Origin of the sequence: Paraprevotella xylaniphila YIT 11841 (assembly GCF_900683745.1) — a bacterium.
In the GTDB taxonomy this organism is placed as follows: domain Bacteria; phylum Bacteroidota; class Bacteroidia; order Bacteroidales; family Bacteroidaceae; genus Paraprevotella; species Paraprevotella xylaniphila.
Genome location: NZ_LR215980.1, coordinates 632426 through 1093798, shown reverse-complemented (window position 1 = coordinate 1093798; position 461373 = coordinate 632426). Strand labels below are relative to the sequence as shown.

At 48.0% G+C, this 461373-nt stretch carries 366 protein-coding genes, 8 tRNA genes, 3 rRNA genes, 1 other RNA gene, 2 pseudogenes and 1 riboswitch (2 of these 381 only partly in view); of the genes and pseudogenes, 184 read left to right on the top strand and 196 right to left on the bottom strand.

The annotated features are described in order from the left end of the window. The 4 genes from E0E47_RS04495 to E0E47_RS04480 form a co-directional block, all read left to right on the top strand. A protein-coding gene (locus tag E0E47_RS04495) for a T9SS type A sorting domain-containing protein (protein ID WP_232038332.1) crosses the window boundary here: on the top strand, window positions 1-1004 show its final stretch. Its footprint begins 5203 nt before the window's first position; 1004 of the gene's 6207 nt are visible here — the last part of the coding sequence; the start codon falls outside the window, past its left edge; the stop codon is at window positions 1002-1004. 615 nt (window positions 1005-1619) lie between these two features. Next, on the top strand, window positions 1620-2966 hold the full coding sequence (locus E0E47_RS04490; RefSeq protein ID WP_130893017.1) for an MATE family efflux transporter: 1347 nt from the start codon (window positions 1620-1622) through the stop codon (window positions 2964-2966). Window positions 2967-3047: 81 nt separating this feature from the next. Next, window positions 3048-3578 (top strand): nitroreductase family protein, encoded by a 531-nt coding sequence (locus E0E47_RS04485; RefSeq protein ID WP_130893016.1) that lies wholly within the window; start codon window positions 3048-3050, stop codon window positions 3576-3578. Window positions 3579-3588: 10 nt separating this feature from the next. Continuing rightward, complete coding sequence (locus tag E0E47_RS04480) at window positions 3589-4506, top strand: DMT family transporter (protein WP_130893015.1); 918 nt, start codon at window positions 3589-3591, stop codon at window positions 4504-4506. Window positions 4507-4592: 86 nt separating this feature from the next. Here the strand turns inward: E0E47_RS04480 and E0E47_RS04475 are convergent, their stop codons facing one another. From E0E47_RS04475 to E0E47_RS04455, 5 genes are all read right to left on the bottom strand, one after another. After that, entirely contained in the window at window positions 4593-5516 is a 924-nt protein-coding gene (locus E0E47_RS04475; RefSeq protein WP_130893014.1) for a head GIN domain-containing protein, read from the bottom strand. 5 nt (window positions 5517-5521) lie between these two features. After that, window positions 5522-7243, bottom strand: coding sequence for a GIN domain-containing protein (locus E0E47_RS04470; RefSeq protein WP_130893013.1), 1722 nt, complete (start codon window positions 7241-7243; stop codon window positions 5522-5524). An 87-nt stretch (window positions 7244-7330) separates the two neighbouring features. Then, complete coding sequence (locus tag E0E47_RS04465) at window positions 7331-9523, bottom strand: glutamine synthetase III family protein (protein ID WP_008622232.1); 2193 nt, start codon at window positions 9521-9523, stop codon at window positions 7331-7333. A gap of 32 nt (window positions 9524-9555) precedes the next feature. After that, window positions 9556-10440, bottom strand: a complete 885-nt coding sequence (locus E0E47_RS04460) for a carbon-nitrogen hydrolase (RefSeq protein ID WP_008627379.1) — start codon at window positions 10438-10440, stop codon at window positions 9556-9558. A gap of 12 nt (window positions 10441-10452) precedes the next feature. After that, entirely contained in the window at window positions 10453-11583 is a 1131-nt protein-coding gene (locus E0E47_RS04455; RefSeq protein ID WP_130893012.1) for an agmatine deiminase family protein, read from the bottom strand. A 91-nt stretch (window positions 11584-11674) separates the two neighbouring features. Between E0E47_RS04455 and E0E47_RS04450 the strand changes: the two genes are divergently transcribed. From E0E47_RS04450 to E0E47_RS04425, 6 genes are all read left to right on the top strand, one after another. Beyond that, window positions 11675-12304 (top strand): ABC transporter ATP-binding protein, encoded by a 630-nt coding sequence (locus tag E0E47_RS04450; RefSeq protein ID WP_008627383.1) that lies wholly within the window; start codon window positions 11675-11677, stop codon window positions 12302-12304. 10 nt (window positions 12305-12314) lie between these two features. Continuing rightward, the gene (locus E0E47_RS04445; protein ID WP_008627385.1) at window positions 12315-13115 is read left to right on the top strand and encodes an ABC transporter permease; all 801 of its coding nucleotides are present in this window, start codon (window positions 12315-12317) and stop codon (window positions 13113-13115) included. 71 nt (window positions 13116-13186) lie between these two features. Next, a complete protein-coding gene (locus tag E0E47_RS04440) occupies window positions 13187-13996 on the top strand; it encodes a Nif3-like dinuclear metal center hexameric protein (protein ID WP_040602844.1) in 810 nt (269 codons plus the stop codon). 8 nt (window positions 13997-14004) lie between these two features. Beyond that, window positions 14005-14832 carry a zinc ribbon domain-containing protein gene (locus tag E0E47_RS04435; RefSeq protein WP_130893011.1) on the top strand — a complete coding sequence of 276 codons (828 nt, stop codon included), beginning with the start codon at window positions 14005-14007 and terminating at the stop codon, window positions 14830-14832. Window positions 14833-15672: 840 nt separating this feature from the next. After that, on the top strand, window positions 15673-16275 hold the full coding sequence (locus tag E0E47_RS04430) for a hypothetical protein (protein ID WP_232038331.1): 603 nt from the start codon (window positions 15673-15675) through the stop codon (window positions 16273-16275). 104 nt (window positions 16276-16379) lie between these two features. Further along, window positions 16380-16634: a hypothetical protein gene (locus tag E0E47_RS04425; protein ID WP_130893010.1), complete on the top strand. Its 255-nt coding sequence runs from the start codon at window positions 16380-16382 to the stop codon at window positions 16632-16634. Window positions 16635-16753: 119 nt separating this feature from the next. On the opposite strand, the gene E0E47_RS04420 is transcribed toward E0E47_RS04425, so the two are convergent. Continuing rightward, window positions 16754-17206, bottom strand: coding sequence for a type I restriction enzyme HsdR N-terminal domain-containing protein (locus E0E47_RS04420; protein WP_130893009.1), 453 nt, complete (start codon window positions 17204-17206; stop codon window positions 16754-16756). Window positions 17207-17276: 70 nt separating this feature from the next. On the opposite strand from E0E47_RS04420, the gene E0E47_RS04415 reads away from it, so the two are divergent. The 6 genes from E0E47_RS04415 to E0E47_RS04390 all read left to right on the top strand — a co-directional run bounded on the left by E0E47_RS04415 (window position 17277) and on the right by E0E47_RS04390 (window position 22958). Continuing rightward, entirely contained in the window at window positions 17277-18053 is a 777-nt protein-coding gene (locus tag E0E47_RS04415) for an AMP nucleosidase (protein ID WP_130893008.1), read from the top strand. Window positions 18054-18077: 24 nt separating this feature from the next. Next, the gene (gene holA, locus E0E47_RS04410) at window positions 18078-19097 is read left to right on the top strand and encodes a DNA polymerase III subunit delta (RefSeq protein ID WP_172604752.1); all 1020 of its coding nucleotides are present in this window, start codon (window positions 18078-18080) and stop codon (window positions 19095-19097) included. A gap of 765 nt (window positions 19098-19862) precedes the next feature. After that, on the top strand, window positions 19863-20360 hold the full coding sequence (locus tag E0E47_RS04405) for a helix-turn-helix domain-containing protein (RefSeq protein ID WP_232038330.1): 498 nt from the start codon (window positions 19863-19865) through the stop codon (window positions 20358-20360). A 254-nt stretch (window positions 20361-20614) separates the two neighbouring features. Further along, window positions 20615-21391, top strand: a complete 777-nt coding sequence (locus E0E47_RS04400; RefSeq protein ID WP_172604651.1) for a dihydroorotate dehydrogenase electron transfer subunit — start codon at window positions 20615-20617, stop codon at window positions 21389-21391. After that, window positions 21379-22290, top strand: a complete 912-nt coding sequence (locus tag E0E47_RS04395; RefSeq protein WP_008627419.1) for a dihydroorotate dehydrogenase — start codon at window positions 21379-21381, stop codon at window positions 22288-22290. Before E0E47_RS04400 ends, E0E47_RS04395 begins: the two co-directional genes overlap by 13 nt. A gap of 95 nt (window positions 22291-22385) precedes the next feature. Further along, the gene (locus E0E47_RS04390; RefSeq protein ID WP_130893004.1) at window positions 22386-22958 is read left to right on the top strand and encodes a hypothetical protein; all 573 of its coding nucleotides are present in this window, start codon (window positions 22386-22388) and stop codon (window positions 22956-22958) included. A gap of 114 nt (window positions 22959-23072) precedes the next feature. On the opposite strand, the gene E0E47_RS04385 is transcribed toward E0E47_RS04390, so the two are convergent. The 4 genes from E0E47_RS04385 to pheS form a co-directional block, all read right to left on the bottom strand. Continuing rightward, the gene (locus E0E47_RS04385; protein ID WP_008627423.1) at window positions 23073-23447 is read right to left on the bottom strand and encodes a thioesterase family protein; all 375 of its coding nucleotides are present in this window, start codon (window positions 23445-23447) and stop codon (window positions 23073-23075) included. A 203-nt stretch (window positions 23448-23650) separates the two neighbouring features. Next, window positions 23651-23833 carry a hypothetical protein gene (locus E0E47_RS04380; protein WP_008622266.1) on the bottom strand — a complete coding sequence of 61 codons (183 nt, stop codon included), beginning with the start codon at window positions 23831-23833 and terminating at the stop codon, window positions 23651-23653. A gap of 284 nt (window positions 23834-24117) precedes the next feature. Continuing rightward, window positions 24118-25314, bottom strand: a complete 1197-nt coding sequence (locus tag E0E47_RS04375) for an MFS transporter (RefSeq protein WP_172604650.1) — start codon at window positions 25312-25314, stop codon at window positions 24118-24120. Between the two features lie 6 nt (window positions 25315-25320). Beyond that, entirely contained in the window at window positions 25321-26340 is a 1020-nt protein-coding gene (pheS, locus tag E0E47_RS04370; protein WP_008627427.1) for a phenylalanine--tRNA ligase subunit alpha, read from the bottom strand. A 130-nt stretch (window positions 26341-26470) separates the two neighbouring features. Here pheS and E0E47_RS04365 point away from each other — a divergent pair, with 130 nt between their 5' ends. From E0E47_RS04365 to E0E47_RS04355, 3 genes are read left to right on the top strand one after another with little or no spacing between them, the layout of a single operon-like run. Next, on the top strand, window positions 26471-27316 hold the full coding sequence (locus E0E47_RS04365) for a DUF4348 domain-containing protein (protein ID WP_130893003.1): 846 nt from the start codon (window positions 26471-26473) through the stop codon (window positions 27314-27316). Between the two features lie 8 nt (window positions 27317-27324). Beyond that, window positions 27325-28365, top strand: a complete 1041-nt coding sequence (murB, locus tag E0E47_RS04360; protein WP_130893002.1) for a UDP-N-acetylmuramate dehydrogenase — start codon at window positions 27325-27327, stop codon at window positions 28363-28365. After that, complete coding sequence (locus tag E0E47_RS04355; RefSeq protein ID WP_130893001.1) at window positions 28362-29129, top strand: MBL fold metallo-hydrolase; 768 nt, start codon at window positions 28362-28364, stop codon at window positions 29127-29129. Before murB ends, E0E47_RS04355 begins: the two co-directional genes overlap by 4 nt. 636 nt (window positions 29130-29765) lie before the next feature. Here the strand turns inward: E0E47_RS04355 and E0E47_RS04345 are convergent. The 14 genes from E0E47_RS04345 to E0E47_RS04280 form a co-directional block, all read right to left on the bottom strand. Beyond that, a complete protein-coding gene (locus tag E0E47_RS04345) occupies window positions 29766-30758 on the bottom strand; it encodes a BsuBI/PstI family type II restriction endonuclease (protein ID WP_130893000.1) in 993 nt (330 codons plus the stop codon). 7 nt (window positions 30759-30765) lie between these two features. Beyond that, complete coding sequence (locus E0E47_RS04340) at window positions 30766-31767, bottom strand: DNA cytosine methyltransferase (protein ID WP_130892999.1); 1002 nt, start codon at window positions 31765-31767, stop codon at window positions 30766-30768. Window positions 31768-31878: 111 nt separating this feature from the next. After that, complete coding sequence (locus E0E47_RS04335; RefSeq protein ID WP_130892998.1) at window positions 31879-33234, bottom strand: MATE family efflux transporter; 1356 nt, start codon at window positions 33232-33234, stop codon at window positions 31879-31881. A 69-nt stretch (window positions 33235-33303) separates the two neighbouring features. Then, on the bottom strand, window positions 33304-34485 hold the full coding sequence (locus E0E47_RS04330) for a glycosyltransferase (RefSeq protein ID WP_130892997.1): 1182 nt from the start codon (window positions 34483-34485) through the stop codon (window positions 33304-33306). After that, the gene (gene lysA / locus E0E47_RS04325) at window positions 34485-35645 is read right to left on the bottom strand and encodes a diaminopimelate decarboxylase (RefSeq protein ID WP_130892996.1); all 1161 of its coding nucleotides are present in this window, start codon (window positions 35643-35645) and stop codon (window positions 34485-34487) included. Before lysA ends, E0E47_RS04330 begins: the two co-directional genes overlap by 1 nt. Window positions 35646-35654: 9 nt before the next feature. Beyond that, window positions 35655-36974, bottom strand: coding sequence for an aspartate kinase (locus E0E47_RS04320; RefSeq protein ID WP_130892995.1), 1320 nt, complete (start codon window positions 36972-36974; stop codon window positions 35655-35657). Window positions 36975-36989: 15 nt separating this feature from the next. Then, complete coding sequence (locus E0E47_RS04315) at window positions 36990-37727, bottom strand: cell division ATP-binding protein FtsE (RefSeq protein WP_008627445.1); 738 nt, start codon at window positions 37725-37727, stop codon at window positions 36990-36992. Window positions 37728-37746: 19 nt separating this feature from the next. After that, the gene (gene hisIE, locus E0E47_RS04310) at window positions 37747-38367 is read right to left on the bottom strand and encodes a bifunctional phosphoribosyl-AMP cyclohydrolase/phosphoribosyl-ATP diphosphatase HisIE (protein ID WP_261795444.1); all 621 of its coding nucleotides are present in this window, start codon (window positions 38365-38367) and stop codon (window positions 37747-37749) included. Between the two features lie 23 nt (window positions 38368-38390). Then, on the bottom strand, window positions 38391-39149 hold the full coding sequence (hisF, locus tag E0E47_RS04305) for an imidazole glycerol phosphate synthase subunit HisF (protein ID WP_130892994.1): 759 nt from the start codon (window positions 39147-39149) through the stop codon (window positions 38391-38393). A 2-nt stretch (window positions 39150-39151) separates the two neighbouring features. Continuing rightward, window positions 39152-39883, bottom strand: a complete 732-nt coding sequence (locus E0E47_RS04300; protein ID WP_130892993.1) for a 1-(5-phosphoribosyl)-5-[(5-phosphoribosylamino)methylideneamino]imidazole-4-carboxamide isomerase — start codon at window positions 39881-39883, stop codon at window positions 39152-39154. Beyond that, window positions 39880-40476, bottom strand: a complete 597-nt coding sequence (hisH, locus tag E0E47_RS04295) for an imidazole glycerol phosphate synthase subunit HisH (protein ID WP_130892992.1) — start codon at window positions 40474-40476, stop codon at window positions 39880-39882. The genes E0E47_RS04300 and hisH overlap by 4 nt, the downstream gene beginning before the upstream one ends. Window positions 40477-40603: 127 nt before the next feature. Then, window positions 40604-42136 carry an ATP-binding cassette domain-containing protein gene (locus E0E47_RS04290; RefSeq protein WP_130892991.1) on the bottom strand — a complete coding sequence of 511 codons (1533 nt, stop codon included), beginning with the start codon at window positions 42134-42136 and terminating at the stop codon, window positions 40604-40606. Window positions 42137-42146: 10 nt separating this feature from the next. Continuing rightward, complete coding sequence (gene ruvC / locus E0E47_RS04285) at window positions 42147-42725, bottom strand: crossover junction endodeoxyribonuclease RuvC (protein WP_008627464.1); 579 nt, start codon at window positions 42723-42725, stop codon at window positions 42147-42149. A gap of 3 nt (window positions 42726-42728) precedes the next feature. Continuing rightward, a complete protein-coding gene (locus E0E47_RS04280; RefSeq protein ID WP_008627466.1) occupies window positions 42729-43040 on the bottom strand; it encodes a DUF4286 family protein in 312 nt (103 codons plus the stop codon). A gap of 137 nt (window positions 43041-43177) precedes the next feature. Here E0E47_RS04280 and E0E47_RS04275 point away from each other — a divergent pair, with 137 nt between their 5' ends. The 3 genes from E0E47_RS04275 to E0E47_RS04265 all read left to right on the top strand — a co-directional run bounded on the left by E0E47_RS04275 (window position 43178) and on the right by E0E47_RS04265 (window position 46820). After that, complete coding sequence (locus E0E47_RS04275) at window positions 43178-43630, top strand: DUF1573 domain-containing protein (protein ID WP_008627467.1); 453 nt, start codon at window positions 43178-43180, stop codon at window positions 43628-43630. A gap of 4 nt (window positions 43631-43634) precedes the next feature. After that, window positions 43635-44426 carry a Cof-type HAD-IIB family hydrolase gene (locus tag E0E47_RS04270; RefSeq protein ID WP_130892990.1) on the top strand — a complete coding sequence of 264 codons (792 nt, stop codon included), beginning with the start codon at window positions 43635-43637 and terminating at the stop codon, window positions 44424-44426. A gap of 207 nt (window positions 44427-44633) precedes the next feature. Continuing rightward, window positions 44634-46820 carry a fasciclin domain-containing protein gene (locus E0E47_RS04265; RefSeq protein WP_130892989.1) on the top strand — a complete coding sequence of 729 codons (2187 nt, stop codon included), beginning with the start codon at window positions 44634-44636 and terminating at the stop codon, window positions 46818-46820. A 139-nt stretch (window positions 46821-46959) separates the two neighbouring features. Here the strand turns inward: E0E47_RS04265 and E0E47_RS04260 are convergent, their stop codons facing one another. The 3 genes from E0E47_RS04260 to E0E47_RS04250 are packed head-to-tail and all read right to left on the bottom strand — an operon-like array spanning window position 46960 to window position 49705. Then, complete coding sequence (locus tag E0E47_RS04260) at window positions 46960-47562, bottom strand: uracil-DNA glycosylase family protein (RefSeq protein ID WP_172604649.1); 603 nt, start codon at window positions 47560-47562, stop codon at window positions 46960-46962. A 6-nt stretch (window positions 47563-47568) separates the two neighbouring features. Continuing rightward, a complete protein-coding gene (locus E0E47_RS04255; RefSeq protein WP_130892988.1) occupies window positions 47569-48714 on the bottom strand; it encodes a DUF4421 domain-containing protein in 1146 nt (381 codons plus the stop codon). Between the two features lies 1 nt (window position 48715). Next, a complete protein-coding gene (locus tag E0E47_RS04250; RefSeq protein ID WP_130892987.1) occupies window positions 48716-49705 on the bottom strand; it encodes a Gfo/Idh/MocA family protein in 990 nt (329 codons plus the stop codon). Between the two features lie 199 nt (window positions 49706-49904). On the opposite strand from E0E47_RS04250, the gene E0E47_RS04245 reads away from it, so the two are divergent. Beyond that, the gene (locus E0E47_RS04245) at window positions 49905-50840 is read left to right on the top strand and encodes a hypothetical protein (RefSeq protein WP_232038329.1); all 936 of its coding nucleotides are present in this window, start codon (window positions 49905-49907) and stop codon (window positions 50838-50840) included. A gap of 122 nt (window positions 50841-50962) precedes the next feature. Here the strand turns inward: E0E47_RS04245 and E0E47_RS04240 are convergent, their stop codons facing one another. The 9 genes from E0E47_RS04240 to E0E47_RS04195 all read right to left on the bottom strand — a co-directional run bounded on the left by E0E47_RS04240 (window position 50963) and on the right by E0E47_RS04195 (window position 58971). Then, window positions 50963-51595, bottom strand: a complete 633-nt coding sequence (locus E0E47_RS04240) for a chloramphenicol acetyltransferase (RefSeq protein ID WP_130892985.1) — start codon at window positions 51593-51595, stop codon at window positions 50963-50965. Between the two features lie 19 nt (window positions 51596-51614). Next, window positions 51615-53879, bottom strand: a complete 2265-nt coding sequence (locus tag E0E47_RS04235; RefSeq protein WP_232038328.1) for a putative porin — start codon at window positions 53877-53879, stop codon at window positions 51615-51617. Between the two features lie 181 nt (window positions 53880-54060). Beyond that, window positions 54061-54606: a 2-oxoacid:acceptor oxidoreductase family protein gene (locus tag E0E47_RS04225; protein ID WP_040602849.1), complete on the bottom strand. Its 546-nt coding sequence runs from the start codon at window positions 54604-54606 to the stop codon at window positions 54061-54063. Window positions 54607-54620: 14 nt separating this feature from the next. Then, window positions 54621-55403: a thiamine pyrophosphate-dependent enzyme gene (locus E0E47_RS04220; RefSeq protein WP_130892983.1), complete on the bottom strand. Its 783-nt coding sequence runs from the start codon at window positions 55401-55403 to the stop codon at window positions 54621-54623. A gap of 11 nt (window positions 55404-55414) precedes the next feature. Then, window positions 55415-55651, bottom strand: a complete 237-nt coding sequence (locus tag E0E47_RS04215) for a hypothetical protein (RefSeq protein ID WP_130892982.1) — start codon at window positions 55649-55651, stop codon at window positions 55415-55417. Window positions 55652-55657: 6 nt separating this feature from the next. Further along, window positions 55658-56743 (bottom strand): 3-methyl-2-oxobutanoate dehydrogenase subunit VorB, encoded by a 1086-nt coding sequence (locus tag E0E47_RS04210; RefSeq protein WP_130892981.1) that lies wholly within the window; start codon window positions 56741-56743, stop codon window positions 55658-55660. Between the two features lie 5 nt (window positions 56744-56748). Continuing rightward, window positions 56749-56979 carry a 4Fe-4S dicluster domain-containing protein gene (locus E0E47_RS04205; RefSeq protein ID WP_130892980.1) on the bottom strand — a complete coding sequence of 77 codons (231 nt, stop codon included), beginning with the start codon at window positions 56977-56979 and terminating at the stop codon, window positions 56749-56751. Between the two features lie 25 nt (window positions 56980-57004). Beyond that, entirely contained in the window at window positions 57005-57280 is a 276-nt protein-coding gene (locus tag E0E47_RS04200) for a tetratricopeptide repeat protein (RefSeq protein ID WP_130892979.1), read from the bottom strand. Between the two features lie 347 nt (window positions 57281-57627). After that, the gene (locus tag E0E47_RS04195) at window positions 57628-58971 is read right to left on the bottom strand and encodes a VapE domain-containing protein (RefSeq protein WP_130892978.1); all 1344 of its coding nucleotides are present in this window, start codon (window positions 58969-58971) and stop codon (window positions 57628-57630) included. Window positions 58972-59433: 462 nt separating this feature from the next. Between E0E47_RS04195 and E0E47_RS04185 the strand changes: the two genes are divergently transcribed. The 16 genes from E0E47_RS04185 to E0E47_RS04110 all read left to right on the top strand — a co-directional run bounded on the left by E0E47_RS04185 (window position 59434) and on the right by E0E47_RS04110 (window position 75135). Further along, entirely contained in the window at window positions 59434-60630 is a 1197-nt protein-coding gene (locus E0E47_RS04185) for a site-specific integrase (protein WP_130892977.1), read from the top strand. Window positions 60631-61032: 402 nt separating this feature from the next. Further along, on the top strand, window positions 61033-61584 hold the full coding sequence (locus E0E47_RS04180) for a UpxY family transcription antiterminator (protein ID WP_130892976.1): 552 nt from the start codon (window positions 61033-61035) through the stop codon (window positions 61582-61584). Between the two features lie 220 nt (window positions 61585-61804). After that, window positions 61805-62023 carry a hypothetical protein gene (locus tag E0E47_RS17505; RefSeq protein ID WP_232038327.1) on the top strand — a complete coding sequence of 73 codons (219 nt, stop codon included), beginning with the start codon at window positions 61805-61807 and terminating at the stop codon, window positions 62021-62023. Window positions 62024-62124: 101 nt separating this feature from the next. Next, on the top strand, window positions 62125-62808 hold the full coding sequence (locus E0E47_RS04170) for an acylneuraminate cytidylyltransferase family protein (RefSeq protein ID WP_130892975.1): 684 nt from the start codon (window positions 62125-62127) through the stop codon (window positions 62806-62808). A 63-nt stretch (window positions 62809-62871) separates the two neighbouring features. Further along, the gene (locus E0E47_RS04165; RefSeq protein WP_130892974.1) at window positions 62872-63579 is read left to right on the top strand and encodes an acylneuraminate cytidylyltransferase family protein; all 708 of its coding nucleotides are present in this window, start codon (window positions 62872-62874) and stop codon (window positions 63577-63579) included. A 128-nt stretch (window positions 63580-63707) separates the two neighbouring features. Beyond that, window positions 63708-65063 (top strand): hypothetical protein, encoded by a 1356-nt coding sequence (locus E0E47_RS04160; RefSeq protein WP_130892973.1) that lies wholly within the window; start codon window positions 63708-63710, stop codon window positions 65061-65063. A 14-nt stretch (window positions 65064-65077) separates the two neighbouring features. Next, on the top strand, window positions 65078-66628 hold the full coding sequence (locus E0E47_RS04155; protein ID WP_130892972.1) for an MATE family efflux transporter: 1551 nt from the start codon (window positions 65078-65080) through the stop codon (window positions 66626-66628). Between the two features lie 68 nt (window positions 66629-66696). Further along, window positions 66697-67638 carry an alpha-2,8-polysialyltransferase family protein gene (locus E0E47_RS04150; protein WP_232038326.1) on the top strand — a complete coding sequence of 314 codons (942 nt, stop codon included), beginning with the start codon at window positions 66697-66699 and terminating at the stop codon, window positions 67636-67638. 111 nt (window positions 67639-67749) lie between these two features. Further along, a complete protein-coding gene (locus E0E47_RS04145; protein WP_232038325.1) occupies window positions 67750-69018 on the top strand; it encodes a hypothetical protein in 1269 nt (422 codons plus the stop codon). Beyond that, entirely contained in the window at window positions 69015-69587 is a 573-nt protein-coding gene (locus tag E0E47_RS04140; RefSeq protein ID WP_008619093.1) for a serine O-acetyltransferase, read from the top strand. Before E0E47_RS04145 ends, E0E47_RS04140 begins: the two co-directional genes overlap by 4 nt. A 4-nt stretch (window positions 69588-69591) precedes the next feature. Beyond that, complete coding sequence (locus E0E47_RS04135) at window positions 69592-70614, top strand: glycosyltransferase family 2 protein (RefSeq protein ID WP_130892970.1); 1023 nt, start codon at window positions 69592-69594, stop codon at window positions 70612-70614. A gap of 49 nt (window positions 70615-70663) precedes the next feature. Then, entirely contained in the window at window positions 70664-71611 is a 948-nt protein-coding gene (locus E0E47_RS04130) for a glycosyltransferase family 2 protein (RefSeq protein ID WP_232038324.1), read from the top strand. Between the two features lie 67 nt (window positions 71612-71678). After that, window positions 71679-72200: an acyltransferase gene (locus E0E47_RS04125; RefSeq protein WP_008619101.1), complete on the top strand. Its 522-nt coding sequence runs from the start codon at window positions 71679-71681 to the stop codon at window positions 72198-72200. A gap of 87 nt (window positions 72201-72287) precedes the next feature. Next, complete coding sequence (locus E0E47_RS04120; RefSeq protein ID WP_232038323.1) at window positions 72288-73271, top strand: acyltransferase family protein; 984 nt, start codon at window positions 72288-72290, stop codon at window positions 73269-73271. A gap of 38 nt (window positions 73272-73309) precedes the next feature. Next, the gene (locus tag E0E47_RS04115; RefSeq protein ID WP_130892967.1) at window positions 73310-74374 is read left to right on the top strand and encodes a glycosyltransferase family 4 protein; all 1065 of its coding nucleotides are present in this window, start codon (window positions 73310-73312) and stop codon (window positions 74372-74374) included. Between the two features lie 8 nt (window positions 74375-74382). Further along, window positions 74383-75135, top strand: a complete 753-nt coding sequence (locus E0E47_RS04110) for a WecB/TagA/CpsF family glycosyltransferase (RefSeq protein WP_130892966.1) — start codon at window positions 74383-74385, stop codon at window positions 75133-75135. Window positions 75136-75378: 243 nt separating this feature from the next. Here E0E47_RS04110 and E0E47_RS04105 read toward each other — a convergent pair whose 3' ends face one another. Beyond that, on the bottom strand, window positions 75379-75921 hold the full coding sequence (locus E0E47_RS04105) for a DUF4143 domain-containing protein (RefSeq protein WP_232038322.1): 543 nt from the start codon (window positions 75919-75921) through the stop codon (window positions 75379-75381). A gap of 55 nt (window positions 75922-75976) precedes the next feature. Here E0E47_RS04105 and E0E47_RS04100 point away from each other — a divergent pair, with 55 nt between their 5' ends. Then, the gene (locus E0E47_RS04100; protein ID WP_130892965.1) at window positions 75977-78271 is read left to right on the top strand and encodes a DEAD/DEAH box helicase; all 2295 of its coding nucleotides are present in this window, start codon (window positions 75977-75979) and stop codon (window positions 78269-78271) included. A 127-nt stretch (window positions 78272-78398) separates the two neighbouring features. On the opposite strand, the gene E0E47_RS04095 is transcribed toward E0E47_RS04100, so the two are convergent. The 7 genes from E0E47_RS04095 to E0E47_RS04065 form a co-directional block, all read right to left on the bottom strand. After that, window positions 78399-79016: a DUF4468 domain-containing protein gene (locus tag E0E47_RS04095; RefSeq protein ID WP_232038321.1), complete on the bottom strand. Its 618-nt coding sequence runs from the start codon at window positions 79014-79016 to the stop codon at window positions 78399-78401. 93 nt (window positions 79017-79109) lie between these two features. Then, window positions 79110-79820: a LytR/AlgR family response regulator transcription factor gene (locus E0E47_RS04090; protein ID WP_130892964.1), complete on the bottom strand. Its 711-nt coding sequence runs from the start codon at window positions 79818-79820 to the stop codon at window positions 79110-79112. Continuing rightward, window positions 79817-80893 carry a sensor histidine kinase gene (locus tag E0E47_RS04085; protein ID WP_130892963.1) on the bottom strand — a complete coding sequence of 359 codons (1077 nt, stop codon included), beginning with the start codon at window positions 80891-80893 and terminating at the stop codon, window positions 79817-79819. The genes E0E47_RS04090 and E0E47_RS04085 overlap by 4 nt, the downstream gene beginning before the upstream one ends. Window positions 80894-80899: 6 nt before the next feature. Next, window positions 80900-82138 (bottom strand): ABC transporter permease, encoded by a 1239-nt coding sequence (locus E0E47_RS04080; RefSeq protein WP_130892962.1) that lies wholly within the window; start codon window positions 82136-82138, stop codon window positions 80900-80902. A gap of 12 nt (window positions 82139-82150) precedes the next feature. Next, window positions 82151-82912, bottom strand: a complete 762-nt coding sequence (locus E0E47_RS04075) for an ABC transporter ATP-binding protein (protein ID WP_130892961.1) — start codon at window positions 82910-82912, stop codon at window positions 82151-82153. 21 nt (window positions 82913-82933) lie between these two features. Further along, window positions 82934-84100, bottom strand: a complete 1167-nt coding sequence (locus E0E47_RS04070) for an efflux RND transporter periplasmic adaptor subunit (protein ID WP_130892960.1) — start codon at window positions 84098-84100, stop codon at window positions 82934-82936. A gap of 18 nt (window positions 84101-84118) precedes the next feature. Continuing rightward, window positions 84119-85468, bottom strand: coding sequence for a TolC family protein (locus E0E47_RS04065; RefSeq protein ID WP_232038320.1), 1350 nt, complete (start codon window positions 85466-85468; stop codon window positions 84119-84121). Window positions 85469-85626: 158 nt separating this feature from the next. Between E0E47_RS04065 and E0E47_RS04060 the strand changes: the two genes are divergently transcribed. Further along, on the top strand, window positions 85627-86235 hold the full coding sequence (locus E0E47_RS04060; RefSeq protein WP_008625437.1) for a riboflavin synthase: 609 nt from the start codon (window positions 85627-85629) through the stop codon (window positions 86233-86235). Window positions 86236-86291: 56 nt separating this feature from the next. Here E0E47_RS04060 and E0E47_RS04055 read toward each other — a convergent pair whose 3' ends face one another. Both E0E47_RS04055 and rnpB read right to left on the bottom strand, forming a co-directional pair. Beyond that, window positions 86292-87605 carry a YihY/virulence factor BrkB family protein gene (locus E0E47_RS04055; protein ID WP_130892958.1) on the bottom strand — a complete coding sequence of 438 codons (1314 nt, stop codon included), beginning with the start codon at window positions 87603-87605 and terminating at the stop codon, window positions 86292-86294. 33 nt (window positions 87606-87638) lie between these two features. Then, an RNA gene (gene rnpB / locus E0E47_RS04050) (RNase P RNA component class A) lies at window positions 87639-88001 on the bottom strand. A gap of 202 nt (window positions 88002-88203) precedes the next feature. On the opposite strand from rnpB, the gene E0E47_RS04045 reads away from it, so the two are divergent. The 8 genes from E0E47_RS04045 (at window position 88204) to E0E47_RS04010 (ending at window position 95272) form a co-directional block, all read left to right on the top strand. Next, a complete protein-coding gene (locus E0E47_RS04045) occupies window positions 88204-89676 on the top strand; it encodes a Do family serine endopeptidase (RefSeq protein ID WP_008625420.1) in 1473 nt (490 codons plus the stop codon). 798 nt (window positions 89677-90474) lie between these two features. Then, window positions 90475-91725, top strand: coding sequence for a 6-bladed beta-propeller (locus E0E47_RS04040; protein WP_130892957.1), 1251 nt, complete (start codon window positions 90475-90477; stop codon window positions 91723-91725). 151 nt (window positions 91726-91876) lie between these two features. Next, on the top strand, window positions 91877-92737 hold the full coding sequence (locus E0E47_RS04035; RefSeq protein ID WP_008625412.1) for a sigma-70 family RNA polymerase sigma factor: 861 nt from the start codon (window positions 91877-91879) through the stop codon (window positions 92735-92737). 20 nt (window positions 92738-92757) lie between these two features. Then, window positions 92758-93261 carry a hypothetical protein gene (locus E0E47_RS04030; protein WP_232038319.1) on the top strand — a complete coding sequence of 168 codons (504 nt, stop codon included), beginning with the start codon at window positions 92758-92760 and terminating at the stop codon, window positions 93259-93261. 6 nt (window positions 93262-93267) lie between these two features. Continuing rightward, complete coding sequence (locus E0E47_RS04025; protein WP_130892956.1) at window positions 93268-94143, top strand: hypothetical protein; 876 nt, start codon at window positions 93268-93270, stop codon at window positions 94141-94143. Continuing rightward, entirely contained in the window at window positions 94140-94634 is a 495-nt protein-coding gene (locus E0E47_RS04020; RefSeq protein WP_130892955.1) for a S24/S26 family peptidase, read from the top strand. Before E0E47_RS04025 ends, E0E47_RS04020 begins: the two co-directional genes overlap by 4 nt. After that, the gene (locus E0E47_RS04015) at window positions 94631-94900 is read left to right on the top strand and encodes a PqqD family protein (protein ID WP_130892954.1); all 270 of its coding nucleotides are present in this window, start codon (window positions 94631-94633) and stop codon (window positions 94898-94900) included. Before E0E47_RS04020 ends, E0E47_RS04015 begins: the two co-directional genes overlap by 4 nt. Before the next feature lie 12 nt (window positions 94901-94912). After that, a complete protein-coding gene (locus tag E0E47_RS04010) occupies window positions 94913-95272 on the top strand; it encodes an MmcQ/YjbR family DNA-binding protein (protein ID WP_130892953.1) in 360 nt (119 codons plus the stop codon). Window positions 95273-95277: 5 nt separating this feature from the next. Here E0E47_RS04010 and E0E47_RS04005 read toward each other — a convergent pair whose 3' ends face one another. Genes E0E47_RS04005 through E0E47_RS03995 form a run of 3 tightly spaced genes read right to left on the bottom strand, consistent with a single transcriptional unit; the run spans window position 95278 to window position 98173 of the window. Then, the gene (locus E0E47_RS04005; RefSeq protein WP_172604750.1) at window positions 95278-95919 is read right to left on the bottom strand and encodes a trimeric intracellular cation channel family protein; all 642 of its coding nucleotides are present in this window, start codon (window positions 95917-95919) and stop codon (window positions 95278-95280) included. A 29-nt stretch (window positions 95920-95948) separates the two neighbouring features. Then, window positions 95949-96905 (bottom strand): D-2-hydroxyacid dehydrogenase, encoded by a 957-nt coding sequence (locus E0E47_RS04000; protein ID WP_130892951.1) that lies wholly within the window; start codon window positions 96903-96905, stop codon window positions 95949-95951. An 11-nt stretch (window positions 96906-96916) separates the two neighbouring features. Further along, window positions 96917-98173, bottom strand: coding sequence for a type IX secretion system plug protein (locus E0E47_RS03995; RefSeq protein ID WP_130892950.1), 1257 nt, complete (start codon window positions 98171-98173; stop codon window positions 96917-96919). 76 nt (window positions 98174-98249) lie between these two features. On the opposite strand from E0E47_RS03995, the gene E0E47_RS03990 reads away from it, so the two are divergent. Continuing rightward, window positions 98250-99119, top strand: a complete 870-nt coding sequence (locus E0E47_RS03990; protein WP_418809975.1) for an N-acetylmuramoyl-L-alanine amidase-like domain-containing protein — start codon at window positions 98250-98252, stop codon at window positions 99117-99119. Here E0E47_RS03990 and mtgA read toward each other — a convergent pair. Together mtgA and E0E47_RS03980 are read right to left on the bottom strand one after the other, a co-directional pair. Then, window positions 99112-99786, bottom strand: coding sequence for a monofunctional biosynthetic peptidoglycan transglycosylase (mtgA, locus tag E0E47_RS03985; RefSeq protein ID WP_008625370.1), 675 nt, complete (start codon window positions 99784-99786; stop codon window positions 99112-99114). The genes E0E47_RS03990 and mtgA overlap by 8 nt on opposite strands. Window positions 99787-99794: 8 nt before the next feature. Further along, window positions 99795-100523, bottom strand: a complete 729-nt coding sequence (locus E0E47_RS03980; RefSeq protein WP_008625369.1) for an OmpA family protein — start codon at window positions 100521-100523, stop codon at window positions 99795-99797. A 114-nt stretch (window positions 100524-100637) separates the two neighbouring features. On the opposite strand from E0E47_RS03980, the gene proS reads away from it, so the two are divergent. The 7 genes from proS (at window position 100638) to E0E47_RS03945 (ending at window position 108929) form a co-directional block, all read left to right on the top strand. Then, window positions 100638-102119, top strand: coding sequence for a proline--tRNA ligase (proS, locus tag E0E47_RS03975; protein WP_008625368.1), 1482 nt, complete (start codon window positions 100638-100640; stop codon window positions 102117-102119). Between the two features lie 205 nt (window positions 102120-102324). Next, complete coding sequence (locus E0E47_RS03970; RefSeq protein WP_040602564.1) at window positions 102325-102939, top strand: TetR/AcrR family transcriptional regulator; 615 nt, start codon at window positions 102325-102327, stop codon at window positions 102937-102939. Between the two features lie 8 nt (window positions 102940-102947). Beyond that, window positions 102948-104201, top strand: a complete 1254-nt coding sequence (locus tag E0E47_RS03965; RefSeq protein WP_130892949.1) for a TolC family protein — start codon at window positions 102948-102950, stop codon at window positions 104199-104201. Window positions 104202-104208: 7 nt separating this feature from the next. Continuing rightward, window positions 104209-105189, top strand: a complete 981-nt coding sequence (locus E0E47_RS03960) for an HlyD family secretion protein (RefSeq protein ID WP_130892948.1) — start codon at window positions 104209-104211, stop codon at window positions 105187-105189. A gap of 6 nt (window positions 105190-105195) precedes the next feature. Next, window positions 105196-106665, top strand: a complete 1470-nt coding sequence (locus E0E47_RS03955) for an ATP-binding cassette domain-containing protein (RefSeq protein ID WP_130892947.1) — start codon at window positions 105196-105198, stop codon at window positions 106663-106665. A gap of 59 nt (window positions 106666-106724) precedes the next feature. After that, window positions 106725-107813, top strand: coding sequence for an ABC transporter permease (locus tag E0E47_RS03950; RefSeq protein WP_130892946.1), 1089 nt, complete (start codon window positions 106725-106727; stop codon window positions 107811-107813). A gap of 24 nt (window positions 107814-107837) precedes the next feature. Continuing rightward, on the top strand, window positions 107838-108929 hold the full coding sequence (locus E0E47_RS03945; RefSeq protein WP_130892945.1) for an ABC transporter permease: 1092 nt from the start codon (window positions 107838-107840) through the stop codon (window positions 108927-108929). 269 nt (window positions 108930-109198) lie between these two features. On the opposite strand, the gene fmt is transcribed toward E0E47_RS03945, so the two are convergent. From fmt to E0E47_RS03910, 7 genes are read right to left on the bottom strand one after another with little or no spacing between them, the layout of a single operon-like run. Beyond that, on the bottom strand, window positions 109199-110179 hold the full coding sequence (fmt, locus tag E0E47_RS03940) for a methionyl-tRNA formyltransferase (protein WP_130892944.1): 981 nt from the start codon (window positions 110177-110179) through the stop codon (window positions 109199-109201). 11 nt (window positions 110180-110190) lie between these two features. After that, window positions 110191-111990, bottom strand: coding sequence for a chloride channel protein (locus tag E0E47_RS03935; RefSeq protein WP_130892943.1), 1800 nt, complete (start codon window positions 111988-111990; stop codon window positions 110191-110193). Window positions 111991-112002: 12 nt separating this feature from the next. Continuing rightward, a complete protein-coding gene (locus E0E47_RS03930) occupies window positions 112003-112572 on the bottom strand; it encodes an L-threonylcarbamoyladenylate synthase (RefSeq protein ID WP_008625350.1) in 570 nt (189 codons plus the stop codon). Window positions 112573-112594: 22 nt separating this feature from the next. After that, a complete protein-coding gene (locus tag E0E47_RS03925) occupies window positions 112595-114160 on the bottom strand; it encodes a peptide chain release factor 3 (protein WP_008625348.1) in 1566 nt (521 codons plus the stop codon). 18 nt (window positions 114161-114178) lie between these two features. After that, window positions 114179-115039: a dTDP-4-dehydrorhamnose reductase gene (gene rfbD / locus E0E47_RS03920; RefSeq protein ID WP_172604648.1), complete on the bottom strand. Its 861-nt coding sequence runs from the start codon at window positions 115037-115039 to the stop codon at window positions 114179-114181. Window positions 115040-115058: 19 nt separating this feature from the next. Further along, window positions 115059-115604, bottom strand: coding sequence for a DUF4924 family protein (locus E0E47_RS03915; RefSeq protein WP_008625344.1), 546 nt, complete (start codon window positions 115602-115604; stop codon window positions 115059-115061). 4 nt (window positions 115605-115608) lie between these two features. Further along, a complete protein-coding gene (locus E0E47_RS03910) occupies window positions 115609-116265 on the bottom strand; it encodes a LysE family translocator (RefSeq protein ID WP_008625341.1) in 657 nt (218 codons plus the stop codon). Window positions 116266-116416: 151 nt separating this feature from the next. Here E0E47_RS03910 and E0E47_RS03905 point away from each other — a divergent pair, with 151 nt between their 5' ends. Beyond that, window positions 116417-117385 (top strand): ROK family protein, encoded by a 969-nt coding sequence (locus E0E47_RS03905; RefSeq protein WP_130892941.1) that lies wholly within the window; start codon window positions 116417-116419, stop codon window positions 117383-117385. A 147-nt stretch (window positions 117386-117532) separates the two neighbouring features. Next, complete coding sequence (locus E0E47_RS03900; protein ID WP_130892940.1) at window positions 117533-118435, top strand: 6-bladed beta-propeller; 903 nt, start codon at window positions 117533-117535, stop codon at window positions 118433-118435. A gap of 148 nt (window positions 118436-118583) precedes the next feature. Here E0E47_RS03900 and E0E47_RS03895 read toward each other — a convergent pair whose 3' ends face one another. The 3 genes from E0E47_RS03895 to trmD all read right to left on the bottom strand — a co-directional run bounded on the left by E0E47_RS03895 (window position 118584) and on the right by trmD (window position 120156). Next, a complete protein-coding gene (locus tag E0E47_RS03895) occupies window positions 118584-118775 on the bottom strand; it encodes a hypothetical protein (RefSeq protein WP_008625338.1) in 192 nt (63 codons plus the stop codon). Beyond that, entirely contained in the window at window positions 118762-119370 is a 609-nt protein-coding gene (locus E0E47_RS03890; RefSeq protein WP_008625337.1) for an ATPase, read from the bottom strand. Before E0E47_RS03890 ends, E0E47_RS03895 begins: the two co-directional genes overlap by 14 nt. 102 nt (window positions 119371-119472) lie before the next feature. Then, window positions 119473-120156, bottom strand: a complete 684-nt coding sequence (gene trmD / locus E0E47_RS03885; protein WP_008625328.1) for a tRNA (guanosine(37)-N1)-methyltransferase TrmD — start codon at window positions 120154-120156, stop codon at window positions 119473-119475. Between the two features lie 189 nt (window positions 120157-120345). Here trmD and E0E47_RS03880 point away from each other — a divergent pair, with 189 nt between their 5' ends. From E0E47_RS03880 to E0E47_RS03870, 3 genes are all read left to right on the top strand, one after another. Then, entirely contained in the window at window positions 120346-120735 is a 390-nt protein-coding gene (locus E0E47_RS03880) for a BlaI/MecI/CopY family transcriptional regulator (RefSeq protein WP_008625327.1), read from the top strand. Between the two features lie 55 nt (window positions 120736-120790). Continuing rightward, on the top strand, window positions 120791-122395 hold the full coding sequence (locus E0E47_RS03875) for a M56 family metallopeptidase (protein WP_130892939.1): 1605 nt from the start codon (window positions 120791-120793) through the stop codon (window positions 122393-122395). A gap of 85 nt (window positions 122396-122480) precedes the next feature. Further along, a complete protein-coding gene (locus E0E47_RS03870) occupies window positions 122481-124130 on the top strand; it encodes a M56 family metallopeptidase (protein ID WP_130892938.1) in 1650 nt (549 codons plus the stop codon). A gap of 71 nt (window positions 124131-124201) precedes the next feature. Here E0E47_RS03870 and E0E47_RS03865 read toward each other — a convergent pair whose 3' ends face one another. Continuing rightward, the gene (locus tag E0E47_RS03865) at window positions 124202-125437 is read right to left on the bottom strand and encodes a BaiN/RdsA family NAD(P)/FAD-dependent oxidoreductase (protein WP_130892937.1); all 1236 of its coding nucleotides are present in this window, start codon (window positions 125435-125437) and stop codon (window positions 124202-124204) included. 753 nt (window positions 125438-126190) lie between these two features. On the opposite strand from E0E47_RS03865, the gene ligA reads away from it, so the two are divergent. From ligA to E0E47_RS03835, 5 genes are all read left to right on the top strand, one after another. After that, on the top strand, window positions 126191-128197 hold the full coding sequence (gene ligA, locus E0E47_RS03855) for an NAD-dependent DNA ligase LigA (RefSeq protein ID WP_172604647.1): 2007 nt from the start codon (window positions 126191-126193) through the stop codon (window positions 128195-128197). 66 nt (window positions 128198-128263) lie between these two features. Further along, window positions 128264-129157, top strand: coding sequence for a 4-hydroxy-tetrahydrodipicolinate synthase (dapA, locus tag E0E47_RS03850; protein WP_008619222.1), 894 nt, complete (start codon window positions 128264-128266; stop codon window positions 129155-129157). 203 nt (window positions 129158-129360) lie between these two features. Beyond that, window positions 129361-132150, top strand: a complete 2790-nt coding sequence (locus E0E47_RS03845) for a T9SS type A sorting domain-containing protein (protein WP_130892935.1) — start codon at window positions 129361-129363, stop codon at window positions 132148-132150. 136 nt (window positions 132151-132286) lie between these two features. Next, a complete protein-coding gene (locus E0E47_RS03840; protein WP_130892934.1) occupies window positions 132287-132832 on the top strand; it encodes a TlpA family protein disulfide reductase in 546 nt (181 codons plus the stop codon). Window positions 132833-132842: 10 nt separating this feature from the next. Continuing rightward, complete coding sequence (locus E0E47_RS03835; protein WP_130892933.1) at window positions 132843-133793, top strand: ketopantoate reductase family protein; 951 nt, start codon at window positions 132843-132845, stop codon at window positions 133791-133793. Between the two features lie 122 nt (window positions 133794-133915). On the opposite strand, the gene xylE is transcribed toward E0E47_RS03835, so the two are convergent. The 3 genes from xylE to E0E47_RS03810 form a co-directional block, all read right to left on the bottom strand. Next, window positions 133916-135382, bottom strand: a complete 1467-nt coding sequence (gene xylE / locus E0E47_RS03830) for a D-xylose transporter XylE (RefSeq protein ID WP_008625299.1) — start codon at window positions 135380-135382, stop codon at window positions 133916-133918. Window positions 135383-135403: 21 nt separating this feature from the next. After that, entirely contained in the window at window positions 135404-136183 is a 780-nt protein-coding gene (locus tag E0E47_RS03825) for an NUDIX hydrolase (RefSeq protein WP_008625297.1), read from the bottom strand. A 731-nt stretch (window positions 136184-136914) separates the two neighbouring features. After that, window positions 136915-138309, bottom strand: a complete 1395-nt coding sequence (locus tag E0E47_RS03810) for a tetratricopeptide repeat protein (RefSeq protein WP_040602563.1) — start codon at window positions 138307-138309, stop codon at window positions 136915-136917. Between the two features lie 247 nt (window positions 138310-138556). On the opposite strand from E0E47_RS03810, the gene ilvA reads away from it, so the two are divergent. Beyond that, entirely contained in the window at window positions 138557-139750 is a 1194-nt protein-coding gene (ilvA, locus tag E0E47_RS03805) for a threonine ammonia-lyase (protein ID WP_008625288.1), read from the top strand. A 15-nt stretch (window positions 139751-139765) separates the two neighbouring features. Then, entirely contained in the window at window positions 139766-140140 is a 375-nt protein-coding gene (locus E0E47_RS03800; protein WP_130892931.1) for a RidA family protein, read from the top strand. 31 nt (window positions 140141-140171) lie between these two features. Here E0E47_RS03800 and E0E47_RS17225 read toward each other — a convergent pair whose 3' ends face one another. Together E0E47_RS17225 and E0E47_RS03790 are read right to left on the bottom strand one after the other, a co-directional pair. Beyond that, on the bottom strand, window positions 140172-140372 hold the full coding sequence (locus E0E47_RS17225; protein ID WP_008625283.1) for a hypothetical protein: 201 nt from the start codon (window positions 140370-140372) through the stop codon (window positions 140172-140174). 10 nt (window positions 140373-140382) lie between these two features. Next, window positions 140383-141000 carry a lipocalin family protein gene (locus tag E0E47_RS03790; protein ID WP_008625282.1) on the bottom strand — a complete coding sequence of 206 codons (618 nt, stop codon included), beginning with the start codon at window positions 140998-141000 and terminating at the stop codon, window positions 140383-140385. A 168-nt stretch (window positions 141001-141168) separates the two neighbouring features. Between E0E47_RS03790 and E0E47_RS03785 the strand changes: the two genes are divergently transcribed. The 4 genes from E0E47_RS03785 (at window position 141169) to E0E47_RS03770 (ending at window position 143124) form a co-directional block, all read left to right on the top strand. Beyond that, window positions 141169-141843 carry a zinc metallopeptidase gene (locus E0E47_RS03785; RefSeq protein WP_008625280.1) on the top strand — a complete coding sequence of 225 codons (675 nt, stop codon included), beginning with the start codon at window positions 141169-141171 and terminating at the stop codon, window positions 141841-141843. A gap of 12 nt (window positions 141844-141855) precedes the next feature. Beyond that, window positions 141856-142824, top strand: coding sequence for a calcium/sodium antiporter (locus E0E47_RS03780; protein WP_130892930.1), 969 nt, complete (start codon window positions 141856-141858; stop codon window positions 142822-142824). A 135-nt stretch (window positions 142825-142959) separates the two neighbouring features. Then, a tRNA-Ser gene (locus E0E47_RS03775) sits at window positions 142960-143046 on the top strand. 6 nt (window positions 143047-143052) lie between these two features. Then, window positions 143053-143124 (top strand) — tRNA-Glu (locus E0E47_RS03770). A 271-nt stretch (window positions 143125-143395) separates the two neighbouring features. Here E0E47_RS03770 and E0E47_RS03765 read toward each other — a convergent pair. From E0E47_RS03765 to E0E47_RS03755, 3 genes are read right to left on the bottom strand one after another with little or no spacing between them, the layout of a single operon-like run. Beyond that, on the bottom strand, window positions 143396-144391 hold the full coding sequence (locus E0E47_RS03765; RefSeq protein ID WP_130892929.1) for a glycosyltransferase family 2 protein: 996 nt from the start codon (window positions 144389-144391) through the stop codon (window positions 143396-143398). Continuing rightward, on the bottom strand, window positions 144388-145326 hold the full coding sequence (locus tag E0E47_RS03760; RefSeq protein WP_130892928.1) for a glycosyltransferase family 2 protein: 939 nt from the start codon (window positions 145324-145326) through the stop codon (window positions 144388-144390). The genes E0E47_RS03765 and E0E47_RS03760 overlap by 4 nt, the downstream gene beginning before the upstream one ends. A 25-nt stretch (window positions 145327-145351) precedes the next feature. Then, window positions 145352-146455: a glycosyltransferase family protein gene (locus tag E0E47_RS03755; RefSeq protein WP_130892927.1), complete on the bottom strand. Its 1104-nt coding sequence runs from the start codon at window positions 146453-146455 to the stop codon at window positions 145352-145354. Here E0E47_RS03755 and E0E47_RS03750 point away from each other — a divergent pair. Next, complete coding sequence (locus tag E0E47_RS03750) at window positions 146454-148076, top strand: oligosaccharide flippase family protein (protein ID WP_008625270.1); 1623 nt, start codon at window positions 146454-146456, stop codon at window positions 148074-148076. The genes E0E47_RS03755 and E0E47_RS03750 overlap by 2 nt on opposite strands. A gap of 506 nt (window positions 148077-148582) precedes the next feature. Here E0E47_RS03750 and E0E47_RS03745 read toward each other — a convergent pair. Further along, window positions 148583-150154, bottom strand: a complete 1572-nt coding sequence (locus tag E0E47_RS03745) for a glycoside hydrolase family 30 protein (RefSeq protein WP_130892926.1) — start codon at window positions 150152-150154, stop codon at window positions 148583-148585. 124 nt (window positions 150155-150278) lie between these two features. Between E0E47_RS03745 and E0E47_RS03740 the strand changes: the two genes are divergently transcribed. Continuing rightward, on the top strand, window positions 150279-151298 hold the full coding sequence (locus E0E47_RS03740) for an aldo/keto reductase (RefSeq protein ID WP_040602562.1): 1020 nt from the start codon (window positions 150279-150281) through the stop codon (window positions 151296-151298). Between the two features lie 25 nt (window positions 151299-151323). Here E0E47_RS03740 and E0E47_RS03735 read toward each other — a convergent pair whose 3' ends face one another. Beyond that, window positions 151324-152940: an RluA family pseudouridine synthase gene (locus E0E47_RS03735; protein WP_420873306.1), complete on the bottom strand. Its 1617-nt coding sequence runs from the start codon at window positions 152938-152940 to the stop codon at window positions 151324-151326. A gap of 299 nt (window positions 152941-153239) precedes the next feature. Between E0E47_RS03735 and serB the strand changes: the two genes are divergently transcribed. The 3 genes from serB to E0E47_RS03720 are packed head-to-tail and all read left to right on the top strand — an operon-like array spanning window position 153240 to window position 155802. Then, window positions 153240-154475, top strand: coding sequence for a phosphoserine phosphatase SerB (gene serB / locus E0E47_RS03730; protein WP_118147835.1), 1236 nt, complete (start codon window positions 153240-153242; stop codon window positions 154473-154475). Window positions 154476-154480: 5 nt separating this feature from the next. Next, the gene (locus tag E0E47_RS03725) at window positions 154481-155323 is read left to right on the top strand and encodes a hypothetical protein (protein WP_172604646.1); all 843 of its coding nucleotides are present in this window, start codon (window positions 154481-154483) and stop codon (window positions 155321-155323) included. After that, window positions 155320-155802, top strand: coding sequence for an alanyl-tRNA editing protein (locus tag E0E47_RS03720; protein WP_130892924.1), 483 nt, complete (start codon window positions 155320-155322; stop codon window positions 155800-155802). The genes E0E47_RS03725 and E0E47_RS03720 overlap by 4 nt, the downstream gene beginning before the upstream one ends. Window positions 155803-156064: 262 nt before the next feature. On the opposite strand, the gene fldA is transcribed toward E0E47_RS03720, so the two are convergent. The 4 genes from fldA to thiD form a co-directional block, all read right to left on the bottom strand. Then, the gene (fldA, locus tag E0E47_RS03715; protein WP_008625251.1) at window positions 156065-156571 is read right to left on the bottom strand and encodes a flavodoxin FldA; all 507 of its coding nucleotides are present in this window, start codon (window positions 156569-156571) and stop codon (window positions 156065-156067) included. Between the two features lie 173 nt (window positions 156572-156744). After that, window positions 156745-158436, bottom strand: coding sequence for an alpha-amylase family protein (locus E0E47_RS03710; protein WP_130892923.1), 1692 nt, complete (start codon window positions 158434-158436; stop codon window positions 156745-156747). Between the two features lie 77 nt (window positions 158437-158513). Further along, the gene (gene fabD / locus E0E47_RS03705) at window positions 158514-159413 is read right to left on the bottom strand and encodes an ACP S-malonyltransferase (RefSeq protein WP_130892922.1); all 900 of its coding nucleotides are present in this window, start codon (window positions 159411-159413) and stop codon (window positions 158514-158516) included. Window positions 159414-159476: 63 nt separating this feature from the next. Continuing rightward, window positions 159477-160295, bottom strand: a complete 819-nt coding sequence (thiD, locus tag E0E47_RS03700; protein WP_008625246.1) for a bifunctional hydroxymethylpyrimidine kinase/phosphomethylpyrimidine kinase — start codon at window positions 160293-160295, stop codon at window positions 159477-159479. 145 nt (window positions 160296-160440) lie between these two features. Here thiD and E0E47_RS03695 point away from each other — a divergent pair, with 145 nt between their 5' ends. Next, window positions 160441-161502, top strand: coding sequence for a mannose-1-phosphate guanylyltransferase (locus E0E47_RS03695; protein ID WP_008625244.1), 1062 nt, complete (start codon window positions 160441-160443; stop codon window positions 161500-161502). A gap of 43 nt (window positions 161503-161545) precedes the next feature. Here the strand turns inward: E0E47_RS03695 and E0E47_RS03690 are convergent, their stop codons facing one another. Together E0E47_RS03690 and E0E47_RS03685 are read right to left on the bottom strand one after the other, a co-directional pair. Then, the gene (locus E0E47_RS03690; RefSeq protein WP_008625242.1) at window positions 161546-163021 is read right to left on the bottom strand and encodes a tetratricopeptide repeat protein; all 1476 of its coding nucleotides are present in this window, start codon (window positions 163019-163021) and stop codon (window positions 161546-161548) included. A 1-nt stretch (window position 163022) separates the two neighbouring features. After that, window positions 163023-164726 (bottom strand): glutamine--tRNA ligase/YqeY domain fusion protein, encoded by a 1704-nt coding sequence (locus E0E47_RS03685; RefSeq protein ID WP_130892921.1) that lies wholly within the window; start codon window positions 164724-164726, stop codon window positions 163023-163025. 657 nt (window positions 164727-165383) lie between these two features. Between E0E47_RS03685 and E0E47_RS17870 the strand changes: the two genes are divergently transcribed. Further along, window positions 165384-165764: a reverse transcriptase domain-containing protein gene (locus E0E47_RS17870; protein ID WP_477623094.1), complete on the top strand. Its 381-nt coding sequence runs from the start codon at window positions 165384-165386 to the stop codon at window positions 165762-165764. 536 nt (window positions 165765-166300) lie between these two features. On the opposite strand, the gene E0E47_RS03675 is transcribed toward E0E47_RS17870, so the two are convergent. Continuing rightward, the gene (locus tag E0E47_RS03675; protein ID WP_130892920.1) at window positions 166301-166654 is read right to left on the bottom strand and encodes a hypothetical protein; all 354 of its coding nucleotides are present in this window, start codon (window positions 166652-166654) and stop codon (window positions 166301-166303) included. Between the two features lie 513 nt (window positions 166655-167167). Between E0E47_RS03675 and E0E47_RS03670 the strand changes: the two genes are divergently transcribed. The 5 genes from E0E47_RS03670 to rrf all read left to right on the top strand — a co-directional run bounded on the left by E0E47_RS03670 (window position 167168) and on the right by rrf (window position 172303). Next, window positions 167168-168696, top strand: a 16S ribosomal RNA gene (locus E0E47_RS03670). 184 nt (window positions 168697-168880) lie between these two features. After that, window positions 168881-168954: transfer RNA gene (locus E0E47_RS03665), tRNA-Ile, on the top strand. Between the two features lie 14 nt (window positions 168955-168968). Then, window positions 168969-169042, top strand: a tRNA-Ala gene (locus E0E47_RS03660). 140 nt (window positions 169043-169182) lie between these two features. Further along, window positions 169183-172076: ribosomal RNA gene (locus E0E47_RS03655) — 23S ribosomal RNA — on the top strand. A gap of 115 nt (window positions 172077-172191) precedes the next feature. After that, a 5S ribosomal RNA gene (gene rrf, locus E0E47_RS03650) occupies window positions 172192-172303 on the top strand. The 16S, 23S and 5S rRNA genes sit together here with 2 tRNA genes alongside, the layout of an rRNA operon. A 247-nt stretch (window positions 172304-172550) precedes the next feature. Here rrf and E0E47_RS17430 read toward each other — a convergent pair. Continuing rightward, window positions 172551-172706: pseudogene (locus E0E47_RS17430) on the bottom strand (ATP-binding protein); the annotation flags it as partial. 208 nt (window positions 172707-172914) lie between these two features. Here E0E47_RS17430 and E0E47_RS03640 point away from each other — a divergent pair. The 5 genes from E0E47_RS03640 to E0E47_RS03620 all read left to right on the top strand — a co-directional run bounded on the left by E0E47_RS03640 (window position 172915) and on the right by E0E47_RS03620 (window position 178415). Then, window positions 172915-174237 carry a DEAD/DEAH box helicase gene (locus E0E47_RS03640; RefSeq protein WP_130892919.1) on the top strand — a complete coding sequence of 441 codons (1323 nt, stop codon included), beginning with the start codon at window positions 172915-172917 and terminating at the stop codon, window positions 174235-174237. 170 nt (window positions 174238-174407) lie between these two features. Continuing rightward, on the top strand, window positions 174408-175475 hold the full coding sequence (gene serC / locus E0E47_RS03635; RefSeq protein WP_130892918.1) for a 3-phosphoserine/phosphohydroxythreonine transaminase: 1068 nt from the start codon (window positions 174408-174410) through the stop codon (window positions 175473-175475). 74 nt (window positions 175476-175549) lie between these two features. Next, complete coding sequence (locus tag E0E47_RS03630) at window positions 175550-176470, top strand: 3-phosphoglycerate dehydrogenase (protein ID WP_008629069.1); 921 nt, start codon at window positions 175550-175552, stop codon at window positions 176468-176470. Between the two features lie 11 nt (window positions 176471-176481). Next, on the top strand, window positions 176482-177729 hold the full coding sequence (locus E0E47_RS03625) for a DUF1015 domain-containing protein (RefSeq protein WP_130892917.1): 1248 nt from the start codon (window positions 176482-176484) through the stop codon (window positions 177727-177729). A 74-nt stretch (window positions 177730-177803) separates the two neighbouring features. Further along, complete coding sequence (locus E0E47_RS03620; protein WP_130892916.1) at window positions 177804-178415, top strand: IMPACT family protein; 612 nt, start codon at window positions 177804-177806, stop codon at window positions 178413-178415. Window positions 178416-178500: 85 nt separating this feature from the next. On the opposite strand, the gene E0E47_RS03615 is transcribed toward E0E47_RS03620, so the two are convergent. Continuing rightward, window positions 178501-180432 (bottom strand): NAD(+) synthase, encoded by a 1932-nt coding sequence (locus tag E0E47_RS03615; RefSeq protein ID WP_130892915.1) that lies wholly within the window; start codon window positions 180430-180432, stop codon window positions 178501-178503. Between the two features lie 154 nt (window positions 180433-180586). On the opposite strand from E0E47_RS03615, the gene E0E47_RS03610 reads away from it, so the two are divergent. Continuing rightward, window positions 180587-181003 carry a Fur family transcriptional regulator gene (locus E0E47_RS03610; protein ID WP_130892914.1) on the top strand — a complete coding sequence of 139 codons (417 nt, stop codon included), beginning with the start codon at window positions 180587-180589 and terminating at the stop codon, window positions 181001-181003. A 66-nt stretch (window positions 181004-181069) separates the two neighbouring features. Then, window positions 181070-181621 (top strand): NADH peroxidase, encoded by a 552-nt coding sequence (locus E0E47_RS03605; RefSeq protein ID WP_008622918.1) that lies wholly within the window; start codon window positions 181070-181072, stop codon window positions 181619-181621. A gap of 13 nt (window positions 181622-181634) precedes the next feature. On the opposite strand, the gene E0E47_RS17220 is transcribed toward E0E47_RS03605, so the two are convergent. From E0E47_RS17220 to E0E47_RS03580, 5 genes are all read right to left on the bottom strand, one after another. After that, window positions 181635-181889 carry a hypothetical protein gene (locus E0E47_RS17220; RefSeq protein ID WP_172604645.1) on the bottom strand — a complete coding sequence of 85 codons (255 nt, stop codon included), beginning with the start codon at window positions 181887-181889 and terminating at the stop codon, window positions 181635-181637. Window positions 181890-182024: 135 nt separating this feature from the next. Further along, complete coding sequence (locus tag E0E47_RS03595; protein ID WP_008622916.1) at window positions 182025-182321, bottom strand: DUF4491 family protein; 297 nt, start codon at window positions 182319-182321, stop codon at window positions 182025-182027. 15 nt (window positions 182322-182336) lie between these two features. After that, complete coding sequence (locus E0E47_RS03590; RefSeq protein ID WP_130894316.1) at window positions 182337-183668, bottom strand: MATE family efflux transporter; 1332 nt, start codon at window positions 183666-183668, stop codon at window positions 182337-182339. A gap of 68 nt (window positions 183669-183736) precedes the next feature. Beyond that, window positions 183737-183814, bottom strand: a tRNA-Pro gene (locus E0E47_RS03585). A gap of 137 nt (window positions 183815-183951) precedes the next feature. Further along, window positions 183952-186312 carry a beta-galactosidase gene (locus tag E0E47_RS03580; protein ID WP_130892913.1) on the bottom strand — a complete coding sequence of 787 codons (2361 nt, stop codon included), beginning with the start codon at window positions 186310-186312 and terminating at the stop codon, window positions 183952-183954. A 188-nt stretch (window positions 186313-186500) separates the two neighbouring features. Between E0E47_RS03580 and aspS the strand changes: the two genes are divergently transcribed. Continuing rightward, window positions 186501-188261, top strand: a complete 1761-nt coding sequence (aspS, locus tag E0E47_RS03575) for an aspartate--tRNA ligase (protein ID WP_130892912.1) — start codon at window positions 186501-186503, stop codon at window positions 188259-188261. A gap of 103 nt (window positions 188262-188364) precedes the next feature. On the opposite strand, the gene E0E47_RS03570 is transcribed toward aspS, so the two are convergent. Then, window positions 188365-189306: an RluA family pseudouridine synthase gene (locus tag E0E47_RS03570; protein ID WP_130892911.1), complete on the bottom strand. Its 942-nt coding sequence runs from the start codon at window positions 189304-189306 to the stop codon at window positions 188365-188367. A 222-nt stretch (window positions 189307-189528) separates the two neighbouring features. Further along, the gene (spt, locus tag E0E47_RS03565) at window positions 189529-190713 is read right to left on the bottom strand and encodes a serine palmitoyltransferase (RefSeq protein WP_130892910.1); all 1185 of its coding nucleotides are present in this window, start codon (window positions 190711-190713) and stop codon (window positions 189529-189531) included. Between the two features lie 163 nt (window positions 190714-190876). Here spt and E0E47_RS03560 point away from each other — a divergent pair, with 163 nt between their 5' ends. After that, on the top strand, window positions 190877-191899 hold the full coding sequence (locus E0E47_RS03560) for a diacylglycerol/lipid kinase family protein (RefSeq protein ID WP_130892909.1): 1023 nt from the start codon (window positions 190877-190879) through the stop codon (window positions 191897-191899). Here the strand turns inward: E0E47_RS03560 and E0E47_RS03555 are convergent, their stop codons facing one another. Then, a complete protein-coding gene (locus tag E0E47_RS03555) occupies window positions 191900-192610 on the bottom strand; it encodes a tRNA1(Val) (adenine(37)-N6)-methyltransferase (RefSeq protein WP_130892908.1) in 711 nt (236 codons plus the stop codon). 164 nt (window positions 192611-192774) lie between these two features. On the opposite strand from E0E47_RS03555, the gene lon reads away from it, so the two are divergent. From lon to E0E47_RS03535, 4 genes are read left to right on the top strand one after another with little or no spacing between them, the layout of a single operon-like run. Next, entirely contained in the window at window positions 192775-195231 is a 2457-nt protein-coding gene (lon, locus tag E0E47_RS03550) for an endopeptidase La (RefSeq protein WP_172604644.1), read from the top strand. After that, complete coding sequence (gene tgt / locus E0E47_RS03545; RefSeq protein ID WP_008629107.1) at window positions 195228-196358, top strand: tRNA guanosine(34) transglycosylase Tgt; 1131 nt, start codon at window positions 195228-195230, stop codon at window positions 196356-196358. Before lon ends, tgt begins: the two co-directional genes overlap by 4 nt. 17 nt (window positions 196359-196375) lie before the next feature. Further along, on the top strand, window positions 196376-197482 hold the full coding sequence (locus E0E47_RS03540; RefSeq protein ID WP_130892906.1) for an LptF/LptG family permease: 1107 nt from the start codon (window positions 196376-196378) through the stop codon (window positions 197480-197482). 33 nt (window positions 197483-197515) lie between these two features. Further along, window positions 197516-198967: a DEAD/DEAH box helicase gene (locus tag E0E47_RS03535; RefSeq protein WP_130892905.1), complete on the top strand. Its 1452-nt coding sequence runs from the start codon at window positions 197516-197518 to the stop codon at window positions 198965-198967. 65 nt (window positions 198968-199032) lie between these two features. Here E0E47_RS03535 and mscL read toward each other — a convergent pair whose 3' ends face one another. The 4 genes from mscL to E0E47_RS03515 form a co-directional block, all read right to left on the bottom strand. Further along, the gene (gene mscL / locus E0E47_RS03530; protein WP_008629111.1) at window positions 199033-199455 is read right to left on the bottom strand and encodes a large-conductance mechanosensitive channel protein MscL; all 423 of its coding nucleotides are present in this window, start codon (window positions 199453-199455) and stop codon (window positions 199033-199035) included. A 353-nt stretch (window positions 199456-199808) separates the two neighbouring features. Beyond that, complete coding sequence (locus E0E47_RS03525; RefSeq protein ID WP_130892904.1) at window positions 199809-202097, bottom strand: outer membrane beta-barrel protein; 2289 nt, start codon at window positions 202095-202097, stop codon at window positions 199809-199811. 15 nt (window positions 202098-202112) lie between these two features. After that, window positions 202113-202937: a DUF4738 domain-containing protein gene (locus tag E0E47_RS03520; protein WP_130892903.1), complete on the bottom strand. Its 825-nt coding sequence runs from the start codon at window positions 202935-202937 to the stop codon at window positions 202113-202115. Beyond that, window positions 202937-204250, bottom strand: a complete 1314-nt coding sequence (locus E0E47_RS03515) for a UDP-glucose dehydrogenase family protein (protein WP_008629124.1) — start codon at window positions 204248-204250, stop codon at window positions 202937-202939. Before E0E47_RS03515 ends, E0E47_RS03520 begins: the two co-directional genes overlap by 1 nt. A 128-nt stretch (window positions 204251-204378) precedes the next feature. On the opposite strand from E0E47_RS03515, the gene E0E47_RS03510 reads away from it, so the two are divergent. The 4 genes from E0E47_RS03510 to E0E47_RS03495 are packed head-to-tail and all read left to right on the top strand — an operon-like array spanning window position 204379 to window position 208926. Further along, on the top strand, window positions 204379-205431 hold the full coding sequence (locus E0E47_RS03510) for an HU domain-containing protein (protein WP_130892902.1): 1053 nt from the start codon (window positions 204379-204381) through the stop codon (window positions 205429-205431). Between the two features lie 12 nt (window positions 205432-205443). After that, entirely contained in the window at window positions 205444-205971 is a 528-nt protein-coding gene (locus E0E47_RS03505) for an FHA domain-containing protein (protein ID WP_008629126.1), read from the top strand. A gap of 15 nt (window positions 205972-205986) precedes the next feature. Beyond that, window positions 205987-208110, top strand: a complete 2124-nt coding sequence (locus E0E47_RS03500) for a Tex family protein (RefSeq protein WP_130892901.1) — start codon at window positions 205987-205989, stop codon at window positions 208108-208110. A 6-nt stretch (window positions 208111-208116) separates the two neighbouring features. Then, window positions 208117-208926: a Cof-type HAD-IIB family hydrolase gene (locus tag E0E47_RS03495; RefSeq protein ID WP_130892900.1), complete on the top strand. Its 810-nt coding sequence runs from the start codon at window positions 208117-208119 to the stop codon at window positions 208924-208926. Window positions 208927-208994: 68 nt separating this feature from the next. Here E0E47_RS03495 and rlmD read toward each other — a convergent pair whose 3' ends face one another. After that, a complete protein-coding gene (rlmD, locus tag E0E47_RS03490; RefSeq protein ID WP_172604643.1) occupies window positions 208995-210416 on the bottom strand; it encodes a 23S rRNA (uracil(1939)-C(5))-methyltransferase RlmD in 1422 nt (473 codons plus the stop codon). A gap of 156 nt (window positions 210417-210572) precedes the next feature. On the opposite strand from rlmD, the gene ppdK reads away from it, so the two are divergent. Next, complete coding sequence (gene ppdK / locus E0E47_RS03485; protein WP_130892898.1) at window positions 210573-213293, top strand: pyruvate, phosphate dikinase; 2721 nt, start codon at window positions 210573-210575, stop codon at window positions 213291-213293. Between the two features lie 191 nt (window positions 213294-213484). Here the strand turns inward: ppdK and E0E47_RS03480 are convergent, their stop codons facing one another. Beyond that, window positions 213485-216322: an alginate lyase family protein gene (locus E0E47_RS03480; protein WP_130892897.1), complete on the bottom strand. Its 2838-nt coding sequence runs from the start codon at window positions 216320-216322 to the stop codon at window positions 213485-213487. Between the two features lie 267 nt (window positions 216323-216589). Between E0E47_RS03480 and E0E47_RS03475 the strand changes: the two genes are divergently transcribed. Beyond that, window positions 216590-220681: a hybrid sensor histidine kinase/response regulator transcription factor gene (locus tag E0E47_RS03475; RefSeq protein ID WP_232038318.1), complete on the top strand. Its 4092-nt coding sequence runs from the start codon at window positions 216590-216592 to the stop codon at window positions 220679-220681. An 83-nt stretch (window positions 220682-220764) separates the two neighbouring features. Beyond that, window positions 220765-221286, top strand: coding sequence for a sigma-70 family RNA polymerase sigma factor (locus E0E47_RS03470; protein WP_130892896.1), 522 nt, complete (start codon window positions 220765-220767; stop codon window positions 221284-221286). Window positions 221287-221851: 565 nt separating this feature from the next. Here E0E47_RS03470 and E0E47_RS03465 read toward each other — a convergent pair. Genes E0E47_RS03465 through E0E47_RS03450 form a run of 4 tightly spaced genes read right to left on the bottom strand, consistent with a single transcriptional unit; the run spans window position 221852 to window position 234177 of the window. After that, window positions 221852-224341: an alpha-L-arabinofuranosidase C-terminal domain-containing protein gene (locus E0E47_RS03465; RefSeq protein ID WP_130892895.1), complete on the bottom strand. Its 2490-nt coding sequence runs from the start codon at window positions 224339-224341 to the stop codon at window positions 221852-221854. 29 nt (window positions 224342-224370) lie between these two features. Further along, entirely contained in the window at window positions 224371-227490 is a 3120-nt protein-coding gene (locus E0E47_RS03460; protein ID WP_130892894.1) for a glycoside hydrolase family 2 TIM barrel-domain containing protein, read from the bottom strand. 44 nt (window positions 227491-227534) lie between these two features. Continuing rightward, complete coding sequence (locus tag E0E47_RS03455; RefSeq protein WP_130892893.1) at window positions 227535-230900, bottom strand: family 43 glycosylhydrolase; 3366 nt, start codon at window positions 230898-230900, stop codon at window positions 227535-227537. A 31-nt stretch (window positions 230901-230931) separates the two neighbouring features. Next, entirely contained in the window at window positions 230932-234177 is a 3246-nt protein-coding gene (locus tag E0E47_RS03450; protein WP_130892892.1) for a T9SS type A sorting domain-containing protein, read from the bottom strand. Window positions 234178-234462: 285 nt separating this feature from the next. On the opposite strand from E0E47_RS03450, the gene E0E47_RS03445 reads away from it, so the two are divergent. Continuing rightward, window positions 234463-235794, top strand: a complete 1332-nt coding sequence (locus tag E0E47_RS03445) for a nucleobase:cation symporter-2 family protein (RefSeq protein WP_040603101.1) — start codon at window positions 234463-234465, stop codon at window positions 235792-235794. 21 nt (window positions 235795-235815) lie between these two features. After that, window positions 235816-236133, top strand: a complete 318-nt coding sequence (locus E0E47_RS03440) for a nitrous oxide-stimulated promoter family protein (RefSeq protein WP_008629146.1) — start codon at window positions 235816-235818, stop codon at window positions 236131-236133. Window positions 236134-236141: 8 nt separating this feature from the next. Here E0E47_RS03440 and E0E47_RS03435 read toward each other — a convergent pair whose 3' ends face one another. From E0E47_RS03435 to kdsB, 6 genes are all read right to left on the bottom strand, one after another. After that, window positions 236142-237260: a DUF6057 family protein gene (locus E0E47_RS03435; RefSeq protein ID WP_232038317.1), complete on the bottom strand. Its 1119-nt coding sequence runs from the start codon at window positions 237258-237260 to the stop codon at window positions 236142-236144. A 70-nt stretch (window positions 237261-237330) separates the two neighbouring features. After that, the gene (locus tag E0E47_RS03430) at window positions 237331-239394 is read right to left on the bottom strand and encodes an alpha amylase C-terminal domain-containing protein (protein WP_130892891.1); all 2064 of its coding nucleotides are present in this window, start codon (window positions 239392-239394) and stop codon (window positions 237331-237333) included. Window positions 239395-239421: 27 nt separating this feature from the next. Next, on the bottom strand, window positions 239422-239883 hold the full coding sequence (locus E0E47_RS03425) for a NanQ anomerase/TabA/YiaL family protein (protein ID WP_008629149.1): 462 nt from the start codon (window positions 239881-239883) through the stop codon (window positions 239422-239424). 55 nt (window positions 239884-239938) lie between these two features. Next, window positions 239939-240745 carry an inositol monophosphatase family protein gene (locus tag E0E47_RS03420; RefSeq protein ID WP_008629150.1) on the bottom strand — a complete coding sequence of 269 codons (807 nt, stop codon included), beginning with the start codon at window positions 240743-240745 and terminating at the stop codon, window positions 239939-239941. A gap of 11 nt (window positions 240746-240756) precedes the next feature. Continuing rightward, window positions 240757-241872 carry an MORN repeat-containing protein gene (locus E0E47_RS03415; protein WP_008629155.1) on the bottom strand — a complete coding sequence of 372 codons (1116 nt, stop codon included), beginning with the start codon at window positions 241870-241872 and terminating at the stop codon, window positions 240757-240759. A 26-nt stretch (window positions 241873-241898) separates the two neighbouring features. Continuing rightward, a complete protein-coding gene (gene kdsB, locus E0E47_RS03410; RefSeq protein WP_008629156.1) occupies window positions 241899-242657 on the bottom strand; it encodes a 3-deoxy-manno-octulosonate cytidylyltransferase in 759 nt (252 codons plus the stop codon). 93 nt (window positions 242658-242750) lie between these two features. Between kdsB and E0E47_RS03405 the strand changes: the two genes are divergently transcribed. The 3 genes from E0E47_RS03405 to E0E47_RS03395 are packed head-to-tail and all read left to right on the top strand — an operon-like array spanning window position 242751 to window position 244411. Then, entirely contained in the window at window positions 242751-243125 is a 375-nt protein-coding gene (locus E0E47_RS03405; RefSeq protein WP_008629157.1) for a 2-amino-4-hydroxy-6-hydroxymethyldihydropteridine diphosphokinase, read from the top strand. A 48-nt stretch (window positions 243126-243173) separates the two neighbouring features. Beyond that, window positions 243174-243878 carry an SIMPL domain-containing protein gene (locus E0E47_RS03400; protein ID WP_172604642.1) on the top strand — a complete coding sequence of 235 codons (705 nt, stop codon included), beginning with the start codon at window positions 243174-243176 and terminating at the stop codon, window positions 243876-243878. Further along, window positions 243875-244411 (top strand): GNAT family N-acetyltransferase, encoded by a 537-nt coding sequence (locus E0E47_RS03395; RefSeq protein WP_008629160.1) that lies wholly within the window; start codon window positions 243875-243877, stop codon window positions 244409-244411. The genes E0E47_RS03400 and E0E47_RS03395 overlap by 4 nt, the downstream gene beginning before the upstream one ends. 380 nt (window positions 244412-244791) lie before the next feature. Here the strand turns inward: E0E47_RS03395 and E0E47_RS03385 are convergent, their stop codons facing one another. Both E0E47_RS03385 and E0E47_RS03380 read right to left on the bottom strand, forming a co-directional pair. After that, on the bottom strand, window positions 244792-245052 hold the full coding sequence (locus tag E0E47_RS03385) for a hypothetical protein (RefSeq protein ID WP_008629163.1): 261 nt from the start codon (window positions 245050-245052) through the stop codon (window positions 244792-244794). After that, window positions 245024-247351 (bottom strand): transglycosylase domain-containing protein, encoded by a 2328-nt coding sequence (locus E0E47_RS03380; RefSeq protein WP_008629165.1) that lies wholly within the window; start codon window positions 247349-247351, stop codon window positions 245024-245026. The genes E0E47_RS03385 and E0E47_RS03380 overlap by 29 nt, the downstream gene beginning before the upstream one ends. Before the next feature lie 178 nt (window positions 247352-247529). Between E0E47_RS03380 and pyrB the strand changes: the two genes are divergently transcribed. The 4 genes from pyrB to glyA are packed head-to-tail and all read left to right on the top strand — an operon-like array spanning window position 247530 to window position 250838. Continuing rightward, complete coding sequence (pyrB, locus tag E0E47_RS03375) at window positions 247530-248477, top strand: aspartate carbamoyltransferase (protein ID WP_039865552.1); 948 nt, start codon at window positions 247530-247532, stop codon at window positions 248475-248477. Between the two features lie 17 nt (window positions 248478-248494). Further along, entirely contained in the window at window positions 248495-248950 is a 456-nt protein-coding gene (gene pyrI / locus E0E47_RS03370) for an aspartate carbamoyltransferase regulatory subunit (RefSeq protein WP_008629168.1), read from the top strand. An 11-nt stretch (window positions 248951-248961) separates the two neighbouring features. After that, window positions 248962-249531 carry a flavin reductase family protein gene (locus E0E47_RS03365; RefSeq protein WP_130892890.1) on the top strand — a complete coding sequence of 190 codons (570 nt, stop codon included), beginning with the start codon at window positions 248962-248964 and terminating at the stop codon, window positions 249529-249531. A gap of 26 nt (window positions 249532-249557) precedes the next feature. Then, window positions 249558-250838, top strand: coding sequence for a serine hydroxymethyltransferase (gene glyA, locus E0E47_RS03360; protein ID WP_040603118.1), 1281 nt, complete (start codon window positions 249558-249560; stop codon window positions 250836-250838). 74 nt (window positions 250839-250912) lie between these two features. Here the strand turns inward: glyA and E0E47_RS03355 are convergent, their stop codons facing one another. Together E0E47_RS03355 and tilS are read right to left on the bottom strand one after the other, a co-directional pair. Continuing rightward, entirely contained in the window at window positions 250913-251800 is an 888-nt protein-coding gene (locus tag E0E47_RS03355) for a glycosyltransferase family 2 protein (protein WP_130892889.1), read from the bottom strand. A gap of 33 nt (window positions 251801-251833) precedes the next feature. After that, window positions 251834-253186 (bottom strand): tRNA lysidine(34) synthetase TilS, encoded by a 1353-nt coding sequence (gene tilS / locus E0E47_RS03350; RefSeq protein ID WP_130892888.1) that lies wholly within the window; start codon window positions 253184-253186, stop codon window positions 251834-251836. Between the two features lie 461 nt (window positions 253187-253647). On the opposite strand from tilS, the gene E0E47_RS17215 reads away from it, so the two are divergent. Both E0E47_RS17215 and E0E47_RS17210 read left to right on the top strand, forming a co-directional pair. Then, window positions 253648-253718, top strand: a tRNA-Cys gene (locus E0E47_RS17215). A 21-nt stretch (window positions 253719-253739) separates the two neighbouring features. After that, window positions 253740-253810, top strand: a tRNA-Cys gene (locus tag E0E47_RS17210). 45 nt (window positions 253811-253855) lie between these two features. Here the strand turns inward: E0E47_RS17210 and E0E47_RS03340 are convergent. Next, entirely contained in the window at window positions 253856-254770 is a 915-nt protein-coding gene (locus E0E47_RS03340) for an AraC family transcriptional regulator (RefSeq protein WP_130892886.1), read from the bottom strand. Window positions 254771-254997: 227 nt separating this feature from the next. Here E0E47_RS03340 and E0E47_RS03335 point away from each other — a divergent pair, with 227 nt between their 5' ends. The 8 genes from E0E47_RS03335 to E0E47_RS03300 all read left to right on the top strand — a co-directional run bounded on the left by E0E47_RS03335 (window position 254998) and on the right by E0E47_RS03300 (window position 264697). Continuing rightward, on the top strand, window positions 254998-255930 hold the full coding sequence (locus tag E0E47_RS03335) for an aldo/keto reductase (RefSeq protein ID WP_130892885.1): 933 nt from the start codon (window positions 254998-255000) through the stop codon (window positions 255928-255930). A gap of 12 nt (window positions 255931-255942) precedes the next feature. Continuing rightward, entirely contained in the window at window positions 255943-256866 is a 924-nt protein-coding gene (locus tag E0E47_RS03330; protein WP_130892884.1) for an amidohydrolase family protein, read from the top strand. Further along, entirely contained in the window at window positions 256863-257879 is a 1017-nt protein-coding gene (locus tag E0E47_RS03325) for a zinc-binding alcohol dehydrogenase family protein (protein WP_130892883.1), read from the top strand. Before E0E47_RS03330 ends, E0E47_RS03325 begins: the two co-directional genes overlap by 4 nt. 31 nt (window positions 257880-257910) lie before the next feature. After that, window positions 257911-260529, top strand: coding sequence for a glycoside hydrolase family 2 protein (locus tag E0E47_RS03320; protein ID WP_130892882.1), 2619 nt, complete (start codon window positions 257911-257913; stop codon window positions 260527-260529). A 32-nt stretch (window positions 260530-260561) separates the two neighbouring features. Further along, complete coding sequence (locus tag E0E47_RS03315; RefSeq protein WP_130892881.1) at window positions 260562-262007, top strand: tagaturonate reductase; 1446 nt, start codon at window positions 260562-260564, stop codon at window positions 262005-262007. Between the two features lie 9 nt (window positions 262008-262016). Further along, window positions 262017-263504: a UxaA family hydrolase gene (locus E0E47_RS03310; protein ID WP_130892880.1), complete on the top strand. Its 1488-nt coding sequence runs from the start codon at window positions 262017-262019 to the stop codon at window positions 263502-263504. Window positions 263505-263591: 87 nt separating this feature from the next. Then, window positions 263592-264149, top strand: coding sequence for an NUDIX hydrolase (locus tag E0E47_RS03305; protein ID WP_130892879.1), 558 nt, complete (start codon window positions 263592-263594; stop codon window positions 264147-264149). Further along, window positions 264143-264697 carry a hypothetical protein gene (locus E0E47_RS03300; protein ID WP_130892878.1) on the top strand — a complete coding sequence of 185 codons (555 nt, stop codon included), beginning with the start codon at window positions 264143-264145 and terminating at the stop codon, window positions 264695-264697. Before E0E47_RS03305 ends, E0E47_RS03300 begins: the two co-directional genes overlap by 7 nt. A 16-nt stretch (window positions 264698-264713) precedes the next feature. Here E0E47_RS03300 and E0E47_RS03295 read toward each other — a convergent pair whose 3' ends face one another. The 4 genes from E0E47_RS03295 to E0E47_RS03280 form a co-directional block, all read right to left on the bottom strand. Then, window positions 264714-265145 carry a Fur family transcriptional regulator gene (locus tag E0E47_RS03295; RefSeq protein ID WP_130892877.1) on the bottom strand — a complete coding sequence of 144 codons (432 nt, stop codon included), beginning with the start codon at window positions 265143-265145 and terminating at the stop codon, window positions 264714-264716. A gap of 67 nt (window positions 265146-265212) precedes the next feature. Beyond that, complete coding sequence (locus tag E0E47_RS03290; protein ID WP_232038514.1) at window positions 265213-267027, bottom strand: heavy metal translocating P-type ATPase; 1815 nt, start codon at window positions 267025-267027, stop codon at window positions 265213-265215. A 430-nt stretch (window positions 267028-267457) separates the two neighbouring features. Further along, window positions 267458-268126, bottom strand: coding sequence for a bifunctional 4-hydroxy-2-oxoglutarate aldolase/2-dehydro-3-deoxy-phosphogluconate aldolase (locus E0E47_RS03285; protein WP_008629215.1), 669 nt, complete (start codon window positions 268124-268126; stop codon window positions 267458-267460). A gap of 28 nt (window positions 268127-268154) precedes the next feature. Then, window positions 268155-269177 carry a sugar kinase gene (locus tag E0E47_RS03280; protein ID WP_130892876.1) on the bottom strand — a complete coding sequence of 341 codons (1023 nt, stop codon included), beginning with the start codon at window positions 269175-269177 and terminating at the stop codon, window positions 268155-268157. A 212-nt stretch (window positions 269178-269389) separates the two neighbouring features. On the opposite strand from E0E47_RS03280, the gene E0E47_RS03275 reads away from it, so the two are divergent. The 3 genes from E0E47_RS03275 to E0E47_RS03265 are packed head-to-tail and all read left to right on the top strand — an operon-like array spanning window position 269390 to window position 273015. After that, window positions 269390-270469, top strand: a complete 1080-nt coding sequence (locus tag E0E47_RS03275) for a LacI family DNA-binding transcriptional regulator (protein ID WP_008627603.1) — start codon at window positions 269390-269392, stop codon at window positions 270467-270469. 28 nt (window positions 270470-270497) lie between these two features. Continuing rightward, window positions 270498-271781, top strand: a complete 1284-nt coding sequence (locus E0E47_RS03270; RefSeq protein WP_130892875.1) for a Na+/H+ antiporter NhaC family protein — start codon at window positions 270498-270500, stop codon at window positions 271779-271781. A gap of 58 nt (window positions 271782-271839) precedes the next feature. After that, window positions 271840-273015 carry an MFS transporter gene (locus tag E0E47_RS03265; RefSeq protein WP_040602866.1) on the top strand — a complete coding sequence of 392 codons (1176 nt, stop codon included), beginning with the start codon at window positions 271840-271842 and terminating at the stop codon, window positions 273013-273015. Window positions 273016-273036: 21 nt separating this feature from the next. Here E0E47_RS03265 and E0E47_RS03260 read toward each other — a convergent pair whose 3' ends face one another. The 4 genes from E0E47_RS03260 to E0E47_RS03245 are packed head-to-tail and all read right to left on the bottom strand — an operon-like array spanning window position 273037 to window position 276210. Beyond that, window positions 273037-273558 (bottom strand): IbrB-like domain-containing protein, encoded by a 522-nt coding sequence (locus E0E47_RS03260; RefSeq protein WP_008627598.1) that lies wholly within the window; start codon window positions 273556-273558, stop codon window positions 273037-273039. Next, window positions 273545-274843, bottom strand: a complete 1299-nt coding sequence (locus E0E47_RS03255) for a DUF3440 domain-containing protein (protein WP_130892874.1) — start codon at window positions 274841-274843, stop codon at window positions 273545-273547. Before E0E47_RS03255 ends, E0E47_RS03260 begins: the two co-directional genes overlap by 14 nt. Continuing rightward, window positions 274840-275244: a hypothetical protein gene (locus tag E0E47_RS03250; RefSeq protein ID WP_008627594.1), complete on the bottom strand. Its 405-nt coding sequence runs from the start codon at window positions 275242-275244 to the stop codon at window positions 274840-274842. The genes E0E47_RS03255 and E0E47_RS03250 overlap by 4 nt, the downstream gene beginning before the upstream one ends. A gap of 45 nt (window positions 275245-275289) precedes the next feature. Beyond that, a complete protein-coding gene (locus tag E0E47_RS03245) occupies window positions 275290-276210 on the bottom strand; it encodes a restriction endonuclease (protein ID WP_130892873.1) in 921 nt (306 codons plus the stop codon). Between the two features lie 245 nt (window positions 276211-276455). Here E0E47_RS03245 and E0E47_RS03235 point away from each other — a divergent pair, with 245 nt between their 5' ends. Genes E0E47_RS03235 through E0E47_RS03225 form a run of 3 tightly spaced genes read left to right on the top strand, consistent with a single transcriptional unit; the run spans window position 276456 to window position 278526 of the window. Continuing rightward, window positions 276456-277235 (top strand): RsiV family protein, encoded by a 780-nt coding sequence (locus tag E0E47_RS03235; protein WP_232038315.1) that lies wholly within the window; start codon window positions 276456-276458, stop codon window positions 277233-277235. 13 nt (window positions 277236-277248) lie between these two features. Next, a complete protein-coding gene (gene rsmG, locus E0E47_RS03230) occupies window positions 277249-277869 on the top strand; it encodes a 16S rRNA (guanine(527)-N(7))-methyltransferase RsmG (protein WP_130892870.1) in 621 nt (206 codons plus the stop codon). Window positions 277870-277881: 12 nt separating this feature from the next. After that, window positions 277882-278526, top strand: coding sequence for an MBL fold metallo-hydrolase (locus E0E47_RS03225; protein ID WP_130892869.1), 645 nt, complete (start codon window positions 277882-277884; stop codon window positions 278524-278526). Between the two features lie 197 nt (window positions 278527-278723). Here E0E47_RS03225 and galE read toward each other — a convergent pair whose 3' ends face one another. The 13 genes from galE to E0E47_RS03160 all read right to left on the bottom strand — a co-directional run bounded on the left by galE (window position 278724) and on the right by E0E47_RS03160 (window position 293134). Then, entirely contained in the window at window positions 278724-279758 is a 1035-nt protein-coding gene (gene galE, locus E0E47_RS03220; RefSeq protein ID WP_008622763.1) for a UDP-glucose 4-epimerase GalE, read from the bottom strand. Between the two features lie 144 nt (window positions 279759-279902). Continuing rightward, window positions 279903-280514, bottom strand: coding sequence for an electron transport complex subunit RsxA (gene rsxA / locus E0E47_RS03215; RefSeq protein WP_130892868.1), 612 nt, complete (start codon window positions 280512-280514; stop codon window positions 279903-279905). A 20-nt stretch (window positions 280515-280534) separates the two neighbouring features. Continuing rightward, window positions 280535-281119: an RnfABCDGE type electron transport complex subunit E gene (locus E0E47_RS03210; protein ID WP_130892867.1), complete on the bottom strand. Its 585-nt coding sequence runs from the start codon at window positions 281117-281119 to the stop codon at window positions 280535-280537. A gap of 18 nt (window positions 281120-281137) precedes the next feature. Continuing rightward, entirely contained in the window at window positions 281138-281767 is a 630-nt protein-coding gene (locus E0E47_RS03205; RefSeq protein WP_008627583.1) for an RnfABCDGE type electron transport complex subunit G, read from the bottom strand. After that, window positions 281764-282753 (bottom strand): RnfABCDGE type electron transport complex subunit D, encoded by a 990-nt coding sequence (locus E0E47_RS03200; protein WP_130892866.1) that lies wholly within the window; start codon window positions 282751-282753, stop codon window positions 281764-281766. The genes E0E47_RS03205 and E0E47_RS03200 overlap by 4 nt, the downstream gene beginning before the upstream one ends. A gap of 12 nt (window positions 282754-282765) precedes the next feature. Beyond that, a complete protein-coding gene (gene rsxC, locus E0E47_RS03195; RefSeq protein WP_172604748.1) occupies window positions 282766-284112 on the bottom strand; it encodes an electron transport complex subunit RsxC in 1347 nt (448 codons plus the stop codon). A 29-nt stretch (window positions 284113-284141) separates the two neighbouring features. Further along, entirely contained in the window at window positions 284142-285098 is a 957-nt protein-coding gene (locus tag E0E47_RS03190; RefSeq protein WP_130892864.1) for a Fe-S cluster domain-containing protein, read from the bottom strand. Window positions 285099-285106: 8 nt separating this feature from the next. Beyond that, window positions 285107-285526: a SoxR reducing system RseC family protein gene (locus tag E0E47_RS03185; RefSeq protein WP_130892863.1), complete on the bottom strand. Its 420-nt coding sequence runs from the start codon at window positions 285524-285526 to the stop codon at window positions 285107-285109. A gap of 122 nt (window positions 285527-285648) precedes the next feature. Continuing rightward, window positions 285649-287283, bottom strand: a complete 1635-nt coding sequence (locus tag E0E47_RS03180; RefSeq protein ID WP_130892862.1) for a RagB/SusD family nutrient uptake outer membrane protein — start codon at window positions 287281-287283, stop codon at window positions 285649-285651. Between the two features lie 11 nt (window positions 287284-287294). Continuing rightward, entirely contained in the window at window positions 287295-290036 is a 2742-nt protein-coding gene (locus E0E47_RS03175) for a SusC/RagA family TonB-linked outer membrane protein (protein ID WP_420850128.1), read from the bottom strand. A gap of 247 nt (window positions 290037-290283) precedes the next feature. Beyond that, window positions 290284-290357, bottom strand: a tRNA-Ala gene (locus E0E47_RS03170). 87 nt (window positions 290358-290444) lie between these two features. Continuing rightward, window positions 290445-292091 carry a hypothetical protein gene (locus tag E0E47_RS03165; protein WP_130892861.1) on the bottom strand — a complete coding sequence of 549 codons (1647 nt, stop codon included), beginning with the start codon at window positions 292089-292091 and terminating at the stop codon, window positions 290445-290447. Window positions 292092-292123: 32 nt separating this feature from the next. Beyond that, window positions 292124-293134 carry a hypothetical protein gene (locus E0E47_RS03160; protein ID WP_130892860.1) on the bottom strand — a complete coding sequence of 337 codons (1011 nt, stop codon included), beginning with the start codon at window positions 293132-293134 and terminating at the stop codon, window positions 292124-292126. Window positions 293135-293280: 146 nt separating this feature from the next. Here E0E47_RS03160 and prmA point away from each other — a divergent pair, with 146 nt between their 5' ends. Further along, on the top strand, window positions 293281-294126 hold the full coding sequence (gene prmA, locus E0E47_RS03155; protein ID WP_130892859.1) for a 50S ribosomal protein L11 methyltransferase: 846 nt from the start codon (window positions 293281-293283) through the stop codon (window positions 294124-294126). Between the two features lie 63 nt (window positions 294127-294189). On the opposite strand, the gene E0E47_RS03150 is transcribed toward prmA, so the two are convergent. Both E0E47_RS03150 and E0E47_RS03145 read right to left on the bottom strand, forming a co-directional pair. After that, window positions 294190-295143 carry a glycoside hydrolase family 25 protein gene (locus tag E0E47_RS03150; RefSeq protein WP_420873294.1) on the bottom strand — a complete coding sequence of 318 codons (954 nt, stop codon included), beginning with the start codon at window positions 295141-295143 and terminating at the stop codon, window positions 294190-294192. Between the two features lie 89 nt (window positions 295144-295232). Next, entirely contained in the window at window positions 295233-296870 is a 1638-nt protein-coding gene (locus tag E0E47_RS03145; protein WP_008627564.1) for a diphosphate--fructose-6-phosphate 1-phosphotransferase, read from the bottom strand. Between the two features lie 187 nt (window positions 296871-297057). Between E0E47_RS03145 and E0E47_RS03140 the strand changes: the two genes are divergently transcribed. From E0E47_RS03140 to E0E47_RS03130, 3 genes are read left to right on the top strand one after another with little or no spacing between them, the layout of a single operon-like run. After that, window positions 297058-297327, top strand: a complete 270-nt coding sequence (locus tag E0E47_RS03140) for a hypothetical protein (protein WP_130892857.1) — start codon at window positions 297058-297060, stop codon at window positions 297325-297327. After that, window positions 297328-297882, top strand: a complete 555-nt coding sequence (locus tag E0E47_RS03135; RefSeq protein WP_008627547.1) for a 1-acyl-sn-glycerol-3-phosphate acyltransferase — start codon at window positions 297328-297330, stop codon at window positions 297880-297882. Next, window positions 297882-300791, top strand: coding sequence for a golvesin C-terminal-like domain-containing protein (locus E0E47_RS03130; protein WP_130892856.1), 2910 nt, complete (start codon window positions 297882-297884; stop codon window positions 300789-300791). Before E0E47_RS03135 ends, E0E47_RS03130 begins: the two co-directional genes overlap by 1 nt. Here E0E47_RS03130 and E0E47_RS03125 read toward each other — a convergent pair. From E0E47_RS03125 to E0E47_RS03040, 17 genes are all read right to left on the bottom strand, one after another. Beyond that, window positions 300754-301869, bottom strand: coding sequence for a glycosyltransferase family 4 protein (locus E0E47_RS03125; RefSeq protein ID WP_130892855.1), 1116 nt, complete (start codon window positions 301867-301869; stop codon window positions 300754-300756). The genes E0E47_RS03130 and E0E47_RS03125 overlap by 38 nt on opposite strands. Before the next feature lie 171 nt (window positions 301870-302040). Further along, complete coding sequence (locus tag E0E47_RS03120) at window positions 302041-303222, bottom strand: radical SAM protein (RefSeq protein ID WP_130892854.1); 1182 nt, start codon at window positions 303220-303222, stop codon at window positions 302041-302043. Window positions 303223-303236: 14 nt separating this feature from the next. Continuing rightward, window positions 303237-304382, bottom strand: a complete 1146-nt coding sequence (locus tag E0E47_RS03115; RefSeq protein WP_130892853.1) for a glycosyltransferase — start codon at window positions 304380-304382, stop codon at window positions 303237-303239. Between the two features lie 40 nt (window positions 304383-304422). Next, window positions 304423-305535, bottom strand: coding sequence for a glycosyltransferase (locus E0E47_RS03110; RefSeq protein ID WP_008627538.1), 1113 nt, complete (start codon window positions 305533-305535; stop codon window positions 304423-304425). Beyond that, window positions 305532-306617: a glycosyltransferase family 4 protein gene (locus E0E47_RS03105; RefSeq protein WP_172604641.1), complete on the bottom strand. Its 1086-nt coding sequence runs from the start codon at window positions 306615-306617 to the stop codon at window positions 305532-305534. Before E0E47_RS03105 ends, E0E47_RS03110 begins: the two co-directional genes overlap by 4 nt. 59 nt (window positions 306618-306676) lie before the next feature. Beyond that, the gene (locus tag E0E47_RS03100; protein WP_008627535.1) at window positions 306677-307699 is read right to left on the bottom strand and encodes a glycosyltransferase family 2 protein; all 1023 of its coding nucleotides are present in this window, start codon (window positions 307697-307699) and stop codon (window positions 306677-306679) included. Then, window positions 307696-308502 carry a glycosyltransferase family 2 protein gene (locus E0E47_RS03095; protein ID WP_008627534.1) on the bottom strand — a complete coding sequence of 269 codons (807 nt, stop codon included), beginning with the start codon at window positions 308500-308502 and terminating at the stop codon, window positions 307696-307698. The genes E0E47_RS03100 and E0E47_RS03095 overlap by 4 nt, the downstream gene beginning before the upstream one ends. Beyond that, a complete protein-coding gene (locus tag E0E47_RS03090; protein WP_130892851.1) occupies window positions 308468-309814 on the bottom strand; it encodes a hypothetical protein in 1347 nt (448 codons plus the stop codon). Before E0E47_RS03090 ends, E0E47_RS03095 begins: the two co-directional genes overlap by 35 nt. After that, entirely contained in the window at window positions 309808-310446 is a 639-nt protein-coding gene (locus E0E47_RS03085; RefSeq protein WP_130892850.1) for a DapH/DapD/GlmU-related protein, read from the bottom strand. The genes E0E47_RS03090 and E0E47_RS03085 overlap by 7 nt, the downstream gene beginning before the upstream one ends. Before the next feature lie 12 nt (window positions 310447-310458). Beyond that, a complete protein-coding gene (locus tag E0E47_RS03080) occupies window positions 310459-311262 on the bottom strand; it encodes a DUF4422 domain-containing protein (protein WP_130892849.1) in 804 nt (267 codons plus the stop codon). Between the two features lie 14 nt (window positions 311263-311276). Continuing rightward, on the bottom strand, window positions 311277-312416 hold the full coding sequence (locus E0E47_RS03075) for a polysaccharide pyruvyl transferase family protein (RefSeq protein ID WP_130892848.1): 1140 nt from the start codon (window positions 312414-312416) through the stop codon (window positions 311277-311279). A 14-nt stretch (window positions 312417-312430) separates the two neighbouring features. Continuing rightward, window positions 312431-314209 carry a thiamine pyrophosphate-binding protein gene (locus E0E47_RS03070; RefSeq protein ID WP_338045586.1) on the bottom strand — a complete coding sequence of 593 codons (1779 nt, stop codon included), beginning with the start codon at window positions 314207-314209 and terminating at the stop codon, window positions 312431-312433. Beyond that, window positions 314169-315701, bottom strand: a complete 1533-nt coding sequence (locus E0E47_RS03065; RefSeq protein WP_232038314.1) for an MATE family efflux transporter — start codon at window positions 315699-315701, stop codon at window positions 314169-314171. Before E0E47_RS03065 ends, E0E47_RS03070 begins: the two co-directional genes overlap by 41 nt. 510 nt (window positions 315702-316211) lie before the next feature. Beyond that, a complete protein-coding gene (locus tag E0E47_RS03055; protein WP_130892846.1) occupies window positions 316212-317774 on the bottom strand; it encodes an ATP-binding protein in 1563 nt (520 codons plus the stop codon). A gap of 40 nt (window positions 317775-317814) precedes the next feature. Beyond that, window positions 317815-319377, bottom strand: coding sequence for an ATP-binding protein (locus tag E0E47_RS03050; RefSeq protein WP_130892845.1), 1563 nt, complete (start codon window positions 319375-319377; stop codon window positions 317815-317817). Between the two features lie 63 nt (window positions 319378-319440). Next, the gene (locus E0E47_RS03045; RefSeq protein WP_008630382.1) at window positions 319441-319848 is read right to left on the bottom strand and encodes a hypothetical protein; all 408 of its coding nucleotides are present in this window, start codon (window positions 319846-319848) and stop codon (window positions 319441-319443) included. A 27-nt stretch (window positions 319849-319875) separates the two neighbouring features. Continuing rightward, window positions 319876-320430, bottom strand: coding sequence for a UpxY family transcription antiterminator (locus E0E47_RS03040; RefSeq protein WP_008630380.1), 555 nt, complete (start codon window positions 320428-320430; stop codon window positions 319876-319878). 575 nt (window positions 320431-321005) lie between these two features. Between E0E47_RS03040 and E0E47_RS03035 the strand changes: the two genes are divergently transcribed. The 5 genes from E0E47_RS03035 to E0E47_RS03015 are packed head-to-tail and all read left to right on the top strand — an operon-like array spanning window position 321006 to window position 326356. Then, complete coding sequence (locus tag E0E47_RS03035) at window positions 321006-321332, top strand: hypothetical protein (protein WP_008630378.1); 327 nt, start codon at window positions 321006-321008, stop codon at window positions 321330-321332. Between the two features lie 17 nt (window positions 321333-321349). Beyond that, the gene (locus E0E47_RS03030) at window positions 321350-323383 is read left to right on the top strand and encodes a YgiQ family radical SAM protein (RefSeq protein WP_130892844.1); all 2034 of its coding nucleotides are present in this window, start codon (window positions 321350-321352) and stop codon (window positions 323381-323383) included. 22 nt (window positions 323384-323405) lie between these two features. Next, a complete protein-coding gene (gene menA, locus E0E47_RS03025) occupies window positions 323406-324287 on the top strand; it encodes a 1,4-dihydroxy-2-naphthoate octaprenyltransferase (RefSeq protein WP_130894312.1) in 882 nt (293 codons plus the stop codon). 23 nt (window positions 324288-324310) lie between these two features. Beyond that, window positions 324311-326008 (top strand): energy-dependent translational throttle protein EttA, encoded by a 1698-nt coding sequence (gene ettA, locus E0E47_RS03020; protein WP_130892843.1) that lies wholly within the window; start codon window positions 324311-324313, stop codon window positions 326006-326008. Window positions 326009-326011: 3 nt separating this feature from the next. Next, a complete protein-coding gene (locus tag E0E47_RS03015) occupies window positions 326012-326356 on the top strand; it encodes a translation initiation factor (RefSeq protein ID WP_130892842.1) in 345 nt (114 codons plus the stop codon). A 71-nt stretch (window positions 326357-326427) separates the two neighbouring features. Here the strand turns inward: E0E47_RS03015 and E0E47_RS03010 are convergent, their stop codons facing one another. The 8 genes from E0E47_RS03010 to E0E47_RS02975 all read right to left on the bottom strand — a co-directional run bounded on the left by E0E47_RS03010 (window position 326428) and on the right by E0E47_RS02975 (window position 341173). Beyond that, window positions 326428-327246, bottom strand: coding sequence for a carboxymuconolactone decarboxylase family protein (locus tag E0E47_RS03010; RefSeq protein ID WP_008630369.1), 819 nt, complete (start codon window positions 327244-327246; stop codon window positions 326428-326430). A 91-nt stretch (window positions 327247-327337) separates the two neighbouring features. Then, window positions 327338-329797 (bottom strand): ATP-dependent helicase, encoded by a 2460-nt coding sequence (locus E0E47_RS03005; RefSeq protein WP_130892841.1) that lies wholly within the window; start codon window positions 329795-329797, stop codon window positions 327338-327340. Between the two features lie 96 nt (window positions 329798-329893). Continuing rightward, a complete protein-coding gene (locus tag E0E47_RS03000) occupies window positions 329894-330535 on the bottom strand; it encodes an AbgT family transporter (protein WP_008630365.1) in 642 nt (213 codons plus the stop codon). Beyond that, a complete protein-coding gene (locus tag E0E47_RS02995) occupies window positions 330525-331253 on the bottom strand; it encodes a DUF5932 domain-containing protein (RefSeq protein WP_008630363.1) in 729 nt (242 codons plus the stop codon). Before E0E47_RS02995 ends, E0E47_RS03000 begins: the two co-directional genes overlap by 11 nt. Before the next feature lies 1 nt (window position 331254). Further along, a complete protein-coding gene (locus E0E47_RS02990) occupies window positions 331255-335505 on the bottom strand; it encodes a DUF5112 domain-containing protein (protein WP_232038312.1) in 4251 nt (1416 codons plus the stop codon). Between the two features lie 40 nt (window positions 335506-335545). After that, window positions 335546-337213 (bottom strand): formate--tetrahydrofolate ligase, encoded by a 1668-nt coding sequence (locus tag E0E47_RS02985; RefSeq protein WP_008630359.1) that lies wholly within the window; start codon window positions 337211-337213, stop codon window positions 335546-335548. A 105-nt stretch (window positions 337214-337318) separates the two neighbouring features. Then, window positions 337319-338590, bottom strand: coding sequence for a replication-associated recombination protein A (locus tag E0E47_RS02980; protein WP_008630356.1), 1272 nt, complete (start codon window positions 338588-338590; stop codon window positions 337319-337321). 12 nt (window positions 338591-338602) lie between these two features. After that, window positions 338603-341173, bottom strand: a complete 2571-nt coding sequence (locus E0E47_RS02975; RefSeq protein WP_130892840.1) for a DUF5686 and carboxypeptidase-like regulatory domain-containing protein — start codon at window positions 341171-341173, stop codon at window positions 338603-338605. Window positions 341174-341333: 160 nt separating this feature from the next. Here E0E47_RS02975 and E0E47_RS02970 point away from each other — a divergent pair, with 160 nt between their 5' ends. Together E0E47_RS02970 and E0E47_RS02965 are read left to right on the top strand one after the other, a co-directional pair. Next, window positions 341334-343313, top strand: coding sequence for an OPT family oligopeptide transporter (locus tag E0E47_RS02970; protein ID WP_130892839.1), 1980 nt, complete (start codon window positions 341334-341336; stop codon window positions 343311-343313). A gap of 129 nt (window positions 343314-343442) precedes the next feature. Next, window positions 343443-343991 carry a 30S ribosomal protein S16 gene (locus tag E0E47_RS02965; RefSeq protein ID WP_008630351.1) on the top strand — a complete coding sequence of 183 codons (549 nt, stop codon included), beginning with the start codon at window positions 343443-343445 and terminating at the stop codon, window positions 343989-343991. Window positions 343992-344303: 312 nt separating this feature from the next. Here the strand turns inward: E0E47_RS02965 and E0E47_RS02960 are convergent, their stop codons facing one another. Together E0E47_RS02960 and E0E47_RS02955 are read right to left on the bottom strand one after the other, a co-directional pair. Further along, window positions 344304-347924 carry a family 43 glycosylhydrolase gene (locus E0E47_RS02960; RefSeq protein ID WP_130892838.1) on the bottom strand — a complete coding sequence of 1207 codons (3621 nt, stop codon included), beginning with the start codon at window positions 347922-347924 and terminating at the stop codon, window positions 344304-344306. A 178-nt stretch (window positions 347925-348102) separates the two neighbouring features. Beyond that, window positions 348103-352146: a hybrid sensor histidine kinase/response regulator transcription factor gene (locus E0E47_RS02955; RefSeq protein WP_232038311.1), complete on the bottom strand. Its 4044-nt coding sequence runs from the start codon at window positions 352144-352146 to the stop codon at window positions 348103-348105. A gap of 271 nt (window positions 352147-352417) precedes the next feature. On the opposite strand from E0E47_RS02955, the gene E0E47_RS02950 reads away from it, so the two are divergent. Next, window positions 352418-355936 carry a hypothetical protein gene (locus tag E0E47_RS02950; protein WP_232038310.1) on the top strand — a complete coding sequence of 1173 codons (3519 nt, stop codon included), beginning with the start codon at window positions 352418-352420 and terminating at the stop codon, window positions 355934-355936. Window positions 355937-356410: 474 nt separating this feature from the next. Here E0E47_RS02950 and E0E47_RS02945 read toward each other — a convergent pair whose 3' ends face one another. From E0E47_RS02945 to E0E47_RS02910, 8 genes are all read right to left on the bottom strand, one after another. Next, window positions 356411-358177: a RagB/SusD family nutrient uptake outer membrane protein gene (locus tag E0E47_RS02945; protein WP_232038309.1), complete on the bottom strand. Its 1767-nt coding sequence runs from the start codon at window positions 358175-358177 to the stop codon at window positions 356411-356413. 19 nt (window positions 358178-358196) lie between these two features. Then, on the bottom strand, window positions 358197-361451 hold the full coding sequence (locus tag E0E47_RS02940; protein WP_130892836.1) for a SusC/RagA family TonB-linked outer membrane protein: 3255 nt from the start codon (window positions 361449-361451) through the stop codon (window positions 358197-358199). A gap of 9 nt (window positions 361452-361460) precedes the next feature. After that, on the bottom strand, window positions 361461-363107 hold the full coding sequence (locus E0E47_RS02935) for a fasciclin domain-containing protein (protein ID WP_130892835.1): 1647 nt from the start codon (window positions 363105-363107) through the stop codon (window positions 361461-361463). A 19-nt stretch (window positions 363108-363126) separates the two neighbouring features. After that, on the bottom strand, window positions 363127-365145 hold the full coding sequence (locus E0E47_RS02930; protein ID WP_232038308.1) for a fasciclin domain-containing protein: 2019 nt from the start codon (window positions 365143-365145) through the stop codon (window positions 363127-363129). 30 nt (window positions 365146-365175) lie between these two features. Next, entirely contained in the window at window positions 365176-366885 is a 1710-nt protein-coding gene (locus E0E47_RS02925) for a RagB/SusD family nutrient uptake outer membrane protein (RefSeq protein ID WP_021980186.1), read from the bottom strand. Window positions 366886-366909: 24 nt separating this feature from the next. Then, window positions 366910-370254, bottom strand: a complete 3345-nt coding sequence (locus tag E0E47_RS02920; protein ID WP_130892833.1) for a SusC/RagA family TonB-linked outer membrane protein — start codon at window positions 370252-370254, stop codon at window positions 366910-366912. Between the two features lie 21 nt (window positions 370255-370275). Then, on the bottom strand, window positions 370276-372825 hold the full coding sequence (locus E0E47_RS02915; protein ID WP_130892832.1) for a fasciclin domain-containing protein: 2550 nt from the start codon (window positions 372823-372825) through the stop codon (window positions 370276-370278). 98 nt (window positions 372826-372923) lie between these two features. Next, window positions 372924-374453: a glycoside hydrolase family 43 protein gene (locus E0E47_RS02910; protein ID WP_130892831.1), complete on the bottom strand. Its 1530-nt coding sequence runs from the start codon at window positions 374451-374453 to the stop codon at window positions 372924-372926. 336 nt (window positions 374454-374789) lie between these two features. On the opposite strand from E0E47_RS02910, the gene E0E47_RS02900 reads away from it, so the two are divergent. The 23 genes and pseudogenes from E0E47_RS02900 to E0E47_RS02795 all read left to right on the top strand — a co-directional run bounded on the left by E0E47_RS02900 (window position 374790) and on the right by E0E47_RS02795 (window position 399766). Continuing rightward, window positions 374790-376454 (top strand): glycoside hydrolase family 43 protein, encoded by a 1665-nt coding sequence (locus tag E0E47_RS02900; RefSeq protein WP_130892830.1) that lies wholly within the window; start codon window positions 374790-374792, stop codon window positions 376452-376454. Window positions 376455-377266: 812 nt separating this feature from the next. Beyond that, a complete protein-coding gene (locus E0E47_RS02895; RefSeq protein ID WP_008630318.1) occupies window positions 377267-377797 on the top strand; it encodes a UpxY family transcription antiterminator in 531 nt (176 codons plus the stop codon). 66 nt (window positions 377798-377863) lie between these two features. Continuing rightward, window positions 377864-377956: pseudogene (locus E0E47_RS17865) on the top strand (PD-(D/E)XK nuclease domain-containing protein); the annotation flags it as partial. Window positions 377957-378260: 304 nt separating this feature from the next. Continuing rightward, window positions 378261-379511 (top strand): nucleotide sugar dehydrogenase, encoded by a 1251-nt coding sequence (locus E0E47_RS02890; protein WP_130892829.1) that lies wholly within the window; start codon window positions 378261-378263, stop codon window positions 379509-379511. 46 nt (window positions 379512-379557) lie between these two features. Then, the gene (locus tag E0E47_RS02885) at window positions 379558-380487 is read left to right on the top strand and encodes a TIR domain-containing protein (protein ID WP_130892828.1); all 930 of its coding nucleotides are present in this window, start codon (window positions 379558-379560) and stop codon (window positions 380485-380487) included. Window positions 380488-380577: 90 nt separating this feature from the next. Further along, window positions 380578-381891, top strand: coding sequence for a flippase (locus tag E0E47_RS02880; RefSeq protein WP_130892827.1), 1314 nt, complete (start codon window positions 380578-380580; stop codon window positions 381889-381891). Continuing rightward, window positions 381888-382841: a Coenzyme F420 hydrogenase/dehydrogenase, beta subunit C-terminal domain gene (locus E0E47_RS02875; RefSeq protein WP_130892826.1), complete on the top strand. Its 954-nt coding sequence runs from the start codon at window positions 381888-381890 to the stop codon at window positions 382839-382841. Before E0E47_RS02880 ends, E0E47_RS02875 begins: the two co-directional genes overlap by 4 nt. Window positions 382842-382874: 33 nt before the next feature. After that, window positions 382875-383858, top strand: a complete 984-nt coding sequence (locus E0E47_RS02870; RefSeq protein WP_130892825.1) for an acyltransferase family protein — start codon at window positions 382875-382877, stop codon at window positions 383856-383858. 21 nt (window positions 383859-383879) lie between these two features. Next, window positions 383880-385091 (top strand): polysaccharide pyruvyl transferase family protein, encoded by a 1212-nt coding sequence (locus E0E47_RS02865; RefSeq protein WP_130892824.1) that lies wholly within the window; start codon window positions 383880-383882, stop codon window positions 385089-385091. Between the two features lie 8 nt (window positions 385092-385099). Further along, the gene (locus tag E0E47_RS17755; RefSeq protein WP_130892823.1) at window positions 385100-385765 is read left to right on the top strand and encodes a glycoside hydrolase family 99-like domain-containing protein; all 666 of its coding nucleotides are present in this window, start codon (window positions 385100-385102) and stop codon (window positions 385763-385765) included. A 5-nt stretch (window positions 385766-385770) separates the two neighbouring features. Continuing rightward, entirely contained in the window at window positions 385771-386319 is a 549-nt protein-coding gene (locus tag E0E47_RS02855; RefSeq protein WP_130892822.1) for a serine O-acetyltransferase, read from the top strand. A gap of 293 nt (window positions 386320-386612) precedes the next feature. Continuing rightward, window positions 386613-387434 (top strand): glycosyltransferase, encoded by an 822-nt coding sequence (locus E0E47_RS02850; protein ID WP_172604639.1) that lies wholly within the window; start codon window positions 386613-386615, stop codon window positions 387432-387434. A 52-nt stretch (window positions 387435-387486) separates the two neighbouring features. Further along, window positions 387487-388656: a pyridoxal phosphate-dependent aminotransferase gene (locus E0E47_RS02845; protein WP_130892820.1), complete on the top strand. Its 1170-nt coding sequence runs from the start codon at window positions 387487-387489 to the stop codon at window positions 388654-388656. Between the two features lie 7 nt (window positions 388657-388663). Beyond that, a complete protein-coding gene (locus tag E0E47_RS02840; protein WP_008626741.1) occupies window positions 388664-389554 on the top strand; it encodes an ATP-grasp fold amidoligase family protein in 891 nt (296 codons plus the stop codon). Between the two features lie 108 nt (window positions 389555-389662). Then, entirely contained in the window at window positions 389663-390115 is a 453-nt protein-coding gene (locus tag E0E47_RS02835; protein ID WP_040602754.1) for an oligosaccharide biosynthesis protein Alg14, read from the top strand. A gap of 62 nt (window positions 390116-390177) precedes the next feature. Further along, on the top strand, window positions 390178-390645 hold the full coding sequence (locus E0E47_RS02830; protein WP_008626737.1) for a glycosyltransferase: 468 nt from the start codon (window positions 390178-390180) through the stop codon (window positions 390643-390645). Window position 390646: 1 nt separating this feature from the next. Continuing rightward, window positions 390647-392950 carry a DEAD/DEAH box helicase gene (locus E0E47_RS02825; protein ID WP_130892819.1) on the top strand — a complete coding sequence of 768 codons (2304 nt, stop codon included), beginning with the start codon at window positions 390647-390649 and terminating at the stop codon, window positions 392948-392950. Between the two features lie 80 nt (window positions 392951-393030). Beyond that, window positions 393031-394008 carry an Rpn family recombination-promoting nuclease/putative transposase gene (locus E0E47_RS02820; protein ID WP_130892818.1) on the top strand — a complete coding sequence of 326 codons (978 nt, stop codon included), beginning with the start codon at window positions 393031-393033 and terminating at the stop codon, window positions 394006-394008. 240 nt (window positions 394009-394248) lie between these two features. Then, a riboswitch (TPP riboswitch) is annotated at window positions 394249-394347 on the top strand. Window positions 394348-394412: 65 nt separating this feature from the next. Further along, window positions 394413-395045 (top strand): thiamine phosphate synthase, encoded by a 633-nt coding sequence (locus E0E47_RS02815; RefSeq protein WP_130892817.1) that lies wholly within the window; start codon window positions 394413-394415, stop codon window positions 395043-395045. A 12-nt stretch (window positions 395046-395057) separates the two neighbouring features. Then, entirely contained in the window at window positions 395058-396785 is a 1728-nt protein-coding gene (gene thiC, locus E0E47_RS02810) for a phosphomethylpyrimidine synthase ThiC (protein ID WP_130892816.1), read from the top strand. A 199-nt stretch (window positions 396786-396984) separates the two neighbouring features. After that, window positions 396985-397593 (top strand): thiamine phosphate synthase, encoded by a 609-nt coding sequence (locus E0E47_RS02805; protein WP_008623916.1) that lies wholly within the window; start codon window positions 396985-396987, stop codon window positions 397591-397593. A 39-nt stretch (window positions 397594-397632) separates the two neighbouring features. After that, window positions 397633-398571 carry a ribose-phosphate pyrophosphokinase gene (locus E0E47_RS02800; protein WP_009390657.1) on the top strand — a complete coding sequence of 313 codons (939 nt, stop codon included), beginning with the start codon at window positions 397633-397635 and terminating at the stop codon, window positions 398569-398571. A gap of 97 nt (window positions 398572-398668) precedes the next feature. Continuing rightward, window positions 398669-399766: a TlpA disulfide reductase family protein gene (locus tag E0E47_RS02795; protein ID WP_130892815.1), complete on the top strand. Its 1098-nt coding sequence runs from the start codon at window positions 398669-398671 to the stop codon at window positions 399764-399766. A gap of 96 nt (window positions 399767-399862) precedes the next feature. Here the strand turns inward: E0E47_RS02795 and glgP are convergent, their stop codons facing one another. Beyond that, window positions 399863-402427 (bottom strand): alpha-glucan family phosphorylase, encoded by a 2565-nt coding sequence (gene glgP, locus E0E47_RS02790; protein ID WP_130892814.1) that lies wholly within the window; start codon window positions 402425-402427, stop codon window positions 399863-399865. 39 nt (window positions 402428-402466) lie between these two features. Beyond that, window positions 402467-404131: a glycogen/starch synthase gene (locus E0E47_RS02785; RefSeq protein ID WP_130892813.1), complete on the bottom strand. Its 1665-nt coding sequence runs from the start codon at window positions 404129-404131 to the stop codon at window positions 402467-402469. Window positions 404132-404344: 213 nt separating this feature from the next. Between E0E47_RS02785 and E0E47_RS02780 the strand changes: the two genes are divergently transcribed. Further along, entirely contained in the window at window positions 404345-404761 is a 417-nt protein-coding gene (locus tag E0E47_RS02780) for a hypothetical protein (RefSeq protein WP_130892812.1), read from the top strand. Window positions 404762-404826: 65 nt separating this feature from the next. Here the strand turns inward: E0E47_RS02780 and E0E47_RS02775 are convergent, their stop codons facing one another. From E0E47_RS02775 to E0E47_RS02755, 5 genes are all read right to left on the bottom strand, one after another. Further along, window positions 404827-405489, bottom strand: a complete 663-nt coding sequence (locus E0E47_RS02775; protein ID WP_130892811.1) for a DUF4923 family protein — start codon at window positions 405487-405489, stop codon at window positions 404827-404829. A gap of 21 nt (window positions 405490-405510) precedes the next feature. Continuing rightward, entirely contained in the window at window positions 405511-407466 is a 1956-nt protein-coding gene (locus tag E0E47_RS02770) for a M6 family metalloprotease domain-containing protein (RefSeq protein ID WP_130892810.1), read from the bottom strand. A gap of 101 nt (window positions 407467-407567) precedes the next feature. Then, window positions 407568-408563, bottom strand: coding sequence for a Ppx/GppA phosphatase family protein (locus E0E47_RS02765; RefSeq protein WP_130892809.1), 996 nt, complete (start codon window positions 408561-408563; stop codon window positions 407568-407570). Further along, window positions 408560-410653, bottom strand: a complete 2094-nt coding sequence (locus E0E47_RS02760; protein ID WP_130892808.1) for an RNA degradosome polyphosphate kinase — start codon at window positions 410651-410653, stop codon at window positions 408560-408562. The genes E0E47_RS02765 and E0E47_RS02760 overlap by 4 nt, the downstream gene beginning before the upstream one ends. Window positions 410654-410768: 115 nt before the next feature. Then, on the bottom strand, window positions 410769-413012 hold the full coding sequence (locus tag E0E47_RS02755; protein WP_008623926.1) for an inorganic phosphate transporter: 2244 nt from the start codon (window positions 413010-413012) through the stop codon (window positions 410769-410771). Window positions 413013-413347: 335 nt separating this feature from the next. On the opposite strand from E0E47_RS02755, the gene E0E47_RS02745 reads away from it, so the two are divergent. The 3 genes from E0E47_RS02745 to E0E47_RS02735 all read left to right on the top strand — a co-directional run bounded on the left by E0E47_RS02745 (window position 413348) and on the right by E0E47_RS02735 (window position 416663). Further along, window positions 413348-414451, top strand: a complete 1104-nt coding sequence (locus E0E47_RS02745; RefSeq protein ID WP_130892807.1) for a porin — start codon at window positions 413348-413350, stop codon at window positions 414449-414451. A gap of 94 nt (window positions 414452-414545) precedes the next feature. Beyond that, entirely contained in the window at window positions 414546-415967 is a 1422-nt protein-coding gene (locus tag E0E47_RS02740) for a S41 family peptidase (RefSeq protein WP_130892806.1), read from the top strand. Window positions 415968-415994: 27 nt separating this feature from the next. Further along, window positions 415995-416663 (top strand): B3/B4 domain-containing protein, encoded by a 669-nt coding sequence (locus tag E0E47_RS02735; protein WP_130892805.1) that lies wholly within the window; start codon window positions 415995-415997, stop codon window positions 416661-416663. Between the two features lie 78 nt (window positions 416664-416741). Here the strand turns inward: E0E47_RS02735 and E0E47_RS02730 are convergent, their stop codons facing one another. Continuing rightward, window positions 416742-418028 carry an SH3 domain-containing protein gene (locus tag E0E47_RS02730; protein WP_008623931.1) on the bottom strand — a complete coding sequence of 429 codons (1287 nt, stop codon included), beginning with the start codon at window positions 418026-418028 and terminating at the stop codon, window positions 416742-416744. 628 nt (window positions 418029-418656) lie between these two features. On the opposite strand from E0E47_RS02730, the gene E0E47_RS02725 reads away from it, so the two are divergent. The 11 genes from E0E47_RS02725 (at window position 418657) to E0E47_RS02675 (ending at window position 429644) form a co-directional block, all read left to right on the top strand. After that, complete coding sequence (locus E0E47_RS02725) at window positions 418657-419184, top strand: hypothetical protein (RefSeq protein ID WP_130892804.1); 528 nt, start codon at window positions 418657-418659, stop codon at window positions 419182-419184. A gap of 284 nt (window positions 419185-419468) precedes the next feature. Then, window positions 419469-420659: a tryptophan synthase subunit beta gene (trpB, locus tag E0E47_RS02720; RefSeq protein ID WP_172604637.1), complete on the top strand. Its 1191-nt coding sequence runs from the start codon at window positions 419469-419471 to the stop codon at window positions 420657-420659. Between the two features lie 39 nt (window positions 420660-420698). Continuing rightward, window positions 420699-422099, top strand: a complete 1401-nt coding sequence (locus E0E47_RS02715; protein ID WP_130892803.1) for an anthranilate synthase component I family protein — start codon at window positions 420699-420701, stop codon at window positions 422097-422099. Between the two features lie 24 nt (window positions 422100-422123). Then, entirely contained in the window at window positions 422124-422699 is a 576-nt protein-coding gene (locus E0E47_RS02710) for an anthranilate synthase component II (protein WP_130892802.1), read from the top strand. A 95-nt stretch (window positions 422700-422794) separates the two neighbouring features. Next, on the top strand, window positions 422795-423847 hold the full coding sequence (locus E0E47_RS02705; protein WP_130892801.1) for a 6-bladed beta-propeller: 1053 nt from the start codon (window positions 422795-422797) through the stop codon (window positions 423845-423847). Between the two features lie 70 nt (window positions 423848-423917). Beyond that, window positions 423918-424115: a hypothetical protein gene (locus tag E0E47_RS02700; protein WP_130892800.1), complete on the top strand. Its 198-nt coding sequence runs from the start codon at window positions 423918-423920 to the stop codon at window positions 424113-424115. A gap of 313 nt (window positions 424116-424428) precedes the next feature. Beyond that, window positions 424429-425433 carry an anthranilate phosphoribosyltransferase gene (trpD, locus tag E0E47_RS02695; protein ID WP_172604636.1) on the top strand — a complete coding sequence of 335 codons (1005 nt, stop codon included), beginning with the start codon at window positions 424429-424431 and terminating at the stop codon, window positions 425431-425433. Continuing rightward, window positions 425430-426278: an indole-3-glycerol phosphate synthase TrpC gene (trpC, locus tag E0E47_RS02690; RefSeq protein ID WP_130892798.1), complete on the top strand. Its 849-nt coding sequence runs from the start codon at window positions 425430-425432 to the stop codon at window positions 426276-426278. Before trpD ends, trpC begins: the two co-directional genes overlap by 4 nt. Continuing rightward, window positions 426275-426928, top strand: a complete 654-nt coding sequence (locus E0E47_RS02685) for a phosphoribosylanthranilate isomerase (protein WP_130892797.1) — start codon at window positions 426275-426277, stop codon at window positions 426926-426928. The genes trpC and E0E47_RS02685 overlap by 4 nt, the downstream gene beginning before the upstream one ends. A 13-nt stretch (window positions 426929-426941) precedes the next feature. Continuing rightward, on the top strand, window positions 426942-427715 hold the full coding sequence (gene trpA, locus E0E47_RS02680; RefSeq protein WP_172604635.1) for a tryptophan synthase subunit alpha: 774 nt from the start codon (window positions 426942-426944) through the stop codon (window positions 427713-427715). A 267-nt stretch (window positions 427716-427982) separates the two neighbouring features. Beyond that, on the top strand, window positions 427983-429644 hold the full coding sequence (locus tag E0E47_RS02675; protein ID WP_130892795.1) for a putative transporter: 1662 nt from the start codon (window positions 427983-427985) through the stop codon (window positions 429642-429644). 9 nt (window positions 429645-429653) lie between these two features. On the opposite strand, the gene E0E47_RS02670 is transcribed toward E0E47_RS02675, so the two are convergent. The 11 genes from E0E47_RS02670 to E0E47_RS17830 all read right to left on the bottom strand — a co-directional run bounded on the left by E0E47_RS02670 (window position 429654) and on the right by E0E47_RS17830 (window position 442696). Next, window positions 429654-429992 carry a type II toxin-antitoxin system RelE/ParE family toxin gene (locus E0E47_RS02670; RefSeq protein ID WP_008623961.1) on the bottom strand — a complete coding sequence of 113 codons (339 nt, stop codon included), beginning with the start codon at window positions 429990-429992 and terminating at the stop codon, window positions 429654-429656. Beyond that, window positions 429982-430230: a hypothetical protein gene (locus E0E47_RS02665; protein ID WP_008623962.1), complete on the bottom strand. Its 249-nt coding sequence runs from the start codon at window positions 430228-430230 to the stop codon at window positions 429982-429984. Before E0E47_RS02665 ends, E0E47_RS02670 begins: the two co-directional genes overlap by 11 nt. 172 nt (window positions 430231-430402) lie before the next feature. Beyond that, window positions 430403-431866 carry an ATP-binding protein gene (locus E0E47_RS02660; RefSeq protein WP_172604747.1) on the bottom strand — a complete coding sequence of 488 codons (1464 nt, stop codon included), beginning with the start codon at window positions 431864-431866 and terminating at the stop codon, window positions 430403-430405. Window positions 431867-431896: 30 nt separating this feature from the next. Next, window positions 431897-433030: a sensor protein KdpD gene (locus E0E47_RS02655; RefSeq protein ID WP_130892794.1), complete on the bottom strand. Its 1134-nt coding sequence runs from the start codon at window positions 433028-433030 to the stop codon at window positions 431897-431899. A gap of 9 nt (window positions 433031-433039) precedes the next feature. Next, window positions 433040-434824, bottom strand: a complete 1785-nt coding sequence (locus E0E47_RS02650) for a glycoside hydrolase family 15 protein (RefSeq protein ID WP_130892793.1) — start codon at window positions 434822-434824, stop codon at window positions 433040-433042. A 7-nt stretch (window positions 434825-434831) separates the two neighbouring features. Further along, window positions 434832-437090, bottom strand: coding sequence for a bifunctional alpha,alpha-trehalose-phosphate synthase (UDP-forming)/trehalose-phosphatase (locus E0E47_RS02645; protein ID WP_130892792.1), 2259 nt, complete (start codon window positions 437088-437090; stop codon window positions 434832-434834). Window positions 437091-437252: 162 nt separating this feature from the next. Further along, window positions 437253-438002: a TorF family putative porin gene (locus E0E47_RS02640; RefSeq protein ID WP_008623969.1), complete on the bottom strand. Its 750-nt coding sequence runs from the start codon at window positions 438000-438002 to the stop codon at window positions 437253-437255. Window positions 438003-438226: 224 nt separating this feature from the next. Then, on the bottom strand, window positions 438227-438802 hold the full coding sequence (locus E0E47_RS02635; protein ID WP_130892791.1) for a K(+)-transporting ATPase subunit C: 576 nt from the start codon (window positions 438800-438802) through the stop codon (window positions 438227-438229). Between the two features lie 19 nt (window positions 438803-438821). Beyond that, complete coding sequence (gene kdpB, locus E0E47_RS02630) at window positions 438822-440855, bottom strand: potassium-transporting ATPase subunit KdpB (protein WP_008623973.1); 2034 nt, start codon at window positions 440853-440855, stop codon at window positions 438822-438824. Window positions 440856-440881: 26 nt separating this feature from the next. Beyond that, window positions 440882-442588 carry a potassium-transporting ATPase subunit KdpA gene (gene kdpA / locus E0E47_RS02625; RefSeq protein WP_008623975.1) on the bottom strand — a complete coding sequence of 569 codons (1707 nt, stop codon included), beginning with the start codon at window positions 442586-442588 and terminating at the stop codon, window positions 440882-440884. Window positions 442589-442615: 27 nt separating this feature from the next. Then, window positions 442616-442696, bottom strand: coding sequence for a potassium-transporting ATPase subunit F (locus tag E0E47_RS17830; protein ID WP_040602402.1), 81 nt, complete (start codon window positions 442694-442696; stop codon window positions 442616-442618). 625 nt (window positions 442697-443321) lie between these two features. Here E0E47_RS17830 and E0E47_RS02615 point away from each other — a divergent pair. Next, window positions 443322-444692: an ACT domain-containing protein gene (locus E0E47_RS02615; RefSeq protein WP_130892790.1), complete on the top strand. Its 1371-nt coding sequence runs from the start codon at window positions 443322-443324 to the stop codon at window positions 444690-444692. 357 nt (window positions 444693-445049) lie between these two features. Here the strand turns inward: E0E47_RS02615 and E0E47_RS02610 are convergent, their stop codons facing one another. From E0E47_RS02610 to mutY, 5 genes are all read right to left on the bottom strand, one after another. After that, the gene (locus E0E47_RS02610) at window positions 445050-446396 is read right to left on the bottom strand and encodes a sigma-54-dependent transcriptional regulator (protein WP_172604746.1); all 1347 of its coding nucleotides are present in this window, start codon (window positions 446394-446396) and stop codon (window positions 445050-445052) included. A 183-nt stretch (window positions 446397-446579) separates the two neighbouring features. Next, window positions 446580-447224, bottom strand: a complete 645-nt coding sequence (locus E0E47_RS02605) for a 4'-phosphopantetheinyl transferase family protein (protein ID WP_130892788.1) — start codon at window positions 447222-447224, stop codon at window positions 446580-446582. Between the two features lie 17 nt (window positions 447225-447241). Further along, a complete protein-coding gene (gene gldE / locus E0E47_RS02600; protein ID WP_130892787.1) occupies window positions 447242-448588 on the bottom strand; it encodes a gliding motility-associated protein GldE in 1347 nt (448 codons plus the stop codon). A 22-nt stretch (window positions 448589-448610) separates the two neighbouring features. Continuing rightward, window positions 448611-449036 carry a single-stranded DNA-binding protein gene (locus E0E47_RS02595; protein WP_130892786.1) on the bottom strand — a complete coding sequence of 142 codons (426 nt, stop codon included), beginning with the start codon at window positions 449034-449036 and terminating at the stop codon, window positions 448611-448613. A gap of 91 nt (window positions 449037-449127) precedes the next feature. After that, window positions 449128-450186, bottom strand: coding sequence for an A/G-specific adenine glycosylase (mutY, locus tag E0E47_RS02590; protein WP_008623987.1), 1059 nt, complete (start codon window positions 450184-450186; stop codon window positions 449128-449130). 169 nt (window positions 450187-450355) lie between these two features. Here mutY and E0E47_RS02585 point away from each other — a divergent pair, with 169 nt between their 5' ends. After that, a complete protein-coding gene (locus tag E0E47_RS02585) occupies window positions 450356-450634 on the top strand; it encodes an HU family DNA-binding protein (protein WP_008621614.1) in 279 nt (92 codons plus the stop codon). Between the two features lie 270 nt (window positions 450635-450904). Further along, on the top strand, window positions 450905-452482 hold the full coding sequence (locus E0E47_RS02580) for an Rne/Rng family ribonuclease (RefSeq protein ID WP_008623989.1): 1578 nt from the start codon (window positions 450905-450907) through the stop codon (window positions 452480-452482). 57 nt (window positions 452483-452539) lie between these two features. Here the strand turns inward: E0E47_RS02580 and E0E47_RS02575 are convergent, their stop codons facing one another. Further along, entirely contained in the window at window positions 452540-454015 is a 1476-nt protein-coding gene (locus E0E47_RS02575) for a GDSL-type esterase/lipase family protein (RefSeq protein WP_008623991.1), read from the bottom strand. A 123-nt stretch (window positions 454016-454138) separates the two neighbouring features. Here E0E47_RS02575 and E0E47_RS02565 point away from each other — a divergent pair, with 123 nt between their 5' ends. Beyond that, the gene (locus E0E47_RS02565) at window positions 454139-454945 is read left to right on the top strand and encodes a glycoside hydrolase family 25 protein (RefSeq protein WP_232038307.1); all 807 of its coding nucleotides are present in this window, start codon (window positions 454139-454141) and stop codon (window positions 454943-454945) included. Window positions 454946-455113: 168 nt separating this feature from the next. Here E0E47_RS02565 and E0E47_RS02560 read toward each other — a convergent pair whose 3' ends face one another. The 3 genes from E0E47_RS02560 to E0E47_RS02550 all read right to left on the bottom strand — a co-directional run. Next, window positions 455114-457348: a TonB-dependent receptor plug domain-containing protein gene (locus E0E47_RS02560; RefSeq protein WP_130892785.1), complete on the bottom strand. Its 2235-nt coding sequence runs from the start codon at window positions 457346-457348 to the stop codon at window positions 455114-455116. Window positions 457349-457433: 85 nt separating this feature from the next. After that, entirely contained in the window at window positions 457434-460328 is a 2895-nt protein-coding gene (locus E0E47_RS02555) for an NPCBM/NEW2 domain-containing protein (protein WP_130892784.1), read from the bottom strand. Continuing rightward, on the bottom strand, window positions 460325-461373 hold the 3' end of the coding sequence (locus E0E47_RS02550) for a LamG-like jellyroll fold domain-containing protein (RefSeq protein ID WP_232038306.1). Its footprint extends 5704 nt past the window's final position; the window shows 1049 of its 6753 coding nt (coding positions 5705-6753); its start codon lies beyond the right edge, outside the window — the gene reads right to left on this strand; its stop codon occupies window positions 460325-460327. Before E0E47_RS02550 ends, E0E47_RS02555 begins: the two co-directional genes overlap by 4 nt.

Sequence of the window (461373 nt, the reverse complement as noted above, 5' to 3'; positions counted from 1 at the left end):
AACTGTTGGCCGAGGTGTCGGGTGCCCATACGGCCTACACCGACCTGAACGCCGGGGACGGGACGTATTTCTACGCCTTGGAGTATGACGAGACCTATTCCGACGAATGGCAACCGGTGACGAGGACATCTGATGGCAGGTCGTCCGGAAGCGGCCGTTCCAATGTGGTATGCACGGACGGGGCATGGACGGTGGTACCTGCCGAACAGTTGAACGTGCTGGCCATAGAGAAGGAACTCGTGCTGACACCTTTGCAGCCCACGTTGCATTTGCAGGCCGAAATCTTGCCGGCCATGGCGGATATCCGTACGGTGAACTGGCAGATTACGGAAGGTGGCGAACTGGCTTCGCTGACTCAAAACGGTGTGTTGACGGCCCAAGGAAAGGAGAACGGCGACATCGTGGTATGCGCCACGACCGTAGACGGAACGAACATCGAGGCCCGTGTGACCGTCGTGAAAAAAGACTTCGGTATCCTGCCGCAGTCGGTCACGGTGACTACTGTGGAAGGCACTACGCAGTTGACTCCCCTTACCGGACGGTTGCACTTGCAGGCATCCGTGCAACCTGAGAATGCCTCCCAGCTCGTAGCATGGAGCGTGGTACAGGGAGCCGGTCTGGCCACTTTGGATGAAGACGGCGTCCTGACCCCGACCGAAACGGGTAACGGCGACATCGTGGTGCGTGCCACTTCTTTGGAGGACGCTTCCGTGTACGGCGAGTTGACTCTCCGTAAGGAAGGTTTCTCCGGCGATGGAGTAGAGGGAGTGAATGCCGGACAGATGTCGGTGCGTCGCGTCGGCGACGACCTGTGGATTGAAGGTCTGCCTGAGGACAGCGAATGCGGTTTAAGCATCGTGGATTCCTCCGGGCGCGTGCTTTTCACGGAATACCGGCGCGAGGGGTGTTCGGGCCGAATCTCTTTGGCGCGTCTGGCTTCCGGCACCTATCTGCTCCGGGTGGTTACCGGTGAAGACAGGCAAACGTTCCGTTTTGTCAAGTAGGCCGGAACGTACATTATATGGAAACGCCCCGGGCATTCGGTTGTGGCCGTAATGTCCGGGGCGTTTAGTCTTTTTTAGACTCCAAGTATGCAGATTTGTAAATATAGCATACTTCTAAAAAAGTTTGCTTTCATCTGCGGATTTTTCTGCGCCAAATGATTTTTCAATCTCAGCCGAACGATTTTCCGTTCTGCGCCAAATGATTTTCGTTTCTCTTGAAGGTGAAAAAACGATAAGATGAGCACGTGGAAATGAAGTGCTGAAGGTGGAACGCCTGCTTTGGGAGTGCTGATTTATTTTATTGTTTTATAGAAGTTTATGTAGTGGCAGAATAAAATGGGCTGTTCTTTTCTTCCGAAAGAAAAGGCGGTATATCACGTTTGTAAAGTTCGGAAAACGGGATGCGCATGATGTCATATTTATCGAAAAAATGCCATAATGGCATTTTTCTTTTGGCCGGATGAAAAATAAGTCCTACCTTTGCAGCCGAAATAATATTCGTAATGTTTTGTAATCCTCATCGGAGGGCAACAATGAAATGCCGGATAAGATGACTGGGTAAAACCAATCACTTATCCGGCATTTTATGTGTGGTAAAATAAAAAAGACGTAGAAATGAAAGAATTGGATTTGACACAGGGAAGCGTGCCAAAGGTTCTGCTACATTTTGCAGTCCCGTTTTTATTGGCCAACGTGCTTCAGGCGCTCTATGGGGGAGCCGACTTGTTTGTGGTGGGGCGGTACGACGATGCCGCGAGCGTGGCCGCCGTGGCCATCGGAAGTCAGGTGATGCAGACTGTGACGGGCGTCATTCTCGGGCTTACGACGGGGATAACGGTGTTGATAGGCATTGCCACGGGGGCGAAGGATGACCGTAAGACGGCTTCCATCGTGGGGACGGGCATCTGGCTCTTTGCCGTGGTGGCTGTCGTACTGACCGCCCTTATGGTGGCACTGTACGGGCAGATAGCCGTTTGGATGCACACGCCCGCCGAGGCCATGCGCGACACGGAAGCCTATCTTGGGATTTGTTCGATGGGCATTCCTTTTATTATAGGCTATAATGTCGTGTGCGGTATTTTGCGTGGGTTGGGAGATTCGCGCACGCCGCTCTATTTCGTGGCGTTGGCTTGTGTGTTGAACATCGTGTTGGATTTCATCCTTGTGGGGGCGTGCGGCATGCGTGCGGCCGGGGCTGCTGCGGCCACGGTCACGGCGCAGGGTGTCAGTTTCGCGACTGCACTCGGCTTCTTGTACCGCAAGGGATTTCATTTCGAGTTCACACGGCGCGACATCCGTCCGGTGAGGGCGTTGTGCCGGCGAATGGTGTTGCTCGGGGCACCCATAGCCTTGCAGGACTTGTTGGTCAACCTCTCTTTCCTGCTGATTACGGTCATTGTCAACGGGATGGGCGTGGTGGCTTCGGCTGCTTTGGGAGTCGTTGAGAAGCTAATTGTCTTTGCCATGTTGCCTCCGATGGCCATAGCGTCGGCCGTGGCGGCCATGATAGCCCAAAACTACGGAGCCGGGCTGAGGGGGCGTATGCGGTCTTGCCTGCGCTCAGGCATCGCCATGGCCTTGGTCTTCGGCGTTTCCGTGTGCGTCTATTCCCAGTTCTTGCCGGATACGCTGACGGGCATCTTCACGAAAGACGCGGCAGTCATGCAGATGGCTTCCGGCTATCTGCGGGGATACAGCATAGATTGCATCATGGTGAGTTTCGTGTTCTGCATCAATGCCTATCTCAGCGGGCAGGGCAATTCCGTGTTCCCCATGGTACACAGCGTGGTTGCCACGTTCATGTTCCGCATCCCGTTGTCGTATGCGTTTAGCCTGGTGAGTTCTTCTTCTTTGTTTCTCATGGGGTTTGCTCCTCCGTTGTCCACGTTGGTTTCGCTGATGATATGTATCGGGTATATGAGATACAAGGGAAAAAAGGAAATTATGCCGGTTTGTGTGTAAGAAAGCTGTTAAAAACAGATGAGGGGAAAACGTATTTCCCGTAAAATATCTAATTTTGCAGCGTAAATAAAAAATGTAAGCATGAATTTGTCTGAACTGATACAGAAACGGCAAAGTGACCGGAAATACGAATCGCGCCCTGTCAGCCGTGAAATGGTGATGAAATGTCTGGAAGCTGCACGTCTTGCCCCTTCGGCTTGTAATTCACAACCGTGGAAATTTGTTGTCGTGGACGATGCGGCATTGTTGCCGCAAATGGGAGCGGCGGCTGCGGGGATGGGGATGAACGGATTTGCCCGTGAGGTGCCCGTCATCGTAGCTGTGGTGTTGGAGAAAATGAACTTGACGGCTCGTATTGGTAGTGTCATCAAAGACAAGGAATACTCTTTGCTCGACGTGGGTATCGCAGTGGAGCATTTTTGTTTGCAGGCGGCCGAACTTGGCTTAGGGACTTGCATCATGGGTTGGTTCGACGAAAAGAAAGTGAAAAAGCTGCTTGGCATCAAAGGAAAGCGCGTACCTCTGCTCATCTCGCTGGGCTATCCGGCGGGGGAGACCCGCAAGAAAGCGCGCAAGTCGTTGGAGGAAATGAGCAGTTGGAACCAATATTAGTACTGGGATCATGGATAATAAAAAGGTGAAAGGCTATGCTTACGGTGTCATAGCATCGGTAAGCTACGGGCTGAATCCGTTGTTTGCCCTTCCGCTTTATGCTTCGGGCATCAGGGTGGATTCCGTGTTGTTCTATCGTTATGTGTTTGCCTTGCTGTTCCTGGCCGTGATGATGAAGATGAGCGGACAATCGTTTGCCCTGAAACGGAGTGAAATCCTTCCGGTGGCGGTCATGGGATTGCTGTTCTCTTTCTCGTCGCTGTTCCTATTCCAGAGTTTCAACTATATGGATGCGGGCATCGCTTCTACCATCCTGTTCATGTATCCCGTACTGGTGGCGGTGATTATGGCGGTATTCTTCAAGGAAAAGCTGAGCGTGGTGAAAATAGCATCCATTGCCACGGCTTTTGTAGGTATTTCCATGCTTTATAAAGGCGAAGGCGGTGCCACGCTGAGCATGACGGGCGTGTGTCTGGTGCTGATGTCCTCGTTGACCTACGCGCTGTATATCGTAGGCGTGAACCGGTCTTCCTTAAAAGAGATGCCGGGATTGAAACTCACGTTTTATGCCATTTTGTTCGGTTCGTTGGTCTATATCGTCCGTCTGCGCGGAGGGATGGATTTGCAATGGCTTACGGGAGGAACGCAATGGATGAACGCGTTGGGATTGGCTTTGTTCCCGTCCCTGATATCCATGGTGACCATTGCGAAAGCCATCCGGAACATCGGTGCCACTCCGGCTGCCATTCTCGGGGCGTTGGAGCCGCTTACGGCATTGTTCGTAGGTGTCATGGTGTTCCACGAGAGGCTTACGGGCGGTAATGTGGTCGGCATCTTGCTGATTCTTTTTGCTGTGACGCTGATTGTAGTCGGGCCGCGCGGATGGTTGCGGTTCAAGGCCGTGTGGCATAAGCGGACGGTTGGATAAAGCTCTTGTCGGCTTGTATGGAAAACAGCAAAGGGACTGTCCCGGGATTGGCCGGTAACAGTCCCTTTGCCCTTTGGGGGAGGAGGTTAACGCTTTTGTATGTTTTTGCCTGAAGCGGATACTTGCACGGGATTCCCCGAATAGGCGATGCTCCCTCCGCCGCTTGTGTGGGCATCCAACGATTCCGTGGCATGGCACGAAATGTCTCCTGCCGAAGAGGCGTTGGCATCCACATGCCGGGCTTCCATATTGCCGGCATCGATGTCACCGCTGCTCGAGGCTGTATATTTGGCTTGTTCACATTTACCCTGCAGACGAAGGTCTCCGCTGGAGGTGGCTGTGGCTATCAAATGCGTGCACTCCAACCCTTTGATGTGCAAATCCCCGCTACTGTTGCATTGCAAGTCGGCCTGTTGGCATTTTGAACCATCGAAATAGATGTCGCCACTGCTGTTGGAGGCCGCTGCGAGGAGGCCGCAGGAAACGGACTTGCCTGATATGTCACCGCTGCTGTTGGATGTGGCGTGCAGGTCTTTGCAGCTGATGTCCTGGCACGAGATGTCGCCGCTGCTGCCTGCCGTGAGACGGAGGGTGCCCTTTACGTGCAGGCCGTCCTTTACGAGAATGTCCCCGGAACTGGAGGCAGACAAGCTACCGACCGGGCGTGCCTTGACATGCACTTCCTTTATCCCTTTGGTTTTTGTGGGGTCTTTGGGCTTTTTCATGCCTACGACCAATGTCCCGTGGGCATCCACTTGCACACTGATGTAAGGCAGGACGGCCTTGCTCGCACGGATTTCCACGGACGTTTCATCGTCAGATGGGATATAAACCACATCGACAGACGACGTGGCTGATATGGCGTTGAAGTCGCCGACGGTCACTTTCTGTGTCTGTATGTCTTTGGGGCTTGCCCCGGTTTCCCCGTCACAAAGGGATTGGGCAGGGCTCTTTGTGCAGCTACAGTAGGCAATGGCTGAGACGAGAAGAAGAAAAATTTGTTTTTTCATACTTTTTATTTTATAGGATTAATGTGGTCTCTTCCCGAAGGTGTCTTGCAAATGATGCGCGGACGTCCCTTGTATGATATGCTGCCCGTGCCGTTCACTTCCCCCTCTATCTTGCGAGTGGCATGGCAACTGACCGTCCCTTCGCCTGTCACAGAGGCTGTGGCGTCCATGGCTTGCAGCCCTTCGGCTTCGATGTTTCCGCGCGACGCATTGGCCAGTGCGGCCTTTGTGCAGCTGCCCGTGAGGATGACGGTTCCGGAGGAAGAGGATTGTGCCGCAACGTCGGTAGCCGTGATCTCCTTGGCGTTGATGCTGCTTCCCCCTTCGGCTTGCGCATGCAGGAGGCGGCAAGTGATGCCGCCGGTCAGGTCGATGGAGGCATTTGCTTTTGCATGCAGCATCACGTCGCGGCAGGTGAATTGTTGGTCGGCATGGAAACTCTTGTCGGACGTGGCGGAGATGTATAAATCCCTGCAAGTGATGGGGCCGCATATTACCGGACCATTGGCTGTGATGTGTACGTCACCGTCACTATATGCCCCGTCTTTCAGGATAAGTGTACCGGTTCCTTTATTGTGGAACGTGTCCATGGGAGGAGCTTTCAGTTCGATGCTGAACGGGGTATCCGAAGAGATGTCGGCGAAATGTTTCATGTTGACAAAGAGCGTTCCATTCTTGTTGACGTAGACTTCCAGAAATGGCAATACGTTCTCCGGCGCATTGAGTTCTATGTCTTTTTCGCCGGGAGTGGGGGTATAGATGATGTCGAGGGAAGCCGACGTGACAAGAGTGTTCAGGCTGTCCACCGAAATTTTCCGGCTATCGTAATTCTTTCCTGCCGTGAGTGCCACGGTCTTGACTTCCCTGACCTCCGTCACTTCGTACACACCGGCGTATCCGGCGGCAAAACCCTCATGGCTTTTTCCCATATTCCGGATTTGCAGTTCGGCATAGGCCGGGTAGCCGTTCCGGGTTCCTTGGGTGGCGTTGTCGTAAGTGGGCAGGAGTTTCTCGGTCAAGTCCTTGATCCAATACACCATTGTGTCACCGCAAGAGGTGAAAGTGCGTACTTCGTGTCCTATGACCAACTCTCCCCGGACTGTTTGTAGGGGAATATCCGTGAGGACGATACTTTCCGGATCGAAGAGAGGCTGCTCTTGTCCTATTTCCACGAAGATGGCTTTGTCCGGGTGGCTGTCGTGGATTTCAAAATACCTCCGTCCGCTGTTGCCCGTGCCCCAACCGTTACAAGTGGAGGGGATGGCTTCTTGGGCTTCAAAGCCAGCTTCGATTCGAGCGAGATAGTCGCCGGTGGGCAGGAGGATGTAGCGGGTCACTCCCTTGCGGTCACAATCCACTTCCTTGAACTTGCAGGTTTCTTCGCTGTTCCATCCCGGGCTTTCTTCCAACTGGTCCAACACGTCGTCGATGTCGCCGTCTTCGATATGGAAGATTTTGATGACGGGACGGCCGTCGGAGCGGGAGCGGCCTGTATGTTTGACGACTGCCCCTTCGAGCAGTCCGTCCGTGACGACACAAGTCTGGCTGTCGCGTTGTGCCCAGAATTGCAGTCCCGCACCGGATACGATTTCCCATTTGAATCCTTGGTACGCTTTTTGCGTCGGCTGTTCCGGGAAGACGGGATACTTGCCGTCGCGGTCGCCGAAACAGGCTGTGAGTAGGAGCAGATAGAGTCCTGCGGTAATTTTAAACAAAGAGCTTTTCATTGGGTGTAGGGTTGAGGTTTATAAATAAACAAGGAGTATTCTTGCCGGATCCGGATGGTCCGGAAAGGAATACTCCATGTCGTATGGTTATCGGATGAACAACAGTTCGCGGTATTTCGGAAGCGGCCACATCTCGTCGTCCACGATGAGTTCGAGTTTGTCCACGTGGTAGCGTATGCTTTCCAACATGGGAGCCACTGTGTCGTGGTAGGCAATGGCTTTCTCACGTACGTTTTCAATGCGGTTGGCCACCTTCCGGTTTTCCACCAACCGGTCTGCGTTTTCTGCGATGAAGCTCGTGTGTTCCGAAATCTTTTCTATCAGTTCCAAGTTCTTGGCATTCAGCCGGGCTGCGGTCTCGGCAGGGAAAACCTCTTGTACTTTGTGCACGTTGTCTATCAAGGCACTTTGGTAGCGTGTGGCCACGGGAATGATGTGATTCATGCACATGTCGCCGAAGATGCGTGCTTCCACTTGTACCTTTTTGGTGTAGGTTTCCCATTTGATTTCGTTGCGTGCCTCGATTTCATTGCGTGTGAACACATGGGTCGTCTCGAACATCTTCACGCTGCTTTCGTCCAGATAGCGGTCGAAGATAAGCGGGCAACTGCGTTCCGTATCCAGTCCGCGGCGTCGGGCTTCTTCCTGCCATTCTTCGGAATAGCCGTTACCGTCGAAATGGATGGGCTTGCACGTCTTGATGTCCTCGCGTACCACTTGCAGGATGGCTTTGGTCTTGTCTACGCCGTTTGCTATCAAGGCGTCGACCCGCGTCTTGAAGTCGATAAGGGCTTCGGCCATAGCCGCGTTCAGGGCTATCATGGCGGCGGCGCAGTTGGCTTGTGAACCGATGGCGCGGAACTCGAACCGGTTGCCTGTGAAAGCGAAGGGAGACGTACGGTTGCGGTCGGTATTGTCGAACAGCAGTTCCGGAATTTGCGGGATGTCGAGCTTCATGCCGTGTTTGCTGGCCACGTCTATCAGTTCGTCGTCCGTAGAATGTTCCAAATGTTCGAGTATGTCGCTCAGTTGCTGACCGAGGAACGAGGAAATGATGGTCGGCGGAGCCTCATGGCCTCCCAGGCGATGAGCGTTGGTGGCACTCATTATGGAGGCTTTGAGCAACCCGTTATGGCGATAGACTGCCATGAGCGTTTCCACGATAAAGGTGACGAAACGCAGATTGTCGGTCGGCGTTTTGCCCGGCCCGTGCAGCAGGATTCCGGTATCGGTTGCCAGTGACCAGTTGTTGTGTTTGCCAGACCCGTTGATGCCGGCGAACGGCTTTTCGTGGAGCAAACAGCGGAATCCATGTTTACGGGCTATTTTCTTCATCAGTGACATGAGCAACATGTTGTGGTCCACTGCCAGGTTGGTCTCTTCATAGATGGGGGCCAATTCGAATTGGTTTGGAGCCACTTCATTGTGGCGTGTCTTGCAAGGGATGCCCAATTCCAATGCCTGTATTTCCAGGTCTTTCATGAATTCGGCCACCCGTTCGGGGATAGAACCGAAGTAATGGTCATCCATTTGTTGGTTTTTGGCCGATTCGTGCCCCATCAGCGTGCGCCCGGTCATGAGTAAGTCGGGTCGGGTGGCGTAAAGTCCTTCGTCCACCAAGAAATATTCCTGTTCCCAACCCAAATTGGAAATGACTTTTTTCACGTCCGGATAGAAGTAGCGGCATACGTCGGTGGCCGCTTTGTCTACGGCATGGATGGCCTTTTTCAGGGGTGCCTTGTAGTCGAGCGCCTCGCCGGTATAAGAAATGAAAATAGTGGGAATCATCAGGGTATCGCCGAGGACGAAGACAGGCGAAGCGGTGTCCCAGGCAGAATAGCCGCGCGCTTCGAACGTGGAGCGGATTCCCCCGTTGGGGAACGAAGAGGCATCGGTTTCCTGTTGGATGAGCTGCTTGCCGGAAAATTCTTCCACCATGCCGCCTTTGCCGTCGTGTTCCACAAAAGCATCATGTTTTTCGGCCGTGCCTTCGGTGAGCGGTTGGAACCAGTGTGTACAGTGGGTCACACCCAACTCCATGGCCCATTTCTTCATGCCGGCAGCCACGACATCGGCCGTTTGCAGGTCGAGCGACGCACCGTTGTCTATCACGTCGCACATCTTTTTATATACGTCGGCCGGGAGATATTTGAACATCTTCTGGCGGGTGAATACATATTTGCCGAAGAATTCGGACGGTCTTTCGGCCGGGGCCGGAACTTCTACGGCTTTCTTCTTAAAAGCTTCGCCTACAACTTCAAATCTAAGTGAGGATGACATATACCTTTTTGTATTATGGGTTATTTAAATGTTTAATCAATAAAACGGCGGGTGAGCGGAGCGAATTCTTCGATGCGGCGGTCGCGCAGGAAAGGCCACCAGCGGCGCACGTTTTCCGAGCGTTCCAAATCAATTTCCACCACCATGTTTTCTTCCGCGTCGCGACTGGCACGTGCCAACATCTCGCCTTGCGGGCCGACTACGAAACTGCTTCCCCAGAACTGTATGCCACGGGTTTGCCCGGATGGGTCCGGCTCAAGTCCCACACGGTTCACCGCGATGACCGGCAGGCCGTTGGCAACGGCATGGCCCCGTTGTACCGTGGTCCAGGCCTCGCGTTGGCGTTCCTGCTCTTCGGGGGCATCGCTGCTTTCGTATCCGATGGCCGTAGGGTAGATCAGGAGTTCTGCGCCTTGCAGTGCCATGAGACGCGCACCTTCGGGATACCACTGGTCCCAACACACTTGCACGCCTAACTTGCACAACGATGTCGATATCGGGTGGAAACCTAAGTCGCCCGGGGTGAAATAAAATTTCTCGTAATAAGCCGGATCGTCGGGGATGTGCATCTTGCGGTAGGTTCCTGCGATGGAACCGTCGGTGTCGAACACCACCGCCGTGTTATGGTACAGGCCGGCTGAGCGCCGTTCGAATAAGGACGTGACCAGCACGATACCGAATTGCCGGGCCAATTCGCCGAAGAATCCTGTGGACGGGCCGGGAACCGGCTCGGCCAAATCGAAATTCCGCGTATCTTCCGTCTGGCAGAAATAAAGCGAGTTGTGTAACTCCTGAAGAACGACGAGCTGTGCGCCGCGCTTGCATACGTCTTCTATGTTTTGTGCCAACTTGTAAAGGTTGGCTTTGGTGTCTGCGGTATTGGACTGTTGCACCAGTCCTACTTTTATCTTTTTCATGAGGGTGTTCTTTTATTTGAGTACGGGTACGGGAAATTGCATCGTGCAGCAATGCAGCGAACCGTGCTGCCGGATGAGCGGGCGGCAGTCGATACCGACCACTTCATGCTGAGGAAAGGCTTTTTGCAAGGCTTTCCGGGCTTGTTCGTCCAAGGCGGGCTGATGGTAAGTCGGCATCAGTACGGCTCCGTTGACCACCAGGAAATTGGCGTATGTGGCCGGAAGTCGTTGCCCGTCTTCGTCGAAGATGGCTTCCGGCATGGGTAGGGCGACGAGCCGGTAGGGGGGGCCCTGAAGCGTGCGGAACGTGCGAAGCTGTTCTTCCATGCGTGCGAGTGCCTCGTAGTGTTCGTCCTTACGGTCTTCGCATTTCACGTAAGCGATGGTCTGGTCGGGGCAGAAACGGGCTAAAGTATCTATATGGCTGTCCGTGTCATCGCCGGACAAGTAGCCGTGGTCGAGCCATAGGATTCTCTCGACGTGCAGGAACGCTTTGAGCCGTTCTTCGATGTCGGCGCGGTTCAGACGGTCGTTACGGTTGGCCGAGAGCAGGCATTCCGAAGTGGTCAGGAGCGTGCCGTGGCCGTCGCTTTCGATGGAACCGCCTTCGAGTACGAAGTCCAGATGGTCCGTGTACGTTCCATTGAATACGCCTTGTTCCATCAGCTTCCCGTTGATGCGGTTGTCCTGGTCGGCGGCAAACTTCTTTCCCCATCCGTTGAAACAGAAATCCAGAAGCTGCGGTCCGGTCTCGCCTACCAAGGTAATGAACCCATGGTCTCGCGCCCACGTGTCATCGGTAGGGCAATTGGCCCAACGTATTTGCGCGAAAGCCTGTGCTGGAAGTTTCTCTTTCAGGAGAGCCTCTACTTGGGGGCGTTCGGGTGTCACTATTAATAAAGGTTCGCGCGAGGCGATTTCGTAGGCCATCCGCACGTAACAGGCGGTCACCTCTTCCAACATGTAGCACCAATCCGTTCCGGCATGCGGCCATGTGAGCTGTACGCCGCTTTGCGGAAACCATTCCGGAGGCAGGAAAGTGCCCCGGATTTCCGTCTCTTCCGGGCCGTTTACTTCGTCAAAACGTATTTCGTACCAACGTTCCATTGTGCTGTTGCTACGGACTTTGTATTGCAATCCCATAGATAAATCCTGTAATTCGTGTAAATTTACGGGACAAAGATACGAATCTTCCGGAAATAATGGCTTTATTTTTATTAACTTTGTGCATGGAATGGACGAGATGTTGAAAATAGAATCGGCTACGTTGCGGCTTGGGGGGCGTTTGCTCTTCCGGGATTTCAGTCTGGAGGTACGGGCAGGCAAGTGGGTTTGCGTGACCGGTGAGTCCGGTTGCGGCAAGACTTCGCTGCTGCGTGCGGCGTTGGGGTTCCTGCCGTTGGAGTCAGGGCGGGTGTCTGTCGGCGGGGAGGAGTTGACAGAGCGTACGGTGGAGCGTATCCGGAAACGCACGGCCTATGTGCCTCAGGAACTGTTCCTTCCGGCTGAGTCGGTAGAAGAAATGTTGCACCTTCCTTTTCACCTGAAAGCGAACCGGGACAAGGATTTTTCGGAAGAAAAGCTGTTACGTTTTTGGAAGTTATTGGGACTGGAGCGGGACTTGTTCCATCGTAAGGTGGTCCAGTTGTCTGGCGGACAGCGGCAACGTATCATTCTGTCCATGGCCGCCATGTTGGACAAACGCCTTTTGTTGGCCGATGAGCCGACTTCCGCGCTCGACGAGGACAGCGTGGGGAGGGTGTCGGCTCTTTTCCGCCGTCTGACGGCCGGAGGAACGGCCGTATTGAGCGTGTCGCATAACCGGGCTTTTCTGGAAGCCTGCGACCAGGTGGTAAAACTTTGAACGGGCTGTGATGGGAACGGAGGATTTGACTTATACAGGATTGGCCGTCGGCATGTTGCTGATGTTGGTGCCTTTTTATTTTTTGTGGCGTTTCCGCACGGGGCTGCTTTCGTCGGCTTTGTTGGGGACGGTGAGGATGACCGTGCAGTTGTTGCTTATCGGGGTGTACTTGCGTTTATTGTTCCAATGGGACAACGAATGGGTCAACGTGTTGTGGATGGCGGTCATGGCCATCATCGCTTCCCATACGGCTGTCAGCCGCACGGCCTTGCGTCGCGAGGTGCTGCTTCTGCCGGTTTTCACAGGCTTTCTGGTTACGGCCTTGTTGGTGTCGTTGTATTTCTTAGCCTTCGTAGTGCGTGCCGCAGATGTGTTTGCCGCACGCTTCTTCATTCCTGTGGCCGGTGTGCTGTTCGGCAATATGCTGACGGTGAATATCATGGCTGTGAATGTCTATTACAGCGAGCTGCAGCGCGAACAGAATATGTATTATTACCTGTTGGGCAACGGGGCGACCCGCTTCGAGGCCACGTTGCCTTTCCTCCGTTCGGCCGTCATCAAATCCTTTTCCCCGTGCATCGCCAACATGGCCGTGTTGGGCATCGTGTCTTTCCCGGGGACGATGATAGGCCAGATACTCGGCGGTTCGATGCCCGAAGTAGCCATCAAATACCAGTTGATGATAAGCGTTATCACGGTCGTGGCTTCCATGCTTTCGTTGGTCATTACGATTTCGCTTTCCGTGCGCCGTACGTTCGATGAGTTCGGGCGGCTGAAGCCGATATTCAGGAAAGGCCGGAATATTAAATAAATGATAAAATCCGCTAGGTTTCCTTGTAAACCTCCCGTCTTATCCCTATCTTTGCAGAAATTTTCTATGACGTGAAAATTAAGGAAGTAGTTTTTGCCCTTGAAAGATTCGCGCCTTTGCCCTTGCAGGAGAGCTATGACAATGCCGGTCTGCAAGTAGGATTGACAGAGGTGGAAGCATCAGGGGCTTTATTGTGTCTTGACGTGACCGAGGAGGTAATAGACGAAGCCGTTTCTTTGGGTTGCAATCTCGTCGTGTCCCACCATCCGTTGTTGTTCCACGGGCTGAAGACTGTGTCCGACCGCAACTACGTGGAACGGTGCGTACGGAAGGCCATCCAAAACGACGTGACGATATATTCGGCGCATACGAACTTGGACAATGCCGAGGATGGCGTGAACTTCAAAATCGCCGAGAAGTTGGAACTGGAACAGGTGAGGCTCCTTCAGCCACATCCCGTGAAGGTGAAAGACGGCGGGCATGAGTACACCGTCATGGCGGGGAGCGGGGTCATCGGCGTCTTGCCCCAACCGGAGGATTCCCTGAAATTCCTCCAACGCATCAAGTCCGTATTCCATATCGAGTGCCTGATGCACAATGAACTGTTGCAGCGTCCGGTGCGCAAAGTCGTGCTTTGCGGAGGGGCGGGCGATTTCATGCTTGAAGAGGCGCTCAATCAGAAAGCCGATGCTTTCCTGACAGGGGAGATGCACTACCATCAGTACTTCGGCCACGATCAGGAGTTGCAGATTGCCGTCATGGGGCATTACCAGAGCGAGCAATATACGAAAGAAATTTTTTATTCCATCATAGGTGAGATTTGTCCCGAACTGCCGCTTTACATGACGGCGGTGGACACGAATCCCATAAAATATTTGTAATAAGCATTATGGCAAAAGACATGAAGAAAGATGCGACGGACCTGTCGATTGAAGAAAAGTTGAAAAACCTGTACCAGTTGCAGACCATGCTTTCCGAAATCGACAAAATCAAGACGTTGCGCGGAGAGCTACCGTTGGAAGTACAGGACTTGGAGGACGAGATTGAAGGCTTGTCTACCCGTATTGAAAAAATACATGGAGAGATAGGGGATCTGAATGCGGACATTGCGGCACGCAAAGCCAATATAGAAACTTGCAAGGCGGCTATCGAAAAGTACACGCAGCAGTTGGATAACGTGCGCAACAATCGTGAATATGACTCCTTGACCAAGGAAATAGAATATCAAACCTTGGACGTGGAGCTGAATGAGAAGCGTATCCGCGAGGCTTGCGATGCCATTGAACACAAGAACGGGGAAATCGCCCATTGCACGGAGCTGATGGACGACCGGCGTGCGGATTTGGATGTGAAAAAGTCAGAGTTGGACGACATTATTTCCGAAACACGGTCGGAGGAAGAGAAGTTGCGCGAAAGAGCCAAAGAATTGGAGGCTACCATAGAACCCCGTTTGTTGTTGGCATTCAAGCGTATCCGTAAGAACAGCCGCAACGGATTGGGTATCGTTTACGTGCAGCGCGATGCTTGCGGTGGCTGTTTCAATAAAATCCCCCCCCAACGCCAGTTGGATATTCGTATGCGCAAGAAGATTATCGTATGCGAATACTGCGGCCGTATCATGATAGACCCGGAATTGGCCGGAGTGGAAATCGAAAACAAGGCGGTGGAAGAAAAGCCGAGGCGTCGCCGTCGGGCTGCCGCTGCGGCAGAGGAGTAAGCATACCGCTTTTTGGGGTATTCGGGAAAGATTTGCAAACGCGCCTGCGACAACCGTGTCGCAGGCGCGTTTTTCCCTATTGGGCATTCTCCTTTTCGTTTTTCCACATCCTCATGCCGTTTTCAGTCTTTTTGTAAGGGATGTCCCGTGTCGCTCTTCCCGCAGCCCGGATAAGGAGGATTTCTCTGATTGTAAAATAAAAACCGTGTTTTTCCGTCCGGAATCCAAGCCTCGGAAGCATGTAAATTTACTCTCCGCAGAATAAAAAATCAATCTCAGGAGAATGAAAAATCGTTTGCCTGAGATTGATTTTCCGTTTTGCGGAGAATGATTTTGTGTTCTTTTATTATTTATAAATAGTTGTAATATAGTGCTTTATACGTAAAGCTGAATTTTTGTAGAAGAAAATCCCGAATTGTTGGATTATTTTCCGTATATTTTCCATACGTGCCCATGCGGAAGCCTCGTCGGAGGTGGGATGGCATGGGATGGCATATATAAAGAAGGCGTTTACTTGACGCTTTGATTCTTTGGCTACTCAGAATCTCGCAAGTTCTAATCACTGTCGAAGACAAAGCAACGGTAGATGCCCTGTGGGTGTTTTATATCAGCCCCGATTGTATCCATATGTGTTTTGCATGGATAGAGGGGACGTATATATAAACATATCGGCGTGGGCTTCTGCGTTGCTCGTTCGGACAGTGATGGGCAATGCGAGAGCCTTGAGTAGCGGAACGGGCAACAGGTACAGGCTCCCACGCTTTTTTCGTATATGCACACAATCAGGCTTTTTATGGATTCCGTCAGGGGAGTCGGGCGGAGGGTTAAAATGTGGGAATCATGAAAATGAGGTATTTTTCTTTCTTGATGTTTTTGATGTTGGGCGTGTACGCTTTCGCACAGAAGGACGTGACGCAGTTTCTCGGTATTCCTGTGGACGGGACGAAAACGGAAATGGTACAAAAGTTGAAGGCCAAAGGATTTAAGTATAATAGCACTTATGATTGGTTGGAAGGGGAGTTTAATGGCCGTGAGGTTGTCTTGCTTATTGCTACCAATAATAATAAGGTGTGGCGTGTTGCGGTAAGGGACAAGTGGACCATGGATGAAACAAATATAAAAATCCGTTATAACGATTTGTGTCGACAATTCGCCAAGAATGAGAAATATTGTTCTTTAAATGATAATCCGCTATTGTCCGAAGAAGAGAATATAGGTTATGAGATGTTAGTGAATAATAAAAGGTATGAGTCGGCCTATTTTCAGTCGCCCAAAACAATCAGTACGTTGTCTGAGGAAGAGAGGCAAGAAATGTTGTCTGCGACAGGGCTTCACGAAAAGGATTTGGATAGTTTGTCTGCCAAAAGCTTAGATGACCTGACTGATGTGTTTGTTGGGTATCTGGGGGAGAACTATTGGTCAAAAAAATGGTTTGGTTTATGATTGATGGAGAAGGGGTGGAATACCGTATTGTGATATTCTATGATAATGAATACAACCATGCAGATGGTGAAGATTTATAATAACCGATTTAAAAAGAGGTTTTTATGGAAGAAATGAATTTGGAAAAGGAAATGACTGTCCATTGCGGCAAGGTAACGGATAGCATGGAGACGTTGGAATCGTTGTGCCGCGAGGAAGCCGAAAAGCTTCTGGCTACATTGGATGTGCCGGAAGGCAGACAAGTGGAAGTCCCGTTTTGGACGAAGGATTTTCCTGAACTTATAGCCGTAGGCAAGTTCAGCCGCGACAAGTCCGGCAAAGTCATATACGAACTGGACTTTTCCGAGTCCACTTTGTAATTCTCGGGTGCATTTTGTTGGTTGTGCCGCAATGAATTCCTTCTTCCTTGTTTTGCCATCCAAAGAAGCAAACAAGGTGGGAGGAAATTTTTTATGTTTCCTATCGTGAGGGAAAGCCCTTATAAAATCTCCCCATATTCAGGTATGTCCGGCAGGAACTTGCAGGAGTTCGTGTCGTAATCCATCCTGCAACAATAATGTTGCAGGCCGTTGGAGACAATGAGATAGTCTACGCGCAACACCATGTTGTAACGCGAAATCTGGGCAAATACCTTTTGGGTGATTTCGATGTGCGGGGCTTTGTATTCCACAATGACGCGCGGACGGGCTTGCCGGTCGTAGACCACCGTGTCGCAACGCTTGGCCGTGCCGTTCAACGTGAGCGAGATTTCATTGGCCACCAAGCCCGGTGGGTAATGCTTGTGGGCCACGAGGTAATGCACGAAATGTTGTCTCACCCATTCCTCCGGGGTGAGAGCCACATATTTGCGGCGCAATTCATCGAAGACGACCGTCCGGCCGTCCCGCTTTGTCACTTTTATGGGATATTGTGGAAGGTTTAACGTAATCATTTGCTAACTTTGCAAGGAATACCCCTCTGTCTTTTGTGGGGTAAAGCCAGAACAAAAATACGCAAAAACAATGAAAACGAAAGCGGAAATCGTGGAAAATTGGTTGCCACGCTATACACAACATCCCTTGTCCGACTTCGGGGAGTATATTTTGCTGACCAATTTCAATAATTACGTAGATATATTCTGTGAACAGTTCAAGCTTCCTCAACCCGGCTACGGGGCGAACATGCGGATGGCCACGGCGGAGAATATCACTATCATCAACTTTGGGATGGGAAGTCCGAATGCGGCCATCATTATGGATTTGTTGAGTGCCATAGAGCCGAAAGCCTGCCTGTTCTTGGGCAAATGCGGGGGCATCTCTTCTAAAACGAAACTGGGAGACTTGATTCTTCCTTTGGCGGGAATCCGCGGAGAGGGGACATCGAACGATTATTATCCGCCCGAGGTGCCTGCGTTGCCGGCTTTCATGCTCCAGCGGGCGGTGTCGACAGCCATACGGGATGCCCATCGCGATTATTGGACGGGCACGGTGTACACTACGAACCGCAGGATATGGGAGCATGATGAAAAGTTCAAGGCGTATCTGAAAGACACCCGTGCCATGGCCGTGGATATGGAGACGGCTACACTGTTCACGTGCGGTTTCGCCAACCACATCCCGACCGGGGCTTTGCTGCTCGTATCGGACAATCCGATGATGCCCGAAGGGGTAAAAACGGCAGAGAGCGACCGGGAAGTGACGCATAACTTTGCGCCGGAGCATGTCACGATAGGAATAGAGGCGTTGAAACTGATAATAGGTGAACGGAAAACTGTGAAACACCTGAAATATGATTGGTAATCCAAAAGAGAAAAGCAGATGGCAGTGAAGAAAGAAGGGGTGACGTATGATGAAATCGTACGTTCCGTAAGGGCGGGCAATTTCGCGCCCGTTTATTATTTGATGGGCGAGGAGGCTTATTATATAGACAAGGTGAGCGAGTTTATCGTAGGCACGGCGTTAAAGGAGGAAGAGAAGGATTTTAATCTCACGGTATGTTATGGTACGGATGTGACGGTAGACGAGGTAATCAATGCAGCCAAGCGTTTCCCGATGATGGCGGAACGGCAGGTGGTTTTGGTGCGCGAAGCACAGAGCTTGCCCGGAAAAGAGCGTCTTTCCTTTTACCTGGAGCATCCGCAGCCCTCTACGGTGCTGATTTTTTGCCATAAACATGGCGTTTTGGATAAAAGGAAAAAGTTGGCGGCGGATATACAGAAGGTTGGGGTCTTGTTTGAGTCCAAAAAATTGTATGATAGCCAACTCCCAGGATTTGTCACGACCTACTTGCGCCGTAAGGGGGTGACGATGGAACAGAATGCCGTGATGATGGTCTGTGAGTCTGTGGGGAGTGACCTGTCGCGCCTTTCGGGCGAGTTGGATAAACTGATGTTGGCTTTGCCGGTAGGGGAGACGCGTATCGGTGCTGCCTTTGTGGAGCAACATGTCGGCATAAGCAAGGATTTTAACAACTTTGAATTGGTATCTGCGTTGGTAGCCAAGGACGTACTTAAAGTAAATCGTATCGTGAAATATTTTAACGATAACCCTAAGAATTTTTCTTTGCAGCTTACGCTTTCCGTCATGTTCGGTTTTTTCAGCAATTTGATGGTGGCTTACTATGCACCGCAACGTACGGAGGAGGCGATTGCCGATTGGATAGAGCAACCGCGTTGGCAAGTGGATCGGAACATACTTCCTGCCATGCAAAAGTATTCGGGTGTGAAAGTGATGCAGATAATTGGGAAACTACGTGAAACGGACGCTAAATCGAAAGGTTTGGGTAATACAATCGCCACTCCCGGCGATCTTTTGAAGGAATTAGCCTACTTCATTTTGCATTAAAACGGCTGTTTTTAATTTATTTGAAGCCTTGTCGAAACTGTTAAAAAGTAAGTTATAGTATTTGATTATAGGAGGTTAGCTCGTTTTTTGCTTCCTGAGATTTTAAAATTCCGGCCCGTCCTTGCCATCGGGTCGGAATTTTTTAGTATTGAAAAAAAGAGCCTTTTTTCATTTTCCGGTAATTTACATTATGTTTATTTTGCATTTATGTTTTGGATTACAGTTTATATATGAAACAAATGATATTTATGTTTTGAAATAAATCCATAAGATTTAAGAATGTAAACCATGATTGTCGCTTTGTAAACAGCTGAATTTACTTTTCTGATACATTCGATTTTGTTTTATGAATGAATATTTATTCCTTGCAATGTTAACTATGTTATTTTGTTGAAAACCATATATTTGTATTAGTTTATCATCATATTTTCTTATGGGGAACTTCATATTTTTGCAATAATAATATGCAAAACGGCAAAGTGTGAATGTATGATGAAGAATAAATGCACGGAAGCCAGTTTTTTAGCTAAATTCGTTGAATAAACCATATAAATTAGATATAAGAATATAAATCTATTTATGTTTATGAATATAAACCCCGAGTCCTTCTTGTTTATAAACATAAAAATACATATTCCTGAATATTTATAGAGGTGAATTTAATTTTGTGGTTTATGTTTATTGTGCGTTCCATTTTTTGTTTTTACCTTTGTAAACGTAAAAAACTCCTTTGTAGAGAGAGGAAAACAAAGGGCAATAGAAAAAATGATGAAAGAACGAATATTGCAAATCATGAGAAGGGAAAACATGACCCAACAAGAGTTTGCCAAAGCTATTGAGGTGTCTCCCGCATCCCTGTCAAATATCTTCAATGGTAAAACCAACCCAACGAACAATCATGTGAGTGCGATTCATCGTCGTTTTCCGGATATCAATATAAATTGGTTGATGTTTGGAGAAGGTGATATGTATACAACTGTTTCGGATGAAACTAAAGATAGTGTCAACGGAGGGGAAAGTACGATTAAAAGCGATGCGGAGAAAGCTCCCATAGATGCGAGTGGGGAGCCTATGCTTTTCGATATTTCGGATCCAGAGCAATATGCCGCATGGGCTAGAATGGAAGACATTAAAGATGTGGACGACCAGAATCGGCAAATTCCCGTGGTGCGTGAGGTAGTAAAGTATGTAGACAAACCTCAGCGTAAGATTACGGAGATAAGAATTTTCTTTGATGATGGAACTTTTGAAGTTTTTAGCTGATTTGTAAGAAGAATCAGGACAATGATACGATTGTTTCTTTGTTTTGACTTCTGCTTTTAGGGTAAAATGGGTAATTCTATCCTTGTTTTTCATTTGTTCCCACACTCACCTTGCGTTATCTTTGCTATCGTGAAGATGGGATTCGGTTCGGCATGGCCGAATGAGAAAACTTCGTTTTCATTTGTCTCTGCACTCACCTTTCACTATCTTTGCAGGAGTTTGATATACCATTTGGAATATACCTATTTTATAAGATGAAAAAATATATTTTGGATTTGACGCTGACGGCTAATGAGCATTTACGGGCAGGATATGCGTTGTTGAAGCTTACGCACGAGCAACCTCTGCCGGAAATGTGCCCCGGTCAATTTGCCGAGTTGAAGGTTGAGGGCTCGGAAACGACCTTTTTACGGCGTCCTATTTCTATCAATTACGTGGATGAAGAGAAAAATGAGGTTTGGTTCCTGATTCATGAAATAGGAGACGGAACCCGTAACTTAGGAGCTATGGAAGTAGGAGACAAACTCAATGTGGTCATGCCCTTAGGGAAAGGTTTTACGATGCCTTCGTCCGGTGATGAGAAAGTGCTGTTGGTAGGAGGCGGTGTCGGTACGGCTCCATTGCTTTTCATGGGAAAAGAGATGGTGAAGCTTGGCTGTCGGCCAACTTTTTTATTGGGCGGCCGTTCGGCGGGAGACTTGATGCAGTTGGACATGTTCAGGGCATTGGGGGATGTGTATATCACGACCGAGGACGCTTCCGAGGGGGAGAAAGGTTTTGTAACGCAGCATTCCGTGCTGCAACGTGAACATTTTGACCGTATAGCCACCTGCGGTCCCAAACCGATGATGGTGGCCGTAGCGCGATATGCACGGTCAAAAGGCATACCGTGTGAAGTTTCGTTGGAGAATATGATGGCTTGTGGAGTGGGGGCCTGCTTGTGTTGCGTGGAGAATACTACGGAAGGGCATTTGTGCGTGTGTAAAGAGGGGCCTGTTTTCAATACGAATAGATTGTTATGGCAGATTTAAGTGTAAATATAGGGAAATTACAGTTGAAAAATCCCGTAATGACCGCTTCCGGCACTTTCGGGTACGGTCTTGAGTTCGCAGACTTTGTGAACTTGGAAGATATCGGCGGAATCATTGTGAAAGGTACGACATTGAAACCCCGTGAAGGCAATCCTTATCCTCGCATGGCAGAGACACCTCAAGGGATGTTGAACTGTGTGGGGCTGCAAAACAAGGGTGTGGATTACTTTTGCGGGCATATTTATCCCCAAATTAAAGACATCCGTACGAATATGATTGTGAATGTCTCCGGCTCGTGTTGCGAAGACTATGCGGAGTGTGCCGCACGGATTAACGAACTGGAGCGCATTCCGGCCATAGAACTGAACATATCCTGTCCGAACGTGAAGCAAGGGGGGATGGCTTTCGGCGTGACAGCCGAAGGAGCTTCGGCTGTGGTAAAAGCTGTACGTAAGGCGTATGACAAGACTTTGATTGTCAAACTGTCTCCGAATGTGACGAATGTGGCAGACATAGCCCGTAGTGTGGAAGACGCCGGAGCGGATGCCGTGAGCCTTATCAATACGTTGATGGGAATGGCTATCGACATCGAAAAACGTCGCCCGGTATTGTCCATAGCCACAGGGGGGCTGAGCGGTCCGGCTGTGAAGCCCGTGGCATTACGTATGGTATGGCAAGTAGCCAAAGCGGTGAAGATACCCGTGGTAGGTTTAGGGGGAATCATGAACGCGCGTGATGCCATAGAATTTCTTTTGGCGGGGGCTTCGGCCATAGAAATCGGAACAGCTAATTTCATAGATCCGGCCGTGACGGTAAAGGTGGCCCGAGGGATAGACGAATATTTGGAACGGCACGGTTGCCGCAGTGTGCGTGAAATTATCGGTGCTTTAGGAGAGTAAATAGGATTTTCCCTATCTTCCCGTCGGGTTTTTCTTTGCATAATAAAGAGACTTATATGTATATTTGCATTATAAACATTTAAACAAGCATAATTATGAGATGGTTCAAATATTGCAAATTCCTTATGGTCTGCTGCTTGATAGCAGTGTTCAGCGGGTGCGAGGAAGATGACGATTACCGGGGATACATGCTTTCGGGGCGTTGGTTCGGGGATTTGGGAATGATGGTGGACGGTCAACCGGCTATTGGTTCCGACTTGGAATTTATTCCCCAGGATTATGGAGGCTATACCCGGGGATATGGTTACGAAACGGATTACTATCACGGTTGGCGTGGCCGGGTGGAAATCGTAGAGCACTACTTTACCTGGATGGTAAGAGACGGCATTATCTATCTTCGCTTTGATAATCCGGAACTTGATTGCAACATCCGTGATTACAGTTTGTCCCCCGATTATTTCAAGGGTTATATGGATGGGGTGTATTCTTCCACATGGTTCACGTTACGTAACTATGAGCGTTATTGGAATGACTATGGATATTGGAGTGCGGGATATTCTTACGGTAACGGTGCCGATGTCCGGAGTGACAGCGTGCAAGTCTATAAGAAGGTTCCGAAATGTGTGAGAACTGTAAATGTAGATTCTCTCATGCAAGGCAACAAGTGATTTTAATTTGTTCAGAAAGCAAAGCGTGGAAGTCTGGGGAGAGGCTTCCGCGCTTTTATTTTATTTCAAGGGAAACGTGTGTATCATCCGTCCGTACGGTTCGGAACGTTTTCCTTATCCTTGCAATTTGGCCATGAATTTCTTGCGGTCTACTATAAAGCGAAGATGTTCTCCTTCTCCGATGGTTCCTGTCTCATCCTCTGCCACGACCTTGAAAGTCAGTTTGCGTCCTTCAATTCCGGTTAGTACGGCCGTGGCCGTAATGGTCTTACCCAAAGCCGTAGGTTTGAGGTGAGAGGAACTGATATGTCCTCCTACGGTTGTCATGCCTTCGTCCAAAGCCTCTTTTACGGCTAGCATGGCCGCATTCTCCATTAAGGCCATCATGACGGGCGTGGCCAGGACTTCCAAGTCTCCGCTACCTGCCTGGATAGCCAGATGTTTGTTTTCGACGGTGAGTGTACTGGTGTGTGTCAATCCTATTTCCATTTGTTTTTGCTGTTTGATAATGACAGGGCAAAAATACGAATTTAAAATAAAATCCGGGGTGTGTTGTTGCGGAAAAGTGGAAGGACGGGAGCGATAAAACCGATTACAGGCGAATGAAGAACCTGTATCCTCATCCACCTGTAACCCATTTCTTTACTTTTAATCGAGATTTGCTTTTTCTACATTTTCTTTTTTAGTCGCACTTAGCAAGCCGTTCCGGTTTGGAAACCGCCCTTGCCGAATTGCATGGAGGTACTGGACATAAAGAAGTCCCGATTTAACTTGGATTCTTTGTGCATACCCGCCAACATTACTACAGCGAAAAGTACCAAAAGTACTGCTGCCATAAGTATTACGGCAAACAGCATAATACCCATTGTCATCATAATCTTTTTACCTTTTTAATTAAACAATCTTTTTTACCTTTCAAAACCTCAACCTTAGAGAGTTCTTTTAATCTTAGTAATAACCTTTTTTCTTCTTATGACACTGCAAAGTTATAACCAAAAAGGCCGAAGGTCAAGACTTTGCCGCCTATATTTGAAGAATAAGGGGAAATAATTGACGTATATCAAGAAATTATATCCCGTTTGTTGCTTTATGGTTACAAAGAAGGTTGGAATGACAGTGATTGCTGACAAAATGGCATGAAAATAGGGAAAAACCGGTTTCAACGTACTTTATTGCGATGGTAATGCGGGCTGACATAAAGGTTGAAAAACAGCATGGAAGCCACGCAAAGTATGCTGCCGAACAGATAGACGGCGTCGAAGGCATATTGCTGTGCGATGTAACCGCCCGTGGAGATGCCCAGACCGATGCCTATGTCCCATGAAGTCAGATAAGTACTGGTGGCGGTTCCCCGTTGGTTGTTAGGGGCGAGGTTGACATACAGTGTGTTGTAGGCCGGGAACATCACACCGAACCCGATGCCCAACATGAAGGGTACGAGGTAGAATATGAAAGAACACCATGCTTCGCTGTAAGCAATGACCGTAGAGCAGCAGGATAGCAGGAAGAATGCCGCAATGACTACATAAAAACCATACGAGATAGTCTGGGTGATGTATCCGCGGTCCACGAACTTTCCGGCGAAGATACGGCTGATGCCCATCCCCACGGCCATGAGGGTGAAAAAGAAACCAGTGGGTACGTGAAGCCCTATTTCGCGGGCATAAACGGCCACATAATTGGTTGTCGCCCCATAGGGAATGGAAAGCAGGAGCAAGGCGATGCCGGCGGGAATGCCTTTCAGCAGGATGAAGCGGTCGAGCGAAACCGGCGGACGTTTGACCGGGATCTTCTTCGGTGTCTTGACGGAAACGGCTGCCAGGAAGCCGAGGACACAGGTAAGCAGTCCGATGCTGAAGATATGTTCATAGCTTAAATGGGAATCATGCAGGAACAGGCCCGTCATCGGTCCGATGCTCATGGCCACGTTGTTGGTGAGTCCGTAATACCCGAGGGCTTCTCCCCGGCTGTTGGAAGGCGTGATGTCGATGACTAGCGTGTTGCCGCCTACGGTAACCGTGCCGAATGCCACGCCGTGGACGGCACGCAAGAGAATGAATACGGTCAAGAAGCTTGTCAGGACATAACCGGCAAAAATGGCCGTAAACAGCAGATAGGCCATGATGTAGATGGGCTTTCGGGCAAACCCGTCGTACAGGTATCCCATGAAGGGGCGCGTGCACAAGGCCGATACAGTGTAGCAACTCAGGATGGTACCGACGGCCGCCTCGCCGCAAGAGAAAGTTTCCTTCAGGTAGAAAGGCAAGACAGGAACAAGCAGCCAAAATCCGAAATAAAGTAGGAAATTGGCTGCAAGTATACAGATGAAGCTGCGTGTGACTAACCTGTCTTCCACGTGCTTTTAATTGGCGGACTTGAACTCTTCCAGGAAACGGGTGTCGTTTTCCGAGAACATGCGCAAATCCTTCACCTGGTATTTCAGATTGGTGATACGTTCGATGCCCATGCCGAAGGCATATCCTGTATAGACGCTGCTGTCTATGCCGTTGGCTTCGAGCACGGCCGGGTCTACCATGCCGCATCCGAGAATTTCCACCCATCCGGTGTGCTTGCAGAAAGAACAGCCCTTTCCGCCGCAAATGTTGCAACTGATGTCCATTTCGGCAGAAGGTTCCGTGAAAGGGAAATAAGACGGGCGGAGACGTATTTTCGTGTCTTTGCCGAACATTTCCTGCGCGAAGAGCAACAAGACTTGTTTCAAATCGGTGAACGACACGTTTTTATCAATATATAGTCCTTCGACTTGGTGGAAGAAGCAATGTGCACGGGCTGAAATGGCCTCATTACGGTACACGCGTCCCGGGCAAATCACACGGATGGGTGGTTGTTGGCTTTCCATGACGCGGGCCTGTACCGAGGATGTATGCGAACGGAGCACGATGTCCGGACGGGCCTCTACGAAGAAGGTGTCTTGCATGTCCCGGGCAGGATGGTCGTCGGCGAAGTTCATCGACGAATACACGTGCCAGTCGTCCTCGATTTCAGGTCCTTCGGCCAGTGTGAAGCCAAGGCGCGAAAAGATATCCACAATCTCATTCTTCACGATGGTGAGCGGATGGCGCGTGCCCAACGATACGGGATAGGCCGTGCGGGTCAGGTCTAATTCGTCGGTGCCGCAGTCTTGCGTGTCCACGGCCTCCTTCAAAGCCGCAATTTTTTCCTGGGCTTTGGCCTTCAGGTCGTTCAGTTTCATTCCCACCTCTTTCTTCATTTCGGCAGGGACATTCCGGAAGTCCGCCATCAGGGCGTTCAGGCTTCCTTTCTTGCTCAAGTATTTGATGCGCAACGCTTCTACTTCTTCAAGATTTGAGGCTTGCAGCTTCTCGACTTCTTCCAGAAGTTCTTGGATTTTTGCTATCATAATCTTCTAAGATATTGTTCGCTTTAAAAAACTTTGCAAAGGTAATCAATTATCCCCAAAAACTTGCCGTTGTTGAAAATAAAAAGTGTACTTTTGCATGATTTTAGAGAGGATTTTATCCTGTGTTAGTATGAGGGAAAATGTAGTATGGTGCATGGCGTTGGCAGCTGTGTTGGCGGCGTGCAACGGGAAAAGGGCTGCTTCGGAAGTGGACTATGCAGCCGACTCGGTTTTTGAGTCCTCGTTCGGTCCGTCGGATTCATTCAATGCTTCTTCTGCCTCGTTGGACGAGGAATTGCCCAAAAGGGCTGATGAACTTTTTGATGATTTTATTTTTGAGTTCGCCCGTCTTAAAAAAGTCCGGCTCGAACGTGTCGAATTTCCATTGCTTTCGGTTGTGCGGGGAGACACGGTATGGCTCACGGAGGAACAATGGAAATATGAATCGCTTTTCATGGACCAGGATTATTATACCGTGTTTTATAACGACGAGGAACAGATGGATTTGGAAAAGCGCACGGATTTGGACAAAGTGGACGTGGAACAAATCCATTTGGAAAAACGGTGGGTCAAGACATGCCGTTTCCAACGGCTGAAAGGGGAATGGCGGTTGACGCAGGAGAGCATACGTGATTTCACGGCTGCCGAACCCTTGGATAAGTTCATGGATTTCTACAGGAGATTTGTGTCGGATGCCGCCTTTCAGCAAAGAAGCGTGTCGAATCCTTTGCGCTATGTCACGACAGACCCCGATGATGATTTCAATACGATAGAAGGCACGTTGGACTACGATCAGTGGGATGCCTTCAAGCCCCAGTTGCCGGACGGGGTCATTACCAATATCCGTTACGGCCAGACGTATGACAATCCGGACGGGATGATTCTGGTGAAGGCCGGAATCTCCAACGGGCTGATGGATATCCTCGACTTCAGGAAGAAAGACGGGGAGTGGAAACTGGTTTCGTACGAAAATTAAACCGCTTTATGGCAAGAATAGAATATAATTATCCGTTACTTTCCCATAACACGTTCGGCATCGAAGCGCATGCAGACCGTTTTGTCGCATACGACAGCGTAGAAGACCTGCGGCAAGTCGTGCGCCGCCTCCGGGCGGATTGTCCTGACGCGCCGGTGTTGCATATCGGCGGCGGGAGCAACCTTTTATTCCTGTCCGATTTCAAGGGCGTGGTGCTGCATTCCGCCATTGGCGGAATCGAGTGTGAGGAACGGCCGGACGGGATACGGCTTCGTGTGGGGGCGGCCATCGTGTGGGACGATTTGGTGGCCTACTGCGTGGAGCACGGGTTCTACGGCCTAGAGAACCTTTCGTTCATACCGGGCGAAGTGGGTGCCTCTGCCGTGCAGAACATCGGGGCATACGGTGCGGAAGCCAAAGATGTAATTACGGCGGTGGAGGCCGTCGGCTTACGGGACGGCGAAGTCCGGATGTTCGATGTTTCGGAATGCGGTTATGCTTATCGGAAAAGTATTTTTAAGGAAGAGTGGCGCGGACGTTACGCGGTGACGCATGTGCATTTCCGGTTGTCGTCCACGTTCCGCCCGAATCTGGATTACGGGGGGATACGTGAGGCTTTGAGTGCCGGGGGCATTCGTCCTGAGGAGGTCACGGCACAGGATTTGCGCCGCGTAGTGATTGCCATACGCAAGGCCAAGCTTCCAGACCCGAAAGTGCAGGGGAATGCAGGCAGCTTTTTCATGAATCCCGTGGTTTCGCGTGAGGTCTATGAGGCGATAAAAGGGGATTACCCCGACGTGCCCCGCTATGAGGTGGACGCGGAACGGGTGAAGATACCGGCCGGATGGCTCATCGAGCGGTGCGGTTGGAAAGGGCGGTCGCTCGGACGGGCGGCGGTGCACGACCGGCAGGCATTGGTGTTGGTGAACAAGGGCGGCGCGACGGGGCGCGACATACTGGCGTTGTGCGAAGCCATCCGTGCGGACGTGCTGTCCCGCTTCGGCATATCCATCACCCCGGAAGTAAATATTATAGGAGGGTGCGCATGAAAATCACGTTTTTGGGTACGGGGACGAGTACGGGAGTGCCGCAAATCGGTTGCTCGTGCAAGGTGTGCCGCAGTACGGATGCCCGTGACAAACGTTTGCGGACTTCCGTATTGGTGGAGACGGAGCAGACGAGAATCCTGTTGGACTGCGGCCCGGACTTCCGCCAACAAATCCTGCCGTTGGATTTCCGTCGTATAGACGCCGTGTTGCTTACCCACGAACATTACGACCATGTGGGAGGGATAGACGACCTGCGCCCTTTCGGCGTGTTCGGCGACGTGCAGCTTTATGCGTCGGAGCGTACGGGCGGGCAGTTGCGCCAGAGCCTGCCTTATTGTTTTGTGGAGCATAAATATCCCGGCGTGCCCCAGCTCCGGCTTCATGCCGTCCGTCCGCACGAAGCCTTCCGGGTGGGGGAATTGCAGGTCACTCCCATAGAAGTGATGCATGCCCGGCTGCCCATATTGGGCTACCGTGTGGGGCGCATGGCTTATATTACAGACATGAAAACGATAGCGGACTGCGAGTTGGATTACCTTCAAGGGGTGGATTTGCTCGTCCTGAACGGTCTTCGCCACGAGCCTCATTATTCCCACCAGACGATAGAGGAAGCTTGCGCGTTTGCCCGCCGCTTATGTGTGCCGCGCACTTACCTCATCCACATGGGGCACCATATCGACTTGCATGCCGTGGAGGATGCCCGCTTGCCCGAAGGCGTACGGATGGCTTACGACGGCTTGGTGGTGGATGTGGAAGGGGAGTGATTAGCGACAGGATTTTATAAAAGGATGTTCAAAGTCTGCCATTTTGGCAGACTTTTATTGTTTTTAGGCGCTAAAAAAACGGGAAAAAGGTTGTTCTGGAGAGAAAAAACGCTTCAAAATGAATTTTTATACGGTTTTTATGCTGTTTTTCGGCGTAAGTTTCTCCGCTTTTCTGCGCCAAACGAAAAATCGTTCGGCTGAAAGCGATTTTTCGTTTGGCGCAGATTGATTTTCGGAGGAGCCTCAAATGGCATAAAAACGGGTTGTGACGGGAAGGAAAGCCTCATTTTTCAGTTTTGTTTTTTCTATTTGCTTCTTTTTTCCATACAGGATTTCCTGACCCGAGGAAAGTGATTTTTGCTTTTTACTGACCGCTTGTCTTCTGTCATGAGGATAGGGGCTTTGGTGTCGTGCCGGTTTGTCCGAAAGAAGCGTAGAATGCTTTCTTTATGTCAAAGTCTCCATTCATGAGAATCCCGTATTTCCGTCCGGTGAGCCGAAAGGGTGGAAATACGGGATTCTTAAGGATTCAGACTGCCATTTTGGCAGGTATTTATCCGGTTTATAAATGAACTTGTTAGAAATTCTATGATAGGCCGTAGGCGGATTGGTAGTATATGGTGGGTAGATAAAGTGTTATTGGTGTATTTCTAAGAATTTGTATCCATTGAAATGGATTAGATGTTCGGGATTTTCTGCTATCCAAACTTCCGTTTCCCATGCAATATCCATAACCCATTTCTTGAAATCTTTTTTTGTGAGGAAAGCCGTAATGAATACAGTGTTTGCATGGCATTCTTTTAACTGCCGTTTCAGCTTCCTTATCCTGATTTCGCTCATGGGACCGGCACTATGCACGGCTTCTATGAGGAATAATAGTTTTTTGTTTGTGCTATAAGCTACTATATCCGGTAGTTCTTCATGTTCCAAAGCAAAGACACCCAACTGTTTTAATTCTTCTTCAGCCCGAAATAGAAACTTGTCTGCCGTGTCACCTACATATAGGACTTGTGCACCGAATCCGAATATGGGCAGGAACGATTCAATGATTGATTTTTGCAATTCATTATGCTCCCTAGGTGACAATATGACTTTTTTTCCTGAGGGCAATGTGACAGGAATGCGCTCCAAGTTTTTCTTTTGTGCTAATTCATCTTGCAGTTTCCGGTTTTCAAGCTGAAACGATTTAAGTTCTTTTTCCCATGAGGAAGTGTCGTAAACTTTTAACAGTTGGACAAAATGAGGACTTAAAGCATATCCGCGCATTGGATTGTTGGTGGCCTGCTTGTCTATGGAAGATGAATTTAAAACAATACCTGCTTCTACAAGTAGTACCAGATCCTTTCTGCGTATGTCATCGTATGAACCTGACGATATGTTTTCGCCATAATGTTGGTTCATGAATGAAATAAGGTCACGTGTCTTTGAGAATATACCGCTGTCGGAGGAAGTGGCTTCGGAAAAAGTTGTTTGGATTTTACCTACGGCAAGGCAGGCTTCCGCCATTCTTTCCAAACGTCTGTCTGTTTTTCCGGACAATGGGACTCCTATTTGCGCCAATATGTCAAGAATGGAGAATATCAGCTTCCTGATTTCTTTGGTTTTCTTTCCTGTAAGTTCAATTTTCATGATATCCTTAAAATAGGGGTTGGAACATCTTGTTTAAAGAGGTTATTTCCATTGCGTTTCTTTCGCACAAATGATAAGTTTCTTTCATTGCCATTGCCAATTTGTAAGCCAATAAGGGAGGTACTGCATTTCCTATTTGGGTGAACTGCTGTGTTTCGTTGCCAATGAACTCAAACCAGTCGGGGAAACTTTGCAGCCGGGCTGCTTCACGATAAAAGATGCGCCGTCTTCGCCCGTCTGGCAACCTGACCCGTTGCATGTCACTTGTAGCCCCTGCCAGATTTCGGCATGTGATGGTTCGTGCCGGGCGGTCGGGATAGAGGTCGCGTGGGTTGACACAACAAGAGGCTTTTTCATATTTAGCAATGTATTCATCTTGTGTGGGGGTAAGGAAGCGGCTGCCCTCCGGGGCCGTGTACATGGTGTCTCCTATGGCTTCACCTACGGTAACTTTGCGCTTTTCCCTTATGGGGAAACTAAAACGCGACTTATGACCTACGACAAAGATTCGTTCTCTGTTTTGCGGAACACCGTAGTCAACCGCATTCATGCATTTTACTTCTAACAAATATCCCAATTTCCTTAATTCGGATAAAATCAGTTCCAAATACCATTTATGGGAATACATTAGGTTACGGACATTCTCAAAAAGGAATAATTTGGGTTTGATACGTCTGACTGCATCAATGAAAATGGGAAATCCGTCCCTTGCATCTTCCATTCCTTTTTGGTTGCCACGAACGCTGAAAGGTTGACATGGCGGTCCCCCGATGATGATATCTGCTTTGGGATACGGGAAGCCTATTTCCAACGTTTGTGTATGGCATATTCCTTTTAAATTCAAGTTATAGGTTTCCGCCGCAGTTTTGACGCATTCGTAGCCTATGGTGTTAAACCCTGCAGCTTCAAAGCCTAAGGAAAGTCCCCCACAACCGGCAAACAAGTCCAACACGTCAGGTGTCTCTGTAATACAAGGGATAAGTTTATGATTGATTTCGTCTACGTACATTGTACTGATTTGTCTGATAGTATTGTTTTGTTTCTCTTTGCAAAGGTACGCCAATTATTCGAATGTTTGTGTCCGATGAGATAGAAAAGTCGTTAGGAACAGGATGAAGCATCACATAGTTGCGTTCGTCCGCGTTTGCTGTAGGAAACGGCGGCAGAAGAGTGCCCCGGCCAACGTCAATGCCACAGGGAAAGCCATCCATATTCCAGCCGGCCCTCCATGGAACGTAAAGCCCAATAGATAGCTCAGCGGCAGGGAAATGACAATGTAGCACAGGAAAGCGTAACGCATGAGCGGGCGTACGTCGGCAATGCCTCTTAGTGAATTGGCAAAATTGATTTGCAGGCCGTCACCGAATTGGTATAATACGAACGGGATGACCAGGCTGACGACAATATGCCGGATGTCCGTGTCGTCGGTGAAGAAAGCGCAGATGTCTGTGATGAAAGTGCTGATGGTGATAGCCAGTGCCAGTCCGGTGGCCAGAATCATCAGGTAACCGGTGAAGGAACTGCGGCGCACGTTCCTGGTGTCGTTTACCCCATGGAAATGGCTGACCCGTATGGCTACGGCTGCCCCGATGCCATAATAAACCATGAAGCAGGTGGAACCGACGCTCGTCATGATTTGATGGGCGGCGAGGGGAGCGGTACCAATCCAACCTTGCATTACGGCACATAAAGAAAATGAGGCTGTCTCCATACCCATTTGCAGTCCGAGCGGTTGGCCCAGTTTATGCAGCAAACGGCGCATGTCGGTGGTTGCGCCTTTGGCTTGGAAGCCGGAGTGATATTTTTTATACTTTTCGTTCGAGATGAATATGCCGTAAATGGCCATCAGCATGAGGATGCGTGACAGGGTGGTTGAGATGCCGGCACCCAACAGCCCGAGTTGCGGGAAGGGGCCTATGCCGTAAATCAACAGGTAGTTTCCCACGATGTTGAACAAGTTGGCACTGATCATAATCCACATCGGCGTACGGGTGTTGCCGATACTGTCGAAGAATTGCTTGAAAGCATTGAAAAGGGATTGGATGGGTATGGAAAGCGCGACGACGATGTAGTACGGCCGGATTTCGGGGAGAAGCTCTTCGGGTTGTCCCATGTGCCCCAAGAAAAAGTAGAGCGTCCCCATCAGCAGGAACAGTACCATGCCCAGTGCGCCGTTGACTTGAAGTCCGGCTTTCAATGCCTTGCCGGCATTTTCGAATTCCCCCCGGGCGTGCATTGGACCTATGACCGGAGTGATGGCGTAAGAATAACCTAAGGCAAAAATCAACACCAACACCATGATGTTGTTGACGAAGCCTGCGGCGGCCAATGAGTGTGCACTGAAACGACCCACCATGATGGTGTCGGCCAGTCCTTGTATGATGGTACCTAACTGCCCTACAATGATGGGGATGCCTAATGTGGCCAAGGCACGAATGTGCCTGCCGTACGTGATAGCCTGATCGGATGCTTGCATAAGTCGTGATTTTAGGCCGCAAAGTTACGATTTATCAGGCTTATGTGCAAACGATTCTTCCGCTCTGTTTCAGAAAGCCTTGCGGTAGAACCGTGTGCGTGGAGCGGTCCGGTAGTCCATCCACGAACAGGCGTGCCATCCGAACAGACGCATTTCGTACCAAAGGAAAGACAGGTGGTAGGGGCGTTCTCCCAACGCACGTGCCGAACGGTTGAACCATACGGTTTTCCATACGCAGAGGAGGATAAACAATAGGGATATGATGGCCGTGGCCGCCCATTGATGCTGCCATACGCTCCATCCGAGGGACAGGGCCGTGGCACAATAGAATAAAGGTACGACGGCTTGTTTCAAGTTGAACGTCAGTCGATAACGCCATGTTTTCTTGAAATGTCTCCGGGTTTCCATATAGAAAGTGCGCTTGAGTCTCCATTGTTTTCCGGATGTCATGTCCTCACACTCCACTTTGCTGTCCGGATGTAGGGAAACGGCGGTATTTCCGACACAGCTGTGGCGGTTGACCAACAATTCCGTCACCCCACCGATAAGGTTGATGTCGTCGGCAAATCCTTTATGAGCCATGAACAGGCTTTTGCGATAGGCTATATTGGCCGGATTACAACGGTAGGCCTTATGTCGTGTGGCCCAAGGCAAGTATTGCATCTGGTGGAAGAGGTTGAAGAAAATAGTTTTACGGGAAAGCAAGCGCTTGTCCGGCATATAGTTGGCATATCCCAATACGATTTGTATGCCGTCGTGGAAATGTCCGGCCATAGTGGAGAGCCAATGAGGAGAACACGGACGGCTGTCCGGTTCGGTCAGCAGCAGCCATTCGTATTGTGCGGCCTTGATACCGATGGTCAGCGACAGGCGTTTATGGCTGATATGGCGTGCACCGGACGGGGTGAAGGTATGATGCAGGTTGGCGTATTTCAGTTCCAGGGTTTTCAGTACGTCTTCCGTGTCGTCGGTCGATGCGTTATTCACGACGATAACTTCGAAACGCTCATATTCCTGTTCCAGTATCCGGGGAAGGTTGCTGCGTAACGCGTCGGCTTGGTTGTGCGTGGCGATGACGACGGAAATGGCCTCTTTCGGGCGACTGTCCGAGGATTGCGCCTCCGTTTCTTGCTGTTCTACCATGCGTGCCGTCCGCTTATAGGAACGGGCGGTACAGAAATGTGCTGCCCACGTCAGTGCGAAACCGGCGTAGGCAGCATTTTCCAAAAGGAAAGTTATGAGTGGATACATTATACGAAATCTTCAGTAGTATATCCGGCCGGCAATTCGCGGCAGTTATATCTTGAAGCCATGATCTCACCGTAAGCCCCGGCTGAACGCAGAGCCAAAAGGTCGCCGCGATGGCAACGGTTGAGGTCGAATGCCTTGACAAATACATCGCTCGACTCGCAGATAGGGCCTACAACGTCGTAGGTTTCCTTGCGCTCGTCGCTGCTCAGGTTCTCAATGGAATGGAAAGCCTGGTAGAGGGCAGGGCGGATGAGGTCTGTCATGCCTGCGTCTACGATGGCAAACTGCTTGTATGTGGCTTGTTTGACATAGAGTACACGTGTAATCAGGCTGCCACACTGCCCCACGACGGCCCGTCCCAGTTCGAAATGGAGCTGTTGGTCCGGTCGCAGATTCAGATGCTTGCGGTAGGTTTGGAAATAGTCTGCAAAATGGGGAACCGGCACTTCGTTCGGATGTTGGTAGTCGATGCCCAATCCGCCACCCACGTTGATGTTCTTCACCGTAATGTGGTGGCGTTCCAACCGGTCTTGCAGTTCGTTGACGCGGTTGCACAATGCCACGAAATCTCCCATTTCAAGTATCTGTGAACCGATATGGAAATGCAGCCCGACGAACTCCACATGTTTTAACGATGCAGCGATTTCTATGACCTTTTCCATGTCGGCCATGGCTATGCCGAATTTGTTTTCGGCCAGTCCGGTCGTGATATTGGCATGGGTATGCGCCCCTACGTCTGGATTGATGCGGAATGAGATGCGGGCGATTTTGTCTTTTTCGCCGGCCAACTGGTTGATGACTTCCAGTTCCGGTAAGCTTTCCACGTTGAAGTATGCGATACCGGCATCCAGTCCTACATTGATTTCCCAATCGCTTTTTCCTACGCCGGCAAACACGATTTTATCCGCCGGGAATCCGGCATCCAGACAGGCCTTGATTTCTCCGCCGCTTACGCAGTCGGCTCCGAATCCTGCCGCACAGATGATGCGCAGCAGTTTGCGGTTGGCATTGGCTTTTACGGCATAATGTACATGATAATTATCGTTTTTGCCTGTTTCTGACTTGATGGTATCCAGTGTTTTGCGGAGCAGCTCCGTGTCATAATAATAAAACGGAGTTCTTACCGTATTGAATTTTTCTATCGGAAATGAACCTTTCATATCCTCATATTAATTGTTGAACAACGTGTCGCTGAGTGCCTGAAGCGCACTTTTCTTGTCTTCTTCGTTAATCAGGAATGAGATGTTATGGTTGCTTCCACCGTATGAAATCATTTGTACGGGGATGTCTTTTAGTGCGTTCGCTGCCATACTTTCAAAGCCGAGATTTTCTTGGGACAAGTCGCCTACCACACAGATGATACACATCTTTTCTTTGACTGTTACCGTACCGTATTTCATCAGGTCGGCTACGATGTCTTTGAGGTAGGAGGTGTTGTCGATGGTGATGGAAACTCCTACTTCAGATGTACTCACCATGTCGATGCTTGTTTTGTAGCTTTCGAAGATTTCAAACACTTTGCGTAAGAAACCGTAAGCCAACAACATGCGGCTAGAATGGATTTGTATGGAGGTTATATTGTCTTTGGCTGCTACTGCTTTGATTTTTCCTTTTTGGAAATCATTATTAATTGTGGTTCCTGGTGCCGATGGGTCCATGGTGTTCAGCAAGCGTACGGGTACTCCGGCGAATTTAGCCGGTTGGATGCAGGTCGGATGCAGGATTTTGGCTCCGAAATAAGCCAGTTCCGCCGCTTCTTCGAAATGAAGTTGACGTACGGGCTTCGTTTTGTCTACGATGCGCGGGTCGTTGTTGTGCATGCCGTCGATGTCCGTCCATATCTGGATTTCCTCACTCTTTATCGCAGCCCCGATGAGGCAGGCCGTATAGTCCGAACCGCCACGTTGCAAGTTGTCCACCTCGCCGTATGCGTTACGGCAGATGAAGCCTTGTGTGATGTAAATCTGGTATCCGGGGTTGGCAGCCAACAATTCGTTGATTTTCTCTTTGATGTAATTGAAATCCGGTTCGGAATTTTTGTCCGTACGCATAAAATCGAGTGCCGACAACAGGATAGTCTTTACACCACATTCCTTTAGGTAATTTGTCACCATGTTGGTACTGATGACTTCTCCTTGGGCCAGGACGACTTTTTCTTCGAACGAAGTGAACAGGATTTTAGTGAAACTTCTCAAATAGTCGAACTCATCTTTCAAAAAGTCCAATGTTTTCTGTTTGTATTCTTCCGTGGCATACAATTCATCTACATGTTGGCGGTATTTTTGTTCCAACTGGTTGAGGACGTTATTGGCACCTTCCGGATTCTTCTTATAAAGGTAATCGGATATTTCGACTAACGTATTCGTTGTACCGGACATGGCGGAAAGCACAATCATGTTGGGCGTGCCGTCCTGCGTAATCAACCGACATACATCTTTCATCCTTTGTGCGGAACCCACAGATGTTCCGCCGAACTTCATTACTTTCATATCGAATATTGGGTTTTAGTTATTCTCATTTATATTTTCTTCAATGCTTTTCGATTCGATGGCATCAGGAGCCAACAAGGGAGTGTAAGTGTCCGTGCATTCCTGCAAACGTCCTTCTCCGCAACGATAGACTACGCCCGGGAATTCGGATATCAGTTCTTCGTTGTGCGTGCTCAGCACGACGGTGGTACCGGCTTTGCTGATGTCGTACAAAATTGCGGTGGCCCGACGTCCGTTCTCTTTGTCTAAATTTCCGGTCGCTTCGTCGGCAAGGATAATGTCCGGGCGGTTCAGGATGGCTCTTGCGATACACACGCATTGTTGTTCTCCACCCGACAACTGGTAAGGCATTTGGTCGGCTTTGGCCGTCATGCCCACTTGTTCAAGTACTTCATGGATCCGCATGTTCCGTTCCTTCTTCTTTTTCCATCCGGTAGCTTTGAGTACGAAATCCAGGTTGGCCCGTACGGTGCGGTCGTTGAGCAGTTGGAAATCCTGAAATACGATACCTAGCCGTTTGCGTAGTGCCGGGATGTGCCTGCGTTTGATTTTGGTCATTTCGCGATCGAGCACACGCGCACTTCCCGTATGCACATCCAGTTCGCCATAGAACGTCTTCAGCAGGGAACTTTTCCCGGTACCTACTTTACCGGTCAGGTAAATGAATTCTCCGGCTTCAGCCTGAAAATTCACGCCTTTCAGAATGACATGTTCTTCTTGGACTATATCCACATTTTGATATTCGATGCGCATATATGTTTCTTTTAGGAGGTTAGTGTTTTTTCCACCCTGGCTTGTGGCGGGCCTGTAATTCTGCGGCCATCTGCTCTATACGTAGTCCTTTGGAGGTAAGCAGGACGATGAGATGGTATAGCATGTCCGAACCTTCATAAATGAGGCGTTCGTCTGTGCCGTTAACAGCCTCTATGACGGCCTCCAAGGCTTCTTCGCCCACTTTCTGCGCCATACGGTTGATACCGTCCTTAAACAAACTCGTAGTGTATGACCCTTCGGGCATTTCCTTATGTCGTGTTTCGATAAAATCTTGTAACTCGCTAAGGAATGTCAAGGGATTGGCTTCATTTTTCTCTCCCCAGCAAGTATCGGTACCGGTATGGCACACCGGACCTTCGGGATGCACCCGGACGAGTAGCGTATCATGGTCGCAGTCGTTTTTGATGGAAACGACATGCAAAAAGTTTCCACTGGTTTCACCTTTGGTCCATAGCCGGCTTTTACTGCGGCTGAAGAATGTTACCTTTCCGGTTTCCAATGTCTTGTCGTAGGCTTCACGGTTCATGAATCCCAACATCAAGACGTTTTTAGTCTCGGCGTCCTGGATGACAGCCGGTACGAGGCCGTCCATCTTGTCGAAATCTATTTCCATATATATAATAGGTGTTTGATATGTCTTTTTTAAATTCTAACGTTAATGCCTTCCGACTTTAGCCATGTTTTCAGTTCCGGAATGGAAATCTCTCCGAAATGGAAGACGCTGGCAGCCAGTGCGGCATCGCTTTTCCCTTCGATGAAAGTGTCCCGGAAATGCTCTTTGCTTCCGGCTCCTCCCGAGGCGATAACCGGGATGCTCAGCTCCTCGGCGAGACGTGAAAGAGCTTGGTTGGCATAGCCGTCTTTCACTCCGTCGTGGTCCATGGACGTAAACAGGATTTCACCGGCTCCCCGGTCGCATGCTTCGCGTGCCCATTCGAACAGGTTCCGTCCTGTGCGTATGCGTCCGCCGTTCAGGTAACAGAACCAACCTTCTTCGGTCTCTTTGGCATCAATGGCCACCACGCAGACTTGCGACCCGAAATGTCCCGTAATCTCGTTGATAAGTACGGGGTTACGCAAGGCTGCCGAGTTGACACTCACTTTGTCGGCTCCGGCATTCAGCAACCGTTCCACGTCGGCCAGTTCGTTGATACCGCCGCCGACGGTGAAGGGGATGGATATTTCTGCTGCCACGCGCTGCACCATTTCCGTGAATGTCTTGCGGCCTTCGTGGCTGGCCGTAATGTCCAAATACACCAGTTCGTCCGCTCCCTGTTCGCTGTAAGCCTTGCCCAGTTCCACCGGGTCTCCGGCTTGGCGCAGGTTCACGAAATTAGTCCCCTTTACCGTCTGTCCGTTCTTGACATCCAGACAGGGGATGATACGTTTTGCCAATGCCATACTTATCCTTTGTTTTCAGCCCATTCGGCCAATTCGTTTAATGAGATTCTGCCCTCGTAGATGGCTTTTCCGAACACTACGGCCGGGATGCCGGCTTCGTTCAGGCCGATGAGGTCTTGCAGGCAACTGACCCCTCCGCTCGCTATCAGCCCGCAGTCCGGAAACTCTGCCATGACTTTCCGGTAGAGGCCGGTGGAGGGGCCTTGCAACATGCCGTCCTTGCTGATGTCCGTACAGAGCACATGCCGTACGCCTTCGTCCATGTAACGACAGAGGAAAGGAAGCAGCTCCTGCGTGCTTTCCTCTTTCCAACCGTTGATGGAAATCAGTCCGTCTTTGACGTCTGCGCCCAATATGATATGGTCTGGCCCATATTGCCCGAGCCATCCGAGGAACAATTCCGGACAGGTGGCCGCCACACTGCCTATCGTGACCAGTGCCGCCCCGCTTTCGAAGGCGATGCGGAGGTCTTCGTCGGCTTTGATGCCGCCACCGAAGTCTATTGTCAAGCCGGTGGACGAAGCCAGGCGTTCCAGTACTTTATGGTTGACGATATGTTTGGACCGTGCCCCGTCGAGGTCCACGACGTGCAAACGTTTGAAGCCGTAACTTTCAAATTCCCGTGCCACGGCTACCGGGTCTTCGTTGTAGGTCTTCTGCGTGGCGTAATCTCCTTTGGTCAGCCGTACGCATTTGCCGTCTATCAGGTCTATGGCCGGTATCAGTTCGATCATACTGTCAAATCTAAAAAGTTTTTCAATATGCGTTCACCCACGCTTCCGCTTTTCTCCGGATGGAATTGCGTGGCGTAGAAATTGTCTTTATGCAAGGCAGCACTGAACGGCACGACATAGTCGGTCACGGCTATGGTGTACGGGTTGACCGGCACGTAATAGCTGTGTACGAAATAAACGAATTCGTCCGTGCCGAAGCCTTTGAACAGCGGGCTGCTTGTACGTGCCAAGGTGTTCCAGCCCATGTGGGGCACTTTGTCTTCGTGCTTTTCCGGACGGAACTTCAGGACTTCCGTGTCGAAAATGCCTAAGCAGTCCGTATCGCTCTCCTCGGAATGGCCGCACATCAGTTGCTGGCCGATGCAGATGCCCAAAACGGGTTGCTTCAGGTCGCGTATCAGGCGGTCCAATCCTCGCGAACGCAGGTAAGCCATCGTACTGCCGGCTTCTCCTTGTCCCGGAAAAAGCACGCGGTCGGCTTTCGACAACCGCTTTGCGTCGTCGGTCAGTTCCGGCGTAATCCCCAACCGTTTCAGTGCGTTGACTACGGAATAGATATTTCCTGCATTATACTTTACGATGGCTACATTCATCTTTTAATATGCTCTGTCTTTTTTTGATGTCTGCAAATATACTAATTTTAGTTGACAGACGGGATAAAGTAACATGAAAAAACGTATTTTGCTTACATTTCGTTGCTTTTTTGTGACGAACTGCATGCTACTTGTTCTTTTTCAGGAACAGATTATGCGTAATGACATCGGGCAGCTCTTCGGCATAATGCGTTACCATAATCATGGTCTTGTCTTTTCGTCGGCAAAAAGCCGAAATAATCTCACGCGTCAACTGGCGGTTACGGTCGTCCAATCCGTGCAACGGTTCATCCAAGATAAGCAGCTCCGGGTCTTTGACAAACGCGCGGGCCAACAGGCAGAGCCGTTGCTCTCCGCTGGAGAGTTTCAGGAAAGTACGGTCTTTCAGTCCGGCGATGCCGAAAATGTCCATCCACCATTCGCAGACGGCCCGTTGGTCCGGACGAGGATGCACGTAAAGCCCTACGGAATCGTTCAGTCCGCTGGCTACGATGTCTATGGCCGGGAGGTCTTTCAGGTATGCACGGTGCATTTCCGGACTGACGTAACCGATATGCCGTTTGATGTCCCAAATGCTCTCTCCCGAACCTCGTTTCCGTCCGAACAGTTCGATGTCGCAGGCGTAGCTTTGCGGATTGTCGGCACATACCAGACTGAGGAGGGTGGATTTCCCGGCACCGTTTTCGCCGCCCAAAGCCCATTTCTCGTTTTGCTTCACCGTCCAGTCCAAGTCTTTCAGGATGGTGCGCTGTCCGTAACGGATGCTCACGTGGTTGAACCGCAGCATGCAACCCTCCGTGTCCGTGGTGGTCAGGCGGTTTTCTTTCTCAGGCAATGTTAGGATGCGGGCGGCTTTGTCTTTTTCGAGCACACGTATCGGGATGCGAGGGCGTTGTCCGATGTATTCCGTACGCGGTACTTTGGGCAGGATGTCCAGATGTTCCACCGGAATGACATGGGTGATGAATTCCGGAATGTCATCGGTCTTCGACAGGACCAATATGGTTTGCAGGTCCGTTTCGCGGATCAGCGTTTGGAGTAGTCCGGCCAGTTGCTCCCGCGTCTGTGCATCCAGCCCGATGAAAGGATTGTCCATAATCAAAAGCCTCGGACCGGAAAGCAACGTTTTGGTGAGTTGGAACTTCCGTAACTCTCCGCTGGACAAGGTAATGATATATTTATCCAACAGGGTGGAGAGGTGGAACATCTCATAAAGTTTGTCCCGCAACATCATGCGCCGCTCGTGCATCTGTCGCTTTCCCTCTTCGTCCATGCCGTACCCCGTAGTGTTTTCGGCTGCGGTGAAAGCCTCCTCCAACATTTGTCCGGCGGTCGGGGTCTTCTCGTCGATGTCGTGTTGGTTCCAACGTTGTTGGTAGTAGTAACTGCCGTCGCTGCCTCCGTAAGAATCGCGGAAAGTGATATATTTGATATTTTCGCTGACCAGTTTCAACGGCGAGGGGGAAAAGTCGTAACGGACTTCGTTCAACAGGAGCGGATAGCGTCCGGTGATGATGTCCACCAGTCGTGATTTGCCGCTCCCGTTGGCTCCAACGATGGCCACTTGTTCCCCGGATGCGATAGCCAAATTTACCGGATGGTTCATGCGGTAAAGCGGATGACGGGGTATCCCGTCCGTGATTTCAATGATGTGTTGCATTGTGTTCGTGTTAAATCTGTCCTTTCACCTTATCCGGATTTTTCCGGATGAAATCTTTCCAACTGTGGTAAGGCTGAGCCACGGCCGGCTTCCCCATCTGTAGGAAATGGCAGTAGGCGGCAGCCAGTCCGTCGGTGGCATCCATATACGGCAGCATGTCTTCCTCGCGGATATGGAGCATACGGGTCAGCATGCCTGCCACTTGTTCTTTGCTGGCCTGCCCGTTTCCGGTGATGGCCATTTTGATTTTGAGCGGCGCATATTCGGTGATGGGGATGTCGCGGTGGATAGCCGCCGCAATGGCCACGCCCTGTGCGCGCCCCAATTTCAGCATGCTCTGCACGTTTTTGCCGAAGAAAGGCGCTTCGATGGCCATTTCGTCCGGCAGGTATGATTCGATGATGCCTGTCACCCTTTCGAATATCCGGCCGAGTTTCAAGTAAGGTCCGGTATATTTGCGCAGGTCGATGATGCCCATGGTTTCCATGACCGCCTTGTTCCCGGTTACACGTAGCACGCCGTATCCCATGAGGTTCGTGCCCGGGTCTATGCCCAGGATTATCTTTTCGCTGTTCTGCTTGTCCGTCATGAATCAGTGTTCCTCTATGACTTCCATTAAAGTGGTGAACCCGGCAGCCTTGTCTTTGAATATCTTCTGCATTTCCTGGAAGAGCTTTTCGCCGTGCTTGACATACCATTCGTGCAGCCGTGCCGAACTTTCCACCTCGAATTGCAAGGAAAAGCATTCGGAATCTTCATCGTGGTGGGACAGAATCTTGCACAGCCTTGGCTTGTCCAAAAAGCCGGAAGCCAATGCCTGCGGGATATAGACTTGATGAATCCAGATGACAAAGTTCCGGGCATCGTCGAAAGTCACGTGATAAGTCGTATTGTAAACCAACATGTTTTCTAAGTTTTATTGAGTTTGCAAAGTTACGAAAAAGGCGGTTGATGTGCTAATAATTCCTATTTTTTCGTGGAATACCTACCTTATTTTAAATAAAGGACCTATTTTTGCAGTGATTTTAATAGAAGAAGGATATGAAAAAGTTTATAGCATGGTCTTTGCTGTGCATGTTGGGAGGCGTTCCGGTCTCGGCGCAAAAGACGGAAGGGAGTGCCTTGGTGGCTGCACAGGAGACAAAGTCCGACGTGAAGGAAGCCAGTATTGTGTTCGACAAGACAACCCAGGATTTGGGAACCTTTTCGGAAGACGACCCGATTGTGAAATGTACGTTTACGTTTACCAATGAGGGGAATGCCCCGTTGGTGATTCATCAGGCTATCGCTTCATGCGGATGCACGGTACCCACTTATACCCGGATGCCGGTAAAACCCGGGGAGAAGGGCAAGATGGAGGTGACGTACAACGGCAGTGGAAAATATCCGGGGCGGTTCAAGAAAAGCATTACGGTGCGTACCAATGCCAAGGAACCTATGGTGAAATTGTATATCACCGGTGTAATGACAGCTTCCGAAAAAGATAAGAAATAAGCCGATGGGAAAGATAAAGGCGGTATTTTTCGATATCGACGGGACGTTGGTCTCTTTTAAGACCCATCGCATTCCCCCATCCACCCTTGATGCCGTGGCCGCCCTTCGCAGCCGTGGCATCAAAGTTTATATAGCTACGGGGCGTCCGGTTCCCTTTATCGACAATTTGGGTGAATTGGAGTACGACGGCATGATTACCGTGACGGGTGCTCATTGTTTTACGAGCGGCGGAGAAGTGATTTATCATCAGTCGGTTTCAGCGGAGAGCGTGGGGCGTGTCGTGGGGCACCTGACACACGGGGCAGACGCATATCCTGTTATATTTGTTTGCAGCGATGAGATGTTCATTACAGAACTTAACGAAGATGTCGATGCGGTGGCCCGTTTGTTGGACATCAAAATGCCGCCCGTTCGTCCGGCTTCGTATGCCTGCGGAAAAGATGTCTTGCAACTCATTTCTTTCTTCAAAGCTGACCGTGAACCGCATTTCATGTCTGCGTTGATGCCCGACTGCACTTCCATGCGTTGGCATCCTTTCTTCACGGATGTCATTGCCGGGGGAGTGGACAAGAGTGTCGGCATAGACAAAGTGTTGGCATACGAGGGGCTTTCGTTGGACGAAGCCATGGCGTTTGGCGATGGGGGGAATGATATGGCTATGCTGTCCCACGTTCCATGCGGGATAGCCATGGGAAACGCGTGCGAAGAGTTGAAGGAGGTTGCGGCGTACGTGACGGCTTCTGTGGATGAGGATGGCGTGGCAAGGGCATTGCGTCATTTTGGCTTGATAAATTGATTTTAAGAAACGTTCCGTGGCTTTTATGGGGATGAGTTGCACTTCTTTCCTGTGCTCCCACACAGATTATAGTTGTGTAGGAGCACAAAAGTGTTAAAAATTGAAGTTTTTCTTCTTTTTTTGACTGGAATAATTCATATTATTAAATACTTCTTGTAAATTTGCCTCCATAATAATTCCTAATTTCGTTCTAATTTTATTAAATGTATGAAGAAACAATTCAGGCTATGGTTAACCGCATGTGGTGCCTTCTTCGTGGCAGGGCATTCGGTTTTCTTGTCCAGTTGTAATGATGATTTGCCCGCCGGGAGTTATTACACTTTCACGGGGGAAATGATGAGTGACTATTTGAAGTCCCGTGAGGATTTCAGTTTGTTCACACGTATCGTGGAGCGTGCAGGGCAAATGGACTTTTTGGCGAGCCGTGGCGGGCGCACTTTGTTTCCGCCGGTAAACTCCGGTGTGGAAGATTTTTTGAAGGAGTATGGTTATGCTTCCGTGGAGGACATTCCGGAGGCTTATTGCGACACACTTGTGAAAGCCTGCATGATAGACAACTCGATAGTTTATACATATAACCTGGCGGAGACATCGCAGCAGAAGAATGAACTGGATTTGCCTTTGGTGATTCAGACCACGGGCGATACGGTTGATGCCAATGGCATGGTGTTGAGTATTGTGAACCGTAGGGCTGCTATTATCAATGAGTTGAAGAATGACTCGGTGGAAAACGGCGTGTGTCATCCGGTGAGCAAAGTGCTTGTCCCAAGTACCAGTTTGGGGGCTTCCTTGCTCGAAGAGAACAAAGCTGACTTTACCATTTATTATGAGGCACTCCGCCGTACAGGGCTGTTGGATTCCTTGTCGAAATACCGTGACGATGATTACGAAGCGGAAAAGGCGAACTTTCCCGAGTTCCTGTACAACCAGAGGCCGGGGAATTATGCATACACCTTGAAACGTCCGGACCACCGTTACTCGGGCTTTACTTTGTTCATTGTGCCAGACCGCGTGCTGTACGAGAAATATGCGAACCTTTTCAACGAGGGCATGTCGATGGATGAGAAGATAGATGCCTTGTACGAATTGGCCGTCGAAAAGTACAAAGACAACCAGTCAGCTGAGATATTCGGGTTGAACAAGGTGGATCCGGCTAACCCGGAAGGCAAGACTTACAAGGAACTGTATTGGAACAAGAATAGCCTGACCAATCCTCGCAACCCGTTGAAGATTTTTATGACTTACCATATCTTGGACCGTATGTTTGCCAGTACGGACAAATTCATCAATTGTTGGGGATTCAATACGGCTTATGCCAGCCCTACGGAATGGATAAACACGATGCTTGATTTCTCGTCCATGAAGTTGGAAAAGGTGTATTCAACCACGGATCCGGCGGTGGAATATCCCCGTGAGTTCTATATCAACCACAGCGAGGCCTGCAAATATAATAATTTCGAGCCTGTACGTGGTTCCCGCGTGACGGTGCCTGATGTGGAGAATTTCTCTCTCAACGTGGCCTATTATTATGTGGATGACGTATTGGCTTACGACCAGACGACACGAAACAACGTTTACCACAGGCGCTTGAGAATAGATTTCCAGACCGTGTGGCCGGAATTGGCCAATAACGATATGCGTTTGAACGGAGATCCGCGTGAGCCTTATAGTGCTGCATCTGACAATTCGGAGACAGGTGGAAAGGCAGGGGGATTCAATTATTATGCTCCCCGAGGATATATAGAAGGAGTCGAGTTTTCGAATACTTCGGTGTTCATGGTGCATCGTCCCAAGCTGCGTTGGTGGGACTTCGGTGGAGACGAAATTACCGTCCAAGGTTCAAGTTACGACGTGAAGTTCAAATTGCCCCATGTTCCTCCCGGCACGTACGAACTCCGGATGGCTTATCCGGGCGGGGTAGGAAACCGGGGCATCGCTCAGGTTTACTTGGACGATGTGCCACAGGGGCTTCCTATTGATATGCGCTATGGTGCGACGGACAGTCGGGTGGCCGGTCTTTATAATAATAACGGATGGCGGAACAAGGATGAAAATTCCAACGGTATTTATACGACGGAGGAATTGGAGGAAAACGCCCGTGTTATGAAAAACAATGGTTATTACAGTGCAGGGAAGAGCATAATATGCTATAACCAAGGAAATATTCCGGAACAGCCGCAATATGTGCCTCAGCCTGGCAATGTGTTGTACAATGTAGCTTCTAGCCTGCGCCGTAAGGTTTGTGAAGTCGTAATCCGTCCCAACTGCGAGCATACGGTGCGGTTCCGCTCGGTGTTCACGGGAAGTAGCGATGCCGCTTTCGTGTTGGAATATATGGAGATGGTTCCGATTAGCATTTGCGGGGCCGGAGGTATCGGTGAAGACCTTTATTAACGTACACAGGTATTAGTTTGTGTAGTTGTGGCGGTTGGGTTAATTCTTGACATCAAGAATCCCGGCCGCCACTTTTTTGTTTACGCTTCGGAAAGGCTATGAAAATTGGTGGGGAGTTGTGGATTGTGGAGGTTGCGTTTTACAGCAGCCCTGTTTCGTCCAACATTTTACGGTAAAAGTCGGCTTTCTTCTCCAATTTCATGGGATAGGCCCGTGAACTGGACGGCATGCGATATAACCGTAATTCGCGTCCTTCCGTCACGAACGGGCTGAAGCTACCGATGGCGGGCTGCGATATATGGAAGGTATCGCACAACGTGTCGGTAGCTTTTTGTCCGGTGGTGACGATGGCCGTGCAATGGGGGATTTGTCCGAGCAACCGGGGAAGGTCGGTCGGGGTGACGACTTCCAAAAACTTGTCCGACGCATTATCCTGAAGACGGCGGACGGCGGAAGCCGTGTCGTATAGGGCGATGCCCTTGTCGAGCAGGAACTCCACGATCATTGCTTTCTTGAAACATTTGGCCCGTTCATCTACAAACCAATTCCGGTCGCCATGGAAAATGTATCCCATGATGCGCCACATGTCGTTGATGAAGTTCGGGTAGTAGAAATCCATGCACCAACGTTTCTTCTGGGGTGGGAAACTGCCCAGCATCAACAGGCGTGCATGGGGTGGAAGGAACGGTTGCAAGGGATGTTCTTCGGTGGGAACGGGGGTGGGGGAATCTGTTGGTGTCATGTGTATCTATCTGTATGCTTTACGTTTATGAAAATTTAGTCCGATATATAAATTCAGTGTGCCGAACGTGTTGTTGATGGACAGGCGGTTGTGGCGGTAATTGTAGTTGTGCACGATTAAAGACAAGCCACCGAAATATTTGGTGTTGTTCCATACCAGTCCCGCACGCCCCGTGACGTCGAAATTCAGGTTTCTCAGATGAGAAGCCAAGGCCGAAGTCTCCGTTTCGTTTTCCGGTGGCACGGCGGCTGCATGTGTTTTTTTATAGCCGATGGCCGGCACGATGGAGATGCAAAACAGCCAGTTTTTCTTGAACACCCAGTTGTAGGCATAACCGCAACTCAGGCTGAAATCCGTGTATTTGACTTTGTCTACCTGGAAATCCGGGCTGAGTACGTGGTCCGGGTTATGGGTGAGGACGGGCGGCAGGGCATTGTAGTCGAAATCCAGTTCGTGCCGGGTATAGGCAAAACCGACTTTCCACGACCCACAGCTTTTGCGTTGTACGGTACTCTGTGCAAATGCGGCCGGATAAGAAAAACGTTTGTGGTTGAAGATGTAATAGGCATTGATGCCTGTCACTTTCACGTTGATGCCATGATAATTCTCGCCTTCCACTTCTTGTGCCTCCTCGCCGAGGCCTTTTACTTTACGGAGTCGGAAATCGTCTCCCGTCCGCCGATAAATAAGGTCGCAACCGAGCATGGAACTATACAGGCTCAGTTCAAACTCCGTCTTCTTCGATTGTTGGCCTTTACCTAAAGAGGATACTTCGAAGGTATATCCTAAAAAAATCCAACGCCAACCTAAATAAGGTCCTATTTTGATGGCCGGGCGGGGAGAGAATGACAGCTTTTGACCTAACTCCCGGCTGTGCAGCGTGTAGGTTTCGAAGCTGTTCGTGTTTTGCAACATGAACGCCCAGTTGTATTTGTTCGGGGTGATATAAGTCGTGTCCATGGCGTTGAACGCACGGAAAAATTGTTTGAAGATATTTCCTTTCCGTTTTTGGGGCAAGTCGGATGGTATGGCTGTCTTTGCGCTGTCAGCAAGTTCCGTAACAGCAGTGCAGGCTTCACCGATAGGAGATTGTGCGGAAGCGGAAAAACAAAGAAGACAGGCGTGTATGATCAGTGCGTTCCGTAATTTCATCTTACAGTTTTCCCAAGATCTTGTCCATAACCCAATTAACCGGTGTGGCACTCACACTGTCGCAAGTACAGATGGCTTGCTTTTGCAAATGTTCGACGATGTTGTGAATCAAAGGGAGTTGCACGTGGTCGGGGTTCGGAATGACGAGTTCTTCGCGACCGCGTTCCGTATGCAGGGCAATGGGGTCGTAGGTGAATACCGAGAAGCAAATCTGTCCTTTGTCGCCGATGATTTCAATACGGTCGGTCTTTGCCGATTCATGGGCGACGAAACACCACGAACCGGAACCCGGCGTACCGTCCGGGAATTGGAAACAGGCACTGACGTTATCTTCCGTGGCATATAGTCCTTCCCGGTTGGAACAGTATCCGTGGGCTTTGATAATCGGGCCGAAAAATTCCTGTAACAAATCCAACTGGTGCGGGGCGAGGTCGTAAAAATAACCTCCTCCTGCGATGTCGCGTTGCACACGCCAGGGCAGTTCCCGGCTGTTGTAGTCCAAATCACGCGGTGGAACGGCAAACCGGATCTGCACGTTGAGCACCCGTCCGATGACTCCGCTTCGTATCAGTTCCTTTACTTTGGCAAAGTAAGGCAGGTAACGCCGGTAATAGGCCACGAAGCAAGGCACACCCGTTTGTTGGGAGACACGGTTGATGCGGCAACATTCTTCGTAGCTTACTGCAAGGGGCTTCTCTACATATACCGGCTTGCCGGCCTTCATGGCCATGATGGCAAAAGTGGCATGTGAAGAAGGAGGAGTGGCGATATAGACGGCATTTACGTCGGGGTCGTCCACCAATTCCTGTGCGTCGGTATACCATTTGGGGATACCGTGCCTTTCGGCGTACGAACGTGCTTTTTCTTTATTACGGCTCATGACGGCTTCGATTTTAGAGCCGGGCACGAGACTGAAAGCCGGCCCGCTTTTCTTTTCCGTCACTTCCCCACATCCGATAAATCCCCATTTGATGATGATTTCCGCGTCCATATTCGTGCAATGAAAAATGTAATCTTTACGCAAATGTACAAAAAAGGCGGCATATTCCGGCTGATGGGCGGCAGAAAGTTTGGATAAAGCCGGTAGTGCCGTTTCCGACGAGGTATAAAAAATGTTATCTCATCACTGAGGTATGGAAAAATATGGTATTTTTGTCCGGCGAAAGAACATTAAAGTTTCAAATTCGGTTATGGAAGAGAAGAAAGAAATGGATGGGGGCTTGTTCAAAAGCCGTAGTTATCTGAGTTGTCTGAACGAGGGACTGAAATTGCCTACACGTCATATCCTGCCCTTATTGAAGTTTTTGTACCCTTCGCTCATCGTGGGTGCGGTGGTGATGGGATTGTGGGGCGTGTTTTTCAATCAGATTACCGTGGCTTTGACGCGTTGGATGGCAGCAAGCGAACCGGTCGTGCTTTCTTTTCCATTGTTTACTCTTATCTTATTAAGTGTGTTGTCCCTGTTGGCCGACAGCTTTTATATGGGGAACGTGATGACGGCTGTTTCCCGTTTTGCTGCGGCCGGGGCGTGGCCTGCGTTGCGGTTCGGTGAAGCCAAGCGTGAGATATTCAATGCTTCTCTGCGGGCTTTGACGTGTACGTTAGTGGCCGTCGTGGTTTTCTCTTTGCTCATCGTGCCTGTGACTTTGTGGTTGGGGCCGGGCAACGTCTGGGTGACTGTGGTGTCGTATATCCTGCTGCTTGCGTTGGGAGTGCCTTACTGTATGGTGATTATGGACTATATGTTGGGCGAACGCCGCGACTTTTGGTATAGCCTGAAGCGTATGAAAGACGGTTACCAGTACTGGGGGGCGTTTTTCATTATCTTGTTTTGCGGAGGTCTTATCATGGGAGTGTTGGCAGCTGTGAGTTGGTTGCCGGCGGGGATTCTGGCATACGCCGGTCATGCTTCCCTGACGGGGGTGTTGGAAGGAGATGCAACAGACCTGCCTTCATACGTCCCGGCTTTGGTCGTATTCTTCTTTATGTTGGCTTCGGTGATAGCGAACGTGTTCAGTTGGCTTACGCTGTTCCCGTTGTCTTACTTGTATGGTTCGGTCGAGGCACGGAAACAGGAGAAGGCCTCTTTTGAAGAGGAAGAACGCCGTTTACAAGGTTTGCAGTAGTTTCAGGTAAGAATAAAACCGTCATGCCCCGTATCAATGAATGATTTGATACGGGGCATGACGGTATATGGAAAGGGAGTTTTTTGCTCGGGAAAGGTGTTCTCCTGTGCGGGCGAATGGATTTATAGAAAGTGTTGATGGTATTCTATTTTTTGCAGAAATTCAGCTACGTCACGCCCGTCCATGAGCCCGTGATGCACGGTGATAGAAAGAGGAAGTTTATATAGTCCGTTTTCCTGTGTCAGCTTTCCCGTGGAAATACGAGGGACGGAATCTCCGGTCCGGATGGAACCGGCATGTTTCATTTCGGAAAATGCGAACCAGGGCAATGCCGAATAGCGGATGACATCGGGTCGCCATGTGTTTTCGGTAACGGACAGGCCACTCCCTTTTTTCACTCGTTCTATTTCTTTTTCCGCATTCCGTATAAAAATGTCGATGTCGTCATGGTACTCGAAAAAGCCGAACCCGAAAGTTCCGTCTTCCCGTCCAATGGTGGGAGATACGTGTATGGTGTCGTACCGCACGGGCTTCCCGTCTTCTATCCGGAGCCGGAAGGCTTCCGTTTCATTGGCGCATTTCAATAGGAAATGTACGGACGAGAGGAAGAAGGGGCGTTGGTGTGCTTTGATATGTTCGTAGGCTTTAGTGAAGTCTACGAGTGTGGTGATTCCGAAAAAAGGATCATCGAATCGGGAAAAGAATTCGAAATGCTCCCTGCGGTTCCAATGGGTAATGTCGATGCTTTGTTTCATGGATATGGGTGAAAACTTTTTAATTGAAGAAATTCCACGAGAGTCCGAAATGGATGTTCATCGGATTGATGGGATAGTGGGGGACGAGGAATGCGTTCTTGTTTCCCGTTCCATTGTTTACATGGTTCACGTTCACATAAAAGCGGCAGTGCTTCAGGAAGAGGTTGACGTAGGCGTTGCAAATGGGATAGTTGCCTAACTTCATCCGCGTTTCCGGCGACTGCACCGTAAACTGTTGGATGATGGGGGCATAGTCCGGAGCATAGTATTCCGTGAAATAACGGACGTCTCCGCCCAACTGCACGCGCAGTACCTTGGCAATGTGGAATACGATGTAGAGGTTGCTGTAGGCAGAAAGGTCCGGCAGGGGGAGGATGTCCTGATTGCTGGTCTTCTGGTAAGCCACCTCGTTGTCCCAATGCAGGATACCGAATTTGAAGTTTTGGTTAAGCCGTGCGCTGAACACTTGTACGCTGCCCCCGTATTGTTTGACGGAAATACGGTTGCTGTAACCGGCGAATTGTCCCCCTTCATCGTTATAAGCTATTTTGTCTGTGGCGAAGTAGGCATAATTCTTGATGTTTTCCACTCCGACGGTGAGGGCTGTCCGTGTACGTTTCAAGGAAAGCGTTCCCTCTATCCGGGTACGGAATTCTTTGTTCAGGTCGTTGTCCCACCAGGCGAACTGCGAATGGTAGTGGCGCATGTAGAAACTCGGATTCAGGTTCTTGACGAATGCACGGGCTGCCAACTGTACGGTATCTTTAAACAACCGGAAGTTCAGGTCTGCCCGGCCTTCCACATCGAATTGCCCGACGTCTTCTCCGAGCAACGTTACTTCGCCTGTCACATCGTAGTGCAGGGTTTTTCCTTCCCGTTTGCTCAGTTGTCCGCCTACCGAGATATTATTTTCCGAATAGCTTCGGATGATTTTGTTTCCGCCGTTCAGGTCCGGCATGGTATAATGCCGGTATTCATGGGATGCAAAGGCTGTGAGGCCGGCTTTCGCCCATTTGTTGAAACCTTCGCGAAGGGCTATGCCTAAAGTGTTTTGGATGGCGTAACCCCGCGTGCGGTCACTCATATTGTTGGGGTCGCCATAAAACAAGTCGGCATAATAGTGGTCGGGCGTATCGTAAGAATACACCGTGTGCTTGGCGTTGCGGATGCGCAGGGTATGGATGAAACTGGTGACCGGTACGAAATCCTGCGGATTGTCCTGTTTGGCCATGAAGTCGTTGCGCAACGAGTCCATGACGGCATGTTGGTATGCCGTGTCCGCCTTTTGGTATACGGTGAACAAGCTGTCGCGCAGTCCTTTCAGCAATACGGAATCGGCAGGCATCACCGGACGGAGCGAATCGGGCAGTTCGATGTCTTTGTAGAATCCTAAGTTATAACGGTGTGTGAGATAATACGTCTGGTCTTCGTTACGGTTCCAGTTTTCCGACAAGATGGTCGGGATATCCCTTGAACCGTAGGAGCGTGTGAAGTCTTCCGGATGGGTGATGTAGTCGTCATTCTCGATACCGCCGTTCTCGCCCATTCTCATGTGGTTCACGCTAATCCATGCATGCATGTTGTAGCGGTCGTCCAGATAGTAGCCGTATAGCGAACCGTTGAAAAGTGAAGTGGCTTGGTTGTTGTAATACCCGCGTCCGTATAAGTAGTCGAGCTTGAACCCGATACCGGAAATCTTATTGATGTTGCTGGCGAAATAAGCTCTCAGTCGGTCTTCTCCGTCCTGCTTGTTGCCGCAGGAGTGGTAAGACAAGTTGGTGATGGGACTTAGCGTGTTGGTGAATTGGAATTCGCTCACCGGAGTGTAGAAATAGTCGAACGGGTCGGCAAAGATGAAGTTGCTGTAAGGCTTGCGGTCCATGAAAAGGCGCGACAGGCGGGGAGAACCCAAATTGCCTAGAAAGTTGTACTGTCCCGTAGGCCCGGCCGTCAGGTTGAAGTTCTGGAAATTGTTCGGCAGCGTGTCCACGTCTACGGGAGTGATGTTGCCGAAACGTTCGTCGATATTCCAGGCGTATGAGCCGATAGGGATGATTTTGTCTTCGGCTTGTGTTGTGTCGCGTCCCCATGTGTACGCATCGTTACCGTAACCGTCGATGACAGGATTGCCGTTGGCATCGAGTTGGACGGGATTGCCGTTGGCATCCACCGGATTGCCGTAGGCATCCGTGCCATAGATGGGGTTACCGACAGGCATTTGTGCCATGGCGGGCGACACCATGCACAAACTGACATATAAGAAAAAAGTAAGTTTGAGTCTCATAACGGGTGCAAAGATAGCGAAAGGCGAGCGCAGAGGCAAACGAAAAACGAAGTTTTTCAAGTTTGGATCTGCCAGGCTGCATCCTGTTTTGACGATAGTACAAGGTTATGGAAAAGAAAAAGGGATGTATTTCCCGATTTGGAAATACATCCCTTTAAGTTTTTTCAACCGGAGGTTTCCGTCAATCTGCCGGATTGATGATTTCCATGCCTTTGCGTAAGGCTGCCTCGTTCATCGGGATGAGGTGGTGATGGCGTTCGGGCAACGTCTTGCGTAGTGCGTGGATTACATCTTCCACTTCTACCAACGGACGTACTTTCAACAGTCCTCCCAAGACAATCATATTGAATGCCTTGGCTGCTTTCATCTCTGCGGCCGCGTCCATGGCGTCGATACGATAGACCGTGATGTCCTTGCGAGAAGGCGGCGTGCTGATGCCGTATCCGTCGTAAATCAGTGTACCGCCCGGTTTGATGCGTTGTTCGAATTTTTCCAACGAAGGTTGGTTCAGGATAACGGCCGTATCATACATGCTCAGGATGGGAGAGGATATTTTGTCGTCGCTGACGATTACGGTGACATTGGCTGTACCGCCACGTTGTTCAGGGCCGTAAGAGGGCATCCAGGTTACTTCCTTGCCCTCCACCAAGGCAGCGTATGCCAATATTTTCCCCATGGAAAGCACGCCCTGGCCGCCGAAACCGGCTATGATGATTTCTTCTTTCATGACCATTAGTTCGTTTAATGTGAATCGTTTGCTGTTGCGGTGTCTTTCAGGTCACCGAGCGGATAGAATTTAAACATGTTGTCTTCCATCCATTGGTTGGCTTTTTCCGGAGAAAGCTTCCAACCGGCATTGCAGGTGGATACGACCTCCACCAGACTGGCACCTTTACCGTTCATGGAGTTTTCAAAAGCTTTCCGGATAGCCTTTTTTGTTTTCCGGATGGAAGCCACGGAATGGACGGATTGACGGGTAACGTAACATGTACCCTCCAAAGAGGCGGCGATTTCCGTGAACTTCAGGGGATAACCGTGCAGGGCTGCCTCCCGGCCGTAAGGGCACGTAGCGGTTTTCATTCCCATGAGCGTCGTGGGGGCCATTTGTCCGCCCGTCATGCCATAGATGGCATTGTTGATGAAGATGATGGCGATATGTTCTCCCCGGTTCAGGGCATGGATGCTTTCGGCCGTGCCGATGCACGCCAGGTCACCGTCACCCTGGTAGGTGAAAACCAAGCGGTTGGGCCACAGGCGTTTGATGGCGCTGGCCACGGCAGGAGCGCGCCCGTGGGCGGCTTCTACCCAATCCACGTCTATGTAATTATAGGCAAAAACGGCACAGCCGACAGGAGAGATGGCTACGGTCTTATTCTCCATACCCATTTCTTCGATGACTTCGGCCACTAATTTGTGAACTACTCCGTGACTGCACCCCGGGCAGTAATGCATCGGAGTGTCGTTGAGCAGCGTAGGTTTCTTATAGACCAGATTTTCCGGTCGTATGATTTCTTCTTCAGTCATGGTTCAAACGGTTAAAACAAGAAACGCAAAAAGAATTCGATGATTTTGAAGCCCATGCCTGCACCGATAACGGCCATGCCTGCCAACCGGTTGTCCGGCCAGGCAAAATAGAGGATAAGCCCCACCACGGCGCACAGTAAAAAAATCACGTTTAATATGCTGCGCACTTTTTCTACGGAAACTCCTTTTTTGGCGCGTTCTTTGCGTGCGGTTTCTTCTATCAGTTTTTCTATCTCCTCGCGGTTCATGATATTTTATTTAATGAGTTTTTCTTTCAGGGCTTGTATCACTTCATCCGGGGCGGGCACAACTCCCCCCATACGGCCATAGTGGGCTACCGGTGTCCGTCCGTTCGTGGCCAACAGGATGTCTTCCAACATCTGCCCGGCATTGATTTCAAAGCTTAGGATTCCTTTGACCTGTCGGCTCAAACGGGCAATTTCCGCAGACGGGAAGGGCCATAAGGTGATAGGGCGCAACAAGCCGACTTTAATTCCTTCGGCTTGGCACATTTCAATGACTTTTTGTCCGATACGGGCCGCAGAACCGAAAGCGACAATCAGATACTCTGCATCATCGCACAAGATGGATTCGAAGCGGACTTCTTTTTCCTTGATTTCTTTGTATTTGGCTTGCAAATGCAGGTTCTTTTGTTCCATGCTTGCGCTGTCGAGGTCGAGCGACGTAAGCACGTTGGGGCTTCCTCCACGCATCCGACCCATGGCGGCCCAAGGGCATTCCCGGCGTATTTCTTCCTCCGTACGGCGCGGCTTGAACGGGGGGAGCACCAGCTTTTCCATCATTTGCCCGATGACGCCGTCACTCAATATCATGGCCGGGTTACGGTATTTGAAAGAGAGTTCGAACGCCAAATCCACGAAGTCGGCCATTTCCTGTACCGAAGCCGGAGCTAGCACAATCACATTGTAGTCGCCGTTTCCGCCTCCGCGTGTGGCCTGGAAGTAGTCGGATTGGCTCGGTTGTATCGTGCCCAATCCCGGACCTCCCCGCTGCACGTTGACAATCAGTCCCGGTATTTCCGCTCCGGCCATATATGCGATGCCTTCCTGCATCAGGGCCACGCCGGGGCTTGAAGACGAGGTCATGCTGCGTTTGCCTGCCGCACCGGCACCATACACCATATTGATGGAAGCCACTTCGCTTTCGGCTTGCAATACGACCATTCCCGTCGTTTCCCACGGTTTTTCCAAAGCCAATGTTTCCAATACTTCCGACTGGGGAGTAATGGGGTAACCGAAATAGCCGTCGCAGCCGCAACGTATCGCTGCATGGGCGATGGCTTCATTACCTTTCATTAATACAACTTCTTTTTCTGCCATAGCTTTTATTCTTCTTTCTTTTTATACACGGTAATGCATCCGTCCGGGCACACCACGCCGCAAGATGCACATCCGTTGCACAAATCCTTCTGGACCTGTTCGGCATAATGATACCCTTTTTTGTTTACTTGTTTCTCCGTGAGCGCTAATATATGGAGCGGACAAGCCACCACACACAGGTTGCAACCTTTGCAGCGTTCGCGGTCTACTACAATCATACCTCTGAATTTCCCCATGATACTTTAATACTAAAAAATCTTTTTACGGGTTATAATAATCCTTGTGATAAAACTCTATGATATTCATCAACATCTGATGGGCTTCGACAGCCGGACTGTCCGGGTTAATGGCCATGGCCTCTAAATAACAGTTCAAGGCTTGTGCGAAATCTCCACGTTTGCGGTAGGCTTTGCCCAAAAGGTAGTAAAGCCGGTCGCAGGGGGTAGCTGTGGCCTGAATCTGTTTGTCCAACCGTAAGATAGCCTCATCAATTTGCCCTTTACGTAGCATTTTGTCGATTTCATTTTGTATGTCCATCTTTACTGATGTTTGCTGTCTTTACAAAGATAATCTATATTTATCAAAACTGCTAAAAAAGTTGCATTTTAAAATACTTTTAAATAATTAAAACAGCTATATATGATGCCGTATTTTCTTTAAATTATTGTATATCAGTATAAGAAATTTGTTGCTGTGTATGGTTGTAAATGAAACGATATATACCGTTTGAAATACGTATTTTTTGCGCATATTTCTTTCTTTTGTGCCGTTTTTATGCAAATTGCACATCAAGGGGTAGAAGTGTGTAATCCTGTCTTTTATTTAGTAAAATCAGTTTTTTTTGCACTTTTTGTCAAACGGTATAATTCTGTATGAATGGGATGTTACAATTCCACCACTCTGTACCGGTTGCCGTAATGCGTGTGCACTTTCTGCACCCCTGCGGCTACTAGGGCTTGCGCCAGTTTGGGCAGCGTCACGCCTGCCATCGCCCCGGGTTCCAACCGTCGCAGCCGTGCGAATATCTCGGGCAGCGAAAGCGGGCGTACCTTCTCGCCCGGCTGAGCCGCACGATAGTAGCGGCGCAACACCTCCCCGGCCGGGCAGATGCGGTAGAAAGCCGCGTTGTGCAACCGCAGGGCGTTCTCTTCCCCGTGGCTGAACCAGTACCGTTCCCCGTTTTCCAGTTCCGCTTTCAGCTGGGCGTAGATTTGCGCATGGTCGATGCCCGTGCAGTCGACAGGATGTTCCACGAGCACACAGATGAACCTGCGGCTTCCCGAAGGGTCGGAAAGCAGTTCGCGCGAGTTGGAGGTGCCGATGAAGGAGGCGATGCGCGGCAGGGCTTGGCCGTGCCTTTGGTATGCCTTGCGCAGGTTGAGTGCGGAGAGCTGCATGAGGTTTTTCAGGAGCGGGTGTTTCTTCTCGGGGATGCGGTCGAACTCGTCAAGGTTCAGCAGCCCCATCTCGGTGAGCTGCCGTTCCACCTTGTCGGGACGCGCGAGGTCGACGCTGTCGGTATAGTAGGCCTGCAACTCTGGTGGCAGCAGGGCGCGGCAGAAGGTGGACTTCCCGAGTCCCTGTTCGTCGCTGACGAGCAGGGGCGCGGTGCTGTGTGCGTGCAGCCCGTCGGAAAGGCCGGCCCATTGTGCGGCCAACCCGAGCATCCACCGGTGGAAGGCCTGTATCCACAGGGGACTGTCCGACACGCGGGCGGCCAGGTTGTGCAGCCGGTCGCGCCCGTCCCATGCCGGTAGCCGTTGGAAATACTGCCGGAAGGGATGGTATTCCGGTACGTCTGCGGAGTGCACCATGCGTGCCACGTCGCGGTCCCAACAGTCGATGCCGTGTCGGTGCGCTTCGAGGCAGATGGCGTTCAGGTCCCGTTCCGTGACGGGCCGGAATGCCCCGTTTTCCCCATCTGGCAGACAGCGGAATTCCGTGGCTCCGGTGAGCACGTTGAAGCGGAACCCGTATCGTCCGGCGAGGAAACCGCCGAGGGCGGATTCGAGGTTGGCGGCTTTTAGGGATGCCGTCTCACGGACAGCGGGTGCGGCTTCCGCTACCCGGAGGATGGCCCCCGTTGTTTCGGGAAGGGTATTGTCCTGTGGGGCAGTGGAGTTTCCGGTTTCCGGTAAGTTGGTACGACGGGTGTCCGCCGTTTTGTCCGCATGCCGTTTTTCATTCCACCGGCAGACGGCGGCATGCGCGATTTTCTTGAAGTCCATTATGCTTTGTGTTTTCGGTGTTTTCTCGTTTGCAAATATACGAAATGGAAAAGCCCTTGTCAAGTCCTTCACCGTAACATGTTGAAAACCAATGTAACTTCAAATTCGTTAAAAACAGTTTCATGCGGACAATCGTTTTTCAGTGAAATTTCGGTGAAAGATTGGGAGGTAGAAAGTTCACCTTAAAACGTTGGTACAGAAGAGGTCTGAAGGAAGCGAACCTTTTCGGGCGAAAAACGGTTTGTAGGAGGTGGGGCAGGGCGTACGGTACGGCAAAGCCCGTAAAACAGATGTCGGCATACCTGAAAATCGTTCTCTGCAGATTGAAAAATCGTTTGGCTTAGAACGGAAAATCGTTTGGCGCAGAATCCATGGGCGGTTTGGGATATGGCTTTGCCCCAATATATAATAATGTGGCATTTGTAGCCGACATTTATATAAAGAACAAGAAAACATTGGATCATGACATCTATAAAACTAAAATTCAGGCCGTCAACGACTCCGGGCAAGGAAGGCTCAATTGTGTTTCAACTGATATACGGACGCACGGTGCGCAGGATAACGAGCAGGTATAAAATCTTTGCCGGGGAATGGAACGGCGAGGTTGGGAGGATAGCCCTGCCCACGTCGTCCTCGCCGCGTTACGCCCACCTTGTTTCGGTAGAATCGGCCCTACAGTGGGAACTGAACAGGTTACAGCGGATGGTACAGGAAAGCGTCCCGGTAAACCTTGACGAAATCGCTGCCAACTTTTCGTCCGGCATAGGCACGATGGACAGCGTGTTCAACTTCATCCGCAGGCAGATACATCACAAGGAACAGATAGGAAAGGTACGCTCATCCGAGACCTACCGTTCGATGCTTAACAGCTTCACGTGTTTCCGTAAGGGTGTTGACCTGACGTTCGACATGATGGACGGCATGCTTATGGAACTCTACGAGGCATGGATGCGGAAATGCGGATTGACACGCAACAGCACCTCTTTCTATATGCGTATCCTGCGCACCAACTACAAGTTGGCAGTAGAAAAGGGATTGACACCCGACCGTCATCCGTTCAGGAAGGTCTACTGCGGTATAGACAAGACTGTGAAAAGGAGCCTGCCGTTCAGCGAAATCAAGAAAATCAGCGCTCTGGACCTGTCGCGAAAGCCGAGTATGGATTTCGCGAGGGACATGTTCATGTTCAGCTTCTGCACGCGCGGAATGTCCTTCATAGATATGGCTTACCTGAAAAAGGCCGACCTGAACAACGGTTGCCTGGCATACCGCCGCAAGAAGACGGGACAGCTCATGATGATAGAATGGACCAAGCAGATGCAGGACATCATAGACAAATACAAGTCCGATGGCACAAGTTATCTCCTGCCAATCATTACCCGTGAGGATGGAAGCGAGCGCAGGCAGTACCAGAATCAGATGAGGAAAATCAACAGGCTCCTGAAAGACATAGCAAACCGGGCAGGACTGCCGTTGTCATTGTCAATGTATTATGCGCGCCACAGCTGGGCCACCATCGCACGTGGCAGGGACGTACCGTTGGCAGTCATAAGCGAAGGTCTTGGGCACGATTCGGAAACGACCACACAAATCTACCTCGACTCGATAAAGTCAAGCGAAGTGGACAAAGTAAACCGTATGATTTTGGAGGGGCTTTGACGCAAACGACTGTTTCGAAAAATGTTCCTCTCCTAATATGAGATGGATATTCTTGTAGAACAGCTAAATCCCAACAGCTTACAAAGTTTTCATAAAAAGATTCCGTCAATAAATTGCTTAATCCGTTGCCGTTTCATGAAAAATAAGCGCAAATAAATTTGTCAAAACACTTGATGTTTAATTATTTTTACTACCTTTGCAGCTGAATATCCATCTCATATTAGGAGACGGACAAAAAACGTCATGAAAATCAATATCGACACAAACGCTATTATGAGTAGTGACAGCGATGGAACAATCTTATGGACTTAATAGAAGTCAATAGCTTGGTTTTTGTAACTGCTTGTTGCCGTGTGAATTACGATAGCTTGCAGGATTAGAAAAGATACCCATACCTGAAAAATGAACGACTTCCATACCCCTGTACAAGACCGTCTGCTATGGTTCGTCATGCGCGACCTTAAGCGGTGCAATGCTAAGCAGCCTGCATACAAACTGTTCAAGGATTTGGGGATGGAGGTGTTCACACCCATGGTGTGGAAACTTTCTGTGAAGCACGGGAGGCGTTGCCGGGAAGAAGTGCCCTTCATTCAGGACTTACTTTTTGTGAATGGCACGCGGTTGGCAGTTGACCCTATAGTCGAGAAATACAATACCGTGCAATATCGTTACTTGCGCGGTGGCTACAAAATCCCGATGACGGTCAGGGAAAGCGACATGCAACGCTTCATCCATGCTGTTCAGTCCTCCGAGAATCCGTGCTATTACACGCCCGAAGAAATATCCTCCGACATGATAGGTAGGAAAGTGCGCATCGTGGGCGGTCCGTTGGACGGATATGAAGGGAATTTGCAGAAAATCCAAGGCGCACATGTCAAGCGTCTGTTCGTAGAACTTCCCAATCTCCTTGCCGCTGCCGTGGAGGTACAGCCTGAATACATACAGTTTTTGTAGTTGGCAAGCGGAAAGGGGTAAGTAAACAAGAAGACTTGTATTAAGTTGCTGACCTCATGATATTCAGGCCGTATAACCTGAACGTAAGCATCTAAAACAGACGTATTATCCAATCAGATAGATGTGCCTGCTTTCGCGCTGTCAACATAAAAAGTTTAGTGATGAAGGACATCCTGGAAGGCAGGGAACTCCGCGCCCTCCAGACCGATGGCGCTACAACGTGTACTTCTATCTCGATGACGAGATACTGGACATCGACCATCTCTGCTGCATGGCGCACGTGAGTGCGTCATACCACTCCATCGTGTCCACATGTAAGCTGCAGGGGTACTCAATCATGGAATACCTCAAGAATTTTTTTGAGGAGATAACTACAGGCAACCGTGACTACGGAAAACTTATGCCCTCAACCATCGGCATAAGTACAAACAAACTGTAAAAAATCGACTGAATTTTAATCTTATTTTAGACGTTCCGCCTGTAAAGCAAGGGGAATGTCAGAATTGGACGCTTACTCATTTTTAATATCATATTTGTTTTATGAAAATTACCGCAGTCATTCCCATCCGTAGCGGATCGCAACGGGTGAGGGACAAGAACTTGCGTCCCTTTGCGGACACAAATCTCATGGAGCTGAAGATAAAGAACCTGCTCCAAGTTCCCGAGCTTACTTCCATCGTGGTGAACACGAACTCGGAAGAAGCTATTGAAATTGTTAACAAAAGTTATATGGGGGGGGTAAAAACGCACCGCAGGGAAGAGTATTACGCCTCTTCCCAATGTTCAGGCAGTGAATTCTTCCGCCATCTGGGCGAGGTGACGGATACGGACATCTTCGTGTATTGTCCCTGTACTTCCCCATTTGTCAAACCTCAAACCATATCACAGTGCATTAACCAATTCCTTTCATCCTCCGGTTACGACAGCCTTGCCACAGTATCTTCCATCAAGGAGTTCTTATGGTTGGACGGAAAACCGGTGAATTACGCCCCCACCCATGCACCCAATTCGCAAGACCTTCCTGATGTGGTCGCGTTGAATTTTGGGGTGACGGTGGTCTGGAAAGAGGATTTGATACGAAACTGCAACATCATCGGTACAAAGCCTCAGTTTGTTATGACTGACGACATTGAGGCTATAGACATAGATACTCCCCTCGATTTCTATATCGCGGAACAACTTTACAAGAAGCTGGTATTAGAGGGGAAAGGGCTATTGGAGTAACCGCTTGCAGAGGAATGATGCGCTGTGACCGCCAAAGAATCCTTTTTTAAATCATATATATAAATGAGAACAATTACAGCCATTATTCCTGTCCGTGCAGGCAGCACGAGACTGAAGAACAAAAATGTTGCCCCTTTTGCGGGTACCAACCTGTTAGTAAACAAGATACACCAACTTCAGGATGTCAAGGAAATCACCCGTATCGTTGTTTCTTCTGACTCTGATATGATGTTGGCTATGGCCAAGGATGTCGGTGCCGATACGCATAAGAGGGCACCTGAGTATTGTGACGAGAAGACCAAGACCTTTGGCGAGGTAGTCCGCCATATCGCAGAGAGTGTGGATGGTGAGACCATCCTGTGGGCGACTTGCACCTCTCCCTTGGTCTTTCCGAAAAATTACCGGGAAGCCATAGCCGCCTACTATGTAGCTTTGGAACAAGGCTACGATTCACTAATGAGCGTGGAAAGCTTCAAACGTTATATTTGGAACGAAAAAGGCCCGCTGAACTATGAGCTTGGACTGAAACACGTGCCAAGTCAACAGTTGCCTACGCTTTATTTTGTGACAGACGGCATATTGATGGCACCTCGCAAGAAGATGATCGAGTGGGCTTACTTCCATGGCCGTAACCCGTACAAGTTCTTGGTTGACAAACGCACAGGCTGCGATATCGATGATGGCCTTGACCTTGCATGTGCACGGGCATGGTTGGACATGGACGAGTCTGTTTCGCAGATAGACCCGTATATAGTCAACAAAACGAAATAGAATTATAAGTTTGAATGTATTAAGTTCTTGTCGTCTCTCACCTTGCAAGGTCTTGCAGGGGAAAGAGGTGACAAGGCATGAGTTTTATTAAAGAAATTGAACGAATCTTATCATTAAACATTTTCACAATGAGTAATATTAACGGTATTGTGCATATAGGAAGGCCTTACATTGAAACTCTTGAATCAGCGGTGAATGGCAAGGCTGTCAGGCTATGCGCTGATATAACCAAAATAAACCACAACGCTGTGTCATCAAAAAAATCGACCTTGTACTTTGAGTTTGAAGAGCGTTTTGCCCCCTATCTATGCCACGAGCGTTCGGATGCCTTTGTCTTAGGATTGTTGATAATGGCGATGGAAGACAATTATGATGTTGAATACGAAGCACCCTTGTCTGAAAAGCTGTATTACCAGCTTTCCATCTATTTTATACCGATGGTGTCGAAATACAATGCTGAAAAATTGAGCAACATACAACTCAAAGGCACGGTTTCAGACAAGCCTGTGGAGAATTTAGGGAAAGTGGCTACAGGATGTTCCGGTGGTGTAGATTCGTTTTACACAATTGTCAGACACAACAAAGAGCATGTAAGCAAAAGTTTCCAACTCACCCATCTTGTATTTTCGTCAACAGGGACGATGGACAACAATAGCAAACGCATAGCGGAGTATTATCGCAAGCAGTTGGAAGAGGTGAAGGGAATAGCAAAAGACATAGGATGTGACACCATTGGCTGTTATTCAAATTTACACGAGTATTACAGATACCCTTACTGGGGATTTTGCAACTTCTTCACACCGGTTTATGGATCTGTTGTGCTGGCCATCCAAAAATTGGTAAAAATCTATTTTGTAAGTTCCGGGGATTCCATTGAATATTTCCACCTTGATTTGAGCAAAGTCCATGGGCATGATGGTTCCGTGTTCGACGTGTATACTGTGGGCTGCATGAATACCGAGAATCTATCATTTTATAGTACTGGTGTCGAATGTAGCAGGATAGAAAAGGAAGATTACATATCGTCAGACAAAGCGGCTTGCAAACACTTGAATGTATGCGGAATGGAAATTAACGGTGTAGAAAAAACATGGAAGAAACGGAACTGCGGTATTTGCAACAAGTGCCTTCGCACCATGGTGCAGTTGTATGTGTTGGGAAAGTTAGAACGTTTCGGTGAGGTATTTGACATCGAGTGTTTTTATAAGTATAAGAGACAAAGGATTGGGCAGATGATAGCTTCGAACAAAATATCTTACGTATCAGAAACAGTACGCATGGCCAAGAAAAACCACGTGAAAATCGGTATTATTCCCTATTTATGGGCATGGTTGGTATATAAGCCCCAAAGAAATCTAGCTCATTTGTTAAGCCGCGTCCGCTGGATGAGAAGATTATACTACCAATGGAACCTGGATTACAAAATACATGGTTATCGTGACAATGCCAAATACGAGGCGATAAAAAAAGACTTGAACTTGTAGATGAACCGGGCTTTATGAGTACCTCTTCAGATACCAATAAGCGCATAGCCAAAAACACCCTCTTGCTATATGTCCGGCAGATTCTGGTGATGGCGGTGAGCCTGTACACCGTTCGCATCGTGTTGGAAGCATTGGGCGAGGTGGATTATGGTATTTACAATGTGGTGGGTGGATTTGTTTCCATGTTCAACATCATCTCGGGCAGTGTTGCAGTTGTAATAAGCCGCTACCTGACGATAGAGATAGGACGCAACAATTTGAAGCGTGCGAGGGAGATTTTCTCCACTTCGATTATTGTCCTTTTGGCGATAGCCGTCTTGTTGTGGTTGGTTGCAGAAACTGCTGGGGTGTGGTTTGTTGACACAAAGATGGTGATGCCCCCCGAACGGTTGTCCTCAGCCATTTGGGTATTGCGGTTTTCCTTGTTGGCTTTTGTCATCAATTTATTGAGTGTTCCATATAATGCCGTAATCATCGCCCATGAAAAGATGTCCGTCTTTGCGCGGATTTCAATACTTGAAGTCATGCTGAAGTTGCTGGTGGCATACGCATTATGTATGTCCCCTACAGACAAGCTGATGCTCTATGCGTGTCTCACTACCTTAGTGGCACTGATTGTCAGGATGGTCTATGGCATTTATTGCAAACGCCATTTCGAGGAATCTCATTTCGCGTTTGTTTTCGACAAGTCGCTTCTACGATCCATGACGAGTTTCACCGGATGGTCTTTTGTGGGAGGAGGAATAGCCGTACTGAAAGATCAAGGCTGTAATCTGCTGCTGAACCTTTTCGGCGGGCCTGTAGTGAACGCCGCCCGTGGGATTGCCATGCAAGTAAATACTGGAGTTTTCAGCTTTGTGTCGAACTTCATGATGGCCTCCAACCCATTGATAACAAAAAACTATGCACAAGGAAATATAGAGGCGATGCATAAACTGATTCTGCGGACGCAAAAGTTTGGTTTCTTCATCTTGCTAATCCTACTTCTACCCTTATACGCAGGCATCGAATACGTGCTGCAACTATGGTTGGTGACGGTTCCTGCCCATACGGTTAATTTTGTTATCTTGATTTTGCTGTACACCTTGTTGGAATGCTTGGTTACACCTGTATGTACGGGAGTGATTGCGCAAGGCGAAATAAAAGCTTATGAAATTAACCTTACCATTATCTATTTGGTAAACATTGCAGCCGTTTATGCCTGCCTGAAGATAGGCATGGTGGTCGAGACAGTGTTTGTTCTTAATATCATCTTCAAAGCCTTTGTCTTAATCGCTTTGCTTTGGCAATCCAAGAAGAAATACGCTTTTTCCATAAAGCCGTTCCTGCGAGAAGTACTAATGCCATGCCTGCTGGTATTCGCATTGTCCGGGACAGCCACACATCTTGCTCCGTGGCCGGCAACAGAAGGGTTCGGTGTTTTTGCCATGAAGACCTTGACAATCATGAGCTATACAGCCTTGATTATTCTTTTCGCAGGCATGACTAAGAATGAAAAACGTTTTTTATCGGAGGTTTTAAAAAAGAAAGTCTTAAGCAGGATAAGGCTGCATAACTACAAGTAAAAGAATAATTTAGCTATATAATGAAACATGTTTTTTTAATTCACTCCCACACCTTATTTTTAACAGCAATGGGAGTTCTGGATTTCTTAAAAATAGATAAGGAAGCGGTTGTGTTCCTCTATTCCAGGCATTACAGCAATAGCCTGATTGAACCGGGATGCAAAACGGTGGACGTGACCGATTTGGCAGACAGGCAAGAACAATTGCTCGATAATAGAAAAAGGAAAGGCTTGCTGGATGAAATCGACAAATTAATCGACCATGTGGCAGGAAGCTCATTCGTTCTTTACGCTCCACATTTCGCCATGGTGTTCGCACAGGCACTCTATACGCACAAAAAATGTGTCAAAGCCGCTTATATCCAAGAAGGTGGGATGATTTATCGGAAATCCATTACCACACACTTGTCTTTCCGTCAAAAACTCCGCTGTTTTGTTGCGGATAAGTTATATCGACATACCAATAGAATATGGAGAGCTTACGGATGGTATATGCCTGTCAAATTGAATAAACAAAGGGACTTGGATTCATACGCCATTTCTGATGAATATTTTAAGTATCTCCCGTCAACCAACCATATTATCAGATGGCCGCATGTGGATATGCCATTGGCTATTAAAGACAATGCCCATGTTTTCGTATTCGACGGCTTTGTAAAGAACGGGTTGGTGGAACAAGAGTTCTATCTTGACAAGTGCAAAAAATTAGTTGATAAGTTTGCCCAACCTTTCAACTATATCAAGTTCCATCCGGCTCAGTCTCAAGAAGAATGCGATACCATAAAATCATATTTCGATCGGCAAGGGAGGAAATACGAAGTGCTTGACAATTCCATTCCTTTAGAGATTGTCCTTGCTTCTACTTCGGGGCTATCCGTGATAGGCTTCGGCAGTTCTTTGCTTTATTTCGCCCGTGATTTGGGGCACATTGTGCATTGCATGGATAGATGGCTTCACGGTTCGCCTTTATACATGCAGTATAAGGTGCGTTATGGATTGGATGATTTTTAGAATGCAATACACATTCTATGTTATTGGAGTTTGTCAACAATCTGTATATAGTATGGGAATTTATAACGATTAACTGATTTAAACTCATGATTTTATGTGTATATAAAACAAATGAGAAGAGGAACAATGAAAACACTATTGAAGGATAAATCATTATACATATTTACTTTCATATTAGTATTTGGCAACTTAACAACGGTACTACCTGCCAATATACGTTTTTATGGCTATTTATTAATATTGTTGCTTTTTTCCATTTACTTAATGAAAAATAATCATGTAAAACATAAAGCATTATCACATTCCATGCGTTATATGTTTTACCCTTGGTTATTTGCTCCAATCTATACATTCATTTTGTTGCTTATTGGAAAGACTGAATTGGAATATTTTATTGGTGGAATGTCTGATGTATTGAAATTATTGTTGATATTTTGGACTGGGTATGAATTATTGTTCAAGTATCAAGAAAGAATCCTCAATTTCCTTTTCCTATCATTTTCTTTTGCTTATGTCATACTGACAATAAATGGTTTTGTCCAATTCGGCCCGTTATATATATTACTAATGGCATTTAACCTTTCAGAAGAGCGATTCGGTTGGAGTGTAGAAGGGGAAGCCTTTGATAAAATCTTTGAAGTTCATGAATTTGGTTTGGCATTTCCACTCATTGCTTTAGCATATTTATGGAAAAGCGGAGATTGGAAACAAAAATTCTTTCCAATTATAATTTCTCTCTTGTTTTCATTAATCTGTGCAAAACGCATTGCTATTGGTGCATTTCTTGTCGTGGCTGTATTGAGTTACATATTGTCACATTTGCCATTAATTAAAAGAATGTTTGTAAAATGTGGCGGACTACTATTTATTGTCATAATATTCTCATTCTTGTTTTTTATTTATAACGGTGTATATGAGATTTATGCAGAACAATATGATGTAGATTTAAAAGGCAGAGACATTTTTTATAACTATTTTATTTCCCGGTCCTCTTTTTCTTTTGATTATTTGGGTGATGGGTTTGGATATATTAGAAAATATTTGGCAAACAAAGACCCATTCAATGGCATTATGGGAATACATAACGACATTTTACGAATATATATCGAATTAGGTGCCGTGGGAACATTTATATTTTTCTCCTTAATGTTTGGGTTCAATATTAGAAAACATAAAATTATAAACAATGAATGTAGCTATTATTATATTCTCACATCTTTATATTGTCTTATAACTTATTTTTCAGACAATACCATTGCTTATAGCCTAATTCAGTTCTGCAACATGATACTACCGTATTACCTGTTTTTAAATAAAAATCCCAACTCTAAGGATAATCAAACTAACATCACCACTATGAGACACCGTCGATATGTATGAAAAAAGCAGAATTCAAAGAAATACTTGCACTTGAAAAAAGTATATATACAAGTCATGTTTTATATTCAGGAAGCACCTTTTTGTCTATGCTTAAAAATGAAGCACCTTATCGGATATGGAAATGGTTACGCTTGTCTCGGTACGCAGATTATTATCGTCGGTGTTTTTCAGAAACAAAAGGGGTAAAAAGAATCATTTATCAGACACTATATGTCTATTATATCAGAAGAAAACAAATATTGGGTGAAAAATTAAGTCTGGAAATCGGCACGGAACACATTGGAGTCGGTCTTGTGATTTATCATTACAACAATGTAATTAATGGCAATGCCGTCATAGGAAAAAATTGCCATATACATGGAACTGTAGTTATAGGTAACAATGGTAAGACAAATGAATGTCCTGTCATCGGCGATAATGTTATGGTCGGTGCGGGTGCTAAAATAATAGGTAATGTAAAAATTGCCGACAATATAAAAATTGCAGCAGGAGCTGTTGTCGTAAATTCTTTTATGGAACCTGGAATAACTATCGCAGGTATTCCAGCACGCAAAATCAATAAAAATTAATAATATGCCAAAGGTAAGTATCATAGTTCCAATATATAACGTTGAGCGGTATTTGGACCGATGTGTACAGTCGCTTCTTAATCAGACGCTTAAAGATATAGAAATAATATTGGTAGATGACGGTTCGCCTGACAACTGTCCTACCTTGTGCAATGAATATGCCAGAAAGGATTCCCGAATAAAAGTAATCCATAAGAAAAACGCCGGATTAGGTTTTGCCCGCAACAGTGGGTTAGACATAGCAAATGGAGAATACATAGCCTTTGTGGATAGCGATGACTATGTATCAGAAAACATGTATGAGCAACTGTATAACGAAACCGTTGCACAAAATTTCGATATTGTTTACTGTGGGGTAAATGCACAAAAGAGAAATGGCAAAATAATCCGGGAACATGTGACAGACAGAATTATAACCAAAGATGAAATTATAACTGTCTTAGGAAACATGATAGCCTGCGATGTTCATTCAAAACAAGAACGCAGCGAACCGATGTCGGTATGGCATGCCATTTATAAAACAGAAATAATTGATCGATATCACATTCGATTTATGTCCGAAAGAGAGATTCTTTCCGAAGATATTCTTTTTGACATACAATTATTACCGCATTGTAAAAATATCCGTTTTATTCCCCAAGCACTATATCATTACTGCTATAACAACACATCCTTAACCCAAACATTTTCAGAGGATAAATTATCCCGCAATCTTGCTTTGTTGCAGGAAATGATTTTTATACTGCAAAAACAAGGCTTGGCACATTTAGAACAAAGAGCTTTAAGATTCTTTATTGGATATAACAGAGTCTTTTTGAAAAACATTCTATTATCTCATTACGGATACAAAAAGAAAAAGGCATTATGTCACGAGCTTTATAATAACAAAGGTTGGAATATAATATTTTTGAAATATCCCATTTCTCAAATGTCACTTCCACATAGATTTATATTGCTGACCATAAAACATAAGTTATTCCATATAAATTTCATTATCTATAAATTACTTCACTATTTTCAAAAGTAACATGTATCTCATAAGCATTATAATTTCGGTTTTCAACGTAGAAAAGTATGTGAGGCGTTGCATAGACACCGTGTTAGGGCAGACCATGCAAGAAGGTGTGGAAGTGATTATTGTGAACGATTGTACACCCGACCGGAGCATGGAAATAATTTTCGAGGTGCTTTGCGCCTATAATGCCCGTCCTGATGAAAAGAAAATGACGGTCCGTGTCGTGAATCACGACATGAACTGCGGCATAGCCGCAGTTCGTAACACAGGTATGAGCCATGCCTGCGGCAAATACGTCATCTATGTGGATAGTGATGACTGGCTCGCTCCGGACATGTTAGAGAAACTGTATGGAAAAGCTGTACAAGAAAACGCAGACATCACAATATGCGACTACAACGAAGTATATTACACCAGAACAAAGCAGATTCACGTAAATCCGCCCTGTGATAATACCGATTGTGTCATTGCTTTGTTATCCGGACAAATGCATGGAGGCGTATGGAATAAACTTGTCAAGAAAGAGTTGTATGACAGATACCACATTACATGTACTAAAGGAATGAACATGCTGGAAGACCTTTGCGTAACGTACAGATTGTTTTACTTTGCCAAAAGAATCGCTTATGTGAACAAACCGTTATATAACTATTTTTGTGGAAATGAATACTCATACACGACAAAACACCTGAGTAACAAGTCTCAGGAAGGAATGTTGCTGCTGATAAAACAGATGGAAATGTTTTTTAAAAAGGAAAAGACAAACGACATAAAACTCCGAACGGCTTTCCAATACTTTAGGATAGGAGTAGTAAGTACCATCCTGCTGAACGGAGAAAAGCCTATAATCACATCCTTGCAAATGGAAGAAAAATTTCCATTCGGTACCATCCTGCATCATCCGTCGCTTTCTGTTTTCTTTAAAACAGCCATGCTATTTCATCGTTTGCACATATCCGGTGGGGTAACAATACTTCGTTCTCTAAGGGGGGGAATAAGAAAGAGATAGTTTATCATCCATATCCAAACTGTACATATCGTAAACCGTATGGAATACTATCATTGATTTTACGCACATGAAACGAACATTTTTTCTTTTGATCTACTACGGTTTCGCCACATGGTTGCCGGATTCGTACACTCCCGGAATTGGGAAACTTTGTAACGCCATCAGGATATTCTGCGTGAAGAGAATATTCAAGCAATGCGGAAGAATATCGACCATCAACCGCCGTGCATACTTCGGCAATGGCAAAGAGGTGGAAATAGGAGACTACAGCGGAATAGGAGCGCACTGCACGGTGCCCCATAACATCGTCATCGGAAAATACGTAATGATGGCTCCTGAAGTTTATATTATTGACAACAACCATATAACGTCTGACACAAAAAAGCCCATGTGTTTTCAAGGGAAAACTGAAAATAAGGTTACACAAATCGGTGATGACTGTTGGATTGGTGCCAGAACAATGATTATGCCGGGGCATACCATAGGGGACGGATGTATTATTGCAGCCGGCTCTATTGTGACAAAGGATGTAGAACCATATTCCATTGTGGGGGGCAATCCTGCTAAGGTGATAAAAAAGAGGACGTGAGTTAATTATGACTTTTCAAGTATCCGTACATCAATGAATAATACTGCAAAGTAAAGAAGGATGTATAATTTTAAACATATAATTCTTATGCCAAAACAACGTGATATAAGCATTGACATCGTGAAGTTCTTAGCGGTGTTTCTCATCATTAACAGCCATGCGGACATTATGTATCTCAAGTATTCGGCATTGGCGACAGGAGGGGCAATCGGTGATGCATTATTCTTATTTTGTTCGGGATATACCTTGTTTTGGCGTGGAACGAATCGGTTTGACAATTGGTATAAGAAGCGTATAAGTAGAATTTATCCTTCCGTTTTTGCTTGTTTATTTTTAGTTATATTAGTCGGATATTTGCCTGCAAATAAGTTAAATATATATAAAATATTGGGGGGTGAATTTATTATTGCTATTATGATCTACTACGTATTGCTGTACTTCGTTCAGAAGTATTGCATACAGCATTTTTCTTGGGTAGTGACAACTGTGGTTATCATTACATTGATAGCTTACTGTTTTTTTCCTTACAAGGTGGAGACAGGCAGCAAAGGCATATATGGCATTACGACACTATTCCGGTGGATTCCTTTTTTTTGCATGATGCTGATGGGAGCTTGGATTGGGCTAAAAGTTAAGGGCGGAATTTTGATGGTCAAAACGAAATGGACTGATGCTGCAATGCTTGTTCTGTGCCTAACCGTTTTTTACGGCATACAATTCATGTCAAAGAAAAACACATCCATCGCCCCTTGGCAAATTCTCACATTGCCTTTCCTTGCAGGCATTGTGTATTATTTTTGGAGGTGTTGCAATGCAGAAGTTTTAAAAAGACTTTATTCAACTCGCATGGGACGCAATGCAATCATGTTGACAGGCGGTTTGTGTTTGGAATCATACCTTATCCAATTCTACCTTTTCACGGACAGGCTCAATTGGCTTTTTCCTTTGAATCTTCTCATTGTCACTGCTTATATACTGTTTATGGCATATGTGTGCCGCTGTTTGGCGCGTATTTTCAGCCAAACCTTCAGAACGGAAGATTATCAGTGGAGAAAAGTGTTTGAGATATAACACAGCCTGAATACACTTACAAACTATATAATTCTTTTATGGTTCGCATTCTTATGTGTTCCTCCTCACTTAAAGTGAAAGGAGGCATGGTCTCTGTTGTCAAGAACTATTTGAACTATCCCCATTGGGAGGGCGTGAAAATCAACTATGTGCCTACGCACATAGAGGCCAACAAATTCGTGTTGATGGTCTATTTTGCCGTGGCTTGCATCCGCATTCTTTGGTTGGCGTTATGCGAAAGGCCGGACGTAGCCCATTTGCATGTGGCAGAGCGAGGCAGTTTCTACCGGAAAGCGTTTCTTGTGAGGGCTTTGAGGCGATTGGGCATCAGGGTGATATTGCACCATCATGGCGCAGAGTTCGAGCTGTTCTACAACAGTCTTTCTCCCAAAGGCAAGCAGTATGTAAACAAAATACTCCGCATGGCTGACCTGAACATTGTGCTAAGCAGGCATCTGGTGTCCATGATTACGGACAAGACACCCGAAGCGAAGGTTCAAGTGCTCTACAATGCGGTGTATGCGCCTCCCGCTAATCCTTACGACATAAAAGCTGACAAAGTACTGTTCCTTGGGAGATTGGGGCAGAGGAAAGGCGTTTATGACTTGTTGGAAGCAATCAGACGGACAGACAAGGATTTGCCGGAAGGCGTGAAGTTCCTCCTTTGCGGTGATGGTGAAGTGGAAGAGGTTTCGCGCAAGGCAAAGGCGTTGGGCATTGAGCATCGGATTGCCCATGTCGGATGGGTGGACGGCAAGCAAAAGGAGGACTTTATGAAACAGAGCATGATTAACGTGTTGCCGTCCTACAATGAAGGCTTGCCGATGGCCATTTTGGAGACCATGGCCCAAGGCATACCCAACATTAGCACGTCCATCGCGTCTATTCCTGAAGTGTTGCATGACGGGAAAAACGCTTTCTTGATAAGGCCGGGCGATGTGGATGCCCTCTGCAGGTGCTTGCTGAAACTGGTCGGTGACGAGGATTTAAGGATGGCTTTCAGCCGAAAGTCGTATGGCTTGATAAAGGAGGTATTTTCGTTGGATGCGAACATACATAAGCTGAAAGAACTTTATGCGGACATGAAAGGCAACGCTCAGTAGATGTGATTATGAATACAACCCGATTTTTAAACATAGACATACTCGCGCTGACACAGGATGAGTTATTGCAAAAACTGGATAAAGGCGTGCTGATAACCCCCAACGTAGACCATTTGGTAAAGCTGCAAAAGGACAGAGCTTTTTACGGGCTATACAGGCAAGCCGATTGGTTAGTGTGCGACAGCAAAATACTCTATCTACTATCGAAACTGTTGAAATGTCCGCTGCCAGAGGCCATTCCCGGGTCGAGCTTCTTCACAGCCTTCTACATGCATCACCGCTACGACCCTTGGTGCAGGATATTCCTTCTTGGGGCGAAGGGGGGCGTGGCGGTCAAGGCCATGGAACGCATCAACGAGAAAGTGGGGCGGCAAATCGTGGTCGGTGCTTATTCCCCATCCATGGGTTTCGAGAAAAACAAGGATGAAAACGAGCACATATATAAGGTGATAAACGCGAGCGGGGCAAACGTGGTGCTAGTGGGTGTAGGTTGCCCCAAACAGGAGAAGTGGATATTCACACATAAAGACCGTATGCCGGAAGTGGACTTGTGGATGGCACTTGGCGCGACTATCGACTTCGAGGCAGGGAACGTGAAACGTGCTCCCGCAATCTTCCAAAAGCTAGCCTTGGAATGGTTTTATCGTTTCCTCATGGAACCCAAACGGATGTTCAAGCGATATTTTGTAGACGATATGTTGTTCTTCTACTATTTTGCTAAGCAATTATTGGGCATATATAAAAATCCTTTCGACAAGTAAAATCTACTTGCAAAACAGCTTGAATACAATGGGAACACGTCTGTTTTGGACGCTTACGCATAACCTGCATTAAGAAATAAACCAATCCCCCCCCTTACAAGCAAAAGCCGACCGCATACAACGGCTTGTTCACCATCCAGCCTTGGTCTTTGTAGGGTAACATGGAGAGGCGCATGCCTGTAAGTCCGGGATGCTTGTCAATGTATGTGCGCAATGATTTTGAGTGTACGTTCACTTTTGCCTTTACTTCCCCGGGGTTATCCTGCCGCCTTTCTGGATGATGAAATCAATTTCGACGCGGGAGTCGTTTGCACTGTAATAATAGACGGGGATGTCTTGCGGCATGATTTGCGTGAGGACAAAAAGTTCGGTGAAAGCTCCTTTGTACTCGCTGAAACAGCTTTCACCTATCAGGATGTCCTCGGGGGGATTGCCGACCATTGCACCCATCAAGCCTACGTCGAGCGTGAACAGCTTGAAGGCGGAGAAATCTTCATAGAACTTCAAAGGCATTGTGGGCGACGTGACACGATTTATGCGATAAACAAGCCCTGCATCAATAAGCCATTGTATGGCGATTTCAAACTCGGAGGCACGTGCGCCTTTTTTACCGCTCCGTAGATGAACTTCTTGTTGTCTTTGGCGAGTTGTGAATGGATGGAGTCCCACATTTGGTTGATGCGTGGCACAGGCTTGCGGGCGCGTGTTTGGAGAAGTCACGGCGGACAATGACAAGAGGATGCGGCGTGTGTCGTGGTCCTGTGAGAATATTACATTTTTCTGCACGAATGCATTCGATTGAAGAATGACAGGCCGATGCCGTCAGTTGTTTATACCCTATATGCTCCGTCCTTACCAACAAAACATCAAGCACAATTTGTTCGAAGCTTGGCGGCAATACCCGTCCGTGATGGTGCAGATGCCCACAGGAACGGGCAAGACACACTTGCTCGCTTCGGTCATATCCGACCGGATGATGGCTGATGATACAGCAAGCGTTTGGATTGTTGCGCACCGCCGCGAGTTGGTGGAGCAGATAGAGGAGACGGTCGCACATTACGGCATATCCAAAGATGACGGAAGGGTGAAGGTGATGTCCATCCAGTGGTTGTTAAAGCATTGGGAGGACGTGAGGGACGAAAGGCCGGGTCTGATTGTGATAGATGAAGCGCACCATGCGCTTGCCGGGACTTACAGGGATTTGTGGCTGCGCTATCCGGATGCGAAGAAGTTGGGCATGACTGCCACCCCGTGCCGGTTGAACGGCAAGGGGTTCACTGACTTGTTTGGCACGCTTATCACATCGGATAGCATAGCGGACTTTATCCGGCAAGGATGGCTTTCCGCCTTTGATTATGTATCCATACGTCCGGACAGCGAAGACCAACGGTTGATAAACGGACTGGAAAGACGGGGAGCGGACGGTGATTTCCAGGTGAAGGAGATGGACACCGTGCTGAACAGGCGACCAAGTATCGAAAGGCTATATGGGAGCGTAAGGCAATATGCCGATGGCAAGAAGGGCATCGTGTACGCCATCAGCATCAGCCATGCGCGGAACATCTCCGGATATTACAATCAATACGGGATGAACGCCGTCGCCATTGACAGCAAGACACCCGCAAACGAACGGAAACGGCTTGTCGAAAGCTTCAGGCAGGGCAAGATACAGGTTCTTGTCAATGTGGACATATTCAGCGAGGGCTTTGACTGCCCTGACGTGGAGTTTATCCAGTTGGCACGGCCGACACTGTCGTTGCCCAAGTACTTGCAACAGGTGGGGCGCGGACTGCGCAAGACGGAAGGCAAGGAAAGCTGCATGATAATCGACAACGTGGGGCTTTACCGCCTGTTCGGTCTGCCGACGGCCCACCGGGACTGGCAGGCGATGTTCGAGGGACGGCTTGCCGGAAAAGGTTATCCAGACACAAATACGAGGGCGGTGTCATATATGGCTGTATCGCAAGAAACAGATAAAGATAAAACAGCAGAAACAGACGGACAACTGGAAACCATCGTGTCGCACGGACAGTTGTTGGATTACCTGCAAAGCGGCAAATCTTTGCCGGAGAACGATTCGCTGCAACCCGAAAAGCTGAGACCGTTCAAGGACAGGGCAAGCGGCCTGTACGGCTTGAAGCGCGGCAACAAGATAACGTCCACGGCACGATACCATAGCGTCCTTGACACGGCTGAAGGGCTTGCCACCGTGTGTTTTGACAACGGGCAAGCGGGCGTCGTGGACGAATCCGGCAACGTCAGGATGCGGTTGGGACGTTGCCGAAGCGCAAAATTCATGAAAGGCAAGATCCTTGCACTTACGGGTAATAGCGGCCGGAAAACATACATGGATTTGCTCAGCGGCCAAATATGCGATAAACAGCCGAGGATACGGCAGTTCGGACCTGTACAAATGCTTGAAGCGGACGGTATGTATTACAGCCGGACAAAGGAACTGTACAAAACCAGGAAAGTCTCCGGATGTCATATTTTTCATGCCACAAGTTTCTGTCTTCTTGTCTATGATTATTATGCCGCTCCCGTATGCCGTCAAGTCAACGAAGACGATGCCCGTTGGGGGCATGACTGTGTGTGCCTGCTTGCAAATGATTATGACACCTATTACCGTTATTGCGGCATGCTGTCTGGCGGAAGTATTGTCATCGTGGACAATGCCGGCAAGTATTACATTGTGGAGGAAGGCAGGGGCAAGAAATACATCGCTTGTGAAAATCCCAAGACGGTGGATGAGGATTTTGACGTGGTGATACCCCGCCTGAAAGTCGAGGCGGCAAGACGGACGGATATGATGGTGGCCGAGGAGCGGCAGACAAACGAACGGAAGCGCATGGCACGTTTGGAGATGATGAAAACTGCCGTGCCGTTCAAGTCCGGCATGAGATGGGGATTGAGGCAGGGGGGGAAGGTGGTAGTCCCTCCGGTTTACAGGAGCATCCAGTACCCCGTCGGCTACTATTGCGCCGTTGAGGTCAGTCCATGCCGGTGGGGAATCATCATGTTGGATGGAAAAGTCGTCGTGGAGGCCAACTACTCAAAGGTGGTGATAAATGGTGACGGAACTGCAAGGCTGACCGTTTTCCCGGGAAAAGAGAAAGTCGTTGAATTAGGCACCTGACAAGGTAGGAATTATCCGCATATAAACAATCATACACAAAAATGCCGCAAACTGCCCTCCGAATATTTTTGGACTGTTTGCGGCATTTTTGTGTGCCAACTTATAGGCTCCGGCCATATGGCTCTTTTTATTCGATGAGTTTCGTGGCCCGGTGCTCTTCTTTTGCCGGTTGCTCAAAAGCGTCGCGTGCTCCGGTGAAGATTTCCTCTACGCGGTCTACCGTCTTGCGACGGAACTTGGCGGAACCCCACAACAGTTTGTTTTTGGCTTTGTTGAGGGCGTTGGCATCATTGATCCACTCTTCTGCCTTGTAGGTACGGCCATTATACCCGTCCAAATCTTCCTCATAATAGTAACTGATTTGCGTCAGTTCCATGTGACACTTCCCGTCGGAGCATTTTATGGTGAGCAAATAACGGAAACGGGTGCGATCCAAGACGAAAGGTTTCTTCTTGAATATCATCCATTCTTCGAAACGTCCGACCAACGTACCGGTAGAAGCTTCTTCCATAGCCATTTTGGTACCTTTCATTTGCTGTTCCCCTTTCATTAAACGGTTGAGGTAAGCCTTCATCACGTCGTATATCTGCTGTTTGTTTTTGCCTTCTACGGCAAAGGTCTGTTGGAACAGCACTTGTCCGTTCACTTCTGGTACGGCACCGATCAGGTATTTGCTGTCGTCTCTTTTTGATTTTGCGCAAACCAACATCGGTACGCATAATAGCAATAATAGAATTTTTCTCATGGGTTCAATCTTTTTTGAAGTTCTGCGCAAATTTAATAAAAGAAAAGCAATATCGGGCAGACTGTCCTTTTGTTTTAGTCATTTTTGTACCTTTTATAAGAGATACTTGTTCAAGTAGGCCGTAATATCTGTTTTATAGGTGTCTGAAATGGGGATGCGGGTTTTGCCGAAAATGATTTGCCCCTTATCCAATGTTTTCACTTTGTTCATCTGTACGATGTAAGAGCGGTGGACGCGCATGAATCGGGGATACGGCAGGCGTTCCTCCATGCTTTTCATGCTGACAAGTGTCAGGACAGGGCGGGGGGCGTTTTCCGTATAGATCTTCAGATAGTCTTTTAGTCCTTCGATGTAGAGTATGTCTTCCAACCGGATTTGGACGAGTTTATAGTCCGATTTTACGTAAATAAAGTCCTCTTCATGGGAAGGATTTGCCTGATGTTTCAATTCAAACCATTCCAAAGCTTTACGGGAAGCTGTCAGGAACTCATTGTAGTTGATAGGCTTGAGCAGGTAATCCAAAGCATTGACTTTGAAACCGTCCAATGCATACTGGTCGAAAGCCGTGGTAAAAACGATACGGGTGTCTTGGGGGAGCATCCGGGATAGTTCCAAGCCGTTGAGGTCGGGCATCTGTATGTCCAAAAACAATAAGTCGATGTTCCTGAAGTTAATGTCGTTCAGTGCCATGACGGCACTGTTGTATTTGCCGCAGAGTTCCAGGAAAGGTGTTTTGCGGACATAACTTTCCATCAGTTCCAAAGCCAACGGTTCGTCATCTATGATTACGCATTTAAGAGTCATTTCGTGGTGGTGTGTATCGTTATTGTTGATTTGTAGACCGTGGCGTTCTCATCACAACCTTTGGTCCATTCATATTTGCCGGGATAAATCAGGTCTAGGCGTTTCTGGACTTGTTCCAGACCGATGCCGCTGCCGCTGATGTCGTTCCTTTGCTTAGGAAAATAAGAATTTTCGATAGAGCAACTTAAGGCACCGGGACCGGAACTGTAGATTTTGATGTGGATAAAGCTCGGTTTGACCGGGCTGATGCCGTGTTTGAAGGCATTTTCAAATAAGGATATGAAGATAAGCGGAGCTACCCGGATCGGGTTTTCGCTTGGAATGTCGATATGGAATTGCAAGTCCACATTGGGCGACAATCTGATTTTCATCAGTGCCACATAGTTTTTCAGAAATTCCAGTTCACGGTCCAACGGGATGAAATCCTGATTGTTGTCGTAAAGCAGATGACGCAACAACCGGCTGAGGTCCTGTACTGCCTGTTGTGCCTTGTCGGCATCGAAGGCAATCAGGGCATAGATGTTGTTCAGGGTGTTGAGCAGGAAGTGCGGATTAATCTGGTTGTGCAGGTTTTTCAATTCGGCTTCAATCCGTTTCAGTTCGGCCTTTTGCCTGCCTAATTCAGCTTCGTGCCATTTTTTGCTCATACGGATGGTGGCGGCCACTGCAGCTATCAGGCCGAACAGGATGAAATCCCTGATTCGGAATGACAGGAATGTCCACATCCACAAGCTGTCGTTTGGAGGTGGGGGAAGGGGAATGTGGAAATAGACATTACCCAGTCTGAACCAAAAATGGGTGAAAAAGAGCATGCCTGCACATAAAATGACGTTGAGCAGGACGTATATCTTGTTCTTTTTGTTGAAGACCAACCGGGGCACCAACCATATATAATTAATGTAGAACACCAATGTCATGGCTATGGGGTTTCCCATCATGCGGAAGATCTCTTCTTCGTCCAACCGCTCATTGGTGTGCCCTATGAGCATCGGGGGAAGGCCGAAAAGGAATACCCATACAAAAAGATGTATGAGCAGTTCCTGAGGATATTTATGATTAATGTTCCATTTCATACCGAACTATTCATACCGGATGGCTTCGATAGGATCCATGTTGGCGGCCTTCTTGGCCGGGTACCAACCGAAGAAAATCCCGATAAACGTGCAGACACCGAAACTCATCACGATGCTCCACCATTGGATGAAAATGGGCATGTTGGCGGCAAATTTGATGGCATAAGCGGCTCCTATACCTAATATGACACCAATCAAGCCTCCCGCGAAACTCAGTATGGCGGCTTCGATGAGGAACTGGCTCAGTATGTCTATGCCGCGTGCCCCCACAGACATGCGGAGTCCGATTTCCTTGGTCCGTTCCGTGACGGACACGTACATGATGTTCATGATGCCTATACCTCCGACAATCAGTGAGATGCCGGCCACGCTACCTAATAAAATCGTCAACAAGTCCATCGTGGAATTCATCATGGAGGAGATTTCCTCTTGGCTTCGGATGGTGAAGTCGTCCACATCGGCTTCCGTGGTTTCCGTTTCTTCTTTTAAATTATGGTTCTTGCGTAAGATTCCGGTGATTTCCTCGATCGCCATATCCGTGGCATCTTCGGTAACGGCGGAACAGTTGATGCCTTGAAGGTAAGTCACCGCCAGGATACGTTTCATGACTGTGGTGTAAGGGGCGAGTGCCATGTCGTCTTGGTCCATTCCCCAAGAGTTGTAACCTTTGGACTTCAGTACGCCGACCACACGAAACGGGATGGAATTGAACCGCACCACACGTCCGATCGGGCTACTTCCGTCAGGGAACAGGTTGTCCACTACGGTTTGTCCCAACACGCATACCTTGGCGGCCGTTTTGATATCCTGTTCCGTGAAGAACTCGCCGTCTGCCACTTTGCGTTGCTGTATGCTGAGGTAATCTTCGTTGACCCCGTATATGCTGGACGGGGCGTTGTTGTTCCCGTAAATGAACTGTCCGGCACTGTTGACTGACGGACTGACGGCTGTCAGGTATTTTGCTTCATTGCGTATGCTTTCGTAGTCTTCCAGTTTCAGGGTCTGCATTTCGTCTGCATCCAGACGCACGCCGCCACGCATATCCGCTCCCGGGTGTATCATGATCATATTCGAACCCATTTCCGAGATTTGTTTGCGGATGCTGCGTTTCGAACCTTGGCCGATGGCCAGCATGGCAATAACCGAGGCCACGCCGATGATGATGCCAAGGGCGGTCAGGAAAGAGCGTAGCTTATTGGAAGCAATGGCCTTGAGGGCTATTTTGAAAAGATTGGTAGTATTCATGTATTCCTTTATTTAATCGTCCTGCGGAAGCGGAAGCTGTGCCAAAGCCTCTGCCGCAGACAGTATGTTGGAGTTCAGGGTGTCTTCCCGTATCAATCCGTCGCGCAATGTGATATTGCGGCTGCTGTATTGGGCTATCTCTGGGTTGTGTGTCACGAAAATGATGGTACGTCCCATGGCATGAAGTTGTTGGAACAATACCAGGATTTCGAAAGAGGTACGTGTATCCAGATTACCGGTCGCCTCGTCGGCCAAGAGTACGGCCGGGTCGTTGACTAAGGCCCGGGCGATGGCCACACGCTGCATTTGTCCGCCCGACATCTGGTTGGACTTGTGGTAGAGGCGATTACCGAGGCCTACCATTTCGAGTGCCTTGACAGCCCGTTCCTTTCTTTCTTTGGCAGAGACGGATGAATTGTACATAAGTGGAAGTTCCACGTTTTCTACTGCTGTTGTCTTGGGGAGCAAGTTATAGTTCTGGAATACAAAACCGATTTTGCGGTTGCGCAGGACTGCCCGTTCCCGGCGCTTCATGGTGCGGACGTGTACGCCGTCCAATATATATTCTCCCGAAGTGGGCGTATCCAAACAACCTAATTGGTTCAGCAACGTGGACTTGCCGGAACCGGACGTTCCCATGATGGTGACAAACTCCCCTTCGTGAATCTTGAACGACACTCCCCGCAGGGCATGTACCACTTCATCGCCCACGATAAAGTTCCGTTTCACATTCTGTAGCTCTATGACTACTTTTTTCTGTTCGTATCCTTCCATGATAATGGACTTTTACCCGGGTTATTTCTTTTCTTTCTTTTTGGGACGTGGCATGAACGGGTTGGTTTCTTCTTCCTGCGGCTCTTCCGGTGCCTTTATTTCCGTCATGGACATTACGACTTGCGTTCCTTGCTTGATGCCTCCCAGGATTTCGGTCCGGATTCCGTCTGTCGCTCCTATGTTTACCTTGTGGGCCGTCAGTGTATTTCCTTCGCGCGTCCAAAGCTTGTTCTTGCCGTCCGTGTCTACGATTTTATACGCTTTGCCCAATACTTCTTTGGTCGGGGTGAAACGTAAGGCTTTGGCTTTTACACTCAGTACATTTGTACGTTCCAGTGTGCTGACCGATACGTTGGCTGTCAGTCCGGGTTTCAGTTTGAGGTCGTTGTTCGGTGCGGAAATGACGACTTCGTAAGTGATGACGTTGTCTGTCTCCGTGGCTTCTTGTCTGACTTGTGTCACTTGCCCGTGGAAAGTGTCGTTGGGGTATGCGTCTACGGTAAACGTGACGTTTTGCCCTTCTTTTACATTCCCGATATCTGCTTCGTCGATGTCGGCAATGACACGCATGTCGGTCAAGTCTTTGGCGATGGTGAAAAGGGTAGGTGTCTCGAAACTGGCCGCCACGGTCTGTCCTTCTTCCACTTCCTTGCTTAACACGATACCGTCGATGGGAGACGTGATGGTGGCATAGCCTATATTAGTCTCGGCCTTCTTCACGCTTTCTTTCGTGGTGTTGTAAGTTTCCAAAGCCTTGCGGTAATCCAGATAGGCCACTTCGTAATCATTACGGCTTACGAGACCCTTTTCGTTCAGCGTCTTATAGCGTTTGTAATTGGCCGTCTGGTAATCCAGTTCGCTTTTGGCACTTGCCAGATTGGCCCGGGCACTGTTCAATTCACTGTTGAGGGTCGTTTTGTCCAATTCCGCGATGACTTGCCCTTTTTTCACGAGGCTATTATAGTCCACATATATGTTGCTGATGATACCGGAGACCTGTGTACCGACTTCTACTTCCGTTACAGGTTCTATGGTTCCCGTGGCGGTCACGCTGTTACGGATGGTATCCGGTTGCACGTCAGTCATTTCAAACTCCACGGGCACACTCTTCTTGGGCCATGCGATTATGGCAATGACTGCTGCGATGGCAACAATGGCAACCGTGATGATAATCTTCTTTTTTTTCATATGGCGTCTGTTCTGTTTTTAAAGGTTGATACTTTCTCCTTGGTAGAATTTGAGGAGTTGGATATGGAGCAGGGTATTGTATTTGCTTTGCAGGCGGTCTTGTTGCGCGCTCATCAGCTCGTCCCGTCCGTTCATGAGTTCCACGATGTTTTTCAGGCCGTTTTTGAACTGCTCGTCCAACAGCTCGTAGCTAGTCTGGGCACTTTTTAGTTTGGCGTTGGCTGCTACATATTTCTGTTGGTTGCTGTATGCGTTGAGCCAATACTCTTCTACGGTACTGTATAGTTTCTTCTGTTGGTCCTGCAATTGTAGTTCGCTGTCCATTTTGTTCAGCTTGGCTTTTTGCACGTTGGTTTTGTTTCGTTTGTTGTCGAAAATAGGTATGGACAGTGTCACACCGGCCGAGGCACTCAGGTTCTGTCTCATTTGTTCCCCTGCCGATTCACGGCTGCCGGAATAGTGGCTGTCGCCGATACCGGCTGTCAACGAGATGGAGGGGTAATATCCGGCTTTGGCAATGTCGATGTCCAAATCGGCGGCATCGATGCTCAACCGGCTGCTTTGGATTTCCGGGCGCAGGTTTAATGCTTTCTGGTACACTTCGTTGACACTGGGGATAAGTTGCATCGTTGCTTCATCATTTGTTCCTATACCTGAGATGTCGAACTTACGGTCGTCCGTGATTTCCAACAGTTCTTTCAATTGCCGTTTGTAGTTGTCGATTTGGGTCTGGGTAGCCACGCAGTCGTATTGTGCACTGGCGGCTTGTGCCTCCAACTGAGCCAGGTCGGCTTTGGAGATTTGCCCTTGCTCATACATCTCCTTTCCGCGTCCAAACTGGCTCTTTGCCGTTTCTTCCATGGCTTTGTTTACGTCCAAGGCATCCTTCGAATAGAGGATTTGCACGTACAACTGGGCTATCTGTTCTTGGATGCTGTTGGCTGTGGCCTGTGTGGCCAAGGCCGAGATTTGGTTTTGTAGCTTTTGTGCCTTGATGTTTTTGCGGTTGGCTCCTCCGTCCCATACGGTCCACGATGCGTTGAGGCCATAGTTGCCGTTTTCCGTCAATTTGTTAGAGGAACTGTTGGCGATGCCATTGGCTACGATACTGGTCTCGGACTTTTGCAGCGGCCGGTAGTCTATGGCTTGTGTGGTACTGAAAGACAAGCTGGGGAACAGTTCGGCCTTCTTTTGAAGCAGGTCGGCAGCACCCTGTTCTTCCGTAATTTTGTTTTGCTTTAATTGAATGTTATGGGCGATGGCATAGTCGATGCATTCTTGCAGTGACCATCGGGTCGAGTCTTGTCCGGCGACGGCCAGAGCCTGAAACAGGCACGCGGCATACATCAAATAATTCTTGTAACTCATGAAGTTCATCTTTTTAACTGTACAAAAGTACAAAGAATAAAGATGGGGAGGAAATAAATTGTACTATGAGGGATTTTTTTTCGACTGAATCGCTGAATATGTCTACTAAAAAGAGTATATTTGAAATTTGAAAGAAAACTATAAAACGTGATAGGATTATGTTCTCAGGAATTGTAGAAGAATGTGCCCGGGTCACCGGGATTATGAAAGAGCAGGAAAATGTGCATTTTACTTTGCAATGCTCTTTTGTGGACGAACTGAAGATAGACCAAAGCGTGGCCCATAACGGCGTGTGCCTTACGGTGGTCCGCATTCAGGACGGGTGTTATACGGTGACGGCGATGAAGGAGACGCTCGAACGTTCGAATCTCGGGCTTTTGAAAGTGGGCGACGAGGTGAATGTGGAACGTTCCATGATGATGAACGGGCGGTTGGACGGGCATATCGTGCAGGGGCATGTGGACTGTACGGCCGAGTGTGTGTCGGTCGAAGATGCCGAAGGCAGTTATGTCTATACTTTCCGCCATGCTTTTGATGCCGGAATGGTGAAGAGGGGCTATTTTTGTGTGGATAAAGGTTCGGTGACGGTCAACGGTGTCAGTCTCACGGTATGCCATCCCACAAAAGACACTTTTCAGGTTTGCATAATTCCTTATACGTATGAGCATACCAATTTCCATTCTTTGAAACCGGGTTCAGTGGTCAACCTCGAGTTCGACATCATCGGCAAGTATCTGAGCCGCATGACGGGTCTGCTCAATGAATAGGAAGGGGCGGCTTTTGCTTTGTATTGGCCGTAAAAGCCCTATGAACCCATTCTCGCTCAGATATCTTTGAGCAGGATGGGTTTCTCCTTATTTATATATCGCGCACGTAGTTCACGTATGTTTTCCCATTCCGTATTGTTCCGGTGGATGGCTGCCGGAGTGAATTTGTCGCCATAATTGTCTATTCGTTCCAACAGCAGGTTTACAGTCAGATGGTTGATGTCTTCGGCCGGGGCAAAGCGCACGGCGGCATCTTCGTTCGTCCCGTCGAGAACCAACAGGTGCATCCGGCTCAGTTCGTGGGTCAGGCGGCCGACCACTCCTGACGGGAGGTTCGTTTCTACCGAAAGCCCTTTCACGGTGTAGCCCTCCATACCTTTTTCAAACCGTTTGCACACTTTCGACATGATGAGGATGAGCAGCACGTCGTGGTAGCTGCGGCTTATCTTATGGATGTCTTTGATGTAGTAGTAACTTCTCAGGTTTTGGTTGGCATAAGAAAGTTGGGCACCGAAAAGGCAGATAATCCATGAGAAATTGACCCACAGCATGAACATGGGCAAGGCTGCGAACGACCCGTAAATGGCATTGTAGCTGGACACCCATATCTGGGAATGGATGTAGAAATATTGAAGGAACTGGAACGCCGTACCGGCGATGAAACCCGGAAGGACGGCATTCCGGAAACGGATGTCCGTATTGGGCATGTACATGTAGAGGGCTGTGAAGAGCAGGCCGCTCAAGGCGTATGGGGACAGTTTGATGAGAATCTTCACCGTCGTGCTGAGCACCATGAAATTCGGATAGTCTTGTGCGATGGTAGCCAGGAATATGGAAAGGCCGCTGCTGATGATGATCAGGATGGGCAGAAGAAGGAAGACGCTGATATAGTCCGTTATCTGGCGGTAAATGGAGCGTTGGTTTTTCACGTTCCAAATGCTGTTCAGGGCGATTTCGATGTTGGCGGTCAGTTGGACGACGGTGTACAACAATAAAAGCAGGCCGAAACCGATGAAGATGCCGCTTTGCGTATGCTCGAGGTATGAATTGATGAAATTCAGCACCATGTCGGCAAACTGTTGGTTGACGCTCAGGTTGCTTTTGATTTTCTCTTCGATGATGGAACCGTATCCCAATCCCCGGCCGATGGCAAAAATGATGGCCAAGATGGGGACGGTGGCCAGTATGGTGGAGTAGGTCAGGGCCGAAGCATGGCTGTTCAGGTGCTTGGACAGGTAGCATTCAGACGTGAGCACTAATTTGCGGAGGGCGTTGAATGCGTATTTTTTGACCGGTGGAAACTTTTCTTCATTGATGAACCATATTTTGTGCGTGAAGAAGAATTCCAGTTGATGCATGTTGAACGGCATAGGCTTTTCATGTTAAAAGGTGATGAAAAAAGAAAAAGCAGTCGGCCTGTAAGCCGGGTTCTGTGCCTCGTATGAAACGAAGTGCTTGCCATTTATCCAGACCTTACGTCGCCGCAAGGCTCTATCGTTCTACCCTCCAGCTCGGGCGGGCCGCCCTCTCTTGTGGCGCCGGTATACGCGAACTTTCAACTTCCAGAATGCACGGCCCGGATGTCGCCATCCGGCCGGTGGGCTCTTACCCCGCCTTCTCACCCTTACCGTCCTTGCGGACGGCGGTTCTTTTCTTCTGCACGCTCTAACCCTCACGGATTACTTCCCGTTAAGAAGTGGAATGCCCTGTGTTGCCCGGACTTTCCTCTCCCGGCCTGAGCCGGCAGCGGCAAGCCGGCCCACTGCTTTGATGTCACAAAAGTACTTCTTTTTTTCGAGCTGACAAAATTCAGGTCAACGAATGTAAAAATGTCAGTGTCCGATTTTAATCGCTGTTAATGGGAAAGAATTCTCTGTTAAAAGATAGCAAAAAGGAAACTGAAAGGATACATTACAAGTCCTTTGGCGTTACTTTTGTGCAAGTTTATGACGAAAAGAATCATTTAGTATGAACAATATGACAACAGAAACAATGAAAGAGACAACAAGAAAGGTATTGGGAACAGCCGCCCTTTTCATAGGCAGCTTTTGTGTGATGGGATGCGTGGAGACACCGGTCAAGGCACAGCCTTCGGCCGCCCCCTCCGGCTTGGTGGATTTGACCCAGGCTGCGGAGACGTCCGTCAACGCAGTGGTATACATCAAGGTGACGACGAACAGTAAGACGAAGACCGTGGACGTACAGGATCCGTTCTCCGACTTCTTCGGCGATTTCTTCGGATTCGGGGGCGGAGGCCGCCAACAGCGGCAAATACAGACCCCGAAGCGTGAAGGTTCTGGTTCGGGAGTGATTATTTCTTCCGACGGTTATATCGTGACCAACAACCACGTGGTGAGCGAGGCGGACGAATTGTTGGTGAAGCTGAACGACAACCGCGAGTTCAAGGGGCGCATTATCGGTACGGACGAGCAGACCGATTTGGCCTTGATTAAAATCGAGGGCAAGAATTTCCCGACCCTGCCTATCGGCAATTCCGATGATTTGAAGTTGGGAGAGTGGGTCTTGGCCGTGGGTAATCCCTTCAACCTGACTTCCACGGTGACGGCAGGTATCGTCAGTGCGAAAGCACGTTCGATGGGTGCCAATTCCATAGAAAGCTTCATCCAGACGGATGCCGCCATCAACCGTGGTAATTCCGGTGGCGCATTGGTCAATGCACGTGGCGAGTTGGTGGGCATCAATGCGATGATTTATTCCCAGACGGGTTCTTATACGGGTTATGGTTTTGCCATCCCGACGACCATCATGAACAAGGTCGTGGCCGACCTGAAGGAATTCGGCGTCGTGCAGCGTGCCCAATTAGGTGTGATGGGTAATGATGTGACCCGGTACATCGATGACGAGAAGTCCAAGGGCAACGAGGTGGACTTGGGTACGGTAAACGGTGTTTATGTGGCCGAAGTTCAGGACAACTCCACTGCTTCCGAGGCCGGGTTGCGCAAGGGCGACGTGGTCATTGCTGTCAACGGTAAGGATGTAAAGAAGATGGCCGAGTTGCAGGAAGCCATCAGTACGATGCGTCCGGGCGACAAGGTGAAAATCACTTATATGCGTAACAAGAAGAAAGACACCGTGACAGCTGTGTTGCGCAACGCGCAAGGCAACACCAAGGTGTTGGAGCAAATGGATATGGACCAGTTCGGGGCAGCCTTGAAGCCTTTGGACAGCGAGACTAAACGCCAGTTGAACTTGCCGAACGGTTTGGAGGTCGTAGCCGTGAAGAAAGGTAAAATGGCGGATGCCGGAGTAGAGAAAGGTTGGATTATCCTGCAAGTGAACGACAGGCCTATGAACACGATGGAAGATTTTGAAGAGGCTGTAAAAGAAGCCAACCGTTCTTCCGACCGTATCCTGTGGATTCGTGCCGTGACGCAAAGCGGACGGTTGAGAAGCGCAGTGGTGGAATTGGATGAGAAATAAACGGTGACGGGCTGACAGGCCTGGTTTGAAAGTCTGCCATCCTATACAGAAGAACATAAGGACAAAAGATGTTTGCGTCAGCAAGGAAACATCTGTCCTTATGTTCTTCTGTCTTGTTTTTATCCTTTTGTCAGAATGTCAATCTGCCTTTCGCGAGATTCGGCTATTCGTGAGCCGTGGCGGAAGTGTACGGAAATACGCAAATCTCGTGCATTGTGACGGGAGCAACGTGTAAGCGTTTCATGGCTTCTTTGTGGCATGATGCCGGGACGAAAGGCCACTCTTGCCGCAAGCGGAGAAGGAGAGTGTAAGTTCGGAGCGTGTCCGGCCTGTCATTTTGACATCTTTCTTTTGGCGACGGGAACGTGCCAAATAGAGAAAAAACGGGCTTCAAAAGCCTGTCCGGACTTCGTTTTCAGGACGGTTTTCGGCCGATAAGCGGAGGCCGTCTCCAAAATCTGCGGAGAAAAAAATTGTTTTCTCAGCCGAATGAATTTTCGTTCGCCTGAGATTGACGCGTGTTTTGGATTAAAAAAACAAAATAACGGGCTTGAAGTGTAAAAAGATGTATTTGATTTAATTCTAAAATGTGCGGAACACGTGGTTTTTCATCCCGGAAAGATGGATAAGGACTTTCGTTTTGTCAGTAAAAATGTGTAGAGGATGGCAGGATGATAGTTTTGTCTCTGCCACGTCAAAGACCTGCGAAAATCCGGAGTGAAGAATGTAAGAGAGAAACCGGTTGCTGCGGCTTTGTGTTTTATATACCTTTGTAGGTCACTTTATAAATAGGTAGTTATGAGGAAGATCGGTAAGATGGTATCGGGGGCGGCTGTGCTGTTGATGTTGGCGGCGGCATGCGGGGGAAAGAAAGGGCGTGGCGCGGATGTTCCGGTAGGGGAGAATCGTGATGTAGAGGTGGTAGACATCGACAAGGCCAAACAAGAGGATGCGTTGCTGTATTCTTCCATATTGGAAGAGCCGGACGTGATAGTATTGGAAACCTGTCCGGAATGTATTATTCAGGACGTTTCTGCCATAGATATATATGAAGGCAATATCTATATTTTGGATGATAAAGTCCCGGCCTTGTACGTATTCCGGCGAGACGGCTCTTTCCTAAGGCAGATAGGACACCAAGGCCGGGGGCACGGGGAATATTGGGAACTTTCAGATTTTTCCATAGACCGTGAAAACGGCGTTATTTATCTGTGGGACGATGCTTTGGATATGGCTCATAAATACGACCTTCGTACCAATGGGTACATCTCTTCCATAAAAACGAAACGGAACGGATATAGGAGTTATAGCATGCTGTATCTTGGCGGAAAACTGTACGTGGACCGTACGTCTTTGGATGCAGATTCTGAAAATTACCTGTTGAAAGAAATAGATGGGAAGACTGGAACGCAAATAGCTTCCTGCCTGAAGGCCGACGATTACAACCGGGGGTGGAATTTTCCTTTGAGATTACCTTTTAGTTTCTTTTACTCTAAAAATACGGATGCGCCTAAGTATGTGGGATTGTTTTCCGATACGATTATGGCTGTCACAAAAGAGGGAATCAAGCCGTATTGTGTAGTGAAAAGTGAGGATTTTGTTTCAAAGAAACGGATGAAAAAACTCATCAGTGACTGCGGCCCGGGGGAAGAGTTTAATTATAATGTCTCCGATTTGCATGAGGAGGATTGTATATTCTGCATTTCGCGTTTTGTGGAGTTGGACGGAATGGTCTCATTTCAATATAGGAAAGGAGACGAAATCATGTATTTACTTCACGATGTAAAGACGAAAGAGACTTGGGTTGCGCCATCCTTTAAGGACGACTATCTCTTCGAGAACAACAATATTCCCTTGGACATGTGTTACAGCGATGAAGAAGGCGTCCTGTCCGTCCTGCGCGTAGATTTTATTCCCTATTTTATTGAGGACGTTATCGACAAAGGACACCTGAATCCGAAAATAGACGAGTATGAAAAACTGATGGGGATAAAGGGAGATTCCAATCCGGTGTTGTTCTTTCACAAGTACAAATCAAGGAGCAAATGAACGTGTCACGGTGCTCCGGGACGGACAGAAGGTCGGGTTTCGGGCTTGGTTAAAGCGGAAATCCGGGCAGGCCGATTAATATTTATGCAAATATTTACGGCCTAATCCGGATTTTTTTGGTAACTTTGTGCGTTTAATATGTAGTAGGAGAATGAGACAGTTAAAGATTACCAAAAGTATCACCAATCGTGAGAGCGCTTCGCTTGACAAGTATTTGCAGGAAATCGGCCGTGAGGACCTGATTACAGTGGAAGAAGAAGTGGAATTGGCACAGCGCATTCGCAAAGGTGATCGTGTAGCACTCGAAAAACTGACACGTGCCAATCTGCGTTTCGTGGTTTCAGTGGCCAAACAGTATCAGAACCAAGGGCTGAGTTTGCCGGATTTGATTAATGAGGGCAACTTAGGCTTGATAAAAGCTGCTGAGAAGTTCGACGAAACCCGTGGATTCAAGTTCATCAGTTATGCGGTGTGGTGGATTCGCCAGTCCATTCTTCAGGCTTTGGCGGAGCAGAGCCGTATCGTACGTTTGCCCTTGAACCAGGTTGGTTCGTTGAATAAGATAAGTAAGGCATTCAGCAAGTTCGAGCAGGAGAATGAGCGCCGTCCGAGTCCGGAGGAACTTGCCGACGAGTTGGAGATTCCGGTAGACAAGATTTCCGATACCTTGAAAGTGAGCGGACGCCATATTTCGGTGGATGCCCCGTTTGTGGAAGGAGAAGACAACAGTTTGTTGGACGTATTGGTCAATGACGATTCTCCGATGGCGGACCGTACGTTGGTCAACGAATCTCTTGCGCGTGAGATTGACCGTGCGTTGTCCACGCTTTCCGAACGCGAAAAAGAGATTATCCAGATGTTTTTCGGTATCAACCACCAGGAAATGACGTTGGAGGAAATCGGGGACAAGTTCAACCTTACGCGCGAGCGCGTGCGCCAAATTAAGGAAAAGGCCATCCGGCGTTTGCGTCAGAACACCAAGAGTAAATTATTGAAGTCTTATCTCGGCTGATGCCGTGCGGAAAAGGTGGAATGATGAACTTTAACTTTAAATATTGGGGGGTATTGGCCTGTGTGTTGGGATACGTAGGGATGTCTCTGTCTGCAAAGGTGGAACGGGCTACGGTGTATATCTTCGGATTTTCGGCTTCTTTCACGGATTCTGTGGTATATATTACAGACATCCAACAATTGGACAGCGCTTATATCGAGACGAAGTACGATTTTCTGATGGACCGTGCGGTATACAGTGACCAGTTGCAGACCTATCTGGAAGCGGTAAAGCAAATGCCGAATTCTACGTGTGCAGTATTTTTCCATACGAAAAAGAGCAAGCTGATGGAAGAATATGATAAGATAAGGAAGCAGTATGGCAGCGACGGAAGCGTGATGCTGAAAGAGTTGACAGACGGAAGCTTCAAGTTCCAATCGCCTGTTTACGAGCCGCCGGTCAAAGCTGTGCCGGAGTCCGCCGAACCCAAGGCGACGAAAAAGGAAAAGCGTCGTAAGGCTTCTAAGGACAAGCCCGAAAAATAGAAACAGATGGAATACCAATATAATATTGCAGGGCATCTGTGCCGGATTGTTTTCTGCGATGCAGGAAATGATAGCAGTTTATTGCCTTCTTTTTCGCCTTTTGTGAGCGAAGAAGAAGGCAATCTGCTTTTCAGTCTTTCGGTAGATGATGCTTTTCGTTGGCCGGTGACGGGAGAAGAAGTCGGGCAGTTCGATTGCGGGGGCAACAACTTCGGGGTTTACCGCCTGCCGGACGGGAGTTACCAGTTTGAAATCTGCGATGATAAAAAGGACTTGTGTTGTTTATTGCAGGCTAATGCAGATTTTTCGGATTGTACGGCTGCTTTGGTGGCAGAGAGCGAGGTAGGGCGTAAGTTCGGGTTGAACAATGCCCTCATGTTGGTGTATGCCTTTGCTTCCGCGCCGTATGCCACGTTGCTGATGCATGCTTCCGTAATCCGCAATGACGGCCGGGGATATTTGTTTCTGGGCAAGAGCGGGACGGGGAAGAGTACGCATACACGGTTGTGGTTGAGCCACATCCCGGGCTCCGACCTGATGAACGATGACAATCCGGTGGTGAGAGTGGTGGAGGGGACGGTTCATGTCTACGGTTCTCCCTGGAGCGGGAAAACACCTTGTTACCGCAGGGTGTCTGCGCCGGTGGGAGCTTTTGTACAGTTGCGGCAATGCCCGGAAAACACGATACGGGAAGAAAGCGTATTGGAAAGTTTTGTCTCGCTCTTGCCGTCCGTGTCGACCATGAAATGGGACCGCCGTATTCATTCGGCGCATTGCGACACCATTTCGGACATCATCCGCCTTTCGCCGATATACCTTTTGGGATGCAGGCCGGATGAAGAAGCGGCCAGGCTGAGTTTTCATACATTGACGGGACGATGAACAAGAGGAAGAATATGGACGGAATGGCGGTACGCCGGATGGAAGTTCCTAATGCCGTGTTGTTGGGACAGGTGAAAGAAGCTATCCGTGAGGGGCATACGGTGACTATCAATGTAAAAGGTTACAGTATGCGTCCCTTTTTGGAGCATTGCAGGGATAAGGTACGTTTGGCATCGTTCACGGATTTGAAAGTGGGCGATGCCGTGTTGGCCGAATTTTCGCCGGATAAATATGTCTTGCATCGTATCATAGAGATTGACGGAGATGTCGTGGTGATGATGGGGGACGGTAACCTGAGGCACAAAGAGATTTGTTGCAAGGAGGATATAGTCGGGATTGTCACGCACTATATCCGGCGGGGCAAGACGATACCGGCATCCGACCCACGCCTGCAACGTCGCGTGCGGATGTGGCACAAGCTTCTGCCTGTGCGCCGTTATTTGTTATACATATATAGGATTAATCTTAAATTATCAAATTGGCTAAAATGAGAATCAAGGAAGGTTTTGAACTGCGTGAGATTTGTGGGGAACATGTGATTCTGTCGCATGGGATGGACAATATCGATTTCAGCAAGATTATTTCGCTGAATGAAACAGCGGCTTTCTTGTGGAAACAAGCTGTGGGAAAAGAAGCAATCAGCGAAGATGGACTGGTATCCTCCCTGTTGGAGGCGTATGAGGTGGACGAGGAGACGGCCCGTAAGGACGTGGCGCAGGTGCTTGCCAAATGGAGAGAAATCGGGCTGTTGGCCTAATCGGACGGAGTTATGGATGTAGAACAAATCAGGGCATACTGCCTCAGTAAGCCTCATGCGACAGAAGATTTCCCTTTCGATGAAACCACGTTGGTCTTCCGGGTCATGAATAAGATTTTTGCCAGTATCGGTTTGGACAATGTGGATTGGTTTTGCCTGAAGTGCGATCCGGAGTATGCCATAGAGTTGCGTGAGCATTACACGGGGATTACGGGGGCATGGCATTGGAACAAGAAATATTGGAATCAGATTGCTATTACGCATGGCGACGTGCCCGATGCCTTGATACGTAGCCTGATAGACCATTCATACAATGAGGTGGTAAAGAAGTTGCCCCGCAAGCTTCGTGATCAGTTGAAGGAGGAGGAATAACGGACTTATTCCTCCTTGTGGTCTTCACCTTTCAGTATGGGGAGTTGCCAATGGTATTTTACGGCCAACGTACGGATGGATATGACGATGATGGCGGAAAGGATGGCATTGACTTCGGCCTGAAGTCCCACGGAATAACCTAAGATATACGTAATACCGCCGGCAATGCAGGCCATGGCATAAATGTCTTTGCGGAAAACGAGCGGCACTTCGTTAATCAGTATGTCTCGGATGACGCCTCCGGCGGCACCTGTGACGCACCCCATGATGACGGCTGTCCAGACAGGGTATCCCATGTTCAGCGTCTTTTCCAACCCCGTGATATTGAATAGAGCCAAGCCGATGGTGTCGAAAATGAACCAGGTGCTCTTTTGCCGGATGATTTTCTTTCCGAACAATATGACGTAAAGCAGGGACAGGCCGCAACAGATGATATACACGGGGTTCGTCATCCAGAACGGGGGGATGCCCAACATGATGTCACGTATCGTACCGCCTCCGACAGCCGTGGCCGTACCTACGATATATGCGCCGAACCAGTCAAATTGTTTGGCCGAAGCCAGTCGGATGCCCGAAATGGCGAATGCCATTGTACCGATAAATTCTATCACGACGAATGAAACCGGTAACCGGAGGGTCGTCCCCATCATTTGCAGGAGATGCAGGATATATTCTGTCATGGATTTACGACATTTTGCGGTTTACCTTGTAGGAATGCACGGATGTTTTCTTCACAAATGCCCATGAGCCGCAGGCGGGCTTCCCGTGTGGCCCAAGCGATATGCGGGGTAAGATAGGCATTAGGGGCTGAAAGCAGGGGATGGTCTGCCGATGGCGGTTCGGTGCTTGTCACGTCTGCACCGTATGCGGCAAGGGTGTTGTTTCTAAGGGCTTCTGCTACCGCCTCTTCATCCACTAACGGGCCGCGTCCGGTATTGATAAGGATGGCTCCCGGTGTCATGAGCGCCAAGGTGTGCGGGTTCACCAAATGGTGGGTCTCCGGGGTGAGCGGACAGTTCAGGCTGATGACATCGCATGCGGAGAACAGCTCTTCCATTGTGGACTTCCGAATGTCGGTACCCAACTGAAGAGGGCTTTTGGAGGTGCAGGCATATACTTCCATGCCGAAAGCCAAGGCTATGCGTGCGGTAGCCATGCCGGTATGCCCGAGTCCCACGATACCCATTTTCTTACCGGACAGTTCCATGAGAGGCGTGTCCCAATAGCAAAAGTCCGTATTGCGGCTCCAACGTCCCTTACGGTTTTCTTCGGCATAATGTTCCACGCGGTTGGTAATGGCCAGTAGGAGGGCGAAGACCATTTGGGCTACCGAACGGGTACTGTATGCCGGGATGTTGCAAACGGGAATCCCGTGTTTGCGGGCAGCTTCGGTATCTACCACGTTGTAGCCCGTAGCCAATATGCCGATATATTTTAGATCCGGCAAACGGTCGAGGTGTTCAGCTGTGATGAGGGTCTTGTTCGTTAGCAAGATATCTGCTCCTTCGGCGTGTGCATAAAATTCTTCGGCCGAAGTCCGTGGAAACACTGTCAGTTCTCCTAATTGTGCGATAGGCTCCCAGGAAAGGTCGCCGGGGTTTAAGCCGTAGCCGTCTAATACAGTTATTTTCATAGGTTTCTGTTTTATTTTCCGTTAATCTTGAAATTCATGCGGCGGTAACCGACCAGTTTGTCGTAACGCCCTCCGTTAGGGCGATGGTATACCAAGATGATGTATTCGTTTTCCGTCTCATAAAAGTTCCCATCCGTCCGTCCGCTGTTTCCTTGGGTGTCACCGTCCGGCACGAAGAGATAATTATAATTATAATATCCTTGTTTCAGGAGGGCGGTGGCTTCGTAGGCCTGTGTTTCCCGGTTGTATGTCATGCGGTATTCGGGGATGAAGCGGTTGTAAGTCCATTCTCCGTTCAGGTAGACTTCTCCGCCGGGCAGTTGAGGACTTTTCAAGGTGAAATGCGTGAATACATAGTCGCAAGTGGTGGCCACGTCTTCGTCGTCGCTGTTGCGGATGATAAAGGCACCGTTTTGGTCTTCGTCATACAGATAATTCCGGGCGGTTTGATTGGGATAGAGCGTGGCGTGGTAATACGGGTCGAACCATTCCATCCGGTCTACGTTCAGTGTAGGGACATGTACGTCCAGAATCTCGAATTTGTGGTATTCGTTACCTGCCGGGAAAATCAGTTGGCGGTTGTGCGTGAATTCAATCTTATTGGCAGCCTGGATGTTGGGCTTGGGATTGACCACACAGTTATCCCACCGGCGGTTTTGCATCACTACGGTTTTCAGTTCACGATGTGGGTCGATGACTTTTACCAACCCGTAGTTGACGGAGAAATCCACTTGCTGGTGGGATTTGTTGAAGTCTATGTCCGTATTGGTACTGACGGTAGCTCCTATTCCTACGCCCGGTTCCACCAGACTGAAACAGGCCGTAAGGACGGGGACAGGTTCGTCGCCCTCGTCGTTGTAGACCGTGAGTTTATAGTTGCCGGACAACTTGAGCGAAATGTTTTCGTTCGGAATCCGTAGTGAGTAATGGGTGTAAAGCACGGTCGTATTGAAGCTTTTCTCGTAGTCTTCTATCGGTTCCCCGTTGAACCCGTTCATGTAGTCGGATTCAAAGATTTCTGTCGATGGGGACCAGTCTGCATTGCAATGTTCCACCTTATATATATAGCGGTGGTATTCGTGTGAGAACTCGTCGAAACCGATTTCCAGATGATTCCCCCCCCCCAAGTTCATGATGGGAGGCTGCAACGGGTCGTCATTTACGACGACTTGCAGGGTGTGCAGTTGACGGTCCAGGATTTCATGCCGTTGTGCAGTTGTTGCCGATACACAACATAGCAGGCTTAAGAGTACGGTTATCTTTTTCATACTGCAAAATTACGCTTTTTTTCGGATGCCTTATCAGGTTTTTATCTTAACTTTGTCTGCAACCTTTTAAAATGATATGATGTCACATCGAATGTTAGGACTGTTCGTCGGAGGGGCGATGATGTGTCCATTAAGCCTGTCGGCACTGACTTATACGAAAGAAGATTCGTTGAAAGTGGTGCAACTCCTTGATGCCGGAAAAAAACAAACGAGAGGAACAAACCTGACTTTGTTTTTTGCGGAGCAATTCATCGGGGTGCCTTACGTGGCTTCCACTCTCGAAGTAAATCCGGCCGAAGAGTTGGTTGTCAATTTACGTCAGTTGGACTGTACGACGTTGGTCGAGAATGTGGTGGCTTTGACTCTGGCCGTAAGAGAAGAGCATCCCACATTTGTTTCTTTTTGCCGGAATCTGGAAAAAATACGTTATAGCGGAGGGCAGTTGAACGGCTATTCTTCCCGTAACCATTATTTTAGCGAATGGATAGCGAGTAATGAAAGGCAGGGCATCGTGAAGGAAATAAAAGGAGAAAAAAGCGAGGGTTATCGGCCTTTCATTGCCGTACAACGTCTGCGTTTGGATTATATGAGTACGCATCCAGGTGCGTATCCGATGTTGAAAGGAAAGACAAGCGAGATAAGCCGTATCCGCAAAAATGAACAAAAGTTGGAAGGTGTTTCAGTGAGGTACGTGCCTTTGTCGCTGTTGGACAAGGGGAAAGGCGTGTTGGGGGCGATTCACGATGGAGATATTTTAGCTATCGTGACCCGAAAGAAAGGGTTGGACACATCGCATTTGGGATTGGCCGTGTGGCAGAAGGGAAGCCTTCACTTGCTTAATGCTTCCAGTATCCATAAGAAAGTGGTATTGGAATCCATGACATTGAGCGAGTACATGAAGAAACACCCCTCCCAATTAGGAGTGCGGGTGGTACGTGTCATTTGAACAGGTCGATGTGTTTCATTTGCCGCATGATGGCCGTCTGCCGTTTCAGCATGTACCGTGACGGGTCTTTGGAACTGTATTTAAGCGGATTGGGTAATGTGGCGGCTATCAATGCACAGTTGGCACGCGTAAGTTTCTCGGCAGGACGCCCGAAATGTTGTTGTGCCACGGCTTCGGCGCCATATATGCCGTCGCCCATTTCGATGGAGTTCAGGTAGACTTCCATAATCCGTTGTTTGCTCCAACATAATTCGATTAAAGCCGTGAAGTATGCTTCCAGTCCTTTTCTGACCCAAGAGGAAGTCGGCCATAAAAACACGTTTTTGGCAGTTTGCTGACTGATGGTGCTACCCCCGCGTCTGCGTTTCCCGGCTATACGTTCTTCCACGGCATTTTGGATTTCTATTACATCAAAACCGTGGTGCTGAAGAAACCGTTGGTCTTCGGAAGCCATGACGGCTACGGGTAAGTATTTGGACATTTCATCCAAAGGAACCCAATGGTGTTTCAATCTGATTTTTTCGCCCCGTCCGACCTGTTGTGCACAGCGGATGAACATGAGCGGGGTAACAGGTACAGGGACAAAACGGTAGAGGATAACAAAAAAGATTGTACTCCCGAAGAACGAGAGTACAATCCATTGAATCAGTTTCTGGATTTTTTTCATCTTTCCGATTAGTTGCCTGCCTGAGCTTGGGCTTCCTGAATCATTTTTTCACTGGCGTACAAATAAACTTCCACACGGCGGTTCTGCTCGCGTCCGGCAGCCGTACTGTTGTCGGCTACGGGGTCAGCTTCTCCCAAACCTTCCACCGAAGTTATCTGTGTAGACGAGACTCCGCATTGTTTCAGGTAATTGGAAACGGAATTAGCCCGTTGCAATGACAGGTCCATATTTTTTTGCACGCTTTGGGCTGCCGTGCTGTTTTTCCATCCCTGATTGTCGGTATACCCTTTAATCGCCACGTCCATGTCCTTGTTTACATTCAATACCGTGCTAGCAAATTTGGCCAATGAAGCGGTAGCATTGCTGCTTAAAGCCGAACTGCTGGTGTTGAACAGGATACCAGAGTCGAACGTTACTTTCACTGCTTGCAAGCCGTTGGCATCTGTTACGCTTTCCACTTGCGCGTTTTCCACTTGTTGCGCCGCAGCTTTGGCTTTATCCATTTTCTTTCCGATTAACGCACCTACACCTGCACCCACGGCTACGCCCACAGCAGCACCGATTCCGGCTCCTTTGCCTTTATTGCTGGATGCCAAGGTTCCAATCAATGTACCCAACGCAGCACCACCGCCGGCACCGATCAGTGACCCCTTGCCGGTATTGTTCATGTTTCCTCCACAACTGCTTAAAAGCATACCTGCACTCAGTACGAGTGCGCAAAACTTCAATCCTTTCATAGTTATAACTTTTTGAATTTTTAAATCATGAGCAAAATTAGATATTTTCTACCGAATAGCCGCATGAAAAGGAAACTTTTTGCTAATTTTGCAAACTGTTTATAGATATTGATTATGGCTAAGGAACTTAAAGATTTGACCAAAAGAAGTGAGAATTATTCTTCATGGTATAACGAATTGGTGGTGAAAGCCGATTTGGCCGAACAGTCGGACGTAAGAGGATGTATGGTGATAAAGCCTTATGGTTATGCCATTTGGGAGAAGATGCAGCGGGTATTGGATGATAAATTCAAGGAGACCGGCGTGCAAAACGCTTATTTCCCGCTGCTGATTCCTAAATCGTTTCTGAGTAAAGAGGCCGAACATGTAGAGGGATTTGCCAAGGAATGTGCCGTGGTGACGCACTATCGCTTGAAGACCAACGAGGACAAGACCGGCGTGGTGGTAGACCCGGCGGCCAAGCTCGAAGAGGAGCTGATTATCCGTCCTACTTCCGAGACTATCATTTGGAATACTTATAAAAATTGGATTCAGAGCTACCGCGACCTGCCCATCCTTTGCAACCAATGGTGCAATGTGATGCGTTGGGAAATGCGTACCCGGCTTTTCCTCCGCACGGCCGAGTTCTTATGGCAAGAAGGACATACGGCACATGCCACGCGTGAAGAAGCTGAGGAACGTGCCAAGCAGATGTTGAAAGTATATGCCGATTTTGCCGAGCAATACATGGCCGTGCCCGTCGTGCAGGGCGTGAAGAGCGAGACGGAACGTTTTGCCGGCGCTTTGGACACTTATACCATCGAAGCCATGATGCAGGACGGGAAAGCTTTGCAGAGCGGTACGTCGCATTTTTTGGGACAGAACTTCGGAAAGGCATTTAATGTGCAGTTTATCAATAAAGACAATAAGTTGGAATATGCCTGGGCTACTTCCTGGGGAGTGTCCACCCGTTTGATGGGTGCGCTCATCATGACGCATTCCGATGACAACGGTTTGGTATTGCCGCCGAAGTTGGCTCCCATTCAAGTGGTCATTGTTCCTATATATAAGAATGCGGAACAGCTGAAAGCCATCGACGAAAAAGTGGAAGGCATCGTTGCCCGTCTTCGTGCATTGGGCATTTCCGTGAAGTATGACAATGCCGACAACAAGCGTCCCGGCTTCAAGTTTGCCGATTATGAGCTGAAAGGTGTGCCGGTGCGTTTGGTCATGGGAGGGCGCGATTTGGAGAATAATACGGTAGAGGTCATGCGACGCGACACGTTGGAGAAGGAAACCCGTACGTGCGACGGCATCGAGGACTATGTAAAGACTTTGTTAGACGAAATACAAGATAACATCTACGCCAAGGCAAAATCCTATCGTGATGCTCATATTTATGAATGTGACAATTACGAAGAATTCAAGGAGCGCGTAAAAGAAGGCGGTTTCTTCCTTTGCCATTGGGACGGCACGGCCGAAACGGAGGCAAAAATCAAAGAAGACACGCAAGCCACTATCCGTTGCGTGCCGTTTGAGTTCGAGCAGACTCCGGGTGTGGATATGGTGAGCGGGAAACCGGCAAAATGCCGTGTACTGATTGCCCGTTCGTATTAAGAGCGATATTTTTTTGTTTTCATGGTTGTTGGCGGCCACGGACTTTTTCTCAGGGGAAGTTCGTGGCCACTCTTGTTTGCGTAGGTTTAACAGGTGGTAATATTAGTTAAACGATAAGCTTTCTTCCGGAATTTTTATTGCACTCTTCATGCAAATCTCTATCTTTGCCCAGTAATTAACAATAATGTTAAACATAAATGTTATTATGAAGAAGGAAGACAATACAGAACAGGCCATTTTGCAGGCTGCTGAAAAGGAGTTTCTCGACAAAGGCTTTGCGTTGGCCAAAACAACCGATATTGCGCAGGCCGCAGGCGTGACGCATGCCATGCTACATTATTACTACCGGACGAAAGAGAAACTGTTTGAACGGATATTCCAGGAGAAGGTGCAGGTCATGTCGCGTTCCTTGTGTGCCACATTTGAGGACGGAAAGCCTTTTTTAAGGCAGTTGGAAGACTTGATTGGGACGCATTTCGATTTCATTGCAGCCAACCCGAGGCTTCCACTTTTTCTACTGAATGAAATCCACCTGAACGAGGAGCGTCGCCGTATGTATTTGCCTATCCTGTTGGAGGCTGTCGCTGAGACACGGCAGAAATTATCTTACGAAATGGAGCGTGCTTTGAAGCGTGGGGAGATACGGGCTATGGGGACGGCAGATTTGTTGTTTTCCATAGTTTCGTTGAATATCATGTCGTTTGTAGGTCTGCCGGTAGCTCGCGAGGCATTCGGCATGAGCGAAGAGGACGTGCGCTTGTTCGTGGCGCGTCGCCGGGAAGAGAACGTGGAGATGATATTAAGCAGGTTAAGAAAATGATAAAGACTATGAAACGTTTTTGGGTATGGGCCATGGGAATGTGTGCCTTGCAGGGGACGCTGAGTGCCCAGTTGACGTTGGAGGCGTGTTATCGTGCAGCGCGGGAGAACTATCCTTTGGTACGGCAGTTCGATTTGATTGAGCGTACAAAGGATTTCACCGTGGAGAATGCCACGAAAAGTTATTTTCCCCAACTGAGCTTTTCGGGAAAGGCTTCATATCAGTCGGACGTGACGAAGATGCCCTTTAGTATTCCGGGGGTAGAGTTCGGTTTGGACAAGGACCAGTATCAACTAGTATTGGAGCTGAACCAGACGATTTGGGACGGGGGAGCCGTACGTAACCGTAAAGAGGAGGCCCGGGCCAAATCCGAGGTGCAGAAGGGACAGTTGGAAGTAAACCTTTATGCCTTGGACGACCGGGTGAACCAATTATTCTTCGGCATGTTGCTCATAGATGCCCAGTTGGCACAGAACGCCTTGTTGCAAGCCCAGTTGGCACGCAACCATGGCCAAGTGAGTGCGTGCATGCAGCAAGGGGTAGCCAATCAGGCCGATCTGGATGCCGTAGCGGTGGAACAGTTGAATGCCCGGCAGACAGAGGGTGAGCTACGTGTCAATCGTAAAGCATATGCCGAGGTGTTGGGATTGCTGACCGGCCGGAAAGGGATTGATGCGGAACGGTTGGTCAAGCCGTCTGCCACTGTGGAGCCGTTGGAGGAAAACCGCAGGCCGGAATTGTCGCTTTATGAATCGCAAAGGCGGCAGTTGTCCGTACAGGAGAAAGGTTTGACAGCCCGTTATATGCCCAAGTTGGGAGTATTCGCCCAAGGAGCCTACGGCGACCCCGGGCTGAACATGCTGAAAGGAGGGTTTGAACCTTATTACATTGCCGGACTACGGTTGAGTTGGAATATCAGCGACTTGTACACGCGGAAGAACGACAAAAGGCTGTTGGCTGCAAGTCGCGATGACATCGACGTGCAGGAGGCTGTATTCCGCTTGAACAACCGGATGGAGGCGGCGCAGCATTGGCGTACGGTGGAGAAGATAGATACCTTGATGAAGAATGACGACGAGTTGATAAGGTTACGCACCAACATCCGGAAGTCGGCCGAAGCCAAGGTCGCGAACGGCACGCTCACCGTGACGGAAATGTTGCGTGAAGTGACGGCCGAAGATCAGGCCAAGCAGGCCAAGGCCCTGCATGAGATACAACGCTTGCAAGCCTTATATGATATCAAATATACGATGAATCATTAAAAGTAGAATGAATATGGACATTTGGAATAAGTTATGGCGGGGCGGGTTGGACAGTCCGGTCGCCGTAGGAAAGACGGAGTATGGATTCAAACGGGGAGCCCGGGACATTTGCGGCGCGGCCTTGTTGGGATTGTTTGCGGCGTGCAGCGGGGCAGACACGGATTTCGACGCCACAGGAATCTTCGAATCCACGGAAGTCATCGTGTCTTCCGAAGCCAACGGCAAAATCATGGCATTGAATCTGGAAGAAGGCGATGTGTTGGAGTTGGGGCAACAGGTGGGATATGTGGATTCCGTGCAACTTCACCTGAAAAAGTGCCAACTGGAAGCCCAAATGCGTTCCATCGGTAGCCGTAGGGCGGATGTGGCCAAGCAGGTAGCTGCCACTCGGGAACAGATTGCAAAGGCCGAACTGGAAAGAAAGCGCAGCCTGAACCTGTTGGCGCAGAATGCCGGTACGCAAAAGCAGGTGGACGACGTGGAGTCGCAACTGGCCGTGCTGAAAAAGCAGTTGGAAGCCCAGCTGTCTACTTTGAATCTCGGCAACCAAGGCGTGACGGAAGAAGGGGATGCCGCAGAGATACAGATACGGCAGACAGAAGACCAACTGGAGAAATGCCGTATCGTCAGTCCTATTTCCGGTACGGTGCTGACGAAGTATGCGGAACGGGGCGAAGTGACGGCTCAAGGCAAACCCTTGTTTAAAGTGGCGGACATGAAGCATGTCTTTTTGCGGGCGTATGTGGGTGGCGACCAACTCTCTGCGGTAAAATTGGGGCAGGCGGTGAAAGTCTACGCTGATTATGGAGCGGAAGACCGTAAGGAATACAAGGGAAAAATCACGTGGATATCCGGACAAGCCGAATTTACGCCTAAAACCATACAGACGCGTGACGAACGGGCGAATCTGGTGTACGCTGTGAAAATAGCCGTGGAAAACGACGGCTTGCTGAAGTTGGGCATGTATGGCGAAGTCAAATTCAACTAAGGTGTCATGGAATCCATTGTGAAGGTAGAGGGCGTGTCCAAACATTACGGCAGCGTACGGGCTTTGGACGACGTTTCTTTCGAGGTCAGACCCGGAGAAATCTTCGGACTGATAGGACCGGACGGAGCCGGGAAAAGCACGCTGTTCCGCATGTTGGCCACTTTGCTGTGTCCGGAGAGCGGGCGGATTACGGTGGACGGGCAGGACGTTGTGGGGGACTACCGCAAGTTGCGTGCTTGCGTCGGTTATATGCCGGGTCGGTTTTCCCTGTATCCCGACCTGACGGTGGAGGAGAACCTGGACTTTTTTGCCACGTTGTTCGGTACGTCTGTACGTGAGAATTACCATCTGGTGGAAGACATATACAAGCAGATCGAGCCGTTCAAGACCCGCCGCGCAGGGAAACTCTCCGGCGGAATGAAACAGAAACTGGCTTTGAGCTGTGCGTTGATTCATAAACCGGTGGTTTTGTTATTGGATGAGCCGACCACAGGGGTAGACCCTGTCTCGCGCAAGGAATTTTGGGAAATGTTGCGGCGGCTGAAGCGGGAAGGCATCACCATCATCGTCTCTACACCTTATCTCGACGAGATACGGAGTTGCGACCGTATGGCATTCCTCTACGGCGGTGCGGTCAAGGGGATAGATACCCCCACCGTCATGTTGGAACGGTTTGCCGGTATCCTGTGTCCGCCGGGCTTGCAACGCGAACCGGCCGGAGCCCAGTCGGAATGTGCCATCGAGGTGCACGATTTGGTGAAACGGTTCGGGACGTTCACGGCTGTAGACCACATCTCCTTCCGTGTGGGGAAAGGCGAAATCTTCGGTTTCCTCGGGGCGAACGGGGCAGGCAAGACCACAGCCATGCGCATGCTGTGCGGCTTGTCTTATCCCACGTCGGGCACGGGGCGCGTGGCCGGTTTCGACATCAACACCCAACAGGAAGAAATCAAGAAACATATCGGTTACATGAGCCAGAAGTTCTCGTTGTACGACGACCTGAAGGTGTGGGAAAACATTCGCCTGTTTGCCGGTATTTATGGACTCTCGGACGAGGTGATAGCCCGTCGCACGGACGAAGTGCTGCATACGTTGGGACTGGAAGCAGAGCGGAACACGATGGTCAAGTCGTTGCCCTTGGGATGGAAACAAAAGTTGGCTTTTTCTGTGGCTACTTTCCATCGTCCGGACATCGTGTTTCTCGACGAACCGACCGGAGGGGTCGACCCTAAGACGCGACGCCAGTTCTGGGAACTGATCTATCAGGCAGCCGACCAAGGTATCACCATCTTCGTCACAACGCACTATATGGACGAGGCCGAATTTTGCGGTCGAGTGTCCATCATGGTGGACGGAAAGATACGGGCATTGGATACGCCCGAAGGCTTGAAACGTACTTTCGGAGAAAAAGACATGGATGGAGTGTTTCACCGTTTGGCCCGTGAGGCCACACGTAATGCAGAAATTTGCGGGTAAGAGAGCGCAGACCGAACTTGTTCGGTGTCTGCCGAGCGTGATCAAATTATTCAATAAAGATGAAACAGTTTTGGGCTTTTATCAAGATAGAGTTTTTCCACATTTTCCGCGACAGGCGGACGATGCTGATATTGTTGGGCATGCCGGTGTTGCAAATCATTTTGTTCGGTTTTGCCATTACTACGGAAATCAACCACAGTCGTGTGGCAGTGCTCGACCCGTCGAAAGATGCCGTCACAACGCGTATTACGGAGCGGATAGATGAAAACCGTTATTTCTCAGTCGTAAGATATTTATCATCGGCTTCTGAGATAGAGTCCGTGTTCCGGCATGACGAAGCGGACATCGTGGTGGCTTTCACGCCTGACTTTGATGAAAGCTTGCGTACGGGTGAATCCGGTATACAACTGGTGGTGGATGCTACGGATCCGAATACGGGGAATATGATGTCCGCTTATGTGCAGGGCATCATTGGGCAAGCCCTGCAGGAAGGACAGCAAGCCGGATTGGAGGTGCAGACGCACCTCTTGTTCAATCCTCAGATGAAGAGTGCCTATAATTTCGTACCCGGCGTGATGGGGCTGATACTGATGCTGATTTGCGCGATGATGACTTCCATTTCCATTGTACGAGAGAAAGAGACCGGTACGATGGAAGTCCTGTTGGTGTCGCCCATCCGGCCTATTTTTATCATTCTGGCCAAGGCCGTACCCTACTTGGTACTTTCTTGCGTCAATCTGGCCACGATATTGCTGCTGTCGGTCTACGTGCTGCATGTGCCGGTGGAGGGCAGCCTCTGGACGCTGTCTTTCCTGAGCCTCCTTCTGATTGCGGTGGCTCTGTCGTTGGGATTGCTCATTTCATGTGTGGTACAAAACCAAGTGGCGGCCATGATCGTGTCGGGTATGGGACTGATGATGCCTGTCATGTTGCTTTCAGGCATGATTTTTCCCATAGAGAGCATGCCGGCTGTCCTGCAGTGGATTTCCAATATCATTCCGGCAAGGTGGTACATACAGGCCGTGAAGAAGGTGATGATAGAAGGCTTGGGCATGGCCGCCGTATGGCATGAGGCGTTGATACTGTCCGGCATGGCGGCTTTGCTCATCGGGCTGAGCTTGAAGAAATTCAAGGAAAGGCTAGAATAATACGGACGTAAAAGAGGAAAACTTATGGTACTGAAATATTTAATAGAAAAGGAGTTCAAGCAAATGCGGAGGAATCCCATCATCCCCCGGCTCATTTTGGTGTTTCCCTGCATGATGATGATTCTGATGCCGTGGGCAGCCAATCTTGAAATCAAGTACAACAACCTAGCTGTGGTAGACTTGGACCATTCTGCCTTGTCGCGCCGTCTGGTGGAGAAAGTGGCTTCCACGGATTATTTCAATTTGGTGGAGAACGCACCGGATTACGGCCGTGCATTGGAGAGCGTGGAGCGCGGAGAGGCGGATGTCATTCTGGAGATTCCGCGTGACTTTGCCAAATCTTTAGGCACGGGGCGCCCCGTGGAACTTCAGATTTCGGCCAATGCCATCAACGGAACCAAAGGTGGACTGGGCAGTTCTTACCTTTCTACGGTGGTAAACGATTTCGTGAATCAGGAATTGGGAGGCACGGGTATGGCCCGTTTGTCCGTACTTAACTTGTATAATCCGCATCTGAATTATAAAGTGTTCATGGTACCGGCTTTGCTCATCATGATGCTGACGTTGCTTTGCGGCTTTCTTCCTGCATTGAATATCGTGAGCGAAAAAGAGGTGGGCACGATTGAACAGTTGAACGTCACGCCGCTCAACAAGTTCGTGTTCATCCTGGCTAAATTGGTGCCTTACTGGATTGTGGGGCTGGTGGTCCTGTCTATCGGCTTGGTGTTGTCCGCCGTGCTCTACGGCATTGTGCCGTCAGGCAGTTTGTGGCTGATATATTTCTTCTCGTGCATTTACATTCTTACGATGTCGGGTTTCGGGTTGGTTATTTCCAATTATTCTGCCACGATGCAGCAGGCCATGTTCGTCATGTTTTTCTTCCTGATGGTATTCATCCTGATGAGTGGCTTGTTCACCCCCGTGCGCAGCATGCCGGACTGGGCGCAGTGGATAGCGGCTTTCAATCCGTTGACCTATTTTATTCAGGTCATGCGTATGATTTTCCTGAAGGGATGCGGGCTGACCGACTTGTGGCCGCAGTTCGGCAAGATGCTGTGTTTCATGTCGGTGTTTGCCGGAGTAGCCGTGTGGAGTTATCGGAAGACAAATGCCTGATAGCCCGTGCCGGTCATCTACGGCGATAGATGACATGCCGAATGATTTACAAAAACGAGTCGTGGGAAACTTGTGGGTTTTAATTTGGTAAATCATTGTAATACAGTGGAATAAAAACGCCTTGCAGGAAATGTGTCAATCTCTGCAAGGCGTTGTTTTTTTCTGCGCCAAACGATTTTTCAATCTCAGGCGAACGATTTTTCAATCTCCTGAGATTGATTTTCCGTTCTGCGGCGAACGATTCGGGCGTTGAATTTCCTTTACGGATTCTATAGCATGAGGAGATTTTCCGGCATACGGAAACCCCGCAGGAAGTCTTCTGTGCGCATCCTTTTCTTGCCCGTCAGTTGGATTTCCTTCAGGCGGAGGTAACCTCCGTCTACGGCCACTTTCAGGTAGGTCTTTCCGTCACTTGCGACAGTGCCCGCCGGTTCGTGGCACGCACACGGCTCTTTCTCCGTTTCGTATATTTTAAGGGTATAAACCTTGCCTGTGGCTTCGTCCTTCATCTCGCTCCACGCGGCAGGGTAGGGCGACAAGCCGCGTACGAAATCATACAGTTGCTTGAGCGTCTTGCTCTGCCAATCCATCCGGCACGTCTCCTTGAAGATTTTCGGTGCCGGGTGCAACGGGCCTTCCACTGCCATCGTTTCTTGCGGTATGGGGCGGACGGCATCGGCCAAGATGTGGTCTACCGTCTCCACTACCAACCGGCCGCCGAGTTCCATCAGTTTGTCGTGCACCACGCCCACATTGTCGGTGTCCGCAATCGGGATGCGCACTTGTTGGATGACCTCGCCGGTGTCGATTTCATGTTTGAGGAAGAACGTGGTGATGCCCGTTTCCGTTTCGCCGTTGATGACGGCCCAGTTGATGGGGGCGGCCCCACGGTATTGCGGCAACAACGACGCATGCAGGTTGAATGTACCCATGGGAGGCATGTTCCACACTACTTCGGGCAACATGCGGAAAGCTACCACGATTTGTAGGTCGGCACGTAGGGAGCGGAGTTCTTCCACAAAGGTTTCGTCTTTCAGCTTGACCGGTTGCAAGATACGCAGGCCGTGTTCCACAGCGTACTGTTTCACGGGGCTGGCTTGCAGTACGTCCTGGTGGCGGCCCATCGGTTTGTCCGGCATGGTGACGACACCGACCACGTTGTAACCTCCTTCTACCAAGCATTTCAGGCTCTCCACCGCGAACTCCGGTGTGCCCATATATACAATTCTCAAATCTTCTTTCTTTTTCATGTCTTTAGTTTTTAGTCGTCGGATAAGTCGGCCAGGGTCTTACGGTAAAGGGTCAGCACGTGCGACTTGCGGATGAAGCCCATGAACGTGCCTTCCGTGTCTACTACCGGGAGCGTCCAAGCCTGAGTCTTGTCTAACGTGAGCAGCACTACGTCCATGGAGTCGTCAATGTTCAGGCGAGCCACCGGCTCTTTCATCAGTTGGCCGATTTGGAAACGGTGGTACAATTCCTGCCGGAACATGATGGGGCGGACATCGTCCAGATAAATGATACCCACCAGACGGTGCTGGCGGTCCACCACCGGGAACACGTCGCGGCGCGAAGCCGAGATGGTTTTTACCAATTCGCTCAAATCCATGTCCGGATACAGGTATTCGTCGTATTTCTCGATAACCGAGTCGAGACTCATCAGCGTGAGTATGGCGCGGTCTTTATGGTGCGTGAGCAACTGGCCTTTCTTGGCCAAACGCATGGAATAGATGCTGTGGGGCTCGAAAGAAATGATGGTCAGGTAGGCACAGACGGATACGATCATCAGGGGCATGAATAGCTGATAGCCTCCGGTGAGTTCCGCGATAAGGAATATGCCTGTCAGTGGGGCGTGCATGACACCGCTCATCAGTCCCGCCATGCCGATCATGGCAAAATTCCGTTCGGGCAAGTAAATGCCCAGACAACGGTAGAAGTTCCAAAGGCGGGCGAAAATAAAGCCTGAGATACAACCCAAAAACAGGCTGGGGGCGAAAATACCGCCACAACCTCCGCCACCGTTGGTGGCCGTGGAGGCGAAGACTTTGAAGATAAGTACCAACGCCAGGTAAAGCAACAACAGGTTGCCGTGTCCGTAGAACAGCGAACTGTCCATCGCCGTGTCCCAGTCTTTCGCGCCGTTCCCGTTCAGCAGCAGGTTGATAAGGTCGTAGCCTTCTCCGTACAACGAAGGGAAAAGGTAAATAAGGATGCTCAGCGTGGCTCCGCCGATGAGGAGCTTGACGTAAGGATTGGAATATTTGCGGAAGATGTCTTCCAGTGAGTTCATCGTGCGGGTGAAATAAAGCGATACCAGTCCGCAGAAGATGCCCAAAAGGATGTAGGCCGGTATTTTGTCTACGGCGAATCCGTTTTGCAGATGGAACTCAAAGATAGTGTTCGTACCCGATACGGCGAATGTCACTCCGGCCGCCGTCACGCATGAAATCAGCAAAGGCAGCAAAGCTCCCATTGTGAGGTCTATCATGAGGACTTCGAGGGTGAATACAAGCCCGGCAATCGGGGCTTTGAAGATGCCTGCCACGGCACCTGCCGCTCCGCAACCCACCAAAAGCATCAGGGTCTTGCTGTTGATGCGGAACAGGCGTCCGAGATTGGAGCCGATGGCCGAACCGGTGAGCACGATGGGGGCTTCTGCCCCTACGGAACCTCCGAACCCGATGGTAATGGCACTGGCTATGACGCTTGACCAGGTGTTGTGGACCTTGATTTTACTTTGTTTGCGTGCGATGGCGAAGAGAATCTTGGTGACACCATGGCTGATGTCGTCCTTTACGACATAGCGGACGAACAGTCCCGTCAGGAAAATGCCGATGACGGGATACACCAGGTAAAGGGCGTTGGAACCAGTGGCATCGAAACGGTAGGTCAGGAGGTATTGTATCTGATGGATGAGCCATTTCAGGAAGAGTCCGGCGAAAGCGGTCAGTACACCGACCACCAAACTAATTATCAGGATGAATTTCTGTTCGCTGAAATTCATCCGCCGCCAGATGAACAGGCGTTCGAAAAATGTGAAATTCCTTTTTACCGCGTTCATAGCTCCTTCCGCTTATTTCCTGATGATGGTCACTTCGCCGTCCGGACGCAATTTGATGATGCTACTGGGAGCTGCTTTTGTCTTTTCTTTCCTGCGGCTTTGCACAATGTAGTCTACCGCGTTTTTTATCTCGTCGCTGATGTCATCGAAACAAGCCGGCGAAGGCTCGCCGCTCACGTTGGCTGAGGTGGACACGACGGCTTTCTGGAAACGGTAACACAACTCTCGGCTGAATTCTTCACGGGTGACGCGTATTCCCACGCTGCCGTCTTCGGCCAACAGGTTGGGGGCCAAGTTCTTGGCCTTGTCGAAAATGATGGTGAGCGGACGGGTGGCATATTCTATCAAGTCCCAAGCCACGTTGGGCACGTCGCTTACGTAACGCTGCAACCGATGGTCGGAGTCTACCAAGCAAATGAGTGCCTTGCTGTCGTCGCGCTTCTTGATGTCGTACACACGGCGTACCGCCTCTTCGTTGGTGGCATCGCAACCGATGCCCCATATCGTGTCCGTAGGGTAGAGGATGACGCCACCCCGGCGCATGACTTCTACTGCCTGTCTGATGTCTTCTTCTCTATTCATGTCCGTTGGTTTGGTTTAAACTTTAAAATTCGCTAGTGAAATGGAATTTGATGTGCTCGAAGTCACTCTGTGCCATCTGGAGAACGTAGTTGCTGTCGGCCAAAAAAACGTCGCGGCCTTCGCGGTCCTTGGCCATGAACTGGTACTTGCGCTTTTTGAAGGCTTCCAACTGTGCTTCGTCATCGCTTTCTATCCAGCACGCCTTGTACAGGCTGACGGGTTCCCAACGGCATTGGGCATTGTACTCGTTCTCCAGGCGGTATTGTATCACTTCAAACTGCAACTGTCCTACCGTACCGATGATTTTCCGTCCGTTGAACTGGTTGACGAAGAGCTGTGCCACGCCCTCGTCCATCAACTGTTCGATACCCTTGTTCAGTTGCTTGGTCTTCATGGGATCGGCATTCTCGATGTATTTGAACATTTCGGGAGAGAAACTCGGCAGTCCGCGGAAATGTATCATCTCTCCTTCGGTCAGCGTGTCGCCGATCTTGAATATGCCGTTGTCCGGCAGTCCCACGATGTCGCCGGGCCAAGCCTCGTCGATGGTGCTCTTCTTTTGAGCCATGAACTGTGTGGGCGAAGAAAAGCGCAGCGTCTTGTTTTGGCGTACATGCAGGTAAGGCGCGTTGCGCACGAACTTGCCGGAACATACCTTGCAGAAGGCGATACACGAACGGTGGTTCGGGTCGATGTTGGCTGTGATTTTGAAGATGAAGCCGCTGAACTTCGGCTCTTCCGGGCGCACCATGCGTTCTTCCGCCTGTATGGGGTGTGGGCTGGGAGCTATCTTTACGAAGCAGTCCAACAACTCTTTCACACCGAAGTTATTCAAGGCCGACCCGAAAAAAACAGGTGCCACTTCGCCATTCAGGTAAGTGTTTACATCGAATGACGGATAAACCCCGTCTACCAGTTCCAGGTCCATGCGTAACTTTTCTGCATCGGCATCGCCTACGTGGTTTTCGAGTGCATCGCTGTGGATGTCCACTTCCACCTTTTCCGTTACCTTTTGCTTGTCGGGCGTGAACAGGTCGAGGCGTTGCTCGTAGATGTTGTACACTCCTTTGAAGCGCTGTCCTTGGTTGATGGGCCATGAGAGCGGGCGTACTTTAATCTGTAATTCCTGTTCCAACTCGTCCAAGAGGTCGAAGGGGTCTTTTCCCTCACGGTCCATCTTGTTGATGAAGATGATGACCGGCGTTTTGCGCATACGGCATACCGTCATCAGTTTCCGGGTCTGCGCCTCCACGCCTTTTGCACTGTCTACGACAATGATGGCGCTGTCTACCGCTGTCAGCGTTCGGAATGTATCTTCTGCAAAGTCTTGGTGTCCCGGGGTGTCCAGGATGTTCACCTTATAATCCCCGTAATCGAACTCCATGACAGAGGTCGTGACCGAGATACCGCGTTGTTTTTCGATTTCCATCCAGTCGCTGGTAGCTGTTTTCTTGATTTTGTTGTTCTTGACTGCTCCGGCCACTTGGATTTGCCCGCCGAAGAGCAATAATTTTTCGGTGAGTGTGGTCTTTCCGGCGTCCGGATGGGAAATAATAGCAAAAGTCCTTCTTCTTTCTATTTCATTCATACGTCTCGATGCGTCGGTTTAATTCTGTTCTAATTTCTGTATACACTCGGCCAGCGAGTCTTCCCAATAGGGAATGTCGATGTGGTAAGTCTCTTTGATTTTGGTTTTGTCGAGTACGGAATAGTGGGGCCGTGCCGCCGGTGCGGGATATTCTTCCGTATGGAGCGGGCGCACCTTGCAGGTGGTGATGCCGGCTATGCGGTGGATGGCTTTGGTAAAGTCGTACCATGAGATAGCTCCCTCGTTGCTGAAATGGTAAATTCCGGGAACGAAATCTTGTGTCAGTACGGCAAAGATGGCCGCCGCCAGGTCGCGTGCGTAAGTCGGCGTGCCGATTTGGTCGAAGATGACCCCGAGACTCTCTTTTTCCCGGCCTAACCGCAACATGGTCTTGACGAAGTTGTTGCCGAAAGTGGAGTAGAGCCATGCCGTGCGGATGATGACCGATTCAGGGCAGTTCCGCATGACGGCTTCTTCTCCTGCTAGCTTGGTGCGGCCGTATACCGTAGCCGGGCATGTCGGTTCTTCCTCGCGGTAGGGGATGTGTGTAGTTCCGTCGAACACGTAGTCCGTAGAAACCTGTATCATGCAGCCGCCTTGTTCATGTACTGCTTTAGCCAAATATCCCGGAGCAATGTGGTTCAGTATGTTACAGAAAGCATCGTCTGCTTCGGCTTTGTCCACAGCCGTATAAGCCGCACAATTCACGACGCAGTCAATGCCGTTCGTCTTGACGAATGACTTTACGGCATTTTCGTCGGTGATGTCCAACTCTTTCACGTCTGTGAAAAAATAATTGAACTCCGGATACCCGGTAGCCAAAAGCTGCATTTCATTGCCCAATTGGCCATTGCAACCTGTTACTAAAATATTTTTCATATCATTTGTTTCCTTTTGTTCATTCAAATTTCAATTCGCCTGCTTTATCTTGTTTATAATAGTCGGACAGCATGGCCAAAAGTTTGGTGATGTCGGCCACGGCCTTGGCGGTCTCGTCGCTTATCGGTTTGTGTTGCAGGCGGAGCAACATCACGCCGTAGAGGGCATCGAAACAGTTTTCCAATTCCGGTATGTCCTTTTTGTCGCCCTTATTGCGAAGTTCCACAATGTAAGGGAGTGCCTTGTAATAAGCAGACGTATAGAATGGGAACTTGGAAGATTGCAAAAGTTGGTTGTGCAAATCGGTGAGCCACAGGATGATGTTCCGGTTGATTTGCAGGTGGCCACCCTCCTGTATGCCTTCTTCCTTCATCATGCGGATGAGATGGCTGTACCATTCTTCCATTTCTTTTTCCGTTTCCTCCGTGGCTCTGAACTGTGCCAGATAGTTCTGTTTGAGTTCATCCGGATCCAAGTGGTGGGCACGGAGAATATCTTCCACCTGCCACATATAAAGCAGGTATTCGGCAATGTTTTTTTCTTTCAGTTGTTGGGCTATATACATATATTTATAACGATAAACCGGTCAGCGTGACGGCAAGCCCCACGATAGAGGCCACAATGACAACCACTCCTATGAGCCTGTTCAGCAAATAGATGCCTTTGACATCGAAACGGCTGCGCACTTTGTCTATGAAATAAGTCAAGACGAACCACCATATCATGGCTCCGACGAACACGGACAAGTAACCTAAGGATTGCTGTACCACGTGGTCAGGGACGACAAAGGTGAAACGGGCGAACAACGCCACGAACAGAAAGATGATGAGTGGGTTGGAAAACGTGACCAGAAAACCGGTCACCATATTGTGTATAAGCGTGCCTTTACGGGGAGAAGTCGGGCGGATGGATTTCGCCGGATTGCAACGGTAAGTGTACCATCCGAAAAAGAAGAGCATGATGCTGCCCGCCATCTGCAGGTAGAACATGTTGTCTTTGTTTTCAATGAAGTCTACCACGAAACTCATTCCGAATCCCGTTATCAAAGCATATATGATGTCGCTGAAAGCTGCTCCGATTCCTGTGACGAAACCATACCAACGCCCCTTGTTCAGTGTACGTTGGATGCAAAGCACTCCGACAGGTCCCATGGGAGCGGATGCCACCACGCCGATGAGCAATCCCTTTATGATTAAATCTAATGTACTAACCGGTTCAAACCACATAATAGGTGCAAAATTGGCATTTTTTCATGAGACTATAAAGAAAAGTCCGTTCTTTTTTTATTTTTCGTGAAAAAGAGTTTTTTTCTTTTCGCGGTTACATCTGTTTTTCTTAACTTTGAAAACTGTTATAATTAACTTTTATGTATTTTATATGGCTATGGAAAATAAACCTTATGTAATAGGGCTTGATTTAGGGGGAACTAATTCGGTTTTCGGCATTGTGAATGCGGAAGGAAGCGTGGTGACTTCAACGTCTATCCGGACGAAAGGACAGAACGATTTGGATGTTTATATGGACAGTGCTTGTGCGGCTTTGGCTCCGATGATAGAACAGGTGGGCGGTATCCAGAACATCAAGGGGATGGGAATCGGTGCGCCTAATGGTAACTATTACACCGGTAATATTGAACTGGCGCCCAACTTGCCGTGGAAAGGAATCGTCCCGTTTGCGAAGAAATTCAGTGACCGGTTGGGGATTCCCGTGGTATTGACAAACGATGCCAATGCTGCGGCTATCGGCGAGATGACTTACGGGGTAGCTCAAGGGATGAAGAACTTCATCATGATTACCTTGGGTACCGGCGTGGGCAGCGGTATTGTGGTCAACGGTGAGTTGGTCTACGGTTGCGACGGGTTTGCCGGAGAGTTGGGGCATGTGATCGTGGATACCACTCCGGAAGCCCGCTTATGCGGTTGCGGTCGTAAAGGGTGTTTGGAGACTTATTGTTCGGCCACGGGCGTGGCTCGGACGGCTCGTGAGTTTCTCGCCAAGCGTACGGACGACACGGAGTTGCGTAAAATCCCGTTGGAGGAGATTACGTCGAAAGATGTATCCATCGCAGCCGAGCACGGCGACCAACTTGCACGCGATGTATATAAGTTTACCGGTGAATTGTTGGGACGCTCTTGTGCCAATTTTACCGCCTTCTGTAGCCCGGAGGCATACGTGTTTTTCGGTGGGCTGACAAAAGCCGGTAATCTGATTATGGACCCTATAAAAGAGGCATACGATGCCAATGTGCAGAACATTTTCAAAGGAAAGGCCAAGATGTTGATTTCCCAAATGGATGATGCACAAGCGGCTGTGGTAGGTGCTGCGGCATTGGCTTGGAAAATTTAGTGACAGCTATAGATATGAGGTTGTGACGAAAGAGTATGTTTTGTATTTGTAGCCTAAGTCCTAGCTGCAGCAAAAAAGTTGATGGCAAAATGGAATTAGATGCGGGGATGATATTACCTGTAATGATTTCTTAAAAGACCTTGGCTTATGATGAAGCATACATTGTTCTCTCTTTCTATTTTAGTCTTGTGTAACTCTTGCGGTGATAGAAAAGAAGAAGCTAATATACGTGATTTGTCGGAAGTAAATAATACTATATCAACTTGCTCTTTTATAGAGCAAGTTGATTTTATTCCTCTTCATGAAAAAGATTCATTTTTATTGGGGGAAATCAATGCTATACGTAAGTATGACGGTAAATGGTATGTTTTGGATAATAAGCAGAAAACAGCGATTGTTGCTTTTGACTCGGTAGGTCAACCTGTTTCTCTATACGATAAGACCGGAAATGGAAAAGGGGAATATATTACCTTGGAACAAGGTAAGGCAAGAAAAATATTTCAAGCTGAAAGCGATATGTATAATGTTGCGGGTACGGAACCTGTTTTTATTAGGGATGGTGACAATCTGTACTTCCATACGGAACAGTCGGATGCCTTGTATGAAATTAAGGATTTTGAATTTGTCCCGGTTGTATCTTTAGATTATCCATTAAAGAAGGAAACAGAGCAAATTTTGCATAAAAGGTATTATGGAGATTTGAATGTACAAGAACGAATGAAGTATGTAAGGCCTACTGTAAATTGTGTGATAGGCAATGACACGTGCCTTTCTTTTATATATAGTAGGATGCTATATTATATTAATATGCCTTATGAGAATCATTATATTAGTTCCGTATTAAAAATTGATTGCGGAAGATCGACTATAAAAACAGGAAATCAACTAATAAGTTGGGAATATATCTCAGAATATAATCCGGAGAGTTATAGTGACGATCGTTTATATAAGGGAGTTAAGGTAAATCACCCTGTAATGAATGATAGTTTAAGGCGATCAGGAAATCCAATGTTGGTATTATATACTCTAAAAAAGACTTTTGGAGAGTAAAACGTATACTGTTCCAAATGGGAAGATAATGTTCAACAAGTAAATTTTTCAAGTCTATATGTATAAAGCCGGCCTCAAAATCACTTTTGGGTCGGCTTTTTCTATTTTCCATTCGTCTGGCAAAGGGGGGGCGGATGAATGGATTCCGTTACCTGATTTGGGGACGGTAATTCTTGCGGATAGGATAAAGTTCCTCGGCCTTTACTTCGACAACTTGTCCTTCACGGGCGATAACCAAAGTGGTGTGGTTATGTTTTGCACGCTCTACGAGGCGTTTCTGAGCCAGGTATATGCCTTCGTCGATTTTGCGCTGCATTTCATAAACCTCATCCTCGCTCATTATCGTTTTCTTCGGTGTATTGGTCTTTGAATTTTTCATATACGGCTGGTTCAATAATAGTTATACTCTCGTTTTTGCATCCGTAGGCTATTTTGTTGGCCGGACAGGTGCTGTTGTCATACAATGCCCAATAGTCGCATACGGGCATATAGAGGTTGAACAGGTTGCTCAGGCCGTTGTCGTAACGGCGGTAAATCACGTCAAGCGGGATGTTGTGCCCACCTTCGCTTACGCGTTTGGCCACCCGTTTTACGGCCTGTTCCGGGCTGCTTAGCGAGAAGAAGAGCAACGTGACGAAATAGCCTCTTTTCTGTGCCTGTTTGATAAGTTTCACGTAAGACCGCGTGGCCAATGTCGTTTCAAAAGCAAAGGTTTCGCCTTCTTTCAGCAGGTGGATGATGCGTTCTATCATCAAGCGTCCCGCCTGGATGGCTACGCCTTCGGGATTGAACGGAGACAGTCCCGCTGCGATTTCATCGGCGTTGACGAATTCACGGCAATCCAACATTTCCGGAAGTACGGTAAAGCTGGCAGTCGTTTTTCCGGCTCCGTTACAACCTGCAATGATGTACAAGTTGTGTTTTTGTTCTCCCATTACATTATTTATTTAAATACTTAATGGCAAAGATACGATTTGACGGCGAATCCGGCAATATTTCCGGTTCCTTTTTGACAGGGCTGAATGAAAAACAGACGGTCAGTCTTTCTTTTTCAGCAAATCGGGACGCAAAGCCTTTGTGCGTTCGAAAGATTGTTGCAGTTCCCATTCCTTAATCTTGGCTTCGTGCCCGGAAAGCAAGATTTCCGGTACGGTCCAACCTTTATAATCGGCAGGACGGGTATATACAGGAGCTGCCAACAGGTTGTCTTGGAACGAATCGGAGAGGGCGCTTTGTTCGTCGCCGATAACGCCGGGTACTATACGTACGATGGCATCCGTCATGACTGCGGCAGCCAGTTCTCCGCCCGTCAGCACATAATCTCCTATGCTGACTTCTTTTGTGATGAGGTGTTCGCGGATGCGGTAGTCTATTCCTTTATAATGTCCGCACAGGATGATGAGGTTTTCGCAAAGGGAGAGCGTGTTGGCCATCGGTTGGTTGAACTGTTCGCCATCCGGTGTGGTGAAAATCACTTCGTCGTAGTCGCGTTCCGCTTTCAAGGCCGAGATGCAGCGGTCTATAGGTTCACATTGCATCACCATGCCCGCAAAGCCACCGAAAGGGTAGTCGTCCACCCGGCGGTACTTATTCGTGGCATAGTCGCGCAAGTTGTGCAAATGGATTTCCACCAAGCCTTTCTTTTGGGCGCGCCCCAATATGCTTTCACGCACGAAGCCTTCGAGCAATTCCGGTAAAACGGTAATGATGTCTATTCTCATGGGGTATCGTAATCTTGATTTTTATTGCAAAAGTAGTGATTTTGCGGCATATTCTGGAAGGCTTAGCGGCTTATTACTAAAAATGGATGTTAAAAACGTAAGCTGATGTGTAGAAAAACAGATTCGGATTTGCTTTTCTAAACCTTTAGATATACATTTGCCGTATCAATAACTAAAGGTTTAGAAATTATGGGGAAGCAAGGAACTTTGACGAAAGCGGAGATGCAAATCATGAATATCCTTTGGAGTTTGCCTTCCATGAAAGGGACGATAGCGGATGTGCTTGAGGGGTACGGTGAGAAGAAACCGGCTTATACCACGGTGGCCACGTTCATGAAAATCCTGCTCAACAAAGGATATGTGGGGTTTGAAAAGATGAAAGGTACGAAAACGCTGTGTTATTATCCTTTGATCACGAAGAAGGATTACACGCGACAAGTGCTCGATGGCGTGAAGGATGACCTGTTCGGAGGTTCGTTTTCCTCTTTGGTGCGTTTCTTTGTCAAGGAGGAGCGTATTTCAGAAAAGGAACTGAAAGAAATGCTCGACATGGTGGAACGGCAAGATTCATTTTCGTAAACACAATGTCTGGGGAAACAAAAATAGAAGGTAACAGTCTCTTAATTTATCGGCCATGGGAACTTTTTTAGTCTATATCATCAAGTCGGCGTTTTGCCTGACGTTGCTTTATCTGCCTTATACCTTGTTATTACGTAAGGAGAAGTTGCATCGTCTGAACCGCATGGCATTGTTTGCCATTTTGGTGGCTTCTTTTTTGCTTCCGTTGGCGCAGGAGGAGTGGTTCGGGCAAGGGTGGCATTCTTGGCAGACGGCTGTACCCGATGGTGTATATGCATCGCTGATCGGGCAGCTTGACAGCACCGGCCATTTTCTACCTACGGTAGTGGTTACGGCAGGGACGCCTGTTCCGGTATGGCCCATGGTCTTGGTGGGAATGTATTGGGTCGGGGTGGCCGTGTCGTTAGCGGTACGCCTATGGCAGTTCGGCCGCATGCGATGGTTTATTCCCCGGGGATGTTTGTGGAAAGAGTGCTGTGAGGACGGCATCACGCTCTATTGCCATGCCCGTCCTGTGGCCCCGTTCAGTTGGATGTGTTGCGTGGTCATGTCCGAAGAAGATTTGGAGGGCGCGGCGGGTGAGGCTATCTTTGCCCATGAGAAAGCCCATGTGCTCCACCGGCATTCCTATGACACGATGCTGATGTTGGCGGCCGAAGCCATACAATGGTTCAATCCCGTGATTTGGATGATGGAGATGGACATGCGCTGCATCCATGAATATCAGGCCGACGAGTACGTGCTGAATCAAGGCATCAACGCGAAGAATTATCAACTTTATTTAATAAAAAAGGCCGTCGGCTCCCGACTGCAATCTTTTGCCAACGGCCTGAATCAAAGCACACTTAAAAAACGTATTGCTATGATGTGTAACAGAAAATCAAACAAATGGGCAGCATTGAAGTATATGTATTTGCTGCCGGTGGGCACATTTGCCACAATGGCATTTGCCCGTCCCGAGATGGCGAACCGAGTAGACGGACAATTCGAGCAGATTTCTGCCGTCAAAGTTACGGATTTATCTGCAACTGTGAAAACCGTCGCGGCTGAAAATGTACAGCCGGAACTTTTAAAAACAGAAAAAAGGGCTTACAAAGCGGAAGTTTCCGGAGTGAAAGCCGCCAAGCCTTCTTTGGTTGTGGCGAAGGCAGATTCGGCCGTTGCCTCTTCGGAAAGGGTGCCCGAAGGTATTGTGGTGACTGCGATGGCACCCCGGAATAAGGAGGAGAAGCCTGCCCGGACTAAAGAGAAAGATTCAGTACCTAAGTATATAATAGTGAGGAGAGCCAAGGTCATGCCTAGCAAGATATACGATGAGGTGGACGTGCAACCGACGTTTCCGGGCGGAGAAGCCGAGTGCATGGCGTATGTGGCGCGTAACATGAAATATCCAAGAAAATGTATAGAGAACGGTGTGACGGGACGCGTGCTCTGTCGTTTGGTCATCGATACGGACGGTAGCCTGTGCAGTATCGAGATTAGAAGGGATTGTTATGCAAAGAAAATGGACGGCAGTCCAGCATCTTCGGAAATGTTGCAATTGTTTGTCGAAGAAGCTTTCCGCGTAGTAGACGGAATGCCGAAGTGGACACCGGGACAGAAAAATGGGAAGGCGGTGGCTGCGCGCTATACTTTGCCGTTTACTTTCCGCTTGCAATGATGCCGTGCATACGAGTGGATGCCCGTATTCATTCCAAACGTGTTAGAACTTGAAAACGATTTGAAACCTCTTCGATATAAATGACATGGGAACATTTTTAGTCTACATCATCAAGTCGGCGTTTTGCCTGACGTTGCTTTACTTGCCTTACACGTTGTTGTTGCGTGGGGAGAAGCACCACCGTTTGAGCCGTATGGCATTGCATGTCCTGTCGGTAGCTGCATTCTTGTTGCCGTTGGTGCAGGAAGAGTGGTTCGGGGGCACGGTCCGTTCATGGCAGACGGCAATGCCCGAAGGTACATACGCCGTGCTGGTGGAACGGTTGGAGCAGGCAGATGTGCTTGCCATGCCGGATAGCGGGAGTCGCGAAGAAGCCGTACCCGTCTGGCCTATGTTTTTGGTCGGCCTGTATCTTGCCGGTGTGACAATGTCGTTGGTCATACGGTTGTGGCAGTGGGTGTGCATGCGCCGGTTCGTTTCCCGGGGATGTTTGTGGAAAGAAGGCCGTGAGGGCGGCATCACATTGTATTGCCATGCCCGTCCCGTGTCGCCGTTCAGTTGGATGCACTGTATTGTCATGTCGGAAGAGGACTTGGAGGGCGAGGCCGGCCATGCGATATACGTCCACGAGAAAGCCCACGTGCTTTACGGACATTCCTACGACACGTTGTGGATGCTTGCCGTGGAAGCCGTGCAATGGTTCAATCCAGTGGTCTGGATGATGGAGATGGACATGCGATGCATCCATGAATATCAGGCCGACGAGTACGTGCTGAATCAAGGCATCAACGCGAAGGATTATCAACTTTATTTAATAAAAAAGGCCGTCGGCTCCCGACTGCAATCTTTTGCCAACGGCTTGACCCAAAGTACACTTAAAAAACGTATCATGATGATGACAAACAAAAAAACAAACAAGTGGGCGGTATTGAAGTACATGTATTTGCTGCCTGTAGGTGCATTTGCCACAGTGGCATTTGCCCGTCCTGAAATGACAAGCCGGATAGACGGAGGGCTGGACCGGATTTCTGCCGTTACGGTGGCCGATTTGTCGGCTACAGTGAAAAACGTGTCTTCTGAAAGCTTGCGTCCGGTGGTGCAAGGCGAAGTAAAGGGAACCAAGGTTTCCAAAACAATCCCGGCCAAACAGAAATCCGTTCCGGCCAAGAAGGAGAACGGCTCGGCCAATGTGGCCATACAGTCTGGGGCGATGGAAAAAGTCGTGGTGACTACTTCTTACCGTTCCCGTCTGAATCCCGAGGCGGTGGAATTCAAGGAGGCGGTCCTTATGACCGACAAGGACAAGTCTGAACTTCAGGCTGCCAAAGATTCAGCTTCCTATTATCTGCAATTGGAGGGAGCCAAGATGAAGCATCAAGGCGTGTATTACCGTACAGAGACAATGCCTTGCTATCCCGGTGGCGCGGCGGCCATGAGGGATTTCATCGCCCGGAATATCCGTTATCCCAAGGCATGCCAAGAGGCTTTGCTGCAAGGTACGGTTTATTGTGAGTTCATGGTTAGGGCGGATGGTCGGATTGATGCAGACCATATCCGGACGTTCACGACGGAAGTCATAGACGTGACAAAACCCGTTCGGATGAATCTGGCGAAGCAGTTGGAGGCAGAAGCGGCACGCATCGTGAAGAAAATGCCGAGATGGACTCCCGGAAAAGTAAACGGAGAGCCGGTAGACGCTTCTTACACCATTCCCGTGGAGTTCCGTCTTCAATAAGTAAAGGTCACTGTTTTTCATTTTTCTGTCCTGCAAAGCGGTTTTTTACGGCCGGCTTTGCAGGACGCTTTTTATGCCGTTGGTATATGGCTGGCAATGGCCCGTGCCACGGTGTAGGCTGTGGTCCAGGCAGCTTGGAAGTTGAATCCCCCCGTCACGCCATCAATGTCGAGCACCTCGCCTGCAAAGTAAAGCCCGGGACAGGTCTTGCTTTCCAACGTCTGTCGGTGTACCGATTCGAGGCTTACTCCTCCACACGTGACGAACTCTTCGCGGAACGTGCTCCTGCCGTCCACGTCGTAGCGGTCGTTGCATAACGTGTCGGCCAACTTGCAAATCCCTTTGTGTCCCAGTTCGTTCCACTTCCGGTCGGGGGCGATGCCGGATTTACCGATGAGGTAATGCCATAACCGCGCAGGCAAGTCGTACGGGCGCAAGCCGGAGATTTTCTTTTGGGGGTGGCGTTGCGCCATGTCTTGCAGGATGCCGGTTACGGTTTCGCTGTTAGTCTCGTTTGTCCAGTTGACGAAAATGGGGAAGCGGTAAGCTTTCTCTTGTATAAGACGGGCGGCATGGGAAGACAATTTCAGGATGGCCGGCCCGCTCATGCCCCAATGGGTGACGAGCAACGCGCCAGAGTGCCTGAATTTGGTGCAGGGGATGCCGACCGATACCGGGTTCACCACGGAGCCCATCAGCCCGCGCAGTGCCGGGGAGGCGATGTTGAACGTAAAGAGAGAAGGGGCGGGCGTTTCGATGCGATGCCCCAACCGTTCCAGATAAGCGAAGCTTTCGCCACGCGGTGAACCACCGGTGGTGACGGCCACGCAGTCGAATAGCAGACGGCCTTGGCGCACATCCTGGAAAGTAATTTCATACTTCCCGCCGCTAGGCGTGAGGGTTTCCACGCGGTGGGAGGTTTTCACTGTGACCCCCAGTTCCGCAGCAAGGCTTTTCAGGCAACCGGTTACGGCACGGGCATCCTGTGCGGTCGGAAACACACAATGGTCATCTTGCGCGACGAGCGGCACGCCGTGCGCTTCGAACCATCGGTAGGCATCCCGATGCCCGAACTGTTTGAAAAGCCCTTTCAAGAGCTTATGTCCACGGGGGTAGACCTGTTTCAGGTCTGTCACACCTTCAAAAGTATTGGTCAGGTTGCAGCGTCCGCCGCCCGAAACCAGTACTTTTTTCAATACATCCGCCTGTCTTTCGAATACCGTGACCTGCACTTGCGGCGCGAATGTTTTCAGGTTGACGGCCAGAAAGAAGCCGGCCGCTCCTCCGCCTATGATTGCTACCTCCATTGTTTCCACGATTCTTTTTTAAGGGACAAAGGTAAGTATAATCGGCCGGATTAGAAATGATGAGTCTGACATTTTGCTACTTTCAGCTCCAAATCGGTCTTTTCAAAAGACAGCAGTTAGGAGAATCCAAAAAGGTTGGAGTGTATAAGTATGCAATTTTTGTCTCGTTTTTACTGTTTTATGCAGTATATATTCATTTACCTTGAGGAAAGAAAAAAATCGTTTGCAGCCAAACGAAAAATTTCTTTCCTCATATAAATTCCGGGTACTCCGCATGTCGTGGAAAAAATCCGCCTGAAAATGGAATTTTTCGCTGTACGAAGCGTACTAAAACTGCTTTTTTGCGGCTTTTTCGTTCTATTTTCCTGTTTTTCGCCGACAAGAATTTACGGACAGAATGTTGGCGGTTCCACCTTACAGGTTTCACCGAAAGAAGAAAGAAGCGGAGGACAGGCGATTTCCGTTTGCTTTTGTTTTGTGAAAAAGCTTTCAGGCTGTCTTTTTGATTTTTTCGGGAGGCGCGTGCGTCGCTTATTTGCCATCGAGTCCGCAGGAAGGGGCGAATGGACGATTCTCGAAGGCATAGGATTGACGTTTTGACAGGTTGTGCCGGAAAAGGACGCTTTTCTTTTTTCTTTGCTCCCTTGGGCGTTTTCTGCGAATTGACTATCTTTGCTTATGCGAATGACGGGGGAGCCGTTCGCGGGAACAGAGCCGCGATGTCTCCCCGTCAGGGTTTATCATTGAATGCAAATGGAAGTAAAGGAACAGATAGAGAGGCTTCGCAATGAATTGCACCGCCACAACTATAATTATTATGTGTTGAACGCCCCGGAGATTTCCGACCAAGAGTTCGACCGCATGATGCGGGAGTTGCAAGACCTCGAGGCGGCCCATCCCGAATTTGACGACTCGGACTCGCCGACGCGGCGCGTGGGGAGCGACCTGAACCAGGAGTTTGTGCAGGTGCCCCATCGCTATCCCATGTTGTCGTTGTCCAATACGTACAACAAGCAAGAGGTGGCCGACTTTTATGAACGCGTCCGTTCCGGTTTGGAAGGCGAGCCGTTCGAGATTTGTTGTGAAATGAAATACGACGGGCTTTCCATCTCGCTGACTTACGAGCAGGGGCGATTGGTGCGTGCCGTGACGCGGGGCGACGGGGTACAGGGCGACGATGTAACGGAAAACGTCAAGACCATCCGCTGCATTCCGCTTCGTCTGAACGGGAACGGTTACCCCGAAGAGTTTGAAATCCGTGGGGAAATCCTGATGCCGTGGACGAGCTTCGAGGCATTGAACCGCGAACGCGAAGAACGCGAAGAACCGCTTTTCGCCAATCCGCGTAACGCGGCTTCGGGGACGCTGAAAAGCAAAAACTCAGCGGTGGTGGCGCAGCGGAAGCTTGATGCTTACTTATATTACCTTTTGGGGGAACACGTTCCTTTTGACGGGCATTATGAAAATTTGCAGGCGGCATGCTCGTGGGGATTCAAGATTTCCGGGGGGATGAAGAAAGTAACTACCCTTCAAGGCATTTATGATTTCATAGATTATTGGGACGTGGAGCGCAAGAACCTGCCTGTGGCTACAGACGGCATCGTGCTGAAGGTCAACTCCCAGAGGCAGCAACGTGCGTTGGGCTATACCGCCAAAAGTCCCCGTTGGGCCATTGCTTACAAGTTTCAGGCGGAGCGTGCCCGTACGCGCCTGAATGCTGTAACCTTCCAGGTCGGACGTACCGGAACGGTGACGCCGGTGGCCAATATGGATCCGGTGCAGTTGGCCGGTACGGTCGTACGGCGTGCCACTCTGCACAATGCCGACGTGATGGAGCAGTTGGATTTACACATCGGGGACATGGTGTATGTGGAAAAAGGAGGGGAAATCATTCCCAAAATCGTCGGTGTGGACATTGATGCGCGTGGAGCGGAAACGGGTCCAAGGGCCGAGTTCATCACCCGTTGTCCGGAATGTGGGGCAGAACTGGTGCGCTACGAGGGAGAAGCCGCATGGTATTGTCCCAACGACACGGCTTGCCCTCCGCAAATCAAAGGGCGCATAGAGCATTACATCAGCCGCCGTGCCATGAACATAGACAGCCTGGGGCCCGAAACCGTGGATGATTACTACCGCCGCGGCTTGATACGCGACGTGGCCGACCTGTACGACATACAGGTGCAGCAGATTAACGGCGAGGACGGCACGCGCGAGAAATCTGCGCAAAAGATAGTCCGCTCGATTGCCGACTCCGTAGAAGTTCCTTTCGAACGCGTGGTGTTTGCCTTGGGCATACGTTTTGTCGGTGAAATTGCGGCCAAGGCTTTGGCGCGTCATTTCAAGTCGATGGACGCGCTGGCCTCGGCATCGTTGGAGGACATGTTGCAGATCAACGGAATCGGTGTGGTGATAGCCGAGAGCGTGATCCGCTATTTTGCAAACGAAGCCAACCGCGATTTGGTGCGCCGTTTGCGGGAAAAAGGGGTCCGGATGGAGCTTTCCGACGAAGAATTGAGCAGCCATTCCGACAAGTTATCCGGGCAGAGTATTGTGGTGAGCGGGGTGTTCTCGCTTCATTCGCGCGATGAATATAAAGCCATGATAGAACAGCACGGCGGAAAAAATGTGGGCAGCATCTCTTCGAAGACTTCTTTCGTGCTGGCCGGAGCCAACATGGGACCGGCCAAACTGGAGAAAGCCGGTAAATTGGGTATCCCTATCCTCTCGGAAGAAGAGTTCTTGAAAAAGATAGAATCGTGAAAGATTGTTTGCATTATGGGATTTTATTTGTATTTTTGTCGCGAAATAGATAGAACTACTTAAACTATGGCACAAAATAAGTTCAAGGGGTTGGGAATTGCTTTGATAACTCCTTTTAAATCGGATGGTGAAGTGGACTATGAGGCGTTGACCCGTCTGGTAGAATATCAGATACGGAATGGCGTGGATTTCCTGTGTATCATGGGAACGACGGCCGAAACACCTTGCCTCTCGGCTGACGAGAAGAAGATATTGAAAAAGATGCTTGTGGAGCGTGTAGCCGGCCGTGTTCCTTTGTTGATGGGATGTGGCGGGAATAACACGGCAGCAGTAGTTAAAGACCTGAAGGAAGGGGATTGGAGCGGCATCGACGGTATCTTGTCGGTTTGTCCTTATTATAATAAACCTTCGCAGGAGGGGCTGTACCAGCATTTCAAAGCCATAGCGGAGGCTTCGCCCGTGCCGGTCGTGTTGTATAACGTACCGGGGCGTACGGGAGTCAACATGAGTGCGGAGACGACATTGCGCTTGGCCCGTGATTTCGAGAATATAGTGGCCGTCAAGGAGGCCAGTGGGAATATGACCCAGTTGGAGGATGTGATAAAAAACAAGCCTCGCGACTTCGATGTCCTTTCAGGGGATGACGGCATCACTTATCCGCTGATTACGATGGGGGCGGTAGGTGTGATTTCAGTGATAGGCAATGCCTTGCCTGCCGAATTCAGCCGTATGGTCCGCATGGCACTGAACGGAGATTACGAGCATGCCCGTATCATTCACCACAAGTTCTCGGATTTGTTCAAATTGTTGTTTGTGGATGGCAATCCGGCCGGCGTAAAAGCCATGCTCCATGCCATGGGAATGATTGAGAACCAACTTCGTCTGCCTTTGGTGCCTACACGGTTGACCACGATGGAGAAAATCTCGTCTATTTTGAAAGAGTTGGATATCCGCTATTAAGCAGATAGCGGATTGAATCGTATGCAGCCGCCTGTCGGAAAGTTTATTCCGTCGGGCGGCTTTTTTTGTACCTCCTGTTTCCGATGGGTTGATAGGTGTTCTGAATAGTTAAATAATGTGTGTTTTTGCGGATTTTCCGGCAGACGTTCGTAAACCGTACAGAAAGCATTAGAAATAAGAACGGAAACCAATATTTATCATTTATGAAGAAACTATCTTTTTTTACGGTGGCTTTGCTTTTCAGCACCGGAGGTGGTGGGGTATACGCCCAAGGGACATTCGTCCATCCCGGACTTTTGCATAGCCAAAACGACATTGACCAAATCAAAGAACGTCTGGCGGCAAACGACACTGAGACGCTAAAAGCTTTCGAGGTGTTGAAGAACAGTTGGGTGGCCAACAAGGGCGTGAATGACATTTGGGGAGTGACGGAATATATCAAGCGCGGAATTGCCGGTGACGAAAACTACATGAACGCCTATCGTAATGCGGCCAAGGCTTACCAGTGTGCCTTGCTTTGGAAAATAACAGGCGAGACACAGTGGGCAGAACGGGCTGTCTATGTGTTGAACCAGTATGTAGCGATTACCAAAGGAATCGGTGGGAATACAAACCAGTCCTTGGTGCCCGGCTTTATCGGTTACCAATTTCTGAATGCGGCCGAGTTGATGCGTGATTACGAAAAGTGGGAGAAAGAGGATTTCGAACGCTTCAAGCAGTGGATGATCGACGTGTGGTTCACTACGGCACAAGACTTTCTGGAACGTCGGCACGATACCGTAGTGCGCGAAGGTAACTGGTATCACTATCACAGTAATTGGGGATTGGGAAATGCCCTTTTCTGTGTGTCGTTGGGCATCTTCGCCGATTTGCCGGACATTTATAATTACGGTATGTACTGGATAAAAGAAGGGCCGGGCAATGAATCGCTTTATGTGGGTGACAGTCATCCTGTGAAGCAAGACCAAGGTATGTGCGGTTACGGTTGGGGGCTTATTCCTTGGTTTCACGAAGATGCCCGTGGTCCGTTCGGATACTTGAATCAGATGCAAGAGAGCGGTCGCGACCAGGGACATGCCATGGCGGCGTTGGGCTTGTTGTCATACGCCCTTCAGTCGGCTTACAATCAGGGAGACAATGCCTTTTGTAACTTGTATAACCCTTTGATTCCGGGTGAGGCGGGGCGGACCATGGTGGCCGGTGCGGCGGAATATGTGGCTATGTACAACTGCAATCAAGTAGACCCCGCTGATATTCCTTACACGCAGAATTGGTGGATGGGGGGACTGAACGGTACGGGGCGTGGACAATGGCGGCCGATATGGCAGTTGTTCATCAATCACTATCAGAACCGTATGGGAATGCCGATGGAGTACTGCACGCGGATGTCCAAGATTGTAGGGGTAGAGGCCGGAGGTGGTTCCTACGGAACGAATAGCGGCGGTTTCGACCATACGGGATTCGGGACGCTGATGCATTCGGACGAGACGGTGACGGAGGAGACGAAGCCCACCGTGCTTTCTCCGGAAATAGTACAAGACGGCGCTGTACGCCCATACGCCGAGATGAAAGAAGTGAAGAAGGGTACGCCGTTAACCTTGCGGGCTGTTTTACCTGACGGCGAAACCGATACGGGAAACTGGGAATGGGAAGACGGCATGAAAGGAGCGAGCCGCGACATCACGGCCGATGCTTCGGGTGTTTATCGTTTGTTTTACACCAATACGCAGGGGGTGAAGAGTGTGCAGATGTTTTGCATTTCCGTATATGGAGAGGGCATTCGTGCCACGTTGACTCCATGGGTGGAGTACGACGGGGTGCGCATGAACCAGACGAGCGAGTTCAGTGCCGTAAACGGAAGGGACGTGACCCTTGGGGCTGATTATGCCAATTGGAACTATGTGGTTTCCACCAGATGGTATGACAGTCAGGGCAAGCTGTTGGGATCCGGTGGGTCTTATACATTCCGGCAAGGGAATTCCGACCAGACATTCAAGGTCGTGCTGACCAACGAATCCGGCGTAGAGATAAGCCGGGAATTCACGATTAAGAATTCGGTGGTAATACCCACGTTAACGGTGGACGGGGAAGAGCAGGAAACTTTGCGGGCTATCGTCACACAAGGGCATGATGTGGTAATGAAAGGTAAGATAACTTCCGTCCGTTATCGGGACGGGGTCTATACTTGGAGTTCCGGCGAGCATACGGAATCCGTTTCTTTTGAGAACGTACAATCTTCCATCTACCGCCGTTTGGACTGGATAGACACTTCATCTTCCATAAAGACATACGAGGCTCATTTTGATTTTGAAGTCAAGGTGTATAAAGAAGGCCGTTCTTTGGACGACGGTTATTATCGTATGAAAGAACGTTCTACGGGGAAATACCTGAACAGCCGTACGATGAAATTTGAAACTGTGGAAGAAGAAGGGGACTCTACCGCTTTCATTTGGCATTACACTTGGTTGGACGACATGGAACGATATAAAATACAGAATCACAATGATTCGGCTTATCTGAACAACGAAGGGATGCTGACCGACCGTGTTTACAGTAAAGCGCGTAGCAGCTTCTATTTATATACGTTGGTAGGAGGAGAAGATTTGGAATGCTTCGTGCGTACACCGGAGCGTTACGGTTCTTATTATTGGGAAACCGACGGCGAGACGTTGGTTTGCGACCAGGCTGACAAGATGCCTTCCGACTTCCCGTTCGTATTGGAAAAGGTGGCTGGGGACGGAGGCGAAACAGACATTTCCGAGACTGTGGTGCGCGATGCGGCATTCACGGTAGACGTGACGCGTTCAGGCATTGCTGTTACGTCCGGGAGTGAGGTCGGTATGACGGTTTGCACGATGGCCGGTAGTCCGGTAATGCGTACCCGGTTAGGAGCCGGTACGCATACGATAAATACCGTTCCGTTGGCTCCGGGCATTTACATCGTCCGCGTGACGGACGGAAATACGGTAAGGAGTGTGAAATTCGTCCGATAGGACGGAATGGACACATCAAGAGCAGGTGAGCCCGCCCGGTATTGTCGGGCGGGCTTCTTCAATATCTGCATGCAAAGCTTTTTTCTTCTTTCGGAAAATAGTATATTTGCCGATAGGTTTTGTGAGGATGTGTGACATGAAAATAGACGTACGTTATTTTATTATAGGATTACTGTCCCTGGTTTCTTCTTGCGTCAATGAAAAGGAAGATGCCGGCATGCAGCCGGATGCGGTGGAAGTGGGAGACGTGTTGCCGGAATTTACCGTAGTGATGAATGACGGACGGGTGGTGGAGAGCGGAAGTTTGCAAGGGCAACCTTCGTTCATATTGTTCTTCAATACGGAGTGCGGGGATTGTCGCCGTGAATTTCCGCTCGTACAACAAATGTACGAAAGGTACGGAGCGGACGGCCGTATGGTTTTTATGGCCATCAGCCGGGATCAGGACGCGGTAGCTGTCGGAGAGTATTGGGCGGACAACGGACTTACGATACCTTTTTCCGCACAGACCGACCGCACGGTTTACCATTTGTTTGCTTATTCGTCCATACCCCGCATCTACGTCGTGGATGCGTCGCGGGTCGTCCGGGCGGTTTTTACGGACTCTCCTTTGGCAACGTCGGAGGACTTGACGTACGAGATAGAACGTGTATTGACGGAAATAAAAGATACGGAAAAGTAAGTTTGAGATTATGAAATGTTTAGTGATAGGCGCCGGAGGCGTGGGCGGCTCTTTGGCAGCTCTGTTGGCCTTGGCCGGGAATGAAGTAACGTGTGTGGCTCGCGGGGAGCACAAGGAAAAAATGTTGGCGCATGGGTTGCGTTTCCATTCGGGAATCAAAGGAGAGCAGGTTGTCCCGTGTTATGTTTACGACGGGGCAGAGGAACGTCCGGGAGAGATAGGTGTGGCTACGACCGAAACTTATCGGGGGAAGGCCGAGCTGATATTGGTCTGCGTGAAAGGGTATTCCGTCGATTCCGTGGCGGATTGCATCATCCGTGCCTCGGATGGGCATACCGTGGTGCTGCCCATCCTGAATGTGTACGGTTCGGGGCCGCGAATTGCCCGTGCTTGTCCCGGTTCACGGGTCATCGACGGTTGCATTTATATCGTAGGATATATCCAGGCTCCGGGCGAGGTGACACAGAGCGGCCAGGTGTGCAAACTTGTGTTCGGGGCACGTCCCGGGGACGGTGTTTCTCCGGAAGAGCTCGAAACAGTCCGCCGCGTGTTGGCGGACGCGGGAGTGAAAGCGATTCTTTCGGATGACATAGACCGGGATACTTTTGCCAAATGGGGATTTATCAGCGCGATGGCCGGAACAGGGGCTTTCTTTGACGTACCGATGGGAGCCGTACAGAGAGAAGGTGAGGAACGGGAAGTGTTCATCGGCCTGACGAAAGAGAGCAAGGCGTTGGGAGAGAGCCTGGGCATCCGTTTCCGGGAAGACCCTGTGGCGGCTAACCTGCGAGTCATAGATACCTTAGACCCACAGACGACTTCTTCTTTGCAGAAAGACTTGAAGAAAGGACGGGAGTCTGAAATACAAGGGCAGTTGTTCGACATGTTGGATGCCTGCCGGAAGCAGGGGATAGAGGCTCCGACATACGAACGGGTGGTAGCGAAATTCAGGAACTCCTGAACGAGGACAGCCCGAGCAGAAACTGAAATAGGAAACTCCTCCGGCTGACATCGCTTTGCGGTAGTCGGCCGGAGGAGTTTCCTATTACGGGATGGACCTTGCGGCAGAAGCCGCCGTTAGGTTCATGCTTTCTTTTTCAGGCGGTTCTTCCAGAGTGCCGTCATGTCCTCCAATGTCTTGCCTTTGGTTTCGGGCACGCTCTTCCAGACGAACAGGGCTGCAAGCAGGCAGATGATGCCATACAGGCTGTAAGCGAACATAGGGCTGAAATCGTACAAAGCCGGAAAGGTGGAAGACACCAAGTAGTTGAACACCCATTGGAACGCTACGGCGATGGCTACGGCTTTTCCACGGATGGTGTTGGGGAAGATCTCGGCAATGAGAACCCAACAAATCGGCCCCCATGACATCATGAAGAATGCAGCGTACACGATGACGGACAGAACCGGAACGATGCCTTTGATGCCCATCTGGTCGCAAAGGGCTACGGCAAAAGCACCGACAGCCATACCGATGGAACCGATGATGAGCAACGGTTTGCGTCCGAAACGGTCGACGGTGAAAATGGCTACCAGAGTGAAAAGGATGTTGACCACACCCATGATGACGGTCTGCATCATGCCGCCTCCTTCGGCACCGGCACTTTCAAATATGCGGGGGGCATAGTAAAGCACCGCATTGATGCCGATGGCTTGTTGGAAGACGGAGAGCAGAATGCCGATGACGATGACTGCCACGCCGTAAGTGAACAGCTTTTCAGTCTTTTCCTTGGACGTCTGTTTGATTTCTTCCAGTACCTTTCCGGCCACATTGCGGCCATTGATTTTCTCCAAAATGGCAAACGCACGGTCGTCTTCACCGCACATCACTAAATAGCGGGGAGTCTTGGGGACGCAGAACAGCAACAGGCCGAACAAGGCAGCCGGGAAAGCTTCGGATCCGAACATGTAACGCCAACCCTCGTACACGCTCCACATGTCGGATTCGGGGCTGACAGACATCACACCGCTTACGGTGTCTTTCAGGATGACAGGATTCTGATGGTCGCCCATAATCATATAGTTGACGAAATAGACTACGAGCATGCCGAAGATAATGGCAAACTGGTTGCACGACACCAGTGTGCCGCGGATGTGGGAAGGGGCAATCTCGGCGATATACATCGGACAGACAGCAGAAGCCAACCCGACACCGATTCCGCCCAACACACGATAGAGGTTGAAGGCAATCAGCAAGTCCCAGTTGGCCTTTCCGTATTCGAAGAAAAGAAACTCCGGATAGTAGGAACCCAATGCGGAGAGGAAAAACATGACGGAAGCCAGACGGAGGGAATCGCGCCGCCCCAGGCGGGAGGCCAGGTAACCGGATATGGCGCCGCCGATGACGCAACCGATCAATGCACTGGACGAGGTGATGCCGTGCATCACCTTGTCATACTGGAAATCCGTCGCGGTGAGGAAAAAGGCTTCAAGCCCCTTTTCGGCACCGGAAATCACTGCCGTGTCGTAGCCGAACAACAGTCCACCCAAGATGGCTACGGTGGTAATGGAGTACAAATACAGTCTGTCTCCTTCTTGTGTCAAGTTCATGATGATTCGTTTGATGTTAAATTAATAAATTTCATTATGCTCGTCCGGGTTGAACGACTTGCCCATGCCGTGCAGCTTGTTGTACAGCTTACGGTCGAATTTGTAGTACCGCGCGGCCCGGTGGGCTACGCCGGTCTGGAATTCCTCCAGAGGAAGCACATATTTCATTTGGGCAATCCGTTTGTGGAAATTGCGAACGTCGAATTTCCGGTCATATATCGTCTCATAAAGTCTGCGGAGCTCGGCTGCTGTGAATCTTTTAGGGAGAAGGTCGAACAAGGCTGCGGGTTGCGTCTGCACGTATTGCCGCACGAACCACAGTGCTTCGCCGATAATCAGGTTGTGGTCGAAAGCCAAGGGGCAGAGCGCATCAATGTCCATCCAACAAGCTTCGTATCGGTCGGACAAACGGGTAAGTTTCTTGTCGATTTTTACCATCGTCAGGTAGGTGATGGTGACGATGCGTTCCACTTTCTGGTTTAATTGGTGAAAGCGTTCCAACCATTTGATGTCCTTCGGGTTTTTGGTCCGGTTCTTGGAACCGAACGCCCTGAACTGTATGAGGTGAAGCTCATTCAGCCCTGTCAGTTCATAGAGGACCCGCTGTGCCGCCTCGTCCAAGTCTTCGTCATTGTAAATCAGACTGCCCGGCAATTTCATGTTATTATAGTAGCCGTTTTCTTCGTGGCCGGTTTGCTTTACGAGAAGCACTTTAAGATGTTCGCCGTCAAAACCTAATACGACACAGTCAACAGAGACGTGAGGATTGATCATTTCGTCGACGCGTAGGGGATTTTTCATCGTATTGTCGTATTTTGCATACAAAGATAGTATGGCGGGAGGGGAATGGGAGCTTCCTGTTTTATGTTATATAACATGTAATCAGGGCTGTTCGGGAATACTTTTCATATTAAGTATGATAAGGTGCGGGGTTTCGCCTTATTTTGGAGAAATATACGGGGTATGTCTGTCGTACGGTTTGATTCGGGAGTTTTTTTCTTGTATACAGGAAATCAGTTTTTTATCGTTCGTCATTTTGCTTTTGGAACGTGGGGCAGAGTTTCCTCTGGCAGAAACACAACATGTATTTCCATCGGGAAGGGAATTACAATAAGCCTGTCTTTTAAAAAAAGTTAAGACAAGGAGGCTTGGGGCTGTTTTCTTTGGTGGGCAGTAGACGGTGAGGGGAATAATAGGGTAGTGGAATACGTTTTATTTTACAACGAAGAATGGTTCCCTTTTCTGCGCCAAACGAAAAATCAATCTCAGCCGAATGATTTTTCGTTTGGCTGAGATTGATTTTTCATTCTCAGGAGATTTTTTCTCCAATCTCAAACCGTTGAAAACCAGTACTATGCGGAATACACTTCTTTTGTCTGAAATATTTACGTCCCGTATCCCTTGCGAAGTGTATGTCCGGCTGTGTACTTGTTTCCTTTAAGGGCGAAAACGAAAGCAGGCAGAAAGGTCTTGCTGCCCCCTCTGCCTGCCATATCCTTTCTTACGGAGTTTTTTGATGGATGTTCCGTAGATTATTGTTTGCCTCCGGCTTTCCAGAAGTTTTCTTCTTTCTCGATTTTTGCTTTCTGGGCCTTATATTCGGCATTGGCCTTTTCGTACTCTGCATTCTTGCGCTGTACTTCCTGAATCTTCTCTTTCAGACGGTTGGCCGATCCGGAGATGCTGACGTCTTCCTGGGCTGCTTTCGTACAATAGGAGATAGCCTCTGAGAAGTTTTTGGATGAGGCCAGAATCTGTGCGCGTACCAAATGAGCCTTTCCGGCAATTTTGGCATTGTATTGCACGGCTTTGTCCAAATATGAAAATGCCTTGGCTGAGTCTCCCGTTTTAGACACGGCATTGGCAATCTTCAATGCAATGGCCGCTTTGGTCTGGTCGGTAGGGCATAATTCAAGGGCTTTATCATAATATTGCACTGATTCGGCCACTTTTCCGTCCTTGTAATACTTTTGTGCCGTACCGATGGCCGATTCGTAGCTCGGCTCAATATTATAGGCATATTCGGCTGCCTTGAAATAAATGTCGGTGTCATCGCAGTTGTTGGCCGAAAGCAAGGTAAGCGCAGACTTCAGATAAGCCAGATTCGTTTTGTTCTCTTCGATTTTCGGACCGAAGATGGCAATGAGCTGTTCGCGGTCGGCTGCTTTGGATTGGGCGAACAAGGTTTCGATGCGGTTCAGCGTCGGGTCGTACTGTGCCACAATCTTTTTGGCTGCCACGGAATCTGTCGCTTCGTTGGCCAAGCTCAACATGCCTTGGCAGGCCTCGCGACTTTCCATATAATCTTTCAGGAACTGTTCGCGGAAAGCGGTGGAGTCGGCCATGTATCTTTGATATGAGATTTCAAAGAATTTATCCAATACGAAACCGGGAACCTCTTTTGCGCCATCCTTATTAATAAGGTCTATGCCCTCGCGGAACATGGTGTAGGCTTTGTCCAACGAATAACCGTCGGCCACGCCCGCGCCATAATAAGCATAGTCGAAAGCCTTACGGGCCAGAATGTCGCCTTTAGTGGCGCGCTTGTCCGGTTTGGTAAAGGAGTTCAGTGCGTCAAGGTTCTTCAGGCGCGTATCGTACATGTCCATCAGTTCTTGGAAGTAAGCCTTTTTCTTGGTCAAATCCGGTTCTTTGACTAATACGTTGGCCAAAATCATGGCGCCATAGGCATACGTGCTGACTTCCGCGCAAGGGGCTTTGGTGAGCACGGCTTTCCATGGTTCGTATGCACCGGCATAATCTTGAGCTTTGTAGCTGTCCTTGTAGGCTACGATATTTCCTAAGGTCGTGATACTGTCTTGCCCGTGACCGATACGGTCGTATACTCTTGTCCCCTCGTATTGGGCCAGTGCAGGTGTGCAAACGGCAGCCATTCCCAGGACGGTAGCAATTTTTGTAAATTTCATTTTTATCCTTTCTTTAGTTGATTCAACAAATTCCGTTCTTTTGATTCGGGTAAAATAATCCTGCGCAAAAATACAAAAAAATGTGCCATGGAAAACGCTTTGAAAGAAAAAAAACAATGATTGAAAATGGATTTTCTGATTAATTACGGGTTTTCGGGAAGAATACTTGTCGGGAAGGTACATAAAAACACGTATGAAGGAGGTTGTTTGAATTCTTTTTTGCATTTTTGCATATAAAAATACGACTATGTTGAATTTGGATGACTTTTACAGGGCAAGATACGTCTTAGGTAATGTGGTGCGCCGGACGGATTTGATTTATGCGCCCAAAATCAATCAGGAAAGTGAGATTTACCTGAAACCCGAAAATTTGCAGGTGACCGGCTCTTTCAAGCTGAGGGGAGCTTGTTATAAGATATCTCAGTTGGGCGATGAGGAGAAGGCTAAGGGCGTGATTGCCTGCTCGGCCGGGAATCACGCCCAGGGGGTGGCACTCGGGGCTGCCAAATATGGCATTAAATCTCTGATATGCTTGCCAGAGGGGGCACCAATCAGTAAGGTGGAAGCTACACGTCGGTTGGGGGCCGACATTTGTTTGGTACCCGGCGTGTACGATGACGCCTACCGCAAGGCTTTGGAACTGCGTGATGAATTCGGGTACACCTTCATACATCCTTTCGACGACGAGAAGGTGATAGCCGGACAAGGAACGATTGGTTTGGAGCTGATTGAACAGTTGCCGGACGTGGATACAGTGATTGTGCCGATAGGAGGCGGAGGATTGGCCAGTGGAATCGCCTTTGCCATCAAGACTTTGAACCCGAAGATAAAGGTGTATGGCGTACAGGCCTGTGGGGCACCAGGCATGTTGCGGAGCCTCGAACACCAGAAAATAGAATGCTTGGACGCAGTGTCTACGATTGCAGACGGGATAGCGGTGAAAGAGCCGGGGGAACTTACTTACCGGACATGCAAACAGTATCTCGACGGGGTCGTGACGGTGACGGAAGATGAGATATGTGCCGCAATCCTGGCATTGATAGAACAGCATAAACTGATTGCGGAAGGAGCCGGAGCCGTCAGTGTGGCTGCCGCCATGTTCAACAAGGTGCCCGTAAAAGGGCGCAAGACCGTTTGTGTCGTGAGCGGCGGCAATATCGACGTGACGATATTGAGCCGCGTGATTAACCGCGGGCTTTCCAAAAGCGGGCGGATATACACCTTTTGCGTGGAACTGGACGATAAGCCGGGGCAGTTGTTCGTGGTCAGCCAGATTGCCGCGTCGGTGGGAGCGAATATCATAAGCGTGTATCACGAGCGGAATGATGACACGTCTAACGTCACGGCCTGTTGGTTGCGGGTCCAGGTGGAAACCCGCAATGCGGAACATGTACAGGAACTCCAGCTTGCATTGAAAAATGCAGGTTTAAAACTAATATAAATAAAAAAGGATTTTATGAAAGCTTTACACACGAAATCGGCACCAACTGCCATCGGCCCTTACAGTCAGGCCATTGAAGTGAATGGATTTGTTTTTGCTTCCGGCCAGATACCTATTGATCCGGCTACCGGGGAATTTGTCGAAGGCGGTATCAAAGAACAAACCCGTCAGGCATTGACAAATGCCGCCCATATCATGGCGGAAGCCGGCATCGACTTGTCGCACGTGGTCAAGACTACGGTCTTTTTGGCAGATATGGCAGATTTTGCCGCTATGAACGAGGTATATTCCACATTCTTTAAGGAACCTTTTCCCGCACGTTCGGCAGTTGCCGTGAAGGCATTGCCTAAAGGTGCGTTGGTGGAAGTGGAATGCGTGGGCGCCAAATAAGCCTGACTGCTCATTACAACCGGGAAACTTTCTAATAGTGGTCATAATGTGTGACCTCGGGAGTTTCCCGGCTTGTATTTTCTTCGAAGCGGCTGCACAGCCGTTTGGCTTCGGCCACGTAGCGTTCGCCGGTCCAGTTGCATTCACAGATAATGGGGTTTTTCATCCATTGCATGTATTTGCCGTGCTTACAGTCGTAGCACTTTACCATTTTGTCTTTATTGCCAGCCATAATATTTCTTTTATGATATGCGATGGAACTTCTCGGGAATCTTCTTGCGGCTACTTTGTAGTATTAAGGAGTCCGGTGTCAGTTTTAAAATATCCAACGTGTCGTTTCTCGTTGCTGTTCCGTGTACGCCTTCGCTTTCCTGTAACAGAATTAATTTGCAGTTGTACAGGCTCCATTGGTTGTAGTGGTATGTGCCGGCAGATAAAGACCGGGCTTTACCGTTCATTTCCAATTGGAATCCGTGTTGTTTGTCAGTGTCCGATTGCCAGTTTCTTTGTGTGAGTTGGTTGATGTTCAAGGCCACGTTTACACTTTGGTTGTCATCGCACGTCGTAATGGCATATTGGTCTGTGTAGTTCGCTATTTCGCCCAATATACGTCCCGGTTCCCCCGTTTTTTCGTTGGTCTTGTTTAACGCCAAAGTGTCGCCGTCGTGGGTAATAAGCTCAAGGCTGCTCATCCCCGTGCCTTCTCCCAAATGACCGTAGAAAGCCGTGTCGGGCGGATAAACCGTCACAGAATCATTCTCCTCCATATAGTCTTTGCTTTGTTGCCCGCCGGTACATCCCGTCAAGAGGCTTGTTGCGGCCGCCATTGAAAGCAAGGGGTATATCAGACCTTTTCTCATGTGTTTTATGCTTATTTGTGAATACTGACTTACAAATATACTAATTATTCAAAAAAGACCGGTCTTATTCTTGTTTTATTTATCGTATTCAACATTTCTTCGCTATTTTTGCGTGCGTTGGCATGATGTTTGAAGTATTACTTTATAAAACCATTTAATAAATATAATATGTATTGGATTCTTTTTATCGGTATTGCCTTGGCCAGTTGGTTGGTACAGGCTAATTTGAAGAACAAGTTCGAAAAGTATTCGAAAATTCCTATCGACGGAGGATTGACCGGACGTGACATCGCAGTGAAGATGTTGCATGACAACGGGATATATGACGTGGAAGTGGTAAGTACGTCGGGCTCGCTGACCGACCACTACAATCCGGCTAACAAAACGGTCAATTTGAGTGAAGATGTATATGGCACGTGCAGTGTGGCAGCGGCAGCTGTGGCGGCACACGAATGCGGCCACGCCGTGCAGCACGCCCATGCTTATGCCCCGTTGAAGATGAGGAGCAGTCTGGTGCCGGTCATTTCTTTTGCTTCCAATTGGATGATGTGGGTATTGCTCATCGGGATGTTTACGCTGAATGTGTTCCCTCAAATCATGTTGTTCGGAATCATTTTGTTTGCTGCCACGACCTTGTTCAGCTTTATAACCTTGCCGGTAGAAATCGATGCAAGCCGTCGTGCCGTCAAATGGTTGAGTGAGGCCGGCGTGACGAATAACCGGAATTATGGGGCTGCCGTATCGGCTCTTCGTTCTGCCGCGTATACTTATGTCGTAGCGGCTTTAGGTTCTTTGGCCACCTTATTATATTATGTCATGATCTTCCTCGGTCGTCGGGACTAAAAAGCCGGGGGTATGTTTTTAACAGTAGTATTACTTTTAGTCGGCATCGCGCTTGTATTGCTCGGTGCCGACAAGTTGACAGACGGGGCGACCGGTTTGGCTCGGCGGTTCAACGTGACCGAAATGGTGATAGGCTTGACGGTAGTGGCCTTTGGGACGTCGTTGCCGGAGTTTGTGACCAGTTTTATGTCGGCATTGAAAGGAAGCAGTGAGATTTCTATCGGTAATATAGTGGGAAGCAATACGTTTAATGTGTTAATGATTGTGGGGTGTTCGGCTTTAGCCAGTCCCATTATCATCAGCAAGTCTACTATTCACAAAGATATTCCCTTTGCTATTTTGGCTACGTCTTCCCTCATCGTCGTATCATTGGATGTGGTGTTGGACGGCGGACAATTTGAGAACCTGATTTCGCGTACCGACGGATTGATGCTGTTGGGGTTCTTTGCCGTATTCATGTTCTATACGTTTTCCATCGCCCGTAACAAAGACGGTGCGGGCGAGCAGCCGCAGGCCTTGCAAATAGCTCCGATGTCTTACGGTCGTATATTCCTTTATGTCATATTGGGATTGGCCGGTCTTGTGTTCGGGGGAAACTTATTTGTGGATGCGGCTACAGAGATTGCGCTCAGTATGGGAGTAAGCGAAACGGTAGTGGGGTTGACTTTGGTGGCCGCCGGGACGTCGCTTCCGGAACTTGCCACTTCTATTGTGGCAGCCAAGAAGGGAAGTTCTGCCATTGCAATAGGGAATGTGGTAGGAAGCAATATCTTCAATATTTTCTTTGTGATGGGCTTTTGTGCGACCGTATCCCCGATGCCCGTGGGGAGTATTTCATATTTCGATTTAGGGCTTATGCTTTTAAGTATCCTGATTCTCTGGTGTTTCTCTTATACAAAACGGACGATTGAGCGTTGGGAAGGTGGAGTCATGGTGGCAGTTTATTTGGTTTATTTGGCTTATCTGATTCATCAGGCATAGAGGAAAGAGAAAACTTTTTGAGTTTTATTGGAAAAAAGTGCTCCAAAGGCTTGCAAGTTTAAATAAAAGGAGCTACCTTTGCATCGCAATTCAGGAAAACACCTGCTGAAAGGCAGGGGCAATCCAAGGAAGCAAGGAAGTTTGGGTGAGTGGCTGAAACCACCAGTTTGCTAAACTGACGTGCGGGTTACCGTACCGGGGGTTCGAATCCCCCAGCTTCCGCTCCAAGGCGTCTTCGTCTAGCGGCTAGGACACATGCCTCTCACGCATGCAACACGGGTTCGATTCCCGTAGACGCTACAAAATGTGAATCAAGCGGTTACATTTCAATGTAACCGCTTTTCTGTTTGTTTATTCTGCTGAACTAAGAATATGAGTGTGGGTTGTATGATTTATAAAAAAGAAAACAAGTCCCTATACTCACGTACGAGGACTTGCCAAATACCTTTCTAATACCTTTAAACTAAAGTTCTATAATTAGAACAGTACAAAGATAGTCAAATACTTTGTGATATACTTCTTTCATAAACTCTTTTTATGTTATTTTGTTGTTGTGCAAACAATCGGTCAGCTATGAGGCATGTCCTGCATGGCGCAACTGAAGAAGACGAAACATTTTACTGAGGACGACGGCACATAATGGTTTAAAAGTACACCAACGTACGATGGTGTAAGGGAAAGAGTAGAAACGTGGGGTAAGGGGATACAGTTCCGCCCGTTTCATGTTTTCCAGTGTTTCGAGCAGGAAAGCCGTGTCTGGACTGTCGCCTAACAGCATGTACACCATGGACATGCGCAACATGTCAATTCGTCTGTTCAAGGCTATGGCGGCATTACCTTCCATTTGTCGTCCTTTGTCTGTGAGGCAAAGAATGATATGCTGCAAATCGGAATAACGTTTTTTTATAATTCTCCTGTCAGGATGGTGTATAATCGAGTCTTGTCGCTGAAAATAAGCATAAGCCGGCAGGTTGGTTATGATGACATGCCGTGCCTTTAGGAATAGGAGTGGGGTGAACTCTTCGTCTTCATGGTAAATTCCGGATGTGAACCTCAGGTCACCGAGTGCAGACTTTTTGAATATATAGCCACAAGCGCTACCGTGCAAATTGTGTTTGAGCATGAAATCAGTTCCGCTTCCTTGGAAGACTGTTTGCCAAGTCGGGACATTCGTATCCCATAATCCTGTATGACAGACTTTTTTTAACTCGAATGACAAAAGGTCCGGATGTTTTTCTCCTAAAACATCCAAGATTTTGGAAAAAGCTTTTTGGAATAGAAAATCATCCGCATCTAAAAATTGAATATATTCCTTTTGAGCCATTTCAATGCCCGTATTCCTTGCCCCTCCTAATCCTGAGTTGGGTTGGGCATAGTAATGGATACGCGGGTCGTCCAGTGAACCGAGGTAGTCTTCCGCTTCGTGTCCGGGCGTACCGTCGTTTATGACCCAAACTTCCCAATCGGCCTTTTGTTCCAAGCGCAAGATACTTGTTATGGCGCGGGCAAGCAGCGGAAGCTCTACCTTGTAATAAGGGATAATGAAACTGATTGACGGTTTGTTCATCGCTTTAGTACTTTACGGGTTCGTGCCACAATACTGCAATAGTGGTTGCCGCTCAATGCTTTCAGAATGGCTTTGATGCGGTAGTTCAGCGGACGAGGGGTAAACAAGGCGCGGTGTAATGGTATCTTGCGTTCGGGGATACACAAGTATCCTCCGAATTGTATCCGCATGATTTGGTGGTCGCACAAGTGTAAGTAAGCCTCGTCCAAATCCTGTTCGCTCAGGTCAGTGTTGTCCGACAAAGTGTGATATAACATGAGGTTGGCCTGAAGAAGGTCGTTGATACCCTTGTCACAGAAGGTGTTGGAGATAGAACCTTGGCGACTGCAATAATAATATAACCCTTTGTCCGAACGCAGGATGCATCGTGCTTGGCGCAATACGGCCGGGATGGTGAAGACATCTTCATACCATTTGCCTTCCGGAAAGCGGAGAGACTTCCACAACGAGCGTTTATAAATTTTGTTCCAAGCATAACTATGTATGTAACCTTTGCGGCGTGCCCATCCGGTGTAGTCCGTGATTTCGCATGCTCCGGGCATGTAGCGGTAGGCTTTTGCCGTACCGTGGTAAACGCATACGGGATATTCCAGGACATCCGCTTCGGGGTGTAAGGCCAACAATTCCATATTGGCTTGCAGTGTATTCGGGGAGATATAATCGTCAGAGTCAATGAATGTGACATATTCTCCCTGTGCCGCATCCAGTCCCTTGTTGCGCGCCGCGCTCAGGCCACGGTTTTCAAGGCAATGGATGACACGGAACCGTCTGTCTTTTCGTAACCATGCGTCACAAAGTGCTCCGCTTCCGTCCGGCGAACCATCGTCCACGAGGATGACTTCATAGTCTTCCACGTTTTGCCGGACGATGCTTTTCAGGCAGAAGTCAAGGTAGGCCTCCACCTTGTATACAGGAATTATGATGGTGAGTTTCATGCTTCGCTTTTAAGGCTTCAATGTTTTAAGTTCTACTCTTCCAGAATTCGACATATTGTTCCGCTACTTTCAGGTGGTCGTGATGGCGACGGACGTATTGCGTGCTTTCCGCAGACAGTCGGGCGATATCCTCGGGATGCTGTATAAGTCTTTCCAGTTTAGCGTACACGTCATCAAAAGAAGGGAGTACGTTGACGATAGGGCGCAGTTCTTTTTCCCTCAGTATGTCATAATTCTCCTCTTCACCCCCTCCTACGACAACCAGACCCTTGGCCATGGCGCACAGGGCGTTCATGGCCGGCGTGTAGGAATAAAGTTGGTCCAACAACACGTCGCTGTGGTCCATCATCCGGCTATATTGTGCAAACGGTACGGATTCCGCTTTCACGATTTCTATCCGGTCAGGATAACGTGCGGCTAATTCCACCAATGCTTTGTACATGATGTCTGTCCCCTTGTAAGCATTCCGTTTGCGTTGTATGCCGATGAAAAAACGCGTCCGTTCCGTTTCGGGATGGGGGATGTGTGGCGTGGTTTCCGACAAGTTGATGGGGAAGGGGATGAATTGCGTCTTTTCCGGAAAGTGCTGCCGATAACAAGCGTCGTATTCATAGAGGCCGCAGACTATGCCGTTGCAATCGTCGGCTATGAAACGGTTCAGTTTGCCTTTGGGGCCGTTCAGCCATTCGGCGATGAACCGGTCGTTGTCGGGGTTCATTCGGATTTCCGTTCCGATGTTGAAGTCGGAGTAACGGAATACTTGGCGGTCCAACCCTGTTTTTACCCAGTAATAGTCCATGCCGAATGCCCCGAGAAATACTTTCCGGTTGTGCCGGCGCAGGAAACGGTAAATGGGTAACAGGCGTTCCGCGCGTAGTTCGAGAAAAACAGGATTGATGAGTTGCACCACATCATATCCTCTCATGAAAGGGAGAGCCCGGGCCACACGGAAAAGGAAATCCATCGTGTCCATTTTTCCTGTAGACTTCCGATGCAAGTCGATGTCGCGAGGATAGTTTTTCCAACCGTCACCGTCCGACACTATTGTGACGGAATGCCCCAAGGCACGTAGACCCTGTGCCAAGGTCCAATGCACGTTACTATATTCGCCAAGTAATAGGACTTTCATGATATTTTTAGACAAAGGTACGGAAAATAAATGGAAATGCCGTATCTTTGTCTCCTATATTATGAGTGAGACGCAAGAAATAAAAGACGGTTTGACGGCCTCGGAAGAAACGGAAGCCCGGGAAGACGCGACTTACGACCACATCGTAAAATACACGGGTTTTCTGGGAGGCATACAGGTGCTTACGATATTGGTCAACGTGGTGCGTAACAAATTGGCGGCCGTTCTGCTCGGTACAGCCGGAGTGGGACTTTCGGCTTTGTACCAGAGCGTCATCGGTTTCCTGCACAACACGTCGAATCTGGGCATTTCGTTCAGTTCCATTAAGGAGATTGCGGAATTTTACGGAGGAAACCATCCGGAAAAAGTTCTCCGGCAGGTAGAAGTGGTGCGTACGTGGAGCGTATGGACGGGGGGGGCCGGCATGCTGTTGTGCCTGTTGTTGTCGCCTGCCATAAGTTATTGGGCTTTTGGCGATGCATCCCATATCCTTTCTCTCTGTTTGCTTTCTCCCGTTATGGGGTTTATGGCCGTTACGGTGGGTGAAATCTCTATCTTGAAAGCCGTCCGGCGGTTGAAGCGCGTGGCTGTGATTTCCGTGTTAGGGGCTGCGGCCACTTTGTTGTTGACGATTCCTTTTTATTGCTTTTGGGGAATTTCGGGAGTTGTACCAGCATTGGTTGTCAGCACGTTCGGGATAATGGTCGTCCATCTGTGCCTTTCCTTGCCTGTTTTTCCTTGGTGCGTGGACTTGCTGAGCCGGGAGTATTTCCGCAAGGGATGGAGCATGGTACGCGTTGGCGTGCCTTATATCATGGCCATGGTGGTGAACATGTCGGTAGGGATGGGGATTTCGCTTTTCATTACCAATTGGGGCTCGTTGTCCGACGTGGGGTTGTACGGCATGGGCTATAATCTGGTGTTTGCCTACGCCGGGGTGGTGTTCACGGCAGTAGAGGCCGATTACTTTCCGCGTTTGTCGTCGGTACATGCCGATGCTGGGCGGATGAATCTGGCCATCAACCGGCAGATAAAAGTCTGCGTGTTGCTCATGTCGCCTTTTCTTGTTTTATTCATGATATCCATGCCGTTGGTTGTCAGGTTGTTGTATACCTCTTCTTTTTTACCGATGACAGGCATGGCGGTGTGTGCTTCCATGCACATGTTTTTCAAATCGATGACGCTCCCCGTGGCTTATACTTCGTTGGCCAAAGGCGATGCCGTCATGTATTTGTGCATGGAGGCGGCCTACGACATCTTTATGGCCGTGTGCGTGATGGTCGGTTTTGTGTACGCGGGTATTTTGGGCACGGGAATTGCCTTGGCTTTGGCCGGAGTGTTCGATTGGTGGATGATTTATGCCGTATACGGGCGACGCTACGGCTTCAAGTCTGACAAGGCGGCACGTTCGTTCATCGCGGCGCAGTTTCTTTGCGTGGCGGCGGCTTTGTATTTGGGCATGCAGCCCGAAATATGGCTCAAGGTCGCAGCAGGCGGATGCGTATTAGGTGTCAGCGTGTGGCTTTCGGCTTCGGCGATTCGTAAGGAGATTACTTTGTTTTCCGAATTGAAAAGAAAAATCGGCGGACGGTTCGGGAAAAGGCGGCGGCTGTCAAAATGACAAACCTGTCCGTGTGAGAATCCGTTATATACAGCCGGCAGGGAAGTCGCGCCGGAATACGCGAATCTCGTGCATCGGCTTTCGGGCAAATGGACAGGAAAATCCGCTTGGCACTTTACAAAGAGGGGCGGAACGGCATGTTTGCCGCCCGTGTTTTCAGATGGCTGTAAGCGGAAAGTGTTTTTCTTTGTCCTTTTGTTTTTCTTTTTTGTAGGCAAAAAAGTTTCAGCCAGACGAAAATGGAGTGTTTTCGGCATGTTTTATTTCCGTTTTCTTCTTGTTTTTGGCGCAGGTGGAAGCCATAGGCGTTTCAATCTGCGGAGAACTTTTTTCCGTTTGGCTGTGAATGAAAAATCGCTTTCAGCCAAATGAATTGCATATATGCGGATTGGCAGCGCATATATGCAATTCAGGTGCATTTTTATTCAGACATATTGTTCTTTTACCGTCTAAAATGCCGGATTTTGCCTGATGGCGATTCTTGAAAAACTGACAAAATGTTTGTCTTACCGGCTTACAAACGTTACAATCGAGCGTGCAGGGATGACGGTTTGTTTTCCGTTGCCTACCTTGCCGATAGGCAGCAAGTTTTTTCCCGCTCCTTCGGCCGTCAGGTAGGGTTGCCAACTTTTTACTTTCCGGTCATCCACGTGGAAGGTCATGCTTTTCTCTTCGGTGGCATAATTCACTACGACCATGACCCACGAGCCGTCTGCGTTCCGGTAGGCGGTGCACATCAATCCCGTGCGGTCTGTGTCGCCTTCCGTCACGGCTCGTCCCGTCTTGTCGGTGGCGGTAATGCCCATACGGGTGGCGCCCGGACGGACAAAACGGCTGTAGTTGCCTAAAGCCCAAAGCAGTTTGGAGTCCACCACGCGCCCGTCCGTCCCCTCGCGGTTGCTGAACTCACGCAAGAGCCCGTCCTTGTAGTCCCCGCCCACGGCACGCCACCACTGCCAGCTTCGCGCTCCGGCATAGACGATGTCGTGGTGGATGATACGTGCCACGTATAAGGCTGTCTTCATTGTACGGTCGTAACCGCCTCCGCCGCCTATTTCTTCATCATTGCCCATGATGCAGGTTTCCGTTTGCCAGAATTGCACGTTGTATTTGTCCAACGTGTCTTTCAGTTGCATGCGGATGCTGCGTAGGGCTTCCAAGGGAGTGTTGGTCCAGTAACTGTGTCCGGCCATGAGGCGCGGCACGTTCGGGGTGTCGCCCAGATAAGTGTCCGTGCTGTCCGGACAGTAAAACGACTGGATGGCATACCCTCTCTGCCAGTCGGTCATGTGGGTGGCGAACATGCAACGGTAGTCCGACGATTCGTTGATGAGGATTTTCGTGTCCAACCCTTTCCGGGTAAACGCTTGGCTGAATGCCCGTGCCAGTCCGGCGATTTCACGGTTGGTGGCCGGTGTGCCTTCCTGTTTCGGGCCTACCCAATTCCAGTGGCCGTCCGGTTCATTGACGGGGCAGACGTAGGAGAGCTTGATGCCGTCATGCTGTTCCAACCCTTTCACCACGTTGGCTGCGAATAGGGCAAAATCGCCGTAATGTTCCGTTTTCAGGTTCAGCGTCCCGCCCCGCCCGGTGTTGGTAGCCAGTCCGTTTTGGGTAAAGTACACTGGGGGCGAATTGAAAAATCCGATGAAAGTCCTTACGCCCCGTTCTTGGGCCATGCGCAGGAAGTTGCGTTGTCCGGGCTGCTGCGTCCAGTCGTACGTGCCGTCTGGCCGGAGGAAGCATCCCGTGCGCATCCAATGTGAGCCGATGCCGCTTTCGCGTCCTTGGTCATGGCTGCCTGCCCCGATGTTGAAACGCCATATCGAAAGCCCGATGCCGAGGGGTTGCCCCTTGCTGTCATTCTCGGTACTGAATAGCCAGTCGGCCGTTTGCAACCGCACGCTGTCGGGCCACAGGCCGATGTGTTGCATGCTCCAGGCATCCGAAGCCCCGAAACCGTCCATCGTCTGTAGTGGCGTACGAGTATCTATTTCGAAATGGGAAGCGCCTTTTTGCGCTTGTGCGGAAATTGAAATCAGGATGGCGCAACAACATGCGCTGAAAGTGTGTTTCATGTGAAATAAATCTATTATGTGATAATAATGGACAAAGATAGGAAGTTTTACCGGGAGAGTCAGGCGGATTTATGGTTTTTTCATTATTTTTGCGCCAGACACTTCTAAAACAGTTATAAGGTTTATGTTGAATCCCATTTATTCTCCGGCATCCGACCGGTATGAAAACGGTATGCGCTACCGTCGCAGCGGGCGTAGCGGCGTGCTCCTTCCTGAAGTTTCTTTAGGGTTGTGGCATAATTTCGGTGACGTCAATCCTTTGTCCCATTCGTTGGCGATGGCGCATTATGCTTTCGACCATGGCATCACGCATTTCGATTTGGCGAACAATTACGGCCCTTCGTATGGCAGTGCCGAAGAGACCTTCGGATTCATCATGAAGAAATCCTTCAAGCCTTATCGCGACGAGCTGTTTGTGTCGACCAAGGCCGGTTACGACATGTGGCCCGGCCCCTACGGGAACTGGGGAAGCCGCAAGTCGCTCATGGCCAGTCTCGACCAGAGCCTCGTGCGTATGGGGTTGGATTATGTGGACGTGTTCTATTCCCATCGTTACGACCCAGAGACACCGTTGGAGGAAACGATGCAGGCGTTGGTGGACATCGTGCGACAAGGAAAAGCATTATACGTGGGGCTTTCCAAATATCCGGCCGGCAAGGCCGAAGAGGCTTACCGTTATTTGGAAGCGCGCGACGTGCATTGCCTGTTGTATCAAGGGCGTTACAACCTGTTCGACCGCGCTCCGGAAGAGGAGGGCATTTTGGGACAGGCCCGGGCGTACGGGGTTGGGTTTATTGCTTTTTCACCGTTGGCACAAGGTTTGCTCACGTCCCGCTATCTGCAAGGCGTGCCCGAAGATTCGCGCATGGCACAAGGGCGTTTCTTGAAACGCGAGGTACTGACAGAGGCGGTCTTGGGGAAAATCAAAGCCTTGGATCGGGTGGCCGCAGAGCGGGGGCAGACGTTGGCCGAAATGTCCTTGGCTTGGGTTTTGAAGGACGAACTGGTTACATCCGTTATTATCGGGGCAAGTTCCGTGGCACAACTCGAAGACAACCTGAAGGCCTTGCGGAAAGTGGATTTCTCGAAAGAGGAATTGGATCGGATTGAAGCCATTTGCCATACGCCTGACGGCGGGCAGTGAGCACCGGTTGGTGCCTTTCCTCCCGTCAGAACGGGGCAGGTGCCGTAATGCTGACCCAACGTCCGGTCTTGAAATGGCGGAAGGCCACGGTCTCGGCATGCAGGAAGAGGCGGGAGGCCCGACGGCCATACAGGTTGTCGCCTACGATAGGGGTGTCCAATCCTTCCGGATGGGCGGCATGCACCCGCAACTGGTGGGTGCGCCCCGTGAGGGGATAGAAAGCCACGCGGGTTTGGCCGCAGCTGCGCGACAAGACCTCGAAGCGCGTGACGGCGGCTTTGCCGTGTGCCGTGCTCACCATTTGCCGTGGGCGGTCGTCCGGGTTGGGGCAGAGGGGAAGACGGATAAAGCCTTCGTCGTCCGTTACCGTACCGTCGAGCAAAGCGACGTACCTTTTTTTGATGTGCCGCGTTTCAAACAGTTGTTGCAACTGCCGGTGCGTTTCCGGGTCTTTGGCAATGAGGAGCACTCCCGAGGTGTCCATGTCCAGACGGTGTACTAAGAGCGGCCCCGTGGCCTCAGGAAAATGCGCACGCGCCCAACTCCATACGGAAGGAGCATCGCCCTTGCCGGGTACGGAAAGCATGCCGGCCGGTTTGTTGACTGCAACCATCCATTCGTCTTCGTAGACGAGTTCCGGTTCGTGGTCAAGGTGCTTGCTGCTTTCATGGGCGTTGGGTTCCACATCCAGCCCCTGTAACATGTGGCCGAGTATCGGCTCGCATTTGCTTTTGCATGCCGGATAGTAGTAACCGTGTTTGCGTATTTCCGTTTCCGGCGAAGCCCCCCACCAGAATTCGGCCATGGCCAAAGGACGGTAGCCGTGACGGTAGGCATATTGCAGCAATTTGGGGGCGGCACACTCTCCGGCACCCGATGGCGGTACGGTCCGCCCGTGTTCCCGGAAAATTTGCCACAGGTCTTTCTCCTCCCCCCGTGCGTTCAGCATGCGGAATTGGGCGAAAAGCCAATTTTGCAGCAGGATGGAGCGGTGTTTCCGTTCGGTTTTCAGCGCCTCTATTTCTTCATTGGACCGTTTCAGGGCAGTTTCAACCTCTTCGAGTTTGGCTTTCCATTGCTTTTCCAACCGTTTGTATTCAGCTTTCAGGAACTGGCTTTCACGGGTGAGCTGTTCTTCCGTGAAGTCGTTGCGGTCTGATGCCCGTAACAAATCCCTTTGCCGTTTGGCTTTTTTCAATGCGTCGCGAGCTTCTTTCAATGCCTGTTCGCCGGCTGCTTTCCTGTCGGCAGCCTGTTGGAGCAGTGCGACACGCATATCGCTATGTTCCAACATTCCGATACGGTGGTTTATTTGGGATATTTGTGCTTCTTCTGTCTTGAAAAAACCGTCCGGCTGCAACAAATCAAAAACGGGCGGTACGAAGAAGCCGTGGTCGTTGCGACCGCAAAGAATGCCGGAATAAGCCGCCAAGAAGCCTGTCTTTCCATCTTTCTGCACGACTAATACGCCAAACATTTTTCCTTTGTCCAGTTCCGTTTTCCAGTCGGTGCGGAGCGTGAGATAGCGGCACACTTCTTCGGCCGCGCATACGGATAAAGGGTGCGGTTCGTAGTGGAACGGACAGGTAAACATGTCTGGAATGTCCGATATTTCCGGTTGGGGCGTAAAGGGATGGAATATGGAGGCTGTTTCTTTCATTGTGGCTTGGTTCGTGTCCCGATCAGGCTTTGTTTGTCATTTTCGGAACCTTGTTTTCGTTTACAAAGTTACACCAAAAATAAAGAACCGCGAGGGGCAGAATTGGATTTTTGAAGCGGTGGGGAGTTTTCCTTTACTTTAATGCCAACTTGTAGCCGGATAAAGTGGCTTATACCTTTTAGATGGGTGAATGGGGCAGAATCTTTCCGGCATTCCGTCCGTATCCTTTGTGTTTTCTCCTTTTTTGTGTAGTTTTGCAGGTATTAAATGGATATAAAGCTATGGAATCTTCGAATACGGAATTGATACTGATAAGAATAACGGGTGAAGACCGTCCCGGACTGACCTCCTCCATCATGGGGATTTTAGCCCGGTATGACGTGACGGTACTCGACATCGGCCAGGCCGACATACACAATACGTTGACTTTGGGCTTGTTGGTTCGTGCGGCAGAGGAATACTCCGGGCATGTGATGCGGGATTTGCTGTTCAAGGCTTCGGAATTGGGCGTGAACATCCGTTTCTATCCGGTGAAGAAAGACGAATATGTGGACTGGGTGAACATGCAGGGCAAGAACCGTTATATCCTGACTTTGTTGGGACGCAAGTTGTCGGCTTTGCAGATACAGGCCGTCACTTCGGTGTTGGCCGAACAAGGGCTGAACATCGATGCCATCAAGCGTCTCACCGGGCGTATTCCATTGGACGAACAGCGGGAAAACATACGGGCTTGCATCGAGTTTTCCGTACGGGGTACACCGAAAGACCGTGCGGCCATGCAATCGGAACTGTTGAAGTTGTCCAGTGAACTGGAGATGGATTTCTCATTCCAGTTGGACAACATGTACCGCCGCATGCGCCGCCTGATTTGTTTTGATATGGATTCCACTTTGATTGAGACGGAAGTCATCGACGAACTGGCCGACCGTGCCGGAGTAGGTGAACAAGTAAGGGCCATTACCGAGCGGGCCATGCGTGGGGAGATAGACTTTAAGGAAAGTTTCACCCAACGGGTGGCTTTGCTGAAAGGGTTGGATGTGTCGGTCATGGAAGATATCGCTCAGCATTTGCCCATTACGGAAGGAGTCGACCGTCTGATGTTTGTATTGAAACAGTATGGTTACAAAATAGCCATTCTCTCGGGTGGGTTCACTTATTTCGGCAATTACCTGAAGAACAAATATGACATAGACTATGTGTATGCCAATGAGTTGGAAATAGAGGACGGTAAACTGACGGGACGTTATGTGGGCGAAATTGTAGACGGTCGCCGTAAAGCCGAATTGTTGAAGCTTATTGCCCAAGTGGAACATGTGCATCTGGCTCAGACGATTGCCGTGGGCGACGGAGCCAACGACTTGCCCATGCTTTCTGAAGCCGGGCTAGGAATTGCATTCCATGCCAAGCCTCGTGTGGTGGCGAATGCGAAGCAGTCCATCAACACAATGGGGCTTGATGGGGTGCTGTACTTCTTAGGATTCAAGGATTCTTATCTGGAAGAACGGGGGAAACTGTAATACTGATGGAGAAACGTGGTATCATAAAGTTAAAAAGTTTGTTGTTCCTTTGGGGATTTTTGGGTCTCTCGGTTGGAAATTCGGTTGCGCAGGACATGGAGAGGGAGAAAGAGTATCTGCGAAAGGATAGCATGCTGTGGGAAGCGTACGAACAGCGTCATCAGGAGATGGCTGCATTATGGGACAAATATCCCGAGATGCAGGATAGTTTGCAGGCTGCATTTAATTCCTTTTATGATGCTACGTTAAAAAGAAACCGGGAGTTGGCTATGGAATATGCTTCTACGCCCAGTGGTTTGCAGCGTCTGTACATGTGCCGGTTGGATATTCCTAAAAAAGTGCTTGTACATATCTTGGATACGTTGGGCACGGGTATGCGCGAGTCTTTTTATGGAAGGAACATTCAGGAACATATCCGTATGCGGCAGATTGAGGAAAAGGATAGCCTATGGGAGTTTCCTTGCTATCGGGATGACGGGAATGTCTTTGATTGGCGCGGACTGAAGGGGCGACAAGTGTTGCTGCTTTATGGTGGATTGGGGTGCATGGGAGAAGGCGGTCGTAAGGAATTGGAACTTTTACGGAGGCAGACATCTTTGGAAGATTTGCAGATTGTGGTCTATTGGCCATGCAGCTCATTGAAAGACTTGCAAGAGGTTAAAAAAGCATATCCTTTTGATTTTGTTTTTGTGTCAGATTTTAAGTTGGACGACAGCCCCATGAAAATAAAATACGGGGCGCAAGGTACGCCTACTTGTTTCTTGACGGACGAACATCATGTCGTGAAGGTGAAATGTGGTGGACTGCGTATGGACTTATTCAACAAATATATTAAAAGAAACGAATGACAACAGAAAAGGAAGTGGCTTTAAATGCCCATAACAAGTTGGAATACCCTCCGATGCACACTTGTGAGCATATCCTGAACCAAACGATGGTCAGGATGTTCGGTTGCGAACGGTCGGGGAATGCACATATTGAGCGGAAAAAAAGTAAGATTAACTATGATTTGGCGGATGAGCCGACGGAAGAGCAGATTGCAGAGATAGCCCGGAAAGTGAATGAAGTCATTGCGGCTGATTTACCGGTGACATACGCCTACGTATCGCGTGATGCTGTTCCCAACAACGTTCCGCTCGACAAATTACCCGATGCTGCGGAGGATACCTTGCGCTTGGTCAGGGTTGGGGATTATGATGTCTGCGCCTGTATCGGTGCCCATGTGGAACATACGGCACAGATTGGCCGGTTCCATATCAACAGCACGAACTACAAGGACGGACAATTCCGGATTGTGTTCAAACTGTTGGATGCGGTTTGGGAATAGTTCCTGCAAACGGACAGGTATAGAAAAAGGCTCTCTCACGAGAGCCTAATCCCAAATTTAAATCCAAAACGATATAAAGAAATTGTATGAAAAGTGGTTATTATGATACATTTATGTCTGTTTCTCTCGGATAATGCGTCCATGGGTGAATGTTTCGTTTGTGGTTGCAAAATTAAGTGATAATTTAAAGTCTTGCAATAGCTAAAATCTATGATTATCCAGGTCGCAACCTTATAGCCCTTTACTTGTTTTTAAGTATGCTTTAAGCCATTTCCGCTTCAATTTGCTTAGCCCAGTTTGCAATTCGGGCTTCGCTCTTGTCACTCTCGTTCACGTCGTCAAGTGCCAGACCGATGAAATCATCGCCGTCCACGGCTGTAGAAGAAGTAAACGTATAGTCTGCAGTCAGGACTTTCCCAATGAAGGTACAGCCGCTATCAGCCAAGGCATCGTGGATATGGGTCATGGCTTCGCAGAATGTGTCGCCGTATGACTCTCCGTCACCGCAAGCGAAAAGGGCTACCTTTTTACCTGTCAAGTCGGCTTTCTTCAGAATCTCTACTCCGTCGTACCAATCATCTTGCAGGTCTCCGCATCCCCATGTGGACGAACCGAGAATCAGCACATCGTTATTCTCCAGATCTTCCTTGGTCATTTCTGTTACGTTGTGCACGTTGTCGTTACTCATGCCCAGTGCTTGTGCGATACTGGAGGCCAAGGTTTCGCAAGTTCCTGTGGTGGAACCATAATAAATAGTCATTTTTTTCATCTCGTTGTTGTAGTTTTGTTTAATCGTTTATTAATGGCATATTGTTTTCTTCTGTCACTGCAAAGGTAGAACGTAAAGCGGGAACCTGCAATCGCCGGATTTGGTGATTTTGCAGGTTCCCGCTTTACTCTATAATAATGACCTTGGACTTCCCGTCGGCTACTTTTTAGCTACTATAGCTTGATTTTTAAGATTTTGCCACTATATGCAGGTATGTCCGTTAGTACGCATTGATTAGCATTGAACGTGATACATTCTTTATCTCCACTTAGAAGTTCAGTTGCTATGACCTCTCCTTTTTCTTGGATTTGGAAAAATTCGAATAAATGGTGGGGAAGGTTGGCAGCTGTATGTTTCTCGGAATCCTCGAAGTTGGCAAGGACAATCAGCAGGTCTTTGTCTTTACGCCGGACAAAAGCATAACATTTGTCGGCATTAAACAGGTCCGAGCCGTTATTGGCGTACATCAGGTCATAGAAATCCCCTTCCCTCAAAGCTCTTTCTCTGTTGCATAATCTAAGCACTTGGGTATAGAATGCCTGCAAGGCAAGTTCCTGGGCTGTGAGTTTACCGGTGTCAAATTTACCTTTGTTACGCCACCGCCTGATGGTATCTACATGCCAATAGTCGAAAATCGTGGTACGCCCGTCTTTGCCGCTGAATCCTTCCGCGTCCATACCCCGTTCGCCTAATTCTTGTCCGAAGTAAATCATCATGGGATTTTTCCCCATACATGCGCTGACCAATAGGGCCGGACGGCCTTTTTCTGCATTTCCTGCAAAGAAATCAGAGGCCAATCGTTGCTCATCGTGGTTTTCGAGGAAGTTCAGCATGCGGTCTTTGATGTCGTCTACGTTTTGCCAACATCCTGTAATCTGACGCGCAGAGGCATAGCCGCAAACGACTCCGCGGAGCGTGTCGTATAATCCGACCTTGTCATATAAATAGTCAAATCCTCCTTTATAGATGTAGTTGCGGTATTCGTTCGGGTTATATACCTCGGCAATGAATACAAGAGAAGGGTAGTGGCACTTGACTTGCGGAATGGCCCATGCCCAAAATTCGACAGGAACCATCTCTGCCATATCGCAACGGAAGCCGTCTATGCCTTTTCCGGCCCAAAACAGCAGGATGTCACGCATCTTAAACCATGTGGAAGGTATCGGGTCGAAGTGCCGTTCTCCTCCATTGCAATAATCTATTCCATAGTTCAGCTTTATCGTTTCATACCAGTCGTTGCGTCCCGGAGAGGGGGAAAAATTATCATTGCCTGTAGCTTTGGCCGGACATTCTTCGTATGGGGACGGTGCACCGCCTTGCAGGTCGAAGCCAGGTTGAAACGGGTGTCCGGGAATATAATAAAAGTTGTTTTGAGGAGAAAAGGATAGGGTTTGGTCATCCTCTTCCCCGAGATCTTTCACGCCTTCAGGTCTGTTGGCGGATTGATATTGGCGTGCCACATGATTGGGCACGAAGTCGATGATGACTTTCAAACCGGCATCATGCGTACGGTATATCAGGTTTTGAAACTCCTTCATCCGTTTCTCGGGTTTTATGGCCAAGTCCGGGTCTACGTCATAATAGTCTTTAATGGCGTATGGGGAACCGGCTTTTCCTTTTACAATGGCAGGATGATCGGACGGAATTCCGTATGAGGTATAGTCGGTTTGTGTGGCATGTGCAATGACCCCTGTATACCAAATATGCGTTGCTCCAAGCTTTTGGATTTCCGTTAATGCTTTTTGGGTAAAATCAGCGAAGTGCCCGCATCCGTTCTCTGTCTTGCTGCCGTGGGGGGTGCATGCCGTCTTGTCGTTTCCGAAAAGGCGGGTGAACACCTGATAAATAATCATCTTGTTTTTCATATATCAAATGGATTAGTCGTTAATGAAAATCCCCTTGCCGTTTTTTCCAAGGCAAGGGGATAGCTGTTCAAGTTGGTTTATGCTTGGATACCATGTGCTGTCACGGCATCATTTCCTTTAGCAATCTTTCCGATCATGCCTTGCAGGACTTTGCCCGGACCGCACTCCGTGAAATCCGTGGCACCGGCTGCAATCATGTTCTGCACCTCTTGCGTCCAACGAACAGAAGCTGTGAGTTGGGCAATCAAGTTGGCTTTGATTTCTTCTGCATCCGTATGAGCCTGTGCATCTACGTTTTGGTATACGGCACATTTAGGCGTATTGAACGTAGTTGCCTCTATGGCTGCTTGCAGTTCGTCTTTGGCCGGTTGCATCAAAGGAGAGTGGAACGCACCGCCCACCGGCAACAAGAGTGCACGCTTGGCACCGGCTGCTTTCAGTTTTTCGCATGCAGCCTTGACAGCTTCCACATTGCCGCTGATGACCAACTGTCCGGGGCAATTATAATTGGCCGGAACCACTACATTGTTTTCCGTATTGATTTCCGCGCAGACGTTCTCAATCGTGGCATCATCCAAGCCTACAATGGCCGCCATCGTAGAAGGGGCAGCCTCGCATGCCTTTTGCATGGCCATGGCACGGGCGTAAACCAATTTCAGACCATCCTCAAAGTTCAGGGCACCGGCTGCTACCAACGCAGAAAATTCTCCTAATGAATGACCGGCCACCATGTCCGGAGTGAAGTTTTCTCCCATACACAAAGCTGAAATGACAGAATGGAGGAATACGGCGGGTTGCGTCACTTTTGTCTGTTTCAACTCCTCGTCCGTGCCGCTGAACATGATATCCGTAATGCGGAATCCTAAAATATCGTTTGCCTTTTCAAATAGTTCTTTTGCCAACGGATTGTTGTCGTACAGGTCTTTGCCCATACCTACAAATTGTGCTCCCTGTCCGGGAAATACAAATGCTTTCATATAATTTAAATCTTATCTAAATGTATGTTTGTTCATCAATCTGGTTGCAAATTTAATAAAAACTTACTTAATCATCAGCTTTTTGGGATTAAAAAAGTGATTTAACGGGCCGTGTCCTTTTCCGATGGTGACATCTTTTCCGTAAAACAGGGCATCCGTGAGGTATTTTTTCCCTAAACCGACAGCTTCCGGTAAGGAGACGCCTTGGCCGATGTAAGCCGCAATAGCAGAAGAAAGCGTGCATCCGGTTCCGTGGGTATTAGCGGAGTTTATTTTGGCGGAGTGGTAGCGGTGAATGTCTTCCGGAGTATTGCCGCAGACCAGAATATCCGTCATATCGCCCCCGTCCAAATGTCCTCCTTTAATTAATACGGACCGACAACCGTAAGTAAGGATATGCCGTCCGGCGTTTGCCATATCTTCTATGTCCCGGATAGGGATACCGGACAGTATTTCGGCTTCCGGCAGGTTGGGGGTCATTAAAGTGCAATGGGGGATTAAACGGTCACACATGGCATGCAACGCTTCGGGGGCTACCAAAGAGTAGCCGCTACTTGAGACTAAGACTGGATCGAAGACGACCGGGAAGCAGTTGGCTGATAAGAAATCCGCAATGACCGCTATGATGCTTTCGTCCGTCACCATTCCTATTTTCAAGGCATCTATTTGCATATCCTCGGTTATGGCCTGTATTTGTTCCTTGACAATTTGAGCCGGAATAGGATATACGTTTTTCACTCCGCATGTATTTTGTACGGTAACGGCTGTGACGATGCTGGCAGCATAGCATCCCAAAGCGGAAATCGTCTTGATGTCTGCCTGAATGCCGGCTCCTCCGCTACAATCGGAACCGGCGATGCTTAAAATGGTGGTATATTTCATTTGTATGTGCAAAAGTACGCGAATGTTTGGCTGCGTGCAAATAAAACAAAGAAAAAGAAGATGAAAATATCGTGTATATTTATGCATGGATTTAGAAAAATAGTTGTAATTTTGTGACTTAACTTATTCTCGTGAATATAGAACCATGGAAAGAAGTAATAATCATTTGGTAATTATGGCTGGTGGCATAGGTAGCCGCTTTTGGCCGATGAGTACTCCGGAGTGCCCGAAACAGTTTATCGATGTATTGGGATGCGGACGTACGTTGTTGCAATTGACTGCTGATCGTTTTAAAAGGATTTGTTTTCCGGAAAACATTTGGGTGGTGACGTCCGAAGCTTATGCGGATATTGTACGTGAACAGTTACCGGAAATTCCGGAATCTAACATATTGAAGGAACCTTGCCGAAGGAATACGGCGCCTTGCATTGCTTACGTGAGTTGGCGTATCAAAAAGTTGAATCCGAAAGCCAATGTGGTGGTCACACCGAGCGATCATATCGTCATGGATGTGGCTGAATTTGAACGTGTGATAACTTCCGGTTTGGTCTTTACCTCGGAGACGGACTCTATTTTGACTTTGGGAATGAAGCCGAACCGTCCGGAAACCGGATACGGATATATTCAGGCTGACTTGGGCTTTGCATCGGCACGTAACAAGGAAATTTATCGGGTGGATTCTTTTAAGGAAAAGCCTGATTTTGCCACGGCAAGCCGATATATCCAAAAGAATAATTATTTCTGGAATGCCGGAATATTCGTGTGGAACGTCAGCACGATTGTCAATGCTTTCCGTGTGTATCAGCCCGCTATCGCGCAGGTTTTCGAGCAGCTTATGCCCATATATGGCAGCGAGCAGGAACAGGAAGCCATCAACCGTGATTTCCCGAAATGTGAGAATATATCGGTGGATTATGCCATCATGGAGAAAGTGGAAGAGATATTCGTGCTTCCGGCCAACTTCGGATGGAGTGATTTAGGCACGTGGGGCTCTTTGCATGAGCATACGCCGCAAGATGCTTATGGTAATGCCTGTATCGGAAAGAACATTTCGGTGTATGACACGCATAACTGTATGATTCATACCACTCAGGAGAAAAAAGTCGTAATACAAGGTCTGGATGGTTTCATTGTGGCAGAAAAGAACGATACTTTGCTCATCTGCAAATTATCGGAAGAGCAACGCATCAAGCAATTCAGCGAATGAGAGGAAATATACCCATGTGGAGAGACGGTGCAAAAGCTTCTTTTCACATGGGTTTTACAGGGGCAGATGAATCCGGGTTGAAGTGTGTAAATACGTCGCTGTGAGTTAAGACGTACTGATAGAAATCCTTGGCTTCCACTTCTTCCGGGATGAATCGTCCCACGGTGTATTCCAATGCTTCGGGGGCTTTTTCACAAGCAATTTTCAGGAAAGCAATGAATTCCTGATAACGGTTTTGCATCAGCGCGCAATAGGCCAAATAAGCGTATGCTTTTTGGCTTTCCTCGTCTTGTGAAGCATCGCGATTCAGCATATACAAGAAATGTTCCCTTGCCTTTTCGTACAGTTTGTTTTCCACTAAAGACAAGCCGACGAGGAAATGAGCCTCCGAGGGGTCTTCGTGGCTTTGGATAAACGTGTTGTAGCATTCGAGGGCTTCGTTTTCTCTCGCATTTTGCATCAGGATATGCCCTTTGTATAAGTCTGTGTCGTAATCCGGATTTATTTCTTTTATCTTGTCGATATATTCAAAGGCTTTGTCTGTATCATACAGCTTGCTGTACACATCCGAAAGGTTGGCATATATATGTTGCTGCTCCGGAGAGTAACCTTGGGATAATTCTTCTGCTTTAAGTAATTGGCTTAAAGCTTCGTCGTAGCGTTCAAGTGCGGAGAGGCACACCCCGTCGAAAAGATAGGGAATTTCATTGGACGGATGTTCCTTGAAATATCGGAGATAAAGTTGGTGGGCTTCATCGAGATTCTGTTGTTGAAGCAGGCTGTTGGCCTTCAGCAAAAGAGCTTGGGCGTCGTGCTCGTCTATGGCCAATGCAAAATCAGCCGTTTCCATGGTCTTGGAAAAGTCTTCGCATACGAAATAGGCTTCGCCCAATGAGTGCCATGCATTGAGGTTGTATGGGTTGATGTCCAACAAACTGTTTAATATCTCGATGGCTTCTTTCGGACGGTTGGAAGAGATGAGGTGGTCTGCCTTGAACTTCAAAAACTTCTCGTTGTCCGGTTCCATATCGAGTGCTCGTTGTCCCCATTGAGCTGCTTGTTCCAAATAGCCGTAATCCAAAAACAGTGTGGCCGTGTCGTATGCAAACAAAGCGGCATCTTCTTCTTCTGTTTCGGCTTTTTCGGACAGGTATGTGGTGGCTTCCTGTTCTTTCCCTTCGCGTAACAGCAATTCTGCGTTAAGGAATATGACTTCGCGGTCATTGGGATCCGTAATACAGTCGCGTATGGTTTTGGCACCTTCGATGTCACCGTTGAACATCTTTTGCCGGGCCAGAAAAATCAAAGGGTCGATGCTACCGGGGTGGATGTTCAGGGCGTATTGGATACACGCCATAGCTTTGTCCGTGTCGTTCTGCACGAGATAATACTCGGCGATGTCAGTCAGTTCGTCTGCTTCCAGATAAACCGACTGACCGCCTTGTAACATCTGCTCGTAAAGAGCCAGATTCTTTTTGAATTCTTCTTCTTGAAAATACGAGAGGTCTTCTGTCGACATGTTATTTGTTTTTCTTACTCCATGTGTCTTTCAGGCCTACGGTACGATTGAATACCAAATGTTCGGCAGTACTGTCCTTGTCCATCATGAAGTAACCGATGCGTTGGAACTGCAGATATTCAAGCGGCTTTTTGGTCGCTGCATATTTTTCCACATAACATTGGGGCAGGACTTTCAGTGACTCTGGGTTCAACAACTCACGGAAGTCGCGTTCTTCGGCTCCTGGGTTCTCTATGCTGAAAAGTCGGTCGTATAAGCGCACTTCGGCCGGTTGGCAATGTCCGCAACTCACCCAATGGAGCGTGCCTTTCACTTTCCTGTCCGAACCGGGCATGCCGCTTTTTGACATGGGGTCGTATTCACAGTAGACCTCCGTCACGTTGCCGTTTTCGTCTTTCTTGCATCCCGTACACTTTACGATGTAAGCGCTTTTCAGACGGACTTCATTGCCGGGAGTCAGGCGGAAGTATTTCTTGGGAGCATCTTCCATGAAGTCTTCGCGTTCTATCCACAGTTCTCGGCTAAACTCGATGATATGGCTTCCGTCAGCTTCATTTTCTGGATTATTTACGGTTTCAAGTTCTTCCACTTGCCCTTCCGGATAGTTGGTAATCACGAGCTTTACGGGATTAAGTACGGCCGAGACACGGGTTGCCCTCGCATTCAGGTCCTCACGTAGGGCTGCTTCCAACATGGCAAAGTCGTTCAGGGCATCGAACTTGGTGTAGCCGATCATATCGATAAATTTGCGGATGGCTTCAGGAGAGTAGCCACGGCGGCGGAACCCACAGAGGGTCGGCATTCGTGGGTCGTCCCATCCGTTTACCAGGCCTTCTTTTACCAACGCAAGCAATTTGCGTTTGCTCATGACGGTATAGGTCAGGTTCAGACGGTTGAATTCTATCTGACGGGGACGGTGGTCTGCCAAGTCGTTTCCTTCTTTCAATTCGTTGATGAAGTGGTCATAGAGCGGACGGTGGGGGACAAACTCCAACGTACAGATGGAGTGGGTCACTCCTTCGAAATAATCGCTTTGCCCGTGCGCGAAGTCATACATCGGGTAGGCTTTCCACTTGCTGCCCGTGCGATGGTGCTCTTTGTTGATGATACGGTAAATGATGGGATCGCGGAAGTGCATGTTCGGGTTGGCCATGTCCAACTTGGCACGCAGCACCATGGAACCTTCTTCAGCCTCACCGCTGTTCATCTTGTTAAACAGCTCTAGATTTTCTTCTATGGGACGGTCACGATAGGGACTCGGCGTACCGGGTTGCGTCGGTGTCCCCTTTTGTTCGGCAATCTGTTCGCTGCTTTGTTCGTCGATGTAGGCTTTGCCTTCTTTAATCAATCTGACGGCAAAGTCCCACAGTTGTTGGAAATAGTCTGAAGCATGATAGATTTTTCCCCATTTGAATCCCAACCACTGTATGTCTTCCTTGATGGCCTCTACGTATTCCGTGTCTTCCTTGATAGGGTTTGTGTCATCCAATCTTAGGTTACACACACCGCCGTATTTTTCCGCGATGCCGAAGTCCATACAAATCGCTTTTGCATGTCCGATATGTAGATACCCGTTAGGTTCCGGTGGAAAGCGGGTTTGCAGTCGTCCGTTGTTCTTGCCTGCCTTCAGGTCTTCCACCACTATTTCTTCTACGAAATTAAGTCCTTTCTTTTCTGATGATTCAGCATGAGTTGTTTCAGTCATAACCAATCTGTTTTGCGTAATTATCAATAATGCTTGCAAAGATACTATTAAAAAATGGAAATCACTTTCGTATTTCCTATAATAATAAGGTATAAGAAGAGTTTTTTAAAGAGAATAAAGTGAATGCTCTTTTTTATGCTAAGAAACATCCTTTTTTATTTGTGTAGTTGGCTAGAAAACCCGATATTTGCAAAAGTTATTCTGAAAACAATCTTTTTACCTTAAAAAAAACTAATACCTATATGAGATTATGGAAAGAGGATGTGTCGCGATGACACGTCCTCTTATTGGTATACTTAGCATGGGCGTACGCTATAGGGCGAAGTCCCGAATGAGTCCTGATAGTGGGAATCAGTGCTCCAACCTCTTTATGACCCCCAATTTTCACCAACCAACTATGGTTTTCGTTCTCATCGTAGTGCTCATGATGCGCTATTAAAGTGTGGCGAATATGTTTCTGCTAGTTATGTGTTCACGGTCGATATGGATTTGGAGAAATTCTTTGATACAGTCTGTCATAGTAAATTGATAGAAATTTTGTCGCGTACTATCAAAGACGGTCGTGCTATATCTCTTATTCATAAATATCTGAACTCCGGTGTATTTATAGGATGCAAGAAAGAGTAGAGTTCAGTCGGGGACCCTCAGGGTGGTCCATTGAGTCCCTTGTTAAGCAATATAATTCTTAATGAGTTAGGCAAGGAACCGGAAAAACGCGGGCATTTGTTCGTTCGGTATGCTGATGACTTGGTCATCTTTTGTAAAAGCCGTCGTTCCGCGCAGCGTACATTGGATAATCTGCTTCCCTTTATTGAAACGAAGCTTTTTTTAAAGGTGAATAAGGAGAAGCCCCATGTAGCTTATATACGTGACATCAAATTCTTTTCCTATATCTTTGGTCGTAGTAATGGCAAATGCCAATTCTACATTCATGGCGATAGTATCAAGAAGATGAAAAGTAAGATACGTGGGCTCACTAATAACGGTTGGGGCTACGAATATCGTAAACAACGTTTGATTTGGTATCCACTATTTTAAGTTGGCAAGTCATCTCACTGTACATAAGGTTTTGTCGGATGAACGTTTGCTCCGAGCCGGTTATCCTACTTTTAAGATGTACTGCCATCTGGGTTTAAAGGTTAATTAAGGAACCACCGTATTTCGGACGGCACGTCGGTGGTGTGAGAGGTCGTAGTGGGAATTAATCCCGTTCCTCCTACCCGATGTATATGTCGGTGCTTTTTGTATGGTGAGTAGAGGGCAGTTTGAGCTTTCGTATTCTGTTTTTAATGAATGTTGCGGGGGCATTTTGTGTTTTTCGCTTTATGTTGTGTTGTTTCTCTCGTTGGGACCGGTGGCCTTTTATCCTATCCCATTTGTCAGAATGAAGTGCCTCCAAAAATTGGACGAGTTAAACATTATTTTCAGCATATTTGTTGCCTTTCGGGATGTGCCCCGTTTTTCTTCCGGATAATTCCTGGCTGCGGTTCCGAGTGTGTTGGCCCTTTCCCTGCGTGCTTGTCTTTTGCCTTTTCCGTCGGTCTCCATTTTGTGCGCCGGTTGTGAAACCGCTTTCAGCCGGGTGTGCTTTTCTGTTCGGTTGGGAGGGGCTGCGTGGTATACGGGATATAAACGTGCTGTTCGCGTTCCCTCCCGGGTTTATGGCTTTTCGTCCGGTAGGCGCAAGTTTCCGCTTTGGCATGTCGGTCAGGCCGTCCGTTTCCGTCCCGTCCTTTCCGCAATCCGCCCGTTCCCCTTGCTTCCAACCAGCCGTCGGCATCCCGCTCTTTTCTTGTTTTGCCTGCCTCCACCTTAATTATATATGAGGATGTTTCCTTTCGTGCCCCCTTGTTCGTGCCTCCTGCGCCGATAGGCCTGTCCTGTCCCTTCTTTCTCCATGCCGTCTTTGCCGCCTCTTCTTCCTTCATTTCGCTGTTTTCCGTCCCCTGTCCTCCGTTTCTTTTCTATCTACCTCCTTCCATTCTGAAAAAAAGTTTTCCCTCAGTGTGTTCGGTGTTTTCTGCTGTTAAACACGTGTTTTACAGCGTGTTTTTTGTCCATATGGTTGTGTTTGTGTGTCCTTGTGTCGGGATTGGCCCGAGAAAAAGTTGGTAAAACGTTTGGCAGTTATGGTAAAAGGTTGTACCTTTGCACTCGCTTTCGGGAAGCAAGGCCTTGTGTGGCCGTTGCGGAGCGGGGGCGGTAAATGAAAGAGTTCATTGAAAGTCTTACATAAAGAGAGAAAGTAGTACAAGAGCTTGGGCGGAAGCCTGCGGTTATTCCCGTTAGCGTTCCGTCCAAGGGTAAAAAAGAAACGAACCGTCATACCCCTCATGCGAGTTGAGGGGGAACCAGGAGCGGCACGCCGGTAGGCGTGACAAGTTCGGGGAGTCCGGAACAGACGATATGCCCCGCCGTAAGGCGGGTCAAAAAGATATTCTACAATGGAGAGTTTGATCCTGGCTCAGGATGAACGCTAGCTACAGGCTTAACACATGCAAGTCGAGGGGCAGCATGAACTTAGCTTGCTAAGTTTGATGGCGACCGGCGCACGGGTGAGTAACGCGTATCCAACCTGCCCTTTACCCGGGGATAGCCTTCTGAAAGGAAGTTTAATACCCGATGATTTCGTTTAGTCGCATGACTTGATGAATAAAGATTAATTGGTAAAGGATGGGGATGCGTCCCATTAGCTTGTTGGCGGGGTAACGGCCCACCAAGGCGACGATGGGTAGGGGTTCTGAGAGGAAGGTCCCCCACATTGGAACTGAGACACGGTCCAAACTCCTACGGGAGGCAGCAGTGAGGAATATTGGTCAATGGGCGCGAGCCTGAACCAGCCAAGTAGCGTGGAGGACGACGGCCCTACGGGTTGTAAACTCCTTTTATAAGGGGATAAAGTTGGCCATGTATGGCCATTTGCAGGTACCTTATGAATAAGCATCGGCTAATTCCGTGCCAGCAGCCGCGGTAATACGGAAGATGCGAGCGTTATCCGGATTTATTGGGTTTAAAGGGAGCGTAGGCGGGCAGTCAAGTCAGCGGTCAAATGGCGCGGCTCAACCGCGTTCCGCCGTTGAAACTGGCAGCCTTGAGTATGCACAGGGTACATGGAATTCGTGGTGTAGCGGTGAAATGCTTAGATATCACGAGGAACTCCGATCGCGCAGGCATTGTACCGGGGCATTACTGACGCTGAGGCTCGAAGGTGCGGGTATCAAACAGGATTAGATACCCTGGTAGTCCGCACAGTAAACGATGAATGCCCGCTGTCGGCGACATAGTGTCGGCGGCCAAGCGAAAGCGTTAAGCATTCCACCTGGGGAGTACGCCGGCAACGGTGAAACTCAAAGGAATTGACGGGGGCCCGCACAAGCGGAGGAACATGTGGTTTAATTCGATGATACGCGAGGAACCTTACCCGGGCTTGAATCGCAGGTGCATGGGCCGGAGACGGCCCTTTCCTTCGGGACTCCTGCGAAGGTGCTGCATGGTTGTCGTCAGCTCGTGCCGTGAGGTGTCGGCTTAAGTGCCATAACGAGCGCAACCCCCCTCCCCAGTTGCCACCGGGTAATGCCGGGCACTTTGGGGACACTGCCACCGCAAGGTGCGAGGAAGGTGGGGATGACGTCAAATCAGCACGGCCCTTACGTCCGGGGCGACACACGTGTTACAATGGGGGGTACAGAGGGCCGCTGCCCGGTGACGGTTGGCCAATCCCTAAAACCCCTCTCAGTTCGGACTGGAGTCTGCAACCCGACTCCACGAAGCTGGATTCGCTAGTAATCGCGCATCAGCCATGGCGCGGTGAATACGTTCCCGGGCCTTGTACACACCGCCCGTCAAGCCATGAAAGCCGGGGGTGCCTGAAGTCCGTGACCGCGAGGGTCGGCCTAGGGTAAAACCGGTGATTGGGGCTAAGTCGTAACAAGGTAGCCGTACCGGAAGGTGCGGCTGGAACACCTCCTTTCTGGGGTCCTTCCCGCAAAACGGTCCATTCCGCGTCCGCTCCCGGGTAGTTTCCTCTTGTACGGCTGTCTTTCTTGTTTTGGTATGTGAGGCTTAAAAAAGGATAAGTGAGGGATGCAGGAGGCTCAGCTTCCGCCCGGTGGCGTTTCCGCCGCCCGCCCGCATCCGGGTCACAGGGTCACGCCAGTCCCATAGCTCAGTTGGTCAGAGCGCCACACTGATAATGTGGAGGTCGGCAGTTCAACTCTGCCTGGGACTACGCGGGTATTTTCGGGGGGATTAGCTCAGCTGGCTAGAGCACCTGCTTTGCAAGCAGGGGGTCAACGGTTCGAATCCGTTATTCTCCACCCGGCCCCGAGGGGGCATGCGATCATTGACATGTTGGACAGACAAAACGTAAAGAAAGCGAACGAGGTATGTTTTAACGAACATGTGCAGGCAGGCCCGCCTGCCGTATCTTCCCTGGTGGAAGGCGGCCGGCGGCCGAGGCGAAAGTATTCAAGGGCGCACGGCGGATGCCTAGGCTCTTACAGGCGATGAAGGACGTGATAAGCTGCGACAAGCCGCGGTGAGGCGCAAATGGCCATTGACCCGCGGGTATCCGAATGGGGCAACCCAACGTTTTGAAGAAACGTTATCCCGCGAGAGCGGGAGGCGAACGCGGGGAACTGAAACATCTTAGTACCCGCAGGAGAAGAAAATAAATAATGATTCCCCCAGTAGTGGCGAGCGACCGGGGAATAGCCCAAACCGGCGTTGTCCAGGCATCGCCGGGGTTGTAGGACCGCGATGTCGCAAGAGTGATGGCGAGTGGAAGGAACTGGAAAGTTCCGCCATAGAGGGTGACAGCCCCTTACACGAAGCCATGCGAAGCGTAGCGGAATCCTGAGTAGCGCGGGACACGTGTAATCCTGTGTGAATCAGCCGGGCCCATCCGGCAAGGCTAAATACTCGTAAGAGACCGATAGTGAACCAGTACCGTGAGGGAAAGGTGAAAAGCACCCCTGTTAGGGGAGTGAAAAAGATCCTGAAACCGTGCGCCTACAAGCGGTCGGAGCGCCCATTGGGCGTGACGGCGTGCCTTTTGCATAATGAACCTACGAGTTGCCGTCACCGGCAAGGCCAAGGGGCATGAGCCCCGCAGCCGCAGCGGAAGCGAGTCTTAAAAGGGCGCAGGAGTCGGTGGTGGCAGACGCGAAACCGGGTGATCTACACTTGTCCAGGATGAAGTCCCGGTAACACGGGATGGAGGTCCGCACCAATAAGCGTTGAAAAGCTTCTGGATGAGGTGAGTGTAGGAGTGAAAGGCCAATCAAACTCGGAGATAGCTCGTACTCCCCGAAAGGCATTTAGGTGCCGCCTGTGGAGTTCCCGGCGCGAGGTAGAGCGACTGATAGGATGCGAGGGCTTCACCGCCTGTCAAGTCCTGACAAACTCCGAATGCGCGCCGGCCAATCCATGGAGTAAGGGCACGGGTGCTAAGGTCCGTGCCCGAGAGGAGAAGAATCCAGACCACCGGCCAAGGTCCCGAAATGCTGGTTAAGTTAGACTAACGCAGTCCGTCCCCCCAGACAGCTAGGATGTTGGCTTGGAAGCAGCCATTCATTCAAAGAGTGCGTAACAGCTCACTAGTCGAGGGGATGGGCGTGGATAATAATCGGGTATGAAACCAGTTACCGAAGCCGTGGGATATGAGAATATCGGTAGGGGAGCATTCCATCCTGCGTCGAAGGCGCCGCGCGAGCGGCTCTGGAGCGGATGGAAAAGCAAATGTAGGTATAAGTAACGATAAGGAGGGTGCGATCCCCTCCCGCCGAAAGACCAAGGTTTCCTGAACAACGCCAATCGGTTCAGGGTGAGTCGGTCCCTAAGCATAAGCCTAAGGGCGAGGGCGATGGATCAAACGGTTAATATTCCGTTACTGTCTTGGTGTGTGACGCGGCGACGGAGAAGTGACACGGCCGCCCCCTGACGGAAAAGGGGGTTTAAGCGCAAAGGTTACGAGGGAGGCAGGCAAGCCCACCTCCCGAGCCGAAGCGCGAAAGTACGCGGCGCCCTTCTGGGCAACGCGACAGCGCCGGTAACCATGCTCCCGAGAAAACCCGCTAAACTCCAGCACCAAGTCATCCGTACCGTAAACGGACACACGTGGTCGGGTAGAACATACTAAGGCGCTTGGGAGATTCACGGTTAAGGAACTAGGCAAATTGACCCCGTACCTTCGGAACAAGGGGTCCTCGTGTAAACGAGGCGCAGAGAATAGGTCCAGGCAACTGTTTAACAAAAACACAGGGCTGTGCAAATTCGAAAGAAGCCGTATACAGCCTGACACCTGCCCGGTGCCGGAAGGTTAAGAGGAGGGCTCATACTTATGTAGAAGGCCCGAATTGAAGCCCCGGTAAACGGCGGCCGTAACTATAACGGTCCTAAGGTAGCGAAATTCCTTGTCGGGTAAGTTCCGACCTGCACGAATGGTGTAATGATCCGGACACTGTCTCAACCGTGATCCCAGTGAAATTGTAGTATCGGTGAAGATGCCGATTACCCGCGATGGGACGAAAAGACCCCGTGAACCTTTACTACAGCTTAACGTTGTACCCGGGCCGTCGATGTGTAGGATAGGCCGGAGGCGTAGAATGAGGCACGCCAGTGCCTTTGGAGCCGTCGTTGAAATACGGCCCTTTGGCCGTCTGGGTACTAACTTGTTGGATACAAGGACCGCGTTTGGCGGGTAGTTTGACTGGGGTGGTCGCCTCCAAAAGCGTAACGGAGGCTCCTCAAGGTGCCCTCAGGCCGATTGGTAACCGGCCGCAGAGTGTAATGGCAGAAGGGCGCTTGACTGGGAGGCCGACAGGCCGCACAGGCAGGAAACTGGAGCATAGTGATCCGGCGGTTCCGCATGGAAGGTCCGTCGCTCAAAGGATAAAAGGTACTCCGGGGATAACAGGCTGATCCCTCCCAAGAGCTCATATCGACGGAGTGGTTTGGCACCTCGATGTCGGCTCGTCACATCCTGGGGCTGGAGAAGGTCCCAAGGGTTGGGCTGTTCGCCCATTAAAGTGGCACGCGAGCTGGGTTCAGAACGTCGTGAGACAGTTCGGTCTCTATCTATCGTGGGCGTTGGAAATTTGCGTGGTTCGGGCACTAGTACGAGAGGACCGTGCCGGACCGACCTCCGGTTTGCCGGTTGTGCCGCCAGGCGCACCGCCGGGTATCCGCGTCGGGTATGGATAAGCGCTGAAAGCATCTAAGCGCGAAGCCTTCCACAAGATTAGATTTCCTTTTAGAGGGCCGTCAAAGACGATGACGTGGATAGGGTGCAGGTGTAAAGGCGGCGACGCCAAAGCCGAGCACTACTAATAGCCCGAAAGCTTTCGCCGTTCGTGGTATCCCTGCCCGCACATGGCATTCCTGTTCGTCATCCTTTCGTTTTGTTTGTTTGACTTGTGTCCCACACTCGGTCCGCGCCCCGGCGCGTGCCGCAGTTCGAATCCATCATGGTGGCTATAGCGGCGGTGTCCCACCTCTTCCCATCCCGAACAGAGAAGTTAAGCCCGCCCTCGCCGATGGTACTGCCCGCAAGGCGGGAGAGTAGGTAGCCGCCTTTTTCCATTCCGTTCCCCCGCGCACGGCCCATGCCGGGCGGGGGAACGGGTTTTTTTATGGCCGTTGCGAGGTTCCCCTTTCACATCCTCCGGCGCTCATATGCTGTATAGGCATAAAGGGGGGGAGCCACTGTGTAGAGAGAATTTGTAAAATGACCTCACTTGCTTCCATTCCATCTCAAGGCGTAAAGACGGTGTTACATTGAATTTGGATGTAACAATTTGTGCCCTGGTTTGTCACGTTGGTATAATACCAGTTAGATACCGAGGCTTGCGAAGTGATGATGATGGACTTCCGTCCATGTCTGTCCTTGATGATGTTCAGTAGAAGCGGACGTCCCTTGGCGTCAAGCGGCACGAGGAAGAGGTCATCCAAAATAAGTAGTGGATAACGTTCTATTGTTCTTCCGGTGTAAATTCGTTACTTGGGATTTTGTTTCAATTTTATTTCTGCTATCGTTTAAGATACAAACAAAAGTGTTATCTTTGTAAATGTCATGATACATCAGAGGTACTCACGCCTTTAACGATAAGGTTGGCCTTGTTTTTTCTTATGACAATAGTATATAAAGGATTTTATATTTAAATTTTGTTTGATTATAAAAAGTAAAGTGATGACTAATATCAATATAAAAGAAATTTTATGGAAGTTGCATATAGATAGTTTGACAGCGATGCAACAAACCACAGTTGAGGAATACAGAAAAGGGAAAGACCTGGTACTTTTATCTCCGACGGGTTCGGGAAAAACAGTCGCTTATCTGTTGCCTTTAGTGCAATCTTTAAAAGAAGAGAATGTTCTTCAAGCTGTGGTATTGGTTCCTTCTCGTGAATTGGCATTGCAAATAGAGCAAGTTTTCAGGTCTATGGGAACAGGCATTCCTGTCATGAGTTGCTATGGCGGCCGTCCGGCCATGGATGAGCACCGTACGATGAAAAGCTTGAACCCACAAGTTATAATAGGTACTCCGGGGCGTATGAACGACCATTTAAATAAAGGAAATATTGATGCTTCACATGTCCATACGTTGGTGATTGACGAATTTGACAAATGCCTTGAGATGGGTTTTCAGGAAGAAATGTCGGAGGTAATTGCGCAAATTCCGTATTTAAAACGTCGTTTTCTTCTCTCGGCCACAGATGCGCCGGCTATTCCTCGATTTGTATCAGAGGGCGATTTTTTGAAATTGAATTTCTTGGAAGATGAAGAGCAGATTCCAGAACGTATAAAGGTTTATACGGTGAAATCTCCAAAGAAAGATAAGTTGGAGGTCTTGTCCAAGCTTTTGTGCTATTTGGGAAATAAGAGTTCCTTGATTTTTGTGAACTACCGTGAAAGCGTAGAACGGGTTTACCGTTATTTGCTTCAGGAAGGAATCTCGTGTGAAATGTTTCATGGAGGAATGGAACAGAAGGATCGTGAGCGTGCGCTTTACAAGTTCAGTAACGGATCATGCAATGTATTTGTTTCAACGGATTTAGCTGCACGAGGACTGGATATACCCAATATAGACCATGTTATCCATTATCATTTGCCGCTCAATGAAGATACTTATATTCATCGTAACGGCCGAACGGCGCGGTGGGATGCTTCCGGAAATGTCTTTCTCATATTAGGACCGGAGGAATACTTGCCTGAGTTTATACAGCAGATTCCCGAAGAATATGTGTGGGAAGGACCTAAGCCCGAGCCTGCTAAGCCCCAGTGGGTAACACTTTATATCGGGAAAGGAAAAAAGGATAAAATCAACAAGGTGGATATTGTGGGGTTCTTGTCAAAAGTGGGAGGATTGGGAAGAGATGATGTCGGACGAGTAGATGTGAAAGAACATTATGCTTTTGCTGCTATCAGGCGAAATTTGCTAAAAGAAACCTTGGAAACTGTGTCTGGCCAAAAGATAAAAGGTCTTAAGACGATTATAGAAAAGACAAAATAAGATTACGAGTTGTAAGGGTTAAAAGCCGTTTTTTATAATATATGATAGCAAAAAAAGCACTTGACTTAAAAAATGTGGCTTCAATCGTTGCTTTTATGGATTTTATTTTCTACTTTCGCAGATGTTATGCTTAGAGTAACTGATAATTAATCTTAAGTTTTACAAATTAGATGAAGAAGTATAATTTTAATGCAGGTCCATCCATGTTGCCGCGTGAAGTAATAGAGGCAACAGCAGCTGCATGCTTGGATTTTGAGGGTAGCGGTCTTTCCCTGATGGAAATTAGCCATAGGGCAAAGAACTTCCAGCCTGTAGTAGACAAGGCTGTAGAATTGGTAAAAGAATTACTCGACCTACCGGCCGGTTATTCGGTTGTTTTTCTGGCAGGAGGTGCCAGTACGGAATTCTGTCGTGTTCCCTATAACTTTTTGGAGAAGAAGGCAGCCTATTTGAATACAGGTACATGGGCCAAGAAGGCTATGAAAGAAGCAAAGTTGTTCGGTGAAGTGGTTGAAGTAGCTTCTTCGGCCGAAGACAACTATACCTATATTCCGAAAAACTTTACGGTACCGGCTGATGCCGATTATTTGCATATTACGACAAACAATACGATTTTCGGAACGGAAATGCGCTATGATTTGGACAGTCCTGTTCCTTTGATTGCGGATATGTCGTCGGATATATTCTCTCGTCCGGTAGATGTGAGCAAATATAATTGTATTTACGCCGGAGCACAGAAAAACGTATCTATGGCCGGAGTGAATATCGTTATCGTAAAGGACGAAGCTTTGAATAAGGTAAGCCGCCAGATTCCCACAATGTTGGATTACATGACCCATGTGAAAAATGGTTCCATGTTCAATACGCCTCCAGTGGTACCCATCTACTGTGCCATGAAGAATTTGGAATGGGTGAAGCAAAACGGTGGTGTGGAAGCGATGGACAAGCGTGCGAAAGAACGTGCGGACATGCTTTATACCGAAATAGAACGTAACAAGTTGTTCCGTGGAACTGTAAAGGCAGAAGACCGTTCATATATGAATATTTGTTTTGTAATGAACGACGAATATAAAGAATTGGAAGCCGACTTCTTGCAGTTTGCTACGGAGCGCGGCATGGTGGGCATAAAAGGCCACCGTAGCGTAGGCGGTTTCCGTGCTTCATGCTACAACGCACAAACGATAGAAGGTGTGCAGGCATTGATACAAAGCATGAAAGACTTTGAAGCTCAGCATTAAGAGGCTATAAAGACAGGCGCGCCTTGTACAGAGGTGTGCCTGTTTATTTATGGGATGTATTTAAATAAATAACTATGGCTAAAATATTGATTGCTACAGAAAAACCGTTTGCAAAAGTTGCAGTGGACGGTATCAAAGAGGTTGCAGAGACAGCCGGATTGGAAGTCGTTTTGTTGGAGAAATATACGGAGAAGGCACAACTTCTGGCGGCAGTGGCCGACGTGGAGGCCATGATAATCCGCAGTGATAAGATAGATAATGAAGTTTTTGATGCGGCGAAGAACTTAAAAATCGTTGTCCGCGCCGGAGCCGGTTACGATAATGTGGATTTGGAGGCTGCTACCGCGCACGGGGTGGTGGTGATGAATACACCCGGCCAGAATTCCAACGCCGTAGCCGAACTGGTGTTCGGAATGTTGGTATTCGCCGTACGTAACTTTTATAATGGAAAGGCCGGTACGGAGTTGAAAGGAAAGAAATTAGGAATCTTGGCCTACGGTAATGTCGGTCGTCGCGTCGCGCATATCGCAAAAGGATTCGACATGGATGTTTATGCTTACGACGCATATTGTCCTGCGGCGGCCATAGAATCCGATGGGGTGAAGGCAGTCTCTTCGCAAGATGAGTTGTTTGAACAGTGCGAAGTGGTTTCCTTGCATATCCCGGCTACGGCAGAGACGCGTCAAAGCATCAATTATGCCTTGGTCGGCAAGATGCCTAAGGGAGGAGTGTTGGTCAATACGGCCCGGAAAGAGGTAATTAATGAACCCGAATTGCTGAAATTGATGCAGGAGCGTACAGACCTGAAGTATGTCACGGACATCATGCCGGAAACGGATGCTGATTTCCGTATGTTGGGAGGACGTTATTTCTCTACACCCAAAAAGATGGGTGCACAAACAGCCGAGGCCAATATCAACGCCGGGGTGGCTGCGGCACATCAGATTGCCGCATTCTTCAAGGACGGATGTACGAAATACCAGGTAAATAAATAATTGCAGGGGCTATGGCTTGGGTTAAACCGTTTAAGGGGCTTCGTCCGCCTAAGGATTTGGTGGAACGGGTAGAGTGCCGTCCGTACGACGTGCTCAGTTCGGAAGAAGCCCGTATAGAGGCAGGCGATAACGAAATGTCGCTATATCACGTGATTCGTCCGGAGATAGATTTTCCGGAGGGGACGGATGAATACGCTGCATGTGTGTATGAGAAGGGGGCTGAGAACTTTGCCAAGTTCCAACGTAACGGCTGGTTGGTGGAAGACGCTAAGCCCATGTATTATATTTATGCACAGACCATGAACGGGCGGACACAGCACGGCATCGTGTTGGGAGCTTCGGTCAAGGACTATATGGACGGGGTAATCAAAAAGCACGAACTGACGCGGCACGAAAAGGAAGAAGACCGGATGAAGCATATCCGTATTACGGATGCGAACATAGAACCGGTTTTTCTGGCTTATCCCGACAATGCTGCGTTGGCTTCCTTGATAGACCAATATGCAAGGCATGAGCCGGAATATGATTTCGTTGCCCCGCTTGACGGTTTCCGCCATCGGTTCTGGCTTGTGGATAATGAAGCGGATATTGATGCGATTACGAAAGAATTTGCAGCCATTCCCGCGTTGTACATTGCAGACGGCCATCATCGTACGGCTGCGGCAGCTTTGGTGGGACAAGAGAAAGCTTTAGCCCATGGCAGGACGCACCCCGAGGCGGAATACAATTATTTTATGGCGGTGTGCTTCCCTGCAAGCGAACTGACTATATTGGATTACAACCGTGTGGTGAAAGACCTGGGGTGCCATACTTCGGATGAGTTCTTGCAGGCTTTGGAGAAGGATTTCGAAGTGGCTTGCACGGGCTGTTCGGTGTACAAACCTATGCGACCTCATGAGTTTTCGCTTTATCTGGATGAAAAATGGTACAGGTTGCGTGTACTTCCGGGACGTTTTGATGAAGACGATCCGATTGATGTGCTTGACGTGACTATCAGTAGTCGGCTTATATTGGATAAGATTTTGGGAATTAAGGATTTACGTAGGGATAAGCGGATTGATTTCGTAGGAGGACTGCGTGGTTTGGACGAACTGAAAAGACGTTGCGACAGCGGCGAGATGAAAATGGCGTTGGCACTGTATCCAGTGTCTATGCAGCAAATCATGGATATAGCAGATTGCGGGAAAATCATGCCCCCAAAAGCTACTTGGTTCGAGCCTAAATTACGTAGCGGACTGGTGATTCATAAACTGTCGTAAGGAAAAAATAAGTATCTTTGCAACTCCGGTTGCCGGTAGAATCCGGTAGCCGGAGTTTTTTGAACAGTAGGGATATGGAAGGAAATGACGTATATAAGACGATAACAGCACCGGCAGAAGGGGAGTATAGCGAGAAACGGAGTAAATTCCTGGCTTTTATTCACCCAGTGCATACGATAGACGAAGTGAAAGAGCAGGTGGAGCACTATCAAAAGAAGTATTACGATGCACGCCATTGTTGCTATGCCTACATGTTGGGACACGAACGGAAGGATTTCCGTGCCAATGACAACGGGGAGCCTTCCGGTACAGCCGGGAAACCGATTTTGGGACAGATTAATTCTTACGGGCTTACGGATGTCTTGATTGTCGTCATCCGTTATTTCGGTGGAATCAAGTTGGGGACGAGCGGCCTGATACAGGCCTATAAGGCAGCAGCCATCGAAGCCATACAGGCGGCCCGGATTATAGAAAAAACGGTGGACGAGGAAATCACCTTTTTCTTTGAGTATCCTTTCATGAATTCCGTCATGCGCATTGTCAAGGAGGAAGAGCCGTCTATTGTCTGTCAAGGGTATGAACACGATTGCAGCATGACGCTGCGTATTCGGAAAGGGAGCATGCCACGTCTTAAATCGAGACTGGAGAAAGTGGAGACATTGAGATTTGAAGGCGATGGGGAGTAGAAGAGGGAAGTGCCAGATGGAATAAAAAGAAACGGTGTGTTCCGCCAGAAGAGGGGGAATACACCGTTTCTTTTTTGATATGGGGTCAGGCCTGCAAGTTGTTGCATTCATCCATCCATGCTGCAGCCGACGCGTCGCTAGGCATTCGCCAATCTCCACGAGGACTCAGGCTACAGCTTCCCACTTTAGGACCGTCGGGCAGGCAGGAACGCTTAAACTGTTGGGAGAAGAAACGGCGGAAAAACGTTGTCAGCCATTTCTTTATCACTTCGTCTGTATACTTTCCGGCAAAAGCATATTGGGCCAGATAGAATATCTTGGACGGGCGGAAACCGAAACGCAAGGTATAATATAGGAAAAAGTCATGTAGTGCGTAAGGGCCGACCAAGTCTTCTGTCTTCTGGCTGATGTTGCCATTTTCGTCTGCCGGTATCAGTTCGGGGCTAATCGGAGTGTCCACGATATCCAGCAAGGTGGCTTGGGATGGTTCGTCAATAATACTGTCGGCCACCCACTTGACCAAATGTTTCACCAACGTCTTGGGGATAGAGGCGTTGACGCCGTACATGCTCATGTGGTCGCCGTTGTACGTGGCCCATCCCAGAGCCAGTTCCGACAAGTCACCGGTTCCCACTACCATGCCGTTCATCTGGTTGGCCACATCCATCAATATCTGCGTACGTTCGCGCGCCTGTGCGTTTTCATACGTCACATTATGGTTGGCCATGTCGAAGCCCAAGTCCTCAAAATGTTGTATGCAGGACTTTTTGATGCTGATTTCTCGTAGGGTCACCCCCAGGCTTTTCATAAGGTTGACGGCATTGGTATAAGTACGGTTGGTGGTCCCGAAGCCAGGCATGGTCACACCGACGATGCCTTTGCGCGAAAGTCCTAATTTGTCGAACGTCTTGGTGCAGACCAACAGGGCAAGGGTGGAATCCAGTCCGCCGGAAATCCCGATGACTACGGTCTGTGTTTGTGTATGTACCAATCTTTTGGCCAGTCCTGCTATCTGTATGGCAAAGATTTCTTCGCACCGTTCATTCAGTGCCTTTCCTGCCGGGACAAAAGGCATCGGGTCAACTTTACGGCTTAATTCGATGTCCTTGGAAGCGAAGAGTTCGGTATCTATCCGCATGGTATCGTGCGGTCTCAGCCGGGCTATGGAGGCGCTGAACGTGGTGTTCACACGCCTTTCCGCACGCAGGCATTCTACGTCTATTTCGCTGTAAACCAATTGCTCTTTAAAAGAGAAACGTTCGTTTTCCGCCAACAGCATCCCGTTTTCGTAGATAAGGGCCTTGCCGGCAAAAACAACATCCTGTGTGCTTTCTCCGAATCCTGCCCCCGAAAATACATAACCGGCGAGGCATCTTGCACTTTGTTGTGCCAACAGGGATTTGAGATAGTCTTGTTTGCCTACGCCTTCATTGTCTGCGCTAAGATTGAAAATGATTTCTGCTCCCTGGAGTACCAATTCGGAACTGGGGGGGATGGGGGCCCATACGTCTTCGCAGATTTCCACACCGAAACAGCAAGAGGGAGTGTTGAATACCAAGTGGCGGCTCAGCGGCACCATTTGCCCGCAAACCAATACATTGCTGTTTCCGTGCACATCGCCGGACGTGAACCAGCGTTGTTCATAGAATTCCTTGTAGTTGGGCAGGTAAGTTTTGGGGATAAGCCCTAAAATCTTCCCTTTTTGTATCACTGCCGCACAATTCAGCAGCGTACCGTGGTAAGCGACAGGCAGTCCTATGATAGAGATGATGTCCAATGAGCGGGTGAAGTCGAGGATGCTGATAAGGCACATTTCCGCCTCGTCGAGCAGCAGTTGTTGGGCAAACAAGTCACCGCAAGTGTAAGCCGTGATGCTAAGTTCCGGAAAACAAATGATTTCTACGCCTTTACCTTCCGCCTGAATAATCAAACTTTCAATTTGTTGCGCATTATATTTGCAATCTCCTACTTTTACGCCGGGGATGGCTGTGGCAATTCTGACAAATCCGTAATTCATGTTGCTATGTTTGATATTTGTGGAACAAAGATAATATAAAGGTATCAATAAAAGCAAAAAAAGCTGTTATTTATCAAAAAAACACGGGAAGGCTTGCACAGGAACGGAACTTACGCTAAATTTGCATTGTAAACATTACAAATTTATATTGAACATGGTTAACAAAGAGGCTTTGGATACATTGCAGAAATATGGGATTCACCCCTCCGTACAACGCATAGCAATTATGGATTATTTGCTTAAGAATCATACGCATCCCACAGTGGATGAGGTGTATGTGGCTTTGTGTAAAGTTATACCTACGTTGTCTAAGACGACCGTGTATAACACTTTACGGCTTTTTTCCGATCATGGAGCTGCCTTGATGTTGACCATTGATGAGAAGAAAGTTTGTTTTGACGGGGTAATTGTTCCCCATGCGCATTTCATGTGCAAGCGGTGCGGAAAATTATTCGATGTGGCTCTTCCGGAAAGTTTGAAAGACTTTTTACCGGTAGGCTCGGACTTTAAGGTGGACGAAGCGCATGTCTATTATAAAGGTGTATGTAAAGCCTGTGCGATGGAGGCATGAGCCTGAAGGGCACGGGCAGAGAAATAATAAGAACGAATGTGTAATTTAAATTAAAAACGGAAGAAAATGAAAAAGAAATTTGTGTGTACAGTATGTGGTTACATTCATGAAGGCGAAGAAGCTCCGGCACAGTGCCCGCAGTGCAAGGCTCCGGCTTCAAAGTTCAAGGAATTGGTAGATACGGAATTGACTTTCGTGACCGAGCATGTTATCGGCATTGCCAAGGACGTTGACCCTGAAATCAAGAAAGGTTTGCAGGCAAACTTTGAAGGAGAATGCACCGAAGTGGGCATGTACTTGGCCATGAGCCGTCAGGCTGACCGTGAAGGCTATCCTGAGATTGCGGAAGCTTTCAAGCGTTATGCTTTTGAAGAGGCCGACCATGCTTCCCGTTTCTGCGAATTGTTGGGCGACATGGTTTGGGACACGAAGACCAACCTGAAGAAGCGTATGGAGGCTGAAAGCGGTGCTTGTTCCGGCAAGATGGATTTGGCCAAGATGGCCAAACAGCAGGATTTGGACGCCATTCACGACACTGTGCATGAAATGGCAAAGGACGAAGCTCGCCATGGCCGTGGTTTCGCCGGTTTGTACAACCGTTACTTCGGCGACAAGTAACCATCTTGTGGTATTAGTCCGGATGTCGTAGCATATCCGGCAGAAAAATCCCGTGAAGTTGGATGCCTGGCTTCACGGGATTTGTATTAAATGTCATGGCAGCCTTTTGAGTATGGGATGAAAGGATGTAGCGAACGGCTGTTCTTTCGGATATATCGGTAAGTTTGACAAAAAAAAGGCTTGCATGAGAGCGGTTTATCATCTTGCGGCAAACGGAAAATCGTTTGCCTGAGAATGAAAAATCAATCTCAGGCGAATGATTTTTCATTTGCCGCACATTTTTACGCTGTATTCAAGAGTCTGGAAAAGAGGAATATAGAAAAATGCAGGGGCTTTTTTTCCGGCAGAAAAAATTTTTGACGCAAAGGGAGGGAATGGGAATGATAAAAAAACGACGGGCGGTTTATTCGTAGTCTTTCAGTCGTTTGGGATTTTTCGGGAACCAACCTTTCAGCACCCGTTTGCGTTGGTCGAACACTTCGAGTATCCCCCAAAAGGAAGAGAACGATATGACACCGAAAATGATACTCAAGTACACGTTTTCCACATAGAGGGACAAACCGGCACATAGGATTCCCGTCACGAGGAAAGCCCACCAGCATCGGGTTCCGAAATAGTATTCGCCCTTGATGACTAAAGGATGGAACAGGCCGATAATCAGGAAGGTGGCCAAGCCGATAAGTATGCCTACGTAGTTCATTGCGTTTGCGTGTATTTAGTTTGTAGGATGCAAAGTTAAGATTTTATTTCTATATAGCAAGTGTTGCATGAGGCCTCGCACGAATAAATAGAGGAGAAAAGCCAGCCAAAGTGCGTGGTTTTGCCATATAGGGAAGAGGCTGAGGTAGACGCTGAAAAAAGTCAGGGTGGCGCCCAACATGGACAGGAGCATATAGCGTGTGGCCGTGAGTCCGATGAAAACACCGTCCCAAATGAATGCCGAGAGACCTGCAAAGGGGATGAGGACAGCCCAAGGCAGGTAGTCGGAAGCTGTGGCGACGACATAGGCTTCGTCGGTGAGCAGGTTCATGAGAGCCTTTCCGCCGGCCATATAGAATAAGGTGAAGGTCAGTGCCACGCCGCATCCCCAAAGAAACAGGTTACGGATGACTTTTTTCAGGGCCTGGTAATCTCCCGCACCGGCACATTTGCCCGAGAGGGCTTCTCCGGCAAAGGCGAAACCGTCCATGAAATAAGAATAGAGGGTGAAGTATTGCATCAGCAAGGCATTGGCCGCTAAGATATATTCCCCTTGACGGGAACCGGCGGAGGTGAAATAGAGAGTGACGCACACGAGGCAAAGGGTGCGCAGGAAAATGTCGCGGTTGACACTGAAGAAACGGCGAATGGCGTTTTTCCGGAATACGGAAGAGGGGAGGAATGCAAAAGGAAGGCCGAGCCTACGGTGCATACGGTGGCAATAATATAGGGAAAGCGCCAGTCCGCAATATTGGGCGATGGCTGTCCCCAAAGCCACTCCGGCCACGTCCATGTGCCATACGAAGACAAAGGACAGGCTGGCCGCTATGTTGACGAGGTTTTGGACGATGGCCACGTAGAGCGGGTATTTTGCATTTTGCAATCCGATGAACCATCCGGTCAGGCTGTAAAGCCCGAGCACGGCAGGAGCGCCCCATACGCAGATTCTAAAGTATACCGAAGCAAAATCCGCTACAGCTTCCGTGGGCGACATGACGGACAGGGCCAGATGAAGTAACGGGCCCTGCAGGAGGAGGATGAGGATGGCTATGCCCGTGGAAGTAGCCAAGGAACGATAAAGCAACAGTTGGATTTCTTGTTTATTGTCGGCACCGTAGGCTTGTGAAGTCATCCCGCTGGTTCCCATCCTCAGGAATGCAAAAATCCAATAGATCATATTGAATATCGTACCGCCGATGGCTATGGCACCGATATACGAAGCGGCACCGAGATGTCCCGCAATGGTCAGGTCTATCAGCCCGAGCAGGGGAACGGTGATATTGGAAAGGATGGATGGGAGAGCGATGTGCAGTATCTCTTTGTGGTATGACTTATTCATGACGGTCATTTGTTGGCTGAATAAAAACAAAGGCACTGTCAACTCGCTGAAAGCTTGTTTTACAGTGCCTTTTCTGATGGTCGGGGTAGCGGGATTCGAACCCACGACCCCCTGCTCCCAAAGCAGGTGCGCTAACCGGACTGCGCTACACCCCGAGACTTGAGAGAATGTGATTTCTCAAAAGCGATGCAAAGGTACGTCTTTTAGACGACATATCCAAACTAAATACAAAAAAAGTGGCATGCCTCTCAAAAGAAACATGCCATTTTCTGATAAATGCCAGACTAACGGTTTAGAATTTGAAAGGCTGGCTCTTTACGTAGATTTTGTAACCTTTGATGCTTTCGGGCGCTCCCTGTTCCACGCGGGGAAGATATTGGAAACCGCCTAATGTCTGCTCTGCGCCCAAATCCAATACGATGTAATGGGGGAACTTCACGTCTTTATTGGTACTCCAATACGTAGACTCCTGAAGGTCGAAAATCTTATCGGCTGTCTTGTTGCCCGAAGAGATGTCCTCGTCGTCGGCGTATGCCACTGTCCATGGCTCGCGGCTGATGCGCTGACCCTTGTCGTCGAGCATGTACCATTCTGCGATACAAGCATATTCGCGGTTGTTATGGGAATTCAAGGCTTCGATGCACACGTAACGTCCCGTTACGGGTTGGTCGAACCGGACTTCCTGCCAACCGTTGCCTGCGGCAAACTCACCGGTCTTGCAGGGCGTTTCGCCGGCCAGATTCAGAGTTTGTCCTTCCTTGCGGTGCGTGTTCGGCGCATCGACGTTCAGTTTGTCGATGATAGGTTTGGACAGGCCTTCAACCACGGTTTCCTGCGGACCTACAATGTCTTGTACGATAATCTCGTTCTCGCCCTTCTTCAACCAACATCCGGGCATGTAAAGCGTCTGTTGCGGACCGATTTTCCAGAAGCGTCCGATGGCGTGTCCGTTTACGTAAACCTGTCCTTTGCCCCATGTTTCCAGGTTCAGGAATGTGTCGCCGGTCTTTTTCAGGTTGAAAGTCGCACGGTAGCATCCCGGTACTTTCTGGTCCTTCAGCGGAACATATTTCATGTCCTTCTGTACCTGATAGCTGTCGCTGAGGGTGTAAATCTGCCAGTTTTTCAAGTTGACGGTCACTTGGCTGCCGGTATTCATGGTGTAGCTCAATTCCACTTTTTCCGTAATGCCCTTGAAGTCCTTAATGGCACGGCCGAAGTTGATTCGTCCCATGGCTTCCACAAGGATGTCCAGTTGGTCTCCTTCCTTCATGGCCGGCAACAACATGGTCTTCTCATGGTTGCGACGGTCGATGGAGCCGATCAGTTTCCTATTGATAAATACTTGCGCGAAGTCGTGCGCATCCGTTATGGTCAGGATACTTTGTGTCGGTACGGCCGGAGTCTTAGTGCGGTAAAGAATGGAACCCCATCCTTGGTTGAACGCTTCCATCGTTTGAATGTCCATCGACGCATGAGGTGCAGGGAGGTTCTCAAACAAAGGAGCCACTTCCGTAAACTGTATTTTGGGAACGTTGATTACAGGGAATTCTTTGGGGATGGAGGGTAACTTTTTGTCGCTATACCCCGATAGCATCTCTCGCAATTCCATGTATTTAGGAGTGACTTGTCCGGCCTCGTTGATGGGAGCATCGTAATCGTACGAAGTCACGTCGGGTGAGAATCCGGGGCTGTTGGCACCGGCCCAGTGTCCCCAACTGGTACCTCCGTGCGTCATGTAGAGCGAGAATGAAATGCCTTTGTCCAACATTTCCTTCAGCCCACCGACCATTTCCTTGCTGCCGCGCGTTTCGTGACGTCCGCCCCATTTGTCGAACCATCCGCTCCAGAACTCGGAACACATTTGGGGGGACTCAGGACGCAACTCGCCCAACTTCTTGAATTCGTTTTCGATATTGGCGCCGGTACCGAAGTTCATGGTCCATACCAGATCGTCCAGTCCGTTTTTGGTAAAGTTGGAACTCCAGTCACATTGGAACAAAGTTACTTTGTCGAAACCTGAGTCGCGGATGATGTCGCGAATGGCCGAAACATACGGTTTGTCCTCGCCGTACGACCCGTATTCGTTTTCTACTTGCACCATGATAATCGGTCCGCCTTTTTCAATGGTCAAGTCTCCGATCTGTTCTCCCAGTTTTTTGGCGAAGATGCGGTAACGTTCCATGAAGTACGGGTCTTGTTCTCTCAGACGGATGTCTTTCTTCTTCAACAACCACCAGGGCAGGCCGCCCATTTCCCATTCGGCGCATACGTACGGGCCGGGACGCACGATGACATAAAGTCCGTTTTCTTGTGCCAATCGGATAAATTCCGCCACGTCGTTATTGCCCGTGAAGTCGAACTTGCCTTCTTCCTGTTCGTGTATGTTCCAAAAGACATACAGACAAAGCGTGTTCATTCCCAAAGCCTTGCACATCTTGATGCGCTGTTCCCAATAGGGACGCGGGATGCGGGGATAATGCACTTCGGCGGCTTTGATGATGAAAGGCTTGCCGTTAAGGAGGAATGTCTTGTTTCCTACTCCGAAAGTTTCGGTTTTGGCCGCAGCTTCTGTCGGAGTGAAAAGGAACAATCCGGCCGTAAACAAGGATGCTTTAAGCACGTGGCTGATACTTCTGTTTAAATTCATCATAGAAATCAGTTATTAATGAATGATATGGTTTCTCAAATTTTGTGGGTTCAAAAATACGACACTTATTTTTTATATACAAGTTTTTGAAGAAAAAGGATAAAATAAGAACGAAAACTTTTATCTAACGTTGAATTCCTCATAAAAAAAGGATAACTTTGCATGTTGAATCTTAATATAAGCAAACAGATATGTTCAGGACAAATACTTGTGGTGAGCTGAGACTTGCGGATGCCGGAAAGACCGTGACGCTAGCCGGGTGGGTGCAGCGTGTGCGTAAGATGGGAGGCATGACTTTCGTCGACTTGCGTGACCGGTATGGCATTACACAATTAGTTTTTAATGAAGAAGTGAATGACGCGCTTTGTGCCCGGGCTAATAAGTTGGGGCGTGAAGATGTGATTCAGATAAAGGGCGAAGTGAACGAGCGTGAGAGTAAGAATAAGAATTTGCCGACAGGGGAGATTGAAATCATCGTGTCGGAACTGACTGTACTCAATGCTTCCGTTACTCCTCCTTTCACGATCGAAGACGATACGGACGGAGGGGATGATATACGTATGAAGTACCGCTATTTGGATTTGCGCCGTGCTTGCGTGAGGAAAAATCTGGAACTCCGCCATCAGATGACGATGGAGGTTCGCCGTTATCTGGACAGCAAAGGTTTTTTGGAAATAGAAACACCGATGCTGATTGGGTCTACTCCTGAAGGTGCCCGTGATTTTGTGGTGCCTTCCCGCATGAATCCGGGGCAGTTTTATGCGTTGCCGCAAAGCCCGCAGACTCTGAAACAACTCTTGATGGTAGCCGGTATGGACCGTTACTTCCAGATTGTGAAGTGTTTTCGCGATGAAGACTTGCGTGCCGACCGCCAACCGGAATTTACACAGATAGACTGTGAGATGAGTTTCGTGGAGCAGGAGGACGTGATAGCCCTTTTTGAAGGGATGGCCAAACACCTCTTCCGTACGATACGGGGTATAGAACTCACGGAACCATTCCCCCGCATGCCTTGGAGCGAAGCCATGCGGCTTTACGGTAGCGACAAGCCGGACACGCGTTTCGGTATGGAGTTCGTGGAACTGATGGACGTGTTGAAAGGTACGGGAGAGTTTTCCGTGTTCAATGATGCGTCCTACATCGGAGGTATTTGTGCGCCGGGATGTGCTTCATATACCCGTAAGCAGTTGGATCAACTGACGGACTTCGTGAAGCGCAGTCAAATAGGGGCAAAAGGATTGGTATATGCCCGTGTGCAGGAAGACGGCAGCGTAAAATCCAGTGTGGATAAATTCTATACGCAGGAAGTGTTGTTGCGCTTGAAGGAGGCGATGAAGGCCGTGCCGGGCGATTTGATACTGATAATGAGTGGCGAGGATGCCATGAAGACGCGTAAACAGTTATGTGAATTGCGTTTGGAGATGGGAACTCGTTTGGGATTGCGCGATAAGAACAAATTCTCTTTGTTGTGGGTGGTGGATTTCCCGATGTTCGAATGGAGCGAAGAGGAAGGGCGCTTGATGGCGATGCACCATCCGTTCACGCATCCCAAGGATGAGGATATCCCATTGTTGGATTCCAATCCGGCGGCTGTGCGTGCGGATGCTTACGATATGGTTTGCAATGGAGTTGAAGTAGGAGGGGGGTCCATCCGTATCCACGATCCGGGGCTTCAGGACAAGATGTTCAAGATATTGGGCTTCACGGAAGAACGTGCACAGGAGCAGTTCGGTTTCCTGATGAATGCTTTCAAATACGGTGCGCCTCCTCACGGTGGTTTGGCGTACGGGCTTGACCGTTGGGTAAGTTTGTTTGCCGGACTTGACAGTATCCGCGATTGCATCGCTTTCCCGAAGAATAACAGTGGGCGTGATGTAATGTTGGATGCACCTTCTTATATAGACCAGAAGCAGTTGGATGAACTGAGTTTGGCACTTGATTTAAAAGATTGAGCAAAAGAAGGATATATAGAAATATTATAGTTATAAAAATGTGCGAAGGAAATAATCCCTCGCACATTTTTATAATATCCATCTCATGATAACGGAAATGGAATTATTCAGAAGGTGCTTCTGCCGTAGAGTGAAGCGGTTTGCTTACCGGAAATAATTTAGTGAATAAAGTAGGGAAAGGGGTCTCGAACTCCATTGGTTCCCCCGTGATGGGATGGTAAAAATTCAGTCGATAGGCATGTAATCCCAACCGTCCTATCGGGTCGCTTCCATTGCCGTATTTTGAATCGCCGACTACCGGATGGCCAATATCTTGCATGTGTACACGGATTTGGTTTTTCCGGCCGGTTTCCAATTTCAATTCAACCAACGAATAACGCTCTCTCGCGTCTAACGTATGAAAATGTGTGATGGCATATTTTCCTCCGTTGTCTGTCGGACTGGAGTACGTTACATACGCTTTATTGTCTTTCAACCAAGAAGATATGGTTCCGCCTTCTTTTTCCATCTTCCCACTGACTACGGCCACGTATCTACGGTCTGTCACGATTTCCTGCCAGTGTTCTTCCAAAATCCGTTGTACCTCTATATTTTTTGCATACATCATCAAACCGGATGTGTCGCGGTCCAAACGGTGGACTACGTGGGCTGTGCATTTGAAGTGCCGTCGGGTAAAATATTCATCCAATACGGTTTTGATTGAAAATTGTTGTGCAACGGCAGGCATAGAGAGAATGCCTGCACTTTTTTCAATCACAATCAGGTCTTTGTCTTCATATACAATCTTAACGTATTTGTTTTTCAGCTCATTGTTACGCTTATGTTTGCTTACCCGTACAACCATACCGGGTCGCAATTCATAATTATATTGGGAGACCGATTTTTTGTTTACCGTAATGCCATGTCCCGTCAGAATATCTTTGGCTTTATTCCTACTGATTCCGTTCATCGATTCCATAATGAAATCCAATAATAACATGGGTTTATTGACTGTAAACTCTATGTATTTTGATGCTGCATATTGTGCACCGGACTTATTTCTCATCTTTTCTTCTGTTTTTTGCAAAGGTAAGACTATTTTTTCAAATACAGGCCTTGTGGTTGCTTGAATCTTGAGATTTAATACCTAACCGCTATTATGTTTAATAAGAAAGAAGCTTTTTAATTATTCATTCTACTTCGAAAGTTTCTTTCAAAAAAAGGAAAGAAAGCCAAAATCCTCTTCGGCTTTCTTTCCTTTTCTTTATTTCGTGTTTTATTTTGCTGTTTAGAGAAGTTCCAACTGCTTGAATACTTTTGTAAGTTTCTGAATCGCTTCATCCACTTGTTCGTGTGTATGGTTAGCCATCAGGGCAAAACGTACTAAGGTATCCTGAGGCGCACATGCAGGCGGAATCACAGGATTAATGAAAACTCCTTCGTCAAAAGCCAATTTCGTAACCATGAATGTTTTTTCCGTATCACGGACGTATAAAGGAATGATAGGAGATTCTGTGGCACCGATTTCAAATCCTGATGCGCGAAAACGTTTTAAGGCATAATTCGTTACGTTCCATAAATTTTCCAAGCGCTCCGGTTCTTGCTGAAGAATATGCAGGGCTTCTAACGCTGAAGCCGTAGCGGCCGGTGTGGCTGATGCACTGAATATATAGGTACGCGCATTATGCTTTAACCAATTAATGATACTTTTGTCTGCTGCGATAAAACCTCCGATTGAAGCCAAGGACTTGCTAAATGTTCCCATTATCAAGTCTACCTCCTTCGTCAAGCCAAAATAATCACATACTCCTCTACCCTGCTTGCCAAAAACGCCAAGACCATGAGCCTCGTCTACCATAATGGAAGCGTTATATTTATGTTTCAGGCGCACAATTTCGGGAAGATTAGCTAAATCTCCTTCCATTGAAAAGACTCCGTCTACGATGATTAATTTGATAGCGTCTGGATTACATTTTTGTAATTGCTTCTCCAAATCAGCCATGTCATTGTGCTTGTACTTCAGGTTTTGAGAGAAAGACAAACGTTTGCCATCTACAATAGACGCGTGGTCCCGGTCATCGCAAATAATATAGTCTCCTCGTCCTGTCAAACAAGGGATGACACCGGAGTTGACCGTAAAGCCTGTTGCGAAACAGAGAGCTTCTTCTTTGCCTACAAAAGCCGCCAATTCTTTTTCAAGTTGAACATGTATGTCTAATGTTCCGTTGAGGAATCGTGAACCGGCACAACCGGAACCATATTTACGCATAGCAGCCACGCCAGCTTCTATGACGCGGTCATCGCCCGTCAGACCTGTATAAGCGTTAGAACCAAACATGAGTACGCGATGACCTCCCATGAGGACCTCGGTGCCTTGTTTGCCTTCTATTTCGCGGAAATAAGGGTATATGCCTTCAGCCATGTACTTTTGTGGCTCGTCATATTTAGCTAATTTGTCTTGTAATAAGCCCATTTTAATAAGTTCGTAATTAAAAAACTTTGCAAAGTTAATAAAAACATCTTTTTAAATAGCCTTTAATCATAAAAAATCTTTTTAATGTTCTTGTAAGCCTTAAAGCCAGATGCTGTATTTTTCATTTTTTATCCTTATCTTTGCTTCCGATTTAAGAAGCAATATGGCAAAGAGGAGCATCGTTTTTATTATAAACCCTATATCTGGAACTCAAAGTAAGGACAATATCATAGAACTGATTTCTCAGCATTTGGATCAAGATAAATTCAATTATCAGGTTGTCCGGACTGAATATGCCGGACATGCTACTTTATTGGCACAAGAGCATGTTGAAAAAGGCTGTGATGCGGTTGTGGCTATTGGGGGCGACGGCACTGTCAATGAAATAGCCCGTTCTTTAGTACATACTTCTGTGGCTTTCGGTGTCATTCCTTGTGGTTCGGGAAACGGATTGGCACGTCATTTACGTATTCCAATGGAGCCGCTTGGCGCCATTAAGGTGCTTAATCGTTTTGATATTGAGTGTTTGGATTATGGGAAGATAAATGACCTCCCTTTTTTTTGTACATGCGGTGTGGGGTTTGATGCTTTTGTAAGTTCCAAATTCGCTCATTCGGAGAAACGCGGAGTATTGACTTATTTGGAGAACACGCTTCGAGAAGGCTTAAAATATAAGCCGGACACATATGAGATTGAAATAGAAGGAGAAACGTCCAAATACAAGGCCTTTCTGATAGCTTGTGCCAATGCGTCTCAATATGGGAATAATGCATATATCGCTCCTCACGCTTCTATGTCGGACGGACTTATGGATGTAACGATAATGGAGCCTTTTACAGTTCTGGAAGCTCCTCAGATTGCCGTTCAGTTGTTCAATAGGACATTGTTGCAGAATAATAAGATCAAGACATTCCGATGCAAAAACATTCGCATCCATCGTGAACACCCCGGGGTGATTCATTTTGATGGCGATCCCATGTCGGCCGGGACGGATATTGACGTACAATTGATACAAAAAGGCTTGAATATGATTGTGAATACTCAACAAGCCTCAGACACTGCGTTTGGGCGGGTTGTTTCAGAATTATATGACGAATTGATTTCTTTGAGTATAAGCGTACGTAATCGAAATATCCGGCGTATAGACAGCTTTAACAAAGAAGTCATGAGACGCCTGAAATTATAATCAAAAATGTATGTAATATTCTTCTGTGAGCTTTTTGTATTCTTCCGTGTAAATACCATTTCTGTCTCTGACCATGAGCCGTGTGGTTTGAGGGTAAGGCGTACTTCCTTTTTTAAAGCTCAATAAGGCTCTTTTCGGCATACTCTCAGGCAAACTGTGTATCATGCATCTTTTGTGGAGATTGAGCCCCCTCTCCCACGCCATTTGTATGAAAGCATCGGCTGACGATGCAGGGAGGACGACGTTGAAACAAGCTCCGTCGTTCAACCATGTATATGCGTTAGCGATGAGTGCATCGAAAGGAAGAGCGTCACTATGGCGTGCATAGTTACGTTTTTCTCCAGGGCATTGCAGTGAATTCGTGAAAAACGGCGGGTTACATGTTATCATGTCAAACTTTTTCTGAGGAATGTAAGTGAGGGCATTTTCTACTTCAAAATGCAGACGTTGTGCCCAAGGTGTCTTTTTCCCGTTATCTGTGGCTTGGTTTACTGCTTCCTCGTCTATGTCTATTCCTATGATGTATGCGTTGCACTTTTGAGCTAACATGATGGCTATCAATCCGGAACCTGTGCCGATGTCGAGGATATATTTGGAATCGGGACAAACTTCCGTCCATGCGCCCAGCAGTACTCCATCCGTACCAACCTTCATGGCACATTTGTCGTGATAAATTGTGAACTTCTTAAAGTCGAAATGAGTTTTTGCCATAAAATTCGGGTGTAATCTTAGAGTCTATCCTTCGTTTTGCTTGCAAAAGTAGCAAATATTTGTTATTTCCACTGTATATCATACGTAGAGTACACTCTTTTTTTGTATCTTTGCCACGTTTTGTGAAAAAAGTTTTGTTCACTAAATCATTTAAGATTTTTAATATGCATATTGACGATAATCAGAATCCATTTTCATTGGTTGCAGATTTTGAAGGAGATGAATCCAGTGTTTTCGACGTGGAAATGGAGGCCACATTACCGATTTTGCCGTTGCGCAACATGGTGTTATTCCCAGGTGTGGTGATGCCTGTGGCAGTGGGACGGAAGTCTTCTCTTCGTTTGGCGAAAGCCGCAGATAAAAATAAATTGAACATCGGCGTAGTTTGTCAGTTGAGTCCGGAGACAGAGAATCCGGGGTTTGATGATTTGTATCACATCGGGACGATGGCAAAGATTATTCGTATTCTTGAATTGCCAGACCGTTCTACCACTGTCATCTTACAAGGTATGAGCCGTTTCGATTTGAAAGGTATTGTGTCCGACAAGCCTTATCTTACCGGTATGGTAGAGAAATTAGAAGACACGCTCCCTTCGAAGAATAACAAAGAGTTCGAAATCTTGGCGGAAGCTTGTCGCGAACGTACGGTGCAGTACATTCAGATGAGTGACCAAATGCCGAAGGAATCCATGTTCGCGGTGAAAAACGTGAGCAACAATATGTTTTTGGTAAATTTTGTATGCGCCAATTTCCCATTCCCTATTGTCCGCAAGATGGAGTTGTTGAGAGAGGGGGCACTGGATTTGCGTACGGTCAACTTACTCAAGCTGTTGAACAAGGAAATCCAATACTCGGAACTTCGGGCTGAGATCCAACGTAAGACCCGGGAAGATTTGGACATGCAGCAACGTGAGTACTTTTTGCAACAACAAATCAAAAACATACAGGATGAACTTGGCGGTACGCCGCAGGATCAGGACTTGCACGATTTACGTACGCAGGCCCAAAAAAAGAAATGGCCGGAAGATGTCGCCAAGACTTTCCATCGGGAAGTGGACAAGCTTGAACGCTTGAATCCCCAAAGTCCGGATTATAACGTCCAACTCAATTATTTGCAAACAATGTTGAGCCTGCCTTGGCAGACCTATACGGAAGATAATTTAAATTTGAAGAATGCCGAAAGAGTTTTGAACAAAGACCATTACGGCTTGGAGAAAGTAAAAGAACGCATATTGGAGCATCTGGCCGTTTTGCAATTAAGAGGCGACCAAAAATCTCCGATAATCTGTTTGTACGGTCCTCCGGGTGTCGGCAAGACATCTTTGGGTAAAAGTATCGCCTCTGCCTTAAAGCGGAAATACATCCGCATGTCTTTGGGCGGATTGCATGACGAGGCTGAAATCCGGGGGCACCGCCGCACGTATATCGGAGCTATGCCCGGGCGCATTATAAAAAGTATGATAAAGGCAGGCTCTTCCAATCCGGTGTTCATTTTAGACGAGATAGACAAGGTGACGCAGAATACGGTGAATGGCGACCCCTCTTCTGCCTTGTTGGAAGTGCTCGACCCGGAACAGAACAGTGCTTTCCATGATAATTTCCTGGATGTAGACTATGATTTGTCCAAGGTCATGTTTATTGCGACAGCGAATAATATCGGCACGATACCCCGTCCCTTGCTCGACCGTATGGAACTGATAGAAGTGAGCGGCTATATCACGGAAGAGAAGGTAGAGATAGCTAAACGTCATTTGGTGCCCAAGGAAAAGGAAAACAATGGCTTGGCCGACCGGTCGGAAATCAAAATCAGCAAGCCGGCATTGGAGTACATGATAGAGAACTACACCCGTGAGTCCGGTGTGCGAGGATTGGAAAAACAAATAAACAAGGTGTTCCGCAAGATGGCATTGGAATACGCCCGAAATGGTGCATTTTCTTGTACGGACGTGAAAGTGGCCGATGTGGAACGCTTGTTGGGCAAACCTTTATATACTCGCGACAAATACCAGGGCAATGGCTATGCCGGTGTGGTAACCGGATTGGCATGGACTTCCGTAGGGGGAGAAATCCTCTTTATAGAGACGAGCCTGAGCAAGGGAAAAGGTAGCAAGTTGACGCTCACAGGAAATTTGGGCGACGTAATGAAAGAGTCGGCGGTTTTGGCATTGGAATATATCAAAGCGCATGCTGACCATTTGCATATTGATGCGCGGATTTTCGACCTATGGAATATCCATGTGCACGTGCCTGAAGGAGCCGTACCTAAAGACGGACCGTCGGCCGGTATTACCATGGCTACTTCCATCGCTTCGGCATTGACCCAACGTAAGGTCCGCCCGAATCTGGCTATGACCGGTGAGATAACGTTACGTGGAAAAGTGCTGCCCGTAGGAGGCATCAAGGAGAAAATCCTGGCAGCAAAACGTGCAGGCATCAAAGATATCGTCATGTGTGAGGAAAACCGCAAGAACATAGAGGAAATTCCGGAAATGTATCTCAAAGGGCTGTCGTTCCATTATGTGAATGATGTGTCCGAGGTCTTGAATTTTGCTTTGTTGGATGAAAAAGTAACCAATGCCATCGAGTTTACTTTCGATGAGCCTAAGAACGAAACGAAATGAAGTTTGAACTCCAACATACAGATTCCCTTACGTCGGCTCGGGCCGGGGTGTTGACCACAGACCATGGCTTGATAGAGACGCCTGTTTTCATGCCGGTGGGCACGGTGGGCTCGGTCAAAGCCGTCCATCCGTGGGAATTGAAGGAAGACATCAAGGCGCAAATCATTTTGGGAAATACTTATCATTTGTACTTGCGGCCTGGTATTAATGTCCTGGAAAAAGCCGGTGGGTTGCACAAGTTCAACGGTTTTGACCGCCCTATCCTGACCGACAGCGGAGGCTTCCAAGTCTTTTCGTTGACCGGTATCCGTAAATTGCGTGAGGAAGGGTGCGAATTCCGTTCGCACATCGACGGTTCAAAACATATTTTCACCCCCGAGAAGGTCATGGACATTGAGCGTGCCATCGGGGCAGACATCATGATGGCATTCGACGAATGTCCACCGGGCACATCCGACTACGCATACGCGAAAAAAAGTTTGGGGCTGACCCACCGTTGGTTGGACCGCTGTATTCGTCGTTTCAATGAGACAGAACCCCGATACGGTTACCAACAATCACTTTTTCCCATCGTGCAAGGCTGCACTTATAAGGACTTGCGTATCCAATCGGCCGAGTTCGTGGCATCGAAGGAGGCCGATGGCAATGCCATTGGCGGATTGGCTGTGGGCGAACCGGCGGAAGTGATGTACGAAATGATAGAGGTGGTCAACGGGATCTTGCCGAAAGACAAGCCTCGTTATCTTATGGGGGTCGGTACACCGGTGAATATTCTTGAAGGCATAGAGCGTGGAGTAGACATGTTCGACTGCGTGATGCCTACGCGTAACGGGCGCAATGCCATGCTGTTCACACAGAATGGTATTATGAACCTGCGTAATAAGAAATGGGAAGACGACTTTTCGCCTTTGGATCCAGACGGGACTTCTTACGTAGACAAGGCATATAGCAAAGCCTACCTGCATCACCTTTTCAAAGCTCAGGAATTGTTGGCGCTGCAAATCGCCTCCATCCATAATCTTGCTTTTTATCTGTGGCTGACACGCGAGGCGCGACGCCATATCATAGTCGGGGACTTCTCTTCTTGGAAAGCCTTGATGGTAAAAAGGGTGGCCGCACGGCTATAATTAAAGAAGTACTGTATATGAAGTGGTATAAACGTCTCATTTCCAAGTTGGATATGTATCTTATCAAGAAGTTTCTGGGTACATATTTCTTTTCCATTGCATTGATTATTTCCATTGCCGTGGTATTCGACTTCAATGAGAATATCGATAAGTTTACGACCAACCATGCCCCGTGGAAAGGTATCATTTTCGAGTACTACGCCAACTTCGTCCCTTATTTTTCCAATTTGTTCAGTCCGCTGTTCGTGTTCATCTCTGTGATATTCTTCACCTCCAAACTGGCAGAGAATTCGGAGATTATCGCCATGATGGCCGCCGGGATGAGTTTCAAGCGCCTGATGCGCCCTTATATGATTTCGGCATCCATCATTGCGGTGATGACTTTCCTGTTGGGAGCCTACGTTATTCCTAAGGGAAGCGTCACGCGACTAAACTTTGAGAATACATATAAAAAGAAAAAAAGGACGGAATTCGCCCAGAATGTGCAACTACAGGTCGATACGGGGGTTATTGCGTTTATCGAACATTTCGACGGGCGTACCAAGACCGGTTATCATTTCTCGTTGGATAAGTTTGTGAACAAGAAGCTTGTGTCACACCTTACGGCGGCTTCGGTGTCTTACGACACATTGTCGGACGAGCGTTACCATTGGCGAATCAACAATTACACGCTCCGCGAATTGAAAGGCATGCGTGAGTACATTTCCCATGGTTCGAGGATAGATTCCATCATCGCCATGGAACCGTCGGACTTCTTGCTGACGCGTAACCAACAGGAAACCTTGACCAGTCCGGAACTGAAAGAATATATCGTCAAGCAGCGTGCCCGTGGCTCGGGGAATGTGAAACCGTTCGAGGTGGAGTACCAGAAACGGTTTGCCACTCCCTTTGCTTCGTTCATCCTGACGATTATCGGTCTTTCCCTTTCGGCGCGGAAGCGGAAAGGGGGCATGGGACTGTATTTGGGCATCGGGTTGGCACTAAGTGCCTCTTACATTTTGTTCCAGACGGTTTCGTCTACTTTTGCAATCAATGCAGACTGGCCGCCGGCTTTGGCGGCGTGGCTGCCCAATATAATATTTGCCTTTATTGCGTTCTTCCTTTATAAAAAGGCACCGCAGTAGAGTGGATGTAGGATTTAAACACAAATTAGAACAGTGGATTTTTACGATTTGGATTTAAGCGACCAAGTGCTCGATGCCTTGGACGATATGAATTTTACCGAGTGCACGCCTATTCAGGAACATGCCATCCCCGTGATTCTCGAGGGGCGTGACATGATTGGTGTGGCGCAGACGGGGACGGGTAAGACTGCGGCTTTCCTGCTTCCCATATTGAGTAAGCTAAGCGATGGCGGTTATCCCGAAAAAGCCATTAATTGTATCATTATGTCCCCCACCCGGGAACTGGCCCAACAAATAGACCAGGCCATGGAGGGGTTTTCCTATTATATGAACGTGTCGAGCGTAGCTGTATATGGTGGAAACGACGGGATACGTTACGAGCAGGAGAAACGCGGGTTGGCCATGGGAGCCGACGTGATAATCGCCACGCCGGGACGCTTAATCAGTCATTTGAGTTTAGGCAACGTAGATTTGTCTGAAGTGTCTTTCTTTGTATTAGATGAGGCAGACCGCATGTTGGACATGGGTTTCAGCGACGACATCATGCAGATTGTCAAGTATTTGCCCAAAGAACGCCAGACCATCATGTTTTCGGCCACGATGCCCCGGAAGATTCAAGACTTGGCGCGCACCATCCTGCACGATCCGGTAGAAGTGAAACTGGCCGTATCGAAACCGGCCGACAAAATCGTGCAGTCGGCTTACGTATGCTATGAGGCGCAAAAGGTGTCATTAGTCAAAAAGCTGTTTGCCGAGCGGCCTCCACATCGCGTGATTGTCTTTGCGTCTTCCAAATTGAAAGTGAAAGACATGGCCATTGCCTTGGGACGTGCCGGATTTAAGGTCGGTGCCATGCACTCGGATTTGGAACAGCAGGAGCGTGACGAAGTGATGTATAAGTTCAAAGCCCAACAAATCGACGTGTTGGTAGCTACGGACATTGTGGCGCGTGGCATCGACATCGACGATATCCAGTTGGTCATCAATTTCGATGTGCCTCATGATGCCGAAGATTATGTGCACCGTATCGGTCGTACAGCCCGCGCCAACAACGACGGAGAGGCGATAACCTTGGTGAGCGAGAAAGACCAGCAACGTTTTGCTTCCATCGAGCATTTCCTTGAAACTGAAATAGAAAAACGTTCCCTGCCGGAAGGGCTTGGAGAAGGCCCGGCCTATCGGCCGGAAAAAGGTGGCGAAAAGGGGAATGGCAGACATGGAAGTCCAAGACACGGCAGGCGGCAAGGCAAATCGGGAAACCGCAGAAAAACAAGCCCCATCCCACAAACACATACTCAAAACAATACCAAGGCACAAGCTTCCGGTTCAAAAAGTGCGCCGGTAAATGGGGACGCGCCGAAATCGCCATCTTTGACAGAGAAGAAAAACAAGAATAAGCCTCGAAGATATTTTAATAAGAAGAAATCTGCAACCGTTTCGCAAGGAAGCGCAGAAAAGAGGGAAAATACAGGCGGTGTTTCCTGATAGAATTGTTCCGCATTAATGGAAACCGTCCGTTTGCCTTCGCGAAGGCAAACGGACGGTTTTTTTTATTTCTCTTTTTTCAGTAAGTCCCTGATTTCCGTGAGCAGTTGGATGTCGGCCGGAGGGGCAGCCGGAGCTTTCGGTTCCTCTTTCTTCTTTTTGTTGAGGGCGTTCATTCCCTTTACCAAAAGGAAGATGGCCAGTGCAATGATGATGAAGTCCAACGTGGTCTGGATAAAATTACCGTAATTCAGCGTGACGGCCGGCGTCACCTCTGCCCCTCCCTCCACGACTGCTTCTTTCAATGTGATTTTCAGGTCGGAGAAATTCACTCCGCCGATGAGCAATCCAACGGGCGGCATGATGATGTCGGCCACCACCGAAGAAACGATTTTACCGAAGGCACCGCCGATAATGATACCGACCGCCATGTCCACCACATTGCCACGCATGGCAAATTGCTTGAATTCTTGCAAGATTTTTTTCATAGTCCCCAGTTCTGTTTATGAATTACCAGGGCAAGTTAAGCAAAATTATTCCAATGGCCAAATTTCTCTTTCATTCTTTTCCTTTTCTTTTCCCTCTTATTGTTTTTCTTTACAGCCATAGTGTCGTGTCCTTTTGTTTTTAAGATAAAATTATGATTTTCTAAACCTTTGTATAATAGATACTTATGAATGTAAAATCAATCTCCTGAGATTGAAAAATCAATCGGCTGAGAATGATTTTCCGTTCTGCGGCAAACGATTTTTCATTTTCAGCCGATTGGTTTTATGCTTTGAGGAAGGTGTGCGGAGAGGCTCACCGGATATTCTGAAAAATATACAGAACGGACGTACGCTCAATGCCTGAACCGGGAAGTATCCACTTCCTTGATTTCCTTTTTCTTATATCCTCCGAAACGGAAATTGAAGTTCAGGGTGAACGTTCTTAGGTAAAAAGAGTTTTCCATTCTCATGTCCTGACCTCCGTAACGTAGGTTACATTCCGGCATACTTGTATTGAATATGTCGCTACAACGGGCAGAGAGTGTGGCTTTGCCTCCGGCAAAGGTCCATTTCACCCCGGCATCTACCGTACCCACCATTTTCAGGTCGTATGTACCTTGTATGGCCGGGGTCTGCATGAATCCGCGCAATTCGAAAGCCAGATTCTTGTTCAGCTTGAACGTGTTGTCCCATTGGCACTGCAAAATCCACTTTTTCCGGTCGAAAGGAAGGTCGAAAAAGTCGTCGCAACGGTGGCGTGCGTATTGTTCCACCGCTACCCAACGGGAATCCCACCACGTTCCGACCTGGAACGGCACCGTGGCCATGAGGCCTACGTACTGTGTGTAGTTCCAGTTCATCATCTTGTAAATCATGGCCAACCGTTCTGTGGACTGATAGGCAGTCTGCATGAACTGGTCTTGGGTACGGGAGAAGTATGCGCCGAAGACATACTTCTGCTTCAGGATGTAGTTGGCATTCACACTGTAGTTCGTCTGAGGACGCAATCCGGGTGTGCCCCATATTTCGGAATATCCGTTGATATAGCTGACGGAAGACTGCATTTCCCAATATCCCGGATAAGTCTTTCGGGTGGAGAGCGAGAGTTGCAGGATGTGTTCGGGAGTCTTCATGTAAGTGAGGGAAGCCTGAGGGTAGAAAGCCCATTTGCGGTAATTGCCGATGGAGTAATACTCCCCTGTGCCCGATACCGACCATGATATACCACCGGGGTAATCTTTTCCCAACGATACGTAGAAGTTTGTGGTCTGTTCTTTTAACTTGGAGTCCGTAGAGGGAGTGGCGATGTCGCCTTCCACCTCGGTGTAGGTTTGAAAGTCATGGTTATGGGTTTGTGTATAAGAGACGCCATATCCCAGATTCCATCCTTGGGACAGTTTGTGTTTCTGGTCGGCATACACGTTGTAGCGGTCTATCCGTTGCCCGCCAGCCAAGGTGAAACGGTTCCGGTTGCCGTCGGCATACTTGGCGTGCATCCACCGCCTGTTGTCGGTCGTATAGTGCGTATAGTCCCCGCCGGCATCCAGGCCGAATCCCGAACGGAGGTGCAATGCGATGTTGTGCATCTGGGCTTCGCGACGGCCGTCTATGTCACTGGTTTGGAAATTTCCTGTTGTTTGCGCGTCCTCTTGTATATTCGGCATGTATTTGCCGGTATAAGCCAAGTCTATGCTGCTGTTCTCATTGAAGTGGTATTCTCCGGCCACCCTCATGTTATGCCTGTAAGCTTTGTTGCGAAGCTGTTCGTTTTCTTCTATGGAATATATCTGTCCGTCCAGGGTGTGCCGTGAAAACAAGTTGTAATATTGCATCGTGTGTACACGGTCTATGCCGTACATGGCATCCAATGCCAGTTTCGGGGTTGAGAAACGGAAATTCCCGGTGGCATTGCCCGCGTTGAAGTAGCAGTTGTCATAAGTTACGTTGACTTCGCCCTGAAAGGAATAGTCGTTGGGACGTTTCAGAACGACGTTCAGGGAAGCTCCTCTTACGTGATATTGCGGCGGAGTACTATACATGACCTCCACTTTCTCCACGCGGCTGACCGGAGTATTCCGCAAAAGGGTCTCCAACTGTCCCGCATCCATCGTAGTGGGCTTGCCGTTCAGGATGACCGTGACCTCTCCGGCACCGGCCAAGGTCAATTTGCCTCCTATCTCTTGCACGCCGGGCAACCTCTGCAAGGCCTCGTAAGTGTTGTTGACGACTTTGTCCCGGACGATTTGTTCCAAATCATAGTTCAACCTCCCCTCTTCCACTCTTACTATGGGGCGCTCGGCTTTGACCACGACCTCACCGATGGTGCGGTCAGCCGGTTGTAGTACAATGGTCCCGGCATCCTTTCCTGTTCCGTTTACGGTTTGTGAACGGTATAAAAGGTGTTGTACAATCAGGCGATACTGCTCCGGTTGGGCCGGTAGGGTGAAATGTCCGTCGGCATCCGATACGGCGGCACTGACGAATGTGGAATCCGGAGCCTGCAATACTACCGTAGCCCCTGTTACCGGACAGGATTTCCGGTCCGTAATTCTTCCGGTAACAGTCTGGGCATCCAGTATTTGAATGCCCAGACCGTAACTCCCCAATAAAAGGACGCTTAAAATCTTGTATGTTCTGTTCATGATGGTGTGCAGGGGTTAATACTCGAGAAGTTCCATTGTCGGCTTGCCGTCGTATCCTACACAGATATTGACCATATAGCAACTGGCATCGTCGGGGATACATACCGTGGCATTGAAATGGCATCCTCGCGGACCGGCTTCGGAAAATACCATATTCGACAGGATGGCCTGGTTCAGAAAGCCACTAGGTACGAGCCCGGTGAAACTCTTCCGGGTGTAGTCTTGTGAAAACAAGCATGTCTTCCCCTTGTACACACAAATGTGAATCACGTTGTCGTAGTATACATTTTCCACGGCGATGCCCTCGTCCGTATAACTTGTCTTATATACTTTCAAGCGCGAGGGGTTGACGTAGACATAGCAATGGTAACGCTCGCCGCCATGGAACACTACAGTGTCTTTTTTTACGACTTCATTGTAGGTGAGCGTGGCGGCTTGCCGGTGGATGAAATAGATACTGTCGTTCGGGTCTTCCGACCGGACGAGCTTCACGATCTCACCCGTGGCTGAATGGAAGTGGAAAAGGTGATTTCCTCTCTTGTCTATGGGATAAGCGGTCGTATCTCCCCCTCCGGCCAAAAATAAAGTGTCCTTACGGATGAAAAAACGTACCGGTACGTTGGCCGTATCGGGGTAATAGATGGTGTCCCCTTTGGCGCAGAACGAAACGGTCTCGGTCTCCTGGTCAATCCAGATTCCCTGCAAAGCTTTTTTGGCCTCCTGGTCTTCCGGTTCGGGAGTATCCCCGTTTGGAGTCCGGTTGTCCCTTGTGCCGCAACTTGTCCACGCAGCCACGGACACTAAAAGACTACCGTATATAATATGATGTATCCATTTCATTACTTTCCGATACAATGGTATTCAAATCCGGCTTCGCGTACTTCGCCTGCGTCATATACGTTACGCCCGTCGATGACGAGCCGTCCGCTCATCGTCTTCTTCAGCACGCCCCAAGCCGGCAGGCGGAATTCCTTCCATTCGGTCACTAAGAGCAGCGCGTCGGCATCCAATGCCGCTTCGTACATGTCACGGGCATAAATGACTGCGTCACCCAAACGGCGGCGACATTCGTTCATGGCTTCCGGATCGTAGACACGAACCGTGCATCCGGCTTCCAATAATTTCCGGATAAGGATGAGAGAAGGGGCTTCGCGCATGTCGTCCGTCTCTGGCTTGAAAGCCAGTCCCCACAATGTGACGGTCTTGCCAGCCAACTCATGTTGCCATGCCGCGTCCAACTTGTGGAAAAGGATGGATTTTTGACGTTCGTTTACTGTCTCTACGGCTTTCAGCACAGCCATTTCGTACCCGTTTTGCTCGGCCGTCTTGATGAGTGCCTTCACGTCTTTGGGAAAACAAGAGCCTCCGTAGCCGCATCCGGCATATAGGAACTTGCGGCCGATACGGGTGTCGGCTCCGATACCGTTGCGCACCATGTTGACATCCGCTCCCACGCGTTCGCACAAATTGGCGATGTCGTTCATGAAAGAGATACGTGTGGCCAACATGGAGTTCGCCGCGTATTTCGTCATCTCTGCAGAGGGAATGTCCATGAATATCACCCGGAAATTGTTAATAAGGAAAGGTTTGTAGAGTTTGGTCATCAGTTCCTTGGCTTTTTCAGACTCCACGCCTACCACCACGCGGTCCGGGCTCATGAAGTCGCTGATGGCGTTGCCTTCTTTCAGGAACTCCGGATTGGAAGCTACATCGAATTTGATGTCAAGACCCCGTTTGTCCAATTCTTCCTGAATGGCGTGGCGCACTTTCCGCGCCGTACCGACAGGGACGGTGCTCTTGGTGACAACCAGTTTGTAATCAGTCATATATCTGCCTATAGTTCGAGCAACTTGTAGGACGTATTTCAAGTCCGCGCTTCCGTCTTCGTCGGGTGGAGTCCCCACAGCACTGAATATCACCTGCACCTTGTCGAGCACGCTTTCGAGCGTGGTGGTGAAATCCAACCGCCCTGCCTTTTGATTCTTCAAGACCAACTCTTTCAGGCCTGGTTCGTAAATAGGAATTTCACCTTGTTTGAGCTTTTCAATTTTATTCCGGTCCACGTCTACACAAGTGACATTGACCCCTATTTCGGCAAAACATGCACCGGTTACCAAACCTACGTAGCCGCTGCCTACAATCGCTATATTCATACTTTCGTTGCTATTAACCACAGGCAAAAGTAATGAAAAATAGGGCTATCAACAATACAAGCTGAAATATTTGATAACTTTTTCTGCAAAAATTAGCAATGTCCACGGGAAAGCCGTAAATTTGTAGTGTGAAAGAGTTAGTAAAACATATCGAGATATTGTTGTTGGACCACGACTGCGTGGTGGTTCCGCAAATCGGGGGATTCGTGACTTGCAACGCCCCGGCCAAATACGTGGAAGATGAGAATCTGTTTTTACCTCCTATCCGCACGGTGGGGTTCAACGAACGCCTGAAAGCCGATGACGGGTTGTTGGTCCGTTCATACGTGGAAGCATACGGTTGTTCCGACATCGAAGCGAGAACCATGCTCGGGGAACAGATCCGTGACCTGCAACAGGAATTGTGGGAGGCAGGTACGTACGACCTTGGGAGCATTGGCGTATTGATGTTGGACGAACGGAACAATGTGGAGTTTTCACCTTGTCAGGCCGGTACGGTCTGTCCGGCTTATTATGGTTTGGATGCCTTGCTGTTCGAACCTTTGCAGGCGGAAAAAACGGTGGAAGCGTCATTGGCCGTCGAGGTTTCGCGTACAGTCCCCGAAAGAAAGCCCGAAACAGTGACGGTCGAAAGCGAACCTGTGGCACGCGGAGAAATTACCATCCGGCTGAAGACGGCGTGGCTGCAAAACATTGCTGCCGTGGCTGCCGTGGTGCTCTTGTTTTTCCTGATGTCTCCCGATGCCAAGAACACGGGGGTATCTTCCGCAAGCCAGGCCGAGTTTGCTCGCCTGATGTGGATGCCTGCGGTACAGGAAACTGTGCCTGAGGCATTCAACAAGCCGGAAGAAATACAAGTCAAGGGTTCAGGAACGGGTGTGGAAAGTCCGGTGTCGGCTGCTGTCCAACCGGAAACCGTCCAAAAGGCGGCTGTTTCGGTGGCAGTGGAAAGCGGTTTTTGCGTCGTGGTGGCCAGTGCCATACCGGAAAAGAACGCGAAAGCGTATGTCGAACGGCTTCATAAGGAAGGTTACAAAGAGGCGCAAGTATATAAAAAAGGAAATATGGTGCGTGTGGTTTTTCCGGGATTTGCATCCGAAGCGGAAGCGCATGCCAAGATGAACGCTTTGAGTGACCGGTCGGAAGAATTTGCTTACGCATGGGTTTACCAAATCAAGTAAGGAATACAAGGAATGAAAAGAGTACGTTGTCCTAAATGTGACCATTATATCACTTTTGACGAAACCCAGTATGAAGACGGGCAGTCGCTTGTTTTCGAATGTCCGGAATGCCGCAAGCAGTTCGGCATACGTATCGGGGTATCCAAATTGAGGGCTACACGTAAGGAAGAGACCGTGGACGAGAACGAGAACGATGACGCATACGGCAGCATCGTTGTGGTGGAGAACGTCTTCCACTATAAGCAGGTGCTTCCGCTGAAGTTGGGCGACAACGTAATCGGACGGTATGTGAAAGGGACTGCCATTTCTACCCCCATCGAGACAGTAGACCCCAGTGTGGACACCAAGCATTGCATCATCAATGTGAAGCGGGACAAGAACGGTCGTCTGGTGTACACCTTGCGCGACGCGCCGAGCAATACCGGCACTTTTTATATGAATGACATATTGACGGACTATGACCGTGTGAGACTGGAGGACGGCAGCATAGTCACTATCGGGGCTACCACGCTGATATTGCGTGCGGCTCGTGAAGAATAATTTTTATCTTATTTTATGCAACCGGAATTGAGCAAGATGGTTGCCGCTACACTTTCCATTGCCGAAAGACAAGTGGCACGCACCTTGGATTTATTAGCGGAAGGGGCTACCATCCCTTTTATCAGCCGTTACCGTAAGGAGATGACCGGAGGGCTGGATGAAGTGCAAATCGGAGAAATCAAAAGAGTGTATGACAAATTGGTCGAGACGGGGAAACGAAAGGAAACGATATTGGCTTCCATCGAGGCGCAAGACAAGTTGACCGATGAACTGAAACGGAGAATCGTGGCTTGTTGGGACGCTACGGAATTGGAAGACATCTATTTGCCTTATAAACCGAAACGTCGTACGCGTGCCGAGATTGCCCGGCAGAAAGGACTGGAGCCCTTGGCCGTAATTATCGCCATGCAGCGTGAGCCGCACATACGCGAAGTGGCCGGACGTTATGTGAACGGGCAAGTAAAGGATGCGGACGAGGCTTTGGCTGGGGCTTCGGATATTTTGGCCGAACAGTTCAACGAGAACGAACGTTGCCGGAATGCCGTGCGCCAACAGTTCCGCCGTGGAGCCGTCATCAGTTCCAAAGTGGTGAAGGGTAAAGAGGAGGAAGGAGCAAAATACCGTGATTATTTTGATTTCAGCGAACCGTTGAAGCGATGTTCATCCCATCGCCTGTTGGCTTTGCGACGCGGAGAGGCGGAAGGTATCCTGAAGGTAGCTATTTCGCCGGACGACGAGACCTGCGTAGAGAACTTGAATCGTTTGTGCGTCAAAGGGAACGGTGAATGTAGTAAACTTGTAGCTTCCGCATTGACAGATAGTTATAAGCGTTTGATTAAACCTTCCATTGAAACGGAATTTGCAGCCGCTTCCAAACAAAAAGCCGATGATGAGGCCATCAGGGTCTTCGCGCAAAATCTTCACCAACTGCTTTTGGCTCCGCCTTTGGGGCAGAAACGCGTGTTGGGCTTAGACCCCGGATTCCGTACGGGATGCAAGGTGGTATGCTTGGATGCCCAGGGGAATTTGTTGCATAACGAAGCGGTATACCCCCACCCTCCGCGTAATGAATATGCACAGGCGCAACGGAAGTTGCAGAAATTAGTGGAACAGTACGACATACAGGCCATAGCCATAGGGAACGGTACGGCCAGTCGCGAGACGGAGAGCTTCGTGCAATCTGTCCGTTTCGACCGTCCGGTAGAAGCGTTCGTGGTGAGTGAAGACGGGGCTTCCATCTATTCGGCTTCCAAAATCGCCCGTGAGGAATTTCCGGAATATGACGTGACGGTGCGCGGTGCCGTTTCCATCGGACGCAGGTTGATGGACCCGTTGGCGGAATTGGTGAAGATAGACCCGAAATCCATTGGTGTCGGGCAATACCAGCACGACGTGGACCAGACGAAACTGCGGGAAACGTTGAACCGTACGGTAGAGTCTTGCGTGAATGCCGTGGGAGTCAACTTGAATACTGCGAGTTGCCAACTATTGACTTACGTTTCGGGGTTGGGACCGCAACTGGCGCAGAATATCGTGGACTACCGCACGGAAAATGGTCCCTTCCCCACCCGGCGAGATTTGATGAAAGTGAAGCGCATGGGGGCGAAAGCCTTTGAGCAGTGCGCCGGTTTCTTGCGCATTCCGGGAGGTGAGAATCCTTTGGACAATACAGCCGTGCATCCCGAACGTTATGCCTTGGTGCAAAGGATGGCCAAGGATGCGGGGGCTTCCGTGGAAGAACTCATCCGCAACAAGGAATTGCGGCGGAGCATTCCGTTGGAACAGTATGCGACGGAGGATTGCGGCCTTCCTACGCTGAACGACATCATGAGCGAGCTGGACAAACCGGGGCGCGACCCGCGCAGCAAAATAAAGGCCTTTTCTTTCGATCCCAATGTGCATACGATGGACGACCTGAAGGAAGGGATGGTATTGCCGGGCATCATTTCCAATATTACGAATTTCGGTTGTTTCGTAGACATCGGGGTGCACGAGAAAGGTTTGGTGCATATTTCGCAGTTGGCCGACCGCTATGTGAGCGACCCGAACGAAGTCGTTTCGCTTCACCAACAGGTGAACGTGCGCGTGCTGCAAGTGGACAAGGAGCGCAAACGGATTGCATTATCATTGAAAATCTGAGAATTTATGAAATACAAGATTTTGGTTCTGGATTTGGACGGAACCTTGACGAACAAGAAAAAAGAAATCACGGCATACACGAGGGAAACCCTCATCCGGGCACAGGAAGCAGGCGTGAAGATCGTGTTGGCTTCCGGACGGCCCACCTACGGCATCGTCCCTTTGGCCGAAGAATTGCGCCTCGGAGACTTCGAAGGCTATATCCTGTCTTACAACGGAGGGCAAATCATTGATTGGAAAACCAAGAAGATGATGTATGAGAATGAACTCGACCCGAAAGTATATCCTTATTTATATGAATGCGCGAAAAAGAACGGTTTCGTAATATTGAGCTATAAGGACGAGTATATCGTATCGGAAGACGCAGGGAATCCGTATGTGCAGCATGAGGCTTTTCTGAACAGGATGCCCAGTATTACTGTGCCGAATTTCCTGGAAGTGTTCGATTTCCCTGTCCCGAAGTGCCTGATTGTGGGCGACCCCGAACCGTTGTCCGTACTGGAGCAAAAGATGAAGCAAGATTTGGAAGGGCAGATGAATGTATTCCGCTCCGAACCGTTTTTCCTGGAATTGGTGCCCAATGGTATCGACAAGGCGCGAAGCCTTGCCGTCCTATTGGACGAGTTGGGCATGAAGCCGGAAGAAATGGTGGCTGTGGGCGACGGATTCAACGACTTATCCATGATACAGTTTGCAGGTCTGGGAATAGCCATGGCTAATGCGCAGGATGTCGTAAAAAAAGCCGCAGACTATGTTACTCTCTCGAATGAGGAGGACGGTGTGGCCGCAGTGGTGGAGAAGTTCTTTTGGGAATAACTCCGAATCTTGATACATAGAAAATGCAGGAAGGTTGGAACTTGAAACCTTTCCTGCATTTTTTGTGTTTACGCTCTTCTTTCCAACATGACCACGTTTTCCACGTGCTGCGTATGTGGGAACATGTCCACGGGGCGTACTCCCATGATTTTGTATTGAGAATCCAACAAAGCCAGGTCACGCGCCTGTGTGGCCGGATTGCAACTGACGTAGACGATGCGATGCGGTGCGGCAAACAGGATGGTCTCTATGACGTCTTTGTGCATGCCGGCTCTTGGAGGGTCCGTGATGATTACGTCCGGTTGGCCGTGTGCCGCGATGAATTCCTTGTTCAGGATGTCCTTCATGTCACCGGCGAAAAACAGGGTATTGCCGATTCCGTTGATTTGTGAATTGATTTTGGCATCCTCAATGGCTTCGGGCACATATTCTATTCCGATGACCTTCCGGGCTTTCCCGGCCACGAAATTGGCGATGGTTCCGGTTCCGGTATACAAGTCGTAAACCAGTTCCGTACCGGTGAGGCCTGCAAAGTCTCGCGCTACCTTATATAATTCATACGCCTGGTCGGTATTGGTCTGGTAGAAACTTTTCGGACCGACCTTGAACCTCAGATTTTCCATCTGCAGGTAAATGTGGTCGTTTCCCCTAAACGTGATGACATCCAAGTCTCCTATCGTATCATTATATTTGAGGTTGTTTACGTATAATAAAGAGGTAATCTCCGGGAATGTTTCGGCCAGATAACCCATCAATGCCTCGGCCTGCGCTTTTTCCGTATCGTTGGTGATGCAGAACTGCATAAGAAGCATCAATTCGCCCGTATTGGAATTGCGGATCATCATGTTACGCAATAATCCGGCATGTTCCCGCTGATCGTGGAATGTCAACCGATGCTCGTATCCGTAGTCACGGATGGCGTTACGGATGCGGTTATTGATATCGTCCATCAGACGACATTGTTCGATGGGTAATATCTTGTCGAACGAACCGCAGGTGTGGAATCCTACGGCTCCGTTCTGCGGATATGCGTTTCCGGACGCTATTTCTTCCGGTGTCAGCCATCTCTTGTTTGAAAAGCCGAATTCCAACTTGTTTCGGTATTCTTCCGTTTTCACGGAACCCAATATAGGTTGTATGCCGTTGAGTTCTACCTTACCGATGCGGGTAAGGTTATCCAAAACTTGCTGTTGCTTGTATTTGAGCTGCTCTTTATATGGGAGACACTGCCACTTGCAACCGCCGCAAACTCCGAAATGCGGGCAGAAAGGTACGGCCCGAAATGGAGAGTATTGGTGGAACTTTACGGCTGTCGCTTCGCAATAATGATGTTTTTTCTTTTGGATTTTCAGGTCGACCACATCTCCGGGAACGACAAAGGGAACGAAAACTACCATGTCGTCCACACGGGCCAGAGCTTTGCCCTCGGCTGCCACATCCGTAATTGTAATATTCTCTAATATAGGGAATTCTTTTCTTTTTCGGGTCATATCCGATGAGTTTATTGGGTTTCTTATTTTGATTTCAGGGAACAAAAGTAGCATTTTTTTTGCATTTTTTCTTGTTTTTCCTTTTGCAGCCCATTTTTTTTGAGTAGTTTTGCATTAATTTATTTTGTTAACTAATTCAAAAACAAACTTTGAAAAATGAGTGAAAAAAGAGTTTATACTTTTGGAAACGGGCAGGCTGAGGGCAATGCCCAGATGAGAGAGAGACTTGGTGGCAAAGGTGCTAATCTCGCCGAAATGAATCTTATCGGCATACCTGTGCCTCCCGGTTTTACTATTGCAACTGATGTTTGCAATGAATACTATGAGGTAGGGCAAGAGAAAATCGTAGAAATACTCCAAGCTGAGGTCAATGCTGCGGTAGCCCATGTAGAAAACCTGATGAACAGTAAGTTCGGAAGCACTGAGGATCCGTTGTTGGTTTCGGTTCGTTCCGGTGCCCGGGCTTCCATGCCGGGAATGATGGACACCATTCTTAACTTGGGCTTGAATGATGAAGTAGCCGAAGGAATGGTGCGCAAGACGGGCAATCCTCATTTCGTGTACGATTCTTACCGCCGTTTTGTTCAGATGTACGGTGACGTAGTGTTGGGTATGAAACCGGTGAATAAGGAGGATATCGACCCGTTCGAAGCCATCATAGACGAAGTGAAAGCCATTCGCGGGATAGAGTTGGACAAGGATTTGTCGGTGGATGAGTTGAAAGATTTGGTGGCTCGTTTTAAGAAAGCTATCAAGGAACGGACCGGAAACGACTTCCCTACCGACCCGATGGAGCAACTCTGGGGAGCCATCTGCGCCGTATTCCGCAGTTGGATGAACGAACGTGCTATCCTTTACCGTAAGATGGAGGGCATACCCGACGAATGGGGTACGGCTGTTTCTGTCATGGCTATGGTATTCGGCAATATGGGCGAGACGTCGGCTACGGGTGTTTGTTTTAGCCGCGATGCCGCAACGGGTGAGAATCTGTTCAACGGTGAGTATCTTGTGAATGCACAAGGTGAGGATGTTGTGGCTGGAATCCGTACACCTCAGCAAATTACGATAGAAGGTTCACGCCGTTGGGCTGCCCTGCAAGGTATCTCGGAAGAGGAACGTGCTGCCAAATATCCTTCGATGGAAGAGGCTATGCCTGAGATTTATAAAGAACTTGATGCCATTCAGGCTAAATTGGAAAACCACTATCGCGATATGCAGGATATGGAGTTCACGGTCCAGGAAGGCAAACTTTGGTTCTTGCAGACGCGCAACGGCAAACGTACCGGTACGGCCATGGTGAAGATTGCCATGGACTTGGTACGTGAAGGATTGATAGACGAAAAAACGGCATTGAAACGTTGTGAACCTCAAAAACTGGATGAGCTTCTCCATCCTGTGTTCGATAAGGATGCGTTGAAGAAAGCCAAGGTGATTACGCAAGGTTTGCCGGCTTCTCCGGGTGCGGCATGCGGACAAATCGTGTTCCACGCAGACGATGCCCAGAAATGGCGTGAGGACGGCCATCGGGTGGTTATGGTACGTATCGAGACCTCTCCCGAAGATTTGGCCGGCATGTCGGCAGCCGAAGGTATCCTCACCGCCCGTGGAGGCATGACCTCCCATGCTGCTGTGGTAGCTCGTGGTATGGGTAAATGTTGTGTGTCCGGTGCCGGTGCCATCAATGTGAACTACAAGAACAAGACTGTGGAGATTGAAGGCGTTGTATATAAAGAAGGTGATTACATCTCCTTGAACGGTTCTACGGGACAAGTTTATGCCGGAGAAATACCGACGAAAGCGGCTGAGCTGTCTGGTGACTTTAAGGCTCTGATGGATTTGTGTGACAAATATACGAAGCTTCAGGTACGGACGAATGCCGACACGCCCCACGATGCACAAGTGGCTCGTTCTTTCGGAGCAAAGGGTATCGGTTTGACCCGTACGGAACACATGTTCTTTGAAGACCAGAAGATTGTGGCCATGCGTGAGATGATTCTGGCCGATAGCGTGGAAGGCCGTAAAAAAGCTTTGGCCAAACTGCTTCCTTATCAGAAGAGCGACTTTAAGGGTATTCTTGAAGCTATGGATGGCTGTCCGGTGAACATTCGTTTGCTCGACCCCCCACTCCATGAATTTGTCCCCCATGACTTGAAGGGACAACAGAAGATGGCCGATGAGATGGGTGTCAGTGTGGAAGAAATCCAGAAACGTGTGGAAAGCCTTGCCGAGAACAATCCGATGTTGGGTCATCGTGGGTGCCGTTTGGGGATTACTTTCCCGGAAATAACCGAAATGCAGACCCGTGCCATTTTGGGTGCAGCCTGCGAGTTGAAGAAAGAAGGTAAGGACCCGAAACCAGAAATCATGGTACCGTTGGTAGGTATTCTTTACGAATTGAAACAGCAGAAAGAAGTCATTTTGGCTACGGCTAAGGAAGTTTTCGCCGAAGAGGGTATCGAAGTGGAGTTTGAAATCGGCACTATGATAGAGACTCCTCGTGCGGCCCTGACAGCCAACCGTATCGCTTCGGAAGCCGAGTACTTCTCTTTCGGAACGAACGATTTGACACAGATGACATTCGGTTACTCGCGTGATGATATTGCCAGTTTCTTGCCGGTGTATCTGGAAAAGAAGATTCTGGCGGTGGATCCCTTCCAAGTGTTGGACCAGAACGGTGTAGGCCAACTCATTAAGATGGCAGTGGAAAAGGGACGTAGCGTACGCCCGAATATCCGTACCGGCATTTGCGGAGAGCATGGCGGTGAACCTTCTTCTGTGAAATTCTGCGCTAAGATAGGAATGGACTATGCTTCTTGTTCTCCTTTCCGCGTGCCTATCGCCCGTCTTGCTGCGGCGCAGGCGGCCATTGAAGAATGATTCGAATCCGTTTGATTGCAATACATAAAGAAAGAGACCTGCGCATCCATTGCGCAGGTCTCTTTCTTTATATATGTTCATAAGGGAATCGGTCGTTTTTTGTCATTATTATCTGAAAACAATCTCTACCTTAGGGGAAAAACTCATACCTACCGTATCAGTTTGATGCGGACAACTTATGAACAATTTTTCTATATGACGCTATTTCTTGTAATTTTAATGGACTGGCGTTTGCCCGTAGAAGTAGCGTATAATCCGATACATATCCCTTTGTTCCGAGAGGTGAGACGTATATGATTGTCCCCCATTCCGCAGGTCTCCGTTTGCAGAAGCACACCGGATAACGAATAGATACGTAATATCCCGGCTTCTTTGCTCTTCAGGTACAACTCCTGTCCGTGGCAGGAATAGCTGACGATGGGATTTATGGTATACTCTGTTTCGTTCCGACGGTCTTTGATGCCATCAGGGTCGTCCGGTTGTACTTTTCGGATGATGGCGAAAGGAAATTCTGAAAACACGCTTCTCGTCGTTACGCTTAAAGCCGGATTGCCGGCATCGGTTTCGAGAAAACCTGAGCCTGCGGAAGAAGAAAGACCGATGGCGTACAGGTCTTCATCCGAATATTTGCGGAAGAGATTGAAGGAATGTTTGGAATAATCGTTCTTTGTAGTCAGTGTCCCTTCGTCAGACAAATGTTTATTGTTATCCGTTTGGCTGACAAACATGTAACGGTCGCCATAAAGCGGCATGGGACGTATCCTCCACAAAAAAGAGCGGTCGTCGGTTTCGTCCAGACCGGTGAACGTGGCATCCGTATTCCTCAAGTACCGCCCGGTTTGCGGGTCTTTAATATAAAAACTGTCTTTTACTTGCGGTTCGAGCGTATTGATCTCATATACAGGCAGGTTGAAATGCAAAACGGTTTCGGTTTTCGAGCCTGTTTGTGAAACGCGGTGGAACATCAACGTGTATTCCATGCAGGTGTCCAACACTCCGACACACAAGGTATCGTTCAGGTCGGCCACTTTTCCGCCCAAATCGTTCAGGTGGAAAGTCAATGTGTCGGCTTGTATGGTGTCTTTGTCGAGTATCCACTTGTAAATGCGCGTGGAGTTGGCAGACTGGGCGAGCAGGGAGTTCGGCGAGGCGTACAAAGACACGGCTGTGTGGCGTGGCACGGCCAAGGTCGTCCCGCTATAGTTTTTATCGTCGCCATACGCAATGAACGGGTCTATTTCCGACACCTCCACGCGGAACGTTTGTTGTAATCGGGCACCGGCCTGATTGGTCATTGTTACCCGGTAATAAGCATTCGATGAAACGCTCGGCAGCGTCATCAGATTTTCGTTGTGGCTCAGTGCATTCCAATTCTGCCCATTGGTACTTTTTTCCCACTTCCATTCACGCACGGGCGTATCGATATACTCCATCCCAAATGTCTGTTCATCATATTTCCTCACGTAAATCAACGTGTCTGTTCCCGTCGTGCCGTTCATTTTATAATAAGGAGTAAAGTTACCGGTCCATCCCTCCCCTTCCACATGAAGGGCGAACAACTGCGTGTTGCTCACGCCTTTTTCGTTGGTGTAATGCACACGGAAGGTACGCGAAGTGTCCAGCACGATGTCACGTGTGGCCGAAGTGCATGACGGCTCATCGTCCCATGCCCATTTGCCGGTATCCGTTTCTCCGTCCGGCAATAGGGCCGTCAGGGTCACGGTCGCCCCTTTGGGAATACAGTTCACGTCAGGCCGGTTGATTTCACGGCCTTCATACGCGATTTTTCCACTCAGGACCGTGGGGACTTTAGTCTTGTCCTCCAACGGGTCGAGCGTACACATCAGGGTACTGAAACCCAAATGGTCGTATCCGCCGCTGTTCCCTCCGCCGAATCCGCCTCCTGCGTCTATACCGTTTTCGTTCATTTCGAGCATCTTTCTGGAGTAAGGCACCTCTATGCCCCGTATGTTTTCATAGTAATTCACGATACGGGCTTGAGCCGGACGGTTGGTTCCCCGTCCTCCGTCTCCCATTCTCATGAAAGTCCCGTCGCAATTCGTATAAGGACTGTTCGGCAAGTCGTCCACTCCGGAATTATAGGCGTTGACGTATTCAAACCCACATACGATACGGTCGTCCTTCAGGGCATAAAAGTCATCGCCTTGGTTTCGCCCCGTGCCGCAAAGGTCTGCGGCCAACGCAAGCGCCATGGCGGCATGCCCTTGGTCGCGGTTGGATTCCTGCATCTGCCCGAAATAGCCGAAAGGGCCGCGTTCGTCCGGATGAAGTTTCCAGACCAAATGATGCAGCGATTCGCCATAACGGTGGTCTTCCATATACTTATAATACTCCGTAGCTTGGTTGTAGATGAAGACATCGTCGCACAAGATACCGATGCTCATCGCACACAGCACGTTGCACAAGCCCCAATTCGACCAATAATGGTCGTCTTGTGTCCCGTTGCGTCCTTGCAGGAAACCGATTACCCCGTGGTACCACACTTTCAGCATCCATTCTTTGAATCGTCCGAAGTCCGTGTCGTCCCATCCCGGATAGTCTCGCATCAGTTCGGCAGCGTTGGCAAACTGGTAGCCATACAGCCCGTATGCCAGACAGGCATTCGTGTCTCCGCTCACCTTCTTGCAGGTCTTGGCCCAAGCATTAAGGATTTGGACGGACTTGTCCGCATACGCCTTATTGCCGGATATGTGCCAGACCAACGCACATTGGTAAGCTGTGGCGGCATCCCGGTAAGCCAACTGGTAATTGTCCGGGTCGGGTTCCCAAATCGTCCGGCCTCCGCGTACGATTTTCTCGACCGGAGCAGCCTTCCAGTCCAAATTGACATGCGGGCTGGTCTGCAGTTTCCTGTAAGCGGAAGCCCAAGGCTCCTCGCCGGCTTCTACCTTGGCTTTTGTCCGGTCCAGGTCGGCCTGCGTATGCAACATGCCGGGATGGATGAAGTTTTGTGCATTCAGCCATAACGAACTGCACAGCGTCACGACTATCAAGTATCTTTTCTTCATGGTAAATGTTTTTGATGGACAGCGGCAAAGTTAGCAGGTAAATACCGTACGGGGGCGGATGAAAAAAAGCATCTTTTACGTCGTTCTGAACCAAATGCTACTGAAGGCTGATTTTCAGCCACGGCGTATGGGAAAATGTCCGAAAAAGACGGCTGATTCAGTACGATGCAACAAAACGACCTATATTTTGAACCAAAATATCCTACGTCAAATGATGCCGATTGCCTATCTTTGTCTAATCATCATTCGTTATTTGAAAGAAAAACCATGGATACCGTAAAACTAAAAGTCAATTTCCAAGCCTTATGGTTCATCGTTCCGACACTGTTCCTGTTTTTTGCCTCGTGCCTCTACGCACAAGACCGTCAATACAAATTCCGCCTTATCGATGCTTCGGACGGACTTTCGGACGGACAGATCCGCAGCCTGACGATGACGGAAGAAGGTTGTATCGCCATCAAGACCGGTTTCATCCTGAACATTTACAACGGTGCCACGTTCGATCGGTTCCCGTACGACAAGCAGCGTAAATACACTTGGGCATACGACCGTCCGCCCAAAGAGTATTACGACCGCGAAGGACGGATGTGGCTCAAAGAGTTGGGCTACCTGCTTTTGCTCGACATGAAGAGCGGGCAATATGATTATTCCGTCTCCGAGGTATTGGCGTCCATGGGGATAAACCGGCGGCTGAAGAACCTGTTCGTAGACGATTACAAGAATTATTGGTTCGTGACCGAAGACAATACCGTCTCCTTCTACGACGTGGAACAGGGGCGTTTGCGCACCATTGAGGATGGTGGCAGTGAATTTACCCGGAAATACGGTGTTCCGGTGGAAATGACGCAATACAAGAACCTCTGTTGGATTGTATATGAAAGCGGACTGATTCGCTACTGGGACTACTCTTCGGCCGAGTTTGTATCGCAAGAGACACGTTTCCTGCATGTCATCAACCAGCTTACCGACCGCATATACTTGCATCCGGATGCCCAAGGAAACATCTGGCTGATGTATAATAACGGGCTGTTTTTCTACAACCGTATGGAACGTACCTGGAGGGAGGCGTGCGGCATCAGTGGTCTTTCCAATTTCTTCACGTGCATGGATTTGGACAAGGACGGCAACGTATGGGTCGGCACGTCCAAATCCGGCCTCCGTATCATCGATGCCCGGACGTTCAAGGTGACCACGCTCCCGACATTGGAACTGACCGACGGCGGGACATTGGAAAACGATATTTATACGGTATTTTCCGACCGGAACGGGGGTATATGGGTGGGCACCCTCTTTCAGGGTTTGTGTTATTACCATCCCAGCATGCAGAAGTTCTCTCTCGGCCACACGGTGAAGCGGTATTCGTCCGTTACCAACGAGAGCATCCGGTGCTTTTTGGAGGATGTCGACGGGAATATACTTGTCGGAGGTGCCTTCGGACTCTTCCGTTTCCGTCCGTCCACCGGTGAAATGGAGCAAATGTTCAAGGCCGAACCGAATGACATTTGCCTTTCCGTCTTTAAGGACAAGGGCGGACGTATATGGGTGGGCACCTTCCTACACGGTTTTTATTGCATTGAGGACGGACAGGTCCGCAACCTTCTCCGTTCTACGGTGAATTGGGAACAAGACCCTAACCAGAACATATCCCGTGCTTTGTACGAAGACAGCGAAGGCCGTTATTGGGCCAGTGTGACCGGCGGGGTCGGACGTTTCGATCCGGCCACGGGAAAGATTGCCTATATGTTGCACGACCGTCATCCCGAACTCCGTTCATACGCCGTGGTTCATGCCTTCTATCCGGTGGACGGCCATACGTTCGCCGCTTTGGGCAACAGCGGCATCTACTATTACGACACGCAGAAAGACAGCGTGTGGATTCCGGACTTTCTGAAAGAACAGCGGTATGCCGACACCAAATATTTCTGCATGCTGAAAGACCGCCACGGCGTGGAATGGTTCGGGACGGAAGACGGCATCTTGGTGTTTGACCCTCGCCACAAGGAGGCCACGGTACTGACCGAGTCCGACGGATTGCCCAACAATGCCGTCACGGCTTTGTTGGAGGACAACGAAGGGACGGTATGGGCATCCACGTTGAACGGGCTTTGCAAAATCGCATCCCGTGATGACCGTAGCGGCAAAGGTTTTTCCGTGGTGAGTTATGGGGAAACCGACGGGTTGCAAGGCGGAAAGTTTTATGAGAATGCGGCTTTGAAAACCCGCTCAGGCCTCTTGTTTTTCGGTGGAGCGCATGGATTCAATTATTTCAATCCTTCGGAAATCCGGTACGACCGGAGCGACAACCATCCCGTCTTCACCCGTTTCTATCTGTTCAACCACCCGTTGAAAGTGAACGAAACGTACAACGGGCATGTGATTCTGACACAGACCGCAGACCAAACTTCAGAAGTCCGGCTCCGTCACGACGAAAACTTCATTATGATAGAATTTTCAGGTCTGAATTACGTCAACCCTTCGCACACTTACTATAAGTATAAACTGATGAACTACGACAAAGAGTGGAACGAAGTGGTGGCCAACGGGAGCGGACGCGCCACCTATACCGGATTGCAGCCCGGTGAGTACAAATTCGTGGCCTATACCGCCAACGGAGACAAGATTTGGGGGAAGACACCGGCCGAAATCACCATCGTCATTGCGCCCCCGTTCTGGGCGACGGCATGGGCCATCGCGGTGTACGTCGTGCTGGCTGCCGGTTTGATGGTTTGGTCGTGGAGAAGGTTCCGGAGGCGGGCACAGCTCAAAATCCGGATGGCTCAAGAAGCTAACGAACGGAAACAGCGCGAAGAGCTCGACCAGATGAAGTTCCGCTTCTTCACGAACATCAGCCATGAGTTCCGCACTCCCCTCACCTTGATTCTTACGCCTTTGGGGGCACTCATCCACGATACGGGCGAACCGGAGCTGAAAAAGAAGTTGGAACCTATTTACAATAATGCGCGCCGTCTGCTCAGTCTGGTGAACCAGTTGCTCGATTTCCGTAAATTGGAAATGAAGGGCGAGCGTCTCAGGTTGAAGATGAACGACATGGTCTTTTTCTTGGAAGAAGCTGTCAGGCAGTTCACCGACTTGGCGGCAAGCCGTGAGATAGAACTTTCCTTCGAGCCTAAGGTGGAACGTCTTTTCATGAATTACGATTCCGACAAGATGTATAAGATGCTCAACAACCTGCTTTCCAATGCCTTCAAATTCACCTCCGCGCACGGACAGGTACGGGTCACGCTGGAGAAGGTATCGGAAGACGGACGGCCGTATGCGGCGGTCAGGGTGGAAGACACCGGATGCGGTATTGCGGAAAAGGATTTGCCCTTCGTTTTCGACCGTTTCTATCAGACAGCCACGGAGGGACAACCGGCCGGGCAAGGCAGCGGCATAGGTCTCCATCTGGTGCGCGAGTACGCCAAACTGCATGAAGGAAAGGTCACGGTGGAAAGTCGGACGGGAGAAGGCACGGCCTTCACCCTGTATATCCCGACCGACCTGCATGGCGGAGGGGCGGCACCTGCGGCAGAAGAAAAGGCGGAATACCGGGACGAAGAGAGCGAAATCCACGACATGCCGCCCACGGAGACGGGAAGGAAGAAGATTCTGGTGGTGGAGGACCACGACGAATTCCGTCATTTCCTGGTGGAGCAACTGCAAAAGGACTTTTGTGTGGTGGAAGCGCGAGACGGCGTGGAGGGCGAACAGGCGGCACGGACGGAGTTGCCGGACTTGATTGTGTCCGACCTGATGATGCCCCGCATGGACGGCATGGAACTGTGCCGCAGGCTGAAAGGCGACATACAGACCTCACATATCCCGTTCATCCTGCTTACGGCCCGCAGCTCCGATGATTCGCGCATCGGGGGATACGAAGCAGGGGCGGATTCTTATATCTCGAAACCGTTCAACTGGGAAATGCTGCAAGTGCGCATCCGCCAACTCATCGAGCAGAAAGAACGGCGGCAAAAGATGTTCCGCAAGTCCATCGACGTGTCTTTCGAGGCCATCACCACGACTCCGGTAGACGAGAAGCTGATGGAAAAGGCATTGGAGTCCGTCAAGAAGAACATCAGCAATCCGGAATATTCCATAGGCGACCTGAGCTTGGACGTGGGGATGAGCAAGACCCAGTTGAACCGCAAGGTACAGTCTATCGTAGGCATGACCCCCTTGCAGTTCATCCGCTCCGTCCGATTGAAACGGGCAGCCCAACTGTTGAAGACCACCGGATGCAGCGTGAATGAGATAGCCGACCTCACGGGATTCAACACCATCAAGTATTTCAACCTGCATTTCAAGGAAGAGTTCGGCATGACACCGACACAGTTCAGGGAAAAAGAAGGAAAGGCGTAAAATGACGTAACAATCGGATGAAATCATCCCATCCCCTCGCCTGCCGTTAGGCTACTTTTGTGGTAGAAATCAAACGATGTGCCATGGAAGCAAAAAACGACGAAAAAGGACTGGCCGCGTGTTACGTACGGCAAAAGGAGGCTTTGAAGCATTATATCGCATCCCGCATCGACCGCCCCGACGAGGCGGAAGACTTGGTGCAGGATGTGTTTGAAAGATTATGGAGCCACAAGGACTTCATACATCCTGAGGCCGTACTGACTTTGACGTACAAGACGGCACGTAACCTGATAACCGACCGACAGCGAAGATACCGCAAGGAAGATGACGTGTATGGCGAACTGCTTTACACGCAAGAGTCCCTGCAAGACACGACGGAGGAAAAAGTCTCTTTCAAGGAATTGAAACTGATGTTCGACCGTTTGGTGTTTGCCCTGCCGGAAAAGCGGCGTAAGGTGTATTGCCTGTCTTTTTTTGAAAACCTCACCCTTTCCGAGATAGCCCGTGAATTGTCTGTCTCCAAGCGTACGGTGGAACAGCATATCTTGTTGGCGCGCAAGGATATTAAGGCGCAGTTGCGAAAGGAATACTTCAGATATGGGTGAAGCGTATGGAGAAACTTACATTTGTACGTTTTAGAGGACTTTAAGCTATCAAAAAGACAGTTTTTCCGGAATCCTCCTATTTCAAGAAGAAGGGAAAAAGGACTTTTCAGGTCTTTTTTCCGCATATTTATACGGTATAAATACAATATTATGGCATAAATCCTGCATATTCGTGCTTTTTTCTCAGCCGAACGGTAAATCGTTCGGCTGAAAGCGATTTTTCATTCTCAGCATATTGTGCATCCATACTCTTCCAAAAGGGGAATCCGGAGGCTGAAAACGGTTGGAAAATGCCCTTTGAGGGGTTCTTCAGACGCTAACTGAAGAAAATACGTCTCGCAAAAACGGAATCAGAATGTTCCGGAGATTCGCGTCCGGCTAACAGGCCAACTGTTTTCTTCCGTACTTCATTCCTTGTAGCCGGACAAAAAGAATGTGAAAACAAGTCTATGCTTACAAAATATTAAAATTCCATCCTCACGAGAATAGCGTATTTGTTTCCGGCTTAGAGCCTAAGGGCAAATACGCTATTCTCATGAGGGTGGAAGTGACAGATTGACAAAAGTCAACGTTTTATCCTGATAACCGTGAAGGAATAGGCCGGCATTTCGTAGGGGAACTTCTCCCCTATTTCCATTGCGCTTTCCACCGGTACGGCATCCGTATCGGACGGACGGCCCGCAAGGACTGTCCGCTGCCCCTCGGCTTGCCGACCTGCCAACGACGGGATTTCCACATCCGCCTTGACCGCCACCGGAAGCAGGTTCACCAATTTCACGACAAGGTCACCGCTTTCGCCGTCTTTCACCACGGAAACGCCCACGCGGCTGCGCACATCATGCCTCCGGTTGTCCACCGTCAGCGTGGAGGGCAGGTATTCGCTTCCGGCGTTCTGCCCGTACATCTTTTGCACGTAGTAGTCCACAGTGGGTTTCACTTCCGTGTTGTTGAAGTAAATCAAGTCCGGCCTCCACTGCGTATGCCCCTCCTTGGCCAAGAGCGGAGCGTATGATGTCATGCTCACCACATCGCCGTTGCGCTCCACCGAAGTCAGGAACAAGGCAGCCGCCAAGGCCGTTTCGATATTGCTCGGCCGTCCCGGGGCATGGGCCGCATACTCTCCCAGATAGACCTTGGACTTGTTGCGGTCGTAGTGGTCGTAGTAATCTTGGTTGTAAATGAACCATCCCGGCGTGTTGTAATTATGCTCGTCCACCATGGGCAACTTCAAGCGGTCGGCCAAAGCCCATCCTTCCTCATAGTCCGTGCCTTCGCTGAAAGGTCCCGTCGTACCGATGACCGTGATTTCGGGATATTTCTCCCGGATGGCCTCATAAATCATCGTAAACCGTTCCGTAAACACGCGGCTGATGAGGTCTTCGTTGCCCAAACCTATATATTTCAGGTTGAACGGTTCGGGATGTCCGGCCTTGGCCCGTTCGCGTCCCCATCGTGTGGTCTTGACATCGCCGTTGGCGTATTCTATCAAGTCCAACACGTCCTGCACATATTGCCCCATCTCTTCCATCGGGATACCGCCCTGCTGTCCAAGGCTCGTCACAATGTCCTTGGAATGATGGCTCGGCCCTCCGATGCCTGAGTTCTGGCAGGGCACGCCTGCCGCCACGACCGGTAACGGTTCGGCACCGATGTCCTCGCAGAACTGGAAATACTCGAAGTAGCCCAAACCGCGCGTCTGGTGGTAGCGCCAGATGTTGGCCGCAGGCTTGCGGGCTTCCAACGGGCCGATGGTTTCTTTCCAATGATAGATGTTGTCCACCCCGTCCCCATGGGCCAAGCATCCACCGGGGAAGCGGACGAAGCGCGGACGGATGTCGGCAATGGCCTGAGCCAGGTCGGCACGCAACCCGTTCTTCCGTCCCTTGAACGTCTTTTGCGGGAACAATGAAATCATGTCGAGGGCATACCGTCCGGCAGACTGCGGGATGATGACGAGCCGGGCCTGAGCGACGGTGGCCGTGGCTTTCAGCACGGCTTCCCGTTTTTTCCAGGTTTTGGAGGACAACTTGACGGTGGTCTCGGCCACGGTCTTTCCCTGTGGGTCGACCAGACGTACCACGGACTTTCCGCCTCCCTTGCCGTCAGGTGTACAGGTAAAAAGCGAAAAGTCGTACTTCTCGCCTTCCTTCACCGCAATGCCGTCGAATCCCGTATTTGTGAAGCTGCCGCCGGGCTGCGCCACGTCGAGCACGGCGTAATGGGGATTGTTGGGATGAACGGGCTGTTCCGTGGACACGTCAAATGTCATGCCCTTGCCTTCCACGCTCCATGCGTAGCGGCTGTTCCAGCTCTTGTCCTTGTTACCATCGGTTTCGGAGTACTCGAAATCCCGGTTCTGCACCAGTTCGGCATACAGTCCGCCGTCGGCTGCATAATTCAAGTCTTCAAAGAACACACCAATCAAGTCCTCACTGATGGGCTTTGCCCGGCCTTCGTCCACGGTAATCCGCGCACTAACCGTTTGCAGTCCGGCAAACCGGGCCGCGTCATGTTCTGCACGTTCCCCGCGTTGGGCGTTGAGGGCAGAACGATATACGCCATGCCGTTCCAATCCTTCCACTATGCCGTACGGCACCTTCAGTGCAAATCCCGCGATAGTCTTGTCGCCCACTTGCACGGTGTCTGCCACCGGCATACGTGCGTTTTTCACCTCATGGCGCGATTTCTCGTCTGCCATGAAAAACTCTTGAGGTTTCCACCGTATCAAGTCTGTTGAAGAAGAACTGCCCATCGCGCTGCCGTCCGGGGTCAAATCCCAGAAGCAATGCCACCGCCCGTCCGTCCGATCCTGTACCAACTGCGGGCGGTACACATGTTTCCAAGGACCGAAGTCGCATTTCAGGAACACCATGCCTTCGGCCACGTCGTGCCATTGCTCGCGATCCGTGCTCCATACAAGTTGCATGCCGCGCCGCCCGTTGTCGTTCACCGTAGGATACGGAAAAACATACACGGAGTCCGGTTGTGCCGCCCACGTAGGGACAACAAAAAGATTGACAAAAGCAATACTTAAATAAATATTATTAAAATTCATGTTGACTGCACATTATGATATTTTTCTTCTTAATATAAAGGATAGCTGTGGGTAACAGGAGTCATGATGAAAGTGAAATCATAATCTCCATACGGCAGGCGGAATTCCGGTTCGGGCATGGCACTCCAACTGTCGATACAAGCCAATCCCATCTGCACCTTGTCTATCAGCACGTTGGTCAGGTCTGCCTTTTCCACTTCCTGCGAATGGCCTTGTTTCTTCACCGGCCCTTCGTCCAACGATTCGATGGTGTAGTGCAGGGAGGAAGCCGAGAACGGAGCATCGGCCACGAACTGCAACCCCGTGCCTTTCACGTCGAGGACTTTCCACCAACGGATGTCTGTTTTCGTGCCAGTCTCTTGCGGACGGATGTAGGGATAGAACTGCTCGTCTACGGTCTGGTGATAAATGCCAAGGTCCGTACTGTGGTTGCGGTTGCTGTAATTCTCCACCGGCCCGCGACCGTAGTAAGACACGTATTCAAAATCCTTGGGCATGACTAACTGCATGCCGAAGCGGAACATCTCCGAAACCTTTTTTCCCTTGTCGGCCACCATCTTTTGGTTGACCCTTACGGCTCCTCGGTTGTTGATGGTATAGGTCAGGTAAAGTTTGGCCGACACGTTTCTCATGTCGTATTCTGCCGACACGACAACCTGTCCGTCTTTCGTTTCGTGTTTTAAAGACGTGAGATGCAGGTCGGGATTTTTCCAAGCCGCGTATTTTTGTTGCAGTTTGGCACCGTAGTCATTGTCGGTCGGGGCGCGCCAGAAGTTCGGGGTCAGCGCATCGCCTTTCCGGATGAACTCTGTCCCGTCTACAGCATAACGTTCCATGTATCCGGTCATCTTGTTGAAACGTATCCGGAAGTCCTCTCCCGTGATAATCAGATGGGCAAGATTACGGTCGTTGACTTGTGGGACGGCATCCGGAATGTAACGCAGGCTTTCGTTCTTCAACACCATGTCCAGTGCCTGATAAGGCCGGAGTTCAATTTGTGCCTTGGCCACCACGTGGCGTGCCGGAAGAATTCCTTCCCTGTCCCGTTGCAGGTATCTCACGTTGAGCAACCATTCGCCTTCCCCGTCAGTTCCGCCCCAGTCCAAGGTCATCGTGGCGGTTTGTTGCGGTTGGCAATCTATCCGTTCCACCGTTCCGCTGCGCACGACTTTCCCGTTTTTCAGCACGTCCCACTCCATGACGTATGCCGAAAGGTCGCGGAAGAAATTCTCGTTGTATATCTTGATTTCGCCTTTCGACAAATCTCCGGGCGTGGTCCAGATGTTCTGGTAGAAGTACCTCACTTCATGGCTATGCGGGTTCGGCACACGGTCGGGGCCGAACAGGCCGTTGTCCATGTAGTTGTCATCTTTCGTCTTATAATCATCGAAATCCCCGTCGTAACCGTATATCATTTCCCCGTTGCGACCTGTCCATCTGGGCGACTGGTCCACCCAGTCCCAAATGAAACCGCCTTGGAACTTGGGATATTTTCGGATCAGGTTCCAATAGATGTTGAAGTCGCCCAAAGCGTTGCCCATGGCATGGGCATATTCGCACATGATGAAAGGTTTCTGTTTGCTCTCGTCCTCGCAATATTTGATGCAACGGGAATAAGTGGGATACATCGGGCAGTAGACATCGGTGGTGGAACCGGTGTCGTAAGCCTGTTCAAAGTGGACGAAGCGACTGGGGTCTTCTTGTTTGACCCAATCGTAACAGGCCTCGAAGTTCGAACCGTTGCCGCACTCGTTACCCAACGACCACAGGATGATACTCGGATGGTTGAAATTGCACTGCACGTTGCGTTGGTTGCGTTCCAGATGTGCTTTCTTGTAGCTCGGTTCTTTGGCCAACGTGGTTTCCTTGAATCCCATGCCGTGGCTCTCCAAATTGGCTTCGGCCACAAGATAAAGGCCGTAACGGTCGCACAGCTCATACCAGTACGGGTCGTCCGGGTAGTGACAGGTCCGCACGGCATTGACATTGAACTTTTTCATTAACTGCACATCTTGGAGCATCCTCTCGCGGGTGACATACGAACCGCCGTCGGGATCCATCTCATGACGGTTCACCCCCTTGATGAGCACGGGCTGCCCGTTCACCAAAAGTTGGCTGTTCTTGATTTCGATTTTCCGGAATCCCACTTTTACGGGTATGACTTCGTGGATAGTGCTACCGTCCTTCAGTGTGGCCCTGAGGGTGTAGAGGTAGGGGGTCTCTGCCGTCCATTTATGCGGGCTCTTCACCGCCATGGTCACAGACCGGTTTCCTGTTCCCCCTACCTCTTCCGTGCAAACGGTTTCCCCGTTGGCATCAAGTAATTCAAGCGCAACATGGGCTTTGCCTTTCACGTCCAGACGGACCTCCAATGTCCCGTCCTGATACCGGTCGTCCAAGTCGGGAGTGACCCGAAGGTCTTCTATCCGCTTGGCGTTGCGCACGTAGAGGTAACAGTCGCGTGATACACCACTGTAACGGAAGAAATCCTGATCTTCCAGGTAACTGCCATCGCACCAACGGAATACTTGAAAGGCCAACAAATTCTTCTGCCCCGGTTTCAGGTAAGGGGTCAGGTCGAATTCCGCTGCCATCTTGCTGTCCTCGCTGTAACCCACAAACTTTCCGTTGACCCATAGGTACATGTTGGAAGACACGGCACCGAAATGGGCGATGATGTCTTTTCCTTTCCAGTCTGAAGGAATCACCACTTCACGGCGGTAGGAACCTACGTGGTTGTTTTCCACCGGGACATGGGGCGGCTTCTTGAACGTGCGTCCTTCATAGCCTTTCCATCCGAAATCTATTCCCGCATACACCGGGACATCATAACCGTTCAGTTCCCACACGCCCGGAACCGGGAAATCTACCCAACCCTTGTCGTTGAACCCCGTTTTCCAGAAGCCTTCCGGACGTGCGTCCGCATGTTCCACCCAGTTGAATTTCCAGTTCCCGTTCAGGCTCATGAAGTTCTCGGAAAGTTCTTTCATTCCTTTTGCCGTCAGTTCCGTACTTTCGTAGGCAAAAAAATCGGCGTGCATGGGGACACGGTTGACGGCGTTGATTTCAGGGTCCTGCCACTCTTTGAAGGTTTGTGCATAGGCATGGCATGCGCATACGCCTAATATTCCCAATAATATTCGTTTCATCGTATGTCGATTCTGTTTATGAATGTACATGGTACAATCTTTAATTATAGACTTGGAATGACTTGTTTTATTGTGCCGTCTTCATTAAAAACCACGCGATCCATGCAGACTTCGCGGTGATAACCCGCTTCACGCCCCATCGTGATGCCGTCGGGGAACTTGAAGCGATGGTAGACGACGTACCATTCGTCTGTGCCGGGCACCTGCAGGAATGACTGGTGGCCTGTGGCGTAGATGCCCTGATCGGGCTTTTTGCAGACTACCACCCGGCTTTCCGACGGGTCAATCGGGCCGACAGGAGACTTGGAGCGTACGTAACGGACTTCGTAGTCCGCGCTCCGCGTATCGTTTTTAGACCATGTGAAATAATAGTAACCGTCGCGGTAGAATACATAGGGGGCTTCACTGTAATGCCGGTCGTTGTCGATGAGTATCTTCGTGGTGTTCGGTTTGACGGATACCATGTCGTCATTGAGTTCACACACGGCCATGTAATAGTTGCCCCAGTACAAATAAGTCTTGCCGCTCACGGGGTCAGTGAAAACGTCCGGGTCGATGTTCTGCCCGCGTTTCATTCCGCTGGGTCGTTCGCGGCTTATCAACGGTTTTCCGCTATCACGGAACGGTCCTTCCGGACGGTCGCCAACAGCCACTCCGATTTGCCGTTCTGCCGTATAGTAAAAGTAATATTTGTAACTGCCGTCTGTCTGCTTTTTCTCTATGATGCAAGGTGCCCATGCGTTCTTTTTCGCCCAAGACACGTTTCTCAGATCCAAGACAACGCGTTCTTCTTTCCAAGTTTTCAAGTCGGCAGACGAGAAAGCCTTGAAACTCGTGCCGCCCCAATTCGGAATACCGTCCGTCGTGGGATAAACGTAGTATTTTTGCGTTTGCTCGGAATACAGTATTTCCGGGTCGGCATAATAACCGGGGAACAGGGGATTTTTCTGTATGGATGCCGTGGAAACGTATTTTCGTTTGTTCTTGAGCCAGTAAGCTTCAAGCTTGTCGGCCTCCTCGGCTGTCAGATGCACCACGGCCCCATGCTTGGGAGCGTTGAAATTCGTGGATTTCATCACTCCTTCGTTGAAACGTCCCAAGTTTTTAAACGTGATGAAGTCCGAAGTTTCGGTAAAGGCAAAATTGTGCGGCGTGATACTATATACATCGTACATCAGCACCCATTTGTTCTCTCCGAGACGTTTCCATACCGTGGGAGCCTCGCAAGATTTCGGTTCAAAGTCGTACCAACGCGGATCGTATTCGTAGTCTCCACTGATACGGTCGGAAACAGCCTGCTTGATACCCGGCTGTCCGTCGTGGGGCACATAGAAAAGATGGTACTTATCCCCTACTTTGGTGATGTCGCCGTCGATGGCCGAAACCGTTTCGTCCGGGTATTCGTAAAGCAGTTGGGGCAGGCTCTCGATACGGTCGAAATCATCGTTCACGTACACGTAATACAGTTTGTTGCGTTCGTTGCGGAAGCGCATGGTGTAGTAAATCATCAGTTTGCCCACCCGTTCGTCGTAGGCAATTTCGGGTGCCCATGCGCAACCTATTTCACTCAATCCGGCTGTCAGTTGGTCAAAACGGATGTTGGCGCGTTTCCAGTTTACCAAGTCCCACGACTTCATCAGCACCAACCCCTTGTTGTTTCCCCAACCGTACATGTTGCGGTCGCGCTCCCACTCCGTTTCGCGGAAACCGTCACGACGGGCAAATACGTGGAGGTCGGTCATGGCCAAATAGAATGCGCCATCTGGCCCACGATAGATATAAGGGTCACGTATCCCTCTTTGGTAAGCAATCGTATCACCGGCTAAGACAGGTTCCCCGTCGTTCAGGACCGTGAACGTGTATCCGTCGCGGCTCAATGCCATGTAGAGCCCGTGCGTTTCGTCCTTGTGGAACACCATCAGGTAGGCACTCAAGTCTTTTTCCTGCGGAACGGCGTTTTTATAACGGAACCGGTGGAAAGCCGCTTCACCCTTCCCGATGGAAACCAAGCCTATACGCAAGGCATAGAAACCCTTGTAGGCGTTGTGGTGCATGCCGGACACATCGATGCCTTCGGCCAGTGTGGCCCATTCCTTTCCGTCCTTTCCAACCAAAATGGAGACGTGGTTGCCTTGGTTCTTTATCCGTACCGTGAACTGTCTGCCTAACGTGTTGGGCATTTCTGTCTTTTGTCCGGCGTGCCGGTAGACGGTGAACGTCTTACCGTCCGATACCAGTCCGGCGTATGCTTTTTCGCTATAATAAAGCAGGAGTCCGGCTGTATTGTTTTTCCCGACCGTGACTTCAACTTGTGTTTCATAATTCTTGTCTTCCGCAGTAGTGAGCAACAGGCGCCCGTCTGCCGGGGTCTTGCCTTTGGCTTTCAGCCGTAATGTCCGGTTTTCGAGGGTCACGGCTTTCGGGGCATATTCTTTCCAGAACGTCCATTGCAGGCCTAATTCTTTCCCCGTGAAGTCATCGGAAAGTTTTAGTCCGTGAGGAATGGAAGCATCTGCCTCGGGAAGCATGCCTGTGGACTTGGCACGACACCATCCGTCCGGTGTCCACTCAATCGGTTCGATAAGGGTTTGCCGTCCCAACGTATGGTAACCTTTGGCGTATGCGTGGTACACCACCCACCAGTTTCCGTTTACGTCGTCTATCAGTGTGCCGTGCCCTTTAGACCACCAGCTTTCCCTTTCACTGTAAGTATGCACCAACGGGTTGAACGGAGAGTTTTCCCACGGACCGAGTACGCTTTTCGAGCGTGCCGTCACGACCATGTGACTGGTGCCCGGTCCGGCAGTTCCGCCTTCGGCCGACGTGAGGTAATAATACCCGTTGTGGTAATTCAGCTTCGGAGATTCCAGGTACATGCCTTCTGTTCGCCAGTTCCGGGGATAGGGCCAACCGTCGTAGACCTTTTTTACCTCGCCCACCGTAGACAATCCGTCGTCGGAGAGCTGCACGACTTTGCCTTCGGAAAGATAGAGGTAACGTTTTCCATCCGCATCGACCACATGTCCGGGGTCGATGCCTTTCACCTTTAAATCTACCGGTGTGCTCCACGACCCGAGGATGTCGTCTGCCCATATCACCCAATTCGTCCCTGCGGCCGGATAATAGATATAATACCTATTATTATATTTCACCAAATCCGGTGCCATGGCCGAGCCTTCCCATTGTGCCATGGCACGGCATACCGGTTCCCAATGTTCCAAGTCTTGGGAATGCCAGATCAGGAAGCCCGGCGCATAATAAAAAGGAGAATGCGTCATGTAGTAATCCTTCCCGTCGCGCAAGATGGAGGGATCGGGATAGTCTCCGGCAAGGATGACTTTGGGAAAGTCCTTCGCTGACGAATTCCATACCATGAGAAAGAACAGGAACAATGAAATAACTTTTTTCATAAAATCATGTTTGGGTTTGTGATGTGATACATTATTTAACAATATACTTTTTACCATCTACAATATAGATGCCTTTACGCAACCCTCTCAACGCATCCGTGCGTTTCACGCTTTGGCGAACCATGCGTCCGGTCAAGTCGAATACATCCACTTCGTCCTTTCCATCAGGATTACCATTTGAAATGCCGTGGATATTATCACCCTTGTTCTGTCCGACATAATAGAGGCGGAAGTTGTCTGCCCACCAGTATTGCCCGTTGCCTCCTACGACTCCGGTTCCCCGTACACCGATGACTACCGTACCGTTTTCCACATACACCTCCGGGATGACCGTGGTCGTGGAAAGTGCCCCTTGGGCTACGTCCCATTTGCCCTTATCCCCATTGAAAGGCGCATCCGTGAACACGCTGTCCGAATACACATACACCGTACTATCAGCTCCTGTACTACTTTCAACAGTTTCAATATCAATTTGGCGTGTCAAGGCAAACAGTTGGATAAGTTCAGGCTGTTTTGTGCAATAAGTTGCGGCTTCTACACGATAAGCTCCGTCTGGTAAAGCCACTTTACCTTCTTGGTTTCCCATATTGCCCAACACTTGGGAATAAACATTGGGTGTGCCGATATTATGTGCGGCATTTCCGGACCAACTCCAACAACTCAGCCATGTATCACCTGATAACTGGTCGGTTCTGGCCGGAGAATCCGCAGTACTCGTGCACTCCCAACCATCGACGAGGGTGTTTATCGGGGAACCGTTTACATCCGTCGCGTCTTGATAGACATTCGGGTTCACAATGAAACTGGTCATATCCAACGGATGATCTACACTCACTTCTGCCAATACTTCCGGAGTCATTGCTTCCACGCATGCCATCTTCAAAGCCTCCGTATTCATGTCGGCATCGATTTCGTCGAAATCATCGTTTTTCAATAATTCCACCACAGCCTTATAGGCTTCATTATCAGACAAACCACCGATTTGGTCTGCCAAGGTTTTGGCTTTGGCCATAGGATAGCACAAAGCTATGGAGGCTCTTAAAGTTTGCATACAGCCGTCAAGGGTTTCTATTTTGGTCTTGATTCTTTCATCCAAATAGTTATCCCAACTCATGTCTTCGGCATAAACCATAGCGTCTTCCAAAGCAACCGAGAAATCAGCCGTAGGTTTAGGCTGGGCGTATGCAAGCCCGTCTCTTATCTGGGCATCCAAAGCAGAACCTTCGCTTAACAGCGGTGTGATGGTCTTATAGTGCTTTATGATACTGTCAGCTTCTGCATTCAAATCATCCAAGTCTTCAATAGCCATTTTAAGTTCCTCTACGGTGGCATGTCCTATCAATGACGGATAACCTTCCTGCTCATCCAAAGCAATTCCATAAGTATCGCTGTCGTCAATTCCTATTTCTACTATCACCCCATGCTTTGAATATGCTGAATCCAAACGGACTTGTAAGCGGTCGCGGTAGGCACTGATTACATCTTTCTTTATGTAATAAAGGCGGAAATTATCCGCATTCCAATCCTTTCCGTTCCCGGTTACGGGGCCGTCGCAAACGACACCGATGTACAGTTTACCGTCACGTACCTCAAAACTGGACACTTCGGTCGTGGTACTGAATGTCTCGCTGGCGTTGTCATAAAGTGCCTTGTCAGCATTCACCTCGGCAAAAGCAAAATCCATACTGTCGGTAGAGGCATACAAATGCACACTGGACGGTTCCGTATTGGTCCACGTGGCGGCTTTCAGTGTATACAGGCCGTCCGGTAGCTTGACGGCACCATCCGAATCGCCTCCTATCAGTTGGCTGTAATTGGATCCCGTAAGGCGGCTTCCTGTCCAACTGTTACATATCAATCCTTTGTTACCTGTGCCTTCCGGAGTGGTATACCATTTTCCATCGGCACTCCCTTTCTGGCACTTCCAACCCTCAGGCGGTGTCATTTCAGACGTTTTTTGGTAAATATTGGGATTGGTGATGAAACTGGTAAGTTCTATCGGATTCTCATCAGAAGCTCCTTCCAAAAATTCCTCTGTCATGGCCGGGAGACATACTGCATTCAGCGAAGAAGTCGCAGCAGCGGCTACATCATACGTAATTTCTTCCTTACCGGAGAGCAAAGTTTCCACTTGGGCATAAGCTTCGTTGCCTTCCAATCCACCTATCCTGTCGGCCAAATCCTTTGCCTTTTGCAGGGAATATGCCAAACTGATGAACGTAGTGGCTTTCGCCGTGGCGGCTTCCATATCGGCAATACCTTGTTCCACACCGTCTTTCACTTCGTTCAATGTAGATAGTTGTAATATGCTTTGGGCCGCTTCAATTCCATTTTTCAAGTCCGCCCTCACGGCATCTGCAACCTGATAAACACCGCTTTCCATTTTGCCGTATATATCCTGTGCCCTTGCGATGCTGTTACGTAAAGTTGCCCCATGGGTACACAAGGTTTGGGCCAAAGCCGTATGCTCTTCTATAATGACGGTAGCTTGTGCGATTTCGCTTTCAGGGGTGGAAGCATTATATTCCTTATACTTATCGATTATCGGTGACAATTCTTGAGAAGCTGTAATCCCCAAGACCTGAAGAGAATCCTGCAGGAACTCCAACTTGTTGAGCTTTACGGCAAAAGCATCGAAAGCCGTACCTTCAATGTACAGTTTAAAATTGTCCCAACAAGTCCATGTCCCTCCGGCATTGGTGGTAATGGCGATACCCATTAGCATTTCCTTCCCTTCGTTCACGGTGAAAGTAAGTTCGTTCCAATAACTTTCCGGATATTTTTCACAATAGGCATGCATGCCTTCCATCCCGTCCGGCCATCCGTTTCTTTGGTTTGCCACGCTCCCATCTTTCGCTTCGCTATAAAGTGATTTCATTTTTACAGAATCCGTCCCGGCAAACAAGTAAGCCTGAATGACCTCCGTCCCGGCTTCATAACCGGCACCGTTGTCATTTCCACCCGCACGGTAAAAACCTTGCACTGCCAATTTGTATTTTCCGGCTTTCAGGCCCATGACTTTTTGGGAGGCCGAATTTTGTGATTGGTAAAGCTCTGCATTCTGGAACGTTGCATTTACCGCAGGAAGTATGGTTCCGGATTCCCACCCTTCGTTCGTACCGGTGGAGAAATCTGCGTTCACGATGTACGTATCTGTTACATCAATCCAATTTTGCGCGGAAAGCATGCCGCTGACGGCCAATGCCATGGCAAAAGTAGCTATCCCTCGCCGTGTACCCTGCAAAGGGCTACTCTTAAAAAAGTCTTTTTTCTTCATAACGAAATTCAAGGTTCTATTAGTTTTACCGTAAGACGCAGCCGAACCGATATAACTGCGAGACCGGACTGTTTTCTAGATAGTTTTATATATAGGACGAATGATGGGATGAAAATACCTAATTGGACCTCGAAATTTTAACATTTGACTCGAAATGCCTATTAATTATCAGGAGAAAGCGAAACAGGCATACTTCCTTTACTGTTTTTTTCGTACCTTTGCGCCCAAATTATGAAGTTAGGCTGTTTTCCTACATATAAATCAAACATACACAAGAAGAAACCAATGGAAGAATCAAACAAATCCGAATTAAAAACAGAGTTGATATACGGGTTGAACGATCGGCCGCCTTTACGCGAAACTTTATTTGCAGCCCTGCAACATTTATTGGCCATTTTCGTGGCTATCATCACCCCACCGCTTATCATAGCCGGAGCTTTGAAGTTGGACATCGAGACGACCAGTTTTCTGGTTTCCATGGCATTGTTTGCTTCCGGCGTATCCACGTTTATACAGTGCAAGCGAATCGGAGGTATCGGTACGGGATTGCTGTGCATACAGGGCACGAGCTTTTCTTTCATCGGTCCTATCATCTCTGCGGGGCTGACCGGAGGTCTTCCCGTTATTTTCGGGGCTTGCATGGCGGCCTCTACAGTAGAAATGTTGATTAGCCGCTTATTGAAATATACCCGTAAAATCATTACGCCGTTGGTTTCCGGTATTGTCGTGACGCTGATTGGCATGAGCCTTATCAAAGTGGGGATTACGGCCTGCGGAGGCGGTGCGGTGGCCAAAAGTAACGGGACTTTCGGCAGCTTTGAACATGTCGGCCTGGCGGCTTTGGTTCTGTTGCTGATTATTTTCTTCAACAGGAGCTCGAACCGTTACTTGCGTATGAGCTCGATTGTCATCGGACTTGTCATCGGTTATGCGGTGGCTTGGTGTATGGGGTTGGTGGACTTTTCTTCGGTACAGAGTTATGGAGGGTTCAATATACCTGTACCTTTTAAATACGGCTTGTCTTTTGACTGGTCGGCTTTTATCGCTTTGGGACTGGTGTATTTGATTACGGCGATTGAAGCCTACGGCGACATCACGGCCAATTCACTCATCTCGGGAGAGCCGGTAGAGGGAAAGACGTTCGTGAAACGGGCTTCCGGAGGGATTTTGGCCGATGGTTTCAATTCCATGTTGGCCGGAGTGTTCAATTCCTTCCCCAACTCAGTCTTTGCCCAAAACAACGGGATGATACAGTTGACTGGAGTAGCGAGCCGTTACGTAGGATATTATATCGCAGGATTCCTTGTCTTGCTAGGACTTTTCCCGGCCGTGGGTCTGGTGTTCTCCTTGATGCCTGAACCTGTATTGGGCGGTGCCACGCTGTTGATGTTCGGCACAGTGGCTTCCGCCGGAATCCGCATTATTGCAGCCCAGACCATCGACCGCAAAGCCACGTTGGTGATGGCATTGAGTTTTTCTTTGGGATTAAGTGTGGAATTGGTGCCCGAGATTCTTTCACAACTTCCGGAAACGGTGAGAAACATATTCTCGTCCGGAATCACGACCGGTGGTGTCACAGCTATTTTGGCCAATGCCTTGATTCGCATTAAAGAATAGGTAGAAAGGAAAAGAACGGCTTTGGGCAAGGGTAAAAACAACCGGATAGAGGAAGAGCAGCGTACGGTAGAATTGATGATTCGTCTCTACTGCCGCTACAAGGAAGGCAACAGGACTTTATGTCCGGAGTGCCGTGAAATGTTGGATTATTCCCGTGCACGTCTATCACGGTGTCCCTTTCAGAAAGATAAGCGTACGTGCCGTCTTTGCACCATACATTGCTACCGTCCGGACATGAAGCGACGCATCCGGAAAGTGATGCGATATGCAGGTCCGCGTATGTTATGGTATCATCCCCTGATTGCTTTGCGGCATTTATGGCGGGAATATAGGGGATAAAGCTACGATTATTCAGAAGGTTTTTGATAATAATAATACCACCAATACGTATTTCCGTACATGCGCCGGCATTGGTTCGAGCGTTCCGTCGCATGGGTATATTGCATACCGTAGTGGAGGAAGTCGTTCAGATTTGTTTCTATTACGCTGTTTTTGTACGTAATGGCCGGAGTGGTATGCAAACGGTTATATAGAATGAGAGCCTCTTTGTAATGTAACGGGAGGTTGTCGTTCACTTCATGGCAACGTGGTAGTACGGTGACAAAAGCATCAAGGTTCTTGTCCAACAGATAGGCGCAGAGCAAATAATCTTTTGCGGCAGCAGTGGCCGAAGGCCGTTGTGACAGAAGCTCGAGAAACTGAGTGTTGTCTTTCATATTTTTCCCCGGCTTCCCCCCTAAATGTTTGTATAAGGCATTCGTCCAATCATGAGTGTAGGTTGTATCAGAAAAACTGGGCAACAGCCCTTGGCTACCGTTATATTGAGGAAAATCGAAAAGCTTCTCGCCTAAAAGGTTCTCACGGCTTAGTGCAAACATTCTCATGGCAGTCAGGCTCCGGTCTGCCTGTAATGATTTGGCTCCTACTTGCAACGCCAATGAGTCCTGCCCTTCGACGAGGCATCTCTCGGCTTTGAGCCGGTAGTGGTATACATCTTTCGTATTGGCTATGCTGTTTACCATGCAGAATTGCAACGCAAGCCATAGGAAATTCACCCAAAGGAAGGAAAAAGCATTCTGTTTTCCGTTTTTACGGTCCGGGAAATGCAGGGCTGTCCATGTCACAAGGATATACAGAAAAATGCAGACCGTGAGCCATATCCAATTAGTGGATAATTGCACATTCCATCCCGTTTGAGGAACAATGGACGTAAGCAATCCCAACACGACGCACGACGGGAAATAATAGAGCGCATGGAAACGCAACGGATATACCATTATCCGCCGAAAAACTCCCTGCAATAGCAGTAGCAGAAGGGTAATGACGACCGCTCCCCACAACGGAGAATAAACGGTCTGCCCTTTCGACAACAAATGTTGTGCGGTAGCCAATAAGTCAGCCTGCATCACAAACAGGTAAAGCAGGGAGAACAAGGTGAAAAGAGAACCGCATACCCATGAAATCATGCGTGCGGTTCTTTTCTTATATGTCGGTTTGTACATCCGGAATCCAGTTTCAGTTTATTTGTTTTTACTCTTATTCATTTTCCGTCTTTTTATCTTCTTGCGCCCGACGGAGTACCATGGCGGAACGTGCCGGAAGATAGAGTTTGAGCCATCCCTTTCCATCCCGGGCCAGAAGCGGGTCGAAGTTGGTCAAGTGGCGGAGGCTGTCATCATTCAATCCGTGTCCGCCGAATGCCGGGGCATCAGTGTTCAGCACCACGTCGTAAGCCCCTTGAGGCACCATGAAGCCGTAATCCGTATACGAACGGGCATAGCTGAAGTTAAAGACAAATATGAGGTCATTACGGCTATAGGCCAATACCTGGTCGCCATCGTTATGCCAGATTTCCGTCACGGGAGATTTCTGGATATTTTTCTCCTTGCCAATAATATCAAGCATTGCTTTGTCGAAATCGCCTAAGTAATGATAGCACAACTCTTTATTGTCTACAAGATTCCACTGTCTCCGTGCATACTTGTGACTCCATCCGTTACCTTCACGCGGAAAATCAATCCACTCCGGATGACCAAATTCATTACCCATGAAATTCAGATAACCGCCGTTGATGGTGGAAGCCGTAAGCAGACGAATCATTTTATGCAAGGCTATACCGCGTTCTACGGCGTAGTTCTCATCTCCTTTTTTGAAGTGCCAATACATGTCGGCATCTATCAAGCGGAAAATGATAGTCTTGTCGCCCACCAAAGCCTGGTCGTGGCTTTCACAATAAGATATGGTCTTCTCGTCAGCCCGTCGGTTCGTTACTTCCCAGAACATGCTGCTGGGTTTCCAGTCCTCGTCCTTCTTTTCCTTGATGGTCTTTATCCAATAGTCGGGAATGTTCATGGCCATGCGGTAGTCGAACCCGTATCCGCCGCTTTTGAACGGGGCAGCCAATCCCGGCATGCCGCTCACTTCCTCAGCTATGGTAATGGCTTTGGGGTTGACTTCGTGAATCAGCACATTAGCCAACGTCAGATAACAGATGGCATTGTCGTCCTCATGCCCGTTGAAATAATCCCCATAGTTGCAGAACGCCTCGCCCAACCCGTGGCTGTAATAGAGCATAGACGTGACACCGTCGAAGCGGAAACCGTCGAAATGGTACTCGTCCAACCAGAATTTGCAGTTGGACAATAGGAAGTGCATGACCTCGTTCTTGCCATAATCGAAACACAAACTGTCCCAAGCAGGGTGTTCACGCCGTCCGCCCGAATAGAAGTACTGGCAGGGGTCACCGGCAAAGTTGCCCAAGCCTTCCACTTCGTTCTTCACGGCATGGGAGTGCACGATATCCATAATCACGGCGATGCCCCTTTTATGTGCCTCGTCGATGAGCTGCTTTAGTTCCTCCGGCGTACCGAAACGACTGGAAGCGGCAAAAAAACTCGACACATGGTAGCCGAAACTTCCGTAGTAAGGATGTTCCTGTATGGCCATGATTTGTATGCAGTTGTACCCGTCTGCAGCGATGCGGGGCAGCACCTTTTCACGGAATTCATTGTAAGACCCTACTTTCTCCGCATCTTGCGCCATGCCGATGTGGCATTCATAAATCAGCAAGGGAGCCGTATTGGGGCGGAAAGTCTTCTTTTTCCATACGTAAGGCTGTTCGGGTGCCCAGACCTGTGCACTGAAGATTTTGGTCTGTTCGTCTTGCACCACGCGGCGGCACCATGCCGGAATACGTTCGCCGCATCCGCCTTCCCAATGTATTTTCAACTTGTAAAGGTCGCCGTGCTTGAGGGCTTTGCCGCGCAATTTGATTTCCCAGTTGCCGGTGTCCTTTATCCTTTTCAACTGATATTTCGGCGATTCCTTCCAATCATTGAAATCGCCTATCAAATAGATTTCGGTGGCATGGGGCGCCCATTCGCGGAACACCCACCCCGTAGCCGTGCGGTGCAGGCCGAAATATAAGTATCCCGAAGCGAAGTCCGACAAAGAGCATTTCCCATTCTGTGTGAGTTCTGCGATTTTGTCTTCCGCATGCCGGTGGCGACCCACGATAGCGGCTTCATAATCTTTCAGCCAAGGGTCGTTTTTAATGATGTCCAAAGTCTTTGGACTTGACTTTACTGTTGATTTTGCCATAATAAGAATAGAATTAAGGTGTTATTTTTATTGTTGGTTCCAATCATCCGATACCGGAATTTTAAAGACGGCTTTCTTCAAAGCTGTCGGTGTTACGCCCGGCGCGTGTGCGTCTTGTGGGAAAAAGATGGCAAACATGCCTTTCTTTACGGTGACGAAATTTCCAGGGCACTCTTTATAGAATGAAATGTCTTTGGTTTCATCGTATGGTGTAGGCTGCAATTCTTTTAAGGGGGAATATCCCATGGTTTCATCGCCCGTGAGAGGTATTTGTATGTCTACCATTTTCCTGTGCGATTCGAGAACGGCCTGGGAAGAAGCCTTTGGAGGGACGGTCTGCACGTTTACGAAGCATCCGTCGGCATCCCATTCAAAGCGTCCTTCCGGTAAAGCTTGCAAATCGTGGCTTTTCAAAAAGCCGATGACCGTCTTCAATGTAGGGAGAAGACGGGTATAATCTTTCAGGTGCGCTATGTCATCGATAATCATAATGTCAGGGGTTTATCGTTCTGTCGGTGCAAATATAGACGTTTGTACGAATATCTCATTCATTTTTCAGTAACTTTTTATGCCTTTGGAGCACTTTCAAGAGATCTTCATGCACTTTTCCGTTCGAGGCGAACACTTCCTTGGCCCCGAGGCAATCAGGATTGCCGTCAAATCCAGTCATTTTACCACCTGCTTGTTTCAAGATGATGTACCCCGCCGCAATATCCCATGGCCCTATGAAAGCCTCCACGCGGGCTTCAAAGCGCCCGGCTGCAATATAGCAGATTTCTGCGGCGGCCGCGCCCATAAGCCGCAGCCCTCCCACATGGCCGTACAAGTCTTGTATGAGGCCGAGGGCGAAAGAGCGGTAGTTCTCTGCTTTATATGGGAACCCTAATTCAATGAAAGATTGGTCGAGCACACTTTGGTCGCTGACGTATATCTCCTTGCCGTTCAAATAAGCCCTACTGTCTTTGTTGGCCCAAAAGAGTTCTTCACGGCCGCATTCGTACACTACGCCCAACAGTATTTCCTCACGGTTGCGCAAGGCAATGCTCACGCAATACGGCATGCAGTCATGAATATAATTGCTCGTCCCGTCCAAGGGATCCACCACCCAACAATATTCCTGTTCTTCCAACGAACCGGACCCTTCTTCGGCAATAAAACCGGCTTCGGGGAGCAATTCATGCAACCTCTCCACGATATGTTTTTCAGATGTCTTGTCCACGTACGACACATAGTCATGTGCCGCTTTCTGCTCTACACGGCTACGGTCAAAAGAAAGCCGTTCTTTTTTTAAAAACTCACCGGTCTGTCTGGCCAGTTTCTTGACTTCCTCGGTCAGAAAATCCAAGTCCATTTATGTTCCTCCTATTTTACTATCACTCCGTGGCTGTACTCTCCTTTTTGGACTATATTGCCGTCCTTGTCTTTCATCACGAAAGGGCCGTCTTTCTCATTGTCCTTGAAGTTTCCTTCGAAGCGCATACCGTTTTCATCCTCCATGATGCCGGGGCCGTTCTTCTCTCCGTTCTTGAACATTCCCTTGAACTTCGAGCCGTCTGTCATACGCAAGATGCCTTCCCCGTCCATTTGTCCGTCTTTCCAGTTCCCTTCGTAGGTGTCGCCGTTGCTCCACACGTATTTTCCCTGTCCGTCGCGTTTGTTGGCTTTCCACATGCCGGTGTACGATGCGCCGTTGTGCCACGTGAACGTGCCTTTACCGTCTTGGAATCCGTTCTTGAACTGGCCGACGTACTTGTTGCCGTTGGCAAAAGTGAAAATGCCTTCACCGGTACGTTCGCCCTGTACGTAACCGCCTTCATATTGGTCGCCATTGTGGAATTTGTACACTCCCTTCCCGTGCTGCACGTCGTCCACCCATTCTCCGGTATATTTGTCCCCGTCGGCATAGTTGAACGTACCTTTGCCGTTGCGTTGGTTGTCTTTCCACATGCCGTCGTACCATGAACCGTCGTTCCAGTCGAAGATGCCTTTGCCGTTTTTTTGGTCATTGCTCCATTCTCCCCGGTAGAATGCCCCGTTGGCGTATTTATATTCCCCGTAACCTTCCCGCTTGTCGGCTTCCCAATTACCTTTATACACGTCTCCGTTGTAATAGTACATGGTGCCCTGTCCCTGTTGGAAGTCGCGGAACCACAAGCCTTCGTATTTATTGTTGTTCATGAAATAATATATGCCATGCCCGTGTTGTTGGTCTTGAAACCATTCGCCTTCGTATTTTTCTCCGTCAGGGAATTTATACACGCCGTATCCTTGGCGTTTGCCTTTCACGTATTCGCCTTCGTAAGAGTCCCCGTTTTTGAAGTGGGTGATGCCTTTGCCGTAGGGTTTGCCTTTGAACAGTTCCCCCTGGTATTCCGCACCGTCTTTAAAAGTATAATTTCCTATTTTGATTTCTTGGGCGTAGCCTTGCAGGGCAGGCCATAACAAAACTATGCCGAAGAGTTTGTGTTTCAATCCCATTGCCGTATTGTATATATTTGAATGTGTTATCGTTTGCTCCTGTTCTTCAGGAAAGCTTCGGCCGCTTCGAGGTCGGCCGGCGTGTCGATGCCGATGGTTTCTATTTCACTGGTGCCCACCTTGATGGTGTAACCGTTTTCCAACCACCGTAATTGTTCCAACGATTCGGCCAACTCCAACGGTGATTGCGGCAGGGAGGTGAGTTCTTTCAACACATCGGCCTTGTAAGCATACAAGCCGATATGCTTGTAATACACATGCCCCTTCAGCCACTCCGTTTTATCCTTGTTGCGTTGGTAAGGAATGATGGAACGGCTGAAATAAAGGGCCTGCATCCGGCGGTTGACCACCACTTTGGGCGAGTTGACGTTTTCCAAGGCGCCCCAACCGTCAGCCGACGTGAAAGGTTTCACTAAGGTGGCGATTTCCGTTTGCGGGTCTTCAAAACAAGCCTTTATGGCATCCAACTGCTGCGGTTGGATGAAAGGTTCGTCGCCCTGGATGTTGACGACCACGTCGTATGGTTTGCCCTGCGATACGTAAGCCTCATAGCAGCGGTCCGTGCCGCTCTTGTGGTCTGCGCGGGTCATGACGGCCTTGCCGCCGAATCCTTCTACAGCCTTGAGAATCCGTTCGTCGTCGGTGGCCACGAGCACATCGTCCACCGCGCCGGACACTTGCTCGTACACCCGTTGGATGACAGTCTTGCCGCCCAACATGGCCAAAGGCTTGCCCGGAAATCTCGTGGAAGCATATCGTGCCGGAATAATCCCTATGTAATTCATTTTTTAGCTATTAATAAAGTATACCATACAAAAATACAAAAAGATTTTGTAAGGGAGGGTAAAACTCCCTATTTTTGTGGATAAAAAGAACGGATGAAGAAATGTTTCATAGGATTGGGCAGCAATGAATGCACGGCGGCACGGCTTTTGGCAGCGCAGTCCGACTTGCGCATGTCGTTTCCCGGCATCGTGTTCAGTCGCTTGGTGCGGACTGCCCCTGTGGCCTTCGATTCGCCCCGCATGTTTTACAATCAGGTGGCTTGTTTTACTACTCCGCTCACGGCATCGCAAGTCCGCGAATGCCTGAAAAAGATAGAACGTGACCACGGGCGTACACCGGAGGATAAGTCGCGAGGCATCGTGAAAATAGACATCGACCTGCTGTGTTACGACGGGGAATTACTCAAACCGGAGGACTGGCAGCGGGGTTATGTCCGCGAGGGGGTAGCGGAACTGGCCTTTTCCTGAAGGACGGAATGCCTACGTATATTTCAAATCATAAAAACAAAAAAGCGTATGAGAACAAGACTTTTATTCATGCTGCTCCTGGCCGGTTGGGCATGGGGCGTGGTGCAGGCCGTTACTGACGAAGGGCGTTACATTGAAGTGACCGGTACTTCCGAGGTGGAAATCGTACCGGATGAGATACATTACATCATCGAAATCAAGGAATATTTTGCCGAAGAATTCGACGGCAAATCCAAAGAGGAAGATTACCGTACGAAGGTACCCTTGGCCCGGATAGAGGAAGGGGTGCGGAAAACACTCCGGGAAGCCGGTGTCCCGGACGAAGCCGTGCGCACACAGGAAATCGGTGACTATTGGCGCGAGAGCGGACGGGAGTTCCTCGTTTCCAAGCGGTTTGACCTCACGCTGACCGACTTCAAGCAAATCGACCGCATTGTCCGGCATGTGGACACCAAAGGCATCCATACGATGCGCATCGGTGAGTTGAAGAACAAAGACATGCAGCTTTACCATCAAAAAGGGAAAATAGCCGCCTTGATGGCCGCCCGGAAGAAAGCCGCTTATTTGGTTGAGGCATTGGGCCAAAAACTTGGAGGAGTGGAACGCATCATTGAAAATGGAAACAACGGCCTTTCTCCCATGTTCACGGCACAAAGCAACGTAAGTTCTTCCGACGCGGCTTCCTTCGATGGTTTTCGAACGATTAAGAACCATTATTCCATGTCGGTTCGTTTTGAAATTTTAGACAAATGAAAACGGACTACGAAATCAGGCAAGAGACGGAGAAAGACTATCCGCAAGTTTTCAAGTTGGTGGAAGAAGCCTTCCGGGACATGGAGGAGAGCGACCATCGCGAACAGTTTCTGGTGGGGCGGCTTCGGCATTCCCCCGCATTTGTTCCGGAACTTTCTTTGGTGGCCGACGGGGACGGCGGCGTGGTCGGCTACGGCCTGATGACCCGTGTGTCGATTCGTTCGGGAAAACTGGAGGCGGAATCCTTGGCGCTGGCTCCCGTAGCCGTACGGCCGGACAGGCAATCCATGGGCATAGGCAGTGCCTTGATTCGGGAACTGCATGCACGGGCCGCCCGGTTGGGCTACAAGTCGGCCGTCGTGTTGGGGCATGAAGGGTTTTATCCCCGTTTCGGATACAGGAAAGCTTCGGACTATGGAATAGCATTTCCTTTTGATGTCCCGGCGGAATGTTGTATGGCCGCCGAGTTGGTGGCCGGAGGGTTGCGCGGCACACAGGGTATGGTATGCTATCCGGAAGCGTTTATGGAGTGAAGGGGGACTGCCATTCATTTTGTCATATTGTCAGAATGTCAAATCCGAACCCGTGAGAATCGCGTGTATGGGAGCAGGGCAAGCCTCCGAAGATTTTAAGCGATTCTCGCGGCTTTCGCCAGATTCAAAAAGAAAGGACAAACGCGGTAGTGCCTGTCATTTGGGTGGGTCCGGCGGTGCGCCCTGCCGTATGGTGAGCCGTTCCGCGTAAGTTGGTTGGGACTTTCCGGGTACAGGATGTCGCGGTGCCCTTGTCGGACGAATAAGAGCTAATAAATTCGCCATGCGCAGGAAAAGCCGGTAAAAAAGGCCGTGGAGCAGGTCTTCGCTTTGATATTCGGACGTGCGTTTTCCAATCTGCGCCAAGTGAAAAATCGCTTTCAGCCGAACGATTTTCCGTTTGGCGCAGAATGATTTGATTCTTGCCACGAAAAAACGAAAAAAACTCCGGTTGTCGCCTCTCTGACAACGGCATCATAATCGGACGGCCCCGAAAGGGAAGCTTTTTTCCATGCTTCGCCTTCGGGGCCGTCTTCATGATTTGCGTCTTTAGGAATGACTTTATGCTTCTTTTTTAAGGTTTTTGGTGACACTTTGTCCGCATGCCATGGCTTATTCAAAAACCTCGTCGATGCCGCCATATTCCTCCACCGGTGCCTCTTCTGTCAGGATGGTGTCCTGGCAAGGGTCGAACCCTTCGGGAATGCTGAACTTCTCGTCGGGGGAATATCCCAAGTCTTTGTCTTTATATACCTTTTGGAAGAAATAGGCGCAGACGGGCAAAGCCGAAGAGGCTCCCTGCCCGTACGTCATGCTGTTGAAATGGATGTCGCGGTCTTCGCCGCCCACCCAACAACCGGCGGAAAGCGATGGCGTGAAGCATACGAACCAACCGTCGGAGTTCCGGTTGGTGGTTCCCGTCTTGCCTCCCATGTCTGCGTTGACATGGTAACGGAAACGCATGCGTCCGCCCGTACCTCCGTTCATTACGCCTTGCAGCATGATAATCATTTTATAAGCGCTTTCCTCGCTGATGACTTCCGTCATGCGGGGTTGGAACTCCCCTACCACATTCCCTTCGTTGTCTTCTATCCGCGACACGAAAAGGGGAGCCGTGCGGATGCCGCGGTTGGCAAAGGCGGTATATGAACTGACCATCTCTGCCACGGAGATTTCACAAGGACCGAGGCACAGCGACATGGAAGGATGGATGTCGCGGTTGAGCACGCCGAACTCGTGAATCAGCCGTACCAAAGCCGACGGACTGAGGCGGCTCATCAGGTAGGCAGAAATCCAGTTGTTAGACTGGGCCAGTCCCCATTTCAACGTAACCATTTCCCCGTATCGGGAGCGGCTACCGTTGCGGGGAGTCCAAGGCTTTCCGGCCACGATATACGTCTGTTGCACGTTCGGCGCAAGGTCGCAGGGCGACATGCCGTTTTCCATGGCTAGCGTATAGAGGAATGGTTTGACGGTAGACCCGACCTGGCGTCGGCCCACTCCGGCCATGTCGTATTGGAAATAGCGGTAATCCGGTCCGCCCACGTAGGCTTTCACGTATCCCGTGCGGGTGTCCATGCACATGAATCCTGCACGCAGGAAACTTTTGTAATAGCGGATGGAATCCATTGGTGTCATGATGGTATCCACTTCGCCGTGGTAAGAGAAAACGGTCATTTCTTGTGGCGTGTTGAACGACTTTTTGATGTCTTCTTCGCTAGCTCCGTTTTTCTTCATGGTGATATAGCGCTCGCTTTGTTCCATCGAACGGCGCATGATTTTTTCCACCTCCTTAGTAGAAAGTTGGTTGGAGAACGGACGTGTCGTCTGGTGACGTTTTTCTTTGTCGAAGATGGGCTGCAGGTAACCGGCCACATGCTCTTCCACGCTTTCTTCCGCATATTGTTGCATGCGTGAGTCGATGGTGGTGTAGATTTTCAGGCCGTCCGTATATAGGTTATAAGGCGTACCGTCCTTTTTCCGGTTCTTGTTGCACCACCCGTATAAAGGGTCGGTTTCCCATGCCAACGAATCCTCATAATACTTTTGGTCTTGCCATGAAGCATAATCGCTTCGGTCGGGTTCTTTGGCCATCAACATCGTGCGCAGCCGTTCGCGCAGGTAAGTGGCCAGTCCTTCTTTGTGGTCCACGCGGTGGAAACGCAGCCCGATGGGTTCCAACTTGTGCAGCTCGGCATCTGCCTTGCTCAAATAACCGGCCTTGACCATCTGGTCCAGTACCACGTTGCGCCGCTCACGGCAACGTTCCGGTTTCCGCACCGGATTGAAATAAGACGGGTTTTTGCACATGCCGATAAGCGTCGCCGCCTCACATACCGAAAGGTTCTGCGGTTCTTTGTTGAAGTATGTGCGGGATGCCGTCTTGATGCCCACGGCATTATGCAGGAAGTCGAAATAGTTGAGGTACATGGTGATGATTTCCTCCTTGGTATAGTACCGTTCCAACTTGACTGCAATCACCCACTCTATGGGTTTCTGCAAGGCACGCTCCATCGTGCTCTGCGCCACGTCGCTATAAAGTTGTTTGGCCAGTTGCTGCGTAATGGTACTTCCTCCCCCGGCATTGCTTTGCCCAAGGATACCACGCTTTACCACGGCCCGCGCCAAAGCACGGTAGTCGATGCCCGAATGATCATAAAAGCGCTCGTCTTCCGTGGCCACCAACGCCTTGACCAACCAAGGGGAAAGGTCGTCGAAGCCCACGAAAATACGGTTGGCCCGGCTGTACGACCAGGTACCCAGAAGTTTGCCGTCGGCCGAAACGGCCTGTGACGCGTATTTGTTGACGGGGTTTTCTAATTGATATAAGTTCGGCATGTATCCAATCCATCCGTGCCAGATGGCGTAAAAAGCCAAGGAAACTGCACTGACGCAAAGAAACAAAATCACCCACAAAGTGATTACAAACTTCTTCCTCATAAATCTTTTTCTTTCATTTATCAAAGTGGCAAAGTGCAAAATTACAAATAAACTTTATAATAGGCTGTTTATTTGTGGAAAAGTTAACGAAATGATGCGCACTCCTCTCTCGTTCCACTTTTTTTATGTAACTTTGAAAGCTGAAGAAATTCTATATATAAGCAAAAAGAAATCCGAAATGGAAAACAGGAGTTTGGTGACTATTGCAGACCATTCCAAGGAAAAGATCATGTATCTGCTCAGAATGGCCGGAGAATTTGAGAAACATACCAACCGCAAGCTGTTGGAGGGTAAAGTCGTGGCTACTTTGTTTTTTGAACCGTCTACGAGGACACGGTTGAGTTTTGAAACGGCAGCTAACCGTTTGGGAGCGCGCGTCATAGGGTTTACCGACCCGAAAGTGACCAGTTCCACCAAGGGCGAAACCCTGAAAGACACCATCATGATGGTAAGCAATTATGCCGATTTGATTGTCATGCGGCATTATCTGGAGGGGGCGGCCCGTTATGCTTCCGAGGTGTCTCCGGTGCCCATTATCAATGCGGGCGACGGGGCCAACCAACATCCTTCGCAGACCATGTTGGACCTTTATTCCATTTATAAGACGCAAGGCACGCTTGACAACTTGCAAATTTATATGGTTGGTGATTTGAAATACGGACGCACTGTACACTCTTTGCTGATGGCCATGCGTCATTTCAACCCTACGTTTCATTTCATTGCCCCCGAAGAGCTGAAGATGCCGGACGTGTACAAGCAGTATTGCGACATTCATCATATAAAATATGTGGAACACACGGACTTTACCGCCGATACCATTGCCGGGGCGGACATTCTCTACATGACCCGTGTACAAAAGGAGCGGTTTACCGACCTGATGGAGTATGAACGGGTGAAGGACCTCTATCTGCTCAAACTTTCCATGTTGAAGAAAGCCAAGGACAATATGCGTATCTTGCATCCGCTCCCCCGCGTGAACGAAATCGAGTACGCCATCGACGATGACCCGCACGCTTATTATTTCGAGCAGGCCCACAACGGCCTGTTTGCGCGGCAGGCTTTGATATGCGACGCCTTGGGGCTGACCTTGGACGATGTGATGAACGACCGGACGATTATTGACTAAAATACCGTAAGCATACAATGAAGAGACAAGAACTTTTGGTGGCCGCGCTTGAAAGCGGTACGGTGATAGACCATATTCCATCCAGCAAGCTCTTTGAGGTGGTCAACTTGCTCCACCTCGAACAGATGAAGACTTCCATTACTGTGGGCTACAACTTGAAGAGCAAGAAAATGGGACATAAGAGCATCATCAAAATTGCGGGCAAGTTTTTCTCGGACGAAGAACTGAACCAGTTGGCCGTGGTGAGCCCGAACGTGACCTTATGTATTATAAAGGACTATGAGGTCGTGGAGAAAAAGGAAGTCGTTTTGCCCGAAGAACTGAAAGGTATCGTGAAGTGTGCCAATCCCAAGTGCATTACGAACAACGAACCTATGAAAACATATTTTCATGCCGTACCGGGCAAGGAAGGTGTGCTTCGTTGCCATTATTGTAATAAAGAGGTGGATTTGGACCACGTTAAACTGGTGTAACCCTTTGGGCTATGAAGCAAGACTGGAAACCCGGAACTATGATTTATCCCCTGCCCGCCTTGTTGGTCAGTTGTGGCAGCACGCCGGAGGATTATAATTTGTTCACCGTGGCGTGGGCAGGAACCATTTGCACCAATCCGGCCATGTGCTACATCTCCGTACGACCGGAACGGCATTCTTACGCGCTTATCAAGCAAAGCATGGAGTTTGTCCTCAACCTGACTACCGAAGACATGGCGTACGCCACGGATTGGTGCGGCGTGCGTTCGGGGCGCGATTACCGTAAATTCGAGGAAATGAAGCTCACTCCGGGAAAGGCCCGCATGGTGGCAGCCCCCATCGTGGAGGAATCGCCGCTGAACATAGAGTGCCGTGTGAAAGAGATTGTATCTTTAGGGTCGCATGACATGTTCATCGCGGAAGTACTGAATGTGAAAGCCGATGAGCGTTATTTGGACGAGCAGAGCGGGAAATGGAGCCTGGACGCCAGTCACCCTTTGGTTTACCTCCACGGGGCTTACTATGGCTTGGGCAGGAAAATCGGTAAATTCGGTTGGAGCGTGGAGAAAAAGAAAGAATGAAATCCAATTATTTAAAGTCAATAAAAATGAAAACAGACACAACAGTATTTGATTTGATTGAAAAAGAGCACCAACGGCAGCTCAAAGGAATCGAACTCATCGCATCGGAGAATTTCGTGAGCGACGAAGTGATGAAAGCCATGGGTTCCTGGCTGACGAACAAGTACGCCGAGGGATATCCGGGAAAGAGGTACTACGGAGGCTGCCAGGTGGTGGACGAAGTGGAGAGCTTGGCCATCGAACGGGTATGCAAACTGTTCGGTGCCGAGTACGCCAATGTGCAGCCCCACTCGGGAGCGCAGGCCAATGCTGCGGTATTTTTGGCATGCCTGAAGCCGGGTGACACCTTCATGGGCTTGAATCTGGACCACGGAGGCCATTTGTCCCATGGTTCGGCTGTGAATACTTCCGGTATCCTCTACCATGCCATCGGTTACAACCTCAACAAGGAAACCGGCCGTGTGGATTACGACGAGATGGAGAAACTGGCTCTTGAACATCGCCCGAAAATGATTATCGGCGGCGGTTCGGCTTACAGCCGCGAGTGGGATTATGCCCGCATGCGTGAGATTGCCGACAAGGTTGGTGCCATATTCATGGTAGACATGGCACATCCGGCCGGTTTGATTGCAGCCGGACTGTTGGAGAATCCGGTAAAGTATGCCCATATCGTGACTTCTACCACCCACAAGACATTAAGAGGTCCGCGCGGGGGTATCATCCTGATGGGTAAAGACTTCGACAACCCTTGGGGATTGAAGACCCCGAAAGGCGAGGTGAAGAAAATGAGCCAACTGCTCAACAGTGCCGTTTTCCCCGGTATCCAGGGGGGGCCGCTGGAGCATGTGATTGCCGCCAAGGCCGTGGCTTTCAACGAGGCGTTGCAACCCGAATTCAAGGAATGGGCCAAACAGGTACAGAAGAATGCCAAGGTTTTGGCCGATGAACTGATGAAACGCGGTTTCGACATCGTAAGTGGCGGAACAGACAACCACTCCATGTTGGTGGACTTGCGTAGCAAATATCCCGACTTGACGGGCAAGGTGGCCGAAAAAGCCTTGGTAGCAGCCGACATTACGGTGAACAAGAACATGGTGCCGTTTGACAGCCGCAGTGCGTTCCAGACTTCCGGCATCCGTTTAGGTACGCCGGCCATTACGACACGTGGGGCAAAAGAAGATTTGATGGTACTGGTTGCCGAGTTGATAGAAAAGGTATTGAATGCGCCGGAAGATGAGAATGTCATTGCCGATGTGCGCAAGCAGGTGAACGAAGTGATGGCAGGTTATCCTTTGTTTGCTTATTAAGAAATACGAATTGTCGGGAATAAGACTGAAAAAGAACCGGACTCCTGTAACCCTTATGGAGTCCGGTTCTTTTTTTATTTCCCTCCCTTAGCAAAGTTGCAATAATAGCCTATTTTATAAAAGGCAAAGAAATACAGGTTGGGATGCCTGCCATACAAGTTCCGTCGTAACATCGGTTCGCACAGGCGAAACAACAGGAATACAAAAGAAACAAGATGCAATCGTTGGAGAATGCCGTACAGGCGCAGCATCTCCGAAGCCCCCTCCAACTTCTTGCGGTGCACATAGAGCGTCCGTAATGACTCCTCCGTCTTTCGCAACACGTTGAGGTTCGTATCTAAGCCACAGTTCATCAAAGGATTGTCGATATGCAGGATTTTGATGCCTTCTTTTTTTAATGCCAATCCGAATAAAGTGTCTTCATGCCCGTAGTGCGTGATGGTTTCATCAAAAGGATGTTTGAGGAACGTTTCGCGGAGAATCATGAAATTAAACGTGCGGAAGACTTTGTAGGGGTGCAAAGCCCGTTTTTCGGCAATGAAGTGAGGTTCGGCGTTTTTTTCGTAAAGATACGCCAAAGAAACCTCTGGTGACGGAAGCTGTTCCGGATGCACCAAGCCTCCGTAAACGACTTCAGCCGCATTACGCACAGCCATGTACCGGGACAGGAAGTCGCTACCGACCACCGACGCATCACAATCCATAAAAATAAGGTAGTCATATCGGGCGAGGTGCCCCAAGATATTGCGGATACGCGAACGACCCACGTTTTCTTGTAATTCGATATATTTACAGCCGGGAATGCCGTTGATTTTACGGTTTTCACGCTTAAAGGCTTCCTCCGAAGCATCGTCAGCCACTAATATTTCGTAAGGGCATTCCAGTCTTTCAGCCTGTTGTTGCAGGTCGGTCACCAATTTAACGCACACGTAGTTATACGTCGGAATCAAAATGGAAAGCATATTCTGTTTTATGGTATTTCGGTTTTCAAAACTTTATGAGGCCTGCGGGGGTCTTTGGCATTGTATGATGAGTACATGGTTCGTCTTGTCATCTATCCGGAAACGGTTGTCGCTCCGTTCGTTGACCAACCAAGCGATGTGCTCTCCGCTACATACGACTAACTGCCTTTCTTTTTCAAACAGGTTTTTCTGGCAGTTTGTCAGGTAGTCGCTTACCAATTTCTGCCCCGTCATGCCGAAAGGGACAAAACGGTCCCCTTCTTGCACGAGCCTTACCGTTATGGGATATTCTATTTTGTCCAGGTCCAGGCACACCGTATCCTTGCTTCGAGGTATCGTAAAATGCCGGTCATAATGCACCCTGCGAATGAGGAAGGTAAGGTCTTGTGTTACTTTCACACATCCTTCCAATGGAAGGACATGGCACAAACACTTGTATTGTTCGTCTTTACGGCTAAGCACAAGCGTTTTTCGGTCCCGAAGCAACCGCCATTCATGGCTTTCATAAACTTTTCCGGAACAACCATCCAAGTGGTCGAAAATCTCTTCCGCCTGCACGCTGTTGAAACCGTACGCGGACAGCAGTTCAAAGAGCACGGTGCGCGCGGCAGGAACAGCCTTCAAGGCTTGTATGTCGATACGGTCATTCCGGCATATACGCGCCTTCAAATCCTCTACGGCCATATTATATAAGGTATAGGCATCTTCCAGATGGCGTATCGTGCCTTGTAAGGTGTCGAGGATGGACGGGTTCACGGTTTTCAGCATCGGCAAGAACTCCAGACGGATTTTGTTACGGACGGCTTCCGTTTCCAAGTTCGTGCTGTCCGTGACGTAAGGCTGTCCTTTCCCGGCCAAATATCGTTCGATTTCTTTCCGGTTCGTGTCCAACATCGGGCGTATGACATAACCGTTATGGTAGCGCATGCCCGTCAAGCCTTTCAGCCCCGTGCCGCGGACCAGATGCAACAACAGTGTTTCCACGTTGTCGTCACGATGGTGTGCCACAGCAATTTTATCAAACCGCCAATCTGCACGAAGCTCTTCAAAATATCCATAACGCAATTCACGTGCGGCCATTTCTATGCTGATACCTTTTTGACGGGCGTACGCCGCCGTGTCGAAATCTTTCGTATGCAAACGTATGGACCGTGAACGGCATAAATCGCGCACGAATTTCTCATCACGGTCGGACTCCTCCCCGCGCAGATGAAAATTACAGTGCACGGCTTCGCAATGGAAACCGGCCTGTTGCAGCACCAATAGCAAAGCCACGGAATCGGCTCCTCCACTCAAGGCCACAAGTATCTTGTCATCCGGTCCAACCAACTGGTGCTCCCGGATACACGACATGACACTGTCATAAAAAAATTCTTCCTTCACCATATCCTCTTGTCTAAAACAAACCCGTTGCAGGAGTATGCAAAGATAACAAATAAGCCTCAAAAATTAGCGATAGAAGTATTTTATTCTGTCGTTCCCTGTTCTCTTTTTCATAATATAAGGTAAAAAGACGGAATTTGTTCCCCACGGCTTATTCCGTTATCCGTTTTTACATTATTTTTGTCCGATACATTTTATATGGTTCGACTTATGTGGCATGAATATATAGCTTATTTCATTATCGTGGTGGCTTTCTGTTGGGTGGGAAGGCGCGTTTACCGGTTCATACGTCATCCGGAAGACTCGTCGGCATGTGCAAGTTGTACGGCAGACTGTAAATTGAGGGGGTTGAAACGCCCTACAAGGAAAGAAAAACGGAGAAACTGCACCAAAAAAGAGGAAAATGCGCATAAATAATTGCGGTTTTCAAAAAAAGTTGTACCTTTGCAACGCAAAACGGAAATGGTTCCCTGACCGAGTGGTTAGGTAGCGGTCTGCAAAACCGTCCACAGCAGTTCGAATCTGCTGGGAACCTCTTCCGAGATGCGAAGATGTTGGTTCCCTGACCGAGTGGTTAGGTAGCGGTCTGCAAAACCGTCCACAGCAGTTCGAATCTGCTGGGAACCTCTTGACAAGAAAGCCGTTTCAAGTAGAAACGGATTTTTGTATTCCCTATTCCAAATTCGGGTTCTTTTCATGGGGTTTGTATTTTCCGTCAGTTGCCGATTGCGATTTGGCTTCCCTGCGGTATTCGTTAGGTGTCATGCCGGTAATCTTCTTGAAAACCCTGTTGAAATAAGAGAAGTCCTCGAAACCGACCAGATAGGAAGTTTGTTTTACCGGAAGGTCGTTCGTGACAAGCAATAACTGAGCTTTTTCTATTTTGCGTTGAATGATGAAATTGGCAGGAGTCGTTCCCGTTTCCTTTTTGAAGATACGGATAAAGTAGTTTTTAGATACACATAATGTTTCTGCCACTTTGTCGATGCAGAGGTCGTCCGAAATGTGATTGCGGATATAGGTGATGGCTTTTCTTATCCGGTCGTCCGTCACCACGGATTTAATATGAGCCGTCCTGAAAAAGGGGGCAAGCAATTGGTAGACAATACCGCGCGAAATCATTTTGTTATAAAGCGGCCTCTGTTTGTTCTTTAATAAGTTGGATGCCAATGTGGAACTGTTGTCATAAGTAGTGGGATCGGATTTGCTCAACTTCATCGTCGGATTCAAGGAGTATAGTTCCTGGAAGATAGAACGTTCAAGGGAACCGGCCTGGATTTCCTCCGGCAGGATCCAATCTTCCAAGAACAAGCTTTTGGCCTGAGGGTCTTCATAAATGTGGGCATAGTAATGGGCAAAAGATGAGGTGCATTCATAACTGTGCGTAGTAAATGCGGGAATAAAGTACATGTGCCCTTCGCGAAGCTGCACGGTATGGTCGGGCAATATGACTTTGGCCGTACCTTCTATGACATAATAAAGGCGAGCAAAAGGGCTGCTCACGTTTTTCCAATTCCAATCTGCATTATGCAGGGCCAGTCCCACATTAAGGACAAAAGGGTGAAAATTGTCTATGTTAAATTCCATGGCGTATAAAATGAATTCAAAGATGGTAATAATATTCATTATTTTGCCCCCCCCCGACAGTTAAATTATCATAAAACAGTTTTGTCCTATAAGATTTAGCCGATATTGTTCTTATTAAAGGCTATAAAGTCCAATAAGAACAATATGTTTTCACCTACTTTTGCATAAGCTATTTATGGTGCAAACAACATGATGAAAGAAATGACATCAATAAAAAAGATTCTATTATGAAATATTCATATTTAGGAAAAACGGGAATGAAAGTGCCCGTATTGAGTTTTGGTGCCTCTTCATTGGGAGGTGTGTTTCGCTCTGTCAGCGAAGCAGAAGCGATTCGTGCCGTATTTACGGCGATAGAACATGGTATGACCTTCATCGACGTGTCGCCTTATTACGGTCACACGAAAGCCGAGACGGTATTGGGAGAGGCTCTGACGGAATTGCAGCGGGAATCGTTCCTCTTGTCTACCAAAGTCGGACGTTACGGTGCAAATGGGGTGAACCTTTGGGACTATTCCGCTCAAAGGACTCGGGAAAGCGTTTTTGAAAGCATGGAACGGCTACATGTGGACTACATCGACCTTATTAATGTGCATGACATAGAGTTTGCAGATCTTTCCCAAATAATAAACGAGACCTTGCCGACATTGGTGGAACTACGGGAGAAAGGACTCGTTGGCCATGTAGGAATCACCGACCTGCAGCTCGAAAACCTGAAATGGGTCATCGACCGTGTGCCGGAGGGGACAGTGGAAAGCGTGCTCAATTTTTGCCATTATTCGTTAAACGACGACCGGTTAGCCGATTTCTTGGATTACTTCGAGGCAAAAGGAATCGGAGTCATCAACGCATCTCCATTCTCCATGGGATTGTTGTCGCAGCGTGGTGTACCGGAATGGCATCCGGCTCCGGCTGCATTGGTCGAAGCTTGCCGCAAAGCCTCGGACTATTGTCTGTCACAGGGTTATCCTATAGAAAAGTTAGCGATTCAGTTTTCGGTCAGCAATCCTCGTATTGGTACCACCCTTTTCAGTTCTGCCAATCCGGACAACGTGCTCAAGAATATACAATATATCGAGGAGCCGATAGATTGGAATTTGGTAGCCAAAGTGAAAGAAATCATCGGAGACCAACAACGTGTAACGTGGAAAAACACATAAAACCGGAAAGAGATGGAATATACAATCATTGATGCCCATTCCCATTTATGGCTCAGACAAGATACCGAAGTCGACGGGCTGCCCATCCGCACCCTCTCGGGAGGCAAATCGCTTTTCATGGGAGAAGTCCGGCAAATGCTCCCGCCTTTTATGACGGACGGAAGAAACACGGCTGAAGTGTTCCTCTCTAACATGGACTATGCGCAAGTCAGTGCCGCCGTGGTCACACAAGAATATATCGACGGCATACAGAACGATTACCTGATGGACGTACAGGCCCGTTACCCGAATCGCTTTTTGGTATGCGGTTTGTGCGAGTTCCGCAAACCGGGATTTCTGGTGCAGGCCAATGAACTGATAGGGAAAGGATTCAAGGCCATCAAGGTTCCGGCCAACCGCTTGGTTTTGTCCACAGGCAGGATTCCGTTGAACGGCGACGAAATGATGGCCATGTTCCACCTCATGGAGGGACACCGGATCATCCTGTCGATAGACATGTTGGAAGGCGACACCCAAGTGGAGGAGTTGAGAGACGTGATTACGGAATGCCCGGATCTGAAGATTGCCATCGGACATTTCGGGATGGTGACTTTTCCCGGTTGGATGGAACAAATCAAATTAGCACGTTATCCCAACGTATTCATAGAGTCCGGTGGCATCACATGGCTTTTCAACGATGAGTTTTATCCTTTCAAAGGAGCCGTGCGTGCCATCCGGGAAGCTGCCGGACTCGTCGGGATGGAAAAATTGATGTGGGGATCGGACTATCCGCGCACCATCACGGCGATAACCTATCGCATGTCCTACGACTTTGTTGTAAGGAGCAATGAGCTGAGCGATGAGGAAAAATCCCTGTTCTTGGGAGGCAATGCAAAAACTTTCTACGGCTTCGGTGCCTTGCCCGTATTACCTTATATTAAAAACATGTCAGAATGAAAGCATTTCAGATTATATCGCCGCTTCATACGGCTTTAAAGGAAATAGAAGCGCCTGCCTGCCGGACGGGCGAAGTATTGTTACGTATCCGTTATGTAGGTTTCTGCGGCTCAGACCTCAACACCTATTTGGGGCGGAACCCGATGGTACGGATGCCTGTCATCCCCGGCCATGAAGTGGGCGCTACGATAGAAGCTGTGGGCACGGATGTCCCCGACTTTCTGCGCCCGGGACAGAATGTCACCGTCAATCCTTACACGAATTGCGGCAAGTGTGCCGCTTGCCGCAACGGGCGAGTCAATGCTTGTGAACATAACGAGACTTTTGGCGTACAACGGGATGGCACCATGACGGAATTCGTGGCCGTGCCTTGGCAGAAAGTCGTAACGGCCGACGGGCTTTCCGCCCGCGACTGTGCTTTAGTGGAACCCATGAGCGTGGGCTTCCATGCCGTGTCGCGTGCTCAAATTACGGACATAGACACGGTCATGGTCATCGGCTGCGGCATGATTGGCTTGGGGGCTATTGTCCGTGCAGCCCTGAGAGGGGCAAAGGTGATTGCCGTGGATTTGGATGACGAAAAGCTTGAGGTGGCGCGTTCCTTGGGGGCTACCTGCCTTCTCAATTCCAAAACGGAGGACGTGCATGCCCGGCTGATGGAATACACCGGAGGCTTAGGCCCGGACGTAGTGATTGAGGCTGTGGGCAGTGCGCCGACATACGTCATGGCCGTTCAGGAAGTATCCTTCACCGGACGTGTAGTGTACATCGGATATGCCAAAAGCGATGTTTCTTTCCAGACGAAGTTGTTCGTGCAGAAGGAGTTGGACATACGTGGTTCGAGAAACGCATTACCGGAAGATTTTCGCGCCGTGGTCCGTTATTTGCAACAAGGACGCTGCCCGGTGGACAAGCTCGTTACCCGTGAGGTCTCCCTTGAACAAGCCGGGAAAGCATTACAGCAGTGGGCGGATGAACCGTCTAAGGTTTTCCGAATCTTGGTGAAGTTTTAAAAAGATTTACATTCATCTAAATGTTGGATTTATGTATAAAAGAAATATTCAATTATATATAATGAGAACCATTTGTATCATTTGTTTGCTAGTACATGTACTGTGCTTTCAAACAGCTTGTACAATTCTCAGTGAGACTCCCCGCGAAACAACCAACATCAATAATACTTGGAAGTACGCCCAAGGCGATTACACAGGAGCTGAACAAGTAGATTATGATGACAGCTGTTGGGAAAACATTGGTATTCCTCATTCTTTCAGCATACCTTACTTTATGGCAAAAGATTTCTATGTGGGGTATGGGTGGTATCGGAAACATTTGCAACTGGATGAAAAGGATTTGACGAAAAAGCTCTTCTTGGAGTTTGACGGTGTGTTCCAAGATGCGGAAGTTTTTGTTAACGGGAAATTAGCAGGCAGGCATGTGGGAGGATATACGGGCTTCTCAATAAATATCTCTGATTGTGCAAAGGTTGGTGATAACATGGTAGCGGTTCGGGTAAATAATTTATGGCAACCGGATGTAGCCCCCCGGGCAGGAGAACATGTATTCAGTGGAGGTATTTATCGCAATGTACGGTTAGTGAAAAAAACTCCCGTACACATTGCTTGGTATGGTACCTTTGTAACCACTCCGGAGTTGGAGGAACAGGATGGAAAAAGCTCATCGGTAAAAATTGAAACGGAATTGTGTAATGACAGCGATGAATCAGGAACCTACCGCTTGGAAACGCGTATTCTCAATGAATGGGGAGAAGAAGTGGCGGTAACGGAAACCACGGGAAGATTGGCCGCTAACGAGTGTAAGGTGTGGATGCAACAGACAGAACCGATTCAGGAACCTAAACTGTGGACACCTCAGACCCCTATCCTGTACAAAGCGGTTAGTTCGCTCTATAAAGATGATGAGTTACTGGACTGTATGGAAACCCCGTTTGGTTTCCGATGGCTCAAATGGACAGCCGACAAAGGTTTCTTTCTAAACGGTAATCGCTTGGTTATTCAAGGTGCCAATGTGCATCAAGATCAGGCCGGTTGGGGAGACGCTGTGACGGAAAGTGCCGCCCGGCGGGATGTGGCGATGGTAAAGGAGGCCGGATTTAACTTTATCCGTGGCTCACATTATCCACATGCTCCGTTTTTTGTTCAGGCTTGCGATGAACTGGGTCTTCTGTTCTGGTCGGAAGCTCCTTTTTGGGGCATAGGTGGATATGGAGAGGACGGTTCATGGAGTAGTAGTGCCTATCCGGTGGATAAAACTCATACGGCTGCATTCGAAGAAAGTGCCTTGCTGCAATTAGAGGAGATGATACGCATTCACCGTAACCATCCGTCCATTGTGGCGTGGAGTGTGTGTAATGAAGCCTTCTTCACCGCCCCGGAGGCTATGGATGGCATGCGCGGATTGTTGCGGAAAATGGTAAATCGAGTTCATCAGTTAGATCCGACACGTCCAGCAGCCATTGGAGGCGCCCAACGTCCTATCGGGGAAGGACGCATTGACCATATCGGAGATGTGGCAGGCTATAATGGTGACGGGGCCATTATTCCTGACTTCCAAAATCCGGGCATTCCCAACATTGTTTCCGAATATGGTTCCGAAATCTCGTCAGACCGCCCTGGAGAATATAACGCGAAGTGGGGATGCATAAAGCAGAATGAAGGGTGGAAAGGGTATCCTTGGCGCAGCGGACAAGTTAGTTGGTGTGCTTTTGACCACGGCAGCATAGCCGGAAGCACGATGGCCAAGTTGGGCATCATCGATTATTTCCGCATTCCAAAACGTTACTGGTACTGGTATCGCAATGAATATGCAGGTATTGCTCCACCGGAATGGCCGATAGACAGTGCGGCTGCAAAACTGAAATTGGAAGCTAGTGGTACGATTGCAAAAACGGACGGCACGGACGATGTACAGTTGTTGGTTACGGTATGTGACGTTTCGGGCAAATGGGTCAGCCAATCGCCCGACGTGGAATTACGTATTGTATCTGGTCCGGGTGAGTTCCCAACAGGACGTTCCATCCGTTTTGAGGCTGACAGCGACATCCGCATCATGGATGGGCAAGCCGCTATCGCCATGCGTTCCTACTATGCAGGCAAAACTATAGTAGAAGCCACGTCCGAAGGTTTGGAACCGGCACGGATTACGATTACGTTTAAGGGTGGTGAGGAATATAAAGAAAGAGTAACTCCGATAGTAGAACGTCCCTATAAACGTTATGTACGTGAGGGGAAGACGGAGGTTATACAAACTTTCGGGCGAAACAATCCTACTATTACCAGCAGCAACGCAAATGAACATACTCCCGGCATGGCTTCCGATGGAAATATTCGGACTTATTGGAAGGCTTCAGCGGAGGATAAATCGCCTTTCTGGACAGTGAATACGGAAAAGGGCTTGCAATTAAAGGAAATCCAACTGCATTTCCCCGATGAAGCGGCTCGCCGCTATATAGTGGAGGCATCACATGATAACAACACATGGGAAGTACTCTGTGACAAGAGTCAGAATATGCAAACAGAACAGAACCTGTTGTTGTCATTCTCTGAGGAAGTCCCTACCGGCCGTTTTGTCCGTATCCGTTTTTTGGAAAACGACAAGGCTGCATTGACGGAAGTGATTGTGAAAGGGATTGTTTTGGAATAAGAGAAATACAGGTCAATTAAATAAATGTATCTATGTTGGAATTGAATAAAACAACGGCCTCCAAGAGTGAAAGGCCAGAGAGAATCATACAGTTTGGCGAAGGCAATTTCCTGCGCGCTTTCGTGGATTGGATTATATCAAATATGAATGAGCGCAGTAACTTTAACGGCAGCGTGGTCGTGGTGCAACCTATCGAAAAGGGCATGGTGGATGTGCTCAACCGGCAGGATGGCCTTTACCACGTCAACCTGCAAGGGCTTGAAAACGGGCAGGTGGTAAACTCATACCGCCTGATAGATGTCATCAGCCGTGCGCTTAACCCCTATAGCCATTTTGACGAGTATATGAAACTGGCCGAGCAACCGGAAATTCGTTTTGTCGTTTCCAATACGACCGAGGCCGGCATCGCATTCGATCCGGCTTGCAGGCTCGACGACCGTCCGGCTGCCTCTTACCCCGGAAAACTGACGCAACTGCTCTACCATCGTTTCCGTCATTTCCGTGGCGACAAAAGCAAGGGGCTGCTTATTTTTCCCTGCGAGTTGATTTTCCAGAACGGGCATCATCTGAAAAGAATCATCCGACAATATATCGACCTCTGGCAGCTTGGCGAGGATTTTGCGGCATGGTTCGAAGGGGCATGCGGCGTGTATGCCACGTTGGTGGACCGTATCGTGCCGGGCTTTCCCCGTAAGCACATCGAAGAGATTCAGGAAAGGCTGCAATACAAAGACCAACTCGTCGTACAGGGCGAGGCATTCCACCTTTGGGTCATCGAAGCTCCGGAAAATGTGGCGCAGGAGTTTCCGGCTGCGGAATGCGGCCTGAACGTACGCTTTGTGCCCGACGAAGAACCTTACCACCGGAGAAAGGTGACCTTGCTGAACGGGCCTCATACGCTACTCTCCCCCGTGGCATATCTTTCCGGAGTAGACATCGTGCGTGATGCCTGCCAAGACCCGGACGTGGGGCGGTATATCCACAAAGTGATGTTCGACGAACTCATCGAGACGATAGACTTGCCGTTGGAAGAACTCCGGACATTTGCCAACAGCGTGATGGAACGGTTTACCAACCCGTTTGTAGACCATCAGGTCACGTCCATCATGCTGAACGCCTTCCCTAAGTTCGCCACGCGGGATTTGCCGGGACTGAAAGAATACCTCAGGCGCAAAGGCACGCTCCCGTCCGGAATCGTGTTCGGCCTGGCAGCCCTGATTATTTATTATAAAGGTGGCAGCCGCGAGGATGGTACTCTGATTGTCCCGTCCGACTCCCCCGACATCATGGCACACGTGGCCTGCTTGTGGCAGGACGGCGACGAGCAAAAGGTGGCCACTGGCGTGTTGGAACGTACGGATTGGTGGGGTGAAGATTTGAACCGGATACCCGGATTGGGCGTACTCTTGGCACGTTACCTGAAAGACATCCGCTTACAGGGCATGCGGGAGGCACTGAAACACATGTTGGATTCATAGGATTTCTTTATGTTGAAATATATTATCATTCATCCGGCGGACAATGTGGCCGTGGCTTTGCAACCGTTGGAGGAGGGAGAAAGCATCACATACGGGAGCACGATTGTCAAGGTGAGGGAGCAGGTTCCGGCCGGCCATAAAGTCTCGTTCGCCCATATTGCCGCCGGACAGGACGTTATCAAGTATGGCAGCCCCATCGGGCATGCCACGGAAACGATAGAGCCGGGCCGATGGGTGAACGAGCGGATGTTGCGTACCAACCTGAAGGGCATATCGGATTACCGGTACCAACCCGTACCCGTCCCATGCCCCCTGCCCGACTGCCTGCGGACCTTCTCGGGTTATGCACGCAGGAACGGCGAAGTGGGCATCCGCAACGAATTATGGATTATCCCCACCGTGGGATGCGTCAACGGCGTAGCCGAACGTTTGGCGCGGATGCTCGAAAAGGAAACCCGTGCCGAAGGAATAGACGGCATCAGGGCTTACACGCATAATTACGGGTGTTCGCAATTAGGAGACGACCACGAGCATACGCGCCTCATCCTGCGCGACATGGCACTCCATCCCAATGCCGGCGGCGTGTTGATAATCGGCTTGGGTTGCGAAAACAACCAGCCCGACGCATTCCGTGCCTTACTTGGAGACTATGACACGGAGCGCATACGCTTTATGGTCTGCCAACACGAGGAGGACGAGATGGAGAGCGGGATGACGATTCTCCGGGATTTATATGCCCGGATGGTGGGAGACAGCCGGACGGAAGTGCCGATGGGGAAACTGAAAATAGGACTCAAATGCGGAGGTTCCGACGGCTTTTCCGGCATTACGGCCAATCCGCTTTTAGGATGTTTCTCAGACTACCTCGTGGCACAAGGGGGCACCACGGTGCTTACAGAGGTGCCTGAAATGTTCGGTGCCGAAACGCTTTTGATGGCGCGTTGCAAGGATGCGGCGGTTTTCCGGAAGACCGTCTCGCTCATCAATGGTTTCAAGGACTATTTCATCAGCCACGGGCAACCGGTCTTCGAGAACCCCTCGCCGGGAAACAAGGCCGGGGGGATTTCCACCTTGGAAGAAAAGTCATTGGGATGTACGCAGAAATCCGGGACGACTGCCGTGTGCGACGTGTTGGAATATGGAGAAACCTTGTCTTCTCCGGGACTGAATTTGCTGAGTGCTCCCGGCAACGACCTTGTGGCCAGTACCGCTTTGGCGGCCTCCGGATGCCATATCGTGCTGTTCACGACCGGACGCGGCACGCCTTTCGGTACGTTTGTGCCCACCGTGAAGATTTCGTCCCACACCGGATTGGCGGAGAAAAAGTCTAATTGGATAGATTTCAATGCCGGCACGTTACTGGAAGGAGAACCCATGCCACTCGTATTGGAACGCTTCACGTCTTTCGTCCTCGACGTGGCCAGTGGGCGGCAGACGTTGAACGAAGAGAACGGTTATCACGAAATTGCTATTTTCAAGTCCGGCGTTACCCTGTAAACCGGAATCATGCTTCCGGAAGATTTTCGCTTTCCGGAAGCTTTTCTTTAAAGAAAAGACTTACCTTTGCGTAGTAAACAACTTGATATGACGGACGACAAAGATAAACAATGGACGGTTTTGGAGAGTGAATACCTCATCCGTCGCCCCTGGCTGACTGCCCGGCGCGACAAGGTGAGGCTTCCCAATGGCGTGGAAAATGACGAATACTACGTGTTGGAGTATCCGGATTGGGTCAATGTGATAGCCTTGACCGAAGATGGAAAATTTATCATGGAAAGGCAATACCGTCATGGATTGCAGTGGACCGGTTATGAGATATGTGCCGGGGTGTGCGAAGAAGGGGAAACACCGTTGGAATCCGCTCAAAGGGAACTGCACGAAGAAACGGGATTCGGTGGCGGGGTATGGGCGCACTTGATGACCATTTCGCCCAATACGTCTTCCATGAACAACCAATGCCATTGTTTTGTGGCACGGGGAGTGAAACGCATGTCGGCTCCCCACCGGGAAGCCACCGAGGACATCAGCGTGCATTTCCTAACCGTGGAGGAAGTGCGCAGCCTCTTGCAGCACAACGAAATCAAGCAGGCGTTGATGCTCGCTCCGTTATGGCGTTATTTTGCAGAGCACCATCTATGGTAGGTCAGGCTTCATCCGCTTCCGAATGGCAGGACATGCTGTCCGGTCGCCTTCCTATGCGGGAAGTCCGCGCCTGTGGGAAACGCTTGGCATACGATGGCATGTTCCGCGACACGTTGTACCGTATCATAGCGGATGGCGACAGCCGCATGGCGGAAAATGCTGCATGGATCTTCACGTATGCGGATACCGACCTTTTGCCAAGCCTCCCACCGCACTACGTGGGCACGTGGATGGAACGTGCCATGGATACCCGGAGCGAAACGCTCCGCCGCCTGTTGCTCACGCTCATTTCCCGTTCTGTGCTCCCCCACCCGTTCCGTACGGATTTCTTGGACTATTGCCTTATCGGCATGTCTTCTTCCCGGTATCCCTATAGCGTCCGTGCACTTTGTATGAAACTGGCCTATAAATTATGCCTCCCCCATCCAGAGTTGCTGGACGAATTGAAGTCAAATCTCGAAATCATGGAACCGGATCTTCTTCCGCCCTCATTGCGCAGTGTGCGCTGCCGTGTCATGGTTGGTATTGTTTCCCAAAAACGAGGATAAGGCTACTGACAAAATGTCAGTCTTTATCTATACGGGCCGCACATGCCGGACACAGTCCTTTGAGTACATAATTCACCCCGTGCAGGACGAATCCTTCCGGTGCCTGCACCACCGGGACCGCCTGACTCCGAAAACAGAAAGCCCGATGGCATCCTTCGCAATAGAAATGTACGTGTTGGTCGCTCACCGAACAAGTGCAATCGTCGCTGCATACCGCATATTTCAGTGCGCCTGACCCGTCATCAATGGCATGAATCAGGTGATGGTCCAGAAACAGCGAGATGGTGCGGAATATGGTGGACTTATCCACGGTTTGCAGTCTTTCTTCCAAGTCGGGTTGTGACACGGCACGGTTCATTTCCATCATCGTACGGAGAATAAACAGACGGATGGCTGTGGGTTTCACGTTCCGTAAATTCAGTTTATGCAAATAGATGTCTTCTTCCATAATGTATATGCCTCCAATATAACCATGGGATAAAGGTACGTGCTTTATCCCATAGTATGGCGATGGTTTAATCTTTTTTATCACTCAACAGCCGGACGGCATTCAGAATGGCCAACAAAGCCACACCCACGTCGGCAAAGACGGCTTCCCACAAGGTGGCCGCACCGAAAGCACCCAACGCCAATACAAGCAGTTTCACCCCAAGGGCACCGATGATGTTCTGCCACACGACGGCTCGTGTGCGGCGACCTATGCGAATGGCTTCGGCTATCTTCGACGGTTGGTCGGTTTGCAGGATGATGTCGGCCGCTTCGATGGCCACGTCGCTTCCCAACCCGCCCATCGCAATGCCTACCTTGCTGACAGCCAATACGGGCGCATCGTTCAGTCCGTCGCCGACGAAAGCCACACGCGCATGTTCTTCTGTTTGGAATTCTTCGATATGCCGCACTTTGTCCTCCGGCATCAGGTCGCCGAAATAACGGGAAATCCCTAATTGTCCGGCCAGTTTGCCCACCAATGCCGACTTGTCTCCGGATAAAATGCAGAGGTTGCGGATGCCCAGGCCATGGAGAGCCGCCACGGCACGGGATGCGTCGGGTTTCGGCTCGTCGGCCAACAGCAGGTAGCCGGCATAGCGTCCGTCGAGGGCCACAACCACAATCGTGTCGGGAATGTGAAGGATGTCTTCGGGATAAGCCACTTGGTTTTGAGCCAATAATGCCGCCTTCCCGACTAAAAGTTCGCCTCGGTCGGTCATGGCGCGCAGACCTAATCCGGCCCGTTCTTCCGTATTTCTTACCGCAGGAAGCGTTATGGCCTGTTGTTTGGCATATTCACCGACGGCACGGGCTATGGGATGGTTGCTTCCGGATTCCGCCGCTGCGGCCCATGCCAGCAGTTCGTCGGCTGTGAGGCCGCCGGAAGGATGTACTTCCTGCACCCGGAAGACGCCGCAGGTCAGTGTGCCGGTCTTATCGAATACTACGGCATCTATATGGGTAATGGCGTCCAGATAGTTACTGCCTTTGAACAGGATTCCCCGGCGTGAGGCAGCCCCGATTCCTCCGAAATAGCCCAACGGTATGCTGACCACCAATGCACAGGGGCAGGAAATGACGAGAAAGACCAACGCCCGGTAGAGCCATGCATGAAAATCGTAGATGAAACCGGGATGCCATGAGGCATAAAGCCAAGGCAACACGACCAACAGTGCGGCAAGCATCGTGACAGCCGGAGTGTAGACACGGGCAAACCGGCGGATAAACTGTTCGGTGGGAGCTTTGCGTGAAGCCGCATGCTGTACCATGTCGAGGATACGTGACAGGGCGCTGTCGGTATAGCCGCGTACAGTGCGTAATCTGACGACCCGTTCGGTCGGTATCATACCGGCCAGTACTTCTTCGTCTTGTCCAATCATGCGCGGCACGCTTTCGCCGGTCAATGCGGCGGTATTGAAAGCGGTTTCAGGCTCCAACAACACACCGTCCAAGGGGACGCGTTCGCCTGTCTTGACTTCAATCTCCTCTCCTACCCCCACGGTTTCCGGTGCCACCGTCTGCCATTGCCCGTCGCGCCGTACGGTGGCAGTCTGCGGCCGCACGTCCAACAACGACTTGATATGGCTCCGGGCTTTGTCCACCGCACGGTCCTGAAACATCTCTCCCACGGCATAAAAGAGCATGACCGCCACAGCTTCCGGATATTCTCCGATATAGAAAGCGCCGAGCGAGGCCGACAGCATCAGCGTAAATTCATTGAAAAAGTCCTTGTGGCGAATGGTTTCCCACGCCTCTTTCATGATGGGGAACGCTACGGGCAACCACCCCACGAAGAACCAACACAGCCGTACCCATGAAGGGCGAAAAAAGGCAGTGTCCATGCTTTGACATGTGATGCCGCTGATCAAAACTGCGAAAGAAAACCACAGACACAGGTTGGTTTTCCGATTGTTTTCCGTGTGGCAGATGCCGTGACCGCACCCACAGGTATGTGCTTTTGTTTTCACTATATGGCTTTTTTATGATTTCTATGGCAAAGTTATCCGGTTTTCCGTGCAACTTGGTTGCATAAAACATTTCGGCTAATGGAATAGCACACTTCCCATGTATACAAAAAATGCGGCTTTTCACAAAGCCGCATACATTAACCTAAAATTTTAATAATTATAAAAAGTTAAACTGTGCCACGTTTTTCACAAGACATGACACCCACATCTAAAAACATTAAAACCAAGGTATGCGGTTTTCGCAAATCACATACCACAAAATTAACCAATTGTATTACTCATAAAAATCTAATGTCCTTTGTCATTATATACGCGCTTCGGCAATATAGCCCAAAGCCTCTTTACATTTGTCGGTAATGTATTGCCAATTCCCGGCAGCAACTTCTTCTTTCGGGAACAATTTGGAACCCATCCCCACACAGTAGACTCCGGCTTTGACCCATGCGGTCAGATTCTCTTTCGTAGGAGCCACGCCGCCCGTCACCATAAGCTTGGTCCATGGGCAGGGTGCCATCATCCCTTTCACGAAAGCCGGGCCGTACACGTCACCGGGGAAGAGCTTGCAAAGGTCGCAGCCCAATTCCTGTGCCTTGCCGATTTCCGATACTGTGCCGCATCCCGGACAGTAGGGCACCAAACGGCGGTTGCATACCGGTACGATGTCAGGATTGAACAACGGCCCTACCACGAAGCAAGCTCCTAACTGGATGTAGAGGGCTGCTGTAGGGGCATCCACAACGGAACCTATGCCCAAAGCCAGTTCCGGGCATTCCTTGGCAGCGAATTTCACGCATTCTGCAAACACATCCTGGGCAAAATCGCCACGGTTGGTGAATTCAAATGCGCGCACGCCACCATCATAGCACGCCTTGATTACTTTCTTGGCCGTTTCGGCATTGGAATGATAGAATACGGGAACCATGCCGGTTTCCCCTATTTTTTGCATGACTGCAAGTTTATCGAATTTTGCCATATCTTTTTCTTGTTATCGTTGGACGGGTTTATCTTTGTACACGACCGTTGGCAGAACCTCCGGCCAAAGCTGCCACTTCTTCGGCGGATACCATGTTGAAGTCGCCCGGAATTGTGTGCTTCAAAGCCGAAGTCGCTACGGCAAACTCCAACGCCTCGCCTTGGGTCTTCATTGTCAGCAAGCCGTGAATGATGCCTCCTGAGAAAGAATCGCCTCCTCCGACACGGTCGATGATGGGGTCTATGTCGTAACGTTTGGACACATAGAACTCCTTACCGTCGTATATCATGGCTTTCCACCCGTTGTGAGTGGCCGAGATGGATTCACGCAAAGTGGAAATGACGTACTTGAAACCGAACGTGTCCATCATGCCTTTGAAAATGCCTTTGTAACCCTCGGCTTCCGTGCTGCCCCCTTCTACGTCCGCATCCGGCTTGAAGCCCAGACAAAGTTCTGCGTCTTCTTCGTTGCCGATGCATACGTCCACGTATTGCATCAGAGGCTTCATAATGCTTTGGGCTTTCTCCGATGTCCAAAGCTTCTTGCGGAAATTGAGGTCGCAGGAAACGGTCACGCCGTGCTTTTTGGCTGCAATACATGCCTGGCGCAAACATTCGGCACTGGCATCTGAAATGGCCGGTGTGATACCGCTCCAATGAAACCAGTCGGCACCTTCCATGATGGCATCGAAATCGAAATCGTCCGGGCAAGCCTCTGCAATAGACGACCCTGCACGGTCGTAAATGACTTTGGACGGACGCATGGAGGCTCCTGTTTCCAGATAATATATTCCCACGCGCTGACCGCCACGGGCGATGAAATCAGTGTGTACGCCATAACGGCGCAAGGCATTTACGGCAGCCTGACCTATTTCATGCTTGGGCAGTTTGGAAACAAAGTAGGCCTCATGTCCATAATGGGCACAACTTACGGCTACGTTGGCTTCCCCGCCCCCGTAATTAATATCAAATGTGTCTGTCTGTACAAAACGAGATTGTCCGGGTGTAGACAAACGGAGCATGATTTCTCCCATCGTTATTATTTTTCCCATACCTGTATTTTGGTTATTGTTAGCCTTGGTTTTTACTGTTAACCCACACAATTTATTTTTTTGATATGCAAAAATAGATATTTTTTCCGTAAGGCGTTCTTTTTTACGGAAAAATAAATCAAAAAAACGAGTTTTTGTTTTTTTCATACCTTGTGTACCATTAAAATAACGTATCTTCGTACCATTTCGTTTCTCGAATAAGAAAGAGTATTATGTGGGAAGTCCATTCGTCAGATAAAATCAGAATCAAAGATATAGCCGAACGTTCCGGCGTTTCGGTAGGTACAGTAGACCGTGTGTTGCATAACCGTCCCAATGTCTCGGGTAAGGCGAGAGCCAAAGTGGAAGCTATATTGAAGGAAATCAATTATCAGCCTAACATGTATGCCAGTGCCTTGGCATATAACCGTAAATATACGTTTTGCTGCCTGCTTCCCGGTCACGACAGGAATGCTTATTGGACCAACGTGGAAAAAGGGTTGCGGCAGTGCATTCTTAATCGGGGCGATTTCCACCTTTCGTTGATTACGGAGTATTATGACCAGTTTGAAGGTAGTTCTTTTGCCTCTGCCGCCGAGCGTATTTGGGATAAAAAGCCGGACGGGGTGGTCATTGTCCCACAAAATTTCGATGTGACCCAGACGTTTTGCCGCCGGTTACAGGAACAGGACATTCCATTTGTCTTTTTGGATTCCAATGTTCCCGAGATAGAGCCGTTGGCTTTCTTCGGACAAGATTCCTTGAAGAGTGGTTATTTTGCCGGGCGCATCTTCATGATGCAGGCCGGCGGACACGCCCGGCGCATTTTGTTGATGAAGCTCATGTCGAAAGGGCGTGTGGCCTCCCGTCAGCAGGAATACCGCGAGGTGGGTTTCAGGGAATACATGACGACATATTATCCGGATTGCGAAGTAGTGGAGCTTTCCCTGCAACTTGACGGAGAGGACGGATACGAAAGCAGGATACGTGCATTTTTGGATGAACATCCGGACATCCGGCATTGCATCACGTTCTGTTCCCGCGCATACATTTTGGGAGAATACTTTCAACATAACAGCTTGAAAGATTTCCATTTGTTTGGCTACGACATGGTGGGACGGAATGTGGAATGCCTCAAACAAGGCACTATCGATTTTCTTATTGCCCAACATCCGTGGAAACAAGGCTACAACAGCGTGAAGGCGCTGTTCAACCATATCGTGTTGAAGAAAGCCGTACAGCAATGCAATTACATGCCGCTTGAATTGTTGACGGCTGAGAATTATATTTATTATACGGCCGACGAGAAATGACCGGCCGTCCACATGTAAACGTTGCGAAATGTCTATAAATGGAAAAAGTGTGGCAGCCATCAGTCCGCTGCTCGTTTTCGTGCTCCTTTATCTCGTGACCAGCATTATCGTCCGTGACTTCTATAAAGTGCCTATCACGGTGGCTTTCATGGTGTCGTCCGTCTATGCGGTCGCGACCATGCGTGGCGTTCCGTTGGAAGAGAGGGTAAAGGTATATTCCCAAGGAGCCGGTTCGCCGAACCTTATGCTGATGATATGGATTTTTATCCTTGCAGGAGCTTTTGCCGCATCGGCCAAAGCCATGGGGGCTATCGACGCGACGGTGAACCTTTCCCTGCAACTCTTGCCGGAGAACCTGCTGTTGGGAGGCATTTTTCTGGCAGCTTGCTTCATCTCGCTTTCCATAGGGACTTCTGTCGGTACGATTGTGGCGTTAACGCCTTTGGCGGCAGGTATAGCCCACGAGACAGGGACAGGTCTTCCGTTGTTGGTAGCTATCGTAGCCGGAGGAGCTTTTTTCGGCGACAACTTGTCGTTCATATCCGATACGACTATTACGGCTACCCGTACGCAAGGATGTAAGTTGAGCGATAAGTTTAAAGTCAATTCACAAATCGTCATGCCTGCAGCCGCCATCGCGTTCGCATTGTATATATTTATGGGAGTACATATCCACGCACCGCAACAACTGCCCGAAGTGGACTGGATTAAGGTGGTTCCTTATATGGTGGTGTTGGTTACGGCCGTTGCGGGAATGAACGTCATGATGGTTTTAGTGCTCGGGGTGGTATTGAGCGGTGTGGTTGGCGTTTTTACGGGTACATACGATTTGTTCGGTTGGTTTGCTGCCATGGGAGAAGGCATCACCGGAATGGGGGAACTGATTATCATTACGATGATGGCGGGCGGACTGATGGAAACCATCCGCTACAACGGAGGTATAGATTATATCCTACACGCACTGACCCGGCATATACGTTCCAAACGCGGGGCGGAATTAAGCATAGCGGCATTAGTGAGCGTTATCAATTTGTGTACGGCTAATAACACGGTAGCCATCATCACGGCAGGCCCGTTGGCCCATGACATAGCCGGAAAGTACGGAGTGGATAAGCGCAAAAGCGCAAGTATCCTGGATACGTTTTCTTGTTTTACGCAAGGGCTGATTCCATACGGGGCACAGCTCCTGATGGCTGCCGGGTTGGCATCCATCAACCCGATAGACATCATACCTTATTTATATTATCCGTTCATCATGGGGGCTTGTGCGCTGCTGAGCATACTGTTCCGTTACCCGAAAAAGTATTCCTGACGTGGATGAATGCCCAGTTGGATTGTGGGGAAAAACTATCAAAAAAAAGAAAAAGCCGATGAAATTTGAATTAAAGGAAAATGCCGGCCTTCCGGCGCATATACTGTGGACATTGGCCATCGTGGCCGGCATCTCCGTAGCGAACCTGTATTACAACCAACCTTTGCTGAACCTTATGCGGGCTGATTTGGGCATCTCGGACTTTCAGGCTAATCTGATTGCCATGATAACGCAAGTTGGGTACGCGCTTGGTTTGCTCTTCATCGTACCGCTCGGTGATTTATATCGCAGGAAAAGAATCATATTAATCAATTTCATCCTGCTCGTCTTTGCTTTGTTGGCCATGGCGGTGGCTGAAAGTATTTATACGGTTTGGACAGCTTCTTTAGTGACGGGTATTTGTTCCATGATTCCTCAAATATTTGTTCCTATAGCTTCCCAATACTCCCGTCCTGAACATAAGGGGCGCAATGTGGGAGTGGTCATTTCCGGCCTGCTTACCGGCATCTTAGCCTCCAGAGTGATCAGCGGTTGGGTGGGAGAACTGTTGGGATGGCGCGAGATGTACTTTATTGCTGCCGGACTGATGTGCATCTGTGCCTTCGTCGTCCTGAAGGTACTTCCCGACATACGTCCTACGTTCGAGGGGCGATACAGTACTTTGATGAAATCCCTGTTCCACCTTCTACGGGATTATCCAGCCCTCCGTATTTATTCCATACGGTCGGGATTGGCCTTCGGATCGTTTCTGGCGATGTGGTCATGCTTAGCTTTCAAGATGGGAAGCGCGCCGTTTTATGCCGACAGCGATGTGATTGGCGGACTGGGGTTATGCGGAATCGCCGGGGCACTCACGGCTTCTTTCGTAGGGAAATATGTGAAACGTGTAGGCATACGTAATTTTAATTTCATCGGTTGCAGTCTGATTCTGTCGGCATGGGCTTCATTGTATTGGGGTGGAAACAGTTATGTCGGTATCATTGCCGGAGTTCTGCTTATCGATATCGGCATGCAATGTATCCAACTCAGCAATCAAGCCAGTATCTTTGAACTGTGCCCCTCGGCCTCCAATCGTGTCAATACCATTTTCATGACCACTTACTTTGTAGGCGGTTCCATGGGGACTTTTCTGGCCGGAAGTTTCTGGCACATCGGCGGATGGGCAGGTGTGACCGCAGTCGGCGTTTTGCTGACGTTATGCTCTCTTTCCATCACATTGCGTTCCAAGAAATAATAAGGAATTTCATCCGTAGGATCATTCTTCCAACCAATCATCCGAGGGGCTGAAAGCCTTGTCGGCAAAAAGTTCTGCCAACCCCGATATTTGTTTCAACCGCAGAAGTTCGTCCTTGTCCATCCCTATATTGCGTATGATCCAACTGTCCGACATTCCGGATTTGGTCAGTTCAGACACGATATGGCTCATTAATTCCACCGAATGCATGCCGCGGGCCCGGTTGTGCCGTATGGTAGATGCCATGCGTTCCGAAAGGTCTTTGTCGATAACGGAAACAGGAAGCAACCCCTTCTCCCGTTCATAAATGCGTGGTGAAGTTTTCATGACTTGGTAACGATGGAATCCGTCTACGATTTCATACACGTCTTCTTCTTTCCGGTAATAACATACGCAGGGCATGGTGTAACCGTCTTCCCATATTGAGAGTTCCAGAAGTTTCATTTCAGGAGGAGCCACTATGTTAGGATTATATTCGTTTGCCACAACCTTTTCGATAGGCACCGCAATAATATTGTATACCGGGCTTTTATATTTGTCCATGTTCTAACGCTTTATATTTCTTCATTACTCTTTCGCGCAGTTCTTTTTCCTGCTTGGTTTGTGCAAATCCCATGTATTTACACGTATGGTCGTTTTTCAATATACAGATACACATGCGTTTATAGGTCGGTATCTCTTTAAATTCGGGGATGTCGATGTCGTCCAGATATTCCATTCTTACCGGCTGCTTGTCCGTATGGTAGGCCGTTTCGCCTCCTAACTTGAAATTCACGCCCAATGCCTTCAGCCGTTCTATGGTCTCTTCGGCAAGGCATCCCCCGCGTTCTCTCCAAAAGCGTTTGCTCACGTCAAGTTTCCTCAGATAATTCTGCCGCGTCTTATCGGGAAGGGTGTCTAAAAGGAAATACATGTACTCCTCCCAAGAAAAGCCTTTCGGGCACTTGATGGACTTCCAACCCATGGCCACGGTACGGCCATAAATACCTGCAAAATTCACCCCATTGACACGACCGAGCATCCGTCCCCAAGTATCAGGGTCGATGACGCGGTAAACGGACAATGCCGAGATGGCTTGGGAAATAAACGGACTGGCCACACGTTGGTGAGCGATAGGAATTCCGGCCTGATAGTATAAGTCATACAAATGGTTGTACGTCCATTTGAATTTTCCGTTGGCCGTCCAAATATCTGTGGTTTTCCAGTCGTAAATGGGATATGCGTTGTATATGTGATGGTCGAGCCTGTGAGTCCATTTATAATAGGCCAAACGTTTGTAGTTTCTGTCACTGTGGATGCTTCTCCATCGGTTAAAGCTCTCTTGCGTGCGTATCCCCACCAAGCAACAGACACGCTTGCATTTCTTTTGCATACGTAACCATGGGGCAAAAAGGTGTTGGAAATCATAGTCCCATAGTTCCTCGTTGAAAAACTCGAAGTCTTTGGCCGTATAGCAATCTTTGGGCTTTTCCCGAACCCAGATGTCACGCTTGCTCTCCTCCCACGGACGCCAATAAGATTGGTACATGGAAGTGCAAGTGGAAACTTTAAAAGGAACGCAACAGTGGTATACCTCCAACATATCAGGATGGGAAGCCATGGTTTGTTCCACATATTCCGTAGTTTGCCGGTACTGTGCCTCGTAATCCATGTGGAATACTCCAAGCTTCCGGCCCGGTTCATGCTTTCGAAGGTAGTCGATACATAAGTTTAAAAGCACGCCACTGTCCTTACCTCCGGAAAAGGATACATATACATAGTCGAAATAATCAAAAATGATTTTTAATCTCCGTTGCGTGGCTTCGTATACATTTAACTGGCGTATCATATTTCAGGGACAGGAATATACTCCATTTTATCATAAAGAGTCAGTTGCTTATCTGTTCGGAATTGATTTTGCCGGAAAGCTTCCGTATGACGTTTATGCACTAAGGCCGTCAGTAAAGAGTCGGCTTCCAAATCGTCGATGACATGATGTAACAAAGCATCAATCGTTTCCGTACGGTCTCCTTGTATGTAATAATTATCTATATGGTAATTCTTTTCATTTTTCTTCAAGGGGATGAATCCGACGATTACTCCGTCCGATATGGCGATATACCACAAGTAGCGGTTGGAGGTTTTAAAGGGATAATTATTATTCTGTCTTAAAATGGCCGGGTTCATGACCAGAGGTCCCACAAGTGGATACAGTCTGGCATCCACCCCATTCAAACGCATTATCTCCATGCTTACAGGTAATTTTGTCCGACGTTCACTTATTTCCTTTTATTTTCATTCTTCCGACTCGAAAAAGTCGATATCTATTCGTTTCACCTCAAAGGTGTTGGCAGTAAACACCCCGATATTATAATCTATCATGTATTCACACAGTTGATTCCCATCTATCAGCACTATTTTGATATTGTTCTGCGGTTTAAATTCCCGTGCTCCCCGACTGAACGAGGATGTGGTAATGAATATCCCTTTGGTGGCTCCTTTGCCGGCCAAAGCACCGACAAATTTTTGTACTTCGGGACGTTCCACTACGTTATTCCAACGTTTAGCCTGGATATAAATGTTGTCCAGACCGAGTTTATCTTCTTTGATGATACCGTCTATGCCTTCATCCCCACTCTTTCCTACCACCATGTCCGCAGCCTCGTTTAAAGAACCGCCGTATCCCATCGCTACCAGTAATTTGATAACCAAGGCTTCGAAGAAGCCCGGGTCTTTTTTTAAGATACGCTCCAACAAATCTTGCGCCAATATATTGCGTAACTTCTTATATTCCTCTTCCATGATGATGTCCGGTGTCTGTATGGCACACTCAGATTCCTGTCTGGAATTCCGTTTCGGTTCACTGTTTCTGTTGGATAAAGCAATCCATTCCTTATAAGCCGGATAGTTGAAAAGCAATTTCATATTAATATGCTCCGGACGAGTTTGCAACAGGCGCAATCCCGCCTCTGTAATTCTATATTGTGCACGTTGAGGAGTTTCTAGCAAACCGGCTTTTTGCATGTGGGTTTTGGCCCATCCTACGTTACTTCTGAAACGTGTGGTCCTATTGCTGGGTAACATTTCCTTTACATCGGTTTCCGTCAGATGAAACTCTCTGATAAGTGCGTTTTGTATTTCTGTCATTGAATGGACGCTGCCGTCTTCTAATTTCCGAAGAAAAGGCAGCATGCAGGATTGGAAGTCCGGTATCATTGTTTATCGCTTGTTATATAGTGTCCAAAAGTACGAATATTTTTTCAGAAATCCATCGTATTTTTGCTACAAAAAGCATTTGTTTTATGATTTATCGGTAAAAGCGATATGTTGCGTAAAAGGCGGAAGCCGACAAGAGGTAGCCCGGTACAGTTCCATCAGAAAATTGCGTTTTCATTTGCCTCTGCGCCCGCCTTTCACTACCTTTGCATTCATAACAGGCTTTTGGGATGAAATACGGAAAGATGAGTAAATATATATACGGCCTTGCTTTTGCCATGGCTTTTTTATGTGCATGCCGAGGTGAAGATGGAAGTTGTTCGTTGTCCTTTCAGCAATTAAAAGTTGAGAAGACCGTACCATTGGACAGCAGCGAGCACTCGCCTGCATGTAGAGTTATCATAGAGGCGGATGAGATAAACGACACGACCCGTGCAGCCCGGAACATGAACCGAACCATTGCCTTTCATCTGTTTGGAGGAATGCACCGTTCGTTCGCCTCGACCGCCGATTCGTTCTGTCTGACGTACGCGGAGCAATACCGGAGAAATTTGACCGATTTATACAAAGCCGACCGGCAAAGCGGCATCAACTCCTCGTGGTACGATTACAAATATCGGATAGCCACGGAACACAAAGACGGGCTGAACGGATATTTGTGTTATCTGATTCATAAAGTAAAGTACGAGGGAGGAGCACGCGACTATCGGGAGGAACAATGTTTGAATTTCGATACAGAAACGGGTGAGTTGGTGAAGTTGGAGGACGTGTTGCCCCCTGCTTCCTTGGCCTTGCTTCCTTCCTTGTTGGCAGACGAACTCCTGAAAACGTACGGTTGCCGCAACCGGGAAGAACTGCAGGATAAAGGCATACTACGGCTTACCGACATTTACATTCCCTTGAATTATGAACTGGGAAAAGAAGGTATTACTTTCATTTACAATGCCGACGAGATAGCTGCGTATGAAGTCGGGGCTATCAGGCTGACTTTGCCGTACAGTAGGTTGGAAACCCATACGAAATAAAAAATAAAGATATATGGAGCTGATTTTAAAATACTTTCCGAAACTTTCGGAAAAACAGACAGAACAATTCCAGCAGTTGGACGCGCTCTATCATGACTGGAATGCTAAAATCAATGTCATTTCTAGGAAAGACATCGACAATCTGTATGAACATCATGTATTGCATTCCTTGGGAATTGCCGAATTCACCCGTTTCAAATCCGGCACTGAGATTATGGATTTGGGGACGGGAGGCGGATTTCCGGGGATACCCCTCGCCATCATGTTCCCCGACTGCCATTTCCATCTGGTGGACAGCATCGGTAAGAAAATCAAGGTTTGCATGGAAGTGGCTAGGGAGCTCGGGTTGAAGAATGTGACTTTCCGCCATTGCCGGGCAGAGGAAGAGAAGGCCAAATTCGATTTTGTGGTAAGCCGTGCCGTCATGCCGTTGGCAGATTTGGTCAAAATTATACGCAAGAATATTTCTCCCGTGCAGCACAACGCCATCCCCAACGGCCTTGTCTGCCTGAAGGGGGGCGAATTGGAGAAAGAGACGACCCCGTTGAAGAACCGCACAATGGTTACCCCGTTGAAAGAGTTCTTTACGGAAGAATATTTTGCCACCAAGAAAGTGGTGTACGTTTCACTTTAAAGGATAGGAAAGATGCTAGAGATAAAAAAAATTCCGGTAAACATGTTGGAAGAGAACTGCTACGTCGTGAGCGACGACACCCGTGAAGCCGTAGTCATAGATTGCGGTGCCCTTACCGACGATGACCGCAGGCAGATTATGGATTATATTGAAAACCGTCGTTTACAGGTCAGGCACCACCTTTGCACCCACATGCACTACGACCACTGTTTCGGGGCCGCATTCATTTGGGAGACCTTTCATGTCGGTCCGGAGTTCAACCGGGCAGACGAACCTATATATAAAGGTATGGGAGCGGAGATATTCGGACCGTTGGCACAGGTGATGAAAGAAGGGCTTACTCCTGCGGCTGCGCGTTACCTGACGGAGGGAGATGACATCTCGTTCGGACATCACACGTTAACCGTCCTGAATACTCCCGGACATACCCCCGGGGGCATTTGTTTTTACTGCGCTGCAGAAAAAGCCGTATTTGTCGGCGACACTTTGTTCTATTGCAGCGTTGGACGAACGGATTTCCCCGGCGGGGACAGTGAAGTCTTGTGCGAGAGCGTCAGGAACAAGCTGTTTACTCTGCCGGAAGATACCCGTGTCTATCCCGGGCACGGGCCACACACTGAAATCAGATTCGAGAAGACTCACAATCCATATGTATAAACGAAAAACTCTCTTCCGACTCACGTCGGAAGAGAGTAACAACACAAACACAAAATAAAACACGACAAAACTATTGTGCACACTAACCTGTCTTAAATTATTTAAAGCGTGATATTCCCGACTATTCACATATTGGAAATACCAACTGGATTAATGCGCAATTACGCATAAAGCGTCTTCTGTGTCCTTTATTTTATTTACATTATTCCTTTTTCGCGCAATACGCATTGCCATTTCCAAGCGGAGGCCAACACGTCCTCCAACGGAGTTTCGGCTTTCCAACCCAACACTTTGTTGGCTTTGTCCACATTGCCCCACACCTTTTCGATGTCACCGGCACGGCGTCCTACGATCTTATAATTCAATTTCACACCGGTAGCTTTCTCAAAAGCATTAATCAATTCAAGCACGGAAGTACCCGTACCCGTACCGATGTTGTAAACCTCCACCGGTTCGGTAGTCTGGTCTTCCATGATGCGCGTCATGGCGCAAACATGTGCCTTAGCCAAATCCACTACATAAATATAATCACGGATGCAAGAGCCGTCCGGCGTGTCATAATCGTCTCCGAACACACTTAATTCCTTACGGATGCCCATGGCCGTTTGTGTCAGGTAGGGAATCAGGTTCTGAGGCACGCCGTTCGGCATTTCTCCGATAAACGCTGTGGGGTGCGCACCAATCGGGTTAAAATAACGCAACAAGATGGCTTTTATCGGAGAGCCGCTCTTGATGGTGTCCGCTATGATTTCCTCGTTAATCTGTTTGGTATTGCCGTATGGGCTTTCCGCCTTTTTGATGGGGGTCTCCTCTGTGGCAGGTAGCACATCCGGTTGGCCGTATACGGTACATGACGAAGAGAAGATGATACCCTTCACATCATACTTCGGCATCAACTGCAACAGATTAATCAGGGAAACGATATTGTTATGATAATACAGCAACGGTTTCTGTACGCTTTCACCTACAGCCTTGCTCGCTGCAAAATGAATGATACCGCTAATTTTCGGATATTTTTTGAATACCGACTCGGTGGCGTCGAAATCGCGCAAGTCTACTTTCTCAAAAGCCGGACGAATGCCGGTAATCTTTTCGATACCATCCAATACATCTTCACGTGAATTCGAGAGGTTGTCCACGATGACTACGTCATAACCAGCCTGCTGGAGTTCCACCGTCGTGTGTGAACCGATGAATCCGGTACCGCCTGTCACTAAAATTGTCTCTTTCATATTAGTAAGCTTCGATTTTTTGTTTTTGTAACAATAGCAAATGTACTAAATTTAATTATATGCTGTATGATTTTTGACCATAAAAAAACGATACGACCCGCATTTTCTTTGCAGGTCGTATCAGTTTTGAAAAAACGTGGCGGATTAGAGGCTAAGAAATGCCTTCAATCCGTTATCTACTCCGCTGAATCCCATGAATGCCATGGCCAATAAACCAGCGGTGACCAACGCGATACTCATGCCCTGCATCCCTTTAGGTACGGACACAAGGTTGAGTTGCTCGCGTATGCCGGCAAATATAACCAATGCCAGTCCGAAGCCCAACGCAGTGCTCAAGGCATACCATACCCCCATCATCAGGTTGAATTCCTTTTGTATAACCAGGATGGCCATACCAAGCACAGCACAGTTAGTGGTTATCAGAGGAAGGAATACTCCCAATGCCTGATAAAGTGCCGGGGATACTTTTTTCAGGATGATTTCCACCAACTGCACCAATGCAGCAATAACCAAGATAAAAGCTATGGTCTGCAAATAGCCGAGTTCGAGCGGGTTCAAAACATAATACTGCAACAGGTAAGTCACCAATGTGGCGAGCACCAAAACGAACGCCACAGCACCTGACATGCCTAAAGCCGTATTGATTTTCTTGGATACGCCGAGAAACGGACAAATACCAAGAATTTGCGACAACACGACGTTGTTGACAAATATGGCGGTGATGAAAACGATTAAATACTGATATATTGCTTCCATATTGTTCTAAGTTTACAAATTTACGCTTTTTTCAGTTTGTTCACAATGGCAATCAAGTACCCCAATACGATGAAAGCCCCGGGAGCCAACACGAACATCAGCATGCCGTAATCTTCCGGCCAAACCTCCAGACCGAAGATTTTACCCGTTCCCAAAATCTCTCGTACAGCTCCGAGAACAGTCAAGGCGATTGTGAAACCTAACCCCATTCCTACTCCATCGAAAAACGAAGGTACCACTCCGTTTTTACTGGCAAATGCTTCGGCACGTCCCAAAATGATACAGTTCACTACAATCAAGGGAATGAACAAGCCCAATGTGGCATAGATGTCAGGAACGAATGCCTGCATGCACATTTGCAAGGCGGTTACGAAAGACGCGATGACGACAATGAATGCCGGAATACGCACCATGTCGGGAATCAAATTCTTAATCATGGAAATAACCACATTGGAACATACGAGCACGAAAGTCGTGGCCAATCCCATGGACATACCGTTCAATGCCGAAGAAGTCGTACCCAAAGTGGGACACATACCCAAAAGAAGTACAAACGTCGGGTTTTCTTTGATGATACCGTTCATCAACACTTTAAAATTATTCATATTACGTCCCTCCTTTCTTTAATGAATAGAATCACTTCCGGTTCCGGTTGCGCTTTCCACCCGTCCGGCCTGTACGCTAGCTCCGCTCGCTGCATCGCTGGTATTTCCTTTCAACGCCTGATAAGCAGCATTCACGGCATTCAGGAAAGCCCGGCTAGTAATGGTAGACGCCGTGATGGCGTCGATGTCTCCGCCGTCTTTGGATACGGCCAGTTCCTTCTCTCCCGGATTCCGCCCGATAATGTCGCCCTTACCGCCTTTCTGGAACCACGTGTCGGCTTTCACACCCAGTCCGGGAGTTTCTACCGTAGCCAGAATCGTATAGCCCAGAATGTCACCAACCTCATTAAAACCAACCAGGACTTCAAGCGGTCCGCCGAACCCATTGGTTACAGCCTTCACGGCCGTTCCCTTGTCGGTTTTATAGAGAGTATAACCGTTTGATTCTACCGGTTCTTCAACTTTTAAATCACCGGGTTGACCTCCCAAAATCACTTTTTTGATGCCATCCTGCAAATTCTTTGCGTTGATTTCGGCAATGGGGCCTTGTGTCACCTTATTAATATAAGCCAAAGTCCCCCCGGCTATGAGGGAAATGGCGGTCAGCACCAGGACCATATTGAGTAATGAAGACTCTAACTTTTTCATTTTTTTACGACCTCCCCGAATCTTTTAGGTTTACAATAGGTGTTAATCAACGGCGTAAAGGCGTTCATGATTAAGATTGCGAACGACATACCTTCAGGATATGCGCCGAAAGTACGAATGACTACGGTGAGCATACCTATGGCCACTCCATAAATAATCTGTCCCTTTGCCGTCATGGGCGAGGTCACATAATCCGTAGCCATAAAGCAGGCCCCTAACATCATACCACCCGTGAGCAATACGGACACGGGAGACGCATAAACGGGATTAGACAGATGGAGCAGTCCGGCCAACACAAAAACGGTAGCCAAAATGGAAACTGGAATGTGCCATGTCACGATACGCCGGGCCAACATATAGGCCAGACCTATCAATAAGGCCAAAGCGCTCACTTCGCCCAAGCATCCTCCGGTCTGACCTACGAGCATGTCAATAGCGTCTGGCAATCTTTGAAGTACGGAAGCGTCTCCGCTCTTGATTGCTTCCTTCATGACAGCCAACGGAGTGGCACCTGTTTCGGCATCGAGATAAGCTACCATTTGTCCGGGCACAGGCCATGTGGTCATCTGCACCGGGTATGAAACCAGAAGGAACACGCGCCCCACCAATGCCGGGTTGAAGGGATTACACCCTAATCCGCCGAAAGTCATCTTACCGATACCGATGGCTACCAATGCTCCGATGAGGATAATCCATATCGGCAGATTGGAAGGCAGATTGAACCCCAACAGCAGTCCGGTCAGGATGGCCGAACCGTCTGTTATCGTTACTCGATCGCGTTTCAATACATATTTCGTTATAGCCCACTCGAAGAACACACAGGCAGCCACGGACGTAGCCAATACGATAGCGGCTCCCAACCCAAAGAAATACAACGAGGTTAACAGGGCCGGTATGAGTGCGATGCACACTCCATACATATTTCTTTGTACACTATCCCGTCCATGCACATGGGGCGACAGCGATACAATTAATTTCTTTGCCATAATCTTTCTCTTTTATTTTGTATTACGAGCCCGGATGAGGGCCATTACAGTAGTCTTGCCCATACGGATATTATCTAACATCGGGCGTGTGGAAGGACAGGTAAACTGGCACGAACCGCATTCGATGCATGACGTGATGTCGTTATCTTCCGCCAACTCCCAGTTGCGCAACGCGGAAGCCGTGGCCAACAAATAGGGCTCGAGCCCCATCGGGCAGGCACTGACACATTTGGCGCAACGGATGCAGGGCTGCGGTTCCGCGCGACGAGATTCCCGTTCACTCATGAGCAGGAGGCCGGAAGAACCTTTGCATACCGGCACGTCGAGGTTCATCAGCGCCTTTCCCATCATCGGGCCTCCGCCAATTACTTTTCCTGTGTTTTCTGGCAAGCCGCCGCATTCCTCGATGAGTTGGTTCATCGGCGTGCCGATACGGGCCAACAGGTTAGAAGGGTTTTGCACTTCCTTACCCGTCACGGTGATGACACGTTCAAACAGGGGTTTGTTTTTCATTACCGCTTCATAGATGGCAAAAACCGTACCGACATTTTGTACCACTGCTCCTACGTTAATGGGCAATGCCGGAGGAGCCGGGACTTCACGTCCGGTAACAGCGGCAATCAACTGCTTCTCTCCTCCCTGAGGGTATTTCACTTGCAATGGCACGACCTCAATATGCGGATAAGCTTTCGCTTTCTCCGTCAAGAGAGCGATGGCATCCGGTTTGTTGTTCTCGATGCCGATATAACCCTTGTCCACACCCACTGCCTTCATGATTAAATCCACTCCTACCAGGATTTCGTCCGGTTTTTCCAACAGCAACCGATGGTCGGCTGTCAGGTACGGTTCGCACTCCACAGCGTTGATGATGACGCATTCGGCTTTTGTCCCCTTGGGAGGAGTCAGTTTCACATGGCAGGGGAATGTGGCACCACCCATACCGACAATACCGGCCGCTTTCACCGTGTTCACGATGTCTTCGGCTGTCAACTCCGGCCTTTGAGCCAATGTCACCAAATCGGGGGTCCGGTCAATCGTCTCGACCCATTCATCTCCCTCCACGTCTACAAAGATGGCCGGACGGCGGTAACCGCTAGCATCGACAATCGCATCTATCTTGCTCACTTTTCCGGACACGGAGGAGTGGACGGGAACCGACACAAAGCCGTCTGCCTCGGCCAACATCATGCCTACTTTCACTTCATCTCCTTTGGCTACGACCGGTTTAGCCGGTGCGCCAATATGCTGATAAAGCGAAAAGACAGCTTGTTTGGGCAATCCGGCCCGACGGATGGGAGAAGTGGCGGAAAGTTTGTTTTCAGATGGATGAACTCCACCTATCTTAAACGTTTTCACGATATTCTTTTTTAATTTGACAATCCTATGAATTATGCTTCTTTCTTTTCTTCCGATGTAACGGTGGTTACAGGCTGTGCTGCGGGAGCGGATACCGGTTGTGCCGCCGGATCGGTTGGTTTCGGGGCTGCTGTTGCGGCCGGTTTCTCCACTTTCGGCTTACGCGGCGGGAAGTTGATGGCATGGATGGCTCCTTTCGGGCAAGCTTCCTCACACTTTCTGCACAACTTGCACTTTTCCGGGTCGATATAGGCCAAATTGTTGTTGAGAGTGATGGCCTCGAACGGACATGTCTTCACGCACTTGCCGCAACCGATACAGGAAGCCTTGCAAACCTTGTTCGCCACAGCACCCTTGTCGCGGTTTACGCACATCACGACCATTCGGCGGTTTTTCGGTCCTTTCGGCCGGAGCTCGATGACTCTTCGCGGACAGGTCTTGACGCAGGCACCACAAGCCGTACAGCGTTCTTCGTCTACCTCGGGCAATCCTGTTTCCGGATTGATGGACAATGCACCAAACTGGCACGCCGCCACACAATCACCACCTCCCAAGCAACCGAATGCGCATGCCGTCTCTCCTGTGCCCGCCAACAGCTGCACACGGCAACTGCGCACCCCGTCGTAATCCACCACACGTGGTCGATTGGCACAAGTCCCGTTACAACGCACAACAGCCACTTTCGGGGTGCTGGCCGCAGCTGCAAGCCCCAAAATTCCGGCTACTTTTTCCATAACCGGTTGTCCGCCTACGGGACATAACTTGCCTTCGAGCGAACCACCGTCTGCCGCTTTCACGCAAGCAGCGGCAAAACCGGCACATCCCGGATAACCGCATCCGCCACAATTGGCTTGCGGCAAGACTTCTGCCACTTGGCCAATGCGTTCATCCTCTACGACAGCAAACTTCTTGGATGCCGCATAGAGCATGATGGATGCCACCAACCCCACGACTCCCAAAATAATTACTGCAATCAAAATCACGTTCATAACAATATTTATTTTATGTGTTTAATGGTAAATGAAAATTTTCTTGTCAACCTGTTTTTATTGAGGTAGAGCACAACATAATAGACAACCAGGCTGGCTAATGCTACCAGAGCTGCCAAAGGTTCATCGGCCGTAACTTGCAAGGTGGCTAGCAAAACAGCCATCAATAGCAACAACGGCGCACCGTATGCCCAAAACACGGCTTTCAGTCCCATCTCCACACTTCCGGTCAGGAGAACTTCCTCTCCTACCTGGTAAGAAAATGCTTCGGGGCTGACGATATCGACCAACTTCTCTTTGCTTTCCGACGAATTGCACATTTTTTTAGCCACACAGGATGAACACGCGGAAGCCTGGATTATTTGCACACTAACGTGTTTTCCTCTCACGCTTTTCACGGTACCTCGATGTATGATTATTTGGGCCATTTTGTAAACTCGATATTGCAAATTGCCGCAAATGTAGCATTAATTTGGTAACTAATAGTAGGTATTCGAATAGAAAATTCTCTGTATTTGTTTTTTTTAACCTATCGTTTTTTTCGAGTCATTCACCTCGTCTCATATCCGGGATTTTGGGATAATCGCGGATTCAAAGACAACACCTTGGCAGGGATGGGAAACACCGTGGTGTAGCCTGATGCTTCATCCTCCTGTTGCGGACGGTCTGTGTAAGCTTGCGTATAGGTACCGAAACGAATCATGTCCTGTCTTCTCCATCCTTCCCATACGAGTTCCAGTTTGCGTTCCTCCAGGATATTGTGAAGGGTGGCTGGACGAGGATACATGCCGGAACGTCGCCGCACTTCGTTCAGTTCAGCTGTTCCGTCTTCCCCGTTTCTTATTTTAGCCTCGCTTTTCATTAATAATACGTCGGCATAACGAAACAATACAATATCGTTGTCCGACAATTTACCGTCTTTTGTGCTTTTCAGGTCTACTTCATATTTCTTCATTCGTGCGCCGGCAGATTTTTCGTAAGGTTGTGCCGATACGTCCAAACGTATGCTCCACGGCGAATACTCCAACGTGCTTCCGTCGTCCAGTTTCACTGGATTGCCATTGGGATCCAAGACCGTTCCGGCAAAGAAGCTGTCTTCGAAGCGATGGTCTACCGAATCGGTATCGTAGCCAAATGTGCGTAGGGTTTCAATCGTGGCACTGGTTCCATTTTCTCCACTCAGCCCGTAAGCTTTCCCATGGTTGTAATGACGGGAACGGAATAGATATTGCATTTGGTTTTGCAATGCATGTTTATCCATCGGTATCGTGAAAATATTTTCTTCCGACGGTTCGTTGTACACAACGAAATTATCTACCATGCGCGAAGATAATTTGTATCCCATAACACGTATCGAGTCGCAATACGCTTGTACGGCCTGCCATGCGTTCAGTGTTTGAGATCCTATATTCACTTGATATGCTTTTCCGTCAGGATGGTTTTCGTCCGTCCAATCGTTGTCCGTATAAATCTCTATATTCAGGAATAGTTTGGCCAACAAAAAACAAGCTACCGGACGGGTCATCCGGCCATAATATTCTCCTTTTTGGTTGCTGTGCGCTTCATTCAGATAAGGCAATGCCGCCTGCAATTCGTTTACAGAAAATTTGAATACTTCCTCACGTTCGCTTTGGTTGACGTCCTTCATGGGGGTGGACGAAGATAACACCAAAGGCACACGCCCGAACATATCTAGCAAATAATAGTAGTACATCGCCCGAAAGGCTCTGACTTCTGCCACATAATTTTTCAATTCTGCAGGAGCATCCTTGCGGTTCTGCAATTCCGTCAGACGTTCTATCGACTTGTTACTAAGCACAATCACTTTGTATAGATACTCCCACGAAGCTGCTATCACGTCATTATTGACTCCCCAATCGTGCAAGAACAATCCTTGCCAGAGTCCGCCATCGTACCAGTCTCCTCCGCGAGTTGGCAACAAAGCTTCATCAGTGGTCAGTGTGTTCAAGTCATATACACCTCGGCAAGTGCCCTGTAGCCCTTGACTGTCTTCGTATCCACCCACATAGTTATAGAGGGTAGCCACCGTGTTCAGGTATATATTGGCAGGCGTGTCATAAGCGTCCTCTTCGGGTAATTGGTCTCGTGGAGCTTCATCTAAGAATCCTGCACAACCATAACAGCAAACAAGGGTGTATCCCGCCCATAAAATCCACTTTTTCATGTTGTCATGCTTTAAAATTGAATAGTTAATCCCAAGGTATAAGAACGATATACCGGATAGTTCCGTTTGTCGTCCACTCCGAGTGTGGCATCTACGATGTAACTGTTAATCATTGGGGTCAGTCCGGAATAGGCCGTAATGGTAGCCAGATTGTTCACCGACGCCGATAAACGCAGATGCTGCACGTATTTGCCCCATTTCTTCAACGGAATATTCCAACCGATAGTCAAATAATCAAAATTCACGTAGTTTCCGTTTTCAAGCCAGTAATCTGTAGCAGTCTGGTCGTAAATATTACGTTGAGGGGCGGCTGCCAGTACGTTGTAATCGGGAAAACTTCCCATATTCATATAAGCCAAGGCCGTACCATTATAAATTTTATGTCCGAAAGCACCATTGATTTGTAACGATACGTCCACATTCTTATAACGGAAGCTGACGTTAGAACCCAATAGAGTTTTGGGAGTGGCCTGTCCTGCCACGTAACGGTCCCCCCCGTCTTCCAGGTCCACGCCTCCTCCGTCAAGGTCGGCTATTTCGTATGCGTATGTTCCGTCTTCGCGTTGGATGAGTCCTGTACAATGGGGTAAATAAAAGACACCCAAAGGCTGCCCTACAATCTGGTATACAATATGATTATATCCGCCATGAAAGCCCGCACCGGTTAAGTCGGCAATCGGCGTATATTGTGGAGCCGACATATATTCTCCATTATACATTCCACTTAGAGAAAGTAACTTATTGCGTTGGAACGTGACGTTGACGTTGACGTTCAGTTCCATGTCTTTTTTACGCAAAGGAGTGAAGCCGAATCCCAATTCCACTCCGCTGTTACGCATGGAACCTAAATTGGCCAACAATTTATTATAGGCAAATGGCGGTACGCTTACATCGTATTGGTACAGCATGTCATCCGTGACGGAATGGTAATAATCAAATGTGAAAATAGCCCGTCCGTCCCAAAAAGCAGCATCCAGTCCAACGTTCATCGTACGTTTTACCTCCCAACGCAAGTCAGGATTGGCATTGCGTATCAAACCCATTGTCACCGTTGGGTCACCACCAGAAGATACTACTCCATTAGGTTTCACCAACTGGAGGGAATTGTAAGAATCAATGGCATCCTGATTACCAGAGTACCCGTAACCGACTCTGAATTTGAGGTTGTTCAGCCAATAGAGAGATTTCATGAAATCTTCCTCGCTCAGAATCCAGGCAGCGGAAAGCGATGGGAAAAAGCCCCAACGGTGGTTACGTCCCACCTTGGATGAAGCATCGGTACGCATGTTTACGGTAGCCACATAACGATCGTCGTATACATAATTGACACGTCCTAAAAAAGATGCCAGACGAGGATTCTCATAATAAGAGCCTGTCCCCTCCCATAGTCTTACGGCTCCGGCCTGCAGGTTGTGAAAACCGAACTTGTCGGTTGTGAAATTCGTAACAGTTGTGTGGAAGCCGGACATGATACGTTGTTGCGCTTCTCCCAATAGGAGAGCGTCCAGTTTATGTTTTCCAAAAGCTCGATTGAAGTTCAACATCATATTTCCCAACACATCTTCCACCTTCTGTTCGCCTCGATAAGCTTGTCCATGTGCCCATACGGTAGTAGGAAGATATTGTCCGTTATCTATGACATTGTACAGGTAAGAACCAAAGGCGGAAAGTACCAAATGTGGGGTTAAAACCAACTCCATTTTCAAATGGGCATTAAAATGCGCATTCGATTCTTCGTCGCTTACTTCCATCCAGGCCAAAGGGTTGGTAATCCAACTGGCAGTTGTCACTTGATCCCAACCGCCCGTCGCATTCTTGTGGGCCGGAAAAGTGGGATTGAAAGCTGCTGCTGAATAAAATGTCTTTTGTATATCTACCAAATTGTTGCTCTTACGTACTGCCCCCATTACCCCCAGGTCGAAACGCAGGCGGTCGTTGAACGCCCGTTGCGTAATATCTATTTTGGCCATGTAATTCCGGTAGTCTGAACTTTTCACCACGTCTTTTCGATCCAAAAGCGCCAGAGAAGCACGGTAATAAGAGGATTCCGTACCACCTCCAAAAGCTACATGATGATTTTGCACCCATCCCATGCGCGTGATTTCCTCTGGAAAATCCGTGTCATATCCCAAATCCAGAATTGATATGCCTCTTTCGTGTGCCACGTTCCTGAAAGCCTCTCCAGAAAGCATTTTTATGTTTTTATAAATAGACTCGACACTAAAATTTCCGTCATAACTCAAACTGAAACTTCCGCTGTGTCCTTGTTTGGTACTTACTTTTATGACACCCGAAGCACCTCGTGCGCCATATTGAGCCGTTTCTGAAGCATCCTTGAGAATAGTGAAGCTTTCGATGTCCGCAGGAAAAATCATACTTAGCGTGCTCAAATCAGCAAATACGCCATCAATGATTACCAAAGGATCATTCCCCCCCGTCAGGGAGGTTGTACCCCGGACACGTACGGAGTTGAGCATGGCCTCCCTTCCCGGTAACATACTGACACCGGCCACTTGCCCGTTAATAGAGTTTAAAGGATTGGAAATCATGCCTTTGTTCATTCTATTTTCAGATACCTGATCTACAGAACCTGCTACGGTTCTCCGGTCTCCTGTGGCATAACCGATTTGCAGCACATCCCCTTTCATTAATGAATCCGATAACATCCAAGGAATGGAGTCCGGCAGAATCACTTTGTTCTGTGCTGCAAGAGGATATATATGGCATAACGCCAAAGAAAGGGGTAATCCCATTCGCCCCAACCATAAAAATGTCCCTTTTTTCATAAGCAAAGAGATTTAAGAGTAAATGTTGGTATAGTTTGAATATTACATGGGCAAATATACAGAATTTCTTTTAAATAAGCTCTTTTTTAAGGAAAGAAAAATAGAGAAAGAAAAAAAATGTAATAAAGTTGAATAACCCAAATAGAATAATAAAATTCCCCAATAAAAATATTGATTTTTAGCGACTACAAGTTTTTTTCGCTTTTATGTAAAGTGGAGTATACAGGACTCGAACCTGCCACCTTTTGACTGCCAGTCAAACGCTCTAGCCAGATGAGCTAATACCCCAACCTTTTTGACGATACAAAGTTAGATATATTTTTTGAAACGCAAAACTTTTTTGCTGTTTTTTCTTCTGACTTTGCTCCTTTATAATTAGAATTTATATCCTAATGTAAAAAATACCTGATGGGTATTTAGGTTTACATCCACTGGAGTAAGACGAGTACCGGTTTGTGTGATATAAGTATCGTCGAATGCATAGAAATCTCCCGACTGTACGCGGCACTTATAAGCCATATCGGCATAAAAATGCTTTCCGTGGTAACCTAAACCGGCTGTGAATATATTCACGTCGTCTTTATTCATATAATCTGTTGTAGTTTGATAACCGAAAGCCGGAGAAGGCCCCGTTTGATCTAAAGTCGCTTCTTCCTTGAACATGCGGGAATAATAATTATATCCTGCACGGAATGCGACATTATCTGTCAGATTCAATTCCATACCGAATTTGAAAGAATGGCTTCCGCGTAACGTAGACTTGTGCAACGCATCCATATCGCGGTCGTGTGTCGTTCCTCTGGAATAACCATAGCCCCAATAGTCGTAGTCCCAGTCTTCATACCCCTGTTTCGTTTTAGAGTAATCGGCGTATTCATATTCGGCTCCTATAGCCAGATAAGTTCCAATCGTATGTCCTAACGAAACTCGAAATTTCCACGGTGTGGTAATTTTCATGTGCAAGTTTGCCAAATCTACATCCGGAAGATAATTGGTATATATAAACTTACCGTTTCTGTCTTGATTGATGTAGATGTCATAGTTCTCATCCTCCATCATAGGAGAGTCTATACTATATGAAGAATAAGATTCCAAATGATAGAAAGTCGGTGTTTCTACGGCCAGACCTATGCGGAAGGGGGAATTTCCGATGGGACGGAATATACCACCCAACTTCACATTGATTCCATATCCACTTACATGTTGGGTATTATATAAGGAATAATTCTCGAAATCGCTGTAAGAGTTACCTTGGCCGTCCGAAATCGTGCCGAACTCCCGATAAGTGCTGTAACTGTAATAGTCCACGTCGTTCACGCCTAAAGTGAAACCTAAATACACTCGGTCTTTGATGTTCATCGACAGGTTGAAATCATATCCTGCGATACCGCCTTCCGTCGTACGGTCGTAATTATTCCGATCTGACTCTAAAGCATTATAAGAATCGTATAAGGGATTCCCCTCTTGGTCTGCCTGCACATTACCTTGGTTATCCCGTATGTATTCCGGATTCACAAGGCAGGAATTATACATCAGGTCTGCCAAAGGAGTGGAATACTGGGTATGGTTCAGAATGTCTGCCATTTGTTGCGTCTGCGACAAACCGTTCAAAGCTCCGTTGTCTGCGATAAATGACTGGTTGAAGTTGGCTCTTTTCTGATAATTGACTCCAAAATTAACATACCTTACGCTTTTGGCCATAACCGGGATACTTACCACGAATCCCATCTGGTCAAAAGACAAATGGGTCATGTCTGCATTTAAATCCGGTTTTTCCTGTTGGGTCAACACGCTGAATGATAAAGCTGCATCGCTTCTGCGGTAAAGCCCTAATGCTGCCGGATTGGAAGAAGCGGTAGACAAATCAGCACCCAATGCCCCTAATGCACCGCCCATACCTACATAGCGCGCACTTCCGATTAAATCGGTCGGCATATAATTCTCGTTCATATATGGTGTCTGTGCCATCATAGACTGGCTTGCTAGCAATGCGCTTACAAATATGAGGTTTTTTCTTTTCATTATTTCTTCCTTTTATGGTTTATCTTTGTTTGTTAACGTCGACCGCCTCGTGCTCCTCCGCTCCTGGATGGGGAGAAACCGCCTCCGGAACGGCTGGGGGAACTTACCGACGGACGGAAAGTGCTTCTTGTGGTCGATGGCGTGAAGTTAGAACTTCTCGACGGTTGAGTGTTACGTTGAGGAGTTGAAGTCGTACGCGTACGAGGAGATTGCCTGGTAGTTGTTGAAGAACGATTTGGAGTAAATCGTGCCGAATTCTCCGAAATGGTTTGCCGGTTGGTGTTGCCCGTGTTTCGTATGGCTCTTCTGGCAGAAGAACTGTTTCTTACATTAGTGCGGGATGTTCCTCTTGCCAGGGAACTATTCTCCCGATATCTTACACTGGGACGAGTAACCGGTCTTGATGGATACCATCCATGACCGGGATGTCCCCAATGCGGATGATGCCAGTGCGGTCCCCAATACCAAGGATCATACCATCCGGCATACCAAGGACCTCCCCACGCCCAATAAGGATTGTATAATCCCCATCCCCACGAGTAGGAGAAGGTAGGTCCCCAATACCAACTGCTAGGATAAGCGTATGCGTAAAATCCATCATCATATACATCCCAATATATGGAATTGGGACCATAACGTAAGTCCCAGTATAAAGGACTGCTGACCGCAACGCCGATGGTCGGGGTGTTGAAACGAAGAATTCGTTTCGTATATTGATAGTCTCCCCCTTCTTCCCGGTTGTTATCGGTTGAAGCACTATCTTGACCTGCCACTTCCTCTTCAGCGGCAGATATACTATCATTATCCCAACGATATCGTCGGTTATATTCATCTACATCCCTGATGCTTCCCTGAGCATATCCTGAGCGGGTGTCCACTGCCGTATTTTCTGAAATCGTACGTACCGAAGGTTGCGGTTGGGAATGCTTATCCTCATTCACTTTCGTCTCTTTTTGAGGGACGAAATACATATCATCTATTTGTGCAAAGCCAAAAAACGGAATCACTGCAACGATGAGTGAAAATAATATTCTGTTTTTCATTGTCTTTTCTCCTTTACCTATATTATATGCAAATATAACTTTTTCTCGGTTGTCGGACAATACGGAAACGAGAATAAAGTTTAGTATATAACTCTTTTTTTGCTATTTTTGCAGAACCAATAGATTCTCGACATTAAATAAACAATATGAAATATTTGGAATTGGATTTCATTATATCCCCTTATAGCAGGATTGCAGCCGACATCTTGATGGCATTGGTAGCCGATGCCGGTTTGGAAAGTTTTGTAGATACTCCACAGGGAGTGAAAGGATATGTGCAAACCGGACTTTTCGAGCGTTCCGTATTGGATAGCTTGACAGACCTATTTCCCATGGACGGGGTGAAAGTAACCTACCGGTTGGCGGAAGCGGAAGATAAGAATTGGAACGAGGAATGGGAACGTAACGGCTTTGAACCGGTCCGAATCGCCGACCGTATTCTGATTCATAGCCCGGAGCATCATAACCTATCTCCGGCCAAATATGATATCGTGATAGATCCTCATCAGGCTTTCGGTACCGGTACGCATCACACTACGGGCATGATATTGGAACGTTTGCTCGGGATGGAACTCAGACATAAAACCGTACTGGATGCCGGGTGCGGTACGGGAGTGCTGGGTATCTTCTGTACTTTGAAAGGGGCAAAATCGGTGTGGGCTTACGATATAGATCGTTGGAGTGTGGACAATACGAAAGAGAATATGTTGCTGAATGGTGTAAAAAACATGGAAGTGGTTGAAGGGAATGCCTCCATATTACAAGGAAAAGACGCTTTCGACTTGATTCTGGCCAATATAAACCGGAATATTCTTTTAGCCGACTTGCCATCGTTCGTATCGGTTATGCATGCGGGAAGTCAAATGATTCTCAGCGGTTTTTATGTAGAAGATATACCTTTGCTTGTGCAAAAAGCGAAAAGCTTGGGGCTGAGCAACCTCAACCATACGGAAAAAGAGAACTGGGCTACGCTTTTATTCGAACATTTGTAATAAGCGATATGAATCCGGGGCTGCCGGTAATGTCTGTAGGACTTCCGGTGGCTTTATTTTTATTTATAACGAATCTTCAGGGTCGGTATAATTGTCTTCCAGTTCCGGTATGGTCAGTTTCATCAAGTCTTCAAACGACCCGTTGAAGATATTGCAGTCTACATTCCCTTTGATTCCGGTAACTTTTCCACAGTCCGTATGTTGCCAGAAATTCCATTTTCCTTTATATTCTAACTTCTCCACATAATAGTGCGCTATCCAATAAGGATATTCATCGAATGCGGAAGTATTCAGATAGTGCAATTTGAATTTGTATCCCGTATAAATAATGGGTTTCACGCCATATTCTTTTTCTACAATATCCAGCCACGTCTTTACAGCCTTTTGGAGCTGTGTTTCCGTTAGCCGTCCTGCCTTTTCCACGTCTAAAACAGGAGGTAGGTCACCGGGTTCCAAATGTACTTGTTTCAAGAAAAACCGAGCTTGTTTTTGGGCATCCACATCCGGCAAAAAGAAATGATAAGCTCCTCTTATAAAGTCATTTTGCTTTGCTTCATAAAAGTTTAGGTTAAAATTGTCATCCAATAGTGTCGTACCTTCGGTTGCCTTAATGAAGACAAAACTGACAGGGGATGAATTCAAGCTGGCGTTGCGCAAACGTTCCCAATCTATGTTTTCCTGATAATGAGAAACATCAATGCCGTGCACGTCAAAACCTTCAGGGTATACAGGATCCCCATAGATGGCTTTCCAACGGAATGAATAAGGACCGACAAAAAAATAATAAAAGAAAAGTATATAAGCTATTCCTAAAGACAACGCTCCTACCCATATCGCCCACGACGGCCAGCGTTTGAAAAACAACCATTTGCTTGTCCCTTTTTTCTTTTGCTTCTTGCGCGGAACGGTTTTTCTCTTAGGACTACGTGCTGTGGGAGTGCTATCCACTTTCTTACGGCTTCCCCTCTGAACAATCGTTTTTCTGTTTTTTACAGTTTGCGGCGTTTGTGCACACATGATAGAAACGGTCTCTATTATCCTTTTATTCAGAAAAATAACAAGTCCCTTCATCGACGGATAAAGGGACTTGCATATCTATAAATGAATTACTTAGCTTGTTCCAATTGCAACGTCTTGGTAGCTTGGTCGCAGACCTCGGTCGGACCGAAATACTGTATAGGACCGGGATATACGAAACAAGTTTCACGAGCCCATTGGTTGCGTCTCGATGCAAATTCCTTGAACGGGGCACCGTCCAAACGAACCAATGCCTTTTTGATGACCGGTTTCATCTCACCATTACGCTTCTCCATATTCATCATCATGGTGATGGGCACACCACCGGCAATCCATTCAGCAGCCGGTGCCGTCGTGTTCTTCACAATAGCCATATAACCGGTCTTGCCGTTAGCCATCAACATGGCGGCACTTGTACCCAAAGCATAACAATAATCAGCATCGTAGTTGGAAGGAGCAGCACAACGTCCTTCATAGCCGAAGAAATGGTGCAACGCCGAGAACTTACCGTTGAACTTACCTTCTTTCTTCCATGCAGCCAACTTGTTGGCAACCATTTCAGACAACAGTTTTTCCGTTTCAATCAATGAAACCTGCACGTTTCCATGCGGATCACGCTCCATAGTCAACTGGGCAGCTACTCCCAAGGGAAGAGATTCATATACAGCCTTGTTTGCTGCAGAAAGTTTATTCAAAATCCATTCGCGTTGTTGGTCCTTAGCCAATGCAGCACCTTCCGGAGTTGCCAACAAGTCGTTCAATTCTGCAATCAAAGCCTTCATCGCCGGGATGAACTCAATCAAGCCTTCCGGAATCAATACCGTACCAAAATTGTTTCCATCGGCTGCACGGTCGGCTACAACCTGAGCAATATAAGTAACGATATCATCCAAAGTCTGGTTTTTGGCTTCCACTTCTTCCGATACGATACAAATGTTGGGTTGGCACTGTAAAGCGCATTCCAAAGCGATGTGCGAAGCCGAACGTCCCATCAACTTGATGAAATGCCAATATTTACGAGCGGAGTTCGCATCGCGTTGAATGTTGCCAATAACCTCTGCATACGTTTTACAAGCCGTATCGAAACCGAAAGAAGTTTCAATCTGGTCGTTCTTCAAATCACCGTCGATGGTCTTCGGACAACCGATAACCTGCACACCGCATTTTTTCGCAGCATAATATTCAGCCAAGACACAGGCGTTCGTATTGGAGTCGTCACCACCAATGATGACAATGGCTTTAATACCCAATTCCTTGATGATTTCAAGCCCCTTTTCGAACTGTTCCTCTTTTTCAAGTTTGGTACGTCCGGAACCAATCATGTCAAAACCGCCTGTATTACGATATTGGTCTATGATGTCAGCCGTCAACTCCATGTATTTGTGATCCACCAATCCGCCAGGTCCCAAAATAAAGCCATACAACTTGCTTTCTGGGTTCAGTCTTTTAATACCGTCGAACAAGCCGCAAATGACATTATGCCCGCCGGGAGCTTGGCCACCGGAAAGAATTACACCGACGTTGAACGGGGCGTAAGATTGAGCCTCGCCCGGAACGAACTCAATGAGAGGCATTCCATAAGTGTTCGGGAATAATTTCTTGATTTCCTCTTGGTCGGCCACAGACTGCGTGGGTGCGCCTTCCTTTACAGATACGTTACCCTGCAATCCTTTGGGTAACTTGGGCTGATAAGCCGCTCTTGCAATTTGCAATGCACTTTTTTCCATGTTGTGATTCTAATTAATTGTTGAAAAGCATTTTCAGCACACAAAATTAATGTTTTTTGTCGGAATGAAGAAACTCTCACCCCAAAAACATACAGTTTATTTTCTTCTATAAAATTTCCCGATATCGTCAACTTTGCGTATCTTTGTCCAAGTTACTAATTTACATCATAATTTGAGATTAAAGAATATGGCTAAAAGAAGAACATTAAAAAAGAATATCAACTATATCTGTAGTGAACTGTTTGCGGAATGCGTAGCGTTGACGCATTACAAAGTAGATATAAAACAAGAAGATGTGGACAACGTAATGGTCCGCATATTGTTGATGCATGATGAATTTGTCAGCAGGATCAGTCATACGGAACCAGGAAACGTAAAAGGATTCTACAAGAAGCTGCGTATGGATTTCAATGCACAAGTCAGCGATATCATCAGCACAATCAGTCAGCTTTGTTAAATGAGCCGGCATTTTTGCAGTTTCCTCCTGTTCAGGGTGATGGGATGGAAAGTAGACGTGACGGTCCCCATGGGAGATAAGTATATCATTGCACTGGCACCTCATACAAGTAATTTCGATTTCGTGCTAGGAGTGCTTTATAGCCGTGCAATGGACTTCCGTTGCGACTTCTTAATGAAAAAGGAATGGTTTTTCTGGCCTTTGGGAATCTTAATGCGATGGTTGGGAGGAATCCCAGTATACCGGAACAAGAAGATGAGTATGACGGACCAGTTGGCACAAGTGGCCCGGGAACGGGATAATTTTCACCTTTGCATTACTCCGGAAGGCACTCGTTCACGTACGGAAGAATGGAAAAAAGGATTCTATTATATCGCCTTGAAAGCCGGGCTGCCTATTTTACTGTATGGAGTTGACTATCCAACCAAAACTATACGTTGCACTCAGGTAATCATCCCCAACGGAAACATAGATGAACAGATGAACGACATTAAAACATACTTCAAAGATTTCACAGGACGACATCCTGAAAAGTTCGCAACCGGATTAAAATAATGATAAGTATGAAAAAAAGGCTTATGGTCCTGGCGGGAGCATTCTTGCTAGGACTTTCCGTATATTCACAGAGTGGTGAGAAAATAGTAAAAGCCAAATTGGGTGATTATTTCTCTGACTATCAGACATCTTATACCACAGCCACCGACCGCTGTCGGATAGAAACGGTCAAGGTAGATGCTTCTGCACGGACGGCAGAGATTTACCTGAATGAACTCTTTGCCGGGCAGTCTTTTAGCAGGGATAAGGTTGATGAAATCTATCGTGCCGTAAAACGTTTGCTTCCTGCGCCATACAACGCTTATACTATTATTATATACGGTAACGGAATCCCCATAGAGCATCTTGTTACGGACATGAACGGAGCTTCATCGAAAGTGCAAAAGAAATGGGGGAAGGCTTTGTATCACGGGGCGCCGTGGGTGGAACGGATGCAACGCCCCTATCCTATCACCAAAGGTATGCAACAACGCCATTTGTCTGTTTGGGCCAGCCATGGACGCTATTACAAGAACGACCAAAAAGAGTGGATGTGGCAGCGGCCGTATTTATACTGCACGACAGAAGATTTGTTCACTCAAACGATAGTCATCCCCTACTTAATCCCCATGTTGGAAAATGCCGGAGCATACGTCTTTACTCCCCGTGAAAGGGATTGGCAGCCCCACGAAGTGATAGTGGACAATGACACCCGGGATTCGGGCGGAACATATTCAGAACATGAAAACAAATACGTATGGGAAAACGGAGGTATGGGATTTGCACCACTCAAACAGACTTATCTCGACGGCGAGAACCCCTTTACGGATGGGACAGTCCGCAGTACCCATACGGTAACTAGAAAAAGCCAGGCTTCCGAAATACGTTGGACGCCAAATATGCCTGTGTCCGGACGCTACGCCGTATATGTATCATACGTAACCTTGCCCACGAGTGTTTCCGACGCCCATTATGTGGTTCGCCACCAAGGTGTGTCTACGACCTTCAAAGTCAACCAACAAATGGGAGGAGGAACTTGGGTTTATCTTGGGACGTTTGATTTCGACAAAGACCAGCCCCATTCCAATTATGTCAGTTTAAGCAATCTGAGCAACCATCGCGGAACGGTGACAGCAGATGCCGTACGATTCGGAGGCGGGATGGGAAACATTGCCCGTGGAGATTCTTTGCAGGAAGTCGTAAGCGGTTTCCCGAGGTACTTGGAAGGTGCCCGTTACAATGCACAATGGAGCGGCATGCCTTATTCCGTATACAGCGGTAAAAACGGGACAAACGATTATAGCGACGACATCAATGTCCGTTCATATATGACGAACTATCTGGCCGGAGGTTCTTCTTATTTTCCGGCCGACAGCGGATTGCATGTACCGATTGAACTGGCCATCGCGCTTCATAGCGACGCCGGCATAGCCCCCGACAGCACTTTTGTCGGTACATTAGGTATTTATACCACGGATTTTAATGAAGGGAAGTTTGCGGCCGGAATGTCACGATTGGCATCACGTGAGTTATGCGATGTGGTCATGACACAAGTGAACGAGGATTTAAATGGCCTTTACGGGCAATGGAAAAGACGCCAAATGTTCGACCGGAATTACAGTGAAACGCGCGAACCCCAAGTCCCGGCCATGATATTGGAAATGTTATCCCACCAGAATTTCCGGGATATGGCTTTGGGACACGACCCTGCATTCAAATTCAATTTGGCACGGGCCATATATAAAGGAGTACTGAAATATACATCCTATCAACATGAGGCAGGTTATGCCGTACAGCCCCTTCCCGTTACTTGTTTCCAGACTCGTTTAAACCCGGATGAAAAGGAAATAACGCTATCCTGGCTTCCCCAACAAGACGAGCTTGAACCCTCTGCAACTCCAAAAGGTTACATTGTGTATACCCGGCAAGGAGAACATGGTTATGACAATGGCACATTTGTACATGAGCCTCGGTTCTCGTTCCGTGCGGAGGAGAATGTGGTTTACTCGTTCAAAGTGACAGCCGTGAACGACGGTGGAGAAAGTTTTCCTTCGGAGGAACTGTCGGCCATGATAGCCAAAAACGCCTTTGCCAAGGTCCTGATTATCGACGGCTTCCAGAGGGTGGCCGGGCCACAGGTTATCCAGACGGATTCGACCCGGGGATTCGACCTGTCAGCGGATCCCGGTGTTCCTTATATGCGTTCTCCCGGATTCTGCGGTCGGCAAATCGTATTCAACACAGAACTGAACCCCAAAAGCGCGTGGGGCTTTAGCGGGAATGAACTTGAAGGCAAGATGATAGCGGGAAATACATTCGACCATAGCCGCATGCATGGTGAAGCCATAGCCACTGCAGGCAAATACTCGTTTGCATCCGCTTCCCGTGCGGCAGTAGAGGCACAAATGGTAAACCTGAATGAATACAATATAGTGGATTTGATACTGGGCCTGCAAAAAAATGACGGATACAGTACCCGACCGTATCCGTCATTGACACCTGTTTTATGTAGTGCGTTACAAGAATTTACCCGCATGCGCGGCAGCCTGTTGGTGAGCGGTGCCTATATTGCCCGCGACCAGAAACAAAAGGAAAATGCAGACTTCCTGCGCAATACGCTGAAAGTAGACGCATACGCTCCGGTCACCTTGGATGCCTATTCTCAAGCCACGGGCATGAATACCACCCTTCATTTGTACACGGAACTCAATTCCCAACATTATGCCGTCACACATGCGGACTGCCTGATACCCCTTCCCGAAGCATTTTCCACCTTATTATATACGCCTACCAATTATTCGGCCGCCGTAGCCTACCAAGGGGAAGACTACCATGCGATTACCTTGGGATTCCCTTTCGAGTGCATCAAATATGCCGCCGACAGGGATAAGGTCATGGGTGCGTTCCTGAGTTTCCTGCTGTCAAGGTAAGATAGACTTCCTCTACTTGCGTGGCAATCCGGTTCCAATCGTATTTCGACATGTCGTAGCCAACATGTTTTAAAGGTGAAGCAGCTATCTTGTCCAATTTTTGTGCCAAAGCCCCAACGTCTCCTACCGGGAAATAGCAATCCTTGGCCAAGCCGACTTCAAGGTTTGCAGGGATGTCGCTGACTACGACTTCCACGCCATAACTCATAGCTTCAAGCAAGGCTATCGGAAGCCCCTCGTGGCTTGACGGCAAACAGTAGCAGCGGCAGTGGGTCAACAAGGAATGGAGCTTGCGCCCTTTGACAAAACCAGTCAACACTACCCCATTTGCTTTGGCCGTCTCTTTCAACGACCGGGAATAGTCGTCTTCAAAATCAGTATCACCGGCAAGAACCAACTTGATACTTTCGTTATTTTCCATTTGGATGAACGCCTCTACCAGATGGTGCAAATTCTTCTCCGGCACAAAACGGCACATGCCTAAAATATATTTTCCTTTCTCGATTCCCAATTCTTCAAAATATTCAGGCTCATCGCAAATTTCCGGTTGGGATACCCCATTATATATAAGGTGTACACGGCTTGTCCGTCCGTACTTTTGCCTTACCAGGTTACGAATCACATCGGATATGACGATGACATCGTCTGCAAACATGCACCCCATGCGTTCGCCGAGTTCCAGCATCGTTTTGGCCGCAAGCCCCCACTTGTCCCGGTCGTAATCCGGCCCATGATGGGTAAATACCACTTTCATCCCCAACATCTTGGCATACGGTACGAGCAAGGCGGGACCGATGGCGTGGACATGTAAGATGTCAGCCCCCAACCTCCGGGCTTCGTTAATGGCACGGAAAGTATGGATGATGGCCTCAAACGATTTTTTCTTGGGGGAAGGAAGCGTGACGAGCCGGACCCCCTTCCACTTCTTCAGGCCATCCTTCACATAATCGGAACGGCGCACCACCGTCACATCCCATCCCTGTTGAGCCAGACGTGGGAACAATTCCTCACAATGCGTCTCCACCCCACCCATGACACCGGGAATGCCACGAGTTCCGGTTACTACTATTTTCTTCATTTTACCATCCGCATTGAAAATAATTCATTACTTTTACACGCAAATACCACAACTTCGAGAACTCATGAGAGCATTTGCCACCCGAATCAAAGAAACACTCCAATATGTCGGCATCCTATCGTTGGCATGCCTTTCTGCCCTTTGGCTTTGGCTGACGGGTAAAGGAAAGCATTAGTGGGTAATCTCATACCCTTGCCTGGCCACATCGGCATTCACAATATCCTCACCCCGTTTACCCTTCAAGGCTGCTTTGGAATCATCGGAAAGACCGTTATTGATTTCCGCATTCACGTCACACGTAGACAAACGGTCAAGTTGTTCTTTAGTCACTTTCCCGTCGCGGTAATCACAGCATACAGGATTCTCATACATGGAATACTTCATGCCTAAAAGCGACTTCAGCTTATGTTTGGCCACCCATAAGGCCGGAGTTGCGATATACTTGTGCATGGCCGGAGACACCGAACCAATCATCCAACAGTTACGGTTGCAGCAACGTACTTTCCGACGCACTTTCTCCGCTTCGGGGCTGTTCCACAAATCCTCCCACGTCTGCCGGTTCAGGTTGCCCATCACCTCCTTGTCTTTCGTCCCGTTACAAGGCATCACGTCGCCATACGGGTCAATGAAGAACGTGTCGAAACTCATGTCGCAAGGCAACAGGCGCTTCTGACCGTAGATGTAATTGATAAGCCCATGGTTGAAATAAGCACGAAACCATTTCTTGGGAGAATTCGATTTCAATAACTCATTGACCAGGTTTTCAAAATTCTTAGCTACCATCGGACGGTCGTGGATGATGTTCTTAGCTTCTACAAAATAGAACGAGTTATGCAGGGAAGCCGTGGCAAACTCCATCCCCATCTTATTGGAGAGCTCATACAGCGGCACCAAGTCCGGCGCATTCTTGTCCTGCACAGTCATGCCGAAACCCACATCCTTCATTCCCATCTCGCGGAGTTTCTTCAAGGTATTATAACCACGACGGAAACCATCGTTCAAGCCACGGATTTCATTATTGGTCTTTTCCAACCCCTCAATGGAAATGCGGATACCGATCTGTGGAAACTCCTTGCAAAGTTCGATGATACGATCCGTGAAAAAGCCGTTGGTAGAGATGACGATACGGTCACTCTTCTTATACAGTTCACGTACCACCTCCTTCAAGTCCGTACGGATAAACGGCTCCCCTCCGGTGATATTCGTAAAATACATCTTCGGGAGCTTCTTAATCGTCTCGATAGAGATTTCCTCCTCCGCCTTCGACGGAGCCTTATAGCGGTTGCACATCGAGCAACGCGCATTACATCGGTACGTCACGATGACCGTACCGTTCAGTTTCTTTTCTGCCATAATGTTTTATGAATTTATTTTGAATACACTTTAACCATGCGGTTGTAATAGGATTCCGCATCATATTTCCTTTGTGACACCTCAGCCAACTGCTGATAATCGAAAGGCGTATTCCACATTTCTTCTATTTTTCCTTTCAAATCAGTCACATTTCCGCTAATGAAAGTCTTGTCGGTCAATTCCGGGATACCACCGATCCGGGCACCGAGTACCGGAGTACCCAAACATTGCGCTTCTATTACGGACAACGGATTGTTTTCATACCACTCAGAAGGTACCACAGAAAAACGAGCTTGTCCCACAAGTACCTTAATTTCATCCCAATCCTTATGTCCTAGGAATTCAATGTGACTATGTGCAATGGCTTTCAACTCGCCAAAGAGCGGCCCATCACCGATAACCTTCATTTTATACGGAAGTCGGTTGGCAGCCTCTATTAACGTTTTCACCCCTTTCTCTTGGCTTAATCGTCCGATATAGCAATAGTAATCCCTTTTGTCGTAATTGTCCCTTCGACACCTTTCCGAATCAATAAAATTACAGAGCACAACCATCTTTTTCTCATCAAATCCTCCCTCCGCCATTTTGTCGGCCATAAACCGACTAGGGCAGACAAACACATCTGTTGAGGCCTCCAATCGCTGCCGATTCCACAAATTTGCCTCACGAAAGCCCACGAAAGAAGCCAGTTTGGAACCTTTCATGCACTTGTTGTCGAGGCATGATTTCTTACCCCCCTTGAAACAAGCTTCACATATCGTATCTCCGCTGAGCAGGCAATCATATCGCGGACACAGCAATTTATAATCATGCAACGTCCACACGACCCTTATGCCACGTCTGTGTGCCAATTCAGCCAACACTGGAGAAAGTTGAGTATGGATATTGTTCAGATGTACCACATCGGGACGGAAATCATCCAACAGCCTATTGAATTTCCCCTTTACTTCTCTTGACCCGAAAGGCCGTGTGAAAGCCATCAATTTACTCATCTTCTTAGGAAAATACCGCTTCCATTCCGTGTCTACATTCTCCGGATAGTCCATGGCAAATACGCCCACTTCATGTCCGTGCTTCCTCAATAACCGCTCCAGATTAAGCACGTAGACGCAATCACCGCCCCGGCGGTAATAGAATTTATTGGCTAATAAGATTTTCATTGTATTGAAAGAAAGGTTTTAAATACATATTCCAAATCTATCAATCTTTTTTGCTGTACTGATTGAATATTGATATTAACTGTTTAGCAGACTCAATATTTGTAAGTTGACTCCGATAGGCTTTGCAATTTCTAACGTAAATAAAATTCTCATTTATGATTTTCTTCAATTCATTTACTCCCCAATCATCCTTTACTATACCCAATTGTTTCCTCTTAATGTATTCTGCTGACGCAGGTATGGAATTTGTTAATATAGGAGTGCCGGAACATATACTTTCTGGTATGGATACCATATTTAGGTCTTGTCGGGTATTTACCAAAAAGGCCAAGGAGGTACGTACATATTCTGAAAGTTTCTCTTGTGGAAGAAACCCTAAGAAATCCACAAAATCTGTCAATCCTAAATCTTTAACCATTTGTTTTAAATAAGTTTCTTCGTTACCACGTCCTGCTATTAATAGTTTGATGTCTTCATAACCTTTCTCAAGGTGCAAGTTGGCAAATTTTAAGATAATGCCATCTATATTTTTTCGATGAATTAATTGTGAAGAACTAATAAGCTGCCTTTTTTTCTTTTCTGTATAGATAAATTTATTTATATTAATTCCATGATCTACAATAGTTTTTGAAGTCTGTGGAATATAATTTCGTACAAAATTATATGCATAAATAGATCGAGGAACGACAGCTATTATCTTTTTCATAAACCATCGTCCAATGATATTATACCATAATTTTGATGGAACTTGAAACATCTTTTTTTGATGTGAAGTTAACTCTTGCCATACAATTGTTTTTTGAGGGCAAATGATGGAAGCCATCAAAGAATGAATTGCAAACACTTCACTTGTGAGGATACAATCAAAATCCTTATGAAACTTCTTAATATAGTGTAACAAGTCTTTAGAGAAAGGAAGCAAAGATGGTGGAAAAAAATGTGTCCAATCAGAACGGAAAAAGTGCACATCAAAATCGTAGTCTTCTCTTTTTTGAGGACGGAACTCTTCCGCTGCGCATAATGTGATATTGTGCCCTAAAGCAACAAAACCAATGCACATATTATATATCATTGTGTCTTTTATTGAATCAACATTAGGTATGATATTCCGTTCTGCCGTATATAAAATTGGATTAAGTATGAGTATATTCATTTTTCTATGATTTCTTCAAATAGTTTTTTCCATTTAGGCATAATAATTTCTGCTTTATACTTTTGGACACTTGCACGAGCATTAAGTCCCATTTTAAGTCTTAACTCCTGATTTGTTATTAATAGTGATAATTTATTTGCGAAGTCTTGTTCGTCATCTTCTTTACATATAAAACCATTATATCCATTTGTTATTATGTCGCGAGGGCCACATTTAAAATCATAAGCTATGCAGGGAAGGCTACAGGACATGGCTTCCAACATTACCATAGGTAACCCCTCATAACGGGAGGTCATAACAAAAATAGATGAAGAACAAAACTCCTCATAAATAAATTGAGTAGGAGGTATCAATGTTGTATATGCTTCTACATTTTTCGCTTTAATCAAATCCTGTAATTTATCATGGTCGCATCCTGCACCTACAATTTTTAAATTCCAATTAAAATGACAGCATACTTTAGCCCATATGTTTATTAACCTGTCAAAGCCCTTTTGAGCATCCAACCTCCCTACTGCAATAATCTGTTTTGCTTCCAAACCAACTAATCCTGTATTGTTAAATGTTAATATATTAGGTATAGCTGCAACATTGGGGATTATAGTTCTCCAACGTTGTTTATCTTCCTCCGTTAATGTTATGAAGCGATCATACTTGGGAACAATAATATGTTCGTCAATGGACTGTTGGATATAGTATAGACATTTCTTTACAAAAGAGAAGCGAAAAGCTTTGGCGTACATCATTTTTACTCCTCGGCAAAAATGTATTTCTAATATTTTTCTACTACCATCGTGTATTGAGGGCAAAATGGATGCTTCACTAAAAAAAGTAGAAATCACTATATCGGCTTTAATATCTTCCAAAATATTTTTCAGGAAACGTTTTTGTCTTCTTTTAAGGACAATTCTATTTATTACAGACTTCAATAATGAAGAACCTGTCAATCCATCATAATCTAATCCTAAATCTATATGCTTTATTTTATCTGAAAGTTCGTAGAAAGGTTTGTTTCCAAATTGTTTTTCCGTAATAATAAAAACTTCATACCCATACACATCAGCTAAATAATTGGCTTTCATGGATATTATACGTTCCATTCCTCCTGGATGGAACAATTGGGGACAACAATACACGATTTTCATTTTTTCATTTTATAAAAATAAAACAATGCAGAAAGAACCCCAAATAAACGATGTCTTAAAAGTATTAAGACCCAACCTTTTAGATACTCTCGACCTACGGGCATTGGAATTGTATTATTCCAATTAATGAAAGTAAACAAGTTATTTAGTAGTTGGGTTATTTGCATCCTGTCTTTTCCCATCATTACTGCATAGGATAATATGGATGTTATTTTTTCACTACAATATAAGGTGTATTCTTTTTTATTTATTGGAATTCCATTAGAAAGCAAATTATTGATACTGTACAATTCTTTTTGAGAATGCTGTAATACGTCATCGTAAAATTTTGCGGATGTAGATAATGTATTGCGTAAATAATGGATATATAACACATCTTGAAGTATTCCTAGACTCTTAACATTGGGATATAAGCGAATATTCAAATCAAAATCTTCTCCGCCATGTTTGTAGCATGGATTAAAATATAAAGCTCCGTCTTTAAATAAGGATGCATTGTACATTGCACTCCAAATAGTGTTACAAAATCCGGTATTAATCAAATGCAGGAATTCTTGTCTGATTTGCTTGTTGTCAAAGTACTGAAATCTTTTTTCTTTCCCAATATGGCGATTATAGGTTATATTTCCTTTTATTTCATTCTGAATTTCAACAGAATACTTAATAACTTCCAAGTTAAAATCTTCCGCATACTTTACCGTAGTTTCAAGTAAAGACGTATGGTATATGTCATCATGATCACAGAATGCTAGATATTTACCCTTTGCTAATTGTATTCCAACATTTCTTGCCTTACAAATTCCCTTGTTTTGCTGTCTGATAAGTCGTATTCGTTTATCTTTAGCTGCATAAGTACTACATATATGTCCACTTGTGTCTGTCGAACCATCATCTACTATTATCAACTCAAAATTCGTGTATGATTGTGATAATATACTATCCAAGGTATTTGTGATAATATTACCTGTATTATAAACAGGCATGATAATTGAGACAAGAGGTTGTTGTTTAATGATCATATTTCTACTTTATATTTTTTCATTCGTTGTGTTCTTACGATATTAGGGAATAAGCTTTCTATTATTGCTTTCACCTTATTTATTATAATCTCTTTATATGCGTAAAGGTACACGCAAATCAATGGCTTATATCCAAAAAAATCTGCTCTCTCTTTTAATATTTGCACTATTTTGTTGTGAGATGCCCCACCTGTACGGTCGTCAAAAATGGATATAGGTTGTCCTACATAAAATATCTCTTGATTTCCCTTATAGTAGATTTGTGCCGTTGTATCATAATCCGCTCCTAATGGATATTTCAAATTAAACCCAACATTTTTCAGCATAGAAGTTTTTGTGAATAAGGATTGGTGGCAGAAGCCTTGTGATTTAAAGACCAGTTCTTTCTTTGTCGGCTTTTTAGAGTAAATAGCATCAGCTTTACAAAATAAATATCCTAATTCATTTTGTATGTAAACATCCCCATAAATTAAATCTTCATGATACTCTTGTTTTCCGAAAATATCCGATACAATATGACTACTCACAAATCTGTCACCTGCATTCATAAAAAGCACATATTCTCCCGTAACATAGTTTAGTGATTTGTTCATAGCATCAAATATGCCTCTATCTGGTTCTGAAAGTACTTTTGCAATAAAATTTTGATATTTATCTACTATATTTAAAGTACCATCCTGACTTGCACCGTCAATTATAATATACTCCAGATTCGGATAATCTTGTGATATTACACTTTTAATTGTTTGTTCAATTGTGTCTATACAATTAAAGCACACTGTAACTATGGATATCCTTTTCATGCATAAATATTTCTTGTTTGTTCATAATTACACTCCCTATTCCAAAGAAGAAAAAATAGTTGAGTCCTGTAGCAACAATTAAAACAATCATTGTAACCAAAGCTAATAATTGATAATTGACTTTTCCATATTTATAAGGTCGGCTATATTTATAGGATTGATAAAATAACATATAATACATTAAATAGCCTAAAATTCCGAATTGACATACAGCTGTAGACAGTATAGTTTCAAAACCAAATAATACAGGATGTAACTCATATTGATTTAGATACCATGAACACCACCCAAATCCTTTTCCAAACAATATATTGTCCTTGACTTCTATAAATGGATAGGTTACTTGAAGAATTCTTAGCTCCCAACTTGACCCTCCAACATCTTTTGCAGCTAACAATTTATCATCCCAAAAAAAGAAAGATGTCTCTATCATAGACCTTATACTTTCTAACGCAGGAATTATAAAAACAGCCAATAAAACTACTGCCCCCAATAAAAACACTTTCATATATAATAATACATTCCATGTTTTTCGCTTCAAATACATCCACAATATAAGAAAAACACCTATTGAAACAATTGGTGAACGTTTCTTACATAAGAAAATATTAACAATCAATAGAGCTAATGCTATAAATATGGTTCTTTTATTATATTGCCCTGTATATTGAAGATATACGAATAGAGGTATTGACATGGATATAAAATATCCAAATCCATTTGCATGTAAAAATGTTCCTGATGTAGAAACTCCACGACCAGTTGTATACCATACTTCTTTCACCAACGATGTATCTCTCCATCCTGTTATTGTTTGGAAATAATTTACATACGGATTCTTTTGCATAAGATATGCAATTATAGCATAAACACAGCATAATATAGTTGACCATAAAAAGGTCTGTATTACTATTTTTAAATCCCATTTTGTTCTAACAACAGCAATTGCTAATATAACAGGGAGTATGTCCGTAAGGAGAAATTGTATTAATGAGTTATATTGGAATTGCAAATCCTCATAATCAGAGAAAGGTAGAAGCACAGCACATGAACATATAAAAAATACAAGAGCTTTAAAATATGAATCCTTAACCAAACGTACATAAGTCTTAGCAAGGCCATTAACCAATACACTTATAACAATAATGAGTATTAGTGTGCTATTAAAACTAAGTCCTTCAAAACCTGGGGTCCGGACAACTTCAGGTATTAAAATTCTTGCAGATATGAAACACGCTAATCCATACGAAGGACGAATTAAGGTTGCTACTACTGTGAATGCTAATATAGCAAACAACAATATATTTAACATATTACTTTCTTAAGTATTTTTACAACTTTTGCCGGATTTCCAGCCACTACACAATCTTCTGGTACATCTTTAGTTACTACACTTCCTGCGCCTATAATAGAACGTGCTCCAATATGTACCCCTTTTAGAATTATAGCATTAGCTCCAATTAAAACATCATCTTCGATGACAATCTCTTTATCTATCCTGTTTTTTGCATCAGAAATTTCATTTCTACGATCTTTGAAAGAAAGTGAATGGGCATCAGTGTCTATCAACGTAGTGCCTCCCCCTATTTTCACATTGTTTCCTATTTTTATATGTTTTGCAACCCAAATTACGGTGCCACTCATTCCGACATTCTTACCTATTTCAAGCACTGCATTATCCATTATAAAGATACATCCATGAGCATTAGTTGTTAAGGGGTTATAAGTTGATCCGGATAAAAATAAAAAGTTCTCTCCCGTAGAGAATATCGCATTCTTACCTTTGTGAATATGAATTTTTCCTAATATTTTAAATCGTCCTTTGGGTTGTAATCCTGTTGCTTTTGCATATAACATATTGTATCTCCAAGAAATGGACATACTTACTTTTTCCTTTAAAGCAACCATTAGACGTATTATATTATATACTATTCCACTTTCCATAAAAAGTTAGCACTATAAAATTCCATCATTTTTCATACCCACTAATACAGACGTTCCAATGATATCGTCAAATGAACTCGCTGGAGATTGGCGAAAAAGCGCAGATAGTTGTTTTCGTATCCAACTTTGCCTTTTTTCATGCTCTCCAATCATATTTACAATTCCATCGTGATGTATTTTCATTTGGTTATGCAGGCAATATATGGGTAGTAAGTATTCAGCAAAATATCCATAAATACGGTTGTACCTCGAATATGGTAAGGGTTTTACATGCTTTTCGCATTCTTCCAAGATGGAAAACTGCCATTGGCAGAATTGATTGAAAGCCTCTTTTCTCATAATGAACATGTTATAAGGTATATCCGCATTTCTTGCCAAGTATTGCAATGTTGTTTTTTCATACTCAGGATATAGTTTACGTATTGACATAAAAAATATGGCATAATCTTCAGGTACAATGTTCATTTTTAGTTTGTTCAACATCGTATCCCTAACCCCACTGTAAATAGGCCTTGGTAATATTACATCATATTTAGAAAAGAGTCGTTCCAATAGTTCATCCGTATAAACGGTTTCGAAATACCGCCTATAATGACATAAACCTATATACCGACAATCTACATTCTTCCAAGCCCAGTATTGGGCCGTCAGTTCACAATAACTTGGGTTCTTTTGGCTGATGTTATCCCCTGTGTCATCTCCGATAATTCCCAAGTCATATTCAGATATGGCCTTTCCAACCTGAATGGGAGTGTATATTCCCTTGTTATACATGTTACAGGGTTTGTGGCAAGCTACCAATATCATAGATTTCATCTTTCTTCCTTTTTTTATTCATTTAATTTATTTATAAGTTCATTCGTGCACTCCTTGATTCTTGTTTCAAGTTGTGGATACACTCTTTCATAGGAGACGGGAGACAAATAATCCGCACAGTTTGGGTTATATATTTTAAATTCCAGTCCAAAAGAGGCAAGGAAATCATACATACGTGAATTCTCGGATTTTTGGTCTTCTTTGCAGCGCATAAGTGCCACAAAATCCTTTTTCAGTTTTAAACTCATGGCCGCATTATGAAAAGAATCTGTCACGACATAAGTCGCGTGATGTAAGAACCATACAAAATCATAGATGTCTGCCGACTGCAAATATTCATATCCTTTTATCTTGCAAGTCGGAGGAGCCACGCTGAATACAATAACCCGATTAATCCCATATTGCTCTTTTATTGTTTTCAAAGCCTTCCATTCAAAGTCCTTGTCACCAATGAAATAACAGAATATATAAGGTATGGAAACGGATATTCGATTCACGAGAGACCCCTTGTGGGAGAATTGTATCCAACTATTTTCATCGAGTAAAAGAACCGGATCTAATACCGTTTTTACTGTTTTTCCCGTAAAGGCAGATAACATTTTTGACCCTGTTTCTTCCCTGCAAAAGATTGCACTGAAAGAAGAAAGATATTTTTTGTATAGGTCTTGTTTCTCTTCTGGAATCCTACTAACCGCTATGGAAGAAGAATAGGCTATTTTCTTTTGATCTTCTTTCACGAAATCAAGCATGTAGAACGTATCAAGATTATATGGATTCCATATTTGGTCGCTTCCCGTGAGGAACTTATCGTATTGCTTATTCAATAATTCAATATCCTTTGGACAGGTAACAAGGGGAGTAAAACAAAATTCATTTTTCAAGAATTTCATAATTTTCGTTTGACGGACTTGCTCTGGTTTTCTTATGCCTAATACTTTTTTAATTAACGCAACACATTTGGAACGGAGTTCCCTTTGTTGTCCAGGATATTGGTGAAACTTTTTCCGTCCGCAAAACGGTCTTATCATGTCCACATGAATCCCCTTGGAACGAAGCACTGTATAAAGGGCATAGGCTTGAAGATTGGTACCGTAATTATTGCTGCCGTACCATGTCACAAGGCATACTTTCAGTTTTTCCTCTGCATTCTTCATATATACTTTCCTTTTTATTTTTTGAATATCTTTTTGAGTATGCCATAAGCTTCTTCACCTACCATCTTCTTTACCATTTCTTTCGATTGCTCTTTATTGGATTGCTTGATAGTTGACATTATTTTTAAGGCTGCGTTTTCGTTCACATCCTTAGTAAAAGCTTCCAATAAAATGGGCTTTTCGGATGATGGGTTTAAAAAATCTGGCAAGAGTTTTTCATATTCTTCTTTGCTGGAAGCAGTGAGGTAAATAACCCCCAAATCTTCGGTATAATGACGTACCAATTTTGGAGACTGCTTTCCATAATGTCCTTCTGCACAAATATACGGGTAGGCTTCTTGTCCTAACATTGATCCCATATTCATGTGATGAGTAAATTCGCATCCTTTTCCATTGTTAACTAATAAGATTCTTATGTTTTTGCCCACATGTCTGTTTCCGAGTGAGTTCATGTCATAGAAGAATGATAAGTCACCCACCACACCCAAATATAACTTTTCGGGATGTGCCCATGAAGCCCCTATAAGGGTGGACATATTGCCATCGATACCGAAACCACCCACATTGGAGAATGAAGTAACTCCTTGGGGAAGTTTGAAGAAATTCCATGATCTCAAAGAGGTAAGGATGCCCAAATGCAATACGGTTCCGTCCGGTAATTTTCCAGAGGTTACAGAGGCCATCCATATATTTGAGAATGGCAAATCCGGTAGAGATTGCATTATAGCTTCATACTCTTCCTTATAAGATGGATATTCGTCAATAGGGTAAGTGCAATCTTCTTTCGCATAATGGTTAAAAAAGAAAGTCTCATCCATTTCAAAAACATTTACCAACTTCTTGAAAGGGTCTCGGATTTCACCATCTTCGCTCACGCGCCATACTTCTTGTGCATAAGGACTGATATTGAACATATCCCCGGAAATTTCTCCTAAATGTATCAGTAGTTTCAACGAACGTTTGATTTTACCACTCTGCAACTGAATGAGAGAGTAATTCATTTTGTATTTCCCATAATATCCACTAGTATGGTCACAAAATACGATGGCATGATGCTTTTTACAGAAAGCCTCAATGCTCGTTTCTTCTTGCTGGTTGAACTTTTTATGCGAACCGACGAAGATTCCTATCGGACCTTGGGGTAATGACGGGAGTTCGTTTTTATGGCTGTACCTATGGATAACTCGAGTGTACGGAAGTTCAGTTATGGAAAAATCCGGGTTATAAGAAGTAATCAGATTGATATGTGCCGGCCCTCCTCCATGTCTTGTAAGTTCAAGTATGGCTTCATTGATTTTATTTATTGCGTTCCATTCCTGTCGTTCGCAATGAATCTCATCCACCTGAAAACTCTTTTTTACTATATCAGCCGGTAACTGTATGCGATTGGTTACCTGGTCTTTCAAATTGCCTATCCATTCCGAATATTGCGAAGAAGTTACCACAAGAATGGGAAGCTTACGATAATAGGCTTCCGTCAATGCCGGCATATAGTTGCGAGATGATGTGGCACCCGTGCAACTTAGCATTACCGGTTCTCCGCTTTCTGCAGCCAGTCCACATGCCATATAGGCCGCACTGCGTTCATCAACTGAAGAGTAAATCTTGAAATATGAATCATGTTGGAGACTGGCTACAAGTCTTAAATTCGTTGCTCCCGGAGAAGCTATGATATTATGTATTCCATGGGCTTTTAAGAGTGAAATCAGAATAAGAGAATTTTTCTCTGCCGTATAATGTAAATCCATATTATTATTGTTTTCTTCGTTTGAGTTTATTTTTAACCATGTCACACACTGTGATTCTTTCTGAACGCGTCATACCTATATAGTACATCGCGGGGATTGCTGATATGACGCTTACCATACATGTCAGTATAAGTCTTCCAAATGAAGGAGGCAGAATCTCAACAATCGAAATAGGAGGAATAAAGCAAACAAGCAGAACTATTAAAACAATACTCAGTACCTCATTTACATATCGACGGACAGGGAATTTCACCATCCTTTTTAAAAGGAAGAGTCTGACAAATATGAGGAGTATATTGTCTAATATGTAAACAATGTAATAGATTTCGGGATTGCAACCTAATTTAAATAGCAACCATGTGACAGGGAATACCAAACATCCAAATCCTCCCACGTAAAGATAATAACGTTTGATGTCTCCTGTACCTAATGCCAGAGTGGTGAGTGGTGCACCTGGCAAATCTGCCAAAGCTACAAATAGTGCTAATCTCAGAAATAAAGGAGCATAAGAAGGAACTTCTTTCAACCACAGCCCTAAGACATAGTCGGCTTCCAACACCAATGGTATTAAAAAAAACAACATGAGAAAGAATGAGAACTTCGCTCCTTTGAACACCAATTTGAAAGATTCTGTAGCATTTCCTTCTGCGTATGTCTTGATGATTTGAGGGTTCAATGCTGTCGTGAAATTACTCACAAACATCCGGACCGCCGAATCCACCTGAGTAGCCACTCCACGTGCTGCATTGAGTACCACTCCAAAGAAGATATTGATAACAAGGTTCACTCCTTGGGTATTGAATATATAAGCACTTGTTCCAAAAAGGTACCATCCTGCAAAAGCTCCGATTTCCTTAAAAAGAGATTTATCGAGGATAAAGTGGTAACGGCATTCTTCAAAATGTTTTTTGCAGTAAACTCCATATACCAATCTTAAGAGTAGTGCTATGGAGGTCAGAAGAATAGCATATAGAATAAGCTTGTCCATTGCAAACAGCACAAGCAGGTAAACAGCTCCAAGTTTTAGTAGAGATTCCCATAAGCCAATATAGGCAAAGGTTTTCATGTGCTCATGGGCAACAATGAGTGCGTTGTAGGAGACGCTGATAAGTCCAAGTATAAAAGACAATAATGAACATTGAAAAACCCATAAGGCTGCAAATTCTCTTCCTTCAGGAATATTCATTTTTGTGTAAATGAACCATGCGCCTACCAATTCAGCTAATATAATAATGATGGCTGAAAGGACTATTTGTATATTAATGCTGGTGCAGAAAATTCTGTTTAATCGTATTTTATTCCCTCGTCCTAATTCAAAAGTAATGAAACGGGAAATAGAGTTAGTAAGTGATGCTGAAACCAATGCGAACATGGCTACAAATCCACCTACTACATTATATATTCCATAGTCCTCTATACCCAGTGTGGAAAGTACCACTCTAGAAGTATACAGACTGATGACAAGAGATAAAAATGTCCTGAGATATAAAAAGGCTGTATTTTTTATAAGCCTTGTTCTATTATTGCTTTTTTCCACTTTGTCTGTTAATTAAAAGGTATATGGGATATCATCATAGATTATAATACCTGCTCCTCCTGACATTTGAATGGTATCAATGCTCTATTATCCAGAAGGTTAATGTAAAAGTTATCGCTTTCCATTCCGAAAACAAGAAGCAATGACCTTATGGATGATTACAACTTCTTCCTTCCTATACAGGAGTTTTCCAAAAAACATCCTTCATCTTTCAGGATGTATGCTAATATGCTCATTACTTATATGTTATGGGCTGAAGGATGTTTCAGCTATCCTTCAGCCATGTTTCATTTCCTTTGGAAGAGGACGGAAAATCAATCTGCGGAGAATGAAAAATCGCTTGGCTTAGATTGAAAAATCGTTTGGCGCAGAACGTTTGACGGCTTTCTGCCATGAAAGGGAACTGAAAGATGAAATTTTACCGTTCAGTTCCTAATATGTTGTATAATAGATGTTTACCATACATCCTGAAGGATGAAGGATGTTTTTGGAAATTCCCTTGGGTGTATTTTAGTTAGTGATTACCCAATCTTTCAGGGTGTGCCGTTCCATGTCGAAGTTGATGCCGACTTTCACCACGGGCAAGCCGCACAGGACGAAGCGTTCGGGATAGTTCTTCAGGTCAATCTGTTGCATGGCGGCTGTGGCCGACTGGTTCAGTTTCAACTCCACGACGTAGAGCGTGGTGGCTGTGCGTATCACCAAATCCACCCGTCCCATCGGGGTACGTACTTCCACGTCCACGTACGCGCCAAGGAGGCTGAAAATGATGTAGAGCATCTGTTGGTAATGGCCTTCGTAGTCCGTGCGGTCGCAATAAGGAACGGTGGAGAGGAACGTCTGCAGCAGGCGAAGCATCCCGTCCATGTCGCCGCGCACTAAGGCACGGGCCAAATTGACCACCGTGGTGTTGGTCGTCTGCGTGTCGTGTGTCACATAATCAGGTATGAGGCTGCGCATCAGGCCTATCCTCACTTCCGCATTCGGGATGTCCAACGTATAGATTTGGAACATCTCATCATATCCCTTGATGGTGACATAGCCGCTTTGGTACAACAAGGGGGTGACACTTTGCATCCGTTCGGTCGGTGCGTCGAAATCGGCCGCCACAGCCTCGTTGCCTCCTATCCGGGAGGGCAATACACCGAATTTGTTCAGCATTTCGATTAAATAAGTAGGCGTGCCGCTGCCGAACCAATAAGAATCCAACCGCCCGTCGGCGAAGGCGTTCAGCAGGCTGAAAGGGTTATAGATGTCCGGCGAGGGCCAAGTGAAATGGTAGCCGTCGTAATGGGCTTTTAGTTTCTTTACGACCTCTTCGCGATTCACGTTCAACCGTCCGGCCAAAATGTCCAAGTCCTCGTCCATCTGTGTGGCCATCTCCTCCTCCGTGATGCCGCAGATGGCGGCGTATTCCGGTAGCATACTGATATTCTTAATGTTATTCAACTCGCTGAAAATACTGAGTTGCGAGAATTTGGTAATACCAGTGAGGAAGACAAAGCGCAGGTAGGGATCGCAGGCTTTAAGCGGGCTATAAAAGTTGCGCATGATGTTGCGGAGGACAGGCAGGTTCTTTTCTTCATGCACCACGTCAAGCAAGGGCGCATCGTATTCGTCGATGAGCACCACCACTTGGCGACCCGCCTGTTCGTAGGCACGACGGATGATGCCTTGGAAGCGTTGGTTCACATTTTCCTCACCTTCGCCACGGCCATATACGTTTTCATATTCTATCAGTTTCAAGTTCAACTCGCTTTCCAAGCGTTCCTTATCCACGTGCTTGGCTGTACTCATGTCAAAACGCAAAACGGGATATTCCGTCCATTCCGTCTCCAACCGCTCCACAGCCAAGTCCTTAAACAACTCTTTACGCCCTTCAAAATAGGCTTCCAAAGTACTTGTCAACAACGACTTACCGAAACGGCGCGGACGGCTCAGGAATATGTATTTCGAAGCAGAGTGTGTCATGCGGTATACGTATTCCGTCTTATCTATATACAGATATGACTTATTCCTTATTTCCGAAAATGTCTGTATCCCTATCGGGTAAAGTCTTGTTTTCTGTTCCATAACCATTCTCCTCCGGCTATAAATCTACCGTTCTTGATAATCATCTTTCTATCACCCAATCCTTCAGGGTATGCCTTTCCATGTCGAAGTTGATGCCGACCTTCACCACGGGCAAGCCGCACAGGGCGAAGCGTTCGGGATAGTTCTTCAGGTCAATCTGTTGCATGGCGGCTGTGGCCGACTGGTTCAGTTTCAGTTCCACGACGTAGAGCGTGGTGGCAGTGCGCATCACCATGTCCACCCGTCCCATCGGGGTACGTACTTCCACGTCCACATACGTGCCGAGGAGGCTGAAGATGACGTAAAGCATCTGTTGGTAATGGCCTTCGTAGTCCGTGCGGTCGCAATAAGGAACGGTGGAAAGGAATGTCTGCAACAATCGCAACGCGTCGTCCAACCGCTCTTCATAAATGGCCTCATAGAACAAGGCCACGGTAGTCAAACCGTCCGTCGTACGGCGGTCCAAATAACCGGGCAAAAGGCTCTTCATCAGTCCGAGGCGCACTTCCTTGTTGGGAATGTCCAGAGTGTATAGCTGTGTGATGGGGGAATATCCCTTGATGGTGACGTAACCGCTTTGGTAGAGCAACGGGGCGATGTCCGTCATGCGTTCCGTGGGGGCATCGAAAGACTCCGCCATGGCTTTCCTTCCTCCGATTTGCTGGGGCTGCACATTGTACTTTTTCAGCATCTCGATAAGGTAAGTGGGCGTGCCGCTGCCGAACCAATAGGAATCCAACCGCCCGTCGGCGAAAGCGTTCAACAGGCTGAAAGGGTTGTAGATGTCCGGCGAGGGCCACGTGAAATGGTAGCCGTCATAATTGTCCTTGAGTTTTTGCACGGCTTCCTCGCGGCTCACACCCAAACGTCCGGCCAAGTTCTCCAAATCCTTGTCCATCTGTGTGGCCATCTCCTCTTCCGTAATGCCGCAAATAGCAGCATATTCCGGCAGCATGCTGATGTTTTGGATATTGTTCAGTTCGCTAAAGATGCTCAGCTGCGAAAACTTGGTGATGCCCGTCAGGAAGACGAAGCGAAGGTAGGGATCGCAGGCTTTGAGCGGGCTGTAAAAGTTGCGCATGACGTTACGCAGGACGGGCAGGTCCTTTTCTTCGTGCACCACATCGAGCAGGGGCGCGTCGTATTCATCGATAAGCACCACCACTTGGCGGCCCGTCTGCTCGTAGGCGAGGCGGATAAGGTCTGTAAGACGTGTGTTCGTGTCCGGGGTTTCAGACTTGATGCCGAAATTCCTTTCCATCCCTTTTAATTGCCATAGCAAATAACGTTCCAACTCCTCCCTGTCCATGTGCTTGCCCAAACTCATGTCGAAACGCAAAACAGGATATTCCGTCCATTCCGTTTCCAATCTTTCCAAGGCCAGTCCCTTAAACAAATCTTTACGTCCTTCAAAATAGGCAGCCAAAGTACTTGTCAACAGCGACTTCCCGAAACGGCGCGGACGGCTCAGGAACATATATTTGGAAGCGGAATGTGTCATGCGGTAGACGTATTCCGTCTTATCTATATACAGATATGACTTATTCCTTATTTCCGAAAATGTCTGTATCCCTATCGGATAAAGTCTTGTTTTCTGTTCCATAACCCTCGCTCCTTTATTTCTTCCTTACAAATATAAGCAAAAATAAACATTCTCACCTTGGCTTTAGTTTTTGTTAACGTCACATCTTGAAAGATATTCCACTTGCCGATTATGCCAAACACCGTACTCCCCATCCGGCAATGCCGGCATTTTGAATGAAAGCCGGTCGCTCCCCTCCTCCACTTCCGGCAAACCATGGATAAAATGTTCCGATTGTGCTTGGCCAAACGTGGCCATCACGACCGGAAAGGGGAAGCCGGAAAGCCGCATCGGAATGATTTTAGCCTCGGGGCAAAGACGGGACAACTGGCAGGCTGAACGTTCGAACGCCACCCAATGCGTACCTGTACCATACAGATGCATCAAGGAAGCATTATTTTCTTCGCGGCGAAGGATTTCCGGCCCTTGTCCTTGCAGTAATGCCAACAGGCGCACTCCGGAGGGCTGAGAAAAAGAACACTGGTTTTCCATTTTATGAATCTGGAGTTTTTACGCGAATTACAACAATCGGATGTATTCGGGACTTACTTCCACTCCTGCCGACAACAGGCCGGAAAGGTCGATGAACAGACGTTTTACACGGCTACCGCGGATAGACAGGAGATGACCTTCATATCCGTTGAGAGGGCCGCCCACAATGAGGACCTGGCGTCCTATCATCGAAGGACTTATCTCTCCCGGAAGATAGTAGCGGGGACGGAAAGTAGACTCCACCGCACGGATGAAACGTTCCATCTCAACCGTGCGTACCGTCATCGGGGAACAGTATCCACCACGTACATAACGGAATTGTAACGTGGGATCCCTTTCTACCACGGAACGGAGTGCGGAATAGCGTTCCCGGACAAACAGCAGGTCATGAAGAAAGGGCACATTCTTACGTACGCGTTGCCCGCGAACCAACGTGACCACCTCGTGCATCGGCGTAAACACGCGCAGCCCCATTTCCGCAAGTTGACGGTAAGCGGGATGTCTGGCATTGGAACGTTTCAGGTCCCTTAACACGAACCAACATTCCGCCTCGTCACTTTGGGACAATAAAGAAGCCTCCATGGAATAAGGATAAAGTATCTAGTCCTGATAGTCCTCAAGATACACTATGAACCAATCAGTTACACGTAATTCACAAAAAAGTCGGGACTTTCCCCGCACTATATTTAAATTCATTTTTCCGGTCGCTCTCTTAGGAAGAGATAAACCGGAAGCGGAACAAGGCAGTTAGTAAATGAGTTATGGCATTCGAGTGTTCGCGTTTGAAAACGTTTCTGAAGAATTTGTATTACGGAAACACAGCCCCATGATACCTAAAAAACTCATCTGGAATGAGAAAAATATTTTAAAAACAGCGCGTTGAATGAAATATTTTTTATACTTTTGCCGAACAGTTTATCTCTTCCTAAGAGAGCAACCGTCCCTTGCCCGAAAATCACACTAAGGAGATGCGAAAATCAATCTAAGCCCAATCAGAAAAAAACATTTTCATTTGCCTCTGCGCTCGCCTTTCACTACCTTTGTTTCACGAAGATAGGATGCGGCTCGGCAGTCTTTCGTTCAAAAGCAAGCTTTTGGCTTGGAACTGCGCTCGCCTTTCACTATCTTTGTACCGTAATGTCTAAAAATAGAAGAATATGTACGAGATACAGACCAATGCCAAAGGTTCACGTCAGATGTTCGTCACCGACGAGAATCTCAAAACGATTGAAAGATACGGGCTTTTCCAACAGTTGGTGGACAGTAGCGGCATCATTGACGAGATGGTGTTGGAGAAACTGCGCCTGAACGTCCGTGCCCTGATAGAGGCTGAACCGGACAAGGCAGACCTTGTCGATTTGTGCCAAGGCGTGCTTTTCCATGACAACATGAAGGCGTTCGGATTGAACCAGTTAGTCAAATTATACGTAAACTGGTTGAAAACGCATCAAGAGATAGAACAAGCAAACATATTGGAAGAATAAAGGAAAAGGAGACCTTGATGAAAGATTTCCGTTTGACTGACTGGCTCCCCACGACCAAAAAAGAAATGGAGTTGCGGGGATGGGATGATGTGGACGTTATCCTGTTCTCCGGAGACGCTTACGTGGATCATCCATCGTTCGGTGCAGCTGTCATCGGGCGCATTTTGGAGGCCGAAGGCTACCGGGTGGCGATTGTTCCCCAACCGGACTGGCACGGTGATTTCCGCGATTTCAAGAAACTGGGACGGCCGCGCCTGTGGTTCGGTGTGGCTCCAGGTTGCATGGATTCGATGGTGAACAAATACACGGCCAACCGCCGCCTGCGGAGCGAGGACGCATATTCGCCGGACGGGCGGCACGACCTTCGTCCGGAATACCCCACGATAGTGTATAGCCAAATCCTGAAACAGCTTTATCCCGATGTGCCGGTCATACTGGGGGGGATAGAAGCCTCTCTACGCCGCCTGACGCATTATGATTATTGGCAGGAACGGTTCCGCCCGTCCATCTTATGCGACAGCGGAGCCGACATGATTATATATGGTATGGGAGAAAAGGCGGTGGTGGAAATTTCAAACCATCTGCAGATGGCCATAGAAGACGGAAATGCCCATCTGGATTACGCGGAGGACGGTACGGCCCGCGTCGGCATGAAGACTTTCCGCGACGTGATTACGCATGGGCATTGCATTCCCCAAACGGTATCTATATATAATAAGGAGGATATTCCCGGCGGAATCGTTCCCGACGACCTCATCCTACACGCCCACGAGACCTGTCTGAAAGACATGAAGGCGCAGGCCGAAAATTTCCGGCATATTGAGGAAGAAAGCAACAAATACCACGCGCAGCGCATCATCCAACCCACCGGCAGACGGTATGTAGTGGTCAATCCACCCTATCCGCCGATGACGCAGGATGAAATAGACCATTCGTTCGATTTGCCCTACACCCGCCTACCCCATCCCAAATACAAGGGAAAGCGCATCCCGGCGTACGAGATGATCAAGTTTTCGGTGAACCTGCACCGGGGATGTTTCGGAGGATGTGCGTTCTGCACGATTTCTGCCCATCAAGGCAAGTTCATCGTCAACCGCAGCAAGGAAAGCATCCTCAAAGAAGTAAGGCAAATCACGGAGATGCCCGATTTCAAAGGCAACCTTTCAGATTTGGGCGGCCCTTCGGCCAACATGTACGGCATGAAGGGGAAAAACCTGAAGGCGTGCGAGAAGTGTAAACGCCCGTCGTGCATCGATCCGGAAATATGCCCGAACCTGAATACCGACCACACGGCTTTGTTGGACATTTACCATGCCGTAGACGCTTTGCCCGGCATCAAGCGGAGCTATATCGGCAGCGGGGTGCGTTACGACTTGCTTTTGCATGATGCAAAAGACGCACGTATCAACCAAGTGAATGCCGAATACACCCGTGAACTGATTACGCGTCATGTAAGCGGCCGGCTGAAGGTTGCTCCGGAACACACGTCGGAGCGTGTGCTTGAGCTGATGCGTAAACCCTCTTTCCGGCTATTTGGGGAGTTTAAGGACATATTCGATCGAATTAACCGGGAAGCCGGGCTGCGCCAACAAATCATCCCTTACTTCATCAGCAGCCATCCGGGTTGCACGGAAGAAGACATGGCGGAGTTGGCCGTGCTGACGAAAAGGATGGACTTCCAACTGGAACAGGTGCAAGACTTTACGCCCACTCCCATGACCGTGAGCACTGAGGCTTGGGCCACAGGCTACCATCCTTATACGCTCGAACCGGTATATAGCGCGAAATCGCCTCGCGAGAAACTGGCACAACGGATGTTCTTCTTCTGGTACAAGCCGGAAGAACAGCCAAAAATAAAAGCGGAACTGCGTCGCATCGGAAGAACGGACTTGGCTGACAAGCTTTTCGACCGTACACGTCCGGTGGAATGGAACAAAAAAGAAAATGCATGTTATGACTTGGAGGGCAGACGACGGTCCGAAGGCCGGTCCGGCCACAGCAACCATCGAACGGTTCCCAAAAGGAGAAATCCCCGAAGAGAAAAATCATAGTGATTCTTAACCCATGGCAAATATGTCTCATATCTCTACGAACTCACCGCATGCATGGATGTTGGCCGCACGTCCCAAGACCTTGACGGGAGCGGCCGTGCCGGTCATGATTGGGGTTTCGGCTGCTTGGAACGACGGATTCTTCCGTCCGGTTCCGGCCTTATTGTGCTTCCTTTTTGCATTCCTCATGCAAATCGATGCCAATTTCATCAATGATTATTACGATTTCCGGAAAGGGTTGGACGACGAGAAGCGTCTTGGTCCGAAACGCGCCTGTGCCGAAGGTTGGATTACATTGCCTGCCATGCGCCGGGGAATCATTTGCACCACGCTCCTCTCCTGCCTCACCGGCTTGCCGTTGGTGTGGTACGGCGGATGGACGATGGTGCTCGTCGGTGTGTGCTGCGTGGCGTTCTGTTTTCTTTATACCACCTGTATGGCCCGCCTCGGGTTGGGCGACCTGCTCGTACTGGTGTTTTTTGGTCTCATCCCGGTAGGTGCCACGTACTATCTGCAAAGCGGTACGGTCGTGCCCGAGGTATGGGCGTTGTCTTTGGCCTGCGGTCTGGCGATAGACTGTTTGCTCGTGGTGAACAACTATCGTGACCGCGACAACGACAAAGTTGGCGGAAAAATCACTTTAGTCGTACGAATAGGCGAAAAAGCCTCAGAAAATCTTTATCTTTGGCTCGGCATTGCGGCTGTGGGGCTTTGCCAGACGATGTGGTTAGCAGGGAAACCTGTGGCAGCCCTCCTTCCGGTGTGTTATCTCATACCGCATACCGTCACTTGGAGACGTATGACGGGGCTTAAGCGAGGCCGGGAACTGAACGGGGTGTTAGGCGAAACGGCACGCAACATCTTCCTGTTCGGGGCATTGCTTTCCATCGGATTATTCATTTAACTCCATAAAAACAAAAACAACTTATGGCAACAGTAGACGACAAGAAAATCATTTTCTCCATGGTCGGCGTGAGTAAGACCATCCGCCAGACCAACAAACAAGTATTGAAGAACATCTACCTGAGTTTCTTCTATGGGGCTAAAATCGGCATCATCGGTTTAAACGGTTCCGGAAAATCCACCTTGATGAAAATTATCGCAGGACTGGACAAGGATTTCCAAGGCGAAGTGGTATTCTCGCCGGGGTACAGCGTGGGGTATCTGCCTCAGGAACCGCAGTTGGATCCATCCAAAACCGTGAAGGAAGTGGTCATGGAGGGTGTACAACCCATCGTGGATGCCCTGACGGAATATGAAGAAATCAACCAGAAATTCGGCCTTCCGGAATATTATGAGGATGAAGATAAGATGAATGCCTTGTTTGCCCGCCAGGGGGAACTGCAGGACATCATCGATGCCACGGATGCCTGGAACTTAGACAGCAAACTGGAACGTGCCATGGATGCCTTGCGCTGTCCGCCTGCCGACCAACCGGTGGAAAACCTTTCGGGAGGAGAACGTCGACGCGTGGCACTTTGCCGCCTCTTGCTGCAGAAGCCGGACGTATTGCTGCTCGACGAACCGACCAACCATTTGGATGCTGAAAGCATCGACTGGTTGGAGCAGCATTTGAACCAGTACGAAGGCACGGTTATTGCCGTGACGCACGACCGTTATTTCTTGGATGACGTGGCCGGATGGATTCTGGAGCTTGACCGCGGTGAAGGTATTCCTTGGAAGGGCAACTATTCCTCTTGGTTGGAACAGAAAACCAAACGCATGGAACAGGAGGAGAAGACGGCCAGCAAACGTCGGAAGACTCTGGAACGCGAATTGGAATGGGTGCGTATGGCACCGAAGGCACGGCAGGCCAAGGGTAAGGCCCGCCTGAATTCATACGACAAATTGCTTAACGAAGATCAGAAGGAGAAAGAGGAAAAGTTGGAAATCTTCATTCCGAACGGTCCGCGCTTGGGTAACAAGGTTATCGAAGCGCAACACGTACAGAAGGCTTTTGGCGATAAGGTATTGTTCAACGACCTGAATTTCATGCTTCCGCCCAACGGAATCGTGGGTGTCATCGGCCCCAACGGTGCGGGCAAGACTACGCTTTTCCGTTTGATTATGGGGTTGGAACATGCGGATGGCGGTACGTTCGAAGTCGGTGAAACCGTCAAATTAGCTTACGTAGACCAGACGCACAAGGATATTTCTCCGGAAAAGAGCGTGTATGAAGTCATGAGCGGCGGTAACGAACTGATACGTATGGGAAACCGCGACATCAATGTCCGTGCCTACCTGAGCCGGTTCAATTTCTCCGGAGCAGACCAAGAAAAGAAATGCGGCGTACTTTCCGGAGGTGAGCGTAACCGTTTGCATTTGGCCATGGCGCTGAAAGAAGAGGGCAACGTATTGCTACTCGATGAGCCGACGAACGACATCGACGTGAATACGCTACGGGCTTTAGAGGAAGGTCTGGAGGAATTTGCCGGTTGCGCCGTGGTCATCAGCCACGACCGTTGGTTCCTCGACCGTATCTGTACACACATTCTTGCTTTCGAGGGCGATGGCAATGTGTTCTTCTTCGAGGGCAGTTACTCGGAATACGAAAGCAACAAGATGAAACGTCTCGGACTGGAAGAGCCGAAACGCATCCGTTACCGGAAACTGATGGAGGATTAAAACATGCCGGCAAGGGACAACGACTGGAAATCGAGATTGGGGATGGTGTATTCCACCAACCCTGATTTCGCATTCGATAGCAGCGAGGAAGAGGAAGCTGACACGCCTCCCAAAAACCGACAGAAACTGAGAGTGGGTATCGAACGCAAGAATCGCGGTGGAAAAGTGGTCACCGTGGTGAAAGGCTTCGTCGGTGCAGAGGCCGACTTGAAAGAACTGGGGCGGATGCTGAAGACGAAGTGCGGCGTAGGCGGTGCCGTGAAGGACGGTGAAATCATCATCCAAGGGGAATGGAAGCAGCGTATAGTGGAACTGCTGAAATCAGACGGTTATACGGATACCAAGTAACTTGCTTCCCCGCTCACCGGCACAAATAGGAGAACACCCCGTAAGCTTCAGGTTTACGGAGTGTTTTTGTTTTATCTCAATTGATTGTATTCCTTGTCTGTTACCGGCTCAAGCCACTCATTCGATGTATTTTCGCCAAGTATTTCGAAAGCAAGGTGAGCAAACCAACTGTCGGCTGCAGCACCATGCCAATGTTTCACATTAGCCGGAATGTGGATGACCGTGCCCGGAAGTATCTCCTGAGCAGATTTGCCTTCTTCTTGATACCATCCTCGTCCGGCGACCCCCACGAGCATCTGTCCTCCTCCTTTTGTAGCCCTATGGATATGCCAGTTATTGCGGCACCGGGGTTCAAAAGTGACATTAGAAAAGGGAATCTGTGAATCTGAAATACGGGCGATGTAACTGCGTCCCGTGAAATACGGTGCATACGCCGTATTAGGCTCTCCGATAGGAAAAATCATCTCTTTCTGAAATGCCGCCCGTGCATCGACAGCCGTTTCATCTTCTGCCCACACATCTTTAGCCTGACGGAAAGCCGCCCATGCTTTCGGCCATCCGGCATAAAATGCAATATGGGTGATAATCTCGGATATTTCAGTACGAGTAATTCCATTTGCTTTTGCCGTTTGCAAATGATAAGTGAGCGAAGAATCTGTCATACCCTGACTGACTAACGAAGTAATCGTAACCAAACTACGGTCACGCAAACTCAATAAGTCATTTCTACTCCACACCTCCCCAAAGAGCACATCGTCATTAAGACGTGCAAATTCAGGAGCGAACTCACCAAGCTGGTCACGCCCGGCTGTCTGTACGATTTTCTTTTGTGCCATAACATTTGTGGTTAAGATACTGCATACTAAAAATGCAAATACTTTTGTGATCATGTCTTGTCTTTTTTGAGGGTAAAGTTACGGCATCCCACTCAGACTCCCCATACCCGATTTACAGACAAAAATACCCGATTTACGGAAAGCACTACTCCACCACTTTAAAACGAGCAAATCTCAACAGTAATTGCTTGGTGCCCGTATTTTGAAACTCCACGGTAGCTTTGGTGTTTTCTCCGCTGCCTTCAACAGCTTTTACCACCCCCAAACCGAAACGTTCGTGTTCAATCCGCATGCCTGCCCGTAGCTCACTGTTATCCTTAGCTGATGCGGATGGCGACGGAACAACGGTAAGCCCTGCGCCGCCGCATTTTGCATCTCGCATAAGAGCTTGTCGGTTTACGCTTCCCAAAGGTTTCAAACCGGAAACTTTTGCTACTATAGGAGAACTTGCCCCGACACCTTCTCCGTAAGCGCGGTGATGCCGTTCCCGATAAGATGTACCGTAATCATCTTCGTCTTCATACTTGCATAATTTGCTCACGCTCGGCAGACTCGATCGGAGTTCGGTCTGCGCTCGCTCACTCGCAAATTTCCTTCTCCTTGTCTGTCCGAACGAAAACCCGTCTTGAGCATCCATTTCCACATATCGTGGGTCTATGTCATGCAGAAAACGACTCGGGTTACTGAATTCCGTTTTACCGAAACGATAACGGCTGCGGGCAAAACTTAGATAACAATAACGTTCGGCACGGGTAATAGCCACATAAAAAAGACGACGTTCTTCTTCCAATGCACGTTGGCTGTTTCCCGCCATCGGACTTGGGAATAGATTTTCTTCCATTCCAACGATAAATACCACAGGGAACTCCAACCCTTTGGCCGAGTGAATCGTCATCAATGTCACTTTGTGTTGTTCGTCACTTTCGTCTTCGTCCAAATCGCTCAATAATGATACTTCCTGTAGAAAATCGCTGAGTCCGGTACTTTGCCCTTCCTCTAAACGTCTGGAGACGAATTCCTGTACGCCATTCAACAGTTCCTGCACATTTTCCTGACGGCTCATTCCTTCCGGACTCATATCTTGAAAAATCTCTCTCATTATACCGCTCTCACGGATGATTTCCTGTGTGAGGAAGACGGCATCCATCTGCTCTGTTTCCTCGATGAAACCGGAGATAATATCCGTGAATGATTTCAATTTACCCATCGTGCCCTTATTTACGGGTAAGGAATGCTCCTCGGGACGAGACACCACTTCCCACAAGCTGACCCCGTCTGTGGAAGCTACGGATACAATCTTATCCACCGTGGTCTGGCCAATCCCTCGTGCCGGATAATTGATGACCCGTTTGAAAGCCTCCTCGTCATGGGGATTTACGGCCAAACGGCAATAGGCTATCACATCTTTTATTTCCTTTCGTTGGTAAAACGAAAGTCCTCCGTAAATCCGATAAGGCATACCCCGTTTGCGCAAAGCCTCTTCAAAAGTACGGCTCTGCGCGTTGGTACGGTAAAGAATGGCAAAACCATCATATTCCATTTTTTCTTTTCTCCGCAATGCTGCGATTTGGTTTACCACGATTTCAGCCTCCTCTATATCACTGTAAGCGGAATACACATGAAGGGGCGAACCTTTCTCCTTGTCGCTGAAAACGTCTTTTGGTATCTGTCGGTCGTTATGGCTTATCAAACTGTTGGCAGCCGAAACGATAGTCTTTGTAGAACGGTAGTTCTGCTCCAACTTAAACAACTTCGCATTGTTATATTTCTGCGTGAAATTAAGGATGTTATCAATATTTGCTCCACGAAAACTATAAATGCTTTGCGCATCGTCGCCCACCACGCACACTTGTTGTTTCTTCTGAGTCAACTCCCATACGATACAGTGTTGGGCATAATTCGTGTCCTGATACTCATCCACCAAAACGAAATCGAATATGTCTGCATATCTCCCGCAAACCTCAGGATGCTCTTTTAGCAAAATATAAGTATAGAGCAACAAATCATCGAAGTCCATTACGTCGGCTTGTCGGAGACGGGACATGTAGCGAAGGTAGATTTCTCCCGTCATCGGAATTTTGGCCGCCTGGTCTGCCATTCGCACAGCATTGTCAGACAAATAGGCTTCCGGCAATATTAAACGGTTTTTGGCATTGGAAATATGGGCTGCTATGGTTGCCGGTTTATAGGTCTTGTCATCAAGCCCCATTTCACGTATAACGGTCTTTATCAGATTTCGCGAATCGGCTTGGTCGTAGATGGTAAAATGGGAAGAAAACCCGATTTCATCGGCTTCCTTCCGTAAGATACGGGAAAAGACGGAGTGGAACGTTCCCATCCATAATCCGGCTGCAAGCTCATGGCCTACCAACCGGGCAATACGTTCCTTCATTTCCCTTGCAGCCTTATTGGTGAACGTCAATGCCAGGATATTCCATGGTTTATATCCTTGTTCCAACAAATAAGCTATCTTGTAGGTCAACACGCGTGTCTTGCCCGAACCGGCACCTGCTATTACTAATGAAGGACCTTTGTCGTAACAAACGGCCCGGCGCTGTTCTTCGTTGAGTTCTTCCTCTATCCTTTCCAAAAAATCTTTTATCATGTTTTTTTCTAATACTTACACAAAAGTAGATATTTTCACCTGAATGCCCAAGAATAACGCTTCTTTGAGCCTTGAAAACTATCCATTCCATACATTTTAAGCACCGTTCCATACATAGCATAAAGCATTGTAAAGCTGCACGGCCAACATGGAAATGAGAATCCATACATCATAACGTTGGATCCCCCAATACAGTACAGACAGGCATTCCTCCCAACCTCGCAAATGAAAGCTTAGGACAGCGTATAACAACGAAGTCAGGACAAAACCTAAAGACATGGTTTGCAAAATACCGGAAACAAAAGGAGACGGATAGAGATGCCCCGTCACACTGAGCAATATGGCATGCGGACCGAGCAACAGAAGCAGCATTCCGGCCAGATACAATAATAAGAATGTACCGGCCATAAGGCAAGCCTTACGTTGCCGGTAAGTGAGAAACGGCACGCCTTTGCTGATAGAATCCTTAATGATTCCAAACAAGCCGGAACGCTCTATCGCTCCAAGCACCAAAACCACAGGAAAGACTACGGCCATGAACGGAGAACGGTAACAATCTTGAATATGAAGATAATACCACCGTACTCCCTCGCTGGAAAACAAGTTGCCCAAAGGAAACCCTGCGGCACTTCCCAACCATGCCAATGGAGGCAGAAGCAGATGGGCAATCAGCAAAATGAACAACAGTGCGGAAGCCACACTGTGTCCTTTCCGATGTATCATGAACCTATTCCTCATCCGGCTCCAAATGTTCTAAGTCTATGATATGTAATTGTAATGCTTTCACAACCAAACGGGTGGCATTGATACCCCCTCTTTCGCCAGTATCGAATAGGCGTGAAATCAAATCGTTTTGTCTTTTTTCCAAACTCTTCACGCCGAAAGGCATTCCGCGTAAGTTGGTTATCATTTCTTTTGTATAACCTAATGCCAGATGGCGAAGGAAACGTTCGTCATATTCATCGATTTCATAATGGATGAGTGCATCTTTATGTAAACGTTCCGATTCCACAGATTTCATAAAGCGGCTGACAATCTTTTCCAGAATTGGTTCGTTGAAAACAAAATTGCGGCCATCCATTACTTGTCGCACATCGTTACGCGTGAGCAGTTCACCTGTTTTCAGGATAATGCCGTTTGCTCCGGCTTTCAATACGTCGGCCCACAGCCGTTCGTTCAGTATTTCTCCCGTGAAAATCAGGATACGTAATTCCGGATAGGCCAACCGGACTTGCCTGCAAATGTCCACTCCGATAGTCGTGGAGCCGCCCAGTCCCAAGTCTAATAACAGCAAATCCGGTACTCCTTTCTTAATCAAGCACCAAAATTCGCTTTCATTCATTGCTGTTCCGATGATTTTGGCTTCCGGGAGTTCCGTACGAATGATTTCTTCTGTTCCCTTTAACTCCAGTTTAACGTCTTCGACAATAATGATTTTAAAAGAATCCATTCCCATTTCATCTATATTTAGGTACGGTAAACCATATACTGCATCCGGAATCTGTCTCGATATTGATACGGCAACCGCAAAAATTATTTAGTTTATCATGTTCTCGAACGATTTCCTTGCACAACAGGTAGGGATAATGCTTGACATCCGGTTGGAATATCCTTATGGCTTCTTCCGCTTCATAAATCCGAACTGAAGACAGCAACGTAAAACGGACAAAATCATCGTCTTCCGATACACGAAGCGTCAAACTCCCTTCTTTCTCCCGTTCAGCCAACCGGTTTGCCCATTCCTTCGTCAAGGTATCTAACATGAAGCGCACCAATGTAGCATCCACGTTCATAAAAATATTTTCCTGCAAATCATCGACAAAAGACAGGTGAAGGCCATAAGCCTTTCTCTTCCTCCAAGCTTCCATTGCCTTCATCCACTCTTTTCCGATGATGTGCGGAGAAAGTTTCTCGCATTTAAAGTATTCGGAGTCAATCTGCCGATCAGCCTGTGCGCACAGCAGAGTATATATTTCTTTGTAATATTCGGCAAGCTCCCTTAATGAGTGAATGGACGTCTTCAAATCATGATGTTCCTCATGTTCTTCCAGTTTCCATATGATTTGTTTCATGCGACTGGGATAATACATCGATTCGTGTTTAATGGTGGAAAGGCAGTTATCCAGAATCTGATTCTGTACTTTGATACGTGTTCTTTCGTACAAAGAACGTTGTTTCTCGTTCTCTACAGTTTCCACATTTTCCAGGTCTTGCCCCCGCTGTATGACCGCTTCATACAGAAAAATAGCCAGATAGTTTACGATATAATTCTCAAAAATGAAATCTTCTTTTTGCATCCGGTAAGTCCCATAGTTGACTGCTACAGACCCGATGCAGAGACGTTCATTCTCCTTCAGGCGAAGAAGCAAGGGGTAAATCTGTGTGTTGGATATTTCATCAAAAACGACATTTTCCGTTTCATAAGCCTGACTAAGCAGAGAATCTGCCAATACTCCATAGTCTTCCTCCCCTTGTAAAAACGTTCCGACTTTTTCCCCTTTTCCCCGATATAGCAACAACCGTACGCTATTTATTTCATGTAATTCTTTAAGCTTGGACAACACGACTGACAGGAGTTGAGATACCAAATCGTCCGTACGTCCCGGACGTGTACACATTTCAATGACATTCAGCATGGCATGATTGGTTTCAAGAACCTGCATCACGCTGAAACGGAACAGAATTCGCCGACGAAAATAAACAATGTATATCAGGACGGAAAAAATAAAGAGCATGAAGACCAATAAAACCAGACTGACCGACAAGTTTTTCTGTGTGTCACGCTGCCGGATGTAAAACTCCTCCAAAGAATCGTCTTTGGTCAACAGTTTATATAAATGTGTGAACTGCCTGTTGTTGAACTCATATTTTTCCCAATCATGTAACGCCAATGTCGCAATGGCCATTTCATTTCGAAATCCCATAATCAGAAAGTAATCGGCCTTCACTCCTAAAGATAACCATTCAAGTTCTTCCATACCGTTTCCCGTAGCAGTCAGTTGTCGGCTTACGCATTCTTCCGGCAAGATGTCTTCATAATAACGGTTGATATATTTAAAGGTGGAATCGGCATACTGCATACTGCGGTCGTAATCGCCATGAACATTGGCAAAATAGACCGAATCGGCATAAAATACTGCCCATTTAAGCTCTCCGTAATTCATGTCTGCCTCCTCGTGAGGAGGAACATTGCCAATGTCGGGCCGAACAGCATACATATACTGACCGCAAGTGAGTAAATAAAAAATAAACGCCAGCACCATCATGCCCTTTCGCCTTATTCCTTTAGGTAAGCGAAAAGAAAAGCAACTGCCTTTATTTTCCTCGCTTTCAATATGGAAACGGCATACCTTGAAAATGTCTCCCGACTTCTTGTACTTTTCGATAATACCTTTGCAATTCAACAAGCCGAAACCGCTTCCTTTTTCAGGACGTACAGTCGAAGAATTGACACCAATCTGTTGGGCATCATAGATTTTTGAAGATAGAATCAGTGCTATTTCAGACTCCGTAAGTCCACATCCTGTATCTGAGACCTTAATATCCACAGCGTCTGCCAATTCTGTTGCGCATACTGTGACTTGCCCTCCCGAAGGTGTGAATTTACGTGCATTGTCTGTCAGAGTGTTGAGCATGAAAAAGGTAAGGGCACGGTCTGCTTTTACCCATGCTTCCGTTGGTTCCACAAAAAAGCCAACACCCTTCCGTTTGAAATTATACTGGCCTCTATCCAGTAACTTGAATAAGTCCTGTAGTGGGAAACTTTCTATTGCCAGTTCCAACTCGCCCCGGTTCATACGAATCCATTCGGTGAGTACGTCATTATAGCTGTTGATTTCGTCTGCAAGTTCACTTAGATAGGTTAAAGCTCTCTGGTCATATTGATTTTTACTTTCCATCCTGCGTACCACATACAAAATACGGTCGATGAAAGGCATGATGGAGTGTACCAAAGAAACTTTTGCCCGTTTGGATATGTTTTTCCTTTTGTCGATGGCTATTTGTCTTTCGTTTTGCAGATATTCTTCACGAAACTGCATCCGTTCCTTGTCCATTTGGTCGGACAAGATACGGTTCTTTTCCGTCCATTTGATATAGGGACGGAGGATTTCATGTAGGATTCGCTTTTCCTTTTTTATCCAAGGATAGACATTGAATGCTTCTTCCAGACTTTCTTCAGATTTGGTGAAAGCCACCTCCATGAACCATGCGGACATATCTTTCAATAAAGAATACTGTTTCGCATTCCGCAGTTTCCATTTGCGTGCATATAAAAAGAGGAAAAAGCCAAAAACGAGAGACAGCAGAATAATAATCCCCAAAAGGGCATTCAATATCTTGTTGTCATGCGCTATCATGTCTACGCGACTTTCTATAGATTTGTCTTGACGAATAAAATCCATCAAGTCCAAATACAGATTTCGGTTGTAATCTGATTTCTGTCTGTCCCCCAACGCACTGTAGGTCGCACTTAAACGTTCCCGGATGTAGGTCAAATAGCCCGGAACGGTTTGTATTTCATTGTCTTTCGACCATAACATGTCTACTGCCGAGTCTTTTCGGCTTTCAAAAGACGTCAACAATCGTTCTTTGTCTTCCGGATAATAAATTTGGTGATGAAGATTCAAATAGGACAAAGCCGTCTCGAAGCAATTCAAAGCCCTATAATATTCACCCTTGGCAAACATGGTATTTCCCAACACGCGGAATCCGTTAATCTTAAGCAACAGATTTCCACATTGTCCGGCATTGGACAATGCCTTTTGGGCTAATGCCGTAGAAAGGCGCAGGGATACCGGGAATCCACCCTCTCCAAGTTCCTCCGTAACTAACGAATTGTACAAATAATCCAATTCTACTTTACGGTAGGTCTTGATGATATCATAGTTTTTCGGTTGGGCAAACATCTCCGATAAGACTTGTTCCAACATGGAGGAAAAATAAATGTTACCCATACGTTCGGAATATGAGTAAGCCAGATAGAAATAATCGAAAGCATCCACTACACGCTCTTTTCCCAGATCCAAACGATTTTGGCAAATCAAACCGTTCAGGTAATAAAAGTAAATAAGTAAAGCCTTATTCCGACGTATATAGCCATCCGTATCAATTGCCGAAAGTTCCTTCTCAGCCTTTTGCTCTTGCATCAGATTGATGTAGTTGGTAGCCGTGGTCAAACTGAATTCTGTCATGGCGTAGTCCAACCGTTCTTTATTACGGCCTTTCACTTCATCATACTCTTCCCTGATGCGTTGGATTCTTTCAAGCGCACGGTTATAATAATCGAAGAACAAACGGTTTTGTGCAGCCCGTTGGCATATTATCATCATATTCACTTCGCTCACCAACAATTCTATCTGGTTACTGGTGGACTGCTGAATCCGATTATATAGCTCCATACACCCACCAAAGTCCATTCGCAAAAAGCAAATGAACATTTGATGGTTTAAGGCCTCACTTCGTCCGTCTGCGTAATTCCGTGCCATGCGGGCTGCCTTCCGGGCAAACAGTAACGCACTGTCCGGATGGACGTAGCGCACCAAACAAGCTTTAGTATTCAGGGAATCTACTTTCCCTACTCTTGTCATGTCCGGACGGGAAGAGGCATACCAATGACATCCGGCTCCTATACATAATCCTAATATGACAGACACGCATATAGCCGAAAGATTCTTTCTTCCTGTTATACCAAACGTAGGCTTTCTCATATACCCTATAAACCAGGCCCGTGGTGTTCACCTAAATATGTCAAGAAAGCCCTTCTATTCTTCCGTCGATTAAATCAATGCGTTCCGCCTGGGGAGATTTCGGCAATCCGGGCATTCTCAATATATCTCCGGCTATCAGCACAATCATTTCAGCTCCGCAATTGACTACAATATCCCGTATTTGCACTTTAAATCCGTGCGGCACTCCGTATGCATGGGCATCTGCGGAAAATGAATATTGCGTCTTGGCTATGCAAACTGGATAATTTTCTATACCTAACTGACGTACTCTTTCCAACATTTTACGGGCTGCGGCCGAGAAAACGACCCCGTCGGCTCCATACACTTGACGAACTACATTTTCCGCTTTAGTCTCGATATTATCACAGTCGGCATAGGAGAACACGACCGGACGGGATGGGTGACAGGCAATAGTTTCAACCACAAGCTCGGCCAACTCCACAGCTCCCTTTCCACCTTCCGAGAAAGCATTATTCACGGCAAAGCCTACTCCCATATCCTCACAATGCTTGCGGCATAAGTCTATTTCCGAATCCACATCCGTCGCATAACGGTTGAAACAAACCACTACGGTCTGCCCGAAGGCCTGCATGTTCCTGATATGCTTGTCCAGATTCTCAAATCCTTTCTTCAACCCTTCCGAATGAGGCTTTTTAATATCTTCCAACGCTACCCCGCCGTGCATTTTCAGACCTTGGGTTGTAGCGACTATTATGGTGAGCTTGGGATTTAGCCCAGATTTCCGGCATTTGATGTTGAAAAACTTTTCCGCTCCCAAATCAGCCCCGAAACCAGCCTCCGTCACCACATAATCTGCGTACGTCATAGCCAGTTTGGTGGCCAATATGGAGTTGCATCCGTGTGCGATGTTGGCAAAAGGGCCTCCGTGCACGATAGCCGGTGTGTTTTCCGTGGTTTGCACCAAATTGGGATGTAAGGCGTCTTTTAAAAGCACGCATATTGCTCCGGCCACTCCCATGTCTTTTACACGGAACGGTTTTCCCTCGATTGTAGTACCCAATAATATGTTCTCGATTCTGCGGCGCAGGTCATGTTCGTCTTTCGACAAGCAAAGAATCGCCATGATTTCGGATGCCGGAGTAATATCGAAACCGCTTTCCATCGTGACCCCGTTCGTCTTGGCTCCCAGTCCGGTTACGACATAACGCAAGTTCCGGTCGTTAATGTCCAACACGCGTTTCCATAAAATTTCTTTCATGGCAAAGCCTTCATCCCGATGCTGATAGATATAGTTGTCCAACAAAGCGGCAATCATATTATGGGCCGAAGTAACGGCATGGAAATCCCCTGTGAAATGCAAATTGATTTTGTCCATCGGCAATATCTGGGCGTAACCGCCTCCTGCCGCACCGCCTTTCAAACCGAAACACGGACCGAGAGAAGGTTCCCTCAAAGCCACGATGTTCTTTTTCCCAATGTAGCTAAGTCCTAAAGCCAAACCGACCGAAACGGTAGTCTTGCCTATACCGGCCTTCGTGGGAGTAATGGCCGTAACCAAAATCAAATTACTGTTTTCTACTTTTTTCTCGTCAATCAGCGATTCCGGTACTTTGGCAATGTATTTCCCATAATGTTCCAATTCATCCACAGGAACCTGTACTTGGCGGGCAATGTCTTCAATCGGCTTCAATCGGCACTCGCGGGCAATTTCTATATCGCTTTTCATCTGTATTTGTAGCGTTTTCTATTTAACAATTTAAGAATGAAAAGACAAAGTTAGCAAAATTAATGCAAAACCGGCATTTGTGCAGGATATTCTTCCATCAAAAAATCATTTATAGCGGTCTTTCCATAAATGCAGCATCCGTTCCTGCAATTTGGTTTCCGCCGCATTCCCTTGGGCATGCCAAATCCTTTTGTCACGAATGTCGTCGGGTAAAAATTGCTGTTCCACGAAATGCCCCTGATAGTCATGCGCATACTTATAGTCTTTACCATATCCCAACTCTTCCATAAGCCGGGTAGGCGCATTGCGCAAGTGCAACGGCACCGGCAAATTCCCGGTTTGCCGTACGAGCTGCAAGGCATCATTGATACCCTTATAAGCCGAGTTGCTTTTCGGACTGGTTGCCAAATAGACCGTAGCCTCGGCCAAAGGGATACGCCCTTCCGGCCATCCTATCTTCATGACTGCTTCAAAAGCGGCATTGGCTAAAAGCAGTGCATTCGGATTGGCCAAACCTATGTCTTCACTAGCGGAAATGACCAGTCGCCGCGCGATAAACGAGGGGTCTTCCCCACCTTCTATCATTCGTGCCAACCAATACAGAGCGGCATCAGGGTCGCTTCCCCGAATACTTTTGATGAAAGCCGATATGATGTCATAGTGCAATTCTCCCCCCTTATCGTATGCCAATGGGTTTTGCTGAAGCCTTTCGGCTACGACAGCATCCGTGATAACCACTTGGTCCGTTCCGTCAGCCTCTACCACCAGTTCAAGGATATTCAGCAGCTTGCGGGCGTCTCCTCCGCTATATCGGAGCATGGCATCCGTTTCGCGAAATTCGATATGTTTCGTTTTCAGTATGATATCTCTTTCCACCGCCTTGTGCAGCAACTCCATCAGGTCATCTTTCGTAAGGCTTTTCAAGACATATAACTGGCAACGGGACAAAAGCGGGCGTATGACCTCGAAAGACGGATTTTCCGTCGTGGCCCCAATCAACGTGACTGTCCCCTGCTCCACGGCTCCCAAAAGGGAATCCTGTTGGGATTTACTGAAACGATGGATTTCATCAATGAAAAGAATCGGACTAGCCTGGGTGAAAAAACGATTGTTCCGTGCCTTTTCTATCACTTCCCGGACATCCTTCACACCGCTTGTTACCGCGCTCAGCGTGTAAAACGGCGTTTCGAGCTTATGGGCAATGATTTGCGCCAAGGTCGTTTTGCCCACACCCGGAGGTCCCCACAAAATAAATGAGGAAATCCGTCCGGAATCTATCATCTTACGTAAAACGGCATCCGGACCGACCAGATGTTTTTGCCCGATGTAATCGTCCAACGTTTGCGGACGTAATCTTTCTGCCAAAGGTGCTGCCATGTCAAATCCTCCTTAAAAGTCAAACTGCAATACAAATCTCACGCCGTTCTTCTTGGCATTGGGTGCGTTCAGATAATTCAACCGGCGCACGTAGTCTACACGAAGTATCTTGAAGATATTGTGAATGCCCACATTCAGTTCCATGTAGGGAGTATCCCCCATTACGAAACTGGTCGGTTGTCCGTTTCGTGACGGGAACTCGAACAAATCGCTTTGGTTCCCTTGTTTAAACGGATTGTTCTTGTCCGTCAACGTGCCGTAAAGCGTCTTGAAACCTATCACCTCACGCCATTTCAGATGCTTGAGCAAGGGAATCCGGTTGAACAGCTTGCCGCTCAAATCCCATTGCACGTCCAACGAAACGAAACGGTCGTTCATGAACTCCATGTTGTTGATCATATTGAACATGCCACGCTGTATGATATACGAATTATTCGCCGCAGGCGTAATCAACAACGGGAACGGCACCCTGTTCCATTGCGCTCCCGCACGGCCGTAAATATCAATGCGCCCGCATGAGTTCAGCCAAAAACGCTTTGTCACCGACAGTTCCGTGTAGTTGGAAGCATAGTCCCCTCCCAAAACATCTTTGAACCCGGTCGTATGCATCAACGTGTAAATAGGATAATTATGGTTGACCGGATGACGCCTCTGTTTCGTGACCACCACCTTTTCGCCCGGCGCGTAACGCAAACTCAGCGTCGCCTCGCTTTGCGTCAGTTCCGGCACCGTTTGCCCGCTTACCGTACGATAGAACAGCGTGCCTGTCGGGTTTTGAGTGATATGGCGCAACTGTGCCGTAATCCCGAAATGATTGTCGAACTCATACACGTAACGTATGTTGTATTGGCGGAAATAAGACATTTGGTCAATAGTCTGCGTCTTGAGCGACGTGAACACGTTATCTTTGTCCGTAGGTAACATGGCATCGGAGGGAGCCATTACGTCATAACGGGTAGAGACAGCTATCGAGTTTCGCGGGAACTCTTCCGGCGAATATTGTTTTTTTAAGAACGAATATTCCACTTCTCCCTCATATTTCCATTTCTTGTCCCGTACGCCGTATGCAGCATATCCCTTCAGGAAGAGATGAGGACTCAGATTGGCCGTGGTCTGCGCACTGGCCCGGAAACGCACCTTGTCTATGAAATTGGACGAGACGACCGTGTTGACTGGTCCGAAATCCACATAATTCTTTTTTCCCGGAGGAGAAGTCTCCACGTAGTTTTCCACGAAAGCACGTACAATCCAGATAATCCAACCGAAGCCTTTTTTTCGGGTCATATCCTGTACCATAGTGGACATGCCGGCTTCCGAACGGGTCAGTGTGTCCGTCCGGTGCTGTGCCCAGAAGTTTTCGTCTTTGATGACCGGTGTACCTTCCCTTGGCTGTTCGCGTTGGTCGAACCTCTCACTGGAAATGGGGGCAAAGTCGAACCCTGTATAAGCCGTGGTACGTTTGACCATCATATTATGGTATTTCTTCAATGCGCCCAGTTCTGCAATCATATTGTCCTTCACCAATACCCGTTGGCCGTTCGGGAGCGTGGAGAAATCCTGTTCTATCACTAAATTGCTGATAAAGTTCACACTTGAACGGAGCGGCAGGTTGACCAGACAACGTTTCACCTGATAAGTCCCGTCGTCCAAAACCCATAACCGTCCCGAGAAACCGAAGTCCTGCGGATTTTGGGGAATGAAGCTCAATTCGATACACTTGTCTCCTTCCACGTCCAGAGTATCCATGATGTAATACTGATAGAAAGATATGGCATTGGTAGAAGATAAGGGACTGGTGAAGTAACGTTCCAAAAGATTGATCGAATTATCATAAATGTTCACGTCGGCGAAGAAACGCTGAAGGACTACGTTCACGATGTCCCCCGTAGCGAACAGCTCGTTCACCCCCTCCGAATTTGTTCCCCGGATAAAATTCCGTTCCGCCTCCGGCTGTTTCCTGTATATATGTTCCGACGAAGTCTCGTTATAGGTCAGGGGAAGTATGTTGGTTTGGGTCTGCGGACAGTATTCCACCTGTTTGACCAACAAGGGGAATTTGCGCAAAAAGCTGCTGTCGATGAAATGTTGCGTGATATTGTTGAAGCCGAATGTGATACGCTGATACTTGTCATAACGGTAATAGTCGTTCTGTTTCAAATCACTTTTTTCTTTGGCCGCTATCACTTTCCGCATTAACTCCACCGCCGGATTGTCTTTTCGGCTATACCGTCTTTTTTTCGGTTTCACCAATAATTCCGACAACTCCCTGTCCAAATCCTGAAGCTTGACATTCAGTGTCTTTCTCTCTCCGGCCTTTATATATATCTTATATGTCTGGTAACCGACATAAGAAAACACAAGGGTGTCCCCTTTATCCGGTGCTTGCAATGTATACCTGCCTTTGTCATTGGTTGTGGTTCCCACGGTCTTTTGTTTTCCGTAGTACACATTGACCGCCGGGATAGGTTCTCCCGTGTCGGCATCCGTCACCCGTCCCCGAACCTGTGCATTCAGGGAATGCGGGACAAAGCACATCAAGACTAAAAACAACGATACGTATCTATGATAAAGCTTCAGCAGCATGCGATTTCTTTTAAATTGAACTGCAAAATTAGTGAATAGCGAGGGATTCACATTATAAATTAAACTATTTAAAGAATTTCTACAAAAGAAGAAAGTGCATTCTGCCATGAAATATATATCTTTGCTTCCAATTATAAAATTTCATAAAAACAACGATTGAATGGAAAACGCAAAGCAACAGACGGGAGTGCCGGAAAACGCCTTCCGGGAACTCAAAAAAGGCGAACAGTACGCACCTCTGATGTCACCAGACCACACGTATAAGGAAGTGACGGTATGGTCGGTATTGTGGGGCATGCTCATGGCCGTAATCTTTTCGGCGGCATCAGCCTATTTAGGACTGAAAGTAGGACAAGTGTTCGAAGCGGCCATCCCCATCACGATTATCGCGATAGGCGTGACGGGAGCCACCCACCGGAAAGGGGCGTTGGGAGAGAACGTCATCATCCAGAGCATCGGGGCATGTTCCGGCATGATTGTGGCCGGAGCCATATTCACCTTGCCCGCCCTCTATATCCTGCAAGACAAATATCCGGAAATGACGGTGAACTTCATGGAAGTGTTCGTCGCCTCCGTGTTGGGAGGAGTCTTGGGCATCCTTTTCCTCATCCCTTTCCGCAAGTATTTCGTGAAAGACATGCACGGCAAATATCCTTTTCCCGAAGCCACGGCCTCCACGCAGGTATTGGTTTCCGGGGAAAAAGGTGGCAACCAGGCTTTACCGCTCCTCGTGGCCGGAGTCGTAGGCGGCATTTACGATTTCATCATCGCCACCGTAGGTTGGTGGAACGAGAGCGTCACGTCACGTTGTCTGGAATGGGGGCAAGTGTTGGCGGACAAGACCAAACTCGTCTTTAAAATCAATACGGGGGCGGCCGTGCTAGGCATGGGATACATCGTGGGCTTGAAATACGCCCTCATCATTTGTTGCGGTTCCGTGGCCGTATGGTGGGTCATCGTTCCGGCCATTTCATGGTTGTTCCCCGACCTCGTCGTGAGTGCCGGCAGTTCTTCCGTCACAGCCTCCCAAGCCAGTGCCGAACAAATCTTCCAATATGCCAAAAGCATCGGTATCGGCGGTATCGCCATGGCCGGTATCATCGGCATTTTCAAAAGCCGCAAAATCATCATGGGGGCTGTGGGTCTGGCTGCACAAGAAATGAAGGGCAAGGGGAAGAGCGACACGGCCGTTCCCCGGACACAAAAGGATTTGCCTATGAAAATCATAACCATCGGCTCCCTCCTGACTTTGATAGCCATCCTTTTATTTTTCTATTTCGGGGTCATGGAAGGCAACCTGCTCTTCACGCTCACCGGTGTGATTCTCGTAGCCGTCATTGCCTTCCTCTTCACTACGGTCGCGGCCAACGCCATTGCGATTGTCGGCAGCAACCCCGTGTCCGGCATGACGCTGATGACCCTCATCCTGGCTTCTGTCATCATGGTGGGCGTCGGCCTGAAAGGCCCGGCAGGCATGGTGGCTGCACTGATTATGGGCGGCGTGGTCTGCACCGCGCTCTCTACGGCCGGAAGCTTTATCACCGACTTGAAAATAGGCTACTGGTTGGGTAGCACACCCAAGAAACAAGAGACGTTCAAGTTCTTAGGTACCCTTGTGTCTGCCGCCACAGTGGCCGGAGTCATCATGATATTGAACGACACTTACGGATTCACAAGCGGACAACTTGCCGCACCTCAAGCCAATGCCATGGCTGCCGTCATCGAACCGCTGATGAGCGGCGCGGGTGCCCCCTGGCTGCTTTACGGCATCGGTGCGGCCATCGCCATCCTGCTCACACTTTTCAATGTTTCGGCCCTTGCCTTCGCTTTGGGCATGTTCATTCCGCTCGAACTGAACTTGCCGTTGTTGGTAGGTGGCCTCATCAACTGGTATGTCACCACACGGAGCAACAAAGAGCAAACCAACAAGGAACGGGGCGAGAAAGGCACGCTCATCGCTTCCGGATTCATTGCCGGAGGAGCCTTGATGGGCGTAGTCAGCGCAGCCCTGCGTTTCGGAGGAATCTCGTTCGACTATTCCGCTTGGTGGGCCAATCCGGCCAGCGAATGGCTCTCCCTGCTGATGTATGTTCTCCTTATCATATATATGATAAAGGCGAGCATGCGCATCAAGAAATGACGGAGAAGAGAAAAAACGCCTAAAAAACAAGGGGTAACCTTTGGCAAGTCGGAGAAAAAGTGTAACTTTGCGCCGCCGTTACGAGTTAACGGCATATTTCAAACCTATATTAAAAACAAAACATTAATTATGGCAACAAAAATTAGATTGCAGCGTAACGGACGTAAGGGCTACGCCTTCTACAGCATCGTTATTGCAGACGTAAGAGCACCACGTGATGGTAAGTTTACAGAAAAGATTGGTACGTACAACCCGAACACCAATCCCGCCACTGTAGATTTGAAATTCGATCGCGCTCTTTATTGGGTGGAAGTAGGTGCACAGCCTACCGACACGGTTCGCAACATCCTGTCAAAAGAAGGTGTCTACATGATGAAACACCTCCGTGGCGGTGTGAAGAAGGGTGCTTTTGATGAAGCTGCCGCACAAGCAAAATTCGAAGCTTGGAAAAACGACAAGCAGAAGGGCTTAGAAGCTTTCGAGGCCAAGAAAGCCGCTGAAAAGAAGGCTGCCGCTGAAGCACGCCTGCAAGCCGAGAAGAAAGTCAATGAAGAGATCGCTAAGAAAGTAGCAGAGAAGAAAGCTGCCGAGGCTGCCGCAAAGGCTGAAGCTGAAGCTGCACAAGCTCCTGCTGATGCTCCCGCAGAAGGAACCACAGAAACTCCTGCCGAAGCATAAACAACTTCTATTAAATACTTCTTTCAAACAAACAACGAATAAGGCGAACCTGCGGGTTCGCCTTATTCCTTTTATATTCGTTTTTCCATACTGCGCCAAACGGATTTTCATTCTACGCCAAATGATTTTTCATCTGGCTGCAAACGATTTTTCAATCTGCGCCAAACGATTTCACGTAGTCTAAATATTAACAATCGATTCATTGATAGACTGTTATAGGATTAATATATATTTACACTTTCTTTCGTTCATGCAACCAAAAGGACGGCCTCCACGAGGAAAGCCGTCCTTTGCCCGCTTGGACAGTAACAATCACTTCACCAATATCTTCTTGCCGTTTTGGATATATACACCTTTCGTCATCCGGTCCACACGCATGCCTTGCAGGTTATAAACCGGACCATCCGTTTCCGTCGGCCTTATATGGATGGAACCTACTGAAACGCCCTCGGGGGAATAATCGTCATTGTTGGTCAGATAAGCATCAGACACATCTATGACTCCACCGCTTCCCGCATACAAAGCCACAATCATGATATTGGCCGTGTTGACGGGTTCACCGATGGCATCCCCACTGGTATATTCTATCTCCTGAAGCGGTATGACCACCATCGTGGCATCCCCGATAGGTTTGCTATAACAGTTTCCCCAAATGCTGTTCTGCGGATAAATGTTAATGGCTGCATTGACTTTCTGTACTTTGTCCAGCTTGAATACCAAATACTTATAACCGCTCATATCAGCACCATTCTCGTATACCCAACCCATTTGTCCGTTCACACCAGGAAAGAAGGCATGAGTCTGCTCCAAGTATGTACCCTCTCCGAAAAGCGTCTTATTGATATATTCATCCGCCCAAGGGAAGAACGTGGAAGAGGCCGTAAACGAAGCCGTCAGCGTATTCCCCATCGGGTCTGTGTAAGTGGCTTTCACCGCTACCCGTCCATCTTTCTTCCCCACGACCATACCGCTCGAAAGCGACAGCACTTCCGGGTCGGAAACCTCATACTTGGCTTTGGCCGCCACATTTTCTGTATGACCGTCCTTAAAGGTAGCCATCAACTCTAATACCTCGCTTTGGCCAATCATTACTTCCATTTCCGGCCTTACGGAAAGTGACTGCATGGTGAGCATATCTTCACTATAGCCCTCAAAATCCGGGTCGAAATAAGTATTTTCCTCAAACTGCTCTTCCGTGGTAAACCAGTCTACGTCCACATAACCGCCCAACGCTTGCGTGGCATAATTGAATATGCCGAAACGGGCACCTACGAATACGGAAAGGTTAAATCGGAATGTCGTCTCACTGCCCAACTGCACATACTCCTTGTTATCTGTGCTATAGAAGAACCGTGCCTTGCCGGTGCCGCAATCGAATTGCGCACGCAGATAAACCACTGTGTCGATGGACACGGAGGTTTCCGTGACCGCAGCCGGCTCGAAACCATCTACCGTTCTCAACGTATCCTGTCCCCAGATGAGTTGTTTCTTGCCGTCTTTCACGTGGACTGCGATATAAGCGTACGGGTCTTGTTGTATGGTCAGACCGGCCATGTCACCTTCTTGCATGTGCTTTAAGTTCAGCGCGACCGTACCAATGGAAGGACGCGACGTATCCAACCCATATGGGCTTTTCGTGTTGTGGAAGGCGAAGATGCGTTGCGTCAGGGTATTGCGTGCCTGCATCAGGTCGTCGGTCACCGACGCGGTGTACAGGCGAAGGAATCCCGGACGCTCGAACAGGCTCCACTTGCCATCGTCGGGATTATGGTTCCACTGCCACTGCATGCCAAGGGGATATTGCCGGAAATTGTCATTGGTAGGGAGTATCTTTTCCTGATAAGTCGTCCCGACATCTGGCTTGGTATAAGCCAGTTGGGGAACCCCGTCCTTGGCCACCGTAGGCCAACCGTCGGCCCATGCCACAGGATGCAGGCTCGGCAAGCGCCCGATGGCACCTTTGTCCTCCATCAGCATCGTCCACCATTCTCCAGTCGGTGTCTCTACCAACGCTCCTTGATGTACGGTATTGGGCTGCCCGTTGATGGTCTTCTCTATGAGCATCTTCTCCTCATACGGTCCGGTGATGTCCTTGGAGCGGAATATGGCTTGCCCAGACGGCCATCCGCCATACGTGGCATAGATGTAATAATAATCCCCTATTTTATAAAGGTGGCTGCCTTCCAATCCGGGCTTGTCCCTCAGCACTGTGGTCGACTTCTTGAATTTCAGATTCTTGTCCAATTCACAGATGTCGATGTTACCGATGCCGCAGGCCACATACACCTTATCACCTTCAAAAAGCAGCCCCGGGTCATAATAACTCCGTTCCAATTTCTGCATTTGCCATGCTCCTTCCGGGTCGTCGGTAGAAAGCATGTAACCTCCTGCGTCATTGCCATTGATAAGCAAATAAAGCTTGCCTTCGTGGGCTGTCAGTGCTGCGGCCCACATCCCTTGGGCGTATGAGTCCTTTCCGCCGATAAGGCTGTACTTGTCTGCGGTGGAAAGCTGTTCCAACGGTTGTGCGCAATACTCCCAATTGACCAAATCATATGATTTCAGAATCGTGGCACCGGGGAAGAGATGCATGGTGGTCGATACCATATAATAGGTGTCGCCCAAGCGTGCCACGTCCGGATCCGGGAAATCCGAAGCCAATACGGGATTGATGAACTTCTTGCCGTCCGTAGTCTGGTTGGTAGACACGTTTGTAAAGTCCGGACGCGCGAAATCCACCTTGGCATAATCGGCGTACCAGTCGAAAGTGGCCTTTCCGCAAGCTTCGGGGTTACCTTCAAAGGCCGGGGCCACCGTACCATCTGCCAGATATTTATCGATGTCGATGTAGCACGCCGTTCCGGAAAGTGTCATGCTGACGTTCCCGTAATGGTCGAGTACGGCCTTATAAGCGTTGCCCCATTTGGAAGTAGACCCAGTGGCCCATGTTCCCCAGTTGGCTGGAACCCAGTTACCGTGCTCGTCATAGTGCCCTTCTCCTTCTTTCTCCGGACTCCAATCGACTTCGGTGATAATGACGGGGTTCGTATTTACTACCGGCACCGCCTTTCCGAACTCTTGGATGAACGTTTCCCCATTGGCATTCTCGTCGCTGTTATTATACCATCCCACGTAGGCATGCACAGCGTAGCCTATATTATAGCCTTCGATGGGATTGCTCTTATAACAAGTGTAATTGCTCTGCCATCCCGTCCCGGGCACCCAAATGATACCGTCGAAACCGTTGGCACGTATCTTGTCCACGATGGGTTGGAAGAAATCATACGGGGCGCGTGCGCTTTCCAAACTGTCGGCATCGTAAATGTTCACCGGTTCGTTGGCCAATTCAATGGACACCTGCCCGCTATGTTTCTTGATGTTGGTATTGCTCGAAACGATGTCCCACACCTTCAGCAGGTAGTCCTGATAGTACCCGTCTACTTTGATGCCACCGGGGCATACGCCGGGAGGACGCACGACTACATAAAGCCCATGGTCCAATGCCTTTTCTATGATTTTCCAATAGAGCGTGGACAGATACGTGCGAAGCCGTTTCTCACTGAATTGCGAGATATTGGCCTCGCCGGTTTCTTCTCCCGTAACGGGAAGGTTAGGATCATTCGTCCAACAAGGATCCAAATGAAGCCGGAACACATTGCAATAGGCTCCCTGCGTGGAATCCGTAATAGCCGTGAAGAGCTTGTCGAAATACTCGATGCAGTCTTTTTTGGTAGCATCGTTGGCAGCATTCCCCCAACGGTAATTATTAAAATAAGGGCTTGGCGTATCCATCACGCCGTGCAACACCACTTTGTTGCCATGGGTGTCTGTCAAATTCTTCCCGTCTACATGAATGGACGGAGGAACTTCTGCGCTCACCGAAACTGCCGCCAACAGCAGTCCGGAAAACATAAAGTTTTTCATTCTTCGCATAACTAATCTAATTTAAGGATTTTCATTTCTAAATCACATTCCTTTTTCAATTTACACATTTACAAAAAATCTATTGTGCTCTTTTGCAAAGATGAAAAATATCGGTGACACAACCATACGGCTGTGTTACCGATATTTTACGCCATGTATCAAAATATATAAAAAAAGGACTATTTCCTCATTTCTTAGCTAAATGTTCCTTCATGTAAACCATAGGAGACATCCCATACAAAGCTTTGAATTTGATGGAGAAAGATGCGGCGTTCTCAAACCCACAGGCATACATAACTTCAGTAATATTACGATGCCCCGAAGCCAATAGGCCTGCAGCTTTCTTAAGGCGTATGTTACGCACAAGGTCTCGTGGCCCTTGATTGGTCAATTCTTTCATTTTACGGTGCAAGTGCGCACGGCTGATGCCCACCTCCCGCGCAATAAGTTCCACACTCAGGTAAGGATTACTGATATTCCCATTGATAATCTGCAATACGCGCTCCAAGAGCTTGTCATCGGCTGATTTGGATACGACCACATCTATGTTTTCTTCCGGCATTTCTTTACCCTCTACTTTGTTACGAAGAATATCATACGAAGCTATCAAGTTACGTATGGTATATTCCAACACCTTGATATTAAAAGGCTTTTCAATATAAGAATCAGCACCGGTACTCAATCCCTCTATTTTGTCTTTTTCATGGGATTTGGCCGTAAGCAATACCACTGGTATAAAATTCACATTAATGTTGGTCTTTATTTTGGCACAAAGCGTATAACCATCCATTTCCGGCATCATCACATCGCTCAAGACCAAACTCGGAGGAGTCCGTAAAACTTCACTCAATGCTTCCTTCCCATTGTGACAAGGCACGACGTAATAATGTTTTCTCAGCTCCTCCACCAGATAACTTCGTATTTCATCATCATCTTCCGCGATAACAATACGTTTGCGATGCTTGTTTTTGTTCTCCTCCTTATTTCCTTCGGTTACGGCAGAAGCTTCTTCTATTTTCAGAATTGATTCTTCCGTCGTTTCTTCTATGGGCGTCTGCAAAAGCTCTTCGGGTTTGAGATGGGCACTGCCGACAGGCAATGCGACTTTAAACGTACATCCTTTCCCGTCCGCATTGTTGTACACCGAAATCTCACCATGATGCAGAGTGACAAGTTGCTTCGTGAGGTTCAACCCTATCCCGCTTCCTGGAATATTGTAATTGGCCGTATTGTCAGCCTGATAGAAGCGTTGGAAAACCTTATCCATCTTGTCGGGTTCTATCGTCAAGCCATCGTCCCAAACTTCCATCGACACCTCACGTCCACCTTGCTTCAACCGGATACCGATATTCCCTTTGGAAGGCGTGAATTTAAATGCGTTGGACAAAAGATTCATGATTACCTTATCAAAGTTCTTTTTATCCAACCATACTTCTATGTTATCTGCATCGTATTCAAAATGAAAGTGGATTTCTTTTTCGCGTGCTTTACTGTCGAAGAGTTCATAAACATCTCGTGTAAAATCTACCAGATTCACAGGTTGCATCTTCATCATCATCTGTCCTTTATCTATTTTACGCAAATCCAAAATTTGATTGACAAGAGCTAAGATACGTTCTGCATTGCGGTTCATCATACGGTAAGACCTTTGCCTTATTTCATCGAAGTCTGTATTAATAAGATGTTGCAAAGGCCCTACAATCAGAGTCATAGGAGTACGAATTTCATGATTGAGGTTCATAAAGAATTGCAACTTCATTTCGTTCAACTGCTCTGCATGTATATGTTCTTGCAAACGCAAGCGAGCCTGTTCCCGTAAACGACGACCGTGAATGAATCTCATGACAAGGAAAATCACTATTAAAAAGTAAAGGATAAACGCCGGCAAGCTAGCGTACCACGGAGAACGGACAATTACGGTAAAAGCTTTGACATCAGACTCCAGGCCATTAACGATTGCCTTTACTCGGATTTTATAAGTCCCGGATGGCAAATGGTTCAAAGTCAGTATACCTGACGAACCAACCATAGCCACGTAAGGTTCGTTGTCTATGGAATACAAATATTGCACTCCATCCGGCATGTTATACGACATCGTTGAAAAACGTATGGAAAAAGTATTGTCCTCATGGCACACTTCAAACAAGTTGGATTCCATTACGGGGCGACTCGTCACCTTGAAGAATCCCGATTTTGTATCTGTCTTCACTTCCTCATCTCCTATGCGCATTTCTACTATCTGCAGGCAAGGACGCTTACCGGCACGGCACACGGTTTCGGGCGAGAAGAATGTCAGTCCGCAGTTTCCACCGAAAACCATCAGGCTGTCCCATCCGCAGGATGCCCGTTCGCTAAACTCATTTCCTTGTAATCCGTGACTCGCATAATAATTGGTAAAACTACCCCGCTTCAAATCCAACATGGACAAACCGTGGAAGGTACTTATCCATATATTATTTTGGATATCGAACCGCATGGAAGCTATATAATTGTCCGGCAAGCCGTCATCGGTAGTGTAGTGCCGTTTCATGCGCCCATGGCTGTCCAATACAAAAATCCCGTCATGCGTGCCCACCCATAGTTGGCCTTTCGAATCCTCAACTACCGTATGCACAGGCTGCTCCGTCAGGATACAATTACGTCCGAACGTGGAAACAAAGTCATCATGCTTCAAGTCCAAGCAAGCCAATCCACTGCTCATGCAAATATAAAGCCGCCGTCCGTCTTCAGACAGGCACAAATCGTTGACCCACATGTTCGTCAAAGAATTGCCTTTCGGCTCAAACGCCTCCGGCTGTACTTTGTACTCTGTCAGTTCATGTGTCTTCAAATTATATTTCTTCAGCCCGTCACCTAAAGTGGCAATCCATAAATTATCTTCCGCATCAGCCAACAGGCGGAACACATGCACGGCCATTCCCCTACAAGTAAACGGAAGACGGTTGAATTGTCCCGTTTGTCTATCTAACCATCCGGCTCCCCCCCAATAAGAGCCTAACCACAACTTGCCATCCTTATCTTCCACGATACTGGTGATTGTGGCGGGCAGACCTCCGGTGTCAGAGGAATAATGGCTAACCGCATATGATTTCATGTCCAAAGCGTAAAGGCCATCGTTATCCGTACCGACCCATAACGTACAATCCTTTCCAGCATAAACGGACATCACACAGGCTGAGCCTATGATATCATATCGCCCGGACTTATAGCCCACATAGCTGAAGCCGCTATCCTGATGTGGTTGCATGAAAACCCCTTTCTGAAATAGCCCCAACCAAATGTTACCGTCGCGGTCTTCCAATATACTGCTTATCTTGGCGTGTTCCAAATTCACTTGTGCATGAAAGTAATCACAGGGTTGCGGCGAACGTTCTCCAAACCGATAAACCATAGCCCCTTCTCCGTCCGTACCCAACATAACCCTCCCGTCCGACAACGGACAAAGGACAGAGACATTCAAATGGCCTGTCCCGGCTACGGGCGAGAAAGCTTCAGATGAATTGTCGAAAACAAATAATCCTTCGGAAGCCGATCCCATGAAAAGATGTCCTTCACTGTCGAAAGCCAAGCAACAACGCCCCAAGACAGATGCCTTCTCACAAAGATAACGGCTGACTTTTCCATCTTTCCGGCAGTAGATCCCGTAATTCGTCACGGCCAACCAAACGGAGCCATCGAACGCTTCCACCATATCCTCCACATTATTGTCTCCTTCAAACATCAAAGTGTAATGTGCCTCATCCTTACCCGATGGAATCACATACATGCCGAATCCCGAAGTGCTTACCCATACATCCCCATTGCGTACTTGTAATATAGACATGACATGGCATGCCTTTAAGGTGTCTTCCTTATTTATAAAAGGTATAGTCCGAAACCGTCCGGTGTCCTCATCGTAAGCCTGTAACCCTTTGTCCATACCAACCAACAAATGTCCGGCTGCGTCTTCCAACACGCAGGTTACATGCTCGGAAAGCATCGAACCCGGCTTCCGCGTCTTATGAAAGGTTTGAAACTGGGAGCCGTCGTAACGGTCAAAGCCATTCCGGGTAGCTATCCAAATAAAACCATTCTTATCTTGGTATACTTGGTTCACCAAACTACTTGACAACTGTGTATCAGAAGTAAACAAACGCCCTTCTTGTCCCTTTATCTCGGAAGCGACAACCATGTAGCACAACAAAATAAAGTAGAAGGCAAACGAAACGTGCCATGTTTTTCTTGCTCGCATGTGTTCATGATATTTAAAATCGGTACGAAATTATATAAAACTTTCTAAAACACTACTCGTCTTATTGGAAATGCAATTGTCTTTTGTATTATATAGTAAGATAGAAAAACGGCATCTGTCTCCTCTATGACAAACCTTGCGACATCAAGCAAAATTCATGCGACATAAATTGAAGGCTTTTGCATTCAAAACTTATACTTTTGCCTTGTCCGGATTGAGAATCAATCACGGCATAGTTTTTATTGTTTCACATATTAAATTATTCAACGACATGAAAAACAAGCATTACGTTACGTTGCTGTTTGCTACGCTGCTCAGCCCGATAGGTGCGGCAGCCGCGTCATGGACTCCGCCGACCATAACCGGCCAGGAGCTGAAAACAGGGGAAACACAGTATGCCTACAATGTCAAGGCTAACGGTTTCCTTAATGCCAACTCTACCCAAACAACCGTTGTCACGGATGCAGGGTTGCCTTTGTACATCACCTCCAGTACAAACAACACCTATCTGTTAGGTACAACAGCTGATGAAGGAGTAACCTACACCTACATCTACTATGAGGACAACCAGACTTCCAAAGCAGGAGGGGAAGCAGGCCGTACCCATCTGAATTGGAACATCGAGCCACAAGGTGATGGTACTTACTACATCCGGCCAGACAAAGCGGACGAGAACTACGGCGAAGATTATTTCCCCGACATGTGGATGGGATGGAAAAACGACGGGACTGATGTCATTTATCCCTTAATCGACGCGTACGAAGACACGTACGGGCTAGCATGGAAATTCGTCGGCGAAACGGAGTACCTTCATTTCTACAACCTAAAGTCCCTCAGCGATGCCATGGCCAAGGCACAGGATTATGGCCTTGACATCACGTCAGCCCTGAATGTCTATAATAACGCTGCCAGCACCAATGAAGATTTGGAAGCTGCCACCACAGACCTGAAAACCAAAATCCGCGAATACGAAATCGAACATGCCACTTACGACAAGCCCGTGGACTTGTCTGACCTGCTTGAAAACTACAAATTCGAGGATAACTTCGTAGCCAGCAGCAGCGATATTCCGGGTTGGACACAGGAACCGGCAAATTCATTCACCTACAGTGCCGACAATTTGAACAACACTACCACAAACTTGGGGCGTTGGGCCTTTGACGATACCGGCTTCACGGATGCCAAGATTTACCAAAGCCTGGTTGATGTGCCGAATGGCAAGTATGAATTGAAGGTGGATTACATCTGCATAGACCAGAATCCGTCTAATCCCGAATCCGACGGGAAAGACCCCGAAGACTATTCCGTGACCGGCAATACCCTGTATGCCATTACTTCTTTGGGCACCAGTTCTGTAAACCTCTCCTCCGGAAGCCGTTGGGGAGCCGCATCGACCTCCATCACATTCTTCGTCACAGACGGAAAGCTGGAAACCGGCGTGGAAATGCAGAACTCCACTGCCAACTGGTTCGTGTTAGGCAACCTCAAACTTTCCTATTATGGCAAAGATGCCATCAAGGACGAACTACAGGTCATTGTAGATAAGGCCAAAGCCGTAAATAACGGCATGAACCAGACCTATCGGGACCGTTTGGACAAAGTAATAGCCGAAGCTGAAAATTATATCGCTAACGGTGGCAACGTGGCAGACATGACCAGCAAGGCCGAAGAATTGAACGAAGCCATCAAAGCAGCCGAAGAAAACGGTATGGCATACGGCACGTTGCAACGTACCTACGAAGTAGCCGACAGCATATTGAACACCTTGGAAGGCGAAGTGAATGACGACATCATGGCCTTGAGTGACTACATGGCCGAAATCGACATCGAAACCATACTGATTGAATATCCTTACACCACAGAGGAGTTGGGAGAGATTATCTCCAAAATGGACTTACTGACCCAATCAGCCCAACACTCGCTCATCGGTGAAGGAACCAACGTGACGGAATTCATCACCAATCCATCGTTTACGGACGGCGTGAACGGATGGACTATCACCGACTTCGATGCCGAAAAACTCGGCCTCAGCAACGACTTGCTTACCATAGGAGGCGGGCAGACGGGTGAAATCAACCAAACGCTGTTGGGCATGCCGAACGGTGTATACGAATTGAGCGTGCAGGCTTTCCAACGTGCGGATTGGGACTTCGAGAAAATGGACTCCTTATGGTCCATCGGCAAAGGAGACAGCCTGATCAGCACCGTGTCTTCATACATCTTCCTGAATGACGGCGAACAAAAAATAAAACATTCGTTCCAAGATGCCTTCACTGGTGATGAATTCACTGCGTCCTGGGATATCCGTCAGGGAACGAAATCCGGTGTCATGATGCCGAATACCGAAAGCGGTGCCCGGCAATACTTCGACAAGGGCTATTTCAAGAACACCGTACAAGCTTTTGTCATCGACGGTAAACTGACATTCGGCATACGAAATTACGGTGACCAATTCGAGAGGTGGGGATGCTATGACAACTTCACGCTGACTTACGTGGGCAAGGACTTGGAAAAAGTCATCGCATTGCTCGAACAATGGTTGGAAAAGGTAGAACCTTATTTGGGCGAGAAGATGAACGGAGCAATCAAAAAGCAAATGACAGAGGCGTACAACCGTGGCACGGAACTCGTAAACGACCCCGAAGCCGACTTCGACGAATGCATTGACGTAATCGCCACTCTGACCGAAGCTATCGGCAACGTAGACGAAAGCATCGAATCGTTCAAACTCCTTGCACACGCCAACGAAGTGGCCGCCAAGGACTTGGCCTACGAAGGTGTAGCCGCCACGGAATCAGGGCAACAGCTTCAAGCCCTCTATGACACGTACAGTGCCGGATACCAGAACGAATCCGACGAACTCACCCCGGAGAAAATCGACGAAATCGCCGCCCGATACCTCGAACTGGCCCGGAACGCCAAAATAGAGAAGGGCATCAAGGCAAACGACGACCTCACGCATGTCCTTGTCAACCCGAGCTTTGAAGACCAATATGGATTGGGCGAAGGCGTGAACTCCGTATACAATGCGCCATTCGGTTGGACTTTCATGATAGACAGCATCGTCTGCACGAAGGCTGAGGACATGAACGCTGCCGGGCTGAACAATTTCACAAGCCCCGACAAGAATGTGGATTGCACGGACGGAGAATATGGATTCTGCCTCCAGTCCGGCGACTTCCCCGACGTATATATGTACCAGACCGTAGAAGGCCTGCCTGCCGGTTACTACAAAGTAACAGTAGACATGGTCGTACCTAACGACAATGACGACTACCGCCTAGCCGGACAGCGCCTGTTTGTGAACAACGCAGCCATGTATTACGGTTGGGAAGATGAATACGACCTCGACCAACTTGAGGAAGGGCATCCCTACGAAGTGGAACGCACGTTCGGCGGATATGATGAAGTAGATTGCAAGAACAATGGCGACATGGGGGACAAAGGTCCACTTAACACCCTTGAAGTCGTAGTGCACCTCTCTGCCAACGAACCTTTGAAATTGGGCATACGCACCGACGGACACTGGGAATACACCTACAAGAGGACGGCCGCTCCAGAAGGTTGGAACAACTGCGGTTGGTGTAAGTTCGACAACGTGCGCCTGACCTGCGTGTCGCTCGACAACGGAGAATCTATCGACGAAACCCTCGCCACGGGCAAAGTGAAGTCAGAAGAAATCTACAGCGTGGACGGCATCAAGTTACCGCGCTTGCAGAAGGGCGTGAACATCCTGCGCCAGACGATGGAAGACGGTACGACCGTGACAAAGAAAACCATCGTGAAATGACCCAACGATGAACTCTTATAAATGACAGGAGGAGCAGAACATGACGTTCTGCTCCTTTTTTCGTTTGCTTGCATCCCCTATCCCACTTTTGTGAGCCAATGAAAACAACATACGACATAAAGATATCCCATATCAAAAACATGTACATCAAAAGAGAATCCACCTGAAACATTGGAAACAAAACACCTCCATCACAAGTACACACACAACCAACTTCATATCAGCAAATTATAAAGGCGATAGAGATGTACTATTTTTCTCCGCAGACTGAAAAATCACTTGCAGCCGATTGAAAAATCAATCTCAGGAGATTGATTTTCCGTTCTCCTGAGATTGGAAACACAACCTCTTGAATGAGCTGCCCGAGAGTACTTTTCGGAAAGAAAAATCAAAACAAAATCGCATTAAAGGCAAAAACGAGGCGGAAAAGGCAACACAGTCCTTTTCCGCCTTGCAGGTTACTCTTTGACAATCTTAGTATCCGATTTGTCCCCTCCAACTCAAATACCATGAATGCTTGTCGGCCAGTTGCGCTTTGATGAGCGAACGCATCTCCCCTCTCCGGTCTTCTCCCCGCCGGGCATATATCTTTTCTGCCAGATAAGCGGGATCATTGCGCCGCAGGGCCACCCGCATCAGGTCGTAGAAACGTTGCCCTTCGAAGGCCAATTCCAAAGCCCCTTCGTCCACCAACATGTCCTCTACCTTTTCCATCTGGTACTGGAGCGTGTCGGCCACCCCTTCGGGCGCCACGGGGAAGGCGTAATGCTCGTTGAACTCCGTCCAACCGGAACCGCGCGAGTGCAGTCCCATGGTATTGATGTCCGTAGCTTTGGTGTCCAAGCATCTTACGACATAGCGGTTTTCGGGAAAACTGAAACCTTGCACGAAAGCGCTGTCTTCCAACGTGGGACAATAAGGGAGTATACGGGCACGCACGATGGAATCATTCACGCCATCAGCCAAAATCTCGTATGCGAAACGAGGATAACCGGCACGGTTCAAGGCTTCGGCCATCCTCAGGTATACCATGGCACGGCGATAAATGCGCACGTTGGCCGATGAATATTTTAAAACGGTCTGTGAGGGCCGCCAAGCATTGTCATAGTTTACCGAACCTTCCTGCACGATGCTTGGCAACCGCAGGTCGCCACGACCGTCCGGAAGTTCCTCCGGAGCATAGGTCACCTCGTTGGCCGTGGAGTAGTTGCAATAAACCTGCGACTCCGACAAATCGGTCAAAGCCACAGAGGGCGACAGCTCAGGCCGATAGGCATTCTCATTCGTGGAATTGAAGATATTCCTCAACTGGCTATAGTTCAATTCCGCCATACCCGTTGGACAAGCAATCAGCGAAATGAGTTCCGCATCTGCGGCATACCCTTCAGACGTAAGCATGCCACTATAGCTGTCGCTCCAACTTTTATAATCCTTTTCATCCCGGTTCCAAGACGAACCATTCGTGCCCAAAGCGTATGCAGACTGCTCACCGTTGCGCATCGAGATATAACGGTAATACCATTGTGCGGCTTCACGGTAACGTCCCGCCCACAAACACAAGTCGCCCAACATGATTTTGGTCGGGACGTATGCCAAACGGCTGTCCACGCTCAACCCGTTGAACAAAGGGATGTCCTCGTCGGCCACCGGGACAAGGTCGGAAATCAACCATTCGCAGATGTCCTTCACTTCCAATTTCGGATAGTCGCGCTCCAAATCGCCCGACAGCAAGATGGGGTCGGTAACGAAAGGCACTTTGCCGTAAGCCAACACCAACTGCAAATAAGTCCATGCACGGAAGGTCTTGGCTGCGGCGTATTCACGCATGAAGACTTTTTCGTTCCGGTTGTCTTTCAAGGCCGTGTCGGCACGTGCGATGTAATAGTTGCAGTTATTGATGACCGCGTAATAGTCGCGGGGTTGGTTGTACACGTTGGCACTGTCGTCCAACTCGAACAAGGCGATATCGCGAAGGTCCGCCGAAGTGTATTCGTTGACATCCACCAAGTCGCCACGCACCTCGCCCAACAAGACCGAACGGTCGGCAAGGGCCTGCATCTTCTGCAAGATTCCCACCATGGAATACACCGTATCCGTCGGGTTGTTCAGGTGGCCGCCGTCGGCAAAGATAATGCGGTCTGAATCCTGCTCAAAGAAGTCCTGGCATCCCGTAAGGGAAACGGACGATACGGCTGCGGCCATCACGCCGCAACCCATTAACCTGTATATATTTGTTTTCATCGTCATGATACTTTTAAGATTAGAGACTGATTTTGATACCCACCATGAAATTGCGGCTCTGAGGCACGCTTCCGGCATCTATGCCCTGCCCCAGGACGGCAGACAAAGCCGCACCCTCGGGGTCAGCCCCCAAATAACGGCTCAAGGTAAACACGTTGTTGGCCTGTACCCAGAACTGCAATCCCTGCAAGAACGTGGAAAAGATAGGCAGGTCATAACTCAACGTCACGGTCTTCAGCCGCAAATAACTCCCGTCTTCAATCCAACGGTCGCTGAAACGGCTATTGCCCATCGGATCCTGGAAAGAGAGCCGGGGTATGTCTGTCTGCTGCCCCTCCACCTGCCAACGCCGTGCCAACGCCGTGGTCTGGTTCATGAAACGGCTTCCTGACTCGAGCTGTTGGCGCATATAGTTATAGATGTCGTTCCCTAGAGAATAGTTGAAACGCACGTCCAAACGAAAACGCTGGTATTGCACGGTAGTGAAGATGTTACCGTAAATGTCCGGATTGGGGTCGCCTATCACCGTGCGGTCGGCCTCCGTGACGAAATGGTCACCGTCCAAGTCCACAAAGTGCACGTCACCTGCCTCGAAAGCCGTCCGGTCCACCCCGTTGGCATCACGGACGTACAAGCCTGCGGCCTGGGCCTCCGCGCTCGTGGCAAACACACCCTTTGTCTTATAGCCATAGAACAGATTGGCCGGGCGGCCTATCTCCGTACGTACCGTGGCCCCGAGTATTTCCGTATCCATATACTGTTGGCCGTCTGGCAAAGCGGTGACCTCGTTCTTGTAATGCCCCACACTGGCACCGACCTGCCATTGCCATGACGGTGAAGCCCATACCACTCCCGTGGCTTCCACGTCGAAACCACGGTTCTCCAACTTGCCACCGTTGCCCCAGGTCTTATCCAGACCGCTCAGGAAGGACATCTCCTGCCACATCAGCAAATGGTCGGTGGCACTACGGAAATAATTGAAACGCACGCCCAACCTATTATCCAACAGGTTGGCATCCACACCGACATTGACCCGGCGAGTCCGCTCCCACTGGATCTTCTCGTTTCCGATACCGGCAATCGCCAACCCGGAAGCCTGTCCCATATAGTCCGAACTGGCAAAATACGAACGTGTGGCGTAGTAAGGCAAATCGTCATTGCCGCTCACGTCCACTCCGGCCGATAGGCGAAGGTAGTTGAGGAAACCTGATCCGGCCATCCAAGGCTCGTTGGTGACAACCCAAGAAGCTTGGAAACCCGGGAAGATTCCCCACTTCACCCCGCACATCTTCACTCCCTGGTCCGTGTCGCGTCCGAAACGGGAAGAACTTTCGGCTGCCACCGTGGCCTGCAAGTAATAACGGCCCTTAAAGTCATAATCGGCCTGGGCATAGTAGGCCAAAGAGTTCCATTGGTCCTTCGCCCCCCCGGTTGCAGCATCCTGCAAAGAAGAAGAGATGAACGGAGTCTTGTCGTTTCCCGTATTGTAACCCACTTGGGTATTCAACTGGTAGCTGTCCCATTGCATGCGGAAGCCTCCGCGCAAGGCAATGGCATGCGCGGCATACCGTTGGTTCCACTCCAGACGGGTGTCGCTCATGATGGCATTCTGCTTGGAGAACAACGAACGTGCCTCGTTTTGCCTGAAAGCCCCGAGACTCGACACATAGTAGTCGGGTACACCGTTCAAGGGGATATAATACTTCTCGTTCGTGTTCGTCAGCACATAGCTGAAATGCTCGCTGAGCGAAAGATGGTCGTTAAACTTGAACTTAGGCTTGATGGAAAGGCTCAGCATGGAGTTCTCGAAATGGTTTTTGTTCTGCGCCTCGCCATATTCAAGGATAGCCAACGGGTTACCTAACTTCCAGTTATAATTGCTATATCCGGCCAAAGCCTCGTCCAAATAAGTTTCATCCGTCACGTCCAAATGGTTCTCATAGATTTCCCCTCTGGAAAACGTATAAGGGCTCAACATCGGAGCCTTGGCATACGCCAGGAAAGACGGCGACGTGGGCGTCCCTTCCTCATAACTCGAGGGCGCGGCATCGTCACGCAAATCACGGGTGATGTTGGTAAATGCCGCATCGAAGCGTACGTCTAGCTTATTACCTAACGCAATATCGGAATTGAACCGGATGTTCAGCCGGTCCATGTCATTCTGTTCCAATGTGGATTGTGCTCCCGTATACCCCAATGACAGGTTGTATTGTGCCACTTCATCTCCGCCTTCCACATTGATGCCGTAATTCTGCAAGAAAGCCGTGCGGTAGACCTTGTCTTTCCAATCGGTGTTCTTGTTATATTTCTCCGCATAATAATTGTTCGGGGAATCATCCAAAAAATTAAAATCGCGAATGGCCGTGTTGGTGGTCTTGAGCAGCTCGCTGGCATACGTCCGGTATTGGGACGCATTCATCATGTCATAATAACGGGGTTCCAAAGTGACACCAACCGACAATGTGGCGGTAATACGGGTAGCCATGCTTTTACTCCGCCGGGTATCTATAAGGATGACCCCGTTGGCACCTTTGGCCCCGTAAAGGGCCGTCCCATTACGCAACACCGTCACGTGGTCGATGTCTGCCGGATTGATGTTGGTCAAGATGTTATTGTAGAACCCATCGTGAAGCATTTCCCTACCATATTGTTGGTCCAAAGGCACTCCGTCTATCACGATAAGCGGCTGTGCATTGGCATTGATGGAATTCAGGCCGCTCATCATCATCACGCCCCCGATACCGGGCGTGCCGTTGCGCATCACCGTGCGCACGCTCGCCCCCAACTCACGCTGTATGTCTTCTTCCACCGACAGGGCCGGGGAATAGTTAGCCCCGTCAGCCACACGCATGTTCAGGATATCGGTTTTCTTGCCGTACAACGGTGCCACGCTCTGAGGGTACAAAAAGATGAGCGGCTGCTCTTCCGTGGAACGCAGTCCCACTTCCACCAAATGGTCGTCCGGAGAAGAGACATCAATGGAGGCCGCAAAAACGGGGAGTTCGAGCTTAAAAGTCCCGTCTTCTTCCGTCAACGTACTGTAGCCGTCCATGCCGTGTGTGCGGACCATGGCTCCGCCTTTGGGCTTCTTATCCGTACCGCTCAACACTTTTCCCCGTATGGTACGTGTCTTTACCTTTTTCCGTACACGGCTGACACTTTCATTCTTCACACTGTCACCAACCCCGACAGTGTCTTTTTCCTGTGCTTCCGATGCCATGCAACACAACATCATGGCCGAAACGCAATATACTTTATACTTCATGTCCATCATGGTCTTATGTTATTCATTAGAATCATTGTTTTCATCTTCGTGCGGTTTGAACACGATACAGTCCAAACGCAGGACACGCGTGTATTTGGAAGTCGAACGGTCACTTTCCACTGTGAAGCGGACTTGAGGTTCGCTCAGCCCGTAACTGCATGTAGGAATTTTGTAATCGCTGGCAACCAGGACGGTATCCACGACATTAGGAACCGTCTCATACGAATAGGTACCGCTAATCGGATTTTTCATTTTGATATCGTTCACTTGCCTGCCATCCTGGTCGTTGTATTTCAACGAAAACTTGACTTTCAGCGGCAGCGTGTCCGTAGCCAACGTGTCGGCAGCTATCGCGGGGGCAAAAACGGCATAAATGTCATAACCGATGTTAGACAGCACATTGGGTATCGTATATCGTATCAACGGCGTCACAGCGGTATTGCGCGGTTCCACCTGCACAAAAGCATTGCCTGACACTTGTCCGTACAACGGATTTCCTGCCGGAACTGCACAAGTAGTGACCGGTTCCTTACATTTGGCCACACTGTCCCGGTAATAAGCATTCTCCGCTTCAATCTTTATTTCCTGAAAAAATGTCGTACGTTTGTCTATCGCCCAATTGTCCGCTATGAATACCTTCCCGTTGCTGCACGTGACATCACGGGCCTCAGCGAAGACCCCGCCTTGGTCGAAAGGACGCAAGCATTTATAGTATCTGTAATTGGCCTCATTCCAGTTGGTCGATACGACAGAATCGTTCAGCGAAGGTTGGATGTTCATATTGAATATCGTACCTTGTATGATAGCCTTGTGCGTCATCAAGTTTTCCATGGAGTCACGCTTTGCGGTAGTATTGTCGTAGTTGAAATAAGCCTTGTATTCCTCATAAAGGCTCTTCCATTGCCGGTCCGTAGGCACTACCATCCAATAGGCACTGTCTTCACGGTTGATGTATCCCAATTCGTCGAACATGACGTTCTTCAGGTTCATCACGGAATCCAGATAGACCGTCTTCCCGTCTACAATCTCCCCCGGGACGCTACGGGAGGGGTCGAACTCATACACGTTATACCGGCTGAAGAAAGACGCGATACTGTCCAACTCGGCATCCGTGCTGAAGTATTCGGACACGTTGGCAAAATATGGAAGCCGGCCATCTACGGTAAACAACACACCATTGCGATAAAGTTCGTTGGAAGTCAGGCACTTCACCCCATTCACTGTGCCATCCGCCAAATAACTGTATTTGCCGTTCAACATCATCATCTGCACTGAATCTCCTGACGGGATGGCAGCATAATTATACATCGCCATGTGGTTTTGCAAGAATTGTTTAATGACAGTGTTGTCGTTATTCTTTATCCGGTTGTTCTTTTGGGTATTGTAAACCTCTGTCAGGCTGTCCACAGCTGCCTCCGTGAGATAGTCGTTAGTGGGAGCGAAAAGGGTAAACATCCGGTCACCGCCGAAATAATATTCATATCCCACATTTTCCACCAAACGTGCAAAATTGGACAGCTCTGGGCGTTCTTGTAACGCCTGCCACAAGGATTCTTCACTGGCCATAGGGTTACCCTGCCCGTAATGTTCATCCCATTCGTCACTGCACGAAGCCACGAACGGCAGCAATGCCGCCCAAGCATATTTTATAATTGTCTTTTTCATAATTCGTCGTTTATTCATCTTACAAATCATCCTCTTGCTCTCCGTCATCCGTCACGCCATATACGCTCTTGGGCACCAGTTCCAGATAATCGAGCATGAACTCCGTGCTGCCGTTGTCCGAAACGTTGCGGATACGCAAGAAATGGTCTTTATCAGGATTGATATGTACCGTACAAAGCACAATGCGATAAGTATCCGCACAATTTGCGAATATGTCGTGACGATCTCCCAATAAATGATACCCTCCGGCAGCACCTCGGTAATAGCCCTTGTTTTTCAACGCTTTCCGTTCTTCCTGTTTTTCAGATGAAGACATGGCAGATGTGTAATCGCTGCGGAACGCCGTACCCAAAATGGTCGGGTCGGCAAGGTTTTTGGTCATATCCAAAGGTATGCCTTGCGGCACATCGTCGAAATAGATTTGGCCAATGCCACGCGTCGGCTCGCAAGTGAACCCCAAACGTATTTGCCAATCGCCCTCGAACGGGACTGGTGGTATCTTGAACGTGAAATCATAGTCACCGAACAAGTTCATTTCGTCTCCCTCATAACAGTAGTACCCTAAACGCGGACGGCGGTAAATAAAATATCCCGCGTTCTTCACATTCTTCAAATACCCGTTGGGGAAATAGTAATTACGCCCGTACTTGGCTGTCTCGTCGAAAGGCGGATCGTTATATACCGGGTCGCCGTTCTGCCGGATATCATTCGTCATCAACTCTGGAAAAATCGTAGAGAAATCCATCCGGATACGGCTGTTTTGCACGATGTCGCGGGTGTCGGTGCTAAAGGCCACGATGTCGTTGACATAGAAATACCGCCCGTTCAGTCCCTCTTGCTCATATTCCGGTTCTACTGTACGGCTGACCATGGAACCATGGATGCTGTAATTGTCGTCATAACGCCGGTTCAAGTAAATTTCCAAGCGTTGGTCGCCCGACATGTTCGTATATTTCCATACCGTAAGCTTCTCCACCTTCATCATCGTACGGGGCAACATCGTCTCATACCAGTCTTCCGGATTCATCAAAGTGGTCTCTATGCCGATGTCGTTCAATGGGGTCAGGTAATTCCACCCCTTCACGTCACGGTCGAGGATATGGTAAGCCATAAAACGATTCAACGGGTTTTTGCGGTGTTCCAACCGCTCAAAGCTATGGTATTCGGCATTTTTATCTTCCGGATAAACCGCATCATATATCTCACACGCCTTATCGTAAAGCCCCTTGATGTCACCGGGCACAATCCCGTATTTCCTCGACAATACCGAGTCCGGAACGACGAACAACGTAAACCCGTAACGTTTCTCATCAGGAACGGTAGCCGTCTCTTGGTTGATATGGGAAGTGTAGTAATAACGTTCATACAAATCCGGATTCCACGAATCGTCACGATAGGCGTTGAGGGAATCTAATAATCCCGTGGCCTTCAAAGCTGCATAGAACGTCGTAATCTTATCGTTTTGCTCCAACACCTTCGGCAACATCCGGTTGGAGTTTTCCAACACTTCCGTTACGGGTTGCATGATTCCGTTCTCTACCGAGTCGTCTTGAAGTTCGAAAATGACATGGGCAGTCTTGTTGACCATAACCACGGCGTTCCCGTTTTCATCATTGCCATGCCCTATCTCTAAATAACGGCGGTTCATGTTGGTCGTCGGCAACACCCCGTCGTTCATCTCAGAAGTGGAATACATGTTTTCCACCAAATGCGTACGGACAATCGTATCGCAATCCGCGTCCGTCAAATCGTCGAGAGACCTCAACCCTTTTCCTTTGATGTAATCTTGCAAGGCTGCATTGGTCGGAGCGAAACACGTATAAGAACCGTAGGAAGAAAGCATGTCCATCATCCCGGCACGGTTGACCAATGTGGCAAAATCGCTGAACTGTTCGGTCTTTAGCAGGTAGTCGCTCATCATCTGCCCTTTAAAGGTATAGTAATTCATCTCATCCGGTTCATCGGAACATCCTATGAAACCGAACAGGGCCAACAAGGCAGCCAAGCCTCCCCAATATTTAAATACTGACCTTTTCATAATCATCATTTTTTTGTGTTTATACTGTCTTTATTCGTACGAACTACTTTCCCCGCTTGCAAAAGCAGGATTCTGTTCTAAATATAGATTGACTTTCAGTTCGTCCTCGTTATAAGGCCAATAAATGGCCTCCATCCTCGAAAGTTTACTTTGCACAGCAGAGCCGTTCGTCGTATACTTGCGCTTCACCTGTTCCACCAAATAGTCCGTATTGCCCTCACGACGTGCACGACGCACCAAGTCGAACCACCTTTTCCCCTCGAACATGAGTTCCCGTTGGCGTTCGGCCATCACGAGGTTATTCATCGTACTTTTCGTCGTATATAATGTGCTGTCCAAAACTGCCACCTTGTTCTTGTCGCAATTGGAACGAAGGTTTACTGCATTGACCAACTTGAAAGCCTCGGAAAGCTTCGGGTCTTTCCCGTTTTCCCTGTCTACGGCAAGTTGTACCAACGCTTCGGCTTTCATCAGCATGATGTCCGTCAGGCGGTAAACGATCCAGTTGGCCGAACAATAACTCGCCCTATAAGCCGTACCGTAGGACACGGACAATTCATCGGATGTGGAAGCAGACAAGTCAATCGTGGCACTGTTTGTAACATACTTGTTAATCTTGAAATCCGTAGAAGTGGAACGCTGTAAACTTTCATAATAACGTGTATCATACATGTTATTATAAATCTGGTAAGAACGGTCCGGAATATCCGTTGCGATGAAATCGGCAGGACGGAAAAAGCCGGGAAAGGTTTCTTCATTGCCATAACCATGACTCACCGCCTCGTTGGAAAGCATATTGTCATTATCCATGTAAGTCAATTCGAAAATGCTCTCACTGCTGTTGCCGTCCACAAACAATTGGGTATAAGCACTGCCATACATGGTATTGGTACTGTTCGCATCACTAATCAAAGGATACCCTTCCACCAATTTGTCTACCACACCGGTCACAAGGCCGCCATACTCCCGGTACTTTTCATTATACTCTTGCAACTTGGCATTGATGACCGTATCGGCATACCAAATGCACTTTTCATAATCCTGCTTCCATAAATACATCTCACAAAGCATGGCGTGGATGGCATCCTGCGTGATTCTTCCTGTCTGGTATAAAGGACTTGTTTCCGGATAGACCTTCACTGCGTCATTTTGAACCGACTCGAGGTCTTTTATCAACGCGTCCAGAATATCATCGAACTTGCTGGCCGGCAAAGCCAACTGTTGGTTGTCGTCCACGTATGCTTCCGTCGTATAGGGAACATCCCTGAAAGCACGAATCAGGTAGAAATAGCACAAGTCACGCAACGCCGAAGCTTCCGCTACCGTGGCCTTCAAGGCACTCGGGGTATAATCCGGGGACTTTTCTGCCACCTGGGGAGCATATTTTATAATCAAGTTACAACTGTTGATTACGCTATAAAACTTCTCCCATTTCGTGTAGGAATTGTTCGCCCGCAAGTTTTCCTCAAAGATATTGGACAAATCGACATTCGTATTCACGTTGTTGCCCGCCACGATATTGTCCGAACGCACTTCGCCCCAAACCATAAGACGGTACACGAAGTCGCCACTTTGCATCGTAGAGTAACAGCCGCTTATCATATTGTCCACATCGCTTTTCTCGTCCCAGAAATTCTCCAGCACGATATCATTCAAAGGCTTGATGTCCAAAAAATCCCCACAACCGGTAAATGAACATGCGGCTAACGCTGCCGACATTAAGATTGAATATGATTTCATTTTTTCTTCGCTTTTGATTATTATTTAGAAATCGACGGTCACGCCCAAGGTAAACGACTTCGCACGCGGTGTCTGCCCACTGTCTTGTGCCACACCGTAACTTCCATAATTGATTTCAGGATCCACACCCTTGTATTTCGTCAATACGAACAGGTTGTTCGCGCTCACGTAACAGCGCAAGCCTTTAAGCCGCAACGCCCTTGTCACCTTGCTACTGAACGAATAAGACAGTTGCAAATAATTGAGCCGCAGGAACGAACCGTCTTCCACAAACCTGTCGCTGACCAACGTGTTGTAATTGGATACGGCACCGTTGCTCAATGTCCCGTACATGGCTCGCGGAATCGGAGTCACATCGCCCTCCTTGCGCCAACGGTAATTCACGGCCTGGCTTTGGTTGTTGTTCGTAATCATGGATTCGGCATCCAAACGGGCCAGGTTCAGAATCTTATTGCCTACACGGTAATTGAACTGGGCATTCAGCCTCCAACGGTCGTAATTCAACGTAAAGCCGAATCCTCCCGTGAGCTTGGGTAATGAAGAGCCGAGGTAGACGATATCCAATTCATTGATGTTCCCGTCATGGTTGATGTCTTCGTAAATGGCATCACCGCCCTTGAAATCATAATCCTTCGATTCGTTTTCAGCATTCGAGAAACAGTATTTCACCCGTTTGGGTTCCCCTTTGCTGTCGCGGATGATTTCCCCGTTGGCATTCAAAACCACCGGAGCCGTCTTTCCGTCTGCCAGGAACTGTTCTTGTTCGGCCACCCCCATGTCCGCAAAAGTCTCATAATGATATTGATATACACCTTTATAACGGAAACCGTAAATTGCCCCGAAAGGATTATTCAATTGCACGCGCTGCAACACGTTACGGTTTTCTTGTGTAAACTTGGTGTTCAACATATTCAGCACGGTAGCGTCCATTTCAAGAATCTCATTCTTGTTGTTTCCGAATGCCACATTGAAATCGGCAGAAAACTTACCGGCCTTGATAATCCTGTTCGTCGTTATATTGAATTCCCAACCCAAATTCCGCATTTTACCAACATTCCTATAAGCCAATTTGGAGAATCCCGTACTCGAAGGTATGGAGACATCCCTCATCAACATGTCGTCCGTGGTCGAATGATACCATTCCAAAGTCAGTTTCAAACGGTCGTCCAAAAATCCCAAATCCATACCCACATCATACGTGGATTTGGTCTCCCAACGAAGGTCCGTAAGACGCATGTTCGACTGGTTCATGGCATTCATGTCGATATAAGCTGAACCGGTACCGAACTTGCTTTCATAAAGATAATCCTCCGTAGGTTGGTTGCCCACCCTGCCCCAACTGGGACGTATGGAAAGCATGGACAGCCATTTACGGCTCCACTCCATCCAAGATTCGTCAATGATGTTCCAACGTGCGGAAACGGCAGGGAAAACACCCCAACGTTGATCCGGACCGAATTTCGTACTTCCGTCGGCTCGCACGGAGAAATCCAACGAATAACGGCTCTTGTACGAATAGTGCATGGAAAACGTGTAGTAAATGGAACGCCATTGTTTATAACTGGTAGACATACCCTTAATCATGCCGCCCGCGTCAGGACTTTCTATTCCTCCGGAAGGAAGCCCGCGAGATTCCGTGTACTGTTGGTTGTTGTTGCCGGATATGAGGTTGAAGCGCGCCATGGCCATCATGGAATGGTCTTTATTCTTGAAAGCCGGAATGAGCGTCAACGTCTGTTTGGTATCAATGGCCACATTCTTCGAGCTTCCGGTATATCCCATGTTGACATCCCCGTTCCAACTGATGGTTTTCAGTTCTTGCGGATAGAACTTGTCGATATACTCATTGAAAACATTCATGTTCACCCGTCCGTTCCATCTTAGCTGCCATTCATCTTCTGTGGTTCCCAACAGGTTGTATTGGATTTCCAGTTCCGGGGTAATGTCGTAAGTCTTGTCACCGAACTTTGCCAAGTGCGCACTGGCCACAGGATTTACCAGGTCTTTCTGATTCCCGTTGAATACGGAAGAGGCAGACTGGAGCATCTCATAATATCTTCCGGTGGAAAGTCCCGTGCGGGGATCTTGCTCGTAAACGGACATGTTGGGCATCTTTTTATAAGCAATGGCCAACAAGTCATCGTAATTCTTCTGGTTGTCCGTGTAAGTCATGGCAAAGTTCGTCGAAATCTTGATACGGTCGCTCACGTAATAGTCCAAAGCCAGACGAGTGGACAGGCGGTCCAATTTCTGTTGGATGACGGAACCAGTCTCATGGTCATACCCTCCCGATATCCGGAAAGTGGCCTTCTCGCCTCCTCCGGTTACAGAAACGTAATGGTTCTGCCTCAATCCCCATTGGGTCACTTCATCCTGCCAATCGGTATTATTATTGTACTGTTCATACTCCGAAAAGGTAGGGTCGTAGTTCAATTCCGGGATGTTGGAAGCCGTAGAGCTTTGCTCCGGATTGAAATAACTTTCTTTCAGCAACATCGTGTACTCATCGCCCGTCAGCATCTTATAGCCTTCCGGTTGGTAAGTCCCCGTAAGACGCAAGGAATAACTTACGGCAGGTGCTCCCCTTTTACCGCGTTTGGTCTTGATTTCGATGACTCCGTTGGCACCTTGCGAGCCGTAAATAGCCGTGGCAGCAGCATCCTTCAACACACTGATTTCCTCTATGTCTTCGGGATTGACGTTCAACAACTGGGCAAAGGTTTCATCGTTGGCACTGTTGATGTCGAACGTGCTCATGTCCACGTTCCACGTGTTACCGTTCACGACAATAAGGGGGTTTTGGTTGGTCAGCGTACTGATGGAGGACGTTCCGCGCAAACGCATCGTGGTCCCGCTTCCCAAATTACCAGAATTGGAAATGATGTCAAGCCCGGCGATACGTCCTTGCAAAGCTTCATCGACAGTCGTAATGCCCAACCCCTCGAATTCTTTTGTGGATATGGTTTGGGTAGCAAAGCTGACTTCCCTTTCCGGAATAGCAAGCCCCCCGCTGTTCAAACGTTTCTTGGATACGACAGACACCTCTTTCATTACACGTTGTGCAGATTCCAACGTAATGTTGTACACCGTACGGTTTATGGGGATCGTTTGCGTCTTATATCCCATAAAACTGACTTTCAGCTTATTCTTCGTGCTCTTCACCTTCATGGCAAAATGGCCGTTGAAATCCGTAATCGTAGCGTTGATGTTACGCCCCGTGGCATCCACCTCACACACCGTCGCCCCTATCAATGTTTCCATCTCATCCCGTACCGTACCGCTCACGGACGTTATCTGGGCATGAACCGAACCGACCATAAGCCCGAGCCATAGGACGGTCATCAATATTCTATTATTCATAATGTTCATTTATCAATTCGACATTACCTGTTATTCATATTTCTCCATTTGCTCTTCGTCATACATCAATGCCCCGTCAATCAAATGCACCACGGCGTATGACGAGGTGTATATGGTGTTCTTCCCCGTATCGAAAGCATATTCACGGCACATGTTGTTGTAAAGCCCTTCGGTGGTCACCACGCGCCGTGTCCGTCCGAGGTTGTCGGTCACCGTCATGCCGTCATTGCCCTCCTTGTCCACTGTCACACTGTAAAAACGCCGATTGGCCGGATTCAGCTTGGCCGTTTCATATTTGACCCCGCTTTCGCTCCCGTCACCAATGTACACGGAATTATCCTGTATATGGTAACGCAAGAAATTCACAATCCTGTTTTTAATCCTGTAACGGGCATCGGGGTCGGTCGCATTATCAAAGTCTTCCCAATACGGAAGGACACCTTTCTCGTGCAATTCCTCTATGGCCTTGTTGGTCGGCACATAGACCGTGTAATTGTATGTCTCGAACAGGCGTATGTTCTGGTCTACACAGGAATACTTGTCATCTATTTGGGATGTCAGCAAGTTATAATCCGTCGAATCCGGGTCGCCGCCGCTCAACAGTTCCAGGAAGCGGGAATACTCCTCATGTTCTGTCAATGTCTGGTAAACAGACTTACGGCTTGTCATCAAGATCTCATCATCAATCACGTAGGCTTTTCCGTTACCGTTTTCCGTCTGGTCATAAATCGTAGAAACACTGAGAGGAGCATTTTGCTCAATCTGCAAGCCACCGCTGATTTTGATATCAGTTCCGTGCCCTTCCACCTTGATAGTCCCTCCGCCTTTCGTCTTGTAATAAGTATGCCCGTCCTCAATGTCACCCACGACAATTACATTTTCCATGATGTCGCTCAGGCGGTTCATGACCGCGTCATTGTCCTTGCCGGAAGAACTGTTGGCATAAACGGTTTCTTTATTATCGGGATCCAAAATCGTCCCCGTGGCCATATCATACTGGTATTTGTAAGCTCCCACGTTCTGCCTGTCAGTATCCCAAAAGAACTCATAAAGCGTAGATGTCCCTTTGCCATAGGTGCAGGGATCCACATACTTCAAAAAAGCTTCATTCGTGGGAAGTATCAGGCTGTAACGCGTATCCATTGAATTCAGGTAGGCATCCAACCCTAATTGCTCGATGGCCCAGTACACCACGCCCATGGTGGTGTTGCGACGCACCAAGGCCGGAAAAGAAACGGAACGATAGGCAGCCGGGGCAAAGACCTTATTCGTCAGGTAAACCACCCCGTTACACCCCATAAAACAACTGTCCACATCCTCTTCCTTTACTCCCATGCTCACTTTGGCATCGTTGGTGATACTCTCGAACTTGGACGGCACATGGTCGACGAATGAAGTAATCATGTTGACATTGATTAATTTGTTCAACACATTGATGTCCACGTTGACCAAAGAGTCATACACATCCTGGAGCGCCTTGCCTTCTCCGTCCCACCACTTTTCCAAAGCCGCATCGGTTGGCACCAACATGGCACCGCAATCATAGTTCAGCGTCTTGTTATAGGTGTTAGTGTACATATACTGGTTCCACTCCGGGTCGAATTCCAAATAACCGGGCACTTGGTTCTGTATGTTATCGGGATCCTGCAAATTCGACCCGCCATTGGCTTGCTTCGCGAAATAACGCAACACATAGACAGAATCCGACGTATTATACAGCCGGTTGTATTCCCGTGTGGCAGCAGCGTCATAAATAGGGGCACTGTACAAATCCAACAGTTTGGCCCACTCGCTCATGACGGGATGCTTATGGATGATTTCCGCCATGTTGTCTGCCGGCGTGATTACTTCCTCCACCTTTTGCACGTAGCCGTTCTTGCACGTGATGTCCGTGGGAGCCAACACCTTTATGCCGTTCACCCACGACTCTGCCGCAGACAAGGATTTGCCATTCGTCAACTTGGCCAAGTCGCCATCCGTGATGTTGTTGGTCTTCATGAACCTTGGCAACAAGTGTATCATGGGCGCACTGCTGTTGTCCCGCATCAGGAGAACCCCGTCTTTACGTCCGCGCACCTTATTCCAATATTTGGTTTGGGGCATGTCCTCCGGCATGATCCGTGCCACGGAATCGTAGACGCTCAACGCCACCTCGCGGCGCATGCACATCCCCTCTTGCGGAGGATTGCCCGGGACGTTCGACAGCAGCTCTATCAGGTAAGCATTGTTCACCATGGAACTGTTGAGCAACATCTTTTTCTGGGCCACGGACAACTGCCCATAGTTCTTCACGTTCCAACCGTTCTCTTTGAAAAAAGCTTCAAAAGCCGCATCGTCAGCAGCAAACAAGGTCTTGCTTCCTGTTTGGTTCAAAACGCTTGCCATGTTCAAATCGTTGATGAGACGAAGCGTGTATTCATAATTACCTTGTTCCTGCAACCAGCCATAAATGGAATTATTCAGCCACGTGGGTTGCCCGACCAGGTTTTCGTCCTGACACGATTGCATTCCAAACGCCGCCAACAAGGCAGCCGCCGCAAAGGTCTTTACTTTAAATCGATGACAAAGACTATTTTTCATTTTTGTTTTTATTGGTTAAATTCTATTTCCAAGCGTAAAGGTAGGCTGAAATAGCCATTAGCACTTTATTTTATGTCGCACGTTGTTTGCGGCATGAATCAAAAAGGCTGTCCCACGTATTTTTTTCCACCTTTTATATATATGCCTCTTCCCGGCTGCGCAATACGCCGCCCGGACAAGTCGTACGGTCCGGACACCCCGTCCCGGCTACCGGTTACGGCTTCACGGGATTCCACACCCGACACCGTCTGTGGCAAAAAGTACCAATAGTCGAATTGCATGAGTTCATTCCGCTTCCCAGTATCCGTGGCACGGAAACGGAAATATATGTCGTGCACCCCGGTGACCACCTCGTTCAGGTCGGCGGCCAGTTCCACCCAATCCTGCACACCGGACACGTCTACCGTGGCCACCACATTCGACTGGCTATCGATACACACCTGTATGAACCCGTCATTCTCCCGCTGCCGTACGCACAGCCGTACGCTCCGCGCCCCTTCCTCGCCGAAATCCACGGCTTTCACCTTCACATAATCCCCCATGTCGAGCGAATCCAAATAGACACCCCGGCTTTCATCCTGTGCCGTACGTACCCCTACCGACAAAGCTATCATCTCGGCCTCCTGCCGGGCGTAGGGCGACACATGGGCCACCGGCTCAGATACCCCTTTCTTGGTCATCGGGATATGGGGAATCGTACCATCCGCATTATACTCGAATTGCTCCACGCAGACCGAACGCCGGAAACCGCTTCCTCCCTTAAGTTTGCCATTATGATAGAAAATGTAGCTACGTCCCTTGAAATCCACCACGGATGGGTGGGTCGTAAAACTCCCGTCGGGAGAGTCCATGATGCGTCCTTGATATTTCCATGGGCCAGTAGGCGAATCGCTCATTGAATAAGACAAATGTTCGGGAATCCCGCCTGCGGCATAAACCAGATAGTATTTTTCTCCACGTTTATACGCCCAAGGCCCTTCCTCATACTTGTCAACGCCCACCAGACGGGTTTGTTCCTCACCGTTCTCGTCCTTGTATTTCTCTTCATATCCGCCCACCGTCTCTTCCGTCAAAGGAATTTCCATGATTTCGCCATTGTAGTCTACCATGCTCCGGGTCAGCTTCACATACCACAGCCCGTTATTTCCCCAATACAAGTAAGCCTGCCCGTCGTCATCAATAAAAACGGTCGGGTCGATGTCGCGTATGTCATGGTTGATAAGGGCGCGTTGCAACGGATCCCGCCAAGGCCCGCAAGGAGACTGCCCCACCAACACACCGATACCCCGCATGTGGATCGGGACATACATGTACCATTTCCCGTCACGCGGAACCACATGGGGCGCCCACGCCCCGTTGTCACCGGCCCAACTGAAATCAGCCAACGACGCCACCGTGCCGCAGTCGGTCCAGTTCACCATGTCCGTGGTTGTGTACAGTTGCCAAATGGTTTTCTGGTAGCTTTCCCCCTCCTCGTTGTCCACACTGGTATAAAGATAGAGGGTATCCCCATAAACGCAGGCTGCCGGGTCGGCCGTGTAACGTGTCTGTATGATAGGATTCTGCGCCCCGGCCTCTCCGGCAGCCAACATGCAGGCGACAGCCCATGCAAAAAGATTCTTTTTCATTCTCTTTGGTTTTTAAACATATAAATGAACGATGGCAAACTTAATCATTATTCCGGCAACGCTTTTCTTTCTATGTAACAGAAGATTTGCTCCATGTCCAATCCTACCACAAACGGATACTGCCAACCATTTAAAATAAAGGAAGCACACCGGTAAAAAAACGAAAGCACACCGCATTGATACATGACATAAAACATCTGCGACATCAAATAAAAACACGAAACGATGTCATTCCTATATTTGCAACATTTGCCGAAATTACCCCACATAGGTATTGAAGAGGGGAAAAACGCAAACACTTGAAGTCAACAAATAAAAAAGTATATAGTATAAACAATGAAACATGTATTATCTCTCTCTATCCTGATGATGGCCAATATGGTTGGCACAGCACAAACGGCACATTTCAACTATTTCTCATACAATGGGGATGACAGCCGTTTCAACAAGGAAATCAATCCGCACAACCAGTACTTCAATCCGATTCTGGCCGGGTTCTATCCCGACCCTTCCATCTGCCGCAAGGGGGACACCTATTATTTGGTCAACTCTTCTTTCTCGTTTTTCCCCGGCGTGCCCATCTTCACGAGCAAGGACCTCGTGAACTGGACACAACTGGGACATGTGCTCGACCGCAAGTCGCAGCTCCCGCTTGACCGCCAAAACGTGTCGGGAGGCATCTTCGCGCCGGCCATCACTTACAACGAAAAGAACAAGACCTTCTACATGATCACGACCAACGTGGGAGCCGGAAATTTCTTCGTAAAGACGAAAGACCCGGCCAAAGGGTGGAGCGAACCCATTTACCTGCCCAAAGTGGGAGGCATCGACCCCTCTTTCTTTTTCGACAAGGACGGACGCGGATATATCGTAAATAACGACGAACCGGTAGGCGGACATGTATACGAAGGCGAACGCAGCATCATGCTCCACTATTTCGACGTGGAAGGCGACAGCGTGGTGGGCGACCCAATCGAAATCGTACGTTCGGGCAGCCATGTGCAGGAGAATCCTATCTGGATAGAGGGCCCACACTTGTACCGCATCGGCAAATATTATTACCTGATGTGCGCCGAAGGAGGTACGGGCGCATGGCACTCCGAAGTCATCTTCCGTTCGAAGAAACCGGAAGGCCCTTGGGAAGAGTTCACCGATGGCAACCCCATACTGACACAACGCACGGGATTGGACCCACAGCGGCCGGACATCGTGACCAGTGCCGGACACGCTGACCTCGTGTCCACGCCGGACGGTGACTGGTATGCCGTGTTCCTGGCTTGCCGCCCGTATGAGGAAGACTTCTACAATACGGGGCGGGACACTTACCTCTTGCCGGTAAGTTGGGAGAACGGATGGCCGACCATCTTGGAAAAGGACAAGGCCATCCCCACGGTCAACGAAAAGGAAGGGTTGCAACCCAAGGAAAACCACCTGACGGGAAACTTCGGATATTGCGACCGCTTCGCCTCGGACACGTTGGACATCCGTTGGATGTTCTTGCGCAACCCGTCGGACTTTTACACCCTCGACGGAAAGGGATTGGCCCTCCATGCCAAACCAGTGAATATCTCGCAAAAGGAATCCCCCTCAGCCCTATTCGCACGGCAGCAGCACCACACGTTCACTGCCGAAACGGAGGTAACATTCACACCCCGTTCTGCCAAGGAATTGGCCGGTTTCACCCTGTTGCAAAACGAGGAATACAATTTCGTGTTCGGAAAGACGTTGGTAGGCGGCAAGCCTGCCCTCACGCTGACCCGGTCGGAAAAGGAAATGGTACGCATAAGCACAGTGTTCTTGGACGAAAAAGAAACCGCCGCTCCCGTCAAACTGAAAATCTGTGGCAAAGGCCGTTATTATGATTTCTACTACTCCACCGGCAGCCATTGGATGCTGATGGCCCGAGGCGTAGATGCCGTCAACCTGAGTACGAACCGTTCCGGCGGTTTTATCGGTGCCTGCATAGGCTTATACGCCACATCGGACAATCCTTCAAGATAAAGATATTTTCCGTAAAAGCCTCTACAGAGAGAATTTCCAAAAACATGTTTCATCTTTCAGGTTACATTATAACACACTTATAACAAATCACTTATAAGCTGAACTTTCATCCGGCTATCTTTCAGCCCATATTTCAGCCATGCCTTGCAGAGAGGTGGAAACCGATCTCGTCATGACACACTTTTTTTCTGCGCCAAACGAAAAATCATTCTCAGCCGAATGATTTTTCGTTTGGCGCAGATTGATTTCCGTTCTTCTACATGACAAGAGGCTGAAAGATGGCCTTTTTATCGTTCAGCCCGCCAATACGCTTTATACCAAATAGTTACGGTGAATCCTGAAAGATGAAACATGTTTTTGGAAACTCCCTGTGTAAGGGGATGAAAAAAAGATTGGGGGAATGGGCCTATCTCTTCACAAGAGATGAACCACGTCGCAAAGATATACAAAAAAAGTCAATAAAGTGCTAAGTAACAACGAAAAAAATTGCATTTGTTTTCCGTTCATTGTTTTGCAAAATCGTGTTTGCTCAACGAAAAACAAATAAAAGCTGATTCTGATAAACCAACTAATCGAATGGAATACAGCATCTTACGCATCAAAAGCTCTAATTAGTTCATCTCTTGTGAAGAGATAGACCACATGAACAGCATGCAAGTGCCGAGGGAAAACGGAATGACAAACATACGGTTGAAAAACGTAATGGATTGCGATTCAAAATCCCATATATTTTGGAAACATCCACATAACAACTTGTCTAACAAGAAAATGCAAAGACAAGTTGGAGTAATAAAAGTACCCCTTTGAGAAAGATGGACGAAACGCCTCAATGGTATGTCTTGCGCGACCTAAGCCGTCCCAACTCCAAGCTATCGGCTTTTGATAAATTGACGGGAAAAGGAATAAAATGTTTCACACCGTTAGTCAGAAAAGTTGTGACGCAGGGTGGAAAACAAGAATGGAAAGATGTGCCCTACATGCGTGACTTGCTTTTTGCCCACAGCACACACGACGTGCTCGACCCGTTCATGGCACCCGGCCTCAGATTGCAATACCGTTACGTGCATGGTGGCTTCAAGGAACCCATGACCGTACGCGAAGCCGACATGGACTGTTTCATCCGTGCCGTGTCCTCCTCCATCTCTTCCAAATACTACCGTCCCGAAGAAATCACCCCGGCCATGCGCAACCGCAGAATACGCATCATCGGCGGTCCGCTCCACGGCTACGAAGGCAGCCTCGTCACAGTACGTGGCACTACCGTGAAACGCCTGTTAGTGGAACTGCCTATGTTGTTGGCAGCCGCCGTGGAGGTAGAACCGGAATTCATACAGCTTCTGTAAGCGAAGATTTCCGCAATAATGTTTTTACGCCACACTTCATTTTTGTACCTTTGCTATTGCACATCCGAACGTTTCGCCTTGTGCGGCCTGCCCGTGGTGAAAATCGGAATCAACTTTGACATGGAACGGCATACGCTGAAAGATTGGGTGATCGGATAAACCGCCGATGACACGTGCTTTCCGAATGGGGAGCAAAAGATTTCACCTTAACCTATTGAATGATAGATCATAGTAACATTTTCGTAAGCTTCAAAAGTGAAAGGCTTGTGAAGGCTTTTTTATGACAGGATTCACCTTAATATGCTGATATACAAAAAGTATGAAGGATGCGAACCCTTTTCCCGACAAAACTCCTTGTAGAGGAAGAAAGAGGCATGTTTGTCCGGAATCCAAAGAATAAGTGAAACATTGTAGCCTTACTTTGCTCGTTCGCAAAGTAAGGTAATAAATCTATACTCATCAAATGAAAAAGGATATGAAAATAGCCGTAGCCGGAACCGGTTACGTAGGGCTTAGTATCGCCACACTCCTAAGCCAACACCATCAAGTAACGGCCGTGGATGTCATCCCCGAAAAGGTGGACCTGATCAACCGACGTAAGTCACCCATTCAGGACGAATACATCGAGAAGTATCTGGCCGAAAAGGAACTGAACCTGACAGCCACGCTCGACGGAGCCAAAGCCTACGCCGGTGCGGACTTCGTGGTCATTGCCGCACCGACAAACTACGACCCGGTGAAGAACTACTTCGACACCAACCATGTGGAGGAAGTCATCGAGTTAGTGAAGGAAGTCAATCCCCATGCGATAATGGTCATTAAAAGTACCATTCCCGTGGGGTATACGGAAAGCGTGCGCAAGAAGTTGGGTACGAAAAACGTCATCTTCTCGCCCGAATTCCTGCGCGAAAGCAAAGCCCTGTATGACAACCTCTACCCTAGCCGCATCATCGTGGGCCGTCCCGAAGGGGATGCCCGGTTGAACGAGGCCGCACATGATTTTGCAGCCCTCCTGCAAGAAGGAGCCATCAAGGAAGACATCGACACGCTGTTCATGGGCCTGACCGAAGCCGAGGCCGTGAAACTCTTTGCCAACACCTACCTGGCCTTGCGGGTCTCCTACTTCAACGAACTGGACACGTATGCCGAGATGAAGGGTCTGGACACGAAAGCCATCATCAACGGCGTAAGCCTTGACCCACGCATCGGAAGCCATTACAACAACCCTTCGTTCGGTTACGGCGGCTACTGCCTGCCCAAGGACACCAAGCAACTGTTGGCCAATTATCAGGATGTTCCGGAAAACCTCATCCAAGCCATCGTGGAAAGCAATAAAACCCGTAAGGATTTCATTGCCGACCGCGTACTGCACACGGCCGGTTACTACGACTACTACAACCGTGGGGACTTCAACCCGTCCGAAGAGCGGAAGTGTGTCATCGGCGTGTACCGCCTGACGATGAAGTCGAACTCGGACAACTTCCGCCAGTCGAGCATCCAGGGCGTGATGAAGCGCATCAAGGCCAAAGGTGCGGAGGTCATCATCTACGAACCCACGTTGGAAGATGGCAGCACGTTCTTCGGCAGCAAGGTGGTGAACGACCTGGATGCTTTCAAGGCACAGAGCCATGCCATCATTGCCAACCGATATGATGCTTGCCTGGATGATGTGGAGGAGAAAGTTTATACACGAGATATTTTTAGGAGGGACTAAACTTTTTAATTAGAAATAACTTTAAACAAGCTTAATATAATCGTTTATGGCGAACCGAAAAGGAACAAATAGACCCGTTGAAAAAGCAAGACTTGTATTGGAAAAAGAACAGTTCCTATCGCAACTTTCTGAGAGGATAGAAATTGGCAAAAAGCTACCTTTAATAAAAGCTTCTGTTCCCAATATTCCTGATGCGTATAGAGAATATGGCTATATGACAAGGAAAGCAAGAACAGAACCGACAGAAGAACAAGAAAAATGGATTTCAGAGTTCAAGCAATGGACTGATTATAACAGTGAGCTATTAAAACAAGCATTTGACATCCCCAACAATGAATACCAACGTGATTACATCAACAGTGGCCAATACCTGATTTCCATAGGAAATGAAAATCTCGTTCAAGAATATCAGGACGAACTTAAAAGTAAAATCGAATATTTGGAAACCCTGGTTCTGAAAATCCCATTATTACCCACTCTCACCGTACAAGTAGAGAGGACTGAAAAGAAAAGTTTCCATCCAGATTCAAAACGCGTTTTCATTGTACACGGACACGACACGGCCATAAGGTCACAAGTCGAATTGTTTATCAAGACCTTGGGATACACTCCCGTTGTCCTTTTCAAACAGCCCAATGCCGGATGTACCATCATTGAGAAAATCGAACGTGAAGCCAATGATTTGGCCTTTGCCATAATCCTATACACAGCATGTGATTTAGGAAATGACAAATTGCATGCCAATGAACATCTGAATCCCCGCGCCCGGCAAAATGTGGTTTTTGAACACGGTTATATGTGTGCCTTGTTAGGGCGACAAAACGTATGCGCCTTGGTGGATTCTGATGTAGAATTTCCCGGCGACATGTCCGGCATCGTATATGTGTCGTTTGACGACAAGGGAGCATGGCAGATTGCTGTCGCCAAAGAAATGAAAGCAGCCGGGCTTGATGTGGATTTGAACAAGTTGGCATGATCGATAAACTTAATTTCAAACCGTAAGCATCCCAAATTAGCAAATCCCAATATTTACGACTGTAACCAAGAGAGTTGAACTGCTTTAGCCATGAACTTATCTAATTCACAAAAGAAAATCGTCTCAAATGTAGCATGGTCTTTAGGAGGCAAGGCCGTCAATATGGCGAGTGCGCTTTTCGTCGGAATATTGGTCGCCAGATATCTCGGCCCGGAAAGTTATGGTCTCATGAACTATGTAATTAGTTATGTAGCCATTTTCTCCATTATTGCGACATTCGGCATGGACAACATCGAAATACGTGAGCTGTCCCGGCAGAATGACAAAAAGGATGCCATCATGGGGACATGTTTTTGCTTGAGAATGTTTTTTGCTACAATAGCTTATATCGTCATTGCCATATCTTTGTTCTACTTCCAAACAGACAAGTTTACCTCCCTGATGGTGTTAGCTTATGGACTGACCCTGTTCACCGGTACAGGGAATCTGTTACGTAACTATTTCACATCCATAGTCCAAAACAAATATATTGTAAAATCCGAAATGTACCGTACATTCGTCGGTGCAGGAATCAAAATCCTGTTGCTTTGGATTAAAGCACCTTTGGAATACTTTATTTATGCACAAATATTTGATACGGCATTGGTTGCAAGCGGATATTACCTTAGTTATAAATCCACTGTCGGTTCCATCCGAAAATGGCATTTCGACAAGACTTTAGTGCCTTTTATCCTAAAAGAATCATTTCCCCTCGTCCTATCCGGTGCCGCTGTCATCATTTACCAACGCATAGACCAAGTCATGATTGGTGACATGATAAACAAAACTGAAGTCGGTTATTTCGCCACAGCCGGAAAGTTCGTAGACTTGATTGTGTTCCTCCCTATGGTTTTGGTGCAGACTGTCACCCCGATGTTGGTAAGGGAGAAAGAAAACAAGCCGGAAACATACGAAGTTAAAAAGAAGACATTCGTAAGCATTACCACATGGACGGCTATCATCATGTCCGTAATGGTATCATCGCTCTCTTATTGGCTCATCACATACACATACGGCATCCAGTACGCTCCAGCCATCCCTGTTTTGCAAATCATGGCGTTCAAGGCTGTAGGAATGGCGTTGTCATCTGCCGGAGGACAAATCATCATCATGGAACACATACAAAAATGGGCCTTCATACGAAATATATTAGGTTGTATCCTATGTGTGTTGCTAAACTATTTCCTAATTCCCCAATATGGAATCATCGGTTCCTCATACGTCACAATAATCACGGTATTGTTCACCGGATGCTTCGCAAACCTGTTGATTCCCACCTACCACAACGTCATGAAGCTACAACTCTATGCCATATTATTAGGTTGGAAAGAATTACGTTATTTTAAAAGAATGATAAGAAAATGAAAAGTTATATCGGATATTCCACAAACTCCGACATCAGATATAAAGCCACGTCTGGAGGAATAGGAACTACCATTATCAAATGGTTATTCGACAACAAACTTATTGGCACATCCATATCTTTCGAGTTTGACCCTATTACACTAAGATATGTTCCTAAAATAATTCACTCATTTGACGAATACCAAATTTGTGGCTCAATTTATCAAGAAATAGATTTAATCGGGTTTGTCAAATCTCACCAAAATGAGATAAAGGGAACACTTGCTTGTTTCGCTTTACCTTGCCAAACCAAGGCCATAAAATCAATTTGTGAAAGATATGGTCACAAAGTATTCATAATCGGGTTAACTTGCTCTTCGCAACAAACACTTGATGCGACCAAGTATTTATTAAAACGAATCAATATAAAAGAACAAAATGTCTGCCATATCCAATATAGAGGAAACGGATGGCCAAGCGGAATCACAATAAAGACGAAAGTCAACAAAAAGACCTTCATAGCCAATAACGCTTCCATTTGGAATAGAATCTTCCATTCACGCCTATTTATTCGTCCAAAATGTTTCATGTGCAAAGACACATTAAACCAACATAGTGATATCGCACTCGCAGATCCATGGCTAAAAGAATATATATCATCAGAAAAAATCGGCATGACTTTAGCCACTTGCTTCTCTGAGACTGGAAATCGCATCCTAACTCAAGCCCAAAATGATAACTATATTCATGCAAATGAGATCTCTTGGCAGCAAGTTATATTATCCCAAAAATCCACATTGGACAGAAAAGAAAGTTATAGACACCACCCTGACAGAATAAAGTTCTTTCGCCAACTTTGTACAAAACGTTGGTATAGATTTTTAGTGCTTGACATAGGCTTATTGTCGTTCCATTGCAAAATTAAAAATTGCTTTGAGAAGACAATGCTTTTAAAAGAAAAACGAAAATAAAACATTAAGAATATATCAACTAAGAATAATCCTATGCAAACAAAGAAAACAAGGATAAGATGGATTGACAATGCCCGCGGAATTTGTGTTTTCTGTGTTTTATTGGCACACTGCAAATTAGAACACACTTATCTACAAATGATTTACACGCCATTCTTTTTGGCCCTATTTTTTTTCTTGTCTGGATATTTGTTCAATTGCCACAAGGACATCAAAACGGATATTTTGAAATTGGTAAGAAACTTAATCATTCCATATTTCCTCTTGTGTTTCCTGCTTGCCTTCATAGGCCTCGATAACTGGAAGGCATTACTCAATGGCAATTACGACATCATCAGCAATCGAATACTCAGGATTGTATATGGTTATGACTTGTGGTTCGTTTCATGTATTATTATGGTGCAATTGTATTTCATTTTGCTCCACCATATTTACATGAAAAACTTAAAAAGCAAAATTGCAACAGCAATAATACTGCTGCCTTCAGTTTATCTGATAAGAAACACTGTATCATATACCTGCCCTTACTATTGCGACATAGCTCTTTTTGCATTGGCTTACTTTATCGTAGGAAATATAACGAAAGAATTCACTGATGGCAAAGCCATACAAATAAGCAGGAAAACAGGGATTTCCTTACTTATATTATATATCTGTGTAGATTTTGCCTTACAGCTAAACACAAACATGGAATTTCATTTTGCATACAATTATTACAACGCCCCCTTGCTATTCATCATTCTGTCACTTATTGGAATAATTGCCATTTGTGCTATTTCATGCTTATACCCTTGTTCTTTTTTTGAAAGGCAAGGAAAGAATTCATTAGCTTTTTTTGCCTTTAATGGAAAGGCTTTGGCTATAACAATGCTTCTGTTCAGGCATTTTGAATTTTTAAATGGAAGCCAATGGATTTATCCTATTCTATTATGTACTGTACAATCATTTATCTTACTCGGAATATCATCCCTCATCAACAAATACGCCCCTTTCCTAGTAGGTAAAAAGAAAATATAAAAAATCATAACAACATAAACAATGAAAATATTACTTTTAAACCAACCTGTATACAACCGAGGTGACGAAGCTGCACACAGAAGCCTTATCCGCACACTCAATAAGAATGTACCCAATGCCTCTGTCATGATTTTGCTTGAGAACGTGAAAGAAGGAACTATCAAACAAATCAAAGTAGATAACCCACAAAACAAATATATCAACATTAACACCAATAAAGGATATCGCAAAAGCCGCATATTTTCTGCTTGTTCGGGCATGATGTTCTGGAGTCGTATTATTCCCAGTAACCGGAAACTAATACAATACATACAAGAAGCAGACATAGTGCTTTGCGCCCCTGGGGGAATCTGCCTAGGCGGATTTTATAATTGGTCGCACTTGTATAACATGATGTTATGCAAGCATTACAATAAGCCCGTCATTTACTACTCACGCTCAATAGGACCATTTAACCCTCGAAACATATTACAACATATCTTCTGCACAAGAGCAAAAGAAATACTTAAAAAGATGGACTTCTTGTCATTGAGAGATGCCCGAAGCATGGATTTGGCAAACAAACTTGGCATAAAATACATAAAATCCATTGATTCCGCCTTTTTAGACACGCCCGATGCCACATTACCTGACAGTGTCAGGACAGACTTAGGCAAACAAAAATATATCGTGTTTGTACCCAACCAACTAACATGGCATCCGTCATTCACAAACATGCCACAGGACGTTATTGACAAATGTTACCTAAAAATGATTGACATCATAATCCAAAAGACCAACTATAACATCGTCATGCTCCCACAGCTTTATAATGCAGGAAAAAAGAACGATTACCTATACTTCAAGAGGTTAAAGAAAGAAACGGAAAATCCATCACGAATCATAGTATTTCCGGACACATACAGTTCTGACATCCAACAAAATATAATTAAGGATGCCCAAATGATAATAGGTACACGTTACCACTCTATCGTGTTCGGTATCAACAACCGTATTCCTGTAATCGCATTAAGTTACGAACATAAGATAGCAGGCATGTTGGAAATCTTAGGCATAAAAGGACGTTCATTTGAATTCAATACGGAAGCTTCCATACACAAGTTTGATTTCGCCAAATTTGAACAGGTAATCACCGGTAACCAACCTTCGAGAGAAAATTTGAAAGAATACGCAGACCATGCACATGCCATAGCCATGTCTTGTTTCTCAGAAGCGTCACAACTTTTACAATAATTATCAATATGCCTGTCGTTGTTGCTTTTTCTATATTTCATGTTATTCTTTTTATATTGGTTTCTTGCTACAGGAAAGATAAAGCATGCCTTCGTTATATAATGTTCATATGGATGCTTTCATCCATATTTTCCATTATATTCTATACAGCCTCGCAAGAATATAATAAGATTACAATAATTCCATACATCTTTTTCGCCACATGCCTTGCTATTTCAATCATTCCATTTGGATATATCGATGATAGATATTCCACGATTACGATAAGAAACAAGTTCTTTTTTGAAAGAATAATCTTATTTTTCTGTTTAATCTCCATCATACCTTTTTTTGAAAACGCCATCCATCTGGTAAAAACATTTAGTTTTGACAATTCGGACGCACTCGCGACATTGTATGCAGACAAAATGGAAAACATATATCCAACCATTATCCCGAATTTTGACCGTAGCCCACGTTCAGGAAAGAAGACAAATAACATCTGGCACGGTTCTACTCCGAAACTATTTGGGAAAATGGTCGAGCAAGCACTTGACTTAATAAAGGACAAACAAGACGAGCACAAGATTTTGTTCTTACAGAGTTGGAACGAATGGGGAGAAGGAAATTACATGGAACCGGATTTAAAATTCGGCCATGGTTACATTGATATTTTGGGAAAACTCGTAAAATAGAACCTATGGTGACCTTAAAAGAACTCAGGCAAGACTTTCAAGCTTGGTGCAAATGGAAAAATATTCCCTCCGGAACAACCTCATTCTTACTTCTGTTCTTCAAATATGCGGAATACAGAAGGCTCATTGATTTCAGATTAAAATCCGGGGGACTCGGATGGATGAGAATATTCACATACCCCACAGCCTACCATTTAAACTTATATATAGTTTGCAAAAAAAATAAAAACGGGGGGGGTATTGGAGGGGGATTGAGAATAATGCACGGTTTCAGCACTATGATTCTTGTGAAAGAAATGGGCATGAACTGCATGGTTAACCAACAAGTCACGATAGGATGGGCAAATGGAGGAATCCCTACTATCGGGAACAACGTATGGATTGCAGCCGGAGCAAAAGTACTCGGCCCCATAACAATTGGGGACGATGTCATAATCGGTGCAAATGCAGTAGTCGTAAAGGACGTGCCGAGCCATAGCATCGTTGCCGGTGTGCCTGCAAAAATAATCAAACGGAGGAATCACACAAACGAGCCTTGGGTATTAGTAGATTAAAAGCAATTTTACTCTTTTTATGCCCTTTAAAGATACAATATAACAGGAAACAAACAATGAACGGAATAATTATTATCGGTTGGATAAACAAAGACAAACCTGCAGATTGCGGGGAAACAATGAAGAACCAACTGATGATACACAAGTTGGAAGAACTGGGAGTGAAGTGCAGATGTGTAGACTTCAAGAACTGGAAAAGGCATCCTTGGGTGTTTTTACAGCTGATTTGGAATTTGGTAATACATAAAAAAGACACCATCATATTCTCGACCAGTACGGTAAACGTGTACCCGATGATGAAGTTGATGAAAAAAGTGAAATGGAAACAACCCACGATTCATTGGGTTATAGGCGGAACTCTCGGTGAAAAAGTCAAAAACGGCATATTTGATAAAGACATAATCGGTTATATAGACTGGACAATCGTTGAGAGTAATCTAATGGTACAGCAACTGACCGATTGCGGCGTAAAAAATGTTTTTCAACTTCCAAACTTTAAACCTATCACTTATTACCCCAACATAAAGGAACGTATAAATGAATGGAAAAAGGAAATAACACGCCCGTTACGTTTCGTATTTCTTAGCAGAATTATGAAAGAAAAAGGTTGCGATTACATTATAGAAGCAGCCCGACAACTCAATGCTACGGGATTTAAAGACAAATATACCATAGACTTTTATGGAAAAATCGCTGAAACCTACAAGACTGACTTTTTTCAAAAAATAGAACCCTTACAAAACGTGAACTACCGAGGTTTCCTTAACCTGCAAAACGAAAACGGTTATGACAAGTTATCCCAATACGACCTGATGTTGTTCCCGACCTATTGGAAAGGCGAAGGTTTCGCAGGGGTATTTATTGATGCATTTATAAGCGGTATCCCTATGATTGTCACAGATTGGGCACACAACAAACAGTTTATGACCGAGGGAGAAACCGCTCTTTTCATTCCGGTACATAACATCCCTGCATTATGCGACAAAATGAAAAAGTGTATTGAAGGATGCTATGACATAGGAAAGATGGCCTTGAAGTGCCAACAAAACGCAGAAACCTATGACGTAAATAAGGTAATAACAAAAGAACTGCTCAAAAAGCTCAATTTGGTATAAATGACGAACATTCCAAAACGATAATTATCCAAAATCATAAAAACAAACGTATATGATTAAGATTTCAAAAGCGGCTACAAATATTCAGCCATCCTTGACTAGGAAATTATTCAATATGGCCAAGGAATATGAAGATGTGATAGACTTCACCTTAGGAGACCCCGACATTCCGACTCCAACCCCAATCAAAGAAGCCGGATGCAAAGCTATTATGGAAAACAAGACGCGTTACTCACAAAACGCAGGCCTGATTGACTTACGCCAAGCCATCGCAAATTACATATTCAAGAAAGAACAACTGACATATTCTCCAGAAAATGAAATATTGGTAAGTGTCGGTGCTATGGAAGGCCTATACCTCTCATTGTTAGCTACTATCGACCCTGGAGATGAAGTTATAATACCTGCCCCTTATTATGTGAATTATAAACAGATGGTTGAGATGTGTGGCGGCGTACCGGTTATCGTGGAAGACTATGACCACATCAAAGAATTCAAATGTTCCGTGAATAAAATCAAGGAAGCGATAACCCCCAAAACGGTAGCAATCATACTCAATACACCTTGTAACCCCACGGGCAAAATATTCAGCCAAGAATTCATCTCCCAAATTGCAGAAGTTTCAAAAGAAAAAAATCTTATGGTGATTACCGATGAAGTATATAAAAGTCTGGTATATAATGGGAATATGCGTCCCAAAAGCATAGCATCGCTCCCTGATATGAAAGAACGGACAATTTTTATTAACAGTCTTTCTAAAGAGTTTTGTATGACAGGATGGCGTATAGGGTATGTGGCGGCCAACCGGAAAATAATCACCGCTATGACCAAATTGCAAGAGAACGTAGCCGCCTGTGCTCCACTGCCATCACAATATGCGGCAATAGAGGCATTGCGCACAGATATCGATTACTCCACGGAAATGGCTACCGTTTTCAAGAACAGGAGAGACGTTTTGATGGAAACGTTGAGCCGGACAAAGAAAATAAAACCTGCAACAGTCGATGCCACTTTCTACGCGATGATTGATATCAGCAAGACAGACATGAAATCAGAAGAATTCGCGTATGAATTACTCAAAAGAAAACAAGTGGCAGTGGTTCCGGGAATAGCATACGGAAAGATTTGTGATGACTTCATACGTATTGCATTTACATTAGATGAATCCAAAATACGTGAAGGCATGAATAGACTGGTTACGTTTGTTGAAGAATTAAATTAAACGAGACATGAAAAAGTGGTTCAAAACCTTATGTGAAGATGTGATAACATTTATATCACCATACATAAAAAACGATGAAACTTGGATTAGGTTTACTTATTTCCTAAGCCATCACAGAAGTGTTAATCTCAAAACTCCTAAAAGGTTCAACGACAAATTGCAATGGCTTTTGTTGAACTATCACGATTGGTCATACACCGACATGGTAGACAAATATAGAGTAAAACCAATCGTTGCAAAAATCATTGGGGAGAATCATATCATACCTACTTACGGGGCATGGGATAGTTTTGACAAGATTGATTTTGATTCCTTACCAGACCAGTTTGTACTCAAATGCAATCACGATTCGGGGGGTCTTGTGATATGTACAGACAAATCAAAATTAGACAAGTATGCCGCCAGAAAGAAAATCATGAAAAGCCTAAAGAAAAACTTCTATTATAGGACACGTGAATATGCTTACAAGAATGTCAAACCGGTTGTTCTTGCAGAGAAATACATGGTAGATGATACAGGATGGCAGTTAAAGGATTATAAAGTTTTCTGTTTCAATGGGGAACCAACCTACATAGAAGTGGACTATGACCGATTTGTGGGACATAAGCTCAATGTGTATGATTTGAATTGGAATTTTGTGGACTTCTACATGACTTCTAAAAATGACCCGAACGCAAACATTAAAAAGCCTGCAAAATTTGACAGCATGATAGAAATGGCTCGCAAATTGGCAAAGGGCACTCCTTTTGTTCGTGTCGACTTTTACATAGACCAGAATGATGAAATATTCTTTGGTGAAATGACATACACTCCCGGAACCGGACATATACACTTCACCCCAGACGATTGGGATTTTAAATTGGGGGAACTTCTTGTCTTGCCAGAAAAAAACGTATAAGCCAATGGAGGTATTTCCAACAAAAACTCCTTATTAGGCATGTTTTGTCCACATACTTTAATATGGATATACAACATTTTGCAAATGCTACAATTAACACAAAGACTAATGAAGAAAATCCTCGCCGTCGCCTCTATCGGAGGCCATTGGGTACAACTCCTCCGCATTGCCCGTCCTTTAGAAGAACGCTATGAAGTGGTGTACATGTCAACCCACCCTAAATGTAAATCCATGGTCGGCACTTGCCGGTTTCATACCATGATGGATTTCAGCCGTTGGAATGCTTGGAAAATGTTACCGGCTTCCTTCAATATTTTGGGGATTTTGCTCAAAGAACGCCCCACTGCCATCGTCACAACAGGTGCGGCTCCGGGACTGCTTACCATTATTTTAGGCAGAATGACCAGAACTAAGACCATCTGGATTGACTCTGTAGCCAATGTACAAACCATGAGTGCTTGTGGAAAATTAGCACGTAAATTCGCAACCCACGTGTACACCCAATGGCCGGGTCTTGCTTCTGCACAGGTGCATTATGCCGGAAACATCTTTGGTGATTAAAGGCAAAACCGCCCGTTGCTCCCCCGTTCTTTGACTTATTGTTACTTTAATATTTCCCGATTATGATATTTTGCACTATCGGTACTCAGGCCCCATTCGACCGTTTCGTGAAAATCATTGATGAAGTGGCCGCGCATTTGGATGAGGAAATCATCGCGCAAGTGTACAAAAGTGAATATGTGGCTCAAAACATCCGTACCATAGAATTTTTACCGCCCGATGAGTTTAACAAACTATTCAGCAAGGCACGCCTCATTGTGGCCCATGCCGGTATGGGTACTATTATTTCCGCCATGCGCCAACACAAGCCTATTATAATCTTTCCACGCATAGCCGCATGGGGTGAACATCGCAACGAGCATCAGTTGGCCACAGCCCAGAAGATGAAAGAACTCGGCTATGTGTACGTGGCAACCGACGCAAAAGAACTAAAAGAGTTGTTGACAACCCGGAATCTAAGACCCTTGCATGATTTGGGAGATATTGCAAGCAAAAGTCTGATAGATGAATTATGCAAGGTCATAGGATAGTATGACTCGCCCCCACAGTCATCTTCGCGATTATCAAAAGTACATCAAAACGCATGTACTTGAAGCTTGGAAATCGCACAAAAGCATCATGCTCCAGATGCCAACAGGTACGGGAAAAACCCATCTGTTGGCATCCATCATTTATGACAGCCTGAAAGAGGATGGGAAACGGTGTGTCTGGATTGTGGCACACCGCCGCGAACTGGTGGAGCAGATTGAGGAAACCATGGAACGATACGGCATCCCAAGCATCCCGAAGGAAGACGGAAGGGTAAGGGCCATGTCCATCCAATGGCTGTCGCGTCATCTCGCTGACTTTCACGAATCCCCAAACCTTATCGTCATTGACGAGGCTCACCATGCACTGGCTAAAACGTATAAGGAGTTGTGGCTACGTCATCCTGAGGCAAAAAAATTGGGCTTGACGGCTACCCCTTGCCGGATGAGCCGTAGGGGATTCACGGACTTGTTTGACGAACTGGTTACTTCGGACAGCATTGCCGATTTTATCCGGCAAGGATGGCTGTCAGCCTTCGACTACGTATCCATCCGTCCGGGCAGCAAATCCCAACGATTGATAGAAAACTTGTCAAAACGTGGGGCGGATGGTGATTTACAAACGAAAGAAATGAACGAGGTGCTGAACCGCAAACCCTGTATCGAACAGCTGTACGAAAGCGTACGGCAATATGCCGATGGAAAGAAAGGCATCGTGTATGCTATCTGCATCAGCCATGCACGGAGTATTGCCGGTTTCTACCGGCAGCGTGGAATAAACAGCGTGGCGATTGACAGTAAGACTCCTACACGGCAACGTAAACAACTTATAGAAAATTTCAAACGGGGCAAGATACAAGTATTGGTGAATGTGGATGTATTCAGCGAGGGTTTCGACTGCCCGGACGTGGAGTTCATACAGATGGCCCGCCCTACCCTTTCGTTGGCCAAATACTTACAACAAGTAGGGCGCGGACTGCGGAAAGCAACGGGTAAAGACACTTGCATGCTGATAGATAACGTGGGTCTGTACCGCCTGTTCGGACTGCCCACGGCCTACCGGGACTGGAAGGCCATGTTTGAAGGACGGTTGGCCGGAAAAGGCTACCGTACAACTTGTAAGAAAACGGAATACTTGGCTGCAAAGCAAGAAAAAGCCCCAACGGGATGCTCCAATGAGCCGCTCGAAATGGTCATGTCGCATGAAATATTATGGGATTACCTGAACAAAAGCAAGTCTCCCACGGACAATAATACTCCACTACAGGAAAAACTAAAACCGTTCAAAGACCGCCAAAACGGTCTCTGGGGATTAAAATGCGGGCAGACCATCACCGCAAAAGCACAATATTCCACTTTGTTCGACGTAAAAGATAATCTTGCTGCCGTACAGTTCGAGGACTGCCGCACAGCTATCGTAGACAAGAACGGAAGAATACGGATGAAAACCGACAGGTACAAGCGTATGAAATTCTTGCCGGACAACATCGTGGCCGTAACAGACCGGAATGACAAAACGTCCTACATAGATTTAAGGTGCAACCAATACTACCCGGACAAGCCGATTGTAATGAAATTCGGCCAAATAGAAATACTCCAAGTAGGCCGCATGTTCTACAGCCGTACGAAGCATGCCTATGTGAACCGTTCGGGCATCGACCGGCACGATTTTTTTTCAAGGGGCTTCTATCTGCTCATTTACGATCCTTTCATCACTCCCGAATTTAAATATGTAGAAAGCACGGAAGACTCCTTGAACAAGGACTATGTTTGCATATTGGAAAATGACGAGGATAGCTATTATCGGTTTTGTGGAAAACTGCCAGACGGAAGCATCGTGATTGCCGACGGAGAAGGAAGATACTACCATGCAGAAGCCGGTAAAGAAAAACGGTATATCGCCTGCATGACTCCCGAGACGCAAACGGAGAACTTCAAGGCTGCTGTATCAAAACTGATGTCCGAAGCAAGGGAATGTGCCGCCCAAAAGCAAGCGGACAAACAACGTACGCAAGAAAAGAAACAGAAAGAACGGTTGGCCACCTTACAAAACGCTGTGCCGTTCAAGTCCGGACTGAAATGGGGACTGAAATCGGGCGAGCGTATCATCGTACCACCCATCTACCGCCGTATCCAAAAGCCGATAGGCAACTATTGCGCAATGGAAGAAAACCCGAACCAGTGGGGTATCATCATGTTGGACGGGAAAGTCGTGGTAGAGGCCCGATATATAAACGTGGAAATAAAAGACAACGGAACGGCCAACCTGACAATCATACCGGGAAAGACAAAAACCATAAAATTATAGTATTTTCCTTTGGTATTACTTTGATTTCTTACGATAAATCCGTTCCTTTGTATTGGCATAAACCCTAAAACAAGATTCTTATGGGCAAGTTAAAGGACAGATACATACGATTCGACTGGGCCATCAAGCGGATGCTACGCGACAAGGCCAACTTCGCCGTGCTGGAAGGGCTGCTCACCGTGCTCTTCGAGGACAAGACGCAAATCGTGGAAATACTGGAAAGTGAGGGAAACCAATTGGCCGAAACCGACAAGTTCAACCGCGTGGACATCAAGGCCAAAAACAGCAAGGGAGAAATCATACTCGTGGAGGTGCAGAACACGCGGGAGGTTTATTATCTGGAACGCATTCTCTACGGCGTGGCCAAGACCATCACCGAACACATTTCATTAGGCGAGAGCTATGGAAACATCAAGAAGGTGTACTCCATCAGCATCGTCTATTTCGATTTGGGAAAGGGCAACGACTACCTCTACCACGGGCAGAACCGTTTCATCGGCGTACACACTTCCGATGAACTGCAAATCTCGACCAAGCAGGAGGATGCCATCCTGCCCAAATACCCAAGGGAGATCTTCCCGGAATATTACATCATCCGCGTGAACGAGTTCGACAAGGTCGCAAAGACGCCACTGGAAGAATGGGTGAACTACCTGAAAACCGGAGAAATCGAGCCGGATACGAAAACTCCGGGGTTGAGCGAAGCACGGGAGAAACTGAAGTACTACAGCATGACGCCTGGTGAACGGTATGCCTATGACGAACATCTCAATGCCATTATGATACAGAATGACGTGTTGAGCACAGCCAAACTGGAAGGACTGACCGAAGGAAGAGCCGAAGGAAGAGCTGAAGGAAGAGCTGAAGGAAGAGCTGAAGGTAGAGCTGAAGGAAGAGCTGAAGGGATAGCAGAAGGACGTGCCAAAGGATTGGCCGAAGGTAGAGCCGAAGCTATTCTGGCAACTGCACGTAATCTAAAATCCATGGGCTTCCCAACAGAAGACATCTCACGAGCCACCGGACTTACAATAGAGGATATACTGAATATTTTGCGCTAAACTTTTTGTTCGACTGCAAACGTTTGTCAACCTCAAGCGGTTGTCCTATGATTGTGAGGACAACCGCTTTTTCGTCTGCACCCTACTTTATTCAATGAAAACAGGAAAATAGTTCGCATGGGACATTTCAGTCAACCAACTTGTGCTGAAAAATGCCAGACACGGAAAATCTCGATTTATCTCATATTCCCAATAAAAATCTTTTTTCATCTTCTCATATTAATTATTATGCGTATCTTTGCTATTACAAAGGGGTGCTTGCCTGGTTGGGCGGCTGAGATTATACCCTGTGAACCTGATGCAGGTAATGCTGCCGAAGGGATTGTGCCTGACAAGAGACATATATCACAGCATATTCTTCTCTCCCTTTTTGTCGTAACCTTTATTTAAGAGAAAGGGTATATATGCAGAACTTACAATTTATCACACATTACACGGAACAGTACGGTTACGCCGATGCCGCACGCCTGGCACTGGAAGGCGGTTGCCGTTGGATTCAACTCCGGATGAAGGACGCATCGCCCGAGGAATGGATGCGGACGGGCGCGGAAGTGGAAGCTCTGTGCCGCCGGTATGGTGCCACCTTCATCTTAGACGACCATGTGGAATGGGTGGATGTCTTGCATGCCGACGGCGTCCATCTCGGGAAAAGCGACATGCCCATCGACGAAGCCCGTAGGCTTTTGGGACAAGACCGCATCATCGGCGGAACGGCCAACACATTGGAAGACGTGATGTTGCATGCCGCACGGGGAGCAGATTACATCGGTTGCGGCCCGTTCCGTTTTACCACAACGAAAGAAAAGCTCGCCCCGACCCTCGGTTTGGAAGGGTATCGCCGAATCTTGGACGGCATGAAAAAGAAAGGCATTTCGCTGCCACTGATTGCCATCGGTGGTATCACAAAAGAGGACATCCCGGCATTGATGGAAACGGGCGTGGACGGCATTGCCCTGAGCGGCACGATCCTGAAAGCTGGAAATCCCACAGAAGAAACCCAGAACATCCTGAGAATATTGAACATACAACAATCATAAAACAAAAAGTATATGGACGATAAAATCAAAATCACTTATCCGGGATCGGAGAAAGTTTATATGACGGGCAAACTGCATCCGGAAATCAAGGTGGGGATGCGCAAGGTATTGCTGACCCCGACCGTCACCATGGAAAACGGGAAACGGATAGTCAAGGAAAACGCTCCGATATATGTATATGATACCAGTGGCCCATATAGCGACCCGAACGTGAAGATAGACCTCAAACAAGGATTACCCCGCATGCGGGAATCATGGATTTTGCAGCGGGACGACGTGGAACAGTTGGACGGACTGACATCCGAATACGGACGGATACGTCAAGAAGACAAAAGTCTGGACCACTTGCGTTTCTCGCACATCCAACGGCCTTATCGCGCCAAGGCCGGACGGCAGGTGTCCCAGATGTATTATGCCAAACAGGGCATCATCACACCGGAAATGGAATATGTAGCCATCCGGGAAAACATGAACTGCGAAGAACTGGGGATAGACACTTATATCACACCCGAATTCGTACGCGACGAAATTGCAGCCGGACGTGCCGTATTGCCGGCCAATATCAACCACCCGGAAGCAGAACCGATGATCATCGGACGTAACTTCTTGGTGAAAATCAATACGAATATCGGCAATTCGGCCACGACCTCCGGCATTGAAGAGGAAGTGGACAAATGCCTATGGAGCTGCAAATGGGGAGGCGACACGTTGATGGACCTCTCTACGGGCGACAATATCCATGAGACGCGCGAATGGATTGTGCGTAACTGCCCTGTGCCGGTCGGCACCGTGCCGATGTACCAGGCTATGGAAAAAGTGAAGGGAAAGGCCGAGAACCTGACCTGGGAGCTGTTCCGCGACACGCTTATCGAACAATGCGAACAAGGCGTGGACTACTTCACCATACATTGCGGCATCCGGCTGAAAAACGTGCACTATGCCCATGAACGGCTATGCGGTATGGTGAGCCGGGGCGGAAGCATCATTTCTCAATGGTGCTCTTATCACCAAAAAGAGAGTTTCCTATATGAACACTTCGATGACATCTGCGACATCCTGGCACAATATGACGTGGCCGTATCATTGGGAGACGGATTGCGCCCCGGAGCGATATTCGATGCCAACGACCAGGCACAGTTTGCCGAACTGGATACCATGGGCGAACTGGTACAACGGGCATGGGCGAAAAACGTACAGGCCTTCATCGAAGGGCCAGGACACGTGCCGATGCATAAAATCCGCGAAAACATGGACCGGCAAATTGAAAAATGCCACGAAGCACCTTTCTATACGCTCGGCCCGCTAGTGACCGATATAGCTCCGGGCTACGACCATATCACCAGTGCCATCGGGGCGGCACAAATCGGATGGTACGGTACGGCCATGTTGTGCTACGTCACTCCGAAAGAACATCTCGGCCTTCCTAATAAAGAAGACGTGCGTACGGGCGTGGTCACCTATAAGATTGCCGCACACGCCGCCGATATCGCCAAAGGCCATCCGGGTGCCACGGTTCGGGACAATGCCTTGAGCAAAGCCCGTTACGAATTCCGTTGGAAAGACCAGTTCAACCTGGGACTCGACCCCGAGCGGGCTTTGGAATACTACAAGGCCGGAAACCATTTGAACGGGAAATACTGTACGATGTGTGGTCCCAATTTCTGTGCCATGCGTATCAGCCAAAACTTGAAAAGCTGCGAGTTCGATCCGGAAGAAGAGGCACGCTTGCATGAAGAATAACAAAACCTGAAAGGAGAAGAATAAAAGACGGACCGTTTGTCAAGTGAAAACACTGGCAAACGGCCTTTTTTCGGACTTATGGATTCGCTTTTGTAAAACGAATGGTTTTTGAATGAAAAATAAAAGAAATAAAGGCCAGGCATACGTATGGCTATTGTTTTTTTGTTAACTTTGCAATACAAATAGCGACATTGTACCAATGAAATTGATATTATTGACGCCTCCGGACTTTTTTGTGGAGGAAGATAAAATACTCACAGCCCTGTTTGAAGAAGGTTTGGACCTCCTTCATTTACGGAAACCGGACACGGAGCCGGTTTATTCGGAACGCCTGCTCACATTATTGCCGGAAAGTCATCATAATCAAATTGTCGTACACGACCATTTTTATCTGAAAGAAGAATTCAACTTACGAGGCATACACCTGAACGGAAGGAATCCGGAGCCTCCGGTAGGCTACAAAGGACATATCAGCAAATCTTTCCATCATATAGACGAGTTGAAAGCGGAAAAGAAAAACTTCAATTATGTGTTTCTCAGCCCCATTTTCGACAGTATATCCAAATCCAATTACACATCGGCTTTTGACATGGAAGTGCTGAAACAGGCTTCTGCCCACGGTATCATAGACAAGAGAGTAATGGCATTAGGAGGAATCACGACGGAAAACATGGCAGTGGCAAAGGATTTCGGATTCGGGGGAGTTGTAGTATTAGGCGATTTGTGGAATCGTTTCAATATCCATTCTACACTGGATTACAAAGAATTAATCAACCATTTCCGTAAGCTGCGCAAAGCAGCCGACTGACAAGACAAGCTACTTCTAAAATTAATACGTTATAGAGAGATGAGTGCAAATAATTCATTTATGGTTTTTTCGGGAACCAAATCCAAGTATCTGGCAGAAAAGATCTGTTCCAGTTTAGGATGCCCGCTCGGCAAATTGGTGATTACCCACTTTGCCGACGGAGAGTTTTCCGTGTCATACGAAGAGTCTATCCGTGGACGCGACGTATTCCTGGTACAGTCTACGTTTCCGAACTCAGACAATTTAATGGAACTCCTGCTGATGATCGATGCGGCCAAACGTGCTTCGGCTAAAAGCATCATTGCCGTCATCCCCTACTTCGGTTGGGCACGGCAGGACCGTAAGGACAAACCCCGTGTGTCCATCGGTGCGAAGCTCGTGGCGGACATGCTGAGTGTGGCCGGAATAAACCGGCTGATTACGATGGACTTGCATGCCGATCAGGAACAGGGATTCTTCGATGTGCCTGTAGACCATCTGTATGCTTCGAGTGTATTGTTGCCTTACATCAAATCCTTAAACCTCAAGAACATCGTCATTGCGGCTCCTGATGTAGGCGGTTCGAAACGTGCGAGCACCTATTCCAAATACCTTGAATGCCCGTTGGTGCTGTGCAACAAAACAAGAAGCAAACCCAATGAAGTGGCCGACATTCAAATCATCGGCGAAATAAAGGGTGCTGACGTTATTTTGGTGGACGACATGGTAGACACAGCCGGAACCATTACCAAAGCTGCTAATCTGATGAAAGAAAAGGGAGCTGCCTCCGTGCGTGCCGTAGCCACCCACTGTATCATGTCGGGACCGGCTTCGGAACGTGTACAAGACTCTGCCCTTGAGGAACTGGTCTTCACCGACAGTATCCCTTATTCTAGCCGATGTGCCAAAGTCAAGCAAATCAGCATTGCTGACATTCTGGCTGAAACCATCAGACGGGTGGAGAATAACGAATCCATCAGTTCGCAATATCTGATTTAACTCGTATTTGTTAATAAATACAATATTTCACAAGAAGGCCGTCACAAATTTCAAAACCAGGAATTCCGTGCGGCCTTTTTCTAACACTCCCAAACTTATGAAAACAAAAAATCTGTTCATATCAGGCCTCATAGGTCTTTTCGCCTCTTGCTCGTCGCAGAACTGTAAAATAGAGGGAACAGTGGAAAACGCCAAGGACGGCGATACGCTGTATCTGGCACGAATGTCCGACGGCAACTTCGCCCCGACCGATACGATTATATTGCATCAGGGGAAATTCACCCTCCAGGAAAAATGCGATTCCACTATCATTGCCAGTTTCTTCTTTTATGACCAAGAAAGCAATGAAGTATACAGCAATATTTTCTTTATGGAAAAGGGAAACATTCAGTTGAATATCGGTCCGGAAGGCAGAGTATCGGGAACAGAAAACAACGACATCTACCAAGAAATTACAGATTCCATTTATGCCCTTCACGAGCGGATGAGCAATATTTATGCACGACAGGCTCCGTCGGATACGGCAGAATACAGTCCGGATGAGAAAACGGAACAGGAACTCGTGGCTTTGGAGCAGCAATCCAACCGGTTCGTGACTGAAAGCGTGAAGAAATACATAGATAAACCGGTCGGATATTTCCTCTTCCTTTCCTGTTATAATATGTTCACCCCTCAAGAGGTGCTTGAACTTTCGCAGAAAGTGTCACCACACTATAAAAACAGTAATGCACTGAAATATATTGAAGAAGATGCTGAAAGAAATAATATGACGTCAAACGGACAATCCTTTATAGACATCACCATACCGTCCATGGACGGAGGCAAGCTCAAACTCTCCGACATCATCCGGAACAACAAACTGACCTTGGTAGATTGTTGGGCCAGTTGGTGCGGCCCCTGTCGTGCAGAAATGCCGAACGTAGTGTCGCTGTATGAGAAATACCACAAGAAGGGACTCGAAATCGTAGGTATCTCATTCGATGAGGATGAAACTGCATGGAAAAATGCTGTAAAGACAATGCACATGACTTGGCCCCAAGCTTCGGAACTCCGTTCCTGGGACAATATCATGACACAAAAGTATGGCGTAACGTCTATCCCCTACACGATTCTGATAGATAGCAACGGTACTATCATAGGCCAACAACTCAGAGGTGAAGAACTTGAAAACACAGTCAAACAGTATTTGGAGTAATTAAATTCACATACATCTTTATAAAGAAGAACTCCGAATGCGATGTTGCATTCGGAGTTCTTCTTTATAAAGATTCTCAATTCTTACAAATACCTATCAATTAAACCATTTCACATAGCAGAAGTCCTGACGGTGAGGCAGGTCCTTATTTTTCGGGAACATACGATAAGCTACCTTAAAGCTTCCGGCATTGTTAATGGAATGAACAACTTCAAAGGTATATAAGTCTCCTTCTCTTTTCACCACTTCCAATGGTTCTACCGAATAGATATGATCTTTACCTTCTGCATCCGTATGCAAAGTAACCAGTTCAACTCCAATAGCATCATCCAGTCCTTTTTCGTCTATCACGATACGAATCGTATAATCCTTCCCACTTTCAATCGTTCCGTTTATCAATTCGTCACACTTGTCTGCCGATACGACTTCTATCTGATCCCACTTAGAGGCCACGGTTTCTTTCCATGCAGCAATTTCCTTTGCCTTGGCATAGTTGTCGGCAGCCAAAGCCTTAAAGCGGGCAGCTTCTTTATTGTAGAACTTCGAATAATAATCGTCCAACTGCCGTTTCATCGTATAATGGGGAGCAATGTGGGCTATCGAGTTCTTGATGGTCTTAACCCATCCTGCAGAATATCCCTTGCTGTTGCGTGCATAGTACAATGGCAGAATCTCGTTTTCCAACAAGCTATAGATAGTTGCCGCATCCAACTGGTCCTGATAGGCTTGATTGTCATACGTACGTTTCTCTGTCAAAGCCCATCCGGCACCCTCACGATAGCCTTCGAGCCACCATCCGTCGAGCACAGACAAATTCAGCACACCGTTCATCAAAGCTTTTTCGCCCGATGTTCCACTGGCCTCCAACGGACGCGTCGGAGTGTTCATCCAGATATCGACACCACTTACCAAACGACGCGCCAACTGCATGTCATAGTTCTCCAAGAATATGATTTTACCCAAGAATTCAGGCCGCTGCGAGATTTCATAAATCTTTTTAATCAATCCCTGTCCCGCCCCATCGGCAGGATGAGCCTTACCGGTATAGAGGAATTGAACAGGATAGTGCGGATTATTCACAATCTTAGCCAGACGATCGAGGTCAGTGAAAAGTAAATGCGCTCTCTTGTAAGTGGCAAAACGACGTCCGAAACCTATAAGCAATGCATTCGGATTGATTTTGTCCATCAAAGAAATCACACGTGAGGGATCTCCCTGATTCTTCAACCAACTGTCACGGAACTTTTCACGGATATAGTGGATAAGTTTCGTCTTCAGTTCCATACGGGTTTTCCAAATCTCCTCATCCGAGACATCAAAAATAGCTTCCCAAATGCTTTCGTTACTTTGGTCCTTCATGAAGTCTTTGTCGAAATGCTTCCGGTAAAGTCTTTGCCACGATGTCGAAGCCCACGTGGGGAAGTGCACACCGTTAGTTACGTAACCTACATGGCTTTCTTCCGGGAAATAGCCTTTCCATATATTAGCAAACATCTGTTGAGACACTTTTCCATGGAGCCAACTTACGCCGTTCACTTCCTGACAAGTGTTGCATGCAAAAGTAGACATGCAGAAACGTTCCGAATGGTCATCGGGATTCTGGCGTCCCATTCCAATCAGTTCATCCCACGAAATGCCCAAAACCGGTGCATAACCGCTCATGTACTTGCTGAACAATCCCTCGTCGAAATAGTCATGACCGGCCGGAACCGGAGTGTGCACCGTATAAAGAGAAGAGGCTCGAACCAATTCCAGTGCCTGATTGAAAGAAAGTCCTTCCTGTACATAATCCAATAAACGTTGGATGTTACACAAAGCAGCATGGCCTTCGTTACAATGGTATATATCCTTATGAATACCCAACTTCTTCAACGTAAGCACGCCACCAATACCCAACAGTATCTCCTGTTTCAGACGATTCTCCCAATCACCACCGTAAAGAGCGTGGGTTATAGGACGGTCAAACTCGGAATTCATGTTGTTGTCGGTATCCAAAAGATACAATTTGATACGTCCCACATTGACTCTCCATACGGAAGCATATACCTTATAATTCAAATAAGGTACTTCAACAATCATTGGATTGCCATCGGCATCCAGTTGACGCTCAATCGGCAGGCTGCCGAAATTCTGTGCCTCGTAATTTGCAATCTGCTGCCCATCCATGGACAAAGTCTGCGTAAAATAACCATAACGATAAAGGAAACCGACCGCACACATGTCTACGTTGCTATCGGAAGCCTCTTTCAGATAGTCGCCGGCCAATACCCCCAAGCCACCGGAATATATCTTCAACACGTGGTTCAGACCGTACTCCATACAGAAATAGGCTACAGACGGACGTGTCTTGTCCGGCTCCACGTCCATGTATTCACGGAAAGCGGCATATACGTCGTTCATTTTACGTACCACAGAACTGTCTTTCGACAATTCCTCCATCTTCTCATAACTGAGACGTTCCAGTAGCAATACCGGGTTTTGTCCTACTTCGTCAAACAAGTCTTCATCCAAACTGCGGAACAGCACACGGGCGTCATGATTCCACGCCCACCACATATTACGAGCCAGTTCTTCCAGTTTATCCAACTCTTTTGGAATCCTCGACTTGACATCTACTTGTTTCCAATTTGCTCCATTAGAACAACTTGCTTTAATTTTCATAGACTCTCAAATTTAAATTATATATTACAACGTTCATGTTTATCTTCCCCTACGCTGCTTCGCCTTATGCAAGGCAAAATCATAAGCTTGATAATAATATTGGATAAAATGCTTCCACAAAGCATGTTCCGATATGTCGGCAGCTTTATGGCGTATATTTTCCACTTCATGAGGCGTAAAAGCGGAGTAAGCTGTTATGGCATCCTTAATGGCATCCGCCACTTCCGACGAATTGTAGTCTGTCCGTCGAACCACTTGTACCCCATCAGCCAACTCCCCTTCTTTTCCCAACAACTGGTTCACCCACAAGCCGAAACCGGACAAGTTCGTCGTGACACAAGGGACATGGAAAGCCACGCTTTCCAACGGAGTATATCCCCATGGTTCATAATAAGAGGCATAGACTGTAAGATCCATTCCAATCAACAGGTCATAATAATGCATATTGAAGATGCCATCGGCCCCATCCAAATAACAAGGAACGAATATCACCTTCACCTTGTCCTCCGGCTGATTCCACATGTTGTATCGTTTCATATAATCAATGACCTGATCATGAGACATCTCATGTAGCCAATGAGTCAGTAAAGGCCATTGCAACGGCGTGTCACAGGCTTTTCCGGAATCAAGCCTTTCCTTCAAATCCTCACGAGGGCAACACACCCACCCGGGAACCTGTACAAAAGCCAGTATTTTACGGGTTAAATCCTTATTCCGCAAAGAACGATTCATGGCCTCCATATACAGGTCTATGCCTTTATTACGGAACTCATACCGACCGCTGGTAGAAATAATCATCACATCATCGTCAAATTCCGTACCTAACAGTGCGCCTGCCACTTCACGTAACTTGCGACGAGCCTCCCTGCGCTTACGGGCAAATAGAGCTTTCGACGGGACAAAATCCTTTTCAAAACCATTCATCAAGACCACATCGGCCGGTTTGTCCAATAATTCCGCACACTCCCGATTCGTCACCTCGCTCACAGTGGTAAAACAGTCCACATGGTGAGCTGTTTCACGCTCAATGGAATGCTTGGACTGCACATTCAGTTCCTGTGCCATCTGATTTCCATTGTACGCGAACAAATATTCATAAAGCGGTTTATGGTTTCCTGCTATGGAACGTCCGATAGTCGTAGCGTGCGTCGTAAATATCGTAGCAACCTCTGGAACATGCTTCTGAATATACAAAGCACCCAAGCCTGTCATCCACTCGTGAGCCTGATAAACGACATGTTCGCATTGTCCCTTTAAAACATGGTTATAATAGCTTTCGACCACCAGTCCGGCTGCATAGGAAAACATCGAAGCTTCATCATAATCACCATAAGCATGAAGCGAATCTACTCCGTAGTCTTCCCATAAGCGGGTATATATATCGTTTTTCATAGCAAAATAAGGTTGGAAATCCACCAAAACCGCAACAGGGCGCCCCGGAACATTCCATCTTCCAATACGTACATGCAAATTTTCACTTGCAGCCGTATCTTTCCAAGATTTCAACAAACTTGCATCTTCTTCGAAAAGCGGATTTTCCTTTCCTCTCCACACATCCGGACCGATAAACATGATGTGATCCCTTAATTTATCTTGTAATGTCTTTGCCCGAGTGGATAATACCGTATAAATACCGCCTACCTTATTACAAACCTCCCAACTCGACTCAAAAATAAAATTAGGAACATACACTTCTCTACTCATTTCTAACCTTTTATAAAACAAAGGCAAAGGTACGAAATTTACAGTAATCCCAAAAGGAAATGACCTGTTATTAAACACATTTCATTAAAAATATTTTATAATCATAGAGAGTTGTTTGCAAACACAAGGGAAAGAAAGAGTATATTCAAAAAAAACATTAAACCGTTTGGCATACTGACGAACATGGCTTACCTTTAAATAAAAGTTACACGTATGATGAAGAAATATATCGTTACTTGTCTCGTTGGTTTGTGTGTGGGTCACACTACAGCCCGTTCACCATTTAAATGCACGCTTTACGACCGTGAAAACAAAATTTATCTTCATTTAGACTTGTATGAAGAAAGTGTCAATGTACCTGGAATGGAAATGTTCGGTCCCATGAACGGATATATGAACGGAAACGTGTACGGTATATGGATGATTACTTCTTCCAAGATTGAAAATGAGAAAACCGCCACATTCAGACTGTCCAATGATTTGGGTTCGGAAACACAAGAAGTCAAACTGACGGTAGAAAACGATTCCACATACTTGTTGGAACAGCAAGGGGGGACGGTTATCAAAAAGGTCGTAAACAAGAAACTGGTCAAAATACCACGCAACTTGACATTCAACCTCCAACGATAGAATCTACAAAAAAACAGGAAAAGCCTTATTTAAAGTCTCTTCCTGTTTTTCTGTAATAAACCAGATTACTTCTTCTTGAATTGGAATCCTAATTGCATGCCATCGTATCCGCTGGCAATATTACCGATCATGTTCAGTGTACTATTACCGGTCATTGTCGTTATATTCGTCAAGAAGTCGAGCAATTTATCCGCCTTGAAAGTGATTTGCATCTCGTTGCTCTTCAACGCAAGGTTTGCTGTGACCGGACGGCTCAGCAGTCCTTTGCGCTTCAAGGTTATCTCATTGTCCTGGACAGTATAAGTTCCCGTTGAATTCCGTGAGCCGATCGTCATGGTATATGTACTATCTCCGTCGAACGAAATATCAACTTTGCCTTCCTCGAAACCGATTTTAGCGAGATACTTCTGCAACGTTTTCTCCGCAGTATTCGTCATCAGGCTTCCCCCGGCTTTCTTCAAGAGGTTGGAGGATTCGAACACCACAGCCGGGCTTTCATACGTCCAGTCTCCTTTCAAACTCGAATTTTCCACTTTGGCTGTCCCAATCAGATTCTGGAATATAGATCCCAAGACATTACCCTTCTCTTCTGTTTCGGTTTGTTGGGTTTCCGTCCCCTTATTACTCCCCAACACATTCTTCAACAAGTTACCCAACTGCGCAGATGCAGTCGTAGTAAACAACAGACCGCAACAAACTACAATCCATTTCAAACTCAATTTTTTCATTTTGCTTTATTTTATCGGTTTTCATTTAACAACGATCTTGACGGCCTTACCCTCCGTACGCAGGATGTATATGCCCGGATTAAGGTTAAGCATTTCCTCCCGTGAACGGGCAAGCAGCACGCCGTGCAGAGAATAGACCTCTACACTGGCTCCATCTTCCGCATTCACCTGCCGTACGGCATCCGCAGGCAACTGGACGTACCCGTAACCGGAAAACTCCGAATCTTCGTATTCATCGTCCAATGCCGAAACGCCATAGGCATACGACTGATAGCCGGTATCGTCCAACCGGACTGTGCAACAGGTTTCACTAAGAGAATCGGCAATGAATACCGGATGCTCGGTCCACTGCTCATCACCGGAAATTCCGTACACTTTCACCGTATAAGACGTAGCGTTCTCCGAAGGACTCCAACTGAATTTAAAGCTATTTGAAGCCACCTCCACTGCCGTTTCCACGACCGGAGCCTCCAACCGCCCCTTAGGCATGTATTTCAATACGATATCCCCGTTCTCCAACTCCCGGATTTGGGTAATAGGTTTGTTCATCCAAGTTCCTGTGAAAACAAGCGATGCCGGCGTAGTCTCATTTGTCAGGGCTGTATTTTCCTCCGTTCCGGGATAAGGTTGTCCTCCCAATGCGTTCAGCAAATCAGCCGAACTTTCTGCATTGTACGGACCTACATAGCGGTTATTGGCCGGAATGAAACTCATACGTTGGTGTGTGGCATTCGTATTCAGCATATTGTTCTTCCATGCCGTCTCATCATAGTCGACATGCACCACCAACATTCCATGTCCCAACTTCATCAATCCATTGTCCCAACCCATGTGCTGACGGTTCTCCAAGACGTAATACTCATCCGGATTTGCCTCATTGACGACTTTATAGCCTACCCCACCCGCTTCCAACGGACGTAATCTGACCGTAGTACTATGTTCCAACACCGTCAGCGGACGCCAACCCAACAAGTCGCGTTCGTATGCAGTCAAACCACAAGGTGTCTTTCCATTGTCGCAATAATTACCGGAATCCATCAACGACCAATATGACATGCCCAATGCGGTATAGTTCGTATCATATTCGTCCGGCAAGCCTAAAGCATGAGACACTTCATGGCACATCGTACCTATACCCGAAGGCAGATTGCCCGAACTACCTTTTGAAAGTTCACTGCAACAAGCTGTCACGGACACCGTAACCCCATTGATTGTCATCGGACGAATCATCTCTTTCGGCCAAATGGCATCTTCCGTCACTCCAGGATCCGATTCCGGTAAACCGGCATATATGAAAAAGGCTAAATCCACAGTGCCGTTTCCATCATTATCAAATCGCGTTTTAAAACCAGGAACCAAAGCCATGGCTTGTTCCAAAGCTTCACTGCAAAACTCCGAAAAACGAATGTCTTTGGCACCCGATGGCGAGTTTTCTCCATAATAAGCCATCGGCTTGTCCAATGCCACCGGGCCAATCACTTCAAACTCCGGAAGAAACAAACTGTCGCTTTGTTGGGCAAAATAATCGCGTACAGCCCCTCTGCTGCCAGCCCCCGTGTACAAGATGCCGTCTCTCGTCCCGTTGCAATACTTTTCATAATAATCGGCTATTCCTTTTGCCGTTTCCGCCACCGTGAGCTTTTCATCGCTGAAGTTTACCAGTATAACTGGTATCCGAGGACTTCCCAATGGCTTTATCGCTGCTGCACCGGGAATACCAAGCCCCATGCCCCGTACCGCTTTCACTCCCACCTTATCCTGTGGCCGCAATGAAGTTACACGGAAACATCCGGTTTCCTCCTTTTCTACCAAAAAGCCCTCCTCATTCACATAATAACTTCGATATTCGTCACCGCAAAAACGGATATTCTGAAACGTACCGTCACTCATTTGAGCACGGAATACATGAAAACGGGCGGGGACAGCATAAATCTGTGCAGACAGCGTCAAAAGCCCCAAAATATGCAGTAATCTCATAAAATCTTCATTTGTAGGGCAAAAGTACAAAACTTTTTTATGATTCTTTCATCATAGACTTTTTTTCTTTCACAGAAATTCACAAGCCCCACAAGAAAACTTCATTCATCGGACTCCACCGTTTCTGCATTGAGGAGTCCTTGAGCCTCAGCATCCAGATAAAGACGATTCCGACTCAAACGCTCTTTCTCGTCCTGCGTGGCCTTAGCATAAAGTTCTCCGATGATACCGTCTGCCAAACCTATGGTAGGTACATACACGTAGTCCGAATGAATGCAATCGGCAATAATCAGGAATATTTCTGCCGCCGGGACAATCACGTCCGCCCGGTCCGCTTTCAGCCCGAAACGATCCATACGCTCTTCTACCGACAGCGGTTGCAGGTCGTTATGCAAACTACGTAAGGACGTAATCGGCAATTTAAGTTCTTTCTTGCTCTTTTCATCCGCCAGACGGAACAATTTATTGATGTTGCCCCCGCTACCTATAATATTAATAGGTCCGTAATTGGCATACATACCCGCCATATCCGCTTTAAGCCCGTCTACAATCCCATCTTTTACCGCACGGTTCAACAACCGGATCGTACCGATGTTATAGCTCATGGAACCCACCAACCGGCCTTGGTGTATCAAAGTGATTTCCGTACTTCCTCCCCCCACATCTACGTACATAAAGGTTCCTTCCTTATTAGGAAGTTTCTCTATATGGTTTCCATACAGGATGCCGGCTTCTTCTTTTCCTTCTATTAAATCAATGCGTATCCCCGTCTTCTTTTCTATCTTCTTGATCAAGGCCTTGCCGTTCTTAGCGTCGCGCATGGCGCTCGTAGCACACGCCCGATAATCCACCACATCGTACATACGCATCATCTGCTTGAACCCCTTGATCATGCGCATCATCATTTCGGCACGCTCTTTCCCGATCTTACCCTTCGAGAACACATCCATTCCCAGACGCAAGGGATAACGGATGAACAACACTTTCCTGAACTTTGTTTCTCCCAAAGGATTATGATCGATGTTCTTAATCAATAACCGGGCGGCATTCGTACCGATGTCGATAGCCGCAAAATTCATTCCTTCCATCATAGTCATTCGTTACTTTTATCGTTTTGCTTTTCCGCCACTTGCTTGGCGTAATAATCATATAACCGTTCCTGTGAGCGGAATGCTTCCGCCCCCTCTGTTCCCTCGTAAAACATATTATGCCCCGTCCCGTCTACGATACGCCCTTTCCGGTTGTCCATCATGCCCCATTCCACAATCCGTTTCAATTCGGCACGAACGACCGGATTGTAAACCGGAGCCATCACTTCTATCCGATGGTCCAGATTACGGGGCATCCAGTCGGCACTCCCTATAAAATACCGTTCGTCCCCTCCGTTGCAGAAAATGAGAATCCGGCTATGTTCCAGATAACGGTCTATGATTCCGTGAATACGGATATGATTGCTTTTCCCTTGTATTCCTGTCACTAACGCACAATTCCCTCTCACGAGCAAATCGACCTCCACTCCGGCTGTAGACGCATCATACAGTTTCCTCACGACATCTTCATCCGTGATATGATTGATTTTAACCTTTATATAAGCTTCCTTTCCTTGCTTTTTATTTTTGATTTCCGTCTGTATCATAGCCAGAATATTCTTTTTCATGGTATTCGGCGAAACCAACAGTTCTTTGAATTTCACAGGAAGGAAAGGCTTTTCTATGAAACGGAACACATTTGCCACATCCTTTACAATGGCAGGAGCGGCCGTCATCAACATGCAATCCGTATAAATCCGGGCGTTTCCTTCGTGAAAGTTCCCGGTCCCTACACAAGCTATGTCGCGGCCACCGCTCATCTCCACCCATAACAGTTTAGAATGTACCTTCAGCCCCTCTACACCAAAAACGACGTTGATGCTCGCATCTTTCATACGTTTGCTCCACTTTATATTGCTGGATTCGTCGAAACGCGCCAACAACTCAATTACCACCGTCACTTTTTTCCCGTTCTTGGCCGCAGCAATCAGGGCTTCCACCACCTTGCTGTCTTTAGCCAAACGGTAAAGAGTGGTTTTGATAGACTTGACACGTGGGGAAATTGCGGCCTCGCACAGCAACTGGATATAATGGTCGAAAGAATGATAAGGCACGTGCAGGAAACGGTCTTCTTCACGAATCAAGTCCAACATGCTTCGTGCACCGGCAAACTCCGGCAGAAGCAACGGTTTCCATGCCGGATATTTCAAATCGCCACGGCCGCAATCCGGAAACTTCATCAGGTCTTTATGGTTCTGGTAACGTCCGCCGGACAAGGTCGTATCGAATTTGTCGAGCGACAGGTTCAGCATAATCTTGCGGTATAAATCCTTCGGCATGGAAGCATCGAAAACAATCCTCAGGGGCTGACCGTTCTTACGGCTCTTCACCGCACGCTGCACCCGCTGCAATGTCCCGGCATCCGACTCATTATCCAATTCCATCTCCGCATCCTTCGTGAACTTGAAAGAATAAGCCTCGAAGTGGTCATAGTCCACACTGGAGAATATCATGGGCAGGCAATACCGTATCACATCGTCAAGATACATGATATAATGCGTATCGTCTTCCACCGGAAGCTCAAGGAAACGCCCGAACTTCTCCACCGGAACCCTGATAAGCGCATATTCTTTCTTAGGCTTTTTAGCTTCGTCATACCAACGGGTCAGTTTCACGGCCAAATAAATAGTATCGTCGGATTCATTGGCCAACCGCTCCGCCTGCGACAGCCATATCGGATTGGTAAACCCGGCCAGACTGTTCCGGAAATACTGGCGGATAAAAGACTGCTGCGCCTCGTTCAACTGTTTTTCATTGACAAGACGAATCTTCTTCTTTTCCAGTTCCTTTGTCAACTGCCCGACAACGTATTCAAACTCTTTGTTATACCGGTTATTCAACTTATTGATGACCTTGATAGTGCGACGGGCATCTTCAATCTGGGCCTTCATTTGTTTCATGTCACTTTCGGCTATGCGCGTCAGCGTAGCCATCCGGACACGGAAAAACTCATCCAGATTGTTGCTATATATCCCCATAAACCCCAAGCGTTCCAATAAGGGAACCGATGTGTTCCGGGCTTCTTGAAGGATTCTGTAGTTAAAATACATCCAACTCACGTCACGCGGAATGACGTCTATTGACTTTTTGGGTTCCATACGCGATTCATTAAAAATGCGATACGACAAATATAGAATAAATATGATAAATAAGAAAAGCTTCTGACCGGAATTTTATAAATAAAAATCCGGTCAGGAAACTTGTAAGAACAGGTTATTGTTGGAAACGTTTGAATGCGCGCAAATAATGCCTCAAGTCACTGAGCAATTCCTGCGTCTCCTGCAACAGGTTCAGGTAAACCAAAGACACTTTCAGGCCTTGCGACAAATCCATCTGTATGCGGTCTTCCTGTGCCCGGCGCATCTCGGAAAGCTTTTGCTTGTAAGCTTCTTCCTCGGCCAACAATGCGTCGATATGCTCATAGTCCTGGTCTTCCACGATACGTTCGCTCCGCATCAGGTAATCCACTATCTTTTTCTTGACTGGCAGAATCTCCTCTACACACTCTCTCGAAAGCGGATTGAAATTATTGTCCACATGCTCCTTGCAAGGCTCGGACATACGTTTCAGGCAATAAAGCATTTGCTCTCCGCTGTTGGAAGCCAGGTGGAACCATGTGTTCTTTTCCAAAGAAATCCGCTTGTCTATACGGCGCATGCCTACCAATTCCCTTTGGCGCAGTTTTTTACGACGTGATTTCTCCGCGTCTATTCGTTTCACGGCACGGCGCAACGTCTTCAGGTCCTCGTCCACGAACCCGTTGACCACATCTTCATATGTCTTCCAAACGAAATCCAACATTTCCTGTTGGGTGGCACAAACGTGCTTTTTCAACAAGCCCCAACATTCCGCCTTATCTTTTGCATTCATGATGCCCTTAAAGAGCTGCTCCTCGTAATCGGCCTCTTCCTTCCGCTTGGTTGAGAAGTTGCTTTTAATCAGGATAAATACGGCAACGAAGACAAACAGGGCCATCACCACTGCACCTCCATAATACATGGCAATCGTGACCAATGCACAGGCTGAGAAAGCGATACCGGCCGTGAGGAACCATCCTCCGATGACGTTCAGCACTCCCGTGATGCGGAACACCGCGCTTTCGCGCGACCATGCGCGGTCCGCCAAAGAGGACCCCATGGCCACGATGAAAGTCACGTAGGTGGTAGAAAGAGGAAGTTTCAACGATGTTCCCAACGCTATCAGCAGGCCGGAAAGCACGAGGTTGATAGAAGCACGTACCAAGTCGAATGCCGCCCCCTGGGCCAAAATCGCCTCATCTTTGTTGAAGCGGGCATCAATCCACCGCACCAAAGGCTTTGGGGTATATTTGGAAAAGAAGTCGTTCACATTATTCGCCCCTCTCACGATGCTGCGTGCCACGCGTGAAGAACCGAACATCTCTTCACCTTCGTCCTGACGCGACAAATCCACGGAGGTCTTCACCACATTATGTGCCTTCTTCGACGTGGCCAAAGCATAGACCATCACCACACCGGAAAGGAACAGGAAAATAAACGGTGTTTTGGCACTTTCGTTCAGTGAACCCATCATAAAGGTATCGGCCTGCCCGGCACCGTTTGCGGCAAAATCCTGGTAAGCCGAATAAGCAGCCAACGGCACACCGACGAAATTCACCAAGTCGTTTCCGGCAAAAGCCAAAGCCAAGGCAAAAGTACCCATGAAAATAACAATCTTGAACACATTGATTTTGCACCAGTGGAACACCTGCATCAAGATGGTGCTTACCACGAAACACCCGCCCACCAGATACATTGTGTTTTCTTTTATCCATGCGTTATATTCCGGAGTCATGAACGAACTGTCCTTCAATCCTTTCAGCAACGCAAAATAAAGGATACACGTGGTGGCAATCCCCCCGAAAATCCCTATTTTCCATTTCAACTTGGAAGTATAGTTAAACGTAAATATCAGACGGGACAACCATTGCACCAACGTTCCGAAGATAAAAGCTACAGCCACGGAAAGGAATATGCCCAAAATGACAGAAAGCGCCTTGTCCGTATTCAACAAATCGTCAAAGCCCAAAAGCCCGGTCTCGTCCGTGGCGATTTTCAACAACGAAAGGATGAACGTACCGCCCAACAACTCAAAGACCATAGAGACGGTAGTAGACGTAGGCATGCCCAACGTGTTGAAAACATCCAACAATACCACATCCGTCACCATGACCGCCAAGAAAATACAAAGCAAGTCGTTGAAACTGAACATCTGCGGTTGGAAAATCCCATGCCGCGCAATGTCCATCATGCCGTTACTCAACGTGGCACCCACAAACACACCGATCGACGCGATAATCAAGATGGTGCGAAAACGTGCGACCTTCGCTCCGATAGCCGAGTTCAGAAAGTTCACGGCATCATTACTCACACCGACCACCAAGTCGAAAATGGCCAACATGAACAGAAACAGGATAAAACTGAAATAAACAATTTCCATAAGTTAAAAATATGTGTTGATAATTCTTTGGGTGCAAAATTACGGACGTGAAATGTAAGGAGTGTGTCATTCATGTTAAGATTGTGTTACAATCCGGCAGGAATCACTTCGAATTTATTTATAGTATTGAAAAAGAGATATTTGAATCTCATAAAAAAATCTCAGCACAAACGAAAATCAATCTCAGCCAAACGATTTTTCATTCGGCTGAGATTGATTTTTCGTTTGGCGCACAAAATCCGGCACATTTCAGGAGGGAGACGAAAAAAGCTGTTGTCCCGGAATATTATAAGTATTTTTGAGTTAACTTTGTAGCCGGAAAATAAAAACGCAAGATGAAAAAGGCATTTCTCTTTATGGCCGGTGCCTGGATGGCATGGGCATGCCATGCCGAAGGGAACAAAGGCAAATGGTGGCAGGAAATCAAACAAAACACGACATTCGGCGGTTACGTCATCGGAAAGGCCGCATTCAACGACCAGGAATTGGACAATAAGAACGAATCGCACTCCACGTTCGACATCCGCCTCATCCGGGCATACGTCAACGGCAAAGTCTGGGACTTCAAATACGGGCTTCAGATGGAAATGAACGGCGTATCCGGAAGCAGTGCGGAAAAAGGCCCCCGCGTGGTGGATGCCTGGGCGGAATGGGAAAAATATTCTTTCATCAAAGTGAAGTTCGGACAGTTCAAGCGTGGCTTCACTTTCGAGAATCCCATGAACCCTTGGGATATAGGTTTCGGGGCATATTCACAAGCAACCGACAAGTTGGCCGGGATGAACGACCGTGTAGGGGAACATTCCAGTAACGGACGCGACTTGGGGCTTCAAGTGCAAGGCGATTTGTTCAAATCACAAAAAGACGGACATGCTTGGTTACACTACCAAATAGGCGCATACAACGGCCAAGGTATCAACCACGCCGACCGCAATGACAACAAAGACCTCATCGGCGGGCTTTGGCTCTCACCCGTAAAAGACTTGTGCATCGGCGCTTTCGGATGGACTGGGGAATACAGCAAAGACACCAACGGCAAGAAAATCACCGTGGACCGCAACCGTATGGCTTTCGGCGTGAAATACGAATCGCGTTGGACCGTTCGCGGAGAATACGTAACCAGCCAAGGACACAAGATTTCGGATTACCACGTGGCTGACGAAGGGACGACGGGCGTCAGCGGAAAGGACAAGGCGGACGGTTGGTATGCCACAGTGGGCGCCCCCGTCACCTCAAGGTGCAAAATATACGGCAAATGGGATGTCTATCGTGATCAGAAGGACAATGCAAGCCGGAAAAGCATCTACAACGTGGCCGTGAACTACTATTTCTATAAAAACCTGAAGATACAGGCTCTGTACGGTTTCGTAGAAGACAAGGCATACGCCGGAGACCGACATTACAACACCGGAGAAATCCAGTTGTACTGGCGTTTCTAACCGCCACGAACGGAAGCAAAACAGAAATAAAACGGTTTTCCTGATGGTTATATGCCGGGAATCTCCTATTTTTGCAACCAAATCGACCCATAATATGAAAAGGAGTTTTTATTTTATCCCCGTATGGGCTGTCATGGCTTTCGCATTCCTTTCGTGTGGCGAAGACCGTACGTATGAATTTTTGGCCAAGACGGAAGTGGACAACTGGATTGAAGCGCAAATGCGGGAGATATACCTTTATTATCAGGAAATCCCCCAACTGGAAATGGAAGATTACTTCTCTCCCCCTGAAGAGTTCTTCCCGAAGCTTTTAGCTTCGCAGGACAAATATTCCTATATCGAAGTGCCTGCGGAGACGGATGCAGCCACGGGGGTAAAACTCCGTAACGCCATTCAAACCGTAACTTACGGTTTCGATTTCGTATTGACCGACGACCCGACGGGAACTTCCAGGCAAGTGGCACGTGTGTTGCAAGTGCTGCCCCAATCCCCGGCTGCCGTAATCGGACTGCAACGGGGCGACTTCATCACAGAAGTCAACGGAAACAATGTCAGCAGTAAAAATACTGGCCTTCTGGAAAATGGAAATGGAACGGTACTCACGGTTTCCACCCTTTCGACCGACGAGGAGACCGGTGAATTGGTTTGGGACGAAGAGGCGACAGAACTTACACTCCCGGCTGCCGTCCCCATGGAGAACAATCCCCTCTTCCTTTACAAGGTCATCGAACGGGACGGAAGGAAAACCGGTTATCTGGTATATAATGAATTCAAGGCAGGCATAAACGACAGCGATGCGTCCTATCTGGAACAAATGCTGCAAATATTCCAATGGTTCAAAGAACAAGGAGTGACTGATTTTATCCTGGACTTGCGGTACAACCAAGGCGGACAGGTGACTTGTGCACAGCTTTTGGCCTCTTTGTTGGCTCCGGCCGGCTGTTTGGGACAGGAATTCGCCCGTTTTGAATTCAACGACAAACGGCAAGACTCGAACTACAGCCTGAACTTTCTCACAGAATATGCAAGCTGTAATCTGAATCTGGACCGGCTTTTCATCATTTCGGGATTGTACACCGCTTCGGCATCGGAAATGATGGTGAACTGCCTGCGCCCTTACATGACAGTCAACCTTTTAGGAACAAAAACCTTGGGTAAAAACGTGGCGATGACGCGTATCGACAGTCCATACGGCTTCGTCATGTATCCGGTAACCTCCACCGTGCTCAACAAAGAAGGCCGGTCGGACTACGCAAGCGGCTTCACTCCTGAATATATCATATCCGAACTCAACTATTATCCATGGTATGAACTGGGTGATCCGAACGAGCTTCTCCTGAAAAACGCACTGCAATGGATGGCCGGCGGCGTACCGTCGGATGCGGAAAACGTCAGCGAACCCGAAGAACCGGAAACTCCGGAGAGTCCGGCTTCCCTCCGCCTGCCCCGCAAACCGGTATCCGGTTATTCTTCCATCCTCAGCAAAAGAAGCCCGGCAGCCATCTTGCCCGAATAAAATCCTGTATATCAAAAAGACAGAAAGATGATGAATATTTTAGTTTCGGAAGACATCCGGACGGTATGTCCGAAGTTTGTAGGTGTTGCCTTGGAAGCACACATCATCAATACGCCCTACTCCGCTCCGCTATGGGAGGAAATCAAGGCGTTCCAAACCGATTATTGTAGGAAACACACCACGGAATCCATCAAGGAAATGCCTCCCATACAAGCCACCCGCTCCGTGTATAAACGCTGTGGAAAAGACCCGAGCCGTTACCGCCCTTCGTCGGAAGCTTTGGTGCGCCGCATGCTGCGGGGATTGGACTTATACCAAATAGACACGGCTGTGGATTTAATCAATCTGGCTTCCATTGCATACGGTTACTCCATCGGCGGATTCGATGCCGGAAAAATAGTCGGCGACACGCTCGTTTTGGGCATCGGGCGCGAAGGGGAAGCTTACGAAGGCATCGGGAAAGGCCCGTTGAACATCGCCGGACTGCCGGTTTACCGCGACAGCCAAGGCGGAATCGGTACCCCCACAAGCGACCATGAACGCACCAAACTCACCTTGTCCACCACCCATCTATTGGCATTGGTCAACGGATACGACGGCAACCGCGAACAAGTGCTAGCCTGTGCGGAGTACATGCAGGGGTTGTTAAAGAAATATGCCGGTTCGGACGGGGGAAAAATACGACTTTTCGAGTGACCAAAACTCCAATGGGGCAAACCGGAAACACAAAAGTATCGCGGTTTGCCCCATTGAAGTTACCGGCACCAAAAGGACTTAGTAATAAACTATCGTCTGTACCTCCTTAAATATAGGTTGGCCGTCCACATACACCATACGTTCGGTCCAGTTTCCATGCTCATCTGTCTTCACCGCACGGATTTCACAACCGTCGTAGTTCCAACTGTCACCCCCATAATCAAACGAGAAATCCATGGATTCCGGCAACGTGGAATTTTCCCCGTAACGGAAAGTCGCCTCGTAGCCCTCTCCATTCCCGTATGCTACAAACGGCGGCATCGTGCTGCCATACATGACATGGAACGGCACACCATCCATATTTACTGCGTATTGGCAGTCTATAAGTCCTGCAGATAATTCTCCGGCCCTGAAATTCCCCTCGTAACGGATACCGAATTCGCCTGCCTCACGAGTGTAAGCGGCTTGAAAGGGTTGGCCGTAACGTTTTCCGTCCACAGATACCTTTTTGCCATTATAAGTATAAGTGAACGAATCCACCTGTTCCAATTTTCCCACAGTGGATTTCTTCCCCTCGTAGTAGGTTATCCTCCCGTCCGGCGAAAAGCGCATGACGTTGCTGAAATTGCAAAGCGGATGGTTGCCATTCTCCTCTTCCTGCAGCGACTTCATCATATTCTCGGGATAGACCCGGATCAGCCTTGCCTGCTTGACATTCCCTTTCAACATGTAGATGTCGCGTTCCGTCATTTTAGCCCCTTGGCTTCCCGCGCTCTTTTGCAACTCCAACACCCGGTCGCAAGCACGCAACTTGCCTTCTTCCGTCACCACAAAGTCATAAGGTTGTTCCAAAGCCCCGGCTTCGGCCATTTGTTCCGTCAGGGATTTATCCTCGGAATAAGGATAGAGATAATGCGTAAAGCTGATACCATCCTTATTGGGTATGCCTGCATAAACATGGCTCATGTGTCCCCTCTGACCGTTCCCTCCATCGGGTTCGGTGTAATCGGTAACCTGCAACACCACATACCCTTCCCGTGCGGAAAGCGTACCCATGCTATATGATACAGGCTTTGGCGCTTTCCCCATATATTCCCCCAACATCGAACGGGAAAAATCACGAAGCGCCACTTTGCGGACAAACTTGTCAGATATGGCACCCGACACGGACGGGATACGGAAATTCACCCAACCGTTGCCCGCATCCCACCCCGTAAAGCTGTTTACAGAACTTACCTTGCCCACAACCTTTCCTGTGACCGGCTGGCTGCGTACATTGACATTATCACCGGTCACTACATAGTAATCTTGCGCCTGAAGCGCGGCGGCAGAACACAAAGCCGCCATCAAAAACATCTTTTTCATTAGATATAAGTATTAAAGTCTTTACTCATGAATCTACCATGCCAAAAGTTCGTTCGTACCACGACTGCCCTGCCTCCCCTATAAAAACGTATCCGCACGCTGCACAGAGTAGCACAACCATACAGGCCGTTAAGTACGTCCCAAGCCCAATTCTTTGTCTTTTTGTTTTCATACCACTTAGATTTCCGTCCTCCCCAAATGGATATACTCTTTCTCTTTTAAAAGGTTGAACATGAAAAAGGCGTAGGGAGGTACTTTCGCCTATCCCATGGTCTCAGGCTCTCGCATTGCCTCCATCCCTCAGGATAGGCAACGCAGCCAGCCCACGCCATAATATATCATATAGACTCGGAGCAATATCCTCCAAGTAAATACAATACATCCAACGTGGACGTTTCCCGTTGCCTAATCTTTCAGGATGGATTCAAATTTGCGAGATTTGAGACCTAAAGATTACGTCCGTAAACGCCCTTTTCCCATAAAACGCCCGCCAGTCCCTCATGAACCGGCTGAGTCAAAAACAAAATTAATACTTTTTCAAACACATTCAAAGAAAATAAGCGACTTTCTTATATTTTCTTTTATTATATCCCTACCTTTGCACATTCAAACTAATAAGGACATAAAAATGAAGAAGAAAGTAATAACCCTTTTCCTGTTATTCGGATTGCTCGTACAAGTACAGGCACAAATGAAACAACCCGACCCTACGGTATTCATTTTCGTAGGAGACTCTATCTTCCCTATGAACATCATAACCAGCCAAACTGAACTTAAGAAAGGTTGGGACATACAAGGCATTAATGTAGGGCGAAAAATAAAAAGATACTTCTCTGGTGCACAAGCTCGCCAAACCACTGGTCGACAACCCAAATTCGCCATATATCCAAAGACACAAGACCTGAACGATTATGCCTTAATCCGCCTGAAAGAAAGACGAGGATTCCGCTATTTGCCTGCATCCGAATTCAAGGATTGCGATTATACCCGTGTGGAATTAGGACTTTTCAACATTGAGAACCTTCCGGGATTAGGCTTTGCCGTTACACCGCTCACCCCGCTCTTCCCTGGGGAATATATTTTGGTAGACCTGTCACAGAAGCCAGTCAACCAATACGGGGATGTCAAGGCATACGATTTCACGGTAGAAGAATAACAATTATTTAAAAAAAGCGAGATTTTATTTGCAGTTTCAGGAATTCTATATATATTTGCAAACGAAAACGAAGAAATAAAAGAAGTAAAAACAATGTTCTCAAATAAAAATACATATTGGTGGTGGCGCAACTCAAGACCGGAAAAGTCGTGAGGAACAAGCCTTATATGTATTACCCACATTTACCCTAAAAGAAACATGGAGGCCTGTCGTACTTACGGCAGGTCTCTTTTTTTATACCCTTTTTCCCAAGAACAAACAAACGGACCAAAATACAAATGAAAATGAAAACTTATCATGTAAATGAAGAAGGTTATTACGGTAATTTCGGCGGCGCATACGTCCCCGAGATTCTGCATAAAACCGTAGAAGATTTGCGTAAGGCATATCTTCCCATCCTTGAGAGCGAAGCATTCCGCAAAGAATACCATGCGCTGCTGAAAGACTATGTTGGTCGTCCCTCACCTCTCTACCATGCACGGAGACTGAGCGAAAAATACGGTTGCAGACTCTACTTGAAACGGGAAGACCTCAACCACACCGGTGCTCACAAAATCAATAATGCCATCGGACAAATCCTTTTGGCACGGAAAATGGGCAAAACGCGTATCATTGCCGAGACCGGTGCCGGCCAACACGGCGTGGCCACCGCTACGGTTTGTGCCCTGATGAACATGCCTTGCCGCGTTTACATGGGAGCGACGGACGTGGCAAGGCAACACGTCAACGTAGAACGTATGAAGATGTTGGGTGCCGAGGTTTATCCGGTAGAAAGTGGTAACAAGACATTGAAAGATGCCACGAACGAGGCCATCCGCGACTGGTGCTGCCATCCGCAAGACACCTTCTACATCATCGGTTCCACCGTAGGACCACATCCCTATCCCGACATGGTGGCCCGCTTGCAAAGCGTCATCAGCCGTGAAATCAAGGAACAGCTCTTGGAAAAAGAAGGACGCGATTATCCGGATTACCTGATGGCTTGCGTCGGCGGGGGGTCGAACGCCGCCGGTACCATCTACCACTACATCGACGACGAACGGGTTAAAATATACCTCGGCGAGGCCGGAGGCCACGGTATCGACAGCGGAGAGACCGCAGCCACGATACATTGCGGTTCATTAGGCATCATCCATGGAAGCCGCACGTTGGTCATGCAGGATGAAGACGGGCAAATCATCGAGCCCTATTCCATCTCTGCCGGTTTGGATTATCCGGGTATCGGCCCGTTACATGCCAACTTGGCACAAGAACACCGGGCCACAGTCATGGCTGTCAACGACGAAGAAGCTTTACGGGCCGCATACGAACTCACCCGCCTGGAGGGTATCATTCCGGCCTTGGAATCAGCACACGCACTCGGCATGCTCCCACGAATGAAATTCAGGAAAGAGGATGTGGTCGTGCTGACGGTCAGCGGACGGGGCGACAAAGACTTAGACACCTATCTGGCCCACCGCTGCGACGATAACTGAGAAGAATAAGATGTCCCATACAAATCCATAAGAAACTCTATGAATACATTTCATTACAGCACGGCTTGCCGACAAATCCTCGGCGACCTCCATACACCGGTCAGCACTTACTTGAAAGTACGCGACCTTTATCCACAAAGCGCCCTGATGGAGAGTTCCGATTACCATAGCCATGACAACAGCCGTTCGTTCATCGCCCTGAACCCGATAGCCAGCATCGACATCAGCCATGGCACCGTGACCGCCCAATATCCGGACGGCACGCAGGAAACCCGTGAAATCAACGGGAACTATCCGGTCGAACAAGCTTTCAACTACTTTTTATCGCACTTCACCGTGACAGGCGAAAATAAAGAGTTTTGTGGCCTCTATGGTTACACGTCCTTCAATGCGGTCCGGTATTTCGAACACATAGAAATAAAAGATTGCATGCAGGAAAAGAACGACGCGCCGGACATCCTTTACATCTTATATAAGTATGTCATTGCTTTCGACCACTTCAACAACACCATGACGTTAATCGAACTGGTGGAAAACCATGAACCGGATACTCTCGACGAACTGGAACGCGTCATCCGAAACCACAACTTCGCCACCTACGATTTCCGTCCTGTTGGTGAAACCTTCAGCACGCTCACGGACGATGAACATAAAGCCAACATCCGCCAAGGCATTGCCCACTGCTTGCGGGGCGACGTGTTCCAAATCGTATTGAGCCGCCGTTTCGTACAACGGTATGAAGGCGACGACTTCAAGCTCTACCGCGCCCTGCGCAGCATCAACCCCAGCCCCTACCTGTTTTATTTCGACTTCGGGGGATTCCGCATTTTTGGTTCCTCACCCGAAACACATTGCCGCATAGAGGGCCGCCGCGCTTATATCGACCCGATTGCAGGCACGACAAAACGCACCGGCAACGCCGATACGGATGCACAAAATGCAAACTACCTGAAAAACGACCCGAAAGAAAACGCCGAACACGTCATGTTGGTAGACTTGGCACGGAATGACCTGAGTCGGAACTGCCACGATGTGAAAGTGGATTTCTACAAAGACATGCAATGTTACAGCCATGTCATCCATCTGGTGAGCCGTGTAAGCGGTACGTTGGACAACGAAACAAACTCCGTCAAAACGTTCATCGACACCTTCCCGGCCGGTACGCTCTCCGGTGCACCCAAGGTCCGCGCCATGCAACTTATCAGCGAACTGGAACCGCACAACCGAGGAGCATACGGTGGTTGTATCGGATTCTTCGGATTGGACGGTTCCCTGAACCAAGCCATCACCATTCGTACGTTTGTAAGCCGTAACAACGAGTTATGGTTTCAAGCCGGAGGCGGCATTGTGGCCAAGAGCGACGAAGATTACGAGTTACAGGAAGTCAATAACAAACTGGGAGCTTTGCGCCATGCCATCCAAATGGCTGAACGCTTGTAACCCCCTCCTCATACATTCAAAATCATGAAAACAGTCATCATTGATAATTACGATTCTTTTACCTACAATTTATATCATCTGATACGTGAAACCGGCACAGAAACCACGGTGTTGCGCAACGACGCATTCGACTTGAAAGATATTGAGGCATACGACAAGATTGTTTTAAGTCCGGGCCCCGGCATACCGGAAGAAGCAGGACAGTTATTGGATGTTATCCGTACTTATGCCGGACGAAAGCCGATACTTGGCGTATGCCTCGGCCATCAAGCCATCGGCCAGGCTTTTGGCGCACGGCTCGTCAACCTGTCCGATGTCTTCCACGGCGTACAGACTCCTTGTTTCCGGACGGAAGAAGACTATATTTTCCAAGGCATCCCCGAGCAATTCCCGGTAGGACGATACCACTCTTGGGTAGTGTCGGGCGACAATCTGCCTTCCTGCCTCGAAGTGACGGCGGTCAGCCCAGAAGGACAAATCATGGCACTGCGCCACCGCGAGCATGACATCCACGGCATACAATTCCATCCGGAATCGGTACTCACACCGGATGGGCAAGCCATTGTGGAAAATTTCCTCAATCACACCTTGTGTCCATAAATGATGTTTTACGACATGTTTCCATTTATTTCATGTGCCGAATGTTTGTAGTTTAGTCTTTACTACATATATTTGGCGCAAAGATACAAAGCACCATGAACTTAAAGCATTATCTCATAGCAATAACACTTTGCGCCCCATACCTGTTAAGCTTATTGGGATGCAAGAACCATCAAGACGCGAATGAAAGGGACTTGCTTACCATCCACATCAAGGATTACGAGAATAAAACCATTCCGCGTCCTGCCGTCATATCAAATATCGATACCATTGAGTTGGACACCCACGGTTATTTCATGAGCGACATCAAAACCGTATGTATTTCGGACACCATGGCTTATGTGGCAGACAGAGCCAACACCGTATGGGCCTTCAAATACCCATCGGGCGACTTCGTCAGACGCATCCGGAACGTGGGGCACGGAAATGGGGAATATGCCTCGGCTTGGACCTTGGCTTTGGGCGACAGCCTCCTGTACGTAATGGACTTTGAATCGAGAAGCATATTGGCCTATGATGCCACACTCAACTACAAGTCGTCATTCCGCTATGGATTCCCTGCCATGGATTTCATAAAAGTCAAAGACGGCTTCCTTTTCCTGAACTTGTTAGCGACTGAGAAGTTGCATCGCATTGTGCGTACCAACGACCGAGGCGAAGTACAGCAAAGCTATTTGCCATCCGAAATGAGTTTGGACATGATTTATAATGAAACCTCCTTTGTCCGGGATAAAAACGGGGAGGTCTACATCTTTCCCCCGTTCTCCAACGAAATCTACCGTTGGACTTCCGAAGGGCCGAAACCGGTGTTCCGGACTGATTTCGGCAAGAATGCAGCCGAAGAAGACGTAAAGTCAAGTTATGACATCACGGAATCAGGCAAAGCGTTCAACACCGGCTTCTTCATCGTGGACAACCACCTCGTCAACAGGTTCTTCCATGCGGGAAAAAACTACTACTCGCTCTATGACATGGAGAAGGGGACACAGCATATAATCACCCCTGACACCACGGAGGTCATCCCTTTCGCGCCCCAATGGCAGTCTGCCAAAGGGCTGATTGGCTACATACTCACTACCGACTATGACAAGTGGAAGCCACAAAAGGACTCGTGCGATGCCGCATTGTTCGTTTTCCATTTGAAATAACACGTACAGGAAAAAGCCGGCTTGTACGGCTTCTCCCTCATTTTGAACATCTCGAACATCTGAATTGCACATGGACACCACAGGCGTCTTCCGCCGGACCAACCCCCAACTGCCCTCCAATCCCATGTTGCACACTTTCCTTTTGGACGAAAACAACGAGGTGTTGGTAGTAGGAAACCCTTTGGAAAATGAGAAAATAGACCGGATGTTCTGGAGAACCGTGAAGGAAAAGTTAGGAACTGGACAAAAAGAAAAAGCCAATGACTAATGCTCCACACGCATAAAATTCAGCTTTTCATCCGAAAAAACTATGATTTTGTTTGCATACAAAGAAATTCTCTGTATATTTGCAACCATAAAACAAAACAAGAAACGAACCGAACGATGTTCTTAAATAAAAATACATATTGGTGGTGGCGTAACTCAAGACCTGAAAAGTCGTGAGGAGATAGCCTTATATGTATCATCAACCACATACCAATGTGAAGACATGGAGGCCTGTCGTACTTACGGCAGGCCTCCTTTTTTATACCCATTCCCCTGCAAACCACATACCAATAAAACTTAAATACATCACAAGCATGAAACAAATACTCACAAAAATTACAAACGGTGAGGTTCTGACCCGGGAACAGACCTGCCAGATCGTCCGTCATATTGCAGACGGAGAATACAACGACGTGCAAATCAGCGCCTTGCTCACCGGACTGATTATGCGGGGCATCAAGGTGGACGAAGTGCTCGGCCTGCGCGACGGGCTTATAGAAACCGGCCAGCCCGTGGATTTCTCCCCTTACCGGGTCATTGACATCGTGGGGACAGGCGGTGACAATAAAAACACGTTCAACATCTCCACCTGCGCCTGCTTCGTGGTGGCAGGAGCCGGTTACAAAGTAGCCAAACACGGCAACTACGCCGCCACCTCGACTTCGGGAGCGAGCAATGTCATAGAGCACCATGGCGTGCGGTTCACGGCCGACAGCAACAGGCTGCACCGCAGCATGGAGGCTTGCAACTTTGCCTACCTGCATGCCCCGCTGTTCGCTCACGGGATGAAAGCCGTGGCCCCCGTACGCAAAATGCTTCAGATACCGACCTGTTTCAACCTTCTCGGTCCGCTGGTCAATCCTTGCCGCCCGGCCTATCAATTATTAGGCGTGGCCAACCTGAACCAAATGCGGCTGTACAGCAGCGTGTATGAGAAGTTGGGTATCGGTTACGGTATCGTGAACAGCATAGACGGATATGACGAAATCTCACTGACGGGTAATTTCAAAGTCAAAACCAACACCATGGAGAAAATCTTCCGGCCTGCCGACCTCGGCCTGCCGACCGTCCGCCCGGAAGAGCTCTACGGTGGTGCAACCCCGGACGAGGCTGCGGAAATTTTCGACAGCGTACTCGAAAACCGCTGCACGGAAAACCGGAAAAACGTGGTATTGGCCAATGCGGCCTTTGCCATCAAAGTCATCGAACGGGACAAGGACATCGCCGAATGCCTCGCCATAGCCCGCGAATCATTGGAAAGCGGGCGTGCCCTGACTTGCCTGAAAACATACGTGGAACTTAACAATAAAAACTTATGAAAGATATATTAGAGGAAATATTGGCATACAAACGCAAGGAAGTGGAACGGGAGAAAGCAGAGTTGCCTCCCGAACAGCTCTTCGCCCTCGTAGAAGACAGATTGGGAAACGCCCGCAACGGAACGGCCTGCCACGGCCAAGCACCGGCCCGCATGACCAACGCACGGAAGCACCGCTCCATGCGCGAAAGCCTGGCAGCCTCGCGTTCTGGCATCATCGCGGAATTCAAACGGAAATCCCCTTCCAAAGGGTGGATTAAAGAAGAAGGACGGGCGGATGTCATTCCGGCCGCATATACCGCAGCCGGAGCCGCAGCCCTCTCCATACTGACCGACGGGAAGTATTTCGGCGGCTGTCTGGACTACATACGGCAAGCACGTCCGATGACGGACACCCCCATCCTGCGCAAAGAGTTCATCATTGATGAATACCAACTCTACCAGGCCTGCCAAGCCGGAGCGGATGCCGTGCTGCTGATTGCCGCAGCCCTGACGCGCCCCGATTATGAACGCTTGACCCGGAAAGCCCATGAATTAGGACTGGAAGTGCTGTTGGAGATACACACGGAAAAGGAATTGGACTACCTTGCCGAACGTCCGGACATGTTGGGCGTGAACAACCGCCATCTCGGGACGTTCCACACAGACGTGGAAAATTCCTTCCGTATCGCCTCTCTCTTGCCGGACGACCTCCTTTGGGTGTCGGAAAGCGGAATTTCAGAACCGGACATAGTCCGCCGGTTGCGGGATGCCGGTTTTCGCGGTTTCCTGGTGGGCGAAACCTTCATGCGGCAACCTGTCCCCGGGGCGGCCTTGAAAACATTCATTCAAAGCGTAGAACGATGAAACCATTCCTAATTAAAGTATGCGGCATGCGCGACGCGGACAACATCCGCCAAGTGGAAGCCCTCACGCCGGACATGATGGGGTTCATCTGCTGGGAGGGCTCCCGCCGCCACGTAAGCCGCCTCCCCGATTATCTGCCGGAGACTTGCCGTCGCGTAGGCGTTTTCGTCAACCCGGAAATCGGGTATATACAGGAACGGATAAAAACCTTCCGCCTCGACCTCGTGCAACTGCACGGGCATGAGACACCGGAGTTCTGCCGAAGCATAAAAGAAGAGGGGCTGAAATCCGGCCATTCCCCGCAAATCATCAAAGCCTTCGGCGTGGCTCCCGACGAACCGTTCCCGCGTACCGAAGATTACGAAGCGGATTGCGACTTTTTCCTTTTCGACACGCGTTGCCCCACGGCCGGCGGCAGCGGCCGGACGTTCGACTGGAATGTCCTGCAAAACTACCACGGACATACGCCCTTCTTCCTGAGCGGGGGCATCGGCCCGGACAGTACGGACCGTCTTCGCAGCTTTTCACACCCCGCATGGGCGGGCGTGGACTTAAACTCACGTTTTGAAACGGCCACGGCCCAGAAAGACGTAGGCCGCCTTTCCGATTTCATCAAAGATTTACGTGGACAAAATATATCAGAGAACTAAAATACAATATATCATGAACAGAATCAACAAACTATTCAACGAGAAGAAACAGAACATCCTTTCCCTGTATTTCTGTGCCGGACACCCGACGGCAGGAACTACGGCAAACATCATCCGCACATTGGCCGCACGAGGCATAGACATGCTGGAAATCGGCATCCCCTTCAGCGACCCGATGGCCGACGGCCCCGTCATCCAAGACGCTGCCACGAAAGCCTTGCGAAACGGCATGAGCCTGCACCGCCTCTTCGAAGAGCTGAAAGACATCCGGCAAGACGTGGAAATCCCCTTGATACTGATGGGATACCTCAACCCCATCTTCCATTATGGTTTCGAAGCCTTTTGCCAAAGCTGTGCAGACTGCGGGATAGACGGGGTCATCATCCCCGACCTCCCCTTCCGGGACTATATGGAAACATTCAAACCCATAGCCGACCGCCACGGGCTGAAAATCATCATGCTCATCACGCCGGAAACCAGCGAAGAGCGTATCCGTCTCATCGACCGGCACACGGACGGTTTTATCTACATGGTATCGTCGGCTGCCACTACCGGTGCACAAAAAGAGTTCGACCGCACCAAACAGGCCTACTTCGACCGTGTAAACCAAATGGGACTGACCCATCCGCGCATGATCGGCTTCGGCATCAGCAACCGGCAAACTTTGGAATCTGCCCAAAAGCATGCCGCCGGTGCCATCATCGGCAGCCGGTTCGTCACCCTGCTCGACCAATACGGCTCGGCCACGGAAGCCCTGGACCATTTACGAGAAGAACTAAAAAAATAAAGACAATATGGCTTGGTCTCCATTTTGCCCGTTGTATTTTCATAACTTACTGTTAAACAGCATCATACACCATTCAGCAATGTAACCAATCAATCTGCGCCAAACGGAAAATCAATCTCAGGAGAATGAAAAATCAATCTCAGGCAACTGATTTTCCGTTTGGCGCAGATTGATTTTGCCGGTTTCTCCGGCACTTTTTCATGGTAAATAATCCTGATTTTCCATCTACTTACACTTTATATGGCCAAAAAGTGATACCTTTGCAGCATGGAATGGATTGACAGTTTGTTTTTCGAGCATAGCGCCATACAGGCCATTGTGGTGTTGTCATTGGTTACGGCCGCCGGGTTGTGGTTGGGCAAGATGCACGTGTGGGGAATATCCTTGGGAGTCACTTTTGTATTCTTCGTCGGCATTCTGGCCGGGCACCTCGGCATTTCATTGGATGCCGACATGCTCAACTATGCCGAAAGTTTCGGGCTCGTGCTTTTCGTCTATGCCTTAGGATTGCAGGTAGGTCCCGGTTTCTTCAGTTCCTTGTTGCACGGAGGAATCAAACTGAACCTATTGAGCCTCGGAGTAATCTTCATCGGAACGGCCATGACCGTACTTCTAAGCTATGGCCTGTCTATTCCCTTGCCGGACATGGTGGGCGTCCTGTGCGGAGCCACCACGAATACACCGGCACTCGGGGCGGCCCAACAGACCTTGAAGCAGATGGGAGAGCCATCCAGCAGCGCAGCCTTAGGGGCAGCCGTGGCTTATCCGCTCGGTGTCGTGGGAGTCATCCTTGCCATTCTGGTCATCCGGAAAATACTTGCCCGTCCGGCGGACATGGAAGAAAAAGAGACGGAAGACCACAACCATCCGTACATTGCCGCGTTCCAGTTGCATAATCCGGGCATTTACCATAAGACCATCAAGGATTTGGCCCTACACAGCCATACGAAATTCGTCATCTCCCGCCTGTGGAGAGACGGAAAAGTAACTATCCCGACCGGCAGCACGGAGCTTTTGGAGAACGACCGTATTCTGGTCGTAACGACGGAAAAAGACATGCCGACCCTAACCCTGTTGTTCGGCGAACAGGAAAACCGGGATTGGAATCAGGAAGATATAGACTGGAACAGCATAGACCGTAACTTAGTGTCGGAACACATCGTAGTGACCCAAGCTGAAATCAACGGCAAGCGTTTGGGTTCATTGCACCTGCGCAACACTTACGACATCAACATCAGCCGCGTGTTGCGTAGCGGCGTACAAATTCTGGCCACTCCCGACCTCATCCTGCAATTAGGCGACCGGCTGACGGTGGTGGGCGAAAAAACGGCCATCAAGCGCGTGGCCGGCATATTGGGCAACTCCGTCACCACACTGCGCGAACCCAATCTGGCCGCCATTTTCATCGGCATCGTGCTGGGATTGATGTTGGGTTCCGTGCCGCTCAGCATGCCGGGTATCAGCAGTCCGGTAAAGATGGGATTGGCAGGTGGCCCGATTATCGTGGGAATATTGGTGGGATGTTTCGGTCCACGTCTTCACATGCGCACTTACACAACCCGCAGCGCCAATCTGATGTTGCGCGGTATCGGGTTATCCCTTTACCTGGCCGGTATCGGCATTGATGCGGGTGCCCATTTCTTCGAGACCGTCGTCCGTCCGGAAGGAGCGATATGGATTGGTTCCGGATTTCTTATCACCGTGGTACCGGTGCTGCTGATGGCTGTGGTAGCCATGCGGATGTGCGGGATGAATTTCGGTTCCACTTGCGGCATGTTGTGCGGCAGCATGGCCAACCCCATGGCTTTGAATTACGTGAACGACAGTTTTCCCGGCAACGACGCTTCCGTCAGTTACGCCACGGTCTATCCGTTGGGTATGTTCATGCGTGTGGTAATCAGTCAGGTGGTACTGATGTTGTTCTTATAAAAAAACGGCTTACAAGCCGTTTTTGCGAAGCAGTGCCTCGATTTCATGGGCCGGTACTGATTCGCGTTCCGCCTTGTCGTAAATATAAAGCAAATTGATTTCCGTTTCTTCGACGGCCACTACCACCGTGAAAGTGATGACCCTTGCCCCGCCGCTCTTCCCCTTTCCTTTAGAAGCGATACGCATACGGATTTTACGCAAACCTCCTCCCAAGTCGGTACCGGTGGTAGGATTTCGTTCCAACTCATCAAGCAAAGCAGCATAATCTTTCTTAAACGAAGCATAATGCTTCGCCAACCATTTGGCTTCCCGCTCAAATGATGGCTTTACTATAATCTTATAATTCATTGAGAAAATCTCTTGCCAATTTCGGAGCCAACTTACCTTCTCGAGTCAATTTCACTTCTTTCAGCCCCGCATCAATCCCTTTCAGGATTTCCTCTTTGCCGATATACTCTGTTTCTTCCGTCTCTTTCTGTTTGGCGAGGCGCGTAACGGCTTTCACGGCCTTCCGCATCAACGATTCGTCCTCCGCTATAATACTGAGTTGGCGGAAAAGTTCCGCATTCAATTCCATTGTAGTCATAAACTGTTCCTCCTTGTTTTGTATATTGCAAACTTACAAAAAAAGCCTGATTCTTATGTCTTTCGGACAAAAAAATCATTTTGTCTTTATAAATAAAAAACATCCTTCCTTCAAAAAGCTGCAAAATCATACGGCTTTTTGAAAGAAGGATGCGACTCCTATTATTCTTTCCTCAGCAAGGCAAAACCATAGTAAAGACACTGCCCTTTCCCAATTCGCTGTCTACCGTAAGTGTTCCTCCGTGGGCTTCCACAAAGTCCCGGGAAATGGACAAACCCAATCCGGTTCCCTGCACTTTCGTTCCCGGCACACGGAAATAATGCTCGAAAATACTTTCGTGGTAACGCGGGTCTATGCCCTTTCCGAAATCTTGTACAAACATGGCAATATGGTTGTCGTCCTGTTGGCGTGCCCCGATGACCACGCGACCGGCCTCGGACGAATAACGGACGGCATTGCTCAACAGGTTGGTCAACACCCAGGCTATCTTCTCGCTATCAACAAAGAGCTTCCCGATTTTCTCCGGATAGTCCACTTCCACTTGTATTCCGAATTTCTCAGCCTGTACGCGATTGGCCTTGATGGCATAGTCAATCAATTCGATAGGCTTGGTAATCTTCGGTTTCAGTTGCAGTTTTCCACTCTCCACCTGCGTCATGTTGAGCAACTCGCCCGTGATGCTGAGCAGCCGTTCACTATTCTCTTTAATGCTTCTCGAAAGTTCCTCCTGTTCGGGGTTCAGTCCTCCCACACGCTTGTCTTCCAGAAGTTGCAGGCTCATCATAATGGCTGAAATCGGGGTTTTCAGCTCATGCGATACGGTGGATATGAAAGTCGTTTTGGCCGTGTCCAGCTCTTGAAATTCCGTCACGTTCTTCAACATGATTACATCTCCCCTCTTCTCCATCGTCACTCCGTCGTTGCCGCGCATCGTAATCTCCATATATTTCACCTGGAAATAGCTCTCCTTGTTGTCGGCGTAAATCTTCAACGACTCGCGTTTGGACTTCGGTGCCTCCTGTTCCTTCTTCTTATCTTCCCACATTCCGCAAATCAGACGACGCAACAGGTCGTTGCGCATGGCTATTTCCTGAGCCGACTTCCGGATGACGTCCTCACGTTTCAAATTCAGTATGTTCAACGCTTCATTGTTGATAAAGAGTATAATTTGCTCATTGTCCAGACCGACGATAGGTTCATTGATGGAATTGATGATGGTTTCCAGATAACGTTTGGAAGCCATGAGGTCCGAAATCGTGCTGTTGTGGTAATCTTTCAACCGTTTGGCCATCCTATTGAAATTCTTCGACACCTCTTCCAATTCCTTGTCTCCCCTCAGGTCCAACTTGGCATCATAATTATGGTTGGCTATCTCAAGGATGCCTTTCACTAAACTTTTAAAGGGAGAATTGATGGAGTTGGGAATTTTAAACAGAATCCACAAACCGATGCAAATGCAAATGCCACCGATAATCATAATCCATGTCAATGCACGGTTCATTCCCGGCTCGGCTGCCGGGCTGTCCGGTTCGGTTGCTGTCAGTATTTGCAAATTCGTCACCGACAAAGACACCAACAAAACAATCATGGCCACCAAGACACCGATCGACACGGTGAGTTTGGTCTTAATGTTCATATCGAATTTCATATCTTTAAATGAGATTTATTATGCTACAATAATTAAGTCAATCCGCATCTCGGACAACTGTTGCAGGAAACGCTTGTACCGTCCGATTTTAAAAAACATTTCCGGCATCTCAAACGCAGGACGCCCCATACATACGGTTGTCACCTGATTCTCTTTGCAAAACTGCACGATAGCGTCGGTCACATTCGGTGAGGACATCTGTTCTACCTTTCCGCCCAACTCGGTCACCAACTGGAAATAATTCAGCAAATAACGTTGGGAAGAAAGCTTGATACGGTCCGGGCTTTCCTTGGGAGTCTGCACGTGCAAAGCGATAAAGGAAGTACTGTAACGCGTGGAAAGCCGGTATGCCTTCCGTATGATATGCCTCGGCGTATGCTCATTGCTGCTCACGCAAGCCAGGATTTTCTCACGCCGCGTCTGAGCCGGTGCCAAAGGCGTCACCTCACTTTCGACCTTACGTTCCACCCTGAAAGCCACTTCTTTCAAAGCCAACTCACGCAACTGAAGGATATTCTCTGTCTTAAAGAAATTATTGAGGGCGGTCTGTATTTTCTCTGGCTTATAGATATTCCCGGCTTTCAAGCGCGTTATCAAGTCTTCGGCCGTCAGGTCGATGTTCACCACCTCATCGGCCTCCTGCAATACTTTGTCGGGCACCCTCTCCGCCACATTGATTCCCGTAATGCTCTTCACGTCCTCGCTCAAACTTTCGATATGCTGGATGTTCAGAGCCGAAACCACATTGATGCCGGCATCCAACAGTTCCATCACGTCTTCCCAACGCTTCGTGTTACGGGAACCCTCCACATTCGTATGCGCCAACTCATCAACGATGACCAATTCGGGATGGGCTTGCAGGATGGTCTCCAAATCCATCTCCTCGATTTCCTTTCCTTTATAAAAGACTTTCTTGCGGGGAATCACGGGCAAACCTTCGAGCATGGCCACCGTTCCGGGACGACCATGGGTCTCCACGTAACCGATTTGCACATCTATTCCGTTCTTCAACAAGTCATGCGCCTCCGACAACATCCTGTAAGTCTTGCCCACACCGGCTATCATTCCGATGTAAATCTTGAACTTACCCCGCCGGGAACGACGAATCAATTCCAGAAAGCGCTGTGCGTTACCGTTTTCGTTTTCTTCCATATACTTTTATTATTTAAGCTTCAACTGTTTACTCTCTCGTGAAAGTAAAATGGCCGTATTCACCAAAGCCAAATGGGAATATGCCTGCGGGAAGTTTCCTAACAGTTCTTTCGTGTCAAAGTTAATATCTTCACTGAACAATCCCAAATGATTACCATAGGTTAACACTTCTTCGAACAAACACCGGGCTTCCTCACGCTGCCCGATGACATACAAAGCCCGAATCAACCAGAAAGTGCAAATCGTAAAGGCAGAAGACGGCAAACCGAAATCGTCTTTACTGTTATAACGATACATTAATCCCTTGTGCATCAATGCTTCTTTCACGGCCCGTACCGTCTTATGGTAACGTACATCGTCCGCACTGATGAAACCGTATGGTTCCATCAACAACAAGGAAGAATCCAATGCCTGGTTTTCATAACATTGGGAGAAGCTTTGCAGTTCCTCTTTCCACCCGTATGTGAAGACTTCCTCCTTGACCAACGCAGCTTCGGCATCCCACTGCTCTCCATAACCATGTTTGTTCAGCAACACGGCAATCTTGGCTGCACGGTCCAATGCCACCCAACACATGACTTTGGAAGACACGAACTGCTGCGCTTCGCCCCGGATTTCCCAAATACCTTTATCCGGCTTGCGCCAATTCTCACAAACCGTCAAGGCGATACACTTCACCATCTCCCACATGTCTTCCACTTCATCCAAGGTCCCGGGCATCAGACAATAGTACTGGTAAATCAAGTCCATCAGATAACCGAAAGAGTCATTCTGCCGCTGATGATAAGCATCGTTGCCTATGCGCACTGGTTTCGAATCTTTGTAACCGGCCAAATGGTCGAGTGTCAGTTCCGTCAGTTCCCTTTCGCCACGAATGCCATACATGATTTGGTAGTTATGCGTCGTGATAAAAGTAGACTGGATGAACTTCATGAAACGACGGGCTGAATTGACATGGCCGATATTGAACAAGGTCTCGATGGCCATGGAAGCATCACGCAGCCAACAGAAACGGTAATCCCAATTTCTCACCTCCCCTACAGTCTCCGGCAGGCTGGTGGTCACGGCAGCCATCACCGCCCCATTGCGGTAGGTCATGAGCTTCAATACAAGCATGCTTCGTTCGATTACCTCGTTATACCTTGTGTAACGTTTGGCATGGTCTGTCCAATTCAGCCAATACACCAAAGTGCGGCAATATTCCAGTTTCTCCCGTTCTATATCCACCGGAATGACCTTCTCATTGAAAGAAAACAGAAAAAACTCATCCTTTTCCAAGGTGATTTCATCATGGTTCACGACTTTCTTCAAGTCCAACGACGAATATAAATATTGCCGATCCTTATTCTCCAACGACGAATAAGTTTCGACGTATTGAGAGGTCACGTTATAAATGGTCTTTCCCCTCGCATAGTTGGGAGCCGGACGATAATCCACCTTCATACGGGGACGGCCTTTCGCCCAACGGATGTACCTGTAAATCTCTGCCGGACGGTAGAAATCCTTTCCATCGGAGGTAGGATAGCAAGGCATGAAATCCACCACGTCGAAGGCTCCTTCTTCCGACTCAAAATGTGTAGACAGGATGTTGGTATGAGGCACGTACGATTGTGTAACCTTATAATCCGAAGTCACCTTAAAACCAAAATGCCCCCCTTTTTGCCTGTCCAATATGGCCGCAAATACGGAAGGAGAATCAAATTCCGGAAAACACAGCCATTCAATAGCCCCTTTTTCCGATATGAGGGCGGCGGTCGAGCAATTCCCGATTACGCCGTAGTTCAAATTTTGCATGATATGTCTATTTTCGTTTAATCAGTTTTTTCATCCAATGTAAAACCACACCTAAATCCCGACGGCCTTGTTTCCCATTCGAGGAGATACGAAGAGGTGCCCCCGTGGCCAAAGCCTGCAACATCGGCAAAGCATCCGTTTGGGATTTCAGGTTATAACGGGCATCTTCCGACACCGTTCCGATTTTCACCGTAACGGCACTATCCGGCAAGGCACGAAACATGTCATTGTCCGTCGTGTCATCTCCCATAGCCAATATGAAATCATAATGCGCCTTACGCAACAATCGTTTTACTTCGGAACCCTTCGTACAGTTAGACTGCTTGATTTCTACCACCTTGTTCCCCTGCAAGATTTGCAGGCGATGTTGCAAACAAATGGATACCAATGCCCGAACCAACTGGCGTGCCCTCAGTTCACCCAACCAGGAATCTACCGCCCGGTAATGCCAAGCCAAAGCCGTCTCCTTTATTTCCAAACGCGATTTCGGGGTCTTATGCACAAACATGTTCAGAATAGACAGGATACTTTGGCTCCATTCCGGTTTGTAACTGGTCTGATGCCATTCTCCGTTCTCTTTATAATAGGCCCCGTGTTCCGCAGCAAAAGAAACCGGCAGAACGCCTAACCACTTCTCTAATGTCTGGTGGTCGCGACCGCTGTTGATAACCACATGATTGGCCGGATCGGAGGTCAAGTCCTTAAGTACTCGTATTACCTCAGGTGTCGGTACGGCATCTTCCGGACGCTTTTGGAACCCCACCAACGTCCCGTCATAATCCAACAAAATGAGACGGCTCCGAGCCTGAGTATACAAAGCCTTTATCTGTTTCAACAAATTCGTGGAAAGTAACTTCCCCGACAGGTATTGGTTTTTGTCTACCACGTTTTTCCATTCTTCCATGAAGTCGGCCGCCCATTTGTTGACGGTCTGGACGGAAAGTATGGCCTGCATCTTGCTGATACGTCTTGCTTGCTCCTCGTATGGCATTTGCAACGCCGTAAAAATGGCATCCGCAATCTGGTCCGTATCATTGGGATTTATCTGAATGGCATCGGCCAATTCCACGGCAGCACCCGCCATCTCACTCAATACCAGTACCCCCGGATTGTTGACTTTCGTGGCGACATATTCTTTAGCCACAAGGTTCATACCGTCTCGTAACGGAGTAACCAAGGCCACGTCTGCCACGAAATACATGGCCGTAAGTTCTTCAAATGAAAAACCATGATAGAAATAACAAACCGGCGTCCAGTTGATGTCTGAATAACGTCCGTTTATCCGCCCGATGGTTTCGTCTATCTTCGTTTTCAGCCCTGCATAGCTTTCCACATGGTCGCGAGAAGGCACAATGACCATAGCCAGCGTCACCTTTCCTTGGTATTCCGGATGACGTTCGAGAAAAGTCTCAAACCCTTGCAAACGATGCAGGATGCCTTTGCTATAATCCAAACGGTCTACGGACAGCAACAACTTGTGGTTGCGGAAAAGAATACGTTTTTTCTCTATCTCGCTCCACACTTTCGGCGTGGCAGACGAATGATTGTACAATTCATAGTTTATGCCCATCGGTAGTGCGTTTACACGCACGATGCGGCTGTCCGTCTGGGCTTCGTCCAAATCGAACTTAATATGTAATACACGCTCTACAGCATTGATGAAATAGCGCATATAGTCGTGTGTATGAAAACCTATAAAATCCGCTCCCATCAGACCGTTCAACAATTCCGCCCGTTCGGGCAATATACGGAATAATTCGTATGAGGGAAACGGAATGTGATGGAAATATCCGATGTGAAGATTGGGCATCCGCTTCCGTAACATGCCTGGAAGAAGCATAAGCTGATAATCCTGTATCCAAACCCAATCGCCGGAACCCACTTGCTTGCAAATCTCTTCGCAAAACAGAGCATTCACTCTCTGGTAAGACTCCCAATACTCTTTCCGTACCGTAGTATGGGAAAAGAAATAATGGCACAAAGGCCAAATGGTACTATTGCTGTATCCTTCGTAGTAATCATGATACTGTTCTTCCGACAAAAATATCGGATGAAAATCCATCGTCTCCAGATGCTGCCGGATTTCCATCTGCTGACGGACATTATCGACACAAACTCCCGGCCAACCGATCCAATGTTTCTCCATGGAAATCTGCAAGGAGTCGAGCCCCGTTGCCAAACCTCCTTCACTACGTACGAAAGTATAGCTGTCTTGCCGAGGCACAGCCTTTACGGGCAATCTGTTTGCAACGATATATAATTTCATCTTCAAATAAATTCCTAAATACGACTATTCACCATAAAACCTGGCAATAACGCGTCAGGTAATATCCAAACAAAGAAAAAGGTCAATGTCCATACTTGCCTTTATATATAAGAGAGAAAACTCAGGGCTCCGTGAGGAACCCTGAGAAAACTACGAATAGAATCAGAAGCCCAAGCTAAAACCAGCCAAAAGGTAGGTTCTGTCATGGACCGGGGCAACAAGAGCCTGTACGAAGACAGGTATTGCAAATTTATCCGTTACTTGGATATCTTTACTTGCTTTGATGGAAACATCCGTCACACCGGCTTTGTCGTTGTACATACCCTTCCAAGGAGTGAATCCTAAGGCCGGGGTTAATGTTATGTCGGCCGGTAATGAAACTGGATAAGAAAGGTTGACATAAGTAGAGAACTTGTTGTTGTCCGTAGGATCTTCACCCAACACGAACTTATCTCCACCGGCAAACATCGTACTCCATGAAATGTTCAATGCAAATTTATCGAAAGCCTCACCGAAGTTATAAGCTAAAGTTCCTTCAAAATAATGAGCATCCTCATAGTAACCATAAGGCATGTCGGTTCCGCTCCACCAGTAATCCGATACGGTTACGGAGAAACCTTTGATGGCATATGACAAGTTGATGTCGAATTCCTTTGCGCCGCCACCATTGTCATTCACGCCCCATTTAGAAAGCGTCTGGCTTCCCCATGCGTTAAGACTCAAGCCTTTGTAGCTTAACGTCAAAGAGGGTTGGATAGAGAATCCCGAATTTTGATCCAAACCACGCCAGATATAATCGCTTACGAAATCAGCCTTTCCGCTGACAACAAAATCACCTGCGTTTGCCATGCCGGGTACTAACAGTGCTGCACCTAAAACCAATCCTACTTTTTTAAAACTTTTCATATTCATAAATTAATTAAAGTGTTGTGTTGTGTCGTTTTACTTTTCACTTGTTTTTTTAAAGAATGCCATCATCCATGAAGCATGGGAATATCTCCAAAACCTCCAGACTCTGTCGCCATGGCAAAGGTAGTACGAGAGAAGCAGTTTATTCCTTCCACCGACAAAGCTAACCGAATGTGTTTTTTCCATATCCGGACTTCATCAACGACGGCACTCCTTGTCTACTGTTATTATTTATTTGCTTCGTCTAAAGCCACATTCAATTTCAGTACATTTACCTTCGCCGTTCCGAACATGCCTAACAGAGGCTTTTCCACAGCTTGGTCTACTATGGCTTTCACTTCGTCTTCACTCATGCCACGAGCTTCGGCTACACGTTTTACCTGTACGTATGCACAAGCCGGAGTGATATTGGGATCCAAACCGGAACCGCTGGCCGTTACCATTTCAGCTGGAACGTCTTCACGGCTCAAATAAGGATGGTGTACAAGGAAGGAATCCACACGGGCCTCCACCTCTGCCAAATATTCCTCGTTGGTAGGACCTTTGTTGGAACCGGCAGAACTTGTAGCATCGTAACCGTCACCAGCACTTGAAGGACGTCCCCAGAAGTAAACGTCTGATGTAAACATCTGTCCTACATTCGCAGCACCTACGACCTTACCGTTCAAGGTCACAGTCTCTGCATTGCCATTCTCGCCGCGGCCTGCAAACTGTGCGAATATCCACAATACCAGTATGTAAAATACCGAAAAGAAGATGCAGAACGCTATCGTTATACGAAATGATTTTATAAAGTTCTTCATTGTTTTGTCTGTTTATTGATTAAAAGAATAATCCTACGAATAAATCTATCAACTTAATGCCGACAAACGGAGCGATAAGACCGCCTACACCGTAAATCAACAAGTTGCGACGCAACAGCGCACTGGCACCTATAGGTTTGTAAGCCACACCACGCAAAGCCAACGGAATCAGGATAGGAATGATGATGGCGTTGAAGATGATAGCCGAAAGGATTGCACTTTCAGGACTGTGCAAGCCCATGATGTTCAACGGAGCCAATTGAGGAATCGTCAACATGAACAATGCCGGGATGATGGCAAAGTACTTGGCCACGTCGTTGGCAATAGAGAATGTCGTCAACGTACCACGAGTCATCAACAGCTGCTTACCGATTTCCACGATTTCAATCAATTTGGTCGGATCGTTGTCCAAGTCGACCATGTTACCGGCTTCCTTGGCAGCCTGAGTACCGCTGTTCATGGCCACACCCACGTTGGCTTGTGCCAATGCCGGAGCATCGTTCGTACCGTCACCCATCATAGCCACCAACTTACCGGCTGCCTGTTCTTTCTTGATGTAATTCATCTTGTCTTCCGGTTTGGCTTCAGCAATGAAGTCGTCCACACCGGCTTTCTCAGCTATATATTTAGCGGTCAACGGGTTGTCACCGGTTACCATTACCGTCTTCACACCCATCTTGCGCAAACGCTCGAAACGTTCTTCGATACCCGGTTTGATGACGTCTTGCAATTCGATGACACCGGCAACCTTCTTGTCGATGCAAACCACCAAGGGAGTACCACCGTTTGCAGAAATTGCCTGGATAACATCTTCCGTATCCTTCGGGAACTTGTTACCGGCTTCCATGGCGATACGACGGATAGCGTCGAAAGCACCCTTGCGGATTTCTGTACCGTCTTTCAAGTTGATACCGGAGCACTTCGTCTCGGCCGTAAACTTAATCATGTGTGCGCCTTCGGTGTTCAGGGTACGCATACGTACGCCCATTTCACGTCCCAATTCAATGATTGACTTACCTTCCGGCGTATCATCCGATACGGAAGACATCAAACAAGCTTCGATAAACGCATGCTTATCCATGCCGGCAACCGGATAGAATTCCGTAGCCTTACGGTTACCGATTGTAATCGTACCGGTCTTGTCCAACAGCAAAGTGTCGATGTCACCGGCCGTTTCCACAGCCTTACCGGATTTGGTAATCACGTTGGCACGCAAAGCACGGTCCATTCCGGCAATACCGATAGCAGAAAGCAGACCGCCGATGGTCGTAGGAATCAGGCAAACGAACAAAGAACAGAAAGCTGCAATGGTAATCACCGTATTGGAATAGTCGGCAAACGGTTTCAAGGTAATGCAGACAATTAAGAATACCAGAGTGAACACGGCCAATAATATCGTCAGGGCGATTTCATTCGGAGTCTTCTGACGGCTTGCACCTTCCACCAAAGCAATCATCTTGTCCAAGAAGCTCTCGCCCGGCTGACTGGTCACAACGACTTTGATATGGTCGGAAAGTACTTTCGTACCACCGGTAACGGAACTCTTGTCGCCGCCTGCCTCACGGATTACCGGAGCAGATTCACCGGTGATGGCACTCTCGTCGATAGAAGCCAAACCTTCGATGATTTCACCGTCGGCCGGAATCACGTCGCCTGCCTCGCATTCAAACACGTCACCTTTCTTCAACTGTGAACTGCTCACGGTCTTGATTTGGCCGTTCACGTTCAACTTGGCCGGAGTCTCTTCGCGGGTCTTGCGCAAGCTGTCGGCCTGGGCCTTACCGCGGGCTTCAGCAATTGCCTCTGCGAAATTGGCGAACAGCAAAGTCACCAACAGGATGATGAAGACCAAAAGGTTGTATGCAAAGGAACCCTGTGAATCGTTAGTAGCCGAGAAGATGGTCACGATGAACATGATCAGAGTAGAAATCTCTACGGTGAACATGACCGGGTTCTTCACCATTATCTTGGGATTCAGCTTGACAAAAGACTGTTTCAAGCTTTCCATTACCTGATCCCTTTGGAAGAGGGAAGTATTATTGTTAGTTTTCATACTTTATCTTATCCTTAAATAATCTTTTATAAACTGAAATGTTCTGCAATCGTACTCAATGCGTGAACCGGGAAGAATGACAAGGCTGCCACGATGAAGATTACAGCGAAAGTCATCACGCTGAATGTAACGGTATCAGTCTTCAACGTACCTGCGCTTTCAGGGATATATTTCTTGCTTGCCAACAGACCGGCAATGGCCACCTGTCCTACGATAGGAATGAAACGGCTCAGAATCAAAACGATACCACAAGAATAGTTCCAGAACCAAGTGTTATCGCCCAATCCTTCAAAACCGGAACCGTTGTTTGCTGCTACTGAAGTGAACTCATACAACATCTCGCTCAAGCCGTGGAAGCCCGGGTTGTTCAACCATCCTCCTTCATTCTCCACGAAAGCCGGAGCATGTACATACAAGTAGGCTGCCAACGCCGTACCCACAAGGATAACGAAAGGATGAAGCAATGCCACGATGGAAGCCACCTTCATTTCACGTGCCTCGACCTTATGGCAAAGGAATTCCGGTGTACGGCCGACCATCAGACCGCTGATGAACACTGCGATAATGATAAAGGTGAAGTAGTTCATCCATCCTACACCGACACCGCCGAACCATGTATTAATCTGCATGTTCAACATCTCCATCAAACCGGAAATAGGCATGGTTGAGTCATGCATACCGTTTACAGACCCGTTAGAAGTTACCGTGGTAACGATGCTCCACAAAGCCGTGGCACCTGCACCCAGACGCACTTCCTTACCTTCCATGGCACCATTGTCCTGAGCGATACCCATGGCATCGATACGCGGGTTACCGTTCATCTCCTGATATACGTTGATACATACGCCTACCAAGAAAGCGAACAACATTACGCCATAAATGGAATAACCCAGTTTTTTACGCTTGATATAGAAACCGAACGCAAAAGCCATAGCCATCGGAAGAATCAGGATGGACCAACATTCCGTCATGTTGGACAAATAAGTCGGGTTTTCCAATGGATGAGAAGAGTTACAACCGAAGTAACCACCACCGTTCGTACCCAATTGTTTGATAGGCACGATAGCTGCCGTAGGACCTTGTGAAACATTCTGTGTATTACCTTCCATTGTGGTAATTTCCATCTTTCCGTCGAAGCCCATCGGGGTACCTTGGGTAATCAGAATAAAACCTACGATCAAGGAAAGAGGGAACAAAATACGAGTACAGCTCAATACCAAGTATTTCCAGAAGTTACCGATAGTCTTCGTGGTCTTTTCTCCCAATGCCTTCATGATACCGGCCATGGCAGCCATACCCGTACCTGCGGTCACGAACTGGAACAACATGATGACGAACAACTGAGTCAAATAAGTCAAACCTGTTTCACCGCTATAGTGCTGCTCGTTACAGTTCACCATGAACGAAATACAAGTATTGAATGCCTGATGGGCTGTCTGCCCGGCATTTCCATCCGGGTTCAACGGGAGATAACCCTGAAGCACCAACAAGAGCATACCCCAAATGAACCAGAAGAGGTTCACAATTAACAATGCACGCAAGAATTGTTTCCAATTCATCTCCTCTTCGGGATTGATACCGGAGAAACGATAAATAGCCGTTTCAATCGGCTTCATGAAATCCAAGCACGTCTTTTTACCTTTATATACGTTAGCGATATACTTTCCGAGCGGATAGCTCAATACCACCAACAATACAATCTGTGCAACTACACCTAAAATTTCTGTATTCATAATACTGCTAAATCAAAAAAATGTTTTTTAGAACTTTTCCGGCTTGACGAGCACATACATCAAATAGCCGAACATCACTACACTGACAATAAATAACGCTGTGTACATAATACCTACTTTTTAAAAATTAAATCTTCTCAAACCAATCCACACATTTCCAGAACAACCAGAAACAGAGGAAGCCGCTTACCAAGCAGGCCAGAAACCCAAATGAAAATAATTCCATAATCCTTTTGTTTTTTAATTAATACTTTAACTTATCGCATTCCTATTAGACCAAAACCATGCCAAAAAACATGTTTTATGCTTTACCCTACTGTTTTACAACCATATAGCATCCCGCCAAGGCTTTCCGCAAGAGGTAAAACGACTTCCATTTTGAAAAAGAGCACCCCCGATTTGAAAAAAACACGTGAAAGCCTTATTTTCCTATACCTTATTATATATATGGAGTTGCCCCCAAACAGCATGCTTTCCCTCCCTACCGCTCCCCCGATACCATCGTCCGCCCCCACTTGCCACCTCACTCCGTTCCGGCACGGTGGTATCATATATGTATATGAAATAAAGGTTATCAAACGAAAGAGCATGAAAAAATAAAAAAGAACTGATTTACAAAAGGTTGAATACATTCCGCGAATGCGCCCACCCTTTCATTTTGGAAAAACCACTTCCAATTTGAGAAAGAAAAAGAAGAATAAAGACTAAAGAGGAATTTAATAAACAGAAAAATATGAAAATTTATAGTTTTGAAACTATCACATCCATTGAAGATGTCCGGCAAATACCGTCGTACGTCCCTTTAGGGGAGCAAGTGGTTCTCATCCCTCCGTCTTTCCCATGGATTAAAGACCAGATGCAAGACATCGCCATTTCCCTGTATAATTTCGACTTGGGAAAAATCCCGTCCCTGATTGACGGGCTGAAAACAAAAACAGCCGAGTTTATTTCGCGGCTTGCAGATGCCCCCGAAAGCTGCCCTGCCACAAGCTCAGTCATAGAAAACCTTTTCCAAACCCTCCATTCGTTCGTCAACCGTCCGTTAAACCAAATTAAGGACAAAGAGCTTCTCTCTTTCACCGAACGTCTTTCAGGTCTCATCATCTATTCTTACTTTAAACACCTGAAAGTGAATGTGTCCCTCTTAGACCCTTCACTTTTCGTTTGTATCGGTAGCAATTCAAAGATAGACACCGAAAAAAGTGCCGAATGCCTCCGGACACTCATACAGGACCAAGACGCAACCGTCAGCATTCTCCCGGCTCGTATCTGCAAGAACGGCCTCGAAGAGACGATATTGATGCCCGCAAAGCTCCGTACGCTTTATGCGACCCACATCGCAACCTTGTTCCATGCCGAGGAACTTACATTTTATACCACGAAACAAATGTCTTCGGCTTCACCCGACGAAGACGTATGCAGTCAGTTCAAAGACTATACCATCACATATAACGAAGCCAAAAGCATCATCAATGCCGGTTTCAACCTCGTTCCGAAAGCTTGTCTGGATTTAGCCGGACAACACGGAATCAACCTACGTATATCCAATTATTATAATCCCAATAAACAAACAATCACTATTACAAAAACATCAACCATGAACCAGATTAAAGCAGTTGTTACACGGAAAAATGCAGATTATTTACAGATCCATTCATCAGGAAACCTCATGCCGTTTCAGTTCCTGACCAAAGTGATGGCCGTCTGTGGGGACTTCAAGACTCCCATACACCTCATTTCCTCTTCCAGTGTCAATATCTCCATGGCCGTGGAACTGAGTTCCGAGACTTTCCACCAAATGGAAAACCAACTGTCCCAATTCGCTTCCGTCAGTGTGGAAAAAGACATTTCCGTCATCCATATCATCGGCCAGTTCGACCAGGAAAAGGAAAACGTGGAAGTCAAAGTCATCGACCTGCTTAAGGACATCCCCATCCTGATGATTTCATACGGAAGCGACAACAACAGCGTGTCTGTTGTCGTGAGCAAAGACATGGGCGAAAAAGCACAGGCCATCTTGATGGACAATTTCGCCGGACAAGATTTCATGAAAAGAAACGTCGCTCCGCACTTCCGCGAAGCTTATAGTGCCATGAGCATCTGACTCATCTCAATATAATCTGTAGAACTAAGCCCAAAGACGGCTGCCAGACCCAAGGAATGATAAAAAGTTCTTATAGTTTGGCACCGTCTTTTGATTCGTAAATCACCTTGCGCAGAACTGAAAATCATTCTCAAGAGATTGATTTTTCGTTCTCCTGAGAATGATTTTCAGTTCTGCGGTGATTGATTTTACAAGATTTCCATCCTAAATCTTACATTCGCAGAGAAGTATTTAATACACTGATATAAAACATTTAAAGTCTATATCGCATGTCATGAAAACGAATATTCCGACAGGTACGAAGTGCCGTTACATCAACAATAAAGAAATAAGACAAAAAAAGAGGCGTGAAGCCTCTTAGATATTAATACCGTACTCTTCTATCTTCCGATAGAGAGTGGTCAATCCTATTTTCAGGAGACGGGCCGCCTCAGCCTTATTTCCTTTCGTGTACTGCAATACACGTTGGATATGGCGATGCTCCGCCTCTGCCAGTTCAAAATCGTCACCGTCGGCAGCCGATCCGGATAAAGTGGACGACCGGAAATCAAGAGGCATGTCATCCAACGTGATATAGTCGTCGCAGATAATCAACGCACGCTCTATCACGTTACGCAACTCACGCACGTTTCCCGGCCAGGCATACGACTGCATCCAATCCTGACAGGCTGCATCAAAGCCCTTGACTTGTTTCCCCATCTTGGCAGAAAATAGTTTTAGGAAAGCTGTGGCCAACTCCGGTATATCCTCCCTACGCTCGCGCAAGGGCGGCAAATGGAGATGGAAAACGGACAAACGGAAATACAGATCTTCCCGGAAATTGCTATTTGCTATTTCTTCTTTCAGGTTGCGGTTGGTGGCCGACACGATACGCACGTCTATTTTCGTGGGTTTCGTATCCCCCACCTTTATATATTCCCCTGTTTCGAGCACGCGCAAGAGTTTGGCTTGCAAACCGTACGCCATCTCCCCAATCTCGTCCAGAAATATCGTGCCGTGGTTGGCCTCTTCAAACAGTCCTTTCTTGTCCTTCAAAGCCCCGGTGAAAGCCCCGGCCTTGTGCCCGAATATCTCGCTTTCCAACAATTCTTTGCTGAAAGCGGAACAGTTGATGGCCACGAACGGCTGCTTGGCACGCGCGCTCCCGTGATGAATGGCCTGCGCGAACACCTCTTTACCCGTCCCCGTTTCACCCGTAAGCAACACCGGCACATCCGTCACGGCCACTTTACGAGCCAACCGTATCACTTGCTGTAAACCTCGCGAATGTCCCAAGACGGTATCGAAGGCCGATTCACGGACCGGCACGACAGCACTTCCCGAAGGCTGCACCGGCCGTCTGTTGATTTTCTCCATGGCACGGCTGATTATCGGTATGATCTTATTGTTGTCATCCCCTTTGGTAATGTAGTCGAATGCACCGTTTTTGATAGCCTGCACCCCGTCCGGGATATTCCCGTGCGCCGTCAGGAGGATGACCTCGGCCTCGGGTTGCAGTTCTTTTATCTCCTTTACCATCTCCACCCCGTTGCCATCGGGCAGAAACACATCGCACAATACCAGTTGCGGCATTTTGGCCGTGAGTTGCTTCATGCCCGAGGCCCGGTCGGCCGCCTGAAACACCTCATAACCTTCCAATTCCATCATACGTGCCAACAATTTCCGTATGATGGGTTCGTCATCTATAATCAGTATCGTATTCATCATTTCGCAAGGACATAAATAAAATTAAACAGGGGGCTTTCAACTTCGCTTTGCGGAAACAAAAGTACAAAAAAATATCGGTTAAATCACCATTCGATAGGAAATTAGCGTCGTTCACGGCCTATCCGGACACGGCAATCGTCTTTATATCACAAACGGCAAGCAACTACTGCTTTCCTCACTTTACAGTTCCCGAAACGCATAAGTCAGGACGAAATCGGCCGTAGTTTCATAATGCACCGGAAAGGTTCCCGTCTTCCCGTCCGACAAATGATAATATAAAGAAAAATCTCCTTCCGCTTCCGTATGGTCGGGCATCGCGGGACAACTTAAATTTTGTACCGTCAGATTCTCCCTGAAGTCAATACCCTCTTCATCCAATATCTTAAAAACAGCCTCTTTGGCAGACCAATGCAAAAGAATCTCGTATGTTGTTTCTGCAGCTTCTTCCGGACCGATCAAACGTTCTTTCAACTTTACAATTCTTTCAGAAAATACTTCTATGTCAAGTCCGGCTTCATATTTTTCCGAAAACAACACGGCTGCATATCCGAATGTATGGGAAATGGAAAGCTGAAGCTTTCTGCCACGGAAAAAAGGACGGCCGGACGGCAAATATTCCACCTGTAGCTCTTCTCCTGTCAGAGTGAAAATAAGCAAACGCACTGCCACATATTCCAAGCGCCTCCGCTCAGCCGCAAAACGGGAAGCATGCTCCCGATAATACGCGCTGTGAGGCAACATGTCACACAACTCGTCGAAGGTCTCGGTAATTTTCCATATACCTCCCCAACCTTGCCCACAATTTATTTCCCGAAACAGCGGCATTCGTTCCTCTATATGATTTACACCCCATCGGATGTTTCCTGATTTTCCACCGTCACTTTTATCTTCAAAATCCTCCGGTCATCCATTTCCAACACTTCAAAACAATAGTTTTTATATTTGATTATCTCATGAAGTTCCGGAAACTCACCTTTAATTTCCAACAGAAGCCCAGCCAAAGTATCGGCCTCTCCTTCTACCTCCTCGAAAAAATCATCGTCCAGTTTCATGATTCTAAAGAAATCCGTAAGCAGGACTTTTGCCTCGAAAACATACGTATTCGCGTTCAACCGCACGTACTGGCGTTCATCTTCATCGTATTCATCGTTTATTTCACCTACAATTTCTTCGATAATATCCTCCATCGTCACGATACCCGACGTACCTCCGAACTCATCCACCACAATGGCGATATGCACTTTGTTCTTCTGAAAATCTCCCAACAAATCATCAATCATCTTTGTTTCCGGAACGAAATAAGGCGGCCTGATTAAAGACTGCCAACGGAAATTTGCAGGTTTGTTCAGATGGGGCAACAAGTCCTTAATGTAAAGCACACCTTTTATGTTGTCACGCGAATCCGCATATACCGGAATACGGGAATAGTTACTCTCTACGATACATCGAAGCACATCCGGATAAGGAGCTTTCATGTCCAAGTCCACAATATCCATACGAGGAGTCATTATTTCTTTGGCCATCTCTCCTCCAAAACGGATAATCCCCTCCAACATATTCTGCTCTTCTGCAATATACTTTTTATCCGTCAGTTCCAAGGCTTGTTCCAACTCGTCGACCGATATGGTCCGTTTTTCCTTATGCACTACTTTCGTAGCCAATTTCCTCGACCGCACGAGCAATGACGAAAGGGGCCAAAACAACTTTTCCATCCAAACAAAAGAAGGAGCCACCATGCGGCAAAAGCTCAACGTATGTTGGGACGAGTAAATTTTCGGCATAATCTCACCAAACAACAAAAGCAAGAAGGTGAGCAAGACGGTCATAAAAAGGAATTCCAACAAACGGCTATCTCCGAAAATCAAAGTTTTACTGAAAAAGAAATTCAGCAACATGATGATAGCCACATTCACGAAATTGTTGGATATCAAAATCGTAGCAAGCAAACGCTCCGAATCTTCCTTTAACTCGAGAATCTTACTGTCTGCCGCGTGCCTATTCTCTTCTATCTTACCCACATCCGTAGGGGACAAGGAAAAAAAAGCAATCTCTGAAGCTGAAACAAAACCAGAACAACCTAACAACAACACAGACAAGACAAGAGCAATCGTAGCTCCCAAATCCGGAGGATAAACCTCTATATGGTCAAATAACGCTATAAACTGGGATAAATATGTATCAGGGTCCAAAATTCACAAATTTAGTTACACATCAAAAGGGTAAGTCTTCTTTTCCGCCCTGTACCTGTGCGGAAGCAGAAGGAGAAGAAGAAGCAGAAAGAGAAGAAGCTTGGTTAGCCTGACTCCGGGGAGACAGCATCTCCATATTGTCTGCAAATATTTCCGTAATGTATCGTTTCACTCCATTCTGGTCATCATACGAGCGAGAACGAATTTTTCCTTCGACAAACAGCTTGTCACCTTTGTGAACGTATTTCTCTACTGTCTCAGCCAGGCCTCTCCACAATACTATATTATGCCATTCCGTACGTTCCGGCACGTCCGTACCATTCTGCAGACGATACCCCCTTTCCGTTGTGGCTAAAGTCAACGAAGCCACAGCCACTCCGTTATCCAAATAACGAACATCGGGTTCTTTCCCGACATTTCCAATCAACATCACTTTATTTAAAGACATACGCCTTTCATTTTAAAATTTCTCCAAAATTAATAAATAAACCATATCCCACCAACTATAACGTCACTTTTTCTGCAACTCTTTCATTTTCTTACCACAAACCAAACTTCTCAAACAGCATTACAACTAAGCGGGGAAACGCATAGTTTGGCAGTTCCCCCTTTTTTACCCAACAAGCACTACGTCCGAAATCATCGGGTTTATCTTCCAGTTCCACCTTATAAAAATCACAAATCAACGTACGGTGGGTCAGCTGATGGCGAACACCCCCGCACAAATAAGTCTTCACGGCCTTATCAGACCGGATGAACGATGGAACTTTTTTATCCACAAGCAAGTCTTCCGGAGCACATACCGTAGGGGTTTCTACCAAAAAAGGTTCATACAAACCCTTCCAAATATCATTAGCCTCTCGCCGAAACACTGCAATTTCTTCCCCCACCTCTATGTACATATAATGCAAATAGCGTTCCGTCACGGTCAAAGCCCGTGACTTCACCGGAAAGCCCTGCACCCTCTTGTCCCGAAAAGCAATGCAACCGCCAACCAAAGGGCACTCTCCACATTTAGGATTCTTAGGCACACATTGCAGGGCACCGAAATCCATCACGGCCTGGTTGTAATCAGCCGCCTTGCCCTCGGGCAACAACTCCTGCGCCAAAGCTGCAAAACACTTTTTCCCATGCCCCGTATCTATCGGTTCTTCAATCCCATAATAACGGGAAAGCACACGATATACATTCCCATCCACCACAGCATGGGGCAACCCGAATGCAAAAGAAGCTATGGCAGCTGCCGTATAATCTCCCACCCCCTTTAATTGACGGATATTTTCATAACGTTCAGGGAATCCCCCCCACTCCACAATCTGGCGAGCCGCCGCATGCAAATTCCTCGCACGAGAATAGTATCCCAGCCCCTGCCAACATTTCAACACCTCATCTTCTGAAGCTGCCGCCAAAGCATCCACATCAGGAAAGCGAGCCATGAAACGCAGGAAATAATCATATCCTTGAACGACCCGCGTCTGCTGAAGGATAATCTCCGAAATCCAAATCATATATGGATCATGAGTGTCCCTCCACGGTAAAACCCTTCTGTTTTCCTGATACCATGCCAACAACTTATAAGCAAAATTATAATCTTTCATTCTTGCAAAAACAGATAAACGGTACAAAATTAGCTCTTTCAGAGTACCCAAAAGCAAAAAAACGAGTTTTTTTTCAATGATATTCTTTCTTTCCTTGCTAAAAAGCTATATATTTGCATTCCAAAAAATTAGGAATTAGGCATTTACAAACAATTATTTTTACAGAAAGATGACAAAAGCAGAAATTGTAAACGAGATTTCCAAAAAAACGGGTATCGACAAGGCAACCGTGCTGACAGCCGTAGAGGCATTTATGGAATCAGTAAAGGAATCTTTGATTCAAAAAGAGGATAACGTATATCTTCGTGGCTTCGGTAGTTTCATTCTTAAAAAAAGAGCTAAAAAAACAGCTCGTAATATATCCAAGAATACGACTATAATCATAGACGAACACAACATTCCAGCCTTTAAACCGGCTAAGGTTTTTGTTGATGCAATCAAGAAGTAAGAATCATTTGAACAGAAAAAGATAGTAAACAGATTTATTAACTTATAAAACATTAGAGCTATGCCAAGCGGAAAAAAGAAAAAAAGACACAAGATGGCTACACACAAACGTAAAAAAAGATTAAGAAAGAACAGACATAAGAGCAAGTAGCCAACGCTTGTCTGTAAGTAAAGAATAGAGAACAAACTTGGACGGGCTCTTTACAGATTCCGACAAGTTTGTTCTTTATGTAAACAAGGCTGTATAGAATCAAATAGTAAAATTAAAAGAATGACAAGCGAAGTTATAGTAGATGTTCAGCCCAAGGAGATTTCCATTGCATTGTTAGAGGACAAAAGGTTGGTGGAATTTCAGAAAGAGGGCCGGTCGGCCTCTTTTGTGGTGGGCAACATATATCTGGCAAAAGTGAGGAAACTTATGCCGGGGTTGAACGCATGCTTTGTGAACGTAGGCTATGAACGCGATGCCTTCTTACATTACCTTGATCTTGGCCCTAAATTCAATTCTTACACCAAATACCTCAAACAAGTAACTAGCGACAAAAAAAAATTGTATCCATTCTCGAAGGCTTCGATTCTGCCCGACCTTGAAAAAGACGGAAGTGTACAAACAACGCTCCAGCAAGGACAAGAGATTCTGGTACAAATTGTAAAAGAACCCATTTCGACCAAAGGACCGCGCCTGACTTGTGAACTATCGTTCCCCGGACGTTTTCTGGTATTGATGCCTTTCCAAGACAAGGTATCCGTATCTTCCAAAATAAAATCAGCCGAGGAGCGTGCACGTTTAAAACAGCTCATCCAAAGCATCAAGCCCAAAAACTTCGGCGTTATCGTCAGGACGGTAGCCGAAGGGAAACGTGTGGCCGAACTCGACTCGGAACTCAAGGTATTAGTCAAAAGATGTGAGGATGCCTTCATTAAAGCGCAAAAAGCAAGCAAGCTTCCAGAACTGGTCTTTGAAGAAACTAGCCGTACGGTAGCCATGCTGCGGGATTTGTTCAATCCTTCGTATGAAAACATCTATATCAACGATACGGATATTTTCAATGAAGTAAAAGACTATGTGACGCTGATAGCTCCGGAAAGTGCGGGTATCGTGAAACAATACACAGGCAAGCTGCCCATCTTCGACAACTTTGACGTAACCAAGCAAATCAAATCGTCGTTTGGAAAAACCGTATCCTATAAGCATGGAGCTTATCTGATTATCGAACATACGGAAGCATTGCATGTCGTGGACGTGAACAGCGGCAACCGCTCCAAATCAAAAGACGGGCAGGAAGCCAATGCGTTGGATGTCAATTTAGGGGCGGCAGACGAACTGGCACGCCAATTAAGATTACGCGACATGGGAGGTATTATCGTGGTGGACTTCATCGATATGAATCTGGCGGAAGACCGGCAAAAATTATACGAACGCATGTGCGAAAATATGAAAAAAGACCGTGCCCGCCATAATATCCTGCCATTAAGCAAATTCGGCTTGATGCAGATTACGCGCCAACGTGTGCGTCCGGTCATGGATGTAAATGTGGATGAAGTCTGTCCTACTTGTTTCGGTAAGGGTACCGTGAAATCAAGCTTTCTGTTCACAGATGTTTTGGAAAGCAAAATCAGTACGATGGCCAATAAATTAGGGATTAAGAATTTCACGCTTCATGTCCACCCGTATGTGGCAGCCTACATCAACCAGGGCATCGTTTCCCTGAAACGTAAGTGGCAAGTCAAATACGGATTCGGACTCAAAGTAATCCCCAGTCAGAAACTGGGTTTCCTGCAATACGAGTTCCACGACAAGAACGGGCAGGAAATAGATATGAAAGAAGAAATCGAAATCAAACATTAACGAGAAAAGGTTGCCTGCACGGAATATCCAAAGGCAACCTTTTCTGTTTCTATTTACTTATTTCTTCTCATTTCCCGTATCTTCCCCAATAGCTTTCTTTACTTCTTCAGCTATCACGGCGGCACCTTTGTCATTGGGGTGGATGCCGTCCGAAATCAGCCATTCGGGATGGCCGTCAAACAAAGAGTGGAGGTCGATGACCTTCAGCTTGTTCTTCTTAGCCAACTTCCGGAACATCGGGATGACCCCATTGACAATCACACTGTCCGAAATGCCAAAAGCCGAAGTCATCGCCTTTACCGGATAAGCCAGATAAATATCCGGACGGGCAGGCAAAGCCTTTAATTCGTCTATCATCTGCTGCGCATCCGTCATAAACTCATCTTTGTATTTCCAGTTTTGCGGCTTGCTGTCGTTCGTACCCAATTTAATGACCACGACATCCGGATTGAACTCCTTGCACCTCCGATACACGTCATTCTTCATATAAGGGCAATCGCCTTTCTGCAACATCGTATGACCGCTTACACCGAAATTCTTGACCAAGTACTTCTTGCCCAATTTCTTGCCCAACATCGCAGGATAACCGTATTCCTCGCTCAGGGGCACGCCATAGCCATCGGTAATGCTGTTACCCACGCAAGCCACACGGACGGCGTCCTTGTCCGGCGCATCCAAACCGTCCAACCATGCTTTCAGGTCGGCCAACATCTGTTCGTGGCATGCAAAAGAAGAGTTACAGCCCCAACCATGTCCACCCGTGGGATAAATATGCATCGAAGCGGGCACTTCTGCCTGCAACAAAGCCGTATAATACTTAATAGAATTGGAGACAGGCACCACCGTATCGTCCCCACTCAGCAACAGCAATGCCGGAGGTACCATGTGGCGGCGGATATGCCGTTCATTGGAATATCGCAACTGCTCGCCGTGCGAAGGTTCTTTCCCGATAAAAGAATAAACAGAACCATTATGGGTCTGGTTCAGCTCCATCGAAATAACAGGGTAAAACAATATCTGGAAATCGGGACGGCAATCGAAAGGCGCATTAACCGCTACCGTGGAAGCCAGATGCCCGCCTGCCGAAGACCCCATGATACCCACATCATAAGGATTAACCCGCCATGCCGCCGCATTCTGCCGTATCACGCGTATGGCCTCTTGCGCGTCGCTGACCGGTACTTCCGGATGGCCGAAAGGCAAACGATACTTCAACACGGCGTATGCGATACCCATCCCATTGAAATAAGGCGCCCAATCGTAACCTTCATGCCCAAGGGCTATGAACGAATACCCTCCTCCGGGACAAGCCAGAATGATACGCCCCGTAGCCTTCGCCGAATCCGGAAGGAAAACACGAATCTCTGGCGTATAAATGCCATCCTCTTGCTGTTCCGGCCCGCCATCCTTACCGTTCGTGTTCGGCAAGCCCCGCTCCCAAAGCTTCACGTCAAACCAGGACTGTGCATGCAAAACCGTCCGGCCGCAAGCCACAATCCCCAAGAAACAAAAAATTCCAAACCACTTTTTCATGTCTACATTCTATAATAAGGAATAAAAATCAGGGCAAAAATAATAATAATATTCATACGAAGCGGAAAACGCTTGCATTTCCTCCGCAAAATATGTAATTTTGCGAAATAACATCCATGCTCCATGAGAAATTTCATTTCATTTCTTACTATCATATTATGTTGCCTGACAGTAACCCCCATGCACGGTCGTAAAAAGGATAAGCAAACGGACAAGGAGGAAGTGGTCTTGGCCATGGTGGAACCAGACATGATGGCCACTCCAAGCCATTCGCATCCCATCGTTGCTCCGGTAGAAGAAGCTTACCGCCACCGCATCAATAAGAACGAACATCGTTACGGCATAGACGTATCACGCTATCAGGGAGATATAGACTGGCAAACGGTGAAAACTGACAAAAACGTAAGTTACGTATACCTGAAAGCCACAGAAGGTGCCTCTTTGGTCGACGTAACCTATCGTTACAACCTGACCGAAGCACGCAAGGCCGGCCTGAAAGTCGGTTGCTACCATTTCTTTAGTCCCACAGTGGATCCGGAAACCCAGTTCAAGAACTTCACAAGCACGGTGAACCTGGACGAACAAGATTTGATTCCTATCATCGACGTTGAAATCATAGGGAAAGGCAGCGCGCAACGCTTTTGCGAAAGGCTTACCCGTTTTCTCCACATGGTAGAAGAACATTATGGCATCCGTCCCATCATCTACACGTCGAGTAATTTCTACAATAAATATTTGGCCGGAAAATACACGGACTACAAATACATGATAGCCCGGTACGCAGAAGATATTCCGGAACTGACGGACGACATCCGGTTCGTCATGTGGCAGTTCACCGCCAACGGACGCATCGAGGGCATCAACGGTCCCGTAGACCGCAGCCGTTTTATGGACGAATACCATTTGGGGGACATCTTGATTCATAAGTAAATTATCATCCCAAAAAACACAACCTTACGAAACATTATGCCATAAGACAATGATTCAACGGCAGATATGGAGTTTCACAACCAAGAATTGTGCACACTTCAATAAAAAACGGAACTGCAAAAAAAACAGTTCCGTTTTCAATTGGAATAAAAACAGGTATTTCGTCTGTCAGAATGTCGTGCGTAAAGTAACATTGATATTACGTCCCATGGCATTGATTCCCGAACCGAAAGTGCGATACTTCGTATCCAACAGGTTTTCGATACCAACCTGTACCGTCAGGTTCGGGTTGAACACATAAGAAGCTTTGAGATTCAGGGTGAACCATGCCGGAAGCCCTCTGCCCTCTTCTCCCTTCACTGTGGCGTAACCGATATTGTCTTCCCCGTTCAAGTTATAACGATCTAGTTTCTTTCGTCCGTTAAACAAGGAATAAAACTCTACAATGGCCTTGTCGTCTTTGCTCTGAAAAGTCATGCCCACCCTTCCGAAAAGCGGAGATATATGGTCGAGGGGCATACGTTCATCCTCCCCGTCGATAATATCACCGTAAGTATAGGTAAGCGAAGCGTCTGCCATAAATATTTCGAGGAAACGGGCTTTCAGGCGTGTGGTGGAACCTACAACATAAGCCCTTCTGCTGTTATGGTTGGCATATATCTCGCTGAGTTCGCCATCATATTCTATTTCGGTATTTCCGTTCAGCGTATGCGGCTTTAGCGTAATGGCATCGAAAAGATAGGTTCCGAACACGGAAGTTTCCCAAAGGAAACGGTCGTTTTTGAACCGAGTCACATTGAAGTCGGCGTTGATAGTCTTTTCGGGGCGCACATCCGGGTTGGGCACAACCACCATACCCGGCTGCGAGTCGAATACCTTTCCCACATCGTCTATATTGGGCACACGATAACCGGTGGAAAGTGCCAAAGCTATTTTCCAGTCCTTGGTCGGATTGTAGTTCAGTCCCAAACTGAAACTGTAAGTCATATTGTTCTGTTTCACTTCTTTCACGTTCTGACTCAGGAATGGGAAAAATTCGGCGGTCTCAAACGAGGAATACAACGTGGAGAATCCCAAGCGGATACCGTCGCTCAGGATCAGACGCGGAGTGATTTCCCATTGGTGGGACGCGTAGGCCTCTATATTGTGCATATAGTTTTGTCCGTCGGGGTAACGCGTATCCAATGCAGCACGCTCACCGGTGTCTACGTCCGTTTTGTGAGCCGTAGAGGAAAGGAAGTTCAATGCACCGTCTATTCCGGCATGGATACGATGATTGTCCACCTGTTTCATCCAATCGGAAGACAATGACACCACATCCACATTCTCGTTGCGGCTACCCAACCAAACCTCACCGAACTTACGGTTATGACGGCTTTCCTTGATTTTCTGGTAGGCCACCGTAAAATCGACTTTGTCTGCCGACAACCAGTCCGCTATCTCCATCGTATAGGCTGTCATCAAACGGAACTGAGGGCCATAATACCATTCGGCAAATTTAGGTTTGTCTTTTTTCATATCCGTCAACCGATCGTAACGGGGAATGTCCGTCGTATTCGAGAATTGGAAGTTCAACAAATGGCGGAATCTATCGTCCGGTTTGAACAGGAACTTCTGCATCAAGTCGTACTGCATATATCCGGAACCGGGTTGATGCCAGTCTTTGAAATTACCGATTAACAGGTCTTCACCATTTTCACGTACCACTTCATAAGGACGGCTGATGTATTCATCATCCTTTAGAAAGGGGTTCTTGCGTCGTCCGTTCCGTAAATCACCGAAGTTGCTATAGGATAAAGAAGTCAATGAAGCAAAACGTTCGCCACCGATGTTGAAATCCACATGACCGGTGGTTTCTTGATTCGCACTACCGTAACGCATAAAGGCATTACCGGAAAACAAAGTTTTCCCCCCATCGCCCAAAACCGGATTTTTAGAACGGAAAACCACAACTCCCCCCAAAGCATCCGAACCGTAGCTGACCGAAGAAGGACCGTAAAGCACTTCCACACGTTCCAGTATAGAAGGGTCCACGGTTATGATGTTCTGTAAATGTCCGGCACGATAAATGAGATTGTTCATCCTCACGTTGTCCATGACAAGCAACACCCGCGAACTTTCAAAACCGCGTATCATCGGGCTTCCACCCCCCTGCTGACTTTTCTGCACTGTCAGTAAACCGTCTGTGGTCAACAAATCGGCGGCCGTCTGTGCATTGGCCCGTTCTATCAGGTTACGGGATAAAACGTAAACCTGTTGTGGCACATTCATTTTCACATCCTGTTGGCGGTTGGCCGCCACTGTAATCTCTTCCATCAACCGGAAAGTTGAATCAGCGGGTTCCGCAGCGTGTAAATAAATGGTTGGGCATAAAAGCAATCCTGTAAAAATCTTGTTCATCATATCGTTATTCTGTTATGTAAATTGTCGTTACGTCTTGAATAGAAAGACGTAACGACAAACCCTGCTTACTTTATTATATCCATCCTTAAAAATCCAACGTCCTTACTGCCGTGGCATCTCCGTAGTTGATTACCATTTGGTAGGTGCCTGGCTTCAAACCGCTCAAATCCAATACCATTGGCGATACGTAACGAACGGCTTTCATCAATTTGGTTCCTTTTTTATTATAGATGGCAATCTTGGCCGGTGTCTGGTCGGGAAGTGTCAGCCGTATGCCACGTTTGTCCGGAGTAAAGGTGAAACGCATTCCCTCCAATGCTTTGGCATGATTGATAGGCAATGCCGAAAGATCCTCCGGTTGGAAGTCTACACTGACCTTCAAAGTGTTTCCTTTCACGTTAACAGGCCTTATATATACATCCTGACAAGTGCCCGGCTCTACCTTGGAAAGGTCCAACGTAAGATTCAACGGACGAATCGAAGATTCGAAATCGAGCGAAACGTTGTCCATCGTAAAGGTTACCTCTACCGGATCCATGCCCAGGGCATTGTTGATACCCATGATGTAACCTTTCAGCCCTTTCACTTCCGGAGTCTCCAAATTGTTCCATACCGAACCGGACGGATTTTCCGCACGCACCTGAGTGTCGTAACTGCGGATGTAGTAAGCTCCTCTGCCAGACATTTTGTTATTCAAATAATACCCCCTGGCATTCAAGTCGCTGATTTTGTCTATATCCAAATCGGAAGGGAAAGTGATGAAGTTCCAAGCCTTGGGTATGAAAGTATATTTCAATACGAACTTTTTTACCTGGACAATACCGTTTTTCACTACCACCTGCCCCATCTGTCTAGCATCACCGTAGACAATCAGTTCTTCCAATACCTGACCGCCCTCCAACTCTACCCGAGCATCCTTCTGCACCACAAAGCCTTTGGAAAAGCGGAATGTACAAGTAGTAGTTGTTGTAGGTTGCCATTCCCTGTCGCCGGGTTGAAACGCCTCGACTACAATCTCGGCATGTTCGGGAATCGTATGTAGGTTCAAAATGTTTCCGCTTTCTATCGTAGCAAACTCCTGTCCCTTCAAAATGCGGTACACCGGTGCCAATCCCGAAGAGACTGTAGCCTTCATCGGCAACTTGAACGGCTTGTTGTGGGTCAACGGAAATTCTTTTTGCCAGTTCAGTGTCTGTTCCCTTCGTTGTACAACTGTGCGGTATAGCCTCGGCGCCCCTATTGAGCCATGGTCGTTTCCGGCCCCATCTCCACCGTATAATACATCAATATGTAAAACGGAAACGTCATCCAAGGGATAATCCCAAGTCGTCTTCTTGCTGTTATTGACAGGACCTGTTGTCGTAAGCTGCCGGTTATCCATGTTCAAGGCAAACTCCATGACATAAGGCTGCCCCGACTGTTTACCAACATCTGTGATAAAACGATTGTATATTCCCACAGGCAAGGTCATCTGCACCGAACCTACCGCATGAATACCAAACCCTTTCTTATATTTTTGCGTGGTGATTTGGAGCATAGAACCATTGACAGCCTTGTCTATTTGTGCTGTTCCCTGCGTACTATAAGACAAATCCGAAAGATAATCAAACATATTCAATCCGTCGTAATAAGAACTATGTATCGTCTCACCCCCTTCGTAACCGTAGGTAATGCGGAACACACGATTCATCTCTAAGTCAGGAACGGCAACAGCCAGAACCTTACCGGTTGTTCCGGATACAAACGGTGTGTCATTCCATATCGCTAGCAAATCAAGTTGCTGCAATTCATTTAATAAATATACATCATCATATATGTTCAGAGTCAACTGCGAAAGCTTGTTCGCCTGAGGATTAACATATAAATATACCGTACCCGAATTATTTTCCAATGCCGGTAACATAGAAGAGATAAAGATATTCTCCCTCGTGCGTACTGCATAAGACAGCAAGCTTGTAGCACAAGCATATTGCTCGTTACCGTATTGTGTAGCTTCAACAACCACATCAGTAGATTGTCCGTCCTTAAAGGTCAATACGTTACCTTTCAGTTCGGCAGCCTCACGGCCTTTGATAATACGGTAATATATCTTGCCTCCCGACGTGGCTGTGGCTTTTAGTTCCACTTGCATGGGATACGTGACAGTTCCTCCTGTATTTGTAAACGCCACCTGTTGCTCCAACTTGTCCGACGGGCGGCGTTCCATATACAGCCTGGCCAAATTGTAGTTGCCGATAGCATTTGAATTATTTGTAAAGTCTAACCTGATTTTTGTCAATGGCAAACGTGGAATAAAAGCGGGATAGTCAGCCGTAGAAATAGACTTTATTGCATTTGAATTAACAGTGAAGTCCAACTTTTTTCCGTCATTACAATAGAACATGAATTTAAGATTCCCGCTGCCATTCTGTGTCCCCAATACCATATCAAACTTACGGAAGTTCATCTCTTCCGGGAGATCATAGATGATTTGACCACCCTTACTGGAAACTCCTTTATAGTAAGTCTTATCGCTTGTCTGCAAATTCAGGTCCGTACCGAAGCAACGGTCCACACCAGGCAATGTTCCGGCTACGGCTGTGGTAGCCTCCGTCCATTGATAGTCTCCCAACCACATGAAGGCTTCCGTATTGCCCTGGTTCACGCACTCGGTAAGCAACCGGGTGTCGTCGTCCAACACCACTTCCATGCGATAGGCATAGTCTCCAGTTTGCATCTCCACATCCACCGTCAGGAAAGAACCTTCTATCAATTCATAATCCGAAGCTGTCGTAGCAAAACCGTCGGACATCCGATAAGTATAAGAAGTGACCGATTTGATTTGCTTACCGGCCAAATCCACCTTAGCTTTTAACTGACCGGCAGCATTTCCGTTGGAATATACCCCCAAGAGCTTTATGGATTGAGCATGGAGGCTTACCGATGCCCATACGAACACCAGTAAACATCCTATTTTGCCTATTAATTCATTCTTTATCATTTCAATATAATTTTAGTCACATAATCTTTTCCGTTCTCACTGATTTTTACAACATGTACTCCCGGTTTCAAAGATACCGAAAAGCTGTGCTGAGCCGTTTTTTCGCGTGCCACAAGTTGGCCTTGCACATTGAAGATTTGAATGTCGGCATTGCCACGCAGATTTTCTATCATGCAGGTGTTTCCTGAAACGTACACTTTATAACCAGTAGATTCCACCCTGTCTTCAATGCCAACCGAAGTGCCGTGACGTTTCACCTTCAATACGAAGCGGTCTTTCACATCTCCGGTTTGCGCGATGTCAAACTCATAGGAGTTATCCTCATCCAACTTCCATTCTGCCCCCGTATGTTTATCCCTAAGGACAACTTCATCATCTTCTGTAAAACCGGTTATCCGGCTCAAACGAAGAGACAACTTGCCGGATGTACCGATTCTCAAGCCCAGTTTGATTTCTTCTGTGTCCATCGGCAACGTATTTACAGAAGCCACCGATTTACCGGCTACAGAGAACAACTGATTGGCTGTGGCTGACAAACTCCAGAATTTCGGAGCATCTTCATTCACCACAAAGTCTGCCGAAGCACTTTCTTCCCAAATAATGTCCGTACGATCCTGCTCTTTATCTCCTGAGTAAAGTTTCAAACGTACTGAAGTATATTCGTTTGCGGTATAGTAATCGAATGTACGACGATTAAGCGTTACCTCTTTGGCCACAGGAGTCACGGTAAGCTTAGCCTCAGGTGCCAATGTCTGGACAAAATAAGACTGGAACGGAATGATTTTCTGCTCTTCATCATAGTTCGTCATATCGAATGTAATATAGTTGTCCAACTCCTTATTATACTGATAAACGAATTTAGTCACCTTGTGTTCGTCAAAGATTACATTCTGGTGTTTCGTGATGTTGATATCTGCCAAATAGGGATTACCGATCAGATTCCATCCTTCCTGGGCCTTACCGTAAGGAGATTCATAATGCTCCAAGTGGCCGATAGTTACCGAACTGTTCGACAACAAGGTTCCGTTTCCGATATTCATCGCAT

Bases quoted from the DNA above. Each gene is read 5' to 3' on its own strand.
- E0E47_RS02980 (WP_008630356.1), bottom strand. From the start codon at position 338,590: ATGGCAGCACCTTTGGCAGAAAGATTACGTCCGCAAACGTTGGACGAT.
- E0E47_RS04345 (WP_130893000.1), bottom strand. From the start codon at position 30,758: ATGAAAATTGAACTTACAGGAAAGAAAACCAAAGAAATCAGGAAGCTG.
- E0E47_RS04490 (WP_130893017.1), top strand. From the start codon at position 1,620: ATGAAAGAATTGGATTTGACACAGGGAAGCGTGCCAAAGGTTCTGCTA.
- kdpB (WP_008623973.1), bottom strand. From the start codon at position 440,855: ATGAAAACTAACAATAATACTTCCCTCTTCCAAAGGGATCAGGTAATG.
- E0E47_RS02580 (WP_008623989.1), top strand. From the start codon at position 450,905: ATGACAAGCGAAGTTATAGTAGATGTTCAGCCCAAGGAGATTTCCATT.
- fmt (WP_130892944.1), bottom strand. From the start codon at position 110,179: ATGAAAAAGAAAGAAGATTTGAGAATTGTATATATGGGCACACCGGAG.
- E0E47_RS04150 (WP_232038326.1), top strand. From the start codon at position 66,697: ATGGGAGTTCTGGATTTCTTAAAAATAGATAAGGAAGCGGTTGTGTTC.
- E0E47_RS03890 (WP_008625337.1), bottom strand. From the start codon at position 119,370: ATGGGAGAACAAAAACACAACTTGTACATCATTGCAGGTTGTAACGGA.
- E0E47_RS03300 (WP_130892878.1), top strand. From the start codon at position 264,143: ATGGTAGGTCAGGCTTCATCCGCTTCCGAATGGCAGGACATGCTGTCC.
- E0E47_RS03010 (WP_008630369.1), bottom strand. From the start codon at position 327,246: ATGATCACAAAAGTATTTGCATTTTTAGTATGCAGTATCTTAACCACA.
- E0E47_RS03005 (WP_130892841.1), bottom strand. From the start codon at position 329,797: ATGATAAAAGATTTTTTGGAAAGGATAGAGGAAGAACTCAACGAAGAA.
- E0E47_RS02830 (WP_008626737.1), top strand. From the start codon at position 390,178: ATGATATTTTGCACTATCGGTACTCAGGCCCCATTCGACCGTTTCGTG.
- E0E47_RS02565 (WP_232038307.1), top strand. From the start codon at position 454,139: ATGAGAAATTTCATTTCATTTCTTACTATCATATTATGTTGCCTGACA.
- E0E47_RS02880 (WP_130892827.1), top strand. From the start codon at position 380,578: ATGAACTTATCTAATTCACAAAAGAAAATCGTCTCAAATGTAGCATGG.
- E0E47_RS02995 (WP_008630363.1), bottom strand. From the start codon at position 331,253: ATGGGAATGGATTCTTTTAAAATCATTATTGTCGAAGACGTTAAACTG.
- E0E47_RS04165 (WP_130892974.1), top strand. From the start codon at position 62,872: ATGAGAACAATTACAGCCATTATTCCTGTCCGTGCAGGCAGCACGAGA.
- E0E47_RS03450 (WP_130892892.1), bottom strand. From the start codon at position 234,177: ATGAAGAAAAAAGACTTTTTTAAGAGTAGCCCTTTGCAGGGTACACGG.
- galE (WP_008622763.1), bottom strand. From the start codon at position 279,758: ATGAAAGAGACAATTTTAGTGACAGGCGGTACCGGATTCATCGGTTCA.
- E0E47_RS03785 (WP_008625280.1), top strand. From the start codon at position 141,169: ATGTATTGGATTCTTTTTATCGGTATTGCCTTGGCCAGTTGGTTGGTA.
- E0E47_RS02815 (WP_130892817.1), top strand. From the start codon at position 394,413: ATGCAGAACTTACAATTTATCACACATTACACGGAACAGTACGGTTAC.
- E0E47_RS03400 (WP_172604642.1), top strand. From the start codon at position 243,174: ATGAGAACAAGACTTTTATTCATGCTGCTCCTGGCCGGTTGGGCATGG.
- mscL (WP_008629111.1), bottom strand. From the start codon at position 199,455: ATGAAAAAAATCTTGCAAGAATTCAAGCAATTTGCCATGCGTGGCAAT.
- E0E47_RS04320 (WP_130892995.1), bottom strand. From the start codon at position 36,974: ATGAAAGTAATGAAGTTCGGCGGAACATCTGTGGGTTCCGCACAAAGG.
- E0E47_RS04220 (WP_130892983.1), bottom strand. From the start codon at position 55,403: ATGACTGAAGAAGAAATCATACGACCGGAAAATCTGGTCTATAAGAAA.
- E0E47_RS03925 (WP_008625348.1), bottom strand. From the start codon at position 114,160: ATGAATGAAATAGAAAGAAGAAGGACTTTTGCTATTATTTCCCATCCG.
- E0E47_RS04185 (WP_130892977.1), top strand. From the start codon at position 59,434: ATGACATCTATAAAACTAAAATTCAGGCCGTCAACGACTCCGGGCAAG.
- tilS (WP_130892888.1), bottom strand. From the start codon at position 253,186: ATGGTGAAGGAAGAATTTTTTTATGACAGTGTCATGTCGTGTATCCGG.
- E0E47_RS03755 (WP_130892927.1), bottom strand. From the start codon at position 146,455: ATGAAAGTCCTATTACTTGGCGAATATAGTAACGTGCATTGGACCTTG.
- E0E47_RS02920 (WP_130892833.1), bottom strand. From the start codon at position 370,254: ATGAACATTATGAATAATAGAATATTGATGACCGTCCTATGGCTCGGG.
- E0E47_RS17225 (WP_008625283.1), bottom strand. From the start codon at position 140,372: ATGGCTGGCAATAAAGACAAAATGGTAAAGTGCTACGACTGTAAGCAC.
- E0E47_RS03080 (WP_130892849.1), bottom strand. From the start codon at position 311,262: ATGAAATCTATGATATTGGTAGCTTGCCACAAACCCTGTAACATGTAT.
- E0E47_RS02675 (WP_130892795.1), top strand. From the start codon at position 427,983: ATGGAATGGATTGACAGTTTGTTTTTCGAGCATAGCGCCATACAGGCC.
- E0E47_RS04480 (WP_130893015.1), top strand. From the start codon at position 3,589: ATGGATAATAAAAAGGTGAAAGGCTATGCTTACGGTGTCATAGCATCG.
- E0E47_RS03905 (WP_130892941.1), top strand. From the start codon at position 116,417: ATGGCTATGGAAAATAAACCTTATGTAATAGGGCTTGATTTAGGGGGA.
- E0E47_RS04465 (WP_008622232.1), bottom strand. From the start codon at position 9,523: ATGTCATCCTCACTTAGATTTGAAGTTGTAGGCGAAGCTTTTAAGAAG.
- E0E47_RS02925 (WP_021980186.1), bottom strand. From the start codon at position 366,885: ATGAAATCATATTCAATCTTAATGTCGGCAGCGTTAGCCGCATGTTCA.
- E0E47_RS02705 (WP_130892801.1), top strand. From the start codon at position 422,795: ATGAACTTAAAGCATTATCTCATAGCAATAACACTTTGCGCCCCATAC.
- E0E47_RS02885 (WP_130892828.1), top strand. From the start codon at position 379,558: ATGGCGAACCGAAAAGGAACAAATAGACCCGTTGAAAAAGCAAGACTT.
- E0E47_RS03980 (WP_008625369.1), bottom strand. From the start codon at position 100,523: ATGAAAGGATTGAAGTTTTGCGCACTCGTACTGAGTGCAGGTATGCTT.
- E0E47_RS03035 (WP_008630378.1), top strand. From the start codon at position 321,006: ATGTACGAGATACAGACCAATGCCAAAGGTTCACGTCAGATGTTCGTC.
- pheS (WP_008627427.1), bottom strand. From the start codon at position 26,340: ATGATAGCAAAAATCCAAGAACTTCTGGAAGAAGTCGAGAAGCTGCAA.
- E0E47_RS03320 (WP_130892882.1), top strand. From the start codon at position 257,911: ATGTATAAAAGAAATATTCAATTATATATAATGAGAACCATTTGTATC.
- E0E47_RS04060 (WP_008625437.1), top strand. From the start codon at position 85,627: ATGTTCTCAGGAATTGTAGAAGAATGTGCCCGGGTCACCGGGATTATG.
- pyrI (WP_008629168.1), top strand. From the start codon at position 248,495: ATGAAGAGACAAGAACTTTTGGTGGCCGCGCTTGAAAGCGGTACGGTG.
- E0E47_RS02755 (WP_008623926.1), bottom strand. From the start codon at position 413,012: ATGGAAATTGTTTATTTCAGTTTTATCCTGTTTCTGTTCATGTTGGCC.
- E0E47_RS04005 (WP_172604750.1), bottom strand. From the start codon at position 95,919: ATGGGGACGACCCTCCGGTTACCGGTTTCATTCGTCGTGATAGAATTT.
- E0E47_RS03970 (WP_040602564.1), top strand. From the start codon at position 102,325: ATGAAGAAGGAAGACAATACAGAACAGGCCATTTTGCAGGCTGCTGAA.
- E0E47_RS04055 (WP_130892958.1), bottom strand. From the start codon at position 87,605: ATGCCGTTCAACATGCATCAACTGGAATTCTTCTTCACGCACAAAATA.
- mtgA (WP_008625370.1), bottom strand. From the start codon at position 99,786: ATGAAAAAAATCCAGAAACTGATTCAATGGATTGTACTCTCGTTCTTC.
- E0E47_RS02780 (WP_130892812.1), top strand. From the start codon at position 404,345: ATGATGAAGAAATATATCGTTACTTGTCTCGTTGGTTTGTGTGTGGGT.
- E0E47_RS04470 (WP_130893013.1), bottom strand. From the start codon at position 7,243: ATGAAAAGCTCTTTGTTTAAAATTACCGCAGGACTCTATCTGCTCCTA.
- E0E47_RS03595 (WP_008622916.1), bottom strand. From the start codon at position 182,321: ATGAACTACGTAGGCATACTTATCGGCTTGGCCACCTTCCTGATTATC.
- E0E47_RS03760 (WP_130892928.1), bottom strand. From the start codon at position 145,326: ATGAAACTCACCATCATAATTCCTGTATACAAGGTGGAGGCCTACCTT.
- fldA (WP_008625251.1), bottom strand. From the start codon at position 156,571: ATGAAAAAAATGACTATTTATTATGGTTCCACCACAGGAACTTGCGAA.
- E0E47_RS03260 (WP_008627598.1), bottom strand. From the start codon at position 273,558: ATGGACAAATATAAAAGCCCGGTATACAATATTATTGCGGTGCCTATC.
- E0E47_RS03340 (WP_130892886.1), bottom strand. From the start codon at position 254,770: ATGGAATTTAACATAGACAATTTTCACCCTTTTGTCCTTAATGTGGGA.
- E0E47_RS03480 (WP_130892897.1), bottom strand. From the start codon at position 216,322: ATGAAGAAAAGATACTTGATAGTCGTGACGCTGTGCAGTTCGTTATGG.
- E0E47_RS02875 (WP_130892826.1), top strand. From the start codon at position 381,888: ATGAAAAGTTATATCGGATATTCCACAAACTCCGACATCAGATATAAA.
- E0E47_RS03140 (WP_130892857.1), top strand. From the start codon at position 297,058: ATGGCTAAAAGAAGAACATTAAAAAAGAATATCAACTATATCTGTAGT.
- E0E47_RS03800 (WP_130892931.1), top strand. From the start codon at position 139,766: ATGAAAGCTTTACACACGAAATCGGCACCAACTGCCATCGGCCCTTAC.
- E0E47_RS03275 (WP_008627603.1), top strand. From the start codon at position 269,390: ATGTGGGAAGTCCATTCGTCAGATAAAATCAGAATCAAAGATATAGCC.
- E0E47_RS02560 (WP_130892785.1), bottom strand. From the start codon at position 457,348: ATGATGAACAAGATTTTTACAGGATTGCTTTTATGCCCAACCATTTAT.
- E0E47_RS04035 (WP_008625412.1), top strand. From the start codon at position 91,877: ATGAGACAGTTAAAGATTACCAAAAGTATCACCAATCGTGAGAGCGCT.
- E0E47_RS02665 (WP_008623962.1), bottom strand. From the start codon at position 430,230: ATGACTACAATGGAATTGAATGCGGAACTTTTCCGCCAACTCAGTATT.
- E0E47_RS03470 (WP_130892896.1), top strand. From the start codon at position 220,765: ATGGAAGCAAAAAACGACGAAAAAGGACTGGCCGCGTGTTACGTACGG.
- E0E47_RS03525 (WP_130892904.1), bottom strand. From the start codon at position 202,097: ATGAACAGAACATACAAGATTTTAAGCGTCCTTTTATTGGGGAGTTAC.
- E0E47_RS03015 (WP_130892842.1), top strand. From the start codon at position 326,012: ATGCCGGCAAGGGACAACGACTGGAAATCGAGATTGGGGATGGTGTAT.
- E0E47_RS03045 (WP_008630382.1), bottom strand. From the start codon at position 319,848: ATGGAAAACCAGTGTTCTTTTTCTCAGCCCTCCGGAGTGCGCCTGTTG.
- rfbD (WP_172604648.1), bottom strand. From the start codon at position 115,039: ATGAAAAATATTTTAGTAACAGGTTGCAATGGCCAATTGGGCAATGAA.
- E0E47_RS03030 (WP_130892844.1), top strand. From the start codon at position 321,350: ATGAAAGATTTCCGTTTGACTGACTGGCTCCCCACGACCAAAAAAGAA.
- ilvA (WP_008625288.1), top strand. From the start codon at position 138,557: ATGTTGAATTTGGATGACTTTTACAGGGCAAGATACGTCTTAGGTAAT.
- thiD (WP_008625246.1), bottom strand. From the start codon at position 160,295: ATGAAATATACCACCATTTTAAGCATCGCCGGTTCCGATTGTAGCGGA.
- E0E47_RS02585 (WP_008621614.1), top strand. From the start codon at position 450,356: ATGACAAAAGCAGAAATTGTAAACGAGATTTCCAAAAAAACGGGTATC.
- E0E47_RS03315 (WP_130892881.1), top strand. From the start codon at position 260,562: ATGTTGGAATTGAATAAAACAACGGCCTCCAAGAGTGAAAGGCCAGAG.
- E0E47_RS03745 (WP_130892926.1), bottom strand. From the start codon at position 150,154: ATGAAACACACTTTCAGCGCATGTTGTTGCGCCATCCTGATTTCAATT.
- E0E47_RS03915 (WP_008625344.1), bottom strand. From the start codon at position 115,604: ATGTATATAGCCCAACAACTGAAAGAAAAAAACATTGCCGAATACCTG.
- rsxA (WP_130892868.1), bottom strand. From the start codon at position 280,514: ATGGAAGCAATATATCAGTATTTAATCGTTTTCATCACCGCCATATTT.
- E0E47_RS04115 (WP_130892967.1), top strand. From the start codon at position 73,310: ATGGTTCGCATTCTTATGTGTTCCTCCTCACTTAAAGTGAAAGGAGGC.
- E0E47_RS02795 (WP_130892815.1), top strand. From the start codon at position 398,669: ATGAAAACAAAAAATCTGTTCATATCAGGCCTCATAGGTCTTTTCGCC.
- E0E47_RS03455 (WP_130892893.1), bottom strand. From the start codon at position 230,900: ATGAAAAAAGTTATTTCATTGTTCCTGTTCTTTCTCATGGTATGGAAT.
- thiC (WP_130892816.1), top strand. From the start codon at position 395,058: ATGGACGATAAAATCAAAATCACTTATCCGGGATCGGAGAAAGTTTAT.
- E0E47_RS03180 (WP_130892862.1), bottom strand. From the start codon at position 287,283: ATGAAAAAGTGGATTTTATGGGCGGGATACACCCTTGTTTGCTGTTAT.
- E0E47_RS04435 (WP_130893011.1), top strand. From the start codon at position 14,005: ATGGCAAAAGACATGAAGAAAGATGCGACGGACCTGTCGATTGAAGAA.
- E0E47_RS03725 (WP_172604646.1), top strand. From the start codon at position 154,481: ATGGAGAAACGTGGTATCATAAAGTTAAAAAGTTTGTTGTTCCTTTGG.
- E0E47_RS03420 (WP_008629150.1), bottom strand. From the start codon at position 240,745: ATGGACTTGGATTTTCTGACCGAGGAAGTCAAGAAACTGGCCAGACAG.
- E0E47_RS04145 (WP_232038325.1), top strand. From the start codon at position 67,750: ATGAGAAGAGGAACAATGAAAACACTATTGAAGGATAAATCATTATAC.
- lon (WP_172604644.1), top strand. From the start codon at position 192,775: ATGCATATTGACGATAATCAGAATCCATTTTCATTGGTTGCAGATTTT.
- E0E47_RS03000 (WP_008630365.1), bottom strand. From the start codon at position 330,535: ATGAGGAATAGGTTCATGATACATCGGAAAGGACACAGTGTGGCTTCC.
- E0E47_RS03610 (WP_130892914.1), top strand. From the start codon at position 180,587: ATGGTTAACAAAGAGGCTTTGGATACATTGCAGAAATATGGGATTCAC.
- E0E47_RS04445 (WP_008627385.1), top strand. From the start codon at position 12,315: ATGGGAACGGAGGATTTGACTTATACAGGATTGGCCGTCGGCATGTTG.
- E0E47_RS02890 (WP_130892829.1), top strand. From the start codon at position 378,261: ATGAAAAAGGATATGAAAATAGCCGTAGCCGGAACCGGTTACGTAGGG.
- E0E47_RS04045 (WP_008625420.1), top strand. From the start codon at position 88,204: ATGAACAATATGACAACAGAAACAATGAAAGAGACAACAAGAAAGGTA.
- E0E47_RS04235 (WP_232038328.1), bottom strand. From the start codon at position 53,879: ATGAGACTCAAACTTACTTTTTTCTTATATGTCAGTTTGTGCATGGTG.
- E0E47_RS03825 (WP_008625297.1), bottom strand. From the start codon at position 136,183: ATGAAAAATCCCCTACGCGTCGACGAAATGATCAATCCTCACGTCTCT.
- E0E47_RS04090 (WP_130892964.1), bottom strand. From the start codon at position 79,820: ATGACTCTTAAATGCGTAATCATAGATGACGAACCGTTGGCTTTGGAA.
- E0E47_RS04455 (WP_130893012.1), bottom strand. From the start codon at position 11,583: ATGGGATTGCAATACAAAGTCCGTAGCAACAGCACAATGGAACGTTGG.
- kdsB (WP_008629156.1), bottom strand. From the start codon at position 242,657: ATGAATTACATAGGGATTATTCCGGCACGATATGCTTCCACGAGATTT.
- E0E47_RS03435 (WP_232038317.1), bottom strand. From the start codon at position 237,260: ATGATTTCATGGGTATGCGGTTCTCTTTTCACCTTGTTCTCCCTGCTT.
- E0E47_RS03560 (WP_130892909.1), top strand. From the start codon at position 190,877: ATGGCAAAGAGGAGCATCGTTTTTATTATAAACCCTATATCTGGAACT.
- E0E47_RS02775 (WP_130892811.1), bottom strand. From the start codon at position 405,489: ATGAAAAAATTGAGTTTGAAATGGATTGTAGTTTGTTGCGGTCTGTTG.
- E0E47_RS04065 (WP_232038320.1), bottom strand. From the start codon at position 85,468: ATGAGTTACAAGAATTATTTGATGTATGCCGCGTGCCTGTTTCAGGCT.
- E0E47_RS17755 (WP_130892823.1), top strand. From the start codon at position 385,100: ATGCCTGTCGTTGTTGCTTTTTCTATATTTCATGTTATTCTTTTTATA.
- E0E47_RS03810 (WP_040602563.1), bottom strand. From the start codon at position 138,309: ATGAAATTTACAAAAATTGCTACCGTCCTGGGAATGGCTGCCGTTTGC.
- E0E47_RS04385 (WP_008627423.1), bottom strand. From the start codon at position 23,447: ATGGAAATAGGATTGACACACACCAGTACACTCACCGTCGAAAACAAA.
- E0E47_RS03935 (WP_130892943.1), bottom strand. From the start codon at position 111,990: ATGAACGCGGTAAAAAGGAATTTCACATTTTTCGAACGCCTGTTCATC.
- E0E47_RS04070 (WP_130892960.1), bottom strand. From the start codon at position 84,100: ATGAAAAAAAAGAAGATTATCATCACGGTTGCCATTGTTGCCATCGCA.
- pyrB (WP_039865552.1), top strand. From the start codon at position 247,530: ATGGAAAACAGGAGTTTGGTGACTATTGCAGACCATTCCAAGGAAAAG.
- E0E47_RS03495 (WP_130892900.1), top strand. From the start codon at position 208,117: ATGAAATACAAGATTTTGGTTCTGGATTTGGACGGAACCTTGACGAAC.
- E0E47_RS02975 (WP_130892840.1), bottom strand. From the start codon at position 341,173: ATGCTGCTGAAGCTTTATCATAGATACGTATCGTTGTTTTTAGTCTTG.
- E0E47_RS02870 (WP_130892825.1), top strand. From the start codon at position 382,875: ATGCAAACAAAGAAAACAAGGATAAGATGGATTGACAATGCCCGCGGA.
- E0E47_RS04160 (WP_130892973.1), top strand. From the start codon at position 63,708: ATGAGTAATATTAACGGTATTGTGCATATAGGAAGGCCTTACATTGAA.
- E0E47_RS03875 (WP_130892939.1), top strand. From the start codon at position 120,791: ATGGGAACTTTTTTAGTCTATATCATCAAGTCGGCGTTTTGCCTGACG.
- E0E47_RS04420 (WP_130893009.1), bottom strand. From the start codon at position 17,206: ATGATTACGTTAAACCTTCCACAATATCCCATAAAAGTGACAAAGCGG.
- E0E47_RS03190 (WP_130892864.1), bottom strand. From the start codon at position 285,098: ATGAACGTGATTTTGATTGCAGTAATTATTTTGGGAGTCGTGGGGTTG.
- E0E47_RS03685 (WP_130892921.1), bottom strand. From the start codon at position 164,726: ATGACTGAAACAACTCATGCTGAATCATCAGAAAAGAAAGGACTTAAT.
- E0E47_RS04210 (WP_130892981.1), bottom strand. From the start codon at position 56,743: ATGGCAGAAAAAGAAGTTGTATTAATGAAAGGTAATGAAGCCATCGCC.
- E0E47_RS04120 (WP_232038323.1), top strand. From the start codon at position 72,288: ATGCCAAAACAACGTGATATAAGCATTGACATCGTGAAGTTCTTAGCG.
- E0E47_RS04080 (WP_130892962.1), bottom strand. From the start codon at position 82,138: ATGAATACTACCAATCTTTTCAAAATAGCCCTCAAGGCCATTGCTTCC.
- murB (WP_130893002.1), top strand. From the start codon at position 27,325: ATGGCAAGAATAGAATATAATTATCCGTTACTTTCCCATAACACGTTC.
- spt (WP_130892910.1), bottom strand. From the start codon at position 190,713: ATGGGCTTATTACAAGACAAATTAGCTAAATATGACGAGCCACAAAAG.
- E0E47_RS02735 (WP_130892805.1), top strand. From the start codon at position 415,995: ATGATGAATATTTTAGTTTCGGAAGACATCCGGACGGTATGTCCGAAG.
- E0E47_RS04265 (WP_130892989.1), top strand. From the start codon at position 44,634: ATGAAGAAACAATTCAGGCTATGGTTAACCGCATGTGGTGCCTTCTTC.
- E0E47_RS02660 (WP_172604747.1), bottom strand. From the start codon at position 431,866: ATGAACATTAAGACCAAACTCACCGTGTCGATCGGTGTCTTGGTGGCC.
- rlmD (WP_172604643.1), bottom strand. From the start codon at position 210,416: ATGACCCGAAAAAGAAAAGAATTCCCTATATTAGAGAATATTACAATT.
- E0E47_RS04015 (WP_130892954.1), top strand. From the start codon at position 94,631: ATGAGAATCAAGGAAGGTTTTGAACTGCGTGAGATTTGTGGGGAACAT.
- E0E47_RS03100 (WP_008627535.1), bottom strand. From the start codon at position 307,699: ATGATCATTAAACAACAACCTCTTGTCTCAATTATCATGCCTGTTTAT.
- E0E47_RS02715 (WP_130892803.1), top strand. From the start codon at position 420,699: ATGAATACATTTCATTACAGCACGGCTTGCCGACAAATCCTCGGCGAC.
- xylE (WP_008625299.1), bottom strand. From the start codon at position 135,382: ATGAACTTGACACAAGAAGGAGACAGACTGTATTTGTACTCCATTACC.
- trpB (WP_172604637.1), top strand. From the start codon at position 419,469: ATGAAAACTTATCATGTAAATGAAGAAGGTTATTACGGTAATTTCGGC.
- E0E47_RS03870 (WP_130892938.1), top strand. From the start codon at position 122,481: ATGGGAACATTTTTAGTCTACATCATCAAGTCGGCGTTTTGCCTGACG.
- ligA (WP_172604647.1), top strand. From the start codon at position 126,191: ATGGAAGTAAAGGAACAGATAGAGAGGCTTCGCAATGAATTGCACCGC.
- E0E47_RS04405 (WP_232038330.1), top strand. From the start codon at position 19,863: ATGATGAAAGAACGAATATTGCAAATCATGAGAAGGGAAAACATGACC.
- E0E47_RS02760 (WP_130892808.1), bottom strand. From the start codon at position 410,653: ATGGAACCCAAAAAGTCAATAGACGTCATTCCGCGTGACGTGAGTTGG.
- E0E47_RS03710 (WP_130892923.1), bottom strand. From the start codon at position 158,436: ATGAAAAACAAGATGATTATTTATCAGGTGTTCACCCGCCTTTTCGGA.
- E0E47_RS03175 (WP_420850128.1), bottom strand. From the start codon at position 290,036: ATGGGATTACCCCTTTCTTTGGCGTTATGCCATATATATCCTCTTGCA.
- E0E47_RS03095 (WP_008627534.1), bottom strand. From the start codon at position 308,502: ATGAAAAGGATATCCATAGTTACAGTGTGCTTTAATTGTATAGACACA.
- E0E47_RS04430 (WP_232038331.1), top strand. From the start codon at position 15,673: ATGAAAATGAGGTATTTTTCTTTCTTGATGTTTTTGATGTTGGGCGTG.
- E0E47_RS04125 (WP_008619101.1), top strand. From the start codon at position 71,679: ATGAAACGAACATTTTTTCTTTTGATCTACTACGGTTTCGCCACATGG.
- E0E47_RS02670 (WP_008623961.1), bottom strand. From the start codon at position 429,992: ATGAATTATAAGATTATAGTAAAGCCATCATTTGAGCGGGAAGCCAAA.
- E0E47_RS02955 (WP_232038311.1), bottom strand. From the start codon at position 352,146: ATGCGAGCAAGAAAAACATGGCACGTTTCGTTTGCCTTCTACTTTATT.
- E0E47_RS03165 (WP_130892861.1), bottom strand. From the start codon at position 292,091: ATGAAAAGAAAAAACCTCATATTTGTAAGCGCATTGCTAGCAAGCCAG.
- E0E47_RS04100 (WP_130892965.1), top strand. From the start codon at position 75,977: ATGCTCCGTCCTTACCAACAAAACATCAAGCACAATTTGTTCGAAGCT.
- E0E47_RS04155 (WP_130892972.1), top strand. From the start codon at position 65,078: ATGAGTACCTCTTCAGATACCAATAAGCGCATAGCCAAAAACACCCTC.
- E0E47_RS02960 (WP_130892838.1), bottom strand. From the start codon at position 347,924: ATGCGAAGAATGAAAAACTTTATGTTTTCCGGACTGCTGTTGGCGGCA.
- E0E47_RS04365 (WP_130893003.1), top strand. From the start codon at position 26,471: ATGAGGGAAAATGTAGTATGGTGCATGGCGTTGGCAGCTGTGTTGGCG.
- E0E47_RS04275 (WP_008627467.1), top strand. From the start codon at position 43,178: ATGAAAAAGTTTATAGCATGGTCTTTGCTGTGCATGTTGGGAGGCGTT.
- ruvC (WP_008627464.1), bottom strand. From the start codon at position 42,725: ATGACGGACAAGCAGAACAGCGAAAAGATAATCCTGGGCATAGACCCG.
- E0E47_RS02930 (WP_232038308.1), bottom strand. From the start codon at position 365,145: ATGAAAAGGTCAGTATTTAAATATTGGGGAGGCTTGGCTGCCTTGTTG.
- E0E47_RS03295 (WP_130892877.1), bottom strand. From the start codon at position 265,145: ATGGAAGAAGACATCTATTTGCATAAACTGAATTTACGGAACGTGAAA.
- E0E47_RS03185 (WP_130892863.1), bottom strand. From the start codon at position 285,526: ATGGCCCAAATAATCATACATCGAGGTACCGTGAAAAGCGTGAGAGGA.
- E0E47_RS03090 (WP_130892851.1), bottom strand. From the start codon at position 309,814: ATGTTAAATATATTGTTGTTTGCTATATTAGCATTCACAGTAGTAGCA.
- E0E47_RS03615 (WP_130892915.1), bottom strand. From the start codon at position 180,432: ATGAATTACGGATTTGTCAGAATTGCCACAGCCATCCCCGGCGTAAAA.
- E0E47_RS02595 (WP_130892786.1), bottom strand. From the start codon at position 449,036: ATGTCTTTAAATAAAGTGATGTTGATTGGAAATGTCGGGAAAGAACCC.
- E0E47_RS04245 (WP_232038329.1), top strand. From the start codon at position 49,905: ATGGAAGAGAAGAAAGAAATGGATGGGGGCTTGTTCAAAAGCCGTAGT.
- E0E47_RS02615 (WP_130892790.1), top strand. From the start codon at position 443,322: ATGAAAATTTATAGTTTTGAAACTATCACATCCATTGAAGATGTCCGG.
- E0E47_RS03415 (WP_008629155.1), bottom strand. From the start codon at position 241,872: ATGGGATTGAAACACAAACTCTTCGGCATAGTTTTGTTATGGCCTGCC.
- E0E47_RS03945 (WP_130892945.1), top strand. From the start codon at position 107,838: ATGGTACTGAAATATTTAATAGAAAAGGAGTTCAAGCAAATGCGGAGG.
- E0E47_RS02840 (WP_008626741.1), top strand. From the start codon at position 388,664: ATGAAAAAGTGGTTCAAAACCTTATGTGAAGATGTGATAACATTTATA.
- E0E47_RS03555 (WP_130892908.1), bottom strand. From the start codon at position 192,610: ATGGCAAAAACTCATTTCGACTTTAAGAAGTTCACAATTTATCACGAC.
- serB (WP_118147835.1), top strand. From the start codon at position 153,240: ATGGAATCTTCGAATACGGAATTGATACTGATAAGAATAACGGGTGAA.
- E0E47_RS02770 (WP_130892810.1), bottom strand. From the start codon at position 407,466: ATGAGATTACTGCATATTTTGGGGCTTTTGACGCTGTCTGCACAGATT.
- E0E47_RS04460 (WP_008627379.1), bottom strand. From the start codon at position 10,440: ATGAAAAAGATAAAAGTAGGACTGGTGCAACAGTCCAATACCGCAGAC.
- E0E47_RS03620 (WP_130892916.1), top strand. From the start codon at position 177,804: ATGGAAGGAAATGACGTATATAAGACGATAACAGCACCGGCAGAAGGG.
- E0E47_RS02800 (WP_009390657.1), top strand. From the start codon at position 397,633: ATGAGTGCAAATAATTCATTTATGGTTTTTTCGGGAACCAAATCCAAG.
- E0E47_RS04400 (WP_172604651.1), top strand. From the start codon at position 20,615: ATGAAAAAATATATTTTGGATTTGACGCTGACGGCTAATGAGCATTTA.
- rsmG (WP_130892870.1), top strand. From the start codon at position 277,249: ATGGAGCTGATTTTAAAATACTTTCCGAAACTTTCGGAAAAACAGACA.
- E0E47_RS03325 (WP_130892883.1), top strand. From the start codon at position 256,863: ATGAAAGCATTTCAGATTATATCGCCGCTTCATACGGCTTTAAAGGAA.
- E0E47_RS02725 (WP_130892804.1), top strand. From the start codon at position 418,657: ATGAAGAAGAAAGTAATAACCCTTTTCCTGTTATTCGGATTGCTCGTA.
- E0E47_RS04340 (WP_130892999.1), bottom strand. From the start codon at position 31,767: ATGTACGTAGACGAAATCAATCATAAACTTATCCCTTGTATTACAGAG.
- E0E47_RS03540 (WP_130892906.1), top strand. From the start codon at position 196,376: ATGAAGTGGTATAAACGTCTCATTTCCAAGTTGGATATGTATCTTATC.
- E0E47_RS03310 (WP_130892880.1), top strand. From the start codon at position 262,017: ATGTTGAAATATATTATCATTCATCCGGCGGACAATGTGGCCGTGGCT.
- E0E47_RS03640 (WP_130892919.1), top strand. From the start codon at position 172,915: ATGACTAATATCAATATAAAAGAAATTTTATGGAAGTTGCATATAGAT.
- E0E47_RS04390 (WP_130893004.1), top strand. From the start codon at position 22,386: ATGAGATGGTTCAAATATTGCAAATTCCTTATGGTCTGCTGCTTGATA.
- E0E47_RS04140 (WP_008619093.1), top strand. From the start codon at position 69,015: ATGAAAAAAGCAGAATTCAAAGAAATACTTGCACTTGAAAAAAGTATA.
- E0E47_RS03950 (WP_130892946.1), top strand. From the start codon at position 106,725: ATGAAACAGTTTTGGGCTTTTATCAAGATAGAGTTTTTCCACATTTTC.
- E0E47_RS02835 (WP_040602754.1), top strand. From the start codon at position 389,663: ATGAAGAAAATCCTCGCCGTCGCCTCTATCGGAGGCCATTGGGTACAA.
- E0E47_RS02895 (WP_008630318.1), top strand. From the start codon at position 377,267: ATGGACGAAACGCCTCAATGGTATGTCTTGCGCGACCTAAGCCGTCCC.
- E0E47_RS04280 (WP_008627466.1), bottom strand. From the start codon at position 43,040: ATGTTGGTTTACAATACGACTTATCACGTGACTTTCGACGATGCCCGG.
- E0E47_RS03845 (WP_130892935.1), top strand. From the start codon at position 129,361: ATGAAGAAACTATCTTTTTTTACGGTGGCTTTGCTTTTCAGCACCGGA.
- E0E47_RS04135 (WP_130892970.1), top strand. From the start codon at position 69,592: ATGCCAAAGGTAAGTATCATAGTTCCAATATATAACGTTGAGCGGTAT.
- E0E47_RS02730 (WP_008623931.1), bottom strand. From the start codon at position 418,028: ATGAAAAAGATGTTTTTGATGGCGGCTTTGTGTTCTGCCGCCGCGCTT.
- E0E47_RS04475 (WP_130893014.1), bottom strand. From the start codon at position 5,516: ATGAAAAAACAAATTTTTCTTCTTCTCGTCTCAGCCATTGCCTACTGT.
- E0E47_RS03580 (WP_130892913.1), bottom strand. From the start codon at position 186,312: ATGATGAATTTAAACAGAAGTATCAGCCACGTGCTTAAAGCATCCTTG.
- mutY (WP_008623987.1), bottom strand. From the start codon at position 450,186: ATGAAAGATTATAATTTTGCTTATAAGTTGTTGGCATGGTATCAGGAA.
- menA (WP_130894312.1), top strand. From the start codon at position 323,406: ATGTCTCATATCTCTACGAACTCACCGCATGCATGGATGTTGGCCGCA.
- E0E47_RS04425 (WP_130893010.1), top strand. From the start codon at position 16,380: ATGGAAGAAATGAATTTGGAAAAGGAAATGACTGTCCATTGCGGCAAG.
- E0E47_RS02710 (WP_130892802.1), top strand. From the start codon at position 422,124: ATGAAAACAGTCATCATTGATAATTACGATTCTTTTACCTACAATTTA.
- E0E47_RS04200 (WP_130892979.1), bottom strand. From the start codon at position 57,280: ATGGACATACAAAATGAAATCGACAAAATGCTACGTAAAGGGCAAATT.
- E0E47_RS03110 (WP_008627538.1), bottom strand. From the start codon at position 305,535: ATGAATATACTCATACTTAATCCAATTTTATATACGGCAGAACGGAAT.
- E0E47_RS03245 (WP_130892873.1), bottom strand. From the start codon at position 276,210: ATGATACCGGACTTCCAATCCTGCATGCTGCCTTTTCTTCGGAAATTA.
- E0E47_RS02820 (WP_130892818.1), top strand. From the start codon at position 393,031: ATGGGCAAGTTAAAGGACAGATACATACGATTCGACTGGGCCATCAAG.
- E0E47_RS03385 (WP_008629163.1), bottom strand. From the start codon at position 245,052: ATGGCGGCATCGACGAGGTTTTTGAATAAGCCATGGCATGCGGACAAA.
- E0E47_RS04215 (WP_130892982.1), bottom strand. From the start codon at position 55,651: ATGAACCGCGAGGAGATAGAAAAACTGATAGAAGAAACCGCACGCAAA.
- E0E47_RS04240 (WP_130892985.1), bottom strand. From the start codon at position 51,595: ATGAAACAAAGCATCGACATTACCCATTGGAACCGCAGGGAGCATTTC.
- E0E47_RS03380 (WP_008629165.1), bottom strand. From the start codon at position 247,351: ATGAGGAAGAAGTTTGTAATCACTTTGTGGGTGATTTTGTTTCTTTGC.
- E0E47_RS03765 (WP_130892929.1), bottom strand. From the start codon at position 144,391: ATGAACAAACCGTCAATCAGTTTCATTATCCCTTATTACAAGGTAGAG.
- E0E47_RS03050 (WP_130892845.1), bottom strand. From the start codon at position 319,377: ATGGAACAGAAAACAAGACTTTATCCGATAGGGATACAGACATTTTCG.
- E0E47_RS03750 (WP_008625270.1), top strand. From the start codon at position 146,454: ATGATATTTTTAGACAAAGGTACGGAAAATAAATGGAAATGCCGTATC.
- E0E47_RS02575 (WP_008623991.1), bottom strand. From the start codon at position 454,015: ATGAAAAAGTGGTTTGGAATTTTTTGTTTCTTGGGGATTGTGGCTTGC.
- E0E47_RS04330 (WP_130892997.1), bottom strand. From the start codon at position 34,485: ATGTATCCACTCATAACTTTCCTTTTGGAAAATGCTGCCTACGCCGGT.
- E0E47_RS02855 (WP_130892822.1), top strand. From the start codon at position 385,771: ATGGTGACCTTAAAAGAACTCAGGCAAGACTTTCAAGCTTGGTGCAAA.
- E0E47_RS02945 (WP_232038309.1), bottom strand. From the start codon at position 358,177: ATGAAAACAAATATATACAGGTTAATGGGTTGCGGCGTGATGGCCGCA.
- E0E47_RS03630 (WP_008629069.1), top strand. From the start codon at position 175,550: ATGGCTAAAATATTGATTGCTACAGAAAAACCGTTTGCAAAAGTTGCA.
- glgP (WP_130892814.1), bottom strand. From the start codon at position 402,427: ATGAAAATTAAAGCAAGTTGTTCTAATGGAGCAAATTGGAAACAAGTA.
- E0E47_RS03460 (WP_130892894.1), bottom strand. From the start codon at position 227,490: ATGAAACGAATATTATTGGGAATATTAGGCGTATGCGCATGCCATGCC.
- E0E47_RS02685 (WP_130892797.1), top strand. From the start codon at position 426,275: ATGAAACCATTCCTAATTAAAGTATGCGGCATGCGCGACGCGGACAAC.
- E0E47_RS02635 (WP_130892791.1), bottom strand. From the start codon at position 438,802: ATGAAGAACTTTATAAAATCATTTCGTATAACGATAGCGTTCTGCATC.
- E0E47_RS03120 (WP_130892854.1), bottom strand. From the start codon at position 303,222: ATGGCAGAAAAGAAACTGAACGGTACGGTCATCGTGACGTACCGATGT.
- E0E47_RS04195 (WP_130892978.1), bottom strand. From the start codon at position 58,971: ATGGACTTCAAGAAAATCGCGCATGCCGCCGTCTGCCGGTGGAATGAA.
- E0E47_RS02645 (WP_130892792.1), bottom strand. From the start codon at position 437,090: ATGAAATTATATATCGTTGCAAACAGATTGCCCGTAAAGGCTGTGCCT.
- E0E47_RS02605 (WP_130892788.1), bottom strand. From the start codon at position 447,224: ATGCCGCTGTTTCGGGAAATAAATTGTGGGCAAGGTTGGGGAGGTATA.
- E0E47_RS03990 (WP_418809975.1), top strand. From the start codon at position 98,250: ATGATGTCACATCGAATGTTAGGACTGTTCGTCGGAGGGGCGATGATG.
- ppdK (WP_130892898.1), top strand. From the start codon at position 210,573: ATGAGTGAAAAAAGAGTTTATACTTTTGGAAACGGGCAGGCTGAGGGC.
- E0E47_RS04270 (WP_130892990.1), top strand. From the start codon at position 43,635: ATGGGAAAGATAAAGGCGGTATTTTTCGATATCGACGGGACGTTGGTC.
- E0E47_RS03150 (WP_420873294.1), bottom strand. From the start codon at position 295,143: ATGTGTGCACAAACGCCGCAAACTGTAAAAAACAGAAAAACGATTGTT.
- E0E47_RS03305 (WP_130892879.1), top strand. From the start codon at position 263,592: ATGACGGACGACAAAGATAAACAATGGACGGTTTTGGAGAGTGAATAC.
- E0E47_RS02865 (WP_130892824.1), top strand. From the start codon at position 383,880: ATGAAAATATTACTTTTAAACCAACCTGTATACAACCGAGGTGACGAA.
- trpD (WP_172604636.1), top strand. From the start codon at position 424,429: ATGAAACAAATACTCACAAAAATTACAAACGGTGAGGTTCTGACCCGG.
- E0E47_RS03205 (WP_008627583.1), bottom strand. From the start codon at position 281,767: ATGAAAAAGTTAGAGTCTTCATTACTCAATATGGTCCTGGTGCTGACC.
- E0E47_RS03330 (WP_130892884.1), top strand. From the start codon at position 255,943: ATGGAATATACAATCATTGATGCCCATTCCCATTTATGGCTCAGACAA.
- E0E47_RS03520 (WP_130892903.1), bottom strand. From the start codon at position 202,937: ATGAAATGGATACATCATATTATATACGGTAGTCTTTTAGTGTCCGTG.
- E0E47_RS03405 (WP_008629157.1), top strand. From the start codon at position 242,751: ATGAAGAAATGTTTCATAGGATTGGGCAGCAATGAATGCACGGCGGCA.
- E0E47_RS02650 (WP_130892793.1), bottom strand. From the start codon at position 434,824: ATGCAAAATTTGAACTACGGCGTAATCGGGAATTGCTCGACCGCCGCC.
- E0E47_RS02900 (WP_130892830.1), top strand. From the start codon at position 374,790: ATGAAACATGTATTATCTCTCTCTATCCTGATGATGGCCAATATGGTT.
- E0E47_RS03270 (WP_130892875.1), top strand. From the start codon at position 270,498: ATGTCTATAAATGGAAAAAGTGTGGCAGCCATCAGTCCGCTGCTCGTT.
- E0E47_RS03500 (WP_130892901.1), top strand. From the start codon at position 205,987: ATGCAACCGGAATTGAGCAAGATGGTTGCCGCTACACTTTCCATTGCC.
- prmA (WP_130892859.1), top strand. From the start codon at position 293,281: ATGAAATATTTGGAATTGGATTTCATTATATCCCCTTATAGCAGGATT.
- E0E47_RS02940 (WP_130892836.1), bottom strand. From the start codon at position 361,451: ATGATGGACATGAAGTATAAAGTATATTGCGTTTCGGCCATGATGTTG.
- E0E47_RS03115 (WP_130892853.1), bottom strand. From the start codon at position 304,382: ATGAAAATCTTATTAGCCAATAAATTCTATTACCGCCGGGGCGGTGAT.
- E0E47_RS03085 (WP_130892850.1), bottom strand. From the start codon at position 310,446: ATGGAAAGTGGAATAGTATATAATATAATACGTCTAATGGTTGCTTTA.
- E0E47_RS04040 (WP_130892957.1), top strand. From the start codon at position 90,475: ATGAGGAAGATCGGTAAGATGGTATCGGGGGCGGCTGTGCTGTTGATG.
- E0E47_RS02965 (WP_008630351.1), top strand. From the start codon at position 343,443: ATGGCAACAAAAATTAGATTGCAGCGTAACGGACGTAAGGGCTACGCC.
- E0E47_RS04205 (WP_130892980.1), bottom strand. From the start codon at position 56,979: ATGGGGAAATTCAGAGGTATGATTGTAGTAGACCGCGAACGCTGCAAA.
- E0E47_RS03395 (WP_008629160.1), top strand. From the start codon at position 243,875: ATGAAAACGGACTACGAAATCAGGCAAGAGACGGAGAAAGACTATCCG.
- trpA (WP_172604635.1), top strand. From the start codon at position 426,942: ATGAACAGAATCAACAAACTATTCAACGAGAAGAAACAGAACATCCTT.
- E0E47_RS03130 (WP_130892856.1), top strand. From the start codon at position 297,882: ATGATAAGTATGAAAAAAAGGCTTATGGTCCTGGCGGGAGCATTCTTG.
- E0E47_RS04300 (WP_130892993.1), bottom strand. From the start codon at position 39,883: ATGATCGAACTGATACCGGCCATAGACCTGATAGACGGCAAATGCGTA.
- E0E47_RS03425 (WP_008629149.1), bottom strand. From the start codon at position 239,883: ATGATTATCGATGACATAGCGCACCTGAAAGATTATACCCGTCTTCTC.
- E0E47_RS03430 (WP_130892891.1), bottom strand. From the start codon at position 239,394: ATGGCAAAATCAACAGTAAAGTCAAGTCCAAAGACTTTGGACATCATT.
- E0E47_RS03475 (WP_232038318.1), top strand. From the start codon at position 216,590: ATGGATACCGTAAAACTAAAAGTCAATTTCCAAGCCTTATGGTTCATC.
- E0E47_RS02825 (WP_130892819.1), top strand. From the start codon at position 390,647: ATGACTCGCCCCCACAGTCATCTTCGCGATTATCAAAAGTACATCAAA.
- E0E47_RS03145 (WP_008627564.1), bottom strand. From the start codon at position 296,870: ATGGAAAAAAGTGCATTGCAAATTGCAAGAGCGGCTTATCAGCCCAAG.
- E0E47_RS17830 (WP_040602402.1), bottom strand. From the start codon at position 442,696: ATGTACACAGCGTTATTTATTGTCAGTGTAGTGATGTTCGGCTATTTG.
- E0E47_RS03880 (WP_008625327.1), top strand. From the start codon at position 120,346: ATGGGGAAGCAAGGAACTTTGACGAAAGCGGAGATGCAAATCATGAAT.
- E0E47_RS03125 (WP_130892855.1), bottom strand. From the start codon at position 301,869: ATGAAGAAAATAGTAGTAACCGGAACTCGTGGCATTCCCGGTGTCATG.
- E0E47_RS02845 (WP_130892820.1), top strand. From the start codon at position 387,487: ATGATTAAGATTTCAAAAGCGGCTACAAATATTCAGCCATCCTTGACT.
- E0E47_RS04000 (WP_130892951.1), bottom strand. From the start codon at position 96,905: ATGAAAATAACTGTATTAGACGGCTACGGCTTAAACCCCGGCGACCTT.
- E0E47_RS04025 (WP_130892956.1), top strand. From the start codon at position 93,268: ATGGAATACCAATATAATATTGCAGGGCATCTGTGCCGGATTGTTTTC.
- kdpA (WP_008623975.1), bottom strand. From the start codon at position 442,588: ATGAATACAGAAATTTTAGGTGTAGTTGCACAGATTGTATTGTTGGTG.
- E0E47_RS04335 (WP_130892998.1), bottom strand. From the start codon at position 33,234: ATGCAAGCATCCGATCAGGCTATCACGTACGGCAGGCACATTCGTGCC.
- E0E47_RS02935 (WP_130892835.1), bottom strand. From the start codon at position 363,107: ATGAAAAAGACAATTATAAAATATGCTTGGGCGGCATTGCTGCCGTTC.
- E0E47_RS04255 (WP_130892988.1), bottom strand. From the start codon at position 48,714: ATGAAATTACGGAACGCACTGATCATACACGCCTGTCTTCTTTGTTTT.
- E0E47_RS03995 (WP_130892950.1), bottom strand. From the start codon at position 98,173: ATGAAAAAGATAACCGTACTCTTAAGCCTGCTATGTTGTGTATCGGCA.
- E0E47_RS02740 (WP_130892806.1), top strand. From the start codon at position 414,546: ATGAAAAGGAGTTTTTATTTTATCCCCGTATGGGCTGTCATGGCTTTC.
- E0E47_RS02555 (WP_130892784.1), bottom strand. From the start codon at position 460,328: ATGATAAAGAATGAATTAATAGGCAAAATAGGATGTTTACTGGTGTTC.
- E0E47_RS02765 (WP_130892809.1), bottom strand. From the start codon at position 408,563: ATGACTATGATGGAAGGAATGAATTTTGCGGCTATCGACATCGGTACG.
- E0E47_RS02745 (WP_130892807.1), top strand. From the start codon at position 413,348: ATGAAAAAGGCATTTCTCTTTATGGCCGGTGCCTGGATGGCATGGGCA.
- E0E47_RS17220 (WP_172604645.1), bottom strand. From the start codon at position 181,889: ATGAAAAATCATTCGCCTGAGATTGATTTTTCATTCTCAGGCAAACGA.
- hisH (WP_130892992.1), bottom strand. From the start codon at position 40,476: ATGAATGTAGCCATCGTAAAGTATAATGCAGGAAATATCTATTCCGTA.
- E0E47_RS02640 (WP_008623969.1), bottom strand. From the start codon at position 438,002: ATGAATATGAAAAGTTTTAAAAAAGTAGGATTGGTTTTAGGTGCAGCA.
- E0E47_RS04095 (WP_232038321.1), bottom strand. From the start codon at position 79,016: ATGAGAAAAATTCTATTATTGCTATTATGCGTACCGATGTTGGTTTGC.
- trmD (WP_008625328.1), bottom strand. From the start codon at position 120,156: ATGAGAATAGACATCATTACCGTTTTACCGGAATTGCTCGAAGGCTTC.
- fabD (WP_130892922.1), bottom strand. From the start codon at position 159,413: ATGAAAGCATTTGTATTTCCCGGACAGGGAGCACAATTTGTAGGTATG.
- E0E47_RS04450 (WP_008627383.1), top strand. From the start codon at position 11,675: ATGGACGAGATGTTGAAAATAGAATCGGCTACGTTGCGGCTTGGGGGG.
- E0E47_RS03900 (WP_130892940.1), top strand. From the start codon at position 117,533: ATGATGAAGCATACATTGTTCTCTCTTTCTATTTTAGTCTTGTGTAAC.
- E0E47_RS03255 (WP_130892874.1), bottom strand. From the start codon at position 274,843: ATGATACGCCAGTTAAATGTATACGAAGCCACGCAACGGAGATTAAAA.
- E0E47_RS03355 (WP_130892889.1), bottom strand. From the start codon at position 251,800: ATGCTTTCCATTTTGATTCCGACGTATAACTACGTGTGCGTTAAATTG.
- E0E47_RS04290 (WP_130892991.1), bottom strand. From the start codon at position 42,136: ATGCAACACATCATTGAAATCACGGACGGGATACCCCGTCATCCGCTT.
- E0E47_RS03210 (WP_130892867.1), bottom strand. From the start codon at position 281,119: ATGAATAATTTTAAAGTGTTGATGAACGGTATCATCAAAGAAAACCCG.
- E0E47_RS03040 (WP_008630380.1), bottom strand. From the start codon at position 320,430: ATGGAGGCTTCTTTATTGTCCCAAAGTGACGAGGCGGAATGTTGGTTC.
- E0E47_RS04380 (WP_008622266.1), bottom strand. From the start codon at position 23,833: ATGATGACAATGGGTATTATGCTGTTTGCCGTAATACTTATGGCAGCA.
- E0E47_RS02985 (WP_008630359.1), bottom strand. From the start codon at position 337,213: ATGAAAAGCGATATAGAAATTGCCCGCGAGTGCCGATTGAAGCCGATT.
- E0E47_RS04075 (WP_130892961.1), bottom strand. From the start codon at position 82,912: ATGGAAGGATACGAACAGAAAAAAGTAGTCATAGAGCTACAGAATGTG.
- E0E47_RS03515 (WP_008629124.1), bottom strand. From the start codon at position 204,250: ATGAATATAGCGATTGTAGGCAGCGGCTACGTAGGTTTGGTAACCGGT.
- E0E47_RS03200 (WP_130892866.1), bottom strand. From the start codon at position 282,753: ATGGCAAAGAAATTAATTGTATCGCTGTCGCCCCATGTGCATGGACGG.
- E0E47_RS03625 (WP_130892917.1), top strand. From the start codon at position 176,482: ATGGCTTGGGTTAAACCGTTTAAGGGGCTTCGTCCGCCTAAGGATTTG.
- E0E47_RS03250 (WP_008627594.1), bottom strand. From the start codon at position 275,244: ATGGAGATAATGCGTTTGAATGGGGTGGATGCCAGACTGTATCCACTT.
- E0E47_RS03505 (WP_008629126.1), top strand. From the start codon at position 205,444: ATGAAAAGAGTACGTTGTCCTAAATGTGACCATTATATCACTTTTGAC.
- glyA (WP_040603118.1), top strand. From the start codon at position 249,558: ATGAAAACAGACACAACAGTATTTGATTTGATTGAAAAAGAGCACCAA.
- E0E47_RS03780 (WP_130892930.1), top strand. From the start codon at position 141,856: ATGTTTTTAACAGTAGTATTACTTTTAGTCGGCATCGCGCTTGTATTG.
- trpC (WP_130892798.1), top strand. From the start codon at position 425,430: ATGAAAGATATATTAGAGGAAATATTGGCATACAAACGCAAGGAAGTG.
- E0E47_RS03105 (WP_172604641.1), bottom strand. From the start codon at position 306,617: ATGAAAGCCAATTATTTAGCTGATGTGTATGGGTATGAAGTTTTTATT.
- E0E47_RS03160 (WP_130892860.1), bottom strand. From the start codon at position 293,134: ATGAAAAACAGAATATTATTTTCACTCATCGTTGCAGTGATTCCGTTT.
- E0E47_RS04485 (WP_130893016.1), top strand. From the start codon at position 3,048: ATGAATTTGTCTGAACTGATACAGAAACGGCAAAGTGACCGGAAATAC.
- tgt (WP_008629107.1), top strand. From the start codon at position 195,228: ATGAAGTTTGAACTCCAACATACAGATTCCCTTACGTCGGCTCGGGCC.
- E0E47_RS03910 (WP_008625341.1), bottom strand. From the start codon at position 116,265: ATGTGGTTTGAACCGGTTAGTACATTAGATTTAATCATAAAGGGATTG.
- E0E47_RS03135 (WP_008627547.1), top strand. From the start codon at position 297,328: ATGAGCCGGCATTTTTGCAGTTTCCTCCTGTTCAGGGTGATGGGATGG.
- E0E47_RS03840 (WP_130892934.1), top strand. From the start codon at position 132,287: ATGAAAATAGACGTACGTTATTTTATTATAGGATTACTGTCCCTGGTT.
- E0E47_RS02805 (WP_008623916.1), top strand. From the start codon at position 396,985: ATGAAATTGATATTATTGACGCCTCCGGACTTTTTTGTGGAGGAAGAT.
- E0E47_RS03960 (WP_130892948.1), top strand. From the start codon at position 104,209: ATGAATATGGACATTTGGAATAAGTTATGGCGGGGCGGGTTGGACAGT.
- aspS (WP_130892912.1), top strand. From the start codon at position 186,501: ATGTTCAGGACAAATACTTGTGGTGAGCTGAGACTTGCGGATGCCGGA.
- E0E47_RS04395 (WP_008627419.1), top strand. From the start codon at position 21,379: ATGGCAGATTTAAGTGTAAATATAGGGAAATTACAGTTGAAAAATCCC.
- E0E47_RS03285 (WP_008629215.1), bottom strand. From the start codon at position 268,126: ATGGCAAAATTCGATAAACTTGCAGTCATGCAAAAAATAGGGGAAACC.
- E0E47_RS02950 (WP_232038310.1), top strand. From the start codon at position 352,418: ATGAAAAACAAGCATTACGTTACGTTGCTGTTTGCTACGCTGCTCAGC.
- E0E47_RS04355 (WP_130893001.1), top strand. From the start codon at position 28,362: ATGAAAATCACGTTTTTGGGTACGGGGACGAGTACGGGAGTGCCGCAA.
- E0E47_RS04315 (WP_008627445.1), bottom strand. From the start codon at position 37,727: ATGCGCATCGAATATCAAAATGTGGATATAGTCCAAGAAGAACATGTC.
- E0E47_RS03075 (WP_130892848.1), bottom strand. From the start codon at position 312,416: ATGAAGAATGCAGAGGAAAAACTGAAAGTATGCCTTGTGACATGGTAC.
- E0E47_RS02850 (WP_172604639.1), top strand. From the start codon at position 386,613: ATGATGAAGTTGATGAAAAAAGTGAAATGGAAACAACCCACGATTCAT.
- E0E47_RS04250 (WP_130892987.1), bottom strand. From the start codon at position 49,705: ATGGACGCGGAAATCATCATCAAATGGGGATTTATCGGATGTGGGGAA.
- proS (WP_008625368.1), top strand. From the start codon at position 100,638: ATGGCTAAGGAACTTAAAGATTTGACCAAAAGAAGTGAGAATTATTCT.
- E0E47_RS04085 (WP_130892963.1), bottom strand. From the start codon at position 80,893: ATGAAATGGAACATTAATCATAAATATCCTCAGGAACTGCTCATACAT.
- E0E47_RS04180 (WP_130892976.1), top strand. From the start codon at position 61,033: ATGAACGACTTCCATACCCCTGTACAAGACCGTCTGCTATGGTTCGTC.
- E0E47_RS03280 (WP_130892876.1), bottom strand. From the start codon at position 269,177: ATGGGAAAAATAATAACGATGGGAGAAATCATGCTCCGTTTGTCTACA.
- E0E47_RS03290 (WP_232038514.1), bottom strand. From the start codon at position 267,027: ATGGACACTGCCTTTTTTCGCCCTTCATGGGTACGGCTGTGTTGGTTC.
- E0E47_RS04415 (WP_130893008.1), top strand. From the start codon at position 17,277: ATGAAAACGAAAGCGGAAATCGTGGAAAATTGGTTGCCACGCTATACA.
- E0E47_RS04010 (WP_130892953.1), top strand. From the start codon at position 94,913: ATGGATGTAGAACAAATCAGGGCATACTGCCTCAGTAAGCCTCATGCG.
- E0E47_RS03690 (WP_008625242.1), bottom strand. From the start codon at position 163,021: ATGTCGACAGAAGACCTCTCGTATTTTCAAGAAGAAGAATTCAAAAAG.
- ettA (WP_130892843.1), top strand. From the start codon at position 324,311: ATGGCAACAGTAGACGACAAGAAAATCATTTTCTCCATGGTCGGCGTG.
- E0E47_RS02915 (WP_130892832.1), bottom strand. From the start codon at position 372,825: ATGAAAAATAGTCTTTGTCATCGATTTAAAGTAAAGACCTTTGCGGCG.
- E0E47_RS03790 (WP_008625282.1), bottom strand. From the start codon at position 141,000: ATGAGAAAAGGTCTGATATACCCCTTGCTTTCAATGGCGGCCGCAACA.
- E0E47_RS03590 (WP_130894316.1), bottom strand. From the start codon at position 183,668: ATGACCGTCATGAATAAGTCATACCACAAAGAGATACTGCACATCGCT.
- E0E47_RS03445 (WP_040603101.1), top strand. From the start codon at position 234,463: ATGGAAGAATCAAACAAATCCGAATTAAAAACAGAGTTGATATACGGG.
- E0E47_RS03895 (WP_008625338.1), bottom strand. From the start codon at position 118,775: ATGAGCGAGGATGAGGTTTATGAAATGCAGCGCAAAATCGACGAAGGC.
- E0E47_RS04260 (WP_172604649.1), bottom strand. From the start codon at position 47,562: ATGACACCAACAGATTCCCCCACCCCCGTTCCCACCGAAGAACATCCC.
- E0E47_RS04020 (WP_130892955.1), top strand. From the start codon at position 94,140: ATGAACAAGAGGAAGAATATGGACGGAATGGCGGTACGCCGGATGGAA.
- hisF (WP_130892994.1), bottom strand. From the start codon at position 39,149: ATGGCATTGGCAAAACGTATCATCCCCTGTCTGGATGTCAAGAACGGA.
- E0E47_RS03055 (WP_130892846.1), bottom strand. From the start codon at position 317,774: ATGGAACAGAAAACAAGACTTTACCCGATAGGGATACAGACATTTTCG.
- E0E47_RS02610 (WP_172604746.1), bottom strand. From the start codon at position 446,396: ATGAATACGATACTGATTATAGATGACGAACCCATCATACGGAAATTG.
- E0E47_RS02655 (WP_130892794.1), bottom strand. From the start codon at position 433,030: ATGGAAGAAAACGAAAACGGTAACGCACAGCGCTTTCTGGAATTGATT.
- E0E47_RS03695 (WP_008625244.1), top strand. From the start codon at position 160,441: ATGGAAAGAAGTAATAATCATTTGGTAATTATGGCTGGTGGCATAGGT.
- lysA (WP_130892996.1), bottom strand. From the start codon at position 35,645: ATGAAAGGTTCATTTCCGATAGAAAAATTCAATACGGTAAGAACTCCG.
- serC (WP_130892918.1), top strand. From the start codon at position 174,408: ATGAAGAAGTATAATTTTAATGCAGGTCCATCCATGTTGCCGCGTGAA.
- E0E47_RS03720 (WP_130892924.1), top strand. From the start codon at position 155,320: ATGACAACAGAAAAGGAAGTGGCTTTAAATGCCCATAACAAGTTGGAA.
- E0E47_RS03865 (WP_130892937.1), bottom strand. From the start codon at position 125,437: ATGGAGGTAGCAATCATAGGCGGAGGAGCGGCCGGCTTCTTTCTGGCC.
- E0E47_RS03335 (WP_130892885.1), top strand. From the start codon at position 254,998: ATGAAATATTCATATTTAGGAAAAACGGGAATGAAAGTGCCCGTATTG.
- E0E47_RS03965 (WP_130892949.1), top strand. From the start codon at position 102,948: ATGAAACGTTTTTGGGTATGGGCCATGGGAATGTGTGCCTTGCAGGGG.
- E0E47_RS03930 (WP_008625350.1), bottom strand. From the start codon at position 112,572: ATGAATAGAGAAGAAGACATCAGACAGGCAGTAGAAGTCATGCGCCGG.
- E0E47_RS03365 (WP_130892890.1), top strand. From the start codon at position 248,962: ATGAAGCAAGACTGGAAACCCGGAACTATGATTTATCCCCTGCCCGCC.
- E0E47_RS03465 (WP_130892895.1), bottom strand. From the start codon at position 224,341: ATGAATTTTAATAATATTTATTTAAGTATTGCTTTTGTCAATCTTTTT.
- E0E47_RS04110 (WP_130892966.1), top strand. From the start codon at position 74,383: ATGAATACAACCCGATTTTTAAACATAGACATACTCGCGCTGACACAG.
- E0E47_RS02990 (WP_232038312.1), bottom strand. From the start codon at position 335,505: ATGAGAAAGCCTACGTTTGGTATAACAGGAAGAAAGAATCTTTCGGCT.
- E0E47_RS02910 (WP_130892831.1), bottom strand. From the start codon at position 374,453: ATGAAAAAGAATCTTTTTGCATGGGCTGTCGCCTGCATGTTGGCTGCC.
- E0E47_RS03675 (WP_130892920.1), bottom strand. From the start codon at position 166,654: ATGAAGGAAGAAGAGGCGGCAAAGACGGCATGGAGAAAGAAGGGACAG.
- E0E47_RS03225 (WP_130892869.1), top strand. From the start codon at position 277,882: ATGCTAGAGATAAAAAAAATTCCGGTAAACATGTTGGAAGAGAACTGC.
- E0E47_RS04030 (WP_232038319.1), top strand. From the start codon at position 92,758: ATGATGAACTTTAACTTTAAATATTGGGGGGTATTGGCCTGTGTGTTG.
- E0E47_RS03740 (WP_040602562.1), top strand. From the start codon at position 150,279: ATGTTGAATCCCATTTATTCTCCGGCATCCGACCGGTATGAAAACGGT.
- E0E47_RS03605 (WP_008622918.1), top strand. From the start codon at position 181,070: ATGAAAAAGAAATTTGTGTGTACAGTATGTGGTTACATTCATGAAGGC.
- E0E47_RS02700 (WP_130892800.1), top strand. From the start codon at position 423,918: ATGGACACCACAGGCGTCTTCCGCCGGACCAACCCCCAACTGCCCTCC.
- E0E47_RS04170 (WP_130892975.1), top strand. From the start codon at position 62,125: ATGAAAATTACCGCAGTCATTCCCATCCGTAGCGGATCGCAACGGGTG.
- E0E47_RS02785 (WP_130892813.1), bottom strand. From the start codon at position 404,131: ATGAGTAGAGAAGTGTATGTTCCTAATTTTATTTTTGAGTCGAGTTGG.
- dapA (WP_008619222.1), top strand. From the start codon at position 128,264: ATGGCACAAAATAAGTTCAAGGGGTTGGGAATTGCTTTGATAACTCCT.
- E0E47_RS03835 (WP_130892933.1), top strand. From the start codon at position 132,843: ATGAAATGTTTAGTGATAGGCGCCGGAGGCGTGGGCGGCTCTTTGGCA.
- E0E47_RS04225 (WP_040602849.1), bottom strand. From the start codon at position 54,606: ATGAAAGAAGAAATCATCATAGCCGGTTTCGGCGGCCAGGGCGTGCTT.
- E0E47_RS03235 (WP_232038315.1), top strand. From the start codon at position 276,456: ATGAGTAAATATATATACGGCCTTGCTTTTGCCATGGCTTTTTTATGT.
- E0E47_RS03955 (WP_130892947.1), top strand. From the start codon at position 105,196: ATGGAATCCATTGTGAAGGTAGAGGGCGTGTCCAAACATTACGGCAGC.
- E0E47_RS03265 (WP_040602866.1), top strand. From the start codon at position 271,840: ATGAAATTTGAATTAAAGGAAAATGCCGGCCTTCCGGCGCATATACTG.
- E0E47_RS02970 (WP_130892839.1), top strand. From the start codon at position 341,334: ATGGAAAACGCAAAGCAACAGACGGGAGTGCCGGAAAACGCCTTCCGG.
- E0E47_RS03570 (WP_130892911.1), bottom strand. From the start codon at position 189,306: ATGAGAAATAAGTCCGGTGCACAATATGCAGCATCAAAATACATAGAG.